Source organism: Flavobacterium bizetiae (assembly GCF_024271895.1).
In the GTDB taxonomy this organism is placed as follows: domain Bacteria; phylum Bacteroidota; class Bacteroidia; order Flavobacteriales; family Flavobacteriaceae; genus Flavobacterium; species Flavobacterium bizetiae.
The window spans coordinates 4288157-4749529 of record NZ_CP091861.1; the positions used below are offsets into that span (position 1 = coordinate 4288157).

Sequence of the window (461373 nt, forward strand, 5' to 3'; positions counted from 1 at the left end):
ATCGACGGAATTACAAGATCAAAAGCATCTTCGGCTTTTCCGCCATAAGCTGTAGGATCTGTTAGCGGACCAATTACTTTTAGAAGTTCAAAGAAAGATCCCGGCCAACCATGCGTAATTATTAATGGTAATGCGTTTTTATGTTTTGATTTAATGTGAATAAACTGAATGTCCAATCCGTCGATATTGGTTACAAATTGAGGTAATGCATTTAGTTTAGCCTCGGTTTTACGCCAGTCATAAGTAGTTCCCCAATATTGTACAAGGTTTTGAATTTGCTGTAATTTTACTCCTTGCGACTGATCTGTAACGGTTTCTTTATCCGGCCATCTTGTAGCGTTTACACGAGTTCGAAGATCCGTTAAAGCTTCTTGCGGAATACTAATATGATACGGACGAATTGCCTCGGCTTCATTCGTTGATTTTGCCTGATTTTTTTGCGCGAATCCTGTTGCTGCGATCAGCATAAATGTTCCTGTTGCAATGGCAGCCAGAAAGCTGTTTTTGTTTTTTAGAATTGTTTCCATTTTGATTATAAATTTTGTTATTGTGATTAATTTCTTTGTCAAAAGTATCTCGATAACAAGCGATTTAAAATCAGTAAATAGTCTAAACGGACGAAGTTGATCCCGAAACGGACATTGTGAAAGTTGAATGTTTTAAAACGATTTTAAAGTACTATTGTCATTTCGACGAAGGAGAAATCACACGAGAAATTCCGCATGCCAGATCCCCAATCTTTGTCGAGTTACGTGTGTGATCTCTCCTTCGTCGAGATGACAAACTTTTGCTACATTACCTTTGTCAATTTTTTTTTTCTTGTAAACTTGTCAGACATAGCCCGTGGTTTCAACCACGGGGTGCAATATTATTATACCTCATATTGTGTTCCCGCGGTTGAAACCACGGGCTATGTTTGAAGAAAGAAATTAGCTTACAACTGTCGACAACTTTGTGTTTACAGCATTTATAAACCCGACAGATTTTTAAAACCTGTCGGGTTTAGCGGAACTATTATAAATGAAAAAAGACCACCTTTTGGGCAGCCTCTTTTAAATATTTTTATCTATTTATCCTTTCAAATCATCAAAATAAGCATTCGTTTCTTCTATAAGAGAATGCATCAATTCTTTGGCTTTGGTATGTTTTAAAATTGGAGCAATTTGTCCGCCCCAAAATAAAATCATGTCCCATTTTTGTTGGTCAAGAGCAGCTTTTCGCAACGGTGAAATAAGAGTAGTCTGCAACGGAAACGGAAGAACATTTTCTTCTTTTCCTGCAATTTCTTTGGCTACGCGGCTTGTTAAACCACGACCTAAACGTCCTGTATAAGCACGCGATAAAGTGGTGTATTTTGCTGCATCAGAAAATAACATTTCTCTATGAATAGGTAATGCGTTTGATTCATCGCAGGCTAAAAATGCTGTTCCTATCTGAGCCGCACTTGCGCCCAGAGCCAATGCTGCTGCAACGCCTTTTCCGTTGGCAATTCCGCCCGCAGCAATAATAGGTGTTTTTACTTTTTCGCGAATGAGTTGTAGTAATACAAAAGTTCCTGTTAGTGATGATTCGGCGGAAGCCAAAAACGAAGGTCGATGTCCGCCTGCTTCAAAACCTGAGGCAATAATCATATCTACTCCCGCTGCTTCCAGAAAAACAGCTTCGTCTAAAGTGGTTGCAGCACCAACAGTTGCGATTCCGGATCTTCGACATTGCTCTAAAATATCAGCCGAAGGAACGCCAAACATAAAGCTGAATACTTTTGGTTTTACATCTAAAATTACCTCTAATTGATTTTCAAATCTGGATTGAAATGACGCTGGTTTTTCCGGTAACGGAATCCCCACTTCATCAAAATAAGGTTTAAATAATGCTGTGGTTTTGTTATACTCCTCATCTGATAAACCAGAAGGCGAAATATCATGATCTGAAACCCAAAGATTGATGTTATACGGTTTATTGGTTGCTGCCTTTAATTGCTTGTCTGCCTCAAAAATTTCCTGAGGCGACATGGTATAAGCGCCGTATCCGCCAAGTCCGCCAGCGTTTGATACCGCGGCAGTTAATTCTACAGTTGATAAATTACCGCCAAATGGTCCTTGCATGATCGGATACTCAATCCCTAATAATGCTGTAGCTTTTGTATTGTACCACATCTTTTTTTCAATTTAAAGTTATTGGCTTACATCTGTCAGCATTTTATTGACGATAAACCATTTTCCGTTAATCTTATGGAAAGATAAAAAATCCCGATAATTAAACTCGTACATTTTAACATTAATTTCGGCTGTAGCTATTGAATTTACTACATTAATCTTCAAGATTTCTCCTTTAAAAGGTTTTCCTGAATCCTTAGGACTTTGTCTGTTTTTTACGCCATCAAGATAAAGATCTACTGTTTTAAAATAAGGCTGTCCTTTAATATCTCCAAAAAGTAACGCACTTTCGTGAAAAATACTTCCCAAAAGTATTTCGTCTCCTTCGTAAATTCCTTTAAAATAATAATTTTCTAATGCATCAGTAATTGCTGATACGTCGGCTTGATTTCCCATTTTAGTGTTATTTTGAGCTTTTATGCCCTGAAAAGTACAGAACATAAAAGCAATTAATAAAATAGTTTTCATTTAATTATAAGTTGTGTCCTGCACCTTTACCACCATCAACATTGATGATTGCACCGGTAATAAAACTGCTTTTTGCAACGGTATACACCATTTCGGCTACGTCATCGACTTCTCCTACTCTGTTTACCAAATGCAATCCCGCACTTTGATCTGATTTGTCTCCGTGCATTGGCGTACGAATAACACCCGGAGCAACGGTATTGATACGAATGTTTTGTTTACCAAATTCGGCGGCTAACTGAATCGTTAAGGCGTGAATAGCACCTTTACTTGACACAGGAGCCGAAGCCGGCCATCCGCCCAAACCATGATTTACCAAAGGAGTTCCGATATTAATCACCACTCCGTCTTGCTGTTTCAACATTTGCGGAATAACAGATTGTGTTGTGAAATAAGTTCCTTTTAAGTTTGTAGTCAGGAATTTATCCAGATATGCTTCATCTACTTCTAAAAATGGTTTACTGTCGAAGATTCCCGCATTGTTGACCAATACATCTACCGAACCAAATTTTTCTAAAGCAATTTTCACCAGTTCTTCTCCTGTTTGTTTCTTGCTCACATCTCCGGCAAACATTGCCAGATTATCGCCTGCCCCAAACTCGTTGTAAGCACTTTCTAATGCTGATGGTGTTAATGAATTAATCACCACATTATCGCCTCTGTCTAAGAAGTATTTCGCAATTCCTTTTCCGATACCTGAAGCTGCTCCGGTAACGATTATTGTTTGTTTTTTCATGATATTCATTTTTTATCGGCTGTGATGCCTTTTTCTCTTAATACAGATACCTGATCTCCTGCGTAACCCCAATCGTCTAATTCGATTTCCTGAATGACAACGTGAGTCAAATGCGGATCTTTGTTTAATACATCCGTAATTAAATTGGTGATTCCGCTGATTAATTCTTGTTTTTGCTCGCGGGTAACGCCTTCGCGAGTCAATTCGATTTTTACGTAAGGCATGGCTTTAGTTTTTAGAAGCTTCGGCTGTAATAGTAAAATCTAAGTCGAAGTCGTTATAAATTAAAGTATCACCTAAATCTTTGAAGAAGTTTCCTGAACGGAATTTGATATCGTATTTGGTACGATCAATAACCAATTTCCCTGAAAGCGAAAGTGTATTGTTATTACTTTCTACTTCAGTTTCAAAACCTGTACGATGTGTGATATCTTTTATAGTAAGATTACCTTCAAGATAATATTTACCATTTGAAATTTCTTTTACAGAAAGAATCTCAAAGTTTGCGGTTGGAAATTTCTCGATAGAGAAAAAATCATCCGATGCCAAATGTCCTGCAAATTGTGCATTTGTATCCGGATCTGTAACGTCCAGGATTTTTATCGAGGCTGTATTGATGACAATATTTCCACCGTTTATTTTTCCGTCATTCAAAATAAAATGACCTTCTTTGATACCAATTGTACCGTTATGTGCTCCGGTAACTTTTCTACCCGTCCAATCGATGTTGCTGTTTGCGCTTACGATATTAAAATTTGTTGTTTCCATTTTTGTTGTATTTAAAAGTACAATACAAAGGAACGGCGACTATGAAAATGGGTTACGTGATGTAGATCACAATTTTTTTTTTAATAGGTTCAAAGAGGCAAAGGGACAAAGGTGCAAAGGTTTTGTTTTGTGCAGATTTTTTTTAATCTCGCAAAGACGCAAAGTCGCAAAGTTTTTCTCTTACATAGATTATTATTCTCATTTTTGTCATCTCGACGAAGGAGAGATCACACAAGTGATTCTACAAAGATTGGCAATTATAGATTGCGGAGTTTCTAGTGTGATCTCTCCTTCGTCGAGATGACAAGATTGTGGGAAACTAAAAAAAATAAAATTCATATAGCTCGACAAAGATTGGACCTTTGTTACGGAGTTACTTGCGTGGCCTTTGACTTCGCTCAGGATGACAAACTAAAAGAAAAAAACAAAAATCTGCTTAAATCTTTTTAAATCTGCGTGAAACAAAATCTTAAATCTGTGGCAAAAAAAAATTATGAATTATATAACCTACTCAAAGTTTCTCTTGAAACCCCCAAATAAGCAGCGATTAAATGCTTGGGAACTAAATTATAAAGTTGCGGATATAATGCCAAAAGTTCTTCGTAACGGGTTTTGACATTGTTGTTCATAAAGGATAAAAGTCGTTTTTGAGAGGCGATATATCCTTTATTGGTTCTCCAACGGAAAAAATGTTCGATTTGATGAAATTCAGCGCACAATTTTTCGCGATCTGTATTCGAAAGACAAAGTAATTCGACATCTGAAATACAATCTACATTTATGGTTGCAGGAGTTTGATTGTACAAAGCGGTGTAATCTGATGTCCACCATGTAGGCATAGCAAACTGAAGAATGTACATTTTGATTTCGTCATTGATAAAGAAAGCTTTCAAACAACCTGAAATTACAAAATATTCACAATCGACTTTGTCGCCTTCGCTAATAATGGTTTGTCCTTTCTTGAAAGTCAAGGGTTTGAAATGCGAAAAGAAATAATCGAATTGCTCGTCTGTTAACGAAGCAGTTTTGGCGATGTGCTGTTGCAGGATTTCTTTGGAGGACATTTTTTTCTTTTGAGGTTCAAAGGTTCAGAGTGACAAAGGTACAAAGGATTTCTTTAAAGGCACTAAGGTTCTGAGGTGCTAAGGTTCTGAGTTTTTTTAAGGCTCAAAGGTGCAGAGGTTCAAAGGGACAAAGGATTTTTTTAAAGGTACTAAGGTTCTAAGATACTAAGATTCTGAGTTTTTTTTAGGTTCAACGGGAATCGTAGAGGCGCACAGCAGTGCGTCTCCTGGTAAGGTATAACAATATCAAAAAGCTCAAGAGGCCTGTATACTTCTGATGAAAACTGATGCCTAGCCCTGATTGAAGTGGAAATCCTTTTTATTTTTTTCTTTAAAAAATAAAAAGATTGGAGCGGAAAGCAGGAAATAGCTCCTGATAAAAATTAAATTCCAATCCCTAAACTTGGTGATAAAATCCAAATTCCAATTTAGGGGCTATATTATGGTTTTGTGTAAATAAAAAAATCAGGAACGAATACTATAAATATTGTTCCTGATTCTTTATTATGTTTTAAATTTTATCTTCTGCCTCTAAATCCTCCGCCTCCTCTAAAATTACCACCGCCAAAACGGTTTCCTTCTCTTTGGAAGTTTTGGAAATCTCTTGTTTGCGATTCGCCTCGATCTCTGGCAAATGCTGAACGATCTAAATCGTTGGTGATATCAGGATGGCCCGCTTCTCCGAGTGGTTTATCCCGTTGCCCCAGCGTTTGATTGGCTTTAGGGAAATTATCATGCTGGATTCCGTCGCCTAAACGATTTCCGTCTCCTAAGCGATTTTCACCGCCAATATTTTGGCTTTGTTTCGGCAAATTGTCGCGTTGGATTCTCTCTCCTGCTCCATTAGCTCCCAATCCCTGATTTGGACGATCGTGTGGTAGAGCCGTTCCGGAACCTTTTGCGCCGCCAAGTTTACCCGCTTGTGTCCAGCCTCCGTTGCCGTTGTTGTAATGGCTCCAGTTTCCGTTGGCGTCTCTTTTATATACGTGCCCGTCGTGTCCGGCATACAAATTATTGTTGGTATGAATAGTGGTTCCTCCTCCGCGGCGATGCGTAATCACGCCTTTATTACCTCCGGAAGTTTCGTAACCAATTGCGGTACCGCGTCTGGTCGTAATATGCCCTGTTTGTGCCCATTGACGGCCATTTGTGGCAGCAGAATGTCCCCATTGCGCATAAGCATTGTGTCCCTGATTAGTTCTGGCGTAATTTCCTGTCCACGGATTATACGAACTTGCTGCTGTACGACCTCCGTACCAGCCTTGTACGCTTGCTGAACGTCCGTATCTTCCTGTTGCAGGGTTGTACCAGGCTGATGTTCCCGCAGCGCCGTAAGGTCCGTAAACGCTTCTTCCGGCAGCCCAGCCACCTGTCCACGGATTGTAGACTGCTCCGCCTCCATACGTATAAGGCCAAGGGCGATAGATTGGGTACAAACCTCCGTAATATACATATGGCGGATAGTAAAATCCTGTTCCGTACGTTAATATTGCGCCTACTGTAGCACCAATAATAAAGGCGCCAAAATAACCGGCTGTTGTACTACTTTGTACAGTGGTGTCGGTTGTGGTTTGTGTAACATATGTTACATTATAAACCGGAGAACTTGGCGGAATGGTGTAAATTTCTTTAGGAACTGAATCGGCTGTTTTCCAAGGGCCATTAGGACTTGTCGACATGAACCAAACTGCCTGAAAACACAAATAATACAAATCGCCTACTTTTATTACTTTATCCTGAGTATTGCTTGCGTATTGCATTTTTGTACCCTCGATAGGTTTAAACTGAGGTGTTCCGTCGTAGGTAACTTTGGCTTTTGCTTCGGCATCGGCTTTGTTTATAATAGCTGTTGTAGGTACCTGAGCCAGCATTACGGCGTCTTTGGCTTCCTGAGTTCCGGGTACTGATGCCAATACGTTTGCCCGTGGCGAATTTTTAGGAATTTTAGCAAAATCAGCCGGAAGGTTATTTCCTGCGTACGACCATGGTCCTGTTAATGCTGCAGATTTAAACCATCTTCCGGATAACAACACATAATATTGTCCGTCGCCTTCGTTGGCAAAAATATCATTTTCGGTATTGTCAATGTATAATAGTTTAGTTCCGTCGATTTTAACAAATTTCGGGGTTCCGTTTATCGCAATTAATTCAGCAGGTTTATTACTGTAGAAAATCTGAGGAGCGGTACCACCTGTTGGTGCGGGAATCATTTTTTTGACATCATCAAAATTTTGACCTGACGGAAGATTACTTAAACCGGATGGTAGTTGGGTGGTTTTTACCCATTTTCCGCCTAGTTGTTTTGAGGTAACCCATACATTATCTGCCAGTAAATAATAGTCTTTTGTTGTTTTATCAAAAAACAAATCCCAGTTGGTATTGACAACATATTGAATATCCGTTTTTTCTACGGGTACTAAAACAGGTTCTCCCTGCACGATAAGCAAAACTGCCGGATTTGTACTGTAAAAAATTGCAGGCGGATCATTTTTACCTGCAATACCTTTCGCCGGACTTTTGGTTTGGTTTAAATCTGCCAAAATACGATCTACCGAAACCGGATCTCCGCCTTTTGGCAATGTTTCTTTAAAGAGTTTCTCCATTTCAGGAACTTTCTTTTCATCAAGAGCAGGAAATCTTACATCGGTTACCGTAACGTTTTTAAAAAATACGTTGCGGTTGTCTTTATCTACTAATGTCTCTGCTTTTAGAGAGGCTACGCCCAAAATTTCTTTGCCGTCTTTGGGAGTCAATGCAAAAGCAAGTCTTGCCGTAATTTCTTTATAATCTTTCCAATCGTCGACCTGGGGTTGATAATAAACCAATTTTGTGCCATTATTTGTGGTTTCGCGTGGCCAGCCATCATCGGTAAGTGAATCAGTAGAAGCAGTTTTAACTGCCTCAGAAGTTGATTGATTCTGATCTTTATCTTTCTTGCATGAGAAAAAAATTGAACTAACACAGAGTACAATTATTAGAAAAGCCTTTTTCATAAATTAAAAAATTAGATTACTATTTATTGAAAAAATCATTTTTATCGATATCCCGTAAAAATTATTAAGTATAAAATTAAGTTTACGGGAATTATAAATCTAGTAATCAGACGTTTCGTTTGTTTCAAATTGTAATATGAAACCAAAAAAAATAAATTTCAATTATTGAAATTCCAAATTCCAACTGAAAATCTTTGGGTAAATTCCAAATTCCAATTAGCAAGCCCTTCGACTTCGCTCAGGCTGACAATAGAAAAAACTTTTGAAACTTTGTTGCTCTGAATCTTTGCCCCTTTCTTAACTCAAAACCATTCCTCCATCCATAATAAAATCAGCGCCTGTAATGAATTTTGCCGCATCGCTGCTTAAATAAGCGACCATTTTAGCAACATCTGCCGAGGCTCCCATTTGTTTTAACGGAACTTTTTCGATCACCACATCCATAATAGATTTTACTGTTGCTGCATCTAATCCTACTTTATTCATCACCTCGGTTTCTGTTGGGCCGGGACTTACGGAGTTTACTCTGATTTTTCTTGGTGCCAATTCTACAGCTGCCGATTTCATAACAGAATTAAGAGCAGTTTTACTCGAAGAATAAATGGATGATCCCGGACCTGGCATACTTGCTGTGTTGGAAGAAAGAAATACCACCGAAGCATTGTCTTTCAAGATTGGAATAAACCTGCTTAAGGTAAAATAAGCGCCTTTGAAGTTGACATTCATAATACTATCAAATAATACTTCTGTAGCTTGTTCGATATTTCCTAATCCGGCAATTCCGGCGTTGATGAAAAGAATATCAACTGAACCAAAATCTTCTTTTACTATTGATGCCAGGTTTTCGATATCTGCAATACTCGATTGATCTGCCACGATAAAGGTTACGCCTAATTCTGAAGCTGCTTTTTCGATTGCTTCTTTACGTCGGCCTGTAATAATAACCGTTGCGCCTTGTTCTTTTAATTGTTTTGCTGTTGCGTAACCTATACCGCTATTTCCGCCAGTTATTACTGCAACTTTATTTTTTAAATTGTCCATTTTTTAATGTTTTAAATTAATGGTACAAAGTTAAATGGCAAAACCTATTGCTTTTTTAATGGTATCATCGAGTATACTGGTCTTTTTTTTACCATATAAGTGATATAAGTTCATTTAAATAGAAAAGCTTATAAAGCAACTTCTTACACTACTTATATGATTTAAGAAAAGTCCAATTCGCACTTCCTTATAATTTCTTACATTACTTATATGGTTAAAAAAAAATCCAATTAGTATTAACTTATATTTTCATAGATCACTTATATGCTGAAAAAAAATGTTTTTATATATTCGTCTAAAAATTGTTATGGAAAGAAATCAGAAAGAAGAAGTTCAGGCACTTCAGGATACGATATATGTTTTGGGAGGAAAATGGAAATTGCCTATCATCAATTCGATCTGCAACGGAAACCATCGATTTAAGGAAATTCAGCAAAGTATTCCGGGGATTACTTCGAGAATGCTTTCGAAAGAATTGAAGGATATGGAAGCGAACAATCTTGTAAAAAGAACAGAAGATCGCGATGCTAAAATTGCTATTGTATATGAATCTACCGATTATTGTAGATCGTTTGGCCCTATTATTTTAGAAATGATCAACTGGGGAATTGCACACAGGAAACACATTAAAAACAGAGTTGAAAAATAAGATTTCATTTTTTGAAATTCCAAAAAATAAACTCCAAATTCCAATTAGGAAGCCTTCGACTTCGCTCAGGGAGACATTAGAAAAAACCTTTGAACCTTTGTTGCTCTGAACCTTTGCCCCTTACTATAAACTTTTCAACTGCAAGGCTCTTTGCAAAAAACTCTGATGCATTATTTTGTTTTCGGCTTCGTTAATAGCCTGAAGCAGATTGTTCTGATTGTCGGCGATTTCTTTTAGAACGCTGGACATTACTTCCCAAACGGGTTTCATTTTTTCGATTAATTCCTGTCCTTTTGGAGTCAGTAAAATCAATCTTTTTCGTTCGTCGACTTTGTCTTTTTTAGAACGAATTAGTTTTTGTTTCTCAAGTTCTTTCAATAAACTAATGGTCGAGGGATGTGTGTATCCTATTTCGTTTGCAATTTCTACAACGCTCAAAACTTCTTTATGATATAAAGTATACACTACAGGAAACCATTTGGGTTCAAAGTCGATTCCGTATGATTTATAAAACAACGCACCATCTTTTCGCAATTGCTCGCTTAAACGTTGCAATCGTGTCGAAATGGCCAAAATCCCTGATTCATCAATTATATTCATCGTTACTTTTTTAGTTTTAAATGACAAAATACATTGTCGGCACTCATAACAGGAAATGTCTCCGGAAGCGAATCTTTTTCGATTCGCACGAAATGATTTCTTTCATAAAAACGCAAAGCAGCTTCTAGTACCGTTATGGTTCCCAAATATAAATCATCGATTTGATTTTCGTTGCAATAATCGACTAAAGTGTCTAATAATTTTTGCGCAATCGAAAACTCTTTTCCACGGAATTCTTTCTTTACAAACATTTTTCTGATCGCGGCTTTGGTATCGCTAAACTTTATCAAAGCAATTGTTCCAACCAACTCATCATTTATAAATGCGCCCCAAAAATGGCCTCCACCATTATAATAAAAGTTTTTTATATCTAATAAATCAGGTTGGTCTTCGATCGTAATGGGAACATTAAATTCTTTTTGCTGAATGTTTAAAATCAGATCTACAATTTCGCTGGAATATTTATTTTCTATTGGAATAATTTGTGGTCTCATGTTTTTAGAATTTAAAACACAAAACTACGTAGTTAAATACATAAATAAAAATATTTGATGAAAAATGTTTGTTTTTTTCAGGAGCTAATCCCGCACCCGAGCCTGAAAGAGCGAACTGGCGAAGCAATCCGTTCCAATCTTTTGTGCCGAACACCGGCACAAAAGGATTTCCTCTTCTATCGGGGCTAGGACATTCGTTTTCATAATTATATTTTTCGTTTAGTTTGTCGTTTCTCTATGACACACAGAACGGTAACCTTAGATATTTCAAAATATTACACAAAAAACTTAGCGACTAAATGCCTTTGTGGCAATTATCCAACACATCTCAAATGTGAAACTTTTCACAAAAAAATCAATTCATTTGTTTTTATGACCAATCGGTCATATATTTGTACTCGTAAAATGAAAACGATCATGACAAAGGGAGAAGAAACCAGACAATTTATCATAGAAAAAGCAGCCCCAATTTTTAATACAAAAGGAATTGCTGCAACAGCTATGAGCGATATTATGGAGGCTACAAAATTGTCTAAAGGAAGTATGTACGTGCATTTTGAAAACAAAGATGTTCTTGCCTGCGCCGCCGTAGATCATAATATGAAAGTTTTGGGCGATAAACTGGTCTCAGAAATCAGCAAAAGTAAAACGGCTAAAGAAGAGCTTTTCACGTATATCGATTTCTTTAGCAATGCGGTAAATCCGCCTCTTGTGGGAGGTTGTCCTTTATTGAATTTTGGAACCGAAGCAGATGATACCAATCCTGTCGTAAAAGAAAAAATACATAAAGGCTGTAACTCTAATCAGCAATTATTAGCGAATAGCGTAAATAAAGGAATTGCTAATGGAGAGTTTAAACCGGAATGGAATGCCGAAGAATTTTCGGTGATTATGTTTGCCATGATGGAAGGCGGTCACCTAATTTCGAGAGTTTCAGGCAATAATGATAAAATGAAAATCATAGCAAAAACACTAAAAAAAATTATTGAGGAGAACACTCTCTAATTTTTTTTACCAAAAAAATGACCGATCAGTCATATTTATAATTATCAATTCACAATTAAAAATTAACCATTCACAATTAAAAATTAAGAAAACATGTCAAAAACAATTTTAATTTCAGGAGCATCAAAAGGATTTGGAAGAGCCTGGACAGAAGCATTTCTAGCAAAAGGATACAAGGTAGCTGCAACAGCCCGAAATATTGATACCCTTGCCGACTTAAAAGCACAATACGGAGACGCTATTTTGCCTTTAACTTTAGATGTAAACAAACGCGAAGATTCGTTTGCATTGGTACAAAAAGTACAACAACATTTTGGTACAATCGATATTCTGATTAATAATGCGGGTTACGCATTAAACGGAGCGGTTGAAGAAGCAAGCGAAGCAGAAGCAAGAGCGCAATTTGAAACCAACTTTTTTGGTACTCTTTGGTTAACTCAAGCGGTTTTACCTATCATGAGAAATCAAAAAAGCGGCCATATTATACAAGTTTCTTCTATTTTAGGAATTGCCACTTTGCCTAATCTAGGACTTTATAATGCCTCTAAATTTGCCGTAGAAGGTCTTACTGAAACATTATCTCAAGAGGTAAAACAATTCGGAATCAATGTTACTTTGGTAGAGCCAAACGGCTACTTTACTGATATCTGGGGTAACGAAATCAATAGTAAAAGTATTGACGTTTACGACGGACTTAGAAAAGCCAGTGCCGAAACTGATCGTTCTGAAATTTTTGGAAAAACAAGCGCTACTGTGCCTGCAATTGTTAAATTGGTTGAAGCAGAAAACCCTCCTCTACGCCTATTTTTAGGAAAAGTAGCATTGCCATTTGCAAAACAAGTTTACGAACAAAAATTAGCTACCTGGGAAGAATGGGCTGACGTTTCTGTAGCAGCTCACGGTTAATTAAATAATTTTCTTTAAAACTAAAACCTCCAAAACAAATAATTTTGGAGGTTTTAAATTTTATACTTTATTCGTATTTCAAATATTGCAACACATCAATTTTTGTTACCTGATAGGCTTTTGCCAAAACAATTGATAAGGTGAGAAACATTAATGAAATTAGTGCAACACCAAACGGCAATAAAGGTATGTCGATACGAAAGGCAAAATCTTCAAGCCATTTTTGCAGTAAAAAGTACGCCGGAATTATTCCGATCAGGAAACCTATTAAACAGAAAATGACATATTGTTTAGACAAATTTTTAAGCAAAACATTTGTATCTGCTCCTAAAGTTTTTCTGATAGCGATTTCACGTAATCTTCTTTCCATCGAAAAAGAAGCCAAAGCAAATAATCCAAAAACAGCGATTAGAATTACGATTCCGTTCAGGAGTGAAAATAAACGGCTTTGGTTTTGATAATTTTTATAGGTTTTAGCAAAGCTTCTGTCGACAAAATTAAATTCAAAAGGATATTCGGCATCGACTTTTGTTCGCCAGAATTTGTCTACTGCTGCTATTGTTTCCGGCATATCTTGTGGTGCAATCTTAACCGAAATATTAGACAAATCTTTTTCGATCCAGTCAAAAGCCTTGATGTGCATAAAAATCATAGGTGAAATATTGTTTTGAAGTCCGAAATAATTAAAATCTTTTACCACTCCAACTATCTTAAATTTCTTGCTTTCCCAGATAATCTCTTTATTTATAGGATCTTTTTCCTGTAATGTTTTAGCCGCGGCTTCATTTAGTAAAACATTCGTGATAGTATCCGAAGCAAATTTATTGTTTAAGTCTCTTCCTTTAACGATACGAATTCCCAAAACATCGATCATGCCAAAATCAATTGCCATTTGCTGCGTTATCACTTCTTTATTGTCTTTATAATGAAGTCCTGACCACGAATTAACATCGTTTCCTATAGAAAATACTCCAGCCGAAACTGCCTGAACGCCTTTTATTTTTAGCAATTCCTGTTGTATCGTTTTATAGCGCTCAAATTGTCTTTTGCCTTTTTTGGGCTTAAAAGAAATATCCATAACCTGAGCACCTTTAAAACCCAAATCTTTATTGGCCATATAATTTACCTGTTGGTATACTATAAAAGAACCAATGATAAAAAATGTAGCTATCGCAAATTGCAAAACCAGCATGCCATTTCTAAGCCAGATTCCGTTTTTACTACGGGAAAAATTGCCTTTTAAAACCTTTAAAGGTTCAAAGTTGGAGACATAAATTGCGGGTAAAACTCCCGAAACTAAAATAACAATGATAAAAATAAATACCAACTGCACGTAAAATTGAGAACCTTCGAGAATTAAATTTTTATTTAAAATTGAATTATAAAAAGGCAATGTAAGTTCTACAATTACTAAGGCTAATAAAAGTGAGAAAAGCGTAATTAAGGTCGTTTCAAACACAAACTGTGTAATTATTTGCGACTTTGTAGCGCCAACTATTTTTCGTACCCCAACTTCTTTTGCGCGTTTTACGGCATTTGCAGTAGCCAGATTAATGTAATTTACAATCGACAAGAGTAAAATAAGAATCGATAATCCCATTAAAATTCTCAAAAACTGAAGATTGGCATTTCCTTCCGGAAAAGGACAATTTCCCTGATGTAACCTTGATTTAGGAAACGCAAGTAGTTTTGCTTTTGCCTGTTCTCCGTATTGCTTCAAAAAAGCTTCGTAGGTTATTCCTTCTGCTTTTGCCTGTCTTTTATAATTGTTTTCAATATAAATATTATTCAGGTTTTTAAGAACATCGGTCGTGTCGCTTTGTTTGTTTAGCTTTAGCATTAATCCAAAACTTAATCCCCAGCTGTCTTTTCTTTTTTCGAGCGTTTCCTCAATTATAGTAGTAACAAAGGCAGGCATAACCGATGATTTTTTAGACAAACGATAAACACCGCGAACCACAAAAAAGTTGTCAGCATACTTTACTTGTTTGCCCATCGGGTTTTCATTTTTAAACAATCGAGACGCCGTTTCTTCAGAAAAAGCAATACTATTACGATCATGAAGAGCACTTTTTGCGCTGCCCTGAATAAATTCAAAAGGAAAAAAAGAAAAGAAATTACTTTGTGCCGAAAAAATCTTATCGACCAATTCTATTTTACCATTGTACTGAACCGTTTCTTTCTCGTAATTGCTGTTAAAATAACAGTACTCTTTTAAGGCTGGTGTCGTTTTCTTTAAGATTGGCGCTGGTACAGGAGAATTTACTGCCCATACATTACCGCCGCCAATATCGTTCAAAACCGAATAGATTTTATCTTTATCCGGATTCCACTGATCGTAGGAATGCTCATCATTCCAATACAAGGTTGCAAAAATTAATCCTGCAATTCCAATACTCAAACCCAAAACATTCGAAGCCGTAAAAAGCTTGTTGTTTTTGATGTGGTATATAAATATGTTGGTCCAGTTCTTTAGCATCTTACTCGTATTTTAAATATTTTAAAACATCGATTTTGGTTGCCTGATACGCTCTTGTAAGTACTACTAATAATGTTAGTACCAATAAAGCAGTGAACCCGATTATAAAAGGATAAGCTGAAATAGTAATTCTGTACGCAAAATTCTCCAGCCATTTATCCAGTAAATAATATACCGGAAACAACGCTATTAAAAAACCTACTATACTAAAGATGACGTATTGTTTGCAAAGTTCTTTTAACAACACATTGGTATCGGCGCCCAATGTTTTCCGAATGGCGATTTCTTTCATACGTCTTTCGATTGAGTACGAAGCAAGTGCAAATAATCCAAAAAGCGCAATGACAATAACAACAATATTCAATAAAGAAAAGAGATCTTTTTGTTTTACATAACTCCTGTAAGATCTTTTATATTCTTTATCTACAAAATCATGCAAAAACGGATAATCCGGATCTACTTTTTTGGTCCAGAGCTTTTCTATATCACTTATGGTTTGCTGCATGGTCTCAGGATCAGCCGTAATGTAAATATTATTCAAAAGTCCCGAAAACCAAGGCACCGTTTTAAAATGGAAAAAAGACATTGGAGGTATTGCATCGCCCGGATTTCCGATATTAAAATCTTTTACAACCCCAACAATAATTGCATCTTGCCCGTTCCAATTTATTTTTTTTCCGATCGGATCTTTCTCGTTTAATAATTTTAATGCCGTTTCATTAATTAACATCGAAGAAATGGTATCCTGCGCAAATTTTGGACTTAAATAGCGTCCTTTTGCTATTTTTATTTTCATCATTTCCAACAGTCCAAAATCTATTGGCACATTGTTTCCGTCAATATTTTTATCCTTATAATGGTATGATATTACAGATTTTGCCCCGTTTCCAAAAACAAAACCACCTCCAGCAACTTGCTTTACTCCTTCTATATGCTGCAATTGGTTTTTAATACTATTGTATCGGGCAAATTGATCTTTATCCGTTATTGCTTCGCCATAAATATTTCTATAGGAGATATTGAGGATTTGTTTTCCGTTAAAGCCCAGATCTTTTGAGTTCATAAGCTCTATTTGCTCATATACGATATAAGATCCAATGATAAAAAAAGCAGCTACAGCAAATTGAAATATCAACATACCGTTTCTAAGCCAGATACCGCTTTTGCTTCTTCCAAAATTTCCTTTTAATACTTTTAGCGATTCAAAATTAGAAACATAAACTGCCGGAAATATTCCTGCCAATATTACAATTATGAAAAATATAACAACAAGCTGAACATAAAACTGTCCGCTTTGCAATACGAGTAATTTATCTAAAAAAGAGTTATAATATGGTAGGGAGATTTCGACAATAACCAATGATATTAAAATAGAAAACAACGAAATAATAGCCGTTTCAAAAATAAATTGCTGAATTACAGACCATTTCGAAGCTCCTATAATTTTGCGAACTCCTACTTCTTTCGCTCTCTTTACTGCATTTGCCGTTGCTGAGTTAACATAATTTACAATGGATAAAATGAGGATTAAAACGGATAATCCTACCATGATAAGCAAAAATTGAAAATTACCGTTTGCTTCTATCACTCCACCAGTTTTTGTATGTAATCGAACAGATGATAATGACTCTAAACCGGGTTTTACCTGACCAAATTTTTTAATAAATTCTTCAGGTTTAATACCCTGATCTTTTGCAAAACGAGCTGTCATGTTTTCAAAATATATTTTTTGTAGATTTTGAATCACTTTTTGCTTTCCATTAGGATTTTTTAATTTTAATAGCAGAACAAATTGAAAATTACCCCACTGCTGAATGGTCTCTTTTATTCTTGTATCTATAAAGTTAACCACGCACGAAGGATTACAAATTGATTTTTTATCTAGTTTATAAACACCTCTTACAATTAGGTTTTTACCCTGCAACACGATTTGTTTGCCTAGAGCAGGTTGATTTCCAAAAAGCTGAACGGCCAAATCCTGCGAAAGGCAAATACTATTTAGATCTGGTAATGCAGTTTTTGAACTTCCTTCGATAAATTGATAAGGAAAATAATCAAAAAAGTTTTTCTGCGCCGCAATTATCCTGTCAGATTGCACTTTTTTATTATTGAAGCGAATAATATCATTATTATAGTAACCATTTAAATAACAATAAGATTCTACTTCAGGGCTAGCCTCTTTTATAGCCGACCCTATTGGTGCTGAACTCGAAGCCCAATAGTTCGTCGCATCCATTTGATTGGCAACTAAAAATATATTGTCTTTATTCGGATTCCATTGATCGTAAGAATGTTCATCATTCCAATACAAAATCGCAAAAATCAATCCTGCGATTCCAATACTCAAACCCAAAACATTCAAAGCCGTAAAAAGCTTGTTGTTTTTGATATGGTATATAAATATGTTGATCCAGTTTTTTAGCATGATTTAGTTAATTGAATTGTTTACTAAAACATCTACATTTCTATGGTTCATTTTTTCCGAAAGTATAACACCGTCTTTCATTAAAATTGTTTTTTGCGAAAACGAAGCATCATAATCAGAATGTGTCACCATCAAGATTGTCGCGCCGCTCGCATGAAGATCCGTTAGTAATTCCATCACTTCATTACCATTTTTACTATCCAGATTTCCTGTAGGTTCATCGGCAAGAATAATTTTTGGGTCGTTGATCAAAGCTCTGGCAACTGCTACACGCTGTTGTTGCCCACCTGAAAGCTGTTGCGGATAATGTTTCAATCGATGCGAAATACCCAATATCTTGGCGATTTCATCTACTTTTTTCTTTCTGTCTGCTGACGGAACATTATTGTAAATCAGCGGCAATTCGATATTATCATACACTGATAATTCATCAATTAAATTAAAATTCTGAAATATAAAACCAATGTTTTCCTTTCGGGCTTTCGATTTTAGTTTCTCTTTTAATCCCGCCATTTCCTGTCCTAGTAATTCATAACTTCCGCCAGAAGCACTGTCCAGTAATCCGATGATATTTAACAACGTCGATTTTCCGCTTCCGGATGGTCCCATAATCGAGACAAAATCTCCTTCGTTGATGGTTAATGAAATTTCGCTTAAAGCTTTTGTTTCTACTTCTTCGGTTCTAAAAATTTTAGAAAGCTTTTTAATTTTGATCATACTCATTTGATTTTTGATGTTTGTTTTTTCTCTGTAAGATTTTTATTGCCGAAGTAAAAAACAGATCCTAAATTAAGATAATTGATAACATAATCTATAAATATCTATTTTTACTACATTTACCAGCAATAATGATTCTCACACTTGATGATTTGCTAGTGTTAATGTGATTTTCATGCCAAAAATTTAAAATTTGTAACTCCCTTATTTTAAATTTTTTATTATTTAATAGCTTTCAAAAGTGTCCAATAATGGACAGCTTTCGTCCAAAACCGAACAACAATGAAAAAGACAAATGCCTCAATTTTAATCATAGACGATCAGGAAGACATTCTTTTTGCGTCGAAAGTCTACCTGAAAAAGTATTTTGAAGACATTTACACCCTCAATAACCCCAAAAATATTGTCGAATTATTGTCGAAAAATAGCATTGATGTCGTTTTGCTCGACATGAATTACAGAATAGGTTTTGAAGACGGAAGAGAAGGCTTGTATTTATTGAAAGAAATAAAAACGCTTTCGCCAAAAACCGTTGTGATTTTAATGACTGCATTTGGTAAAGTCGAAACCGCTGTAGAAGGCTTAAAAAATGGCGCTTTCGATTATATCTTAAAACCTTGGGAAAATAAAAAATTACTCGAATCCGTAAAACAAGCGGTAGACAAATCACGTAAAGAACAGAAAAAGGAAAAAAATATCGAAATCGAAAATGATTTTTTTATAGGAACTTCTGAAATTATAAAGAAAGCCTATTCTCTTGCCGATAAAGTAGCCAAAACCGATGCTAATGTTTTGATTTTAGGTGAAAACGGAACCGGAAAATTTGTTCTCGCGCATCATATTTACAAACAATCCGAAAGAAAAAACAATCCTTTTATTGCCGTTGATTTAGGCTCTTTAAATTCTAATATTTTCGAAAGCGAATTGTTTGGCTACGCAAAAGGCGCTTTTACAGACGCTAAAACCGATACTCCGGGACGTTTTGAAATGGCACAAAACGGAACCATTTTTCTTGACGAAATTGGTAATGTTCCGCTTCATTTGCAATCTAAATTGTTGCAAGTTATACAAACCAAAACAGTAACAAGATTAGGAGAAACAAAAGCAAGACCTTTAAACGTGCGTATTATTACGGCAACCAATTTAAACCTGAAACTGGAAGTTGCCGATAAAAACTTCAGGGAAGATTTATATTACCGTATCAATACAATGGAAATTGTTTTGCCAGCCCTACGAGAACGCAATGAAGATAAAATTCCGCTGGCCGAATATCTATTAGATAAAATGATCGAAAAATACAGACGTGACGAAATTACTTTTGATAAAAAAGTACCGGAGCAAATCGAAAAACACGCCTGGAACGGCAACATTCGCGAGATGGAAAATAAGATCGAACGCGCCGTTATTCTTTGCGAAAACAATAAAATTACGATTGCTGATTTAGATCTTGAAACCATAACAACTTACGAAGAAAATCCAGATGATATTCAGCTTTCATCAGTAGAAAAAGCTGCTGTAGAAAAAGCATTGCTCAAAAACAATAATAATATCAGCAAAACTGCCGAAGAATTGGGCTTGTCAAGAGGTTCTTTATACCGTCGTTTAGAGAAATACAATATTAACTTCAAAACCGATAGTTTGTAATTGCATAATTATGAGAAAAATTATAACCTCAAAAATTTTTAATTTTTAATTCTCAATTTTTAATTTAAAAACATGTTTCAATCCTTTAAAACATACAAACTTCTGTTTTTGCGATTAATTATAATTGTTGCAGCAATCGAAGTTTCTATTTACTTCTTCAAAAAAGATTTATTGTTTACGGCGATATTCGGGCTTTTTATTGTTTTTCTGCTCTTACGCGAAATGTTTTTTTACGTTCGTAATTTTGTTCTCATTTACAATAAAACAATCGCTTCGATCCTGCAAAATGATTTTAGTTCTGATTTTTCAAAACATAAATTAAATGACAATTATGCAGATTTGTTTCATTTGTACGAGTCTTTAAAAGCCAAAGAAAACGAGCAAATTTCAAAAGATATTGTCTACCGCTCTATTCTTAACAATATCGAAACCGGCATTATAATTCTGCAAAAACAAGATAACGATTGGAATATTTTTTTAATGAACGATTACTTTTCAACGCACTTTAATGTTCCAAAAGTATCCAAATGGAAATACCTGAAAAACCAATTACCAACCTTATGCGAGATTATCGAACAAGATAATTTTCAGGAAATAAAAACGGCTATAGAAATTAGTATCAACGAACAAAACAACCAAACCTTTGTTTTGCAGGCTTCAAGAACAGAGATTTTCGAATTGGATTATTTTATCGTTTTATTAGATTCTATCCAGAATGTGGTTGAGAAAAAAGAAAAAGAAGCCTGGGTAAATTTGATGAAAGTCATCTCACATGAACTTTTAAATTCAATCACCCCTATTCGTTCTATTTGCCAGAATTTGCAGGATTTGGTCGAACAGGATTCTTTGTCAGATGAAGATCTCGAAGATGTAAAAAACAGCGTCGAAACCATGTTAAGACGAAGTGATCATTTGCAAAAATTTGTCGAAGGATATCGCAAACTGGCCATGTTGCCTTCTCCTAAAAAAGAAAAAATAGAATTACAGCATTTGATCGATAATTGCATTCAGATCATGAATCCGTTATTTAAAGAAAAAAATATCGAAGTCGTTAACAATATTACGTTCAAGCGCTTCATACACGTAGATTCTCAGCAAATAGAACAGGTTTTAATCAACCTTTTAACGAATAGTTTTCATGCTGTAAAAGACAATTTACAGAAGCAGATTTTTATTTCGGCGGAAGCCAAAGAAAATCGAATTTTCATTAAAATTTCCGATAACGGAAACGGAATCGAAAAAGAGATCGAAAACAAAATATTTCTTCCGTTTTTTACCACCCGACCAGAAGGCGCCGGAATTGGTTTAACGTTATCTAAAAATATTATCGAAGCGCATGGCGGTTATATCTCGCATAAAAACGAAGACGGAAAAACTATTTTTGAAATCAGTCTGATCGAAAATTAAACATTCAGATTATATAACATCACGCGAAAATTATATAACTCCCGTCTGCGGATTTTAAAATAATTTCATGGAATGAAAAATACAGTAATTCTCTTAGTAGATGATGACGAAGATGACTGCGAACTTTTTATCGCTGCCATTGCTTCATTAAACAAAAATATACTCACTACAATCTCTAATAACGCTCTCGAAGCATTGAATAATCTAAAGATAGCAACTGTTTTGCCAGACTTTATATTTCTCGATATGCAAATGCCTTATTTAAGTGGCGCCGAATTTATACAGGAGTTAAGGAGCATTCCTGAACTTAGTAAAATTCAGGTTGTGGTTTACTCATCGCATTCACACGAAACCCTAAAAAAACTAACGAACGATTTTAGTTCGGTTCAGATTTTTACAAAACCCAATAATTTTCCGGAATTGGTTAGCACACTTGATGGAATATTGTAATTATTTCTATTAGAATATTTTTCAGGAGCTAATCCCGCTATTCGTTCCAATCTTTTGTGGCGAACACCGCCACAAAAGGATTTCCACTTCTATCGGGGCTAGGGCAATCATTTTCATAATAATGTCTCCACATAGTTTGTCATCCTGAGGAACGAAGGGTCACACATATAGCTCGACAAAGATTGGCTTATTAAAACATATTACATCTTAATAATCAAACGTCTCCCGAGGTTGAAACCTCGGGCTATATTTAACAACCACAAATTACTCTGCGCATTTTTGTCATTTCGAGGCACGAGAAATCTCCATAAGAAGCTCGACAAAGATTGGCTTATTGGAATGGAGTTACTTGCGAAGATTTCTCGTTCCTCGAAATGACAATGATTGTGTTATTTTTTTACTGTAATACATTATCAATCCCCAATTAGAAATCATATAACATTTAAGCAAAAAAGTATAAATTCTAAACTTGTAAGTCTCAGTAACTTTGAGTAAAGTATTTATCACTAACACCTTAATTGCTATGTTACTACAATTTATATCTAATTTATTCGAAAGCGACGAAGACGATCAAAATCTATACGATATTGTAATTCAGATTAATGATAAAGTTTCACCTTTAGATCGAAGAAATCTTTATATGTTACCCTTAAATGATTTCTTAACCGAAAATCATTATGGTGAAATTTCGGGTGGCGGAATACTTAAAGAAGAGCCCGGAGAAATTATCTTTTGCGATATTCATGTCAAACTTTATCAGGAAGAAATAAGCAAGGCAGTTTTAAACGAGATTATCAATTTTGTTGAAATTTGTGGCGCTCCAAAAGGATCTAAAGTAATTATCGAAAAAACACATCAGGAAATTCCGTTTGGTAAAAACGAAGGAATCGCTATTTATTTTGATGGAGAAAACTCTCCTGAAAAAGATCAACAAGATTACGATGTAGATTTTGTTCAGGCAGAAATTTCGAAACTAACCAATACTTCGCAAGAAAGATACTGGAAAGGAAATGCAACAACCGGTTTGTATTTCTACGGAAAATCTTTTGATAAAATGAAAGATAACGTGTCTGATTTTATGCATACTTATCCGTTGTATAAAACGGCGCGTATTGCTCAAATAGCTTAATCTCAGGTTATGAATACTCCCCTGTTAGCATTTAATGATAAAGGAATATATTGCCAGCAGGCAGATGTATACCTCGATCCGTGGCGTCCAGTTACGAATGCCATTATCACGCACGGACACTCAGATCATGCGCGTTGGGGACACAAAAACTACATTACACATTATGACAATGTGCCTATCATAAAACATCGTTTGGGTGACATAAATGTTACCGGAAAAGATTGGAACGAAACTTTTACCGTAAATGGTGTCAAGTTTTCGCTTCATCCTGCGGGACACGTTATTGGCTCTGCACAAATTCGGGTAGAATACAAAGGCGAAGTCTGGGTTTTTACAGGAGATTATAAAACCGAAGACGATGGCGTTTCTGTACCTTATGAAGTCGTAAAATGCGACGCTTTTATAACAGAATGTACTTTTGGATTACCCGCTTTTAAATGGACACCACAAGCCGAAGTCATGACCGATATTAATAATTGGTGGGCAGAAAATCGTGCTGAAGGAAAAACGTCTGTTCTCTTTGGTTATTCGTTAGGAAAAGCACAACGTTTACTGAAATATTTAGACACGGATATCGGGAAAATATACACGCACGGCGCTATCGAAAATATGACCGAAGTATTGCGTCCATTAGTTGATTTTCCGCCAACGACCAGAGTTACATCAGAAACTAAAAAAGAAGATTTATTGGGCAGTATTGTTCTTGCTCCTCCAAGCGCACACGGCTCAACCTGGATTCGAAAAATGACTCCGTTTGTTACCGGTTCTGCCAGCGGATGGATGACTTTTAGGGGCGCCAGACGTAGGCGTGCTGTAGATCGCGGTTTTGTTTTAAGCGATCATTGTGACTGGACGGGTTTGCTCGAAAGCATTAAAGCAACCGGAGCAGAAAAAATAATTTGTACCCACGGATATTCGGATATATTCTCGAAATACCTTCAGGAATTAGGTTACGACGCAAGAACTGCCAATACGCAATATGAAGGAGAATTGGGTGAAATGGATTCCAGAAAAGATGTTGATGAGGAAATTGATAAAATAGAGGAAAGAGAATAGAAAATAGAACAAAGAAAATAGATGCAAGAACCTAGAGGAAAGAGAATGCTTTTGATTCAATCAATCTTTTTATAAAGTCTTGTCTCTTTCATCTTGCCTCTCTTAAAAAAATAAGAAAAAAATGAAAAACTTTGCCGAACTTATAAAAGCGCTTGACAGTTCTAATAAAACTTCGGTAAAAGTTGATGCTTTGACCAAATATTTCATCAATGCGAGTAATGAAGATAAAGTCTGGACGATTGCTATTCTTTCGCATCGTCGTCCGCCAAGACCTGTAAATACTACTTTATTGCGTTTGTGGGCGAATGAATTGGCTAATATTCCGCTATGGTTGTTTGAAGAAAGTTATCATATTGTAGGCGATCTTGCCGAAACCATTGCTTTGATAATTCCCACTACAAAAGAACATTCTGATAAAAGTTTAACGGAATATCTTCAGGAAATTATTGCCCTGAAAAAGAAAACCGATATCGAGAAAAAAGAATATCTACACGAAAACTGGCTGGCACTCAATTATTACGAACGTTTTGTTTTTACCAAATTAATTACCGGAAGCTTCAGAATCGGCGTAAGCCAAAAATTAATGACGCGTGCACTTTCTAAAGCTGAAAATATTGATGAAGATTCACTCGCGCATAAATTAATGGGCGATTGGAATCCGAATACAATCACGTTTCAGGAATTAATTTTAGACGAAAAAAATAGCGATTATTTATCCAAACCTTTTCCGTTTTATCTGGCGTATCCTATTGAAGGAGAACCATCAAATTTGGGAAATCCGGAAGACTGGAGCGCAGAACACAAATGGGACGGGATACGATCGCAAACCATCATTCGGGATAATGAAATTTTTATATGGAGTCGCGGCGAAGAATTGGTAACCGATAAATATCCTGAGTTCGCTTCTTTTATTGGAATAATTCCAGACGGAACGGTTATCGACGGAGAAATTCTTCCCTACATAGAAAATGAAATTGGAACTTTTAACGATCTCCAAACCCGAATTGGACGAAAAACCGTTTCGGCTGCGATCCTTAAAAAATCACCCGTAATTATAAAAGCATACGATTTATTAGAATGGAAGGGTCAGGATATCCGAAATCTACCCTTTGAAGAAAGACGTATCTTATTAGAACAATTATTTGAAGATATAAAACATCATGATATTCCGCTCCAGCTTTCTGAAAGGGTGAAATTTTCGACCTGGGAAGAATTAACGGAAGAAAGATTGCGTTCCCGCGAAATGAAAAGCGAAGGCTTGATGATCAAACGAAAAGATTCTCCTTATCTGGTAGGAAGAAAAAAAGGCGATTGGTGGAAATGGAAAATTGAACCTTTGGTGATCGATGCCGTCCTCACCTACGCCATGCGCGGACACGGACGACGTTCGAATTTATTTACCGATTATACTTTTGCCTTATGGCAGAATAATGAAAAGAACGAACGCGAATTGGTCACATTCGCGAAAGCGTATTCGGGTTTAACTGATGCCGAATTCAGGATGGTCGATGATTGGATTAAGAAAAATACTTTAGAACGATTTGGTCCCGTTCGAAGCGTAACGCCTCAATTGGTTTTTGAAATTGGTTTTGAAGGTATTGCGCTTTCAAAAAGACATAAAAGCGGAATTGCAACACGGTTTCCGAGGATTTTAAGATGGAGACATGATAAGAAAATTGATGAGGCGAATTCTATTGAGGATTTGAAAAGCATGATTTTATAGAATGGTATTGCGAGTAAAATGGCACGCAGATGACGCGGATTCGCAAGCGAAAACACGGATGGGCACGGATTTTTTTATTGCTTTTTGTATTTAAGGCTCCAGCGGAGTCTAATATTTATAGCAATCAAAACGAAATCTGAAAAAAGCTCCAGCGGAGCGATATATTAATTCTCTAATTGGTGCGTAAAATATGTCACCCCTACGGGGTTTAAAAAAATGCGTTAAAAAAATGTCTATAAATATGTCGTCCCGCTGGGACTCAAATAAAAACCACTTTCTTAATTTTCTTTAAGCAAAATAAATCTTAATGCTTCTTAATATCTTAATGGTAAAAAAATCTTAACAATAAAAAACAAATGAATAGAGAACAACTTTTTTCTGTAGCAAATGACTGGTTTCAAAATCAGGGATGGAAACCTTTTCCGTTTCAGACTCAGACCTGGACTGCTTTTTTGCAAGGAAAAAATGGTTTACTAAACGCTCCTACGGGCAGTGGGAAAACCTATGCGCTCTGGTTGCCTATTGTTTTAAACTACATTAAAAATAATCCCGATTATAAAACCAAACATACTCCCGGACTTAAAGCGATTTGGATTACACCTCTGCGATCGCTTTCGGTTGAAATAAAACAGGCCGCAGAAAGAGTGGTTAATGATTTGGGGACCAAAATGACCGTTGGGATTCGGTCTGGAGATACATCAGCGAGTGAAAGAGCGAAGCAAAAAGGTAAAATGCCCGATTTGCTGGTGACTACTCCAGAGAGTTTACAATTGCTTTTAGCAACAAAAGGTTATGATAAAATATTTGGCAATTGTACAGCAATTGTCATTGACGAATGGCACGAATTACTAGGTACAAAACGTGGCGTACAAACCGAATTGGCTTTATCCCGATTAAAATCTATTGCGCCCAATATGCGCATTTGGGGAATTTCGGCAACAATTGGAAACCTGCAACAGGCTCAGGAAGTTTTACTTGGAGTTGATTCAGAAGCTTATCGTAATTCGGTTTTGATAAAGGCCCAGATACATAAAAAAATAAAGGTCATTTCGATTATTCCGGATAAAATGGAAACGTATCCGTGGCGCGGACATATGGGTTTGCATCTTATTGATGAAGTGGCCAAAATTGTAAAAGCGAGTAAAACAACTTTGATTTTTACGAATGTACGTTCGGCTTGTGAAATTTGGTTTCAGCGATTGCTGGAAAAATATCCTGAATTTGCAGGAGAAATGGCGATGCATCACGGAAGTATCGATCGCGAAACGAGGCTTTGGGTCGAAAATGCTATTCGGAACGAAGAATTAAAAGTCGTTGTTTGTACTTCAAGTCTGGATCTGGGAGTCGACTTTGCGCCTGTAGAAACGATTATTCAGGTTGGTGGACCAAAAGGTGTTGCGCGTTTTTTACAAAGAGCCGGACGAAGCGGACATCAACCCGGGAAAGAAAGCGTGATTTATTTTCTCGCGACTCATGCTATTGAATTGATCGAAGCTTCGGCCTTGAAAAAAGCGGTTGAAAATAGTGTTATCGAAGATCGTGTTCCTTATTTAAACAGTTGGGATGTTTTGGTACAATATCTTAATACTTTGGCGGTTTCGGATGGATTTATTCCGGATGAAATTTTTAAAGAGGTAAAAGGAACTTTTTGTTATCAGGCGATGACAGAAGAAAACTGGAATTGGGTTTTGAATTTCATCACTAACGGAAGTCAGAGTTTACAAGCTTATGACGAATATAAAAAGGTAGAAGTTGAAGAAGATGGGCGTTTTAAAATCAACAGCCGATTGATTGCCATGCATCACAGAATGCAAATTGGCACCATTGTAAGCGATGCTGTTTTGAACGTAAAATTCATGAGCGGCGGTTATATTGGGACGATCGAAGAATGGTTTGTATCGAAATTAAAACCGGGAGACACTTTTATTTTTGCCGGTAAACAATTGGAATTATTCAGAATCAGAAATATGCAGGTTTTGGTTCGAAAGGCTGATCCTAAAAAGAAATCGAAAGTAGTAAGCTGGATGGGCGGCCGAATGGCGCTTTCGGCACAAATGAGTGAATTGCTGCGTCAGGAATTGTATCGCGCCAATACGGATGATTTATCGCCGGAACTAAAGGCATTGCAACCTTTATTTGCCAGACAAAGAAAAGAATCTATTGTTCCAGGAGACGATCAGTTTTTGATTGAAACTTTTAAAACAAGAGAAGGATATCATGCTATTTTTTATCCTTTTGAAGGCCGATTTGTGCTTGAAGCGCTGGCAAGTTTACTGGCATACAGAATTAGTTTACTTTTGCCTATTAGTTTTTCTTTAGCTTATAATGATTACGGTTTTGAATTGCTTTCTGATCAGGAAATTGATATGCAGAATGTTTTAGATAATAATCTATTTTCGACTGAATATGTGCATCATGATTTGCAAAAAAGTCTGAATGCAACCGAAATGGCAAGACGAAAATTCAGGGATATTGCCGTAATTGCCGGTTTGGTTTTTACAGGATTCCCGGGAAAAATGGTGAAGACAAAACATTTGCAAAGTGGTTCGCAATTATTGTTTGAAGTTTTTAGGGATTATGAACCTGATAATTTATTGTTTCAGCAAGCGTATAGTGAAACCTTTGAACATCAATTGGAAGAAGGCCGTTTGATTATGGCTTTGGAACGAATAAACAATCAGGAAATTATCTGGAAACAATGTTTAAAACCAACGCCTTTTAGTTTCCCCTTAATTACAGACCGACTAAGAGAAAAATTATCAAGCGAAACATTGGCAGAACGAATTAAAAAAATGACAGCTTCCTATATGAAGTAATACTATATGAAGATTACCATACAAAATCAAACGTTTATTTTACACCCAAGTGGGGCTTTGTTTTGGGAAACCAGAAAATTGCTTCTCATTTCTGATGTGCATTTGGGAAAGGTTTCGCATTTTAGAAAACATGGCGTGGCGATTCCGAATAATGTGGTTTCAGAAAACTTTAATCGTTTGACGGAGGTTGTAGAATACTTTAATCCTGAAAAAATTATTTTCCTCGGCGATTTGTTTCATAGTTCGATGAATTCGGAATGGGATTTATTCGAAAAATGGGTTGCTTGTTGTACCAACACCATAATCCTGATTGCCGGAAATCATGATATTATCGATCAGAATCATTACACTAAAATTAATATTGATGTGGTTGAATCTCTCGAAATTGATGATTTTTTATTAACGCATCATCCTGTTGTAAAAGAAGGTTTTTTTAATTTTTCCGGTCATATTCACCCCGGAATTATCCTTCGTGGTTTTGGCGCTCAGTCTTTAAAATTACCTTGTTTTTATCAGAAAGAAAATCAGATGATTCTGGCAGCTTTTGGCGAATTTACCGGAAAGCATATTATAAAACCCAAACAAAATGATATTGTTTACGCCATTGCCAATCAGGATGTTGTTATGGTAAAATTAAACTGATTTCTTAAAATAAAGTTGTTTTGGAGCCTCTTCTTCAAGATCATTTTCATAGTTGAATTCTTCGTAGCCTAAAGACTTTAATGTTGCTATTAAAACAGTATCAATTTCAAAAGCTTTTACCCAAATCAAATCATGTTTTCGCTGTAAAGCCACTTCTTCAGCACGTTTAAAAAGTACAACTAAATCTTCGGGATTGAAGTAAACAATATGATTGACACCGATTGGTTTATTAGTCCCTAAATTTTGATTGGCTAATCGGGAGGAATTTAGTTTCAGGAATGATAACGGATTTTCGCCTTCATAAGCCATTAACATTTCTACCGAAAAATCATTCTGAATCCTGAACAGTTTCTGACTCGAAAGGTTCTCCTGAGCGTACTTCTCTCCTATTTCTTTCTCATTTCCAAATAAATCCGAATAGAATTTCAGGGCTTTCTCTTCCATCCAGACAACATTATCATTTATGATTACTACGAATTTTGCGACTTTTGACATATTTTCCATTATTATATTTCATGCAAAGTTGAGAGGATTTGATGGATCAAAAAAGAGCTAAATGTCTTGTAGTTTGTTCGAAAAGTCGGTTGAGTTGGATTGAGATATCTTTTTAAACACATAGAAACATAGCTTTTTTTTTTACCGCTTAAGAAAGGCGTTTCACTATGAATAAAACGCAATAGCAGCAACTTTACAAATGCATATATATACTAACAATTTTATTCGTTTGCACCTAATAGTATTGTATTGTCAGGCTGAGCGAAGTCGAAGCCCACGTTCCAATTGGAGCGCCCTTCGACTTCGCTCAGGGTGACAATTGGAATTTTTAAATAAAAAAATTAAACCCAGGATTGGGCTAAAAAACTAAAAAAAGAGATCAAAAATGAATAACTACTCCATTCGCTCGTCGCTCGCGAGAGGGATAGAAGCAAGCTACCGAAGTAGCGCGGATAGCCCGACAGCATCCCGATAAGAGGGCGTATAAGCGCATGGTAAATTTGCCCTCTTATCGGGATGGTGACTCGCCCAAAGTATAATTACGTATATACTTTAAATATACTAAACATTCTTTCTGCGATATTCTAAAGGTGAAATTCTTTCGCATTTTTTAAAGAACCTACCAAAACCGGATTGATTTGGGAAGTTTAAGGTATCGCTGATTTGGTTGATGGTGAGATCTTTGTTTTGAAGTAATATTTTGGCTTCAAGAATTACAATATCGTCGATCCAGTCGCTGGCGGTTTTTCCGCTATTGTTTTTAACGACTTCTGAAAGATATTTGCGGGATACATTTAACGTATCGGCGTAATATTGAACGGATCTTTGGCTTATAAAATCTCTGGAAAGTGTTTCTTTGAACTTTTCGAATAAAGGATTTTGCCTGGTATCATTGGTATTGGTTTGCTTTATAACATCTAATTCGTAGATCAATATATAAAGATACGCGCGTAAAATAGAGGGCTGATTATCAGAATTATGTTCGATTGATTGTCGCAGCAGAGTAAAGATTTGTTCAAACTTAATTTTATTTTTTTTCTGGAGATTAAAAACGTGCTTTTCGCTATTTTCGAAAAAATCATATTGCGACAGAAAAAAAACATTGGCTTGATTGTGTAGAAAAAATTGTGGTTTGAAAAAGATAATATCTATTAAAATTTCGTCGCTGTCTTTTGTAAAACTTCTAATTACCGAAGGTCCGAGAGTGAGAATTGCCGGAGCATGAATAACCACTTTTTTGAGTTTGGTTTGCATGACAATACTCCCTTTTCGAAGAAATTCTATGGCATAACTTTCTGCACGATAGGGTTCGCTGATATACGGATGATCTTTTGCCTGAATATAAAAATACTCTTTATCATTATTGGCATCATTAAACAAACTTTTATGATGCTCGAGTGAATATGTGGTGATTTTTGTATTCAATTGTTTTGGCTTTAATCGATATCAAATATAAGAAACGGTTTTTTGCATCACAAATAATGGCGCTATATAGCGCCATTTATGAGTATTCTCTTAGAAGAATATATATTTAAAAATTGAAACTTATTTTTTATCGATTTTGTAAAGTCTTCCGCCATCGGTAACGGCGTATAAAGCTCCGTCGTTTCCTTGGGTAACATCTCTAAAACGTTGATTTTCTGAAGCAAGAAGTCTTTCTTCGCCAACTACTTTATTGTCTTTTATGGCAAGACGCACGATATGCATTCCGCTTAAAGCGCCTATGAAAAGATTATTTTGCCATTCCGGAACGCGATTACCGGTGTAGAATGTCATTCCGCTTGGCGAAACTACTGGATCCCAATAATAAACCGGTTGTTCTAAACCATCTTGTTGCTGAATCCCCGCTCCTACTTTTTCTCCGCTATATTCGATTCCGTATGTAATTGTTGGCCATCCGTAATTTGAACCTGCTTTAAGGCGATTGATTTCGTCCCCTCCGCGTGGTCCATGTTCTGCCAACCAGATTTCTCCTGTATTAGGATTAAGCGCTAAACCTTGCGGATTTCTGTGTCCGATAGTATATAATTCCGGTAAAGCTCCTGTTCCTGCAAAAGTTGGGTTGCCACTTGCAGGCTGACCTTCTTTTGTTAAACGAACTACTTTTCCTAAACCTGATGCAACAGATTGTGCTAAAGGTCTTGTTTCTAAAACTGAACGTTCTCCGGTACTTACGACTAGAAAACCAGATTTATCGAAAAGAATACGTCCGCCATAGTGAAGCGTGCTACCATTTGCTGGTTTAGCTCTGTAAATAACGGTTGCTCCTTCGATTGTTTTTTCGTCAGCTGAAAGTTTTCCTTTCGCTACAGCGGTATTATTTCCGCCTGTTGTCGCTTCGGCATATACCCAGTAAATCATACGGTTTGTAGTAAAATCAGGATCAATAGTTAAACCTAATAAACCTCCTTGTCCACCAGCATTAACAGCAGGAATACCTATAATTGGTGCGCTCAAAACTCCGGCAGTCGTAGCGATACGCATTGTTCCTGTTTTTTCAGTAATCAATAATCGTCCGTCAGGAAGGCTTTTGATTCCCCAAGGACTCGTTAAAGCTGTAGCAATTACAGTTCCCTGATACGGTGTATTAGTTTGAAGTCCACTTGCTCGGGTTTGTCCAGCAAACGCAGGTTTATAAGTTGTATTGGCCGCATTTCCTTCGACAGGATTGGTTGTTGTGCCTGGATTTACATCGACATCTTTATCGCTAGAGCAGCTTAATAAGGTGATTAGCATACTCGAAACAATAGCAATCTGGTTAATATTTCTCATAGTTTTGGGATTTTTATGATTAGAAAGAAACAAAACTCTTAAAAATAAAATAAAAGCTGTTATATAATTTATAAGAAAATTTACATAATTAATTGGAGGGCTTATAGTGCTGGCGTTATTTAACCGCAAAGAGCGCTAAGTTTTTTTCGCAAGGTTCGCAAAGTTTTTTTTTGCTGGCTCGAAAAAAAGGAATGTGAAGATCGCTAAGCTTTATGTAAAATTTAATTTATGTCGAAGGTTTTACCGCAAAGAGCGCTAAGTTTTTCGCAAGGTTCGCAAAGATTCTTTTGCTTTGCGATATTTTTTTTTAGCTACAAATTTCACAAATTATCACAAATTACAAGCTGCGTAAAGCTTTGTGAACTTTGAATTCTTTCATTCAGGAAGGTTAAATCCTTGGCGAACTTTGCGAAAAACTTAGCGCTCTTTGCGGTAAAAAAACTTTGTATTTTAAAAAATCTTAGCGGTTATTTAAAATATTTTTATACTTTTGCAATCATCAGATGATATGATAACCTATGGCTTTAATTAATAAAAAATCTCTCGCAGAAGAAGTTGCTTCAAAATTACAGGAGCAAATATCTCTTGGTCAATATAAGATCAACGAGAAATTACCTATTGAAGCAGAGCTTATGAAAAGTTTTGGCGTTGGACGTTCTTCGATAAGAGAGGCGATGAAGTTACTGGCTAATTCTGGTTTACTGCGGATTCAGCAAGGGGTTGGTACTTTTGTTCAGGAAGTTACCGGCACGCAAGAACCAATGGATCAGCGATTAAAACGTGCAAGCCTGAAAGATTTAGATGAAGTTAGGCAATTATTAGAGTTGAAAATTGCTGAAAAAGCGGCTATCAACAGAACAGATGATGATATCGTTGCCATGAAACAACATTTGGCCAATAGAATGAAAACCGCTAATGAGGGTTTGCTTGAAGAATGTGTTGAAGCAGATATACAATTTCATATTGCTATTGCAGAAGCATCAAAAAATGAAATCCTCGCTGATTTGTATAAGTCAGTATCGAAACATTTAAAAAAGGAGTTTCTTAAACTTTATCCGGATACAGAGGTATTTAAAGAAACTTATATCATACACGAACAACTTCTCAAAAATATTATTGCAAAAGATCCTAAAAAGACATGGAATACTGTTGCTAAAATAATAGGAGATACTAATTACTAATTTTTTCACCCAATTCATCAGATGATCTGATTTTTTTTTTACACTATGAAAACAACTACTATTAACAATTCGAAACAGTTGGCCCAACAAACTGTTTTCTCGATTTTATTTACAATCAGTTTTACGCATTTTATTAATGATATGCTTCAGGCGGTTGTTCCTGCGGTATATCCTATTATAAAAGATAAATTTCATTTGACTTTTACCGAAATCGGTCTAATCACCCTAACCTATCAACTAACGGCTTCTATTTTACAACCGTTTATTGGGTTTTATACCGATAAAAAACCACGTCCGTATTCGCTGGCCATTGCCATGGTTTTTACCCTTTTAGGATTGGCGGCTGTGGCGGTAGCTTCAAGCTTTGTAAATATTTTACTTGCTGTTAGTTTAATTGGTGTTGGTTCTTCGATATTTCATCCTGAAGCTTCGAGGGTAGCTCACATGGCTTCTGGCGGAAAAAGAGGTTTGGCGCAATCTATTTTTCAATTAGGAGGAAATGCAGGAAGCGCTATCGGGCCTTTGCTTGCGGCTATCATTGTCGTTCCTTACGGACAGTTTAATATTATCTGGTTTTGTCTTGCTGCCGCTGCTGGGATTCTTATTCTTTCGGGAGTTGCAAAATGGTATCAGGAACATTTGAATCTTAAGGCAAAAAATAAATCTCTTGGGGCAGAAGAAAAACACCATTCGCTTTCTAAACAAAAAGTGATTTTCTCGTTGGGTATTTTATTAGTATTGATTTTTTCTAAATACTTCTACATGGCCAGTATGACAAGTTATTATACTTTTTATCTTATTGATAAATTTCACGTTTCTGTACAGGAATCTCAAATTTACCTTTTTGCATTTCTTGGTGCTGTAGCTGCGGGAACATTGTTTGGTGGAGCTTTGGGTGATCGTTTTGGTCGAAAATATATCATTTGGATTTCTATTCTTGGCGTTGCTCCTTTTACATTGTTATTGCCATACGCTTCTCTTTTCTGGACCGGAATTTTATCTGTAATTATTGGTTTAATTATATCTTCTGCTTTCTCGGCAATTTTGGTTTATGCCACAGAGTTAGTTCCTGGTAAAGTAGGTTTAATTGCTGGTCTTTTCTTTGGATTGGCTTTTGGTATGGGCGGATTAGGTTCTGCAATTTTAGGAAAATTAGCAGATTCAACAAGTATTGAATATGTTTTTAAGGTTTGTGCGTTTTTACCTCTAATAGGAGTTTTAACAAGCTTCCTTCCGAATATTGAAGGAAAGAAAAAAGCTTCTGCAGAAGATTAAATTGTTTTTTACTAATTCGATTATTATATAAAAAAAGCGCTGAATGTATTGATTCAGCGCTTTTTTGCTTTTTATAATAATGAGTATTACCAGCCTTTTACAGCTCCGCCTTTAAATTCTTTAAGAGCTGCTGCTTCAACTTCCGGAGATTGAAAAGCTTGTAAAAACTGTTTTACTTTTTCTTCGTTTTTATTGTCTTCACGACTTACTACCAAGTTTACATAAGGAGAATCTTTGTCCTCAACAAACAAAGCATCGCGAGACGGAACTAATCCTGCCTGAGAAGCAAAAGTATTGTTGATAATCGCAATCGTTACGTTTGCATCTTCAAGAACTCTTGGCAATTGAGGTGCTTCTAATTCTAATATTTTAAGCTTTTTAGGATTACTTACAATATCTGTTACTTTAGGCAATAAACCAACTCCTTCTTTCAATTTTAGCAAACCGTTTTTCTCTAAAAGCAATAGTGAACGTCCGCCGTTTGTTGGATCATTTGGAATCACAATTGTGCTTTCATCCTTAAGATCTGCAAGGCTTTTTATTTTTTTAGAATATCCTGCAATTGGATAAATAAATGTTTTACCAATAATTGCCAATTTATAGCCGCGTTGTTTTGATTGCTCGTCAAGATATGGTTTGTGCTGAAAAGCATTTGCATCAATATCTCCCAAACTCAAAGCTTCATTAGGAATTACGTAATCGTTAAAAGAAATTAACTCTACTTCAAGTCCGTATTTTTCTTTTGCGACTTTTTTAGCAGCTTCGGCTACTTTATATTCCGGTCCTGTTGCAACACCTACTTTTATGTGGTGCGGATCATTATTTTTAGCTTTCCCACAATTCACTAATGAAAGTGTCAAGACAGCGATTCCAACTATTTTCAAAAAATTTAGTTTCGTATTCATTATCGTATTTTTTAATTTTTAATTCTTAATTTTTAATTTTTAATTGAATTTATCTCTTTTTTAACCGCAAAGGTCGCGAAGGTTTTTCGCAAAGTTCACTAAGATTTAATGTGTAAACACATTTTTTTAAGTTCGCTAAGCTTTGCGGTAAAATATCATAATATCTACAAAGCTTTGCGAACTTTATGTTTTTAACAAGCTTAGTATAGTAAAAAAACTTAGCGCACTTTGCGGTAAAATCTCAAAAGTATTTCAAAATATTATCTATGATCAAATCGTTTGGACAAAAAGTCACCCGCAAACTGAATCACGAATACCAAAAGCACCAATAATATCAGAACCGAATTCATGATTACGGCATCGTATCCAATATATCCGTACTGATACCCCACTTGTCCTAAACCTCCGGCTCCAACTGCTCCACCCATTGCAGAATATCCTACAAGTGTGATTAAAGTGATTGATGTTGCATTTATTAAAGAAGGTAATGCTTCCGGAAGCAGTACTTTATATACAATTTGCAAAGGTGTTGCACCCAAAGCTCTTGCCGCTTCGATTAATCCTGAAGGTAAACCTAAAAGACTATTCTCTACCAATCGGGCAATAAAAGGTGCTGCACCAATACTTAACGGAACTAAAGCCGCACTTACACCAATAGAAGTTCCTACCAGCGTTTTTGTAAACGGAATCATCCATACAATTAATATAATGAACGGAATTGAACGAAAAATATTCACCAAAACCGATAACGTTCTATTTAAAACGGGTTGCTCCAAAATTTGATTTTTTCTCGTAAGGAAAAGCAAAATACCCGTTGGAAGCCCTAATGCAAAACCAAAAAAGCCCGACACAAATGTCATCACGATGGTTTCCCAGGTACCGTTCAATAATAAGGTAATAGTAGAATCAGACATAACCTATGATTTCTGTTTTAATATGTTTAGAAATAAAATATTCAATTGCAGCTTCGTAGTTCTCGCGCTTTCCTGACAATTCGATCAGCATTACACCAAAATTTACATCACCGGCCTGATCCATTTGTGCACTAACAATTTTAAAATTAGTATCAAACAATCTCGAAACTTCTGAAATAACAGGCTCGTTTACCGATTTCCCAGTCATTTCTAATCTCAACAACGGACTCAAACCTTCGCCATCCTGTTTTTGCAAACGTTCCTGATATACTCGCGGAATATCAAGATGCAATGACGAAGCAATAAATTCTTTGGTTAATTCGTGTTTTGGGTCGGCAAAAATTTCTCCTACACTTCCCTGCTCGATCAGTTTTCCGTGGCTAATTACCGCAACTTCATCACAAATCGATTTTACAACTTCCATTTGGTGCGTAATCAGTAGGACCGTAATATTTAAACGACGATTGATATCCTTCAGTAAATTCAAAATCGATCTTGTGGTTGCAGGATCAAGCGCACTTGTCGCCTCATCACACAACAATACTTTCGGGTTATTAGCCAATGTTCTCGCAATGGCAACCCTTTGCTTTTGACCTCCTGAAAGACTTGCAGGATAATCATTTGCTTTTTCGGCCAAACCTACTAACTGCAACAATTCAAAAACACGAGTTTTAATATCCCCTTTTGAAACACCAGCCAATTCTAACGGAAAAGCTACATTTTCGAAAACCGTACGTGACGAAAGCAAGTTAAAATGCTGAAAAATCATTCCAATTTGTCTTCTCTCGATCGCCAATTGCGCATTCGATAATTGCATTAACGATTTCCCGTCTACAATAATTTCTCCCGAAGTTGGTCTTTCCAGCAAGTTCACACAACGAATCAAAGTACTTTTTCCAGCTCCCGAAGTTCCAATTACACCAAAGATTTTCCCTGGCGGAACTTTAAGCGAAACATCTGACAAAGCCGAAACGATTCGGTTTTTCTGATGAAAATTCTTGGTGACATTTTTTAATTCAATCATTTTCTTTATTCAAATTAAATCTGCTACATCCACAGACATAAATACTTAACGCATCTGAAATTCTAAAATTTAAAATCAAAAAGCCTTTCAATAAATTATGAAAGGCTTCAGAAATAAATAATTTTATTTTTATATATAAGCCAGTTCATACCATCGCATAGTCGCGCAACACATGTTGCAGCTATAATAATTGGTATTCTGGTTATTGTTTTTCATTGCTGCGGCAAATTTAAAGAGATAATTTGAATTTCAATACAAAATTCTAAACTTTTTTTATCCTATCGATGTAGTAGGTTTTGTTTTAGAATTAGGAGCTGATTCCTGCTGTCCGCTGTATCTTTTTGTTTTTAAAGAAAAAACAAAAAGGATGCCGCTCCCATCAGGGCTAGGGCATACGGTTTCATAAGAAATATTCTATTTATCAAGTAGAATATTATCATAATCGAAACTAACTTGAAGATGGTACGCGGATGATACGGATTCGCTTCGCGAAAACGCGGGTATTCGCGGATTTTTATCCGCAATCTTGTCATCCTGACGGAGGAAGGATCACACGCGGGATTCTACAAAGATTAGCGATATAGATTGCGGAGTTTCTAGTGTGGTCCTTCGACTTCGCTCACGATGAAATACGCTATGATCAACTTTGTCAAAGTTTTGAACTTTGACAAAGTTTGCGCATCGACGAGCAAAAAATATCTCAAAGAAAATAAATTAAGAATGAAATCCGTGCAAATCTGCGTTTTCGCGATAGTGAATCTGTGTCATCCGCGTGCTATAATCTCATCATTCAAATAATAAAACTAAAAAAAGCATTTTCATTAAATTGTCGAGCTACTTGCGCTCCTTCGACTTCGCTCATGATGACATACGCTATGATCAACTTTGTCAAAGTTTTGAACTTTGACAAAGTTTGCGCATCGACGAGCAAAAAATATCTCAAAGAAAATAAATTAAGAATGAAATCCGTGCAAATCTGCGTTTTCGCGAAGCGAATCCGTGTTATCCGCGTACCATAATCTCATCATTCAAATAATAAAACTTAAAAAAAATATTTTCATTAAATTTTCGAGCTACTTACGAGCCTTCGACTTCGCTCTGGATGACATACGATATGATCAACTTTGTCAAAGTTTTGAACTTTGACAAAGTTTGCGCATCAACGAACAAAAAAATATCACAAAGGAAATAAATAAGAATTAAATCCGTGCAAATCTGCGTTTTCGCGATAGCGAATCCGTGTCATCCGCGTGCCATAAGTTTCCAGAAATTTTATTTCGAAGCGTCCAACAATATCGCCAACTGAATACAAGGCGCATCAGATCGATTGCTCCAGGCATGATTGGTTCCTCTTTGTACCACAATATCTCCGGCTTGCAATACCGTTTCGCCTTCATCTACAATAAGGTAAATTTCTCCGGAAAGAATTACGATATAATCCAGCGTATCAGTTTGATGCATTAACGGATGAGGCTGACCTTCTTCTGCGATAATTCCCAAATCTTTATCAGGGGGAATCTGAACGTATCGAAAATAACTTCCATTTTTGGGTGTATGTGGGAAAGCAGTGTTTTCGATTATTTTTTCTTCTTCTAATTTTACAGGCATCGAATCTGTCGACCAAATATCAGATATAATCAAACCCGGAAAATGTTCTGAAACATTCGATACAATTGCATCTTTTTCGATTATTGATTTTCCGTTTCGTATTCCTGTAACGATCCTTCTCGGAATTGTCTTCATAGTTTATTTATTTGCATGATTAATTTCTTTCCGTTCGTTTTGTTATCACGAAGTATTTGATGTGCTTTTAAAACTGTTTCAACTTCCATTCCTCCAATCATTTCAATTGTTGGTGGTGTAATTGATTTTTCTTGTAAAAGAAGAGACAATTCGGTTAATCCGTTTTTATAATAATCGTATCGCTTTTCTAACCCAAATGCATAATTTGAAATATTGAGAATCGCTGCTCCTTTGCTAAAAAGAATTTCACGCGAATCTGCAGTAGAAAAATTGGTAACATCTACAAAAGTGCCGTTTGTCTTTAGGAGTTTTGCTGCTATAACGGCAATTTCATTTCCTACTAAATCGACAACAAAATCAAAATATTCCTTATTATTTAATGCTAAAGCAGTTTCGTAAACCTCATCATTTTTATAATTAATAATTTGATTTGGCTTCAAGCCAAGATCTACTAATGAAGCGATACTACTTTCGTTTCCTGCTGTAACAATACAATTGTGATTTCCTTTTTCGATCAATAATTTAAGAAGCATATTCCCTACTCCGCCAGCCGCACCGGTAATAAAAATAGAGTCAGTTGCATTAGCTTTCATTCTATTAATGGCCTGCAAAGCTGTTAATCCTACTGAAGGTATTCCTGCACCTTCTTCAAACGAAATATTTTTGGGCAAATGCATTACAATTGCTGCGGGAACGCAAATATATTCGGCATAAGTACCGTTTGATCCCATGCTTCCGGAACCACAAAAAACAGCATCTCCGATTTTAAAATCAGTTACCTTTTCTCCTACTCCCGAAACAATACCAGAAAATTCCCGACCTAATATGGGCGAATGTAATAATTTGCGTTCCATAGCATTTTCGGTCATTTGATAATCGATTGGGTTAAATCCTGCTGCTGCAATTTTTACCTGAACCTCATCGTATTTTGGTTCTGGCGTATTTACTTCTTGTACTTTAAAATCTCCATTTTGATGTAAAAGGATTGCTTTCATTTTTCTTCTTTTATCTTACGAATGTACAGTTCAAATGCTTTATTTTTGCTATGGGTTAACCCGAGGTAACCGGTTACCAAACAGAAACTACTATGGCAAAAATTAATGATAACGGTACGATTCGTGAAGCCAATTGTTCAGAAGAACTTATGGCGATGCGTGATAGTCTGGATGTTTTAGGAGGAAAATGGAAACTAATGATTCTGCGTTTTCTGACTAACAGAACGCATCAGGTAATTAATTTTAAGAAAATGCAACGCGAGATCGATGGAATTTCGGCCAAGATGCTGAGTAAAGAATTAAAGGAATTAGAAATTAATCTTTTGGTTTCGAGAACAGAGCAGCAAACTAAACCAATAACGGTAGTGTACGCCATTACGGAATACGGAAAATCTGTACTTCCGGTAACGGAAACTTTAGTCAATTGGGGATTAAGCCATCGTGAAAAGATTATTGAAACGATCAGTAAATAATAGCATTCTAATCTAAAAATCTATAGCGCAATCCCAATTCAAATCCATCATTTGCGTAAGCGCCTGTATTACCAATAAAACTAGAATAGGATAAAAAGATGCCTAGTTTATCTAGTGTAATTCCAAAGGAGCCGGAAATAACTTCATTGGTATGATACATCGCTGATATATTCATATTGTATTCCGGCATACTAAAATTCGCTCCGATATCTGCAATATCTTTATATCCGCGAATACCTCTGTACGCAAGAAGAGGTTCAATATTAAAATCATTTATTCGGCTCGAAACGTATATTTTATAGCTTATCGCTGAGTAGAAAATCTGACTGTCAACATATCGTCTTTCTCCGTTATCATTTTCAAAAAAAGTATTGTTCAAATTGGGCACAGCCGCCTGAATGGTTAATAATGGTGTGGTATACGAAATCCCAAAATCGCCATCTAACGCTCCGCCCTCGTCAAAATTCTGAATCGAAGGATCGTTGATATCCCCCGTGATTTTGCTTTTATCCAGCGACAGAAATCTTGCGCCTAATGATAGACCAAAATTAATTTTTCGATCCTCGCCATCAACAGGTAAATGATAAGCAAAAGTTCCTAAAATTCTCGAATTGGTAATTAAACCTGCTCTGTCACTGCTAAAATTAAGGCCATATGCCGCTCTGCTCTCGGGATTATATTCTGCTGTTGCATACATCATGACCGGATTTCCTGGAACATCATCCCATTGTCGCTGATATCCAATATTTACGTTTAAACCTTTATTTATTCCTGCCATTGCCGGATTTCCTAAATATTGGTTTTGGTAATACATGGCTTCGAATTTATTCAATTGCGCATGAGCCGCATTGGTTACGAATAAAATGAGGCTCAAAAACAAGATTGGTTTGATGGCAAATAATCTCATAGATATTTTTTTACTTGTACTCATATCGATAGGGTTATGATAGAACAATTTTATTATTTTACACTTTTTGACCTATAGAGATTAGTCTCTAATCATGGTGATAAATCCTTTAATCTTTGGCAAATCTTCTCCTAAATCTATCAAATAGTAATAGGTATCATTATTTAACGGAGATCCGCCGTATGATCCGTCCCACTCGTTGCTGTAACTATTTTTAGAATACACTATTCTTCCTGCTCTGTCGTATACTGTGACTTTATTATTTGGGAATAACTCAATATCCTTAATTACCCAGAAATCATTTTTACCATCTCCGTTTGGTGATAATATATTAGTGATTACTAATGCATCCGGAGAAAGTCCTTTGTAGACTATTATAGCGTAAATTTCTTTTGTTATACCGTCTTCTCCCGTAACAACCGTTTCGATGATATTTTCTCCCGGCAATAAAGTTATTGGAGTGCTTGCCGTATTACTGGCAACGGCGATTCCGTTTACTGTTATTGTAGCTCCCGGATCTGTTGCTGTTGGTGTTACTGTAATCGAATTGACATCGTATCTGACTACTGCATCGTAATTGGTAATATCTGATTTGAATTTAGGTTCTAATATGCCCTTACTAATCGTTAGATTCGATAGAGACGCATCGTCGGCACCTTCTTTTGTGATCGTAAGAACATAGCTTTTTGTTGTTAAACCATCCTCAGAAGTTACTTTAATAGTAAACGTATTTACACCTCTTAGTAATGAAAGTACGGTAAAAGAACTACCACTTACAATTGGGTTGCCGTTGATAGTTATTTTTGCCAAAGGATCATCAGCTACTACAGTTATCGTTTCTGTATTAATCGTACTGCTAACATTCACATTATATGAAAGAATATTAGGTGAAAAAGCTGGTGTTAAAACTCCATTACTAATGGTTAGACTTGCTAAATTCACGTCGCTTGGCGATGTTACCGTCAAAACTCCTGTAACATATGTTATCGCATAATTAGAATCTACTGCGCCACTTACTGTTATGGCATAAACCCCAACCGGACTGGTCACATTTGCAATAGTCGAAATAGTAGGTGGCGTAGTTAAACTCGCCACGGTTTCACCGTTTACAAATCCTGCGTAACTTGCTGTTAGCGGAGGGTTCGCAGCGCCATAAGCTCTTGTTTTGTTGTCTGCGGTAATGGTCAAAGGAGCTGCTGTTACGGTTAGATTTCCGCTAACATAACTAATCGTGTAATTAGGATTAACTGCTCCGCTATCTGTAATCAGATAAGTTCCTACCGGACTTGCTGTAACTGCCGGCGTATTAATTACGGGCTGTACTGTTAAACTTGATGCGGTATCACCATTTACAAAACCTGCATAAGTTGATGTAAAAATTGGGTTTGGCGAACCGTAAACTTTCGTTTGATTATCTGCTGTAATAATTAAAGGTGCCGGAGTTACTGCCAGATTTCCATCAACATAATTAAATGTATAATTAGAAGATACTGCTCCGCTTACTGTGATGATGTAATTACCAACTGAGCTTGCCGTAGTAGCTACAGTCGTAATAGTTGGAGCTGTAGTTAAACTTGCAGCTGTATCTCCATTTACAAATCCACCATAACTGGCAGTCAAAGTTGGATTCGCTGCTCCGTATATTTTCGTCTGAGCATCTGCTGTAATGGTTAAAATAGCAGTGGTTATAGTTAAGTTTCCATTAACATAAACAATCGTATAATTAGATGAACTTAATACTGATCCGTTTGGTGTAAGTGCATAATTACCAGTTGGACTTGTAATTGTAGCATTGCTAGTAACTATAGCTACAGTGGTGATAATAGCATTGGTATCGCCATTTACAAATCCTGTAACACTGGTACTAAAAGCTGGGTCTGCTGCTCCGTAAAGACGAGTTGCATCAACAGCGGTGATGGTAAGCACTGCAGGATTCACTGTACTTGTAACAATTGGTAAATTAACCGTCGTTGCACTAGTACTGGTTAAGACAACATCTCCCGAGTAATTTCCTGCCGGAATTGTTCCGTTTAATCTAATATAAACTGGTGTAGAGGCAATTGTTCCTGCTGCTCCAACAGTAAGTGTATTGGTAAAAGTAATACCATCTGTACTTACTTCAAATCCTGATGGCGCTGTAACTAAAATTCCCGAAAGCATATCGGTTCCCGATACATTAAATGTATTTGATGTTGATGCAGTACCATAAGTTGTGCTTAATGCGGCAAAAGTTCCTGTTGTTACAATAGTTGGCAGAGCCGTTCTATTGACTGTAATGGTATACGTTTCTGTCGTTGTGCCATCCTGAGCCGTTACTAACACAGTAATTGTATTAGAGCCTAATGCTAAAGGAATTGCTCCTGAAGCATTTCCGCTAATTACCGGAACTCCATTTACAGTTATTGTGGCATCAGCATCATTAGTAACCGGTGTAATTGTTACACTCGCAATTGCATTGGAAACCTCAGCAGTATAACTTGTTGTACCTGATGCAAAAACCGGAGTTAAAGTTCCTTCACTTATAGTAAGATTAGACAAAGTGGCATCTGTAAGCGGCATTACTGTTAATATTCCTACAACATAACTAAATATATAATTTGTTGCTAAAGCTCCGATTGCAGTAATTGGATATGTTCCTGGTGGACTTGTTGTATTAGCTGTTGTTGTAACTGTTGCTAAAGTCGTTATACTTGCTACAGTATCACCATTAACAAATCCTGTATAACCTGCTGTTAATATTGGATTTGCTTCGCCAAAATCTCTGGTTTGATTGTTTGCTGTAACTGTTAGAGTAGCTGGCGTTACGGTTAGCGTCGCTCCTGCCGTATAACCAATAGTATAGTTATTTGATGTCGCCCCGCTTATCGTAATTGGGTAAACTCCAACCGGACTTGTAGCATCTGCTGTAGTTGAGGCTACTGCCGGAGTAAGTAAATCAGCTTGCGTATCACCGTTTACAAATCCGGTATAACTAAGCGTTAGAACTGGATTGGCCTCTCCGTAAATTTTAGTCTGATCATTTGCTGCAATTGCTAAATTCAAAGGAGTAATCGATAAAGTTGATCCTGCTGTGTAACCAATAGTATAATTTGAAGATGTTGCTCCACTTACGGTTATGGGATAAATTCCAACCGGACTTGTAGCATCAGCAGTTGTGTATCCAACCGGAGGCGTTGTTAAACTATTAACTGTATCGCCATTTACAAATCCTAAATAAGAGAATGTAAACGCTGGATTTGCATCTCCGTAAATTTTGGTTTTATCATCTGCTTTTATAGCTAAATTAGCCGGAGTGATCGATAAAGTTGACCCTGCTGTATAACCAATAGTGTAATTAGAAGACGTTGCTCCGCTTATGGTTATGGGATAAATTCCAACCGGACTTGTAACATCAGCAGTTGTAGCTCCAACCGGAGGCGTTGTTAAGCTATTTACTGTATCGCCATTTACAAATCCGGTATAAGTGAACGTAAATGGTGGATTCGCTTCTCCGTAAATTTTGGTTTTATCATCTGCTTTTATAGCTAAATTAGCCGGAGTGATTGATAAAGTAGCGCCTGCTGTATAACCAATAGTATAATTTGAAGACGTCGCTCCGCTTATGGTTATGGGATAAATTCCAACAGGACTTGTTACGTCAGCAGTTGTTGTCCCAACTGGTAGAGTTGTTAAATCGGCTTCTATATCTCCATTTACAAATCCCGTATAAGTAAATGTAAACGTTGGATTTGCTTCTCCGTAAATTTTGGTTTTATCATCTGCCTTTATGGCTAAATTAGCCGGAGTGATCGATAAAGTTGCCCCTGCTGTATAACCAATAGTGTAATTTGAAGACGTAGCTCCACTTATTGTTATTGGGTAAATTCCAACAGGACTTGTAGCATCTGCAGTTGTTGCTCCAACCGGAGGCGTTATTAAACTATTTACTGTATCGCCATTTACAAATCCGGTATAAGTAAAAGTAAATGGTGGATTTGCATCTCCATAAATTTTGGTTTTGTCATCTGCGGTAATGGTTAAAGTAGCAGTTGTTATCTCTAAGTTTCCATTAACATAGGCAATGGTATAATTTGACGAAGACAATACCGCTCCGCTTGGTGTAATAATATAGCTATTGCCTACCGGACTTGTAGCCGTAGCATTACTTGTCGCAGTTGCCTGAGTTGTGATAATACTAGAAGTATCTCCGTTTACAAAGCCTGTAGGGGTTGTTGTAAAAGCAGGGTCTGCTGCGCCATACGCTCTGCTGGCATCGTTGGCTGTAATGGTAAGTGTTGCCTGACTTACTGTACTTGTCGCTGTAGGTATGTTTACTGTAGTGGCACTTGTACTGGTTAAAACAACATCTCCCGAATAACTTCCTGCCGCAATTGTTCCGTTTAATCTAATATAAACCGGCGTAGATGTAATGACTCCTGCTGCTCCAACAGTAACGGTATTAGTAAAAGTTGTACCATCGGTACTTACTTCAAATCCTGAAGGTGCAGTAACTAAAACTCCTGCCAGCATATCAGTACCTGATACATTAAAAGTTGTTGATGCAGAAGCTGTTCCATAAATCGTAGTTAGTGGTGCTAATGTTCCGGTAGTACTAATAGTTGGCGGAGCTGTTCTGTTAACTGTGATAGTATACGTTTCAATTGTTATACCGTCCTGAGCTGTTACTTCTACTGTAATAATATTAGTCCCTACTAACAAAGCTATTGATCCTGAAGCATTTCCGCTTATTACCGAAACTCCGTTTACGGTTACCGTTGCATCTGCATCATTTGTAACTGGTGTTACAGTTATACTTGTAATCGCATTCGCTACATCAACCGTATAACTTGTTGTGCCTGGAGCAAAAACAGGAATTAAAGTGCCTTCGCTTACACTAAGATTAGAAAGAGTAGCATCTGTAAGTGGCATTACGGTTAGTATTCCATCAACATAATTAAAAATATAATTTATAGCTGCCGCTCCAATTGCAGTAATTGGATACGTTCCTACGGGACTTGTTATATCTGCCGTAGTTGTCACGTTTGCTAAAGTAGTCAGGCTTGTTGTTGAATCTCCATTTACAAATCCTGAATAAGTTGCTGTTAGCGTTGGATTTGCTTCTCCATAATCTCTAGTCTGATTGTCTGCTGTAACTGTTAAAGTAACGGGATTCACAGTTAACGTTCCTGCCACATAACTAAAAGTATAATTAGCATCAACAGCTCCGCTTGCTGTAATAGGGTAAGTTCCAACCGGACTTGTGACATCGGCTGTTGTAACTATCATTGGTGCTGTTGTTAGACTTGTTGCGCTATCTCCATTTACAAATCCTGAATACGATACTGTTAAAGTTGGATTGGCATCACCGTAAAGTTTTGTTTGATTGTCTGCTGTTACAGTCAAAACAACTGGTGATATCGTTAAAATTCCCGCAACATAATTAAAAGTGTAATTAGCATCAACAGCCCCGCTTGCTGTAATTGGGTAAGTTCCAACCGGACTTGTGGCATCAGCTGTTGTAACTATTGTTGGTACTGTTGTTAGACTTGTTGCGCTATCTCCATTTACAAATCCTGAATACGATACTGTTAATGCTGGGTTGGCATCACCATAATCTTTCGTTTGATTGTCTGCTGTTACAGTCAAAACAACCGGTGATATCGTTAAAGTTCCTGCAACATAATTAAACGTATAATTAGCATCAACTGCTCCGCTTGCAGTAATTGGGTATGTTCCAACTTGACTTGTGGCATCAGCTGTTGTAACTATTGTTGGTGCTGTTGTTAGACTTGTTGCGCTATCTCCATTTACAAATCCTGAATAAGATACTGTTAAAGTTGGATTGGCATCACCATAACCTTTCGTTTGATTGTCTGCTGTTACAGTCAAAACAACTGGTGATATCGTTAAAATTCCTGCAACATAATTAAACGTATAATTAGCATCAACAGCCCCGCTTGCTGTAATTGGGTAAGTTCCAACCGGACTTGTGACATCAGCCGTTGTAACTATCGTTGGTGCTGTTGTTAGACTTGTTGCGCTATCTCCATTTACAAATCCTGAATACGATACTGTTAAAGTTGGATTGGCATCACCATAACCTTTCGTTTGATTGTCTGCTGTTACATTCAAAATAACTGGTGATATCGTTAAAGTTCCTGCAACATAATTAAACGTGTAATTAGCATCAACAGCTCCGCTTGCCGTAATTGGATATGTTCCAACCGGACTTGTGACACTGGCTGTTGTAACTATGCTTGGTGCTGTCGTTAAACTTGTTGCGCTATCTCCATTTACAAATCCTGAATACGATACTGTTAATGCTGGATTGGCATCACCATAAGCTTTTGTTTGATTGTCTGCTGTTATCGTAAGCGTTACAGGAGTCACGGTTAAAGTTCCTGCAACATAATTGAATGTATAATTGGGATCTACTGCTGCACTCGCTATAATAGGATATGTTCCAACAGGGCTTGTTGTAACAGCTGTTGTAGTAATAGTTGCCAAGGTTAATAAATTAGATTCTGTTTCGCCATTTACAAATCCGGAATAGGTTGCAGTTAAAATAGGATTGGTATCCCCATAAATTTTGGTTTTCGTATCCGCTGTAACTGTCAGAGTCGCCGCAGTAATCGTTAAGTTTCCATCAACATAATTAAACGTATAATTAGGGTCTGCTGCTCCACTTGCTACAATAGAATATGTTCCAACAGGACTTACTGCCGTAGCAGTAGTTGCAAATGTTGCCAAGGTTAATAAGTCTGATTCTGTCTGACTATTTACAAATCCGGAATACGTTGCTGTAAAAGCTGGATTAACATCGCCATAAACTTTAGTTTTCGCATCTGCGGTAACTGTTAGAACTGCCGGAGTAACCGTTAAAGTTCCTGCCGCATATGTGATCACATAATTATTATTTACTGCTCCTGTTGCTGTAATTGGATACGTTCCAACAGGACTTACTGCTGTAGCTGTTGTAGTAATGGTTGGTGGCGTACTTAAATTTGCAAACGTATCTCCATTTACAAATCCCGTATAACTTGCTGTAAGAGATGGATTTGCTGCACCATATCCTTTTGTTTGTGCATCAGCTGTTATGGTTAAAGCTGCTGGATTAACCGTTAGGGTTCCGTTGTTGTATGTGATTGTATAGTTATTATTTACGGCTCCGCTTGCTGTAATAGGATATGTTCCGACAGCACTGGTGGCATCTGCCGTTGTCACGATTATTGGAGCTGTTGTTAAACTTGAAACTGTGTCCCCATTAACAAATCCTGTGTAACTTACTGTTAAAGTTGGATTAGCATCACCATAAACTTTATTTTTATTATCTGCTGTTATAGTCAGCGCAACAGGCGTGATACTTAGCGTTCCATTGATGTAATTAATAGTATAATTAGAGTTTACCGCTCCGCTTGCTGTGATAGGATATGTGCCAACGGGACTTGCTGTTGTGGCTGTTGTTGTAATCGTTGGTGCTGTAGTAAAACTTGTCGCACTATCTCCGTTTACAAATCCGGAATAACTTACGGTTAAAGTTGGATCAACATCTGCGTAAGCTTTACTTTTATTCTCGGCTGTTATGGTTAAAGTCGCAGCTGTTACTTCTAAATTACCCGGAACATAATTAAATGTATAATTAGGATTTACTGCCCCACTGGCAGTAATTGGATATCCTCCAACTGGACTTGTAGCATCGGCTGTTGTAGTAATTGTTGGCACCGTAGTTAAACTTGTTGCACTTTCTCCGTTTACAAAACCCGAATAAGTTACTGTTAAGGCTGGATTGGCATCACCATAAACTTTATTTTTCGCGTCTGCAGTAACGGTTAAAACCGCTGGATTAACAGTAAGAATACCATTAGTATAAGCAATTGTGTAATTTGCATTAACTGCACCGCTTGCCGTGATTGGATATGTTCCTGCCGGGCTACTTTGTATTGCTGTCGTAGTAATCGTCGGTAAAGTAGTCAAATCTGCCTCGGTATCTCCGTTGACAAAACCAACATAACTTACTGTTAATGCCGGGTTGGCATCTCCGTAAGTTTTGCTTTGGTTATTGGCTACTATGGTCAATAAAGTTGTGGGGCTAACGGTTAGTGTTCCGTTAACATAATCAATAATATAATTAGGATCAGAGGCGCCTGTCACCGTGATTGGATATGTTCCAACAGAACTTGCTGTTGTGGCTGTTGTGCTAATTGTTGGCGGAGTGAGCAAACTTGCTACAGTTTCTCCGTTGACAAAACCGGCATAACTAATAGTTAAAGCTGGATTAACATCTCCGTAAACTTTATTTTTATCATCAGCCGTTATGGTTAAAGTTGCCTGGGTAACAGTTAAAGTTCCATCTACAAAATTAATAACATAATTAGGATCGGTTGCTGCACTTGCTACAATCGGATATGATCCTACTGCGCTTGCTGTAGCAGCTGTTGTAGTAATCGTTGGTGCGGTAGTTAAATTTATCGCACTATCTCCGTTTACAAATCCGGCATAACTTACGGTCAAAGTTGGATTGGTATCTCCGTAAATTTTCGTTTTATTTTCTGCTGTAATCGTAAGAGTAACTGGTGTTACGCTCAAAGTTCCATCAATATAATTAAAGGTATAATTAGGATCTAATCCGTTAAGTACCACAATTGGATACGATCCTACCGGACTTGATATAACTGCCGTGGTAGTAGCCGTTGGTAATGTCAATAAATCTAATTCTGTTTCGCCATTTACAAATCCTGAATAGGTTACCGTTAATGTTGGATTGGCAGCTCCGTAAGCTTTCGTTTTATCAACTGCAGTTATGGTTAGAGTTGCTACAGTTACGGTTAAAGTTCCATCAATATAACTAAAAGTATAATTAGGATCTGCTCCTCCACTCGCTACAATAGGGTATGTTCCTACTGGACTTCCTAAAGCTGCTGTGGTAGCAATTGTTGGCGGAGTCAGTAAACTAGCAACTGTTTCACCATTAGCAAATCCTGAATAAGTTACGGTTAATACTGGATTGGCATCTCCGTAAACTTTCGTTTTATTAACTGCGGTAACGGTTAAAGTAGCTGTAGTAACGGTTAAACTTGCATCAACATAATTAAAAGTATAATTTGTGGCTGCTGCTCCGCTTGCTACAATAGGATATGTTCCTACGGGACTTGCTAAAGCTGCTGTGGTAGCAATTGTTGGTGGTGTCGTTAAATCTAAAACACTTTCTCCATTAGCAAAACCTGCATAACTTATCGTCAAGGTTGGATTTGCCTGTCCATATATTTTTGTCTGAGCATCTGCAGTAATGGTTAAAGTAGCTTTAGTTACTGCTAAATTGCCAAAAACATAATTGATCACATAATTGGGACTTACTGCTCCGCCAGGTATAATTGGGTAATCTCCAACCACACTTGTTGCGTCTGCTACTGTATTAAATATTGCTGGTGTCGTTATACTGCTCTCCGTATCTCCGTTTACAAATCCGTCATAAGTTCCTGTAAAAACAGGATTTGCTGCTCCGTAAGCTCTTATTTTATCATCTGCTGTAAAAGTTAGAGATGCTGCAGTTACGTCTAAATTTCCATTGACATAAGTAAAGGTATAGTTAGGACTTACTGCTCCGCCAGGAGTTATAGGATATGTTCCGACACCACTTGCTATTGTAGCTGTTGTGGTACTGCTTGCCGCAGTTGTTAAATTTGTCGCCGTATCTCCGTTTACAAATCCGGAATAATTCACAGTTAAAGCTGGATTGGCAACTCCGTACGTTTTTGTTTTATCTGCCGCCGTAATGGTCAGAGCTGCTTTATTTACTGTACTCGAAACTATCGCAAAATTAACCGTTGTTGCTCCGGCACTGCTTAAAGCTACATCGCCTAAGTAATTGCCCGCCGGAATATTTCCTTTTAATCTAATATACACCGGTGTAGATGCGATAATTCCTGTTGCACCAACCGTTACAGTATTAGTAAAAGTAGTATTATCAGTACTTACTTCAAATCCTGATGGTGCAGTAACTAAAATTCCTGCCAGCATATCAGTTCCTGATATATTAAAGGTACCAGATGCCGATGGTGTTCCGTAAACAGTATTTAATGCAAGCACAGTTCCTGTAGTCACAATTGTAGCTGGTGCCGTTCTGTTTATTGTAATGGTATAAGTTTTTAATGTAATACCATCCTGAGCTGTAACAACTGTTGTAATAATATTGGGCCCAACAGCCAAAGGAATAGCTTCTGATGGGTTTCCGCTTATTACTATTTCGCCATTTACAGTAATCATTGCATTCGTGTCTGTGGCAGTTGGTGTTACCGTCAAACTGCTAACAGCATTCGCTACGTTGGCAGTATAGATTGTAGTTGCTGTTGCAAAAGTGGGATCTAAAGTACCCTGACTGATCGTTAGATTATTTAGAGTTGCCACATTATTAAGTGTCGTTACTCCAGCAGGATTTCCAGTGCTTATTGTCGACAAATATAATTGACTCGCTATTAGACCAGTATATTCAACAGTCATAAGCTGATAGGTTGTTAGAGGGGTTAATCCTGTTATGTTGACTGTCGTTCCTGTACCATTATAAACGCAATACCAACCTGTTGTTCCAATTTGTGTTCCTGACCCAAAAACAGTATTAGGGGTGTAAGCCGTAAGATCAATTGGTAAGGCACTACCCGTTGTTCCAGCAAACATAAATACCGCTCTTGAAGAACCGCTTCCGTTTGTCCAGCTGGCTGTGGTTGTGGTTGCTGTTGTTCCTGAAAAAACAACATTGGTTGCCTGAACGGTTGGAGTTGCTAAGGTTTGAAAAGTAAAGACCGCTCCATTTGGTAATGCAACCGCATTAAAAGTTGCTTTATTACCTGTAAGTAAAGCAGCTGTATATTTTACTACTGAACCGCCGTCGAAAACACCTAAACCTGTAGGATCGACTAAAAGTACGTAATCGCTGGCGCTTTGTCCTGAATAACTTAATCCTGTAATGTCATAACTTAAAGTTACGTTTCCGGGATTGCCGGTAGTCTGAGTTTTCCAAATTCGTTGTACACGTTTACTGTGGACACCTGCAAAAATAATATCTGTTTCTGTAAGGGCGCTAGCATCATGACCAATCATCAAAAATCCATTATTTATTAAAGAAGAAGGATTACTTATTATAATATTTCCTTTTCCTGTTTGACCTGTACCATCCCCACTGCCTGTATTACTACTATTGGACTGAACTTGTAATAGTTCTGATAAATCATCCTGAGCAATCCCAAATATATCATTGTGATATGCAATATTTAGAGTGGCATCCCAAACTACAACTCCTGCACTGTTGAGATAATTTCCTGTTTTATGAATACCATATTTTATACCGAGATAAGATTCTACGCTTATTGCTGCAGTACCTGTTACTAATGAGGGATACATAACGACCTCTGCTATATTTCCTATCCATCTTTCTCCACTATTTACAAAAGAACCAATTCTTCCGCTGTTTGCATTAAGTACTGTGTTCCAAGCAGCTTGAACAGCAGTTCCAATCGGTGCACCGGCATCAAAAAAAGATACCGTTGGTGTACTAAAAGTAACAGTACCTAATTTTGGAGTATTGGCGATCCAAAAATTTGCAGTAGACTGAGCATCTCTGCTATAACCACTGACATAAAGCGTGGAAGAACTTAACAATTTTCCAACATTAAAAGCCCCTCCCGGGCCACCATTACCGTATCCATACATCCAACTATTTCCAGTCTGGGTATTAGTGGAAGTCGCTACAATAAATATAGAACGCGGATTACTGCCAGATGGTAAATTAGTAACAGGTGCTGTTAAAAAATTATTTCCGGAAAAGGAAACTGCCTGATTAAAATTAATACTGTTAGCAGTATAAGCGGGCTGATTTCCCGCAGTACCTTGTATTGCAGTATTAGAATTTCCGCTAGAATCTGTCCATTGCGATACATTCGATGCATTTAAGGTAATTCCCGCATTGGCTTTATACCAAATAACTCCACCTAGTACTCCGCCTGGTCCAGCAGCTGCAAGATTTGTAATTGTTGTTATGTCTACAGGATTGTTTGTACTTATCAAAGAATGATATATTTCGTTCCCAGATATAGAACCATTATATTCTACAACCATAACCTGATAGGTTGTTGCTGCCGTCAAACCGGTAACATTTACGGTTGTTCCTATACCATTATAAATGCAATACCAGCCTGTTGCGCCAATTTGTGTTCCTGAGCCAAAAACAGTATTTGCTGTGTAAGTCGTATTATTTACTGGGGCAGGATTACCTGATGATGCCTGCCGTATAAATACGGCTCTTAACCCGCCATTGCCATTCGTCCAGTTTATATCAGTTCCCGTAGTTGTGGTATTATTGAAATTTACTTCTGTCGCCTGAACTGTAGGAGTTACAGGATTAAATAAAGTTTGAAATGTAAATGCAGCACCGTTTGGTAAATCAATATTGTTAAAAGTAACTTTAGTTCCGTTAAGTGCTGCTGCTTTATAAGTTATTACTGATGCTCCGCTAAAATTACCTGCACCAGTTGGATCGACTAAAAGGGTATAATCAGAAGCGACTGTTCCAGAATAAGTTAATCCGGCTCTGTCGTAATTTAATGTTACCGTTCCAAGATTACCTGTACGCTGTACTTTCCAGATTCTGGCTATTCTTTTGGTAGGATTTCCGGCATCAATAATATCCGCTTCTGTAAGTGCTCCGGTATTATGCCCAATCATTAAAAATGCATTATTCGTTAACGAAGACGGATTGCTGATTGTAATATTTCCTTTTCCACTTTGCCCCGTACCGCTTCCATCTCCTGTATTGGTACTGTTCGATTGTGTTTGCAGTAAACCGGAAGCATTATCTTGTCCTATACCAAAAACATCATTATGATAAGCAACATTAACCGTCGCATCCCAAATATTCGTACCTGAACTGTTTACATAACTACCCGTTTTATGAATACCATATTTAACAGCCAGATAACTTTCTATCTGGTTATGACTCGCCAGCGATGATTGGTCTGCGCTGTATAAAATAACCTCCGCTATGTCTCCATTAAAATAATCATCATTGCTATAAGTACTCTGCCCTAAACGAAAGTAACCCGCATTAAATGCTGTAGTAGTAAAAGCTGCTGAGGTAAAAACATTTCCGTTAATTTCAGTCTTCCATTGATTTGCCGCCGTAAAATGGGTAGACGCAATAACTGGCATACCAATAACAGGCCCTACAGAAGGACCTCCAATACCATTTCTGTATCCATTTATACTTGTACCATTACGGTTTATAAAATTAGCACCAGCCATATTCTGCCAATCAGAAGTAAGCAAATTTTGCGAAATCATTACTACTCTCCCAGGCGCACTAGTAGAACTATTCATTAAAAACACGGAATAAACCGATACATTATTACTTGTTACCGCTGGTGTTAAAATCCCAGATAATGCAGAAAAACTAAGATTACTTGTCCCTGAAAAACGTATTGAAGGATTAAAATTAAACGTATTTTGCTGATAAGTTGGGTTTAATACTACCGGAGTTAATGCGGGAATTGTTGCATGATTACTGCCTCCGCTTAAATCATTCCATGCAGTCACCGCAGCACCTTGTATGGCGGGAGTAACACTACTATTTGCTTTGAGCCATAATTTAAGATTGCTCGCAACACCACCGGGACTTTGAGCCATAACATAACAAGGAAATGCTAATAAAACAATCCAAAAAAACAAAAAAGACATTCTTGAAAAAGAAAAAGTAGAAGTATAAACCATGCCTGATATTTTTAAATTTTCAACTAAAAAATTACATCTTAGATATTATTTTATTGATAGTTATGGATTTTTTAAAGGCTTATACTATTTCAACTTTCGACATTAACTTCATTACAAAAATTACTTTTATAACTATCTATCTATATATATATTCTATATTCTTAATTTAAATATGTTTTGAATTACATTTTAATCTGGATAAAAACTGAAAACCAAACGCAACTAACATTGAAACAACTTTTACTTAAAGTGTTCATTTTGAACCAATAGTTTTGGCGAATAATTTAAAAGGAAGGATTATATACGATACGATAAAAACAGGAAGAAATTCTGAAAATGAAAATGGAACTCATTTTGCTATTTTGCACTTTAAAAACCAATATCCTGATTATCAATGATAAAAATAGATCAAATATTCAACTTAGGCTGATGTTCATACTTTTAAGTGGTTTCAAATTATAATTTGAAACAATTTAGTGCTTAACTTTTCTTTCAAAAAAAGCTGTTCTTTTATAATTAATCTATAAGCAAATTAAAAAACTTCAAGTAATCGCTGTAAAATTTTAAATAAAACAAATCATTCTTAAAACCTTAATAAATGATTAAAATTGGTGTTTCTGCCCTAAATAAAATTGGTTTACTAATTTTAATTTTTACATTTGCGTTATTTTTAATTATTCTAAATAGATTCTTTATTGTAATTGAATTTTTAGAAAAACGATAACAACCTTAAACAATATTTCAAAACAATAAATACCTCAATATGAAAAAGAATATTTTTATCTCTTTTGCATTAATCGCTACTTTATTTGTTAGTGCTCAACAAAAAAACATTTTATTAGAACAGTCTTTTTGGAAAAATGCTCCGGATGTAACTGCCGTTAAAGCAGAAATTGCAAAAGGTAATAATCCGGCTGAAGCCAATGCAAATGCTTTTGATGTTGTGGTAATGGCGATTAACAATGATGCTCCTTTGGCAAGTATCAAATTCTTGTTAGACCAACCCGGAAATCCGCTTAATAAATCTACTCACGACAATCGTATTTATTTGCACTGGGCGGCTTACAGAGGAAACACTGAATTGGTAGAATATCTTATCGCTAAAGGTTCTGATGTGAATTTTGAAGACAGCCACGGTACTACTCCACTTGTTTTTGCTGCTGGTAACGGATTGCTTAATCAAGGTGTTTCTGAGGCTTTTTTTAAAGCAGGAATAGATCCTAAGAAAAAATATTCAGATGGGGCTAACCTATTACTTTTAGCTATTCCGTTTGATAAAGACTTAACGTTTTCTGACTATCTGATCACAAAAGGATTGTCTCTAAAAGATGTTGATGCTAACGGAAACACGGCTTTTGATTATGCTGCAAGAACCGGAAATGTAACTCTTTTGAAGAAATTAAAAGAAAAAGGTGTTAAACATACTGACAACGCACTTTTGATCGCAACACAAGGAACCCGCAGAGAAACTACTCCGCTAGAAACTTATAAATATCTTGTTGAAGAAGTAAAAATCAAACCTGTTTTCGCAAATAAATCAGGTAATAATGTGTTGCATCTTTTGGCTTCAAAACCAAATCAAACTGATATCATCAATTATTTTCTGGCTAAAGGAGTTGATGCAAACAAAGTAAATAACGATGGTAATACTCCGTTTATGATTGCTGCAGGAGCAAGAGAAAATGGTGTTTTAGAACTATTATTACCAAAAGCTAAAAACATCAACCTACAAAATCTAAAAGGAGAATCGGCTTTAACAATGGCTGTACGTTCAGGAACTCCTGAAGCTGTTGCGTTGCTTTTAAACAAAGGTGCAGATGTTAATGTAAAAGACAAAGACGGAAACAACTTAGGCGTTTATTTAGTACAAGCGTATCGTCCTGCAGGTCGTGACGCTAATGCAAAAGATCCTTTTGATGCTAAAGTAAAATTATTACAAGACAAAGGATTAAACCTTGCTGCTGCTCAAAAAGACGGAAGCACTTTGTACCACTTTGCTGCTGCTAAAAACGACTTGGGTTTACTAAAAAAACTTGCTGCATTAAATATTGATGTTAATGCTAAAAACAAAGACGGAATGACAGCGCTGCACAAAGCTGCAATGGTAGCCAAAGATGATACGATCTTAAAATACCTTATTTCTGTTGGAGCTAAAAAAGACATCACTACAGAATTCGACGAAAGTGCTTATGCTTTGGCAAAAGAAAACGAGTCACTAACTAAGAATAATGTTTCTGTAGAATTTTTAAAATAGGAAAAAAGAGTTATGAATTATGAGTTATGAATTTTAAGTTTAAACTCTTAACTCACAATTCATAACCCGTAACCCATAATTCATAACTCATAATTTATAATTCATAATTCACAACATGAAATCAATACTTAAAATAGCTCTTACAAGCGCATTAATATGTTTAATCTCTTTTCAGGCAAATGCTCAGGCTAGCAAATACAAATGCATGCTGCAAATGGCCAATTATATGGGAGAAGGTGCTTATATCGTAGTTTCGCTTATTAATGCTAATGGTGATTACGAGAAGACGCTTTATGTAATGGGCGATGATAAAAAATGGTACAAATCGCTGAAAGAATGGAATAAATTTCAAACAGCAAAACCTGCTGATATCAGTGCTAAAACTGGAGCTTCGGTTACCGGTGGAGATCGCAGCATTACGACAATAGAAATCGATGATTCGAAAATTAATAAAGGTTATAAATTACGATTTGAATCGGCTGTCGAGGATCAAAAATACCATGTAAATGATGTTGAAATTCCGCTTACCACAGAAGGTTTAGCCGATAAAACAGAAGGAAAAGGTTATATTAGATACGTGAGATTAAGCAAGATTTAATACTTTTTAGTTCTAAGAAAACTTTTGTCAAAGTTACAGTAACCACAATGATTGGCCTAGCCCCGATAGCAGTGGAAATCCTTTTGTGGCGGTGTTCGCCACAAAAGATTGAAACGAATAGCGGGATTAGCTCCTAAAAAAAATCATTTTATTCCTTTTATTTTTGACAAAAAAATAGCAATTACATTTCAATAGATTACACTCAATGACTCTTTCTTTTTGGCGTTACGCACACTTAGCTTTGGCTTTGTTCTCTTCTTTATTTTTAATTTTAGCTTCGACTACAGGAATTATTCTGGCAGTAGATGCGATGCAGGAAAAAACACTTCCGTACAAAATAGAAAATTTCGATGCAATAACGCTGGGAGAAACTTTACCGATTTTAAAAAAACAATATGCCGAAATTACGGAGTTAAGTGTAGATCATAATCAATTTGTAACGCTTCAGGCAATTGATGACGATGGTAATGACATTAATGCGTACATAAATCCTAAAACGGGGAAACAATTAGGAACTCCGATAAAGAAAAGTGAATTTATTCAGTGGGTTACCGGCTTGCATCGTTCGTTGTTTCTTCATGAAACCGGACGTTTTTTTGTGGGTGTTATTTCGTTTCTGTTATTACTCATTGCCATTTCTGGTTTTGCTCTTGTTTTAAACAGACAAAAAGGCATTCGTAATTTTTTCTCGAAAGTAGTCAAAGAATATTTTGCCCAATATTATCATGTTGTTTTAGGTAGAATTGCGCTTATTCCTATTTTGATTATTGCGCTTACAGGAACGTACTTATCTCTGGAAAGATTTAATTTTTTCATGGGAAAAGAGAATAAGAAAAAAGAGAAAACGGAGATTGTAAAACCTTCAAAAGAAAACAATACTTCGGTATTTGCGACCACACATTTGTCTGACGTTAAGAAAATTGAATTTCCTTTTACAGATGATCCTGAAGAATATTATATCATTCAGCTAAACGATCGAGAAATCGAAGTGAATCAGGTTACTGGCGCCGTTGTAACGGAAAAACGTTCGCCAATGACGGTTCAGTTATCCGACCTAAGTCTTGATTTGCATACCGGAAAAACCAACGGAATCTGGGCTTTTATATTGGCTCTTGCGAGTATAAATATTCTCTTTTTCATTTATTCCGGTTTTGCCATTACACTAAAAAGAAGATCAAGCCGAATAAAAAATAAATTCAAAGCCAACGAAAGTAAATTCATCTTATTAGTTGGTTCTGAAAACGGAAGTTCATTGCGTTTTGCCAATGCGATTTTAAAACAATTAATTGGTCATGGCGAAAAAGCTTTTATTGCTGAATTAAACAGTTATACCGTTTTCCCAAAAGCAGAACATATTATTCTTTTCTCTTCTACCCACGGTTTAGGAGATGCTCCTTCTAATGGAGGCAAGTTTGTATCGCTTTTAAAGAAATATCCGCAACAGCAAAAAATCAATTATTCGGTAGTAGGTTTTGGTTCGAAAGCCTATCCTGATTTCTGCGAATTTGCTTTTGAAATTGGCCGACAATTAGCAACCCAAACCTGGACAGAACGTTTACTCGATGTACAAACGGTAAACGATAAATCGGCAACAGAATTTGTAGAATGGATAAAATTATGGAGTGCCAAAACGGGAATTCCGTTATCGACAACGCCATCTTTATACAATCATGTTCCTAAAGGTTTGCAAAAATTAATGGTGTTGGATAAAACATTGGTTTCTGAACAGGAACAAACTTTTATCCTGACTTTAAGAGCCAATGTAAGGGCTAAATTTAGTTCAGGCGATTTACTGGCTATTTATCCCGCAAACGATACCAGAGAACGCCTCTACTCTATCGGGAATCATTCCGGCAACGTACAATTGGTTGTAAAACTACATCCAGACGGATTGGGTTCTGAGTTTCTAAACAATCTCGTTCCGGGAAATACCATCAAGGCAAGAATCATCAATAATAAAGCATTTCATTTCCCTAAAAAAGTGTCTAAAGTAGCCTTCATTTCTAACGGAACCGGTATTGCGCCTTTCCTTGGAATGATCGAGCAAAATAAAACGAAAACAGAAACGCATCTTTATGCCGGTTTTAGAATGGAAACTGAAACAGTTTCAGGCTATAAAAAGTTTACGGCAGAAATGATCCAGAAGCAAAAACTTCAAAGTTTTCATTTGGCATTATCCCGCGAAGCAGAACACTTTTACGTCATGGATCTCATCAAACGCGATGCTGATTTTTTTATTGATTTATTGCAACAAGGCGGTGTCATCATGATTTGCGGATCTCTTGCCATGCAAAAAGATGTCGAAGCTATTCTGGACAAATTATGTATTGAAAGAAGAATAAAAAGCATTGCAGATTATAAAGAAAATGGTCAGTTGCTGACGGATTGTTATTAGGTAAAATTGTACTGTTAGGTACAAAATGTTGGTAGAAAACAATAATTGAAACACATTTTAGCGTGCCGTAGGTACGCAATAGAAATCATTTTGTTGCGTACCTACGGCACGCTTACGAATTTCCAATATTAATAATTACCAATATTTTGTACCTAAAAGTCACATTTTCGAATCTTAATAAAACGAATAATTAAAATGATTTTCATGCACAAATCAATCCCATACAAACTCCTGTTTTTCGCTGTAATACTTTGCGGTTTATCTGTTAATGCGCAGGTTTTACGAAAGCGAACGACTTTGCTTATGGGAGGACGTTTTGATATTACAATTGTTGCCAAAGATTCCCTTTCGGCAGAGCAAAATATCGATGAAGTTATTGCCGAAATTACCCGAATCGAAAACCTAATTTCTGACTGGAAACCTGATTCTCAGGTTTCGCAAGTCAATCAAAATGCTGGAATTAAACCTATAAAAGTCGATCGTGAAGTTTTTGAACTTACCCAAAGAGCCATACAATTTTCTGAAGCTACAAAAGGCGGTTTTGATGTGAGTTTTGCCGCGATGGACAGGATCTGGAAATTTGACGGATCAATGACCGAAATGCCTTCGGCGGAAGCCATAAAAAAATCAGTCGAAAAAGTGGGGTACAAAAACATCATTTTAAACTCGGTTCAATCGACTATCTTTTTAAAATTAAAAGGAATGAAAATTGGTTTCGGAGCTCTGGGCGAAGGATATGCCACAGATAAATGCCGCAATATGATGCTCGCAAAAGGCATTAAAGCCGGAATCGTAAACGGATCCGGAGATATGACCGCCTGGGGAAGACAACCCAACGGAAAAGACTGGAATATTGGTATGACAAACCCTTTTCATCCCGATACGCTGTTTGCCGTAGTTCCTTTAAACAATGGCGCTGTAACGACTTCAGGAAGTTATGAGAAGTACGTTGTTTTTGACGGAAAACGCTACTCACACATTATAAATCCCGCAACTGGTTATCCCGCAACTGGACTATGCAGCGTTTCTGTTTTTGGTCCAAACGCTGAAACCGCCAACGGATTAAGCACTTCTTTAATGGTTTTAGGACAAAAAGAAGGTTTGCTTTTACTTAAAAAATACCCCGACTACAGTTGCGTTATGATTACTGATAATGGAAAATTAGTAAAATCGAAGAACTTCAAAATCAAAAAATTTAAGGCGAAGTTATAAACCTTAAAACTTCATTCTGAACAATCTATAAATTTCACAACAAAATAGGATTAGCGCTGGAAAATTGTAAATCTTTTTTTCAGGAGCTAATCCCGCTATTCGTTCATAACCAAACTGACTTCAATTTGCACGCGGATGACACGGATTCGCTTCGCGAAAGCGCAGATATTAACGGATTTTTTATATTCGTAATCTTGTCATCCTGACGGAGGAAGGATCACACACGGGATTCTACAAAGGTTGGCGATTCTGATTGCGGAGTTACTAGTGTGATCCTTCGTTCCTCAGGATGACAAAAATGAGAGAGTATCAAAATAAAAATCCGTTCCAATCCGCGCTTTCGCGATAGCGAATCCGTGTTATCCGCGTGCCATAAGTCTGCACATAAAAATCCGCAAAAATCCGCGCTTTCGCAAAGCGAATCCGTGTCATCCGCGTGCCATAAGCTTACAGATAAAAAATCCGCAGAAAATCCACGCTTTCGCAAAGCGAATCTGTGTCATCCGAGTGCCATAAAATCCCAACATTAGAAATTCTAATGTAATTCTAATAATCTTCTAATTCGTTTATTTAGATTAAATATAAACAATAAATTAAGTTTGCGCTCGTATTGGTAAGTAAACAAATTATGAGATTTTTAGCAGTTGTTTTGATGTTCGTTCATTTTTCAGTTTGGTCACAAAACGGGAATATTACAGGAAAAGTTATCTTTTCTCACAATGAACCAACATTAGGTGCTTCGGTATTGGTTCTAGGCACACAAAACTACGCTATGGCTGATACTAATGGTCATTTTGAAATCAAAAAATTACCATACGGACATTACACTTTGGAAATTTCTTCGCCGGAAGCTAAAACAAAAACAGTTACTATTCATTTGCACCAGCCTTCTCAGCAAATTACTATTTCTCTAGAAAAACATGATCCCAAAGCTTTGAAAGAAGTAGTCATTCAGAAAACTACGGTAAAGAAAGAAATAATGCAAAAGGGGTTTTCTGTAAACGTGATCGAAACTCAGGAAGCAGCCAAACGAAATATTCAGACTAACGATCTTTTAGGGCAATCGGCTGGAGTTCGCATCAGACAAAACGGAGGTTTAGGATCGAGCATTAATTACAATCTGAACGGAATGTCGGGCAACGCCATTCGAATATTTATAGACGGAATCCCTATTTCGACTTACGGTTCATCATTCAATTTAAATAGTATTCCGCCAGCATTAATCGAACGAATTGAAGTGTACAAAGGAGTAACTCCGGCGCATTTGGCAGATGACGCTTTAGGAGGAGCTATTAATGTAATTTTGAAAAAGGGAGCTAAAAACTCTCTTAGTGCCTCGATATCTTACGGTTCGTTTAACACCATTCAATCTAACTTTAATACCACCTATCGCGATAAATCAGGTTTTACCTTAAAAGGTTCAGGGTTCTATAATTACTCTGATAACGATTATGAAATTTGGGGAAAATTTGCCTATAATATTTCGCGTAACGGAGTTATGACGCAAATTAAAGCCAAACGTTTTAATGATGCTTATCGTTCTGTGGGAGGTCGCATTGAAGCTGGTTTTACAGATGTTAAATGGGCTGATACTTTCTTAATTGGTTTTAATGCCTCAGATGACTATAACGAAATTCAGCACGGACAGGCGATGTCAAAACCCTACAAAGGCCGATTTACTGAAGCTGATGCACAGGTAATAAGCATCAATTATGCTAAAAAAGATTTTATTGTAAAAGGGCTTGAATTCACCGTAAATTCTGTTTTTAGCCAAAGAACAGAAGTTTTAAACGATACGGTAAAATGGAATTACAATTGGTTTAACGAAAAAGCAATTGGTATTGATGGTCAGCATTTTTTATCGCCAACTGGAGCACAACAAGGTCCAGCTACAATTTTGCACATCAACAACAAAATATTCAGTACACGAGGCGGATTGAATTATACCTTAAATGATAATCACAAATTTGTATTTAGCAGTATGCTTTATTCCTTTGACAGGGATGATCACGATGAAATGAAATCTGAACTGGAAAGAAATTTTCAGCAAAAGCGTGATCTTCAAAAAAGTGTTTTGTCACTTGCGTATGAACTTCAGGCATTTGATTCACGCTTAAGAACCAATTTATTTGGTAAACGCTATAACCAAAAAACAGAACAAAGAACCCCAGTCATCACTACTACAGGAGGACAGGCTTCAATAGCTGAAAAATTAGAGAACAACAATACTACTTTTTACGGTTATGGTTTTGCAGGATCTTATTTAATCTCACCAAAATTAATCTTCACTTTATCTGCAGAAAAAGCAATAAGACTTCCTTCTGAAAATGAAATTTTTGGTAATCCAGGTGAAAATCAGACCAGCAATAGCGACTTAAAACCAGAAGAAAGCGACAACCTGAATGTAGGTTTACGATTTGGGCCATACCTTATCAATCAGCATAAATTTAGTTTTGGAGGATCCGGATTCTGGAGAAATTCTAAAGGAAAAATTGTTCGTGAATTTAGTAATCGTCTTAATGAGGCTTTGCAAACTACACCTTCGATAAACTTAGGAACAGCGCAATCTATTGGTTACGAGGCTTCATTTGAATATTCGCACAATAAGAGATTATTTATAGGAATGAATATGTCTAAATTCAATTCACTCTTTAAAGATAAGTACGATAAAAACGGGGAAATACTCTATAATTACAACAAACAATATCCTAATGAGCCTTATTTCATCATTAACGGAAATGCACAATACAATTTTCAAAATGTCTTGCAGTCTAACTCTGAGTTGAATTTGTACTACAATTTTACCTATGTAAATGAATTTTTTACAACATGGCAAGGAACTCAAATCGATAAAGTACCGTCTCAGTTTCCACATGATTTAGGTTTGAGCTATACTTTTCCGAACAAAAAATACATTGTGAGTTTTGATGCGAAAAACATCACCAACGAACAGGTTTACGACAATTTTGGAGTTCAAAAGCCGGGAGTAGCATTTTACCTGAAATTCAATTACATCCTGAATAAATTTTAATCTATATAATTAATTTTTTTAAATCCATGAATATGAAAAAAAGTACATTTAAATTAATGGCCTTTGGTTTGGTTTTTACCACATTTGCCTTAACGACAAGTTGTAGCAGTAATGATAACGAAGACTCAATAACACCTACTCTGCCTGAAACTCAAAGCCGTTGGATAACAGTGGCAGGAGCTTTAATGCAAACTGCTCCCGGAGACGGAAATGGTGGTACTAAAGTTTTTTCTGTTAGTAAAGAAGATGCAAAAAACCCAAACATTTCTATTAATGTTTACGATAACGGAACGCCTGTACAATCAACCAGAACAGCTCGTTTGCAATCCTCTGTAGACGGAAGCACTCTTTTTAATATTACCTATACTGGTGCAAACGGTGGTGAGTTTATGACCTATAAAGTAAATGGTGGTAATAATTTTACACAATCAGGATCTACAGTAAACATCTCGCAATATGCAGGAACTTCACCAAGATGGACTAAACTTTTTGACGGAGATAAAACGGGTGTGGCGGTAAACGTTACGGCACCTGTAATTGTAACTAATCCAGATAAAACATACAAATATACGAGAGGTTCTGCAACAGTATTAAGTTTAGATTTACAAAAAATCTTAATTTCTGCTGCAAAACAATACGAAATTCCGTTAACTCCTGAAGAAGAAGCAAAAGGACACCACATTTTCCGTTTAGATGCGCCAACTTTAAACAAAGCCGGAGACAAATTAATCATCGGAACATGGATGCGTAAAACCAATCCTCTTACGGCAGAAAATGAAGCTACATTTGAGCGTTTAGGTTCTAAATCTCTTATAGTGGATTATCCATCATTAACAAATCCGAAAATTATTACTTCTACAGTAGGTTTTGGAGATACAAGCGGATACCGTAGTTTTAATAGTTTTGTGGCAAATGACGGAAACATTTACCAGGCAACTCAAAGAGATACCAAAAATGGTTCTTATATCTTAAAAATCAACCAAAGCAACGAATACGACAACTCTTATGTGTTTAGTTTAGATACTGCTCTTGGAATAAAAGGATCATACATCGATGCATGGAGATATGTTGGAAACGGAATTGCTTATGCAGTTTATACTCACGATGCTGCTAACAATCAGGGATTTGTAGCAAGAATCGACCTTAACGCAAAAACAGCTAAAAAAGTAGACGGAATTGCTTACGATGCTGATTTAGATTTTGGTCAGTACCAAGGTTTTGTAGTAGACGGAAATGATTTATACATAGCAGTTACGCCAGTAGGTAAAGACGGAAACATTTATGTAATTGATGCTGTAAGTGGCGCTGTAACAAAAGGAGCTAAATTGGTAAACAAGGCTGGAAACCATTACATTGGTGTATTCTAAAAATAAACAATAGCAGAGATACCAATTGTCAAAAATGCTATTACTTGAGTTTTTTTTTAATTAGAACATTCCGCTTCATTTTTTATGTAGCGGAATGTTTGTTTAAAAACACCTAACTTTTTTATCCTTCAAATCATGAAAAAATTAATCTTTACTGCATTAATGTTGGCTTCGCTATCTATTAATGCGCAAAAAAATATCCTTCTGGACCAAAACTTCTGGAAAACATCTCCTGATATCACTGCCATAAAAGCCGAAATTGAAAAAGGAAATAATCCGTCGCAATTGAATCCTATGGCATTTGATCCCGTTGTTATGGCAATTAATAACGGCGCTTCTTTTGAAATTGTAAAATTTTTAATAGAACAACCTGGTAACGGAGTAAAAAAACCTACTCACGACGGGCGTATTTACCTGCATTGGGCGGCCATGAAAGGAAATAACGAACTGGTAAATTATCTTATCGAAAAAGGTTCAGATATTAACCTTGAAGACAGCCACGCCACTACTCCACTTGTTTTTGCAACTGGCGGTGGACAAGCCAATGTGGCTTTATACGAAGCTTTTTTTAAAGCCGGTATCGATCCTAAAAAAAAGTATAGAGATGGTGCCAGCTTATTATTGCTTACCATCGCAAATGATAAAGATTTTGTACTTACAGATTACTTTATTACAAAAGGTCTTTCTCTAAAAAATACAGACAATAATGGCAATACCGCTTTTAATTATACCGCAAGAACCGGGAATATTGCCTTACTAAAAACACTTTTAAAGAAAGGTGTAAAATATACTGACAATGCCCTTATAATGGCGGCGCAAGGTAATCGCCGTAATGCAAACGGAATCGAAGTATACCAATATCTGGTAGATGAACTTAAGATAAAAACAACTGTACAAACCGCAAATGGTCAAACGGTACTTCATTTATTGGCAGGAAAAGACAAACAATCTCAAATCGTTACCTATTTTATTAATAAAGGTGTCGATGTAAATAAAGCTGACAACGAAGGAAATACCGCTTTTATAATTGCATCAGGAGGAAAAGATATTGAATTGCTTCAAACTTTATTGCCGAAAGTTAAAAATATTAATGCTATAAATGCCAAAGGAGAATCGGCACTTACTCAGGCTATAAAAAACAGTTCTGCTGATGTAGTTGCTTTTCTTTTAAACAATGGTGCCGACAGTACAATTAAAGACATCGAAGGCAATAATTTAGCTTATTATGTTGTAGAATCATATCGCGCTCCAAGAGCAGGAATACCAGGCGGTGCAACTCAAAAGGATGATTTTGGAGATAAAATAACGCTATTGAAAAATAAAGGAGTTGATTTTACCGCTAAACAAAAAGACGGTAATACTATTTATCATTCGGCTGTTGTAAAAAATGACCTTGCTTTGCTAAAAAAACTAGCTGATCTTAATATTGATGTGAATGCCAAAAACAACGAAGGAATAACGGTTTTACATAAAGCGGCCATGATTGCCAAAGATGATGTTATTTTAAAATATCTATTATCGATTGGAGCCAATAAAGACATCAAAACCGAATTTGATGAAACGGCTTATGATCTTGCCAAAGAAAATGAACTTTTAAAGAAGAAAAACATCTCAGTTGACTTTTTAAAATAAACAATTTACAAATGAAATTACTATCAAAAATAAGCCTTCTGGCAGCAATTCTATGCCTTGTTTCCTTACAGGCATCCGCACAAAGTGCTAAGTACAAATGTCTCTTACAAATGTCAAATTATATGGGCGAAGGTGCTTATGTAGTTGTCTCGTTGGTTAATGCAAAAGGCGAATACGAAAAAACATTATATATTATGGGCGATGACAAACAATGGTACAACAGCTTAAAAGAATGGTACAAATTTTATTCTAAAAAACCTGCCGTAAACGCCAAAACCGGAGCATCTGTAACTGGTGGAGATCGTAGCGTTACTATATTTGATATCGAAAATGCTAAAATAGACAAAGGCTACAAATTGCGTTTTGAAACCGCTGTAGAAGATCAAAAATATCATGTTAACGATGTCGAAATTCCTCTTACAACTGAGGCCATTACGCAAAAAATGGAAGGCAAAGGATATATTAGATATGTAAAATTGAATAAGATTTAGGCTTAAAATTTTGCCACAGATTAAAAGATTAAAAAGATTAAAAGTAAAAATCTGCAAATCTGCGAGAAAATTTAAACACATAGAAACATAGACTTATATTGCTTAAATTAAGATTAAAATAAGCAAATATTTGCTTACACATAGCTGAATTATTCACCATTTGCAATCCTTAATCTTGTCATCTCGACGAAGGAGAGATCACACTAGAAAATCGACAAAGATTAGCCACAAAGATTAAGGACAAAGATTAGGGACATTCTGTGCGGAGCCACGAGTGTGATCCTTCATTCCTCACGATGACAAACTAGACGAAAACATTATTATGAAAATGATTCTCCTAGCCCCGATAGAAGTGGAAATCCTTTTGTGTCCGCCGCGGCGGACACAAAAGATTGGAACGGATAGCGGGATTAGCTCCTGAAAAAAAAATCTTATTATCCATAAAAAAACCTTCTTATAAATAAGAAGGTTTTTGCTTTTATATATTAAGTATCACAAGAAACAGAATCCCAATCCTGATCCATGTAATTAATTAGCCAGTTTAAGGCATATTGTCTTTCGTAAACAATCCCGGGATTAATGCCTTCGATTTCCCAGCCGTTAATTCTCTCATCGACACAAGCCCAGTTGAATCGGTAATACAAATCGTTCGCATCCAAAATCTCACTTTTAGATCGTATCGAAACTATCGAATCGATAAAAATATTAGGATCTTTATCCTGACCTACCGGATAATTATCAGGATCTATGTTTTCGAGATCACAAAATTCATCCGGAAAATCGAGTGTTTCAATTTTATTCAGCGCCCACATTAAAACCCAGATTCCTTCGCATTTCCAACTTTCGTTTGCCTTTTTATCATCAGTAGGATTCGCCAGAAATTCCTTTTCATTTTCTGTAGTAAAATCCCAAAGATTATAGTTTTGCAAATATTCGGTAGCTTCTTCCGGAGAAATACTATTAAACGCTACTAAATTTACCACCGCCAAAGCACTCACTCTTTGCGCAATTTCCTTTGGAGTTCTTAAAGTAGTTTCTTCTTCAGATTCTATGCAAGGTAAATTTCTGTTGATTTTGATCGCATTCTCTTCCAGGATTTTTTCGTTCTTTTCCTTTCTTAATTGCTGATCTTCTGATAATTCGTTTTGGTTTGCATCAAAATAAACCGAATTGATCCTAACATCTAATTCGTCGATTTCGCAATTTCCTTCGGTATCAATAATCAAATCCAGGTTTTTATCCAGGAAATGTTGTCCGCTCGATTTACTGATAGTAACATCAGGCTGAACAAACAAAACAGCGTCAAGTTCGTTCGCAATATTCGCTATTATGGTTTTTAAATCGGCTATTTCTCCTTCTTCCGGAATAATCGTAAACTCAGAATTTAAGGTTTGAATTTTCTGAAGAAACAGATTTTTCACTTTTTCATTTACCGTTGGCAATGAATATACAAAACCGTAAAGTCCTTTTAAATTCGCCGTTAGCGCAGAATCATTAATTTCAGGAATTTGGTACGATGGCTCGGCTCTTTCGCGATATAATATTTTTATTTTTTGTGTAGAATTTGAAATTCCATCTTTAATTTCTAAGTCGATGATATCAGATTCCTCTTCTTTACTGATTACAATGTTTCCCTCCGGAAAATTAGAAACAATAGTTTCTTTAATAGCATCAAAACCAGATTGGTGCGAGTAAATGGTACAAATCATTTGATTATTTTCTATTTGTGATTAAATATTCAGGCGTATAAATGGTGTTTATTTACGCTAATATAGGTTTATTTTACTACAAAATGCAAACGTAACCAAGATGAAATTATGCAGGTTTAAAAAAAAATCACGCAGATTTTACAGATTTTTTTCTTTAAACCAATCTTCATTATCAGCCTAAATCCTTATTAAATCTGCGTGAAATATTTTTATATGGCTTTCGCCGAAATTTCCCTCTTTACCTCTAAAATTTAAAAATCTATCCCGTACTTTCCTGATTCTGTTAAAATAAACTGATGAAACAAGCTTTATTCACTAATCTGTTTTATTTTGTGGCAACGATCAACTTTATTCCCTTTTCTAAATAATTTTTAATAGATTTGTGTAATCGATTACATTTACATATATTTATCGATCGAACGCGTTTTTTTCTGAATCAGCAAAAAAATACAGATCAATAAATACATTTAGCAATAAAGCCTTTTTATTTAGAATGCAATTTTTAACCATAATTCAATAAGAATGAAAACTAACCCAATTCACTTTTTACGTATTGCTCTGGCAATTGTAATAACAAGTTGTGCGCAAAACAGTATTGCCCAAAATTCAAAATCTTATGATACTTATAAGAATATTGAATTTAAAATGGCTAAAGTCAAAGAACCGGTAATTCCTAAAAACAGCGTCAACCTTAAAGACTTTGGTGCTGTAAATGGTGGTTATGTTTTAAATACAAAGGCTTTCGCCGATGCTATAAATGCAGTTTCAAAAAAAGGCGGAGGAAAAGTTATTATCCCGCCTGGAATCTGGCTTACAGGTCCAATTCTTTTAAAAAGTAATCTCGAACTTCATGCAGAAACAGGCGCATTAATTATTTTTTCGCCAGATAAAAGTTTGTATCCTATTATAGAAACCAGTTTTGAAGGTTTGAATACCTGGAGATGTATCTCTCCTATTTATGGTAAAAATCTCGAAAATATTGCTTTTACCGGTAATGGAGTTTGGGACGGTTCCGGAGAAGTTTGGCGACAAGTTAAAAAGAGTAAATTAACTGATAGTCAATGGAAAAAAGTTATTGCTTCCGGTGGTGTTTTAAACAAAGACAAAACCAGTTGGTATCCGTCTGAAACTTTTATGAACGCTTCTAAAGGCGCAGATCAAAACGTACGTCTGGATTTAAAAACCAAAGAAGAATTTGAAACCATTCATGATTTTTTACGTCCTGTAATGGTAAGCATTCAAAATAGTAAAAGAGTATTGTTTGATGGTCCCGTATTTCAAAATTCACCAGCCTGGAACATTCATCCTCTGATGGTCGAAGATTTAATTGTGCGTAATGTAACGGTTCGTAATCCCTGGTATTCTCAAAACGGAGATGGTCTTGATGTTGAATCCTGCAAAAATGTGATTATCGAAAATTCAAGTTTTGATGTTGGTGATGATGCTATTTGTATTAAATCAGGAAAAGACAAAGACGGTCGTGATCGTGGCGTTCCTTGCGAAAACATTATCATAAAAAACAATATCGTATATCACGGACATGGCGGTGTAACGGTTGGTAGCGAAATGTCGAGCGGTGTAAAAAACATGCACGTATCCAATTGTACTTTTATGGGAACTGATGTTGGATTGCGCTTTAAAAGTAATCGCGGACGCGGCGGTGTGGTCGAAAATATTTTTATTTCGGATATCTATATGACAGATATTCCATCGCAGGCTATCTCTTTTAATTTGTATTATGGAGGAAAATCGATCGAAGAAACTTTGGCTGAAGGCGGCAATACATTAAGCTCTAAAGCAATGCCTGTAAATGAAGAAACGCCACAATTTAAAAACATTTCGATAAAAAATGTAACGATAAAGGGCGCTCAACAAGCCGTGTTCCTGCAAGGTTTACCTGAAATGAATCTTGAAAACATCGAAATTTCTAACTTGACAGGAAATGCCAAAAAAGGCTTTTCTATCATTGATGCCAACGGAATCAAAATAAGCAATGCAAAATTAGACATCGAAGAAACTACTGTATTTGAAATTTATAATACTAAAAACATGTCGCTTAAAAATGTCGAATTCAATTCTACCTCTCCAAAAGCAATCACGGTTAACGGAGAAAACAGTCAAAATATAGAATTTGTTTCATCGGCTAATTTTAATCTTGCCAATAAAACAACTGTAGGAGAAACGGTTCCTAAAGGTGCTGTAAAATTCTAAAGTAAATCTATTTCATATAAAAGGGTTGAATCAGCTATTTTGATTCAACCCTTTTTTTATATTTTTTGATTTAAAGCATAGATAAACCCAATTCCGGTTTGACCGTTTTCGAGTTCATATTGGGTTTGAATTCGGGTATAACCATCGCCTTCAAATTCATCCAGATAATCCCAATGCAAAGGCAAATCTTCAGAAAATAAAACATAAGCCTTTAGTTTTTGAGCTTCTTCTTCATTCACAGCAATAAAACCATTATAGCCTAAAGAAGTTCCCCAGCCTCCTTCTTCTAATTTTCCTTTTATAATTGCTTTTCGCCACTCCCCTTTTACAGGATCCATAACCGAATGATTCGATTCACCCGGAGCCAATGATCCGTAAATAATTAAAGCCGGCATAAGTGTAATATCTTTCATTCTCAATTCTTAAAATCTATATTCTTTGTTCTATGCTCTTTCCTCCAAAACTCTAAAACTCCAAAACAGGCTTCTTCATATCATGATACAAAAGTACTTTCCAATGTTCCTCTTTTGCTTCCTGCTCCCATTTTTTGCGTGATTCCATGGCGCGTTTTCCGTCGAAATCTGTTTTGTAAGCCACATGCATTTTTAGATAGATTTCTTGTGGCAAATCATCTGCTCCGTAAAAAGTAATTTCGTTATTTTCCTTTATCCAAAAAACCTGATGAAATGGCGAATGTCCGGCAGAAACTTTATAGAAAATCTCGTTCGTTATTTTCCCTTTATCGTATTCCAACATCTTAACGTTAGAAAATGTTTTTATCTGATTTAATATCTTCAAGTCATAAGACGGATGTTGTTGTGCCAAAGCAAAATCAAGTTCTCTTTTTTGTATATAAAGCGTCGCATCAGGAAAATTTTGAATAAAAGTATCACCTTCAAAATAACCAACTCCCTCGATATGATCTTTATGAAAATGCGAAATCAGGACTTTTGTAATTTGTTCCGGTGCAATATTATGCGTTTCAAGTAAATGATGAATAAAAGGTTTTCCGTTTTTATGAAATCCTAAACCCAGATCAATTAAAATATAATCATTTTGAGTAATCACCAAAAAAGGCTGAATTGCCATTTTAAGGCCTGAATCTAAAGGGAATTCGCTTATAAGTTTAAATTCTTTCTCACTGTTTACGACATAATTTCCCTCTTGCAATGGTATTATTTTCATTTTACTCTTTCATTATTTTCTACAAAGGTCTAAAGAATTTCTATATTTGTAAAACCTTATTTTTCGATGTCATCAATCGATAAAACCGATTTAAAAAATGGAACTCAGACAACTACGATATTTTCTTAAAGCAAAAGAATTACTCAACTTTACAGAAGCTGCCAATGCGTTAAACATTAGTCAGAGTACTTTATCGCAACAAATTAAACAGCTTGAAGATGAATTGCAAATTCCGTTATTTAACCGAATTGGCAAGCGAATTACTTTAACCGAAGCTGGAGAATTATTCTCTGGTTTTGCCTTGCAAAGTATTAGCAAAGCCAATGAAGGTTTTCAATTATTAAAGGACTTAAACAATATTAATACAGGAAAAATTGCCATTGGTGTTACTTATGCTTTGCGTGATATTTTAACCCAAACGGTGATTGAATTCGCAGATCAATATCCTGAAATCGAATTCGAAATTGTTTTTGGAACTTCTAAAGAACTGATCGAAAAACTCAATCATTTTGAATTGGATGTGATTCTTACTTTCGAAGAAATCATTACCGAAAATCATTTTAAATATCAGATCCTTTTTACTTCGCCTATGACGCTGGTTACTGCAACGGAATCTAATTTAAAAAACAAAAAATCGATATCCCTAAAAGAAATTAGCAAACTGCCTCTTGCTCTTCCTGCAAAAGGATATAGTACGACTTTGTTTATTAGCGAAGCGTTTCATAAAAACAATCTGCATCCAAAAGTAGCCATCGAAATCAATGATATTCCCACACTTTTAGAACTGGTAAAAAGCGGTAATTGGTACACAATTCTAACCCAAACCACTATTAAAAACGAAAAGGGAATTTCGTGCATTCCGATAGAAGGAAAAAACATGACTCGAACGGCTATGATTATTTCGTTAAAAGAAGTGTATGAAAAGAAAGCGGTAAAGGTGTTTTTAGATATTTTGAAGTCGCTGGTTTAAGATTTACAATAGTAAATTTAAATCTGAAATTAAGTTTATTGTTTCTCTGTATAAAAAAGTGCTGCCTGACCCCACTTCTCTCCGTTTTGATCTTTTAGTTCCCAAAGAATACCGTCATAGATAGTAAAACTATTTCCTGATTTGTCGATGCGATCACCGGAATAATTATAAGCAATTCCGTTTTGAGTAACTGTTTTTAACAACTGCTCGCGCTCAGTTCTATTAGAAGCTGATGCACTAAATCTGGAAGGAAGAAAAAGCATTTCATCTAATGTATATTTAAAACAAGACAGAGCAAATTTATTAGCATAAATAAAAATAGGATCAACACTATTATCATGGGCTAGAATGCTATAATTAGCTTCTTCATCAAGCCATTTATATCGATCCACAACATCTTCAGGACAAGGAAGATGATTTTCGCTCAGCATAAGAAAACAATCGTCTATCTTTTTGATCAGTTCATACCATTTTTCTGAATTCATAACTTTATAAATTTTTAAGTCTGGGATTACTTCCAAGTAGCTGTAAAGCATCAACCGGAACTTCAATCAATAACGAACGGGACAATTGTTTTTTATCAGTCATTCGATCGAATAAACTTTTTATATTACTTAGGTCAGGATTTAAATATTCTGCATCCCAACCGTGTGCTTTCGCAACTCCACAATAATCAATAGATTTAAGCTCTGCGTGATATCGTTCTTTTTTAACACCCGGCATAATTTTAGTCAAACCTTGTTCTACAATTCCTAATGTTTTATTATTTAATAAAAAAATAATTAAACCAAGATCACTTACTTCTGCCATTGTTCCGGAGAATAACCGAAAACATCCGTCGCCTGTAAACAAAAATACTAATTTTTCACGATTCGATATTTTTGCTCCAACTGCTGCTCCAAAGGCTCCTCCCATGGCAGAACCCCGATAAAGAGAATAAAACCGAATATTATTGTTGGGTCTTTGTGTCACATATTGGCGGTCTTTGTAAGCCAGACATACATCATCAAAACCTATCGAGTTCTCTGGCCACCATTGGTCCAGCTGCTGATATAAATTGGACATATCAACATAATTTTCACGAGCAACATTAAAAGGTTTATCATTTAAATTTTGAGGGGCTAATTTGGCAGGTATATTGCGAAAGGGATTTTGACTGGAAGATACAATCAATGATTCTAACAAGGTATTTAAAGGGCCTTGAAAATGATAATAACGGCCTTGCACGAAATGTGCTACACTATTATCAACTAATCCATAGGCATCGGGAATATTACCGGCAAAGAATGTACTTCCTGTCGAAAATTTATTAAAATTAACGGTGTATTCGTCCGGACATGCTCCTAAAATAAGCAAAACATCGCTCTCGTTTAGTGAATTAAAAAGTGACAAAGCGCGATCGTTTCCTCCAAAAGAAATATAACCATAACCGTAAGGATTATTGCGATCAACAGCATTTGCACCATTAATACTCCATACCATTGCAACTTGAAATTGTTGGGCAAATTTAGAAGTCAATTCCTGGGCATTATGGTAACGTGCCATTTCTTCGCCAACCAGAACTACTAAACGTCTGCCTTTTATTTCTTTTCTAAAATTATCGATAAAACTTTCCGTATCAATTTCTTCTTTATTATCTAAATTTTGATCAATTATAAGGTTAGGAATTTCATCGTGTTCAATTATTAATTGTTCATTATCAAGAACCAGTACCACAGGTTTTGAATGATCTAATTGATTTTTTGCTTGTGCCAGTTTCATTGGTAAGGTCAATTGGCTATCAAGTACAAAGACAGAACCCGGCAACTCAGCCTCAAGTTGCAATATAATATTACTACCGTGCGGTGTAGAATCCTGTAATGGAGAAAAACCCACTGCACTAATACCGGAAACCGGAACAATATACACGGCTGGAATATCATGTAGTTTGGCATCGCTTAATCCGCAACTAATGAGTTTTGTCGCAGCTCCCGTTGTTGCAATAGCAGCCGCAATTTTACCACTTGCCAAATAGTATCCTAACGGGACAAATCCTGCGTTATATTCGCCAAAATTTAAAAACTTAGTTCCGCTTAAAGTGTTATTTGTGTAAGGATCTATATATTTAAGATAATGGATAACACCTCCTCCTGTTACTCCGGAATAAAAAGAAACGCCCCAGCTTTGTAGCGTATCTATAATTAGTTTGTTGCTATTCATATAATCTTAATTAAAAAATGACTTTATTAACGAGTAAATTATATTTATAAAACTATACTTTAACACTTATAAAGATACAAATAGCATCTAGTCTTCAACAAAATAAAAATATAAAAATTCGCACTAAAAAAAATCAAATAACTGACTAACAAATACTTAAATTATAATTTACACAATATCCATAACATCATATTCAGTTAACAATTCTTTTTTGTTTAATTCTTTTAAATAAAAAAACCGCCTCAATTACTGAGGCGGTTTCTATTTATTCAAGTCTATTTAGTGGTGATTATCATGTCCGTAATCTTTACCTTTTGAATTTCCTTTAGATTTACCTGGGTGATCATTTCCGGAATTTCCGTTTTTTTCTTTGTACTTGTTATTTTGTTTGTAAACCTTATCCGGTTTGTTGCCTCTGTTTTTCTGAGGTTTTCCGTGATATCCTTTTGGATATTCTGCTCTGTGTTTTTTATGGTACGTATAAGGAGCATCTCCTCTGTAATCATTTAAAACTACTTTATATCCTCCGTAAAGATCATATTGTCTATAGTTTGAAGGCAATCTGCTTTGTCTTATCCATCTTCCGTTATTATCATAAATAAACTGTTTTTGGGTAACATCATAATAGGTATCGATATCCGGTAAATAATAATATCTACTATCGTCATAACCTTGCGGACCCCAACTTGGAGGTGTACCAATATTTACATTGACCGAAACTTGGGCGTGGGCAAAAACACTCATCAGGAGCATTAGTGCAATTACTATTTTTTTCATCTTCGTGGTATTTAGTATTAATGTATTTAATACTAAGCTAAAGTAGTGCCATTTATTTGCTTTTCCCCTCTCCAGTATACAAAAACACCAAACCAATCGACGAATAGTACCTCACAACCGACAAAAGTGATAGAATAAAAAAACGCCTCAAAATTTTGAGGCGTTTTTCATTTAGTCATGTTTTTAATTTGTGGCGATCATCGCAAAAATGATTTATTGGGTAAATCTATTTCCATCCGCCGCCTAAAGCACGGTATAAGTCAACTACAGCTTGTAATTTCTGTAAATTGTCGTTTACACCACTCAATTGAGCTGCTAAAAGGTTTTGTTCTGAGGTTAATACATCTGTATAATTAGTGGCAGAACTATATTCTAAAAGTTGTTGTGTAAAATCAACCGCTTTCTCTAATGCTTCAATTTGTTTTTCTCTTGAATCTTCTTTGGCTACAGCCATTTCATAAGCATAAAGAGCGTTCGAAACTTCCTGACCTGCTACCAAAAGACTTTGCTGAAAGGTATTAAAAGCCTGAACTTGTCTTGATTGTGCATTTGTTAATCTTTCTCTGTTAAGTCCCTGATTAAAAATTGGCTGAGTTAATCCTCCAATTATTGAATAAAAGATAGACTGATCAAAAAAATTCTTTAATTGTAAAGTTGATAAACCACCACTTGCTGTAAGCGTTAAACTTGGATAAAAATAAGTTCTTGCCAAATTTGTGGTTTCAAAAGCTGTTCTGAAATTAAATTCAGCCTGACGAACATCAGGACGATTTTCTAACAATTGAGCCGGTAAACCAATAGCAATTTTTTCAGGAATTATCTGATCGCTTAAAACGCCTCTTTCGATTGGTCCTGAAGCTTGTCCTAATAAAATATTAAGTGCATTTTCAGTCTCACGAATGCTTCTTTTTAAATCCGGAATCAAAACTTCGGCTGCATGTTGATTGGCTTCACTTTGCACAACAGATGCACCCGTAACAATTGCTCCTTCTTTTAAAGCTTTTATTACTTCTACATTTTTGATACGGCTTTCTAAGGTCGCTTTTGTAATTTCTAATTGCTTATCATAAGCCAGCAATAGGAAATAATTATTAGCAATATCAGAAATCAATTGTGTTTGTACTGCTTGTTTTGCAGCGTCTGTAGAAAGGTAAGTTGCTAAAGCTGCTCTTTTTGAACTGCTTAGTTTTCCCCAGATATCAGCTTCCCAAGACGTACTAAAACCCATTTTATAAGTTGTCGTTAACGTATTGATGTTAATTCCCGGAGGAAAATTCAATGCCGCCTTAGACTGCTTATTACGTGTTGCACTAGCATCAAAATCTAAAGTTGGATAATAACCTAATTTAGTCTGACGTAAAGTAGCACGCGCCTGAACGATATTTTCAATCGCATTTTTTAAGTTCAGATTCTGGTCTAATCCTTTTTGAATTAAAGCATTTAATTTTTGATCTTTAAAAACAGTCTGCCAAGGCATATTAGCGATCGTAGTCGAATCAGTAGAAGTCTGATCTCTGTATAAATTATCTGTCGATAATGTTTTGGGACGTTCGTATTTTTTGGTAACGCAGGCACTCAAAAGAGTGACTGCAACTACCATAAGAATATATTTATTTGAACTATGAGTCATTTTTTCTTAATTAAAATTATTACTCTTTGTGAGCTTCGATTTGTTGTACCTCTTCGTCATCATCCTCATCATCTATATCGAAACTTGCTTTCGCAGGTCCGCTGATTCTTTCCTGTAAAGTCTGGAAAATGATAAACAATACCGGAATAACAAATACCCCTAAAATAGTACCAATTAACATTCCTCCTACAGCTCCTGAACCAATAGATCTATTTCCTACAGCTCCTGCTCCTGAAGCAAACATTAAAGGAAGAAGTCCTAAAATAAAAGCAAAAGAGGTCATTAAAATTGGTCTTAAACGCGCTACGGCTCCATCAATTGCAGCTTGTACAATTGGCATTCCTTTACGCCTTCTGTCTAAGGCAAATTCTACAATCAAAATACCATTCTTGGCCAGCAATCCAATCAACATGATTAGGGAAATTTGCAGGTAAATATTACTGTTTAATTTGAAAATAATCGAGAACAAATAAGCTCCTGCTAATCCAAACGGAATCGAGAATAATACCGCAAATGGTAAAATATAACTTTCGTATTGTGCACTTAATAAGAAATAAACGAAAACCAAACATAAAATAAAGATGAAAATCGTTTCACTTCCTGATGCTAATTCCTCACGCGTTAATCCTGAGAATTCGTATCCGTAACCTGCCGGCAATTCCTGCGCTGCAACTTCCTGAATAGCTTTAATCGCATCTCCTGAACTAAATCCGGGATTTGGAGCTCCTGTAATCGCAATAGAAGAGAAAAGGTTAAATCTTGAAATAGATTCCGGCCCGAAAACTCTGGTCATTTTTACAAACTCTGTAATTGGTGCCATTGTTCCTGCACTGTTTCTAACAAAGATTTTATTTAATCCTTCTGTATTGGTACGGAATTCCGGAGAAGCCTGAATCATAACACGGTATTGTTTACCGAATTTATTGAAATTCGAAGCATATAATCCTCCATAATAACCTTGCATTGTCGACAAAATCGTATTGATAGAAACACCTGCATCTTTCGCTTTTGCCAGATTTACATCCATCATGTATTGAGGGAATCCCGGGTTAAAAGGAGTTGTTGCATATTGTATTTCAGGACGCTGCGCTAATTTCGCTAAAAAGTCATTATTTACTTTAAAGAATTCAGCTGTTGTATGTCCACCTTTATCCTGTAATTGGAATTCGAATCCACCACTTTGTCCAAAACCCTGAATAGTTGGTGGCGAAATAAAGAAGATGTTGGCTTCTCTAATACCGCTTGTTTTGGCAAAAAGCTGACCAATTACATCATTAACACTTAGATCACGTTTTTCCCAGGTTTCTAATTTGATAATAACCATACTGTAAGCACTACCGGCTCCCGCAGTAAAGTTTTGTCCAACAATTCGAAGCGTATTTTTAACACCCGGAATCGTTTTGGCAATACTGTCAACTCTTTTGGCAATTACATCAGAACGCTCCATAGAAGCTGATGGGGGTAAACTAATGTTCGCAAAAACAGTACCCTGATCTTCCGAAGGAACGAAAGCTGAAGGTGTAGTTTTCATCATATAAAATAAAGCGGCACCCGCAATAACAATCGAAGCGGCAACGATCCATTTTTTTACAGAAAGAAACTGAACTGATCTTTTGTACTTTCCTGTTACATTATCAAACGCAACGTTAAACGCCGTGTAAAATCTTTGTAAATACGTTTTATGTTTGTGATCGTCAGCATGTGGTTTTAAAAGCAAAGCACACAATGCAGGACTTAAAGTCAAGGCATTAATTGCAGAAAGGATAATCGCTACAGCTAAGGTAATACCAAACTGTTTGTAGAAAACCCCTGTTGATCCTGTAATAAAAGTTACCGGAATAAATACGGCTGACATTACAAGTGTGATCGAAATGATCGCTCCTGAAATTTCATCCATCGCATCTATTGTCGCTTTTTTAGATGATTTGTAACCATGGTCTAATTTGGCATGCACCGCCTCGACGACCACAATCGCATCATCGACCACAATACCAATGGCTAAAACCAAGGCAAAAAGTGTTAGTAAGTTGATGGTAAATCCAAATAAATTCAGGAAGAAAAACGTTCCTACAATCGCTACCGGAACTGCAATAGCCGGAATTAATGTAGATCTAAAATCCTGAAGAAAAATAAATACTACGATAAAAACCAATATAAAGGCTTCGATTAAGGTATGAATTACTTTTTCGATAGAAGCATCCAGATTTTCGTTAACATCTACAAGAGTCGTATATTTTACTCCTTTTGGAAAAGTCTTTGCCGCTTCTTCAATCAGCTTTTTCGAATTGATAATTACATCACGGGCATTAGATCCCGGAGTCTGGCTAATTGCCATCGCCGTAGATTCGATACCGTTTGTTTTGGTTGTAGAAGCATAACTTAACGATCCTAACTCTACTTTGGCAACATCTTTTAAGCGTAATAGTTGTCCGTTTCCAACAGATTTAATTACGATATCACCAAATTCCTGAGCGCTTGTTAAACGCCCTTTGTATTTAATTACGTATTGAAAAGCCTGATTTCCGTTTTCACCAAATTTACCTGGTGCAGCTTCGATATTTTGTTCTGCCAAAGCAGCCGAAACATCACTCGGAATCAGTTTGTATTGTTGCATGATATCCGGTTTCAACCAAATTCTCATCGAGTAATCATTGGCACCAAAAACGGTTACATCTCCTACCCCAACAACACGCTGAATTTGCGGTACAAGGTTGATTTTAGCATAATTTTGAAGGAAAGTCTGGCTGTACTCGTTTCCGTCACTATATAAAGAGAAAATCAACAAGTTACTACTCTGGCTCTTTGTTACCGTTACCCCTGCCTGAGTTACCTCTACAGGTAATAAACTGGTGGCTCTCGAAACCCTGTTCTGAACGTTTACCGCTGCTAAATCAGGATTTGTTCCTACTTTGAAGAAAATTTTTATCGATGCATTACCATCATTGGTTGCTGTAGAAGTCATGTATGTCATGTTTTCTACACCATTAATTTGCTCTTCAAGCGGAATTACGATACTTTTTAAAACCACATCAGCATTCGCACCGGTATAACTTGCCGAAACGTTTACTGTTGGCGGCGCAATATCAGGATATTGAGAAATAGGCAGCTCAACGAGGCCTAAAATACCTAGGATGACAATAATAACAGATATTACTGTCGAAAGTACAGGTCTTTGTATGAATATTTTAAACATTTTTTCTTATTTTAAGTCGGCATATACTTTTTCTGCACTTTCATTATGAGCTTTAATTTCGCTTCCGTCTTTCAACGAAGCCACTCCTTCTAATACAATTTGATCTCCTGCTTTTAAGCCTTCTGTTACTACATAATAGTTTCCAGCCGGAGTTTCAAGTTTAGTGATAGGAACGTTTTTAGTTTTACCATCTTTACCAACTGTAACAGCAAATATTTTATCCTGAAGTTCGAATGTAGCGCTCTGAGGAATTAAAATCACATCTTTAACTTCATTCGGGATTCTTACAGTTGTGCTGCTTCCGCTTCTGATAATTCCTTTTGGATTAGGGAAACGAGCTCTGATATTTACCGATCCGGTTTCTGTATTTATTAATCCGTTTACGGTTTCAATACGCCCTTTTTCTTCATAAACTGAACCATCTGAAAGTATTAGTGAAACTGCTGGCAATTGTTTGATTTTTTCTGCTAATGAAGCTCCAGAAGCACTTTTAGTAAAATTAAGCAGGGCTTTTTCGTTCATTGCAAAATAAGCAAAAACGTTACCTATACTAGAAACTGTTGTAAGAGGTTCGGTCGTATTAGAACTTACCAAACTTCCTAAACGAAACGGAATAGAACCTACCACTCCATTTACCGGACTTGTTACTGTAGTATATCCCAAATTGGTTTTGGCATTTACTAAAGCAGCATTTGCCTGAGCTAATGATGCTACAGCAGACTCATATGTATATTGAGCCGATTCAAGGTCATATTTACTAATAATTCCTTTTTCTACAAGTGGTTTTACTTTGTTTACAGCCAGTTTTGCTGAACTTACATCTGCCTGAGCACTTTTTATGCTTGCTGCTGCTGTACGAACTTGTTGCTCATATTCAGGCGCATTAATTTTAAATAAAGGCTGTCCTGCTTTAACAACAGCACCTTCATCCACATAAATCTTATCAATATACCCCTCAACTCTCGGTCGGATTTCTATATTTTGCTGTCCCTGAATACTGGCAGGAAAGTCTGTATTTAATGTAGCTGATTTTGTCTCTAAGACCAGCGTTTTATACTCTTTGACTTGAGGTGCACCTCCGGCCTGAGCCGATTTATCATTTTTATTACCACACGATGCGATAATAACAGCTGTTGCGAGAATGCTTAAAAAGGATTGCTTATTCATTGTGAAAAATGTGTAATTATCAATTTATATCGAAACAAAAGAACTAAAATATTACGTGCAAAAATCTTACAATAGACGAAGACCTATACACAATCGATAGATATCAGATAAGAACCGATAGAAGCTAATATGCCATAAATAAACCCTTTCAAAGAGACTCGTCGGCTCTAAAATGGTTTTTACGGGTTCTGATTCTATTTTGGACGATTGGTATTAAATCTTTTATAAATATAATGTAATATTGTCATAAAATCACTATTTATAATGTCACCAAATTTTTTTAAACCATACATATTCACCGGATTACACATTCTAGCTTGGTTATTACTAGGGTTTACGCTCTTGTTTTATATACCCTTAACCTGGAATATTGTTCTGCCTTCCATTTTCTGGTTGTGGCAATCTGTGGTATTATTTTTTATGATTGTTATTTTTTATTCGAATGCCCAAATCATTGTACCAAGAACCATTATCAGAGATAAAATAAGTCCTTTTCTATTATGGGCCCTTTTTATCATTTTTGCCATGCAGCTTATTGCTTATGTTTATAATTACAATACAGATTTGCACAATAAACTGGCGGCTATTTTAGGTTTTAAAAAATACCGAAACGATTATTTTGATAATTATGTTTTCACAATAACACTATTGGTTTTAGGAATTAGCACGAGCTGGGCGATGTTGCATCATTGGCAAAAAGCCGCACAACACAAACAAAAATTGGAGCAGGATAAAACAATGGCCGAATTGGCAATGCTAAAAGCGCAAATTAATCCGCACTTTTTCTTTAATTCCCTTAACAGTATTTATTCGCTAACTTATACTAATATCGAAGATTCTCGTAATGCGCTTCATACTTTAAGCCGTATGATGCGATATTTACTTTACAGCACCGAAGGCGAAAGAACTACTTTATTAAAAGAAGCCGACTTCATGAAAGATTTTATAGCTTTAATGAAACTTCGTGCCAATAGTAAGCTAACGATAACAACAGATATTCCGGAAAAAATACACGATTACCCAATTGTTCCCATGTTGTTGTTACCTTTAGTCGAAAATGCTTTTAAACACGGCGTACATGCCACAGATAAAAGCGAAATACATATTAAACTAAGACAAAAAGAAAACAATCTTGAATTTGAAGTTGAGAATACTTTCTTCGAAAAAACATCAACAACAGATCATGGCGGGATTGGATTAACGAATACAAAACGCAGACTACATTTAATTTACCCTAACAATCATATTATGACATGTGGTGTTGATCAAAACGGTAAATACAAAGTAAACCTGCAAATAACTTTAGAGCAATGATGGTATTAAAATGTATAGCAGTAGATGATGAACCACTCGCATTAAGACTTGTGGAAACCTTTATAGAACAAACTCCTTTTTTAGAATTAACCTGCAGCTGCGATAATGCAGTTGAAGCAATGAGTTTGATACGCGAACAACAACCTGATATTGTTTTTCTGGATATCAATATGCCTAATTTAACGGGTATGGAGCTGGCCAGACTTTTGCAGGAACAACCGGGACCATTGCCTAAAATTGTTTTTACAACCGCTTACAATCATTATGCTATCGAGGGTTACAGGGTTAATGCTGTAGATTATCTTTTAAAACCTTTTAGTTATGAAGAGTTTTTAAGAGCCGCTAATAAAGTACTGCAACTGTCTGAAGAAGCATCCAATCAATATCATTCTGTGACTGCTGATGATGAATTTATTTTTCTTAAAGTAGAATATCAATGGGTTAGAATTTCACTAAAAGACATTTTATACATCGAAAGTTTAAAAGATTATGTAAAAGTTCATCTTGAAGATGCTCAGAAATCAGTAATGTCCTTAATCTCACTTAAAGCATTAGAAGAAAAATTGCCTTCCTCTAAATTTATGCGAATCAATCGTTCTTTTATCGTTTCATTAGAAAAGATAAATGCCATTAGTAAAAATTCGATATTCATTAATAAAACTGAAATAACTGTTGGCGAACAGTATAAAGAAACGTTTAAAACCATTGTAGAAAAATGGTTGAAATAATTATAATATAAGATACCATGCAAAAAAGATCAAACAAATACTACCTGACTTTAAGCCTAAAAGAGTATGCAAACGGCGATACAGAACCCGCAAAAGAACTCGGAATACAATTCGACAATCACGACGAAATATTTAATATCATTGAAAAAATAAAAGACAAAAATATTTTTGAAGATCCTAACGAAGCCACACAATTCGCACTTGGATTGAAATTGTTTAGTGAAGTAAAACTAAAAAATCGTAAAAATCCGCTTTTTGAAGAATTGAATGAAGTGTTTCCTATTTTCATGAAAAAACTAAAAAGTCTGTAAAAAAGAATCGCAATCTTGTTATTTCGATTTATATGATAAAAATATTTTTCAGGAGCTAATCCCGCTATACATTCCAATCTTTTGTGGCTCCCGATAGCTATCGGGACGCACACAAAAGGATTTCCACTGCTATCGGGGCTAGGGCAATCATTTTCATAAGAATGTTTTCGTCCAGTTTGTCATCCCGAGGAACGAGGGATCTCCATAAGTAGCTCGACAAAGATTGGCGATCCTCTTTACGGAATTCCGTGTGTGATTTCTCATTCTTCGAAATGACAAAACACACGAAAAACTACATAATAAAAAAAACGCCTCAATATCTGAGGCGTTTTTTATGCTTTATACTATTTTAAAATTAAGCTTTAGCTTTTCTTTTTACTGTACAACCAATTTCTTTAGTTTCAGTTATAGCAGGTTTTTGATTGCTTTTCAAGGATGCAATTACATCTTCGGCATATTTTATTTTCTCTGTTTTATTTCCTTCCGGATCATTATCGATTGCGCCTACATATTCTACGATGTTTCCTTTTGTTGTTTTAGAAACGATAAAAAGGTGTGGCGTATGTTTTGCCCCGTATTGATCTGTAACAACTTGTCCCTGATCGAATAAGTAAGGAAAAGGATATTTTTTGTCTTTAGCCAACTGTTGCATTTTGTCATAGGCATCCGCTTTAGACGCTTCCGGATCATTTGGGTTTATGGCAATTACAGGATATCCTTGTGGTTTGAATTTTTTATCCAACTCAATTATTCTTTTCTCGTACGCCACTGCATAAGGGCAAGTATTGCAAGTAAAAACCACAATAAAACCTTTTGCTTTTGGGTAACTGGCAAAAGAAACCTCTTTGCCATCAACATTTTTTAATTTAAAATCAGGTGCCGTTGCTCCTGCTTTAAGCGTTGCCGTTTGCGCCTGGGCAAATAAAATACTAAATACTAGTACTGTGACTGTAGTAATGAACTTTTGCATAATTTATAGTTTTTTATATTCAGTTAATAATTGTTCGTAGGTAAATTCAGATTCGATAAATGTTCTTTTATCTCCTTTAATAAAAAGTGTTGCCGGAATACTTCCAGACCAGTTTTTGTCGATTCGGTCAATATATTCCTGTGGGCTGCTTTCATTCAGTAAAAACACTTCGCTTTTCATGTTTTTTCTTTTCACAAACGGAATTACCGCCGATTTTAGTTTTGATTTAAAATCGACACTTACTAATAATACCGCCAGTTTTTCTGCTTTAAATTCGGCGTTTAGTTTTTCAAAATGAGGTAATTCTTTAATACAAGGCGCGCACCAGGTGGCCCAAAAGTTCACGACATACGTACTGTCTTTTCCGTTTTTGATTCTTTCATTCAACTCATCGATGTTCAACAACTTTACATTTTGACTGTAACCGCTCAAAGAAAAAGCGAATAAAACCAAAATAAAAATTTTAAAAGCAGGGATTTTCATACTCGTACTGGCTTAAAATTAAATTTGCCTTACAAATATAAATTAATGACCTTTTACTTTTTGTTAATAAAAGTTTAATAGCTAATAAATTTGAAATGAAGAAGTCAGGAAATAAAATTCTTATTCTGCGTCTACTCTAAACTGATAATTAAAATCAGCAGTATACTCAGGTTTTTCTGCAGAAGGTTTCAATACAAACTCAAAAGTAGGTTCCATACTTTCAATCTTTTCAATTTCACCTGTCGCTGTTTCAATTTCGATCAACTGATGGGTTAATCCTGCTAAAACAGCAACCGTATACCATCCGTTTGGTAATGCAATTGTAGCTTGTTTATATTTTTTCAAAGCCTCAACTTTAGCTTCGGTAAAATCTCTTAAATAAGGAATAGTGTAAAGATAAATGCTGCCATTGTTTACTTTTAAGCAATATCCGTCACGCTTATGCTGAAGTACATTTTCTGGTTTCATCAGCTCAGAAACATTTTCTGACAGATTGAAATAAATCGTATACGGATGGTTTTCAATTCCAATCATTGGCACCATTACTCCCTGCTCTACCGCCCTGTCTCCGGTTTCTTCGGTCGTAAATTCCGTAAGCAAATCATCAGGTAAATTATGCTGCTTTTTATATTGCAATAAATAATCCGGATCACCTAAAATAAAATAATCCATTAAATCATTTAATACTTCATCAAATTTATAAATTGGCATTATGATTATTTTTTAAAGATTACCTACCTAACTACTACATTTGTGTTGTTCACAAAAACAAGCAATTCCATATTATCCATTTTAGTAAGGGATAAAACACCATTTTTATTCTCGTTTATTGCGTTTATCCTAAAGCAATATTCATTTCCGTCTTTGTCCATTAAGGTTATAAATTCAAGGTTATCACTTGAATTATTTTGACAGCTATTCGAAATGGTATATCGATACATGACTTTAAAAGTATCCTTATCGTAATTGTACACTTTTCCGTCCTGACTAAATACCCATCTTGTGTTTCGGTTTTTATCCATATACCAGGTTCCGATAATTTTTTTTGATGTAGGATCTTCACTTTGATTCTGCCCAAAAACAGTTGGGATTTGTATTAATAACAGCAAAATTAGAAATAGTTTTTTCATATATAACAGGATTTAATTTAAACTTTTATTCTTTATATCTTATTTTTAAAAATCTTTCTTCTTACAAAAATAACATTTAAATAAACATTCAATCTGCGAAAGTAGATTTTGTTAAATCTAATGCATCTACAAATTCACTCTTCACTTTAATATTAAAATGAAAAATAGAATTGTAACAAAATATTAAGAATGTCGACCTATAAAAAAAATTAAAATTATGGATATCAAACAAAATAGCAACATGCTAAAAAATGAAGAAGTAAATATAAAGATTAAACTTGCTTTTCTCTGGGCAGCAGTAACCCTATGTTATTTGTACGGAGATTATTTTGAATTGTATGTACCTCGAAAAACAGAAGGACTTATTAATGGTGATAATTTGCTCGATTCACCAATGAAATTACTTTTTGCATCTATCTTGTTAGCGATTCCGGCTGTAATGGTATTTTTATCAGTCATCTTAAAACCTAAACTCAATAGAATTTTAAATATTTTGTTTGGAATATTCTTTACCGCTATAATGCTATTAATCGCTTTTACTTCTCTTACACCATGGAGATCGTTTTATGTGTTTCTGGCTCTTTTAGAAAGTATTATCACCAGCCTTATTGTAGTTTATGCCTGGAAATGGCCTAAGAATTAGTAACAAATATCATTCTGTAAATTATAATGAAATAATAAGTAACAAGGTTTTAAAATCGTAAAAGATTACCCCTCACAAAAAAACTCCAATTGTTTAAAAACCGGAATCAGGGATTTTCCTTTTTCAGATAAATTATATTCGATGTGAAGCGGTTTCAGTTTGATTACATTTTTATCTAAAATTCCAAAATCTTCGAGTTCACGAAGTGCCACGGCGATAGATTGTTTGTTAGCACCTTTAATGTCTCTTAAAAGTCCGTTGAAACGTAAAGGTCCCTGAACAGCCAACAAAAAAATTTGCGGTTTCCATTTGCCGGACAGTAATTTCAGAAGTCCTTCTGCCGGACATTCATTTTCTTTTTCGGATTTATTTTCTGTAGTCATATTTTTTAGACTAATTGACTTATGATTAAAGATGATCGAACTTCGCAGTAAAATTATAAAAATTAAAAACCGAAGCGTACATTTAAAACAGTTATTTATGAAAAGACTGTCGCTACTATTAATGGTGATTTACAGTTTTAGCTGTCAATCGCAAATAAGCTCAAATATGAATGAAAACAAAACAAATCCGTTATTGTGCGATCCCGAAACCGGAACATGCGAAATGCCTATTAATGAAAAACCGACTGAAAATGCTTCTATTACAACAGAAAACAAACCTGTAAAAATAGTCTATTATACAGATCCTATTTGCTCTTCTTGCTGGGGAATTGAGCCTCAACTGAGAAAACTAAAACTCGAATACGGCGATTATATCGAGATCGATTATCGAATGGGCGGCCTTCTGCTCGATTGGTCGTACAACAGTGGCGGAATAAGCAAACCTTCTGATGTAGCGCATCATTGGGACGAAGCCAGCTTGCATTATGAAATGCCAATAGACGGAAATGTATGGATTGAGGATCCGCTTGATTCTTCTTATCCTTCGTGTATTGCCATGAAAGCAGCGCAAATTCAGAGTAAAGAAAAAGCAGTAAAATTTATGCGAATTCTTCGTGAGCATTTATATCTCCACAAAAAGAACATTGCAAAATGGGAAAATATAGCCAAAGCTGCACAACTTGCTGATCTTGATATCCAAACATTAAAAACGGATTATGATGGTAAGGCAAAAATCCTTTTTCAGGAAGATTTAAATTATGCGAAAAAACTTGGCGTTCGTGGTTTTCCAACTTTGTTTTTTGCTGATGCAGATAACAATCAGTTAACTGTTTATGGTTCTAAGCCTTATGCTTCTTACGAAAATGCTTTATTAGCCTTATATCCGGAAGCCAAAAAGAAGCAATTTATAGCTGAGAATCCTTTATCTCTTTTTGAAATTTATCCCACATTAGCGCCTAAAGAATATGGTGTAATTTTAGATATATCGTATTCTGAAGCTTCTTTGATATTAGAAACATTATTCGAAAAAGGAGAATTAAATAAAAAATCGATCAAAAACGGTTCGCTTTATAGCAGGAAATAAACCAAAACAAAAAGTCGTAAAGAAACTCCTCTTTACGACTTTTTTATCATCTTAAACTTTTAAATTTCTCTCAATAAATTATTTTGCAATAAGCGAATCATCAGGATCACACGGAAAATAAATTGTGATTTCTGTTCCTTCATTCAGTTTACCAACTGCACGAATATTTCCGTTACAGGTTTGCATAATTTTTTTGCATAATGCCAGACCAACTCCTGAGCCATCGTATTTTTCGAGCGTGTGTAATCTGGTAAATATTTTAAAAATCGATTCGGCATATTGCTGTTCAAAACCAATTCCGTTGTCAGTAAAAGTTACCCAATGACAATACACTTTATTCGAATATTCGTTGATTTCAGGTTCTTGAGAAGCTGTTACTTTAATTACAGGAGGTCGGTTTATCGATGCGTATTTTAATGAATTTTGCATAATATTAGAAAACAGCTGCTTCATCAAAAACGGAACGGCATGAATTTCAGGAAGATTTTCGCACTCAACAATGGCTTTATTTTCCAGAATTATCTCTTTCATATCCTGCAATGTTTCCTCCATAATATAATTAAGGCTGACTTTCTGAAAGGATTCTATTGTATTTTTTATTCGGGTATATTTAAGAATGTCAATTAACAAATTTTGCATTCTGTTTGCCGATTTTGTAATTCGCTGTAACGAATCTAAAACCGCTATCGAAGGCGTTTCTGATGTATCTGATAATACTTTCGACGCTATAAGCTGAATCTTTCGCAAAGGCTCCTGCAAATCATGCGTACTAATCCAGTTGATGTTTTCAAGTTCCAGATTGGTTTCTCTTAATACATCACTTAAATTTCGGTATTTTTCTTCTTCATCGCTCAACATCAGCAATATAATCTGATTGTGAAGGAAATGCGCATAACTTAACGCCGCGTTTAGTTCCGGCTGTAGCCAAACCTCACTTTGATGTTTTATAATTTGTTTCCATAAATTAAATGAATTTCTTGGATGCAGTCCATTACTATCAATAATTATGGCTTTTTCAGGATCTCCCGCCCAATTGATAACCCCAACCGTTTCTGGTCTATACCAAATAATATTGTTGTCATTACCTAAAGAAAAATAAATAATGCCCGAAACATGCTCATAACTCACTAAATCAGGCACATGATTACTTAGTTTATTGGTACTAAAAGTTTTTCCGTATTCATTTATAGCGATGGCCGAAATAATCTTATTGATGTCCTCATCTGGTGGAGTGATTCCGTTTTTATATGTTTTATCTCCAATACAAATAGAAACTCCGGTTGCATTACAGAGTTTTAATAATTCAATATCGGCACAAATAATTTCAAAAGAATGTTGCTCCAGCGGAAGATTTAAAGCCGTTAATCGTTCCAGCGCCTTATTCGTTTTACGGGCAATCTCATATTCATCATTCAACTGTCGTAAATCGATCTGAGCAGTAATAAACTGCCCCTGAAGTTTGGCTGCCAATCGAATTTCCGGTGAAATATTTTTAGGTGAATAATGATGACAAGCTATAAGCCCCCATAATCTGTCGTGATGAATAAGCGAAATAGTTAATGTCGCCCCAACTCCCATGTTTTTAAGGTATTCAACATGAATGGGCGATGTGCTTCTAAGTGTTGAAAGACTCAGATCCAGATTTTTATTTTCCTGATCGTCGATTGTAAAAATAGGAACCGGCTCGTAACCAATATCAACAATAAGCCGCAAAAGATTTTTCATGTACAGTTCTCTAGCCTGAACCGGAATATCTGTATGCGGATAATGAAGACCCAAAAATGGTTCTAAATCCTCCCTGCAGCTTTCAGCAAAAACTTCACCATTATAATTTTCATCAAAACGGTAAATCATCACACGATCGTAACCCGTTATTTCACGTGTTCCTTCTGCAACGAGCGCGCACAACTCTTTTAGCGATCGCGTATTATTCATATTCGACACAAACTGAATCGTTTGCGCATAAAGATCTGCCATTTGTTCTTTGCCTCGCAATTGCGGTTCAGCTTCGAGCACATAAACAGGACCTGATTTATGTATTGCGATTTGAAATAATATTCCTTTTAATTGCAATTCGAGAGGAAAAACAGATTGTTCCTTTTGATTGTGTACATAATCATACAGTTCTTTTTGTGCCGGAGCTCCAAAAATTTCACTGAATTTACGACCTAGTATATCCTTATAAACCAGATCAAGAAACTCATTAATATTGGCGGTACAAAATTCAATTTTCCAGTCTAAATTAATTCCCAGCAAAAAACCATGAGGCTGAATGCTACCTGGAATATGTATGGGTTCATGCTCGCAATTTGTTAGTGTTACTATATCGCGGTTAACAATGTCCCTAATTTTCATTATTTTCCTGGGTCAAAAAATGATTATAAATACAATCAAAAGTATAGACTGCACCTTTTATGATGTCATCTTCGCATTGATTTTCGTTTTCATAAGCGGTAAGCTCATTCAAAAAAGTTTTCCAGTAACTTCCCGTTTTATTGCCATATCCTGTAAAATACGAAACTCCATTTTGCTGGTCCAGTCCCGGAATTGTTTCGATATTTTTTAAAATAAATCGTCCGCCAAGCGTAGAACCCTCTATTACATAAAGTATACCCAGTGCAAATGGAACATTTATATCCTGATTTTTAAAAATAGAAACAGATTCTTTTTTAGTGTAATTCAAAAAAGAAAGATCATCAGTAATTAATGGTGTTTTGGCTCTTTCTTCAAGATCTGAAATATGATTTTTAAGTAACGGAAAAACAATTTCCTGAGTACTTTTATGCACATCGTACATTAGAGATAAATAGTGGCAATAGTCACTTATTTTCATGTTTGGAGAAAGTATCGAGGCTGAAACCGGAAGGCTTTCTAACTTTTTGTGAGCTGAGGCAGTCTGATTTTTTAGTTTATCTAAAAAATCAACAGTTATAGAGGAATCCAAATTTTTAGTCATTGTAAATGGGTAAATAAAAATTAGTTTTTTGGAACAATATTGTAACCAATAATCTTAAATGTGTAAAAAATACAATTTATGACATTATAACAAAAGTAGCCTTTTTATTGGTTAAAATTTTAGAGTTCCATTTAAAACTTTCTTTATTTGAATGTATAACGATAAAAAGTTGTTAAGTCTTAAATTTAAACTTCTTCCAGAATTAATTCAGCAACGGCATCAATTGCTTGATCTACAATATCTTTTGGGCTTCCGCCAAAGGTAAAGCGGCTCGCGATCTCTTTGTGTGGAAAAATAATATGAACAAAAATAGTCCCAACTGGTTTTCGTGATGTTTCGCTTCCTCCCGGCGTAGTTAGTCCGGTCAGGGCAACACAAATATCAGACAACACATAACGATGAAAATTTTGCGCCATAAGTTTCGTCACCATCGCTGATTCTGCAGTATGCTTTTGAATCGTTCCCTGCGGAATTAAAAGCAAATCTTCTTTCATAGAAGTATGATAACAAACCATTCCTCCTATCAGGATTTGTCCCGAATTGATCACGGTAGAAAATTCGTAACTTAATTTTCCTGCCGAGGCACTTTCTACAAAACTAATTGTCCAATTCTTTTTTATTAAAGCCTGGCAACATGCAATTACTTTATCCGAAGCCATATTTATTGTATACATTAATTTATAACTAATTTTAATCTCCTGTCTCGCTATGAGGTGCATCGACGGGTTTAGATTGCGAAGATCCTTTTTGACGTAAAAAAATAGACAACACAATAATGGCAAATACCGATAGAAATTCACTTTGCCAGTTCTGAAAAGATTCAAACCAAAAACGGGAATCTCCCAGATAATCCACTAAAGAAAGTTGTGGATTTCCTTTTAAAATATTCATTTCATTTTCGTCCTTTAAACTTCCATAGAAATGAAGTATTAAAGAAGCAAAGAATAACAAAAACAAACTAATGGTCAGGGAGTTTTGATACAGCCAAAGCCAAACACCTCCTTTTTTAACGGGCCATGGCGCGCCTTTTCTGTTTGCCAAAGGTTCGCGATCGACTTTTTCATCACCATCAAAACCTTTAGATTCTGAGGATCCTTTTTGTTTTAGAAAAATGGTCAGCCAAACTAATAAACCCATTTGCAAAAACTCGCTTTCCCAGTTCTCAAAAGTAGCTTCTATGAAATGTCCGGTGGTCAGATAATTACTCATCGTAACGGCATGACCACCGTTTTCTATAAGCTCCTTGTTGTATTCTTCTATACCAAAAAATATCTGACCTATAAAGGCTCCGATAAAAAGCAACAGAAACACAATTGACAAACTGTTATGGTAGAAAAACTTTTTCATTTCCTGCTTATTAGAAATTACATTCCATTAAAGTATTACTCATTAAAACCTTATTCTTTTTTTAATAATTCTTCTCTTTCCCAGAAACGGTGTCTTCCCATTGCTTTTATAAAAGAAGTAGCCAAAGCTTTATCTCCTATTTTTTCGCTGGTTAAAATTCCCGCATCTTTGTGCATATCATCTTTTAAAGGAAGAACCTGAACACCCTGACCTTCGGCAGCGATAAACTTACAATGATGGTACGCATCTTTTATAAATTCACCCACTTCCTTCTTGTTTTTAAGCGCCAAAATTCCTTTTCCTGCCGGAATAAATACGGCATCAAACAATACCGAAGCCGCGATAAGATAACTTTGATCTACCGGAATTTCAAGACCTTCCTCAGACACTATTGTTCCTAAATGTGGTGCAATAATTACAGCTTTTGCTCCGGCATCTTTCAATGCCAGTTTCATTGTTTTTATCGATTCGGCATTTACACCTTCTGCGCATAAAAAAGCAACTTGTCTGGTCGCAATAGTATTTGATATCGTTGGGTTTTTCAGCATACTCAAAGCGTCTGAATTTTTAACCGATTGCTTCACCTCTTTAGGTTCTTGTTTTCCGTTATCATCCGCTCCTACTCCGTGATTCATTGGTTTTTCTGGAGTAGCGGGTACATTCATCCCTAATGCTTTACCCACTTTTGCTGCCAGATTTTTATCGATTTGAGAAATTAATCCCAACATACGTTCTCTGATAGCTTTGGTTTCTACTTTTCCAAGTTCAAAAGACAATGCATCGCCAATATGATTTTGCTCTATTGGTGTCTGACTATTAAAGAATAATTTTGCCTGACTAAAATGATCCGAGAAACTTTCGCTTCTTTCACGTACTTTTTGAGCATCGATTCGTTCATTAAAACTGCTAAAACCTCCTTCGTCTATTTTGGCCTGAAATGGACAACCTCCACCTAACGAATTCGGATGATAACTTACACGTCCCGTTGGAATTTCCTGACGCATATGTCCGTCACGCTGATTGTTGTGCATTGGCGCAACAGTACGGTTAATTGGAATTTCATGAAAATTAGGACTTCCTAATCTTGATAATTGAGTATCTGTATAAGAAAATAAACGTCCCTGCAATAAAGGATCATTCGAAAAATCGATTCCCGGAACTACATGTCCCGGATGAAAAGCAACTTGTTCTGTTTCTGCAAAAAAGTTATCCGGATTTTTATTCAATACCATTTTACCAATAATTTGTACCGGAACCAGTTCTTCCGGAATTAATTTGGTTGGATCTAAAAGGTCAAATTCAAATTTATGTTCATCGGCTTCAGGGATAATTTGTACGCCTAATTCCCATTCAGGAAAATTTCCGCCTTCAATAGCTTCCCATAAATCCTGTCTGTGAAAATCGGAATTTTTACCTGATATTTTTTGAGCTTCATCCCAAGCTACAGCATGAGTTCCTAATTTAGGTTTCCAATGAAATTTTACAAAATGAGATTCATTGTTTTTATTGATGAATCTAAACGTGTGAACTCCAAAACCTTCCATCATTCTTAAACTTCTCGGTATTGCTCTATCGCTCATAACCCACATAATCATGTGCATCGATTCTGGCATTAGGGAAATGAAATCCCAAAAAGTATCGTGCGCAGAAGCTGCCTGAGGCATTTCGTGATGTGGTTCCGGTTTTACGGCATGTATTAAATCAGGAAATTTCATGGCATCCTGAATAAAAAATACAGGCATATTGTTTCCTACCAAATCATAATTTCCTTCTTGTGTGTAAAATTTAACCGAAAATCCCCGTACATCGCGTGCTAAATCTGTAGAACCTCTAGAACCTGCAACAGTCGAAAAACGCACAAATACCGGAGTTTTAATGCTTTTATCGTTTAGAAAACCTGCTTTGGTATACTTTTCCATCGAATTGTATAATTCAAAATAGCCGTGAGCGGCAGAACCTCTTGCGTGTACAATTCTTTCCGGAATACGTTCGTGGTCAAAGTGGGTAATTTTTTCCCTAAGGATAAAATCTTCCAATAAAGACGGGCCTCTTTCGCCTGCTTTTAATGAATTGTTGTTGTCATTAATTTTCACACCCTGATTAGTGGTTAAAAATTGATTTTCAGCATTTGATTTGTTTACTTCTAAATCTCTTTGTTTTTCATCAGCATGATCCTGACTTGGTTTCTTTGAATTTTTCATTTTTTTGATAGTTGTTTAGGATTTTTAAAATGGTTTAAAAAAAACAGCTTTCCTTTTCATTTAATGAGAGTCATTAAAGTAGTTATCGAAAAGTATAAACTGTAACAAGCCTCACAAATGTAGGTTACAACAAAACCAATTTCTTACAGGATTACACCTAAACATTACATCATTTAAACATTTGATTATCAGATACAAAAAATAAGTTTTAATTTCAAAAAGATATAATTTTATATACCTTTAAAAGTTATAGAATTAAAAATAAAACTTACATTATATAGTGCTGTTAATTATACAATGAGATGTAAGTTTTCTGTAAGAATTAATAAGGTAATCAGGGCTAGATTTGTAGTATAACAAACTAAAAAAAATATCATGAAAACTACAAATCAAAAAGATGGCGGCGCTTCGACTTCAGGCGCAAAATCTACAGACAAAAAAATAGATAAAAAAGAAACTTCTCCAAAAAGAGAATCGAAACCAACCGATAAAGACACGAAGAAACCTTCGACAACAAAAAAATAATTACTACCAAAATATACCCAACTATGGAAAACCGAAACAATCAAAATTACGATCACGAAAATCGTAATTTTAATCAGGATCTGGATACTCTTATTGATAAAGAAAATACTTATCAGGATGAAAAATATCCCGTTCAGGAAGAATTTATCGATGATGTTAATCACCAGACAAATGATTATAACCGCAACGAAAATAATCCTGGCGAAGAACCCATTACTAATGACGAGGAACAGATAACAAATGACGAAGATCCGGAAGATCTGGATAATACCTTAGAAAAAGATGGGGATCTGGACGATGATGACTCAGAAGATGACGAAAATTTAAGAGATATCGAGGAAGATTTAGACGAGGTGTCTCATGATCCTTTTCCGAGTACGAACCCGGACAATTTCTAGAAATTATGAAATATTATCAATAGATAACCGTTAAGGACTTAAAACTTAACGGTTATTTTTTGTAAATTGAGGTCTGAAATTGGATGTAAAATTTTATAAGAAAAAATTAAAACTATGTAATCTTTCTAAATGCAAATAGATGTAATTTTAAATTATTGGTTTTAAACAAATTAAAATCGATTTAAGAAATGAATTTGTATGACGGAGATAACAATTCAAATTGTCTGGTTATTTGTTCTGGCTATCCCGATAGCCTGTATCAGTTGGACTGTGACGCATGAAGAAATATTTAAGGAACCTCGTGAATGGTGTGTAAAACACTCTAAAAACGATAAGACTATTTTGTCAAGAAAGGCCTTTTATCTCTTTACGTGCGAATATTGTTTTAGCCATTATGTCACAATTGCATTTTTAATCCTGTGTAATTATAAACTTTTGCTAAATGATTGGCGCGGCTATATTTTGGCAGGATTTTCGCTTGTTTTTATGGCTAATGTCTATATGAGTCTTTTTGCTTTGCTAAGACAGGCCATTAAAAAAGAAAAAGTCGAAATAGAAAAAATTGAGAATGAAACCGATAGTGAAAAACTATCTTGATAATAAAGTATAACTAAATAAATTAAACAAATCATGGAAAATTTAAATTTCATAGACCCATTATTGCACGGAATCACTCCTGATACAACAGGGAATAAAATACCAAATCTTTCTGTAAAACAGTTAGTTTGTGCGGGAATAGGTTCACTTTTGGTTGGTGCTGTTTTAAAAAAAGCAGGTCAAAATACAGCTGGTGCAGTAGTAGGTAGTCTTGCAATACCATTATTAACTTCAGCATGTTATAAGCAAATTGCAAAAACAACTAAAGCAAAAAGAGAAATCAATGATAGTAGTGGTATCGAAAACAACTACTAAATTAAAATTCAAACAGAAAACAAATAAAGAAATATAAGTTAGCCACGAATTCAGAGGATTATGCTTCATCATCAGCTAGATAGATTTTTTGAATTCCTGGCTATTTTTAAAGCCAATAAAAAAGCCCATAAATTATTTTATGGGCTTTTTTATGACTAAAATTTAGCACTATTATTTAATGTCAATATTTCCTTCGACCCAATTTAAAGCTTTATTAAAATCTAATTTTCTAAATCCTTTAAATTCGCCCGGAACGACATAACTAAATCCGTTGGTGAAAGAAATTATTTCGTCAGAATCTGTCACAATTGCCGCCCTATTCCATTTTCCCAAATGTTTTAATCCCATTAAAGCATCCTGAAGCCATGCTCCGGCAGTAAAATTCTGAATGTCGGTATCTAAAACTAATAGAAAATTAATTTCGTTTAGTTGCTTTACTAAATGTTCTACAGCGGGAATTACTGCGGTTAGAAAATCGTCTTTTGTTACTTCGGCCAAAGCTCTAAAAGCTACAATGTTGTCTGTTGTATCGATTTGATGTATCATTTTGTGCTGTTTTTTTTGAATTAATGGTGTGGTATTTTTTATTTCCTAAGTTTTTCAAAGTACTGAAAACCAGTATCAAATTTACTCAAAAAATGAATCTCTTATTTTATAAGATCTCAATGGATTATTATATTATAACTACTTTCTTTTAAGCTTCAAAGGTGCAGAGGTTCAGAGGGGCAAAGGTTTTTTTATTGGGGTTGCTGTTCAGGAGCTAATCCCGCTATTCGTTTCAATCTTTTGTGCCGAACGCCGGCACAAAAGGATTTCCACTTCTATCGGGGCTAGGGCAATCGTTTTCAAAATATAGCTACCCACAATCTTGTCATCCTGAGGAACGAAGGATCACATTCGTAACTCGACAATCGTAATCAAACTAAATTCAATTTGCACGCGGATCACACAGATTCGCTTCGCGAAAACGCGGATATTCGCGGATTTTTTATTTTACCCATCACAATTACCCGCAATCTTGTCATCCTGAGGAACGAAGGATCACACTAGAAAATCGACAATCGTAATCAATCTAACTTCAATTTGCACGCTGATGGCACAGATTCGCTTCGCGAAAACGCGGATATTCGCGGATTTTTTTATTTTACTCATCACAACTACCCGCAATCTTGTCATCCTGAGGGACGAAGGATCACATTCGTAACTCGACAAAGATTGGCGACATTGTTTTCGGAGTTTCGTGTGTGATCTCTCCCTTTGATTGAGATGACAAACTAGGTAAAAAAAAACTTCTTTTGAAAAACTACACGCGCATGAGGGGTAGAGCTAAGCTACCGAAGTAGCAGTGAAAGCCCGACAGCATGCCGACAAGAGGGCGTATACGCGCAAAGTATTTTTGCCCTCTTGACGGGATGGTGGCATGCCCCTATTATTAAGGTTCTAAGTTACTAAGGGGCTAAGATTCTGAGGTTTTATTTATCCTTGATTATTAAAATGACAAAAGCCTGTCTCTTTCGAAACAGGCTGTTTGTAAAAAAAATAAACTAACACAAAAACTTAATTATAACCTTGATTTTGTTTGAATACCTTTTGGTCAATAACGGTTTGCGGAATTGGAAATGCTCTTCTGAAGGGTTGAGAAGCGGCTTTTGCAGTTCCTGGTAAATCGAATTTTCCAAAACGGATACTTTGTGGTCTTCTTTGTAGTTCCCAGTACAACTCGAAACCTAATTCTTTGTACAATTGTTCTGAATCTAAAGAGGTAAGCGCTTTTCCTGGGGCATTACCAAATAATGATTCTCTTTTTCTGCTTGTACGCAATTTATTAAGATCGATCATGGCTAAACCTGTGCTTCCTTTTCTGAAATAAGCTTCGGCTCTCATGGCATAAATTCCTCCTAAACGGAATAACGGAATATCAACATTACTATTACCGTTTCCTCCTTCCGGGTCAAATTCGTATTTGAATACACGAGCTCCCTGATTGATTTCATTTTGTGCAAAAACAGATTTTGTAGGGTCAGCAAAGGTTAATGACGGAGTAAAATTCATTCTTGTTCCTGTACTTTTTTCCATAAATAACGGAGAAACTTTGATACGGTTACCTATCATTTCAAGAGATCCTGAAGGCAATAATATTGGGCCGTACTGAAGTCCCGCCTGGATTCCTCTGTTGAAATGGAACCAAGGCAACGCCGGGCTACTTTTAGGTACAATATCGGTTGCAGGAACACTTACATCTGTACCATCGTTCATGAACCATGTACCATCAGCATATTGATAATGTTGTTCGAATCGTGGATCGTCATGATTACCATCCCAGCTTGCATAAAATTCAGGTGTTATACAAGCGGCATTTGTTCCTCTGTTTGCTGCAGACGCTCTTTGGTTACGCTCCATACACACATAAGCAAAACTGTTTGAACCGTTACGGATGTAATCTATTTTTTGAGAAATGGCGAAAATAAGCTCTTTACCATTATTGTTATCTCTTGCAAAGTTTTTGAAAAAGTCGCTTTCTAAGCTGAATCTCCCTGAATCGATTAATAAAGAAGTGTAATAAATAACACGATCCATATCTGTTCCTGCGCTTCCTGTTACAGCCGGTTCATTAAAATTGAAATTTGATGACGCATTGTAACGATCTTTAAATACAGCACGATTTAAATACATGTTGGCTAAAAAAGCATAAGCAGCTTGTTTGGTAAATCTTCCCTGGTAGGTTCTTTGCGTTCCAATATCAGCTAAATCAGGAATTAAAGCCTCAACATCTGTAATTAATTTATCGATTTGAGTATCTGCTTTTAAAATTTGTAAAGTCGCTTTTGGATCCATTGGATCTTTATATGGAGCCTGTCCGTATAAATCCAAAGTAGTATACGTGTAAAAAGCCATAAGTCCTTTTGCTTCTGCAGCAAATAATTTCTTTTCAGAAATTGTACTTTTTTCAGCCGATTCTATAGCTGTTATACAACGTGTAATACCATTTGTTAATAAATCCCAGTTACCTACAATGATTGAGTTAGTAGAGCTCCAGGTAAATTCGTGCATGTCTCTCCACTTTCCACCATCTCCCCAGTCACTTCCACGAGTTGGTAAAATAGCTTCATCTGTAGTGTATTCCTGCATGGCAAAAATGGCTCCGTGATCAACGAAAGTTCCGTCACCCAGTCTGTCATAAGCGGCAGCAAGTGAACCCGCAGGATCTGAAACTGTATTTCCTGGTATTTCATCTAAAAAAATTTCATCCAGATCAGTACAGCTGTTTAAAAGAAAAATAAAAGAGAATAATGTTAAAAATTTTATGCTTAAAAATGTCTTTGTCTTCATAATTTATAATTTTAAAGTTGCTCCGAAACTGAACGTTCTCGAAGATGGGTAAGCTGCGTAATCAATTCCGATAGATTGGTTACCGTCTGTTGCTTTAGGAGTATTTACTAATGGATCAAATCCTGTATATTTTGTAATTGTAATCAGGTTGTTTCCTGTAACATACAGTGTTAAGCCATTAATCCAGTTCAATCCTTTTAAATCAAAATTGTAACCTATACGTGCCGCATTTAATCTTATAAAATCAGACTTTTCTAAGAAAAGCGTAGACAAAATTGGTGAGTTTGTTGGGTTTGCCCCTGACTCATAATATCCTGTTGCCACGTTACGATCTGATGCTAAGTTGTTAATATTTAAAGCATTCAATCCTGTATTATTCAATAAATAACCACCTGTTTGTCCGATAATTGAGAATGAAAAACTAAAGTTTTTATATCTCATATCACTGTTGAAACCGTAATAAAAAGTTGGTAAAGCTCCTTCGATAATAACTCTGTCGCTGTTATCAATTTTACCGTCTCCATTTTGGTCTTTAAATATGTTTGCTCCATTTTTATCAAAACCAGTGTGCTCTAACAAGTAGAATGAACCAGCCGCATAACCGCTTTTGTAAATATTAGCATTAACACCTGATTGTCCAGGACCAGAAACAGCACCTGTTAAGATTTCTGAAAGCGGCAAGTTTTCAATTTTATTGTTTAATGTTGCTCCGTTTACATCAACATTCCAGGTAAAATCTTTTGTATCGACGATTTTAGAACCCAACATAATCTCAATACCTTTGTTAACAATTTTACCGTCAATATTTGTCCAGATAAATTTTGTCTGACTCAAAGGAGTTGAAGGTATATACAAAATAGCATCTGTAGTTGTTTTATTAAAATAGTCTACAGTTCCGTAAAACTTGTCATTCCATAAATTAAAATCAAGACCAACATTATATTGCGTAACAACTTCCCATTTTAAATCCGGATTTGCTGTTCTTGAAACAGAAACACCATTTACAAGGTTTAAATCATCGTATAAATAATATCCGTCAGGGCCAGCCAAAGAGTAACTTGCCTTAGTTTGTTTGTTTGGAACTTCCTGATTTCCTGTTTGTCCCCAACTTGCTCTAAGCTTTAAGTTGTTGATTGTTTTAGAATCTTTCAGGAAATTTTCGTTAGAAATATTCCATCCTAAAGCAAATGAAGGGAAATAACCGTATTTGTTATTATCTCCAAAACGTGTAGAACCATCAGCTCTCATAGAAGCTGTCAGTAAGTATTTATTATCAAAACCGTAATTTAATCTTCCAAAATAAGATTGCAACTCGTTTTCCTGAGCAAAACCTGTTGTCCCAGATTGTGTTCCTGCAAAACCTGGATTAATAGATGGTTTTACACCTGATCCTTGCGCTGAAATTCCATCAATACTGAAACTTGTTCCTGATCTTTCAAATTTTTGGTAAGAGAATCCTCCAAGAACTTCAAATTTATGTTTATCCAGTGCCTTACTGTAAGTTAGATAATGCTCAACCAATGAATTTTTTGAATCAATATTGTTCTGAACATATTTACCTTTTGGATTTAAATCGGTAAGGTTTGGATAAATTGTAGTATTTCTTTCTGATGTAGAACGATCAACACCAATATTCAATTTATATTCTAATCCGTCGATAATTCTGAAAGAAGTTTCTAAATTTCCTAAAACTCTTAATGTACGCGTTTGATCCTCATAAATACTTAATAAATAAGCCGGGTTGTAGTGCGCATTCATATTAAAGTTGGTGTACTTTCCGTTAGCATCAAAAACTGATCTTGTTGGGTTTGCCATTAAAGTATGCACGATCAATTGTCCGTTAGAACCACCGTCATCACTTGTAGGAACACCATCATCTGTAGTCTGGCTCGCAGTAAGATTTAGTTTTAATTTTAAACGTTTGTTGTCTAAAAATGATTCAGAAGCATTAATTCTGCCTGAAAGACGTTTGAAATTACTGTTATGAATAATTCCTTCCTGATCCATTTGTGCAACAGATGCATAATAATTTCCTGAATCTGTTTGTTTAGAGAAAGACAAAGCGTTATTGGTAGTAATCGCAGATCTAAAAATTACATCCTGCCAATCTGTGTTTCCACCATGATCAAATGCTTTATCTTTTATAGCGCTTCTATATTGGCCTGCATCTAAAACATCTAATTTATGTGCAACAGTAGAAACTCCCATATAAGAATCATAGGTTAAAGTTCCTTCGCCTTTAGATCCTTTTTTAGTGGTAACCAAAACAACTCCATTAGATCCTCTCGCTCCGTAAATAGCCGCAGCAGATGCATCTTTAAGAACCGTAATCGATTCGATATCACTTGTATTCAAAAAGTTTAATGGATTTTTTGCTGTTGAAGATCCGAAACCAACATTCGTTCCTGTTGGGCTTATATCATCATTAGACAATGGCATACCATCAACAACAAACAAAGGTGTACTTCCGCTTCTGATAGATCCAACTCCACGAATGGTAACATTTACACCAGCTCCAGGCTCACCGCTTGTATTTACAACACGAACACCCGCAACTTTTCCTTGTATTAAATTGTCTACAGAAACGTTTACACCTTGCTTAAAATTAGCCGCTTCTAATTGTGTAACCGCTCCGGTAACATCTTTCTTTGCTTGTTTTCCGTAACCTACTACTAAAACCTCGCTTAACTCAGAAGTGCTTGGCTCTAACTGAATCGTCATAAAACCAGCCTGTGCAGCCAACGTTTTTGTTGTATAACCTACATACGAAACTTCGATCGTTTTTCCGTCTCCTACTGTAAGTTCAAAAACTCCGTCGAAATCAGTAACTACAGAGTTTGAAGTACCAGTTTCGATTATTGTTGCACCAGGAATTGGCAGTTTGTTTTCGTCAACAATTTTTCCTTTAATTCTAATTTTGTCTACTGCTTTTACAGGAGCAACTTTTGGCGCAACAGCTTTCTGAATTAAAACCAGTTTACCATTAATGTTATAATTGAAATTGGCTTTTTTAGAAAGATCACTTAAAATTGCCGCTACTGATTCTCCGGTAAAATTTACTGTATATGTCGCATTATCAGCAATTACAGCCTGTCCGTAGCTGAATTTATAATCGGTTTGCTGGCTTAATTTCGAAAAAATAGAAACAAGTGTAGCTTTTTCTATTTTATTTTCTATTTTTGATTTTTTTAATGAATTAGTTTTACTAAAACCACTCTCGATGGTCAGTAACGCTAGTACTAAAAAGATGAAACTCTTTAGATTTAAATAAGAAGGTTTAAAATACATGATTTAAGTTATTGGTTTTTTTACGATACTTAATTATTAATGGCAGTTGTTCTCAGCAACTGCTTTTTTTGTTTTTAATCCACTTTTACTATTTCGCCATAAACTTTGAATTTTAGGTTTGTGATATAATTTATTTGTTCTAAAACATTCTCTAATGTTGCGTCTTTCTTAATGAATACCGTTAACGGTGTTGCCAATACGAGTTTATTATCATACTGAAATAAAACTCCGTATTTATATTGTAAAATGGTAATAACCTGTTTTAGTGTAGTTTGATTGAGCGTAACATCGGTATTGTACCAATTGACCAAAAACGATTTCTCGGCCACTAATTTTGTTAGTTTTTGTGACTCAAAAAGTGCTTCTTCATTCGGAATCAGATCAACGCTATGCCCTTTTGATGTAACATTTACTTTTCCGGTTACAACAATTACCTCACATTTTGATTTTGACATTTGAATGTGAAATGAAGTTCCTACTACTCTGGTTTTTATTTCGCCTGAAGTAATAATAAAAGGATGCTTTTTGTCTTTGGCTACTTCAAAAAATGCATTTCCTTTTAGTAATGAAACTTTTCTTTCGTCTCCTTTAAATTTTTCAGGATACTGAAATGATGAATTTGCTGCCAGATAAATTTTCGAGCCGTCATTTAATTGGATAGATTTGGGGGTATCTGACGTTTTAAATGATAATTGCTTTTCGGCTGTCATAACTGGTTTAAAGAAAAACCCTAAACCAATTAGAAAAAGAATGCTGGCAGCTGCCATATATTTTAAATAAGGATTAAAGCTTTGCTTCCTTCCTATTCGAAGTTGAATACTGTCGTAAATATCTTTAGAAACTTCATCAGGATTTCCCATAGAAGATTCGTCCCATTTTGATTTTTGATATTCGCTAAAAGCAAATTTGTGCAACAAGTCTTCTTCCGGTCTTGAAGTTTTATGTCGGGAACTTTTATCTATAAGATATTCTAAACTGTGCTTGATTCTTTTTATCATAATACTTGTTATTACCAATAAGTACCAGAATTGCAAAATCGTACTATCGCCAAATATTATGAAACCATTAACAGAAAGTTATCTTAAAAATTTTGTTTAAAAAAGATGATTGGAGCTAGCCAGGCAAGGTCTTTTAAGCCTTCGCGCAATTGTTTTAAAGCTGAAGAAATTTGATTTTTTACCGTTTGTTTTGAAATTCCAAGTTCTTCGGCAATCTGATCGATTGACATATCCTGAAATTTGTACATTAATAAAACTTCTTTTCGTTTCTCCGGAAGTTTATCTAATAAGGAATGAAGTAAATCCATTAACTCGGGATCAATCGAACTAAAATTGTCAATAATATAATCTTCGAATTTATCTTCAAGAATCGTCTTGTCGAACTTGTTATTTTGGTAATGTTTGAAAACCTGATTTTTTACCGCCCTGAACAAATAAGGTTCGATGGCATTTATAGTAAGATCATCTTTTCGTTCCCATAAATCGATAAAAACATCCTGAACAATGTTCTGCGCCAAGTCTTTATCCTGAGTCATCGTATACGAAAAAGCATTGAGCTTTTTCCAGTAATCATTATACGTTTTTTCGAATATTTCAGGGTTTTTCATAACTTATTTTGGGACTGTTTGGTGATGTAAAATAATAAAATGTTATACCAAAGTTTTTTGCCTGAACGTTATCTTTAAATTAAATAAACTATTATTTTGATGTAGAAATACTACTATTTTCGGGCAATGTTGACAATCATATTGCGATTTCTTTTTTTTAAAATAACATTAAAATCAAATCGCGTTTCTACATTAGTACTTTCTAAAAAGGTAATTTTCTTGTGCTGCGTCCTCGGTATTAATAAAAAATTACACTTTCAAAAATCATGAAACAAATTCTGCTTAGCTTATTTATTGCCGGCTCGCTGCATTGCAACAGTCAGGTCAAAAACAACAATCTAAAAATCAATCAAATACAAGTAATAGGATCACACAACAGTTATCGCCAGAATATCGAACCGGATTTGTACAATTTTATTCAGGCAAAAGATACTTCGCGCTCTCTAAAAGGTTTACAATACACTCATATTTCGATTACCGATCAATTGAATAAAGGTTTAAGAAATCTTGAAATCGATGTTCAGGCCGATCCTAAAGGCGGAAAATATGCGCATCCAAAAGGATTGGATCTTGCAAAATCTAATCAGGCTTATGATCCTAATGGAGAAATGCAAAAACCGGGGTTTAAAGTTTTTCATATGATCGATATTGATTTTAGAACATCTTGCTACACGCTTCAAAGTTGTCTTGCAGAATTAAAAAAATGGTCTGATGCAAACCCAAATCACATTCCGGTTTTTATTACGCTGGAACCAAAAGATGACGACAGTTTTTTAGGTACCAAAGCAGAGAAATTTACACCTGAATTATTTGACGCTTTAGATGCTGAGCTTCGCAAAGGTCTCGGCAATAAATTGATCACCCCCGATATGGTTCGCGGAAAATACAAAACACTTGAAGAAGCTGTTTTACACCAAAATTGGCCAACGTTGAAAAAAGCAAAAGGCAAATTTTTATTCATCTTAGATAATAATGGAACCAAAAGAGATTTGTACGCCCAAAATCACCCTTCATTAAAAGGTCGCGCGGCTTTCGTTTGCGCAGATCCGGGAAAACCAGAAGCTGCAACTTTATTAATAGGCAATTCTGAAGATCCAAAAATTACCGATTTGGTTAAAAAAGGATATATAATTCGCACTCGTGCCGATTCAGATACTAAAGAAGCCCGTAAAAATGATTACTCACACTTCGAAGCTGCCAAAAAATCCGGCGCACAAGTCATCACCACCGATTATTATTTGCCAAGTACGTTATTCGATTCTCCTTATCAGATAAAATATGATGATGGTAGTTATGTGAGAGTGAATCCTGTTACTGGAGGGGAGTAAGTTTTCAGTCTCAGTCTCAGTTTTCAGATTTAAGGTTTCAGGTTTTGCTTTGTGTGAAACTTGAAACTTTTTTTATGGCACACGGATGACACGGATTTGAATGGATTGTCACGGATTTTTATACACAAAGTCATTGCGAGGAACGAAGCAACCTCACTAACAAACTGCAAAGCTTGACTTAGTAAATGCGGTTGCTTCGTTCCTCGCAATGACATAAAATGAGAATAAAAAAATCCGTAAAAATCCGCGTTTTCGCGAAAGCGAATCCGTGTCATCCGCGTCCCATTTTTCACCAAGCTTTGCGATCCTGAAAAGCAAAGCCAAAACTTGCGAACTTTGCGTAAAATCTTAGCGTCCTTTGCGGTAAAAAACACCCCAACAAAAAAATCCGTATCATCCGCGTACCATTTCTCAATTCAAACTTTTAATCTCCCCACTCTTCAAATCAACACTAAAATGATCCGCAGGAACTTCATGCATGAATTTATTAAAGATGATCAGAAACAATCGCATTTTGTTTTGCAACGGTTTTTCTTTTGATGCCTCTTCTTTATGATTCTCAAAAAACAATTGAGATAGCACTTTATATTGTTTTGCTCTTGCAGTTCCCACATCAACCAAAGCCAATTCATCAGCGCTTCTAAAACGGTAGAAATCAACTAATAAATCATAACCTGTCCAATTGAAATCTTGTTTTTTTAGATTGTTTTCAGACAAAAGTTTGTCTATTTTGCTTTCAGCTTCTGTCCATTCTTTTTTGAAATTCTCTTTGTTTTTCAAAATAGCATCAAAATCCTTATCCGATTGAATATTGGCCAAAACCAATAAATCTTCTGCAGAAATACTCAGAATAAAACTCTTGAAAGATTCCGGCCAATCGTCTTTTAGAAAACGCAAACGAACCAGTTCTTTTAAATGGAAATCAGTAAAATCATGATAGTTTTTAGTTTTTAAAATATCAATATTCCAAATGTCTTTTGTGTTTTGACTTTCAAGGAATTGATATTCCATTTTATACAAATCAAAAAGTTCGTCGTAGCCCGGAACCTCATCGATTGTAATGGTTTGGATATCGACAAGATTGTCTTTCCCGATTGTTAATAATTTATAAGCCGGAATATACGCAGCCAAAGATGGCGTCTGAATATTGACCAAAGTATTCCCTTTTGCTGTAGTTTTCGTTCCCGTATCGTTAATATGCATGTGTCCGCCAAAATGAATCTTCAGTCCTGCATCAGCAAAAACCTGCGCAACTTCTTCAACCGGAACTCGGTTCAATTGCCATTTATTCGGCCCTAGTAATTCTTTTATTTCCGCGGAAGCGTCATCATTAAAATCGATCATCGGGAAATGACTAAAAGCGATTAATGTTTTGCCTTGTTTTTTGGCTTGCGCCGAAATTTCTTCGACCCATTTTATCAGGTGTTTTTTGTTCGAAAGTACATTGTTGTAACCCGTACTTGCCTCTGAATAATTTTTAGGATCTTTAGGATCTCCGTCATTCTTTTTCGGAATATAAACATTACCGTCGATTGCCATTAACCAAAGTCCTTCGACTGGTTCAACGACATAACTCACATCCGGAACTTCAAATCCAGGTGATACATTATAAACTCTGTTTGATAATAAAGCGGCTTTTGATGCTTTTTCGAAACTATAATTTTGAGAAGTGTAGGCAGAAAATGGTGTTGCCCAGAATTTGTATTTTTTATTGGGATAAAAACCAAAGTTTTTTAGATCATCGGTAATTCCTAAATAACCCATTTTAGCAATATCGGCGGTAATAACAACAGGCTGTTCGATCGTTAAGTTTGGCTTATACAGGCCTTCTTTGCTATAAATGGGTTGACTTTTACCGTCTTTTCCTAAAAAATCTTCTTTACCTGATTCTTGTGCAAAAGGTCCAACGGGATCGTGATTTCCTGTGGTAATGAAAAACTCGATATTGTATTTTTTTCTATATTCATTTAAAATTTTCTCTAATCCTTTTACGTGAATTGGCTGTCCGTCATCTGTGTAATCTCCCGGAAGTGCAACGTATTTTATCTTTCGTTTTGCGATATCTTCTAAAGCCGCGATGAAAGCAAAATAGTTTTCATTGAAAATTCGGGTCGAATGCAACTGAGACGCCATTGTTCTCATTAACGTATATTTTCCGGTTTTCGTATTCAAAACACCTTTAAAATCATTATCAGAAAATGTTCCGAACAAATCCTGCAAATGAACATCAGATAAAAAAGCAACCTGAACGCCTTCGAGATTCTTTTGTTTTTGGGCTGAAATTGTACCATTAAGTAAAATAAAAAACAGAACGGCTAAAGGGTATTTATATAAAGAAGTAAATTTTAAAATCATAGGTTGGGCTTTTATATGGGGTTTTATAAAACGATTTGCAATTTTAGGAATTAAAAGCTAAAATATCTTTATCGTACTGTTACGGAATGATAATTATTACTGCTTTTTTTTAAGCTGACTTAACCGCAAAGCACGCTAAGATTTTATGCCAAGTTCGCAAGGGTTTATTTTTAATCTCGCAAAGGCGCAGAGTCGCAAAGTTTTTATTTTTCTTTGCGACTCTGCGTCTTTGCGCGCAATTAGGAACCAACTTCAGAAAAAACTTTGCGAACGTGGCGTAAAATCTTAGCGCTCTTTGCGGTTCAAAAAAATCACTAAATTTATAATCAACTTTCAATTCAGATTAATCATGGAAACAAAAGATGGAAAACAAGCCATTTATGCCAAAACCAGAAAAGAATGGCGTGATTGGTTGCAGGAAAATAGTCAGATAGAAAAATCGGTTTGGTTGATTTTATATCATAAAAAAAGTAAAGCAGAAAGCGTAAATCTGGTCGAAGCAACTGAGGAAGCTTTATGTTTTGGATGGATTGACAGTTTGTGCAAAAAACGAGATTTTGAAAGTTTCTATCTTACCTTTACGCCCAGAAATCCTAAGAAAAGTAAATGGAGCCAGCCGAATCGAGATCGTGCGCAAAGAATGATTGATCAAGGTTTAATGACAGAATATGGTCAGCTTTTGATTGATATCGCGAAGGAAAACGGAAAATGGGAATCGATATAAAATGTCATCGTAAACGTAAACACAAAAATGGAAGAATATCAGTCTTTAATACGCCACATACAAAACCGAATATCACTTTCTGAAGAAGAAATGCATCAGTTTGTTTCGGAGTTTAAAATTACAAAAATCAAAAAAAGACAGTTTATTATTCAACCAGATTTTGTCGCTAAATATAGAAGTTATGTAGTAGAAGGAGCTTTAAGAGCTTATGTGCTAAGTGATCAGGGACAAGAACATACAATTTCGTTTGCGATTGAAGATTGGTGGATTTCTGATTACAACAGTTATATTTATCAGCAACCCGCGACTATGTTTGTTATGGCATTAGAAGATGCTGTTCTCCTTCAGATTGATTTCGAAACGGAAACGAAACTAAAAAATGCTAATCCAAAATTCGAAACTTTCTTTCGCATTACGGCTGAGCGTACAGCAGCATTTTTTCAGCGCAGAATTATTATGAATCTTACCTCAACCGCAGAAGAACGTTACGATACTTTTATAGAAAATTTTCCTTTAATTGTAAAACGTGTGCCTCAATATGCGCTAGCTTCTTATTTGGGCATGAGTACTGAATTTCTTTCGAAAATAAGAAACAATAAATTAAAAAAGAAAAGTTGAACTACTTCAACCTTATTTCATAATCTACTTCATTTTTATTGAGTACAAACAGTCACAACTTTGTAATGTAATTTTAAATACAAAGAAAATGACAACGAATAAAAATACTGCGCTTGTAGTTGGAGCAAATGGAGTGATAGGAACTAATCTTATCCATCATCTTTTATCTTTAGGAAATTGGTCTGTTATTGGTCTTTCCAGAAGAGGTGGTGAGAATGCTTCAAATCTTGAATATATTTCAGTCGATTTACTGGATGCTGAGGATTCTCAAAAGAAATTATCTCATCTGGATAACATTACTCATATTTTTTATGCTGCTTATCAAGATCGTCCTTCATGGGCTGAACTTGTTAAACCTAATCTGACAATGCTTCAAAATGTTGTTAATACAATTGAGCCATTAGCTAAGAATTTACAGCACATAAGCTTAATGCAGGGTTATAAAGTTTATGGCGCGCATCTTGGCCCTTTTAAAACTCCTGCAAAAGAAAGTGATGCCGGTCATATGCCTCCGGAATTTAATATCGACCAACAAGAATTTTTAGAAAAAAAACAACAAGGAAAAAACTGGAATTGGACTGCTATACGTCCATCTGTTGTTGGTGGTACAGCGCTGGAAAATCCAATGAATTTAGCACTTGTTATTGCGGTTTATGCTTCAATTTCAAAAGAATTAAATCTTCCGCTTCGTTTTCCTGGAAAACCAGGAGCGTATGACAAACTTATGGAAATGACGGATGCCGGATTATTAGCCAAAGCTACCGTTTGGGCGGCTACAAATTTACAATGTGCCAATCAGGCTTTTAATATTACCAACGGAGATTTATTTAGATGGACGGAACTATGGCCAAAAATTGCAGCTTATTTTAATATTCCTGTTGCGCCCCCTCTTCAAATGCAACTTCAAACAATTATGGCTGATAAAAAAGATTTATGGGGAAATATTCAGAAAAAATACAATTTAGAAAAACACAATTATGAAAAATTATCCAGCTGGGGATTTGGTGATTTTGTTTTTTCATGGGATTACGATTTCTTCGCAGACGGAAGTAAAGCCAGACGTTTTGGTTTTCATGAATTTATTGATACCGAAGAAATGTTCTTTACACTATTTGATCAATTACGTCAGGAAAAAATTATCCCTTAAATAAAAAATCTGCCATTTCTGACAGATTTTGATTGGGTAAACCTTTGTCAAAGTTTTAAACTTTGACAAAGGTTTAGAATAAATATAACTATTTACTTTTTAATAAAACGTCTTACCGTTTTGATTCCGTCTTTTTCTACCGAAATAAAATAAATTCCAGATTTTAAACCTGATACATCTATTCTGTTATCGTTTACTTTTTGTGTTGAAACAGTTGCGCCGCCTTCAGAATTGATAATGCTAACATTTGCTCCGGAAACTTCAGTAGTAAATGAAATTGAATCTTCGCTTGGATTTGGATAAATACTCAAATTTTCGATACCCGTTACAGAAGCTGTTTTTGCCGCTAAACCTGCTCCCGATTTCGTGATACGGAACCAATTGATATTTACACCTGAACTCTGAATATAGATTCCGAAGTTGTACGTTCCTGCATTTACGTTTACGGTTTGAGATACCGTTTGCCAATTTTGCCATCCTCCCGTATTAGGAATATTTACAGCGCCTAACTGAATACTTCCTGCATTTAGATCAGATGATATTCTCGCACCATTTACAGCACTTGCCACGCGATATTCGATTACATAAGAACCCGATGTTGGGAAATTGATATTAGAATATGCCATCCAGTCACCTGTATCTGCATATCCTACATTTAAGCCTCCGCCTGTATCCGTAGTAGGTTCAGTCTGAACGCCGCTCATTGAAGTATAACTTTCGGCCTGAATTAAGGTGCCCGTGCCTGTTGGTGGCTGACTTCCTGTAATTACCTGATTTATGGCTGTTAGTAACGATTTAGCTCCCGTAGCATCTTGTGATAACTCCCAAATCATAACTCCTCCGGCATTTTGAATTGCGAAAGTTGTTTTTGCTTTGATCGTTGGGATTCCGTTATAATAAATGGTGTTCCCTACCTGATCCTGATTTTCTGCGCCAGGATATTGCGCTACGATATTAGCATACGAAATTCCCTGATTGGCATTGGCTCCAAAACCATATCCGTAAAACGGAAGTCCAATAATAGCTTTGCTTGCCGGTAAACCTCTTCCGGTCCAGTAATTAAACTGATTTACCGCCATACTGTACGGAGAATGTTGTCCAGGATTTCCCGGTTGCCAGGGACCTGTTGCATCATACGCCATAATATTGATCCAGTCGAAAGCAGCAAAAGTAGACGAAGGCACATTGGCACCACCGTATCCTTCAGAAAGAGCCGCTGTAATTTGTTTTCCATTTGCATGCAATTTAGCAGCAAGTGCGATAACAAATCCGCCGTAGTCGCTATTAATAGCCGGACCTTCAAGATCCATATCGACACCATCAAAATTATGAGCGACCACATAATCATAGATTTTTTGAATAAAAGCCGTTCTGTTGCCACTCGTAATAAGATTGAAATAATTATCACGAATAGCGCCTCCTTCAGAAACCGAGCCTCCACCAAGGGAAACAAAAACTTTTACATTTTGAGCATGTGCTGCATTGATAATGGCGTTAGAACCTGAATTAAAAGATAAATATCCGTTGGCATCAGGATTTTCGAATGCGATGTTAATGTGTGTTAGTTTACTGTACTGAATTGTACTCGAAAATGCATTCAGGTCTACCCAATTTGGGACATAAGCGATAACTTTTTTCTGGGCCATTGACAAATTAAAAATTCCCAGTACCAAAATGAGTGTCCATTTTAGTGGCATTTTTTTGTAATTGTTTTTCATAGGATTTTGTTTAAAGGTTAATAAAAAAAATTAATTTTTAGAATGTAGATTTTAGATTAAAATTCGGTTTTGATGATTATGGCATTAATCAAATTCCGAATAGTCGATTTTAGATGTTATGATAAATCAATTCTAAAACCTGCAATCTAAAATCTACAATCTGCTTTTAAAACTATTTTTTTATAAAACGTTTCACCGTTTTAATGCCGTCTTTTTCAAAAACTATCAAATAAATGCCTCGTCTCAAATACGAAACATCTAAACTGTTATTATTTACTTTTCGTCCTGAAAATACAGTACCCGTTTGAGAATCTACAATGCTCACATTTCCTCCGGATACATCTGTTGTAATGTAAAGTGTGTTTTCTACCGGACTAGGATATATGTTTAAAACAGTCTCGGTAGCAACATCTTCTTCAACTAATGAAGCCGAAGCCGTTTTAGCTGTTGCGCCCGCCCCTACTTTTGTAATTTTTATCCAGTTAATGTTCATTCCGGTATTCTGAATGTAGATTCCAAAATTGTACGTTCCTGCATTTACGTTTACCGTTTGAGAAACCGTTTGCCAATTTTGCCATCCTCCGGTATTTGGGATATCTACACTGCCTAAAACAATTGTTCCTCCGTTTAGATCCGATGACAATTTACCTCCGGCTACAGCACTTGCCACTCTGTATTCTATTAGATAAGAACCTGTAGTAGGGAAATTAATGCTGTTGTATGCCAACCAATCTCCGGTATCTGTATAACCTACATTCGAGCCTCCGCCTGTATCCGTAGTTGCTTCCACCTGAATGCCGCTCATCGCAGAATAATCTTCGGCCTGAATTAAAACAGAAGTTTGAGAAGTGGTTGCCGGAACCAGTTTCCATTGTCCGCACGTTTGATTGTTGTTGTCCCATTGTTGCACCACAGCACCACTCGCTGTACTTGCTCCTGCAACCTCAACGATTCTACCACTATGTCTGGCTACGATTTTATAAAATCCGTCACCTGTCGAAACCAATACAAATTGCTGATTGGTTGTTGCATTGTATGGATATTGCTCTACGCGTGCACCATTCGCTTTATTAAAATTATTTACATCCAGAGATTGTCCGCTATGATTGGCTATGATTTTATACAAACCATCACCCAAATGCGTTAAGGTAAATTTCTGGTTGTTTCCTGAGTTTAAAGCGCCTTGATTTATCGCTGCACCATTAGACAAACTTGCTCCCCAAACATCCATATACAAATTGCTATTTCTGTTTTGAAGATAAAAAGTCTGATTGCCTAAAGTTGTGTTTCCGTTTGCCAGAATTCTAATCGAAGTGACTTTATCATTCCACGTTGTATTCAAACACGAATTATCAGAATTGATTACGGTTGAAGCTCCTGTGAAATTATCATCCTGATACAAAATCGCCTGAAAACCCTGAGCTACTTTAAGCGAAGAAATATCATCGTTTAAAACTCCTAAAGTATTCAAACGTGCCAGATTATAATCTCCAATAGTCAATCCGCCGGAAAATCCGGTATAGTTGCAATCTTTATAAACCGTAATAACATCTGTTGTAGCCGGAACCGATGGCGTTGATCCTGCATATCCTCCAAACGTAGCAATTACTTTAGTAGGTTGTGTAGTATGAAGTGATGGCGACTGATCGGCCACATCATCATAAGCAAATCCGTAAGCGAGATTATCGACACTTATTCCCGGTAAATGCCAGAATTTAGAGTAATGATTGGTTGGGTTTACCTGATAAAATTTCGAAGCATCGTACCAGTTTTGTTGTCCCGGATTAGGCGTTGTAACATTTACGACATGACGGTTGATAGCAGCCGTTAATTGCGCCTGAACCACAAGATCTAAATCTCCGTCGACCAATCTTCTGTCCAGAACTCCTTTTCCTTCAAGAGCTTCTTGTGTCGAAGGCCTGCTCTGAACTCTTCCTGTTCTACCCACAAAACCTCCTGATTGCCCCACAACTTCAAGTTGTTCGCCTATAACTCTTCCTTTAAAAACACCTGCATCGCCTGCATAAAATATTAAATCTTCATTTTTATATTTGTTCCAAATGGCATCAATATAAGATTTTAGATAATTCGCCTGAGCGCCTACAGAAGTTCCTCCGGTTCCGTCTGCAAAAGCGGGAGTTTTTGATGGCGCAGTAATTTCGCCCGTTGCATCATTTACACAACCCTGAAACTCTGATGGAACATTGGCTTTGAAAGCGGCTACAATATCAGCGTGTTTTTTTAATTCACCCACTCTTTTCTGATATCCATTGGCACCAAATAATTCTAATCCCATTGGGTATTTATACGAATCGACTCTCGAAGGATTTCCAAAAAAACCATATTGATTATTCGTTAATTCGATGATTTCATATAAAATGCCCTGATTCGGATCTGTAGCATTCAACGGATTTGGTGATGTATATCCTGACGGAGCGCCACTTGCACCAAAAAAGTAGAAATACAATTGTTGCCCTTTCGCAATAAAAACCCTGCAACCAGCAATTTGAGGCAGCGTAAAAGTCTTGTTTGGGATTTCGCTTAATTTGGTAAAACAATTGGCATATTTTGAGTTTTGTCCCGGTCCGGTATTTCCGCCAATTGTAGGCCCTGTCACGGTATTATAAGAGGCACTCATAGGCAAAACCTGACTCGTTTTAGCATTTACCCAAACGTGGTTTCCTGTATTGTAATCTATACCTACAATGGCAACATACAATTCGTTGTCATTAAATGTCGAGGTATTACTAATCGTAAACGGTATAGGCCCCTGCCCGTACATAAAATTGCCTAGCAAAGCCAACAGCAATGCCGTAAAAAAGTTTTTTTGTAATCTAAAATTTCTCATTGTTTAAAATTGTTTGGGTTAATAAACTTGCTTTTAATTCATTAGTAAGAATGAGAAAATCATAGGTATAAAAAGTTGGGTGCAACTATTAAGGATCATTACACCCAACTGTATTTTAGTTATTGCTTAATCAGTTTTTTAGACCAGCTTTTTTGATCTGATTTAAAGTTCAGAATGTAAATTCCTTTTCTAAGTCTGCTTACGTCGATAACATCTTCTTTTGCATCAGCATTTAGTTTTTTCTCCAGTAGCAATATTCCCGAATCATCATAAATCGTTACGACTTTATTATCTAATTTTTCAGGTATTGCCAACTGAACATAACTGCTAACCGGATTAGGATAAACCGCAAATGCAGTCGCTGTTGCATCAGCTTCTTCGGTTACAACCGCAGCTTTTTTGGCTGTAGAAGCAGATCCGTAAGCTTCGATTTCGAATAAAGAATATCCGTATGGAGCCAAAGCTTTCGCCGTACATAAAACTCTAATATATCTTCCGGTTCCGCTTACAGTCAAATCATCGGTTCCGCCGTCGCTAGCCGTTTGTGTATTTACCGTTTCATTTTCTGTGAAAACATTATCAGTCGAAATTTGTACTTTGTACTGAGTTGCAAAAGCGGCTTCCCATTTTAAAACCACACGATTGATATTGTAATTACTTCCTAAATCAACATAAATCCATTCGCTTGCATTGACAAAACTACTCGCCCATCTTGTTCCTGCATCTCCATCTGTGGCTTTCGCCGAAGAATAAGTCGCATTTTCTTCTGAAGAGGCTAAAGTTGTTTTGGCTAAAGCCAAATTGACATTGTTCGTTGGAGGCGTAATATTGCGAACAGTAACATCGCTGAAGACTCCGGTTGCCAAGGTTCCGTTTGCGTGAGAAGTTACCGCCATTCCTACATAAATAGTATTGGCCATAGCAATCGTTCTTGGTGTCCCCAATTGTGTCCAGGTTGTACCATTATCTGATGTATAAGATGTAAATACATTTCCTGCTCTTGTTACGCGAAGCCATTTTGGAGTCGTTCCCGCAGCTACCTGAGCTGTTGTAATTCCTGAAACAGCATCTCTTGATAAAAATTCTACTCCCGCAGCAGCAGTAATATCAGTCATAACATGTTTAGAAGTTGGCGTAAGCGTTTCGCGGAACATCACTCCGGCTTTTGCGTATGTATTAGTATTGGTTAATGAATTTACTTTGGCAATAATTTCAGCATCGCCTGTAATCGGTTGGTTTACAAACTGAAATTGATCGCTTGATTCCCAAATATCAGTTCCTGATCCTTTTATTTTAAAAGTTCCGCTGGCATGAGTCGCTTCTCCCGCTGGGGTTACAGCTCCTAAATCTGAACTAATCCACGGTGCTGGTAAAGTTGCCGGAGGATTTTCTGTGCCTACTAAATTTACCGCTCTGATATTATCAAAATAATAGGTGTTTCCTGAGTTTGTTCCCGGTTCAAACAAGAACACAAAACGATTCACTTCACTATCTAAAGTTGATGCATCCGGAGCACTCGCATAAGTAAAAGTAATAGTATGCCAGGTATTCGTTTGTTTTACAACACCTTGATAAATACTATGTCTGCCTACAGGATAATTTGAAGGAATAGAAGCACTACTTTCTGCTTGCCAAGAAATTACAGATCCTACCGGCGCAGAAGTATACACATCCATAGCAAATTTCTTCGTTCCGCCTTTAAAATCTCCAATATTATTTAAAGTCGTATTAAATGAAAAGTTATCATACAACTCCGTCGCTTTTCTCACATATTTTCCAACGTTTGTAGATGTATTGATTCCGCTTGCACTAGGATTTGGCGTGTTTGCCGTATAAGTTCCAATGGCATCTCTAAATGTGATATTATGCACCGTTTGATAATCTTCGTAAACTACTCCTGGCGTGAAAGTATCCGGCAGTTTAGTTGAAGCAATTCTGATATTATCAAAATAATAGGTATAGTTTGTAAATGATCCTGAATTGGCCAATATCACCATTTGGTTTACTGCCAAATTGGAAGTTCCCGGATCCGGACTTGAATTAAAATAGAAAGTCAAGGTTTCCCATTGATTCTGTTTTGTCGTGATCGCTACGTAATTACTGTTTCTTCCTGTTGGGAAATTACCCGGAAGCGACGTTGCACTATTCTCTAAATTCAGACTTACCACTGTACCTATTGGCGCGGTTGTATAAACATCAATCATGATTTTATTGGTCTGATTTTTTAATAAACCGGCATCTTCAATATTGCCCTGAGTATTAAAGAAAAGCACATCATATTGTTCTGTAATATTTCGGACATATTTCGCCACATTCGCAGAAGAGTTAACCGCATTAGCTCCCGGATTTGCCACAACAGAATATACTCCGGTTGTCGTTCCTTTAATTATCTTATTTATACCATCATAATTCTGAAGAACATCTGTAGCAATAATTGGTTTTTCTGGCGCAGCTCTTGTCAGCAGATTATCAAAATAATAAGTTGTACCGGTATTCGAATTAGATTCAAAAAGGAATACTACATTATTTATCGATAGCGCACTTGTATTGGCATCGATTACTTTTTCGAATTCAAATTCAATTGTTTCCCATTTGTTCTGAACAGTAGTTGTGGCTTTGTAACCGCTATGTCTTCCTGAAGGGAAATTAGTTGCTGTGGTGACTAAACTATTTTCGAGTTGCATCGAAATTTTTGTACCAACAGGCGCCGAAGTATAAATATCAAAAGAAAGCTTTTTTCTGCCATACACATAATCGTTTGCATTGCTGATTGTTACATTTTTGATATTCAAAACATCGTATAATTCAGAAGCATTACGAACATATTTTCCCACCAAAGCCGAGGTATTGATTCCTGTAGCCGATGGATTTGCCACAGCTTCTGTCAAAACACCTGTTTTAAGTCCGTAAACAACATTTCGATTCGATTGAAAATCTTCATAGATTCTTTCTACCGGTAAAGGAACTTCAGTAATTACAGCCAATTTATATGTATTACCCGCACATCCTGAAACTGTAGTCGCTACAGAAACGTCTCCGCCTGTAGTTCCCCAATTTACAGTAATTGTATTGGTTCCTTGTCCTGAAGTAATTGATGCTCCTGCCGGAACGGTCCAGTTATAAGTCGCTCCCGGAATAGCATTGATTGAATACGTTTTACCTGTTTCGTTATGATACACTTTTGCATCGCCCAAAACGCCGTACGTAAAACTACCGCTGTAAACGCGAACGTAATCTACCTGAAGTTTTGCCGGAAAGTCAGCCGGAATTGGTTCTACACCTGCCCCGTTTACGCTTGTATATGGTGTTCCGCCGCTACCAACAGCCAAATTTAAAATAATATAAAACTGTTGATCATTAAAAGGCCATCCGCCATTTACAGTTGTATTAGGCGTAGCGGTATGAAATAAAGTATCATCTATAAACCATTTGATAATGTTTGGTCCCCATTCTACCGCATAAACGTGAAAATCTGAAGACAAATCAGTTGGCGAACTATAACTTCTTCCAGTATAGTGATATCCGCCTGCATCATAATGAAGCGTACCATCTACAGATTTTGGATTTCTGTGTTTGGCTTCCATGATATCAATTTCGCCCGTAAAAGGCCAGTTTGACGTTCCTGCCGGCAACATCCAGAAAGCAGGCCAGGCGCCCATTCCGTTAGATAATTTCATACGGGCTTCGACTCTTCCGTATTTTAAAGCATATTTACCTTCTGTAGTTAGTTTAGCAGAAGAATACGGCTGTGACGGAAATGCTGCATTCGGTTCGTATTTTGCCTGAATATTCAAATAACTGTTCGTTCCTTCTTTTACAATTGTTGCCTGATTGGGATCGTAACGCTGCGCTTCGGCATTTCCGAAACCGCAAAGTGACGGACAACCGTTTCCGGAAATACTTTGCCATTTGGTCGCGTCTACGGTTGTGCCATTAAACTCATCTGACCAAATTAAAGTGTTGCATTGTGAGTGAACTTTTAAGAGTGGAGATAATGCCAGAACGAATAACATTATACACCTTTTTAATACATTGTAATTGCTTTTCGGTGGTCGGCCGAAAAAAGAGTCTTTTTGTTTCATTTGTTTTTAGGTTATTTGTTAGTAAAGATTATTAGCGCAATAAATACCTACTTTGTAAAAAATAGATTGTTATTTTGATAATACAAGGGCAATATTAACAAATAAATCAGGCAAGCCTTACATTTTTGAATACGGTTTGACTACGGTACTCGTAAAAAAATGTAATAATTAGCGCTCAAAAAGCGTAAAACTACCTAGGACTTTACTGATTATAACAAAATGAGTTATGACATTGTTTTTTTAAACACATAGAAACGTAGATTATACCAAAAATGTATCTATGCAACTCTGACAAAGTCATACGCTCAAACTAGGTTTAGACATTTTTGTCATCCCGAAGAACGAGGGATCTCAGCGAGTAGCTCGACAAAGATTGACAATTTTGATTGCGGAGTTTCTTGTGAAGATCCCTCGTTCCTCGGGATGACAAACTAAACGAAAATAATATTATGAATATGATTGCCCTAGCCCCGATAGTAGTGGAAATCCTTTTGTGGCGGGGTTCGCCACAAAAGATTGGAACGGATTGCTTCGCCAGTTCGCTCTTTCAGGCTCGGGTGCGGGATTAGCTCCTAAAAAATCTTCGTGAAACTCCCCTAAAAATTCAAAATAAACTCCGTAATATTTGCCTCCGAAGAAAGCTGCATTTTTTTACGAATGCGGTATCTCGTATCTTCAACTCCCCTTACCGAAATACCTAAAAGCGGCGCAATTTCTTTAGTATTAAAATTCATTCGCAAATAAGCACACAATCGCATATCGCGCGGAGTGAGTTCCGGAAAACTGCTTTTAAGACGTTGCATAAAATTATCATGGAGCTGATTAAAAATCTCTTCGAACTCGTTCCAGTGTTGGTCGCCTTGTAATTCGTGGTCAATGATTCGGTTAATTTTTTTGAGTAAACCAAAGTTGGTGTCAAAATCATTCTTTTTATCAATCTGACCAATAAGTTCTTTTATCGAAAGTAAAATTTCGTTTAAATGAATAAGGTTCACCGTATTCGAAGCTACTTTGGCATTTTTAAGGTTAATCGTTGTTTCGAGATTTTCCTTCATAATCGCCATGTTTTCCTGTTCTAAAGCCAGTTTTTGTTCGTTTAATTCGGCACGATTGCGCAACAATTCTTTTTCCTGATTCAATATCAATTGTTCCCGATCGCGTTCGGCAAGATTTTTTTGGTATTTAATAATGGCATAAATTAAAACTCCAAACAATGCCAGATACAAAATATAAGCCCAGGTCGTTCTGTACCACGGCGGCAAAACTTCAAATTTAAAAATCGCTTCTTCGCTAATAACATCGTAAATGTTTTTTGCCCTTACGTGAAAGATATATTCGTTTTCGGGTAAATTGGTATATTCTTTTTCAGTCTGAAGCGTATATTCTGACCATTTAGGCTCAAAACCTTCCAGCCAATATTCGTATTTTGTAGCATCGGCCTCATCGTAGCAAAGCGACGCAAACGAAAAATGCAAAGCGTTATTAGAATACGGCAAAACCGCTGAAAATGTCTCATTTGCTGATTCCGTTTTCGTGGGAAGCACATCATATCTGCTCGAAAACAACAAACTATCTTTAGGAAAAATACATTTTACCTCTGAGATAACGGCCTTATATTTCGATTGATATTTCTTGCTTTTGGTTGTACTATAATGAATTAATCCTTCTTGAGTTCCAAAAAACACATCTCCGTCTAAAGTCGTCTGAATGTTCTCGAAACCCGGAATGTACAAATACCTCAGTTTTCTAAAAGGCAATTCTTCTACCGTAAAAGTTCCTTTAGTTTTTTGAGTCATTTTTCCGGTATTCTCTCCGGAAATGTACCAAATATCATTTTGATGATCTGCTTTGAGCAAACGAATATGACTATTTAAACCGAGATATTTCTTAAAGGTATTATCCGGAATCATCTTCTTCGAATGAGCATCTTGTTTGTAAACACCTTTTGTGGTACCAAAAAGAATCTGATCGTTTACTTTGAAAGTATTCAGAAACAAACTCGACGGAAAACCATTTTTTTGATTGTAAAACTGAAGATCTGCAACCGCATCGAACGTTGTATTGAGCCTAATTTTAAAGATTCCTTTGTAACCATGCGCAATCCATATATTCCCTGCCTTATCTGTTTCCATTACCCTGCTGCTCTCTTCAAATCCTTTTATTTTATGCTGATACACCCACGAATTGTTTATTTTTTTTAATAAATACAAACCATTATATCCGCCTACAAGTAATAAATCGGGATGATTTGGAACGAGAATTCCTTGCCACGCGCCATCTGTTTTCGCTAATAGTTGAGCCGAATTATTTTTTATTTCGAAAACTCCGTTTTTTTCAAAAGCCAAAAGCGAATTGCCAAAAATTCCCAGATTCCACACATTTTCAGACATACCGGTGATATGCTGAAAGTGAATATTTTCGTGCTGACCATTTTTGTAAGCTTGCCAATCGAGCCAGAAAACACCATTATCTGTTGCGATATACAATTTGTTTTGATAAATCTGACTGCAATATATTTTGGTTTCAGCATTTGATGCATCTAATATTTTCGACAAAGGCGACGAAATCTGAATCATCGAAATTCCGTTTTTTAAAGCCACCCATAAATTACCTTCATTATCCAATTTAAGATTGGTAATATATTCGTTTTGCAATCCCATTTGTTTATTGATATGCTGAATTAAATTTCCAACACCATCAATCACTATCAGTCCACCCTGACGTGTCCCGATTCCGAAATATCCATCAGAAAGTGCAATACCGGTCGTAATCTGACTTTGTTTTAATAAAGCGTCTACTTTAGTCACAAATGGTTTTAACTGACCGTTTTTATAAGTAAAAAGTCCGCTTTTTTGCGTCAGAATTGTTAAACCCGAAGGAGTTTCGAAGATTTTCCTGATCCTCATTCCAACGAATTGAATGCTATTAGGCATTTCTGTTAAAACATCATTCTCTAATTTTAATAATCCTCTCGCATTATCTGCAACATAGATTTCTTTATTGACTTCGAAAAAATCATCAAAATTAGCTTTCGATCGTACTACCTTGATTTTATTATTCTTATAAATAAAAATTGCTTCATTCGATAAAAAAACAACTTCATTATTACGAATAACGGTATGTAAAACATCACCAAAATTTCTATCTGCAACAGGAATTAATTTTACCAGAGAAGTGTATTTATATTGTCCGTTTTGCAACTGAACCGTAAAACCAAAGTCACCCTGAGCGCCCACATATATTTTATCGTTCTTATCAATCGCAAGCGAACGAACCATGCTTTTATTTTCCGGTTGTGTAACAATATTCCACCTCACGCCATCAAATTGCATAATGCCAAAATGATTCGCGAAAAACATCATGCCTTTAGAATCTTGCAAAACATCCCAATTTTCAGATGCTGCTTTATACGTTTTAGGGTTGTAATTGGTGATAAAAGGAACTCCAATTTTCTTGATTTGGGCATTAACAATTGGGTACAAAAGGGATATCGATAGAACTAAAATTCTAATTGTAATTTTTGTCATTTGTTTCTGTCTGTAGGTTAGTTCGTAGTTTTTAAGAACTACAATCTTAAAAATACCCCTTTGGGAAAAGGCATTTTTAAGGGCAGAAAAACGGTTTAAAAAGTGATTTTAAAATTACAATTTGACAATTAAAAGCACTAAAAAAAATGAATCTCTATAATCAAATATATAAAATTTTATTTTAATGTAACAAATTACATTGAAATTAGAGAATGTGGTAATTGAAAAATTGAAGAATTAGATAATGAGAAAATGTGACAATTAGATGATATTTAGAAACACTACATAACCATGATTTTGTCATTTCGATTGCTAATGATATTTTTTTTCAGGAGCTAATCCCGCTATCCGTTCCAATCTTTTGTGTCCGCCGCGGCGGACACAAAAGGATTTCCTCTTCTATCGGGGCTAGGGCAATCATTTTCATCACAATGTTTTCCCGTATAGTTTGTCATCCTGAGGAACGAAGGATCACACTATCCCGAAGCTTCGGGACACAATCTATATCGCCAATCTTTGTAGAATCCCGCGTGAGATCCTTCGTTCCTCAGGATGACAAGATTGCGGACAGACGAATATTTAATAATTTAAAGCTGAAGCGCCTTACTTAATTCCTCATAAGAATGAAAAAGCTTCGCTCCTTCTTTTTCTAAATCTTCATTATTATAACCATTGGCAAAACCGTAAACTTTAAATCCGCCTTTTATACCTGAAATTACCCCGGCTTTACTGTCTTCAATTACGATACAATCTTTTACTTCAAAACCCATTTCTTTTGCAGCGTGCAGGAAGATCTCTGGATCTGGTTTCCAGCTATTAATTTGGTACGAACTGAATATTTTATTTTCGAATTTATCTAATAAACCTGCTACTTCAAGATTCAGTCTGATTTTATCAACCGGACCACTTGATGCTACGCAATAAGGGATTTTTAGTTTTTCTATAAAGGCTACAATGCCTTCCATAGGTTTTACTTGTGTTTTGAAAGCTTCAAAACTTTTCTGGCGATAATCTGCTTCAAAAGTATCGGGAAGTTTTTTACCTATAGCATTCTCGATAAACAGAAAACATTCTTTTAATTTACGACCGTTAAAATCGCGATACGCCTCTTCCAGTTTCATTTTAAAACCATACTCAGCGGCCATTTCAAGCATGATTCCGTTACCAATTTTTTCAGTATCTACAAGGACTCCATCACAATCGAAAATAATACACTTAACTTCCATAATCTTTATTTACATTTTTAATTATTCGGCTTGACCGAAATTGTAAATTACAAAATTATTCCCGAAAGCAAAGTAAATTTTAGAGTGAAGAAGAAATTTTTGAAATGATCTGAACAATAAAATCGGCCTGTGCGGGATTTATTTTTTTAAGAGCGTGTTCTGTTTGAAACCATTCTGCCCGATCAACTTCAGGAAAGGATTGTAGTTTTCCGGATTTTGGAGGCCATTCCATTTCGAAATCATTACTTTTTACCAGCGTGACATCAAGATCAAACTCTACAGCCCAGGCAAAAATAGTTTTACCGGATTTGAGTTTTACCGATTCTAATGCAATAAAATCACCTTCTACCTCAAAACCTGTTTCTTCCTTAAATTCGCGTTTTGCAGCATCAAGCGGATCTTCTTCACTTGTAAATTCTCCTTTTGGAATCGACCAGCTTTCTAAATCCTTATTCTTCCAGAATGGACCACCGGGATGAACCAATAAAAAGAATATGGTTTTATCGACGAATTTATAGAGTAATATGCCAGCGCTTTGTTTCATGGGGATTTTGATTTTAATAGTTAAAGATAGTGTTTAATTACTACGAGATTATTTAATTCGGTCACTTTACTTTGCCTTTTTTAATCTATAAAAACTATATTTCTATGTGTTTAAAATAATTCCAGTCAATAGATCACATTAATTCTAAATTATTCGCATAAACTGTGTCCTGTACATTTTTACCCCAATTCTGTATTTTTAATCAATGATCTATTTGTAATTTTATAATTCTTTAAAATGTCACTTTACAAAAATTAAAAAATAACCACTTTGAAAAAGCCTCTTTTATTTCTCGCGATTCTGGCTAGTAGTTTTGCCGGTCATTCTCAAAACAAAATTATTACTGTAAGCAATTCTCTGCCTATAGATAGGGAATTTGAAACTATTGAATTGACTAAAAAATCTCTCGGATTACCGACTTCTGTTAAACTCGAAAATTATGCTGTAAAAGAAGTTGGTTCAAATACTTTTCTAGAAAGCCAAGGTGTAGACAACGATGGCGACGGAACTGTTGATGTACTGTTGTTTCAGCCTAAAATAAATGCATCTTCATCTAAAGATTTTGAGGTTTTGGTTGCCGAAAATTCCACCGCATCAAAAACAATTAGTTGCTATTCGAGATTTGTTCCCGAACGAACTGATGATTATGCATGGGAAAACAATAAAGTCGCTTTTAGAACCTATGGTCCTGTGGCACAAAAAATGGTCGAAAATAAAATTGCAGGCGGAACTTTAACTAGCGGAATTGACGCCTGGCTAAAAAGAGTCGATTACCCGATCATCAATAAATGGTACGAAAAAGCCACTAACGGAACGGGAACGTATCATAAAGATACTGGCGAAGGTTTGGATAATTTTCATGTAGGAGACAGTCGTGGTGTGGGCGGAATTGCCGTGAAAGTGGATGATCAATATTATTTTTCTAAGAATTTCACTACCTGGAAGACCATTACAACCGGACCTATCAGAACGAGTTTTATCCTAACTTACGCCGATTGGGATGCAAAAGGAAACAAAATAACAGAATCGAAATTGATAAGTCTTGATTACGGAAGTTATCTTTCTCGTTTTGAAATCAATATTACCGGAACAAAATCTATTGCGGCCGGATTAACGCTTCATGACAAAAAAGGAACGATTGGAACCAATATAAAAGAAGGCTGGTTAAGCCATTGGGAACCAATAGACGATTCTGAAATTGGAACCGGAATTGTGGCTCCAAAAAATACTTTAACGAGTTTTGACAATCATATTACCGAAGATAAAGACTTAAGTAATCTTTACGGAAATATCGAAGTAAAAAACAATAAAGCCATTTACTACGTTGGTTTCGGATGGAAAAAAGGAAGTCCGTTTCAGAATCAAAAGCAATGGGAAACGTATTTGAGTTCGTTTGCTAAAAAAATCAATAATCCTTTGGTGGTGAAGGTGAAGAAATAGTGATTTTTTTTTACCCACGGGTTTGGCGGATTTAAACGGATTGTCGCGGGTTTTTAATTTACCGCTATTTTTGTCATCCTGACGGAGGAAGGATCACACGCGAAACTCCGCAAAGAAAATCGCCAATCTTTGTCGAATAACTAGTGTGATCCTTCCTCCGTCAGGATGACAAGATTGGATGCAAATCTAAACGAACAAACCCGACAAATTTTAAAACCTGTCGGGTTTGTTTTTTAGCGAAAAGTTTATCAGCATGACAAAGATTGCGGTAACAAAAATAAAAAAACCAGTTTAAACCAGTTTAAACCCGCCAAACCCGTGGGCCAAACTTCTACCCTTTCCTCGCCGGAAAATAATTCTCTTTTAAAATAATTTCCAACGGTATATAATGTGTGTTGACTACCGTTTCCTGCAACACTAGTTTTTTATACAAATGATTGATTCCCATATATCCCTGCTCTTCGGGTCTTTGGTTGATTAGAAAATCGATTACGCCTTTGTTTAAGTATTCGATATTCTCTTTTAATAAATCGTAACCAATAATCCTTACGCCTTTTATGTTGTTTTGTTCCAAAAAACGGGCGACAATATAGGCTCTTGAATTGGGAACAAAGACACTGTTGATTCCGGCGAACATTTCAAGATTTAATTGATCGATTCCGGAATCTTTAATGGTGATTTCAGAAAATTTGAAGTTGGTTAGTTCTTCATGATCTTTAAAGAAGGAATAAAAGCCGTCAATACGCTGCAAATAAACTGATGTACTTTCGATCTCTCTGGTGATTTTAAAAATCAGGATTTGTCTTTCATTCTTAACGGCAAAACTAATTAATCTTCCTGCAAGATATCCGCTCTGAAAAGCATCTTGTCCTACATAAGCATGTTCATCATTATTAGAAATATTCGAATCGATCATTACTACCGGAATGTTCTTCTTTTCGTAATCGGCTAAAAAGCGAACGGATTCCTGATAAAAAATCGGCGCAAACAATAGTCCGTCGCAATCAAATTCTAAGACTTTTTTTACAGCTTCTTTAAACGAAACTACATTAAAATCATAAAAGAAATAATCCAGTACAATTCCGAATTTACTAAACTCTATAGCTGCTTTTTCGATTCCGATAATTTGGCTTTTCCAATATTCAAGATTTTCATATTGAGGTAAAAATACTGCAAAATGAAACTTTTTATTCAACGCCAGATTACTCGCCAGAATGTTTCGTTTGTAGCCATATTGTTCAATAATAGCATTTACTTTATCGACATTTTCCTGAGCAACCTGCCCACGATTATGGATAATTCTATCAACAGTTCCCGGAGAAACGTTGGCTAATTCTGCAATTTTTTTTATCGTTATGATATTGATGAGTTTTAAGTTAAATGACGCTATACATCATTCGAAATTATTATTTTTTTATTAAATATAAGTTGTTTTACTTAACTTTTTATATACATTTGTAAAAAACCGTGTGCGTACACGCAAATATACACATGTGTTTGAAAAAACATAATATTAAATCAAATTATTTACAACGATTTAAGAATTTAAAGGATTTAAGGCAATTTTAAAATAAAGGAACTGACATCAAATTAAATACTGACATCTGTAAGTTTACTAACTATATACCAGTACAATATCACAATTTATATAAATCAATACTTTATACCATAAATATTAAATCGCACCTATTTACATTAAATTAGAAAACATAAAAACCAAATAAAATGATTGTAGATTCATTACAAAACGCTGCAAAATATTTCAGCCTTCATCCTAAATTCAAAGAAGCTTTTGAATATGTAAACCAAAACGATATCAGTCAACTTGAAGAAGGCTCTTTTGAAATTGCAGAAGGATTAAAAGTGATCGTAATTGTTGGTGAAGGTGCCACAAAAGAAGAAAGTATAACAGGTTTTGAATGTCACGATCAAAACATCGATATTCAGATTTCGATAAAAGGTCCGGAAACTTTTGCATGGAAACCAAGAGAGAAATGTGTGAGTCCAAATGGGGATTATAGCGACGAAAGAGATGTTCGTTTTTTTCACGACCAACCGGATATGTTTTTCGAATTGCAGGAAAAACAGTTCGCGATTTTATTCCCTACAGATGTTCACGCTGCAATGATTGGCGAAGGAACGCTTAAAAAAATTGTTATTAAAGTTAGAGTTTAAATATAAAACTGATGAGCACAATTCAAAATACAATTGATGTTATTGCAGAACAAGGTATTCTTCCGCTGTATTTTATCACAGACGAAAATATTAGTATCGAGATTCTAAGAACGCTTTACAAAGCAGGAATCCGAGCGGTTGAATATACGAACAGAGGTCCTGAAGCGTTATCGAACTTCAAAAAAATGGTAGCTGTTCGAAATGCCGAATTACCTGAAATGTTATTGGGAATAGGAACGATTAAAAATCTGGAAGACGCGAAAGCATTTAACGACGCTCAGGCAGACTTTTTTATTAGTCCGGGTTTTGTTCCTGAAGTGGCTGATTTCTTAAAAGAAAAAGAAGTTTTGTATGCTCCGGGTTGTATGACGCCAACAGAAATTATAGCGGCCGAAAATGCCGGAATAAAACTCGTGAAATTGTTTCCGGGAAATATTTTGGGTACAGAATTTTTAAGCAGCATAAAAGATGTTTTTCCATCGTTGGTTTTCATGACTACGGGCGGAGTCGAAACTACACATGCAAGCATTGAGAGTTGGTTTTCTGCCGGCGCTTCTGCGGTTGGATTAGGGAGTAAACTCATCAGTAAAAAACGTATGGAAGAACAAGATTATCCGGTAATCGAAAGTGAAACGAGAAAAGCACTCGAAATCATTCAGACGATACGAAAACAATAAATTATTCTTGCCACAGATTAAAAGATTAGAAAGGATTTTTTAAAATAATCTGTGTTAATCTTTTTAATCTGTGGAAAAAAAAAGACACAACAAATTATAAAACATAAAATGGATTCAATATTTAACCTAAAAGGAAAAATTGCATTAATAACAGGCGGCGCCGGTGTATTAGGAAGCAACTTTGCAAATGTTCTTGCTAAACAAGGTGTTATCGTGGGAATCGTTTCTCAATCGATTGAAAAGGCCAATAAAACGGTAGAAGCAATAGAAAGCAATGGCGGAAAAGCTTTTGCGGTTCAGGCCAATGTTTTAAACAAAGAAGAATTAGAGAAAACGAGAGATATTATCGTAGAAAAATACGGTCGTCTTGATATTTTAATTAATGCTGCAGGCGGAAATATGCCCGGAGCTACAATAAGCCCGGATCAGGCGATTTTTGATATGAAGGTAGACGAATTGCAAAAGGTAGTCGATCTTAATATTATTGGTACGATGTTACCATCGCAAGTGTTTTCGGAGCTTTTTGCGAAACAAAAACAAGGCATTATCATCAATATATCATCGGCATCGGCGCAAAGGCCTTTAACGAGAGTTGTAGGGTATTCGGCTTCAAAAGCGGCAATTGATAATTTCACGCAATGGATGTCGGTTGAACTGGCTTCAAAATACGGAGAAGGAATTCGTGTGAATGCGATTTCACCTGGATTTTTTATTGGCGAACAAAACCGCGCTTTATTATTGACTCCGGAAGGAAAACTGACTCCACGAGGTGAAAAAATTATCGAACACACGCCAATGGGAAGATTTGGAACTCCGGAAGATATTGATGGTGCGCTTTTATTTTTGTGTAGCGATATGTCAAAATTTGTAACGGGAACGGTCTTAAAAGTAGACGGAGGTTTCGCTGCAACAAGTATTTAAAATTAACGTAAGAAAGATGACATTTACCGCAAGGTTTTGGAAACCTTATTAGGACAAGACAGGAATTAACGTCCAGTTTGTCATCCCGAGGAACGAGGGATCTCCGTAAGAGACTTCATTAAGTGAATCTCCAATCTTTGTCGAGTTTCTCGCGAAGATCCCTCGTTCCTCGGGATGACAAAAATGAGAAATATATAATAGATGTTTCTTTTGAAAACGAATGTCCTAGCCCCGATAGAAGTGGAAATCCTTTTGTGCCGGGGTTCGGCACAAAAGATTGGAACGGATAGCGGGATTAGCTCCTGAAAATTATAAAAATAATACTCTCAAAGTTTAAGGCTTTGGAGGCAAAAACAAACCAAAAATGGAACAAACGTTAAGATGGTTCGGGCCAAACGATCCCGTTTCTCTGCAAGATATTAAACAAACCGGAGCTACCGGAATTGTAACTGCATTACACCATATCCCGAATGGACAAGTTTGGGATATTGAAGAAATTATTAAACGAAAGGTTGAAATTGAGCATGAAAACGGAGATCCTAAAAAAGGGGCTTCGGGATTGACATGGTCGGTTGTAGAGAGTATTCCGGTTCATGAAGACATTAAAAAACAAACGGGAAATTATCTTCAATACATTGAAAATTATAAGGAAAGCATTCGAAATCTGGCGTTATGCGGGATCAAATGTATTTGCTATAATTTCATGCCGGTTTTAGATTGGTCGAGAACGGATTTGGCTTATGAAACTGCCGACGGATCGAAAGCTTTACGTTTTGATATTAATGCTTTTGCGGCTTTTGAATTGTATATTTTGAAAAGACCGGGAGCAGAAAACGAATATTCGGCAATGCAAATCGAGAAGGCAAAAAGCTATTTTGAGGCCATGACGGATGCTGATAAAATAAAATTACAGCAAAATATTCTGGCGGGACTTCCGGGTGCTGAAGAAGCGTATTCTGTAGAGGATTTCCTGATTACTTTAAGCGGTTACAACCATATTGACAGAGCGGCTTTGAAGAAAAATTTATTCTTCTTTTTACAGGAAATTATTCCGGTTGCCGAAAGTAAAGGTGTTTTGATGGCGATTCATCCTGACGATCCGCCCTACCCGATTCTAGGATTACCAAGAGTGGTAAGTACTGAAGAGGATTTGGTTGAATTGATGGCTTGCGCCGAATCAAAATCGAACGGTTTTACGATGTGTACGGGTTCGTACGGCGTTAGAGCTGATAATGATTTACCGGGAATGGTGAGACGCCACGGCGATAGGATGAATTTTATTCACTTAAGAAGCACGGAAAGAGATGCCGAAGGAAGCTTTTATGAAGCAAATCACCTTGAGGGAGATGTAGATATGTACGAAGTGGTAAGAGCGATTATCGAAGTCGAAAAAAGAAATAATAGTCAATTGCCAATGCGTCCGGATCACGGACACCAAATGCTGGACGATTTGAATAAAAAGACCAATCCGGGATATTCTGCGATTGGACGTTTGAGAGGACTGGCTGAATTGAGAGGCCTTGAAATGGGGATTAAGAAGTCGCTTTAAAAAGTTTGTGCCGCGAAGTTGCTAAGGCGTGAAGATTTAAACGCAATCTTGTCATCCTGACGAAGGAAGGATCACACATGTAACTCGACAAAGATTGGAGAATTACTATGCGGAATTTCTAGTGTGATCCTTCCTTCGTCAGGAGGACAAAAATGAGGATAGCCTTCGTGGCAAAAAAACTAACTAACCAAATAACCACAACCATGAATACTCAAACCCTCCTTATCTACTGCAGTGCTTTTGTCAGTAGTATTGTTATGGCGCAGCAAACGCCTAAAATACTAAGTGATTCAAAAGCCAATTACCTGCCTGATTTTAGTTATGCAGGTTATCATTTTGGAGAGAAAAAACTGCCGGAAGTTCAGGGAACAATCATCAATGCGACTGATTATGGTGTAAAAGCAAATGATGGTCTTGATGATTCGAAAGCTTTACTTAAAGCTGTAAAAGCTGCCAATGCGGTCGAAAGCAATGTGATCTTGCAATTGCCTGCGGGACGCATTATTCTGAGCGAAATTGTCTATATCGAAAGAAGCAATTTTGTACTTCGCGGTACGGGTTCTGGTGACAACGGAACCGAAATTTATTGCCCAAGACCAATGATCTATCTTAAAGATTCTGAGTCTTTGGCTGAACTTCGTGAATATCTAACCACACTGGATAAAAGACAACGTGAACCAGAAAATAATGTCGATTTGCCTTTCTCGCAATATGCCTGGTCGGGCGGATTTATCTGGACGCAAGTTCCGGGTGAACGTGTAAAATCGTATCTGGATAAATATGAGCCTACGCCAAATCCGTTAGCGAAAGTAAGTTCAGGAAATATGGGCGAACATACCATTTCGGTTTCGGAAGTTAAAGGATTGAAAGTTGGCGATATCGTCGAATTGCAATTGTTTAATAAGGATGGTGAAAATGGCGAAATCATAAAAGATTTGTACAAAGGTGCGAATGTAAAACCGGGTTCTCATCACTGGAAATTTCCTAAACTACCCATCGTAAGACAACAAGTTGAAATTACTAAAATTTCGGGTTCAAAAATTACGATTAAAACGCCTTTGACGATTGCGATAAAACCAAGTTATCAGGCACAATTGGTAGAATGGAAACATCTTGACGAAGTAGGAATCGAACATTTACGTTTTACTTTTCCTGATATTCCAAGAGTTGCCCATCATGTAGAACCTGGAAATAATGGAATTTTTCTAACCCGACTTTTTAATAGTTGGGTAAAAGATATTAAAATCATTAATGCCGATAGCGGTATTTTAGGCGAAGAAATCTCGAATGTTACCGTTCAGGATATTGTGACCGATGGCCCTCATTTGTCGCATTATACAGTGACTTTGGGTGGTGTGCATAATGTTCTGGTTAAGAATCTAAAAATCTATAATAAGGCGGTACATCCTTTAAGTTTCAATACTTTTTCGACTAAAAACGTGTATCAGGATTGTGAGATTTTTGCCGATGCTCTTTTAGATCAGCATTCAGGCGCAAATCATCAAAACTTATTTGATCGTATTACGGTACATATTACAGCTGACAAAAATAATAGTTATCTGTTATTTGGCGGCGGCGGCGCTGATTACTGGAAACCTTCTCACGGACCTTTCAGTACATTTTGGAATCTAAATGTTTTGGTTTCAAATCCAAATGACAAACCGGTTTTATTATACGGCATGAAAGACGGGCCTTTTGCCAGAATTATTGGTGTGAATGGAAACAGCAAATTCGAAGTAAAATATGAACCTGACGCTTATATTGAGTTTCTCAATACAGCAATGGATAAAGTTCCTTCGTTGTATGATTATCAATTGCAAAAACGATTAAAATAGTTTTTTTGCCACAGATTTCACAGATTAAAAAGATTTTTATTAGCTACAAATTCACGATTTTTCTCAAATTAATTAACCGTAATCATTCGTGAATTCGTGGCTATTTTTTTTAACTTATTTAGTTAATCTTTCTAATCTTTTTAATCTGTGGCAAAACAGAATTCTTTACTAAAATTTCAATGCCATGAAGTATAAAATAGCTCTTCTTGCAATTCTTTTTATCTCGGGAAATGTATTTTCCCAAAATAAATACCGCCTAAAAAATATCTCGACCACTGACGGACTTTCGCAGAACTCTGTTATTGCCATACATCAGGATAAATTTGGACAAATGTGGTTTGGTACGCGCGACGGTCTTAATAAATACGACGGTAGCCGTTTCACTATTTACAGAAACGACGTGACCAACAAAACGTCTATCAGTAATGATATTTTATCTATCGAAGAAGATGAGTCCGGAAAATTATGGATTGGAACTTATAACGGACTAAACTGTTATGATCCGGTTACCAATACTTTCAATCGATATTTGCATGATAAAATCAATCATACCATAAATAGTAATACCATTTGGTGCATCAGGCAAATTGGAGATGAAATGTGGTTTGGAACTTCAAAAGGGTTAACTGTTTACAACAAAAAAACAAAACAGTTTGCTTCTGCTTATCACTCTTCTCAGGACAATGCAACGCTTCCCAGTAATAATATTATAAGTATTTTAAAAACCAAAAAAGGTCAGATCTGGATTGGAACAACAAAAGGATTATGCCTTTTAACAAGTAGAAAAAACGGGAAATTTACTTTTAAAAATTATCCGATAAACAATACTGATTTACTCAATGTATCAGCAGTTGTTGAAGACCGTTTTAACAATATCTGGATTGGAACAAAAAACAAAGGGCTTTTAAAATTTGATCCATCAAAAAATAACTTTGTTTCCTTTTTACCTAACGAAAAATCTAAGGAAATTAACAATGAAATCCGTGCTTTGGCTATTGATCGTAAAGGCTCGATCTGGATTGGTGCTTATGACGGAATTTATGTTTTAGGAGAAGACAAGAGTATTCAAAAGATCAATAACAACAATAGTAATAATTCTCATAGCAGCGGAATCGAAAAAGTAAAATCGATTTTTGTCGATAAAAAAGGTTCTGTTTGGGTGGGCTGTTATTACAAAGGCGTGAATATGTGGGATATTTCGAATGCGAATTTCTTCAATTACGATCAGAATTCGAAAAAGATTCCGATGAGCTATGATGTGGTGAGCGCAATTGTGACCGACAAAAAGCAGAATATTTATTTTGGTACAGAAGGTGGCGGCGTTACTGTTTACAATAAAAACACAGAAGCTACGAGTTATATCAGTAACAAAACGGGACAAACGCCCATAAATGATATTAAATCGATGTGGTATGCAGAGAATAATATTTTATGGATGGGAACTTTTTCTAAAGGAATTTCGGCTTATAATACACTCACTAAGAGTTTTGAGAACGACCGAATTTCGCCTCAATTAAAGGATTCATTAAAAGATGTGGGGGTTTATTCGATCAAAACAGAAGGAAATGATGTATTGTGGATGGGTACTTTTAGTAAAGGATTAATTCGTTATAATACTGTTTCTAAAACTTTTCAATTTATTAGAAATGAAAATACCAAGCCAAATTATCTCAGCAATAATTATGTACGAACGGTTTTAGTCGACAAACAAAAAAGACTTTGGGTGGGAACATTGAGCGGACTGAATCTTATTAGTCTTCAAAATTTTCAATCGAATAAATACGCTGTTAAACACTTTTTTTATGATGATGTTACTTTATCCGGAGATGATATTTTGACTTTATTTCAGGACTCACAAAATAAAATCTGGGTAGGAACAAAAGCAAAAGGATTGCATTATTTTGACGGAAAGAAATTCAACAGAATCAACCTGAAAATCAGAAATACGGTTATTACAGCGATCCACTCGATTCTAGAAGATGATAATAAAAATTTATGGATTAGTACCAATCAGGGAATTATAAAATACAATACGATCCTAAAAACAGCCATCAATTATGATCAAAAAGATGGTATTGTAAATAATGAATTTAATGATAATGCGGCTTTAAAACTGGATGCTAATAGATTTTATTTTGGAAGTCCGTCTGGCGCAACTTATTTTGATACGAGAAAAATCTTTATCAATAAAGATGCTCCACAGGTTTTGATTACTGACTTGAAAATCAAAAATGAAACTACAAATCCAAATGATTCCTTAGGTATTTTAGAAAAAAGCATTGGTTATACCAAAACCATTACTTTAGATTATGACAAAGCTAATTTCTCGATTAATTTTGCGATTCCTAATTATATCAGATCCAAGAAAAATCAATATAGCTACCGTTTAACCGGACTGGAAAACAACTGGACGCTTACCAAAAATACGGAAGCCATGTTTGCTATTCAAAACCCGGGAACTTATACTTTTGAAGTTCGCGGTGCCAACAATGACGGGGTCTGGAACAAAGTTCCCACAACGTTAACGGTGATTGTAAAACCTGCTCCGTGGCGCAGTATTTGGGCGTTTTTATTGTACGGAATCATAATTGGTTTAGGATTATACGGTTTAATCTGGATCATGAAATCGAAAGCGAGACTGAAACAAAAACTGGAATTAGAGTATCTGGAAACCAAACGTATTGAAGAAAACAATATTGCAAAACTGGATTTCTTTACCAATATCTCACACGAATTCAGAACGCCATTAACGCTGATATTAGGGCCTTTGCAACAAATTCTGGCCAATTATAACGGTACAAACGAAATGTATAAAAAGTTATTGGTGATTGAAGGAAGTGCCAATCATCTTTTGAGTTTAATTAATCGCCTGATGGATTTTAGAAAATTAGAAAATCATCAGGTAACGCTGGAATCTGCTGAAGGAAATATTGTAAAATTCACCAAAGAAATCTTTTTGTCTTTTATCGAATATGCCAAAGATGGCGGTTATACGTATACTTTTGAATCCTCTGAAGAGGAAATTCTGGTGTATTTTGATCGTTATAAACTCGAGCGTGTTTTCTATAATTTAATTTCAAATGCTTTTAGATATACTCCAAAAGGCGGAACTATTCATTTGAAAATTTCGCACGATAATGAAAATCTTTTTATCGCTGTAGAAGATTCCGGAGTTGGAATTGCACCACAGCATATCGATAAAATTTTCGACTTATTTTTTGAAGTTCCGATGCACAATAACGTTCAGAAAAACTATAATAAAGGAACCGGAATTGGGCTTTCAATTGTAAAAAACATCGTAAAACTGCATAAAGGAGATATCGAGGTAACGAATAAAGAAACTCAGGGTGTGGTTTTTAAAGTTACGCTTCCGTTAGGCAGAACCCATCTTTTAGACAATGAAATTATTACCGATTTTAAAATCAGCGATGATATCGATCAATATGCGGCTCAATTAGAAAAAACTGAAATAGCAGAACCGGAAGATATTGATGATTTTGTAGTAAACGACGAAAAACAAACTATCCTGATTGTCGAAGATCACAAGGTTTTACGTTCGTTCATGAAAAATCTGCTCAAAGAAGATTATAATATTATTGAAGCCGAAAACGGAAAAGTTGCCTTTGAAAAAGCGCTACAGCACGTTCCTAATTTAATTATAAGCGACGTTATTATGCCTGAAATGGTAGGAACTGAACTTTGTTCTAAAATCAAGGAGAATCTAAAAACCAGTCATATTCCGGTTATTCTTTTAACTTCGAGAACATCATTGGTATATAAATTTGAAGGTTTAGAAAGTGGCGCGGACGATTATATCAGTAAACCATTCAATTTAATTGAATTTAAACTTCGAGTTAAAAACTTACTGAACTCAACAGAACGTTTAAAAAACAAATTCTCGAGCGAGGATAATTTCATCCCTTCAGAAATAACCGTTTCTTCTTTAGACGAAGATCTACTGAAAAAAGCTTTTAAAATTGTCGAAGAAAACATTTCGAACGAGCAATTCGATATTCCGTTTTTCTGTACAGAATTGGGTGTAAGCCGTACAATGTTATTCTTAAAAATAAAAGCCTGGACGAATTTTACACCAAACGAATTCATTCATGAAATCAGGTTAAAACGTGCCGCTCAATTATTAGAACAAAACAAATTAAACGTTTCAGAAATCAGTTATAAAGTAGGTTTCAATAATCCGAAATACTTTAGTAAATGCTTTCAAAAAAAGTACGGAGAAACGCCGTCTCAATATTCAGATAAATTCTATAAATCTGCTGTTGAAGTGTAAAATCCTAGTGTTTTTAAGACTTAAAAAAGGGTATCTGTATTTTTAGATACCCTTTTTTGTATTTCTATATCGTTTGCGAAATATACATTTGCGATATGAAAATCAAGAAAACAAAATTCGTGTTACTGCAAATTCTATTTGTGATAATCATAATCGGAATGAGTTTATTGATTTTTTACTTTATCTAACATTAACTTAAAAACCAAAATGAATGTTCACAAACCAAAATTTCAAATCGCTTAAATGGTGTTTGCTGGTAACTTTTTTACTGGTAAATGTTGTTGTAAATGCACAGGAAAGAAAAGTCACCGGAAAAGTGACTTCCAGCGAAGACTTACTTGGGCTTCCTGGTGCAAATGTTTATATCAAGGGTACTTCTGTGGGAGGATCTGCGGATATGGATGGGAATTATAGTGTTATAGTTTCAGAGAAAAATACTGTTTTAGTTTTTAACTATGTAGGATATCAAACAGTCGAAGTTCCTTTAGGAAACAAAACTGTTGTTAATATCAGTCTTAAACCAGATACCAAAAATCTTGACGAAGTAATTGTTGTAGGTTACGGAACCCGTAAAAAGAGCGACATTACCGGTTCAGTTTCTTCGGTAACGGCAAAAGAACTTACGGCATACCCTACTCTAAATGCTGAGCAGGCTTTGCAAGGTCGTGCAGCAGGGGTTTCGGTACAATCTAATAATGGTGGCGAACCAGGAGCTCCTGTAAAAATCAGGGTTCGTGGAGGAACATCGATCAATGCAAGTGGAGATGCTCTTATTGTGGTAGATGGTTTTGCAGGAGTTTCGATGCCGGCACCTCAGGATATTGCTTCTGTCGAGGTTCTAAAAGATGCATCGGCTACAGCCATATACGGATCAAGAGGTTCAAACGGGGTTATCATGGTGACGACCAAAAAGGGCAAACCGGGAAAACCAGTTATCGAATTTAGTAATTCAACATCGGTACAATCAGTAAACAATAAATTAGATTTATTAGATGGTGATCAGTTTGTAGCGTATAGAAAAAGTTTTACAACACATACTCCAGGAGGAGCAAATACAGACTGGCAGGATGTTATTTATCGTCAGGGAATGATTTCGAATACCTCATTATCTTTTTCAGGAGGTTCTGATAAAATCAGATATTACGTTTCAGGAAATTACTTTAATCAGGACGGAGTTGTAATAAACTCAGGTATTGATAAATACACGATTGTAAGTAATCTTGAAGCTGATTTAACAGATAAGTTTAAAGTGGGTTTGAACGTGTTTCAAAGCAAGCAAAACAAAGAAGGAATTATTAGCCAGACTGGCGCCGGAGGAACTGGTGCAGCGGGTGTAATTGCAGCGGCTTATCGATTTATGCCGGATAAAGGAATTTATAATGCTGACGGAAGTTTTACGACAACGGCTCCAATTGGGGACGATATTGATAACCCGTATGCAACGGCAATGGAAAATGTATTGGAAACAGTTTCAACGGTAAACAGAAGTAACTTTTTTGCTTCGTACCAAATTACCAAAGATTTAAATTTTAAAACGACTTTAGGTTTAACGGATAATAATTCTCAAACCGGAAGATACATTCCGTCGACTTTAATTGCAGGAAAAAATATCAAAGGAGAAGCTTCTGTAACCAATACAAGATTTTCTTCGATCCTTTCAGAGAACTATTTAACGTTTAAACGTGAAATTATCGACAAAGGAATTCTAACGGTTCTTGGAGGTTATTCGTATCAAAAAAACAAAAACGAACGTGTGTATGCTGCGTCAAGAGGATTTTTAACGAATACCAATTCGTACCATAATTTAGGTGCCGGAACAGTGTATTTAAAACCGGAATCAAGTTTGTCTGAAACCGAATTAATATCAGCTTTTGGAAGGTTGAATTTTGATTACGACGATAAATATTTATTTACGTTTACAGCGCGTCGTGACGGTTCTTCTAGCTTTAGTGAAAACTACAAATACGGAACTTTTCCTTCCGGAGCAATTGGATGGAATATTGGTAAAGAAAATTTCTTAAAAGATAGTAAAACAGTTTCTAATCTTAAATTGAGAGCGAGTTATGGTGCCACCGGAAATCCGTCTATTGATGCCTACTCTACGCTTTCTAAATTTGCCGAAGTCTATGATGTAAGTGGTGATGTAATTGTAAATGCGGTGCAGCTTACGGCAATAAACAATCCTAACTTAAAATGGGAAACATCTTACCAACAAGATTACGGTATTGATTTAGGTTTATTCGATAACAGAATCAGCATTACAGCCGATTATTATAAAACAATTACCAAAGATTTATTGTTTAGCAGACCATTACCTGGAATTTCAGGAATTGCTACTCAGCTTCAAAATGTTGGAGAATTAGAAAACAAAGGTTGGGAATTGGGTATTAATACTAAAAACTTTATTGGCGCTGATTTTACATGGTCAACTAATTTTAATATTTCTTCAAACAAAAATAAAATCCTGAAACTGGCAGACAACAAAGATCTTTTAATAAACTCTACGCCTGGACATTTCCTTGCTACAGATTCTCAGATTTTAAGAGTTGGACAACCGGTGGGTTCTTTCTTTGGGTTTGTTTATGATGGTGTAATTCAGCAGGGAGAAGCAGTTCTTCCCGGAAATTTTGAAACTATTGCCGGAGGAGAAAAGTTTAAAGATGTAAACGGTGACGGAAAACTGGATTCTAATGATAAAACCATCATCGGAAACCCAAATCCTGATTTCATCTTCGGATTTAATAATGATTTCACGTATAAAAACTTTGATGTGAACATCTTCTTTCAGGGTTCAGAAGGCAATCAGATTTTAAATTATACTTTGATGGAACTGGCCTCAGGAAACAACAATGCGACTACAGAAGTTTTAGATGCCTGGACCCCTACTCACACTGATACAAATGTGCCTATAAATGCGGCAAGAACGAAAAGAGTTACCTCAAGATTTGTTTATGATGCAAGTTACATCCGTTTAAAAAACGTTTCTATAGGATACAGTTTAGATGATAAAGTAGTTTCGAAAATGGGATTGAGCAAAGTTCGTTTCTACATCAGTGCACAAAACTTATGGACGATCACGAATTATCCGGGTTCTGATCCTGAGGTAAATTACTTAAATGATACGAACTCAAGAAGTAATACCAATTTAGGATTGGATTACGGAAGTTACCCGAACGTAAGAACTTTCACTTTTGGTTTCAATTTAAAATTCTAGTCTAAAAAATATTATTATGAAAAAATATATAGCTTTTCTTGTCTTAGGAATATTCGCTTTTGGATGTTCTGATCTGGAAGAACATCCGGTGGGAATTATTCGCCCAGAAAACTTCTTTAATAATACAGATGATTTGCAAGCTGCCGTAAACGGGGCTTTTGCTAACATCGCCCACAATAATTACTGGGGAAGAGAATTTACAATCGCGCTTATGTTGCGTGATGATATGGCCGATATTGGCGACAGAACTACTCAGGCGGCACGTATCGATGTAAATGATATGAACATGAACGATACCAACGCGCTTGTAGCCAACTTTTGGCCACAATCGTATATTATTATCGGAGCAGCAAATCAGGCGATAGCTGGTGCTAAAAAAACGCCCGGAGATCCTGCAAAAATAAATGCTATTGTTGCTCAGGCTTATTTTGCAAGAGCGTTTGCTTACTATCATTTGGTACGTATTTTTGGCGATGTTCCGTATATCGATTTCCCTGTAAACGAAGTGGCTCAGGTTGATAAATTAAGCAGAACCAAAGAAGCTGATATATACCCAAAAATCATTGCCGATTTAGAATTTGCAAAACAGTGGCTGGAAGACAAACCAAAAGTAAAAGCCGTTCCCGGAAAAGGTACAGCTGCAGGATATTTGGCCTCAGTTTATATAACTTTAGGCAATTACCAAAAAGCTTACGACGAATCTAAATATGTAATTACAAACGAAGCAAAATTTGGCTTAGGTTTAGATGCTGATTTTCAGGATTTATTTAATGCTACAAAAGCAGCAGCTCTAAAAGAACCTTTATTTACCATCGACTTTAATAATTTAGTTTCAGGAAATTACGGTCAGGATTACACCGCATTTTTTACAGGATCTTTAAAAGATGACAGTTACAGCTACGGACAAGGGTTTTCTGTTGCCGTTCCTTCTTTAAAAGTTTTTAACGATTGGGACAAAAGAGATTACAGAAGATCAGTAAGTTTTGATACTATTATCAGAAAGAAAACCGGTCCGGGAGGAGCTTTACAAATTTTTCCTTCGAGTGATAATGAGAAAGCGCCACGTCCGCATATTGCAAAATATTACCGTTTTCCGGGAAAAGCAGGTGCAAACGGAAGAACTTCTCAACACAATTATATCACGATGCGTTTTGCCGAAGTCTTGCTAACAGCTGCCGAAGCTTTAAACGAAATTACTCCGGGAACTACAGAAGCTGATGGTTATGTAAACCGGGTGCGTGCCAGAGCCAGAAATAAAGCCGGAAAACTGGTTTCTTTTCCTGCAAATGTTACACCGGGATTATCTCAGTCTGATTTCAGAAAAATGGTCATCGACGAAAGAAGATTAGAACTGGCTTTTGAATATATCCGATGGTACGACATCAAAAGACTGAAAAACGGTCCTGAAGTTTTTGGTCCGAATGGTTTTGAGCCACATCCAAATTTTAATCCTGCAAAAGATTATTTATTTCCGTTACCGGGAACTGAGTTAGCCATCAATCCTAATTTAAAACCAAATAATCCTGGTTACTAAAACATTAGAATAAATTAAAAATTTAGAATTAAAAATTAAAAATCTTCGAAATCGCAATTATGATAATGGCTATCTGTTTAATTTTTAATGCCCATTTTAAATGTATAATGACAAAAGGACTGCCAATTTTTAATTTTTAATTCTCAATTTTTAATTAAATAAAACAATAATAAATATGAGTAAAATTAGTTTTTTTGCTTTAATCCTTGGGTTTGCACTGCTGGCACAATCGTGCAAATCCGGGATTAATTCTACAACAAAAAGTACCTCTGCAACAGCAGAAAACTTTCTGGAAACCCGATACAAAATGTTACTGGATTATCCGGTTGATTCTATGTCGATGCCCAGAAGTATGAACATCAAAACCAATGAAATTAAAAAAGTACCATCAAGAGACTGGACAAGCGGATTCTTTGCCGGAAATCTTTGGCAATTGTACCGTCTTACAGGAAATGAAGCTTATAAAAAACAAGCTGAAAAATGGACGCCTTTCAGCAAAAAAGAAAGCGTAAACAGAAACTCTCATGATGTTGGTTTCAAAGTATATTGCAGTTACGGCGAAGCTCTAAAAGTAGCAAATAAACAAGAATACAAAGACGTAATTATTAAAGGAGCTGAAACTTTATGTACTCGTTTTGATGCAAAAGTGGGCGCAATCCGTTCTTGGGATTTTAATAAGGAAATTTGGGATTATCCTGTAATCATCGATAACATGATGAATCTCGAATTGCTTTTTGAAGCCACAAAACTATCCGGTAATAAAAAGTATCAGGATATCGCGATTCAACACGCCAATACAACACTTAAAAATCAATTTAGAGAAGATAATAGCTGCTACCATGTTATTGATTACAATCCTGCAACAGGAGCTGTTAGAAAGAAAACTACGCTTCAGGGATATAATGATGATTCGGTTTGGGCACGCGGACAAGGCTGGGCAGTTTACGGATTTACGATGTCGTACCGCTATACCAAAGATCCTGCTTACCTAAAACAAGCCGAAGCAACGGCAAAGTTTTTCATGAACGATAAAAACCTGCCGGAAGACGGGATTCCGTATTGGGATTTTAGAGATCCTGCGATTCCAAATTCAGCGCGTGATGTTTCTGCTGCAACCGTTATGGCTTCTGCTTTGTATGAGCTTTATGATTATACTAAAAACAAAAGTTATTTGGCTTTCGCCGAAAAAATAATCGCGAGTTTGCATTCGGATAAATACATTTTAGATCCAAAAATAAACGCCCCATTTATATTTGATCACAGTACCGGAAACTGGCCAAAACACGACGAAATCGACGAACCTATAATCTATGCCGACTATTATTTTCTGGAAGCTCTTTTAAGAAAAGTGGCAAAGTAACAAAGCAACAAAGGTTTTTTGCCTTTGAACTTAAGAACCTTGAAATCTTTGGGCCTTTGTACCTCTGAACCTCTGAACCTATACACACATGAAGAATTATCAAAATAATACATTTTCTATTTTTGCACTTTTTGTTTTTTTTCAAATTTGTCTGAGCAGCAGTTTTGCTCAGACAAAAATGAATATCAATGAAAACTGGCAGTATCTTGAAAATCATACGCCAAGTCTAAGCGAAGCACAAAAAGCAACAAACTGGACTACAATAAATTTACCCCATACCTGGAATGCCGAAGATGCAACAGATCTTAATCCGGGTTACAGACGTGATGCAAGCTGGTATCAAAAAAAGCTTAACATCTCGCAAATAGACTCAAACAAACGTTATTATTTGTATTTTGAAGGATCGAATGTAACGACAAAAGTATATGTAAACAGTAAAGAAGCCGGAGGACATATTGGCGGATACATTGGTTTTACGATTGATATTACAAATTTTATCAAAGAAGGAAACAACGATATTTTTGTACGCGTTGATAACAGTTATGATATCGAAGTTATTCCGTCTCAAAAAAGTGATTTCTTTATTTATGGCGGAATAACCCGCGATGTTTGGTTATTGTCTAAATATAAAAATCATATCGGGAATTTAAAGATTACAACTCCCGAAGTTTCGGCTAAAAAAGCTTCTTTAAATATTGTGGCTGCGACCGTAAATCCGGATAATACCAAAGATTTATCGTTAACTGTAGTTCTTAAAAATCCTAAAGGAAAAAAAGTTACCAGCAAAACGATTCCGGTTTCTAATAACACGACTACAATTACATTCGAAAACCTGAAAAATCCTGAATTGTGGGATACTCAGAAACCCAACTTATATAAAGTAACGGCTTTTTTATTGGAGAAAAATCAAATAAGAGACAGCGTAAACGAAAAAGTAGGTTTTAGATGGTTTGAATTTAAAGATCACGGTCCGTTTTATCTTAACGGAAAACGTTTATTGATTCGCGGTACGCATCGTCATGAAGAACAAGCCGGAGTTGGCGCAGCAATGAGCAACGAACAACATCGCGCTGATATGGAATCTATCAAAAAAATGGGCGCAAATTTTGTTCGTTTGGCACATTATCCGCAAGATCCTGAAATTTACAAAGCTTGTGATGAATTGGGTTTATTGGTTTGGGATGAATTGCCTTGGTGTCGTGGCGGAATTGGCGGCGAACTTTGGCAAACGAATACTAAAAATATGCTGGCCGAAATCATTAATCAAAATTACAATCATCCAAGTATCATTATTTGGTCACTTGGAAATGAAATGAATTGGCTTCCTGATTTTCCTGACGGAGATAATACCGAAAGAACCAATACATTCCTGACGGAACTTAACGACATTTCCCATAAAATGGATCCAAGCCGAAAAACGGCTATTAGAAAGTATTACGAAGGTTCTCAAATTGTAGATGTCTTCTCTCCTTCTATCTGGTCGGGATGGTATTCCGGAAGTTATAAAAACTACCAAAAAGCAATTGACGTTTATAAAAAAGAATACAAACATTTTATTCACGCCGAATATGGCGGAGACAGTCACGTAGGGCGTCATAGCGAAAACCCGATTACAGGCGAAAATGTTATAAAGTCTGAAGGTTGGGAAGAAGCAATTGTACAAACCAAAGTGGCGAATATTGCGCAAATTGGCGATTGGAGTGAGAATTATATCGTTGATTTATTTGACTGGCATTTGCATATATCCGAGAATGATCCAACGTTCGTGGGTAATGTTCAATGGGCATTTAAGGATTTTGCAACGCCGTTACGTCCGGAAGATGATATTCCGTACATGAATCAGAAAGGATTGGTAGATCGTAACGGAAATCCAAAAGATGCGTATTATGTTTTTAAAAGTTACTGGAGCGATGAACCTTTTACGTATATCGAATCGCATACCTGGACGGAACGTCAGGGTCCTGAAAATACGCCGAGAACTTTGAGCGTTTTTAGCAATTGCGAAAAGGTGACTTTATTTCATCAGGGAAAATCGTTAGGACAAAAGCAAAGAAACCTTTCGCTTTATCCTGCAAATGGCTTAACTTGGGATGTGAATTTCCAAAAAGGAGAAAATATTCTGATTGCTGTTGGAGAAACAAAAGACGGAAAAAAAGTTTCGGATACGATAAAAGTAAACTATCGTTTCAATAAAAATGATACTGCAACTTCTTTACAATTGTCATCGGAAAAATTAAAAAATGGGAATTATTTAGTAACTGCAATTGCAATTGATAATAACAATTTGCGTTGTTTAGATTATGAAGAAAGTGTTTATTTTCAGTGTCTAAAAGGCGGAAAAACCATGAAAAATCAAGGAACTCCAACAGGAAGTGAATCGATAAAAATGGCAAACGGAAAGGCTTCTATTGAAGTTGTTCCAGATGGATCAGGCGCTCCGATTGAAATGACGGCTTTGAATCAGAGTTTTAAAGGGGAATATTTGAAGGTTTTAGTTAATTAGGTTTAACTGCTTAACCGCAAAGTTCGCCAGGGTTTACGCAAGGAACCCGAAGGTTTTGTTTCTCGCAGATCTTGCAGATTAAGCAGATTTTTGTCATCCTGAAGAACGAAGGATCACATACGTAGCTCGACAAAGATTGGCAATTTAGATAACGGAGTTTCTAGTGTGATCCTTCGTTCCTCAGGATGACAAACTATATGTGAAACATCTTCTGAAAACGATTCTCCTAGCTCCGATAGAAGTGGAAATCCTTTTGTGCCGGTGTTCGGCACAAAAGATTGAAACGAATAGCGGGATCAGCTCCTGAAAAAAATCTGTTTTATAATTAGCACTCTAAATGACAAACATGAGTAGTAACAAAGATTATAGATTATGAAAAATATAAACTTTTACGGAATCGCTTTAATATTGACAAGTTTTGCAGGCCATGCACAAGTAACCTTAAACGCTGATGGTCCAGGCGGAATGGGAACTTATGAATTAATTACAAATGCATTGGCTCCGGGAACGGCAAACGCGGCTGTGGAAGCTCCAGATGCGATTCATCCGAGCTTTGGGCGTCATATTACTGAAGTTTTTGATAAAGATTTAAATAAATTCGTTTTTGAATTTAATCTGCATGTGAGCAACACTCCTCCGGATAATGAGCCTGTTAAAGGCAAGACGGACAGGCAACGGGTGGAAATAAAAACATTTGAGGCTTCTCCTGATAACTTAAAAGGAACTACGGGCGAAACGGTACAATACAAATGGCGTTTTAAAGTGCCTGTTGGTTTTAAACCTACTAAAAACTTTACGCACATTCACCAAATTAAAGCGGTAAATGGCGATGAATCTAATCCGTTATTTACTTTGACTTTAAGAAAAATGCCTAATGGTGCCAATAAATTAGAACTTATTTATGTAAAAGATGCTGCAAGCGGAACGACAAAATACCAAAACCCGGATATGTCTTTGTTTGAAGGAATCTGGGTCGAGGCTACAGAAACCATAAAAATAGGTTTGCAGGGAACTTATGCCATAACGATCAAAAAAGTAAGTGACGGAACTGTTTTAATGGATTACAGTAATCCTAATATTCAAACGATTCGAATGGCTTACACTTCAAAAAACGGAACCAATTATGCCGCTAATTCTTTTATCAGACCTAAATGGGGAATTTATCGCAGTTTAAAAGATATTGCTGATATGAAAGATGAAACGATACGCTTTTCAGACATAAGCATACAGGAATTAACTGCTGTATCTGGAAAAAAATAACGGGCTATTAAAAATATAAAATGATAAAATAAAAACAAGAATGAAAAAACTAATTACCTTATTACTATTAACAACTGCTTTTATCGGGCAGGCACAAAATTTAATTTCAAATGTTCCTAATCGAAATACAACTTCTCTAAACGGTGTCTGGAACTATATTATAGATCCTTATCAAACAGGTTTTTATAGTTTTCACCTTGATCAGTACGACAAACAGGCAAAACCATCAAATGGTGCTTTTTTTAATAACTATCATGCTGCAAACAAGCAGGAATTGGTAGAATATGATTTTGATAAATCGGCACAAATTACTATTCCGGGAGATTGGAATTCGCAGGTTCCGGAACTTAAATATTATGAAGGAAATGTGTGGTTCAAGAAATCTTTTGACTATGATTTGAAGAATAAAAAACGCCTTTTTGTTTATTTTGGAGCTATAAATTATAAGGCTGATGTTTATTTGAACGGAAAAAAACTAGGTACTCATGAGGGTGGTTTTACGCCTTTTAATTATGAAGTAACTTCGATTGTAAAACCAAAAGGTAATTATCTGGTTGTAAAAGTTGATAATACGCGCCATAAAGAAGATGTTCCGACTGTTAATACGGATTGGTGGAATTATGGCGGAATCACGCGTGATGTTACTTTAATTGAAGAAAATGAATCGTTTATTGAAGATTATAATATTCAGCTTAAAAAAGGAAATGCGGCTTTGATTTCCGGTTTTGTAAAAATCAATAATTTTAATCCGGCGCAAAATCAAGTAACGGTTTCTATTCCTGAATTAAAGGTTAATTATAAAGGAAAAGTTGGTGCTGACGGAATTGTAAATTTTGAAATTCCGGCTAAAAAGATCTCGTATTGGTCTCCTGAAAATCCAAAATTATATGATGTAACGATTGAGTTTAACGGACAAAAACTAAAAGATAATATTGGTTTTAGAACGATTGAAACTCAGGGTGACAAAATCTTATTAAACGGAAAACAAATCTTTTTACGCGGAATCTCTATTCATGAGGAAAATGCAAAAGGTGGACGTGCAAATTCTGAAGAGGATGCTTTGCGTTTGCTACACTGGGCAAAAGAATTGGGTTGTAATTATGTTCGTCTGGCACATTATCCGCATAACGAAAATATGGTAAGAACGGCTGATAAAATGGGATTGATGGTTTGGGAAGAGATTCCGGTTTACTGGACGGTTGAATTTACCAATAAAAATACATATCAAAATGCACAAGATCAATTAACAGCAGCGATTACAAGGGATAAAAACAGAGCTAGTATTATTATTTGGTCGATGGCCAATGAAACTCCTGTTTCTGACGCGAGAAATAATTTTATTAAAGATTTAGTAGCACACACAAAAACATTAGATAATACAAGATTAATTAGTGCGGCTTTGCTAACGCATAATGTAAAAGGTGTTGGAATGATCGACGATGAAATTGGTAAATCGCTTGATATTATTGCCTTTAACCAATATCTGGGCTGGTATGGCGGTAATCTTGAAAATGCCGAAAAAACATTTTGGGACACGCCTTATAACAAACCTGTAATTGTTTCTGAATTTGGTGGTGATGCTAAAGCTGGTTTTCACGGAGAAAAGAACGAACGCTGGACAGAGGAATATCAGGAATACTTATACATTCAGAATTTAAAGATGATCGAAAAAATACCTCATCTTAGTGGTTTAAGCCCTTGGATTCTGGTTGATTTCAGATCGCCAAAACGATTGCTTCCGGGAATTCAGGATGGTTACAACCGCAAGGGTTTAATTTCTAATGACGGCGAAAAGAAGAAAGCTTTTTATATCATGCAGGATTGGTATGCTAAAAAGAAAAAAGAATAATAAAATTAAGAACTGTTACCAATTCATTAACAAAAAACAAACTGTAATTATATGATTTTTCTTCATTATTAACTTACTTTGTAGTTATTCTAAAAATTGTAATCCTATGAAAAAATTAAGTTTACTGGCAGTTACTTTATTTGCTGCCTTTACAGTTCAAGCTCAAGATGTGGTAAAATTTGCTCCGCTTGATGCGAGTCCGGTTGATATTTCTTATTTCCCAAACAAAGCAGTTAAATTCAAAAAAACAGATAATCCAAATCCTGTTGTAAAAGTTATTTATGCAAGACCTTCTGTAAAAGGGCGTACAATTTTTGGTGATATCGTAAAGTTTGGTGAAGTTTGGAGAGTGGGTGCTAATGAAAATACAGAAATCAAATTTTACAAACCAGTAACAATTGGTGGTAAAAAAATTCCTGCTGGTTCTTATAGCCTTTTCGCTATTCCTGAAAAAGACAAATGGACAATTATTATCAATAAAGAACTTGATTTATGGGGAGGTTATGCTTATGACGAAAGCAAAGATGTTGTAAGAGTTTCTGTTCCTGTAAAACCGGTATCTGAGGTAATCGAAGCTTTATCAATTGCTTTTACAAGTAAAGATGCTGTAGCGAACCTGGTTATTGGATGGGATAAAACAACAGTTGAATTGCCTATTACGGTTAAATAATTAATCGTTTTTTGATATAAAAAAGGGAGACATTAAAAATGTCTCCCTTTTTTTGTAGATGATTTTCGGTGTTATATAGACATAGCCCGTGGTTTTAATTACTGGGACGTGCGATTGGATACGGATTGTTTTTTATGTTCCCATGGTTGAAAAGATGGGGATATAGATTGTTTTCTTTTGATTGTGTTTCCGTGGTTGAAACCACGGGCTATCTTTGAAATTGGTACAAAATAAGCTCCAGAGGAGCGATATGTTTATAGAAACCAAAAATATACGATTTGAAAATGAAGCTCCAGCGGAGCAAAATATATTTCACCCCTACGGGGCTATATTGTATACGATAAAATAATATCTATAAATATTTCGTCCCGCTGGGACTTTATCGAAAATCTTGAAATCTCAAATAACATAGCCTGTGGTTTCAACCGCAGTGACACAGGATTCGCTACGAATTGTTTTTTGATTGAGTTCCCGTGGTTGAAACCACGGGCTATGTTTGAAATGGGTACAAAATAAGCTCCATCGGAGCGATATATTTATAGAACCAAAATCTACCATTTGAAAACGAAGCTCCAGCGGAGCGACATATATTTCACCCCTACGGGGCTTTTTTGCATTTGATAAAATAATATCTATAAATATTTCATCCCGCTGGGACTTGGTCGAAAATCTTGAAATTTCAAATAACATAGCCTGTGGTTTTAACCACATGGACATGGGATTGGCTACGGATTGTTTTTGGATTGCGTTCCCGTGGTTCAAACGATAGGATGCAGATTGTTTTCTTTTGATTGTATTCCCGTGGTTGAAACCACGGGCTATGTTTGAAATGGTTAGAAAATAAGCTCCAGAGGAGCGATATATTTATAGAACCAAAATGTATAATTTAAAAATGAAGCTCCAGCTGAGCGACATATATTTCACTCCTACGGGGCTTTTTTGCATTTGATAAAATAATATCTATAAATATTTCGTCTCGCTGGGACTTGGTCGAAAATCTTGAAATCTCAAATAACATAGCCTGTGGTTTCAACCACAGGGATATGGGATTGGATACGAATTGTTTTTTGATTGTGTCCCCGTGGTTGAAACCACGGGCTATGTTTGAAATTGATAAAAAAAGGGAAACATTTTAATATCTCCCTTTTTGTTTTAAACCTTTACGGTTTCTATAATTTTATCCAGCGTAATGGGTAAATCTCGTACCCGTTTTCCGGTTGCGTTAAAAACGGCATTGGCGATTGCCGGAGCCATTCCTACTAGAGCGGTTTCTCCGAGTCCTTTTGTTCCCATTGGGTTACTGATTGGGTCTTTTTTATTGACGAAGAATACTTCTTGCTTTTCAATATCAGCATTCACAGGAACATGATAATCGGCAAAATTATTGTTAATTGGACGCCCAAATCTGTGATCGATTTCAAGAGATTCCATCAATCCCATTCCGATTCCTCCAACTGCTCCACCGAACATTTGTCCTGCCGAAGTCTTTTGGTTGATTACGGTTCCGATATCTGCACAGGAAACCACATGTGCGAGTCTGATTTTTCCAAGATTTGGATTAATTAAGACTTTTACAAAGTGCACTGAGAAAGAATAAATCGAATATTTTTTTGCCTCTTCTGTAGCCTTAGATTGATTTTCTATTGCTAGCTCTTCTAGTTTATTAGCATTCAATACTTCAACTAAAGAAATACTTTTCGAACTGTCTTTTTTTGAGGTTACTGAACCATTTATAAAAGCCAAATCAGCAATTGGTATATTTTTTAATGCATCTGTTTTACTCGCCAGTTCAATAGCTTTTGTTACTAACAACTGGCAAGAGTCGTTTACGGCTGATCCTACAGAAGATGTAGTTGCCGAACCTCCTTGGGTTGGTCCTTTTGCAAGACCGCTTTTTCCCATTTCGATAATAATATTTTCAGTCGAAACTCCGGTTACATCGGCGCCAATTGCGGTCATCATGGTTGCTGTTCCTGGCCCCATATCGTTTACGCTGCATTGCAAAACTAAAGTACCATTGGTTAAAAATTTTGCTTTTACAGAAGTAGGACTTCTATAGCAGCCAAAAGTTCCGGTTCCCATTCCGTAACCTACAAGCCATTCGCCTTCACGAACAGATCCGGGTTTGTTTTTACGGTTTTTCCAGCCAATGCGTTCCATTCCACCCTCGTAACATTCTAAAAGATATTTGCTGCTCCAGGGCTTGTTTTGTTCCAGATCTTTTTCGGCATAATTTAGTTTACGAAATTCAATTGGATCCATGTTTAGTTTATGGGCCAATTCGTCCATCGCGCTTTCTAATGCAAAAGAACCTGTTGCTTCTCCCGGGCCACGCATCCAGATTGGTGTACAAGTATCTAAAGGAACAATTCTGTAACGTGTCGAAACATTGGCACAATCATAAATAAATCGGGACATGTTTACAGTTCCTTCCATAAAATCCTCATAACTCGAAGTCATAGCCACGGCTTCATGTGTTAATCCGGTGAGTTTGCCTTCTTTCGTTGCACCAAGTCCCATTTTTTGAATCGTATAAGGTCTAAAACCTACATTGGTAAACATTTGTTCTCTGTGCAAAACTAATTTTACCGGACGATTTAATTTTTTAGCACCAATAAGAGCTGCAATTTCATAAGGCCACGTATGTAGTCCCATCCCGAAAGCACCTCCTAAATATTCTGAATTTACTGCAACATCTGCGGCAGGAATCCCGAATACCTCGCCAACGCTTTTTCGGGTTCCTTCTACCCCCTGGCTTTTAGTATAAAGTGTGGGTTTATTTCCTTCCCATTTGGCAATAATATTAGCCAGTTCCATTGGGTTATGAACCTCGGTTGGTATGGTATATTCTTCTTCAAGAATTACTTCTGCATTTTTATATCCATCCTCAACACCACGGTGATAATCATTTCCTTTATCTCCCTCTTTTTTCTTTTCTTTATCTTTGGCTTTATTAAGATCTGTTGAATGATCTTCTTTTAAATATTGGGCTTTAATAAGACTCGCCGCATATTGCATACGCTCGAAAGTATCTGCTATTACAAGCGCAATGGGCTGATCATAATAAAGTATAGTATCATCTTTGAAAACCTGAAGCGGTTGTCCAAAATTATGTTTGTCTTTTGCTTTTTGATATCCGGCCGGCTTATCTACATTAAGATGTGTGATAACAGCTAAAACTCCCGGCGCCCATTCGGCTTTTTTAGTGTCAATACTTTTAATTCTTCCTTTCGCAATTGTACTTCCTACCAGACATGCATAGGCAACACCCGGCGTTTTATATTCGGCTGAATACGTTGCTGAGCCTGTAACTTTAGCAAATCCGTCAACTCTATTTATATTACTTGTCTTGCTCATAATTCAAATTATTTAGATGCTGCTATCGTTAATGCTTCTGTAATTGCATTTGGCCCCAGTGTTAATTTAAAATCATTATCACCGTAACTTCTTGCACCATGCATGGCTAAATCAGCTGCCTGCCTGAATGTAGTTTCAGAAACTGTTTTTCCTTTCAAAAATTCTTCTGCCTCTGTAAGTCGCCATGGTTTATGCGCTACGCCTCCCATTGCAAGCCTTGCATCTTTAATTGTATTATTTTGAATATCCAAACCAACTGCTACAGATATTAATGCAAAGGCATAACTGGTTCTGTCGCGCACTTTTAGATAATGACTGTGCTTTGAAAAATTATTATTTGGAATTTCAACTGAAGTAATGATCTCTTTATTTTCAAGTGTATTATCTTTTTCGGGCATGTTACCTGGAAGTCTATGAAAATCAGTAAATTTAATTTCTCTTTTACCTTTTGGGCCTTCAACAAAAACGGTAGCATCTAAAGCAGCAAGTGCTACACACATATCACTTGGATGTACTGCAATACAACTGTCTGAAGCGCCAAAAATAGCATGCATTCTATTCGATCCGCCAATAGCTCCACAGCCACTTTTAGGATTGCGTTTATTGCAGGGCATATCAGTATTATAAAAATACGAACAACGTGTACGTTGTAACATATTTCCACCTACACTCGCCATATGTCTAATTTGCTGGGATGCACCAGCAGCAAGTGCTAATGCCAGTAAAGGATATTTTTCCTGTATTATTTTATCTTCGGCAACCTGACTGTTTTTGGTTAAAGCACCTATTGAAACTTTTCCTGTCAGGAATTCTATTTGTTTTAAATCGAGTCCATTGATATCAATAAGTTTATCCGGAGCGACAACATTCTTTTTCATCAAATCGACAAGATTGGTTCCGCCGGCAATAAACATGGCTGAACTTTCTTTAGCAAGAGTAGTTACTGCAGATTTTGATGATAGTGTTCTTATGATCTGAAAGTTTTTCATAATGGCATCCCTCCTTCCTTAACTTCTGTAATGGCATCGACGATATTATGATAAGCCCCACATCTGCAGATATTACCGCTCATATATTCCCTAATTTCATCTCTGCTATTGGCGTGACCTTCTTTGATACAGGCAATACCTGACATAATTTGTCCGGGTGTACAATAGCCACATTGAAAACCATCATTTTTAATGAAAGCTTCCTGCATGGGATGTAGTTTTTTTCCTTTTGAAAGTCCCTCGATAGTGGTTACCTGAGCATTTTGCTGCATGGATGCCAAGGATAAGCAAGAAAGTATTCTGGTGCCATTAACATGAACAGTACAAGCACCGCATTGTCCGTGATCGCAGCCTTTTTTAGTTCCGGTGAGCAACAATTGTTCTCTTAATAAATCCAGCAGCGTGGTTCTGGGCTCTATATTTAGATTGTGTTTTACGCCATTTACTTCAAGCGATAACGGAACGGTCTCTAAATATTCTGCAATTTTTTCATCCCATTTATTATCAGAAGCCATCACCAATGAAGGCGGAGTCAAAGCAAGCGCAGTAAATAAACCAGATTTTTTTATAAAATCACGTCTCGAAGAACCAGATTCTTCTTCTACCGCTTTGTTTTTAATTGTTCTTTTGGCAGCCATGCATACTGTTTTTGAAATTAGTAAAATCTAATGTTACTCCTAACAAATTTAAGAATCCTATGTGATAAAAAATTACAAAATTCACATAAACACTGTTTTAAACACAATTTAGAATCATTAAAAAATCAGATTAAATTACTAAGTTGTATTTTTACTTTGTTAAGAATTAAAAAATGTCCCAACAGCTCAATATTTACCTCGATAATAACGCTACTACTCTACTTAATGAACGTGTGCTTAAGGTTATGCTTCCTTATTTTACTGATTCTTATGCCAATGCTAGCAGCAGTCATTTGGCAGGACTAACGATAAATGAAGCTGTCGAAAATGCTGCATGGCAAACTGCCGACCTGATTGGAGCAACTCCGGAGGAAATTATTTTTACTTCTGGCGCAACCGAATCAATAAATCTGGCTGTAAAAGGGCTTGTTAATCAAAGCAAAAAACATATCGTAACTGTTCGTACAGAACATAGAGCGGCTCTCGATACCTGCCAATATATGGAAAGTATCGGCTTTAAAGTTACTTACCTACCTGTTGATTCTGAAGGTATTTTGGATATTGATCTTCTAAATGAATCTATTACAGATGAGACTTTAATGGTTATTGTAATGATGGTAAATAATGAAATTGGCGTGATTCAGGATATTCAGGCAATAGCAGAAATAGTACACGCTAAAAATGCCTATTTTATGTGTGATGCTACTCAGGCTATCGGGAAAATAGCTGTTGATGTAGAAAAGCTGGGAATTGATCTTCTCGCTCTTTCGGCACATAAATTTTACGGCCCCAAAGGTATAGGCGCTTTATATCTTTCCGCGAAAGCGAAAATAAAATTAGCACCTCAACTACATGGCGGAGGGCAACAACGAAAATTACGCAGCGGAACGCTAAATGTTCCTGCAATTATTGGACTTGGAAAAGCTTGTGAAATTGCCAAAGCTGAAATGGAAACAGATCATAAGAGAATAAAAACACTTAGAAATCGTCTTGAAAAATCTTTATTAGAAATTGAAGGATCTTTTGTAAATGGAAACATAGAAAACCGCCTATACAATACATCGAATATTTGCTTTCCAGGAGTAAATTCGGAAAGTTTGATTCTGGCTTTGCAACATATTTCGGTTTCTAATGGTTCGTCATGTTCTGCCGTTACTTCTGAACCTTCGCATGTATTAAAAGCCTTGGGATTATCTGATGAAAATGCCTTGAGTTCGATTCGTTTTAGTTTAGGGAAATTTACAACTGAGGAAGAAATTTTACTTACAATTGATAGGGTTTCTGATTTGGTACGACAACTAAGATTATAGTTTTTTTTTGCCACGAAGACACTAAGGCACTAAGCTTTTTATGGTTAATGGTTTCTCGCAAAGTCGCGAAGTCGCAAAGTTTCTTTTTTTAAGAAGCTCCTGCGGAGCGTAATATTTATAGCTAATAATTCGACAATTGAAAAAAAGCTCCAGCGGAGCGACATATTTTTTACTACGAAGAAATTCCTTTTCCCTCTGAACCTATGTCCCTTTGCCTCTTTGAACCTCCTCAAAAAATAAGCCTATTATAATCCTCCATAGTATCAATATCGATAGCTCCATTTTCGAAAGGAATTGCAGTCGTATCATCTAAAAATTTATTGATGATTTTCTTTGCACCTTCCTGCCCTTTTAGTTCCAGCAATTCGTTGAAATATTTTTTATAGAAAAGTACCGGAGTTCCTAGGGTTCCTGAATATGCAGAGGCTATAATTCCTTTTTCTGTTTTTTGATGTTCGTTTATTAAATTCTCAAAGACAATATTGGTAATAAAGGGCTGATCACAAACGGTAAAAATGATTTTTTGAATGTCGGGATATAAGCGTAACAATTCTTTAAAACCTTTTGTTATAGAAGAGGACATTCCCAACTCCCAATCAGGATTATGGATTGTTTTTATTTCGGGATTGGTAATTTCTTTTTCGATCAATTCGTGATTGGATCCTGTAACAACAATTATTGTAGTATTTGCTACTTGAGAAGCTTGTGAAATGGTATTTTTTAAAAGTGAGGTATTTTTATACGAAAGCAATTGTTTGGGTTGTCCTAATCTTGAAGAACTTCCTGCTGCTAAAACAACAATTCCTGTTATTGCATTCATATTAAGCAAGATGTATTGGTTGTACTATGTATTTTTTCTGTTTTATATTTTAATGAAATCCCCTGCTTGCCGCTCATCACTGCTTTAATTTCGGCCACAATTGATAATGCAATTTCTTCAGATGTTTCTGCTCCCAAATCAAGTCCTATTGGACCATAAATGTTATTTAGTTTTTCATTTGTCAATTGTATTCCTTCATTATTCAGATCATCAAGCATACGATTGAATTTTGTTTTGGGGCCTAAAATTCCAATATAGTTACAATTGGTATTTGCGAGAAGTTTTAAAACTGCCAGATCGTATTTATAATTGTGCGTGATCAGGACAAAGTAAGTCTGTTCATCGATTATTATATTTTCTAATAATTGTTCCGGTTTTACAACAAGTACCTGTTTGGCTTCGGGAAATCTCTTTTTTGTGGCATGAGTGGCGCGGCCTTCGCCAATGGTAATTTCCCAACCTAATAAAGAAGCCATTTTTACCAATGGCTGAACGTCATTTCCTGCTCCAACAATAATAAGAGAAACGGGAGGATTGATATAATCTGCCAAAACCTCATTCTCGTGTTCATCCAGAAGCTTTTTTACTAAAGTTGTCTTGGTACTCAACGCTTCTTTTGCATCTTCGAGAATATCAGGTAAAGTATTATTACCGTAGATGGGTGTTTCGTTTTCTCTGTAAAACAATACGGTTCCTGTTTGAGTGGCTTGTCTTTTTAATGAAAAAACGGTTGCTACGACAGCATCTTTACGTTGCAGTTCTAATTGCTGCAAAAGTTGGATAGGATTATTCACCACCTCATCATCGATGTATTCAAAAAGGATATGTACAATTCCGTTGCATCCCAATTGCAAACCTACTTCGCTATCATCTTCATTACTTGTATTATAAGTAATGAGTTTGTTTTGTTGCTGATGGATTGAAAGAAGGGCTTTTCGCAGGGCATCGCCTTCTAAACAGCCTCCGCTTATGGCTCCTGTAAGCAAACCATCTTCGGTAACGAGCATACGTGCTCCCGGCTGACGGTACGAAGAACCTTCGACCTTTACCACGGTGGCAAGTGCTGTCTTTTTTCCTGCAGCTTTGGCCTGGGAATGTGCTTTTAGAATCTCGCTTATTTCTTTCATATTAATAAATCCTGCTAAACAAAAATAGAGAATTATTTTTTTGCCGGAGATTTAAAGGTTCTAAAGTATTAACTCAAAAAAAATATTTTTAATCTTGACCTTAAATAGAAATAATTCCCATTACCATAGCCGTTTTTACCGCTTCGGTGGTATTGGCTACTTTCATTTTTTCGATTATGTTTTGTCTGTGGCGACGTACGGTGTAAACTGAAATATTCAGCTGACTGGCAATTTGAGCACTATTACTTCCTTTTGCTACCAATGTCAGGATTTCGAGTTCTCGTTTTGAAAGCAGGTTTTGCTGGTAATGTTTGTATTCTTCGGTTGCGATAATCTCTCCGGTTTCGATATTTACAATTTTTCCGTCGATGCCTAATCGGGGCTGAATATCTGCTGATGGTGCGTAAAGACATAATGCGAGCCAGACGCTCCCGTTACTAAAGCTTTTAAGATAAATAGTCCTGTGATTGATATAAGCACAATTCTCTAATGTATTTTGAGTCCGAATGCGGCTTGAAGTACTGTATTTATGACTGACCTGATAAGGTAATGTTTTTAGATATTGAAAGTAGTTGAGTTCTAAAATGTGGCGCTCGACTAAATCGTCAGGATGGATTTTCGTGAAAATACATTCTTCGAAAGCAGAATCGATTACGGAGTTTTCTGCTGGTAAACCAAATACTTTTCCGAAATTACCGGCATAGATATAACTGCAATCGGCCTGAAAATCGGATAAAACCGCCACGCACTGATCAAGGCTTACATAACCTGCTACTAATTTTTTGAATGTTTCTATATCATTGCATTCTTCTATCGAAAATGTTTGTTCTAATAAAGTGGCTGATAATTGATTCTCGACGGATACATTTGACATAAACGGAATTAAAAATGGTTAATTTTACGTATTGTGGCTTCTGGTAAGCAATGGTATTTTTGATGAACTAAAATATAATTTTCTATTTAAAAAAAAGCACTTTATGAAATCAAAATTTTATGTTTTCTGCATTTTATCCGGATTGACTTTGTTATCGGCTTGCGGAAACAATAACTCAAAAGAAGTATCAGAAGCAACTTCAACAAACAACAAAAAAATCGATTCTGCCTTTGTAAACGGTAGTCCCTGCGATATTAAACTTCCTACTATTCATTTTACAAAATCTATTAATGGCGCTGATACTTTGGCGAAAGCCGATGCGAATGGCAAAGTAATTTTCCGCGCAGGCGAAAAGAAAGATTATTTTTCAGATCCTAATGGTGAATTGTCCAACAATACTGCTCCTATCCTGCTTTCGAAAGTCGATAATACTAAGCCTTTTACTTTAATAGCCAAAGTAACGCCTGAGTTTACAGAGAAAGGATTGTACAATGCGGGTGTTTTATATATTTATGTGAATGATAACTTCTATCAAAAGTTTTGTTTTGAACAGGACGAGCGCGGCAATCATCGTGTGGTAACGGTGCGCACGATTGGAACTTCGGACGATAACAATCATGATGTTGTTAAAAATCCAACGATTTATATGAAAATATCATCTGATACCCGTACGGTGGCCAGCTATTATTCTTTGGATAAAAAAAACTGGCAAATGGTTCGTTTGTACAAAAACAATTATCCTAAAACAATCTGGATGGGAATTAGTACACAATGTCCGGTCGATAAAGGAACACAAAGTATTTTTGAAGAGATTACACTGGATCAAAAAAGTGTTACCGATTTTAGACTGGGGAATTAATAAAAAAACAAAAAGAGTTAAAGTGTTTACAGCAAACCTTTAACTCTTTTTTTATAGCTAAAAAAGATATTTTTATTCATTTAACGTTAAAAAATACTTCAACTTAGATTTTATTCTTTCGCGCTTATTATTGAGCAAATATATAGTATCCGGATCTTTTGATGAATAGCCATAAAATACCTGATTTGCTTCTGGCTTATCATAATTAAGGATATAAATTGTTCCGTCGGGATCTTTTTCTAATCCTCTTTCGAGATTGTAATTTCCTGTTACTACGAATTTATTATTAGGTTCTTTGCCTTTATAAATGCTTGTTAATTCGAATGTATGGCCTTCTATTGTGCCATCACCCTGATAAATTTTCAAGATTGTTTCGATTCCTTCACAATCTGCGCAAGGCAATACACCTTCATATACCATTACCTGTCCCACTACACTTTCTGTACTTTCATTATCAACGTTTTCTAATGGTCCCTGAATGTTTTCTTCTTTTTTATTCGAATTACAGGACAGTGACAGAAAGGTAACAACTAACAACAATACTAACTTTTTCATGACATTATAGTTTAAAAAAAAGTAAATATAAGATTTTTCCTGTATTTAATTATGTTGTATACTATTAATTTGTAAAGACAGAAATCAACAAAGAGAACCTTTAAGGCAATTCTTTTTAATAAAATTTTACTTTGAAATTATGAATCACAAGGACTTTTAATTTTCTGTTAATCAATGATTATTTTTTGTATTTGTATGATTTATATGATCAAGTTTTGTATTTTTATCTAAAGCAAATAAATAATATTTAACTAAAATAAAACTACATGGGAAAATTTGTAATTACTAAAAGAACCAATGGTGAATTCCAATTTAATTTAAAAGCAGGTAATGGCCAGACTATTTTAACCAGCGAAGGTTATACTACAAAAGCAGCTTGTTTAAACGGAATTGAATCTGTAAAAACAAACTCTAAGGATGATTCTAAATTTGATAAGCTGGAATCGAAAAGCGGAAAACCGTATTTTAATCTGAAAGCCAGCAATGGTCAGATTATTGGATCAAGCGAAATGTATGAAAGTACAAGTGCGAGAGATAACGGAATTGCATCAGTAAAAACAAATGCTCCTGACGCAACTACAGACGATCAAACAGTATAATAAAATTTTATAAAAATAGAAAAAACGGGGTTATGCGACCCCGTTTTTTTTATGACTATACTTAGGCTTTTCAAACTTCAGAACTTTCTCTTTTAATGAGAAAGATCGCTATCCTTGTCGAACAAATAAATCCTTACATTCCTAAGGTTCTTTTTTGAAAATACGCCAAGAGAATCCGGTTTTCGGTCGACTATTTTTGTGGCGTAACCTTCTTTTCTTAATACTATTTTACAGATTTTATTGGGTTTTACCTGTATGCTAAAATACCCTGAACTGTCTGTTTCAGTTTGATTTCCGTTGCTGTCTATTTGTACGTTTTTAATGGGATGTTCTGTATCATAATCGTAGACATAACCGGAAAAAGTATTGGTAGTGCAACTACAGATTAGCAATACGAAAAGCATTAGGCTTATTTTTGATTTCATTTCTTAAAAAAATATTCCCACCAAATTATATTGGTTTTATAGAATACACAATACCCACTTTTAGTGATTTTTTTAAAGTTTGAAAAAATAAAAAAGGGTGTCTGAAAATTTCATACACCCTTTGGTAAAATAAATTGATATAGTAAAGCGATAGTTACAGGTCCTTCAAATTTGTCCGAAACGATCTTTGTAACGGCATAGTTCTTCTTCTGTTTTAAGTAATAATTTCTCCAGAAGCTTTATTTTATCTTCGTACAACCCTTTAAGAGCAGCACTATTATCTGAGTTAATCTGAATACTTCCGTTGTTATTGCCTCTAACTTTATTGACATTGTTAAAATATCTCTGACTGTCAAAGCTAATAACATCTTCTACGCTAACTTCGAGAATACGGGCGATTTCGACCAATTTTACATAGGAAAGAATGGTTTTTCCTTTTTCAATTTTGCTATAACCTGCCTGTGTAACTCCTAGTTGATCCGCCATATATTCCTGGGTATAATTTTTTAATTCTCTAATGCTTTTTATTTTATTTTTTATCGAAGTGGTCATAATTTTATTGGGGGTATTTTGTATAGCTAAAACTGACCGTTATTAAACTTTTAGTATTACAGCTATACTTTAAGGTTTAATTTCATACTACCACAATAGTAGGTTAATGTAATAGTGTGTGTTCATTTTTTTTTAGTTGTAATAAAGAAACCATATAGGATAGCCGCTGCCATTAAAACTAAATCGTAAAGGGAAATTCCTGATATTATCATTGTTTTAGTTTTATTGGTTCTTTTTTGTTTTCTGTAATAATCGGTTGAAATTGAGATTTAAAAAATGATCAATCTGTTTTCCTATTACAGAACGATCTAAACCATCGATTTTTACCTTGGTTTCTTTTTTATAAATATCTCTCACAATGACATAATATTCGAATTCGATGTCATTGTGAAATCTCAAAATAATAAGAATTGTATAGACTAATAAGGTAGGTCCTATGTAATACAACTCAGATAAATTAGAGAAAACCATGCAATAATAAGCCAAAGCTGTTACTGCAATAAAAGCGCAATTTTCAAGAAGGTAAGTCTTCTTTTTTTTGAGTAAGCCAAGTTCTACAATCTCATTATAGCTGTACTGCCATCGATTAGATCCATATTGGAATTGAACTTGGTCATGAGTAAGGGTAAAGAACATAATAATTTGGGGGATTATTTAAAAAAAACATGTATTTATTGTAGTAAAGAATTACGGGAAACAGTTTAAAAAAACGATTTAGTATAATTATTTTAAAACAATATTCTTCTCCGCAATATTACGCATTATCTCGTTTTTTTTTCTTACAAACCCTCTTATAGAATATAACTAAAAGTTGTAATTAAATCTAAATTGTAAATTTTTACTTCGAATTAGCTACTCTTGGGCTACTATTTAGTTTATAAAAACTTTTTCTTATCCTACCTGTTTTTGAAGCGGATATAAAAAAAATAAGGACTATTTCTATCGAAAGAAATAGTCCTTACTGACCAAAATTAATATGTAAAATTATTTTATTGACTTTATGCCCAAATGAGTTGGCAGTACCTGTTTAATAGTCCCATCCTGATTAAACTCTAGCTTGTCGATGCAAACTTCACGATGAAAACCGCCCGCATCTCCCATTTTTATTCCTGTTGGATATGAAAATCGGTGGTAAACAATGTACCATTCGTCTTTATTTGGAATTTGCAAAACCGAATTATGTCCTGTTGCATAAATTCCCTCGGCCGGATTTCCTTGTATGACGATATTGTTTTTCGGGATTTCTATTGGTCCTAATGGCGACTTAGCCACTCCGTATCTCACTTTATAATTTGGGCTTCTCGTATCGTCTTCACTCCACAAGAAATAGTACTGTCCGTTTCGGTACATTACATAAGTTCCTTCTCTGTAAGTGTTGTCTACCTGAATAATTTTAGTAGTTCCTTTTTTAAGCGAAATCATATCGGCATTCAATTCGGCTACAGCCATATATCCGTTGCCCCAATACAAATAACTTTTGCCCGTTTTAGGATCTGTAAAAACATCAGGATCAATTTCCTGTCCGTCTTTTACACCTTCCGGCCTTGTGCTGACTAAAGCTTTTCCGCTATCTTTAAAAGGTCCTGTTGGATTGTCTGATGAAGCAACACCTACTTTTTGAGCCGCCGTGAAATAATAGAAATACTGGTATTTTCCTTTGATCTTTTTCTCTACAATACAAGGTGCCCAGGCATTTCTGTTGGCCCAGCTTACATCTTTTCTAAGATCTACAATAATACCTTCGTCTTTCCAGTCAATTAAATTATCTGATGAAAAGGTTTTAAAATAATTACCTGACCATCCATCGAATCCGTCACTTGTTGGATAGATGTAATATTTCTTAGTTTTATTTGAATATAAAATCTCAGGATCAGCATAATAACCTTCTAGAACGGGATTATTATTTATTTTCGGAAATTTTTCAGGCATTCCCCATTTTGAAATTAATCTCTTTAATTCAGAACGCGTAATAGGCAAAATAGTTCCGTGACGCGGATTAAAATCCATCGAAATATCATTATCGATTACCGTAAAATGTTCTAAATCTTTGGTTTTAGTAAACTGATATTTTCCTTTGGTGTAAACATCATACATCAGGATATAATCATCAGAATTGTTGAGTTTGAAAACGCTTGAGCCTTCTACTCCATCCTGGGTTTGTTGCAAATAATTGTCGTTTTCTACCCATTTCCCTGAAGTTAAATCTGTTGTTGTCGCCACTTTTATGCCTGCTTTTCCTCCTTCGGTTTTATAGAAAAGATGATAAACACCATCTTTTTCTATAATGTCGCCGTCAATACAAGCGCGCTCTGATTTTGGTACAAACAATAATTTTGGAGCGCTTTCAAGAGCCGTGAAATCCTTATTCGCGTAAGCGTAATAAATTTTATCCGGACCTCCTGCATATTGCAAACTAAAGTACACTAAATATTTTCCTGCTTTAGCATCATAAATAGTTTGCGGTGCCCAAACACGTTTCAGGTTTTCATTTCCCGGAAAAGTAGTTTGAATGTTTACTACGTTGCTTTCCCATTTTACCAAATCGGTACTTTTCAATAAAATCATGGCGCGATTACTGTCCCAGCCTTTAGACGAAGTCATATCCGTCAAAACCATATAAAATGTTTTGCCATCATCGCCACGTAAAATATGGGGATCACGAACTCCTCCGGTTGAACTAATCGTTTTACTATCGATCACAGGTTTGTTATTATTTAAATGGTAATAATGATAACCATCTGCACTTATCGCATATCGCACAGCTTCTTCTTCAACGGAATTTCCTGTAAAGTACACAAACAAATAAGCGGTTAAATCTTTATCGGCAATTACTGGCGGAGTTCCTTTTGGAGTATTCTGGGCTTGTAAAAAAGAAAATAACATTAAAAATAATACAAGACTAAAATGTGTTTTTCTCATTATTTTTTTGCTTTTAATTGATACAAAACTGAACTATGCGGTTTTAAAGTTGATGAAATTGCTGTTGATGAAACGGCTGATTTCTCGCCTGTCCATAAATTAGTCGCCTGAGCCGAACCTGAAATTCCAAGATCTGATAAATCTACTGAAATCGTTTCTGTTGCTGTATCAGAAATATTAAACAATGCCAAATAAACACTTCCGTCTTTCGGATTTTTTGAGGTTACCGCGATTTTACCGTCTTTCTGGAAAAGTTGTTTTACATCAGTACTTTCGTTATGCATCTTTACCACTTCTTTATTCGTTAATAATGATAATGTAAAGGCATCATTACTTGGTAAATCCCCACCAAAAAACAACGGCGATTTAAAAATATTGAAGAAAGTAATTAAGGTATATTGTTCGTCTTTTGTCAATCGCGACATTCTGTCTTCGCCACGTTCTCCTCTTAAAGAAATACGTCCAAGCGGAATCATATCACAATCTGGCCATGTTCCCGGCGCAATGTACGGATACCATTTTTCGCTTACTTTCATTAAGTGTGTAATGTGTGGCCATGTATCCCAAACATCATCTACCATTCTCCACATATTCGCGTGAGTGGTTACGTGCGGTGCGGCTTCGATTGGTGTTTCTCCAGGCGAAGTGCTCAATACAATTTTACGTCCGCATTTATCGATTGCATTTCTAATTAAGTTAATTTCTCCTTCGTGATAAGGTCTTGATAAATCATCAATTTTAATAAAATCTACACCCCATTGTGCATACAATTCAAATAACGAATCGTAATATTCCTGTGCTCCGGGTTTGTCTGCAACAACGGTATAATTGTCTTTTAACCATTCGCATTGCAATGCTGTCGAATAAATCTGATCGGCCGTAATTCCGTTTGTACCTTTTATTGGCAATTTGTCTTCAACGGCTTTTTTAGGAATTCCGCGCATAATATGAATCCCGAATTTTAATCCTTTTTTATGGATGTAATCAGCCAAAGGTTTAAATCCTTGTCCGTCTTTTGCAGATGGAAAACGATTTAAAGCCGGCAAATATCTTCCGTATTGATCGATTACATAACGCGGATCTGTTTGATTGTATCCTCCTGCTTTGTCATTTTCTACAAACCATCTAATGTCTACGACCACATATTCCCAACCAAATTTTTTCAGGTTTTTTACCATATAATCGGCGTTGGCTTTTACTTCGTGTTCTTCTACTGTAGAACCGTAGCAATCCCAGCTATTCCAACCCATTGGAGGCGTTTGTGCCCATTGTTTGAATTCGTCTTTTTTGAAAGTTGTTGTTTGTGCATTCGTAGCAACTGATGCTAAAACAACGCCTATTGCCAGAGCAATTGTATTTTTTATCTTCATTTTATTTTAAATAAATGTGAATATTACATTTTAAATATAATAAACTTTTTTATATCTGTATTAAAAATTAGACCTGACCGGTTTTAAAACTTGTCAGGTCTCTGTTGACGATCTTTAGGTGTCAATTTATTTTGCCACAGATTAAAAAGATTACAATGATTTTTAATCTGTTTTATTAGCTCCTGCGGAGCGATATATCTATAAATATCTCGTTCCGCTGGGACTAAAAAATTAAATATTCCATCAGACCAAACAGCTTTTTAAAACCTGTCTGGTCTCTGTTATCGCTTTTCTTATTTCACGTTAATCGTAACTTCAACTGGTTTCAACCATTGGCTTGTAAACGTCACTTTTATTGGCTTTGCTTCTCCTGTTGCCTGAATATAGGCTGCAATATGACCGTGAAAAACTCTTTGTACATTATCTGTATAATCGGTCATGTCGCTGTTGTTTCCTGCTTCCAATCCTAATAAAATTCCAGGTCCGCTAATGGTACACGTAACTTCGTTGTCTGAAAGCATTACAGGTAAACCATTTTGATCCTTCACCTGAACCATAATTTTAGCTACTCCTTTGTCTTTGGTAATGGTAATATCTTTCTCTGCAATTGTCAATTCAACTGGTTGCTGAGTTGTCGAAATAGCATATCTGCTCACTTCTTTATCGTCTTTGCTTAAACCAATTGCTTCTAATTTTCCTGAAGCAAACGGAATATCCCAATAAATAATTCCGGTTTTTTCGTCGTAAGCTTTCGTTTCTCCTACTACTTTTCCGTTCAGTTCTAAGCGTGCTTTTGCAGCATTAGTATACACTACTACGCGAATTTTTTCACCTTGAGTGTAATTCCAGATTGCCCAGGCATCTTTAGAAACGTCTTTTACATCTTTTAATGGATAAGTTCCGATGTATGTCATTGGTTTATCTGACCAAAGTGACTGACGGAAATATCCTCTAGGTTTGATTACTCCGGCAAAATCTACTAATCCTGAATAAAAACCTCTTGAAGGCCATCTTCCTGATTCACCTAAATAATCGATTCCTGTCCACAAGAATTGTCCAAAAATATGTTTGTTGTTTTTAACTGCTAACCAAGGTTCCATGTCGTGGACATTTTCACTCCCGAAAATAACTCTGTTTGGATATTTCTCGTGGTCTGACTGGTATTTGCTTTCGGTATAATTGTATCCTGTAATATCTAAAGCCCCCGGATATTCGGTTTCGTTAGACATAGCCACTCCGGCTAAACCAGCAGTTGTAGGACGTGATTTATCGTATTTTTTTACGGCTGCAACCAAACGTTTTGCAATGGCTCCAAGACGCATTGCATCTGGTGCATCTTTTTTATAACCTCCGTAATTAGCTTGTCCAAAACCTTCTTTTCCTTTGTCTAAAACAGGATGAGAATAAGGATCGTTTGGATAATCTACTTCGTTACCAATACTCCATGCAAAAACCGAAAGATGGTTTCTGTCACGACGTACAAAATCTTCTAAATCTTTTTCGGCATAATCTGCAAAAATATCAAACGTCCCTTCGAATCCCGGAGTTCCGTAGTTCCAGCCTTCAAGCCATTTACGTTTAGGAAATTCCCATTCGTCATACGCTTCGTTTAAAACCAATAATCCTAACTCGTCGCAAAGTTCATAAAAAACAGGCGCTTGCGGATTATGGCTTGTACGGATTGCATTTACACCAATTTCTTTTAATGTTTTAAGTCTTGTTTCCCAAACTTCTCTTGGCACTGCAGAACCTAAAACACCCGCATCATGGTGCAGACAAACTCCTTTCATTTTCATCCATTTTCCGTTTAATGCAAAACCATTGTTCGGATCGAATTTAAAGTCTCTGAAACCGGTTTTGGTTACCGTTTCATCTATCTGTTTTCCGTCTTTAAAAACGGTGGTTTTAAGTTGGTATAGATTCGGATTCTCTAAATCCCATAACTGAGGATTTTTTACATTTATTTTAGTAGATATTTTTCCGTTTTTATTCGCGGCAACTTCTACTTTTGAAGAAGATTTTCCAACTGATTTTCCGTCTTTTGAGATCAATTCATTTACAACCGTAAGGCTTGATTTTGCAGCCGAACCATTTTCAACTTCAACCTCAACATTTAGCGTTCCTGTTCCTTTTTTTACTTCCGGATAAGCGTAAACTCCCCATTGTGCAATATGAACCGGATTCGAATATACCAACCAGACATCACGGTAAATTCCTGAACCCGTATACCATCTTGAATCTGCACTCTGACTATGATCTACACGAACAGAAATCGTATTTTCTCCACCATAATTTACATACTGAGTAGCATCATAAGCAAAAGAAATATAACCGTTTGGACGTTTCCCCAATGAATGTCCGTTGATGAAAACTTCGCTTCTGTTGTAAACGCCTTCAAAATACAAATACACTTTTTCTCCTTTTTTATTCTGAGGAATCGTAACCGATTTACGATACCAGCCAATTCCGCCAGGCAGGAAACCAGTACAACTTGCCAATGTTGGGCTCAATTGTCCTTTTACGCTCCAGTCATGCGGAACATTTACCGATTGCCATTTGCTGTCATCGTAAATTTGTTTTTGAGCCTCAGGAGTATCCTGAAGATTGAATTTCCAATTGTCATTGATTTTCTTTGAATCTCCAAACGAGATCTGACTGAATGCAGACAAACACGAGAAGAGTAATACGGATAGTAAGATCTTTTTTGTAAACATTTTTTTTAAGGTTCTAAGTGGCTAAGAATCTGAGTTTCTAAGCTTTTTGTTATGTTATTTTTTTTTTTGTTTCAGGTTTGAACTGTGACTGTAAACTGTGACTGTAAACCGAGACTGCGACTGAAAACTAATACTCAAGCTCCCCAACAAACGTCACTATCGATTTTGCGGGAATTTCGAGATTACCTATTTTTTGTGCAGCGGCTCTTTTTAAATTCGAAGTCTCTGAAGTCACATAAGGCGTAAAATCATTGTTTTTCACTGTTCCTTTAGATAAATTGAATTTGTATTGCTGTGCTGATTTTCCACAGTTTACGGCTACTACAATTAGCTTTTTGTTGGCTACATCTTTGTAAGCGGTTAACATGACGTCGTTTGCTGCTTCAAGATCATTTTGATTGGGAACATCCACTCTAAGCATTCCCGGACGTACAAACAAAGAGTAATTTCCTAAAGCCCAAAGTAGCTTCGAATCGTGAAATTCTCCGTCATTCTTTACGTAATCCGGTGCTGTTCCTCCGTTGCTTTTTCCGTCATCAAGATAGATCAAACCGTCTTTGTAATCGACACGGGTAATCGATGTCCACCATTGCCATGAAGCGGCATTGGCAACTGCAATGTCATTATGAATTAAACGCCCGACAAACAAAGCGGTCTGCATTCCTAAATCTCTTCCTCCCCCTGAACCTCCCGGTATTTCAGCTTCTCCCGGATTTTCTAAAATACAATATTCCGATTGCCAGTATTTTAATCCCGGATTCTGTTTGATGTTGGCAGCAATTAATTTTCTGCTTAATACTTGTCGTTCAATTGGCCAGGTCGTAAAATAACTATGTCCTAAAATAACGTTTTTTACGTTTGGGAATTTTGAAACGTTTGTTTTTGTTTTTCCAAAGAAATAATCTATTTGCTTGTCGCGGTCTTCAGCATTTACATTTTCATATAAATAATCAATCTGAGCGGCTTCGGCAATTACGATTTCTGTGTTCATTTTATGGGCTTTCAGTTTTTCCGAAAGTGATTTCGTCAGATCGTAAATTTCTTTGTTTGTAGCCGGAGTTCCTTCCTGACTATTGGTGTCGCCGTTTTTAGGCATCCACTCCCATTGCGGTTCGTTGATCGGGCTTACATAATCGAATTTAATTCCTTCTTTCTTTTCCAACCCCTGAATACTTTGAACTAGAAAATCGGCAAATTTTGGAATTGCACCATCTTGTAGATTCAGTTTATTCTTTTGAGATGCAAAAGACAATCCGTTTCTGGTCATATAAACCGGCGGACTATTGGTAAAAATCAGGAATTTTTCGACACCACGTTTTTTTGCCGCCTGCAGGAACCATCTTTGTCCTTCTTGTTTATTAAAATCATAAGTACCATCTGCCTGCAAAAAAGATTCGCTTCTTCTCCATTCGTCCGAAACTTTACTTTTTTCGCCTTGTTCTGTACTTCCCGCACCAAGATTAAACCTCCAGATCGAAAGTCCGATTCCTTTTGGATTTCCCTGTGCATCGATTTCTTTGCTAAAAAGCAAATCAGCAATAGCATTCTTTTTTTGTTCCGGCCAATTTTTACCCACAAACTGGCATCTCCAGGCATCAGAACCTCCAAAACCGTCCATGGTTTGTACTACATTATCAGTGCTAATGGTTACGGTTCGCTGTGCAAACGACAGCGAACTCGCGACCAATAAAAGCGAGATGTATACTTTTCTCATTATTTTATTCTTTTTGTTTTTTCAACCGCAAAGACGCTAAGTTTTCGCAAGGTTCGCAAAGTTTATTCCTGGCTTTGCGAATTTTTGCGGTCTTTCTTTGCGCACCTTGCGGTTAATTTTTTACTCTTACTTATAAGTTCCTATATAAGTCACAACTGACTTAGCCGGAATTACAAAATTCGTTGCATCGACTGCGGTTCCTTTTTTCAAACTCAAAGTTTCAGACGTTGTGTAAGGTGTTAATTTATTATCTGTTAAAGATCCGCCTGAAAGATTTAGTTTATAGGCTTTCGCCGATTTGCCAATGTTTACTGCTACTACTACCAGTTTTTTTGTTGCTGCATCTTTATACGCAGTTACCATTACACCATTCACGGAAGTGGAATTATCAACACTAGGAATCTGAACTCTCACCATACCTGGTTTTACGAAAAAAGAGAAGTTTCCTAAAGCCCAAAGTGTTTTGGAATCTCTTATGTAACCATCGTTTTTGCAATAATCAGCATTTCCGGCTCCGTTGCTTGAACCATCATCAACATGAATTAAACCGTCTTTGTAATCTCCGCGGCTAATAGCCGTCCACCATTGCCAGGACGAAACGCCACCAACAGCAATATCGGTACTAATGATACGGGCTGTCCAGAGTGCCAATTGCATTCCTAAATCTCTTCCGGCACCTGCTCCGCCTGGTAATTCAGAAGTTCCCGGGCTTTCTAAAACACAATATTCTGATGACCAAAGACTTAATCCTGCTACTGATTGTGTTCTTGCTGCCGCCAATTGTCTTGAATGAACCAACTCGGTCAATGGCCACGCCTGCCAGTAACTATGCGCCGAAATGGTCTTTTTTACGTTGCTTAATCCTGCAATACTTTTAGCCGAATTCACTCCAAAGAAATAATCGATTTGGTTGGATCTGTTTTCTTTACCTGAAATTGTTTTATACAAAGGCTCGTAAGATCCTCCTTCTCCCACAACAATCTTAGCCTCAAGCCCTTTTGATTGTAATTTTGGAGACAAAACATTTACAAAACTGTAAATATTAGCATTCGTTGCCGGAGAACCTTCTTGTCCTGAACCGTCCCATTCGTATTGTGGCTCATTAAACGGAGACACATAATCGATAGTTAAACCGTGTTCTTTTTTTAATTTATCTAAAGATGTTGTCCAGAAATCAGCCAATTCCGACCATTTGCTGTCTTTTAGATTATAAAATTCTTTGATGCTTGCATGCGCTTTTCCGTTTTGTGTTAAGTAAACGGGAGCACTATTGGCGAAAGCCAATAATTTTTCTAAACCACGTTCTTTTGCTGCTTTCATAAACCAAACCTGACCGGCTTGTTTGTTCATGTTGTACGTAACTCCATCTGTGGTAAAACATTCTGTACGTCTCCATTCATCTGTAATATCACTTGCATCGCCTTGCTCAGCACTTCCTGAACCAAGATTGAAACGCCATAATGATAATCCGATTCCTTTAGGATTTCCGTCTGTATCTAACTCTTTACTGAAAAGTAAATCGGTAATTTTATTTTTTTTATCCGAAGGCCAATTTTTACCTATAAAATTACTTTGCCAGGCATCAGAAGCTCCAAAGCTTTCCATCGTTTGAAGATTTGCATCCAGATTGATGCTTAGTTCTGCAGTACCAGTTTCTGAATCTGAATTTCCGTTGTTTTCAGAATCGCAACTTACCATAAAAGAGTTTGCGAAAAGTAAGCCTGCACATAGCAGACTTACTTTATTGTTGTTGATTAATCTCATTTTAGTAATTAGGATTTTGAGTGATTAATCCGCCACTTAAGTCAATTTCGATTTGTGGTATTGGCCACAATAAGTGTTTTGCAGGATTAAAATTGATTCCTTTATCCTGTGGTTCTCTTAAATTGGTAGTTTCATACGGATCTGTAGAATTCAGGTTGTACTGAACGAAAGTTCCGTTTGGTCCCATTAGAGATTCGATCACCGGTCTCCCTGTATTTGGATCTTTTTCACGACGAATATCATACAAACGCAATCCTTCGAAAGCCAATTCTAAACGGCGCTCTTTGTAGATTTGTCTTAAAAGCGTTGGTCCTGATAATCCTGTTTTTGGATCTAATTTTACACGGGCTCTAATGATATTGATATCCCCTAAAGCGTCTCCTCCAGTATGATAGTTGGCTTCTGCTCTTGTAAGATACATTTCGGCCAAACGAATCAACGGAATATTCAATGGTAAGTGACCATCTTTTTTATCTAATGCACGACGTGTTGCAATCGGGATGTAATATTTACGACAAATACGTCCTGATTTATTATCGTTTAAACTGAATTTGTGCGTAGGATTCAAAACCTCGTCTCCGTAAGCCGCTTCTCCCCATTTTGTAATCGTACTTCTGCGACGGATTACATCATTTTCTGACAGATAAGCATTCTCTAAATCGCTGGTTGGCATACACCATCCCCAACCGTCTAAAACGTCTCCCGCATCATTACTTGGGAAGTTCTTCTTGTCTTCACCTCTTGCTCCTGCCAAAGTTGGTAAAGCGGCACCAAGATTTTTATCCTGAACAGATGAAGTTTGTGCTTCTAGAATCGATTCTACTCCGTTATGGTTGTTTACATTCCAGATGTTTAAGAAATCTGCTTCAAGAGCAAAAGGTCCTTCTGTAATGACTTTGTTTGAATATAATTTGGCTTCAGCCCATTTTTCCTGAAACAAAGAAACACGCGCCAATAAAGCATAAGCAGCCCATTTGTTGATTCTTCCGTTTCTGGCTACTGGAGTTTTGTCCAGTTTTGCAGCAGCATCTTTAAGATCAGCTTCAATTTGAGCGTAAACATCTGCTACAGCACTACGCTGCAAATTCAGATCAGAAGTTCCTAATACTTTCGTATATAATGGGATTGGTCCAAAAAGATTCACTAATTCATAGTAGCAATAGGCTCTTACAAATAATGATTCTCCCATATACTGATTTTTCAGCGCATCAGAAATTGGCGAAGCAGCCATTTTTTCTAAACCAATATTAGCTGACTGAATGGTATAATAATGAGCCGTATAAGCACCGTTCATATCTCCCATATTATCCGGCGTGATCAGGTATTGCGAAGCTGGTCTGTGTGCACTATTGTCCTGACCTGTATTTCCCATCCAGGCATCATCCGTTGCCATTTCGTTAGTTACTCTTGGCGCAGTCAAAACCCACCAGTCTTTGGCAAGCAATAAACGCTGTGTAAGTTCATTGGCATAATTCTCGCATTCCTGCGCGGTTTGAAAGTAGTTTTCTAAGGTTTGTTTCCCTCTTTCGTCTTTTTCAATAAAATCGCTGCATGAAACTGCAACCAGAGAAAAAGCTAGTATTGATAATATCGTTTTTTTCATGTCGTTTTTTATTAAAATGCTACATTAAGACCCATCAAAATGGTTGGCTGAACCGGATAGTTCCATCCTCCAAAACCTGATCCTTTTACTCTGTCGCCTTTGTCAGGATCTCCACCCGCAACTTCAGGATCAACACCATCGTATTTGGTCCATGTCCATAAGTTTTGTCCTGATAATGAGATTCTCAGTTTGTCTAAACCAAATTTGTTGTAGAATGAATAACCAATCTGAAGGTTTTTCATGCGCACAAACGAACCATCTTCAACATATAAAGAAGAGAATTTGGTAAAGTTTTCATTATTATCATCTTTAGACAAACGAGGAACACGGTTTGAAGTTCCCTCACCATGCCATGCCATTTGGTCTAATCCGCTTACTTTGTTGGTTAAGCTTGCACCATTGTATAAATCCGAAATGTTTTCGTTTACGATTTCATTTCCAATACTTGAATAAAAGTTGGCTACCAAATCAAATTGTTTGTAAGCAAAATTCAAGTTCAGACCTACGTTATAATCCGCCCATGGAGAACCAATTTTTGTACGGTCTTTTTCGTCTATTTTTCCGTCGCCGTTTACATCTTTAAAACGAACATCTCCCACCTGAGCATACGGCTGTAATTTTGTTCCGTGCTCGTCTGTATGTGAATTTAACTGTGTTTGATTTTGAAATAAACCATCGGCTACATATCCGTAAAAGAATCCAGGCTCTTCTCCTTTTATGGTTAAAGTTCTGTTTCCTGATCCGTAAAGTCTTTCTCCTTCAGATGATAATGAAAGCATTTCTACATTTACCGTTGTAAAAGTTACATCTACGCCATAAGAGAAATCTCCTTTTTTATCTTTATAAGAAATCAATAAATCAATACCGCTTGACTGCATAGAACCAACATTTGACCAGATTTTTGAATTATCAGGGAAACCGCTATAAGTTGGAAATTGTTTCAGGAACAACATATCATTGGTTTTCTTTTGATAATATTCAAGAGATCCTGATAATTTGTTTTTCCATAAACCGAAATCAAGTCCAAAACTGATATCTTCTACCGTTTCCCATTTAATGTCTTTATTCGCCATTGATGATGGGAATGAAGTATCGCCTACTACATCGCCAATAGGATAAAATCCTTGCCCAATGTTTGATTGATAAACCGCTGTTGGTAAGCCCTGATTTCCTACTTTACCCCAACCTGCTCTAAATCTTAAATCGCTTAAAACATCTTTTGTAGACTCCATAAATCCTTCGTTAAGAATTCTCCATGAAACAGATGCTGATGGGAAATTAGCCCATTTGTTGTTGGTCATAAATTTCGAAGATCCGTCACGTCTGAATGTTCCAGTAAAATAATATTTACTATCATAATTATACGAGAAACGAGAGATATACGACATTAAAGAACTTGACCAGCTGTTACCACCACTATTACGGTTTTTGGTTGCTGCATTTAATTCTCTCATGGCATCGGTATTGTTAGGCACACCTTCTCCGTATCCCCAAAGATCTTTACCATTGTACTCTTCCATCGTATTACCTACCATTAAAGAGAAATTATGTTTTTCTGCAAATGCTCTTGAATACGTAATGGTGTTTTGCCATGTCCAATCTACATTTGTTGTATTCCATCTTTCGATTTTATTAATTTCTTCTTTCTCGTGCGCTGCATCGATGATGAAATCCGGAATAAACCTGCTTCTTACTTTATCACCAACTTCTACCGAAGCCTGAGAACGAATTACCAAACCTTTTATTGGCGTATATTGCAAATAACCGTTTGTGTTTAAGTTGTACTGATCTGTATAATCGTCATAACGTTTTACAGAGGCAACAGGATTCCATACATACGAAGGAGAACGCGCAAAAATGCTGTATTCGTTTTCTAAACCTGATAACTGGTCTGCCGGTTTGTAAATTGGTGTAATAGGATCAATCTTATCAAAATCAGCCCAGTTTCCCGGAGCTCCGTAAGTTTCGTAACGAGGGTTTAAAGTAATTCCGGCAGAAAATTTATCCGAAAATTTAAAATCGTTATTGATTCTCATCGTGATTCTTTCCCATCCTCCTACTTCATAAATAGATTCTGAGTTGTAGTAGTTTAAACTAATCGCATAAGTATGTTTATCAGAACCTCCGCTTACTCCCAAAGAGGCATTTGTTACTGGTGCTCCGGATTTAATTCCTGCTTTCCACCAATCTGTTGTTTTTCCCTGATATTGAGACGGATTTGGCAAATAATCTGCGTAACCTGAGTTGTTGTAGGCTTTGTTCATAATCGTAGCATAACCAACAGCATCGGCCATATTATAAGGATTATTCATCATCTGAATTCCTGAACTCATATCAAAATTGAATCTTGTCTGACCGCTTTTACCTTTTTTGGTGGTAATTAAAATAACTCCATTCGAAGCACGAGAACCGTAAATTGCACTCGCAGAAGCATCTTTTAAAACCTCCATAGATTCGATCTCGTTATTGCTTAAAAAGTTGATGCTCGTTCCCATCGGGATTCCGTCGACAACATAAAGCGGATCTGTGTTTAAGTTTACCGTAGAGATACCACGAATTAATACCCTTGGCTGAGCGCCAGGACCACCCTGACCTGTAACCTGAACTCCGGCCACTTTACCCTGCAAAGATTCAGCAACGTTACCAACAGTCATGGTTTGCAGTTCTTTTCCTTTTATAGAAGAAATTGAACTCGTTACATCGCTCTTTTTTACTGCGGCATAACCTACCACTACAATCTCGTCTAATACCTGACTTGATTCTTCCAGAATAATATTGATAACGGTTTGATCTCCCACCGTAACTGTTTTATTGGCAAAGCCAATGAACGAAAACTCGATCTGTGCATTTTTGTTTGGAACCGAAATCGCGAAATTTCCATCAAAATCTGTAGCGGCTGTACTCGTACTTCCTTTAATCATTAAGTTCACTCCCGGAATGGGCACATTGCCTTTATCCTTAACAGTTCCTTTTACTGTTATTTGACCAAATGTTGCAGCAGTGCACAACATGGTGATAAACAACCATATAAATTTATATTTCATCTTAAGATATTTTTTTTATTAAATGCTATAAGTGAGATTATAACAACTATTTTTTTGTAACAAAAAGTCTTTCCAATTCGGTATCAAGAACTACTTTATACACTCCGGGAGCAGCAGGATATTTAGCATTTCCGTTTTCTCCAGGCGACATTGTAGCAACACCGTTTTTGATTAATCTCCATGATGGGCTCCACCATTGACCTGTAAAAGTGGCTTCCATTTGTCCTGTCAGCGTATACTCTCCTACCAATTGATAAGGATTGTTTGGATTATTGGCTAAATGCAATCCTGTCTGAACCCAAGCCGTCCAGGTATCCCAGTCAGCACCTTGAATTCCTGATCCGCAAACGCTCACAAAAGGTTTTCTTTTTGCTTCTTCGTCATGCCATAATCCGTTAGCCACATCTGTCCACACTTTACTTGAAGGTGTGTATTTAGTTGCAGTATATTTTAAAGTATTCGGATTTACTTTGATTACATAATATCCTTTTGTAGGTAATATAATTGGTGTTGAAGTCACGTCATCTATCAATTCTCCTGACGCATTTAAACCAAAACAATGTGGAGCAAAATCTGATTCCTGACCTAAGAAATAAATTTCTTTATTGTCTTTATCAGCATAATATTTAAACTCAAAATCTTGTCCGTTTTTATCATGAAAGTACATCGGAACTCCAACTGCGTCTGTTGTAAGGTTGGTACCTTTTGGCTGATCGCATAAATAAATGGCCGGATACTCATTGGTAGCCACAACATTTATATTTAATGTTCCGGTATTTGGAATCACAAATTTATCTTTTGCCGTAATGGTTAAAACATAATTATCTGCCGTTACCGGTAATGTGTACGTTTTATTGAAAGTATACGATTGAGGCGCACCTGATAATTGTATTTTCTCGTCGATACCCAATGCAGCACACTGAATTTGAATATAATCGATTCCTGAATCGTCATTCACTACAAAATTTACGGGCATTTGAGTACTTGTCGACAATAAAATAACGCCTCCTTCTTTTGGAGTAATCATTGATATTGATGGCGCAGCAAATTCTCCGTCAAGACGCAGATTAATGTCTTCGTCGATTGCGTTTCCTGAAACGTCAGTAATGGTTAGTTTTATTTTGAAAGCTTCAGAGGTTCCTCTATTGGATGGAACTTCGAAAAAATAACTTAAGTCGTATGATTTAAGTAAAGGATCTGTTGCAAAAGCAATGACTTTGTCCAGTGATAATTCCGGAATTTGAATTCTCACGCTTTTTAATCCTAAATCGTCAGCCAGAGCGGCTTTAATTTCAAATTTCCTGCTTGGTGCTCCGTAAATTTCTTTTGTTGATACTACAACAGTAGGATTGTCAGAGCTTGGAAAATCAGATTCGTTATTTTGACATCCAGTAAAAAGGACAGCAAAAACAGCAAGAAAAAATAAAAATACATTTTTTTTCATTTTTTGATTTTTAAGGTTAGGTTAGTTAGTTTATTGTAAAGTGATAATCGAAATAAATCGTGTAGGTTGAATTGGTGAGGATATTGTTGCTGCTATTTTTTTAGGGAGAAAACAACAGAACAAATTTCATTATAGGATTGTTTTCATATTGGTGAGTTTGGTTAATTGTTTATAGTTAGAAAATTGGTCAATTAGTAAATGTGATAATTTGATAATTAAAAACTGTGCTTTATTTAATTCGAAAATTTGCAAACTGTAATCATTATCTAATTGACACATTATCTAATTTTCTAATTGAAAAACTCTTTATTTTACCCCGCAGCTTTTTACTGCGGGTTTGATAAGTAACATGTAAAACCAACTCTTACTACCTTATTTTTAAAGAAGGCTCAATTCTTTAAATAGATCAAAAACTTATCGTAAAATAAACACTTATAGTATACACAGTAATTCAACTAACAGATTACTATAAGTGCAAAGAAATGTATTATAGACACTTTCAAGGAGGGGTAAAATGGAAAAAAAAGGAGGTCAAAATTGCAATTAACTATTATTTTGGATTAAAATTTAAGGAGTATGAAAAAATACTGGTCTATTTTTGAATTATATGTAATTACCGAATAAAACGCTCTTTTCCGGCTAAAACGTTTGCGTTTTTTTAATGTGTACTATTTTGTCCTTTTGTCTGAAGAGAGAAATCACACTCGAAACTCAACAAAGATTAGTGATTTTCTTTGCGCCTCGAAACTTCGGGATAATGTGATCCTTCGACTTCGCTCAGGATGACAAACCAGACGAAAACATTGTTATGAAAATGATTGCCCTAGCCCCGATAGAAGAGGAAATCCTTTTGTGCCGGTGTTAGGCACAAAAGATTGGAACGGATAGCGGGATTAGCTCCTGAAAAAAAAGATCTGGCTCTATCATCATAATCGAAATGACAAGTTTGGGCTTAAAAATCTATTTAATAACATTAAGATCTGAGTTAAAAGAGCTCTTGTATTTTTTGATGTATTCTGAAGGGGTCATCCCGAAGAGTTTTACAAATTGCTGTCTGAAATACTTAGGATCTTCAAAACCTACTTCGGCACTTGCCTGCGTAATATTGATATCTTCTGTAAGCATGAGCATTGCCGCCCGCCTGATTCTTACCGAACGTATAAATGCATTTAATGTCTGCCCGGAAATAATTTTAATTTTGGTGTACAATGTTCGATGACTCATTCCCATTTCGAGGGCAAAGTTTTTTATTGTAAAATCTCTTTTATGAATGTTTGCTTCGACAATATCGATGCATTTTTTAAGGATTTCCTGGTATTCCTGCGGCACTTTTTGGGTATTCTCTTTAAGGGTAATGCTGTCGAGGAAATAGGTTCGTAAATTGTTGCGGTTACGCAATAACGAATCTACACGCGCGACCAATATATCATCATCAAACGGTTTGGTAATATAATCATCGGCTCCGTCATTGATGCCCTGAAGATGGGTTTCGGGATTTTTTGAAGCCGTTAATAAAATGACCGGAATATGCGATAAGGCGTTATTTTCTTTAATTTTTCGGCACAGTTCCAGACCATCCATTTCCTCCATGGTAATATCGCTGATGACCAAATCCGGCATGTGTTTTTTGGTCAGTTTTAGACCTTCTTCGCCATTTTCTGCGCTGTACACGATATAAGATTCTGAGAATAATTTGATCAGATAGGCTCTTATTTCGGCATTATCATCAATAATCAGAACGGTGCGTTTATCAGTCAGCATGATTTTTTGAAAATCGCTTTCTGAAACCGAAGCATTTAAAGCCTGATTTTCTTCGCTGTCGTCTATAATAAGTTCATCAAACAACTGACTTCTCTGCGGGACTTCGTTTGTAATTTCGACATTATCAAAATGACTGTCTCCTTTTAGAAAAGTTAGTTTAAACGTACTTCCTTTGCCTATTTCACTGGTACAGCTTACGGTTCCTTTGTGTTTGTCGACAAAATATTTTACGATATAAAGTCCGATTCCGAAACCGGTTCCGATGGATACTTTAGATTTTACTTGTTTGAATTTCTCGAATATGACATCAATATCTTTTGTATCGATTCCGTCTCCGCTATCTGAAATTTCTAACTGAACTTCTTCATCGTTTTCTGTTAGTTTAAGATTGATTTCTCCGCCAATTGGTGTGTATTTGAAAGCATTTGACATGAGATTGAACAACGAAATTTCGATTTTCTCATAATCGCCAATAATGACAATTTCATGATCCGGAATTAGAAAGTTATAGCGAATGCTTTTGTCTTTTGCCTGATTGACAAAACATTGATAGACTTCGTTGCAAAGATTGTTGACATTGATAGGCGATAATCTGAGTGAGTCGGCATCATTCTCGGCTTTCCTGAAAAGCAATAACTGATCGACCAGACTTAAAAGTCTTCTGGCGTTGCGATGCGCAATGGCCAAATCACTTCCTGAAGATCCGTTTTGTACACTTTCTTTCTGAACTGCTTTTTTCAACGGATTTATAATCAGCGAAAGCGGCGTTCTAAATTCATGCGAGATATAAGTAAACATCGACGATTGTTTCTCGGCAATTTCTTTTTCTTTCTTGCTTTCTAACTCCGCAATTTTGACTTTATATTTGAGTTTTTCTTTGTTTTTACTGTATTGCAAATAGGCAAAAATAGCGCCGATACCTGCCAATACATACAATAAATACGCCCACCAGGTTCTGTACCAAGGCGGCAAAACTTCAATGGTAATCAGGCTTACTTCTTTATTCCAGCCTCCTTTAAAATTGGTGGTTTTTACTTTAAAAATATATTTCCCTTCGGTTAATCGGGCATAATTGGCTTTTCGGGCCTGACCCACATAATTCCATTGCTCATCCCAGCCCTCCAGATAATACGCATAATTTATTTTGTCGGCATTATTATAATCTAAAGCAACAAACTCGAGTGATAAAGTGGTTTGATCATAAGGCAGACTTACTTGTTTTATTTTTCCGCCATCCCATTCTAATTCATTTTGACTTTCTTCGATAGGCAAATTGTTAACGTAAAAATCAGATAATAATAAGTTATTCTTTTGATTGAATCCTTTTATAGCTTCGGGGAAAAAGGCATTGAAACCGTTTATTCCTCCAAACAAAAATTCTCCCGTAGATAATTTTAGTCCGGCATTAAAACTAAACTGATTGCTTTGTAAACCATCGTTTACAGAAAAATTACGGAATGTCTTTCGTTTTTTATCATATCTGCAAATACCATTGTAAGTGCTCATCCAGAGGTTTCCTTCGTTATCTTCAAGCAATCGTAAAACGGTATTTGAAGGCAAACCATCGTCTGTGGTTAATCGTTTGAAAGTGTTTGTTTTTCGATCAAATAACAATAATCCGCCTTCCTGAGTTCCTAACCAAAGGTTTTTATCCTTGTCTTCGTGAATGCATCTTACGGGATTTCCGATCGTAATTTTATTGATTTTTCGGGTATTTTTTTCAATCGAAAATAATGAGGTATAATTTCCTGCCCAAAGTTTTCCGTCGCTGGTTTCGGTCATGCATTGCAAATTCGTAACCGAAGGATCAAAAAGTGTGAAACTTTTTTTTGCTCTGTCAAGAAAGTACAAAGCGCCTTCATTGGTGCCACTTGCCCAGATATTGGCTTTTGAATCTTTGTAGACAAACCAAATGTTTTTCTCGATTTGTTTCGTGTACGGGTTATAACAGGTATATGGTGTAACGGTATTGGTTTTGGGATTAATTTTATTTACGCCTCCGGCCCAGGTCGAAAGCCAAATGTCATTGTTATTATCGCGTACAATTCCGGTGATAAATTTGCTTGAAAGTTTGTTTTTGTAATTGGTATAGGAATTGTTTTTGCGGTTCCAATATTTTAATCCGGCACCATCTGTACCCACCCAGACATTGTTTTTTTCGTCTTCACAAAAAGACAGGATAAAATTCTCTACAAGATCTTTTGAATTGTATTTGATGCTTTTAAAGTATTTGGGCGTATTGCTGAGCATACTTATTCCGCCACGAAGGGAACCAAACCATTTGTTGCCGGATTTATCTTCGTATAAACTCCAAACGGAATTACTTTTGGCAAGCTGATTTTCTTGTATCGCATTTGCGGGAATGGCTTTTTTGTTGTTACCAACGACTTTATAAATTCCAGAACCGTCTGTCGTGATCCAGATTTCATTTTTTTTATCTAAAAGAAGGTCTGTAACGCTGCTTTTGGTCGAAAAATAATTTTCAGATAATGAACCTGATTTGGTATTGAACAAAAATAAACCTTCATCTGTTCCTAGTAATAAATTACCATCTGCCGCAAGTTTCATTGCTTTGACTTCTATCGAAAGAGGGAAAACAACTTTTAAATTCTTAGAAGCATAACTATAACTGCAAACGCCTACATTCCTGATATACACCCACGAATGATTGTTTTTTTTGTCGTCCTGAATGGCAATGGCGTCATAATTATTAACGGTGATTCTGTTTCCTGGAACATTTAACGCAATATGTTTCCCTGTAAAAGAGCCTTTTTCGAACGCAATTAAACCTAAATTTTGAGAAGCTACTAAAACCAAATCATCTGAAACGGATCGCATCTGGTGAATAATATCTTTCAGGGTTTCAGGCTTTTTACCCGAAACGGCATATTGTACAGCATGAAATGTTGCGGTGGTTTTATTGTAAATACAAATTCCGTTGGAACCTCCTACCCAAATGTTTTTTTTGGAATCTCCCTCGATGTTATAAATCGTATTGAACAACAATGATTTTTTATCGTTGATTCGGTTACGGAAAACTTTAAAATTGTAGCCGTCATAACGATTGAGTCCGTCGTAAGTTCCAAACCACATATAACCATCGCTATCCTGAAAAATGGTTGTGACGGAATTGTTAGACAATCCATCAGAAATATCAAGGAATTTTACAGGATTGTCCTGTGCATAACTCAATGGAGAAAAACCAAATAGCAGTATAAAAAGTAAAACTAAATACTTCAAAATAAAAGATGTTTTTTTGAATTTGTGTAAATAGTACAATTATAAGCTAAATTTATATATATATCATAAAAATATAGTTATAAAAATCAATTTCAGCCCAGTGTTTATAGGATTTTACCTTGATCTTACTTTTTAATAAAATAATCCCTACGCGAAAAATAATTCCACTACGATGCTGTTTTTTTTCAGCCATAAGAGAATGCAAAGATTTTTTTTACTAGGCTGAAGGCTGAAATAATCTCGCAAAGGCGCAAGGACGCAAAGTTTATATTATTGATGACTTCGGCATGTTAAATCAATCCCAAAATAAGAACATAAAGCTTAAAAAACTTTGCGACTCTGCGTTTTTGCGAGATTAAAAAAATTAGAAGACCCAAAGAATCTCAATTGGCTTTAACTAAAAAGAAAAATGCCACGAAGACACAAAGGCACCAAGTTTTTCTTTTGCGCTTTTTAATTTATAGCCACTCCCGATAGCTATCGGGATAAAGGATTAAAAAGATTTTTAATCCTTTAATCTCTTAAGTCTGCGTGAAACACAAACTTGGTGCCTTTGTGGCAAAACCTTGCAGTAAAAAAAACTTTGTGCCTTAGCGCCTTTGCGGCAAAACTTTACAGTAAAAAAACTTGGTGGTTAAATCCTAACCACACTTAGATGAACCGCAATCACTACAAGTAAGGCAGCCTTCCTGATAAATAAGGTTCTCTGAGTTGCAATTGCTGCATTTTTGTCCGCGTACTTCGGTTCCGTCTACAATGTAGCGTTTCAGGGCACGCGTTACACCATTTTTCCAGGTATTTATAGATTCGCTATCCAGTTGCAGACTGCTAATTAAATCTACCACTTTATCAATTGGCATTCCGTGTCTTAGGGTACTTGAAATTAGTTTGGCGTAATTCCAATATTCGGGATTGAATTTATGCGAAAGTCCTTCGATGGTGGTTTTATACCCTCTTGTATTTTTGTATTGAAAGTCATAACGGGTATTTCCGTCTTCATTTTTATTCTTGATAATCAAGCCTTCAGATACCCAACGCGGAATCAAAATACCATCTTCATCGTCTACTAAACCGGTAAAAATTTCATACGGTTTACCATCTAACAATCCTATAAAAGCAATCCATTTGTCTTTACTGTTCTGAAAACGAACGACATCAGCTTCTAAAACCTGTGGACGTTTGGTTGTAAAAGTACTTGACAGAGTTTCTGCAACTTCTTCCTTTTTTTCTGTATTCGAAATTAAAACCCCTGAACGCGAACCATCACGATATACGGTAACGCCTTTACAGCCGGCTTCCCAGGCTTCCATGTACAATTTATTCACCATTTCTTCCGGTGTTTCATTGGGTACATTAATGGTTACGGAAATAGAGTGATCTACCCATTTCTGGATTTTTCCCTGCATTTTGACTTTATTTAACCAATCGATATCATTACTGGTCGCTTTGTAATAAGGCGATTTTTCTACCAACAGATCAATTTCTTCCTGACTGTAGTTTTTAGAAGTATCGTATCCGTTGATCATCATCCATTCTTTAAATCGGTGATGAAATACAACGTATTCTTCCCAACTATCACCTAATTCATCAACAAAATCAACTCTTGCATCTTTATCATTTGGATTTACTTTTCTGCGGCGTTTGTAAACCGGAAGAAAAACTGGCTCAATACCTGATGTTGTTTGGGTCATTAAACTTGTAGTTCCGGTTGGTGCGATGGTTAATAATGCAATATTACGACGTCCGTATTTTTGCATTTCCTGATACAATTCATTATCGGCTTTTTTTAATCGAAGTAAAAACGGGTTGTTTTTTTCTCTTTTAGCGTCATAAATAGCAAACATTCCGCGTTCTTTGGCCAGATTTACAGATCCGCGGTAGGATTCTATGGCAAGCGTTTGGTGTATTTTTTCGGCAAATAAAACGCCTTCTTTGCTTCCGTAACGCAATCCTAGTGCGGCCAGCATATCGCCTTCGGCAGTGATTCCAATTCCGGTACGACGTCCTTCATTGGCTTTATGTTTGATGTTTAACCAAAGATTTTTTTCGACCAATTTTACTTCATCGCTTTCCGGATCCTGACTGATTTTTTCTAAAATCGCATCAATTTTCTCTAATTCAAGATCAATGATATCATCCATAATTCTTTGAGCAGCAGCAACATGTTTTTTGAATAGTTCAAAATCAAAAGAAGCATTTTCTGTAAAAGGATTATTTACATAAGATAACAGGTTTATGGCTAACAAACGGCAGGAATCATAGGCACAAAGCGGGATTTCGCCACAAGGGTTTGTCGATAAGGTTTTGTAGCCCAGATCAGCATAACAATCCGGCAAAGATTCGTTGATAATGGTATCCCAGAATAAAATTCCCGGTTCTGCTGATTTCCATGCATTGTGAATGATTTTATCCCAAAGTTCTTTTGCTTTTATGACTTTAGAATATAAAGGTTTATCGCTAAAAATTGGATATTTCTGTTCGTATAAAGCATCTGCTTTTACGGCATTCATAAACAAATCGTCTATTCGTACAGAAACATTGGCTCCGGTAACTTTTCCCTGTTCCATTTTAGCATCAATAAAATCAGCGGCATCGGGGTGATTTACAGAAACAGAAAGCATCAAAGCGCCACGACGGCCATCCTGAGCGACTTCACGGGTCGAATTTGAATAACGCTCCATAAAAGGAACTAATCCTGTAGAAGTCAATGCTGAATTTTTAACAGGAGAACCTTTTGGACGTACGTGAGACAAATCGTGCCCTACTCCACCTCTGCGTTTCATAAGCTGTACTTGTTCCTGATCTGTTTTCATGATTCCGCCATAGGAATCTGAATTATCATTACCAATCACAAAACAATTGGATAATGATGCGACCTGAAACGGATTTCCGATTCCTGTCATAGGGCTTCCCTGAGGTACGAGATATTTAAAATCTTTGATCAGGTCAAAAACTTCTTTTTCGCTCATCGGATTTGCATAACGGCTTTCGATTCGCGCTATTTCTGACGCGATACGATGGTGCATATCATTGGGGGATTTTTCAAAAATATTACCTTGAGAATCTTTAAGAGCATACTTGCTTACCCAAACTGTTGCGGCCAGACTATCTCCTTTAAAATATTCTAAAGAAGCCTGAATTGCTTCGTCCTGACTATAAATAGTAGTGTTGTTTTTTGTAGCTGTGATTTCATCCATGATTATGCTATTTTTGACATTTTTTGTAAGTGGTAAAATTAGAACCAAATAAACTCTAAAAAAAATCAAAGAAAAAAAGTTTACAAAAAATCGGACTTATACAATTGATTATAAATACATTAAAAATTTATAAACATCAAAAAGTTAACAAATAAATGCATTTTTAGTCCATAAAAAAGAGAAAACATGACAATAATCATTGAATGATAATAATCACGAAAATGCGTTAAATAAAAATACAAAACGATAATTTTTCTTACTTATTTTGAATGATTGATTTTTAATTAAGGCTTTTTAAAACTTCTGATTTTTATAATCGTTTTATGCTGCTATTAATACTAAAAAAAGCCTTCATGAAATTTACCTGAAGACTTTTTTATTTAGTGTTTTAAAGATCAATTATCATCAATTTCCTTTTACTCTTTTCTAAAATACTTCTCCAGGCAACCATTATTAATGCTAAAATTCCAAAAAACATTCCTGCCCACGGAATATTATTAATTGTACTGTGAGAAATTATCCAACCTCCGGCAGCTGTACCTAGAAATACGCCCAAATTACCAAAAGAAGTAGCCAGACTATTCGCAAATTCTAATGATTTTGGTGCTGCTGAAATCATATACGCTGAAGCGTTTAAAAAACAAGGTGCATAAAAAAATCCCCAAATTATGATTACGATTATAGTAGTCCAGATATTATCTCCTGAATACATTAATATTAAAGGAATAATCACGGTTCCTGAGAGGAAAAAAGCCACTGTTTTGGTGATACTTTTCGTTAGCATTTTCCCGGAAAGCCAATTAGAAAAAACTCCTACAACGCCAAATAAAAGTAGCATATAACTAACCGTTGCCATGTCTAACTTTCTTGTCCGTCCTAAATAATCAGCAAAATAACTGTAGGTAGAAAACCAGGATGCAATCATAAAAAAGTTCATCGCTGTACTTAAAATAAAGGAACTATCTTTTAAAATCTTAATCTGACTTCCGTATGATTTTTTTTCGGGTACATCTCCGGATGGCATTATTTTAAAAATAGCAATTAAGGCCACAGCACTTACTATTGTCTGAACATAAAATGAAGACTGCCAGCTAAAAAGACTGGATAAATAGGTTGCAAAAGGTACGGTTGTAACCATTGCCAATGCAATTCCGCCAAGAACAATCCCCATTAATTGATTTTCCTCACTCTTTTTTCCTGAAGCTACGGCTGCCGAAATTGCGGTTGCTATGTAAACGGGCTGTAAAAATGCCGGCAACATTCGAACAATCATTAAAAGCCAAAAAGGCGGAGAAAATGCCGAAACAACAGTCGAAAACAAAAAGATAAAAATAGTGGTAAGCATTATTTTTTTTCGATCGAAACCTGAAGAAAGCAACAAAGTAATAAATGGACCTGTACATGCAATAACCAATGCAAATGCACTTAAAAGATAAGCTGCTTTGTCTATCGTAATTTTATAATATAAAGCAATTTGGGGTAAAATACCAATGATGCCAAATTCTGTTGTGATGATCCCAATCATTCCGAGACATCCCACGTATGCAATTTGTTTATTTAGCTTCATTACTATCTGAATTTAGTGATGAATAAATGGCATTTTTGATGGTTTGTCCCTGACTGGGTATTTTGGTGAGTGCTATTGCCCTAATCAGTAACGACGAGTATTTAAACATATTTTAAAAATTTTGAATTAGAATTGTAAAATTACCGTGAGTGCTTTATTTTTGCACTATACACATCCCATTGTGTGGTACTAACAAAAAAGTAAGTAATGGCAAAAAGAAAAGAGACATCTACCAATTCAGAAAATAGAAATTATTTTGCAACCTGTGATCTTACCTATGCTGTTTGCCTTATTGGTGGTCGCTGGAAACTACTAATACTTTGCAAACTTGAAAATGGAAAACTTAGATTTGGAGAATTAAGAGACCAAATTTGCAACATTACAGAGCGTATGCTGACCTTGCAATTACGCGAACTGGAACGCGACGGAATGGTAAAAAGAACTGTTTATGCCGAAGTACCACCGAGAGTAGAATATGAACTTACTGAAATCAGTCAAAAATTAGTACCTATTTGGGAACAACTTAGTAAATGGGGAGGAAAACATAAAGAAACTATGTCGCAAAAAAGTGTCGTAGAAGCAGAAAAACTAACCGAAATAGTATAAAGCATTTTTAAGCAAAAAACCACTCCAATAAGGAGTGGTTTTTATTTTTAATGTTCTTCAAAAACAATTAAAAGACTAAAAAATCATGAAACTTTAGTCATTAAATTTTCAATTTTAGAATTCGAAATTTCAGGATTAGCGCCAGGTGCTTCTGCTACCAAAGCTCCAATTGCACAGGCAAAATCTATGGCTGTCTGCGGTTCTTTTCCGGTAAGTAATGAAGTGGTTAATGCGGCCAAAAAGGAGTCGCCTGCTCCTACTGTATCGGCTACTTCAACAGGATAACCTCCATTTTCATACAGTTTACCTTCCCACATTAATAATGCGCCGTGTTTACCTTTGGTGACACACATTGCGGTAACATTTGTTTTTTCTGCCATAAAGTGCATGTTCTCTTCTAAACCGGTAAAAGGTGAATGCATAGCTTCGGCAATTTCCAGTAGTTCTTCATCGTTAAATTTTATAAAATCGGCAGAATGCATTAATTGTTCTAAAATTTCATACGAGTAATGTGGCTTTCTTAAATTCACATCAAAAACCTTATATACTTTTGTCTGTAACAGTTCTTCAAGGGATTTTCTTGATATTTCGTCTCTGCAAACCAAACTTCCGTAAATTAAAACATCAGCATCGGCAACTATTTTTTTAGCAAAATCGTTTAATACAATTTTATCCCAGGCTGATGGATAATTGATTTCGTAAGTTGCAGAACCACGCTCGTTTAATGTTACATTCACCAGTCCGGTTGGGAAATTTTGAGACTGCATAATCGCATCGGTTTCAAGTCCGAGACTTTTAACCTGACTGATAATTGCTTCTCCATCAGTATCATTTCCTACGCAGCTAATCATGGCGACATCGCACCCTAATGTTTTCATACGTAAAGCTACATTAAGAGGCGCTCCGCCAATCTTTTTTTCGTTATCAAAAACATCCCAAAGTACTTCTCCGTAGGCTACAGCTTTAAGGTTTTTTCCGTTATTCATTCTAAAACTATTTTATATTAATGTTATTCCGGTTGTGTAATCTGAAGATTCGAAATACTACTATTTTGTCCTTCAGCAATTAACCCCCATTTATTTTTGTCTCTTCCGTAGATTCTGTTTGTTAAAGCCACTTTTCCGTTGATGTACATTACCACTACGCTTCCTTCTGCAATTATTTCAACTTCGTATTTAGTATTGGTTTGCAGCTTAAATGGTATTGCGGTCACTTCCTGCGATGCTGAATTATATCCTGAAATTTTACCTTTTGCAATATCCAAAACAATCTTGTAATAGGCCCCGCTTTCATTGATATGAAAAACAAATCCCGAAGTGCCATTTGTACCTGATAAAGTGACCTCAGCTTTTATCTTTGCTTTTTTACCTATAGTTTTAAACGTTACTAAAGCTTTATTTGTTGCCCCTGACAAGGTATAGTTTCCTGATGTTGTCGTAACATCTCCTGAAGTTGCATCAATTTCAGGTGTGATTTTTTTAGAAAATAAATCCTTAACCTTTTGCGGCGACTGAGTTCCTAAGGTTCCATCAGCGTTTTGTGTCAGCTCATGAATTACCATATTTCCTGCCCAGTCTTTATTTCCTAAATCATTTTCAGGTGTTTTTCTGGCATTCCATCCAAAAACATATCTTTTATTTCCGTCAGAAGCTGTTTTTCCGGCATAAAAATATTCCCCATCGATCCTGTCAATTTCCGGCGTTGTCCACGGTCCGTTGATAGAAGTCGACATTTTATAATGTGTTCCTTTGTTAGCACTCCAATTTTCAGAAAAAACCAAATACCAGTAACTTCCCATTTTAAAAATATCCGCACATTCCATCATCAGGTAATTTTCCTGCGGTGTTGTGGTGTAAGCTGGCGCCTGAACATCCCACTTTCCGGAAACGGGATCAGCACTTGTAAAATGCAGCAAAACTGCTTTACGGCCCGGTTCTGTTTGTGTACTTACCAACATCGAATACTTTTTAAGTTCGTCGTTGTAAAATACATGCGGATCTCTAAAATCGTAATTATAATATCCTGCTGGTGCTGTGATTTTAAATGAAGGTACTTTTTTCCAGTTTTTTAAATCAGAACTTGTTGCGCACAAAACGCTTTCTCTGGCGTTTGACTGTATAAAAGCGGGCGTTTCGTTATGCCCTGTATAATAAAAGTAATAAATATTACCCACTTTTACAACTGATCCTGTGCCGATGGCAAAATCAGGATCAACAGTTGTGCCAAATGGTATCGTTTGACCTTCGTAAGTAAAATGAGCCAAATCTGTACTTAAATATTCATGGATATCATGAAATCCTTTTCCGGCGGGTTTATTTTGTGCGTCGTGCAGAAAGTAAATATGAAATTTTCCGTTGTCGAAAAAAGGCATGATATCTCCTGTATAACCCGCGCTGTAATACGGATCATTAGCTCCCATCCATTGCGAAGGCGGAACAGGAAAAATACTTGCTATCTCGCTATTGCCTCCGGAAATTGAACCTCCTATATAATGATCGTCCTGACTGCAAGAGACAAGCGAAAAGAAGATACAAACTATGGTTATTATATTGCTGTATTTCATTTTTTTTGGAATTGAAAGTAGCTTATTTTTTAGCTAGATAATTAATACTGTTTTGTGTCAAAAGTTTAATATTGGTAATAAACTCGTTAGACTGACTTGGTACTCCTGAGCTATTGGCTTCATTGTACCAATCATAAGCTCCCATCGAAATCACAATTACATTTTTATTTGTTGCTGTGTTTGGAAACTCTGCTATTGTAACTCTTCCGTCTAGCGAATCATCCCAAGCTTCACTTGCCAGGTTGGTTCCTCCGGTTTGGTTTCTCCATCCTTCTCCGTTTCCATAACCTCCCCATTCCGGTAAAAACCACCATGCGGTATGATTTAATCTGAAAGTTCCGCCTTGCAGCAAATTGGCTTTTCCGGTTTCAAAAGTGGATAATCCCTGAAAAATTGGATGACTTTCATGTCCTTTAAACGACATTCCCCATGAATTTGCATCGACAAATCCGTTTGGAGGGAAATCTCCGAAAACATTATTAGGTCCTTTTCCTGACGGAACAATTCCTAAAGCGTCAACATATTGTGATGCAAAAGAGGTTAAAAGTAAATTACCTCCGTTTGATCTGAAATTTTTCAACGCTGTGGTTACCGCCGGATTATAAGCAACTGAAGGTAAGTTTGCGGCGCTATCAAAATGCCACCAGATGACATTAATTTCACTTAAATCAGCTCCGTTTAAAATGCTTTCGAACGAAATATATCTTGCGCCCGGGAAATTGTCAAACAACCAGTTTGATGCCGTAACTTCATCCATATTAGTAATGGCGGATCTTGTTGCTGCTGTTCCTACAAAAGCTACTACCAAACCGGCCACGGGAACACCTACATTGGCTGTATAAGTAACGCTTTTACCGTTTGAAGTGATTATAAAAGTTACCGCATTGGTAAAATCTATTGTAGTTCCTGAAACCGGCGAAATCGAAACGCCTTCTGTTAATTCTATTACAGGCTGAAGCGCTTTCAGGTTGGTATTTTCAGGCAACGTCATTGTAATGGTTTTGCTCACATCGTTTACAGTTGCTGCAACTCCATTAATAGTAAAGCTTTTAATGGGACTTAAAACTACAGCCGTTACGGTATAATCTTTATATAAATTGCCATTTACAACTCTGAATTTTACAGGATTTGTAAAATTAACAGGCGTATTTAAATCCAGATTTGATGTTGCGCCTTCTACCAAAACAATTTCAGGTTTTACAGCTGTAATATCTGATCCGTAAGGCATTGTAACATTGATTTTTCCGGTAACCTGATCGATGGTTCCTGCTACTCCGTTTATTTTAAAAGCAGTAACATTAGATGGTGAATTGACATCAAAACCTCCGTTTTCAAAACTATTTTCGCAGGCTGTAATCACCAAAACAATTGCTAATACTGCCGCCATTTTGACCCAGTATTTATTGATAAGTTTTCTCATATTGATGGTCTTAGAATAGATTAATAACCTGGATTTTGTTTGTACAATCCCTGACTGAAATTAATTTGCTTTAACGGAATCGGGCAATACTCTTCTTTATGAGCATCAAAAAAGGCATCCTGATAATAGGTGCGTTTTATTTTTTCTTTGCTATAAAATGCATTCATTACTTCATCTGTAACACCCCAACGTACTAAATCAAAGAAACGGTTTCCTTCCATGGCCAATTCTAAACGACGCTCCCAACGCAATGCTTTACGGGCAAAATCCTGTGTCCAGTTGCAATTGCTTCCGTCTACATACGTATTGATTTTAAAGTTTTTTGCATACGGAAGTCTTCCTGTACTTTGCGCGGCACGTTCTCTGATTTGATTGATTAATGGCAAAGCTTCTGATTGTCTTCCTAATTCAATCAGGGCTTCGGCACGCATTAAAATCACATCGGCATAACGAATTTGTATTCTGTTTTTTGAATTTCCGTAAAACGGATCAATATTAACGACGCAGCTACAGCTTGGCGCCACGTTTTCTTTTAATGAGGCAAAATAGCCATAAGTTCCGGGAGATCTTACCCAGGCTTCTACATACAAAAATTCAGGATCATATTTGTATGGCAAGCCAGGCATTGCAACAGTATGGTATAATCTAGGATCTACCGTGTTGGCATCTCTATTTTTATAATCAAAATCCTGATCGTTATAGGTTTCAAATTCCGGCAAACCATTCGTTCCTGTTTTAAACGCATTTACTAAGTTCTGACTTGGTTTATGAAAATCGCAACATCCTAAACCTTGTGGAGTTGAAAGCACATCTGAAAAATTCAATCTTCCGTATAAAGTTCCGTCATTGTCTGAAAACTGAATGGAGAAAATAGATTCGGCTCCGTTTTCAAAAGGTCCCGGTAAAAAGTTATTGGCAAAATCAGGTTCTAAACTTGCTTTCCCAATTACTTTATCTGTTGCGGCAATTACTTCCTGCATATGCTGCTGATTGATTCCGGTAACTTTATAAGTTTCGTCCTGCGTGTAAGCCTGATACAAACGTGTTTTGGCCAAATACGCGTAAGCTGCTTTTTGAGTCGCACGTCCTACTTGCGGCTGTGTTTCCGGTAAAGCATCGGCGGCAGCCTGAAAATCTTCGGCAATTTTGTTCCAAAGTTCCTCGTTTGAAAGTACTTTGTTTGAGATGGTTTTATAGTTTTCTACCGGAATGTCTTCTGTGATATAAGGAACGCTTCTGAACATAATTTTCAGCATAAAATAAAAATGTCCTCTTAAGAAACGCATTTCGGCCATGCGTGTTTTTTTCAGCGGATAATCTGCTTCTGAAATTTTTTCCAACGCTTTTAAGGCTTTGTTTGCTCTTGAAACTCCAACATAACTGATGTACCAGAAGTTGTCTAATTCGGCAAAATCAGGTCTGATATTATTGGATACTTCAAAAAAGTGAAAATCCTGAATATCGTTTGTTCCACTACCGCCTTTGTAAGCATCATCTGAACGAACATTTCCAAAAGGCCATAAACTATACGGTGAATCATAATGGTCGTTTCCTAATTGCGCATAGGCAGCATTCATAAATCCTTCAACCGATTGTGGCGTAACAATATCTTCTTCTGAAAGTACTCCGCGAGGATTATTTTCCAGAAAATCAGAACAGGAACCCAACATTCCAAGCACTAAAAAACCTGTTATATATAGTAATTTTTTCATTTTTTTTGATTTAAGCTTTAATTATAAAGTAAAATTAAGACCAGCCGTAAAAGTGGTTGGCTGCGGATACCCAAATCCCGCGTTTTCAGGATCTACACCCGTAAAATTCTTAGCGTCAATGATCAGTAAATTTTGTCCGCTGATGTAGAATCTAAAGCTATCGAAATTCATTTTTTTCAATAAATCTTTTGGTAAGCTATAGCCCAATTGCAAAACTCGAAGTTTTAGATAGTTTCCGTTTTCTACATAATAAGTCGAAAATCTTGATTCTGCATTTCTGTCTACCGTTGTCAATGCCGGAATTGTAGAATTAGGATTGTCTAATGACCACGCATTTAATAAACGAGTTCCTTTGTTAGAACCTACGTCGTCTACGCTCCAGAAATCTGTTTGGTATTTGGTATTATTAATCACATCGACATCACTTGCTCCTTCCCAGAAAGTGGTGAAATCCCAATTTTTATATCCTAAGCCTAAATTAAATCCGTATAATAATCCCGGGTTTGGATTTCCTATCCAGGTACGGTCTTTATCTGTAATAACACCGTCTCCGTTTAAATCTTTGTAACGTATTCTTCCAAGCCCTTTCCCTTCCTGAGTGGCCGAGTTGTCTACTTCGTCCTGACTTTTAAACAATCCGTCAGTAACATAACCGTACATAGAATTAATCGGGCGTCCTAAGATATTATCGTTAAGTCCGTCTCCACCATAGTTATTGCGTACTTCATCCGGCAATTTTGTAATCTTGTTTTTGTTGGTCGACACATTTGCTGAGATATCATATTTTAATCCAAATGAAGTTTCGCCATGATAACCTAAAGTAAATTCCCATCCTTCGTTTTGCATCGAAGCCCCGTTTACCCAGCGATTTCCTCCTTCGCCAATTACTCCTAAATAAGGTGGCAATACCAAAATATCATCTGTTTTTTTGATGTAATAATCTACAGAACCGCTTAATTTTTGTTTGAATAATCCAAAGTCTAAACCTATGTTGGTTTGTGTAGTGGTTTCCCATTTTAAATCATCATTTCCTGATTGGGTTGCAATAAAACCTGACGGAAGTAAACCGTTTCCGTTTCCTGCAATATCATACGCGGTACCAAACGAAGTTGCCCATGTTGGACTTCCGCCTGCGTAACTTGCTAAATAAAGACTATACACCGCGGTATTGCTAATTTCCTGATTTCCGGTTTGCCCCCAGCCTGCTCTTAATTTTAAATCAGATACAACCGGTGCATTGTTTTTAATGAAATCTTCATTGCTGATTCTCCATCCAGCCGAAACTGCCGGAAAGGTTCCGTATTGATTGTTTTTTCCAAAACGAGACGATCCGTCACGACGAATAGTACCTGAAAGCAAATAACGATTATCAAATTCATAATCTACTTTTCCAAAGAAAGATAGCAATGAATATGTTGTTGATGTTCCGCTGGTAAACGATTCTCCTGTTCCTGCATCAGGATACATATAATCAGGCGTTTCGATCAGGAAATCATTTTTACGTAAAGTTGTGGTGTCATAAACATCTTTGTAAATTTCTGTTCCTGCCATTAAATTCAGATTGCTTTTTCCGAAATTCAGGCTATAAATTGCCGTGTTTGTCCACGTCCATTTGTCGCTTAACGACTGATCAATTGTTACAGATGTCTGATCGTTTTGCAAATAACCTGACTTGTAACTTCTTTGTAGTGTACGTTTTTTATAAGATCCGTAATCGATACCAAAACTACTTTTGATATGCAGATTTTTGATCACTTCTAAGTCAGCATACATATTCCCGAAAAGACGTAAATAATCGTATTTATTGTCTTTGTTATATTCTAAAAGTCGCACCGGATTTTGTCTGTCGTTCATTCCTCCCACTGGTCCTCCCCAGCCTTTTCCGTCTACAGTATGTACCGGGATTATTGGCAGCGCACGTAACGCAGGATCCAGAACTCCGGGATCTGTAACTTCATTGGTACGGGTCATCGAGAAGTTTTCGCCAATAACCAGTTTACCATCAAAATATTTATACGAACCGTTCATTCTGGCAGAAATTCTCTGGAAATCAGTAGTTTTTACCACTCCTTCATTTCCATAATATCCCAAAGAAAAAACATAACTTCCTTTATCTGAAGCATTAGAAACTGATAAATCGTATGAATTTGCGATTCCGGTTTGCGAAATGGCATCGTACCAATCTGTATTTGAAGCTTTCAGGGTTTGGTTGGCATCTAAATATTCAGGAACCAATACTTTGTTTAATTGTGGTTTGTTATTATTTACAGACCAGTCGAACTGATAGCGTAAATTATTATTGTTTGGATTTAATCCGTCGTTGATATTCGCCTGCCATAAAGCCTGACCAAATTGATTGGCATTCAATACATCAAGCTTTCTTGAATAATCTGAAAGAGAAGTATAAGTGCTGAAATTGATTCTCATCTTGCCTTCTTTTCCTTTTTTGGTGGTAATGATAATTACACCGTTTGAAGCTCGCGAACCATAAATACTGGCGGCAGAAGCGTCTTTTAAAACCTGAATTGTTTCAATATCGTTCGAGTTTAGTTCGTGCATTCCAGATTTTGTTGGCATTCCGTCAATAACATAAAGAGGATCTGTGTTGTTTAAAGTTCCTACACCACGAATCACAACTTTTGTGTTTCCTCCACTTGGCGAACCGTCAGACGAAACTTTAACCCCGGCTACTCTTCCCTGCAGCGCTTTTATTGGGTTAGGTTCCGGTTGTTTCATGACTTCCTTCATGTTAACAACGGCAACGGCACCGGTAATATCTGTTTTCTTTTGTTTAGAATATCCCGTTACAACAACTTCATTCAGCTGATTGTTATCGACTTTTAAAATAATATTGAATATTTTTTGTCCTTTAACATCAATCGATTGCGATGCAAAGCCGATAAAAGAAACGACAATTTTTGCATCCTGAGCTACATTCTGGAAAGAGAAATTTCCATCAAAATCTGTTACTGTGCTGGTATTGGTTCCGGAGATCAACACAGTTGCTCCCGGAAGTGGCATTCCGTCATCTGACGAAATTACCGTTCCTTTAATTCCTGTTTCCTGTGCGGTTATCACCAGCATAGGAAAAAAGAAAAATAGAAAATAAATGAGTTTGGTTTTCATAGTTAGTGGTTTTGTTTTTTTAAGGTTAGTTTATATTTAATTGGTTAATTTCTACGTTGCTCAGCTCAACTCCATTGTTTGAAGAAACAGAAAGTGTGGTATAGGGCTGGTTTGGAAAAAAGATCTCGGTAATTACTTTTTCTCCATTATTGTAAAATATTTCAATCGATGTTTTGTCAAGAATGATTTTAAAAACACCTTCTTTCTGACTTCCGTCTAAAGCTGCTTTGGTAATTGTTGATGCAAACTTTTCTGAAAAATCGATTTTTCCTGATTTCGAACGATCCACAAATAAATAATGATTTGTATTATCGATCCCGAAAGTCACTGCTTCTCCATTTGCATTAGCAAGCGTAAAAGTGTAGGTATCCTGTTTAAGGTTTTTGATATTGAAATTGACAATTGCTTTTGTAAAATCAATTTTGCCGGCTTCTGCAATCGCCAGTTTTCCTTTTCCTTTTAGGCTTTTTACTTTGATTGTTTTGCCAATGTATTTGTTGATCTCTTTTACTGGATTATTAATTAAAATATAATCGTTTCCTTTTTTGATGATCTCAAGTTCGCGTGCAATTGTCGTGGCACTTCTCCAGGATTGTGTTGGCACTTCCTGCGCGTATTCCCAGTTCGACATCCATCCTATAAATAATCGTCTCCCATCTGCAGCAGGAACATTATTCCAGGTTACGCCTGCGTAATTATCTTTTCCGTAATCCAGCCAGGCTGCTTTTTCTGTCTCTACTTTTTTAGCAAAATTAGATTCAAGTGTAAAGGTTGTTCCGTCGAAATCGCCAATAAAATATTGTGTTCCCGAACCGCCATTGACTCCGCCCGGATTTAAATTCTGAATTAAAACCCATTTGGTTTCATTAGTTCCTTTTACTTTTATCTGAAAAAAATCAGGACATTCCCAAACACCTCCATGAGCACCAATATTTTTTCCGAATTCTGATAAATATTTCCAGTTTTTTAAATCCTTCGAACTGTAAAACTGAGCGCGATCCTGTGCTGCCAGTACCATAATCCATTGTTTATGGGTTTCATCCCAATTGACTTTTGGATCACGAAAATCACGAATTCCCGGATTTTTCACGACAGGATTTCCTTCCTCAAATTTCTGCCATGTAAAACCATTATCATTCGAATAGGCAATATCCTGCTGTTCTACATCGATCTTATCTCCTTTTTCTTTGGTCATATCGTGCAATGTATAAATCGCTACAATCGGAGCTTTTTTTCCGGTACCTAAACCCGATGTATTCTGTGTATCAACCACAGCACTTCCTGAAAAAATGTATTTGTCTTTGTCCGGATAAAGTGCAATGGGCTGTTCTTCCCATTTAATTAAATCTTTACTAATAGCATGTCCCCAGTGCATTGGTCCCCAGACACTTTTTTCAGGATAATGCTGATAGTACAAATGATAATATCCATCAGCATAGAACATTCCGTTAGGATCATTCATCCAGCCATTTTTGGGTGTAAAATGAAAATTAGGACGGTACATTTTTTCTTCTGTAGCAACTGATACTGTCGATGCTGTAGTTTGTGCAGCAGCCGAATAGGGTTTACAACCTCCTATTGATAATAATACAGCACTATATAATGCCAGCGGTAGATGTTTCTTTGATGTCATGTTTTTTGATATTTTTTTTGGTTAAATTTTCACTTAATACTTCTAAAGAGATTCCTTTAGTTTCAGGCATTATAAAAATTACAAAAAGTAATTGCAGTACCATCATCAATGCAAAAATTAAGAATACTACTTCGGGGCCGATTTCTGAAAACAGCATCGGGATTAAAGACGGAATAATTGCGGCTAAAACCCAGTGTACCGAACTTCCAAAAGCTTGGCCGGAAGCACGAATGTGGTTAGGGAAAATTTCTGAAATGAAAACCCAGATTACGGCTCCTTGGCCAATGGCATGCGATGCGATAAATAAGAAAAGGAAAGTGGGTACTGATAATCCTCCCCAATTGTAATAAAAGGAAGCAGAAACCAATCCTAATGAAATAATATACCCAACTGAACCAATGTACATTAACAACTTTCTTCCTAATTTGTCAATTAATGCTACTCCAATTAAAGTAAATATAAGATTGGTTATTCCGATTCCTATACTGCTTAGTAAAGCGGTATTTTGTCCTAAACCTGCTTCTTCAAAAATTCTTGGTGCGTAATATAAAAAGGCATTGATCCCTGAAAACTGATTGAAAAATGCAATTAAAAAAGCCAATATTAGCGGGAAACGGTATTTTTTCATGAAAATGTTTTCATGTTTGGTTACTCCGTTTTCTCTCGAATCGTCCATGATATCTTTAAGCTCAGCCGTTGGATCAATTTTAAAAAGAACTTTACGGGCTTCTTCGTCACGGTTTTTAGACAGTAACCATCTTGGACTTTCCGGAATGGTCAATATAAATAATATATAGATAAATGATGGAATAGCCTGAACTCCAACCATCCAACGCCAGGCATTTTCGCCAATGTCTTTTAAAAAGTAATTTGAAATAAAGGCGATTAGAATTCCCAGTACAATATTAAACTGATACAAAGCTACTAATCGTCCGCGTTTGTCTGCAGGAGCAATTTCAGATACATAAGCCGGAGCTGCGATGGTAGATGCCCCAACTCCTAAACCACCAATAAACCTGAAAGCTGCAAAAACATAAGGATCGTTTGCAAAGGCAGCACCAATAGCAGAAATAAAATACAGAATCCCGATCCAGAATAATGTTTTTTTACGGCCTATTTTATTGGTAGGGATTCCTCCAAAAATAGCTCCAATAACTGTTCCCCATAATGCCATTGCCATAACAACAGATCCGTGAAAAGCATCAGATGAATGCCAGAGCAGCTGTAATTGTTTATCAGCTCCTGAAATAACTACGGTATCAAAACCGAATAGAAAACCTGCCAGTGCAGCAGTAATAGACCAAATCAATATCTTATTCATTGTAGATGTATTAAAAACTTGTTGCTAAGATATCCGCAAAAAAAACAACTTATTTTTAATGATGTTACAATTTAATTCTATAATTATTGATAGTTTGATACTTTATAGTCAAATCATTAATTTACAACGCTTTACACTTATTTAATTTTATTCACGAAAACCTTGTAGTTTCGATTTTGTTGCATTTAATATAAAAATGATACATGGAATTTTGAGAAAAGGTGCAAAGTAACAAAGGTTATCAGGTTGTAAGTTGTTAAAAAAACTATAAGTAAAGAGAATTTTATATTTTATTTAAGTTTTATTTTTTGAATTGGTTCTAATTTATTTGAAGATATAAAATAAAGCTAAGAATGAATTTAGCCCAGATAGCCGAACATTTTTTGGCTAAAGCCCCTCTAATATTCATTCTCTCTCCTCCAGCTGAAGCTGGATGCAATTAAAATGTATTATGCAAACAGGTTTGTAATACCCAGACTTCGCCGAAATGACAAATTAGACGAAAATCTTGTTATGAAAATGATTGTCCTAGCCCCGATAGAAGAGGAAATCCTTTTGTGCCGGGGTTCGGCACAAAAGATTGGAACGGATAGCGGGATTAGCTCCTGAAAAAAAATCTACTAATTTCTTTTGGTACGCAATAGTTATCGCTTTGTCTCGTACCTACGGCACGCCAATACATTTGGAAACTAATTTTCTACCAACATATAATACCTAAAGGCACATCTCAACTTTTGATTGGTATTAATATTTATCATTTTTATATTCTTTAGGCGAAATTCCAAATTTATTTTTAAAAGCGGTAGAAAAATAGTTGGGAGAAGAAAATCCAAGTGAATAAGCAATTTCAGAAATATTCATTTCATTTGATTTTAAAAGCTCTGCGGCTTTCTCTAATTTGACATTATTGATATGATCGCTAATATTAATGCCTAAAATTGCTTTTACTTTTCGATACAATTGCACTCTTGAAACGCTTAGTTTGTCTGCAAGATCTTCGACAGAGAATTTAGGATTTTCGACATTCATCTTAATAATATCATTCATTTTTGTAATGAAAGTTTGTTCCTGATTGCCAAATTTTGATTCAGGTTCGATACGATAAATGTTATTGGTATAATAATAACGAAGTTTTTCTCTGTTGAAAAGCAAACTCGAAATAGATTGTTTCAGGATCGAAAGACTAAATGGCTTGGTAAGATACTGGTCTACTCCGCTTTGCAATCCTTTTAAAACAGATTCTTTGTTACTTTGTGCCGTTAGAATAATAATAGGAATATGAGAAGAACGCAGATCTTTTTTTAATTCTTTGCTAATTTCATAACCATCTTTATCGACGAGATTGATGTCACAAATGATGATATCGGGCACTATTTCCATTGCTTTTTCAATCGCATCGCTTCCGTCGGAAGTATGAACAATATATTCATTCGATAATTTAGCTTTTAGAAAAGTAACCAGATCATTATTGTCTTCTATAACCAAAATTGAATGTTTTTCTGCATCAGAAATGATATGTACTTCATTCAAATCCGGTTCTATGTCGAGATTATCTGTTATTAAATTGGGCGTTATGTTTAAGTTTTCGGCTTTATTTACGATTTCAGAAGGTTGTAAATGACTGTTTCCTTTGAGTAAAGTAATGACAAACTCACTTCCCTGTTTTGATTTTAGTTCGATGGTTCCGTGATGCAAAAGCACAAATTCTTTAGACAAATGGAGTCCGATTCCTGAACTGTTTTTGTTATTGTTTGAGGCTTTAAAAAACGGATTAAACACATTAGATAATTCATTTTCAGGAATTCCTATTCCGGAATCTTTGCAGCTAATTTTAACTGTACTGTCTTGATTTTCGATAATCGAAATTGTAATTTTTCCGTTATCGGGCGTGAATTTAAAAGCGTTGGAAAGCAAATTAAAATACACTTTATCCATCAATCCTTTATCGATGAACAATTCGAGATTTTTGTTTTTACAAATGAGCTGAAAATCTATGTTTCTGCGAATTGCTTCTCCTCTAAAATTGGTCATTATTTCATTAGTAAAATCGTAGATCTTAGTATTTGAGGCTCTTAAAGTAAATTTTTGTTCTTCAATTTTTCTAAAATCCAGTAACTGGTTTATTAATCTCAGTAATCTGTTGGAGTTTTTATGTATTAGTTTTACTTCATCAATCAGGGCTGTTCCTTTAATTTTTTCATTTTCAATTAAGGATTCTACATAACTCATGATTAGCGTTATGGGAGTTTTAAACTCATGTGAAAGTCCGGTAAAGAAATTCAGCTTGGCTTCGTTGCTTTTTTCGGCCACTTTTGCCATTTCCTGAATTTCATTGTTTTGGTCTATAACGGTTTGATTAATACGTTCGAGTTGTTTTTTCTTTTTCGAAATAGAAATTGTCGAATAAATACTGTAAATCGTAAGGCTTAAAATAATTACAAGAAAAAAACTTAATAACCTCACCAGATTGTTCTGCGAGGCATATTCTCTTTCCTGCACTTTTATTGCTCCTTGCTGCGACTCTATAACTGCTTGCTGCTGATCGACTTTATCCATTTGGTTTTCGATAATTTCAGCGTTATTATGATCGATTACAATGGTGTTGAGAATGTTATTTTTAGAAATGGGCTCTTTATTGTACATTTTTAAAGCCAGTTTTAATGCTTCATTTCCTCCTGTTGGATATAAAATCGTACCATCTAAAACGCCGCTTTTTACCAATTCGATTCCGCCATTGACAGAATTTAATCCGTCGACTCCCAAAAACTTTATTTTATTTTCCAGACCCACTGTTTTTGCTGTTTCCCAGGCGCTTAATGCCATGCGATCATTATGGGCAAAAATGTACTCAATATCAGTGTTTTGCAAAAGGATGCTTTTTAGCGGTGCGCTAACGGATTCTTTTTCCCAGTTGCCGTGAATGATGCTTACTACATTAAAACGTTTGTTTCCTTTTATAATCTGATCAAATCCAAGACTGCGTTCATAGGCTGGTGATGAACCGTTTGCGCCAGTAATTTCAACGATTTTTCCCGAAGCTTTGCTGTGCGAAATAATATATCTGGCGGCAATTCTGCCTATTTCGATATTATCTGCGCCAAGATAAGCGGTATAATTTTCGCCATCGATTTTGCGATCGACTACCAAAACGGGAATTCCGGCTTTTATCGATTTTTCGACAACGGCTGTTAAAGGTTTTGACTGAATTGGCGAGACAATAATTACATCTACTTTATTGGCTATAAATTTTTCGATGTCCTCGATTTGTCTCGCAACATTATTATTGGCATCGCTAATTTTTAAATCGACTTCAGGGCGTAACGATGCTTCAATTTTCATTGAACTGGTCATTTGCTTGCGCCAATCATCTGTGGTCATGGCTTGAGAAAATCCTACCTTTATTTTATCTCCTTGCTTTTTATTACAGGAAACTAAACTTAATGATGCTAAAAAAAGCAGCAAAATATATTTTACAAGTGAATACATGAAATTATGAGTTTATGTAAATGAAAATGAGTTTTCAAAAAAAACAAATACCTTCTTAGACCAACAACCTGTCAAAATAATTAGGAAGGATTATTTTGTACTGACAAGCGGGAAGGCAATATATAATAGGGTAAAATTAAACTTTTATTTGATGTACACAAATCTTATCAGGTCTGTGTGAATAAAAAAAAGAGGATATTGAATCCTCTTTAAGTTTCTATTTTATAAACTGTAAATAATTTCTTGTTCTGGCTGGCTATAATTGCTTTGTGGGTTTACTTCAGAGGATTATAAATAAACTTTGTGCTGATTTTTTTTCTCGCAGATTTTTTTTTTATATCATTTAATCCAATAAAAAAACGATTAAGCCTCTTGCGCCGTGAGCTCCTAAAACTAATGATTGTTCGATATCAGCGGTTTTGGATGGTCCTGCAATAAAAGTCCCGAAACCATATTCCTGATTACCAATGCGATCATAAGCCTGATGCATAGTAGCAATGATATCTTTTTTATGAACGATAATGGCCAAATATTGTGCTATAAAAGGCGACACTCTTTGTCCTAACACATGGTCTGTTACCCAAAGTGCACTATTTTCGGCTACGCCAAAATGAGCTTTTATAACATTCAATTCTACATCCTGAAGAGAATGCGGATCATCGTTTGTCCAATCTAAACTTGCAAGCTCAGCAAGTTCCGGAAGTGTCGTTATCAAGCGTTTTTGTAGATTGTAATTTCCTTTTATGTATGCAATGATTTCAGCATAATTGGTCACTTCTACAGGATCTCCGCCAATGTTTTTCAATACTGTTTTATAAGTCTCAAGTACATCAGGATTTTCTGAACTTAAAAGATTCAAGTCAGGCAAATCAGTTACTACAGCGGGTTGATTCTGCTTTATTTTATTTAAAATGTCTGCTTTACTACTCATTGTCTTTTGCTTTTGCTTCTCTTGAATTTTTCTTGTACCATTCTCTAAAAGATTCTTCTGGAACGGCTGGCATTTCACGTTGATCGTACCATTTGTTCATTTTATTATTGACTAATCCGGGAACATTTTTCATTACAAAACGCCCTGATTTTCCGGCAATATTAAAAATAGTTGGATTCGCCAGAACAGTTGCCATCGTTTTCATTGCAACGGTTTTTGCTTTTGGCGTATGCCCTTCCTTAACCAAAACCTGACGCCATTTGTACAACTGGTCGTGTATATCGATTTTTACCGGACAAACATTGGTGCAAGAACCACAAAGTGTACTTGCAAAAGGTAAGTCGGCATTTTTACTCATGTCTAAATTGGGTGCCAAAATAGAACCTATTGGCCCTGCAACGGCATTATGGTAACTATGTCCACCACTTCGTCTGTAAACCGGACATGTGTTCATACACGCGCCACAACGAATGCATTTAAGAGAATTTCTAAAATCCTCTCTGCCTAATTGTGTGCTTCTGCCGTTATCGACAATCACGATATGAATTTCTTTTCCGTCTCTTGGTTTCTTAAAATGACTCGAAAAAGTAGTAATTGGCTGTCCTGTGGCGCTTCTGGCTAATAATCTCAGGAAAACGCCTAAATGTTTACGCTGCGGAATCAGTTTTTCGAATCCCATGCAAGCAATGTGAACATCGGCCAAATGTGCGCCCATATCGGCATTTCCTTCATTGGTACAAACTACAAATTCGCCTGTTTCTGCAATGGCAAAGTTTACTCCGGTTAAAGCTACTTTTCTCGTTAAGAAAGTATTTCTTAAACTCAAACGAGCCGATTCGGTTAGATATTGAGGATCTATATTTCCTTTTTCTGTTCCTAAATGTTCATGAAAAGTTTCGCTTACATCTTCTTTTTTAAGGTGAATTGCCGGTAAAACAATATGGCTTGGCGGCTCTTTACGAAGCTGTACGATATATTCTCCCAAATCTGAATCGATTACTTCTATGCCTTTTCCGGCCAGATAATCATTCAAATGACATTCTTCTGTAAGCATCGATTTTGACTTCACTATTTGCTTTACATCATGTTTTGCCATGATCGAATGCACTATTTCGTTATGTTCTTTCGCATCAGCCGCCCAATGCACTTTGATGCCGTTCTTTTGAGCATTTGCTTCAAATTCAATTAAATAATCGTGAATATTAGAAAGCACATTATTTTTAATTTTTGAAGCCGTTTCGCGAAGCAATTCCCAATCCGGAATCTGATGCGCGGATTTATCCCGTTTTTCACGAACAAACCAAAGTGTTTCGTCGTGCCAGTTTACCCGTTCTACATCTTTATTAAAACGTGCTGCAGCTTCGCTATGTTCTATTATTTTTTCTGATGACATCTTTATTATTTGAAAGTCAATTTTGAAATACTTATGATGATTTTTATCTAACCGCAAAGCTCGCAAGGTTTTACGCAAGGTTCGCAAAGCTACTTTTTTATCTTAGCTCCCGATAGCTATCGGGATTGCGTATTTTTTCTTAGCGTACTTTGCGGTTAAAAACTATAACCAACGCCTACTTTTAATTTCCCAAAGAATTTAATATTTCGGCGATATGAATTGTTTTAATCGGGCTTTTTTGTCTTTTTAGAATTCCTTCTAAATGCATCAAACACGACATATCTCCACCTGTAATATAATCTACATGATGATTTTCATGATCTCTTATTCGGTCCTGGCCCATTTTTACAGAGACAGCTTCTTCGGTCACACAAAATGTCCCACCAAAACCACAACATTCATCTTTTCTAGACAAAGCAACCAAATCTAAACCTTTTATATTGTGCAATAATTGCTCTGGTTTAGAAAAAAATGGCGCGTTTAATTCGGTCATCTGCGAAAGCTTTAATCCACGCTGACCGTGACAACTTACGTGCATTCCTACGCGATACGGAAAATTTCCATCGATAGAATCTACTTTAAGAATGTCAGTTATAAATTCGGTGAGTTCAAATACTTTCTTGCGCATTTCTGCTGCCAGTTCGGCTTGTTTTTCGTCATGCAAATGTTCTTTTACATGCAAAACACAACTTCCGGAAGGGCAAACAATATAATCAAATTCTGCAAAGTTGGCGATAAAATTAGCATCGCAGCCTTTGGTTAAATATTGGTATCCGCTATTGGCCATCGGCTGACCGCAGCAGGTTTGTCCCATCGGAAAATGAACTTCGCAACCTAATTTCTGCAAAAGTTCATAGGTCGCGATACCCACTTTTGGATAAAACTGATCGACATAACACGGTATAAATAATCCGATTTTCATATGCTGTTTTTTTAACACTGAGATATTTGTTACAAATTCGAACGATAATTGAAATCATCAAACCTCATAACGCGAATTTAAAAAAATGTATCCCTTTTTATGCTCTTTTTTACACACAAAGTTTATGTTTTCTGTGTGTTATTTTTTTATTTTTAAACTAAGCTTTCATTTTAAACACATAGAAACATAGATATTGGAAAGCTTAAAAGTCGTTTCACTTTTAATAGTACCACATAGCGTAATCACAAAGCTATGTGTAAAAATCTGGATTTTTTTTAACTACCTCAAATAATAAAATATTAAATCTATGTTTCTATGTGTTTAAAAAAAAATCACAATGTATTGAGAAGCTCTTATTTTTTAATCCTTTTAATCCTGTAATCTGTGGCTATTTCTCTCTCGCAGATCTTGCAGATTTAGCAGATTTTTATTTCAGTCTGATTGTTATTTTTTTCAGGAGCTAATCCCGCTATACACTCCAATCTTTTGTGCCGAACACCGGCACAAAAGGATTTCCACTTCTATCGGGGCTAGGGCCGTCATTTTCATAATACTATTTTAGTTTATCAAAAATGATATAAACAGATCTAAACATGCAAAGTAACCATAATCTTGTCATCCTGAGAAACGAAGGATCACACTAGAAATTCCGCAAACAATGTCGATAATCTTTGTAGAGTTCCGCGTGTGATCCTTCGTTTCTCAGGATGACAAAATACTGTATAAACTTTGCGTTAGTTTCTTGCGGAGATCCCTCGTTCCTCGGGATGACATACTAAGCGTAAAAAAATATAGAACATCTCTTAATCTGTACCTGACTATTTTTAATTTTTAATTCTAAATTTTTAATTCCAATCTAGTGTTTGTAAAATTTCAAATCGATCAAATCATTCTGAATCGGTTTAGGATTCCAGTTTTGATGAATCGCCAATGCAGCGCCCAAAGCACTTGCCTGCGCCATTGAAGCGGCAAAAACTTCGATATCCGGATAAGCTTCGGCTAATAAATTCATGAAAATAGAATTTTTGCTAAATCCTCCATCCACAAAAATCTTCTTTACAGGACTATTATGAATTACCAAATTAGTCGAAAAAAACTGCTGTTCTACCAAATCAAGCATCAATTGATGATAAGCGATTTCGTAACTTTTAAAATTACTTAAATCTCTTTTTTGAAACGGACATTCTTTTAGAATATCAAAATCATATTTCTTTGGATAAATAATCTGAAAATTTAAAGCCCGTAAATTCGACACTATTTTTTTATCAAAATAAACCTCTTTATAAGTATCAACAGGCACCTTAAAATGTTCTGCTAATCTTTTGGTTTGTACTTCGTGTTCGTTGCCCGAAAAAAGACGCGCAGCTTTTACTGGTTTCTCCGTGTATTGCATATAACACAAGCAATCGTGTTGTAATTCTTCAAAGGTTAATGGCTTGGTATTAAACGGATTTAAAGAAATACTCCATGTTCCTGTAGACAATAAAACAAAAGGTTCTGTAAAATTGATCGTGTACGGAATAATCGCAGATGAACTATCATGCAAACCAACACCAATGGCCAATTCGCCGTCTTTTTTTATAATATCTTTTCCGTAATGCAGCGGCGGAATTTTAGTCGAAATAGCTTCATTTTTAAGCCATTTATGATACTTCATTTTCTTAAAATTCCAAAGATTGGTATGACATCCAATACTGGTAATATCGGCGTAAGCTTCATTCGTTAAAAGAAAACTCAAATATTGTGGCAGATGCAAACAGTATTTTACCTGATCGAATAATTCAGGATTTTCTTCTTTAAGCCTGTAAATTTGCATTCCTGAATTGAGACTTCCTAACACAGGAGAAGCTGTTTTTACTGCAAAAGCTTCTTTTCCTTTGTATTTATTATAAAAGTCATTTTTTAATTCCTCCGGATACTCTTTTAAGTAATTATACAGAGGAGTTAAAACTTTTCCGTTTTCATCAATGTAGACAAAACTGGCGCCATACGTACTAAAATTGATGGCTTTTAAAATGTAATCTGTCAGGTTTTTTATTTCTGCTAATCGTTCGAATATCCAGTTTTTAAGAACCTCAATATTTTCGCAGGGAAAACCATCTTCGTCGACTGTTTCATCAAGATTTACTGATTTTTCCCAAACAATTTTATAGTTTTCATCAAATAAAAATACTTTCTTGTTTGTTTTACCAATGTCAAAAATTGCAACTACATTCATTTTTTTAATTGTAAATTGTTAATTATCAATTGTTAATTATAGATTACAGAATTATGTTTTTTTCTTAGTTTTTTTTTTAAACAACCAACATATAAATAACATTGGCATTAACTCATAACTCATAATTCATAATTAACAATTAATAATTTATAATTATAGTCCTGTCGCCATGGTTTTTAAACCTCTTTCTCCTATCAGATTTTTTCTAATGGCAAGACTGCGATACAATTCTACCGGATTTAATGCCGCACCAGAACGCAAACGAGCCTCAGCAACTAATGCGCGAACATCTGTACGGAAAGCATCCTGAAGGATTTCCTGCGCTTTTACAACATCATTTTCCTGTTGTGCAATTTCTAATGCTTTTCTGTCTACCAAAAGTGCTTGTGCATACGCAATCATGATGGCTTCTACAGATTGTAATAAATCTTCTAACGGATCTTTTATGTTGTGCGATGCATCAATCATCCAGCCTAAATCTTTGGCGTGATTCATTCCGCGAGCGTCCATTCCATCCACTAATTCATTAAAAATCAAGAATAATTGATATGGTTTTAAAGCTCCGGCAGTTAAATCGTCGTCTCCGTATTTTGAATCATTAAAGTGAAAACCGCCTAGTTTTTCTTCCATTAATAATAAAGCAACAATTTGCTCAATATTGGCATTTGGTAAATGATGTCCTAAATCAACCAAGGTTTGTGCTTTATCTCCTAATTTTTTTACATAAGAATACGATTGTCCCCAATCTGCTACTGTTGTAGAATAAAAATTAGGTTCGGCACATTTGTATTCTAAAAATAATTTCCAGTTTGAAGGCAATGCATCGTAGATTTCTTCTAAACTTTCTAAAGTATTTTGGTAGGCTTTTCTAAAGTTTAATTGTCCAGGAAAAGAAGATCCATCGGCCAGCCAAATTGTTAGTGATTCTGATCCTAATTCGATTCCGTGCTGAATTACTTCGATATTATGTGCAATGGCTTGTTTACGAACGGCTTTGTTTACGTTTTGTAATGAACCAAATTTATACGAATCCGTTTGACCTGCCTGATCCTGAAATGTATTCGAGTTCATGGCATCAAATCTCAGATTGTGTTGTGCTGCAAGGCTTTTTATTGCTTTATAATCTTGTGGAATATCCCACGGAATATGCAATGAAATCGCGCCTGAAGCATTGTTTAAAGCATGAAGCAATCCTACATCTTCGATTTTTTCTTCGATCGAGCGTGGTTCTCCACCTCCTGCAAAACGTCCGAATCTTGTTCCTCCTGTTCCTAAAGCCCAAGATGGAATCGCGATTTGAAAATCGATTAGTTTTTGAATAATCGATTCTGTATGACCAATTTCTGATGCGGTAAAGGCAAATTTATTTTGATGTTTTTTTAATAAGTCTTCGTTGTGAGATGCTATTTTATAGGATTCGATTAACATAGTATTTTATCTTTTAATAGAGATTACAATATATACATTAACACTTTGATTGTAATTGCTTTTTAGTACACAGAAACATCGTTTTTTGTTATAAATAAGGTGTTTCAAATTACAAGCTAACGGTTAAATTGTATACAGTAAACTCTGGTTTAACGTTACTTTTTTATGCTATTTTGTTTTACTCAGGTTGTGATTTTCTAAAAAAATCTAACGCCCGAATGGTATCGAACGTTAGACCACAAAAAACCACTTTTGCTTTAAAACAAACTTAAAAACTTAAACTATCTATCTGTAAAAGCCCATTGATACGCCGCCGTCTACATTTAATGCATTTCCTGTAGATTTATCGAGTAAACCGCCAACAAAAGCAAAACAAGCGTTTGCAATATCATCAGGCAATATAATTTCATTCAATAAGGTACGTTTTGCGTAATAAGCCGGTAATTCGGCCACGGTAATACCGTATGCTTTTGCGCGTCCTTCTGCCCAACCGCCAGACCAAATATTAGAATCTGAAATTACGGCATCAGGATTTACAGTATTTACGCGAATTTTATCTGCGCCTAATTCGGCAGCCATCAAACGTGTTAAATGCGCCTGAGCTGCTTTTGCCGAACCATAACCCGGATTATTTGGCCCCGCTACAACTGCATTTTTAGAAACAATATTTACAATATCTCCGCCAAATCCTTGTTTGCGCATTACTTCGATTCCGGCTTTCGAAACAATAAATTGTCCTTTTACCAAAATATCATACAATCTGTCCCATTCTTCAAGGGTGTGTTCTGCAATAGATTTAGAAATACTAATTCCTGCATTGTTGACTATAATATCAGCACCTCCAAAAGCTAATGAAGCCTGATCTAATGCTTTTTCTGTGCTTTTTTCGTCGGTCACATTTAGTAATGTACTTGCAACAGCATCTTTCCCAAATAAGGTAATAAACTCAGTTGTAGCTTGTTCTAAACGTTCTTCGTTGATATCATTGATGACCACACAAGCGCCTTCCTGAGCAAACTTTTTAGCAATTGCTTTACCAATTCCGCCAGCAGAACCTGTAATTACAGCGACTCTTCCTGATAATGCTTTAGGCTTTGGCATACGTTGTAGCTTTGCTTCTTCAAGCAACCAATATTCGATATCAAAAGCTTCCTGATGTGGAAGCGAAGTATATTCTGAAACAGCTTCCGCTCCTTTCATTACATTTACTGCATTGATATAATATTCTGATGCTAAACGTGCCATTGTTTTATCTTTGGCAAACGTAAACATACCCACTCCCGGATATAAAATCACCACCGGATTTGGATCACGCATGGCTGGCGAATTCGACTTTTTGCACGTATTATAATATTCTTTGTACATGGCACGATATGCCTCAAAAGCAGGTGTTAGTTTGGCTTTGATCGCATCAACATCTGATAAATCTTCGTTAGGTTCTAAGGTTAAAACCAAAGGACTGATTTTGGTACGCAAGAAGTGATCCGGACAAGAGGTTCCAAGTGGAGCCAACTTTGACAAATCATTAGAATTAATAAATTCCAAAACTCTTGCATCATCTGTATAATGTCCAATCATCTGACGTTCTGAAGAACAGAATCCTCTTAAAATTGGAGCTACTTTTGCTGCTTTTAATTTACGATCCGCTTCCGGCAGACTTTCTATTTTTTTACCTCCAAAAACAGGACGTTTTTTTCCGTAGTTATTTTCTAAATATTCGGCACATTTCTCAATTACTTCAAGGGTATTCACATAGCTTTCGTAAGCTGTATCTCCCCAGGTAAATAAACCGTGAGATCCTAACATGATACCGCGCAGTTTTTTGCCTTTTTTCTCTGCTTCTTCCAGACAGCTTCTTAACTGAAGCCCAAGGTCAAAACCAGGACGCTGCCATCCTACCCAGCCAATTTCGCCGTTGAACAATTCTTCGGTAATTTTAGCTCCGTCTTTTGCAGCAGCGATTGCAATTGCTGCATCAGGATGCAGGTGATCAATATGTTTGAAGGGTAAAAAACCATGTAAAGGCGTATCTATAGAAGGCGCTTTTGATGCCAGATCGAAAATACAGTGATTGAATAATTCTACCATTTCGTCTTCGAATTCAATGCCTCTGTATACATTTTCAAGATTACGAAGACGGTCTAAATAAAGTGCCGCACAACCTGATTTTGTCAATGTACCAATGTCTCCACCAGAGCCTTTAATCCACATTACTTCAGAGGTTTCTCCGGTTAGCGGATCTTTGTCCGTAATTTTTACCGAAGTGTTCCCACCGCCATAGTTTGTCAATCTTAAATCGGCTCCTAATAAATTAGATCGATAAATGAAAAGCGCTACTTCATCTCCTGCCAATGCTGCTGCCTTAGCGTCATCCCAAAGATAGCTTACATGCTTAAAAGTCATATTATTTATATTTATATTCGACATTGTTGTTATGTTATTTTTGTGTGTTTATAATGAATTTCCAATTCCAACTAAAACAATTGACAGCATGATGAGTGCAATCCCCCAAGCAAAAGTTCTAAGGGTTCTTTTAGAAACTCCAGACCATTCTTTGAGATAGAATCCCCAGAAATTCGCTGTCAGGATAATCGTCGCCATGTGCAAAATCCATGAACTTGCTCCGTTTCCTAATTTACTTTCTCCCATTCCGTAAAAGAAAAATTGTAAAAACCACATTGTTCCGGCAATACCTGAAAAAAGGATATTTTTAGTAATGGGTGTTTTGGTATTCGTATAATCTGAGAAAGTTTTATTTTTGAAATTCAGGTACATGCACCAGATAAAATTGGTGGTTAATCCTCCCCACATCAAAACGATATAAGTGACATTGTTTTGAAATAATGGGTTGCAACCGTAATTTACAGCGGTTTCGGCCATTGGTTTTCCCGCTTCGATTCCGTAGTTAAAAAACGAACTCAGAATTCCCGAAATAACGGCGATTATCAAACCTTTTACTAAACTAAAATCCTTGTCTTTGTCTTCGTGTCCTGTTGCAAAATCTTTTTCTTTTAAGATCCCTGCTTTTCCGGAAATAGCGATTCCAATAAGGCAAACTAAAACTCCTGCCAAAACAAGACGACCGCCTGGGTTTGAAAGCATATCGGTAAACGAAATTTTGCCTTCTGTAGGATTTAAATCATAATAAATAGACGGAACCAGAGCACCAAAAGCAGAGCAAAATCCGAGAATAATAGAATTTCCTAAAGACATTCCTAAATAGCGAACTCCCAAACCGTATGTTAGTCCCCCTACTCCCCAAATCAATCCCATTAAAAAGGTGAACGTTTTTATTGTTGGCGATGCTGTTACAATGATATCAACAAAATTTGGAATCGTTAAGTATGCAGCGATTGGCGGCACGATGAGCCATGAAAAAAATCCTCCTACAATCCAGTAGCTTTCCCAAGCCCAATCTTTTACTTTTTTAAATGGCATATAAAAACTACCTGAAGAAAATCCTCCGATAGAATGAAAAATGATTCCTAATAATGATTCCATTAATAATTTTGTTTTTGGTTAATTTGATAGTTAATTTGGTTTTGTAAAATAATAGAATGTAAAAAAGAAAACTGTCCTGTACTATCCTTTATAGTTTTGTTATTTATGTTAAAACTGAAGATTATTACAAACAACTGCCCGATATTATTGGAAATATAAATTTAAAATTTCTATTTTAGCAATCGATTTCGTAATTATTATATCCTCAATTTGCCTTAAATAAACAAATCAGCAAAAACATACAACAACCCTTATTTAATTTGAACGCTTTTGTGAGAAAAGTACCGGACTGAATTATTTCACCGTTTTAGGCAAAACTTTTTTTACACAAATTATAACTCAAAATTATATCGCAATTGATTGCTGCATAATTTACAAGACTTACAAAATGATTAAACTTATTAAAATAGATGAAGAGTCCAGGATTCCTAAATACAAACAAATTGTAGACTCGATCCTGCAAAATATTGCTAACGGAAATTTAAAAATAAATCAAAAAATACCCTCTATAAACAGTTTTAGTGAAGAGTTTTATATGTCTAGAGATACTGTCGAAAAGGCTTATAATATTCTAAAAGAACGAAAAATTATTTCTTCTATCAGAGGAAAAGGCTATTATATTACGCGAACAAAACTCGAATCTAAAGTAAATGTACTCTTCGTACTAAATAAGCTTAGTGCGTATAAAATGAAAACGTACAACTCTTTTATTGATACTATTGGAGCCAATGCACATACTGATTTGCACATTTATCATTGCGATGAAACTTTGTTCCTGAACTTACTGGATAAATTTGAAGGCGCTTACGATTATTATGTGATTACAACGCACTTTAAAACCGATGATTTAAAACACCTGAGTTTTACGGATGAAGTTGCAAAAGCGATCCAGAAAATTCCTGAAGAGAAACTGGTTTTAATGGACAATATTAAAATTGGAATGGAGGGCGAAATCATTAAAATATATCAGGATTTTGAAAATGATATTTATAATGCCTTAAAGGAAGGTCTTGCCAAAATAACAAAATACGAGAAACTGATTCTGGTATATCCGGACAAAGCAGTTTATCCGTATCCGCGCAGAATATTACACGGCTTTAGAAAATTTTGTGTCGAGCATGAAATCAATTTCGAAATTCTAAGCGAAGTCTACGATGATATGATTCTTAAAAAAGGAGATTTATTCATTACCATAGAAGAATCGGATCTGGTGAATTTAATGAAGCAAATTCGCGATGAGAAATTCACCCTTGGAAAAGATATTGGAGTAATCTCTTATAACGATACGCCTCTGAAAGAATTATTAGGAATAACGGTAATGTCTACGGATTTTAATGTCATGGGAGAAACTGTTGCCCGAATGATCCTGAACAAAGAAAAAGGACAGGTTAAAGTGCCTTTTAATTTTATCGATCGAAATTCGATTTAGTTTTTTTTGACGCGAAGGCAGTAAGGTGGAAAGTTTTTTTGAATTGATATTATATAAATGAAAGCTCTAGATGGATCTGGGGCTTTTTTTTGTTGAAGCAATTGGGTGAATTTTATTTGGTTTAAGGTTTAAAAATGCGCAAAGTCAGAGATATTTGCGCATTTCTTTATAAGGAACTCTTTGGAGAGTGGAGTCACTACCATTTCGGTATATAAAATCATTTATTATATTTATCTCGAACTAAAATTCAATATTTTTTTAATATTTATTCTCTTAATGAAAACTACATCTAACAAAAAATATATTAAATCTTCAAATCTAATTTTCTTATCCGCTTTAGTTGGTGCAATAAATTTGCTACTAATTCCTGGTCTATTATCATCAAAAACAGCAATGATAGTTGGCTTTTTTACAATAGTTTTTTTGATATTTCTCGGATTAATGATTAGATTAGGAGTATTTTGGATAAAATACTTACTCCTAATATTGGTCTTATTAGGCCTTACTAGTTTACCACTAATTATAAGAAACTTTTCAAATCGGCCTTTGAATGGTATTTTTAATATAGTACAATCGATTATTCAAATCTACGCCATTGTATTACTATTTAATAATAAGTCAAAAATATTCTAATAAAAGTGAAGAGAGCCGGATAGCGCGGATTTGCAATCCGTGCCCGCAAAGATTGGACGCAATGCAAATCAAAAAATTTCAATTGTCATTGATATTTTCTGGAATGCTATAGATTTTTTTCAAAACAAATCTAACAAAACAACATCTAAATCATTTTCTAAGTCTGAATAATTCCTTGCCGAACTAAAATAATAATCTTCAGCCGAACTGAAAGTTTTATCTTTTACAGGATTGTTATGGATGTAATCAATTTTTTGTTTAATAAATTTATTGCTGTAAATATGTTCTGCATGATAGCCATTTTGCCATACTTTATAAGTCTGGTTCCTTTTTAAATGTTCACATGACTTTTGAAAATATTCCAACATCCATTCTCTTCTGCTTGCAGGTTCATCTATTATAGTTTGTATTATTTTTTTTGATGTAAATTTTTTAAAATCTCTAATAATATCAGATAATACAAAACCATTAGTTCCTTTGCAGAGTAAATGAATATGGCTGCTCATTATACAATAGGCATACATTTCTAAACCTTTATTTTCCTGACAATACTTTAAAGCACTTATTAAGATGTTTTTCTGATTTAATCTTGTAAATATATTTATCCATCCTACAGAAGTTACAGTTATAAAATAGGCTTCCTCAGTTGTTATTGCTTTGTATTTTGTTGACACGTTCTTTTTTTTCCTACAAAAATAAAAAGTATAGTGAAAAGTTTTACTTTTTATTTGTGAGGTTTTGAAGTAATTACTTTGCGGGCACGGATTGCAAATCCGCGCTATCGTTGCAGAGATAAATCTGCGCGATCGGGTTGCAAATCCGCGCGATCGTTGCGGAGCTAAATCTGCGCGATCGGGCATTTGCGCAGCTTTTCAGTAAACATTTCGGGGAGCGAGGCAATTTAATCATCACTAACTTTGGAACACCATGTCGAATTTTTTATTCATTTTAGCACATTTAAGGCAATAATAAAACAAAAAAGATGAGCATCACTGCTCATCTTTTTTGTTTTATTTCTAAAATTTGTTCAATTTCAAAAGGTTAGAAATCTAAAATCTTATATCACTAACTTTGAAACACTACCAAACTAGCCAGATAAATATATTCAATCAATCTCTTACATTCAAATCAAAATACATTTTCAAGTAAAAAAACTGGAAACAATAAAGTAAGATGCTCAATAAAATAAAAAGCCTAAACCAATTCGAATCTATTTTTTTCTTATTAAGTAATACTATAATAATTGAAATGCTGTTAAAAACAAATATTGCTATTAAAAATTTCAATAAATTATCCCATAGTATTTCATTCATAATTAAACTAATCCAAACAAGTAATGTGGCTAGAAAATTAATTATGAATATAATTAGTATATTATTTTTTTTTATCATTAGACTGCTGATTTAAATATGTTATAACTCTGTTTAAAAAATTTTGAATATAATCGTTATCTATTTGTCTATGAGTACTTATAACAGGAACATTAATCCCATTAGTTTTAGCTGGATCATTAATTTCAACATCTTCACCTCCTATTGCTGCTCCAAACACCCCTCCATTTTTAACATAATAGTTAACAATATTTTTTACATTACTTGGAATATTATCATCGTCATAATCATCGGCCGTATCAATTGTTAACATATAATCAATTTTCAAACTCGGATTTTCATTAGCCATTTCAATTAAATTGTCTGCTCCTAAGCTATGTCCGACAACTATTACCCTACCATTTTTATTTTGCGATCTAAAATTTTTAATAGTGGTGGCAATATCTTTCTTAGTATCATCACCTTGAGATGAAGCAAACACCCCGACCTGCGTTCCTGTTCTTTCATTGTCGAGACCTGTAAATTTACCTAAACCTGAATAATCAATTCCAAGTTCTGAATCTGTTTTACCTGCATTTTGTGCTTGTGAAGCACCCTTTGGGGCTTCACCTGCGAATCCTTGATTTACTAATATTAAATTTTGAGTTCCTTTTCTAGCTACAATTGGTTCAAGTCCTTCAAGTTCTCTACAATCTATAACTCGGTTTCCACTAAACACATATGGACTCCAGTCCGTATATTTTTCTGTTAAGGGATCAACATTCATAAATCTACCAAGAGCATAATCATAGTTTCTATACTTAAAGCTATCCCAGCCCAGTGATAGCTCATCCTGACGCTCTTGGCCTTGGAACTTATATTTATTATTAGTTGGCAAATAATCATTATATCCTTCATGTTTTAACCCAAAAGGATAATAATTATTCTCTTCAATAATTTCAAGTACCTGGGTTACTGGATTTTTAGCATAATTCATGCGTACATTCCCTAAATGATCTTTGTACTGAAATACATACGAAAGAACGCCTGTCTCATTTTTCACATAACCTTCTGATGTTGGGAAAAACTGTAAAACATTGTCTTTGTACTGAAAACCTCCCAGATAATTGGTATTGGTTACAACACTGTTATCTGTTACAATTTTCTCTAGTTTTTGTCCCGCTGCGTTGTAAATGTACTCAATAGTTCCAGTGGTTCCAAAAGTAATTTTCTTAGGTAAATTAAGATGGTTGTATTCTATTTTGGTAATGCTTTTATTCTTGTCAGCGGTCAGATTTCCGTTGTCATCATACGTATAATCATCGCCGACTTTATTTCCATCTATAAAACCTTTATGATCGTTTCCGCCCAAACCTTCTGTAACTTTTGCCAAGCGGTTTGAATTTTCATCTGCATAACCGTACGTTAGCTCATCTATTTTAAAAACAATACCCGGCGCATCACTGTCTCCGTACCTTTGCAATGATTTAATATTTCCGTTTTTATCATAATCTAAACTCTCATTGTAAGCTCCAGAGTCAGGAATTGCATCATTAGGCTTGCGATAAATGGCGTTTTTTAATCGGTTAAGATCATCGTATTGATAGCCATACGAACGCAATGAATAATCTGATGCCGTTTTCCAGAAAGTTTCGGCGATATTACCGTTATATAAAGCATCAACCGCTGAATTGCCAGGTTGCTTGTTATAATTAATATTAAAAGCAAATAAATCCTTTGGATCACTACTTTCTTCCAGATTATCTATATTATTAATCCCGGTAAGCCAGCCTCTGATATTATAAGTAAAATCAACTTTTTGTCTTGAATTACCAATAGTGTCACCTACATTTTTACTTTCTAATTGCCCCAATTCATCATATTTGTTTGCTTCCAAAAGCTGAACAATTCCACCATTAATTTGATGCGTGTGAGTCAGTAAACGATCTTGGGCAGAATAAGTGAACTCTTCTCGTACAATAAGCTTAGTATCTCCTGACGTTCTTTTATGTTCGGTAATGGTATAAAGTGCTTTTCCTGTAAAGTCCAGTTTACTATCTGTAATGGTATAACCGTCAAAATGGTTTTGCGTTCTTGTGCGTATTGGTCGGCCATTGTCATCGTATATTGTACTTGTAGTTTCTCCCAACTTAGCTAAAGCTGTTGTCAAGACTCTTGTCCAGCTTCCTGTAGCCAAACCTTTTGCATTTGTTAAAACATCCTGCCCCTCGATCTTTGTAGGTATAGATGGTGGATTGGGATATTCATAATTATCATAATAATTAACCGTTAGGAGTCTAAAATTGATAGGTGCAATAGCATTGCTGTAATATGCAGGAATTTCATCTATTGTTCCTGATGTTTGTTTGGTTTCGAACAAAACAGTCGCCAGGTTTTGCGCATCCTGCAATGATTTTCGTATTACCGAATTCGATGATTGATTGTACCAACCCGTATAAATCGGACGACTAAAAGCATCATATTTGGTAATAAGCCAGCCCTCTGCATTCTCATCTTTAAAAGGCGAAAATGCAGGACCAGTGGCCACGGGGCGATCCAGTTTATCATAAACAATAAATTCCCATTGCTTTCCGGGTAATTTTTTCTCGACCAAACGATTGCGATTATCATATTTATATTGATAACATAAACCGTTTAAAACATCATCGTTGATGGCGCTAGCTACTTTTGGTGGCAATACATAAGTCAGATTTCCGTAAATATCATATACGTAATACGTATCGTGTTTTTCTCCAGAATCGTAAGTTCGCTTAAGAATTATCTGTCCTTCTTTATTTTTAAATTCTACCGTAGAACCTGAAGATTCACTTGGATTTGCTCCTGAATTTTCATCAAAAGTTACAGTTTTGTATAATTCATTTTCGGCATAGGTTCCGTCGTCTGAAAAACTAATTTCATACAATCCCTGACCTGCCTGCCACGTTGCAATGGCTTTATATAATTTTACGCCATCGGCTGATTTATTGGTTTGGTAATCGAGTTTGATTTCATGACCACTCCCCATAGCCCAGGAAGTTCCCGGAGCTGCTTGTTTTAAAACCCGGTTTAAAGGAGAAAGCTCATATTGTTTTTGAGAGAAAGCATTGGCGGTATTCTCATATTTACCAATATTATAAACCCTATCAAGCTCACTTTCTGACGCTGTCATGACTACTCTTGGGTAGCTTGTAGTAGAATTAGATATCCAATATGGTAAATACTCTTTATCTTGCCTTCCAAAGCCATCATATCTTACAGGAGTTATAACATCTTCACCATTTCCTCCCAGACCAATAGCAATACTTTGTACAGGACGTCCTAATCCGTCGTAATAAGTCACATTTTGACTCTTCTCCTTTTTTGTTAAGGAATCAAAATTTCCAGACTTGACTGGCTTTTTTGGCGTAACCGTATACACAAAATTGTCATCGCTAAAAGTCTGCGCCTGTAGGCTCATATCTGTAAAGGAAAACAAAATCAATACTAGTATATATTTTTTCATGTAAATTTATTTAATAAGGTATCTTTTATCAACTTGTGACTAAACATTTCTCAAAAATTAATGTTGTTGTATCTTTAATTTACTTCTACAACATATCTGTTGAAATACAATCTATTGTTATAACTTCCGAACCAACTTTTGTAAATGCTGTTGAAGTCGCAGAACTAACTCCTTTATTAGGCCCATAGTCATATAATACACCTCTAACAGAACTTGTAATTGTTATCCCTTTATAAAACCCCGTTCCTCCATTTACTACCACATAAAAAGTATCTCCTGTTGCTAATGTACCATTATAACTACCTGACGAATTTGCTGTTAAATATTTTGATCCATTTTTATACATACTACAAGATCCTGATACTCTATTAAAATTTAAAGTACAACTATTCGTTATAATTACAGAATTACAAATTCCATTTGCATTTGCATATGCCTGTCCATCTGCATAAAATTTAGTTAAACCATTAGCATTTGCATCAGCTTGAGAAATTGTCGAAGTAACTATACCTGCTGACTGACTGTAACTTACGTTAGATCCTATGGTGCCCGAAGTACAATCATTCTTTGTAAACGAACCATTTTTAGCAATACTATAGAAAGTACATTTCCCATTAGTATTTGCATAATTCTGCCCGTTATTATCGATATCACTTTGAGCTTGAGAATCTGCATCTAATTGTGAAATAGTTGAACTATATTTTCCTGCTACAACAGTATATTTAACTGTTTCAGGTGTACCTCCCGATTCGCAGTTATTCTTTGTAAATGACACCCTTTTAACATTATTCCAAAAAGTACATTTTCCGTTGGCATTTGCATATGCCTGTCCATTATTATTTATTTCTATTTGAGCCTGCGAATCAGCTAAAGCTTGAGAATCATAAGAGAAATATCTTCCTGCAGTAACTGTGTAAGTAACTGTTTCCGGTGTACCACCAGCTTCGCAATTATTTCTGGTTATTGAACTACTTTTAGAAGTATTCCAAAAAGTACATTTTCCATTCGCATTAGCATAAGACTGTATATTATTATTGATTTCTGTTTGAGCCTGAGCATCGGCCAATGCTTGAGAATCATAAGAGAAATAACGTCCTGCCGGAACTGTATAAGTAACTGTTTCCGGAGTACCGCCGGCTGCACAATTATTTCTGGCTATTGAACCACTTTTAGAAGTATTCCAGAAAGTACATCTCCCGTTGGCATTAGCAAATGTTTGTACATTGGCATTTATCTCGGACTGAGCCTGAGCATCGGCCAATGCTTGAGAATCATATGAGAAATAACGTCCTGCCGGAACTGTGTAAGTAACTGTTTCCGGTGTGCCGCCGGCTGCACAATTATTTCTGGCTATTGAACCACTTTTAGAAGTATTCCAGAAAGTACATTTTCCATTTGCATTAGCATAAGACTGTACATTATTGTAGATTTCAGCTTGAGCCTGGGCATCGGCCACTTCCTGAGAATAGTAAGAGAGGTAACGTCCTGCCGGAACTGTATAAGTAACTGTTTCTGGAGAACCTCCTGGAGCACAATTATTTCTTGTTATTGAACCGCTTTGCGAAGTATTCCAAAAAGTACAATTTCCATTATTATTTGCAAATGTTTGTAAATTATTATTAATTTCTGTTTGCGCCTGAGCATCGGCCAATGCCTGAGAATCATAAGAAAAATAACGTCCTGCCGGAACTGTATAAGTAACTGTTTCCGGAGTACCGCCAGCTGCACAATTATTTCTGGCTATTGAACCACTTTGCGATGTATTCCAAAAAGTACATTTTGCATTGGCATCATTATTAGCAAATGCCTGTCCGTTGGCATCAATTTGAGCTGTAGCCTGAGTATCAGCCGCTGCCTGAGAAACATCTGAACTGTAAATACCTGCTGCAACGGTATACCAAACACTCGCAGGTGAACCTCCGGCGGCACAATTGTTTCTTGTAATTAATCGGCTTTGAGCTGTATTCCAAAAAGTACATTTTGCATTGACATCACTATTGGCAAATGCCTGCCCGTTATTATCGATTTGTGCTACAGCTTGAGCATCAGCAGCTGCCTGAGAAACATCTGAACTGTAAATTCCCGCGGCAACTGTATACCAAACACTGGCAGGAGAGCCTCCGGCGGCACAATTATTTCTTGTAATTAATCGGCTTTGGGTCGTATTCCAAAAAGTACATTTTGCATTGGCATCACTATTGGCAAATGCTTGTCCGTTGGCATCAATTTGAGCTATAGCCTGAGCATCGGCAGCAGCCTGAGAAACATCTGAACTGTAAATTCCCGCGGCAACTGTATACCAAACACTGGCAGGAGAGCCTCCGGCGGCACAATTATTTCTTGTAATTAATCGGCTTTGAGCAGTATTCGAAAAAATACATTTTGCATTAGCATCATTATTTGCAAATGCCTGTCCGTTATTATCGATTTGAGTTATAGCTAAAGCATCAGCCGCAGCCTGAGAAACATCTGAACTATAAATTCCAGCTGCAACTGTATAAGTGACACTAGCAGGACTACTCCCTACGGCGCAGTTGTTTCGTGTAATCACCCTGCTTTGAATAGAATTCTTAAAAGTACATTTTGCATTGTTATCATTATTCGCAAATGCCTGCCCATTATTATCGATCTCATTCTGAGCCTGAGCATCAGCATCGGCCTGAGAAATATTAGAGCTATAAACTCCTGCAGCAACTGTATAAGTGACACTAGCAGGAGTACCTCCGGAAGCACAATTGTTTCTTGTAATTAATCTGCTTTGAGAAGTATTCTTAAAATTACATTTTACTGAAGGACTGGTGTTTGCATAGGCTTGTCCTTCTATATTAAGTTTTAGCTGTGCTTGAGAATCAGCATCGCTTTGAGAAATATTCGAAATTACAGCTCCTTCAGCAAGGGTATATTCCGTGCTTGAACCTACACCTCCCGTAGTACAATTATTCTTTGTAAAAGAGCCTGTTCTAGAAGCACTTCTATATGAAATTACACTTGTTGAACTATTATCACTACAATCTATTTGTTGGCCTTTGTAATTATAGCAATATTTTTGAATTACATTTAAATCTTTATCTTTTACAAATTTTAATCTCCCAAATGAATCATATTCATAATAAGAAGAAATTCCTTTAACATCTGTTACACTAGTAACACCAACAAGCGGATTGTAAGTATAAGTAATAATCATACTCTGAGGAAAATAGTTTCTGAAAGAGTTTAACGCATTTCGTAACATTTGCTCTTTACAACTACCTGACATACAATTATCATTATCTACATCAGATAAACTTTGTAAATTAGCAACATAACTGGCAATTTGATCATAAGTAACATTTTCTATTTTAGCAATGGGTTGTGTTTTGTTATAGCCCCAAATAATAGATGTAGAAGTTGCTCCATCTAAAGTATATTGTAGTATATTTCCTTTATCGTCATACAAATCGTAGGTAATTTTTTTATCAACACTAGCCTCTATATTTCCTGATCCTTTTTTTGAATAAATATATTTTGGTAAGAGTAAACTAGATGTTGAGGCATCATTAGCGTATTCTGTCTTTTGTTCTGATAATTTATTTACGCCATTATAAGTCAAGACATTAAGTGGAACACTAACTATATTTTTATCTTTTAACTCATTTATGAAAGGTTGATTTGTAATTTCAGAATCCTGAGCATAGAAATATTTAGTCTCTAATGTTTCTCCTTTTGAATTAGTTATAGTTTGATTTTTTAAATTGCCAGTGTCAAAATTGTACTTATTAATTGTATTTTGAACCACCTCTTTGCCACCATAATAATTGGTCGTTTCTTGTTTTTCTAATATGTAATTTATTGCTCTGTGTACCATTCCTTTTTCTTTGAAACTTGAAGAAGGTCTTGGAATTCTAACTACGCACGAAGACGAAAGTCCATTTTGATATTTTACTTCCCTAACATACTCAACCTCAACTGATGCAACATATTTAGACTCGTTTGGACTTCGTTCAGTAATGTAGAAGTTTTTATTCTTTTCAACCAGATTATTTAATTGGTCATTTATAATTTCGCTATCAAGAAGTCCAACTTTGAATAATTTATCTTCACTAGGAAATATACTATTACCACCTAAATAAGTAAAAATAGTTTTACCGTTACTAGTATTATTAAAAATATTACTTTTTTCAACTATTTTATACAAGACAGCACTTCCCCTATATTCAGACAACGGATATACGCTATTAAAACTATAGTAATCGTATTTATTATATGTTCCACCTGAGCAATTACTATCATCCGCAACGAAAAAACCTGAATGAAAATTTGGTCTTTGAATCATAACCCCACTGCTTTTTCCATTTTGAGCAAAAGAATATGTTGTTGTAATACATTGACCATCAAAATCACAATCCTGAATTTTATTTACTCTAATTCCTCCAACAGGTTCATTAAAAACAGAAGGATATTCAGCTATTTTTACTCCAATAGAAGCAATAGCGCCTATTGTAGACTCTGATTTTAAGTGATAAACACCTATTTTGTCAATTTTAATTCTTGCACGCGATCCGCTTTTAGATCTGTTAGCGGGGAACCATTGCATTTCCCAATACCAACTTTGATTGTCTTTGAATATTGGTGCAGCTTCGTTACCCTCTAAAAATAGAGAAACAGAAACGTCTTTTTCGTAGACGTCTTTATTTGCAATATTATTACTCAAATTGTAGTGATCAATATCAATATAAGCAGGAACTCTTTTTATTTCAAAAGTCTTTTCAACAATACCACCAATTCTTTGATCTGTTATTGTAGAAAAATTGCGATATGTAACTGTAGAAGGGTCATAAGGCAAATAATAACTAATTCTCCCTTCATCAAATAATACTTCATTTGGCTCATACTCTATTAAAGAATACCCCTTCGTTTGATATGTTATTTTTTTTAATGCCCCTATTTTAGTACTTTCAAAATCAGGCCTTATGCTAGGATTAAAAAGTGGATTGGTAAGATTTGTAGGTTTCAAAGCTTTACTATTATAATATCCCCAAAGATCTTTTTTAAAATAAGTATTTTCTAAATCTGAAGTCAATGGATAATCTATGGTCATATCATACTCCATTTGATTAATAACCTCATTATTATAGCTTACGTTTAATAAATTAGCTTTTCTTCCATACCATTGTGAATACGAAAAACCATAATTCTTAATTTCGTTGCTAATATTATTTTTTATTACTATATTTTTTATTAAAGCAATCCCATGTTCTACCGGATTATAATCATAGGATAATTCAATAATATATTTATTGGATATTATTTTTTTTAGATTTAAAACATCCATATTTACATTAGTTTCTGATATTTCTAAAGAAGCCGATGGCGAAATATTAGAATATTGATCTGAAGTTGTGGTCAAAGTTTCATTTAAATATCTTTCAGAATGTGAAATCGGATTATCGTATTGAAATTGAATTTTATTATTTGTATTTGGAAAATTAATTTCAGTTAATAAATATGCAGATGTATAAGAATATGAACGATCTCCTTGTGTTTTATAAGCCCTGGCTGCTAAATCAAAAGTATAACTGATTCCTCTGTCATCAATTACTTTAAAACCATTGTTTGGCAGACGAACTACCTTATAATTTTCATTTTTTATAAAAACAGGATTTCCATCTTTATCGATATAAAATACACTATTAATATTTCCAACATTAATGGTGTATTTATCAGGCTCTCCATCAATTGATTTTGTAGAAAGCCTCATTAAAAGTTCTGATATTTTACTATCAAGATTAGGGGAGTCTAAATTAAAAGGAGGACGTGAATAATAATACGCATCAATGTATGCTTTACTGTTTTCATTATTATTATCATCCAATCCATTAATTGTATGCAGTATAGAACCTCCAACATTTAAAGTCCAACCTACTCCTGCATGACCTGGAGTATCGTCTAATAGTAATCCCGAGTAATTATAAGATAAATTAATCGGCATCGTAAGATCTCCTTCTTTTATTTCAAATATTGGAATTGTATAATTAATTCTACCAGTAGAAATATCTATCGGAATATCACCTACTTTACTCACAGAAGCTACTTGAGGAGTTGTAGCAGTTATATCTGGAACATACTTCGTTCTACCTTCCTCGGCTTGAGCTATTATTGAAGTCGAATAAAAACAAAGGCTGACTAGAAATAAAAGAACAAGATAATATTTTTTCATATTTAATTTAATTTTTGAATTAGTAGGATTTAAAAATGATCACAATCTGAAGACATTTTAAAAATTTTATTTCATCAGATTATCTACCATTCTTGTATTGGCTCTCTCTATTGCATTTGTTTACCTAAGCATTAAAATATTTAGATCCAATTAACATTTATTGCATTATATGTTTTTATTATATGATGAGTTGCTACAGTTTAAATTATCTTCCAAAGGAGAAATATTATAATTTAGAATATAATTATCGCACTGATTTTATCACTTTAACCGATTCGGTTTTTACATCGGTTTTGATCTTGATGATATATATTCCCTCTGAATATGTGCTTAGATTTACCGGTACAGTTCTGCTGGTAATGCCAAATTCCTGTAGAATTCTTCCTGTCATGTCAACCAAAGTGGCTGTGCCTTCCTTAAAATCATAACCAATAATTACATTGGTAAAAGTTGTTACAGGATTGGGGATAGCCTCAATACTGGATTTAACTTTCTCTACTTTTTCTTTGTCTTTTAGTTTTACTACCCAAAAGTCATTGCCTCCAATACTTCCATTTTTATCTTTTGATGCGCTTGAATTAGAGGTTCCTGCCATGAGATAACCACCATCTCGGGTCTCTACTAACTTTCTAAGAATATCCTCTCCTGCGCTTCCTACTGTTTTCTTCCAGATTTCTTCGCCTTTCTCATCTATCTTTAAAGCGATATAGTCGTTAATCCCGTCTTTTTCTTTATTGACCATATTCATGGCTTTTCCAACGATACCTTCTCTCGGGCGTTTGTTTTCACTTTGTGCATAACCGCCTATTAAGTAAGTCTGATCTTTGTTTTCTACCAAAGAAGTCAAAATATCTACCTTTCCAAAATCATACGTTTTACTCCATAAAACCTCTCCATCTCTAGCTAATTTTAATACCCAGTAATCTGTTCCGTTACTTACTATACCTCCCATGGTGGTAAGGGCATTTTTGCTGTTGGAATTTCCTCCTACAATATAACCTTCATCGCTAGTCTGATGAATTACATAGGGCTGGTCATCTCCTTCTGCTCCGTAAGTATTTTGCCACTGAATTTCGCCAGTATCGGTTATTTTAATGATCCAAAAGTCTCCAATACCTTTATTACTTACTGTTTTATCACCTGAAATGGGAGAATTAGAATATCCGGCCAAAATGTATCCGTTATCTGTGGTTTGTTCCATACTTCGCAAAACATCAGCGTATTGACCTCCATAGGTTCTTTGCCATTCGATGTCTCCTTGTTTGTCTAGTTTTACAATCCAATAATCCATATTTCCTCTGCTTTTTTCAGATTTATTAAATAAATCAGCTTTAGTAGTGGTAATGGATTTTGCGTCTGGTTTGATTGAAATCACCGGAGGATTAGAGCTTGAAGAACCTCCCAATATATAGCCTCCGTCTTTCGTCTGAAAAGCACATAATAATTCATCCTGGCCTGAACCTCCAATGGTTCTTTGCCATTGTTCGCCGCCAGATGCATCCAATTTTACCACCCAAAAATCAGTAATTCCTTTACAGTCCTCTTTTTTCTGAAAGCCCGTGCTGGAACTTGAAGTCCCAGCCAGAATAAAACCACCGTCTCTGGTGTTTTTAATACTTTGAAGTAAATCAAATCCGCTTCCGCCAATGCTTTTTTGCCAGTCCAGATCACCTTTTTCATTCATTTTCCAGATCCAGAAATCCAGATCACCCTGATTATCATCGGTTTTATTACCGGTTTTATTAGACAAAGAACTCCCGGCCAAAACAAAACCGTAATCGGCTGTTGGCTGGGCATCAAAAAGATAATCGGCATGGGCTCCTCCATATGATTTTTCCCAAAGGATGTCCTGGGAGTGGGCAAATAATGGAAAAACAAATAGTAGTAGGTAAAGTTTTTTCATACGCAATGTAGATTTGGGCAATTTATTTTTTACTCACAAATCTAAACTACTACAACTTCAGAATTTTACGGTTTCCCACATTCTGTTCTTTATTTAACAAAATCAAGTACTTAAACGTAGTATTTTATCTATACAAAAACATTAAATATATTAGCAAGATTCCTGCTTTTATTGGTTTTAAAGAACTAATATAATCCTTAAAAAATATTCTAACATTTTGTTTCATTTTTGTTAATTATAACTAAATGATTGATATTTTTTACAATTAAAGCTAAAACAAAAAAAGCTCCAGATCCCTCCAAAGCTTTTTTTAATAAATATAACTAATTAACTCAACCAATCACTAACCAGCTTTCTATAAGTTTCCCCAATTGGTAATTGTTCCCCGCTAGTTAATTGTATTTGGTTTCCTTCGATGATTTTTATTTTATTTTTTGGAATAATAAACGAACGATGAATACGCACAAATTGATTGATGGGAAGTTTTTCCAGAATATCTTTCATATTCTCTAAAACCATCACTTTTTCGCCTTTTGTATGAATTCGGATATAGTCTTTTAGGCCTTCGATATAAAGAATATTTTCTGTGGCAATTTTATGGTGTTTTCTGTCGGCTTTTACGAATAGAAAATCTTCGGTTTGATGGTTTTGAAAAGTTTCCTGCCAGCGAATAAATTTCTCGACGCTTTGATAGAAACGATTAAAAACGATTGGTTTGAGCAAATAATCAATGACATGAAACTGAAAAACATCTAAAGCATAATCCGGATAAGCTGATGTAATAATGAAATTATGTTTTTGATTGAACATTTGCATTAATTCGATACCAGTTAATTGTGGCATTTGAATGTCGATAAAAACCAAATCAACTACTTCGGTATTAAGGATTTCTATTGCTTTAAAAACATCCGAATCTGCGTATAAAACATTTAATCTTGGCACTTTTGATGCATAATCCGCCATGAGTTTTACAGCAAATGGTTCGTCATCTAATATGATACAATTTATTTTTTTCATTTTAAATCTATTTCAAGTTCAGCCGTAAACTGGTTATTTTGATTCGTTAATTTTATTTGATGTTTTTGCGGATAATGAATTTCTAATCTCTTTTTTAGATTGTCCAGTCCAATGCCTCCCAGTTTATCTTTCTTTTGTACAGCGATGTCATTTATGACCTTAAAATTAAGTATTTTATCTTCTAATTTTAAAGCAATTACAATGGGTTTTACATTAGAGGTTATGCCATGTTTTAAAGCATTTTCGACTAATGGTGATAAAATATAAGGCGGAATTTCTTCAGAAAGATTTTCTGTTTCCACTTTAAAATCAATACAAGTACTTTCCTGATGTCTTAATTGTTCGAGCTCGATATACGCTTTTATATAATCGATTTCATCTGTTAGTTTAATCTTTTCTTTTTGAGATTCGTAGGTCGTAAAACGCATGATCTGACTTAACTTTTCAATTGCTGTCAAAGATTTATCCGACTGAAAATAAACCATCGAATAGATGTTATTTAATGTATTAAAAATAAAATGTGGGTTAATTTGTGCTTTCAGAAATTTGATTTCGGTATTCTTATTCTCTTCCAGAATAATCTGATTGTATTCTAATAAACGAATAAAATAAATTACAAACCAAAGCAGCGAACTCAAAATAATAGACATGCTGCTGTAATGCAGATTATCCTCCATATAGCCAAAGAAAGTTGGGTTGTTGTAATTTATTTTATCGAATAATATTTTGGTTATCACTTGCTCAAAAAGCCATCTTAAAAAAGTAAAAAAGAAATACGAAACTAATACTCCGGCAAAAAATCTTTTCCATTGAAAGGATTTAAAAACCAATTTCATCACAACAAAATAATGAAAGTAAAAGGTCAAAACAAATACGATCATGTAGGTCGAAAGAAATAAATCAGGCAGATAATTTTTGGCTAAAACGAGATTTTTGACAAATGTAAAATACCCCATTAAAAACCAATATATAATATGAATGAGTACTTCTACCCTTTTTGATAATGTTCCTTTATACATGCTTTTGTATTTTTTTTCAAAGATATACATTCATAAAAAAGTGCAAAGCCGGGTTTGTAGATTAATCACGGGGGTTTGTCGATAAAAGTAGTTTTCGGGATTTTTTCAGCACAGTTTTGCACTGTAATTAAATCAAAAATCATGAAAAAAATTAGCCTTTTACTACTTGTACTTTTATATCAAACGTATTCTTTTGGTCAACAATACGAACTTAAAGGAAAAGTTACTAATCAAAATAAACAAGCTGTTGAATTTGTAATCAGCAGTTTATTAAATAATCAGAAAAAATTAATCGCGCAGGCGACGACCGATAGTTTGGGAAGTTTTTCTATAAAAGCCGAAAAAGGAAATTATCGTTTGATACTGGAACAATTTGGAACAGAATATCTCAACAAAGAAATTACACTGAACCAAAATATTGATCTTGGAGTAATCGAAATTAAAGAATCAGTTCAACTTGAAGGCGTGACTTTAAAAACAAGAAAAAAACTGATCGAGCAAAAGGTGGACCGACTTGTTTTTAATGTCGAAAATTCTGTAACGGCAACTGGCGGAACGGCTTTAGATGCATTAAAAGCAACTCCAACAGTAAGGGTTCAGAATGAGATTATTTCGATTGTGGGCAAAGGTGAAATTCTTGTTATGATTGATGATCGTTTGCAAAGAATGCCACAGGAGGATCTGGCAGCCTTTCTTAAATCAATTCCGTCAGATAATATTAAAAGTATCGAAGTCATTACGACTCCGCCTGCAAAATATGATGCTGAAGGCAATAGCGGACTTATTAATATTAAATTAAAAACAGCAAAAGCGAATTCGTGGAATGCGAATATTGGAACTTCATACACTCAAAAAACATACGCAGGCGGAAATGTGAATGGACTATTTACTTACAATCATGATAATCTTTCTGTTGAAGCTTCTGTTAGTACAGGAAAACAAACCTTATTAACGAATTCTGAAAGCAATATTTTTTATAAAGATGAAACCTGGAAACAGGAAGTAAAAAACAAATCGATTGCTGATGTATTGAGCGTAGGTTTAGGTTTTGATTATAAACTAACGAGTAAATGGACTACAGGCGTTAAATATCTCGGTAGTTTTACAGATAAAACAGCTTCAAATAGTCCATTTACGACCCGATACAATAACGAAAACGGAATGATCGATTCGTATATTGCTTCGAATGTTAATGCCGAAAATAACCCAAAAATGAATGCTGTGAACTTTCATAATACTTTTGTATTAGACACTTTAGGAAAAAACATTGCTGTCGATTTGGATTATTTTGATTACAACAAAAACGATTATCGTTTCTTTTCAGGAAATGAATTAGACGCTGGTAAAAATACTATTCCGAACAGCTTTTTTTCTTCTACCAATTCTAACATGAATACGATCAAAAATTACTCGGCCAATATTGATGTTACTTTACCTTATGACTGGGCGAATATTAGTTTTGGAGCAAAAGTTTTTCATAATAATACCGATAATAATCTGGTTGTATACGACAACGAAACGGGAACCCCTGTTTTTAATACCAATCAGTCGAATGTTTTTAATTATAAAGAATACAATCAGGCTTTGTATTTTTCCGGAAGCAAAAAAATAAATACCAAATGGGAAACTCAGATTGGTTTGCGAATGGAAGCGACTCAAACCAAAGGTTATTCTGAAAATCTCGATCAGACGAATACCAATAATTATGTGAAGTTTTTTCCAACGGCTTATGTAACTTATGTTCCTAACGAAAACAATTCTTTCTCGTTAAACTACAGCCGAAGAATACGCAGACCTGATTTTGATTATTTGAATCCTTTTGTAATTAAAACAAGTCCTTATTATTATTCTGAAGGAAATCCGTACTTAAAACCTTCGTTGATTGATAATTTTGAATTTTCGTTTATCCGAAATCAAAAATGGGTGAATTCGGTTTATTTTTCTCAGGTTTCAGATTTCGGACAGGAATTATCTATCATCGATCCTGATACAAATGTTACCAGAAGTACGCCTATAAATTATGCTAATACGTATCAAATTGGACTTTCGACTTCTTATAATTTCAATAAATGGTCGTGGTGGAATAGTTTTACAGGATTTAATCTTAACTATCAAAATGTAAAATCAAAAACAGATTTTATTGCTTCTATTGATGGATATAACGGATACATTTACAGCAATAATGATTTTACAATCAACCAAAACAAAACCTTATTTATTGGTCTTAATTATGGTTTACAGCTTCCGGGACGTTACCAAATTTTTAATATTTCGACTTTGAATATTTTAGATATCTCGGTTAAATTATTGACATTGAAGAAAAACCTGTCTATTACCCTTCTTGGAGAAGATTTACTGAATGCCCAAAAACCATTAATTAGCTATAGTTCTAACGGAATTAAAACTAACGTAAAAAGTTATAGTGATACAAGAGGTTTCAGAATTTCGCTGAGTTATAAATTTGGTAACCAAAGCATGAAATCTAAAGAAAGAAACTTTGGAAATGATGATGAAAGAAATAGAATAAACTAACGTACCTCACAAAATAAAGAGTCGCAAAGCTATGTTGTAAACACTAGACTTTGCGACTCTTTTTTATTTTATTTCTTCTTAAAATATAAATGAATTTGCGTTTACAAATACTTTTTATTCTTTAAAGGGCTTTTTTCGTTATGAAGTAAATCATCTGCAATCTGAATCATTCCGCTGTTGTTTGGTCCTCCCCAAAGTGCTCTTCCAAAAATGTAACTAATGGTGTATTCCTGCCATGTGCTACAATATTTTTTTAGATCTGTAAATGATTTTCTAAGATATTCTTTCATTTCTGACTCTGAAAGATACCCCGTCTCATAACAGCAACGTGATAAAAATGCTCCCCTTCCGTAATTCCAGGCAGCATCTTTTATTCTTTTTATTTGGGCAAAATCTTCAATGACATTTTCTTCTATAAGTTCAGGTACCACATTGTTTAGATTTCGATAAATATCTAAGTAGCCTCTAAAAATTTCGTCTTCGGCAGGAAGATTTGATTTTAAAATAGCAACGTAGTTGCTTTTATTTTCGAAAGCATCATAAACGAAATTTATATATTGGTCTTCGTTTCTATTTTGCAAATCCACAAGTATTTCGATTGCCGTTTCTTTATCAAAAACGCTCCAATATTCTTCTAGAAGCTTTTTTATTGTGGTTTTACTGAGTCCGGTTTCATACGAATTAAGATAAGCAGATTGCTGTTCGGCATACATCGAACTGACTAATAAATAGTCTAATTGCTGACCAACAACTACATTTTTATCGTTTAATCGTATACTTTTAAACGCATTGAAAATTTTTGAAAATAAATTCATTTGCCTTTATGATACTTGTAAGTTCGGGAACTTGTTTTGCAAAACTTTTACGAAGTTCTCTCCTACTACCTGATATTTTGCTCTTGTTAATAATTGTTTGTTCAAGTTTAAAAGATCAGTTGGATCCGGTACATAATGCAATCTGTCGTGAATTTCAAGTGCTAAAGGATTTCCTTCTATATTAAATGTAATGATATGTGTTTTTGGTAAATACTCTTCAGATGATTTTGAGTACAAGCCTAACTGTGATTTTAAAACACCTCCATATTCTAATTTTGCATCTTCAATACGGAAATTATCAAAAATAACATGCTCATCTAATTCTCCTACAGCATCAGTACTAAAAAAGTGCAAATCATTGTCACTCAAAACCCAGAAACATTCCGTTTCTACTCGTTGAAGTTTTACGCCCACAGCAGAAAGTGCCACGTTTTTTAATCCGTCGCTTACTACTTCCTGAACTTTATTTGCTTTTGTTTGAGGAACAGATGCAGACGTGTAAGCATCAATTGATTTTCCTTTCATCCATTGTTTTAATTGCGAAAAATCTTGTTTTAAAACTTCTTCTTTATGAAGATCGTATTTGGTTCTTTCAAGATCTAAATCAATTTCGTTTTTTGCGGCTGCATGTTTTTTATTCATGATTACCATAAAAATGATACCGGCAATTACTAGTACAACGGGAATTAAAAAAAGTGGATTCATAGTTTAATTATTTATTAAAGGTTAATTGGTTTCACGTCTTTCTTTTTGTCTTTTCCGAAAAAGCTATAAAGAATTAAGCATAACACTAAAAACAGGATTATTTTTCCGCCATATTGCGTATAAAATCCTAATTGTAGCAGTTGCGCTTTGTCTAATTTATTGGTGCTTAAAATTTTTTCGAGCTGTTCATTCGACAACTCATAATAACGGTCAGAATCTGGTTTTGTTAATACTAACTTTGGTTCCTGAGTAATCCAGACCGGAATCCATGCTATGCTATATTCCTGATGTAATCTGCCAAGATCTAAATATGTATTTGATTCTTCTTTTGAAAGGTATTCGTTAATGTCCGGAAGATAGGACACAATCTCAATTTTGTCGAATTTACCTATGGGTATTTTTGGTCTGGCTATAGCCAAATTGTAAGAGCAGAAAGTAATAATTGTTGTTAAGAGAAACTTCTTTATGTAAATCATCTTTTTGTCGCCTTAGTTTTATTTTGCTTTATTTATGGATTCGTTTATAACTTATAACACAAAAAAAGTGATGCGTTATTACACCCAAAAAAGCTCAAAACAGAAGCTTCTTTTAACATTTTTGCTCAAATATATTTAAATTTTCTTACAATAGGCAATAAAAAAATTAGATTTTACATTTTAATAAAACATAAAATCTAATTTCTAAAATATTTATTCTGATGTGCTTTAAATGTTAAAATTATCGTTTAAAAAAATTAATAACTTTAAAAATTACGTTTTAATTCTCCTTAAATTTAACGAGTACAATATTTGGTTTTGGTGCAGGTTTCATACCCACTCCCATATAAAAACTGGTATGTGGCGGCTGATTGTATCCCACATTTTGCCATGCTACGCTCAGCCTGTATTGTGGATCGTGCATCAAAGTATATTGCCTTATTTCTGTTGGAATTGTGGTCGAATAAATTCTTAATTCGGTATTATCTTCAGATCTCAGGATTAGTTCTTCGCGCCAGTCTCCTAAAATATCTGCAGAAAGTGCGGGTGTGGATTTTGTACCATTATTAGATGCCGCTCCTGTTGCAGTAAATAAGCGGCCTGCGTTGTATTTATCGATATAATTAGAGTTTAAAAGCTCTCTGGAAGTATCTCCATCCCAATAAATTAAAAAATTGATCGAACTTGGTGCTTTTCCTATTTCATTTCCTTTCATATCGTGCAAAAACGGAGATCCTGACCACCAGCATTGTGCACCTTTTCGGGTTGGATCGATATTGTCAGCAACCCCGCGACCTACATCTTCGTTGATAGAACCGGTAAATAAAACTTTTCCGTCAGCGGCAGAAAACAAGGTAACGCCCGGGCCTGTGGTTCCGTTTTCGATTTCATGAATTCCAAAAACTTCTAAGCCAGGAACATCAAGATCAAGATCTGAAACATGCAAAGCATCTCCGTGTCTAAAACCCGTTGTGTACAATCCTTTTCCGTTATCATCGACACACATCGATCCGTAGATGATTTCGTCTTTTCCGTCGTTATCGACATCTGCCACAGATAGTCCGTGATTTCCCATTCCGGAATATGGATTGTCGGCATCTTTGCTATCAAAAACCCATCTCGAGGTTAGTTTTTTGTCTTTAAAATCCCAGGCTGCCAAAACGGTTCTTCCGTAATATCCACGGCACATTACTACACTTGGATGAATGCCATCGAGATAAGCAATACAAGCCGTAAAACGATCAATTCTGTTGCCTTTGGTGTCATTTCCTCCGCTGCCGCCATGTCCGCCCCAACCGGCAAGATCACCACGTTCCGGAATATAATCTACGGTGGTAATTAGTTTTCCGGTTCTTCCGTCAAAAACAGAGAGGTATTCAGGGCCTTTTAGAATTTTTCCTAAAATGGGAGAATTGGGGTCGCGTTCTACCCAGTCTTTTGAGGGATCGCCTACTACATTATTTTCGCTGTCGGTCGTACCATCGGCAGTTTTACATACAAACTCGGAGATGCCGTCGCCGTCTAAATCGTACACCATAAATTGTGTATAATGTGCGCCTTCACGAATGTTTTTCCCCAGGTTTATTTGCCATAGAAATTTTCCATCTAAGGTATACGCCTGAAATATGGGCGGATCTGTGATTCCGGTATGGGAATTATCATGCGCCTTTCCGGTCATGTGTACAATGAGATCGTATCTTCCGTCTCCGTCTAAATCACCAACCGAAAGATCATTGGGGATATATCCTTCAACCGGTTTTAATTTTATTGATAAATAGTCTTTGTCCGGACTTTGGGCAGGAATGGTAAAACTGCCTTTTGCGTCGCTTTCTTTTCCTTTAAAAACTGTTTTTATAAACCACGTATTTTCTTCCTGACTATTGGCTTTGGTATCTACAAAATTAGTTGCACCCAAAATGGGTTTTTCGTTTAATTTGATGGCTTTTTTAGTACCAGATTTTCGGTATAAATTAAACGCCAGATCATCAGCATCTGTTCCTAAAACTCTCCAGCCAATAAAAAACTGACCTTTGTCTTTTATAGCGATTACACCACGATCTAGATTTTCCATTTGCCTTTGCGCGAATGAAAATAAGCTTGATAAAAGAAATAATATTACAATTTTATTCTTCATAATTGGTAGGTTTATGGTTATTTATGGGCCACGGATTAAATGGTTTTCACTGATTTTTTTTTCTCGCGCAAAGTCGCGAAGTCGCAAAGTTTTATTTTTTAAGTTTATTGTTTTGTGCTTCTGGGGCTTTGTGTATTTAAATTCTAGAAAATAGTAACAATCTGTTTTATTACCCACGGATTAGGCGGGTTTTGGCTGGTTTGTACTGATTTTTTTTATCTCGCGCAAAGTCGCGAAGTCGCAAAGTTTTGTTTTTTAAGTTTATTGTTTTGTGCTTTTGAGGCTTTGCGTATTTAAGTTCTAAAAATAGTAGCAATCTGTTTTATTGCTCACGGATTAGGCAGGTTTGGGCTGGTTTGCACTGATTTTTTTATCTTACGCAAAGTTTTTCAAATCAAATTTGTCATTTCGACGGAGGAGAAATGACACTCGTAACTCGACAAAGATTGGCTACATTCTATACGGTATTTCTTGTGTGATTTCTCCTCCGTCGAAATGACAAAATAAAATAACATATTATTCTGAAAACGAATGTACTAGCCCCGATAGAAGAGGAAATCCTTTTGTGCCGGGGTTCGGCACAAAAGATTGGAACGAATAGCGGGATTAGCTCCTAAAAATTATCATAGAAATAAAAAATCCGTGCCAATCCGTTTAAACCTGTCTAATCCGTGGGCCATCAAATCAAAACATCTTTTTAAATCCTTCGCTTTGTACTTTCCAGGTTCCGTCTTTCGGGAAGCCAGGATTTTGTTCTGTGGTTCCGTCCCAACCGGCGCACATCATGGCGACAGCGGTTAGCAATCCTCCGTTTCCGGGAAGGTAAAGCGTAAGTCTTTCTGCCTGATAATTGTGTCCGTTTTTTAGATAGGTATTGGTGGTTACGTTCATGAATAAAGCGTCAATTGCTTTTTCGGGCATTTGCAAACGTGCCGCTGACATTGCTGTCATTGGGAAATCCCATCCCCAGGTTTTATCCCATGTCCAGGTGTTCCAAACCAAATCGAAAGTGTTTTTCATGATTTTTTTATCCAGAAGCGATGTTTCCGGAAGCATCCCAAAAGTTCCTAATACAGATGGATGATCGGTTTTAAATTCCGGATTGGTATACGAATCTTTGGCACTTTCTGTTGCCAGATATACCTGATCTAATATGGGCAAAGGAGATAATTTAGCCAAAACGTTTTCCCATTTTTCAGGTACTTTTTGGTTTAATTTCTTCTTCCAGGCGATGGCTGTTTTCAAAGCCCAGTTCCAATACGCCAATTCATAAGTTGGATTAAAAGTTTCCATTGCTTTAAAACGTTCCTGCGCCGGAATAACGCCGGGGCCTAAAACATAACGATCTGTTTTACTGTCGTAATTGGCAAACGAAGCCATAAAATCAGCGGTTGCGAAAACACGTTCGCTATATAAATTTAAAGTGGCTGCGGTTGGTTTGGCGCGGTATATTAGTTCGGCATAGGTAATAAAATGCGGCTGCTGCCAAATTAAAAATGATCCTACAGAAGACGGACTTTCGTTACCATCTGCATCTACCATTTTTTGCCATCTTGCGCCTTCAAAACCTTGTCTTTTGGCGATATTTTTGGCTTTATCAAAAACTTTCTGGTACCATGGCAAGCTTTTCTCCAGTAGTTCAGGTCGGTTCCAAAGTGCGAAATGAACGCCGTGCCACCAATGCATTTCAAGATGCGGTTTTCCGTACCAGCTGTTGTAGGTTAATCCGGTTTCCTGCGGCGGTACTTTTCCTGTGCATTGTACTTTGGTTAGATATTGGGACAAGATTACTCTTCGCTCTAATTCAGTAGCGCGAGGATCTGTACTTCCTGAAAAATCTACAGCTGCCCCACTTTTCCAGAATTGTTCCCAAGCTTTTATGCTGCTATTTTGAATATCCGTAAAAGAGGAATTCGCTATTTTTTTATCTGCTAAAGCAAAAAGACAGCTTAATTCTAATGTGTTTGTATTGGCTGCTTCAATTACAAAATAATGATCCGAAGTTTTCTTAATCTGAGCATTGCCTTTCCAGCTTAAATTGACGTTGTACGAAATACTGTCCATTACGTGCGTGACAACAGCTTCGGTTTTTGACTTTTCTACGAGGGTACTTTTATAATCTTGTTTACCTTCGTATTTGGTTCCCATATCGGCCCAATCGCCTGTTGGAAACGGAATTCGTAAACTAATTTTTAAACGTTTTTGCTGTAATAAATCAGATTTTACTTTTACGCCAATAGCATCTTTTTGTTGATGCGAAGCCGTAAGAACGGTTACAGGAGTTCCTTCAACCTCAAAATAGCTTTCGATTTCTCCTGTCCATAAATTCAATTTTTGGGCAATTGATTTAATGTCTTCTGGTTTTGCCAGACTTCCGTCTTTCTTGATGATTTCAAAACCTAAATTACCTAATTGCAATAAATGCGGATTTTGGCGAAACCAATTTACGGCTTCAACTTTTCTCGCAGGTTCCTTGATCTGAACAGTATATGAAATATCTCGCCCGTATTGCTTATAATCTCTCAGGGTTTCTGAGAATTTATAATTATTGGTGTTTTTATAACTGTCCCAACCCCATTCTGACTGTGTTCCTAACGGGATTCCGTTTTGGTATTTTTTAGGAAAAGTCTGCAATCCTGTAGCATCTACAGTAAAAGCAAAAGCGCCGTTACCAACCGTTAGCGAAGCCAAAGTATCGATAGCCGTAATTTGAACATTATGCCTTGTTACCAATTCTTTCCGATCAATTTTTTGTTGGGCAAAAATGGAAATGGTAAACAGGAATGCAGTTATTAATTGATATTTTTTCATTTGGTTAGGTTTATGGTTTCAGGTTGAAATAAAAAATTAACCGCAAAGCACGCAAGTTTTTTATCTCTAATATTTGTTAAAAAATAAGTTCGCAAAGCTTTATCAATACAAAGCTTTGCGAACTTTGCTTTGTCATAAATCACGCAAGCATGAAAAGCTTTGCGTGCTTTGCGGTAAAATTTTAAACGGTTTCATATTTATATTTTTATCGGTTATTTAATTTTCTTATTGCCCGATTCATATATCGTCCCTATGGGACTCGAATGCTAGGGGCGTGAATATTCTATAAATATATCGCTCCTATGGAGCTTAAAATTTCTATTTCAAAATCTATGTTCTATATTCTATGTTCTAAAATTATCTCACCAAAGTCAAACTCATCAAACCAATCACCACATCATTGGCAATAGTTTTTAAAGTCATATTTTTTAATGTTTTGTTTTTATCTAATGGTAAATCCAGAATTGTTCCGGCGCCTCCATCGACGCCATAACCAGAGAATCCTTTTATAGTTTTAAAATCTTTGAAATCTCTTGTTATTTCTCCTGTTTTAAAATAAACTCTTGGTGGTTTTGGGGCATCGGTTGTAAAGGCCAAGCCATCAATAAAATAGTCCTGCTCGATGGGCCACCAGTTTTCTGGATTTTTTAGTGGCAGAATTTCCGATGTTCCGTCAGTGTAATTGATCGTGATTTCTCCGTTTGTGATTCGGCTTTGCATTGGGTTTGTCGTTCCTGCAAGCATGAAATAGGCATGAGAAGCTTTTCCGTTTAATGGAATCGTAATGCTTTCAGGGAAATTATCCCACATGGAGGTGAAGGCAATATTTTTTTGATTTTCATCAGAAGGCGTTTGAAACGGGATTCCGTTTGGCGTTGTAATCTGTCCGTTTGTTTTTGCTTTTTCGCGTAATCCTTTGTCATCGATTTTTACTGAAATATTGGGATAACACCAATTTCCAATTCCTTGTTTTGGCAATTGTAATGTTACTGTTTGTGGTCTTGGTGAGAGATATTCGTAATTGAAAATGTCCACTACTTTTGAGTTAAAAAATGATGAAAGCGAGATTGTTTCTGCTCGTTTTGATTTATCCAATGGCAGATCCCAGTTTGTAGTTTCTTTATTGAATTTATTTTCTTCTTTTATATTGACATGAATGGGTTTCCACCACGATAATTCGCCTTGCTTTAATTCTATAAAAAAGAGTTTATTGCCCACCGAATTCACTTTTGCCTTGAGCGAATTTTCCGTTTTCGAAATTTCACTTAAAACCAATTGAGGATCGTATAGGGATATAATTTTAGCTTTAGAAGTTTTTAAATCGAGTATTTCGTTTACAGCATATTTTTCTTTTGACTGAAGATTTTCTACCGAATTTCCCTTCCATTTAATGGCAATATCATAAACATTATTGTACGGAACTTCGATGCTTATTTTTGGATTTCCTATGTTTTCCGCAACTGACTTCCATGAAACTGATTTTCCGTTGACGGTAATGCTTTCTACTGCTTCGTAAGGCGAATTTAAAATTAGATTTAAATTCATTTTTGCCGAAAACTGATTCTTGATTTGATACTTTTCTTCTTTATTTTCTCTTTTAAAATCGATCGAAATATCCGGAATTGCTAAAGAAGCCTGATTCCATTTTTCAGGAAATCCGGGTTTGATGGTTAAAACTTCGGCCAAAGCATCGGGCTGAATTCCAAAAAGTCCTTCGACAAGAGTTCGTGAAGCCATACCTATTGGGTCAGCAAAATCGCGGTACAATTCGCCACGCATGGCATCCTGATACAAAAGCTGCTCAAAACCTCCCGGCGAAGCGCCTAAATACATGCTTTCTACCAAAGCGCTTTCCCACATTGTAAACGCTTTTTCTGATTGTCCACCTTGCCAGAAAGCCAATGAAGTGTGCAATTGTTCCGCTAAAGCCACATTATTTGTCGACCATGTATAAGGTTGCCAATTAGTTGTACTGATCACATAAAGATCCTTTTTGTCTAATCCTTCTGCCGAAATTGGAATATGCGGAATCTGATTGGTAACATAATCCAGCATTTGATAACTCTCGAAAGGATTCGATAATTCTGAATCGATAGTGTGATAAATGCTCCATATTCCGGGTGTATCGTGCAATAATTGGTTTCCTAAAGCGTCTTTGTACTCGGCAAAAATTCCTTTATTTGGTACCCAAAGCTGGCTGTTTGTCGCTTTTATAATTTTAGCTGCTTCCTTGGTAAACGGATTTTCATCTTGCTGAATTTTCTTTGCAATTTGTGCAACGGTTTTATTCGCATAATAATTATAGGCCGAAGAATGAATGACTCCTCCACCACTATATTGCAAGGCATCGCTGGCCCAAATTGAGGCATACGCATCGTACAATCCGTCTCCGTCGGGATCGAAATTTCTTTTTTCCCAGTTTAAATGTCGCTGAATTGTTGGCCACATTTCTTTTATGAATGTTGTATCCCCCGTCCATTTAAAGTGTCGTAACATCTGATCTATAAAAACCAAATTCATATCATAATGATGCGCCACGTTATTCTTGTTCGGGCTTCGGCTAATATACCCGCTGCTAAACATCGATGTTCCTATTTCTTCTTTCTGGCGTGCTAAATTTCTTTCTTCGTCAAATACAATCGGGCCGTTTTCAGGACTTGTTACCTGCGAATTACTGTAACTTGTAAAATGCGTTTTTGCCCGATCATGCCATCCCAAAGGATCTGCTGTATAAGCTCCTCGCCAGGCATTTAGATACATTCTCCAGGCAATCGCGCCATGAAGATAAGCAGGACTTTCCCAGATTCCGTCAGCCGCTATCGAGAGCGCAGATCCCAATGTATTAATGTAGGGATCAGGAGTTGAAACCTTTACTCTATTGGCTAAAAGTTGCGTTTGCTGCACTGACTTTTCATATAATTGAGTGATGCTTTTTTGATTGTAATTTGTCTTTGAATCTTCTGCCAAAAACAACCAATAATCTCCTTTTTCTGAAATCGTTTTTATTTTTCCTGTAATGAGACTCAGGGATTCAGGATTTGAAGTATAAAGTGCTAATGGCTTATTTTGCATTTTGGCATTGGCCAAACGAGTTACTGATTCCGGGAAAAATCCGGTTAGGTTTTTATTATTCCCTGTCTTTTGTTTGTTGCTTTCAGAGCCGTATTCTAATAGAAATGATTGTTTTTTGATCGTGTATTTATTATTGATACAATAATCCGGCTGAAGGTAAAAAACCGATTCAGGATCAGCGCCAATATCGCCATCACGGCTAAACTTTTTTCCGGTTGCTCCGCCAAAAGCCCAAATTAAATTCGTTTTTTTTGATACGTTTTTACCATATACTTTTACAATAAAACCTTCGCTTTCTTTTAAGGCTACAACATCAATAAACAATTTCCCCTTTCCTAAAATAGGATCTTGAATGATATATTGCATTGTTCCTAAAACGTAACGCGTATCAATTTTTGCTGTTTCGGTAATCCATTTGCTTTCATTTCCGTTTACGAGGCCTAATTTAAAATTCCCTCCCATTCCCGGCATATACATTGCAAATTCAGGCAAATCGCCGGTTTCTACTCTAAATCCCGTATTAGAACCGTACAATGCTCTGTTGAATTTTCTGGTTCCATTTTTTAAAACAAAACTATTTCCTTCCGGCGCGTAATGTATCTTGCGCGGAGTTTTATTTTCCTGTCCAAAAGCTACGATAGAACACATTAAAAATAAAGCTGTCAGGGTTTGAATAGATTGTTTTTTAATTTTCATAGTGTTGTAAAAAATGAATTATCCGTAGATTCGGATTATATTAGTTCGGTAATGCGGATGCAATTTCTTTGTTTTTTAGTGGTATAGTATCCTGTACCTACCTGATTTTTGCAATATAATAATTTATAATCCTATTGTATTTTAACATCATAGTACAGGATACTTTATAAAAACAGAACTGCTAGTTTTGAAATAACATCAAATTAACTATGTTACAATTTAACTATATGAAATCAATTAAATTACTTTCTTTTTTATTCCTTGTTTTCCTATTTTTCAATTTCACCTTAAAACAAGAAAATAAACCTACGCTTTTTATGGTGGGCGATTCGACTGTAAAAAATGGTAAAGGCGATGGTTCCGGCGGACTTTGGGGCTGGGGAGATTACATTGGACAGTTTTTAGATACGACAAAAATCAATGTAGAAAATCATGCTTTAGGCGGTACAAGCAGCAGAACTTTTCAGGACAAAGGCTTGTGGATTGCTGTTTTAAATAAACTAAAAAAAGGAGATTATGTCCTGATTCAGTTTGGGCACAATGATGATGGCCCTTTAAATGATAGTCTTCGCGCACGCGGAACGATCAAAGGAATTGGAAACGAAACCCAGGAAATTGATAATATATTGACCAAAAAACATGAAACCGTTCACAGTTACGGCTGGTACATTCAGAAGGTAATTCGTGAGGCAAAATCAAAAGGAGCGATTCCTATTGTCTGCTCTCCTATTCCAAGAAACGACTGGAAAGAAGGAAAAGTCCCTCGCAATAATCAATCGTATGGTTTATGGGCCAAACAAGTTGCCGATAAAGAGAAAGTAACTTTTATTGATTTGAATGATAAAATGGCCCTAGAAATGGAAAAACTGGGCGAACAAAAAGTAACGGAAACTTACTTTTATAAAAAAGATCATACGCATACTTCGGCCAAGGGCGCTGTACTTTCGGCTTCGGTAATTATCGATCAATTAAAAGAGAGCAAAAATTCTTTAAAAAATTATATTTTAAAAGACCCCAAAATTGTGCTTCCTGCCAAAAAGAAAGTGTATTTAATTGGCGATTCAACCATGGCCAACAATAACAATGATCCAAATGCTGTAGGTTGGGGAGTTCCGTTTCCTACGTATTGCGATACTACCAGAATTGAAGTCATTAATAAAGCCAGAGGCGGCAGAAGTACGAGAACTTTTGATCATGAAGGCCTTTGGGAGGAAGTTAAAAACAAGTTGCAACCGGGAGATTTTATACTAATTCAGTTTGGCCATAACGATGCCGGAGCTATTGATAAAGAAAAATTTAGAGGCTCTCTAAAAGGAAACGGCGACGAAACACAGGAAGTTACTCTTGCAGATGGCTCTAAAGAAATCGTGCACACTTTTGGTTGGTACATGACTAAATTTATTCGCGAAGCTAAAGAAAAAGGCGCTATACCCATTGTTTTCAGTCAAACGCCACGAAATGAATGGCCAAATGATAAAGTAGAACGACGAAGCGATACGTATGGGAAATGGTCTAAAGAGGCCGCCGATAAAGAAAAAGTGTTCTATATTGATTTAAATGAAGTCGTAGCGCTTAAATACGAAGCTTTGGGTAAAGAAAAGGTAAAGGCATTTTTCCCTAAAGATCATACGCATACTGGTGCGGAAGGTGCCAATTTTAATGCCTTATCGGTGGCAGAAAGCATTAAAAAATTAAAAGAATGCGGTCTTAAGGATTATATTGAGGTGAAGTTATAAATTATAAATTATGAATTGTGAAATGTAATCGGATTTCGTTTCTCTTGTTTATGACCTAACTAATCTAAATAAAAAACCTCGTTTAATTGCTTAAACGAGGTTTTATTTTGAATAAAAATATTATTTTTTTGATTCTTCGATAGAAACTTTTCTAAACTCTTTTAAAAGTTTTTCAATTTCTAAAGTAGCTTTACGAGCTCTTGGTCCAGCAGCTTTAACACCTTTTTCTGTTAAAGATTCAGCTTCTGCTCTAAATGTGTCAATTTCGGCGTTGATTTTTACTAATAGATCTTTCATGCTTATAATGATTAAATTAAGCCGCAAAAATAAAAGTTTGATTGATAGTTACAACATATTTCACGTTAAAATTATCAGTGTTTTTCGGGGTTCCCGTTAACATTAACTTTACCTCGCTTTTTTTTGCGAAGCCCGAAAGAACCAATCAACTACTAATCAATCACTTATTTATCCAACTCTCAAAAGAGAGGCTTACACGACGTGCAAAAAGCTGTTGAAAATAATTTTACTTTTTTTCTCCAAATCTTAAAAAACAGTCTCAAATTTTAACTTTTAGGCAATAAACAACCTGAAATAAGATCAGAATTTGAGGAAAAATTACTCAACTAACTGCTTATTCAGGTAAACATTTTTAAAATTAACCCCATTTATAATGTTTTTATCAATATCGGTTTTCGTGGCCTGAATATTTAAATTTTCAAATACAAAATTGGATAAGCGAACATTTGGATCATTTTCTACTCCGTAAAAAGTATCACATTTAAGCTGTATATTTTTTAAAATAACATGATCTCCGTACGACAACGGAACATCAGGACGTCCTTTTAAATCAAAAAATTGTTTCCAGGCAAAAACAGCCAGACACGTTTTCGCTTCTCCTTTAATATCTTCTACTCTTATATATTCATATCGCTGCGGTGTATCAGGTCTCATTTTTAGCCATAGTAATCGCGAAGCTCCATCTATTTTGCAATTACGCATAATCACGTTTCTATTGTATATCGATTCGCTTCCGTTTGTTAATGCCGAATGACAGAATCCAAAAGTGCAATCTTCTATGATAATGTTGGCATTAGGACCATTGTTTTTATCCTGATCTGCATAAGGTCCCTTCCCTCCTTTTAAAGCAATTGCATCATCATTCACCGAAAGGTAACAACCTTTTACTAAAAAATTAGTGCAAATATCAATATCGATCGCATCTGTACTTGGCGCTTTTGAGCCAATATGAGGAGAAAAAATATAAAGATCCAACAGTTTTACATTATTACATTTATAAAAATGATTCGTCCAGAAACCTGAATTAATTAGTTTTACATCCTGAAACTGTACGTTATTAGAGTTCCATACAAAAACCAATCGCGGTCTCGAAACTTCGAGATTGGTACATTTTGGATTTTCTTTTCGTCGCTCCCAAAAAGCATCCCAATACTTCTTTCCGTTTCCGTTAATAGTTCCTTTTCCTGAAATCGAAAAATTGTCTACTCCGTATGCATTAACCAAAGCGGGGAAATAATCCAGATTTTGGCCTTCCATTCTCGAAGGCATTATCGGGAAATCGGCAATATTATCAGAACCTTTCAAAACTCCGCCTTCAGAAACGTGTAATGTAGTTTTAGGTTTAAAAAATAATGCACCGCTTAAGTAAACTCCTTTTGGAATTACAATAACTCCACCGCCATTTGCAGCGGCTTTATCAATTACTTTCTGAATCGCAACCGTTTGAATTTTGGTACTGTCCTTTCCTACTCCAAAATCTGTAATGGTGTATTTTTTGCCAAGATCTTTCAACTGAATTTTAGAATAATCCTTAAACCAATTGGTGATTTCACTTCCGTCAGGAAATGTATCATTTGCATACTGCTGCGCAAAAGAGGTCTGCGAAAACCCTATGATGCAGATTAAAATTTTAAAAATATTTTTCATTTTTGGTTATGTGTTAGTATTAGTTATTTTTTTAGGAGCTAATCCCGCTATACGTTACAATCTTTGTCGAGCTTCTAGTGTGATCCTTCCTTCGTCAGGATGACAAACTTTGCGGTTAACAATCTTTGTCGAGTTTCTTACGGAGATCCCTCGTTCCTCGGGATGACAAATTTTGCGGCTCATCTTTGCCAAAGGTCTCCGCAATCTTGTCATCCTGACGGAGGAAGGATCACAAACTTTGCGTTTAACAATCTTTGTCGAGCTTCTAGTGTGATCCTTCCTCCGTCAGGATGACAAACTTTGCGGTTAACAATCTTTGCCGAGTTTCTTGCGGAGATCCCTCGTTCCTCGGGATGACAAACTAGGCGGTTTACTTTACTTCACCTCAACCTTAATCTTAGCCGAAAGTTGTTTCGCTAAAGTCGTTACGTAATTCGTAAAATAGGTTGAGTCTTTAAAATTCTTGTCTGCACTTAATTCCCAGCCGGCGATTGGATAATAACTCACTTGCTGATTGTTTTTTGCAGAAAGTTTTATCAAGTATGAATCTGTTAATTTTCCGGTTTTAGGCGCTTCGATATATCCTTTATAAACATTTTTTGGTACAATTACAGCCGTCCCCAAAATCCATTGACGTTCGTAGGTTAGTTTATCATGTTGTATGAAACACACAAAATCTCCGGCATCAATAACTTGTAATGGTTTTTGATTGTTTAGGTTCGAAAATGCTACAACCAATGTTTCGTTTCCTTTTAAACCATTTACTGAAATCGTGTTTTTATACCCATACATTCCCGGCCAAATTGAGCTCGTTTCCTGCGCCTGATATTTATTTCCTGCTGCTTCCCAATTTTGATACGTATAACTTAAAACCGAATTTACAGGTCCTTCGCTCACAATTTTGAATGTTGTTTTTTCAATATTATTTATCGTATCGCTGCCAATAATCCCGAGTCGGTTAATTTTATTATCGATCAATAAAGCAAAACCTCCAAGTCCGGCTGAATTCCCGACAGGGAAAATATCCCTTCCCCAATCGTACATCACGTGGTAATTGTCTTCAACCGCTCCTTTGCTATTAATACCTACATCTTCTGGTGTTATGGCAGGAATTCTTTTTCCGAAAACATCTTTTGAATTTCTTCCGTCCAGATAATGCCTAAATCCTACTTTGTCATTCTCCCAGCTTGGTCCATCGGTTTGGTATTTTTGATAACCTAATTTTTTATGTACCTGATTGGCCATTAAAACTTCTTCCGTCGCCGGATGAACGGGCAGGTTTTTAGCTTCTCGTTTTCCGAATCGTACACTTGTTTTTACCGCAAATTTAGGATCCGTTTCAGACCAGCTTAAGGTTGGTGTTTTTACTTCCTTAGCAGTAAAATCAGTAACCAGAAAAAGTTCGTCCCATTTTCCGTCTCCATCCAAATCATTTAGCTGCGCAGGAATTGTATCATTTTTATAAATTAAAATAGGATAAGTTCCTGTTTGATTATTTAAGGAAAGTTGGTTTCTTTTTATCGAAATGGCTTTTTGAGGCACTTCTATATTTGTGGTGTTTTTTAAAACAATGGTACTTCCTGCCGATTTTTTCTGAGCATTACAACTCGCAAAAATTAATACTGACAATGCAATAGGCGCGTAAAATTTCATAGTATTTTTCATTCTTTTTTATTTTTTATTTGAGGAACAATTTAGTCAATTAATCCAGATGAAAAACCTCTTTTAACACAATTGTTTTGGGCGAATTATCGGCGTTGGTCTCCATTATATCTCCCATATAACTCCACCATTTTTTCACAATAGGATGATTCGGTAAAAAATTAGTATCAAAATCTTTACTCAGTTTTTGAACAGCAAAAAGAGTCAATGTTTTTTCATCCAAAAAAATACTATAATCCTGTATTCCGCTTTCTGAAAGTAAGGTTTGTAACTCCGGCCAGATTGTATCGTGACGTAATTTATATTCGGCTTCAAAACCTGGTTTTAATTGCATTGTAAAAGCATTTCTAACTGTTGTATTATTTTCCATTTTTTCTAATGTTTTTTTGTTAGGCGTAATTTTTTAAACACATCGATGCATCGGTTTTGTATTGTATCCAAAGGCCTTTAAATTTTCAATTCACATAATTTTGCCTCTTTGTTTCTCAGCACCTTAGCATCTTTCAGACTATTTTAAAAATAAATGCTGAAGCAGTTTCATATTTGCCACCTTGCGAAGCGGTAAATAAATAAGTTGCTTTTCCGTTTTGAAACAATAACTGCGGACGTTCTACCCTACCGTAACGATTCAAATGTTTAGGCGCTTCAGGCTGGTTGATGTATTTATTTAAAGGCTGATAGGCAATTTGAGGATCACTCCAGTTTTTCCCGTCATCAGAATCCATATATAAGCCGTAATCTATTCCAAAAACGCCCATATCTCTGGCCAGCATTTTAAATTTCTTGTTTTCGTACCATACAAAAGCGTCTTCGCATTGTTTATTATCTCCCAGTTTAGAAAAATCAATTACCGGATTATGTTCATGTTTTATATAAGGGCCTTGAAGCGATTTGGCAATTGCCAGTCCGTATTTTCTATTTCCCTTAACGGGAAATTTTGGATGCTCATAATTCTCCGTATCTAATGATTTATAATACAACCAATATTCACCATTTGGATGTTTAAGAAACGAAGGGTTGGTCGTCAAAAGATCATCCCAAGCGCCTTCTTTTCCCGGGAGCAATAATGGTTCATCCGGCCTTTGCCAGGGTCCGTAAAGAGAATCTGCAGTGGCTAAGCCAATTCGTTTCGTATTCATTTTTCCGTTAGCATTTCCCATAAAAAACAGGGCATATTTTCCGTCTACAAAATGAATGCTGGGGTTATGACAGGTTGTGGCGTCCCAAAATCCTGTTCCTCTCGGGGCTAAAATCGTGCTTACATATTCATACGGACCTTCCGGACTGTTGGCTACAGCATGCGCAATTTCAGAACTATTGATCCATCCGCTCATGCCTTTTGCTTTGGGCCATCGCGAGAAAAACACATGAATTTTCCCGTCCGGGCCTTCAATCGGACTGTTGCACCAAACGTAATAATCTTCAAATTCTAAAGCGCGCCCTACTGGTCGAAGTCTTTTTTCGAAATCTGAAAGCTTAGGATCGTCTAATAAATTTATGGCTTTCGCCGAAAATGGAAGACAAAGCGCCATAACAGCAAGAGAATTTCCGATTATAAATTGTCTTCTATTCATTTTAGTTTTAATTCAATTAAGATTTATTTTGAACATAGCTGCGTATTTTTTTTTGCCACAGATTACGGGATTAAAAAAGATTAAAATAAAATCTGCTCACCCGAGCGCTCAATCTTATTAAGTTAGAAAATAAATTAATCTCGTAAAGGCGCTAAGACGCAAAGTTTAAACACAATATTGTCATTTCGACCCAGCAGACTTGAGCGATAGCCAACAAGCGAAGCAATCTGCTTAATCTGCCAAATCTGCGTGAAAAAATTTTAAACACATAGAGACATAGATTTTCTGTTTGTCTTGAAGAGCATTAAAAAAAGAAACTGATTTCTTTCACATAGCTATGTGAATTTAAAATAAATGAAATGCCTTTTTTTAATCCCTATAAGCTATGTTTCTACGTGTTTCAAAAAAATAACCACAATGTTTTTTTTACTTTTTATCTGTATTACTTTCCCAATCATCTGTTCTAAAAGGTGAAGCGGGTAAATTTTCATTATTAAATAAATTAGGCTCCGGAATGGCTTTCCAGGCAAAACGAACGGCTATTGGATTTTTTACTTTTGAAGAAGAAACTACCACTGTTTTCCCTTCAATTTTGGCATCGGCAGGGTAAAAAACCTGATCTTCTCCTGCTATTTCAAATTCTTTTAGACTTTCTCCATTTTTCTTTAAACCTGATTCGGCGTAATCAAAAAACAATTGTACTTTTTGTTTTTTAATTTTCATTTCTTTAAAAATAGGTCCTGAATACACGAGTTTATTTTCTCCATAGGTTTTAGCGCGCGCAATCAAAGCCAGTCTGTAGCCTACTGTTTGCTTGTCTATTGGATGAATATTATTGGCGTCTCCAACATCTGTCGTTACGGCCATTCCACTATTCGAGATTGTTTTTAAAGACATTAATTGTGCTTCACGTATTTCAGGAGTTTGTCCTTTGTGAGGTGTAATTTGTACATAATAAAAAGGGAAATCGCCTTGTTTCCATTCTTCTCTCCAGCTTTTTACCATTGCTGGAAATAAGGATCGGTACAAATAGGCTTTTCCTGAATTGCTTTCGCCCTGATACCAAATGGCTCCTTTTATGGTATAATTTACCAGAGGATGAAGCATTGCATTGTATAAAACATACGAGGTTTTGTTGGCTTCTTTTTTAGGTTTTTTCAATTGCCCTTTCTCGGCATTTGCAGCAGCTGCAATTCGTTCGTTGGTCAGGTTTAAATAGTAAGTTTCCAGTTTTTCCTGATATAATTTTTCATTTTTGGCATCTTCCTGCAAAATGGGTAAAAAGGCAACATCTTGTTCTAAAACACTTTGAGCGGTCCACGCTTCTGCTTTTGTTCCTCCCCATGAAGTCGAAATTAATCCAATAGGAACATTTAGTTTTTGATATAAATCTCTTCCAAAGAAATAAGCCACGGCAGAAAAGTTCTGAATACTTTCCGGCGTACAAACTTTCCAGCTTCCTGTAACATCTTCAAGAGGCGTTTGCGAAGCATTTAATGCCACGGTGAATAATCTAATATTAGGAAATGAGGCATTTTTGACTTCTTCTTCATAATTTTTAACTCCGGTTTTCCATGTTTTATCTTCTCTCCCCACAGGAAAAAACATATTCGACTGACCTGAACAAAGCCAGACTTCGCCAATTAAGACATTTTTTAATACAATTGTATTGGATGCATTAATAGTAATATCATACGCTTTTTCGCTCCCCGAAGGTGTTGTAACTGCTGTTTTCCAATTTCCATTGGTATCAGCAATAACTTCTGCCGGAAGATTGTTCCATCCTAAATGAATGGTTATTTTTTCGTTTGGCGCTGCCCATCCCCACAAATTAACTTTTGCATTTTGCTGTAGAACCATATTATCGGCTACTAAAGCGGGCAATTTTACCTGTGCAGAAATGGAGTATTTTACACTAAAAACCAGTAGAAATAAAAGAAATCTTTTTAAGTACATCATCTGAATATTTTTTAATACTAAAACTTTAAATTTAAAACAGTTAAACGGTAAAGGTATCCTGTGCTTTCCTGTTTATTTTCAATTTTAAAACTAAAAAAAAGCTGCCTGAAAAGACAGCTTTTTTTCAAAAAACAAAAATAAAAAAGACTCCAATTATTAATCGTAACCCGGATTTTGATCGTAAAGTCCAGGAACGGCTAAGATTTCTGATAACGGAATTGGATATAACAACGAATTGTTTTCGATTGTTCTGATTTTTCCCTCTGTATCTTCTGCCGCTTTCCAGGCGTTCATAGTCGTTACTGCTTTTCCTGATCTGATCAGGTCAAACCATCTTGTTCCTTCAGAGAAAAATTCTTTTCTTCTTTCTGTAAACAAATCATCCAAAGTAATATTAGAAGCATTTGCCGGAACTCCTGCTCTTGTTCTAACTTTATTTACAATATCATCTACTTCTGCCTGTGAACCTCCGCCACCGTGAAGTGTACACTCGGCCATAAGCATTAATACATCTGTGTAACGCGTTACCATAAAATCTACACCCCAATCTTCACGACCGTTTCCGTATCTCGCAGGATCAATGTATTTTTTAAAAACCGGTAATGTATAACTTCCTTTATAAGTTCCTGTTGCCACTGTATAACTGGTTGCGATACCGTAAATTTTTCTTTTGTCTGTTTCGGCAAATAAATTCAGAAATCCTGTCGAAATTGGTTTTGCTTCAAGAGCTCCCTGTGCTGATAAATTTACTGAAGCAAAATAAGGCTCGTACCCTAACTCTACCATAAAATTACCTCCAACGGCAAGCGGTAAACTTTGAGTGTACGGAATCGTCAATACGTTTTCTTTATTGGTAATTCCTTCTACTTTAAAAATAGTTTCATAATCTGTTCCAAAAGCGTATAAACCACTTAATTTAATATCATTTAATTGTTGATAAGCTTTATCCCATTCGTTTAATCCCAATGTAGCACCATCAATATTATATGTTGGACTTGAACGCGTCATGTATACAAGACCTAATAATGCTTTTGCGCCGTATTTGGTAACTCTTCCGTAATTGGCTGCATCGTATGAAGGAGCAAGATCCGGGATCGCTTGTTCAAGATCTGAAATAATTAATTTATAAACATCTACAACCGGAGTTCTTGGAATTTTTGCAGCTTCGGTCGCGGTCATTGTTTTTTCCATTAACGGAACTCTACCAAACCATCTTACTAAATCAAAGTAGCAGAATGCTCTAAGAAAACGGGCTTCGGCAATCATTGAAGCTTTTTCAGCAGGATTCGTAAAAATCTGATCTCCTTTTTCGGCGATTTTCTCTAATAACTGATTGGCTTTATTAATAGCATTATAATTACTCAGATAGGCTTCTTTCACGTAAGTGTTAGAACTTATCGAAGTATAGAAACTATTAATTCCTTCCCAATCTCTTGAGGCTTGTGTTGTTGCCAGCAAATTATCTGATCTTACTTCGCTTAAATTTAAAACCCTGTTGGCGTAACCGTAAGTGCTTAGTCCGTGAAAAGCTACTGAATATGTAGCATTTCTGGCCTGAACAAAATCGCCCGGTGTAGCATAGAAATTCTCGATTGTTCCCTGAGATAAAGGCAACTGATTCAATTCATCCGTGCAGGATGTCATTGCCAATACTACTGTTAGTAAATAAATATATTTTTTCATTTTATTTTAATTAAAATTAATGTTAAGTCCTATCACTAAAGATTTTGCCAAAGGAGCTCCTCCATAATCTACCGGTACAGAAAAATCGCTGTTTGAACTTGCTGAAGTATTTACCGCTTCAGGATTAAAACCTACTTTATATTTGTTCCAATAGAACCAGTTTTCTCCTGTTACATAAAGTCTCATATTATCGATTCTACTTAAACCTTTAATGGCTTGTCTTAGGTTATATCCAATGGTGATATTTCTAACACTCACATAATCTGACTTGTACAACCAGTCTGAATTGGCCTGATATCCAAAAGAAGTTCTCCAGTTACCTCTTACAGATGGATCTACATTAAGTGAATTCTCAACAGAACCCATTCCGGTACGATCAATCGCTCTTCCTGTTAATCCGTAAACAGTTCCTCCGTTTTGTCCCTGAACTAAAATATTTACGTCGATATCTTTATACTTGAAGGTATTCGTGATTCCCCAAGTATATTTTGGAGTTGGATTTCCTAGATCGACACGGTCATCTGAATTAATTTTTTTATCTCCGTTCTGGTCAATATAGCGAGGATCTCCCAATACTAATTTGTTCCCTCCAATTGTAGTTCCGCCTGCATCGATATCAGCCTGAGTTACTACTCCGTTTTGCTGTAATCCAAATATGGTATACATTGGTTTTCCTACTTCTAATTTTACAAACGGAATTCCTCCGTCGTAGGCATTACTAATTTCAATTTTAGACTGACCTGGTCCCAATGCCAAAACTTTATTTTCGTTGTGACTTAAGTTTGCTGATGTTCTCCACTCAAAATTAGGCGTTTTCACATTTAGAGAACTCAATTCAAATTCCCAACCCTGATTTTGTACCTCACCAACATTAGTAAGATAACTTGTAAATCCAGTCGCCCCAACGATAGGCACTCTTAATAATAATTCGCTATTATTTTTTCTGTATACTTCAAACGTTCCTGAAAGTCTATTTTTTAGAATTCCAAAATCTAACCCAAAATCAACACTTCTTGATTCTTCCCAATGCAATGAAGGGTTTGCGATTGATGACGCTCCCTGTCCTATTGCAGCTGCTCCTCCAATAGAATAATTGTAAGTGGCCAATGTTGCGTATGAAGCATAACTTCCAATATTGTTACTTCCGTTAAGTCCACCGCTCGCTCTTAGTTTTAAGTCGCTAAGCCAATCTACTTTTTGTAAAAACTGTTCTTGTTTTACTCTCCATGCTAATGATAGCGAAGGGAAAACTCCCCATTGTCTGTCTGATCCAAATTTTGAAGAACCATCTCGTCTCACACTGGCAGATAAAATATATTTTTCTTTGTAATTGTACTGCAACCTTGTAAAATAAGATAGTAAAGTACTTTTTTCAGCATTTGTAGATCCTAACGATCCTGTTGGCAATGTTTCAACTGTTGAACTATTGTATAATGCTCCCGAAGATAAGTTCGATCTCATGATTTCGTATGAGCTGAAAGACTGTCCTAACAATACATTGAAGTTATGATCTCCAAATGATTTGTCCCAGTTTAAGGTATTTTCATTTACTAAATTTTGTCTTCTGTAGGTATTATAAGCCCCTCTAATACTCGCCTGAACATCATTTGGCGTATAACTTTCAGTCGTATTATCTGAGTTATCAAAGTTTAATGTCGTTTTCCAGGTAAGTCCTTTTACAAACTGATAACTGGCATAAGTAGAAATCAAAGTTCTGTACATGGAGTTTTTTCCTGTTCTCGCCAATGCGTTTAGCATATTGGTTGTACTACTTCCCCACGCATATCTTGTTGTGTATTTTTCTCCTGCCGCATTAGAAGCGCTTTCAAAAACCGGTGTTGCCGTAAGGGCTTTAAATAACGTATTGTCTTTTCCTTCTACTCCCGGATCGTTTCTGATCGAGTACGATGGCGCAATGTTTATTCCGGTTTTAAAGTTTTCTGATAATTTAAAATCAACATTGGCTCTTGCCGAAAATAAAGTATAATCCGTTCCGATAATGTATCCTGTATTTTTTTGATAATTGGCAGATACATAATAATTCACTACATCTGTAGCTCCCGAAGCCGATAATTGATAGTTGTTGAATTCTCCTGTACGGAAAACTTTATCCTGCCAGTCGATATAATCAAGTCCCGGATGTCCCGGAATGTCCCATCTTTCATCGTACAAATAAGTATAATATCTGGTATTGGCTGTGTTAAGAGGCGCAGTTGGGTTTTTAGCATTATAAGCGGCAATTCTCTCTGCGTTGTTCTGACTTGCCGAAGCTCCTGCAATTCCTGATCCTACCCATTGCGAATCGATCATCGTTTTTGCCCTGTCGATCCATCCCTGTGCAGATAACATATCTACTCTGTTGGCTTCTTTATTTACACCACCATACATATTAAAAGTGAATTTTGTTTTCCCTTTTTTTCCTTTTTTAGTGGTAATTAAAACTACTCCGTTTGAAGCTCTTGATCCGTAAATAGAAGCTGCTGCTGCATCTTTTAATACTTCAATAGATTCTACGTCATTTGGGTTCATATTATCTAAAGGGCTTCCGCTTGAAAATCCACCATTGCTGTTAGATCCTTCTGTATAAATAGGAAATCCGTCTACCACGTACAAAGGTTCATTTCCTGCCGTAATTGATCCAGATCCCCTGATTTCGATACTAAAAGGCTGACCCGGTAAACCCGTTGTTTGCTTGACACGAACACCGGCTACCTGCCCTATTAATCCCTGATCGATTCTGGAAATTGGTCGCTCTGTAAAGTTTTCTGTTTTAATACCTGAAATGGCACCTGTAGTTAATTTTTTCTTTTGGGTTCCGTACCCTATCACTACTACTTCATTTAAGTTTGAACTCTCTGCATCTAAAGAAACATTGTAAGTAGTTGAAGCTCCTATTTTTATTTCTTTTTTCAAAAATCCCACGAAAGAAAAAACCAGGGTTTCTCCTTCAGATACCTTTATGCTGAATTTTCCATCAAAGTCAGTACTAGCTCCTCTATTGGTTCCCTTCACAATTACATTGGCTCCCGGAATAGAGAGTTTAGACGGATCAGTAACTGTTCCTGTAACCGTTTTTTCTTGCCCATAAACCGATCCGTGCAGCAAAGCAAAGAAGGCCATAATCAGCAAAAGATTAAGCTTGTTTTTCATAAAAGTTAAATTTTGGTTAGTTTAATAGTTTTTTCAAATTTATCCAGAACTTGTATTCGTGGCATCCTGTAGTATCCTGTTAGATTTCAGCGTCTTATAGGGTTTTTATATTTATTTTAAGACAAAAATCCCACAACTGACTGATTTACAATCGCTAAATAAATTGAAAGAATAATAAATATCATATCAAAAATTTAAATAAAATATTTTTTATCATTTGATATTTATTTTTATAAAAAAAGAAGAATTATAAAATAAGTAGGTACATTCATTAAGTATTTCATTTTTGGATATAATTACCAAAAACAGGATGCTACAGGATAGCCTTTTGATACGATACTAATACTTTTACTTTTATTACTACTATAAAATTGTCCTGGCATAATTTTTTAATAATGTGAAGTGATTAATTTAGTAACCACTAAAACTTTTGAGTAAAATAATGAAAATAACCAAATCAAACCTCTTTATTACATTATTCTTTTCCTGCGCCCTCAGCACTTTTGCACAGGAAACATCCGGTTCTCCCTGGCCAAAATCAACCAACATTAATCAGCCCTGGACGCGTTGGTGGTGGATGGGAAGTGCTGTCGATAAACCCAACCTGAAGAAGAGCCTTACTGACTTTTACAAAGCCGGAATTGGCGGTGTCGAGATCACTCCTATATATGGTGTAAAAGGAGAAGAAAATAATTTTATCGATTATCTCTCTCCAAAATGGATGGAAATGCTGGATTATACTATTCATATTGCTGATAGTCTGCACATGCAGGTCGATATGGTTTTAGGAACAGGCTGGCCTTACGGAGGTTCGCATGTCACTTTGCCTCATGCAGCTTCAAAACTAATTGTAGAAAAATATCCTGTAAAGAAGGACGAGACTTTCAATAAAAATATTACACTTACCAACAGCAAAGAAAAAGTACCTGCCGACCTTTTGTATGTTGTAGCTTATGCAAGTGATGGTACTTATATCAACTTAACAGATCAGTTAAAGAAGAATAAAGTGAATGCCAAAGACAAAGGAATTGAAGGCAATCACGTTGCTTTACCCGATACATCAGAACCAAACAAACTGAACTGGAAAGCCAATAAAAAAGATTATACTATTTATGCCGTTTTTAGCGGAAAAACAGGACAGGAAGTAAAAAGGGCTGCACCGGGCGGAAAAGGATATACTTTAGACCATTATTCTGAGGAAGCTCTTAATGCTTATGTAGTGCCTTTTAATACCGCTTTTAAAGGTCGCGAAGGAAAAATCAGGGCTATTTTTAATGATAGTTTTGAAGTTTACGGAACTGATTTTACTCCGAATTTTTTCGAAGAATTTAAAGCCTTACGTGGTTATGACCTTAAAAAAGAACTACCTCTTTTGCTGAATGAAACTGATAATGAAATTGGTAACAGAATCAGAAGTGATTACAGGCAAACGATTGGCGATTTATTACTGAATAAATTTGATTTATCATGGACAAAATGGGCACATTCTAAAAACTTTAAAACCAAACTTCAGGCGCATGGTTCTCCCGGCAATCTCATCGATTTATATGCCTCGGCAGATATTCCTGAATGCGAAACTTTTGGATCAATGCCTTTTGATATTCCGGGTTTCAGACGTGAAAAAGAAGATATTCGCGAAGGCGATGCTGATCCGGTAATGCTGAAATTCTCCTCGTCGGCTGCTCATATATCGGGCAAAAATCTGGTTTCATCAGAGACTTTTACGTGGCTTAGAGAACATTTTAAAACGGCATTATCGCAATGCAAACCTGAGGTCGAAGATTTAATGCTCAACGGGGTCAATCACGTTTTCCTGCACGGATCTACTTATTCGCCAGAAAGAGCTGCATGGCCGGGATGGCAATTTTATGCTTCTGTAAATTTTAATGCCAATAATGCTATTTGGGAAGACGCTCCGGCTTTATTCTCTTACATCTCCAATTGCCAGTCTTTGTTGCAACAAGGAAAACCGGATAATGAAATCCTGCTTTACTGGCCCATTTTTGATACATGGGACAAATATCAAAAAGGCAATTTGTTCTTTCAGTTCAAAATACATTCTTTATCAGAATGGTTATACGATACCTCTTTTTATGACACCACAAAAAGTTTAATAAAAAAAGGATATGGTGTAGATTTTATCTCTGACAACTTTATAGCTGATGCAAAAGTGGTGAATGGGAAAATAATGCTACCGGGCGGCAGCTTTAAATCGCTGATTATTCCGTCTTGTAAAAAAATGCCGCTTGCTACTTTGCAAAAATTAATTGAACTTAAAAAAGCAGGCGGATCTATTATTTTTGAAGGATTACCGGAATCGGTTCCCGGATTTAATGATTATAAAAAACAGGAAGAAAAACTTCAAAATCTTTTAGCCACAAATAAAGAACTTATCCAGCCTGCTCCGGATGTTTTTAAAGCTTTAGAAAGTGCACAGTTGTATCCTGAAACGCTTGTTGATACCGGTTTAAAATATACCCGAAGAGCTATCGATGGCGAAAAAATATATTATTTGGTCAATCATACTCCAAAAACAATAGAAACTTTTATTCCGCTTCAGATTGGGAATAAGGAAGTGGTAATTTTCGATCCGTTAACGAGAGATTATGGCAATGCAGTTGTTACTAAAAATGCCACTACAACATTAGTTAAAATTAAAATAGCACCGGGTCAATCTTATTTTCTAAAAACAGAAAATACGGCTTCGCAAAAAAAATGGAATTATTATGAAGCTTCTGCTGATGCCATTGCTTTAAAAGGAAACTGGAAAATAACTTTTGACAAAGGCGGTCCGCAATTGCCTGCAAGTGCAACGGTATCGCATCTTGAATCCTGGACAAAATTAAGTCCCGAAGCGGAGGCATTTTCCGGAAGCGCAACTTATACCTTAGAGTTTGACAAACCAAATGCTAAAGCAGATCAATGGAGCTTAAATTTAGGAGATGTTCGCGAAAGTGCCAAAGTCTGGCTTAATGATGAATTTATTGGTACAGCGTGGTCAGTTCCTTATCAATTGAATATTAACAAACTAAAATCAGGAAAAAACAAACTCAAAATTCAGGTTACGAATCTCTCTGCCAACAGAATCAGAGATAAAGAACTGAAGGGCGAAGAATGGAAGATTTTTTACGAAATCAATATGGTCGATAAAGATTATAAAAAATTCGATGCCACAAAATGGGAACCTATGCCATCTGGATTATTAGGTCCGGTTACAATTACCCCACTCAAACAACAGAACTAATTATTAAAATAACGAATACTAAAATGAAAAAATTACTTTTATTTTTCGCTATATGCCTTTCATATACTCATTCAGCCCATGCTCAACAGCCCTTTGATAAAAAATTGGTGCTCAAACAAATGATGCTTGCCAATGATTATTTTATGCAGAAATGGCCTGAAACAGGAAAAACAATCATTACCAATAAAGAACGTCCCAGTAATATCTGGACGCGCGGAGTGTATTATGAAGGACTGATGGCCTTACACGAAATTTATCCTAAAGAAGCTTATTATGATTATGCCTACGCCTGGTCTGAGTTTCATAAATGGGGATTTAATGGCGGAAATACTACCCGAAATGCCGATAATTATTGTGCAGCCCAAACCTATATCGATTTGTATAATCTGGAGCCGGATCCTAAAAAACTGAAGAACACGAAAGCGAATATTAATATGCTTTTAAACACTCCTCAACTAGACGACTGGTCGTGGATTGATGCGATACAAATGGGAATGCCGGTTTTTGCCAAATTGGGAGTTTTAGAAAAAGACAATCGCTATTTCGAAAAAATGTACCAAATGTATATGTACTCAAGGGATAAACATGGCGATCACGGGCTTTATAATCCTAAAGATGGTTTGTGGTGGCGTGATGCTGATTTTGATCCTCCGTACAAAGAACCTAATGGCGAAGATTGTTACTGGAGCCGCGGAAATGGCTGGGTAATTGGCGCTTTGGCAAAAGTACTAACGATTATTCCTGAAAATGCACCGCACAGGGCACAATACGTAAAAGATCTAAAAGCGATGACTGCTGCTTTGGTTCCGATTCAGAGAGCGGATGGTTTCTGGAATGTAAGCCTGCATGATCCAACTAATTTTGGAGAAAAAGAAACTTCGGGTACGGCATTATTTGTTTATGGAATGGCTTACGGAATCAACAGTGGGATTTTGAAAAAAGAAACTTACCTGCCGGTTATTCAGAAAGCATGGAATGCTATGACAACCGAAAGTTTGCACACGAATGGTTTTTTAGGCTATTTGCAATCGACAGGAAAAGAACCTAAAGACGGTCAGCCTTTATCTTATGATAAAATTCCGGATTTTGAAGATTACGGATTAGGATGTTTTTTACTCGCCGGGTCTGAAATTTATAAAATGAAATAATCCATTTTATTCGTATTTCTTATAAAAAAAAGCAGGATATCTTAAAATAAGATTCCTGCTTTTTTTTACTCCAATTATGACTACTTAATTGGAAACCGAATTATAATAAACCTAATTTACATTAGAAAAAATAACGCTTTATAGAAACTATTAAACTGTGTCGAAATTATATTCGAAGCGGGAAAATTCATTTCCGGCTTTTCCGGTCTTACATCTTTACCCTGAAAATATAATTTTAATTCTTTAATAATTTCAAATCTTGTCTTTGAACTGTCTAGCAAGATTAAACTTTTGACTTCTTGTAAAAAAGATAAACTGTCATGAAGCTGTTTATTAAACAAACAAACCAAAACATTTGATCCTTTTTTCTCTAATTGCAAAAATTCTACCAGTTCAGACTTATCATAGACCACAAAAATAGATCGGTCAAATTCTGTTGATTCATTTTCATTTTGATACAAAAAAGGATTTTCAAAAAAATCAAATTCACTTTTGAACCTTCTCTTAAACATCTTTAAAAAAACTCCTTTATTATCACGCACTAAAATTCTTTCTTTCTCCATCTTTAATTTCTCTAAATGTATCAGAATGTAGCTGGTTTATTTTTTTTAACAAACTGAACTACAACACTAATAATCAATCACTTTAAATATTTTGGCAAAGATACTTTAGTCAATCCTAACACGATGACACAATAAGGTTTAAAACAAACAGATTAAGGTTTTTTTTTAAACCATTCAGGACTAGACTTTTGTAACCCGAGTGACATTACTTTCAACAAAAGCAATTAACTCGTCCATTTTTCGGTCATTATTGTCTTTATTCGAAATAGAAATAATATAGCGGTTTCTGTCTTTTATATAAAGAAAAAAGAAATCCTTGGTTAATATCGCTTTTTCAATCTGACTCCATTTATGAACAATTTCTCCCATGGGCGAATGAACGCAAATGTTTGAATTGGTAAAACTGAATTTGTATTTTTTGCAAAATCTATCGTGTTTCAGTATTTTTTTAGTGAATTGAAAAATGCCTCTGCTTATTGCATTTACCAATGAATACTGAAATGAAAAAAATAGTATAATGAGCACGAGATTGCGCACCAGCCATATAATATAATCGATATCATCGTTGAGATCGAAAAAATCGAAAAAAACAGCAAAGAGTAAAGCAATTCCTGAAAAAATGATCACCCGGTCTTTATACAGGTTTTTAAAGTACATTTTATTCAACTTTCGGATCTCGCCTATATTTAACTCAAACTCCAGGTCAAAACTAGAAGCATTCATATTGTGGATTTTATTTGTAATTGGATCATTCTAAGTATTACAGTCTATTTATTTTCTTAAAAAACAGCTCTGTAACAACAAATTCAAAATTAATTCAATCCCTCCTCTTCCATTCCCTAATCAAGACATTAAAGTATCAAAATAAGACTTTTTGCAGGGATGACAGAAAAAAACATAAAAATCAGGATTTAATATGTTTATAAAATGATCTAACTAAAAAGCGTTTTCATTCAAATACAATTCTTACATTTTATTTTGCGTTTTTATAGATCAAAAAATGATATACGAATGCCATTAAAAGTTATTAGTATATTAGAATAAGACGAATAATCAATTTCTATTTAGTTTGTTTTCAAATAGTTAAATAAAATCATAATTAATATTCTTTATATAAAATATTGAATTACTTTTGGTTTTAATTTAAAATCATTATAAATAATTTCCTACAAATTAATGAAACTTATTCTTACAGAAAGAAAACTTCAGGAGAGAGTTAAAGAATTAACCTGCCTTTATGAGATTTCTAAAACAATATCCCGAACAACATCCATAGAAAAAAACACTTTAAAAAAAATAATAATCAGTACAAAAAAGGCCTGGCATTACAGCGATGATGCTATTGTTGAAATACAGGTTCCGGACTACAATTTATTATCCACTACACTGGAAATTCCTACGATTTGTCAAACTGGCATTATACGCGTTGCTAATTCTATTGTAGGTTATATTAAAGTACATTATCCAAAAAATAAATACAATGCCCATGATTTTTTAAAAGAAGAACAAAAACTACTTGACACAATTGCATTTGAAATTGGCAATTATCTGGAGAAATTTAAAAATATCGCCAAAAAACAGCTTTTAATGCGAACGGTAGAACGAATAGACCGACTGTCTGTTCTGGGCGAAATGACAGCAGGTATTGCGCATGAACTCAATACGCCGCTGGGCAATATATTAGGTTATGCCGAACTAATCAAAAGTACCAATACTCATCCTGAAATTGATGCTGATATTTCGACCGTAATACATTCTGTTATTTACTGTCGCGAGATCGTAAAAAAATTGATGTTTTTTTCCTGCGAAATGCCGCAACAATTAAAATTACAGGAAATTAAGCCTATTGTAACTTTTGCGATGTCGTTTCTTAAACAAAACTTTCAGGAAAAAAATATCAAAAATGAACTGGTTTTTAAAAATGATACTATCATGGCAAAAGTAGATGAAGTACAACTCACACAAGTTTTCTTTAATTTACTTATAAATGCCCTACACGCCTCTCCTAAAAAAGCTACTATAAAAACCATTATAGAAAGTGATGCACAAAACTTATTCATCACCATCGAAGACCAGGGAACTGGGATTCCTGAAGCTATCAAACCCAAAATATTTGAACCATTTTTTACGACAAAGACAACAAATAAAGGCTGTGGACTTGGACTAAGCGTAGTTCACGGGATTATTAAAAATCATAATGGGGAAATTGTGGTGCAAAACAACCAGCCAACGGGAACCATTTTTAGTATACAATTACCTTTAAACTAATTAGAAATGGGTTTAATAAAAGAAAACATTCTTATCGTAGATGATAACTCTGATATGCTGGATTTGATTCAGCGCCATGTAAAATCCTTTAATTATCATACTTATAAAGCATCGTCTGTAAGTGAAGCGCTCGACGTGCTAAAATATACTGATATTCATTTATTGATTACAGATCTTAATATGCCTGACATTAATGGTATAGAGTTATTAAAGTATACTGAAGAACATCATCCACTGATACCAAAACTGGTGGTTACGGGTCTTAATTCTATTGATAATGCGGTAAATGCTATTAAATCCGGAGCACTTGATTATCTGAACAAACCGTTTACAAGCGAGGAGCTTCAAAAAGCGATCGAAAATTCGCTGGTTAAAACCAAAACGAGTTTAAAACATTTGTCTCACAAAGCTACGGTATCGGCTGAAAAAAGTAATTATGCCGATCTTATTGGCCGTTCAGAAGATTTTAAACAATTAGTAGAAATAATCGAGCGCGTAAAAGATACTACCGTAAATGTATTGATCGAAGGCGAAAGCGGTACAGGGAAAGAACTGATTGCAAAAGCCATTCACTCTAAAGGCGCATTTGCCCACATGCCTTTTATTTCGGTCAACTGTGGTGCAATTCCCGAGAACCTAATAGAATCAGAACTATTCGGATATGCAAAAGGTGCCTTTACCGGCGCTCTGGAATCTCAGGTAGGCTTGTTTCAGGCAGCATGCGGGGGAACTATTTTTTTAGATGAAATTGCCACGGCTCCATTAGCGGTTCAGACCAAACTTTTGCGTGTTATACAGGAAAAAGAAATTACTAAAATAGGCTCCAGAAAAGCTGAAAAAATCGAGGTACGCATCATTTGTGCCACCAATAACGATTTACATAAAATGGTGCTGGAGGGCAATTTTAGGGAAGACTTATATTATCGAATTAATGTCGTAAATATAAAAACGACTCCGTTAAGAGATAAAAAGGAAGACTTATTACTACTGATTAACAACTTTATAAAAAAATATGCTGTAGCCTATAATAAACCGGATATTTCGATTCACGAAAAAGCGATACAAATACTATTGCGTTACTCCTGGCCAGGAAATGTCAGGGAACTGGAAAATATCATTCAGCGTATGATTATTATGGCTGATGATAGTATCAATATCCAGCATATCCCTGAACATCTAAAATATCATATTGCCGAAAAAAGTACAGTTTTTAAAACATTAAAAGAATATGAAAAAGAACAAATTATAAAAGTACTTCATGCAGTGAATAACAATAAAACAAAAGCTGCAAAAATTTTAAAAATAGATCGTAAAACACTTAATCTGAAAATATCCTGAATTCGCGTAATTATTACCCAAACGATACTTTATTCCTAAGCTTAAAACAAAAAAATAATGGATGACTGTTTACTATCAAATTGATGAACAGTCAAGTATCATTTTGTCTACGCTTTAGGCATATCTTTTGTCTTTTGGTCGAAAATTAAACTTGCCTGCTATGAAATATAAACAAATAATCATCGAAGAAAAAGAATTTGAATTATTAAAAAACGGTCTGACAACAGCACAAAACAACAGTGATCGCAATTATAATTTATCGATTAGAAGATTGAAAAAAGAGCTGCTGTCGGCAAAAATAGTCCCTATAAATGACATTCCTGAAGATGTTATACGAATGAATTCTACTGTAACGGTACAAATGCGAACTAATATAATAAGAGAATTTACTATTGTACCGCCCGAAAAAAGCAATCTCGACCAAAATAAACTGTCTGTATTGTCTCCTATGGGGCTGGCATTATTAGGATATGCGACTAATGATACCATTTTATGGCAATTTCCGGACGGTGAGACCACTATAACAATTTTACAAGTAACTCAAAGCTATAATTACTCTCATTAATCCCTAATATGAAAACAAATTAACAGTTTTAAATACAATCAACTAACCACAACTATCTATAAACTAAAATATTACACAAAAATTCATAAAAAAAATTTAACTTTATAAAAAATACTTTTCAGTGAAAAAAATCGAACACTATTATAGTGCTGACTTAGAATGGGTAGAACCCTTTGCTAAACAGCTCGAAGGAAAAGTTGATGGCAATTTTATTATTGTTCCTGAAAGCATTCAAACAGGGACACGCTATATTTTAGATTGTGGAGAAGGTATCATTGCCTATTATATTGATGTAAAATATCATAAGGACCTTCATTTGATTCAGAAAAACTTAAGCAACGATTTTGTTGGGATTTATTATAATCTTACCGAAGGTGAGGCCCAATTATCGACTAATAATTTCATGAACGATATAGGCCGCTGGAAATATAACCTTGCTGTTATTGATGCTGCCCTCGAATCTGAATATTACGTAAAAAAAGGCAGTACAACATTTGCTTTGTGCATATTTATAAAAAAGTCTATGATCGAAACTTTTGCTATAAAAAATAATATTCATCTTCGGGATATCGATAAAATGACCAATCCTAAAAAAAATACCATTGTAAGATTTGACAGGATGAGCAGTGATAGTTTTCACATTTTAACAGATTTACGCAAACTTAAAGTGGGCGGTCCTGTATTCGATTTGAATTTAACAGGATCTATACATATGCTGCTTTCTAATTATCTGAAAAAGATGGCGCTAAACAGGGTAATTATTCAGATGGTGAACAAAACCGATTTAAAGAAAATCATAGCGACTCAAATGTTTCTGATTGAGCACATCAAAGAGCCTTTTCCAAGTATTCACATAATGGCCAATATGGCTAACATGTCTGAGTCTAAATTTAAAAATTTATTCAAGAAGATTACAGGTATGACGCCCAATGCTTTTTTTATGGATAACAAAATGATCATGGCCAAAGAATTGATTGAAAGCAAACAATTCTCTATCTCTCAGGTTTCAGACGAACTTAATTTTACTAATAATTCTTATTTCGCATCAAAATTTAAAGAACATTTTGGCTTATCGCCAAAGGTATATCTCAAGCAACTATAATTGATTTTTAGAAACAACTCTATTATTTATGAAAAAATTCACTCATTTCTACAGTCTAACTCCGGAATGGCAATACCAGCTCGCTAAGGAAATGAACGGTGAACTTATTGATGATACGATAATTGTTATCCCTGAATCTCTTGGTCACGGTCATTCTTATTTTACACAAATCACTCCTGGTATCTCAGTATTATTTATGGATTTTGTCCTGAAAGAAGAGGTAAAAATTAACCGGCTTAAATCTGATAATGAACTTTATATTTTGCATTTTGATTTGAGCGAACATATTAATATGATTACTATTAATGATATTAATTTTAAAATTGGTTCTTATGACAATCTTGGCCTTGCTATTATCGACAATAAAATCGAAAGTTCGTTTCAACCGGCAGTAAACGAACGAACATTGGCATTACGTTTATTGGTTGATAAAAGACTGCTTACTGATTTTTTAAAGAACCATCCGAGCGAAGATTATAGTAAAAGAAAAATTACAGTGCCTAAAAATTCTCTGTATTATTACGATAATATCGACAGCAATAGTATTTTACTGATCAGGTCTCTCAAAGAGAGATCGATGTTCGAACCTACTTTTGGTCCTTATCTGAAAGGGATTTCCCTGAAACTTTTAGGAAATTTCTTAAATCGATATGAAAACTCAAAGACTGTTGAAAATGAAATTACCGAACTCGAAATTGAAGCGGTTACCAAAACAAGAACTTTTCTTTTGGATAACCTAAACAATCCGTTTCCTTCTGTGACATATTTATCCGAAATGGCCGGAATGTCGCCATCCAAATACAAAATGCTTTTTAAAAGGCGTTTTAATACTTCTCCTAATAATTTCTTTATTAAAGAAAAAATGCTGCTGGCAAACAAGCTACTACAAAGTGGTGATTACCATACTTTAACCGAGGTGATTTATGAACTTAACTATACTAAATTAAGTTATTTTACCTCTAAATATTTTGACTTTTTTCATAAAAAACCTTCTGAGGATTTTAGAAAAAAAATCAAATAATCTATAAAAAAAGACTTCGTTTTATAATTGATTACGAAACTGTTTTCATCTTTAATAGCATAAAAAAAGGGCATCTCATAATAAGATGCCCCTTTACTTTATTGTCCGTTTATTTTATAAATGTATTATAAATTCTGAACGCCTGTTTAATTCGTGTTCCTGTTCTGTACATTTCACACCGTTAGAACAATGATTCAACAGCTGTGTTTCTCCGTATCCTTCTCCGCTGATTCTTCCTTTGGCAATACCCGCTTTGATGATATAATCTACGGTAGATTTTGCTCTGTTTTTAGAAAGTTTCATATTAAATTCGTCTCTTCCTCTACTATCTGTATACGAATTTACCTGTATAGAAATATGTGGACGATCTTTCATTAATGAGATTACTTTTTCTAATTCTTTTTTAGACGATTGTCTGATATTGTATCCGTTAAAATCAAAATAAATTGGTTTTAGTTTTAACTTATCTGTTAAATCATCTCCTTCCTGAATTGTTACTAGATTTCCATCTACAACAACTTCCATTTCCTTAACGATTTCAAAACTCACCTCTTTTTTCTCCAGTGGTTTTAACTGCTCAACAAATACTGTTTTTTCAGCATATTTTGGTTTGCTAAATAGCAATTTAGTATCTTGATAAGGATCTAACAGCATCGTATATTTTCCTTCACTGTCTGTTTTTGCTGTACCAATTACTTCTTTATCTGAATTGAATAACTGAACATTAAAATCCTGAACCGGCTTACCGCTTTCTGTAATCGTACCAAAAACCAATGGTCTGATTTCAAAATCAAAACTTACCGGCCTGTTTTCTGTAAACCCGTAAATATCGTCGTTACCACTTCTGTTCGAAGAAAAGTACCCTTTTTTAGTTTTACTCTGCACCGCATAAGCAAAATCATCTGAGCTTGTGTTTACGCCATCACCAAGATTTACTACATGATACTTTCCTGTTTCATCTTTTATAGCAGCATATACATCTAAACCACCAAGTCCCGGATGTCCGTCTGAAGAAAAGTATAAAATACCTGATGAATCGACAAATGGATAAGTTTCACGACCCGGCGTATTAATCTCGTCTCCTAATTTAGTTAAATCATTACTTACATTGTATCCTTTTTTAAGGCTTACTACATACAAATCAGAGTTTCCAAATTTATTGTTTCGGTCTGAAGCAAAATAAAGTTCGGTTTCGTCTGAACTCAGCGCAGGATGTGCTGATGAAAATCCGTCACTGTTAATAGGATAAGGCAACTCTTTTACATTTTTCCATTCGCCTTTTACGTTTTCGGCTCTGTAAATTTTCAGGTATGTTGTTCCTTTTTTATCTGTTCCCAATTTACCGTCAATAAAGTTATTTCTGGTAAAGAACATTGTTTTACCGTCTTTTGTAATCGCCGGACTACTCTGATGGTATCTTGTATTAACATCTCCTTTTACTAAAACGGGGTTTTGCAAACCACCATCTACGGCAATATCTGCAGTATATAATTTCAGGAATGATTTCTCGTTCCAGGAATGTTTGCGTTTTACAATGACACCGGTATCTTTTGCTGATGCGTACATAACTTTGTCATTTTCGTAAAAAGCAGTACCAAAGTCTGAAAAAGGAGTGTTTATTTCTACCGGCTTTAATGAATATCTGCCAGATTGTTTGTTTATTTCTGAAAGTAGTTTTGTTCCATTCCAATTTTGACTCGCGTCTTTTTGTCCTGATTTAGCGTAATAGGTTTTCATTACCGCCTCAGATTGTGCATAATTCTGACTGTTATTAAGTGCCTGGGCATATCTGAAATAATATTCAGGAGTAACAATATTAGAGCTATTCATAATTTTTGAGTATGCTGCGGCTGCGGCTGCATAATCACCATTATAATAATGACAGTCTCCAAGCTTTGTATACGCTTCTACAGAGTTATTTCCTTTCTCAATTTCTCTGGTGTATAATTTAGCGGCTTCTACGAAGGCAAATTTATCAAATGCTTCATTTGCTTTTTCTAATTTTTTATCCTGTGCATTTGCGCTTGTCATACTTAATAGACAGGTTACTAAAAAGATAAAAGCAATTTGTAGTTTTTTATAATTCATAGTGTTTGTATTAATCATTAGAAGAATCTAGGCGTTACCAATCTTGTTTTCGCACCTTTTACTAAATCAAATCGCAAGAAAAACTCATGAGAACCAGAATTATATTTACCTAATTTTGTGGTTTCAAAATCATAAGCATATCCTATTTGCAAACCGTTTGTAACCTGAAAACCAGCCAATCCACTAACGGCTGCGTCCCAACGGTAAGCACCACCAATCGTAAATTTGTCATTGATTAAAAAGTTGGCAGACACGTCTACCGCAAGCGGCGCTCCTGAAACAAACTTGGTTAAAACTGCCGGTTTGAATTTTAAGTACGGATTAAGATCGAATACATATCCTGCAATACCGTAAAAGTGTGATTTTGTAGAATAAATCGAAGCTACATCACCATCTTTGTAATGATCTGTTTTTAATAATGACGGTGCAGAAATACCGGCATACCAGTTGTAACTGTGTACATATATACCGGCACCGATATTAGGGGAGAACATGGTTTGTACTCCGGTCATATAGATGTCCGGATTTTCCATCTTTAGCTTCGTATAATCTACTTCAAAATTGGCGAAACCTCCGGAGATACCAAATGATACTTTTAGATCACCGCCTCCTTGTATGGTATATGCATAATTTACCATAAAATTGGTGTTTTTAGTTGGCCCTATCTGATCGCTTGCCACATTTAATCCTAAGGCATTACTGTCGTTTAAGGGACTTTGAATAGAGAAGTTCATTGTTTTTGGCGCTCCGTCTAATCCTACCCATTGTGTTCTGTACAAGCCCATTGCACTTAATACGCCTCTTGATCCGGTATAACCAGGATTAAAAGTCATTGTATTGTACATATATTGCGTGTATTGCGATTCCTGCTGTGCCGAAACCTCAAAAACACCAAACAGCAATATGGCTGTTATATAAAAAATCTTCTTCATTAGTTCTAATTCTTAATTACTTTAATTTTTCTATTTCTTATTATTGATTATTAATATACAGGTAACCTGATTTTTGTTTGCCTTTTCCTTCTTTTGTAGTATACTTTATAGTATAGAAGTACGTTCCTGTTGGCAATTTATCTCCACGATTGAATGTTGCACGGCCATCTGAATAACCTCTAAATACATTATCGCTTTCGTTGTATGATTTTGCAGTGTATACCTTAACACCCCATCTGTTGAAAATTTCGACTTCATTATCCGGAAACTGATCAATTCCTTTGATACGGAATGTATCGTTGATACCATCATCATTTGGAGACATAGCATTAAAGACTTCTATATCATAAATTTCTATTTCTTCCTCGACAATTGCCATCGTAAAGATGCCGTAACCGCTCACCTGCCCCATTAGTAAATAAGAATAAGGCTGACCGTAAATTTCACTGCCCAAAACTCCTTTTTCGTTTACCCACTCGCCATTAGTTTCGTCCCAACGTACGATAGCTACCTGAGTATTAGGACTCAGATTAAAAAACTGAGACGGAGTAGCCCCTCCTTCTTCATCAAGACTCAGACTTAAAACAATTTTCTCGTTTCCGTCATCGTCTTTGGTTACTTTCCAGTATTCTTTGTCATTAATAAAAAGAATCCCTTTTTGTTTCTTGTTATGAGGGTATTTAGGATCTGAATTTTCGTGGAAATATTCTGTAGTATGAATATTTGCTTCGCTGGATCCTGCTTCATGAAAAGTAGGTCTGTAAAACAAATCATTTCCTACCGGAAATTCAAAAGCGGCTTTTCCGTTTTTTTGCACTTTTCCATCTACAAAACTTAAATCTGTAGCGTTTGAATGAGAGGCTGTTTCATTAAAAATCATTTTGGCATCATTATATCTTGCATTGATAATTCCGTTTTTAAAATTCGAATTATTCCCTACTGCGATAATGGTTTTTAGATCAAAAGGCACTAAATCTGACAAGTTTTCAAAAATTACATTCTGCAGGTTTGACGTTTTTTTCCCTTCTCCTTCAATAAGTTGCTGCTGTGTACCTCTAAACAAAGTAGTCCCTGCACTTGGCACGTTATAGGATACTGTACCGTCATTTTTCCAGTTTTGAAAAATGTATACATTGCCATCATTAATAAAATTTCCTGAAGTGGCGTTGATATAATTCATATCAACAGACATAATAGTATTGTCTTTTACATTTACCTCTCCTGAATTAAAAAACTGTGCCTTTATATCCTGACTAGCGCATAAACTAACCATAAGAGCTATAACACTCGCCGAACCTTTGCTATTTAATAAAACAGAATCAGGTTGATTTTCTATTTTAAATAAAGTATTGTTTTTCATACACCGTGTTTTAATTTTTTATACAAATTGTACTATAAATTACGATGCGAAATTAAATCAATACTAAAATTCTCTTATCCCTTAAAAGTTATTGGTATATCAAAATAGGGTCAATTAATTTGAGATTTTGCTTTTGAAAAATAAGGACAAAGCATTCACTCTAACTATTTTAATTATTTACCTGATTTATAAACTCTCTAAAAAGTAAAAAAGGATTAGCAGGATTGTAAAATCAATTTGTTTTCTCGCTATTGTGAAGAAAAAATTAATTCGTATAAATAAAAAATGGGAAAGCATGACTTTCCCATTTTAACAATAACCAAATCTAAAAAGCTTAATTTTAAAATTATATTTTCACTTACTTTTATAGTGCAAATATCTGTTTTTAATATAATCACAAATACTCTAATCTGCTTTTATAGTTGCAGAATAGGGTAAATAAAGCTAAGAGAATATACTTTTCAAAAACTTTTGTTTTCTATTTTCCTTTAAAGCCTATACCAACTCGTAATTACTTTTGTATAATTTATCGTTTTTCAACTTAATTCATAATTAAAATCTTTAATATAAAAAGAGGGAAATACATTCCCTCTTTATAATTCAAACAATAGCTTATTAATTAATGTAAAATATTTCTCTCATATCTATTGTAATCGATCCCGCTGAATCTCCTGTTATGACGTTATACATCGGAAAAACTACAGTGCCTCCCTTATTTGGAGTACCATATAATTTAAAATCTGCAGTTTGGCCATTCTCATCGAAAGTATAAACCCCTTGATTAGATTCAAGTGTCATACCATTTGCAACACCTTTAAACGAAAACAAACCCAATTGTTCTGTCTGAATATTTATTTTAATATCCAGACCCGATGCTGGAACAATAGGATTAAAAAGACTGATTGAATTTTTTAAATATTGGTTAGTAGCTGAATTTAACAATGGGTCATAAACTCCTAATGCAATATTTGCAACAAGCTTATCTATAGTAAAGGGGTGGTTTGGAGAGTTTAAACTACATATCTCACTTTTGGTAATATTATTATATAGAAAACTAAAAGTATCCAAATACATATAACCTCCACCTCCTTGATTAATTGTTAAAGGAGGCACCTTGCTATTTACAGGTCTTAAATAAACATCCTGAATTCCTACTTTATCAATATAACCAGCAAAAGTATACATCATCCCTACCTTTACTATATCAGGATCAGGCTTTGTCCCAATATCAACAAAACCGGGTCTTGTTACATTTATTTTTACTTTTATATAGTCATTCTCTCCAAAAGTGTATCCTACATAAAATAATCGAGCTCCTCCAGAAATTGATGCTCCCGTACCTAAGCCAATACCTCCGGAAAAAACAGAACCTGTGCAAACAGCAGTAAAGACTGCTTTCTCTGCTGAAACATAAATTGTCACCGTACATTGTGCCAGACTTATATCGTTCTTGTCAAAGAAGTTAAAAGCAATTTTTCCGTCGCCCGGAACTGTATCTACGCTGCCTTTTAAATCCAGTATAATCTCCGTAGCTCCCAAACTAACTGATCCTGAACCTTCAAACCATAAGCCATGTACCGTATTGGTTTTTATATAATAGTTCCCTGATTTCGATACTGCTATTTTTAGTTTTAATGTTTGGCCACTTGCACTACTTCCTTCAAGAATAGTCCCTACAAACGATGACTGGTCGCAATTTATGGTAAAAGCAGCTTTGTTTTCGACAACTGTAGCTTTAAAATTAGCAGTACCTGCACAAATTGGGTTTGCAGACTGATCGAATAAATCAAATGTAAGTTCACCTGCTGCTGTAGGCGTGCCTAATGCAGGAACCTGAATAGTATGTTCCCCTATATCCAGAATAGTGCTTAAATAAAAACGTATTCCGTTTTGGGTGTTAGTATATAAAACCAATGGTCCGCCTTTGGTCACTTTTACCTTTACTTCCATGAATTCATTATCACCGGCCACTTTGTCTACGTTATAGGTTCCTTTAATAGTACTTTGCGAACAAATAAATTCAACTTCGGCATTAGAGTATGTACTACAATCACTCCATTTAGTACCTTTCCAGAACTGTAAACAATCAGTGTCGGTATTAAAAACAGTAAGCCCTTTAGATACCCCTGCAAGATTAGTACTTAACTCATTTATTTGATCTGTAGTTAATCGAGGCGGCATAAAACCTTTTTTTCCATCCTGCGAAAGGATTTCCATAGTAGCGTGTTCGTCTCCATTTTGAGTTCCACCTACTACAACCGGCGCCTGCGCAAAAGTTTGCGCTACAGTAAGTGCCGTAAATATTAATGTATAAACTATTTTTTTCATTGTTTTTTCTTTTATTGTTGTTTTATGAACTACAGTATATAAGTCCCGGTCATTTATCATGACCGGGCTTATTTCTGTTGCAAATAATCTACGTATTACATCGTGTATGTGATTACGTACCAATTTGTACCATCAGATTGTAAGGTAACTTTCATGCTTCCTGAACTTGTTCCGCCAAAAATGCTGGCAGTTATGTAAGCATGTTGTTCTGCATCAGAATATATTACAGGAACATTAAATTTTACAGTTACTGCTTTAGTACCATTAAGCACATTAAACTGATTAATTACCAATATTCTACCTGTATTCTTAGTAGCATCCGGAAGTTTAATTGTAATATCATCGGTTAAATTTCTAGCAATAATCGTATAATCAGTATCTGTTACTTCATAATCATTTTTAATGATATTGATCTGCATTACGTTTGGTTTTGCTATAGTCTGCCATCCTACTACACCTTCGGAAATTGTTGCTAACACTTCTCCAACTGTTGTTGAAGGAACGATATCTACGTAAGAATCGACTAATGTAGCTCCTGCTCCTTGCACCTTTAAAACTGTAGGCGCCGTTGTAGTTTTTAGAGTTTTTGCATTTATTAAACTTGAAACATCTACGCTACTAGGTTTAACCCATTGTGCTTCTCCATCTTTTGTTGTTAAGACGTCGCCTGCGTTACCGGTTCCTACTGATGAAATACCTTCAATAATGTTTTTCACATTTTCATCATTAAAAATATCTGCTGCATTGTGTACAACATCAGCTACTACATCTATAACAGTCTCAGTAGTTCCTTCATTAGTATAAGTATACTTACCATTATTGGCAGTATCTTTTATTAATGTTGTTACTGTCTCATCGGCTTTTACTTTAACCCACTTGCCATCTGCATCTTTAATGTAGATTGCTCCTGTTGTATTGTCAATGTAAACTGTGGCATCAACCGGAATAGAAACTCCATCTGCTCCAGGAGCTCCGGCGCCTCCGCTTACTCCGTCTTTGCCGTCTTTTCCGTTCAACGGAACCCAGTTGCCTTCTGAATCGCGTACATAAACAATACCGGTAGTATTATCGATATACATTTTGATGTCATCTGAGATTGAAACGCCATCCGCGCCAGGGGCACCTGCGCCTCCCGTGATTCCGGCTGCTCCGTCAAGACCATCTTTTCCGTTGTTACCGCTGATCTGAATCCAGTCGCCTGATGCAGGATCTTTAATGTAAACAACTTTGGTATCGGTATTCACCCAGATTGTAACTCCTTCAGGTACAACAGCATCTTTTCCTGGTACTCCAGGTCCGCCCGGTAAACCATCTTTTCCGTCGTTACCATTTACTTTTACCCAGTTACCGTCTGCATCCTTGATGTAGATTGTACCTGTAGTATTATCAATATAAACTGTAGCATCTGCAGGAATAGAAACACCGTCTGCGCCAGGAGCTCCCGCTCCTCCGCTTACTCCGTCTTTTCCATCTTTTCCGTTCACCTGAACCCAGTTGCCGTCTTTATCTTTGATATAGATGTCTCCTGTTGTATTGTCAATGTAAACTGTGGCATCAACCGGAATAGAAACTCCATCTGCTCCAGGAGCTCCGGCGCCTCCGCTTATACCGTCTTTGCCGTCTTTTCCGTTCAACGGAACCCAGTTGCCTTCTGAATCACGTACATAAACAATACCGGTAGTATTATCGATATACATTTTGATGTCATCTGAGATTGAAACGCCATCCGCGCCAGGGGCACCTGCGCCTCCCGTGATTCCGGCTGCTCCGTCAAGACCGTCTTTTCCGTTGTTACCGCTGATCTGAATCCAGTCGCCTGATGCAGGATCTTTAATGTAAACAACTTTGGTATCGGTATTCACCCAGATAGTAACTCCTTCAGGTACAACAGCATCTTTTCCTGGTACTCCAGGTCCGCCCGGTAAACCATCTTTTCCGTCGTTACCATTTACTTTTACCCAGTTACCGTCTGCATCCTTGATGTAGATTGTACCTGTAGTATTATCAATATAAACTGTAGCATCTGCAGGAATAGAAACACCGTCTGCGCCAGGAGCTCCCGCTCCTCCGCTTACTCCGTCTTTTCCATCTTTTCCGTTCACCTGAACCCAGTTGCCGTCTTTATCTTTGATATAGATGTCTCCTGTTGTATTGTCAATGTAAACTGTGGCATCAACCGGAATAGAAACTCCATCTGCTCCAGGAGCTCCGGCGCCTCCGCTTACTCCGTCTTTGCCGTCTTTTCCGTTCAACGGAACCCAGTTGCCTTCTGAATCGCGTACATAAACAATACCGGTAGTATTATCGATATACATTTTGATGTCATCTGAGATTGAAACGCCATCCGCGCCAGGGGCACCTGCGCCTCCCGTGATTCCGGCTGCTCCGTCAAGACCGTCTTTTCCGTTGTTACCGCTGATCTGAATCCAGTCGCCTGATGCAGGATCTTTAATGTAAACAACTTTGGTATCGGTATTCACCCAGATAGTAACTCCTTCAGGTACAACAGCATCTTTTCCTGGTACTCCAGGTCCGCCCGGTAAACCATCTTTTCCGTCGTTACCATTTACTTTTACCCAGTTACCGTCTGCATCCTTGATGTAGATTGTACCTGTAGTATTATCAATATAAACTGTAGCATCTGCAGGAATAGAAACACCGTCTGCGCCAGGAGCTCCCGCTCCTCCGCTTACTCCGTCTTTTCCATCTTTTCCGTTCACCTGAACCCAGTTGCCGTCTTTATCTTTGATATAGATGTCTCCTGTTGTATTGTCAATGTAAACTGTGGCATCAACCGGAATAGAAACTCCATCTGCTCCAGGAGCTCCGGCGCCTCCGCTTACTCCGTCTTTGCCGTCTTTTCCGTTCAACGGAACCCAGTTGCCTTCTGAATCGCGTACATAAACAATACCGGTAGTATTATCGATATACATTTTGATGTCATCTGAGATTGAAACGCCATCCGCGCCAGGGGCACCTGCGCCTCCCGTGATTCCGGCTGCTCCGTCAAGACCGTCTTTTCCGTTGTTTCCACTGATCTGAATCCAGTCGCCTGATGCAGGATCTTTAATGTAAACAACTTTGGTATCGGTATTCACCCAGATTGTAACGCCATCAGGTACAACAGCATCTTTTCCTGGTACTCCAGGTCCGCCCGGTAAACCGTCTTTTCCGTCGTTACCATTTACTTTTACCCAGTTACCGTCTGCATCTTTAATGTAGATTGTACCTGTAGTATTATCAATATAAACTGTAGCATCTGCAGGAATAGAAACACCGTCTGCTCCAGGAGCTCCGGCCCCTCCGCTTATACCGTCTTTTCCATCTTTTCCGTTCACCTGAACCCAGTTGCCGTCTTTATCTTTGATATAGATGTCTCCTGTTGTATTGTCAATGTAAACTGTGGCATCAACCGGAATAGAAACTCCATCTGCTCCAGGAGCTCCGGCGCCTCCGCTTACTCCGTCTTTGCCGTCTTTTCCGTTCAACGGAACCCAGTTGCCTTCTGAATCGCGTACATAAACAATACCGGTAGTATTATCGATATACATTTTGATGTCATCTGAGATTGAAACGCCATCCGCGCCAGGGGCACCTGCGCCTCCGGTGATTCCGGCTGCTCCGTCAAGACCATCTTTTCCGTTGTTACCGCTGATCTGAATCCAGTCGCCTGATGCAGGATCTTTAATGTAAACAACTTTGGTATCGGTATTCACCCAGATTGTAACTCCTTCAGGTACAACAGCATCTTTTCCTGGTACTCCAGGTCCGCCCGGTAAACCATCTTTTCCGTCGTTACCATTTACTTTTACCCAGTTACCGTCTGCATCCTTGATGTAGATTGTACCTGTAGTATTATCAATATAAACTGTAGCATCTGCAGGAATAGAAACACCGTCTGCGCCAGGAGCTCCCGCTCCTCCGCTTACTCCGTCTTTTCCATCTTTTCCGTTCACCTGAACCCAGTTGCCGTCTTTATCTTTGATATAGATGTCTCCTGTTGTATTGTCAATGTAAACTGTGGCATCAACCGGAATAGAAACTCCATCTGCTCCAGGAGCTCCGGCGCCTCCGCTTATACCGTCTTTGCCGTCTTTTCCGTTCAACGGAACCCAGTTGCCTTCTGAATCACGTACATAAACAATACCGGTAGTATTATCGATATACATTTTGATGTCATCTGAGATTGAAACGCCATCCGCGCCAGGGGCACCTGCGCCTCCGGTGATTCCGGCTGCTCCGTCAAGACCATCTTTTCCGTTGTTACCGCTGATCTGAATCCAGTCGCCTGATGCAGGATCTTTAATGTAAACAACTTTGGTATCGGTATTCACCCAGATAGTAACTCCTTCAGGTACAACAGCATCTTTTCCTGGTACTCCAGGTCCGCCCGGTAAACCATCTTTTCCGTCGTTACCATTTACTTTTACCCAGTTACCGTCTGCATCCTTGATGTAGATTGTACCTGTAGTATTATCAATATAAACTGTAGCATCTGCAGGAATAGAAACACCGTCTGCGCCAGGAGCTCCGGCTCCTCCGCTTACTCCGTCTTTTCCATCTTTGCCGTTTACCTGAACCCAGTTGCCGTCTTTATCTTTAATGTAGATGTCTCCTGTTGTATTGTCAATGTAAACTGTGGCATCAACCGGAATAGAAACTCCATCTGCTCCAGGAGCTCCGGCGCCTCCGCTTACTCCGTCTTTGCCGTCTTTTCCGTTCAACGGAACCCAGTTGCCTTCTGAATCGCGTACATAAACAATACCGGTAGTATTATCGATATACATTTTGATGTCATCTGAGATTGAAACGCCATCCGCGCCAGGGGCACCTGCGCCTCCCGTGATTCCGGCTGCTCCGTCAAGACCATCTTTTCCGTTGTTACCGCTGATCTGAATCCAGTCGCCTGATGCAGGATCTTTAATGTAAACAACTTTGGTATCGGTATTCACCCAGATTGTAACTCCTTCAGGTACAACAGCATCTTTTCCTGGTACTCCAGGTCCGCCCGGTAAACCATCTTTTCCGTCGTTACCATTTACTTTTACCCAGTTACCGTCTGCATCCTTGATGTAGATTGTACCTGTAGTATTATCAATATAAACTGTAGCATCTGCAGGAATAGAAACACCGTCTGCGCCAGGAGCTCCCGCTCCTCCGCTTACTCCGTCTTTTCCATCTTTTCCGTTCACCTGAACCCAGTTGCCGTCTTTATCTTTGATATAGATGTCTCCTGTTGTATTGTCAATGTAAACTGTGGCATCAACCGGAATAGAAACTCCATCTGCTCCAGGAGCTCCGGCGCCTCCGCTTATACCGTCTTTGCCGTCTTTTCCGTTCAACGGAACCCAGTTGCCTTCTGAATCACGTACATAAACAATACCGGTAGTATTATCGATATACATTTTGATGTCATCTGAGATTGAAACGCCATCCGCGCCAGGGGCACCTGCGCCTCCGGTGATTCCGGCTGCTCCGTCAAGACCATCTTTTCCGTTGTTTCCACTGATCTGAATCCAGTCGCCTGATGCAGGATCTTTAATGTAAACAACTTTGGTATCGGTATTCACCCAGATAGTAACTCCTTCAGGTACAACAGCATCTTTTCCTGGTACTCCAGGTCCGCCCGGTAAACCGTCTTTTCCGTCGTTACCATTTACTTTTACCCAGTTACCGTCTGCATCTTTAATGTAGATTGTACCTGTAGTATTATCAATATAAACTGTAGCATCTGCAGGAATAGAAACACCGTCTGCGCCAGGAGCTCCCGCTCCTCCGCTTACTCCGTCTTTTCCATCTTTTCCGTTCACCTGAACCCAGTTGCCGTCTTTATCTTTAATGTAGATGTCTCCTGTTGTATTGTCAATGTAAACTGTGGCATCAACCGGAATAGAAACTCCATCTGCTCCAGGAGCTCCGGCGCCTCCGCTTACTCCGTCTTTGCCGTCTTTTCCGTTCAACGGAACCCAGTTGCCTTCTGAATCGCGTACATAAACAATACCGGTAGTATTATCGATATACATTTTGATGTCATCTGAGATTGAAACGCCATCCGCGCCAGGGGCACCTGCGCCTCCGGTGATTCCGGCTGCTCCGTCAAGACCATCTTTTCCGTTGTTACCGCTGATCTGAATCCAGTCTCCAGATGCAGGATCTTTAATGTAAACAACTTTGGTATCGGTATTCACCCAGATTGTAACTCCTTCAGGTACAACAGCATCTTTTCCTGGTACTCCAGGTCCGCCCGGTAAACCGTCTTTTCCGTCGTTACCATTTACTTTTACCCAGTTACCGTCTGCATCCTTGATGTAGATTGTACCTGTAGTATTATCAATATAAACTGTAGCATCTGCAGGAATAGAAACACCGTCTGCGCCAGGAGCTCCCGCTCCTCCGCTTACTCCGTCTTTTCCATCTTTTCCGTTCACCTGAACCCAGTTGCCGTCTTTATCTTTGATATAGATGTCTCCTGTTGTATTGTCAATGTAAACTGTGGCATCAACCGGAATAGAAACTCCATCTGCTCCAGGAGCTCCGGCGCCTCCGCTTACTCCGTCTTTGCCGTCTTTTCCGTTCAACGGAACCCAGTTGCCTTCTGAATCGCGTACATAAACAATACCGGTAGTATTATCGATATACATTTTGATGTCATCTGAGATTGAAACGCCATCCGCGCCAGGGGCACCTGCGCCTCCGGTGATTCCGGCTGCTCCGTCAAGACCATCTTTTCCGTTGTTTCCACTGATCTGAATCCAGTCGCCTGATGCAGGATCTTTAATGTAAACAACTTTGGTATCGGTATTCACCCAGATAGTAACTCCTTCAGGTACAACAGCATCTTTTCCTGGTACTCCAGGTCCGCCCGGTAAACCGTCTTTTCCGTCGTTACCATTTACTTTTACCCAGTTACCGTCTGCATCTTTAATGTAGATTGTACCTGTAGTATTATCAATATAAACTGTAGCATCTGCAGGAATAGAAACACCGTCTGCTCCAGGAGCTCCGGCTCCTCCGCTTACTCCGTCTTTTCCATCTTTGCCGTTTACCTGAACCCAGTTGCCGTCTTTATCTTTGATATAGATGTCTCCTGTTGTATTGTCAATGTAAACTGTGGCATCAACCGGAATAGAAACTCCATCTGCTCCAGGAGCTCCGGCGCCTCCGCTTATACCGTCTTTGCCGTCTTTGCCGTCTTTTCCGTTCAACGGAACCCAGTTGCCTTCTGAATCACGTACATAAACAATACCGGTAGTATTATCGATATACATTTTGATGTCATCTGAGATTGAAACGCCATCCGCGCCAGGGGCACCTGCGCCTCCGGTGATTCCGGCTGCTCCGTCAAGACCGTCTTTTCCGTTGTTACCGCTGATCTGAATCCAGTCGCCTGATGCAGGATCTTTAATGTAAACAACTTTGGTATCGGTATTCACCCAGATAGTAACTCCTTCAGGTACAACAGCATCTTTTCCTGGTACTCCAGGTCCGCCCGGTAAACCGTCTTTTCCGTCGTTACCATTTACTTTTACCCAGTTACCGTCTGCATCCTTGATGTAGATTGTACCTGTAGTATTATCAATATAAACTGTAGCATCTGCAGGAATAGAAACACCGTCTGCGCCAGGAGCTCCCGCTCCTCCGCTTACTCCGTCTTTTCCATCTTTTCCGTTCAATGGAATCCATTTTGTATCGTCTTTCGGATCTCTTATATAAACTATATTAGTTTTATAATCGACATACATTTGGATTTCACCGTCTATACCTGCTGTACCAGCAGCACCCGGTACGCCATTTCCACCTGAAATACCATCTTTTCCGTTGTTACCGCTTTTACCATTAATTGGAATCCAGCTTTCTGGTTTTTCAGGGTCTGCACCAGGTATTAAAATATATACAATATTAGTTTTCTCATCTACAACCAATGAAACTCCTTCTCCAACTTTTCCGTCTACTCCAGGAACTCCATTAATTCCAGCTGCTCCTGCAGCACCTGCTTTACCAGATAATTGAGTCCAAGTGCCGTCTTGATTTTGCATGTAGATTGCGCCTGTACTATTATCTGTATAGAAAGTTACTCCTTCTCCAGGATAATTAGGCTGCCCCATATTACCAGGTGCACCTGTACCTTCAGCAACATTTAAACCACCAACTACTTCATCTGAAGTAACCATTCGATGCCATTTATTGTCATACCAATAGTAGTATCCAGGAGTAATATCTGCAATTTTCTCAGTGTTAAAAACAAGTAAACTATTAACATTTCCATTTATAATGGTAGTGTTATCAGTAGAGCTTTTTAAGTCAACTCGAGGAATCAACATCCCTCTTTTTCCTGTCTCGCCTTCTTTTATCGCATTAATATCAAGCATCGAAGATTTATCGGGATTTTGAGTTCCAATCCCTACCTGAGAGTAAGCCGAATATCCACCTAAAACAAGAAGTAATGGGAGTAATCTATTCTTCATAAGATTTAATCTTTATGGGTTATTAAATTATTTTATTCACTATACTGTAATAAATAAATCAGTCTATAAACAACAAACAAACAGAGTAATCATTAAAATTGCCAGACTTAAGAGTAATTCTCATCGCTTCAGCACGGAATCACCTTCTTAAAATCTGGCATAGAGACGTTTTTACACTGTTATTGTTAATTGCATCATAAATCAATTCATTTTTTACTTTTTACTGATCCTTACGGTATCAGCTTTAATTTGCAAAGTTTCAATTATTTGTATCTTTTTTCTGCCATAAAAAGATTTTATACTTACAGTTTAAGACAACATTTATTAACCTAATTTTATGTTTTTGAAGACTTAAGCAATTCATCTAAACAGTAAAACAAAATGACTTTTTATGGTTTCTTTTTATACACTTTTCGCTATATATTGACTATTATTGACCGCATAGATTTTAATAATTTTTGACAGACTTAATTTGATCACAGTGCTTACTTTTTTTCAAACACCTTTTATTCTGTATCAAAGTTTTAAGCAAAAAAAACGCTGATACAAAATTAGATTTGCATCAGCGTTATAACTATTACTTAGTTTATTTTGAGTTTGTTTCTTTAGTTATTGTTAATGTACAAATAACCCGCTTTTTCTACTCTGTTTTGATTATCATCATTGTATTCTAAAGTATAGAAGTACGTACCTGTTGGAAGTTTGTCACCTCTTTTTACAGTTGCACGTCCATCAGAGAAACCTTCAAACGGATCGGTTACATTATCGTATCTTTCTTTTTCATATATCAATACACCATATCTATTATAGATTCTCAGATTATTATTAGGATAACAATCAATACCTCCTATTTTGAATGTATCGTTTATTCCGTCTCCGTTTGGTGAAATTGCATTAAAAATTTCCGGAAGACATGATACATGTATGGTTTGCTTAAATGTATTTTGGTTACCGCAATCATCTGTTGCTGTCCAAACTCTTATCAAATCGTGTTTACTACTGCAATCTCCATCTACTTTCGTTTCTGTATACTCAACTGTTGCAGTTCCGCACGTATCAGAAGCTGTAAGTGTTACCGCATCAGGAATGGTTTCACAAGTTGCATTAACCACGCTCTCAGGAAGAGATTCCACAAAAACAGGTGCTGTTGTATCTGAAACCGTTATGACTTGTGTATAAACAGTTTCATTACCACATGAGTCTGAGGCTGTCCAGGTTCTTTGCAATTGGTAATTGCCTGAGCAGTTCCCATCAATTTTAACCTCATCGTAAACAACATTGGCTACTGAACAATTGTCGACAGCTGTTAAGGTTGGTGCTACAGGAATTTCTATTGCACAATCAACTACAATATTAGCTGGTAACGTTTCTACAAAAACCGGTGCCGTAGTATCTTCGGCTATTATTTTTTGAACTAAAATAGTTTTTAGTCCGCCGCAGTCTGTTAATGTAAAGGTTCTTGTTACGATGTAAGGTTCACCTTTACATCCTCGACCTCCGTTATTTGTATCTTCAACAGTAACATTAATTTCTCCATTACAGTTTGCTACTGTATTGGTAACCGCATTGATATTAGCAGCAGGAATATCCTCTATACACTGCACTTTTAAATCAGCAGGCGCTTTTCCTGTTGGGGCTAATGTATTATTTATGGTGTAAGTATAAACCCAGTCGTGTGTATTTCCTGTACAATCCGTAAATTTATAGGTATACGTTACCTCTCCGTTGCATTCCGGTTGATCTGAAATAATTGGGGCTGATACTGTTAAAACATTACCACAATTGTCTTTTACCTCTGGAACTGTTGGTTCTACAACAGAAGATAAACAAGCCACTATTGATCCTGCATTAGCTGGCATAACGAAATCTACTGTTTCAATTGTGTAGGTATATTCCCAATCATGTTTATTACCTATACAATCCGTAAAAGTATAAGTATATACTACCTTTCCATTACATTCAGGTGTAGGTGAAATATCCAACACAGGTGTTAATACATTACCGCAGTTGTCTTTTACCTCCGGAACTGTTGGTGCAACAATTAATGATGCACATGCAACTGTTGTTCCTGCATTGTTTGGCATAATGAAGTCAACACTTTCTATTGTGTAGGTATATTCCCAATCATGTTTATTACCTATACAATCCGTAAAGGTATAAGTATATACTACCTTTCCATTACACTCAGGTGTAGGTGAAATATCCAACACAGGTGTTAATACATTACCGCAGTTGTCTTTTACCTCCGGAACTGTTGGTGCAACAATTAATGATGCACAAGCAACTGTTGTTCCTGCATTGTTTGGCATAACGAAGTCAACACTTTCTATTGTGTAAGTATATTGCCAATCATGTTTATTCCCAATACAATCCGTAAAAGTATAAGTATATACTACCTTTCCATTACACTGAGGTGTAGGTGAAATATCCAACACAGGTGTTAATACATTACCGCAGTTGTCTCTAACCTCCGGAACTGTTGGTGCAACAATTAATGATGCACATGCCACTGTTGTTCCTGCATTAACTGGCATAACGAAATCTACTGTTTCAATTGTGTAGGTATAAACCCAGTCGTACGTGTTTCCTGCACAATCAGTAAAAGTATATGTATACGTTACATCTCCGTTACACTGAGGTGTAGGTGAAATAACCAACGTAGGTGTTAATACATTACCGCAATTATCTTTTACTTCAGGAACTGTTGGCGTAACAATTAATGATGCACATGCCACTGTTGTTCCTGCATTGGCCGGCATAACAAAATCTGCCGTTTTAATTGCATAAGTATAAACCCACTCGTGCGCGTTTCCTGCACAATCCGTAAAGGTATATGTATACGTTACATCTCCGTTACACTGAGGTGTAGGTGAAATAATCAAAGTAGGTGTTAATACATTACCGCAATTGTCTTTTACTTCAGGAACTGTTGGCGCAACAATTAATGATGCACATGCAACTGTTGTTCCTGCATTGGCCGGCATAACAAAATCTACCGTTTTAATTGCATAAGTATAAACCCAGTCGTGCGCGTTTCCAGCACAATCCGTAAAGGTATATGTATACGTTACATCTCCGTTACACTGAGGTGTAGATGAAATAACCAACGTAGGTGTTAATACATTACCGCAATTGTCTTTTACTTCAGGAACTGTTGGCGCAACAATTAATGATGCACATGCAACTGTTGTTCCTGTATTGGCCGGCATAACAAAATCTACCGTTTTAATTGCATAAGTATAAACCCAGTCGTGCGCGTTTCCTGCACAATCCGTAAAGGTATATGTATACGTTACATCTCCGTTACACTGAGGTGTAGATGAAATAACCAACGTAGGTGTTACTACATTACCGCAATTGTCTTTTACTTCAGGAACTGTTGGCGCAACAATTAATGATGCACATGCAACTGTTGTTCCTGTATTTACAGGCATAACAAAATCAGCTCTTTCAATTGTAAAAATTTGTGTACAAGTACTTGTATTCAAAACTGTGTTTTCTCCTAAATCTCGTACTTTATTATTGTTCGGATCTGCATATTCTGTTACTGTATAGGTTCTTGTTACGTTTCCGTTGCAACCCGGATCAACACTATTAGAGGCTGTAATTTCTATTACACCACAAGGATTATTTCCAATAATTCCATCACCTTTTCCTAAAGCTTCAAATTCAGCTGTGGTTAACTTTGTAGCCGTTGGCAATTGGTCATAACATGTAATAGTAGTTGTTGGAAAAGTAGGAGAAGTTACTTCAAATACACAACAAACAGGTGCAATACCGCTTACAGATAAAGTATTACATTTATATTTATCCTGAATATTGACATTATAATTAGTTCCTCTCGAGATAGTTCCTGAAGTCCACGCAGAACCTGACCAAGTTCCGGGTGCTCCGGTTCCTGTTATTGTATAAGGTCCTTCTCCAGTTACATTTAAGTTTAATATATAACCTGAACCATCACTAGCGCAAGTTGTGCTTACTGCTTGTTTTAAAGCTGTTTCGCTAATGATTACTTTTTGAGTTACAGTTTGAGTAAAATTGTTTCCGTAATCAAACACCCAAATTATTTCAGTTTCTCCTAATTTAGTAATTGGAAAACTTGTATTTGTTGTAGCTGTTAATCCTCCTGCACATGGGTCTACCAATGTAGGCGCTGTGGGTTTTGCAACAGAACATTGTCCAGTTATATCTGATAACGCTGTTGGTAAAGCCGTAGCATTTATAGTTACTATAGAAGTAGTACTATTTGAACAAGTACCATTATTAAACGTATAAGTAACTGTATGATTTCCTGCTGTACTTGCCGTTAAATTTATTTCTCCTGTGCTTGGATCAACTACTAATCCAGTATCTCCACTATAAATACCGCCATTTAAACCTGTATGAGTAACAACTGCTGTTCCTCTATTGCAATATGGTCCATTAGGATAAGTAATTGTTGCGATTGGTAAAGGATTTACAGTTACAACAACCGGAAGAATAGTACTACATTGTCCGTTAGTTGCTTTTATATAATAAGTTCCTGAAGTACTTACTGCTTTTGGAGTAGTTAAAGCAACAGTCGCTAAGTTATCTGTAAAATAAGATAATCCTGTTACATTTCCTGATGTAACTGCAGGAGCTGTTAAATCTACTGTATTAGGAAAACATACTGCCAAAGGATTATTTACTGAAAAAATTGGTAACGGAAGTCCGGTAATTATTACGCTTGCTTCATTCTCTGTATTACATGGTGCCCCAATCTTTACTGTACAAGTATAATTATTTGCTCCTACAGCTAAATCACTATAGTTAACAGAAGGGCTCTTCAAATTTTGATTTGCAGTCGTAATTCCTGGACCTGTCCAAAAATATGAAGCTGCATTAAGTACATCTACATCTAACTGCATACTTCCTGAAGTATTAGGGCAAAACTCAGCTTTTGACATCAAACCATTTACATCAATTACAGGAGCTGTTGCTACACCTATTTGAGAAGTTTGCGTTATTTCGTTACCACAACCATCCTTTACTTTAAAGTAATATGTACCGCTACTTAAGCCGCTAAACATATTAGAACTTTGATATGCTCCATAAGTGGAACCTCCATTTGTACTTAAAGCATAAGTTAAAACATCATTTGGAGCAAGTGATTTTGACAAAGCACTTATGGTCAAAGTTCCGTCTTGCGATCCTTCTGTACAAACGTAACCACCTGTTTTACTTCTATCCACTTTTATAATATCGCCAACATCATAAGTAACCGTCTGTGTTAGTACATTTTTTGTTCCCCCTTTGATACGCAACCCAAAAACATAGGTCCCATAAGATAAACTATTAAAAGGCAATGAAGCAGTTATACTTGCTAAATCTCTTGTTTGCCCTACACTAGAAGGTCCTGAAAGTACAATAACCTGATAGGCAGTTGCAACATCAAAATTACCATTCATTACATAATTAAATCCACCACAAACTGGCGTTATAGTATTACCATTTAAACTGGCAGTACGTCCTTGTACTACTACATTGACTGATTGAGTACCACAAGGGGTATTTACATCCAAAGTATAATTTCCTTTAGGCCAAAATGGTGACGGGTCTGATGGATTTGGACTTGTTAATAATGGAAATCCAGATGCTCCGTTTTGGAAAGAACTTAGTAAAGCAGAATTGGTATACCCAACTGCCACTTTTGGATTATTGGATGCAGAAACTGTATAGGTTAACCTATCATTAGATTGTACCGGATCAATTTTTAATTGCAAATAACCATATTCCAAGTCATTTAAGCTCGTTATATAACCCGCTGATATATTTTGACCAATTGTATAATTTGATACAGCATTAAAAAGTAATATACTTGATGCTGCTGTGTATAAATTTTTTGTATACCCTTCAGCATCTACATAAGTTACATCATAATATGCTCCTGGAGTCATAGCTGCAGTAAACGTTTGAGCCCCACCACTTGTCACGGTAACATTGTGAACTTCCGTTCGATTACTTTGATTTGTTAATGTTAAATTGATAGGCAAACAATCCAAACCTTCTGCAATAGACGATTTTAGTACTGCCATTCCATTACAATTACCAAGCGACAAATAAGATACATTTTTATTATAGTCATAAATAGAAAATTCTTTCTGACCGCCACAATGATCCAACAATACCACTTTCATATTTGCCATGTCATCAAGAATACCAGCTCTATCAGCTATTTTAGGCATTATTGGTGTGGAAGTTGACAGATCAAATCCATCACCATTTTTGTCTGCATACCCATCGCCATCCGTATCTTTTCCATACAAATCACCTTTGTATTTAATTTTCCAGGTAAACAATGCCTCATCGGCAGCTGAAAGAGGTTGATTTGAAGAAACATATCGAAATCCTCCTTCAATTTTTAATCGAATAGGATTTGAACATACAAGTCCTGCTTTTGTTGGATAAGGAGTCAGGTATACTTTAACCTGATCTAAATTTATCATAGGATTAGAAACTGAAGTTGCCCCTGTAGCTGTTTGCCCACAGTCATCTGTAACACTTATTACATAGCTACCAGCCGCCAAAGCATTAAATAGAAATGTACCAGCCGTAGTAGACGTACTTGTTTGTATTATTGCATTTGGACTACTTTGTAAAGCAATCTTATAAGTAAAAGGTGCCTTACCTCCAGATTTAACAGCAGTTAGTACAGCTGAACCTCCTGGACAATTGGCAACTTGTGCCTGTCCTGAAACTGTCATGTTGGTATAACCGTCCGTTACAGTTATAGCGTTGCTTGTATAAACAGTTTGCCCGGATGCCGCCCTTGCTTTTACTGTATAGCTGCCATTTTCTAAATTTTCAAACACATTGTTAGTAGCAAATACCGAAGCATTCCCTGGCACAGGCATGACAACAACACCTGATTTAAGCAACTGATATTCAACAGTCGATCCTAATCCTGTACTACTTGCCGTTACGATACCACTAACGGCACACCCCTTATTACTTGGCGTACCAGAAACAGTTTGCGCGAAAGCGATATTGCCTGTAAAACTAAGTACCGGCAACATAATTAACACTAAAAATAATGTAATTTTTGATTTCATAATATTAAATTGATTTGACAATCTTTATTTGAATCCGTTATCAGTTTAGACAAAAAATGAAATCGTTTTAAACAATTATACTTTTCTCTGATCTTTAATCGGCTCAAATACCTTTATTTTTTTTGCAAAGGTCTTGACAATCAATTTTCATATTTGCCACAAAAAGTTTTTAAACTTATAAATTAGGGTAATCCAATAAAACAAAAAAAAAGAGAGAACCTCAGTCCTCTCTCTTAAAAAAATTATTAAAATTATAGAAAAATAAAAATACTATACACGCTAAGCTTAAGAATAAATCATTTTTAATTTTACTCTAATAATTCACGAGCTGTATACTAGACATGACAATACAAGCCAACTAAAAGCATAACAATTATTAGCATTAAAAAAAAATCAAATTTCACCTAAGCACCAATAAAATTTAAATTGGCTTTAGAAGTTATCAGTTAAATAACTCAAAATATTTATCTTGAAAAAAACTGAATTAGATTCAATGCAGATAAAATTATCACCACACCATACAACATTAATCTGTTACCATGCCAAATGGTATTATCTTCTTTTTGTTTCATTTTTTTTAAAATTTTGCATTTCAATAATTATACTTTTATCATTGTTGATTAGGCAGTATAAACCCCAAACTTTTACAACACATTGTTTAAAATCTTTATCCTACTATAAATTAAAAACAAAATCATACTGCCTAAAACAACAAAAATTAATTAACTGTAAAGTTTTATTAATCTTTTCTCTATCATATTTCAATTACTAAGATTAATTGGTCAAATTTCATTTTAATTGGTAATTATTTCTGCTATTAAAAGTTTTTTTAATAACACATTCGGACATTCTTTACTATTATTGAAAATTCCAAATAAAAAAATCCAAATTCCAATACATCTATTCGTATTGGAATTTGGATTTTTAAAAAGATTGGAACTTATTTTTTTAAAGTCCCATAATAATAAATTCGCTTCTTCTGTTCATTTGATGTTCTTCTTCGGTACATGGTACGCCATCAGAACAACGGTTTACGAGTTGTGTTTCTCCGTAACCTTTTCCGGTTAAGCGGTTTTTAGCGACACCGTTTTTAACAAGCCAGTCGATGGTCGATTTCGCTCTTCTGTTTGATAATGCCTGATTATAAGCATGTGTAGCCCGGCTATCGGTATGTGAACGAATATCAAGTTTCATTGTTGGGTTGTTGTTCAGTACATCAAGGATTTTCTCTAAATCCAGTGCTGCTTCCATTCTGATATTGGATTTATCCAGATCAAAATAAATCATTTTTATACCAAAACATTTTCCAAGATCGTCACCAATAGTAACCTTACAGGTTGATTTTTCCAAAGCAATCGGAAGACTTGTTTTTCCGGTTAGTTTGCCAATAGTTACACTGACTTCCCTTGTGGTATATTCTTCTTTTTCTGCCCTTACGTTATAGGTTTTTCCGCATTCCACCATAAAACTATAATTTCCGTTTGCATCAGAAATTGTAGTGCTTTTGATGGTGGTTCCTTCATACAGCGTAACTTTTGTTCCGGCTAAAACAGCACCTGTTTGCGCATCTGTAATGATTCCGTTTAACTCCTGAATGCATTGCAGTTTTCGGGTTTCCAAAAATTTATAGATATCATCAGAGCCTTGTCCGCCATCTTTGTTCGAACTAAAATAACCACGTCTTGAAACCGGATCGATAATATAGGCAAAATCATCTTTTGGAGAATTAATATCGCCTCCCACATTCTGAATACTGCTGATCGTTCCGTTGTCTTCAATTTTCCCCACAAAAACATCGAGTCCGCCAAGTCCGGGATGACCGTCTGAGGCAAAATAAATTTCGTTTTCGCTGGTGACATACGGAAAAGTTTCTTTTCCTTCGGTATTAATAGTCGAGCCTAAATTCTGTGGCGGACCATAACTATCCCCATTAATACTTACTTTATAAATATCCGATTGTCCTATTGTTCCGGGCATATCAGAAGCAAAATACAAAGTTTTCTCATCAGGGCTCAGTGCAGGATGTCCTACACTATAATTGTCGCTGTTAAAAGGAAGTTCGATAATATTCGTCCATTTGCCATTATTGTCTAATGTGGCTTTGTAGATTTTAATGAGTGTAATTTTGTTTTCATCTTTTCCTTTTTTTCCGTTTACATAATTGTTTCGGGTAAAATAAACCGTTTTTCCGTCTTTGGTGAAAGCCGGAGAAGATTCATGAAACTTGGTATTGATAGAAGTTTTGAACTTATTTACTTTCGCACTTGAACCCGTTGCAGGATCAACATCGGCAAAATACAAATTGGTAAAATATTCATTGGTCCATTTGTGTTTTCTTTGAGAAAAATTCCCGGTATCCCTGGCCGATGCAAAATAGAGTTTGTTATCATAAACAAAGCTTCCGTAATCTGAATATTTAGAATTGATTCCGGCATTTTCGATTGTATAACGTCCTGAATTGGCTTTGATCTCATCGAGATAATTAACATCTTCCTTATACAATTTTCCTCTGTTGTCATTTTTGTATTTCGCATTAAACTCTCCCAGAACTTTATTGGCTTTATCCATTTGTCCGGTTGATTTTAAAGATTGCGCATACCTGTAATAATACTCAGGTTCCGGACTTGTATTCATGGCAAATAACTCGCCGTACCATTTGGCAGCGCCATCAAAATCAGAATTAAAGTAATAGGAATTTCCCAGTTTCTTGAACATATCCTCGGATTTGTATCCTTTATCAGCTACGCGCTCATAGGTTTTAATAGCATCGATATAGGCATAATTGTCGTATTTTTTATCTCCGGCAGCTACCTTGGAATCCTGGGCATAACTGTTAAATGAAAAAACAATTATAAAGATCAGGCAAAGAAGTATATAATTTTTCATAATCATTTATTTTTAGAAGAAACGAGGGGTTGTCATTTTACCGTTGTTTTTAAAGAATTCATAACGCAGGAATATCTCGTGAGATCCTGAATTATAATTGTTCAGGTTGGTGGTTTCGCGATCGTAACCATAACCTAAATAAAGTCCGTCTGTGATCTGAAAACCTACCATGGCGCTCAATGCCGCACTCCATCTGTAAGCCACCCCTACTACAAATCTATCTACAAACATAAAGTTTGCCGAAATATCAACCTGAAGCGGTGCTCCTTCGACCATTTTAGCCAGTACAGCAGGTTTGAATTTATAATATTGGTATTTATCCAGATTAAAAACATACCCTCCCATTAAATAATAATTGATTTTGTCTTTATAGATGGCTATATCATTATCATCGTATCGATTGGTCTCAATAAAATTAGGAACTGAAAGTCCGATATAAGCTTTGTCTGAATGCCAATACACCCCGGCTCCCACATTTGGAGAGAATTTATTCTGTAAATCCTGAAACTGCGGATCACCCTGATCTGCAGGATTTAGTTTGTTGATGTCCAGATTAAATATATTAGCGGTTCCTTTTATACCAAAGGAGAGCTTAAAATCAGCCGAAGTCTGCACAGTATACGAGATATCTGCTGATATATTATTCTCATTGGTTGGGCCAATTTTATCATTAACCAATGAAAGTCCCACTCCAAGATTGCTGTTATTAATTGGGGTATTAATTGAAAAACTGCTTGTCTCGGGTGCACCATCAAGTCCAACCCATTGTGTGCGGTACAATCCAAAAATACTTAAAGCACCTCGTGATCCTGCGTAAGCCGGATTGATATTTATAGTGTTGTACATGTATTGCGTATATTGTGCATCTTGCTGTGCATAACCGGCAATAGTTACCAACATAATAGCGAAGAAAAATAATTTTGTTCTCATAATAAATATTTAAGAGTTACTGATTATTAATGTATAGATATCCTGACTTTTCGATTCGATTACCAGCATCATCGTATTGTACTGTATAAAAGTAAGTTCCAGTTGGGAGTTTATCTCCTCGTTTTACTGTTGAACGTCCGTCAGAATAACCTTCAAAAGGATTGGTAACATTATCGTAACCCTCTTTTTCGTAAACAATTACGCCATATCTATTATAAATTCTAACAGTATTATTAGGATAACAATCGATACCGCTGATTTTGAAAAAGTCATTTTTTCCGTCTGCATTATTAGGAGAGATAGCATTAAAAACTTCGAACGCACAGGAAACATTGACAGTTTGAGTATAGGCTTTTTGATTTCCGCAATCATCTTCTGCTGTCCAGGTCCTTACCAGACTGTAATTACTGCTACAATTACCATCGACATGAGTTTCTGTATAATTCACTGTAGCACTTCCACAATTATCGGTAGCTGTAAGTGTAACTGCTGGTGGAATTGTACCGCAATTCACATTCAACACTGCATCCGGCAGGGCCTCAACAAAAACCGGAGCAATTGTGTCCTGAATTGTTATCGATTGTGTACAAACAGTAGTGTTTAGAACCGTATTCTCGCCAACATCACGAATGTTGTTATTATTCGGGTCATCGTATTCTGTTATCGTATAAGTTCGAATAACTGTTCCGCTACAACCCGGATCCGGGCCGTTTGCAGCTGTAATTTCTATTACACCACAAGGGTTGTCTCCTATTCTTCCGTCTCCATTGCCCAGCGCTTCAAACTGTGATACTGTTAAACTCGAAGCTGTTGGCAACTGATCGTAACAACTTACGGTAACAGCTGGAAAGGTCGGACAAATAACTTCAAACGAACAACAACTTGGTGCTGTATTAGCTACTACTAAAGTATTGCAAGCCAGTGCATCTTGTATCGTTACATTATAATTTGTACCGGCAGGTATTGAAGCCGACGTCCATGAATTTCCCGACCAGGTTCCCGGAGCTCCTGTTCCTGTTGCTATAAAAGGAGCCTGTCCGTTTACGGTAAGTGTTATAACATATCCTAAACCATCTGCAGCGCAAGTTGTAGATTCTGTTCCCTGCAAAGCAACCAAACCATTAATTACTATACTTGTAGAAGTTGTATTTGAACAGTTGCCATCGCTAAAACTATATAGAACTGTATACGTTCCAGCTGTACTAGCAGCTAAATCTATCGTTCCTGTAGCACTGTTTATCACCAATCCTGAAGTACTAGAATATGTCCCTCCCGTTTGTCCTGTCTGAACTACTGCTGCCGTACCTGTTTTACAATATGGTGTATTGGCATAATTTATTGTAGCAACCGGTAATGGATTTATTGTTACTATTACAGGATTTATTACATCACATCCACTGCTATTTGTTGCTTTTATGTAATAAGTTCCACTTGCTGCAACTGTATTTGGATTTGTCAATACAATTGTACCTAATGTATCTGTATAATAAGCATAAACTGATCCTGCCGAACTTCCTGCGGTTACTGTTGCTGCTGTTAGGTCTACTGTTGTTCCCGTACATACTGCCGGAGGATTGGTTATCGTTAAAATAGGTAATGGATCTATTGTCACTGCAATTGCGCCAGTTTCAGAACATCCATTTACATTCGTCCCTTTTATATAATAAGTCCCACCAACAGTTATTGCACTTGGATTAAGTAATGGTTGTGTCGTCGAAGCATCGCTATAATAGGTATAGGTTAATCCTGCCGTACTTCCAACAGTTATTGCCGGAACAGTTAAATCAATTGTATTACTTTCACATACCGGTAAAGGGTTTGTTAATACTATTACCGGAATATCATTTAGAATAACAGAACTAGTTGCACTATCAGAGAAAGTATTTGCACCATCTGTCGCAGTAACTGTCAGCGTAATAATATAGGTTCCGGCGGCACTATAAATGTGTGAAGTGTTTTCTGTATTAGCTATCGGGCTTCCATCTCCAAAATCCCAGACATATTCTGTAACAGAAAAACCTGGGCTAAGAATGCTGGTGTTCGTTAAAGTAAAATTATTATCGTTTGTACATTGATCCGAATCATTAACAGTAAATCCGGCAGCAACATTTGGATCACTACTAATAATAATTGTTTCAGATACACTATCGATACAACCATTGGCATTTGTAACTGTTAAGCTAACAGTGTAAGAACCAGCAGTAGAATATTGATGAGCTGGTGTTTCTACTGTTGAAGAAGTTCCATCTCCAAAATCCCAGTTATAAGTCAATCCTAAAGTGCTTCCTTGCGAAGAAGAAGTGCTACTAAATAAATAATTATCATTTGCATTATTTGTTATACTATAATTGAAGGATGCGGTGGGCAATTCATTAATAATTACGTTTACAGGATTAATTACAAAACATCCACTAGCGCTAGTTCCTTTTATATAATAGGTACTGCTCGTGCTAATTGCATTTGGGTTTGAAAGTACACTTATTGCACCGGCATCATTAAAATAAGTATAGGTTAAACCAGCTGTGCTTCCAGCGGTAATTGCAGCATTTGTTAAATCAACCGTTGCTCCTTCACATACTGGTGCAGGATTGTTAATCACTAAATTTGGTAAAGGATTAATGGTTACTATAATAGGTGTTATTGCAGAGCATCCGCTAATATTTGTACCTTTTATGTAATATGTACCGCTAGCAGAAACAGCATTTGGATTAGCGAGAATCTGTGTTCCTGCCGAATCTGTGTAATAAGAAAAATTGGTATTTAATGAACTTCCGGCTGTTAGATCATTATCTGTTAGATCTACTGTTGTACCAGCACAAACCGGAGCAGGATTTGTTGTGACTACAACAGGGGTCTCAAACACAATAACAGAACTTGTAGCGCTATCTGAAAAAGTATTAATTCCATTCGAAGCTGTTATACTAACAGTAACTGTATAGTTTCCGGCAGCAGTGTAGGTGTGCGAAGGGTTTTCTGTATTGTCAATGGGGCTTCCATCTCCAAAGTCCCACGCATAATCTGTAATTGTATAGCCTGCTGTTACGGTACTATTATTGGTAAAATTAAAATTATTACCACTCACACACTGATCAGCATCATTTATGGTAAATCCTGCGGCTACATTTGGATCTTTGGTTACTACAATTGTTTCTGACGCAGTTGAGGAACAACCATTAGTATTGGTAACTACAAGAGTAACGGTATAAGTACCACTAGCGGCATATTGGTGTGTTGGAGATTCTATATTTGATGTATTACCATCTCCAAAATCCCAGGCATAACCTATTCCAAAACTAACGGCTAATGAGGTTGATGTACTTGTAAATAAATAATCATCATTAGCATTATTTATAATACTGTAAGTAAACGATGCTATTGGTTTAATATTAATCGTTACGGTTACTGGGCTAATAGCAAAACATCCATTAGCATCTGTTCCTTTTATATAATAAGTACCTCCTACTGCAACTGTATTTGGATTTGCTAAAACATTTGTAGCAGCGGCATTTGTATAGTAAGTATAGGTTAAACCTGCTGTACTTCCCGTAGTTATTACCGGAGCAGTTAAATCTACTGTTATACCTTCACAAACTGCTGCCGGATTAGAGATAAGTATTGTAGGAGTCGGGATAACTGTTACCGTTATCTTTGCTTTAGGAGAAGAACAGCCATTTGCAGAAGAGGCCTGAACATAATAATCTGTGGTGACCGTTGGGTTTACAACTGCAGATGTTAATATTGTCGTTTGATCTGCTGCAAAATAAGTATAAGTCGTACCTGTACCCGTTTTGGCTGTTGCCAAATCAATAGAAGATCCCAGACATATTGTAGGATTCGTTGTTGATAATGTCGGAATAGGATTTACCGTTACCACTACAGGAGTAATCGCAGAACAAGTTGTTGTACTATTAGTTCCTTTTATGTAATAAGTTCCGCTCGTTGTTATGGCAGCAGGATTTGATAAAACCTGAGTACCTGCGAGATCAGTATAATAATTATAAGTTAGCCCTGGTGTACTTCCTGTTGTTACTACAGGTGCAGTTATATCTACTGCTCCCGGCGCACATACAGCCGCAGGAGTAACAACTACAACGACAGGAAGTGGATTTACTGTTACTGTAACCGGACTAATACTAGAACAACCATTACTGTTTGTGGCTTTTACATAATAGACACCAGAAGTTGTTATCGCTGTAGAATTTGATAAAGCAATTGTACCGGCACTATCTGTAAAATACGAATAAACTAGTCCCGGATCGCTTCCCGAAGTTACTGTACCTGCAGCAATATTAACCGTAGCCGGAAAACAAACTGCCGGAGGATTAGTGATTACAACTGTCGGCAGAGAGGTTAAAGTAATAGTAAGATTAGTAATATTGGTAGAATTACAAGGAGCTCCAAGTGTTACAGCACAAGTATAATTATTTACGCCTACCGATAAATCTGTGTAATTAACTAATGGACTTTTCAAATTTTGATTTCCTGCATTGATTCCAGGACCCGACCATAAATAAGATGCTGCATTGAGAATATCAACATCTAATTGAATAGTTCCTGTTGCTAGTTTACAAAGTGTAGGATTACTCAAACCGTTTGCAGATGTATTTGGCGCAGTTGCTACACCTATTTGAGCTGTTTGGGTAACAATATTACCACAACCATCCTTAACCCTAAAATAATAAGTGCCACTTGCTAAATTAGGAAATTGATTAGATGCCTGATAAGATCCATAAGTTACACCTCCATTTGTACTTAATGCATATTGCAAAGTATTATTTGGTGCTGGCGAATTTGTAGTAGCGGTAATTGTTAATATACCATCTGTTGCTCCTACAGCACACACATATCCTCCTGTATTGGTTTTATTAACCTGAATCGCGTTACTGGCATCGTAAGTGACTGTCTGTGTTAATACACTAGTTGCTCCTCCCTTGATACGCAATCCAAAAACATAAGTACCAAATGGTAAACCAGTAAATGGCAAAGAAGCAGTAGTACTGGCCAAATCCCGAACTTGACCCACACTTGATGGTCCTGAAATCACTATTACCTGATACGCACTTTGCACATCAAATGTACCATTCATTACATAGTTGAAACCGCCGCAAATAGGAGTTAAAGTATTTCCGCTTAAGCTTGCTGTTCGTCCCTGAACTACAACATCTACAGGAGAAGTTCCGCAAGGCGTTGTAACTTGTAAAGTATAATTTCCCTTTGGCCAGAAAGGCGTAGGATCTGAGGGATTAGGCTTTGGCAACAAAGGAAATCCCGTCGTTCCGTTTTGAAAAGTATTTAAAGCTGCACTATAAGAATATCCAATTGGTACTTTAGGACTACTGGATGCAGAAACTGTATAGGTTAAAATATCACTTGATTGTACAGGATCTAATTTTAACTGAAGATAACCATAATCTAAATCATTTAAACTGACAGTATATCCTGCAGAAATATTTTGTCCTACCGTAAAAGTAGATGTCGCATTAAAAAGTAATAGACTCGATGCCGGTGTATACAATCCTGTAGTATATCCTTCTGCATCTACATAAGTTACATTATAATATGCTCCTGGAGTCAATGTTTCTATAAACGTTTGAGCACTAGAAGTAACTGTAAAATTATGATTTTCAGTTGCATTGCTTTGGTTGGTAAGCGTAACAGTCATTGGCAAACAATCAAGGCCTTCGGCAATAGACGATTTTAGTATTCCCGATCCTCCACAATTTCCAAGAGAAAGATAAGATATTTGCTTATTATAATCTAAAACTGCAAATTCCTTAGTACCGCCACAAATATCGATAAGAACCACTTTCATATTAGGTATATCTGCCGTTACACCATCTCGTGTGGCTATAAGAGGCATTATAGGATTTATACTTGATAATGGGAATCCCGGACCGGCTAAATCTGCATAACCATCTGCATCAATATCTTGCCCGTATAACTGCCCCTGATATTTTATTTTCCAGCTAAATAATGCTGCATCTGCCGTAGTTACAGGATTATTAGAAGTAACATATCGAAATCCTCCTTCAATTTTTAATCGAATTGCCTGCGAACAAGTAAGTCCTGGTCTGGTGGGATATGGAGTTAAGTAAACCTTGATATCATTTACTGATACGGTTGCATTTGAAATTGCTGTAGCCCCTGTAACAGTCTGATTACATGCATCAGTGACACTTACAATATAATTACCGGCTGGTAAAGCATTAAAAGTAAAATTTGATACATTTAGGCTACCACTACTCTGTATGCTGGTTCCGGGACTAGATTGCAAAGCAATATTATAAGTTACAGGGAGTTTTCCTCCTGTAATTGTTGTGGTAAGTGCAGCTGTACCTCCAACACAACCAGTAACTTTTGTTGGAGTTGAAACTGTTATAGCGGTATATCCATCATTGACTACTATTGTAGTACTGCTAAAAATGGTTCCCACATTGGTATCCCGTCCATTAAGAGTATAATTGCCAGTTGCAAGACCAGTAAAAACTGCATTAGTTGTAAATTGATTTGGATCATTGGGTACAGGAGCAACAACTACTCCAGCCTTTAATAACTGATACTGTGGCGTTGTCCATGATCCTGAATTACTGGCTGTTATGATACCTCCATTAGGACAACCAGTACTGGTAGCAACACCAGAAACTGTTTGTGCATAATTGATAAAGGGAGCTGTAATTAATAATAAAAGAAGCGTAATTTTTAATTTCATAATCATTCTCAATTAAATTAAACAATTAGACCAGAACGTAGTAACTCAAATTAAAAACAGAAAATGGGGAAAGAAAACATTTAAAAATTTGGTCTTTATACAAATCTTTAATAACATTCATAATAATACAACAAGCATCCCTCTGTCAAGTTTTTTTTTAAACCTGATCAAATTTAGCCTTACAAAATGGCATCAAGCAATTAGTAGTAGGAAACTAATTCTCAAAGCATTCTTATAAAAAATGATATTAATTAAAAAGGGGCTTCTTTGCTTAAACTAAATTTAATGCGGCGGATAGATAGAGATAATATAGAAAATTACCTCAGGAATAAGTAAAACTCTTTGGTTAAATAAATAACCTTGCTATTTTAACAATTGCTAAGTTACTGAATTTCAAATAAAAACACAATTAAAATAAAATATTTTGTTAATTAATGTACTTTTATCAAAGAAAAACACTTTCAAATTCTAGCAATATGTTAATTAATTGTAATAATTAATTAACATAACTTTTCTTTTAAAATAAGGGGGTTTGAAGTTACTAACCATTAACTAATTAATCAAATAAACTGACTAAAGTGAATTATTTGTTAAATGTTAAATTTTGATTTAAATTAAAAAACAGCGCTTTTTCAGGAATTTAAAAGGGCTTTTTTGAAGAAATTACACTTACAAAAAAACTAAAACAAACAAAAAAAGAGAGAACTCACGCTCTCTCTTTTTAAAAAAAATCATCAAAATATTTAAAATAGAATACTAAGAATAAACAAAAAACAATTTACTTCTAACAAAGGTTCTTAATATTGAATACAAATTTCAACATCATACTCAAATACATTTACCCCTAAAAGGTTTTAAAATCACAACTTAGGACATCTTTACAATAAATGTCATTTTATTCCTTTTTGAAGTCTTTGTAAAGAAGAATCTTTAAAAAGCTTTATCTGATTTACAACAATTTGAGCAATTTCGGTAGCGCCTTTTAAGGAAAGATGTGTATCATCTGCTTTATCTTTATCATAATAAGCATTTTCACCCGCTTTAAAATGCAAATGCAATTGCTTTGATTGTTCAGGTCCATAGGATTGTTCCAGTAATTCTGTGTAATATTCCAGATCAATAAAAGGAACGTTATATTCCTGTGCCACCATTCGTGTTTCTAAAGGATAATCGCCATGAGTAGGTACCAATACTCCTTTTTCATTAAAATTACGCCTTGCTATAGAACTCAATAATATTGGTATTGCGCCTTTTTCACGGCTTTCTTTTACAAACCTGATTAGGTTATAGCGATAACTCGTATGCGGATTTGTATATCGGGTCGAATCTTCTATTTTTTCGTCGTTATGGCCAAATTCAATAAAAACATAATCGCCTTTTTTAAGTTTTTTATAAATAGAATCCCAACGTTTTTCATTGATAAAACTTTTGGTGCTTCGCCCATTTACAGCCTTATTTACAACCACAATATCATCCTTAAAAAACGGTTGTAAAACTTGCGCCCATCCATGTTCAGGATTTTTGTCCGGATTTTTTTTATTGGCCATTGTTGAGTCTCCAATGGTGTATAGCGTAGTTTTTTGCGCGAAACTTACTGTAGAAATTAATAATGCTAATAATATGTATTTTTTCATTTGGTTTTATTTTAATATCAACAATGTCAGTCTGAGCGCAGTCGAAGACCTTTATAGCCAACAAGTCCTTCGACTACGCTCAGGAGGACAAATTGATTCGCTTACACAAAAAATGCTGAACTTATTTCGCTGCCGAAGGCACTCCTGCTCTCTTTCCTATAAAAACATCGGTCATTAAAACATTCTCTGCATTTTCATTCGAAAGGGCATTTTTTGCTTCTTTGATTTCTATATTCTTAAAAGAAATGTTCTGAATCTTTTTCTCCGGAAATCCCTGAATTACAATTCCTGATTCTGACGCTTTATTGCAGCTAATGTTCGAAAAATGTATGTTTGAAATCTCAGATTGGTATCCTTTTCCCTCTCCATGATAATTTGCTGTCATGTACAAACAGTCTTCGACCTCATCAAGCTGAATATTCCTGACAAAAACATTCTTTATAAAACCGCCTCTGTCTGCATTGGTTTTCAAATAAATCCCTCTTTTTAGGTAACCAACAGTTTTACAATTTTCTACAAAAACATTTTGAACTCCCGCCGACATTTCGCTGCCTATTACAACGCCATGAAGCCCTTTGAAATTACAATTCCTAATCACAATATTTTCACTTGGCGTGGCCGAATTTGCTCGTCCTTCGTGATCTCGTCCTGCTTTAATCGCTACATTATCATCGCCATTATCAAAGGTCACATTTTCTATTAGAACATCTTTCGCATATTCAGGATCAATACCATCGTTATTATGATTTAATGATTGGTAACTCACTCCACGAACTGTAATGCTTTCTGATTTTAGCAAATGCAAACACCAAAAAGGAGAATTTTCTATCCTGATATTTTCTACCAAAATGTTTTTGCAATTAAAAAACTGAATCATTTGCGGACGTAAAAAATAGCCTTCTCCAAATTTCCTGTCCTTAATAGGGGTGTTATTATGATTCATATCACGGCTTAAATTCTTTCCTTCTGTTTCTTTGGCTTTAAAAATTTTCCAGGTCTTCCCTCCTTCTCCATCAATTGTTCCTTCGCCGGTTATAGCAACATTCGAACATCCGTAAGCATAAATTAACGGACTGTAATTATACAGCATTGTCCCTTCCCAACTGGTTAAAACCATGGGTAAATAGTCTTCTGGTTTATCACTGAATTTTATTTTTGCTCCCTTTTCTATTTTAAGGTTTACGTTGCTTACAAAATGAATTGGTCCATTAATTTTATAAGTTCCTTTTGGTACTATAATAGTTCCTCCGTTATTCTTTTTACACAATGCCATAGCTTTGTCAAATGCAGCTTTGTTATTGCTCACAGCATCTCCTTTGGCACCTAATTTCAATACATTTATTTGGTATGAAGGAATTACAGGAAGCTGAATTCTATTGACAATAGCCTCTGCTTTTGCTGATGGAAACTCGTTGTTTTGCGCAAAAGAAGTGTAGGAAATCAATAAAAAAAGTAAATATTTCATATATGTCTTTTTTAGTTTCTAAGATTAATACTTAAATTTTAAAAGCTTAGCAACTTAGTATCTCAGTACCTCAGGGGCTTAGTTTGAATACCAATTAGAAATCGAATCTTTTAAGATATTTTCTATTGCATATTTTTCGGCTTCTTTCTTTGAAAGCTGATGTGACCAAACCACTCTTTTTGTGGGCTGAAAACCTTCGCCTTTTCCATTGTATTCTGCATAAAAAGCGCTTTTTTCGGCTTCCGGTTTCGACCAGTTGTGCCAGCCTTCGGGTCTGATATGATTTCCCATATCGCAATTGATGTATACCGTTTTAGCATAAATACGCCATGGTCTTCCTAAATAAACTGCCATTGCAGCTGGTTCAGCCGTAAGTTTACAGCTTTTAAAAACAAATCCAAAAGTGGTATCCTGAGGCGTTGAAGCTGCAGTTATATAAGAGTTTTTGATACTGTGAATTTCACAATTTTCGAATAATGCAGTGGCACTTCCAAAAATAAAATCGGTTGTACCTTCGATAAAACAGTCTTTAAAATATTGTTTGGCATTTTTTCCGGACAAATACAAAGTGTCCTGGTTGCCCAAAATATTACAATTTACAACCTTAGCCCGATTTGCTACCACAGAAAGTGCAATAGCCTGACCATTATCTCCCGATGCATTTTTAAACGTTATATTCGAAGCCGAAAAATCATCTCCTTCAACCAAAACGGTATAAGTGAAAAAAGTACTATTTCGTCCTGTATTTATTTTCGAAAAATTGTCATCAAAACTAATAATGGTATTTTCTTTACTTTCTCCAACAAGTGCTACATGAGTATTCCATTCCGGAATTCTCACTTTTTCATTATAAATTCCGTTCTTAACAAACACGGTCACTTTTTCATACGGAAAAGAGGGACAAGCATTTATAGCATCCTGAATTTTTGTAAAATCACCTGAACCGTCTAAAGCAACAGTATAGTAATTATCTTTTTTTTTATCCGAAGTCTCTGCTGATGTAAGTTTTACTCCGTTTTTGCCTGCCCAAACCGGAAATTTTTTTAATACTTCTTTTGGTGCATCAGTATACCAGGAATAACCATTTCTACGCTCTGCGCCAATCTCATCAATCGATTTTCTTTTAATTCCGTCACGGTCACAAAAAAAAGGTTCATTGTTATCCAACTCCATAAATCTTGCCCAGATTGGTGCCGCATTTGGAGTAACAATCATTTTTTTATCTATAATTTTTCCGGCATCGTTTGTAATGCGTTGCTCTTCAAGATTTGTGATTTTTGTTTTTTCGAACCATGTCTGAGCACTTTTTATGGCTGTAATTATTTCTGGTGAAGGTTTTTCTACAGACATTAAAAGCAACACAATTTTAGCAGATTCGTAACCACTTAACGATGCCAGCTCAAAAGCTCTTGCGTTTGCCGGAGCAAAAGTAACTTCGTCATGTTGTGCGCACCATGCGGTTAAAACTCCATTTTGCTTGTATTGTGTTTTTAGAATACAATCGATTCCTTTATCGAATGATTTCTTCGCTTTTTCGACAATTTCCTTAGATGGTTTTATGCTGTAAAAATCACTTTCGTCACTTACATGTTTCATGATAGTTAAGATATTCACCATCGAATCGTCATTGTAAGTAATGTGTGTATAATAGCCTTTTTTTAACGGATAAAACTGAGGCCAGCCACCATTACTATATTGTGCATCAAACAAATAATTCAAACCTTTTAAAAATGATTCTTTATATCGCTCGTCCTTAACCTGAGCATATATTTTAGACATAAAAAGCATTTCCTGACAAGTTGCACTATTGTCTGTAGTAATCTCTTTTGTTGACTTTTTAAGTGCCAATAAATCCTTTTTTTGCTGCGGAGTTAACTCTTCCTGCATCTGGATATTTTTTGGCCATCCGCCAATGTCTCTCTGATACAATAAAACATTCTCCGCTATTTTTTTTGCTTCATCGGTACCAAACCAACTTGCATCGTTTTTACGAATAATATCCGGCCAGTTTTTATATGTATTTTGAGCATTTACAGCAAAGCAAATACTAAACAACACTAATACTATATATTTTTTTAATTGAATCATTTTAAGCTTATTTTATTTCTTTGAACCTTTGCCCCTTTGTCACTTTGAACCTCTGCATCTTATTTTGTCACTTTAAACCAATCTACTGCAACATTTCCCGAATCGTTTGTTCCTTTTTCGCTCAAGGCAAAAAGACCAACTTTGGCGCCAATCCATTTTCCTTCTTTAGCAACAAAATCGGCTCCGATTGACTGGTATTTTTTATCGTCTACACTATAAAAGAAACTACAAACACCTCCTTTTTTAACCCGAACACGCAAATAAATGGTAGTGTTTGATAGTACAACCGGAGTGGTTTCTGTCTCTGAAACTTTTTTATCGAAAGTTCCCGTTTTCTGATTCAAATATAGCTTTCCGTTATCATTTTTAAAATTCAAATAACTATAATCCAATCCCATTATAATAAGACCTGTCGATTCGCCATTTAACCTTGTATTAAAAGTCAGTTTAGTGGTTACGGTAAACTCTTCGGCTGGAAATTTTTGAAGTAATAAATTAGGAGCATCAAAAATCTTCTGATTGTCTTTTATAGTCGGTAGACAAAATAGATTAAGATATCCTAAACTTGTCGAAAATCCCCAATTAATCTGAGAATTAGCCTGCCATTGCCATTGTAAACCCAATTTAGTTTCATTAAACTCATCTGATTCTGCAGGAGTTTCTATTGGATATTTCTTGCCTACATTTGGTTTCTTAAAAGTAGTAACCGGTTCTCCAATTCCGTTTTTATCAAAATCCTGTCCCATCACCGGCCAGTCTTTTTCCCATTTCATAGGCTGCAAATGCACGATTCTTCCGTAAGCTCCTTTATCCTGAAAATGAATGAACCAATCTTCTCCCGTTTGTGTTTGTACCCAAGCTCCCTGATGCGGACCGTTTATAGCGGTTTTTCCCTGCTCCAGAACTTTTTTCTTTTCATAAGGTCCGTACACATTTTTTGATCTTAAAACAGTTTGCCAACCAGTAGAAACACCTCCGGCAGGAGCAAAAATATAGTAATACCCATTTCGTTTATAAAATTTAGATCCTTCAATGGTACCTTCACTTTCATGTCCGTCAATTACCATCACTTCGTCATTATTCGCAATTGTACCTTCGGCATTCATGCTGCAAACTACGATCAGGCTTTTAATTTGTGCACGGCTTCCGGCAAAGGCATGAACGAGATATACTTTTCCGTCCTCATCCCATAACGGACTTGGATCTATAAGCCCTGTTCCTGCTTTTACCAACAAAGGTTCAGACCATGGTCCTTCTGCTTTTTGGGCTTTAATCATATAAATTCCAAAATCAGGATCAGGATAATAAATATAAAATTCATCATTATGAAAAGTAATACTTGGCGCCCAAACACCATTGCCGTGTTGTACTTTATTAAAAATTTCAAACGGAGGCTGTTTTGGCAAAGCATAACTCAAAATTTTCCAGTTGACAAGATCTTTCGAATGCAAAATGGGTAACCCCGGAATACAATTAAAAGACGATGCTGTCATATAAAAATCATCTCCTACACGCACCACATCAGGATCAGAATAATCAGCATGAATTATGGGATTGGTATACGTTCCGTCTCCATTATCCGGTATCCAAACCTGCGCCGTATTCTTCTGAAAAGAAAAAACGAAAAGGAAAAGAATGACGATTTTTATGTTTTTCATTTTTTTATATTATACTTATAATTAGACCTAACAGGTTTTAAAAACCTGTTAGATCTTCTCTTTACTTTTTACGCGTTTCTATGCGATGCTTCGACTTCGCTCAGCAAGACAATAAAACAAACATTCATAATTTATAATTTATAAACTATCTATTCAACTCTAAAGCAGCCAAAATAAATGGTCCGGTAGCTTTAGGATCATTGTCTTTTTTCTTTTCGTTTACATAATATTCGTAAGATCCGTCACGATAAGGAGTTCCGCCTAAACCGGCAACCTGACAAGCTTGTGTTAATGTAATTCCGCCATCAGCATCTGTTTTTATCAGTTTTTTAGTCAATCCGTCAAAAGCTTTGTTGGCCAATTTTTTATAGCTTGCAGGTAAATATCCTTTATTGGCTCCTTTTGCAAAAGCGTAAGCAAACATTGATGATCCCGAAGCTTCAAGATAATTTCCTTCTTTACCACCTTTATCTGTTACCTGATACCATAAACCTGATTTATCCTGATATTTTGCCAAAGCAGCCGATGCATTATTCAGGTATTTTACCAATTCTTTTTGTTTTGGATGATCTTTTGGCATATAATCTAAAACATCAACCAATGCCATAACGTACCAGCCTAAAGCTCTTGACCAGAAGTTTGGTGAATTACCCGTTTCTTTATTTGCCCAGGGCATTTGTTTACTTTCATCCCAGGCATGATATAATAATCCTGTTTTAGGATCTGTTGCATGCGATTGGATTATTTCAAACTGTTTTGCGATATCATCAAAGTTTTTTCCATCTTCGAATGTAAGCGTATATTGTGCATAAAATGGTTCTCCCATGTACAAACCATCTAACCACATTTGGTTTGGATAGATTTTTTTATGCCAAAATCCTCCGCTTTGCGTACGTGGCTGTTCAGCAATTTGTTTGCGCACTAACTGCATTGCCTTTAGATATTTTTCTTCTTTTGAAGCAGCATATATATCAAAAAGCAAACGCCCAGGTACTACCAAGTCGATATTGTATTTGTCAAGCTCATACGTCTTAATCGTTCCGTCGTTTTGTACTAATTCATCGACATAACCTCTTATGTAAGTCTTGTATCTTTCATCCGGATTTTTTTTGTATAATTCTTCTATGGAATGCAAAACCAAAGCGTGAACATAATCCCATTTCGGTTTTTTAGAATCATCAATCATGTATGCTTCAGGATGACGTTTCATTAAGGTTAAGGCCATTTTATCTGACCACTTTAAATTTTTAGAAATTACAATTTCTTTTTTTGCAGGTTCCTGAGAAGTCACTTTGCAACTTGTAAAAGCGATTAAACAAACTAAAACAACTGATGTAAAATAACTTTGTCTTTTAGTATTTTTCATTTTAAAATATATTTAAATTTTATTATTTTTTTAATTCTATTGCACTGAGTAAAAATGCTGCTAAAGCGGGTGAACTATTGTCTTTTGCTTTACTATTTGTGTAATATTCATTTGTTCCGTCGCGAAAAGGTTTTCCTCCTAAACCTACACTCGATGAAACGTTTGAAATTATTATTTCGCCATTTTTATCTTTTTTTACAAATACTGCAAGATAAGCGTCGAAAGATTTTTGAGCTATTTTTTTATAAGCCGAAGATAAATATCCTTTGTCTGCTCCTTTTGCTAAACTATAAATAATCATTGCCGAAGCAGAAGATTCTAAATAATTATCTTTTAGATCAGGTTTATCTGCCACCTGATACCATAAACCTGATGCGCTTTTATGTGCTACTGCGCTTTTTGCAATCTGATTCAAATAACCTGCCAGCTTTTTATAATTTAGATTTGACTTTGGATAATAATCCAGTGTTTCTACCAAAGCCATCATATACCATCCTATACCTCGTCCCCAAATGGTTGGAGAAGTTCCAGTTTCGGGATTTGCCCAGGCAATTTCTTTACTTTCATCCCACGCCTGATACACCAAACCTGTTTTTTGATCTACCAAATGATTTTGTACCAATTCAAATTGTCTGGCAATATCATCCAGCGATTTTCCATTTTCGTACCTCACTGTATATTGCGTATAAAAAGGTTCTGCCATATACAAACCATCAATCCACATTTGATTGGGATAAATTTGTTTGTGCCAAAATCCTCCGCTTGCCGTTCTGGGTTGAGTTTCTATTTGATGCCTTAATTGTTCTATTACTTTTTTGTAACGATTGTCTTTGGTTTGATCCAATAAATTAAACAATAATTTACCCGGATTTGCAGAATCAATATTATAATCTGCGATGTTATAATCGGTAATACTTCCTTCTGCATCAATCAATTCATCAGCATATTCTTTTATATAATTGAAGTATTTTTTGTCGTTTGTTTTTTGATATAATTTTTCAAAAGCAAACAAAACCAATCCCATTTTATAATCCCATTTTGGCTTTTTAGTTCCGTCGATTTGTGAAGCTTTAGGATAAGTATTCAAAATAGTAAGTGCCGTTCTCTCTGCCCATTTTAAATTGTCAGGAAGAACAGCTTTTTCAGTAATTTGTGCCATTGTTTTATTACCGATAATCAATAACAAAACAATAAGATTTATTTTAAAAAAAGTCGATTTAAGCATACATTATATTTTTTGCCAGAGATTATAAAGATTTTTTTTTTCGCAGATTTAGCAGATCAAGCAGATTTTTGGCAAATTTTCCTTTCCTCTTTATTCTTTCCTCTTTCCTCTTTATTCTATATTCTCTTCAATCTTTACATCTTCCCTTTCTTGTTCAATACTTCTAATTTCTGATCTAAGTACTTCACAAATTCTTCTTTTGTTTTAATACCATTTGGTTCCTGTTCCCAAGCGCCTAAAAAGTAAAAAGAAGTTGCTTTTGTAGTGGGTTTAAAAACCAAAAGATAGTCTAAAGCTGTATCTTCAACATTTTCGATAGTATTGGTTTGATAAAAAATAGCCATTCCTAATTTATCCGGCACTAATGATTGCTCACCGTAAGTTGCTAAATACGCCCATTTTTTATTTTTACTTTCTTTTTTAAGCAATTCGGCATTTTTTTGCTTTACAATTCCGGTACAAATTCCTTTAATTTCTTTTGATGCCTGAATGGTATGTTGCGTATAAAGCTGATCTGGTTTTATCGTTAATACTGATGTAAAATCAATTTTATCCGAAGCGGTTTTCCATCCGTAATAATTCACTTTTACACCCGACTCGGTTGTTTTGTTGGCTACAGTTGCAATGGTTGAGTCTACTTCACGGAAGTGTAATTTTTCACCGGTTAAATAACGATCTATCGACCCAATTCCGATTCCTTTTCCGGCTTTAAGAATATCAGCTCCCCAATCGCTCATCTCATGATACGAATCAAAATTATCCTGACCAACGAGTGGTAAAATGTTTGCCGAAGTTTTCTTTCCAAAAATATCAATTGCATTTCTCCAGTCCAGATACAAACGATATCCAATGCGGTTACTCTCCCAGCCCGGGCCTTCGTAACGAATATCAAAAGAATGATCTGTATGTTCAGGAGCCAATTTTAAGCGATCTACATTTTTAAAAACAGTCCCTCCAATATATTTACGTCCTTCCCATTTACCATCAGTTTTCGCAGATATTTCGGCGTATGTTTTGGCCGTTTTAATGTCGTATTTTTGAGCATTAACCGCTGTAACTCCAACTAAAAATAAGGTTGCTAATGTGATTTTTGTTTTCATTTTTATTATAATTATTTGAATATTCTGTCTAAAAATTGTGTGGTATATTGTACCGTTTCGTCAAACCAGGGCTGAAAAAACCAAAAGGAATGAGGTGAATCCTGAATTGTTTTTACTTCATTATAAATCTTATTCTGATTTAAAATGGTAATCATATCGTCTCTTCCTGCGTGAAACCTTTCAAAACTGCTGTTTATAAACAGAATTGGCGGCGTATTTTTATTCGTATGACTTAAAGCCGATGCTTGTTTCCAATTTTCCGGATTTTCCTGATAAGTTCCGTTGAGCCAAAAAGCGGCCATTTCTCCTTCGTTTGATTCCGGATGTTTAAAAGCTAAAATTCCATCTATATCGATAATTGCCTGCACTTTCGAAGAAGATTTACTTTTGTATGACGTATCTTCAAAACCTAAATCTTCATTTGTTGTACCAATCAAAGCTGCCATTTGACCTCCCGAAGAGCATCCTAAAACGGCAATTTTGTCTGGATCTACTCTGAATCTTTTTGCATTATTTTTTATAAATTTAATCGCGTTTTTTACATCATAAATCGCCTGCGGATATTTTGCCTCGAGCGATAATCTGTATTCAATTGCAAAACAAGAATATCCTTTTGCGGTTATTTCCTGTGCTAAAACCTGCATTTGTTTTTTATTGCCGGATCTCCATCCACCACCATGAATCATGATTATACCCGGATTTTTCTTTTTATTTTTACTAAGAAAGGCATCTAAATGTAATGTTCTGTACTTCTCCTTGTAGTACACTATATTTTCAATCTGAGTATCATTTACCCCTTTATTCGCCTCCGCTATTTTTATAAAAGGATATTTTTTTATGAGTTTATCATAAGTGCTTTTTACCGTATACGACGTATCAATATTATAGCGGTTTTGTGCTATAATACCTTGCGAAAAAAGCAATAAAACAAACAACATTCTTTTCATTTCAGGTAAACTATTATTTCGTTAAGAAAGGAGTCCGATTCATGACCGAACTCCTCTTAACTTCTTCAAAAAAACATAACCTCAGGGATTATAAAATTACTAATAACCAGGATTTTGAGGGAAATCTTTATTTCTATTTAAATCTAATGCCGATTGTGGTATTGGTCTTAAAATCTTTTGCTGACCATTTGCCCCAAGAAAAGCATTAGCAGTTGTAACTTTTGGATTGTATAAAACAGTTCTGTCTACTAATGTTCCTGTACGTTTTAAATCGAACCAGCGGTGGTATTCACCCAATAATTCTCTTCCTCTTTCGTCTAAGATCGTATTGATATCCACTGTTGTTACTACCGGAATTGCTCCTACTACACCTCCACCGGCTCTTCTTCTTACCTCATTTAAACGTGCTGCTGCAATCGAAGGCTGACCTGCTTTGAAATAAGCTTCGGCAGCAATTAAATAGGTTTCTCCAAGTCTGGAGATGATAAAATCGCGAGTGCTGCTTCTGTTTGTTGCAGCTGTAATTGGCGTTGTATTGTAATTGGCACTTGTTGCACCACTGTACGGAGCATTAGGATCATCAAACTTACGAACCGGAATTAGGTTGTAATCTCCACCTGAAGGAGCTGATGAAGAATAAGATCCCCAAATATGATACCCTGCCGGTACTGTTGATGGAGCAGTAATTTTACCCAAATTGGTATGAGATGCTATATAAGCCGCTCTCTCTGCCAGAGTAAACCATTTTGGCTCATAAAAATGACTTACTTTCGAAGCTGATTTATCTGCTGTAGCAGTATAATAATCATAGTATCTGGCAAAAATTTCTGTCATAAAAGTACTTTCCCAACGTTTATCTCCTTTTTCATATAATGACAATGCATAAACAGTTGGACAAAGTGTATAACTTCTGTTAGGATAAGGATTTCCTGCAGCTGCGGCACCTAAATAAGGACCAAACCAATAGTTTTGAGAATTTCCAAGAGCAGTTGTTCCCGTTGCATTAGAAGCTATAGAAAACTGAACCGAAAATATCGTCTCAGCATTCATTTCATTACCCGGTTTTACAACATCTTCAAAAGAAACATTTAGTGCCTGTCCTGCAATTACCTGATCTGCCAAAGTTGCTGCAGTAGTAAAATCTGCTGGTGTTCCAAAAGTTTCGTATCCTTTAGTCAGATATACTTTTGCCAATAAATCCTGAACGGCTCTTTTATTTACTCTTCCTGTATAAGCACCTGCTGCAACTGCCGGAAGTGCTTCGTTAAGATCTTTAAAAATTTGTGCATAAACTTGTTCGGCTGTATTTCTGTCAAAAGAAGTTACGGCACTGTTAAAATTTTCTAATACTACCGGCACACCTCCATAAGTCTGAACTAATAGAAAGTAAGCATTTGCTCTTAAAAATTTAAGTTCACCTACTCTTGTATCTAATGTGCTTGTTTTCTCTGTAAGAGTTGAATAATAAATCCCCTTATTGGCTTGTTGAATGGCCATGTAACAAGTTCTGTACAATAAATCAACTCCTGCAGAAGATGACGACAAGGTTAAATATTTCGCCAATCCTTCCGGTTCCTGATTTCTTCCTTCAGAATACATATCTGTTCCTGCTTCAAACAACCACGGATCACCACCATAAATATCTTTTAAGGCTGCATAATTTGTATTGACCAACGATTCAAACCCGGCAGAAGTAAGAAAATATTGTTCTGCTGAACCAAAAGCAAGATTATCTTCCTCTATAAAATCTGAACAAGAATTAAATGTCGTTGCCAGAATTACTATAAATATTACTAATTTTTTCATTTTTCTTTAATTTAAAATTTTAAACTTAATCCCATCTGAACTGTCATTGTAGACACACGGTTAACTGCTAAAGCTGCAGTTGCCCATTCAGGGTCATATCCTTCGTAATCTGTAAATACAAAAGGATTTAAGACATTAACATATAATCTTAAACTTTTAATTTTTAACTTACTAAGCAGGTCCTGATCAAAACTATATCCTAAAGCAATGTTTTGAACTTTTACGAATGAAGCGTCTTTGTAAAAAGCTACGTTGTTAGTATCATAATAAACTCCTGCTCCACGTGGTAACGGATTTGTATTAGAATATTGAGAAGGAAGACCGGCTCCGTTTGCAGGAACATACCAATCCTTAAGGTCTAATTTTTGACGGCCTCTGTCTGTAACGTCAGCAAAATTATCGTGGAATCCGCTAAATACAGTCATTCCCTGATTCGTGATTAAAGACAATGATAAATCGAATTGTTTTACTTTTAATGTTGTAGAAAAACTTCCTGACCATTTAGGATCGTAGTTTCCTAAAATAGCCCTGTCATTATTAGCGTCTATTTTACCATCATTATTTAAATCTTTTACTCTGGCTTCTCCTGGTTTCTGACCATAAGAAAGTGCTTTAGCTGCTTCGTTTTCCTGCCATACACCATCAAAAACAAAATTGTAGTAAGAGTGAACATTTTCGCCAATAAATAAGTTGTTACCAACATCATCTACTTTATTCTGACCATAAATAGACTCTAATTTATTTACGTTTTTAGTAAAGGTAAAACTCGTTTCCCAAGACACATTTTTCGTCTGAATGTTTTTAGTTACTAATGCAACCTCGACACCTTTATTTCTAATAGAACCTACGTTTGAAGTAATAGTAGGAACTCCAATTTCTAGTGGCAAAGCCTGTTGAAACAATAAGTCTTTTGATAAACGATTGTAAACATCTACACTACCTGAAATTCTATTATTGATAAATCCGAAATCTAAACCTAAGTTCACCTCTTTTGTTTTTTCCCATCCTAAATTTGGATTTCCTAAACTTGCCGCAGTATAACCGTTTGCTACAGTAGAACCATATTCATAATACGTTGGTGTTTTAAGAAGACTTAAACTTGAATAAGGATTAACATTATCGTTTCCGGTATAACCAATACTTCCTCTAAATTTAAAATTAGAAACAAAAGATAATTTTTGCATGAATGCTTCTTCATGAAGATTCCATCCTAAAGCAACAGAAGGGAAAGCCGTCCATTTATTTCCATCAGCCAAAACTGATGATCCGTCATATCTTACAGAAGCCGTCAATAAATAACGTCCTTTGAAAGCATAATTAAAACGGGCTGCATACGATTCTAAAGTGTTTTTAGAATAAGGCGTAAATACACCTGAAGGAATTAAAGCAATATTCCCGCTCCCAGGAGTCAATGTATAAGTAGACTGAGCTCCAGATCCTAAATTATAAAAACTGGTTTCGAAAGGATTTTCTCTTGATGCTGCAAAATAAGTTTCGGTAGTATTAGAATAAAAACTCTGAAGTCCTAAGAAACTAAATACGTGATCTTTTTTTAATGTATAATTGATATTGAACTGGTTATCCCAGGTATAGTTGAAGTTTTGTACATTGGTTACATCACCAGATGGTAAACTTTTATTTTTAAGTCCAAAGTCTGTTTGTGCTCCAAACGATCTTCCTTCTCTTGCATCCATTTTTCCTGCCGAAAAAGTAGATCTAAAAGACAACCAGCTATTTACTTTGTATTCTGCAAATACGTTACCAATTGTAGTAAATCTTTGAATTTCATCAGCAGAATTGGCAATTTCTAAAAACGGATTGTAAGATCCTGTTTTATTAATAGCAGAGGTTCCGTTTGGATATTTTAATGTACCCGGTTGTTGTGCATAAGTACCTACGATTTCGTTTCCGGCTGCATCAATTGCCCAAGGTGAAGTAAATGGATTTTGTCTAAAAGCTTCCTGCATTGCAGTTGGACTTCCTAATTGTTCTTCTGTTTTAGATATAGTAAGATTTACACCAAAAGAGATTTTATCATTTACTTTATGATTCAAACCTGCTTTAAAATTGTACTTATCGATACCTTCATTATCTATAACTCCGGTTTCTTTTTGTACTCCCAAACCTATGTTATAAGATAATCCGTTATCTGCACGACCAGAAACATTTAAGTAATTGTTTTGTGTCATTCCGCCTTTAAGGATACCGTCCTGCCAGTTATAACTTTGATTTTTTGCAACTCTCTGAAATAAAACAGGATTAGAATTTGACTGACCTACTGCCGCGCTTAATTCTGTTGCATCGATATCATTATAAGTTGGATTTGTAGCCGAAATTGTAGTAGCTAAAAATGCTGATTGATGGTAATACCACCACTTTTCAGGGCTCATTAATTTTGGTAATCTTACCGCTTGTTTGTTACCATAAGAAGTGTCGAATGAAACCGTAACTCCTGATTTTGCATTTGTTCCGCTTTTAGTAGTAACAATGATAACCCCGCTTCCTCCTCTTGAACCGTAGATTGCAGCAGACGAAGCATCTTTCAATACATCCATTCTGGCAATATCCTGCGGATTCAAAAAGTCGATGTTATCCGTTGGTACACCATCAACAACAAACAACGGTTTAGAACCATCTTTGTTGATCGAGTTTGTTCCTCTAATAATTACATTAAAACCATCTCCAATACGACCAGAATTAGAAGTTACCTGAACACCGGCAATACCTCCCTGAATTGCTTCCATCGGATTGGTCACGTTTCTTTCGGTTATTTTTGCTGCTGATAAAGTATTAATTGCACCAGTAAGATCTGTTTTTTTTGCAGTACCGTACCCCACAACAACAACTTCATTTAGTGAATTTGATTGTTCAGAAAGGCTTACATTTACTTTAGATTTTCCGGCAACGCTAACCTCCTGCGTTTGAAAACCTAAATAACTAATTACTAAAATTGCTTTACTGTTGGTTACGTTAATTTTAAAACTTCCCTCAAAATCTGTCGAGGTACCGTTTTTAGTTCCTTTCTCCTGAATATTTACACCTGGTAGTGATAATCCCGAAGCATCTGTAATTTTCCCTTCTACCGGAGTCGATTGAGCGTATATTGTCGTACTCAACAGGAAATTCAGGAAAAATAAAAATACAAGATTGCATTTTATTTTTTTCTTAGATAATTGTTTAAAATTCATAATGTGGTTAAATAGTTTGGTTAATTGATAGTTTTTAATTTTTAATGGTTTCTACTTTTTTCTCATTTGCATTTGTATTTATAAAATTGATATTCTTTACGTTTTTCAATAAATAGGGCTTGCCTACTTTTGCTATTTTTACATTTTTAAGTGTAATATTTTCTACCGGAGATTCTTCATATCCTTCTGCCCAGACTCCATACTTTCCACCATTTTTTACTGTGATATTTTCCAGGTTTATATTTCTTACTGTAGGGATAAAATTTCCGGTTTGAGAACCGTATACATTATAGAACATCGTTACCCGCAACACACATTCTTTTACAGTTCCTACTTCAAGATTTCGCACATATACATCTTCTACAACTCCACCTCTTTTTGAATTTGTTTTGATGCGAATAGCACGATCCAGATTAGGGCTATCCATCACGCAATTCTCTACAAAAACATTATTGACACCAGCAGATATTTCACTTCCCATTACTACTCCGCCATGACCGTCGATCATTTTACAATTCTGAACAATGATGTTTTTACTTAGTATTGCCACTCTCCTGCCATCAGCATCACGACCTGATTTTATTGCTATACAATCATCTCCGGTATTAAATGTGCAGTTTTTAATGAGTACATTTTGCGAATATTCAGGATCACAACCGTCATTATTAGGACCGTGACTATTTACAGTTACGCCATCAATAATGATATTATTTGTTTTTATAGGATGTAAAATCCAAAACGGAGCATTTATTACTGTAATGTCTTTTACCAAAACGGTGTTACACTCAAAAAACTCAATAAAATTGGGGCGTAAATAACGTCCTTCACCAAAAATTCTCTCTTCGACCGGAATACCTTTTTCAGCCATTTCAATTAAAACTTCACGGTTTTCAGGATCATTTTGAGAAGGAATTCCTTTCTTCCATCCATAATCTTTTCCTCCTGACCAAATCCACCAATTTGTAGCATCGGCCTGACCGTTTAAAGTTCCTTTTCCGGTTATGGCAACATTAGTTTTGTTCCTGGCATATATAAGAGGAGAATAATTCATAAGTTCAGTTCCTTCCCATGAAGTGTGAACCATTGGATATTCTTTAGGATTGATGCTAAAAAGAATCTCGGCATTATCTTCCAAATGCAAATTCACATTACTTTCTAGATGTATAGGACCTGTCAGATATTTTCCCTTAGGAACCAAAACTCTTCCTCCGCCATTATTTGCACATGCTTTAATTGCTTTTTCGAAAGCAAGTGTATTGGATGTTTTTCCATCCGCTACAGCGCCAAAATCTTTAATGTTGAATGTTTTATCTGGAAATTGAGTCTGAGGAATACTTTTTATAATTAAGTCCATTTTTTTCCACGGATTAGCATCAGAAACTTTAGCAGTTTGCTTTGCACAGGATGAAATCAATAAAGCAGCTACGCTAGTGATTAATACTGTTCTGAACGCTATTATCTTATTTACAATCATTTGAGTAGTATTTATTGTTTGATAATCAAAACAATGTAATTATGTAATCGATTACACGAAAATATAAAATAACTTCGACTGCACCAAATTAATTTAGAAAATATTTGTATATTTAATTTTTATTATGAAATATAATTACACTTAATGTAAAAAAAACTATAATTTATTATCATTGTTGAACCGAAAACGTTATAATTATTAGCCATGGTAATCGATAACAATTTGTGTAACGTTATAAAAAAAAATGTATTTTTGTCAAAGTTTAATCTGAAAACCTTTATTAATGAGCGAAAAAATAACTATTTACGATATTGCTGAAAAATTAAATATCACTGCCGCTACCGTTTCAAGGGCTTTAAACAACAATCCGAAAATAAAAGAGAGTACTCGTGAGCTGGTTATCAAAACTGCCGCTGCGATGAACTACAAACAAAATAAACTGGCACTGGCCTTAAAAAGCGGACGTAGTAATAATATCGGAGTTATTGTTCCTCGTATAGACAGCAACTTTTTTGCCTCTGTTATTAGAGGAATCGAAGAGGAACTTCATCCTCATGGTTATCAGGTTATTATTTGCCAGACTCACGAAAGCGCAAAAAGAGAAAATGAGAATTTATATACTTTAATAGATGCACAAGTAGACGGTATCATAATGTCGGTTACAGATGTTACCGGCGAAAATGAAGGCGCTTTTCATAACGTATTACAAAAAAATGTTCCGCTAATATTTTTCGATAGAAGCAAACATATTGATGGAGTAAGTTCAGTAACTATCAATGACTTCAAAGGAGGCTATATTACTACCAAACACTTAATTGATGAAGGCTGTAAATCTATTGCCCATTTATCCGGAGATCAATCTCTTGAAATTTTTAAAAACAGGTTTTTAGGATACAAACAAGCTTTACTGGATAACGGAATAACATTTAAAGAAGAATATGTAATTCCCGTTAAAAGTTTTGTCGATGCAGGAAAAGAAGCTGTTGATTTATTATTACAATTAGAAACTCCTCCGGATGCTATATTCTCTTCAAGTGATTTTGCGGCATTAGGCGCCATTCAGGAATTAAGATCACGAAATATCAGCATTCCTAAGGATTTTTGTGTTGCAGGTTTCAGTAATGAACCATTCACAAAATTCATGGAATTATCTATAACTTCTGTAGATCAGTCTCCACTTGAAATGGGAAAAATGTCTGCTCGTGTTTTCTTAGAACAAGTAGATAAAACAGATACTATCAAAATCGAAAAAAAGGTAGTTCTCGCTCCTGAATTACACATTCGTAAATCATCATCAAGAACCAGCTCTTAGTTTTTAAGATAAATTTTCAACATATAGAGACGCACAGCAGTGCGTCTTTTTTTTTACTATATAATTAGATTTAAGTTTACCGCATAAACAGACTAAAACAAAAGGCAGCTCTTTAAAGAGCTGCCTTTTTTATTGAGTGTAATAAAAACTAAAGTGAACTTATATCACTTAGATGGTAAAAATTATAATGAAACTCCTCTTTTCCAAGGAATAAATACATCTTGTTTCAACTGGTCTGCTTTTGTTTCCACGTTTCCGCTTGCCAATTCTATAATGTAATCTACTATTTCTGCTCCAACTTCGGTAATGGTTTTTTCACCAGTAATCACCGTTCCGGCATTTACATCGATAATATCAGACATTCTATTAATTAATGCCGTGTTCGAAGAAATTTTTACAACGGGTGCAATCGGATTTCCCATCGGATTTCCTAAACCTGTGGTAAATAAAACAACTGTTGCGCCCGATCCAACCAATCCTGTGGTACATTCTGCGTCATTTCCCGGCGTATTTAAAAGATTTAATCCTGGTTTTGAAATATATTCCCCGTAATCTAAAACATCTACAACAGGTGAAGTTCCACCTTTTTTAGCTGCGCCAGCAGATTTCATTGCATCTGTAATTAATCCGTCTTTGATGTTTCCCGGAGATGGATTCATATCAAACCCTGAACCTGCATCTACAACTGATTTTTCAAAAGCTTTCATTAAAGTTAAAAACTTATCTGCTTTTTCTTCGTCCACACATCGGTTCATTAATTCTTGCTCAACGCCACATAATTCAGGAAACTCTGCCAAAATTGTTTTCCCTCCCAAAGCTGCAAAAATATCTGAAACAATTCCTAATGCCGGATTAGCAGAAATTCCTGAAAATCCGTCAGACCCTCCACATTCTAAACCAATACTTAGCTTTGAAAGTGGAGCAGGTTTGCGCTCAATTTTGTTGGCTCTTTTAATGGCTTCATATGAATCTTTAATCACCATTTGAAACATTTGATCGGTAGTTCCAATTTGTTGTTGCTCATAGATCAAAATTTCTTTATCACTATTCGGACTCATTTCTTTCAATGCCTTTTTAAAAATATCAACTTGCAAATTTTGGCAACCTAAACTTAAAACAGTTGCACCTGCAACATTTGGGTTGTTCACATATCCTGCAAGCAGTTTTGCCAACAATTCTGAATCTTGTCGAATCCCTCCACAACCACCTTGATGATTGATAAATTTTACTTCGACATTATCTAAAAGATTTTCATTTAAATTTTTATCCGAAACTTCTTCCACGCTTTTTTCTTCAATCAAAGAGCGTAACAAATTTTTATAAGAAACTTCTTTTTTGGGCATTAATTCGTTTTCGAAAATATCTTTCAGTTTTTCGATATTTTTGTTTTCACAAAAAACCAATGGAAAAAATAACCATACATTTTTGGTTCCAACTTGTCCATCAGTACGGTGGTATCCGTTAAAAGTTTTGTCTTTCCAACGATCTACATTTGGTGGAGTCCAACCTAAATTTCCGTTTTTACCAAAAACTTTTTCACTTTGATGTTTTACATTTTCGGTGGTAATTACTTCTCCTTTTTTTATAGGTTTAGCAGCTTTTCCAACCAAAACACCATACATTATAATATCATTACCAATTGCAAAATCTTTCTCTGCAATTTTATGTTTTGCTTTAACATCAGTTGTTGGTGAGACGGTAGTTCCTTCAAACATAATTTGTTCGTTTTGTACCAAATCGGTTAAAGCGACAATTACGTTATCTGCCGGGTTGACTTTTATTAATTTTTTTTGAGTTGCCATGATTAAGCGTTCTGAGTTGTAGTATGTAATTGTTTTTGAAAATTAGCAAAACCATTTTCAATTCCGTTTGCATCAATTTCCTCCAAAGCTGTTGTAATTGCTTTTGTCAAGCCCGGAATCAGCGTTAAATCTTCATCCCAGAAACTTTTATTTTGCAAAGTAAGTCGTGCTATTTTCTCGTAATCATCACATTTCCAAAGTCCGTCAAAGAAAGATACAATATCTTCGCTGTCATTAACCGGTAAGCTTTCGCCTTTCCATGTTCCTTTATAAAAACGAATTAAAGCAGCAAATGCAAAGGTCAAATGAACCGGAAGTTTATGATGAATATCAACATATCCGGTTAAACTTGGCAGTACACGAACCTTAAATTTTGAAATTGAATTCAGTGCAATAGAAGACAATAAGTGTTTGATAAACGGATTTCTAAAACGGTCTAAAATTTCTTCAGAGAAACTTGCCAGCTCCGCTTTATCCATCTTTAAAGTTTCATTGATCTCATCAAAAACAGCTTTGTTTACAAATTCTCCCGTAAAAGCATTATCTACTGTTTCTTTTACAGTTTCATTACCATAAAGCAATGAAAAAGGCACCATTGCCGTATGTGCTCCATTTAAAATTCTCACTTTACGTGTACGATAAGGCTGCATATCAGCAACGATTTTTACATCTAATCCTGTTTTTTCAAATGGAAGTTTTGCTTTCAGTTTATCATCGCCTTCAATTACCCATAAAAAGAAGCTTTCTGCGCTTACAATCAAATCATCTTTATAATCTAACTGACTGTTATATTCCTCGATTTGATCTTTTGGATATCCCGGTACAATTCTGTCTACTAATGTATTATGAAAAGTACAATCGTTGATCAGCCATAATTTAAAATCTGCTTCCAGATTCCAGTCGACACAATATTTTAAAACAATTTCTTTTAAAGTATCTGAATTATAATTAATTAATTCGCAAGGAATAATAGTCAAAGCTTTTGATTTATCACCTTTGAAGTGCTTGAATCTTTCGTGTAATAACACCGTCAATTTAGCCGGAAATGAAACTGGCGGCTGCATTGTAGGGCGATCTGATTCGATATATTCGATACCGGCTTCAGTTGTATTAGAAATAATAAAAGCCAGTTCTTCTTCTTTAGCTAAAGCCAAAAATTCCTGAAAAGATGCATAAGGGTCAATGGCTTTTACAATGTTGGTAATCAATTCTTTTTCCTGAATTTCTTCGCCTTTTTTAACCCCTTTCATAAACAAAGTATACAACCCGTCCTGAGCATTGATCATATTTACCAACCCTTTATCAATAGGCTGTACAACTGCGATTCCTGCATTAAAATCTGCATCTTTATTTAATTTTTGAAAAGCATATTCTACAAAAGCCCTTAAGAAATTACCCTCTCCAAATTGCACTATTTTCACTGGGAGTTTCTCTGAAAACCCCGAGTTTGATCTGTTTATTTTCTCCATTATAATTTTCTTTAAAGTGTTATAAATAATCACATGAAACACCTTATTTATCTTTGTTTTCTGCAACTTAACCAACTGTAAAAGAAACATTACACTTGTGTGAGGAAAGTAAATTTTACTGTGAGGAATGGCAAAATTTATTTTTCAAGTGTAATGCTCAATTACAATCTCTAAAATCTAAAAAAAACGGTTTTAAATAAGGATCGGTATGATTACTCCTTATTTATTTTTAATATTTTTGATGATATCAAGTACCTGACTTACTTTCGTTTTTAAGCCATCATAATCCTGATTATCTAATATTTCTTTTGAAATTAACTGCGATCCTATACCTACACAAGTTGCACCGGCATTTAACCACGAAGTAAGACTTTCTACAGTAGGCAAAACACCTCCTGTTGGCATTATATTGGTCCACGGACATGGTCCTTTTATTGCTTTTATAAACTCCGGACCGTAAATATCTCCGGGGAATAATTTTACAATTTCACATCCTAATTCTTCTGCCCTTGCAATTTCTGTAAGTGTTCCGCAACCTGGCGACCACAATACTTTACGTCGGTTACATGCTATGGCTATATCTTCTCTAAAAACAGGAGTTACAATAAAATTAGCTCCTAAACTCATATACAATGAAGCTGCTGCCGCATCGGTTATAGAGCCCACACCTAACATCATTCCCGGCAATTCGGCCAAAGCATATTTGTTTAAAGCTCCAAAAACTTCATGAGCAAAATCGCCTCTGCTTGTAAACTCCATTAATCGGGCGCCACCATCATAACAGGCTTTTAATACTTTTTTGCTTATTTCGATATCTGAATGAAAAAACAACGGAACCATTCCGTTTTCTTTCATTTGTAAAGCCACTTCAATTCTTGAATATTTTGCCATTTTTTTCTAATTATCTTGATACTAATGCAGAACCATCACCATCAATCATATTTTCAACTTCTTTTAAAGTAACCAGATTATAATCTCCTGCAATAGTGTGCTTTAAACAGCAAGCTGCTACTGCAAAATCTAATGCTCTCTGGTTATTATTTTGATATTGCTGTAATCCGTAAATTAATCCTCCCATAAAAGCGTCGCCACTACCTACTCTGTCTACAACCGGGGTAACTTCTTTTACAGCAGCCTGATAAATTGCTTTTCCGTCGAACAAAATCCCGCCAATTCTTTGATGAGAAGCACTTACAGAATAACGTAATGTGGTCGCAACAGTTTTTAAATTCGGAATCAAATCAAACAATTTGGTATATAAAACCGGAAGCGATTTTTCGTCCTGATAATTTGGATTTACTTTTGGAATTCCTAACATGAAATAAGCCGTATCAATGTCTCCTAAAATAACATTACTGTATTGTAACATTTCAGGCATAACCTCACTTGGCGTTTTGCCATATTGCCATAGTTTTGATCTGTAATTTAAATCGCATGAAATCGTGATTCCCATTTTATGCGCCACTTTAATAGCTTCTAAACAAGCTTCGGCAGCGCTTTCTGAGATTGCCGGAGTAATTCCGCTCCAATGAAACCAGGTTGCACCCTGAAGAACTTTTTCCCAATCGATTGTACCTTTTTGAATCGTTGCCATCGAACTATGCGCGCGATCATAAACCACATTACTGCCACGTGTTCCCGCACCGGTTTCAAGAAAATAAATCCCTAAACGTTCGCCTCCGTAAACTATATTTTTGGACTCAACGTTCATTTTTCGCATTTCTTTTAATGCCGAAGTACCGATTTCATTGTCAGGTAATCTTGTTACAAATTCTGCGTTTACGCCATAATTCACCAAAGACACACAAACATTAAATTCACCGCCTCCGTAAGAAGCACCAAATTCCTTTGCCTGCGAAAAACGTAGGTGTCTCTCTGTCGAAAGACGCAACATAATTTCTCCGAATGCAACTACTTTACTCATTATTTATATATTTTTTGCCACAGATTACAATGATTAAAAGATTTCACCTTGCGAACCTTGCGTAAACCATTGCGAGCTTTGCGGTTAATTTTAATTAAAATTTAAAATATTCTTTTGCGTTGTTGTATGAAATATCCGAAACTAATTTTCCAATCCATTCCATATCGTTTGGCAATTCACCGCGTTTGATTTCATCTCCTAAAAGATTACATAAAATACGTCTGAAATATTCGTGTCTTGGGAAAGACAAGAAACTTCTTGAATCCGTCAACATTCCAACGAAACAGCTAATTAATCCCATGTTCGAAAGAGCATTCAATTGTTTGGTCATTCCATCTTTTTGATCTAAAAACCACCATCCTGATCCAAACTGTACTTTTCCGCGAACGCTTCCGTCATTGAAGTTTCCAATCATGGTTGCCATTACTTCGTTGTCAGCAGGATTTAAATTATAAATGATTGTTTTAGTCAATTTATCTTTACTATCTAATGCATTTAAAAAGCTAGATAATTTTTGTGCCTGCGGATAATCTCCAATAGAATCCCATCCTGTATCAGGACCTAAAATTCTGTGCATACGCGCATTATTGTTACGCAATGCGCCTAAATGAAATTGCTGTACCCAACCAAATTCGTGATACGTTTCAGATAAAAACAACAAAACAGCACTTTGGAATTTTAAAGCTTCTTCAGGCGATATAATTCTGTTTTCTCTTTTCTTTTTGAAGATTGCATTTACTTCTGATTCTGTAAATTCTTCAAAATAAATCTGATCTAAACCGTGATCACTTAATTTACATCCGTTTGCATTAAAGAACTCAATTCTTTTTCTTAATGCCGCCTGTAAATCAGCGAAAGCAGCAATGGCAATTCCGGAAACATCCCCTAATGTGTCCAGATATGCATTATAACCATCATTAGCTATTAAGATTGCTTTATCAGGTCTGAAAGCAGTACTCATTTTAGTCCCGATAGGATTTTGTGTCAGTTTCTGGTGAAACTCTAAACTATCAATTGGATCTTCGGTCGTACAAACCAATTCAGCATTTACTTTTTTAAGTAGGTTTTGCGTGCTGTAAGCCTGAGAATTAATTTTTTCTGTAGTTTCGATATAGATTTTCTCTGCTGATTTTTCGTTCAGTAAATCATAAATATCAAAATAACGGGCTAATTCTAAATGTGTCCAGTGGTACAAAGGATTACGCATCGTGTACGGAACCGTTTTTGCCCAGTTTAAAAACTTATCTTTATCTGAACCATTTCCGGTTACAAATTGCTCGTTGATCCCTAATGTACGCATTGCACGCCATTTGTAGTGATCTCCGTTAATCCAAACTTGTGTTATATTGTCAAAAACCTTATCCTCAGCAATAAACTGGGGATTTAAATGATTGTGATAATCAATTATAGGTTGATTTTTTGAGTAATTGTGGTATAACTCTTCCGCGAATTTATTTTCAAGTAAAAAGTTATCGTTTATGAATGTTTGATTTGCGCTCATGTCTTTTCAAATATAATTGAGAATTATTCTTCGTTTGATGGTTTACCAATCGTAGCAAGGATTCCGCCGTCTACGTATAATATATGTCCGTTAACAAAGTCACTGGCTTTAGAAGATAAAAATATAGCTGCTCCTGCTAAATCACCCGGATCTCCCCATTTTGCAGCCGGAGTACGACTAATGATAAAATCGTTAAAAGGATGTCCGTCAACTCTAATAGGTTTTGTTTGTTCTGTAGCAAAATATCCAGGTCCAATTCCGTTGATCTGAACGTTGTATTTTGCCCATTCTGTTGCCATATTTTTAGTCAGCATTTTTAAACCGCCTTTTGCAGCAGCATAAGCACCAACAGTATTACGGCCTAATTCACTCATCATTGAGCAAATATTGATAATCTTTCCTTGTCTTCTTTCAATCATTCCTTTAGCAACGTGCTTAGAAACAATAAACGGGCTTACTAAGTCAATATCAATTACTTCTTTGAAATCAGCAACTTCCATTTCGATTAACGGAATTCTTTTAATAATTCCTGCATTGTTTATCAAAATAGCAATTGGTCCTACTTCAGTTTCAATTTTCTTAATCGCGTCAATAACTTCCTTCTCATCCGTTACATTAAATTTGTAACCCACCGCATTAATTCCTTCCTTTTTAAGTTCAGCTACAGCAGCGTCAATTTTTTCCTGAGAAGAATTTCCGTTTACAACAATTGTTGCTCCGGCCTCACCTAATCCTTTTGCCATTGCCATTCCCAGTCCGTGTGTACTTCCTGTGATAAGGGCAATTTTTCCTTTTATTTCAAATAAGTTTGTCATGATTTTTATCTTAAATCAGTTATTTTACAAACATCCATATCTCCGTAATCTAAATTTTCTCCAGCCATTCCCCAGATAAAAGTATAATTACTGGTTCCTGAACCTGAGTGAATTGACCATGGCGGAGAAATAACCGCCTGATGATTGTTCATCCAGATATGTCTTGTTTCTTGTGGCTGTCCCATAAAATGACAAACGGCCTGATTTTCCGGAATATCTAAGTAGAAATACACTTCCATTCTACGATCGTGTACGTGCGCCGGCATAGTATTCCAAACACTTCCCGGTCTTAATTCCGTCATTCCCATCTGCAATTGACAAGTAGTTACAACGCTTCCGATAATCATTTGATTTACGGTACGGTGATTTGCCGTTTCCATTGTTCCTAACTCTAATTTATTTGCTTCTGCCAAACTCACTTTTACCGTTGGGTAAGTAGTATGAGCCGGTGCAGAATTGATATAATATTTAGCCGGATTATTGCTGTCGTCACTTTTAAAAATTACTTCTTTATTACCGCTACCGATATACAAAGCATCTTTAAATCCTAATGCGTATGTTTTTCCTTCCACTACAATAGAACCGCTTCCACCAACATTTATAATTCCTATTTCTCTTCTTTCTAAAAAGTAAGATGCTTTAAGCGGATCGATACTTTCTAAAACTAAATCACCTTTTACCGGAACTGCAGAACCAGCAATGTATCTATCATAATGAGAGTATGTCAAAACAATCTCATCTTGTTGCATTAAGTCATCGATTAAGAATTCATTTCTTAATTCCTGAGTATCATATTTTTTTACTGCTTCGGGGCTTGACGCGTATCTTGAACTATATTTTGTCATAATTTTTAATTTAATGTAATCGATTGCACAAAATTAGATTTTTATCTTTAAAAAACACATTTTCAACTATTAAAATTTTCCAAATATTACAAACCTGTAATCGGACTGTATTTAGGAACTAACGTTTTCATTACTAACCAACCTGTTAAGTAACAAACTGCACAGATAGAAAAGATAATGAAATATCCTGCTTCGATTCCGTGAAAGCCCATAAAAGACATATTGGTTTCTTTAGCATGATCAAATAATAATCCTGAACCTTTATTGATTATAGTAGAACCTACACCACCGGCTAAACCGCCAATACCTGTAATGGTTGCAATTGCTTTTTTAGGAAACATATCGCCAACTGTGGTAAAAATATTTGCCGACCATGATTGGTGAGCTGCACCCGCAATACCAATGATAACCACAGGAATCCAGTAACTTATGTATCCTAAAGGTTGTGCAATTAAAGCTAATAATGGGAAAAATGCAAAAATTAACATCGCTCTCATTCTTCCTTCGTACGGATTCATTCCTTTCTTTTCTACAAAATAAGTCGGTAACCAGCCTCCAACAATAGAAAGCAATGTAATCATGTATAAAACAAATAATGGTAAAGCCGCCTGAGTAGAATCCATTCCGTAAACAGAGCTTAAATAAGCTGGTGTCCAGAATAAAAAGAACCACCACACCCCATCAGTCATGAATTTTCCAAAAGCAAAAGCCCAGGTTTGTTTGTATTTAAAACAATCTACAAATGAAACTTTATCAGTTGTCTCAGGTACATAACCTACTAATTTACTGTCAGCAATATCATCTTGCTGGATATATTCTAATTCAGCAGCACTTACTTTTGGATGTCTCTCCGGTTTATCATACATGAAAATCCAAAATCCCATCCAAACAAAACCAAGAGCTCCGATAATGATAAAAGCCATTTCCCAACCAAAAGATTTCGCTATAAACGGAATCGATATCGGAGCCGCTAAAGCGCCAACTGTTGCACCTGCATTAAAAATACTGGTAGAAAAAGCACGGTCTTTTTTAGGAAAATATTCGGCTGTAGTTTTAATCGCTGCCGGAAAGTTTCCTGCCTCACCTACTGCCAGAACAAAACGGGCAAATATGAATAATGTAACACTTACATTAATAACTAATCCTGTATCCTGCACCAAATCAATGGCATCTTTAGCGCCTTCAAAACCTACAAACCAGTTTCCTGTAATGATTCCGGCTGTTGCGATACCACAAAAAGCATGCAAACAAGCCCCAAAAGACCAAATACCAATGGCCCAAAGAAATCCTTTTTTAGTGTCCAGCCAGTCTACAAATCGTCCGGCAAATAATAACGAAACGGCATAAAAAATAGAAAATAATGCTGTAATATTTCCGTAATCATTGTTCGTCCAATGAAATTCCGGTGCGATAAAATCACTCCAGGTTAAGGAAAGAACTTGTCTGTCGAGATAATTGATTGTTGTTGCAAAAAACAGTAGGGCACATATACTCCAGCGATAACTTCCTGTAGATTTTTTAGTGTGATCAATAACAACTGTGTCTGGTGGTTGGTTCATAGTTAATATATTATAAAATTGATATTTTTTCTTGCACTATTAATCTATCTGTTCATCTCAAAAGACAATAAAAATCAATTTGGCAAAATCTAACAAAACAGAATAATGTAATCGATTGCACAAATATAGTTTTTAATCTTTATATTCCAAATATATTAGATAAAAAATTATTTTAACTATTTAAATAAACGGATAGAACAAAAAAGTGTATTCAAAATTACACATTAAACAATATAATTGTTAAATGAACACATACGAAATTTGTCCTTATTAGGGGGTAAAATTGTACCAAACTCAATACTCTCAAATCATTTAACAGCGCTGAGCCTTATCTCAAAATAAAAACTGTTTTTTAACGTTGTTTTCTTAACGGAAATAGCTTCAAAATTTCTATTTTTGAATACTTGCACAAAAACTCACTATTTAACTAATTCATTATAAAATTGAAAAATTCACAACAACTGCTCTTGAAAAAAGTGGCTACAATCTTTGTTATGCTGATAGGAATCACAAACCAACTGAATGCTCAAAATAAAATCATCCCATTATGGAATAAAATTCCTGACGAAATTAAAGCAGCAGATTATAAAGAAAATGAAAGTATCAAGGACGGAAAAGTACAAAGCACAAGTTTAGTCAGCATTCCCACATTAAGCGTTTTCCTGCCAGCAACACCTAAACCGAATCAGGCTGCGGTTATTATTTTTCCTGGCGGAGGTTATCAGCACCTGGCAATTGATAAAGAAGGTACTAAAGTCGCAGAATGGTTCAACAGCCTCGGAATTGCTGCTTTTGTGGTAAAATATCGTTTACCGAGTGACAAGATCATGAAAAACAAAAATATTGGTCCGTTGCAAGATGCGCAGGAAGCTGTACGCTATGTGAGACAAAATGCTGCAAAATATAATATTGATGCCACCAAAATTGGAATTCTTGGTTTTTCTGCCGGAGGACATTTGGCCTCGACCCTTGCTACGCATTACGACGAAAAAACATATGAAACAACTTCTAAAGTAAGTGCCCGTCCGGATTTTTCCCTTTTAATTTATCCTGTAATATCCATGCAGAATGATATTACACACAAAGGTTCGCAAATTAGTTTATTAGGCAATAATCCTTCTCAGGAATTGCTTGATTCGTTTTCGAACGAAAAAAAGGTAACTGCACAAACTCCACCCACTTTTTTGGTACATGCAACAGATGACACCACTGTTTTACCTGAAAATAGCATCAATTTTTATCTGGCGCTTAAAAATAACGGAGTTCCGGTGGAATTGCATATTTATGAAAAAGGCGGACATGGTTTTGGTTTGGGCGTAAAAGATACCAGCAAGTTTTGGACAAGAGATTGCGAAGAGTGGCTTAAAAGTCAGGGATACACCAATTAAAATCAATGGATGGTGTAATTACTTTGACTCCATAGAAATATAAAATTCAGTTACCAAAATATCGTGCTTTTATCCTTTTTTTTGAGAATAAGGTTCAATGCATCAAACAAAAAAAAGGCAAAACTTTATAAGTTTTGCCTTTCTAACCAACATCAAAAACTATAAAAAAACGGATTCTCAATCCATTAAACTGATAATTCTTTCTCTAAGACTTGTTTCGATTTAACAATAGGAATTGCCTTAGTAGCAACTTTTGGAGATGCCGTCGTTTTTTTGCCAAATTTCTGTTTTCCCCACCAAATTAAAAATCCGGTAATAGGCAAACTAGCCGAAATTAGACTGGCAAAAAAAGCAATAATTTTTCCTGTAAGTCCTAGTACGCTTCCCACATGAATATCGTAATTCATTCTTCGTATTTTGTCTGGTATATTAGCATCTATATATTTTCCTGAAAAAGTCGACTTTATTGAAATTTCTTTTAAAGTCTGCTGATCAAAATTATACCTGTCCATATTGTAGTAGGTATTTTTTTGTTTGTAAACAAAAGCTCCAATAGGATCTGCGGGTTTAGCAGGAATAGAGATTAGTATTCCGGCTGCCTGTGGATTTTCTTTGTTCATCTTCAACAAAACTCTATCCGCCGTCGTAATATTAAAAGTCTTAACATTTGTCGTGTCTGATTTTGGAGATTCGCGGCTTTCTACCAAAGGTTTCCCTCCGGATGTAACCCAATATAGTGATTTACTCCACCAGTCAAAACTCCACACTAATCCTGTTACAGCAATAAAAAATAGAAAAACACAACTGTAAAATCCAAGCACATTATGCAAATCATAATTGACACGTTTAAAGCTGGCATCGGTTTTTATTTTAAAACTTTTATTAATTATTGACTTAATCCATTTGGTTGGCCACCAAAGCACTATACCTGAAATTAATAAAATAACAAAAATGATAACTGCCACGCCCACAATTGGCCTTCCTATATCATAAGGAAGCCATAAAGCACGGTGACCATTTAATATCCATCTGAAAAAATCGGGAGAATCGCCTCTTGAAAAAGATTTTACATTTAATATTTCTCCGGTGTACGGATTCATATAAATGCTTGTAAAAACACCGTTTCTTCTTTTTCTGCGCTTTTCATCTTTTTCGCCTTTTTGCTTACCTTTTCCTTGCGATTTTAAATCAGATTTTCCTTTTTCATTCGCATTTTTAGCAATGTCATTTTTAGGATTCCCCTTTTTATCTCCTTTTTTATGTTCTCCTCTTTCGTCTTTACTTTCTTTTTTCTCAATAAAGTAACCTACAATAGCCGCATCATTTTTTGATCCAAAAGTAACACTAGTCGCATGATTGCCTTTCATGGTTTTATCTGCAATTATAACTAATTGAGAAGGCAATAAAAAAGCTTTTTCCTCAGGTTTAACAAAACGCCAGTCTTCAATAAAATCCTTAATTTCGTTTTCAAAAACATAAATACAGCCCGTTATACTAACAATAACCACAATAATACCGGAAGCCAGTCCGAGCCATAAATGCAACCAGGCCATAATACGCTTGAAAAGCGATTTTTTACTTTTTTTCTTGTTTGTATTTGATTTTGAAAAAGAAAACATAATTAGTAGCGTATAAAAGATAAATAAAAAAACCGCAAGCCCCGAAAGGCCTACGGTTCAAAAGAAACCAATTTTTAATATTTTAATTTTGCAATTGCAGTAATCTGACCACCTTCAACTTTTATTCCTTTAGTAGCAACAGCAGTTGTACCGTTGATGGTATAAATCCAGTTTCCTTCAGGAGTATTAATACCTACAATAGCAGATGAACCGTCTTCGCTAACAAGATTATATCTTTCTACAGTTGTAAAAGTAATTACTTGAGGCGCATTAGTAACCCATGTAAAAGTTTGATTGTAAACATCAGCAATTGCCAGTTTTGCAGCCCCTTTATTTGTTCCTACTGTACCAAACATTTGCAATAAAACCTTTCCTTTAGAGATATAAGTAGATGAAGCAATTTTATATCCTCCAGACTTTTCCTGTACATTAAAGAAATACGTTTTATCAAATTCAGTAGTTCCTTTTTTAATTTTTACCACTGCAGATGGCTTAGTAGAAGTTACAACAGAATTGCTTGTTGCAACCGCTCCTGAGAAACCGTAAGCATCTCCGTTTTCATCCTGATACAATCCGTTTGTATAATAGCCTCCTAAATAACTGGTACGGTTATCTTTGATCACTTTTTCTAATTTAAGCTCCGGATAAGTATATACCGCAACCCATGTACTATCAGGGTTTTTAGTTCCAAAATTATCAACCCCGTCACCTTTTATACTCATATAAGGCATGTACACTTTTTCGCCAACCTGAGTTGCCCAGGTAAAAAAGGCTCTTTCACCATTTCCGGCTAATTTTTTCGTGTCTTGTTGTGCCTCACCTGTAATAAGTGATTTTTCTGCATCAATTTTATACATTTGAGCAATAGATGCCGCACCGCTTCTTGGTACTTTAATTGTTAAAATATCCTTGTTTACAGCTGCAAAAACATGTACAGTTTCTGCCTGAAAATTAGATTTCTTAATTAACTTTCCTTCTGCATTCAGGTTGTAAGTTGTTACAGCACCAGGGTTTCCCTGACCATACAATAAGCTAAAAAAGTTGTTTTGCGCTGTAATGTAATAACGGTAAGATCCGTCCTGTTCGATACCATTACCGGTTGTAGTAATAGATCCTTTAGAAATATCATCAGCCGTTAATAAATAATCTGCAATTCCTGCTGCTCCCGTAGTTGCAGTAATTATATATTTTGTTTTTCCGGTATCTACTCCACCGCCTGTTTCATTTCCCGGTTTATCAGAATCACTACTACAAGAGAACGTTGTAAAAGCTATTAAAGCTGAGAACAAAATTAATTTGCTACTTTTTTTCATGTTATTATGGTTTGAATTATTAAATTATTTACGTGATTTATCGAAAAAATATCTGAATTTGAGGTAAAAACCACGACTCGGTTTTTGTAACGAAAAGTTGTCGTACAGTCTATTATCTAATGCATTTTTACATTCAAAAGCTATATTGTATTTTCCATCTGCAAGCGTGTAAACAATATTGACATCGTGATTAAACTGTGTCGGGATATCCAGTTTACTAGACTGAATACCACGGCTTGGCCATGACAAATAGTAATCATACACGTAGAGAAGATTGTATCCTACAGATAAATTGTTTCCTTTTTTTATAACATCATTAAAAAATATCGTCGCATCAAAATTTCCAAATAAATATGGGATGTTTGGCACCCTGTCTTTGTAAAAGAGCGATACATATTCCTGACCTGACTCATATTTTGTCATATTTCGCAGATTTTGATAAGTCATATTTACACCTGCAGTAAATCGGTTTTTGTATGAATATCGAATCTCTGTATCTACACCGTAATTAGTCACTCGTCCCTGATTGACATTTGTTTGCATGGTTTGATTTACATTCAGCTCAGAACGTATAAAATCTGTTGCATCGCGGTACAAAAAGTTCAGATCAAATGTCATGGCATTTACTTTTCTAAAACTAGTTTGGTAGCTTACTCCGGCATTAAAATTATTACTGGTCTCTGGTTTAAGATCAAGATTTCCTGCAATATTTTCATTTACGTTTCCAAAAATTTCCTGCGGATTTGGTAAACGGTAACTTTTTTCAAAAGACCCTTTTACCTGCAAATTTTGTCTGATATAGTAGCTTGTTGCTCCACCATATCCTAGTACCGAAGTATGGTCTACATATTGCTGGTATGCAATATCTCCTGTATTTCCAGATGGATTGTAACTTCTGGAATAAGTAGTTTTTAAGGAATAATCTTTTAAGAATACAGATGTACTCCACTTCTCGTTATAATCAAACTTATAACCTAATCCTATTACATTTTTTTGTGTTTTTTTAGGCTGTTTATAAACTAAAGACTCAGGAACTAATTCATCACTTTCCTTACGATCAAAAGTATTGAAGGTATTATTTAACATAAAAGAATGTCTCTCGCCCAAACTATAAGTCGCATTTGCTGTAGCAATTCCGTTATTATTTTTGAATTTACGTAACGTACGACTGCGTTCTCCACCTAAACCGTCAAACTTTCTGCTCTCGCCAAACCAGTTATATCTAATGTATACGGTATCTATATTTTTTTCTTCTCCAAAATTAAAATTCCCCGTAAGGTTAAAATTCAAACCTTTTGTAAAAAGATCTTTAACCTGATATTTTACAGTGGGCATCAAAATATTTCCTCTTGAATAAACAGATCCAAACACACTTTCCATCCTTGCTCCCGTTTGAATGTCTGACTTATTTTGACCTCCTGTAAAACCAAATAACAATTTATCAGCATATTTTTTTCCGGTAATACCAATGTTTAAAACCACTGTTTCGTTATGGTAATTATCATGAAATCTCCTTACACGCTGATTTGGATAATATTGACCTGAATATAAATTGGCCGCATCAACATTGACCCAATAATTATTATCAGAATAATTTTGAAAAGCATTTATCTCTGTCGTAAAACCGCTTTTAGAAGTATAACCCGCATTTACTGCAGAGCGATGTGTATTAAAAGATCCAAAAGAATACGATGCATCAACATAAGTTCTTGGTTTGCTGTTGGTCACAATATTCACTGCACCTCCTAAAGCATCACCACCCAGCCAGATGGGTACAACACCTTTGTAAACTTCAACACGATCAGCAAGATTTACAGGAATATTATTCAGCTGAAAAGAAGATCCAAAATTATCCATCGGAACTCCATCAATAAAAACCTTGATTTGATTTCCCGAGAAACCATTTATTGAAAGTTCTGATCTCGAACCTACTCCACCAGCTTCACGAACACGAACACCGGAAACCCTGTCTAAAGCATGAGACAAATCAAGCGTAGTGTTATGAAGTTTTTTTGCATCAAGAGCGGTTACATTATAAGCTTGTTTGTTTACCTTATCGGTTGCAGTACGTCCTAAAACTGTAACACTTTCCAATTCGTTTAATTCACTTTCTAAACGAACCTTAAAATTGACATCCAAAGATGAAATTTCTATATTTTTTCTATAGTTCGAAAAACCAATTGCAGTAATTTTTAAAGTGTATTTTCCCGGCTTTACATTTTTAAAAACAAAACTCCCGTTTTCATCCGAAATCATGCTTAAGTTGGTTTTTTCAATACTAACTGTAGCATAAGGAATTGTTTGTCCTGAACTTTCTGTTACCTCTCCACTAACGAAGAAACCTTGATTTTGCTGGGAATGAGACAAGATTGAAAAGAAAAAAAATATACTAAAAAATAAAAATTTGTGAGTTGTCATATCTTTAATTAGACTAATTATAAATAACTTTGACGCAAAAGTACCATCTACAACTCGAAAAAAGATAGGGAAAAACGGATTATTATTTTGTAAAAACGGATTATATTTTGAAAATCGAATCGAAAATTTTAGCACACGAAAAGTCAATTATTCAAATTGAAATTGGTAACAATCATTACCCTAAAAATTTCTTAACAGAAGAAAATGTCGATATAAAAAATGGTGATTCAGAACAAATTAAAAGTCATCATTTAATCACCGAAGGAATGGTCTTACTCGACACACAAATGCTTTTTTCAACGCCTCAAACTATCATTTTTGAAATTGATGAAGAATCTGTCGTGATGAATTTTATTTGCTGCAGTAATATCGAAACTCATATTGATCAATTAGAAACCGAAAAATATTCAAAAAAAAATACTCACAATATATTTTATGCTACAAAATACAGAGCGACTATTAAAATCCCTGCCTTTGAACAAACTAATTATTTCTGTATAATCTTATCTAAAGACTTTTATTATAACATCATCAATGAAGACTGGAAACTTCATGAGAAATTTTCAAAAAATATCCTGCATAAAAAATCGAGCTATTTAACTTCAAAATATATTCCCTTTACGCCTGCAATTCAATGGGTGATTCACGAAATAAAAAACTGTAACCGTCAGGGTGCATTAAAAAAAATGTACATCGAAACTAAAATCAAAGAACTGCTTATACATCAGCTGGAAACAATCATTACCATGCCGATACAAAAAGATCAAATTGACGAAGACGATTACAATAAATTATTAGCAGCCAAGCAAATACTAGACAACGACTATGTGCACGCACCAACATTAGCAGAACTTTCAAGGCTGATTTCGCTAAATGAATTTAAACTAAAAAAAGGATTTAAAGCTTGTTTTGGCACTACTGTGAAAAGTTATATTATTAAACTCAGAATGGAACATGCAAAAGAATTATTTCAAAATAAAGCTTCAACAGTTAGTGATGTAGCCTATAAATGTGGTTATAAAGATGTGTCACATTTTTCGGCAGCTTTTAAAAATTTCTATGGTTTTTCACCTCAAAAGTTCAAAATCAATTGGGACTATATTCATTTCTGGATTACGGGACTTTTATTATTAAGCTAATAAAAAAAGGGTCTTTAAATTCAGTTAACTAAATAACCAAATCTAAAGACCCTATAAAAATTTAGACGTTCTCGTATGTCTTGCAAACTTATACAAAGATATCCACTATGAAATGGTGTCAAATTTTCATTCTAAAAAAAAAAATGTTTCTCCAAAAACAGTAACACAGAGATTGAAAAATGCTGTTTAAAAAGGCAAAAACAACGCTTAAATCAATTTCTATACGACAAAGCTACAAGCTACTTTAGAGAAAACATTACGGGATTCCACATTTAAGCAATCTTTTTTTCTCTTATTTATAATGATTCAATATTAATTTATTGTTTTACTTGACATTACGCCCGTTTTCTCAAGTAATCAGAACTTCAACTTTTTTTGTTAAAAATAAAATCTCTCAAAAAAGAGCTACAAAAAATTCTCTCTTATCGTTCAAAAATCGATCAACAAGAGACAAACATCAAACCCTTTTTTAAATTTAATTTCTTGTCCTAGATTAAGTCATAATTTTTGAGTTAACCAATATCTTTGTAAAATAAACTAGAAATGCTGTCCAACTGAAAAATAAAAACGATTATGAAAACTCTTGAATTCTTATTACTCGGAAAAAACGAAGCGATCCTGGCCATCTTACTTCGACTTGTAAACGCAGATGAAAATTGGAACGCAGTAGCTTTCAGTCATGAAAATGAAGCTCAGGAATACTTCCGAAATCACAAAATCGACATCGTGCTGTTAAGTTCCGGAATCGAAGATCATGTCGAGAAAAACTTTACTTCTTTTTGCTTAGAACAACAACCCGATGTCGAAGTAATTGAACATTTTGGAGGAGGAAGCGGTTTATTAAAATCAGAAATTCTTCACCGATTATATTTAAAAGAAAAAAAGAGCAACAATAATTTACCTCATAAATAACAAATCGGCGCTAAATCCAACAAAAACAATGATTCGTTTAGCGTTTTGACTACTCAATTTAAATCCTAATTTTGTAGCATTCAAAACCCTAAAAATGGAAAAGAAATATTCAGTTGTCATTCATCCTTCACAAGAAATAATCGATCGTATTAAAACGATGAAAGAAGAACTGGCGGTTAAAATTGGTTGGTTTAACAGTAAAAATTCTGTCGCACATATTACTATTTGCGAATTTACGATTGATGAATCTCAGTTGGATAAATTCAAAGAAAAACTGCTTAAAATCTGCGATACCTTTACTCCCTTTCCCGTTTATTTAGATCATTTTGGTTCTTACGACAGCGGCGCATTTTTTATTGCTCCAAATGAAGAATCTAAAACGAATCTAAAACCAGTTATGAAAAAAACTCAGGATGCGATGTTACTTTCAAATTTAAAAAAGAGCAGCGATCCCCATATCTCTATCGGAAGAAAACTAACTTCCGAAAGTATCGAAACAGCCAATACTTTATTTACCACCATCGACATGAGTTTTTTATGCGATAATATTGTTTTAAGAGAGCTCGATCCAGTTAAAAAACAGTTTTTCGTGATTGATACTTTCCCATTTGGCAGTAACCCGCAACCGGAATTAATTCAGGGAAGCTTGTTTTAAATGCAAGATTCAATTTTTTTTTCTACTACAAATACCCGCAATCTTGTCATCCTGACGGAGGAATGACAAAAACGAGAACAAAAAATCAGCGTACATCCGTTTAAATCTGTTAAATCTGCGTGCTCTTTTTTTTCGTATATTTGAATTTTACAATTCGAAGCAATTATGAAATCTCTAGATTCTTTCTACAAAGACATTACCGAAGGCTCATCCGTTGAACCAAGCTCATTATTACCCAACGACATCAAAAAAGAAATTGGGCATTTTAATGTATTCGACATTAAAGAGCTGTACGAAAGGATGAAAGAAAAGCCCAATATGCCTTATGATCGACGTGCTTATTATAAAATAAGTTTGATAAAAGGTAAAAACCGCGCTGAATATGCCGATAAAATAATCGAAATAGACAAGCAAGGCCTTTTGTTTGCTACGCCAAAAATTCCGTACAATTATCTTCCTCAGGACATCAATCAATCCGGACAATTTTGTGTTTTTACAAGCGAGTTTTTATCGAAAAATAAAAGCGGAATTGATCTGGACGAATTACCCATTTTTGCATCCGACGGTTATCCTATTTTTCAGCTTACGGATGAAGAAGTCGCCGAAGTCGAATTGATTTTCAATAAGATACAAAAAGAAATCAATTCAGATTATATCTATAAATATGATTTGATTAGGAATTATGTGGCAGAGTTAATTCACTTTGGTCAAAAATTACAACCCATAACCGCTTTGTATTCTAAGCATAATTCGGCAGCGAGAGTTTCTTCTTTATTTGCTGAATTACTAGAAAGACAATTCCCAATAGAATCGCCAAATCAGCGATTAGAGCTTAGAACAGCCAAAGATTTTGCTGAAAGATTATCTGTACATGTCAATCATCTCAATAAAGTTTTAAAAGAAAATACCGGAAAAACCACCACGGAATTAATCACCACAAGATTAACGAATGAAGCCAAAATTCTCCTTAAACAAACCGACTGGAACATCTCTGAGATTGCATTTTCACTAGGTTTCGAAGAATTAGCGCATTTTTCTAACTTCTTTAAAAAACAAACTTCTTTTACGCCTTTGGCTTTTAGAGTTTAGGTTTATTGATTTTAGATTTTAGATTTTAGATTTTCTACAACTTTGTCAAAGTTTAAAACTTTGACAAAGTTTGTCGCAACGTTTTGGAATTTGGATTTTTAAAAATTGGGATTTCACAACTATGATTTGAATTTCGCAAACATCGATTTGATATTTACAATTCCCCAAGCCTACTTCGCTCCTACCTTTGTCTTATCAATTTAAAAGATCGAAAAAGATGAACTTATCAAACAACAAAATTCTAATAACAGGTGGCGCAAGCGGTATCGGGCTTGGACTTACCGAAAGATTTATTCAGGAAAACAATACCGTAATCATTTGCGGCCGACGTGAATCTATTTTAAATGAAGTCAAAGAAAAATTTCCAACCGTAATCACAAAAGTATGCGACCTGGCAATCGAAGCAGAACGCGTGGCACTTTACGAATGGATTGCAGAAAACCATCCTGACTTAAATGTTTTAATTAACAACGCAGGAATTCAAAAATGGGTTTCGGTTACAGATGCTGGCTTTTATGAAAGCATGAAAACAGAACTTGCTACCAATATCGAAGCGCCTTTACATTTAACATCGCTTTTTATTCAGCTACAATCACTTACAACCGTGATGAATGTAACCTCTGGACTGGCACTTTCTCCTTTTGCAAAAGTTCCGGTTTACTCGGCTACAAAAGCATTTTTCCGTTCGTTTACGATTTCACTTCGTCATATTTTGAAAGCAAAAAATATTGAAGTAATCGAAATTATTCCACCAGCATTAAACACAGATCTTGGCGGAGTTGGGTTGCATGATGCACATCCAAGCGTGAGTGATTTTATCGTCTCTATTTTTGAACAATTAAAAGAGGGAAAAGAGGAACTTACTTTTGGAACCAGCGCAACGAGAATTAATGCAAGTATTCCGGAATTAAAAGAATCGTTCAAAGCATTACATTCTAATCTGTAAAACGCGAATATTTAAACACATAGAAACATAAATATTGTGAAAGCTGAAAAAAAGGCATTTCATTTTATTTAAACAAACATAGAAAAATAGATCGCTGCGCTATGTTTAAGAAACTAGTTTCTTTTTACAATCTTTTTAGCTCAAAATAAAATCTATGATTCTATGTGTTTAATTTTTTCACGCAGATTTAGCAGATCAAGCAGATTTTTTCAATCTTTTTAATCCTTTAATCTGTGGCAACATTTTACATTTCACAATTCACAACTCATAATTCATAACTCATAATTAAATAAAAATGGCAGTAAATATAAAAATAGCTCTTGTTACAGGTGGTAGCAGAGGTTTAGGGAAAAATATGGCAATAGCAATTGCAAAAAAAGGAATTGACGTAATCATTACGTATAACAGCAAAAAAGATGAAGCTGACGATGTTGTAAAAGAAATCGAAGCTTTAGGACAAAAAGCAGTATCATTGCAACTAAACGTAGCGGATTCCGGTACTTTCGATACTTTTCTTACTCAGGTTTCAGAAGCTTTAAAAAGTACTTTTAAAACCGATAAATTCGATTTTCTGGTAAACAACGCAGGAATCGGGATTCATAATTCATTCATTGGAACAACTGAAGCTGAATTTGATCAATTGACCAATATTCAGTTTAAAGGGCCTTTCTTTCTGACTCAAAAAGCTTTAAATGTTATGAATGATGGCGGCGGAATTATTAATATCTCAACTGGTTTAGCCCGTTTTTCATTTCCGGGTTATGCAGCGTATGCTTCTATGAAAGGCGCTATTGAAACCCTGACCAAATATCAGGCAAAAGAATTAGGCACAAGAAAAATCAGAGCAAATATTGTCGCTCCTGGCGCTATTGAAACTGATTTTGGTGGCGGAGTTGTTCGTGATAATGAGCAAATGAACCAACAAATAGCATCGGTTACTGCTTTAGGACGAGTGGGTTTACCTGACGATATTGGAGGTGTTGTAGCCTTTTTATGTACCGAAGAAGCTCGTTGGGTAAATGCACAGCGTATTGAGGTTTCGGGCGGAATGATGCTTTAAATAATTATGAATTATAAATTATGAATTATAAATTATTAAATAAAACTTAGTGCTAAACCCGACAGGTTTTAAAAACATGTCGGGTTTAATTATATAACGAAACAACAAAATAAAACCCGATCAGATTAATAATCTGATCGGGTTTCTCGTTTTAAATATATTGAGTTAGTAAGTATGCTGGTTTAATCTTTTTCGACAATCACATCAAAACCTCCGTTTTTATCGAAAACAACATCATAGAATTTAGCGTTCTTTTGTACTCCTACTTCATAGGTTGTTTTGTTTTTGTCGTCTACTACAACGGCAATTTCTTTAATCGCTTTTGCAGGATAATTTTTCTTTAAATATGCCTGAGCTTTTGCAGGAAGTTTGCTAAGCGGAATTTGAGATTCAAAAGCTTTTAAAACTCCCAAATTATCATAAACAGCCAATACTTCGGTAGTCGCATTGGTTTTAAATTTGGCTTCGTAACGTATTTCATCATCATCGTCTCCAACATATTTCATTGTCCAAACGGGTACTTTGCCAGGATATTCTTTTTGAAAAGTATACAACACTTTTTCTGGCGGAGTGACCACTTTGTCCGGAGAAACTCCATTTTGTCCTATTAAAAAACTACTATATAAAAAGGTAATAATAAAGAAAAGGTTTTTCATCGTTACGGTTTTAAATTAACAATCCTTAAAATAACGTATTAAAATTACTACTTTATTTTGAAGTAAATATAAAATTGAAAAAAAATGTTAAAATAAATAGTAACATTATTCAAACTAAACAGTCTTATAGTAAACCAAGACCAAAGAAAAATGAGATTTAACCTGAAGAATTTCGAAAGTTCACCACAAGCTTATGCCCGCATAGCCGGAATATTATACCTTGTTATCATTTTAATGGGACTCTGCGCTGAGGCTTTTGTCAGAAACAAACTTGTTGTTTACGGAGATGTCAATACCACCGCAAACAATATCATACATGCTCAGCCTTTATGGAAAATTGGAATCACAGCAGATATTATCATGCACATTTGCGATTTGCCCGTAATGATCATTTTATATTACCTTTTAAAACCTGTAAGCAAAAAACTGGCGTTGCTTAATTTGTCGTTTAATTTGATACAAACGGCAGTTTTAGTCGCTAACAAACTGAATCTTTTAGCTGCGTTATTCTTCTTGGGAGATGCTGAATATCTAAAATCTTTTACTCCGGATCAATTGCATACTTTATCGTATTTGTCAATCAAATTACACGATTTTGGTTTCGGAATTGGATTGATCTTTTTTGGATTTGTATGTTTATTAGAAGGCTATATGATTTTTAAATCAGGCTATTTTCCTAAAGCAATTGGCGTTTTAATGAGTATTGCCGGAATCTGTTATCTGTTTAATAGTTTTGCCTTAATTCTGATGCCGCAACTTTCCAGCATTGTTATATTAATGCCTTGTTTACTTGCCGAACTATCATTGAGCTTATGGCTTATTTTTAAAGGTGTAAATCTACCCGTCTGGAAACAAAAATTAGCGTAATCATTTTATAATAAAACCCGAATAGAAATAAAAAAGCCCACAAGAAACATCATTGCAGGCTTTCGTTTTTGAAAATAGTTGAATTAGTAAGCACTTTTTTCGGGTTTTATTTTTTTAACCGGTCAGATAATTCCCTTTTATAAGTAATGCCAACCGGTAATTTTTCATTTTTTATTACAACAAAATCTTTGTCTGTTGCTTCGATTTTATCCAGCGCGACAATATAAGATTTATGAATGCGCATAAAATTTTTCTCCGGTAGACATTTTTCGAATTCGCTGGTAGTAATCGAGGCCAGATAGGTTCTTTTTACGGTGTGCAATTTTACGTAGTTACCAAAACTTTGAGCAAACAAAAGCTGATCTAATTCGATCTCGATAAAATAACCGTCTACTTTTACGCTAACAGAATTTACAATAGTTTCTTCCGTTTTGATCTTTACAGTTTCGGTTGCAAAAAAACGATCTATAGCTTTTAAAAACCTCGGAAAATAAATGGGTTTTAGTAGATAATCAATAACTCCGTAATCATAACTTTCTAAAGCAAATTCAGAATAAGCGGTGGTTAGAATTGTTTTAGGATGAGTTGGAAGAATCTTCAACAATTCCATACCAGAAATCTCCGGCATATTAATATCCAAAAACATCAGATCGACCGTATTCTCACGAAGATAATCCATTGCTTCGATACCATTATAGCCCTGAAAAACCAACTCTAATTGCGGATTTTGCTTGATGTAATTCGCCAGCACATAATGCGCCGCGGGTTCATCATCTACAATTATACATTTTTTGGATTCTCTCATTCTACAAACTTTTTCAATTGTACTTTAAAATCTACAATATAAGTGTTCTTATCGTCCTGAATATCCAATTTATAGTTTTTACCGTAAATTAAATTCAAACGTTCTATGGTATTTTTTAAGCCAATTTTAGTCGAAACTACATCTGTTTTTTTCGTCGGAATTGAATTTACAACATGCAAATGCAACAAACCGTTTTCGACCGTAATAATTATTCTCACGAAACATTTTTCGATGGCGCAGGTTCCGTGTTTAAAGGCATTTTCGATAAAAGCAATCAACAACATTGGTGATACTTTATAAGCGTTCTCATTATCGATTTTAAAATCGTATGTAATTTCGCAACGATACCCTACTCTTTCTTTTTCAAGCTGTACATAACTGTTTATAAACTCCAGTTCTTCTTCAAGTGAAACGCATTTTTTGTTATTGCTTTCTAATTGATAACGCATTAACTGCGAGACTTTCATAATCAAATCAGGCGTTCTTTCAGGAAATTCAAGACTAATTCCGTAAAGGGTATTAAAGGTATTGAACAGAAAGTGAGGATTTAATTGTCCTTTTAAAGAATTCAGTTGCATTTCATTAAACAATAACGTTTCATTGGTTTTCTTTCTGTGAATTCGGTAGAATTTAAACACAATTATTGGACTCAAAATACAAACCAAAGTTCCTAAAACGCTCGCCAGCTGGTACGCATAACTTCTTTGATGTGAGTTTTGATAGAGATGGCAATTGCTAAACATGTCGAGCATTGTAATCTCGTACAACACTACAGAAAAGACAAATACACCAAAAAGGGTTAAAATAATATAAGTTACGGGACGTTGGGTTTTGAATAATATGGGCAAAAGAAAGAAACGATTGAATTGGGCATGCATGTATAAAACCAGATAGAAAAATACGCCCATTAATATGGAAGTAAAAGAACTAAATAACATCCAGTCATTTTTTAACGTATAAATCGTAAATGAAAAGGCGACAACGGCAACCTCCTGCCACCATTTGTTGTCTAATATGTTATCAAATTTTTTATTCATTTTTAATACTTAAATAGTTTACAAAGTACGAACAAATATTTAATTTATATTTCCAAAAAATGACGAATTCAATTGGTCATTTATTATCGTAGTACATCATTTAAGATGACATATATCAGCTGAAGAGAAATAATTTTGTTGTATCAATTTCATACCACTAATTTTATGTACTTCAGAAAAATTACTTTATTAGTTTTCTTGATTTTTGCTTGTGGTAGTTATGCGCAAACCTTGTCTTTAAAAGAAGCCATAAAAACAGGTTTAGAAAACTACGGTTCCATCAAAGCAAAAAGCAATTACACCAATGCTTCACGCGAGACGCTCAAGCAATCCAAGCGTGATTATCTGCCAAATCTTAATTTATCGGCACAACAGGATTACGGAACAATCAACGGGCAAAACGGTGCTTTGTACGGTTTTAATGGTTTAGGAACAGCTTCTTCCGGACCTGCCTTGCCAGACCAAAACTGGAATTCAGCTTTTGGTGCTTTGTACCTGGTCAACATGAACTGGGATTTTTTCACCTTCGGAAAAATTCAGGAAAAAATCAATTTGGCTAAAATCGATGTTCAGGCCAAAGAAAAAGATTTAAAACAAGAAGAATTTCAACAGGAAATTAAAATTTCTGCTGCTTATCTGAATTTATTGGCCAGCCAAAGATTACTGATTTCGCAGCAAAAGAATTTAAGCCGTGCCGAAATTTTCAAGAAAACCGCCGTAGCCCGCGTTAAAAACGGATTATTGGCCGGAGTGGATTCTACATTGGCTACAGCCGAAGTTTCGAAAGCAAAGATTTCTTTGAATTTGGCTAAAAACTTCGTCAAGGAACAAAACAATAAATTAGTCGATTTGATGGGTGTTGCGCCTCAGGATTTTGTTACAGATACTTTGTTTGTAAACGATATTCCAAAAGAGGTTTTGAGAGCAACGGCAACTTCAGATAGTTTGCATCCTTTGCTTCAGTTTTATAAAACTAAAATTGATTACAGCAACCAACAGGTAAAATTGTACAAACGTTTTTATTATCCTACAATGAGCGCTTTTGGTGTTTTGCAAACGCGTGCTTCAGGATTTAATAGTGATTATGTTACGGATCAAAATTCATTCAACAGAAATTATTGGGATGGCGTAAATCCGGATCGTACCAATTATCTGATCGGAATTGGAATTAGCTGGAACCTGACAACTCCGTTTAGAGTAAGCAAACAAGTAAGCGCTCAAAAATATGTTTCGCAGGGTTTACAGGAAGAATACAATCAGGCCGACAGAGAACTGAAATCGCAATTAGCATTAGCTGATGATAAAATAAAAATAACGCTGGACAACTTTGCCGAAGCACCAATTCAGGTCGATGCAGCAAAAAAAGCGTATTTGCAAAAATCAACTTTATACAAAAACGGATTAACGGATTTAACTGATATAACCCAAACATTATATACGCTAAACCGTGCCGAAATTGATCGTGATATCGTCAATAACAATGTATGGCAATCGTTTTTGCTTAAAGTAGCTGCTACCGGCAATTTTGACTTATTTATAAATGAATTTTAATTAGATCCTAATGAATTTAATACGTTTTGCACTCCGCAAACCCATCTCCATATTAGTATTGGTTGCGGGTCTATTTTTCTTCGGAATTGGTGCCATACAAGACATTAAGGTAGATATCCTGCCAAAAATGAACTTGCCGGTTATCTATATTGCGCATCCTTTTGGAGGTTATACGCCAGACCAGATGGAAGCTTATTTTGCTAAGACTTATGTCAACATTTTACCGTTTGCCAATGGTGTAAAATCGGTAGAAACCAAAAATATTCAGGGGTTAATGATCATGAAATTAACCTATTATGAAAACACCAATATGGCTCAGGCTGCAGCCGAATTAAGTTCACTTTCGAACAGGATTCAGGCGGCGTTTCCTCCGGGAACCCAGCCTCCGTTTATCATTCGTTTTGATGCTTCATCATTGCCAATTGGTCAATTGGTTTTGAGCAGTAAAATACGATCAAATAACGAATTGCAGGATTTAGCCAACGTTTATGTTCGTGCTTCGTTTACTTCCATTCCGGGTTTATTATCTCCGGCACCCTTTGGCGGAAGCCCAAGAACTATTGAGGTTAACGTAGATCCGGATTTATTGCGTTCGCATAATATGACGCCAGATCAGGTAGTTGAAGCAATTCGTATCAACAACCAGACGGCTCCGTCAGGAAACGTGAGAATGGGCGATGTAAACTACATTACACCAACCAATAATACAATTAAAGAAGTTAAAGATTTTGAGAATATTCCGTTGTTTAAAGGAAGCGTTCAAAACTTAAAATTAGGCGATGTTGCCACTGTAAAAGATGGTGCCGATATTACGCAAGGTTATGCTTTGGTAAACGGAAAACGTTCGGTTTATATTAGTATTGCAAAAGCCGGAGATGCTTCGACCTGGGATGTGGTTCAGAAATTAAAAGCCGAATTGCCTAAAATTCAAAGTACATTACCGGAAGACGTAAAATTATCGTATGAATTTGACCAGTCGGTTTATGTAATTAACTCGGTAAAAAGTTTGATTACAGAAGGTATTATCGGAGCGGTTTTAACCGGATTAATGGTATTGCTTTTCCTTGGTGACCGTCGTGCCGCTTTAATTGTAATCATGACAATTCCGATCTCTATTATTTCGGGAGTTTTATTCCTTAAATTATTCGGACAAACGATCAACTTAATGTCTTTAAGCGGATTGGCATTGGCAATTGGTATTTTGGTGGATGAAAGTACGGTTACAATCGAAAATATTCACCAGCATCTCGACATGGGAAAACCCAAGGCACTCGCCATTTGGGATGCCTGTCAGGAAATTGCGTTGCCTAAATTATTGATCTTACTTTGTATTTTGGCGGTTTTTGCACCAGCCTTTACCATGGTAGGAATTCCGGGAGCTTTGTTCTTGCCTTTGGCTTTAGCAATTGGATTCTCGATGGTGATTTCCTTCTTACTTTCTCAGACTTTTGTGCCTGTAATGGCCAACTGGATGATGAAAGGTCATGAAAAACATGCTCATGGTCCGGAAATTACTGATGATGAAGCAGAATTTAACGATTGCGGATTAACTCCGGAATCTGAGAAAGATCTTATCACGCAGAAAAAAGCGTACGTAGCAAGAGAAGATATTGACAATGACGGAAAAATAGGCGTTTTCGAACGTTTCAGAATCCGTTTTATGAGAACATTAGATCGATTGTTTCCTTATAGAAAAATAACCGCTTTAGTGTACCTTATCGGAATTACACTTTTGGCAGTTGTCTTTATTAATTTTATCGGAAAAGATGTTTTCCCTAAAGTAAATTCAAGTCAGTTTCAGTTAAGAATGCGTGCTCCAGACGGAACCCGTTTAGAACGTACCGAAGAAAAAGCAATTATTGTTTTGAAAGAATTGCAAAAAATGGTGGGTAAAGAACATATCGGAATTTCATCTGTTTATGTTGGTCAACACCCGTCGTTATTCTCGATCAACCCGATTTATTTGTTCATGGCAGGTTCTCATGAAGCCGTATTTCAGGTGAGTTTAAAAGAGTATCATACGGATATGGACAACTTTAAAGACGAGTTTAGAGCCCGAATCAAGAAAGTACTTCCGGATGTAAAACTTTCTTTTGAGCCAATCGAATTGACTGATAAAGTTTTAAGCCAGGGATCTCCTACTCCAATCGAAGTTCGTATTGCCGGAAAAGACAAAAAACGAAATGAATTATACGCCACTCAAATTGTAGAGAAACTAAAGAAAATCTCTTATTTCAGAGACGTACAAATTGGTCAGCCAATTCATTATCCGGCAATGAATATTGATATCGACAGAACCCGTGCTGCCGAATTGGGTGTAGATATGAATGATATTTCACGTTCGCTTGTAGCTTCGACCTCATCATCAAGATATACCGAGAAAAATACCTGGGTAGATGAAAGAGCCGGATTATCCTATAACGTTCAGGTTCAGGTGCCCTTGAATCAGATGAAAAGTAAAACCGATATTGGAGAAATTCCGGTATTAAAAAATTCGCTTCGTCCGGTTTTAAGCGACGTTGCAAAAATCACACCCGGATTTGTAAGTGGTGAAAATGACAATTTAGGGGCTATGCCATACATTACCGTTACAGCCAACATCAGCCAGACCGATTTAGGTACGGCAGTAAAAGATGTAGATGCAACAATCAGTTCGTTGGGAGAATTACCAAGGGGGTTATTCATCACTCCAATCGGAATGAGTAAAGTATTGGTAGAAACATTAAGCAGCTTACAAGTAGGATTATTGGTTGCCATATTTGTAATCTTCTTAATGTTAGCCGCTAATTTCCAGTCGTTCAAGGTTTCGTTAGTAATCTTAACAACCGTTCCGGCAGTAGTTTTAGGAGCATTATTAATGCTTACTATTACAGGTTCTACCCTTAACTTACAATCGTATATGGGTATTATTATGTCCGTTGGGGTTTCGATCGCGAATGCCGTATTATTGGTTACAAATGCAGAACAGCTTCGAAAACGAAATGGAAATGCGTTAGAATCGGCACGTGAAGCAGCAGCGTTGCGTCTTCGTCCTATTATCATGACATCTGTTGCGATGATTGCCGGAATGTTACCAATGGCAATTGGTCATGGCGAAGGTGGTGATCAGGTTTCTCCATTAGGTAGAGCCGTAATTGGCGGATTATTATTTTCGACTTTTGCCGTATTGCTAATCCTGCCACTTATCTTTGCCTGGGCACAAGAAAAAACAACAACACAATCTGTTTCTTTAGATCCTGAAGACGAAGAAAGCATCCATTATATCTCATCATTAAATCAAAAAAATGAAAAATAACATTATACAATCGACCGCATTATTTTTTGTAGCCGTATTTTTTCTAACGAGCTGTAATTCTAAGAAAGAAGAAACCGTTACTGCCGAAATTGAGCCTAAAACAGAAACTATTTCTTTAGAAAAAGAAAAACTAACTACAGAGTTGCGTTTACCAGCCGAATTAACTGGTTTTCAACAAGTAGATTTGTATGCTAAAGTAAGCAGTTTTGTAAAATTGCTAAAAGTAGATATTGGTACCAAAGTAAAAAAAGGACAGCTTTTAATCGTTCTTGAAGCACCGGAAATCAGTTCTCAGCTAGCCGCAGCCGAATCAAGACTAAAATCGATGGAAGCTATTTATGCCACAAGCAAAAGTACCTACAACCGTTTGTACGAAACGAGTAAAGTTGAAGGAACGATTTCTAAAAATGATTTAGAAATGGCCAACGGAAAGAAAAACTCAGATTACGCACAATATCAGGCCGCAGTTGCAGCCCACAAAGAAGTGTCGATTATGAGAAGTTATCTTGAAATTCGTGCTCCTTTCGACGGAGTTGTAGCGGCCAGAAACGTAAACTTAGGAACCTTTGTTGGTCCTGCAGGAAAAGGATCTGATTTGCCTTTATTGACGATTCAGCAACAAGATAAATTGCGTTTGGCAGTTTCTGTTCCTGAGCTTTACACAGGATATTTACATGAGGGCGACGAAATGAATTTTAATGTAAAATCATTGCCTGAAAATTTTAAAGCCAAGATTACCAGAATGTCCGGAGCATTAGATTTAAAGTTACGTTCTGAGCGTGTAGAAATGGACGTTACGAATACTAAAAAAGATCTTTTACCAGGAATGGTTGCCGAAGTTTTGTTACCACTTAACGCAAAAGACAGTACATTTGTAGTTCCAAAATCGGCATTGGTGAGTTCTGCCGAAGGTCTGTATGTGATCAAAGTGATCAACCACAAAGCAACACGAGTTAATGTAAAAAAAGGAAGAGAAATCGACGATAAAATCGAAATCTTCGGAGATTTGAACCTGAAAGATAAACTGGTAAAAATTGCCAGCGAAGAAACTAAAGAAGGCGATATCATAAACGAATAACCTACGTTTAGTCTTCATTTTTAGTGATTACCAAAAACTGTACGCTTAATGCGGCATTTTAAAATCTAATTTTAGAATGTAGATTACAATTTACCTGAAAGGACGATACTTGATATAGTATCGTCCTTTTTTTTGTTTTATAGTTTCGCAGAGATTCGCAAAATGGCGCGGAGATTCGCAGAGTTTTTTTTAATCTCGCAAAGACGCAAAGGCGCAAAGTTTTGTAATTACCCAATTGTCATCCTGAGCGTAGTCGAAGGCTAATGAAAACTAAATTCGAACAGTTAACAAAACAGAAAAAATTTGGAATTTGGAATTTATATATTATAATTTAATTTCGTTAGGAGCTATTTCCAGCTATCCGCTACAATCTTTTGTGGCGAACACCGCCACAAAAGGATTTCCACTTCTATCGGGGCTAGGGCAATCATTTTCATAACAGCATTTGGATCTGGTTTGTCATTGCGAGGAACGAAGCAATCTCAAAAAGAAGCTCGACAAAGATTGGAATCTCGTTGCGGAGTTTCTTTCGTTATAATACACCTTACAACAAACAATAATTTAAACAATGCTTTTATTACAAAATAAAATATATTTGTAAGTCTTAAAAATCATCAAAAACCACAAACAAATCGTTAAAATTAAATAACGAAATAAGATCTATCAAGCCTAACATTATAACTATGACAAAAAAACTACTTTTATTTATTTCATTTCTATTACAATTTAATGCATATTCTCAAGAACCCACTATTGAATGGCAAAAGTGTTTTGGCGGTACTGGTTCAGATGGTTTTAGTAGTATCAAACAAACTTCAGACGGAGGATATATTGCTGTTGGTAGTTCAAATTACAATGTTGGGGACCTAACAACAAATAAAGGAGAAAATGATGTTTGGGTTCTAAAACTGAACTCTAATTATGCAATCGAATGGCAAAAAACATATGGAGGTTCTAGACAAGATTTTGCAGATTCTGTTCAGCAAACCACTGACGGTGGATACATTATTGCAGGATATTCTCAATCTAATGATGGTGACGCAACTTTTAATCACGGATCTTATAATAACGGAGATTTTTGGATAATTAAAATAGATGCCCTAGGTGTAATACAATGGCAAAAATCTTTAGGAGGTATACAAAGCGAGAGGTTATATAGCATCATACAAACTATTGATGGCAATTATGTCGTTACAGGACATAGTTCGTCTAATGATGGAGATGTTAGTGGCAATCACGGTTATAATGTTACCAACAAAAGTGATGTCCTGGTAATAAAACTAGATACTTTAGGAAATATTCTTTGGTCAAAATCTCTTGGCGGAACTCAAGATGATGGTGCTTACAGTATAAAACAAACTACTGATGGAGGCTTTATCCTTTGCGGATCAAGTTTATCAAATGATGGTGATGTTTCAGTCAACAAAGGCTATGATGATGCATGGATAGTAAAACTTAGTAGTATTGGTAGTATTGAATGGCAAAAAACATATGGAGGATCAAAGAGTGATTATACCAAATCTATTTCGCAAACTAATGATGGAGGTTTTATAGTTGTAGGTAGTACAAAATCAATTGATGGAGATCTGGTAAATGTAAATAATCTCGATCCTGACGACAATCATGTTTGGGTTTTAAAATTAAACAGCATTGGAGATATTCAATGGCAAAAAGTATATGGTCGTACATCAACCGCCGAAGGAAATGACATTCTACAAAGCACGGATGGAGGTTATATTATTGTAGCAAATTCTTATACTTATACAGATCCTATACAATATAAAGGCTCTAATGATACATGGATTGTAAAAATTAATGACACCGGAACATTAGAATGGCAAAAGGTTATTGGAGGAAGCAGTTCTGATATGATGGCTTCTATACAACAAACTACTGATGGCAATTATATAATGGCTGGATATACATTTTCAAATGATGGAGATATAAACAATAATCATGGATCTGCAGATGGCTGGATAGTAAAACTTTCCTCAAAAAACCTATCAATAAATAAACCTAAAACAAATACATTAGTTGTTTATCCTAACCCGGTTACCTCAATACTTAATTTTGAGATTCCAAATGGAGATACAATCGATAAAACCGTTATTACAGATATTAACGGAAAAATAATATCCGAACAAGATAAAAATCCCACTCAAATAAATACACAACATTTAAAATCGGGTATGTACATTATTAATGCTTACTCTTCAAATAAAAAATTTACACACAAATTCATAAAGAAATAATTACCATTTTAAACTCCTGTTTTTCGTTAACTCACACTAATGGAATCAAGCACTTACAAACAACAAAAAATTATGAGAAAAATTAAAGTGATAGCATTATTTATGCTATTCATTGTCATCGCCGCATTTAAAATTGAAAGTAGTAGTATTGAAGGTTTACAAATTAAATTTAGAAAAGTTTCAGAAGATTATATGAGACCAGGTGCGCCAAATGGTCCCATAATCTCAATGCCAATAGAAGCAGCAGAAGGAATGAAGTTTGTAAAACTGAAACTTACTTTAAGAAACGAGGGCGAAAAAGATTGCATTTTCGATTTCGAAAATGTTTACATTTCAACAGAACAGGATAGTTTATATCGATTTTTGAAGTTTCAGGCCTATTTTACCGGTACGAAAACCAAAATAAAACCAAAAAAAGAAATTGATAGAATTGTATTATTTGAATTTCCTGATAATGCAAAACCTAAAGAATTATTTATTGAAGATAAAAGGTATAAAATTATTGAAGAGAAATAGACTTAATATTATGCCGGCCAGAGCAACTGGCGCATTTAGAATACAAATTACAATTTATCTGAAAGGACGATACTTGATCTAGTACCGTCCTTTTTTTTTGTTTTTGTTTTTTGAGTAACTATTAAACCCAATATTGTCATTTCGAGCGAAGGGAGAAACCTCCGTGAGAAGCTCGACAAAGATTGGATTCTCGTTGCGGAGTTTCTTGCGAAGATTTCTCCCTTCCTCTCATGACATATATTGTGGTTATGTTTTTTAAAATCTTTTATTCAAATATTTTTTTTAGCATTTGTAATCCTATATGTCAGGACAATACGCTTGCATACTTACCACATTTTGACTCATTACAAGTTGTGCCTTGATTATTAATAATAATAATTATGCTAATTCACAAATTATAATCTTATTCTATTAGTTTAATATCTTATTGTGGCACTCAATAATCTTTCTGCTTTTTAAATTCATAAAAAATAAACATTATCAAATTAAAAAAAGATAATAACATAAATCCTTTGATATTGGATGAATTGAGTAATTAAATCTTAAAGATATATATTATGATACCTGAAGAATATTTTTTGCATGAACACTATTTAGAACCTCCCTTAAATCAAACACAATTCTACCGATTTGCAACAAAAAAAACCGATTTATCTAATAAATCCCATTTAGTCGAGAAAAGTTTTATTCGTGAAGTAGAGATTACATATTTAGGAAGAAAAAAAGAGTTGCTAATTTTTGATGTATTTACAAGTAATATCGTTTTCGATTCCAATCAAAATATAGCCAATAAGCGATTATCATTAGAAAGCGCTTATATCTTTTATGATTTAGAAATTGGAGTAAATAATACAGGCGAAATTGTTGAAATTTTTAATCTTAATGAGATAGAAAATCATTGGAAAAGCACCAAATTAGAACTACAAAAAGATAATCTAGGGTATGAATTAGATATTTTTTTTGAAACTATTTCAAATATTTTGAAAGAGAAAGAAAAAGTAATTTCTTTTTTGAATTCAAGAAAAATGTTTGGATTATATTTTAATGGATTGTTTGGAAAAAATGATCTTAATCAAGCTCCAAGAAAACAAAAAACTACTGTTGCGGAATTTGACAATATTATTTTACTTGAAGAAATATACATTAAAAAGAATATACCTCAATTTTTGATTACTGCTCAGAAAAGCGATGATGAACATCAGAATATTATTCCCGATAGTAATAAAATAAAAAAATACAAAGGCGAATGGTATTATACCAAAAATAACCAATTAGAAGAAGGTTTTTTTGAAATAGAAAATGAAAACATGAACATAAAATACGATGCATTATGGGTTGGTTGAGCTTATTAAAAGATATGTTTGGACCAGGAAGCAGTGATCCTGATCATTACGACAAAATGTTTAGGGCACGAATGGCAAGAGAGCAAAAAGAACGAGATGAAATTTTTGACATTAGCAAAAACGTAGATCAAATAAATGAGCGCAGACAAGATAACATCATTAATTACCGAAGATCTCAATTAAAAGAACGCAAAGAACAGATCAGGGAAAAACGTAAAAAGGAAGATAAAGCCATAGATGCATTAAAAATTGTTATTGATACCGCAAAACTGCAATGTAATTTGTGTACAAATCCTATAGGCGATCTAAAGGTTAATTACAACACACCATCAATACAAGGCAAGCGAACGGCTACTGTAAAAGAAAAAGATCAAACAAGTCTACTATTTAAGGGCAATTGCAAAAAAAGCCCCAACAGTTCCAGCCCTTGCAACTCAGTAATGCAATTGGGAAACTGGAAAGATATAGGAAATGTAAAATTTCAGGAAGAATATGTCTTGCTTCAAAAAAGCACCATAAAATGCAATTATGGCGGTACAGATATACAAATTATAGATTGTGGACAACGCAATGTACCAACAGATATTGATACAATGCCAATGGAAGCTATAAAAGAGAAACAAATTCTTAGTACAACCTGGATGTGTGAAGAAATGGAAGAAGAAATTAGAACTGTAAATGTTGGAAAGAAAGTAAGTCTTTTAGTAAAAACAAGAAATTATCAAGAAGGAGATACTATATCTGTAAAAATAAAAGGAGTTAAAGAGCAGGAAATAAATGAAGGTATAAATGAAATAGTACTAACCGGAACTGTAAATGCTAAGGGTTTTGCGGAGCTGAAAGAAGAAATTGAATTTGGAACTATTGCCAAAAATACAATAGAAAAAACAGCAAAAGAACAAAAACCAGAACAGGACAATAAAAATAAAAGTCATGTTATTCATGAAGGTAAAAGTTATACCCGCGAGGAATGGAAAGCATATCAAAACGATTGGCATGACCTAATGGATAAAAGAAATAACGAAAAGAAAAATAAATTTTAGACATATACTAATGAGCAATATTGTTAGAAGAAGAACAATTTATATAGCAGAGATCGATGGCGATACAAGATTTCAGGATATGACGTTAGAAATTATCGACGATCGCATCATAAATGTAAATGGACATTTTTATAATAAAGATGGCACTTACGAGGGTAAAATAAATGAACCCGATTTCGAAGGGAGCGTAAATGATGTTTACGTTTGTGATGGGAAATCTATCCAAAAAGACAAAAACGGAAATGATCTTTTAACATATAACAATACAAAATTATTAAAAGATAATGAGGTAAATATAACTAATGAAAAGTTTATAAACTCTGCTTCAATAGCTTATGGAGAATGCTCATTAGAATATAATTTAGATGTTAAATTAGAATTATTTGCTATCGCTTATGTAAATAATAAACATTCTAAGAATATAGCTTATGGAAAAGATAGCGCTGGAGCAATATCTTTTAGAAAAAAAGAGAGTGAAAAAAGAAACGGTACAGCGATGCAAACTGCAATAGCAGCAGTTATTAATGTACTTATAGGAGGTGAGGATTATAGTAATGGTGCAGATTCATGGGATGGTGTGGATGTATTGACAGGAAGTGCTAAAAAAGATTGGAAGCAAGAAGATCATTTTAGACAAAGGGTGCATGGTAAGAGAAAAGGGATAACAGACCCCAAAAATCTATCTCAAACATTCCATAAAACTGTAAAAAAAACATTAGAAGATAAAATTAATAATCCTAAAACAAGTGAATCATTACAAAAAGATTATCAAAACAAACTTGATAATTTAAAAGAATTGATAATTTATAAAGAAGAATACGAAATAGTTAACAAAAAAGAGAAACTTAAATATACCCCTTGTTTTGAAATATTAGCAACACATGCCGCAAGCATTTTCTATAAAGAATTAAAATAAATATGAAAAAATATAATATAATATGGATGTTTTTTATTTTTAGCAATTTGTTTGCTCAAAATGAAAAATATGATCAAATAAAGTTTGAAAATATTATTCTTAACAATCATAATTTGTATTTTGGATTAAAAAGAATGCCTTCTTTAGAAAAGTATTTAGGACAGATAGAGAAAAAAAAAGACATCTCAAATGATAAAATAAAAATACCATTAACTAAAAATCAAATTGGACTACATGATTTTTCCAATAAAAAAATAATGTTATTTATAACAAAAGATAGTGCTTTTATTCATTATTTTAATTTTGAAAAATCTAAAAAAAGACTAATCATTAAATTTAATCAGAAAAAAACAATATTATCAAATAATTATAAATTAGTTCAATTCAAAAAAGATTTTCCTGCTTCATACAAATTTGCTAAAGGAATTAATGCGACACCATTATCAAAAGCTGCATTTATTCCTGTTCTTTTGTTTCGTCCTAATTGCAAAGGATATATGTGTTTTACTTTTTATGATGGTAAATTAATTGATATTTTTATATCTGATTATATACCAAAAGCACCATATTAAATACTATGATAAAATATTATATAATTTGGGGAATTTTATTTGTAAGTAATTTATTTTCTCAAAATAAAAAATATGATACAATACTATTTGAAAACATTAAAATTGATAATCATGAAATGTCTTTTCAATATGGGAGTATTCAAAATTGACAAATAGCCGCTACCGGTTTTTTGCTTTCAAAAAAAGAGCGTACAAAATTTACTGCGGCTTCTTCTCTTCTCAATAAATCAGGGTTTATAACTCCACCAGGAAGAACCAAAGCATCGTAATCTGCTTCATTTGCCTGATCTAATACTACATCAACTTTATATTCCTTGCTCCAATTACCATCTTTCCAGGATTTGATAGTTCCGGATTTCAAACTAATAATATCTGCATTCCAACCTTGCTCTTCTAGATAGGCTTTAGGTGATGATAATTCTGACTCTTCAAAACCGTTTGTGGCTAATATGGCTATATTCTTTTTCATAATTTTAAGTATTTAAAACGTTATTAATTTTGATTTACCTAAAATTAGTAATTTGAGACAGCCAGCGAAAACAGAGCATGTTAAACCTTTCTTTAATAAAAGTTAATTAATTGAATTTCAAATTATTATTAAAAATCAAACTGAAATTATATAAAATTAATGTCAATTTGGATTACTATTTTATAGGATGAAATCTCAAATAATAATTAAATTACTTAGTATAAAATGAAAGCGCTTTTTTCTTTAAAAAATAAAATCTTCTTATGGAACAACTGACTAGCCCTGATGGGAGGGAAAATCCTTTTTCTTGCTCCTTTAGCAAGAAAAAGATTTGGAAGGACAGCAGGAAATAGCTCCTAAAAAAACTTAAATTCCAAATATTAAAATTCCAAATTCCAAAAGGATTTATTTAAGTTTTATTTTCATAAGCCTTCGACTACGCTCAGGTTGACAATTGGGATATAAAAACTAGATTATAGAAGGCTTTCTCTTTCTGAGGTTTTGGGACTATCAGGATTATTATGGGCGATAATTAAGTTGTTCTTTTCTTACAAGATTCAATTTTAACAGCGATTGCGAGAATTAATTGTTATTTTTGAATTTCTCTTTAAATACAATTCTTCAGGAAATTCAACTTTATAGCCTGATCAAATACAAAAACCAATTATAACAACATTAGATTATGAATGTTCTACTCATTGAGGATGATAAACGCATTAGCGAATTTATTATAAAAGGTTTAGAAGAAAACAATTTTACGGTGCATCTGGCCGAAACGGGCGAGATTGCAAGAGATTTACTTCAGCACGATACCTGGGATATTATCCTGATGGATATTATGCTTCCGGGAATTGATGGCATTCAGCTGACTAAAATGATGCGTTTCAAGAAAATTCATACTCCAATTTTAATGCTTAGCGCACTCAGCGATACTGATGATAAGGTAAACGCGCTGGATTCTGGCGCTGATGATTATTTGGTTAAGCCTTTTCATTTTAAAGAATTGATTTCGAGAGTAAATGCGTTGACACGCAGGACTAAATTTAATTATGATAAGGTAGAAACTTTATACACTTTAGGAAGTTTGGCCATAAACCCCGAAGAACATAAGGTTACTGAGAATGATATATTGATCGATTTGTCTCCGCGTGAATACAAACTGCTGTTATTTTTATTAGAAAACAGAAATAAGGTGATGTCAAGAACTCAGATTTTAAATGCGGTTTGGGGCATTAATTATGACAATAACACGAATGTTGTCGATGTATATATTTCTTATTTAAGAAACAAAATCGAGCAAAACCATAAATTTATCCATACCATAAAAGGAACGGGATATATGCTTAAAGAATAGTCATGAAAATACGCAATAGGTTCACCTTAATATCTTCTTTTACGTTTAGCGTTGTCTTTGTCATTGCTTCTGTTATTACGTATTTTTCTTTTTACAGTTATTCTGAAAAGATTATTTTTAATGAACTTCAAAAAACCTGTTTGCTAACGGGTATTTTCTATCTTGAGAAAGACGAATTGCCACAAAATCAGCATTTATTAATTGGACAGCAATTCCGCGAAAATTCACTTGAAATTATATCCCGGGTTTACAACAATAAAAATGAGATTGTTTACGGCGATAAAACGATAGATAAAAATATAAATGCCCAACGACTGGATTACATTCGCAAGAATCGAAAACTGAATTTTAAATCGAATCATCATTTTTATTTTGGGAGTTTTTACCATGATAATCAGGGAGATTTTGTTGTTTTCGTAAAAAAGAACGATCAGGAATTTAAAACCATTACCAACAGATTGATGATTATTATGATTCTGGTACTTATAAGCGGATTAATCACGATATATATTGTGAGTCGTTTGCTTTCGAATCTGGCGTATAGTCCGATAAAACACATCATCAATCAGGTTAACGAAATCGAAGCTTCGTCGCTTGATCGCCATATTGTTTCGCCCAATACAAAAGATGATATTCAGGAATTGATCGAAACGTACAACAATTTGTTTAAGCGTTTATCGGATACTTTTATCATTCAGAAGAACTTCATTAATTATGTTTCGCACGAATTCAAAACCCCTTTGACCGCGATCTCCGGAAACCTGGAAGTATTTGCACAAAAAGACAGAACAAGTGCAGAATACAAACAAATGGCTGAAAAAGTATTAGAAAACGTGTATCAGATCGAAGGTACCATGAACACGCTCATGATGCTTTCGGGATTGCGCAATAACACAGAACTGAATGAGATTTTCAGGGTCGATGAATTGGTTTGGGATATCAATGATCAATTGCCGGATGTTTATCCGTTAAAAGGTTCTCAGATACAAATTGCGATTGAGATTACAAATGACAAACTGCTTTCGATAAAAGGAAACAGCAACGAAATTAAAATCGCCTTATACAATATTATAGAAAATGCCGTAAAATACTCGAACGGAAATCCTATCAAAATCAGTTTGCTGCAACAAGAAGATCAGCTTAAAATTGTAATCGAAGATCACGGAACTGGTATTAGCGAAGACGACTTAAAATTTATCAAACAAACTTTTTACAGAGGTAAAAATGTGAATGATATAAAAGGCAGCGGCGTGGGGCTTGCTTTGGCCAATATTATCTTTAAACAAAATAATATTCACTTTACGATTACATCTAAAAAAGACGTTGGAACAACGGTAACCTTATTATTTCCGCCACTCTAATCGTTTTCTAATGTAACTCTAACTCCTTTCTAACACACATCAAATTAGGGTTTAATATGCTGTAGATAGCTTTGCAACATATTAAAAACAAACTTAATTTGAAACGTATACTCTTAACATTACTCGTTATTGTATCGCACAAAGGTGTGGCGCAAACTGCTGCACTAAACGATACAATTGTACTTTCCAGAACACAGGCCGAGGCTTTGTTTCTCGAGAAGAATATTTCTATTATATCAGAAAAACTAAACATTGATATTGCCGATGCGCAGGTTATTCAGGCCAAGTTATGGCCCAATCCTACGCTTACAATTGGTGAGCTTAACCTTTGGCACAATGCTACGGCACAGGAAGTTCCGCCTTTATGGGGGAATTTTGGAAAAACTACACAAGTTACCGCAGAATTAGAACAACTTGTTCAAACGGCAGGAAAACGAAAAAAGTTGATTGCCATGGAAAAAGTTAGCGCTGATATCGCTAAAGAATACTTTAAAACTTTTTTGCGTAATCTAAAAATCGAGTTTAGAGGCAATCTAACCGAACTACAATATACGCAGGCTCAGGAAGCGGTTTATAAAAAACAACTTTCGTCGATGCAGACTTTACTTAAAGCTTACAGCAATCAGGTGGCGCAAGGTAATGTAGGACGTGGCGAATACATCAGACTAAAAGCATCTGAACTACAGTTCCTGAAAGAAATCAGCGATTTAAAGAAAGAAAACAATTCACTACAAAAAGAATTGAAGGTTTTAATGAATTTGCCTGCAACAAGTTATATCAAACTTACCGATGACGGTTTTGTTCCTGACAATAAAAATATCGACAATATCAATTTAGGCAATCTTATGGCTTCGGCGGTAGAAAATCGTCCTGATATGAAAGTCATTAAACTCGGAAATGACTATAACGATAAAAAATACAAGTACGAAAAAGCAATGCGTACGCCAGATGTTACACTTGGTATTAGTTACGATCGTGGTGCGAGTACAATGAATGATTTCGTGGGATTGGGTTTTGCTTTAGATCTTCCGTTTTTTAATAGAAACCAGGGAAATATAAAAGCCGCAAAAATTGCCGTTGATCAGGGAAAATTACTTACCGAGGAGAAAACCATAAGCGTACAAGCCGAAGTATTACAAGCTTACGAGGATTTAATTGTAACCAAAAAATTATACGAAAGTGTTGATGTAACTTATGAAGTTGACCTGGATAAACTGCTGGAAAGTTACCGCAAAAACTTCATGCAGCGAAACACAAGCATGTTAGAATATCTTGATTTTGTTGATGCGTATTTAGACAACAAATCGATCCTGCTTAATTCTAAAAAAGACCTGAACAAAAACCTTGAAGAATTGCGCTATATCGCGGGCGAGGAAATCAATTAAAATCTAATGATCTAAAAATAATAACAAACAAAATGAAGAAACTTATTTTACTCCCGATACTTGGGTTAATGCTCGTTTACGGATGTGGCAAAAAAGAAGAAATCAAAGATACAAAAGAGGATAAATTTTGTATCGACAAAGACTTAAAAACAAAAATCACAATCGAACCGGTAGAAAAACGTTCGGTTAGCGAATCTATAAACCTTACCGGAAATATTACTTACAACGCAGATCACGTAGTTCAGTTTAACAGTCTTGTTGAAGGAATTATTACCAAAACGACTTTCTCGTTAGGTGATTATGTGAGAAAAGGACAAGTTCTGGCAGAAATAAAAAGTACGGAACTAAACAGTATGCAATCTGAAAGTAAATCGTTTCAATCGCAAATTGCCGTGGCACAACGTAATTTACAATCGACCAAATCGATGTTTGAGGACGGAATCGCTTCTCAAAAAGATTTAATGCAGGCACAAAGCGAATTAGATGTATTAAAATCTTCTCTTGAAAATGTTAGAGCTAATCTTGCCATGTTTAGCGCCAGCAGCGAAAGATCAGTTTTTCAGATAAAAGCCCCTACAGAAGGTTATATCGTAGCCAAAAACATTAGTCCGGGAATGCAGATTACAGATGGCAGCGAACCTCTTTTTACGATTTCTGACCTGAAAGAAATCTGGGTTTTGGTTAATGTATATACCAGTAATCTAAAAAATGTAAGCGAAAATATGTTGGTAGATGTTACAACACCAGCTTATCCGGGAGAAATTTTTAAAGGAAAAATAAAAATGATGGCCAAAGTTTTTGATGCTGATGAACATGTTTTAAAAGCCCGAATTGTAATGGACAACCAGAACCTAAAACTAAAACCCGGAATGACCGCTGATATCATTATCGACAAAAGTCTTGGTGGCGAAATGTTAGCCGCTGTTCCTGCAAAAGCCGCCATTTTTGATAACAATCGTGATTACATTTTAATTTATAAAGACGATTGTACGATCGAAACCCGAGAAATTCATCCAACGCTTAAAAACAACAACTGGATTTATTTTGATAAAGGAGTTAAAGAAGGTGAAATGGTGATCACTAAAAATCACTTGTTAATTCACGAAAGATTAAAAAACTAATTATCCCTAAGAACGGATAAATACCATACAAAACATGAAAAAATTTGTACAAGGTCTGGTAGCTTTCTCGTTAAAAAACTCCCTTATAGTTTTTTTCCTGACAGCAGTACTACTAGTCGCCGGAATAGTGAGCTATATCCATACGCCCATCGAAGCTTTTCCCGATGTAACCAATACAAGGGCAAGAATCATTACACAATGGCCGGGAAGAAGTGCCGAAGAAGTAGAGAAATTCATCACACTTCCCATTTCAAAACAAATGAACACAATTCCTAAAAAAGCCGAAGTACGTTCTATTTCGCTTTTCGGATTATCGGTTGTAACCGTTTTATTTGATGATGATGTCGAGGATTTTTACGCACAGCAATACGCCTCTAATCGCCTTAACGGATTAGATCTTCCGGAAGGTGCAGATGTTGATATTGAACCACCATCCGGAGCAACGGGTGAGATATTCAGATATGTAATCAAAAGTGATTTACCTATTAAAGAAATCAAAGCCATTCAGGATTGGGTAATCGAAAGAGAACTAATCGCTGTTCCAGGTGTTGCCGATGTGGTGAGTTTTGGTGGTGAAGAAAAAATCTTCGAAATTAAAATTAATCCAACCGAATTAGAGAATTACAATCTTTCGGCGCTTGACGTTTACGAAGCAGTTTCTAAAAGTAATGTAAATGTTGGTGGAGACGTTATTCAGCGTGGTGATCAGGCTTATGTCGTACGAGGCGTTGGTTTAATAAATAAAGTCGAAGATATTGGTAATATTTTAATCGAAACCAAAGGTTCATCGCCCATATTAGTAAAACACGTAGCCGAAGTTTCGATTTCAGCCAAACCAAGATTAGGACAAGTAGGTTTAGATGGTGATGATGATGTGGTTGAAGGAATCGTGGTGATGCTTCGCGGAGAAAATCCGGGGGAAGTAATCAAAAGACTTAAAGACCGTTTAACTGAACTTAACGAAAGAGTTTTACCGGATAATGTAAAAATAATTCCTTTTATCGATCGTACCAAATTGGTCGATACCACCGTAAAAACAGTAACCAAAAACCTTGTCGAAGGAATTGTATTGGTATCGTTAATCGTGTTTATTTTCCTTTACAACTGGAGAACGTCATTGATTGTGGCATCTGTAATTCCGCTTTCGTTTTTGTTTGCCATTGTAATGCTAAGAATTCAGGGATTACCCGCCAACTTAATTTCTATGGGAGCGCTGGATTTTGGATTGCTCCTCGAAGGAACGCTGGTTATTGTCGAACAAGTCTTTGTATCGCTCGAAAAGAAAGCGCATAAAGTAGGTATGGAACGCTTTAACAGCATGAGCAAAATGGGATTGATCAAGAAAAGTGTGGGCAGCGTAGCGACATATATTTTCTTTGCTTTAATCATTTTAATCGTCGCGTTGATGCCTATTTTCTCTTTCACGAAAGTGGAAGGAAAAATGTTCTCTCCCCTAGCCTTTACGCTTAGTTACGCGCTATTAGGATCGTTGATTTTATCGCTTACGTATGTTCCGGCAATGTGTAAAGTCATGCTGACGAAAAACATTGTAGAGAAAGAAAATATGATCTCACGTTTCTTTAGAGAAAACCTATTTAAATTGTTTAAATGGAGTACCAAACATCGTAAAGCGACCTTATATGCATTCTTAGGTTTACTGGCTATATGCTGCGCTAAATTTGCTTTTTATGGTTCAGAATTTATTCCGAAGTTGAATGAAGGCGCCATTTATGTAAGAGCGACTTTGCCTAACAGTATCAATCTGGATGAAGCGGTACGACTTACCAAAGAAATGAAAGCCAAAATAAGGAAATTCGAAGAAGTAAAATTTGTCCTGACACAAACCGGGCGACCAAATGACGGAACAGATCCAACCGGATTTTTTAATATCGAATTGCATATCGAATTAAAACATCAGGATGAATGGAAACGCAATATCAGCAAAGAACAATTAATTGCTGAAATCAAAAAAGAACTCGATGTATATCCGGGAATTGGTTTTGGATTTAGTCAGCCTATTCAGGATAATGTCGAAGAATACGTTGCCGGAGTAAAAAGTCCGCTGGTGATTAAGATATTCGGAAATGATCTTTTTCAACTCGAAGCAATGGCCGCAAAAGTAGCCAAATCGATTAAAGATGTAAAAGGAATCGAAGACATCAACGTTTATAAAAATATTGGTTTACCGGAATTAAGAATTCAGCTTCACGACGAAAAAATGGCACGTTATGCGATTACCACCGCCGATGCGCAAGCCGTAATCAGAATGACTATTGGAGGTCAGGCTGCAACCAAGTTTTATGATGATGAAAAAATCTTTGATATCACCTTACGTTTCGAAAAAGAATATCGTGACTCAAAAGAAAAGATCGAAGACATCCTGATTCCGACTATGAATGGTAAAAAAGTTCCTTTGAAAGAAATTGCGACCGTAGAATATAAAACGGGACCAACCTTTATTTATCGCGAAGGAAACAGCCGTTATATCGCCGTAGGTTTTAGTATCGAAGGACGAGATTTAGGAAGTACAATCGACGAAGCTCAGAAAAAAGTAGCTGCTGAAGTAAAACTTCCGAAAGAAAATGTAATGAAATGGGCCGGAGAATTTGAGAGTAAAGAAAGAGCTTCGAAACAATTGGCCATGATTGTTCCGGTTGTTTTAATCTTGATTTTATGCCTATTGTATTTCAACTTTGGTAATTTCAAAGATACTTTAGTTGCCATAAGCGCCATGCCCTATGCCTTTATTGGTGGTTTCTTATCGCTTTGGGTAACCGGAACGGTATTTGGAATCTCAGCCGGAATTGGTTTTATTATTCTGTTTGGAGTCAGCGCGATCGACAGTATTGTCCTCATCGGAATGATCAGGGAAAATATGCGCGCCGGAATGCACCTCAAGGATGCTATTTCAAACGGAATTCACAGCAGAATTCGTCCTATTGTCATGATTGCCCTTATGGGATCTTTAGGATTATTGCCCGCAGCATTATCTACAGGAATGGGTTCTGAAGTTCAAAAACCTCTGGCCATCATGATTGTAGGCGGACTAATAACCTGTATGATATTATCATTAACAGTATTACCGCAGGTATTTTATCTGGTATACCGTAAAAAAGATCCCAGCAGAACAGATTCATAATTATCCTACTATATATTAAATTGAAATTCACCTTTAGACTTTATGTTTAAAGGTGTTTTTTTTTTAGTATACAATTGGGTATATCTCGTGTAAAGACTTTTTTATTTTTGATTATCAGTAAATTACAAAAACAACAAATAGCTGAGATTAAACATCTACCTTTGAAAAAAATATAAATGAACAAAGGCGGACCAATTATTATAATTGAAGATGATTTAGACGATCAGGAAATTTTGACTGATATCTTTGCAGAACTTGATTATAAAAATGAAATTATCTTTTTTGCCGAAGGTGAAAAAGCATTAGAATACTTAACCTCTACACAAATTGAGCCTTTTATCATCTTCTCTGATATCAATATGCCAAAGCTAAATGGTATGGAATTACGAGAAAAAATTCACCAAAACGAAGATTTACGACTCAAATCAATCCCATATTTGTTCTTTTCGACAAGTGCCGAACAAAAGCATGTTGTAGACGCTTATTCAAAATCTATTCAGGGCTTTTTTGTTAAACCAACCGGTTACAACGAAATCAAAGAAACCATCAAAACAATTGTCACTTATTGGGAAATGTGCGTTTCACCCAACTATGTAAAGTAAATAACATACACGTTTAACTTTTACAAACATCTTTAGACACAAAGTTTAAAGGTGTTTTTTTATTTTTAGAAGCAGAAAAAAATTGCATTCATTAGAAATATAGTCCCGCTCTACACTATATCTTTTATGGCGAACCCCGCCATAAAAGGATGCCGCTTCGATCGGGGCTATTTGAGAGGTTTAGTATTTCAATTCATCTTTTCTATTTCTCGTAAAGTCCTGCATTCGCTATAAAAAAAACTTAAATATTTTATTTCGCTTTGAATATATGTAGTTAACTACATATATTTGCACGCAAATTATTTTTACTGCATACCCAATATATCAAACGTTAAACAAAATGAGCCATACTACCATTATAGTCGAAAAAGTCGACAATCAAAAACAAATAGAAATTGCATTCGAAATTAGAAAACAAGTATTCGTTATAGAACAAAATGTATCCCAGGAACGCGAATCTATGGACGATAAAGATGCAATACATTACATAGCTACCGTAAACGGAGAACCAGCCGGAGCTGCGCGCTACAGAATAATGGAAAAAGGAGCCAAAATTGAAAGAATTGCTGTTTTAAACACTTTTAGAGGAAAACGAATTGGTGAAGCAATCCTCTTAAAAATTTTAGACGATCTAAAAAACGAAGAAAAAGTATACCTATATGCTCAGGTCAACGCAAGTCAGTTTTACATCAAAAACGGATTCAGACAAACTGATAATTATTTTCTCGATGCCGGAATCGAACATGTCGAAATGGATTTTATAAAATAATTTCAGCAAAGCTCCAGCGGAGTGCCATATTTATAGCTAAAAAATTCCAATCCGAAAAAGAGCTCCAGCGGAGCATTATATGCATAATCAATATTGAATTTCAATCCGAAAAAAAACTCCGGAGGAGTGACATATTTATAGCTAAAAAAATCCAATTCAAAAAAGAGCTCCAGCGGAGCGTTATATGTATAATCAATATTGAATTTCAATCCGAAAAAAAACTCCGGAGGAGTGACATATTTATAGCTAAAAAAATCCAATTCAAAAAAGAGCTCCAGCGGAGCGACATATTTATCGACAATATAAAATACAAAGGCTCAATCTGTTTTGTTTTTAATGAATTATTATAGCATAAAATACATTTTACGATAGTAGGGAGATCGAAATAAATCATTACGATTAACATGAAAATAAGACTTTTATCTTAACTTTGTTCATCAACTTTAGTAAATCAACATCATGCAGGCAATTAACATCACAGCATATACAGAAGACGCTTCTCAAATAGAAGCGGTAAAAGCTTTTATGAAAGCACTAAAGATAAAGTTCGAAATAGCAAATGTAAAAACGTATGAATTATCTGCTGAACAACAAGAAATTTTAGATAGCCAAATTAATTCAGACAAAAGTTTATACACAGATGCTGAGTTATCATATACCGATTTAAAAAAGAAATATGAATTATAAGGTTATCGTTTCTCCAATTGCATTAAAAAATATTGAAGAAGCAGTTGAATATTATATTTTAAAAGCGACTAAGAAAGTAGCTTTAGATTTTCTTAATGACTATAAAAGTATTTACAAAGCTTTACAAGTAAATCCGTTCTATCAATTACACGACAATAATTATCGTTTTTTACCTTTTAAAAAATTTCCATATATCGCTTTTTTTATTGTTGATGAATTATCAAAAACTGTTTTTCTAAATGCAATTTTTCATACTTCTCAAAATCCTGAAAAGTATCCCATAAAATAAAAATCTCTCATAAAAAACATAACTTCTCGCCTAGCCCCGATCGAAACGACATCCTTTTATGGTGGGGTTCACTATAAAAGATATAGTGTAGAGCGGGAAAAATGGTCTTGAAAGACAAAAAATCATCTGCTCCTTAAAAAAAATAATCTAAAAAAACCTTATAATTAAGGCACTTCGGCGGTTTTTAATACTTGTCTATACAACAATAAGAAAATATTATGACAAAAATATTTCATTATTAGAAAAACCGCCATACATTTGCCTAACGGTGTTAAACAATTTAATACTCATTAAAAATGGCAAGTAAAGATCGAATTTTAAGACAAAAAGAAGAGACAAGAAGTAACATTCTTGAGGCTGCTTATGCTATCGTCAAAGAAGAAGGATGGCAAGGTCTGAGTATGCGAAAAATTGCTGACAAGATTGAATATACGGCTCCTATTATTTATGAATACTTTTCGAATAAGGATGCCATACTGAATGAATTAACCGGAAAAGGTTTTATTAAGCTGGCCAAAGAACTTCAGATAGCACGAGATAAATTTGAAAAACCGGAAGATCAATTAGAAGCCATGTGGATGGCATATTGGGATTTCGCTTTTACTGATACCGAGATGTATCAGGTTATGTTTGGTGTTCAAATGAGTTGTTGTTCGCAACGATGTTCTGCTGCCGAGGCACCATATAAACTGTTTACTGCAGTAATTGGTGAAATAATGAAAAACAGTAATCCTAGCGAAGATATAATTAAGCAAAAGTATTTTACTTTCTTTTCTGTTATTCATGGTTTAATTGCAATTAATATCATTAACAAAAGTGATATCATGGCCACCATAAATGCTCAAATCCTGAAAGACGCCATTAGTGGTATCATAAAATCAATACAATAAAAAAAAATTTCATTTTAACTTAACAGTGATAAATGATTTAATTAAGTAATATAAAGTAATTTTGCTCGTACTACTTAACAATGTTAGATAATTTAATAGAGTAATACGGGAGTTTTTTTTCTCATTTACTTAACAGTGATAAATAATTTAATACCGATTACGAAATAGAATTGGAAGGCATCATTGTATGGATTTCTGTACCAATTCACTTAACAACGTTAGAAAATTTAATAGACTTAAATATGAATGCCGAGAATGTCAGAATGCCACAAAATTTAAATAATAAGAATGTCCAACAAATTAAAACCAATACGAAAATGAAAAATGTAATTATAACCAGTTTTATTCTGGCACTTGTGTTAAGCAGTTGTGCAGATAAGTCGCAGGCTCCAGCAGCTCCGGCTCCCCCATTATTACCAGTTTTAGCTATTACTAGCGAGAACACGACTACAGATGCTGAATATCCGGCTTCTATACAAGGAACAGTTGATGTTGAAATTCGCCCACAAGTAAGCGGAAACCTTGAAAGAGTTTATGTAGACGAAGGTGCTTATGTAAATAAAGGTCAGACTTTATTTAAAATAAACGAACGTCCTTTCCGTGAGCAATTAAACAATGCTTTGGCAAGTCTTCATGCTTATGAAGCTGCTTTAATAAACGCCAACTTAGAAGTTGATAAATTGACTCCTCTTGTACAAAACAAAGTAGTTTCTGACTATCAGTTAAAAACAGCTAAAGCTTCTCAAAAAATTGCTGCTGCCAATATCGAACAAGCAAAAGCAATGGTAGGATCTGCTAAAATCAATTTAGGATATACTAATGTTACGGCTCCTGTGAGTGGTTATATAGGAAGATTGCCTAAAAAACAAGGAAGTTTAGTTTCTGCAACTGATGTTGAGCCTTTAACGAACTTATCTGATGTACATGAAGTTTACGCTTATTTCTCTTTAGGCGAAACTGATTTCATCAACTTTAAAGCACAATACGCAGGAAACAGTTTAGGTGATAAACTAAAAAAATTACCTCCTGTAACTTTGGTTTTAGCCGATAACAACGCTTATCCTCAAACCGGAAAAATTGATATGGTAGACGGTCAGTTTGATAAAACAACTGGTGCAATTACTTTAAGAGCGACTTTCCCTAATACTGGCGGAACTCTACGTTCAGGAAACACAGGAAAAATTCGTTTAGGTCTTCAGCATGATGATGCTGTTTTAGTACCACAATCTGCTACAGTAGAAATGCAGGATAAAGTTTTTGTTTTCACAGTAAATAAAGAAAACAAAGTTGCTAAAATGCCTATTACAGTTATTGGTAAAAGTGGTACAAACTACTTGATCAAAGATGGTGTAAAATCTGGTGACCAAATTGTATTAAGCGGTATCGATAAACTTCAGGAAGGACAAGTAATTCAGCCTGAAAAATCAACTCCTTCAAAAGTTGCCCAAATAATTAATAAAAAATAATTTTTACGAAAATGTTCAAAATATTTATACAAAGACCAGTACTAGCAACCGTTATCTCCATCTTATTGGTGATCCTGGGTATACTTGGACTTACAAAATTACCCTTACAACAGTTTCCTGATATTGCGCCTCCATCGGTTTTGGTAACGGCTGTTTATCCGGGAGCTAACGCAGAAACGGTTTTACGTTCTGTGGCACCTTCTCTGGAAGAATCTATAAATGGTGTTGAGAACATGACTTATATGAGTTCTACAGCCAGTAACGACGGATCCCTTGCTATTACAGTTTTCTTTAAATTAGGAACTAACGCAGATCAGGCAGCAGTAAACGTACAAAACAGAGTTGCTCAGGCAACGAGCCAGTTACCTGCAGAGGTTGTACAACAAGGTGTAACGACTGCGAAACAACAAAACAGTTTCATCATGGCGATTGGTATGTATACCGATGATGAGTCAAAATACGATCAGACTTTTGTTGCCAATTATGCACAAATTAATATTATCCCGGAGATTAAACGTATTCCGGGAGTGGGTTCTGCCAGTATTTTTGGAGGTGTAAAAGATTACTCTATGCGTGTTTGGTTAAACCCAACACAAATGTCGACTTACAAAGTGACGCCAAACGAAATCATGGGCGCTATCCAGGATAAAAGTTTGGAAGCTGCTCCTGGTAAATTTGGAGAAAGAAGTAAAGAAGTTTTCGAATATGTAATTAAATACAAAGGAAAACTAACCAAACCGGAAGAATATGAAAATATTGCGATTCGTTCTAATCCTGATGGTTCTGTTCTTCGTTTAAAAGATGTTGCCAGAGTTGAGCTTGGTGCTTATTCTTATAACAGTTTAACTCGTTTAAATGGTAAAAAAGGAGTTGTAATTGGTATTATCCAGTTAGCAGGTTCGAACTCAAATGATATTCAGGTTGCGATTAACAAATTGATGGTGAAAGCCTCAAAAGATTTCCCAACAGGAATAAAACATAACATTTTCTATAGTACAAAAGTTGCCTTAGACCAGTCTATTGAGCAAGTTCAACATACTCTACTTGAAGCGTTTATATTAGTATTCATCGTAGTATTTATATTCCTTCAGGATTTTAGATCAACATTAATCCCGGCTATTGCTGTACCTGTAGCAATTTTAGGAACGTTCTTCTTCATGCAGTTATTCGGATTTTCGATCAACCTTCTTACACTTTTCGCTTTAATTCTGGCGATTGGTATTGTGGTAGATGATGCGATTGTGGTCGTCGAAGCCGTGCATGCGAAAATGGAGCACAAACATTTGTCTCCAAAAGTAGCCACTCATGAAGCAATGCACGAAATAACGGGTGCTATTATCTCGATTACGCTGGTAATGGCTGCTGTATTCCTGCCGGTTGGTTTTATGGAAGGCTCAACAGGAGTTTTCTATCGTCAGTTTGCCTTTACAATGGCAATTGCAATTGTAATTTCGGCCGTAAACGCTTTAACTTTAAGTCCTGCACTTGCTGCATTGTTCTTAAAAGACAATCACTCGGCTCATGGAGATGCTCCTTATGAGAAAAAAGGATTTAAAGAGAAATTCTTTAACGGATTCAACAAAAGTTTTGATTCCCTTACCAACCGTTATGTTGGAGGTTTGAAATTCTTAATTCGTAGAAAATGGTTAAGTTTAGGAGGTTTAGCTTTAATTACTGTAGCTACTATCGTAATGGTAAAAACAACTCCTGCAGGATTTATCCCAACAGAAGATCAAGGATTTATTGCCATTGCAGTAAATACACCTTCCGGAACATCACTTGACGGAACTCAAAAAGTAATGACCGAAGCTGAAAACACATTAAGAGGTTTAGATGCTTCCCGATTTGTAACAGCGATTTCAGGTTTCAACTTATTGACGAATTCTACAAGTCCATCTTCAGCAGTTGTTTTCGTATTGCTTAAACCAAATGAAGATCGTGGAGATGTTAAAAACATTGACGAAATCATGAATCAGGTTCGTGGTAAACTTGGAGCTATTTCCGGCGGAAGTTTCTTCGTATTTAGTTTCCCAACCGTTCCCGGATTTAGTAACGTTGAGGCTTTAGATTTAGTACTTCAGGATAAAACCGGAGGAAAACTGGATAAGTTTAGCGGAATTTCTCAAAACTTCATCGGAGAATTGATGAAACGTCCGGAAATTGCCGTAGCCTTTACCTCTTTCAAAGCTGATTATCCTCAATTACAATTGGATATTAATGATGAAAAAGCAGATCAGTTAGGCGTAAAAGTAAAAGACATTTTACAAACCATGCAAACTTATTTTGGTAGTGCGCAAGCCTCTGACTTTAACCGATTTGGTAAATATTACCGAGTAGTTGTTCAGGCAGATATCGACGACAGAGCTGATCCGTCATCAATTGACAGGGTTTTCGTGAAAAACAAAACAGGCGAAATGGTGCCAATAAATACCTTAGTAAAACTAACCCGTATTTATGGTTCAGAGACTGCTTCGAGATACAACTTGTTTAATTCGATTTCGATCAATGCAATTCCTAAACCAGGATTTAGTTCAGGAGATGCTATTAAAGCAATACAAGAAGTTGCAGCACAACAATTACCTGCGGGTTATGGTTTTGAGTTTTCAGGACAAACTCGTGAAGAGATTTCTTCTGGAGGTCAGTCAGCAACGATTTTCTTACTGTGTTTGATATTCATCTATTTCTTACTTGCTGCACAGTATGAAAGTTACATATTGCCATTGGCTGTAATCTTATCAATCCCTGCAGGTATATTTGGAGTATTTGTTGCCATTGGATTAACAGGAATCGAAAACAACATTTATGTACAAGTTGCATTGGTAATGCTTATAGGTCTGCTCGCCAAAAATGCCATCTTGATTGTGGAGTTTGCGGTACAGAAACGAAAATCAGGTCAGGCATTAGTAAGAGCGTCAATCGATGCAGCAAAACTACGTTTGAGACCAATTATCATGACATCATTAGCATTTGTTGTGGGATTGATCCCAATGATGAGCGCAAAAGGGCCATCAGCACAAGGTAACCACTCTATTAGTATTGGTGCCGCCGGAGGTATGATATCAGGAGTAATATTAGGGTTGTTTATCATCCCGGTTTTATTCATCATCTTCCAACATTTACAAGAAAAGGTTTCTGGAAAACCAGTAGCCGTAATTCATAACGAAGAAAAATAAAAATGGAAAACTATATAACGACAATCCTTGTAGCCATCATCGTTGGCATTGGATACATATCCTATAGAATCTCAAGAGATCTTGATAACAGAAAAGATACTTGTACAGAAATTTAATGATAACATATAAAATGAAAAATTATATAACCAAAATCGTGATGATCGCCATTTTGATCACGACTATAATATCCTGTAAAGTTTCGAAGGATATTGAAACTCCAAAAGATGCATTTCCTGAAAATTTCAGGAATGCATCGGTTTCAAAAGATACAACGAGTATTGCTGATCTGGAGTGGAAAAATTTCTTTACAGAACAGGATATTATCAAACTCATCGATAGCGCTGTAGCCAGAAATAACGACCTGCAGATTGCTACTAAAAATATCGAAATTGCACAATACAGATTCACACAATCTAAATGGGGAAATGTTCCTCAGGTAAATTTGAATGTAAGTGCAAGCACAAGTAATCCGTCTGACAATAGCTTTACCGGAAAAAATTTAGGTCAGGCTCTAGGCCAAAATCATATCGATGATTATTCTGCCGGAGCAACACTTTCATGGGAAGCTGACATTTGGGGGAAAATCAGAAATCAGAAAAAAGGAGCTTACGCAGGTTACCTTCAATCTGAAGAAGTAAAAAAAGCATTGCAAACTACTATTGTAGCCAATGTTTCTAAAGGATATTACAACCTTTTGATGCTAGATGCGCAATTAGAAATCGCCAGACAAAACTTTAAATTAAATGATAGTACAACCAACATCATCAAATTAAAGTACGATGCAGGTCAGGTTACTACATTAGCGATTCAACAATCTGAAGCACAAAAATTAGTTTCGGCACAATTAATTCCGCAATTAGAACAAAACATTGCCATTCAGGAAAATGCTTTAAGCGTTCTAACAGGATCATTCCCGAATTCTAAAACAAGAACCACGCGTTTAAGTGCTCTTGAAGTTAAAAACAATAATGCAATCGGAATTCCGTCTTCATTAGTAAGCCGCAGACCCGATGTAAAAAGTGCCGAATTAGCGCTTAAAGTAGCCAACGCAAATGTTGGAATCACAAAAGCTGATCTTTATCCGTCACTTAAAATTACCGCTCAAGGCGGAGTAAACTCGTTCGAAACCAGTAATTGGTTCAACATTCCGGCTTCATTGTTCGGAACCGTTGCCGGAAGTTTAACACAACCATTGTTAAACAACAAAAAGGTAAGAACTCAATATAATATTGCAGTTGCCGAAAGAGAAAAAGCTGTTTTAAGCTTTAGACAATCGGTTTTAGTGGCAGTTAGCGAAGTATCTGATGCTTTGGTAAAAGTCGAAAAATTGCAACAGCAGGAATCTTTTCTAAAAGAAAGAGTAAAAACATTACAACAAGCCATCAAAAATGCCAATTTGTTATTCAAAAACGGTATGGCTGAATATTTAGAGGTTATAACCGCGCAATCTAATTTATTGCAAAGCGAGTTAGAACTGGCCAACATAAAAAGAGAACAACTTTCTGCCAATACCGAGTTGTATCGTGCATTAGGCGGTGGTTGGAGATAATACCCGTTAATTATTTATTTTTTGAGATGAAAACGCTGTGAGACTTTTAGTTTCATGGCGTTTTTTTATGTTTTGAGATATGGCACGCGGATGACACGGATTCGCTTTCGCCAAAGCGCGGATTTACACGGGTTTTCCAAACTTTATCATGGCACGCGGATGACGCGGATTCGCTTCGCGAAAGCACGGATTTACACAGATCTTTGTTTTACTCACGACGGATTTTGCCGTAATCTTGTCATCCTGACGGAGGAAGGATCACACAAGAAATGCCGCAAACTAAATCGCCAATCTTTGTAGAGTTCCGTGTGTGATCCTTCCTTCGTCAGGATGAGAAAAAATGAGAAAAAAAATCCGCGAAAACCCGCGCTTTCGCGAAGCGAATCCGTATCATCCGCGTGCCATTTACTACGCAATCCCAATATTTCAGTTTATTTTTTTATTTTTGATCAAATTACTTTCACGAACGAAAAATACCATTTCCATAATTAAAATTAAACCCATGAAAAAAATCGCATGCATCGCACTTTTAGCAGTATTCTTTACCAACTGTAAACAAAGCAATCCAGACGAAAAAACAGCATCAACAGAAAAACCAGTCGATACAGTTACTGTTGTAAAAGAAGAAAAAGCAAAAAAAGCAGACGAAGATTGTAAAGACATTCAGGTAGAAATGGGATCCGGAAAACAATGCATCGTAAAAACCACAGATCTAAATGCAGTTTACCAAGGTATTATCGCAAATAAAGAAGTCGAAGAAACAGAGTTTTATCTGGCTACAATTCCAACCGAGAATAAATCTGTTACAATAAATAAAAACGGATTAATCTCAATAGATTATGAAATCACCAAAGATAAAGTCGCTATTGCTATGAATTACGAAGGCGGTGTTACCGAAGTGACACTGGAAAAAATAAAAGATACCATCAAAAAAAGCATTTATCATTACGCTGATTAAACTCCATAAATAAATCTCCAATCTTTGTCGAGCTACTAGCGGAGATCCTTCCTCCGTCAGGATGACAAATAGCGCGAGTACAAGATTGCGAGAAAAAACAATAAAAATCTGTTTTAAATCCGCGCTTTCTCGAAGCGAATCAGCGTCATCCGTGTGCCATCATTCCGTATTATTTCTTTACTTTTGATAGTATATAATTATTCCCGACAATGACACTCAATCAAGATAAATACAGCAACGATTTAAAACTGAAATTTGAAAGCTACGCTCCTGTTTCGGCAACATCGTGGCAATTGATTGAAAACATAATAGACATAACTGCAATAAAAAAAGGAGAAATACTTTTAAGAAACGGACAAATTGCAAAAGAAATTCACTTTGTAGCCAAAGGTGCTTTGCGTGCTTTTATAAGCGATGCAGAAGGAAATAGTTATAATAAAAACATCTTTCTCGAAGGCGATTTTGCTGGTTCAACAGTTTCATTAATTCAGCAAACTCCTTCAGAATTTTCGATTGAAGTACTCGAAGATTCCGTTTTGATCAATATCAATTATAAAAAATACAGAGAACTGATTTTTCAAAATGACGATTTAAAAAACTTTTACATTGCTTACTTAGAAAGAAATTGGGTAATCGAAAAAGAACAAAGAGAAATCTCGATCGTGATGGAAAACGCCACCGAAAGATATCTTGACCTTTTAAAAAAGCATCCTGATATTTCAGAACGAATCGCATTACACCATATCGCATCGCATCTAGGAATTACTCCAACGCAATTAAGCCGCATTCGAAAATCGCTTGAAAAAGATTTGTAAATCAACATATGTAAAGGTTTGTCATAAAACCCAAAGTTATCTTTGTCTCTCAATTGCATCAAAATGAAAAATACAAACCTCATCGAAGACAATATTAATAACCTTACCGATTTTTGGAAAACCGTAGGAACTCCTTTCCTATCCTATCATAAAAACGATACCTTTGAATATTGTAAAATCGAAAATTCAGGCTGGCCAAATAAATTGTGGCTTCGCAATGATATAACAAAAAATAATCTTCCGGATATTATTACAACCATGCAATCTAATTCGGGCTTGGTTTTACCGTATTGGGATATCTTCGGAACAAAATCGTATGAAATTCTTGATGCTTATGGTTTTACCTTAAAAACCGAACAAGTTGCAATGGCTTTAAAATTAGGTCAAAAATTTGCGCTTCAAAATAAGCTTAGTTTTAAGAAAATCGATAACGAACAAGATGCCAAAATCTGGTCTGATTTATACCCGAATGCTTTTGGATATGTGATCAGCAAAGAAATCCTGATTCACAATCATAATGATGTGCATTTCTATTTGGCTTTTCAGGACAATCAACCGATTGGGACTTTTATGCTTTTTCAAACCGGAAACAATATCGGAATTCACGGTGTTGGCGTTATCCCTGAAATGCGAAGAAAAGGCTTTGCTGAAGAAATCATGAAATTCGCTCTTAATCTTTCAATAGATTTAAAAGCTCATTATGCTTTATTGCAAGCTTCTGCAATGGGAAAAGATATCTATACCCGATTAGGTTTTGAGGATTTGTTTATCATTAAAAATTATGTCTTGAAAGCTGAGTAAAATGGCATTTATTGACATGGCACGCGGATGACACGGATTCGCTTCGCGAAAACGCGGATGTTCACGGATTTTTTATTTGCATTCTTGTCATCCTTAGCGAAGTCGAAGGATACGTAAGACGATCGACAATCATAATCAAACTGACTTCAATTTGCACGCGGATGACACGGGTTCGCTTCGCGAAAGCACGGATATTCACGGATTTTTTATTCGCAATCTTGTCATCCTGAGGAACGAAGGATCACACACGGAACTCTACAAAGATTGGCGATATAGATTGCGGAGTCTCTGGTGTGATCCTTCGTTCCTCAGGATGACAAACTATACGGGGAAACATTCTTATGAAAATGATTGCCCTAGCCCCGATAGAAGTGAAAATCCTTTTGTGCCGGTGTTCGGCACAAAAGATTGGAACGGATAGCGGGATTAGCTCCTAAAAAAAACTTTATTTATCATAGAAACCAACGCAAACTCAGTTTAAAAAAATCTATATTCTATTTTCTTTACTCTATTCTCTTTCTAAAATCTACACTCTAAAATCTAAAATCCTGTTCTTTGTCCTAAATGACCTTAAAAAAGTCGCAAATACCTATTCGCACAAAAAATAACATTTGTAAGTTTGTAATACATTAACTGATAACCACTTAAAAAACAAACCTATGAAAAAAGCAAAAATTATTTTTTGGATTACTACTATTATTATTTTTCTATTCGAAGGCGTTATGCCGGCATTAACTTCTCAGACTGAGCTTGCAAAAGAAGGAATTAAACACCTGGGATATCCGGAATATTTTGGAAATGCTTTAGTTGTTTTCAAAATTCTGGGAGTATTGGCATTGATTATTCCGCAAGTTCCTAAAAACATAAAAGAATGGGCTTATGCAGGATTTGGTTTCGATTTTATATTTGCTTCTATAAGCCACTTTGCAGTTGACGGAGTTGGTTTTCAATCCTTTTTCCCGTTGATCTTTTTAGTGATCCTAGCGATTTCATATCATTACTATCATAAAATCGAGCGGTATAAAAATATCGCTTTATAATTCAGGAACGATGATCGAGGTTTTTAAAACAAATGTTCAGAAAGTGGAGCAATCTCAAATGATTGTAGAAAAACTTTTGAAACATTTTCCAAACAGCGCAATCAACTTTGATTTGGAGGATTGTGATAAAATTTTACGGATACATAGTTTATCGATTTCAAACAGAAAAATTATTGCAATCCTTAAAGCAAACGGTTTTTATTGTGAGGTTTTGGCATAAAACAAACATCATAAATATCTGATTTATAAATTATTAAATTTAAAATTGTAATTTTATAATACTAATTACAAACCCAAAATCATGAATTTACCTTCAGGACATCAAACCATTATGCCTTATTTAATTCTAAAAGGGGCATCAGATTTTATCGATTTTACCAAGACAGTTTTCGGGGCAAAAGATGTTATAAAACCAGTTTTGCACGACGACGGAACTATAAGACATGCCGAAATCATACTCAATGATAGCACCATTATGGTTACCAACGCAAGTAAAGACTGGTCGAGCCAAACGGCAAACTTATTTGTTTATGTTGCTAATGCCGACGAAACTTATGCAAAAGCATTAGAAAATGGGGCCACCAGTTTAATGGAATTAAGCGATAAAGAATACGGCAGAACCTGCGGCGTAACGGATGCTTTTGGTAACGTTTGGTGGATTACCTCTATTACTACCTAATTTTTTTAATTTTAAAAATCAACAAAATGAAAACAGCACTTCAAAGAGATATTGTTGAAACCTTTAAAAAATTAAACGAAACCCTTTCCTCTTTTTCTGATGAAGAGATCAATACTGTTCCGTTTAAAGGAAGCTGGACGCCCGGACAAGTTGTGCAGCATATCATTCTGGGCAATTCCGGATATCCTGAATTATTTGCAGGAAATACAAAACCTACCATTCGCAAGTACGACGAACATGTAAAAGAACTCGAAGGAATATTTTTGAACTTCAATACCAAAATGGACGCTCCAGACTTCTTAAAACCAGAGGCAAAAAATTATAATAAAAATGCGTTAACTTTATCGTTGCTCAAAATAGAATCTGACTTATTAAACGCAGCCGAAAATAATGATTTAACACTGACTTGTCTGGATTTTCAGGTTCCGGGTTTCGAGAATTTCACCACTTACGAGTGGATTAATTTTGCTCTTGTACATTCGCAAAGGCATACGCATCAGCTTCAAAAAATTTCAAATTATATCACAACATTATAAATTATTATCACGCAATAATTATCTAAATGAAATCAAAATCAGGAACTATTTTTTTATCAGGATTAATTGCAGGAACACTTGATATTCTTGCCGCAGTTATTATTTATGCTGTTGTACTCGAAAAAACAACTGCCATAAAAATTCTTCAATCTATTGCAAGCGGCGTTTTTAAAAAAGAAGCCTATACCGGAGGACCGCAAATGGCATGGTTCGGACTTGGACTTCATTACCTGATTGCTTTTATTTTTGCCGGGTCCTATTTTATTATCTATCCTTATTTTCCTTTTCTAAAAAAGAATCTTATCCTTTCCGGAGTTTTATACGGCATTTTTGTTTGGATCATTATGAATCTTATTGTCCTTCCTATTACATTTCTTCTCTTACCGGAAAAACACTTCGATTTTCCTCTAATATTATCAATACTAATTTTGATTTTCTGCATCGGACTTCCAATTGCGTCTGTTACCAGAAAGTTTTATGCATTTCGTTGATATTTAGTTTCAGTTTTCAGTCGCAGTTTTCAGTCGCAGTTTTCAGTCTCAGTTTACAATCACGGTTTTCAGTCGCAGTCGCAGTTTGCAGTCTATAGGTTTTACTATGTACTGTGACTGTGACTGTGACTGTGACTGTGACTGAGACTGAGACTGAGACTGAGACTGAGACTGTAAACCGCGACTGCGACTGTACACTAAACAAGATTCTTACAAAAAACTACATTTATAAACGTTAAAATAACATTGCAATTATCTATAAATCAAAATTTTGACTTACTTTTATAATTCCCCCTTTTCGTTATAGAATTCCCACATAAACGCTTTTGAGTTAATTTTTTGATCGATTGGATCAATAAGGCCTTTGGGCTTAAGGTAATTTTAGATAAATATTTTAAAAGATATGAAAGTAGCTCAGAGACGGCTAAATTCATAGTCTTATAGGTACCAAAAAAGACTTATTAACTGAACTAAAAAAGAATCCCAATGAAAACGATATCAAATAAATCAAAAATAGTTTTTCTATCTACATTTCCACCAACACAATGCGGAATCGCAACTTATACACAAGATACCATTAAAGGAATTACCGATGTTTTTGGTAAATCGATTACCTGCGAAATATGCGAATTGGTAAAAGAACCAAAAGCAAATCCTACGCAAGCTTATACTTTAAACACAAAAAATAAAGAGGAATATACAAAGGTTGCTCTTGAAATTAATAAAGATAAGGCGGTAAAACTGGTACATATTCAGCATGAATTTGGTTTGTTTGATGGAAATTACGGAGACTATTTATTAGATTTTTTGAATGAAGTTAAAAAACCTTTAACCTATACCTTTCATAGTGTAATTCAGAATCCAAATAAGGAATTAAAAACATTTGTAAAACTGTTGCTTTCTTACAGCAATTCGGTTTTCGTGATGACTAATAAATCAAAAGAAATTTTGATGAGAGATTATGACATCGACGAAGATATTATTACTTGCGTGCCACACGGAACTCATATCGTTATTTATGAAGCTCCACAACAAGCCAAAGAAAAATTCAACATTCAGGATCGCAAAGTACTTGCTACATTTGGTCTTTTAGGAGAAGGTAAAAATATTGAAACAGGCTTAAAAGCGCTTCCAAAAATCATAGAAAATACACCAAATGCGCTTTACTTAATTATAGGCAAAACACATCCTAATTTAATTATCGATGGCGTTGATGCGTACCGCGATAAACTTGAAGGTATTGTTGCCGATTTAAACCTGCAAGATCACGTTCGTTTTGTAAATGAATATTTAGATACGAATGAACTTTTAGATTACTTAAAAGCAGCAGATATTTATCTGTTTACTTCTAAAGATCCTAATCAGGCAGTGAGCGGCACTTTTGCCTATGCTATGAGCTGTGCTTGTCCGATTGTAGCTTCGAAAATTCCACATACATTAGAAGTTTTAACTCCTGATTCAGGAATATTAGTAGATATCGGAGAGGTAGATCAATTTGCAGATGCAGCGATCAAACTACTTTCAGATGATCATCTAAGAGAAGAAATGGGAATCAACGCTTTTAGAAAAACCAGAGCGTCATCCTGGGAAAATGTAGCCATTACTCACATGGATACTTACAAGGAATTAATCGAAAATCCTGCAGAAATAAAATACACGTATCCATCTATTCAGTTAGGACACATCAAAAGAATGACTACTGATTTAGGAATTATTCAGTTTAGTAAAATTTCGATACCGGACTTAGAATCAGGATATACATTAGATGATAATGCACGCGCTTTAATTGCCGTTTGTATGCATTATAAACTTACTCAGGACAAAGAAGATTTAGCTTATATTTTAATTTATTTAGACTTTATCCTTCGTTGTCAACAGCCAAAAGGCAACTTTATCAATTATGTCGATCAGGAAAACCGCGAACATATTGAGCAAAATGCCGAAGTAAATCTGGAAGATTCGAATGCAAGAGCGATCTGGGCTTTAGGAACTGTAGTGGCCAACAAAGAAATTTTACCTGAGGCCATTGTAAAAAAAGCTTCTCAATGTTTACTGAATTCATTAAAATGGGCAGAGAGTATTCAATCGCCACGTTCTATTGGTTTTGCAACAAAAGGTTTGTATTTATATCACACTGCTGTTCCTAACTTATATGTAGCAGCAATTATCAATAAACTGAACGCTAAATTGCTTTCTAATTATGAAATTCACGCTTCCCACGATTGGAAATGGTTTGAAAATTACATGACTTACGGAAACGGAATTTTACCGGAATCTATGCTTTTTGCTTTTTTAACGACCAATAAACCTATTTACAAAAAAGTAGCTTTAGACTCTCTTGACTTTTTAATGTCGAAAATGTTTAAGGATAAAAACTTCAAAGTAATTTCAAACAATGGATGGTTGCACAGAGATTCACAAGAACAAGTTCACGAATATGGAGAACAACCTATAGATGTTGCCTACACGATTCATACATTAAATTCATTTTATAGTGCCTTTGGTACACCAGAATACAAACAAAAAATGAAGATGGCCTTTAATTGGTTTCTAGGAAAAAATCACCTTGGGCAAATTATGTATAATCCGATAAGCGGCGGTGGTTACGACGGACTCGAAAAAGATAACGTAAACCTAAATCAGGGCGCTGAATCTACAGTTTGCTTTTTAACTGCAAGATTATTAATGGAAAATCTTAAATTATCAGAAATAAAAGTAATTCCGCTTATGAAAGCCAAAACCGGAATTGCCATTAACTCATAATTGATTGACACTATATTTCTAACTAAATATACTATTGAACCCTAAAACTCCCTTTTCACAAAGGGAGTTTTTGTTTTTTAACATTTCGGGGACAACGTTACTTTATTCTATTTATTGTGTTTGATTATGTTAATTATATAAACTTCTAAAAAAGTTGTGTAAGATTTTTTCCGTACTTCTAAAGTAATTTTAAGTTATAATAATCAAGGGGTATACAACCTTTTAAACCATTGATTTTCATGCATTAGCTTTAACTTAAAAACATAGTATTTTGATACTTACTCTAAAAAATACATTCACGGAAATAGGAAACGCAACAGTGTTTGCAAAGCAGTTTTTTAAGGAGGTACTTGTTCCGCCTTATGAAACAAAAGAGTTTTTGAAACAATGTTATGTTATTGGCTATAAATCTTTACCGCTGGTAGCGATAACAGGCTTTATCATGGGTTTAGTACTTACATTACAATCCAGGCCAACCTTAGTAAAATTTGGAGCTGAATCCTGGTTGCCGGGTATGGTGGCTCTTTCTTTAATTAGAGAAATTGCTCCGGTAATTACAGCTTTAATTTGCGCAGGAAAAATTTCATCAGGAATTGGTGCCGAATTAGGTTCGATGAAAGTAACTGAACAAATTGATGCCATGGAAGTTTCTGCCATCAATCCTTATAACTATTTGGTCGTAACCAGAATCTTAGCCTGTACGCTAATGGTGCCTATATTAGTATTCTTTGCTGATGCAATTGGTATCATAGGCGGATACGTAGGTATCAATATTCACGGTGATGTCAATTTTTACCGTTATCTGACACAAATCCTGCAATCGCTTGAATTTCTGGATTTAATTCCCGCAACCATCAAAACATTCTTCTTTGGATTTTTTATCGGAATGATTGGATGTTATAAAGGCTTTAATGCTTCTAACGGAACTGAAAGTGTTGGTAAAGCAGCGAATTCAGCTGTTGTTACTGCTTCGTTAACCATTTTTATTATTGATATGGTGGCTGTTCAAATAACCGATTTATTTTTTTAAGATGATTAAGGAAAAAGAAAATATAGAAAAAGATAAAGCTGCTAAAACCAAAAAGCAAGATCCTATTATTGTGATTAAAGACTTGCATAAAACCTTTGGTAAAGACAACAAAGTCCTGCAAGGTGTAAATCTTACAGTAAACAAAGGCGAGGATTTAGTGATCTTAGGACGTTCAGGATCTGGAAAATCAGTTACTATAAAATGTATTGTAGGTTTAATTGAACCTGATCAGGGCGAAATAAAAGTTTTTGACGAAAATGTACTGAACCTAACAAAACCGGAACTGAATGAAATTAGAGTCAGAATTGGATTTTTATTTCAAAGTGGCGCTTTGTACGATTCAATGTCGGTTCGCGAAAATCTGGCTTTTACATTAAAAAAACACAAACGAGATTTAAGCGCCGAGGAAGTGGAAAGTGAAGTAATGGAAGCTCTTGATAATGTAGGATTGAGTGATGCAATTGATAAAATGCCATCTGAACTATCCGGAGGTATGCAAAAGCGAATTGGTCTGGCGAGAACCTTAATCCTTAAACCGGAAATCATTTTATACGATGAACCAACAACCGGATTAGATACGATAACATCGCGAGAGATCAGCGAATTAATTCTCGATATCAAACACAAACGAAAAACAACATCGATCATTATTACTCACGATATGGCTTGCGCCAAACTTACAGCAGACCGCATTATGGTTTTGAAAGACGGAGTAATACATGCCGAAGGAACATACGAAGAACTAGAAAAAGACGAAGACGAATGGGTACGTTCTTTTTTTCAATAATACTAAAAACAAATAATTAGAAATCATGGATAAGCAATCTGGATATACTTGGAAATTAGGAATGTTTGTAACAATAGGTTTATTGCTTTTTATAATGGCAATTTACTTTATTGGTAAACAAAAAAATCTTTTTGGTTCGACATTCAACATCACATCTCAGTTTAAAACTGTTAGTGGTTTGGAGGTGGGAAATAATGTTCGTTTTTCAGGAATTAATATCGGAACGGTCGAAGAAATTCAATTAATAAATGATTCATCGGTTGTGGTAAGAATGGTCATTAAGGATGAAGTTCGCGAATTTATTAAAACAGATGCCCGTGCAAGTATTGGTTCTGACGGATTAATGGGAGATAAAGTCTTAACGATTTCTCCGGGAGTTAAATCTACCAAAGTAATAGAAAACAATGGCGCAATTGCTTCTGTAAACGGAATCGAGATGCAGGATTTAATGAAAAGCGTAAAGAAAAGTGTTGACAATGCTGCTGTAATAACAGATGAATTGGCCATTTTTAGCCATAGTATGAATAACGGAAATGGAGCTTTGGCACGATTAGTTCGTGATGATAAAATGGCAAACAGCGTTTCAAATACACTTTCTAACTTAGAATCAGGTACAAAAGGCTTTAGCGAAAATATGGAAGCTGCAAAAAGCAATTTCCTGCTTAAAGGATACTTCAAGAAAAAAGAAAAAGAGAAAGAAAAGAAAAAAGAAGAATTAAAAGAGCAAAAAGAAGAGCAACAGGAAAAAGCGCAAAAAGCTAAAGAAGAAAAAGCAAAAGAAGACAAAGAGAAAGCGGAAAAGGCAGAAAAAGAAAAGGCTAAAGCTGAAAAAGAAAAAGCCGACAAAGCCAAAGAAGAGAAAGAAAAATTGGAAAAACAAAAAGCGGAAGACGCCAAAAAAGCCGAAAAAGGAAAATAAAACTACTCTTTTTGTTTACAATGCTATGAGCCCTATTTTAAAATCGATCCATGCATTCTCTATGGAATAAATTAAAATACTATGAAAACTTCATATAAAAATATAAGCCTGAAAATCTTAAAAGTAACAGGAATAGTAATAGCAAGTATCTTGCTATTACTGTTTTTGATACCATTGCTATTTCCCGGAACTGTTGCTACAGAAGTAAAAAAAATCGCTAACGAACGATTGGATACTAAACTGGATTTTTCGAAATCCAGACTTTCGTTTTTTACACACTTCCCTTCTTTAACCGTTTCACTTGATGATTTGTCTCTAACAGGATCAGCGCCGTTTAGCAATGATACTTTATTGAAAGCAGAGCAAGTCGCTTTTGGTATCAACTTAAAAAGATTAATTTTTGATAATGAAGTAAAAATTAATAAACTCTACGTTTCTAAAGCTTTAATCAATATAATGGTCAACCAAAAAGGGCAAGCCAATTATAATATTTATGTTGCTCCCGAAGATCGTGACAAAAAACCAAATGATCCTAACGCTCCTGAAGAAGGAACAGCCATTAGATTGGAACGAATTGACCTAAAAGATTGTCACGTAAAATACAACGACCGTTCGGCTAAAATTCTGGTCGATGCAAAAGGTTTTAATTATATAGGAAAAGGAAATCTTAGCGAAGATATTTTTGATTTAAATACCGATGCCCGAATTGACAATGTCGATTTCTATTACGACAGAACGGCTTATCTTAGAAAAAAAGAAGTTCGTGCTGATTTAATTACCAGAATCAACACGCATGCCCTTTCGTTTATTCTTCAAAAAAATGAGTTAAGAATCAATAAATTACCATTGAAATTCACGGGTTTATTTACCATTCTAAGAGAAGGATATAAAATAAATATCAAAGCAGCATCTGAAAATACAACCTTAAAAGATTTATTTTCTGTAATGCCTCCCGAATATTTAACCTGGATGAACGAAACCGAAATCTCAGGAAATAGTGATTTACTTTTTACTTTTAAAGGAGATTATAATGTTGCCAAAAAACAAAAACCAGATTTGGCTTTTAATTTAAAAATCGACAAAGGCGCCATAAATTATCAAAATGCCCCTGCTCCTCTTACTGATTTTCAAATGAATCTAAATGCTGTTTTACCTTCATTAGATATCGAAAAATTATTGATAAATCTTCAAACCTTTAAATTTAAAGTAGGCGAAAAGGATTATTTCACCGCTTATTTACGCAGCAAAGGGTTTAACGAAATGACCGTTGATGCAAGCGTAAAAGGCGCATTAGATCTTGCTACAGTTGATGCCGCGTTAGGATTAAGCAGTATCGATCTTAAAGGAACTTTAAAAACAAATATTCAGGCAAAAGGAATTTTTAGTACTTCGAAAAAACTATTCCCTAAAACAATTGGCGGAATTGCTTTGCACAACGGCTGGCTAAAAACCGACTCGTATCCTAACCCTATTAAAGACATTACGTTTGTGGCCAATGTGCTCAACAAAGCCGGAACTTTTCAGGATTTAATTGTGGCCGTGGCTCCTGCTTCTTTTGTTTTTGAAGGAAATCCAATGTATGTAAATGCTACATTATCTGATTTTAGTGATTTGGCTTATAATGCTAAAATAAAAGGAGAACTTAATGTGGGACGAATTTATCAGGTTTTCTCTCAAAAAGGACTTGATGTTACGGGTTATGCCAAAGCCGATCTTTCACTTAAAGGAAAACAAAGTTATGCGACCAAAGGGCAATATGACAAACTGGATAATCGCGGAACTATTATTTTAAAAAATATCAAAGCAACATCAGAACTTTTCCCAAAATCCTTTTTTATCAAACAAGGAAACTTCCGTTTTCAGAACGAGAAAATGTGGTTTGAAAGATTTGACGCGACTTACGGAAAATCAGATTTTGCCATAAACGGATATTTACTTAATACCATTAATTATTTTCTGGAATCGCACGGAACTTTGAGCGGAAACTTTAACATGAAATCAAAACTGATTAATGTGGATGAATTTATGGCGCTTAAAAAAGGCGAAAATACGGATCGAAATATCGAAGTAGAATATGCCAAAGAAGATCATCCAAAAATGAGCGGCGTTGTTATTGTGCCTAAAAACTTAAATGTTGCCCTTACGGCAAATGCGGATAAAGTAGAATACAACGGATTGGTTTTAAACAAACTTACTGGTAAAGTCGGAATGACAAAAGAGGGGTTTTATTTAGAAAATGCCAATTTTAATATTATCGATTGTTTAGTAGGAATCAATGCAACTTATAAAGACGAATCGCCAACATCAGCACATTTTGATGCACATTTTACAGCTAAGGATTTTAGTGTACAACGCGCTTACAAAGAAATCCCGATGTTTCATGATATGGTTACAGCGGCAGAAAAAGCACAAGGAATTATATCTGTAGATTATAAAGTAAAAGGCGATTTAGACGGCAATATGAGTCCGATTTATGCTTCTCTTCAAGGTGGTGGAAAACTGAATTTACGCGATGTAAAAGTCAAAGGATTAAAATTATTTGACGGCATTAGTTCACAAACCGGACAAAAAGGCCTTGATGATCCTAACTTAAAAGGAATCGAAATCAACTCAACTATCGATCGTAATTTAATTCATATAGAAAGCTTCACTTTTAGTGTCGCCAGTTTTAGACCTACAATAAAAGGAACCACAAGTTTCGACGGACTTTTAGATTTACGCATGCGATTAGGTTTGCCTCCTTTTGGTATCATAGGATTTCCTATTGTTATTACCGGAACGCATGAAGATCCTAAAATTAAAATCTTTAGTAAAACCGGTCAAAAAATTTATGAAGCCATTTATGATGAAAAACACAATAAAGTTGTTCGGAAAGAAAAAGCAAGTAAACGTAAAAGTTAAATTCAAATGAAAACTAAAAAACAAAACAAGACCAGTGCTTTCGAAAAGTTCGCGACTCATGTTTCTAAAGCCGCAGGAAGTACAACCGCTTTTATTGGTGCCTTTTTACTTGTAGTAGTCTGGGCCGTTTCGGGACCCATTTTTGATTACTCAGAAACCTGGCAGCTAGTTATCAATACCGGAACAACAATTATTACTTTCCTGATGGTTTTTCTTATTCAGAAGGCACAAAATAAAGATTCGCTTGCCATTCAATTAAAGTTAAACGAATTGGTGGCATCCAACGAATATTCCAGTAATAGTCTGGTAGATATTGAAAGTATGACCGAAGAAGAAATGATCATTGTACAAAAATACTATCATAAACTGAGTGAATTGGCCAAAGAGGACGAAAGCATAAGAAGTTCCCATTCTATTGCAGAAGCCTCTGAACAACACGAAAGAAAAGACAAAAACAGAACTAAATTACGTACCCGAAATATAACCAAAAAATGAAACTACGTTCCTCTGAAACTTTTTGGCCCTTAAAAAGCGCCATGAAATACAGTTATCCGTCTATAGATGCCGATCTTTCTACTGAGATTCTAATTATTGGCGGAGGAATTACCGGAGCTTTAATCGCTTATAAATTAATCTCCGAAGGCAAAAAAGTAATACTTGTTGACCGACGCGACGTTGCAAACGGAAGTACTGCCGCAAGTACAGCTTTGCTGCAATACGAAATCGACGTTTCGCTGCATGAACTCATAAAAATCAGAGGAACCGAATGTGCTGTAGACAGTTACACCAATGGTAAAAAAGCCATCTTTGATTTGCGTACCATTATAGATACCATAAAAAGCGAGTGTCAGTTTGAGTTTAAAAAAAGCATTTATTACTGTTCCTTAAAAAAAGATATTCCGTTTTTAAAGAACGAATTTAAATGCCGTAAAGAACACGGATTTGATGTGAACTGGCTCGAACGATGGGATTTAGAGAAAATGGGCTTAAATGCTATTGCAGCCATTGAATCTAAAACTGCAGCCGTAATGGATCCTTACAAACTTGCGAATGATTTACTGCATTACTGCAAAAAAAAGGGAATGCAGATTTTTGACCGTACCAATATTACGTCCATACAAAATCAAAAGTCAAAATCGATAGCGCATACCGAAAATAAATTTACAATCACCGCAGAACATATCATTCATTGCAGCGGTTATGAAAGCACCGAAACATTAACCGAAAAAGTGGTAGACTTAAAAAGTACGTTTGTCATTGCATCCGAAAATCTGGAAGTTTTACCAACGGCTTTTAAAAACGCTATTTTTTGGGATACTTCTTCGCCTTACTTGTATTTTAGAGTGACCCCAGATAACAGAATTATCATGGGTGGCGGCGATGAAGATTTTAAAGATGCTAAAAAACGTGATAAACTATTGCCTAAAAAAGAACAATATCTATTACGACATTTCAAGAAAAAATTCCCCAATATCAATTTCAAAATTGATTATTCCTGGGCAGGAACTTTTGGAGAAACAAAAGACGGCCTACCCTACTTTGGAAAACCCGACCCAAACAAAAACGAACATTACGTCCTCGGCTTTGGCGGAAACGGCATCACCTTTAGCGTTATAGGCATGAACTCTATTATGGATTCTATTAATAATAAGAAGAATCAGGATTTAGAGTATTATCGTTTTGGGAGATAAATAAGGTACAAAGGCCCAAAGGTTCAGAGGGACAAAGGTTTAAACTTTTCAGCCTTTATTTCTCTGAACCTTTGTTACTTTGTCACTTTGAACCTAGATTTTTAACTCCATCTGAATATTACAACGCTTATAAGGTGTTGCCAAACCGTATACACGCTGGAAACCCAGTTTATAATACAAATTAATGGCAGGTTTCAAGATCGTATTACTTTCCAGATATATGATGTTTGCTCCTAATTCTTTGGCGCTTTTTACGATGGCCTGACCTAATAAAAATCCAATGTTTTTTCCTTGTGCTTTTGGAGAAACTGCCATTTTTGCCATTTCAAAATCATAATTTGAATCCTTCATTTTGATGAGAGCGCAAACTCCAACGGGTTCATTGCGGTACAAAGCCACAAAAATTTTCCCTCCTTTGTTTAAGATATATTCTTCAGGATTATCCAGCGCTTTATAATCCGCTTCTTCCATTTCGAAGTAAGTCGAAATCCATTCTACGTTTAGGGATTTGAAAGCGTCAAGATATTGAGGTTCGAATGCTACGATTTGCACATCGTGACTTTCACGCTTTTTCTTCGCTTCGGTTACTCTTTTAAGCAAGCTTTTTTGTTCCAGTAAAAATTCCCATTCTTCGAGGGCTGCCCAAAGATTGTGTTTAGATTCTGTTATTAAGCTGTCAACAGCGGCTTCAACATCTTGTAATTGCAGTTTTAGTTCTTTCGAAAATTCCCATCCCTGTTTGGTGAGACCTACAATGTTTCTGCGTTTATCGTTGCTTTTCAGGCTTTCTTCTACCAATCCTACAGCAATCATTTCCTGAACAATTTTACTTACAGAGGGTTGCGAATGACCAATTTCATTAGCGATTTCGGTAATTGTTATTTCCCTTTCATCCATGAGCGTATAAAATACAGGAAACCACTTTGGCATAAAAGTCATCCCATAAGACTCATATATTTTGGCTGCATCATCTGTGATAATGGCCGTCATTAAACGTAAGCGACTTCCTAAAGCCACTTTACCTACTTTGTCAAAAAATTCCATATATAATTAATTACATAACTAGTTATGCAAATGTATATATTTTTTAGATACTAAGGTTCTAAGTTGCTAAGAATCTAAGTTTTTTTTAAAAAAAATTCCAAATATCTTATGAAAACGAATGCATTAGCCCTGCTGATACAAGTGCAAAACAACAAAGTTATTTTGTAGAGACGCACAATAGTTCGTCTTTCCTAGAAAAAAACATGTTATGAAAACGAATGCGCTAGCCCTGATAGAAGCGGTATCCTTTTTCTGGCTCCTTTAGCCAGGAAAAGATACAAGCGGATAGCAGAAAATAGCTCCTGAAGAAAATTATGAACACAAAAAAAAGACACACATTATGTACGTCTTATCTAAATATTTGCAAGCAAAAAAACTTAGCAACTCAGAACCTTAGTAACTTAGCAGCTTTTAATCAAGCTGTTATAGCCAAAGGATTCAAATTGAATTTATATTCTTTTGGGCTGCAATTGAATTTTTGTTTGAATATTTTTGAGAAATAGCTTCTGCTGGTAAAACCAATGCAATAAACGATTTCGGATATATTGAGATCAGAAGTTCTAATTAAGATTTCGGCTTTCAGCACGCGCATGTGGGTAATGTAGTCGTTTACCGTTCTGTTGTGTATGAGTTTAAAACCTTCCTGCAATTTATTTGGCGACAAACCTGATTTTTTGCTTAACGATTTAATCGTAAAAGCTTCTTCTGGATTGGCTTTGATGGCTTCAGAAAGTTCTTTGATTTCCTCCATTTCACGCAACGTCAAGCAATTGGTATCTTTGGCATTCATGCATAAATCGTCAGTATGTTGCTGAATTTCCATTGCCAGGATAATTCTTAAAATGCCTTCTTTTAAAAGATTTCTAACAATTCCGGTTTGTGTAACGGCATTTAACTGTTCGATTTTTTCGGCTATTTTTAAGTTATAAGAACCTACGTAAAAGAAATCCTGAACGGTATTGTTTTCGAAGAATGTTTCTTTTACTTTTTGGTTTAATGAGTTGGCAGGATCCTGATGCAAAACATGAGTTCCTACGATTATTAAGGTAAATTTTGTGTTTTTATCTTTTTCAAAAAACAGCACATTATCCTGATTTTTCTTTGAGGTGACAATCGCGGTCTGAAATGTTTTAAATTTTCGTTCTTCGCCAGTAGTGCCAAAACTATGTGACAAACTTCCTTTAGAGCAATAGGCAAAATAAACCGGTGATTCGATAGGATTTACAATATCCATTCGAACATCTGCAGCAAAAGTCATATCGAACTCAACGTACGAAATATTATCATTGAATGAAGCACCAATTATAGATCCTTTTGCAAAACTATTGTTCGTTTCGAGCGTGTATTCGTCTAAATCAAAAGTTACTTTACCGCCTAAATTAGTATGTAGTTCTTCAAAAATATTTTGAATTTTTTCTGTATTTATAGTAACTATTTTCATTTTGCAAGGGATTTTAATTCAACTTCATTTTATATAGATTTTACAAAAAAAGAAAGTCCGTTTTGTGGTATTGGATTTCTAAAAATCTACGATTCAAAGTTCGCCCACAAGTCAGGCAAAAATGTTATATAATTTTTCTAAATTGTTTTATAATTACTTCTGCATGATGTTTTTAACGGTAATATTTTTTACCTTTCTACTATAATAGTAATACATATATGAAAAGTTTTTCGTTTGCACCAATATCAAACAACGAGGCTAACATTTTGATTCTGGGCACAATGCCGGGAACAAAGTCATTAGAACTGAACCAATATTACGGTCATAACCAAAATAATTTCTGGAAATTCATGTTCGCCATTTTTAATGAAGATTTCTCGAATGATTACGAAACTAAAAAAGCGCTTTTGCAAAAAAACAAAATTGCCTTATGGGATGTCTTGCAGTTTTGCGAAAGGGTTGGAAGTTTAGACAGCGCGATAAAAAACGAAATCGCGAATGATTTTGAAACGTTTTTAAAACAACATCCCAACATTAAAACGATATTATTCAACGGACAAAAAGCGGCGGCGTTTTTTAAAAAATATGTTCAGCTAAAAAATTCGTATCAACTTATAACTTTACCGTCTACAAGTCCGGCAAATGCAGCAAAAACATATCAGTCGAAACTAGACGAGTGGAAAATCATAAACACTTTATCCTAAACAAAACAATAAAAAAAATATGCAGTCAACCCTAAAAGTTGAAATAATATAACATTTGCCTTTTAAAATATAACAGCTTTTTTTACCAACCCAACTAATTTTACCAAAGAGATTAAAGACAGATTAAAGCCATTGAAAAAGAGAATGAAAGTGAGGCTTTTTAAATATAGATACTACTAAGAGAACTTGAAAAAGTTTAATTATAAAGAGAACATTGGTTATGTTAGTTTATTTTTGGAAAAAAAGCTATTCTATTTTTTTAGGGTAGCTTTTGTTTTTTTTGATATCAAACCGTAAATAAATAATTATGAAAATCCAGACCTATTACAATCATATCAGGTTTTATACCCCGCATCATTTTGTTTACTACCCTATTCTTACCATCTTTCTGGCGGCAAGTATTTACTTTGCTTTTACAACAAACGATACCTTAATATGGTCGTTTATTAGCGTTGTTTTTGTGTTTTTATTTTGCCTTGCATTTATGTTGCGCCAGCACTATGCCCTTATTCTGCAAAACAGAATTGTGCGACTGGAACTTCGTTACCGCTATTTTACCCTAACCGGAAAAAGATTCGAGGAAATCGAATACAAACTAACCGATGATCAGATTTTTGGACTTCGCTTTGCGCCAGATAACGAACTTTTGCCTCTTATAGAAGACGCACTAAAAAATAACCTAAGCGGAGACGCCATAAAAAAGGCAATCGTACACTGGAAAGCCGATTATAACCGGGTATAAAATTTCAATAAAAACGCAGGTTTATTTAGGCGGTTTTTCTTTTATGATTAAATAAAATATAAATCAAGAATCCAATTAGCCAAGCGCCTACAACTACGGCAAAGAAGATTTCGATAATCGACGGATGGAGATATTTTGGTTCGTAGAACAATCTTTCCAGCGTATCAAATTTTTCTGTTAGCGCCTTTCTGTCATAATTATTTCTAATCGCGTTCAACGGTTCGCGAGTATTCTTTTGATAATGGCGCACATCTTTTGCCAGATCCTTAGGCACCAAACTCGTTTCGATTTTGTATTTTCTTAAAAGCGTATCCAGTTGCTTAAAATTATTAAGCAACGAATCCTCCTTTGTTTTATAAAGCAATTTATAACGTTTCACCGCAGCATCATATTGCTGTTTTTCTATCGGGATGCCTTTTACAGGTTTGTACAACGCTTTATTCTCAACAAAAATGCAAATATTCTCGTCGTAATCAGGATTTACACGCATTCCTTTATAGATAATTTCCGTACTGTCTTTTATCACATTTTTCTTGATGATACGTTCCAAAAGCTCTTTTTTACCAAATCCAATACTATCTAAAATCGTACTTGTAGCAGCCGAAACTTTATTCAAATCCGTTGTTAGCATTTTTAGCGTATCAATACTATAATAATTATACTCTACGCTATAATAATTACCATACAAAGTACTATCGACCACCTCGATAACCGGATAAGGTTTTGGATATAAAATATTTACCGGATTAAATAATTTCTCTGAACTATAAGAAGTATAATTATACAAAAACGGACGCAAAACATTCAATAATTCCTTATCCTTATTCAGTTTTGCCTCAGACAATTCCGTTCTCATCTTTGCATTCAGTCCGAAACTGTAACTAACAAAAAACGAAAAACTAAAGAAAGAAATCAGCAGTAACAAACCGCCAATTTTAAGCAGATTTACAAAAGAATAATTTTTCCTGGAATGATTTTTCAATAAAAAAATCAAAAAGAAAAGTAAAAACAAACCGGTTACAAAAAAGTGCGAAATAGACACATCATCATAAAACTTAAACCTGTAAAACTCTGTATAAATGTCGATATTCCCAATTCCTTCAAACTTAAAATAGCCATATAAAAAATAGCCCAAATGAATCAATAATATTACTACGAAAGACTTTACAAGGTATTGTTTTAATTTTTTATCCATAATTGTTTTCAGATTATACTTTCAAATATAACGTAAATCAATTACAATGGCAATTGCAAAAATCAAAATTCAATGGCAATGACAAAAATCAATTACAATCGAAAATAAGATATAATCTAAAAATTTGAAATTGAATTTTGATATTGAGTTTTTGAATCTGGGCGTGCCATGCGGCTAGAAATCTAAGACCTAACAGGTTTTAAAAACCTGTTAGGTCAAAAAAGACGCACAGCAGCGCGTCTATATATTAAACCTTAGATCTTAGAATCTTAGCAACTTAGAACCTTAAAGAAAAACCTTAGACCTTTAGAATCTCAGCAACTTAGAACCTTAAAAAAAACTTAGAACCTTAGAATCTCAGCAACTTAGAACCTTAAAAAAACTTAGAACCTTAGAACCTCAGTAACTCAGAACCTTTACTTAACCTCAAATCCTTCCTTCACAATTTCCTTTTCAACCTTATTAATAAGTTTATTCATTTTGCCTGTAAGTCTTTCTTTCTTCCAGTCGCCTTTCGCATAAATAAGCATCGTAACAATAGCCGTAACAACCGTCGAAATTGGGAAAGCCCACCAAATACCAATTGCCCCAAGCGAAGTATTATGAGATAATATATACGCCAGCGGAAACTGCAAAACCCATTGCGAAACCAGCGTTAAAATCATAGGAAGCGTCGTATTACCAACAGCCCTGAAAACGCCCAGTAAACACATCTGAAGTCCCAGAAATCCCCATGAAAGACACGTAATTCTTAAAAAAGTTGTTCCTCCCGCAATTACCTCAGGCTCGTTTGGAACGAAAAAAGCAATTAAATAAGGCGCCAAAATATAGGCGATTATTCCAATTCCCGTTAATAACCCAAAACCTAAATAAGCACCTAATTTTGCGATTTTACCCGCGCGAAGCATATTTCCCGCACCAATATTCTGACCCACCAAAGTCGCAATTGCCATAGAAAGTCCAAGCGCCGGAATCATAATAAGCTGTATTAAGTTCGAGCCCGCTCCGTAAGAAGCAACAGTTGTTGTACCAAAATGCACAATTAAAAAAGTAATAGCAGTTAAACCAATTGCTCTCATTGATTGTTCGATCGAAGAAGGAAAACCAATTTTAAAAGCTTTTTTAATATGTTTAAAATCGGGTTTAAAATCTTTGGTCTGCAAATGAATACCATGTTTACCTCTAAACAAAATCACAAATCCAATAATAATCGCCAGACTTTGCGTTGATAAAGTTGCCAAAGCCGCTCCTTTTACACCCATTGCCGGAATAAAATGCCATCCAAAAATAAACAACGGATCTAAAGCAAAATTCAGAATCACCGTTCCCAATACAATATAAACCGGTAAAGTAACACGCCCAACCCCTCGCATAACCGACTGGAAAATCATGAAACTAAAACTAAAAACAAGTCCCATAAAAGCAATTTGCATAAAGCCCAAAGCATCTTTATAAACGGTTGGCGTTACTTTTAGAATTTGCAAAAAATACGGACTCATAAAATAACCGATAATCGATAAAACAATCGACGCCGAAATTACCATAAGCAATGTTTGAGCGGCGACGTGATTTACCATTTCCTGCTGTCCTGCACCAAAATATTGTGCAATAAGTATCGATCCTGCAATGGCCAAACCGGTTCCTAAAGCAATCATCAAGAAAATTACGGGCGTACTTACAGATACGGCTGCAACGGCGTCTCCGCCCAATCGTCCCACCCAAAAAGCATCTACTAATTGATAAGCGGCTTGTAGTAAATTAGCAATCATAATAGGCACCGCTAATTTTAATAAGGAAGAAAGTATAGGACCTTCTAATAATTCGTTTTTATTCATTTTATAAATTTTTCTTTAGCCACAACCCGAGCGATAGCGAACAGGTGAAGCAATTGCACAAATTTCACTAATTAATATTCTGCTAATTCCTGCAACAATTAAAAATTCGTGCTAATTTGTGAAATTCGTGGCAACTTTTTTATTCAATTAAAGCGTATCTAATTTGTCTGCGTAACCTCTGATTGTTTGTAAAGCTTCTGATCTTTCTTTGACCGAAAAAACAGCCAAAACCTCATCTTCTGCCCTATTCATTAAAATTCTAATATTCTTGGCCAAATCAATTCCTTCATCTGTAAGACTTACGATATTCTTTCGTTTATCGCCTTTGTCTTTTTTAACGACAACCAAACCTTTCTTTTCTAAGGCATTGATACTTCTTAAAATAGACGATTTATCCCGCATGGTAATATCGGAGAGCTCTCTTTGCGAGCGGTTGTCGTGCTGAAGAATCATAATCAGCGGGAGTTGTTCTAACTGCAAAGTAATTCCTGCTTCGCTCATTAAGGCATTAGTATGACGAAAGATCGTACGCTTCATTCGATGTATCTGAAAGAAAAAACTATCTGAAATGTTCTCTCTAGAAGTATTAAAATCTGTTTTATCTTTTTTCATGATACAAAATTACGAAAAAGAGTGACATGTCAACTAATTTTAACAAAACCCATAATTTACTGATAGTCAATCGATTTATTCAAATAATAAAGATCAAAAATAAAAATGCATGATTTTTTTTGTTAACTTTAAGTGTTAAAAATTTATCAATAAAATTTAAAAATAAATACAATGAAAAACTTATTTTATTTTTTGATAGTTTCCTTTTTATCCCTTTCCCTTCAGGCTCAAACCACCGCCGAAATTCCGGTAGAAAATGCTCTCCCAGCTTTACAAAACAATGCTTCAGAAGATTTTCAGGATTACGACGCTAAAGATTTACCATGGCACGACAGACGTTTTAAAGTAACTGCCGGAGCTTTTTTTCCTGTTAATAATACTGAAATCGAAGTTGGAACCAATAACGGAAACAGAGGTACTAAAATTGATCTCGAAGACGATTTAGGCTTTTCGAAATCAAGTGCCTCCTTTATGGCAACGTTTGACTGGCGCATTTCAAAAAGATCCAGACTAGGTTTTGAATATTTCTCTTTAGACAGAAGTTCTACAAAAACGCTTCAAAAAGAGATCACTTTTGGTGAACACACCTACAATGTAAATACAAGTGTAACAGCCTTTTTTGATGTTCAGATTGCGAGAATTGCTTACGGTTATGCTTTTTTAGCCAAGCCAAAATATCAGGCGGGTTTATTAATTGGGGCCCACGTACTTTTTACAGATGTGGGTTTGCGTGTTAATGCGAATCAGCTTAGTGCAGAATATAAAGATAGTTTTAATTTCACTGCTCCCCTACCAGACATTGGGATTTGGGGTGATTTTGTATTAGCCAAACGCTTTGGATTGTATGTCAACGCCAATTATCTCGCCCTAAAAATCGACGATATCGATGGCCGAATCATCAGCTATAATCTTTCTCTTTTATACAATGTGCACAAAAACTTTAGCCTTACTGCTGGATATACGGGACTGAACTTTAAAGTTGATGCCGTAGAAAAAAGACTCAACGGCTTTTTGAAATGGGGATACAACGGACCTACTTTAGCCGCTGCTTATACTTTTGGCGGGCATATTTCGTATAATAGACATTGATTTTTTTGGAGGTACTAAGGTGCTGAGTTGCTAAGGTTCTAAGATGATGTTGTTTTGATTTGGTAGGGTGAATAAAATCCTTATATATCCGCGTTTTCGCATTGCGAATCCGTTTAATCCGCGTCTCATTTCTGACATAGTAATCGCAAAACAACCACAATCTTGTCATCCTGACAGAGGAAGGATCACACACGTAAATCGACAAAGATTGGCGATTCTGATTGCGGAGTTTCTAGTGTGATCCCTCGTTCCTCGGGATGACAAGATTGCGCATAATCTGTTAATAAACAAAAATAACAAACCCGATATCTTTTTCAAGACATCGGGTTCATTGCTCAAACTTACACTCAAACTTAAACTTAACTCAAAATAATATTAAACTAACTTATTTCTCAATTGGAGAGAATTTTATAGCTGTTCCTCCACCAGCTGCCAACTTAAGATCTAATATTGTTTTACTGTTTACTTTTTGTTTTGCAATTGTCACAGGATACGGATTTGTTTTATAATTCGCTCCTGTTCCATCGGCATAGATTTCGGCTTCGTATTCTTTTCCGGCATCTAAAAATGATAGATTTACTTTTAGATTTCTGGCGAAACTATTGGTGATCGCACCCAAATACCAGTTTTTCTCATCCCAGTCTTTTCTGGCAATGGTTGTGTATTCTCCTATTTTAGAATCTAAAACTTTAGTGTCTGACCAAGTACACGGAACGTCTTTTATAAACTGAAATTCCGGTTTTCCTTCGTAATTCTCCGGTAAATCAGACGCCATTTGCAGCGGACTGAAAATGATTACATACAATGCCAATTGGTTTGCTAAAGTAGTTTGCACTCTCGCTCCCGAAGGTGTTTTATAATCAAAATTAAAGTTCCCCGGTGTGTAATCAAACGGGCCGGAAAGCATTCTTGTAAATGGCAGGGTAGTTAAATGTTCTGGAGTATTTCCGCCATCAACAGACCATGCATTGTATTCTTGTCCTCTTCCGCCTTCTTGCGTCATAAAGTTCGGGTAAGTACGTTGTAATCCTGTTCCTTTTATAGGCTCATGATTGTCGATCATGATATGGTATTTAGCCGCAGTTTCCATTACTTTTCTGTAATGACGTGCTCCGTACTGGCTATCGTGCCATTCTTTTTTGTCTAAATACTTATTTACATAACCGGTTTTTACGGTATTTACGCCCATTTTCTGATACAATTTAAAGGCATCTTCTAACTGACTTTCGTAATGTTTTGTGGCTCCTGCCGTTTCGTGATGTCCTATTAAACGAACATTTTTAATCGCGGCATATTTCGTGATTTCTTCAAGATTAAAATCAGGATAGGCTTTTACAAAACTAAAAGAAGATCCGTCGGCAGTCCAGTCGCCATCCCAGCCTTCGTTCCAGCCTTCTACCAGAACTCCGTCTAAATTGTTTTTCGCAGCAAAATCAATGTATTCTTTTGTATTCTTAGTCGTTGCCCCATGTTTAGGCCCTTGTCCCCAGGTGAATTTTTCTAAATGCATTCCCCACCAGATTCCGATATATTTTGAAGGCGTGATCCAGGAAAGGTCTTCAATTTTTGAAGGTTCATTTAAATTCAGCATAATGGTAGATGTTGCTACTTCGCCGGGAGTTTTCCCTACTACAATAGTTCTCCATGGTGTTTTAAACGGAGTTTCAGCATATACTTTTACGCCATTAGCCCACGGCACTAATTCGCTTTTGTATTGTTTATCATTTGTTTTTAATAACGTCATTGAGGCAAAATCGGTTAGGTTGGCTTCGTGAATCGCCACAAATAATTTTTCTTTGGTTTCTAAAGTCGCCGGTGTATTGATGGTATCGGTTTTACTAACAGGCGTTTTACGGTAGGTACTTTCGTAATAGCTGTTTTCGCGATGCACCGGAATCCACCAAACATCATTATCTGATTTAAAGGTAAATTGTGTGATTTCGTTTGAAATTTCTACTTTACCTAAGTTAGGCTGTTTTGGAAATTCGTATCTAAAACCAACACCATCATCAAAAACTCTGAAAATAATATCAACCAAACGCTCCTGTCCTTTTGATTCTTTCAAATGCACAATCAATTCGGTGTGGTGATCTCTTACTTTTTTAAATTCACCCCAAGGTTGTTCCCATGTTTCATCAGCCGATTTTTCTTCGGTAGCCACTACTTCAAAACCATCCGTCATTTTTTGAATTCCTTTAAATTCAAATCCAAGTAAAGATGGTTCTATTACTGATTTTCCGTTTGAGGTTAAACTATATTGAGGCTGTCCTGAAGGAGTTAATTCAAAAATTAATTCGGTATTTTTTCCGGGAGAACTTATTTTGTATGTTTTTTTAGTACTGCAGGCAACGATCAACATTGATGCTAAAGCGATTAGACAGTATCTATATTTTATGTTTTTCATTATTTAATTGTATTAATTACAACTCTTTATTTAATTTCGTTTAGTAATTGTTTTGCTTTTGCAGGCTGCATCGAAACAAAATAATTAAAAGCCTGATCTAATTTTTTCTGGGCATCGGCATTGCCTTTCTTTTCTACTCGCAGATTGTACATTTTACTGATATCAGGAAAAACAGTTTCGGTGCTTTTTACGCCCGCAAATGCTTTTACCTTTTCGATATATGAATAACCAAATTCTACTGTTGGTTCGAACATTGTTCCTTCTCCAAAGTCATTCCATGTAATTAGTTGCAGGTAATTTAAATTCGCATTTTTAGCCAGAGAAAGTGTTTCATCAAGAGTTGCTCCGTTGTTGTGTTCTATGGTCCATCCAATTGCAGCTCCGCCACCACCTTCGGCATAAAAATCTTTAAAACCAGGATAAGCGCCTCCCATTGCAACAGCTAGTTTTGGTTTGTTATTTGTATAAAAATTATTCAGATAGGTGTTGTTTTTATATACCCAGGCATATTCTCCGGCGGCATTATCTCCTGCATCTCCAGATTCGTTCCAGAGTGTTAAAAAAGTAGGTTTTGCGGTCAGGGTATTAAAAACGTTGGTCCATTCGGCAGGTGTTTGCAATACGATTGGTCCAAAATTTAGCAATAATGGTTTTCCGTTTATTTTGATGTAATTTTTATCATCAAAGTAATTTTTCTCCATATAAGCCAAATCTGTTTTTGCTGCGCTGGTAACAGAAATTGCTTTTCCGGCATTTACTACGTTAGGCAAAAAACGATCTTCATAAACAATGGCATAATCTAATCCTACTTTGTCTAACATGGCAATAAGCTGTTCTGTATTTTCTTTTACCATTCGATAATCGTTTACATCAAAAGTGCCGTACCAATCGATTAGAATACCATCGATTCCTGAATACTTCATCAATAATAAATGATTTTCGATCACATTTTTATCGCCTGAATGATAAGGGCCAATGAGTGGATAATAATACGACGCAATTTCTCTGCGATTGTTTGCGCCTATGTTGTTTGGATTTTTGTTGGTCATTGTCCAGTGATATCCCCATTTTTTATCGGCACTACTTTCATTGGTCTCAAACCAAGGCATATAATGAACATAAATTTTGGTGCTATTTGTTTTTTCAATCGCAACAGGTTCAAATGTTTCCGGTTCTGTAGGTTTATCAGAATTTTTATCGTCGCTGCTACAAGCCGTGGCGACAATAATATTCATGATCCCAAAAAACAATAATGTGATAGATCTTTTCATATTGATGTATTTATTTTTATATTTTTTTGCCACAGATAAAAGCAATTAAAAATTCAGAATTAAAAATTAAAATATTTAAGCATCATAATACTCTGAGTGATTTTTTTTATGGAAATACAGCAGATTTTTAATTTTTAATTCTCAATTTTTAATTTAAAAACTTTCTATTCTTAAAACATGTCAGCCTTCCACGACTAACCAACACGGAAGACTGACATTCAATAACCTAGTTTACAGGATACCCAGGATTTTGTACTAAATTTTTATTTGTTGTTAAAACTGTACTCGGAATTGGGAAAATCGCTCTGTATTTCTCTGTTGGTCCTTTTTCCCACCATGAATTGAAGAATGTTCCAAAACGAATGTTATCTGTTCTTCTTCTTCCTTCAAAAGTAAATTCCTTAAGTAATTCTTTGTCTATAAAAGGAAGATCGATTATTGTAGGCATTTCTTCTCCGGCACGAGCTGTAATTTGTTGTACAAATGGTTTTGCTAAATCAGCAGATCCTAAGCGTACATAACATTCAGCCTGCATCATTAAGATCTCGGCATAACGAATTAAAACGAAATCGTGATCACGCTCCCATTGTTCTCCGGCTTTCATTTCGTATTTTCCTAAACGAACTCCCTGATTTTCTTTTGCATCAGCAACACTTGTAACTTCTTCTGTATAGGTTAAAGGTTCTCCGTTATCCATAATAATTACAGAACCTGTTGCTACACTAATCTGATCGCCTGCAACCATACATTTTCTTCTTTTATCTGTGGCAGCAAAAGCAGAGTAAACACCTGGTTGTGCACACATTCCGTTTGCACTCCAAGGATAATCTAATCCTGTAGCAGAAATTGTCAATTTATGTAAATAATGAAGAGACATTGAGTTCATATAATTTCCTACTGTTCCTGCTTTTTGATCGTAAGGAATAGAGAAAATAATCTCTGGTGATTTTTCATTTTCTGTAGCAAAATTGGCGAAGAAATCCGGCGCCAAAGTATACCCTGTTACTTTTTGACACATGTTGATACAATCCTGCCAGCGTGGTGTACCAATAAAAGCTTCTGAATTTAAATACAATCTAGCTAATAACGAATAGGCTACGTTTTTTGTGAATTTAGAATACACCACATTTGATGTTAAATACGGAAGCGCATCCAACAATTCTTTTTCTACGAAATCATATACTTGTTTTCTGGTAGAGTTTGATGGCAAAGAGGTATCTTCAAAATTCACTACGATTGGCACATTACCGAATAAATCTAAAAGGTTATAGTAATAATAGGCTCTTAGCGATTTTAATTCTGCATAAATTGGTGCCTTTGCCGCATCTGTCAAGCTTGATTTATCTACCTGATAAATAATCGAATTAATTTTAGCAATTCCGGTGTAGTTGTAACGCCATGCTGATAAAATCATACGGTTGTCTGCTTTCCAGGTATGTCTTTGTGCGTCCTGATATTGACCACCATCGTACCAGTTGGTTCCTCTTGTTGGAATCGTTGCTTCGTCAGAAACGGTTTCATTCAAAAAGAATACGTACTCACTTGTTGGAAAATTGTTTGATATATCGTCTTTAAATCCTCTTAAAGAAGAGTAGGCTCCTCCTACCAATGCATCAATTTCTTTTGGTGTTTTTCCAAAATTCCCGTCTTCTACCTTATCATATAAATCTTCATTTAAATCTGTACATGATATCGTAAAAAGCATACTTACTAATAATAATGCTGTTATTTTGACTTTCATTTTTTATATTTTTGAGTTATCGCTTAATTATTCAGCGTAAAATTTAATCCAACAGAAATCGTAGTTGGTCGAGGATAGTTATTGAATCTATCAATTCCAGGAGCTGCTAATCCAGTCAAATCCATTACTCCGGTTTGGTTGATACCGTCCTGAGCATTTAACCCAATTTCAGGATCTACACCTTTGTATTTTGTAAATACGGCAAGGTTTTCTCCCATAAGATAAATTCTAAGTTTTGAACTTTTGTATTTTAATGGCAATGTATATCCTACTGAAACTGTTTGAAGTCTGAAGAAAGAAGCATCTTCAATCCAGTAATCTGAATATTTAGGAGCCGATTTGATTCCGCTATTCAGGAAATCATCCGGAACATTAAAAGTTGGTAATCTGTTAGGATCGTTTAGCATCATATTGGTTGCATTTAATGCTTTTTGACCAAACATTCCGTATCCTGTAATTCCTAAATCAAAGTTTCCGTATGTAAAATTCATTCCGATACCCATAGTCAAATCAGGCTGAATATTTCCTAAATCTGTTTTATCAGCATCTACCAAAGCACTTTCGGCAACGATACCTCCTGCTGCATTATAATATTGAATTTTACCATTTTCGTCAAGTCCTGCATTTTTGAAACCCCAGAATGTTCCAACAGGATAACCCTCAGCAATAATTTGAGAATATTGTCCTGACATACCTGCTAATCCGTGTAAAGATCCGCTGTAGATTACATCTGTCTTATAAGTAGGATTTGATAGTTTTTCGATTTTTTGAACGTTGTGTCCTAAAGTTAAATTCGCATTCCATGAAAATTTATCTCCTTTTATGATATCGGCATTCAACGTAAGTTCAACTCCTTTGTTAGACATTTCACCCACGTTAGCTAACATTGTTCCAACTAAATAAGGCGGTTGAGGCACTTCGTAAGTATAAAGCAAATCGTTTGTGTTTTTTGAATAATACTCGAATGAACCTGTAATTCTGTTGAATAAACTAAAATCTACTCCAATGTTTAATTGTTTTGTTGATTCCCATTTTAAGTCAGGATTTGGGTTTTGTTTTGGCGAATAAGCCAAACTCCATCTTCCTGTACTTGGATCGTAGTAACTGTCATTTCCAACTCCTAAAATCGAAAGCGATTTGTATTCTCCAATTCCGTCCTGATTACCTGTAACTCCGTAACCAACTCTAAATTTAAGGGTGTCTAACCATCCTTTTGTTGAACTCATAAACTCCTCGCTTGAAATTTTCCAGGCTACAGATGCAGATGGAAAAGTTCCCCATTTATTGTTTTCTCCAAAACGGCTTGAACCATCTCTTCTTACGGTACCGGTTAGCAAATATTTTCCGTCATAAGAATAATTTGCACGGGCATAAAACGAAACCAGAGTTGATTTTCCTTTATAAGAATACACATCTCCTAAACGGTAATTGTAACCTGCACCCAAATTGTTGTAGCTAAAAGCATCTGTAACAAAACCGCTACGTTGTGCACCAAAACCTTCGTAAATATTTTCTAAGTATGAATATCCGGCAAGAGCACCAATAGTATGTTTATCGATTACTTTATTATAATTTACATAAAGTTCTCCTTGTGCATTAGCGTATTCAGCATATGTTTTTTGTGCATATCCTTTTTCATCAACTCCTTCCATAACTGCGTAAGAAGGTTTGTATGTGCTCCCTTTTACCGCATTATGTTCGTATGAAATATTAGCTACAGCAAGAAAATCTTTTAAAAATTTCACTTCGGTTTTAAAATAACCTAACAATCTGTGTCTTTCGTTATCTACAGTTCTGTTGGTTAAAATCTCAACTGGATTTTGGTAGATGTTTCCGCTTACTGCAGAGAATTCTCCGTTTGAATTGTATACCGGAATTGTTGGATTTAAATTATAAGTACGCTCAAAAATTCTATAATCCATTGGGTGCCATTTATCAACATTAGCAAATAAACCCATGTCGAATTTCACATCTTTATTATCGCCAAGATATTGGTAAGCATTGATGTTTCCGCTTAATCTTTCAAGACCCGTTTTTTTGATTACTCCTTCATTGTTTAAGTATGAAAGTGAAGTTCTGAAACCGCTGTCAGTTTTACCAGAATTAATACTTAAAGTATGCGATTGCGAAATAGCGGTTTGTTCAATTGCTTTTTGCCAATTTGTATTTCTGCCGTAATCAACAGCATCTTTGTTTCCTGTGCTACGTACATAACCTCTCCATTGATTGGCTGATAAAAGATCTAAATTATCTGTTACATAACCTACACTTGATAATCCGCTGTAGGTTACAGATACTCCTTTTGTACCTGATTTTGTTGTAATCATAATTACACCATTTGCTCCTCTTGATCCGTATATGGCTGTCGCCGAAGCATCTTTTAGAACGTCTACCGATTTAATATCTGATGGCTGAACAATGTTAATATCAACTCCAGCAATACCATCTACTACAATAAGCGGACTGTTGCTTGCTGTAAGCGAAGTTCCTCCACGTAAACGAATCGTAGAACCTGCAGCAGGATCTCCAGAAGGACGAATGATATTTAAACCCGCCACTTTTCCTTGTAAAACCTGTTCTGTAGAAGAAATTGTTCCTTTTAATAAATCATCAGCTTTTACACTCGAAATAGCTCCGGTTAAATCTGATTTCTTTTGAGTTCCGTATCCTACAGAAACTACCTGAACTTCTGCAAGCTGATAACCATCATTTTGCAAACGAACATCTATGTTTGGTTTCGTTGCTGATGTGATCTGAATCTTTTGATTAGTAGATCCTATAAACGAAATTTCAATAGAACCTCCTACGGCTACGGTTAAGACAAATTTTCCGTCAAAATCTGTAGTGGTTGCATTTCTGGTTCCTACCTCAATTACCGTTGCTCCCGGTAATACACTTCCTGTATTGTCATGAACGGTACCTGATACCTGCTTTTTTTCCTGTGCAAACATTCCTGCCGAAAGAAAAAGCATGAAAATCATGAATATCACATTTTTAGTAGTCCACATTTGATGCAGGACTATTTTTTTATTTTTACTATTCATTAGAATTGATGTTTTAATTTGATAGTGAATTATTTGTCTAAAGTTTTAAGCGGAATCGTTGTGTCCGAAATTGTTTTGTCTTTATTGTCTTTGACCAAAACATGAATTTCACTTAAATTCGGAACATCCTTAAGCTCTGAAACCAAATTGACAAATCCTTTTATCTCAGAAGTTCCTCCGGTAAATTCACCTGAAATAACTTTGCTTCCGGCTGTAATGGTGTAGATTAATTTGTTTACGCCCGATTCGTTATTTTTTCTCGACATTCCAAGAAAATCTTTTTGACTAATTTGTAATGGGAAAAATCCAAAAACCGGTGCTGGTGGCGGTACAAAAGCTCCTGCGTATAACACCTGATCCGGAATTGTTCCTGCCCAATTGTCTTTTACCATCAGGAAAACCAGATTCTCCATCACGAAACCGTCTGGCGCATTGTAGTAATCTTTTGGTACCAGATCCATTTTATAAAAGCCGTTTCCTAAGTCTTTTAGTTTTGTTTTTTCTGCAATCTCCGGTTTCGACGCTTCGTACATTTGCTGAATACTCCAGTCGTTCAGTCCGCTATGGATATGTACGCTTGTAGCGCCGGCAAATCCAAGAGCCAGATTAGCATTAAACAAAATACTTACTCCTTTATCAAGTGTTGGTTTTGTAGGGTAAGATCTAATTAACTCATTTGCTGTATAAAAGGTCGAAAAATCAGTGTATGCAATATTGGCCACTTCACTTTGTTTCGATCCGTTTTTATTTTTTATACGAAGCCAAAATCCTTGACTTGCTGCGATTTCAGCAGGTGTTTTTGAAAAATATTCTGTTGGAGTTAAAGTAATGCTCCAAATTTTGTCTTTTACATGGGTTAATTTAGCAAAGTCTGATGAGTTTTCCCAGTTTCCAGCATCCGGTTCTGATGGGGACCAGATCCATAAATATAAAACCTCATTCTCAGCAAATGTGGTTGCCGAAAGGTCGAAAAACCACGTCACTTTTTCATCATATTTGTATACTACAGGAAATGATGATATACTCCCTACTGCTCCGGTTGTTTCTTGTGCCTGCACAAAATTAGGAGCCATCAACAGGGCAAGTAAAATTGTATATATAAACTTTTTCATATTACTTTTTAATTAATAGCAGTTAATTTAAACACATAAGAAACAAACACAATTCCGCCAGAAGCATGATCTAACTGAATTTCCATCTCTCCATTTTTACCCGGAATCGATCCTACTCGAAGTTCATCTGTTTTTTGAGTTTTTTGGGCATCGCTGTACAAATAAATCTTTACAGGATTACCCGGATTTGTTGGCTGGAAATCGGTGCTGAGTCTCCAATATCCTTTTGGGGCAAATAAAGGGGGCACATTTCCTGTAACTTCGTAACTTGTTGGATTGTTCTTTTCATCTACATTAAATTTGATTTTAAAATCTTCGTAGTTGAAATAGGTACTCAAGTTTTCTTCGTTTGGCTCGATCTTATTTGCCTTTGCAAATACATCGACCATTTTCAAATTTGTTAATCCCCAATTTCCACTTACTTTCTCATAAATGGTAATCGGATCAACGTAGCTTCCGTCTTCAGTGTTGTCACAGCCAATGGCAAATAAACACATCATAAGAGCTAACCAGTAAATACTTTTACATCTCATAAATTTTGGTTTTTGTTAGTTTTTCATCCCTTTAAAAGGACAGTACGAAACTAGATGTTAAATAAATCTAAAAAAAAATATCTTTAAAAAATCAAGATATAATTGAACTTTTTCTAACCTCAAATAATTGATAATCAATAAACTACATCGTTGTCGTAAATTGAAAAATCAAGGTTTTGTTGAGATGAAAAACGCAAATAAATTATGGTAAAAATGACAATATCCAAATTAAAACATATTTTTTTTTCACTATGCATATATTTAATTGCTTTTTATTGTATAATTGCAAGTTATTAGATTACTTTTAACATTCTAAACCCTTTTTCACCCTATAATCTTCCTTTCTCCTATTATATTTTATAAAAGAAGCTACCCAATTTTTAAAAGTTGCTAATTATCAACTCTTAAACTAATTTTGAATAAAAAACGAATTAACTCAACTAGACTTAAACATTTTTTTACCCCCTAAACCAAACCAAAAACATGCGAAGAATTGTAATTCTATATTTTTTCATTGCAGGTTTTTCTCTCTCTGCGAAAGAGACAAATCCTGTTTTAGAAGAATTAGATAAAGTGCTCCTTAAAAAGGAAATCTATTTAAAACAGAAGTATCGTAAAATTGAAGCTTTAAAGAAAAACGTTTCTAAGTTTACTTTAAGCCAGAACAACGAGCAACTTTACGATAACTATATGCTGTTGTTTGAAGAATACAAATCATTTAAATACGACTCAGCTTATTATTATTTAGAGCAGGCCAAGATCAAAGCCATTGTGCTTAAAGATCCAGTGTATTTGGCTAAAAGCCGAATTAAAGAAGGTTTTGTATTACTTTCTTCAGGTCTTTTTAAAGAAGCGATTGATACCCTGAATGTTATTGATGATAAAAAACTCGATCAAAGAAATAAGTTTGAGTTTTACTCTATAAAAGCGCGTGCTTATTATGATCTGGCCGATTATAATAAAGATCAGCGTTTTAATATTCATTATGTACAACAAGGAAATCATTTCCTGAAAAAGGCTTTAGAATTAATAGGAACCAATACCAATGAATATTGGGCCGCAGAAAGTCTGAAACGCTTAAAACAACAAGATTGGCGTGGTGCCGAATTTGCGTTTAGCTACTGGATTAATAACTACAAACTACCGCCTGACTATTACGGTATTGCCACCTCGAGTCTGGGATATATTTATTCTGAAAGAGGATATACAAAAAAAGCGATATATTACCTGGCTTTGGCGGCTATTGCCGATGTTAAAAATGCTACGAAAGAAACTGTTGCGCTTAGAAATCTGGCCAACGAACTCTTTAAAATGGGTTATCTCGACAAGGCAAATGAGTACATTAACATTGCCATGGATGATGCTACTTTCTATAATGCCCGACACCGAAAAATCGAAATTTCGTCGATATTGCCTATTATCGAAAAAGCGCAATTGAACAATGTAAAAGAAAAAAATGATAAACTCGAAAGGATTATTATTCTCCTGACAATACTTACGGTCATTATTATTTTATTCTCGATTATCATTTTCAAACAATTAAAAGAACGAAATAAAGCCAGAAAAATAATGGCTTCATCTTATGCACAGCTTCAGGAAATGAATATTAGTCTGAGCGAAGCCAATGCTATTAAAGAGGAATACATTACTTATTTTATTAAAGCAACTTCGGCTTTCATTAATAAAATAGATCATATACAAAAAAGTACGCTTCATAAAATCATTACAAAGAAAACTGATGAAGTTATTGCGAGTTTAAAACGCTATAATGTAAAAGAGGAACGCGAGAATCTTTTTCACCAATTTGATGAAATCTTCCTGAAGTTATTCCCCACTTTTGTGACCGATTTTAATCATTTGTTTCCTAATGATCATAAATGCGTGGTTAAGAAAGGAGAACTTTTAAACACAGAACTCCGCATTTTTGCTTTGTACCGATTAGGAATTCAGGACAGTAACCAAATGGCAGAATTCCTGGAACTTTCTGTAGCTACAATCTATACGTATAAAACCAGAATTAAAAGCAAATCAGATTTTAAGGATACTTTTGAAGAGAAGATTATGGCGATTAAAACGATCTAAGTTTTTTGCCCACGGATTTAACGGGTTAGAACTGATGTACACGAATTTTTTGTGTGGAGTGTTGATTCAAAAAGTTAGCCACGAATTACACAAATTTTCACGAATTCTTTTTTATCAATTTAGAGCATAAAAAATTAGTGAAAATTTGTGTAATTCGTGGCTATTTTACTTCTATACCTAACAGATAAAAAAAATAAAAAAATCTGTGACGATCCGTTTAATCTGCATAATCTGTGGCCTATTTTTACTCTGATGTTTCTAATTGAAGAATCACGTTTTGATATCTTGTACTTAACGAAAATAACTGCTCAGCAAAAATCATAATGGCAAGCGGAATAAAGAAAAACGATATCAGGTTTTCTACATATAATAAATACGTTGTAAACATAAAAATACGGGCGTATTCAAGATAATACATCCATTTTCGCTGTTCTAACAATGCACCACAATTGACTAATGTTATCAGAATAATCGAAAGCACAAAAACCTTATCCACAGCATTTAAAAACTCAAAATAGTACGTAAAAACCGTTAGGAATAAAGTACAAACCCCTAACTGAATATAAAGGTAATTCTTAAATCGAAGTCGTTGATGCGGATTGGCTTTGTCTTGCAGAAAACGTTTTTCAAGCGTTGGGCGAATATCCTGATCCATGTGAGCGGGACTTCCAAAAACGGCTTTCCATTTTGCCTTAAAACCTTCAGAACGTTTCCATAATTCGTAGATTTCAAAATAATAATGAAAGTGTTGCCAGAGGAAACTATAACTTTTTAGCGGATGCGTTAATCCGTATTTTGGTTTTTCTTCTTCTTCCTGAAAAGTTCCAAAAAGACGGTCCCAAAAGGTAAACATATCGCCATAATTTTTATCTAAATATTTCTCATCAGAGGCGTGATGCACGCCGTGAACAGATGGTGTTACAAAAACATATTCCAGCCATTTTACACGTCCGATAAGTTGTGTATGCGTAAAAAAAGAATACGCTCCGTGAACAATAAGCATCGTAATTACCATTGAAGGATGAAACCCAACCAACGGAAGTACGCACCAAAATCCGGTTCGCACGACGGCCTGAAAAGTGGTAATTCTGGCTGCTGCCGTAAAATTAAATTCTTCGCTATGATGATGCACGATATGCGCTGCCCAGAAAAAATTGACTTCATGACCTAATCTGTGGTACCAATACCAGACAAAATCGGTCGCGAGAATTAGGGCAATCCAAACAAAAACATTGCTTGGGATATCTAAAATTCTGTAATTGTCATATATCAGATAATACAATTGGTAGAAACTTGCGGCTATAAACAAATTGATTAATCGCTCAGCAATACCAATGCTAATATTAGACACTGAACTTTCGTAATTAAAAATTTCCGGTCTCTTTTTGCGTTGCGCTAATTTATATTCTAAGAATAAGAATAGAAAAAAAGCAGGCATTGCAAAAGCTAGAAAATTAATATGTTTCATTTTAAAAATTCCTTTTTTGATTCGTTAAAAACTTAAAACAAAGATATTTTCATCGATTAATACCTTCTCTTTTGAAAATAATATTAATCAATGAAAACAGTCTTTATATTCTAAAACCTAATTTTTAATTCTGTTTGAACTTTGGCGTATCTACCGCCACTTCTTTTACAGATTGTGTATCGGCTACTTTTTGCAACGCAATAATATAAGCTGCAATTCGTGGCGTAACATTATATTTAGCTGCGATTCTAAAAACGGTTTCGAAACCTTTTTCTAAGATATCTTCTAAACGTGTATTGATCTGGTGAATTCTCCAGGATTCTAAAAGCGAATTCTGTAACCATTCAAAATAAGAAACCGTTACTCCGCCAGCATTGGCTAAAATGTCCGGAACCACCAATACATTGTTATTGTGCAATATTGCATCAGCATCAGACGAAACGGGTCCGTTTGCACCTTCAATGATAATTTTTGCGCGGATGTCATTGGCATTTTTTTGCGTGATAACATCTTCTTTGGCAGCAGGAATCAAGACATCTACATCTAACAATAATAGTTCTTCATGTTTAATGGCAACTGAGTTTGGATATCCCTTAATGCTTTTATTGTTTAGATTATAATACAAGATTAATTCCGGAATATTCAATCCTTCTGGATTATAAAAAGCTTCAGAAACATCACTAACAGCGACCACTTTTAGTCCTTTTTCGAACAAAAACAAAGCTGAATGCAATCCTACATTACCAAAGCCCTGAATCGCAACTGTAGATCTTGCCGGTCTTAATTTTAATTTTTGAAGTGCCAATAATGTAATAATGCTTACACCTCTTCCCGTTGCTTCTACTCTGCCTAAAGATCCTCCTGAATGCAAATGTTTTCCGGTTACAACCGCATGAATAGTTTTGCCATGTACTAATGAAAATTCATCCATTAACCAGCCCATTTCGTCAGGTCCTGTTCCCATATCTGGCGCAGGAACATCTTTTTCAGGTCCGAAAATATCTGCTAAAGCTTTAGTGTAGGCTCTGGTAATTTTCTCCAACTCTGCTTTAGAAAGTGTTCTAGGATCACAAATGATTCCTCCTTTTGCTCCTCCAAACGGAATTCCGGTAACGGCCGATTTCCAGGTCATCCAGGCTGCAAGTGCTTTTACTTCATCAAGGTTTACGGCTGTATCATAACGAATTCCCCCTTTTGACGGCCCTAAAGCGGTATTGTGGATTACGCGATAACCTTCAAAATTTTGCTCTCTGCCATTGTCTAAAGTAATCGAGAAATTAACGACAATTTGTTTTTCAGGTCGTTGTAGTTTCTGCCTGATAGATTCATCTAAATTTAGAATATCAGCAGCGATATTAAAACGATCAATCATAGATTGAAACGGATTCTGTTTAATTAATTCTGTACTCATAATAGTATGTCTTTTAAATTTGGGTTTATTTTATTTAGAAATTGATTCACTTAAAGGCTTTCCCGATTACTACAAAAGCCCTTTGCTCTTGCTAACAACAACATGGAATTTTCATTAAACAGCATTGCATCATAATGTTTGTATTTCTATTTGATCTCATTTTATTGATTTTTTAATAGTTCTAAAAAAAAGCCTTTCATGGTGCATGAAAGGCTAAAAAAAAAAATAACTAACAAGTATCTCTCTATTAACGCCATTTCATCGCATCGTTTGACATGCAACACATCGTGAAGCTGCACATAAACGGGATGATATATAGACTATAGTTTTTCATTGTTGTGACAAATTTATAAATTATATTTATAAATTCTATAGAATTAGTCGAGTTTATTTTAATTATTATTAAAAACAACCCTAAATAAGCTGTAAACTAACGAATTAAAACTTAAAAATAAATTATTTAAATTGAGAAATAACGATAAAAACGATCGAAATCAGGGCTAAAAAGATTCCGATAAAATTAATTTTGGATAATTTTTCCTTGAAAAAAAGCAGACCAACAATACTTCCTAAAACAATAACTCCCATATTCATTCCGGCAAAAACCGTCGAAGGATTTTCGGCAAAAGCCTTATGTGCTTTTAAGTAAAACAGAATATTTCCGAAATTAAAGATCCCTACCAAAGCTCCAAAAAGAATGTTCTTCGATTCTAATTTTACGTTTTTAACCCCTATTTGATAAATAGCAATTAAAATTGCCATCGATAAAGCAATACAAAAAACGACAAATAAAGAAGTTGGATAAGGCAAAGTTGTGTAAAGAGCCACTTGTTTAAAAAGAATATCAATTATTCCAAAACCAATTAACACGGCGGCCGGAAAAAACCATTTGTTCTGAGAGTTTTCAGACTGTTTTCTTAATATGAATAAAAGAGCCAAAAAGCCTATAACAATTCCAATAACTTTATAAGAATTAAACTCTTCCTTAAAAATAAGCCAGGCTGCTAAAATGGGTATAAACAAAGACAAACGTTGTGCCGCATCGGTTTTTACGATGCCCATATGTTTTATCGAAGCCACCAGAGAAAGAAAAACAAAAGGTAATAAAACCCCAATGGCAATGTATAGGCTCCAGGGTGCATTTCCGTCAACTTCTGCCAGATTTGGGCTATACGAAAAATAACAAAGTGCTAAAGCTACAGCATAATTAAAAGCAACAATTTGAGTTGGATTACCATTGTATTTTCGGGTTATCTTGAAAATAACTCCAACAATCACGCTGCACAAAATGCTTAAAACAAGAAACAACATAGGTTTAAATTTTGAGCACAAAAATAGTACTTAAACTCCTTTGATTTTATTTTTCATCTCTTTTATTCCTGCTTTTTTAATTTCTATCTGCGTAATTTTTCCTTTTTTATTTTTAATAAATTCTAATGTAGTATTGTGATTGTCTGAACGAAAAAACTTTGTCTGAGATTCCGGCAACAATTCAATATTATAATCTGTATAATACAACTTATTATCCTTTTTCAGGATTTTGATATTTTCATAATCCCCAACATATTGATCGTAAATTTTAGGATCTATGGCCAACTGAATGTGTTTGTACGGAAGCTCTACTTCTTTCCCGAAACATATTCTGGCAAGACCATAAGCGATATAATACGATTTAGATTGATTGTTAGATAAAACCGTAATCAAAATTTTATCATTAGTAAATTTATTAAACGAAGTCATGGCTCCCAGAAAACCTCCATCATGCGCAATAAGCTGATGATTTTGATTGTAAAACGGATTGATAATTATTCCAAAACCAAAATTTTCTTCATTATACGAGGTAAACATCTTTTTCTTAGACTCTTCTGATAATAAAGTTTGACTTTCGAAAAGCGCTTTGTTCCATAAATCTAAATCTTCAACGGTCGAATATACACCATCATGCCCAACATTAAAATTCCAGTTGATGTATGGATTTTTTACTAATTTATCATTGTCAAAGTAATAACGCTGTGTCAATTTGTCGACTATTGCATCATTACTCGAAACACCAGAATTGTACATTTTTGCCTTATCAAATACATTTTGCTTTAAATATGCTGAATACGATTGCCCCGATACTTTCTCGATCACGCGCGCCAATAAATAATAGCCAATGTTACTATACGCTGTGCCGGTTCCGGGTTCAAACAACAAAGGCTTTTTTGCCAGATAAGTACAAACAGAATCTTTATCAAGATCTGTTTTTGTTAAATACAGTTCATCAAAATCCATATTAAGACCTGAATTGTGTGTTAACATCATTTTTAAAGTAATCTTATCTCCTTTAGGAAAACCTATAAAATACTTACTCAGAGGATCTTCTAATGACAGTTTATTGTTTTCTGCCAATTGCAAAATGGCAACAGCAGTAAATTGCTTTGAAACCGAGGCCAAACTAAATTTCGAATCTATGACATTTTTTACCTTCCATTCATAATCAGCAAAACCATATGCTTTTTTAAATAGTACCGAATCGTTTTTAGAAACCAAAACGGTACCGCTAAAATCATTAATAGCAAATTGAGCATCCATGTATTGTTCTAATTTTGTACTAATGTCTTTTTGTGAATATCCAAAAGTAAATACCAACAATACAATTAAGGTTAATCCTGACTTCATGCTTATTATTTTTTACAATTAATGATGATTTTATTGAGTGTCTTGTCAAGCAATGCAATTTCTTCTAATGATAAACCGTCAAGCGCAGTTTGTCTGTTTTCTTTAATAACCGGCTGTATTAATTCGAGTGTTTTAAGCCCTTTACTGGTAACTTCAAGATTAAATTTTCTACGATCTTCATGATGAATTGTTCGGTTTAGATATTCTTTTTTAACCATCAATTCGATCATTCTGGTGATCGATGCGTTATCTTTAAAAACAAGACTCGCCAATTCGTTTTGAGCAATATCCTTATTATCGTGAAGTATAATTAATATCAAACACTGATCTACGGTGATATCTTTTACGACTTTGCTAATATTTTTTTGTGCCAGTTTTCGATATTCCTTTATTGCTTTTTCTATTGAATACAAAGCAGTTCCGGTTGGGTTTTCAAGTTTCATATCTTTTTGTTTGATGCAAATATAATTGATATATCAATATAAATTAAAAATAAATAGCCATTTTGTAAAAAAAAATCTTTGCGTAAACTAAAAATGAGAATTTGACCGCAATCGATAACTATCGGGATTACGGTTAAACTCTCATTTTTCTATATTCTATACTATATATTCTATATTCTAAAAACTAATCACTTTTCAACCACCCTGTAATACTCATTCGTGTATTTTGAGTAACCAATACTTCATGAACCAGTTCATTACTCTTAAAGAAAACCGTCTTCCCCTGAGTAGGCGCTATTTTTTGATTGTTATTTTCCTGATGAATCATTAATTCTCCTCCGTCGCTTTCCTGCCACTTACTATTAAGATAACTGATCATCGAATATTTCCGACTTGGATTATTTTTAAACTGATCTAAATGTTTCAAATAAAAATCTCCGGTTTCGTATAGCGAATAATGAAATTCATACCCCGTGATTCCCGCATAACAACTCTGATTGAGATAAATAATAAAAGCATCGATTTGAGCAAAGAACTCATTTTCGAATACATTATTATGCTTTTTATCTAACCAATAAATAGAATCGCTTCTTATCGCTCCGTCGTAAGACAGTTTCTCAGAATTGCCTATTCCGGCAGTTTGCAACAAACTTTGCTGATTTAAATCAAGTAAATTTTGCTTGAGATGATTCGCTAATTCAGGGCTTAAAAAATGTTCCGATATTCCTACTTTGCTCTCAATATAACTCGCAATCAAATCTTCGAAACCATTTTCCATTTTTGTTTTGGGAAAAACTGCAAATACAGCCAACGGAGCAAGGTAGATGAAATAAAAATGGTAATGCGTTTATTTTTAACAAATAAAAAATGAGAATAATTAATCTTTGTCAAAGTTTGAAACTTTGACAAAGATAGTTGCGCATAAAAACAAGAAACCCGACAAGTTTGACGCAATATTGTCATTTCGACCGAAGAGAGAAATCACACTAGAAGCTCCGTCCCTAAAAATTTCAATCTTTGTCGAATTACGAGTGTGATTTCTCCTTACGTCGAAATGACAAACTCACGAAAAATTGAAAACTGAAATAAACAGAAAACCCGACAGGTTTTAAAAACCTGTCGGGTTTGAATTTTAGTATGCAAAAATTAATTTATAACTTATAATTCAAAATTTATAATTTACTTATATAACTTCCGTACATATCTTTAAACTGGTGCCCTTGCGCAAAACGATCTTTGCTTAATTTTTTATATTCAACCAATCCCCATAAAATAAATTCTTTCATAAAATACTGGTCTTTTTTATCTAACTGAGGCTGATACTTTTTTAGTAAAGTTTCCAGCGGCGTCACTTCATCTAAAATTGCCTTATAATCTTTATCCGAAGCGTCATCTAATAATTCGAAACCACTTTCGGCAAAGAACCATTCAATCAAATCAGAATATGGTGTTTTGGCATCTGGTTTTTCCAGTTTTTCTATTTTAGGCAAAAGCGTCGGGAATAATGTTCGAATTGCCGAACCAATTAAGTTTTGCGCCACAGCTGCCGCTCCCTCCTGCTCTCCTTCATAAACCAACTCAACTTTTCCGGTAATAGCAGGAATTATCCCGATGAAATCAGACAAGCGTAATGTTGTTTGATCCACTCCTGCTTTCAAAGCTCTGCGTTCTGCCGTACTCATTAAATTCTCAAAAGCAGTAATACTCATTCTCGCACTTACACCACTTTTATTGTCGATGTATTCGCTGTCACGAGCCTCAAAACTTATTTGTTCTAATATATCTTTGGCTAAACTTGGTACATACACCAATCTGTGTTGCGTTTCATCCAGCTTTGCTTCCTGTTCTGTAATCGTTCTGGCAATCGCAACACTTTCAGGATAATGCGTCAGGATTTGAGAACCAATTCTGTCCTTCAATGGCGTTACAATACTACCACGATTCGTATAATCTTCCGGATTTGCTGTAAATATAAATTGCATATCCAAAGGCATTCTCAACTTAAATCCTCTAATCTGAATATCGCCTTCCTGCAAAATATTAAATAAAGCCACCTGAATTCTGGCCTGTAAATCAGGTAATTCGTTGATGACAAAAATACAACGATTCGCTCTCGGAATCATCCCGAAATGTATCACGCGGTCATCAGCATATGATAATTTAAGATTTGCCGCTTTTATTGGGTCAACATCACCAATTAAATCTGCAACGGTCACATCCGGAGTCGCTAATTTCTCAAAGAAGCGCTCACTTCTATGCAACCACGAAATTGGAGTTTCATCACCTTTTTCAGCAATGATATCTTTTGCAAAACGCGAAATCGGATTCAACGGATCGTCATTGATTTCAGAACCCGCTACAAACGGAATATACTCGTCTAACAACTCAACCATTTTACGAGCCAAACGCGTTTTTGCCTGACCACGAAGTCCTAACAAATTAATATTATGACGAGACAAAATAGCGCGTTCCAACTCCGGAATTACGGTATTCTCGAAACCGTGAACACCCTCAAAAACCGGTTTCCCCGATTTAATTTTCTCCCGAAGATTATTTCGCAATTCGTCTTTGATACTTATACTTTTATATCCTGAGGCTTTTAATTGTCCTAATGTGTTTATATTATTTATTTCCATTTTTATTGAAATATCTATTTTGTTATATTTTTATTCTGTTCGACGCATTTCTCTACGCCTCTGCGATATGCTTATAAAATATTCTGTCAAATGAATATCTATTTGGGCGTGCCAGCATTTAAAAAAGGGCCTAATCTACTTTGCGCTCACGAGGCCCTTTCTTAAATACTGTCGGGCTATCCATGCTACTTCGGTAGCTTACTCCTATCCCTCACGCAACCCGCGTATTCAATAGCATTTTATTTTCAAATTTTGAGTTTATTAGATCTAAGAAGATCATAAAAACCTGTTAGATCTTTAATCAATCTTTGGTCAGACGCACTGCTGTGCGTCTCTACGATATGCGTTGTGTATGCGTTCTCTAAAAATTTATTTCCAAATCATCATTTTCAATAGACGCACTGCTGTGCGCCTCTACAATGAAGACTGAGACTGGGACTGAAAACTACCTAACTCTTTTCTTCCTATTTGTTTCATAATCTTCAAAAATCATTTCCCCCAAACCTTTAAGTCCGGTATAAAATGCTTTTCCCTGATTTGCTTCGGTAAAATGATTTACAAAACGCTGCAAATACGGATCATTTGCAATCATAAAAGTCGTAATCGGAATATGTAATTTTCTGGCTTGTTGCGCCTGAGTATAACATTTGTCTACGATATACTCGTCAAGTCCGTTACTGTTCATATAATATGAACCGTCACGTTCGCGAACGCAACTAGGTTTTCCGTCGGTAATCATGAAAATTTGCTTGTTGGTATTTCGTTTTCTGCGCAAAATATCCATTGCCAATTGAAGTCCCGCAACTGTATTCGTATGATACGGACCCACTTGCAAATACGGTAAATCTTTAATCGGGATTGTCCATGCATCGTTTCCGAAAACCAAAATATCAAGCGTGTCTTTTGGATAACGTGTTGTGATTAATTCGGCCAAAGCCATCGCAACTTTTTTGGCAGGAGTGATTCTGTCTTCACCATATAAGATCATACTATGGCTGATATCGATCATCAAAACCGTACTCATTTGGGCTTTGTATTGCGTTTCTTCGACAACCAGATCATTTTCGGTCAGCATGAAACTTTCTACTCCGTTATTGATTTGAGCATTTCGTAAACTTTCTGTCAGCGAAATACGTTCTAAACCATCTCCAAAATTAAATTCGCGAAATTCTCCCGTATGTTCATCTCCATTTCCGGCATGTTTTGTTTTGTGATTTCCAGTTCCGGAACGTTTTAAATTTCCGAAAATCTGATCTAAGGCTTGTTGCCTGATGGCGCGTTCTGTTTTAGCAGTGATTCCAAAACCTCCCGTTCCATCCTCTTTAACCTCGTCTTTTATGTAACCTTTCTTTTTTAAATCTTCGATAAAATCATCGATTGTGTAGTTTTCGTCGGTCAGTTTATATTCTTTGTCCAACTCCCGAAGCCAGTCTATAGCTTCATCAAAATCGCCCGAAGTATGGGTGATTAGCTCTTTGAAAATACCAAAAAGTTTTTCAAACGGAGACTGAAATGGGGCTTCGTACGACTTAAAATAAAAACCTTTTTTAAATTCGTTTTTCATAATTCTAAAATTACGCTATTTTAGAATTACGAAAAAAGAAACGTTTATTAATTTTTAGTTAAAGTATTTCAATAAAATCAATCAAAATTGGTAAGAAGTATATTAATTATTCAAACTTTCCGTCAACATAATACCAGGTATAATTTTCGAATTTAAAAGTCGAAAACTCATAATGAACCTGCGGCTGATGGTTTGAATCCAGAAAATAAGCTTTAAACTCGACTGTGGTATCGGTAAAACTTAAGATCTCTAGTTTTTGCCATTTGTTGCTTGTCGCCCACTTTAAAATTTCTGTTTTCGAATAATAATTTCGTTCAGAAACATAAGTGGTTTCTAAAAGATAATCGGCATTATGTATTGCATAAGCCGAATATCTCGAACGCATTAAAGCCAATGCTGTTGGCGCTTTTTGATTGTTTTCAAGATACAATCCACAGCAATCTTTAAACAGCAAACCGGTATCGCAAAAGCATTTTTTATTCTCCATCAACTTGCTCTTCGCCGTTAATCTTAACGTGTAACTGATTCAATAAAACCTGATATCTGCTTATCTCTCTTAAATCTTCGTCTTCTTCGGCATGATCTAACATTTCGTCTAAAGTTTCGTTTACTTCAAGCAATTTGTTATTGGCTTCTCTATCGTTTTTTGCAGCAATTAAATCTATAATTTCCTGTACACTTACTTTTAAATCTTCGAATTTCATATTTTTTGTTTTTTTTATTTCAGGTTTCACGTTTCAAGTTGAAATGAGAATTTTACCGCAAAGTTCGCAAAGTTTTTTTTTAAATATCTAAGGCTAAAAAAAGTTCGCAAAGCTTTGCGAACTTTGCGTATCCCGATAGCTATCGGGATTGCTTACTTTGCGGTAAAATTCACGTTCCTGCTTTCAAGTTTCAAGTTACTTCGTTCGAAAACCTGAAACTTTTTTATTTCTCTTCCTTTTTGTCTTCGTTGAACTTTTTAATAATTTCTTTTAGCTTTTCTTTTCTTGCAATTTCAGCCTGCTTTACTTTGTTTTGGGCTTTGTGCAATTTGTCGTTGTGCTTTTTGATGTTTCTTTCGTTGTTGCGTCCCATTATATTTCTCTTTTAATTTCGTCTAAAGTTTTCTCGGTAAAAATCAATTCGGTGATGATTTGTTGTCTTAAATCATCGATATCTTCATAATCAAAATGCTTTGCCCATGAAGTTAATTGCTGCAGATTTCTGATTTGTTTAATTCGTTTGGTGGTTTCAAAACTGGTTCTTAAAACAGGTTTACCATCATAATCAGGATTCATTTTATGTTGATAGGTTACGGTATTATTATCAAAATCGGCCTGAATATAATACAGTTTTTCTTCGGCATTATCAGGATAGAACTCGTTCCAGGCTGCAAAACCTATTTTAGTTTTCGACGGAGTTTCCGGTTCCATCGCTACTAAACGCCATTTGCTGTTGGCCAATCTTCCCCAATGATTCGAAACGCGATACATTCCGGCTTCGGTATAATAATAGGTACTTCCGGCTTTGCTTTCAAACTGTTTCTTTAAACCTTCGATTTCATTTGAAAGTACTTCATGAAAAACACAAAATGTATTTTTGAATGAATTAGGATGTGGCTTGAAGTTTTTTTGCATGTGCAAATATACTGAGATTGTAAAGAACTCCCTAAAACAAACATAAATTGATTAACTTTGTACCTTCAATTTTAAAATAAAAAAGTCATGTCTAAAGATTCACAAGAAAAAATGTTGCAAAAAGGGGTTTATACAGGCATCATGGAGAAAGATGAAAACAACAATTATTTTTGTGGTGAATATCTTTTAGATTATAAAATCGCACATGCTAATCATACTTTAGGTGAATTGATTACAATTAAATCTGTAATCGAAAATCCAAGTGATATTAGTTATGATAAGTATCCTAAGAAGTCAAAGAACTTTCATAAGGCTAATCAAAAATCTGAGGATAAATAATATTTGTTTCAGGTTTCGGGTTGAAATGAGAATTTAACCGCAATCCCGATAGCTATCGGGAGATAAGATTTACGCGAAGTTCGCAAAGTTTTTATTTTAAAGCTTTGCGAATTTTTGTTTTATTAAATTTCGTAAATAAAAACTTTGCATCTCTGCGTCTTTGCGTGATTAAATTTTAAGCCTTATTAAACATAGCAATTAGAATTTCGCGCAAAGACGCAAAGTCGCAAAGCTGATTAATAGAAAGCTTTGTGAACTCTGTTTTTTTTTAAAGCTATACATAAAAAACTTTGTGTGCTCTGTTGTAAACACCTATTAAAACTAAACATTTCACAAAGACCAATGCCCTAGCCCCGATAGAAGTGGAAATCCTTTTATACTGGGGTTCAGCATAAAAGATTGAAACGGATAGCGGGAAGTAGCTCCTTATTATTTTCAAACAAAGAGTAAACCTTGTTGTTAGCATTCAGAATCAATATTTTAGATATTTTTCGAATATTTTTTGGTTCAAAAGTAAAAAGTTAAAAAAAAGTGTACCTTTGCAAAAAATTTGTCTTTTTGAACAATTAATTTCAATTTCAAACTAATAGACAAGTAGTTACCTTATTTATGAAAAAAATAGTTGAATACCGCAAGTTACTAAACGTAGACAAGACTGCAGAGTTAAAAGATTTAAAAACAATCTATCGTAATGCGATGAAAGAAGCTCATCCTGATAAATTTCAAGGTGATGATGCAGGTTTGAAAGAAGCAGAAGAGAAAAGTAAGGCTATCATTGAGGCTTATCACTTTTTGGTAAGTATTAATCCTGAAACGATTAAGGCAAATTTACCGGAATACACAGAGACTATCGCAACTTCATCAATTACTGATTATAAATTTGTTGAAGGTCGTTTGATCATCGATTTTTCTAACGGAAGTGTTTACGAATACATTAGTGTTCCTAAAGCTACTTACGTGAAAATGGTAAATGCTGATTCTCCTGGAAGATTCGCAAAAAGACACATTCTTAACTCTTTTACCTGGAGAAAGAAAACAAATCAAGAATAGATTTATACCCAAATATTTACAAAAGCACTCCCTTATAAGAGTGCTTTTTTTATGCACAAAAATCAAAAAATTATCTATTTAGATTCATAATAATAATATAATTAAGAGTTTTGAATCAAATCAGGCCAACAAACACGCTGATTACATGATAATTACACTAAAAAAAACTATAACAAAATTTTAGGTTACAAAATTCTGTAAGTTTTATAATTTTAGATACTTTTGTTGCACAAATCAATTAACTAATTAATTTTTTATAATGAAAAAAATACTTTTTTTACTAACCGCTTCTGTAGCGATTATTTCATGCAGCAAAGTTAAAGACGGAGAATACCTAATTACAGGAACTGCAACAGGTATTGAAAACGGAAAAACAATCATTCTTCAAGGTCAGGACCCAACTACTAAAATGGCAGTGGCGCTTGATACAGTAAAAGTTGAAAACGGAAAATTCGAAATAAAAGGAAAAGTAACTGAACCAGCTTTTCATACTTTAATTCTTCAAGGTGCTAACGGACCAATTCCTTTTATCTTAGAGACAGGAGAAATCGCTATTACAATTGATAAAGATAGTATTCATAAATCTAAAATTTCTGGAACTTACAACAATGAGGAGTACGTGAAATTTAATGAGGATTTAAACAAAACTCAAAAAAGCTTAATTGACTTTCAGAAAAAGAATACTCAAAAAATGCAACAAGCTCAACAAGCTCAGGATACAGCAACTATCAATGGCTTGATGAAACAATACATGACATTGCAAACTGAAGTTCAGGCAAATACGAAAAAAAAATATATTGCTTACGCTGAAACTCACCCAAAAGCACTTATCTCTGCTTTGATCATTCAAAGTATGATTGCTGATCCAAGTGCAGATATTAAAAAGACTGAAAGCTTATACAACTCTTTAGATGAGTCTTTGAAAAACAGTACTACTGGAAAAGAAATTAAAACTAAATTAGGTCAGGCTCAATTACCTGCAGTTGGTGCGTCAGCAGCTCCTGTTGGTAGCCCTAACTGAAGAGCAGATTTTTCAGCTCCTAATCCGGAAGGAAAAGTAGTTTCGCTTAAAGAAAGTTTAGGTAAAGTTACTATTGTAGATTTCTGGGCTTCATGGTGTGGACCATGCAGAAAGGAAAACCCTAATGTTGTAGCGATATATAAAGAACTACACTCAAAAGGATTAAATATTATTGGTGTTTCGTTAGATAAAGAAAAAAGCAAGTGGACTGAAGCTATCGCAAAAGATGGTTTAACATGGACACACGTTTCTAACCTTAAATTCTGGGAAGAGCCAATCGCAAAACAATACGGAGTAGAATCTATTCCGGCAACTTTTATTCTTGATGCTTCAGGAAAAGTAGTTGCTCAAGACTTAAGAGGTCCTGAATTGGAAGCAAAAATATTAGAGCTTTTAGCTAAATAATACCATTATCAGAATATAAAAAAATCTCCCTCGTGGAGATTTTTTTTTGCTTTTATGTTTCGGGAGATAAAAAGTCGGGAATGCTAATTTTAAAAGCCCTTTTATAAAGAATTACGCCTAAAAGACCATCTAACTCATTATTGTTTAAGACAAAGAAAGGACGGCCTTAAAAAGAAGCCCGATTCAAAAAACTTTATTTCTGGTTTATTTTCTAGATTAAACTTTAAAAAAAATAGGCATTAAATATTTAGAATTTGAATTTGTTTCGCCTATTTTCATTCTCAAAACATCAGGAAAAATAGTTGTTTATGACTAAAAAGGTTTTAAATTGAAATATAAAACAACTTACAATACCTAAGAATAATCCTATTTTTAAAATAATCTAAAAAAAACTTACGTTTGAATGTTTTTTATTTTATTCAATTCCAACGAATTAAAAAATAACTTTAAAATAACGCTAAATTAAGTTCATTTTTTGTTTGCCAACATTAAAAACGTTCCTATATTTGCAACCGCTTAGAAAAACAAAGCGCTATAATACAAAGCTTCGGGGAGATACTCAAGCGGCCAACGAGGGCAGACTGTAAATCTGCTGTGTGAACTTCGCAGGTTCGAATCCTGCTCTCCCCACCAAAAAAGTCCTAATGAAAATTAGGACTTTTTTTTATGTTTAAATCAAAGTAGTTTCAAATACACTAAAATTCTCTAACGAATTATTCAGTGAACTATTATTTTTCTTCTGCTCTACTTGGTAGATTTATTTCTAAAGACTTTTTTTTCAGGTGTATAAATATAACTTTAAAATAACTTAAAATTAAGTTGATTTTTTGTTTGTAAACATGAAAAAACGTTCCTATATTTGCAACCGCTTAGAAAAACAAAGCGCAACAATACAAAGCTTCGGGGAGATACTCAAGCGGCCAACGAGGGCAGACTGTAAATCTGCTGTGTGAACTTCGCAGGTTCGAATCCTGCTCTCCCCACAAAAAGTCCTAATGAAAATTAGGACTTTTTTTATGGATAAATTTTAAAGTTGATAATTCTAAAGTTGTTCATAATTCTTCCCCCTCAATTATTAATTAATTTTCTCCTGATAATATACATTCAATATTATAACTTTGTAGAGATGAAAATTTTAATAGTAGAAGACGACCAAAGAGTAGCCGAGTTGATCCAAAGAGGACTCCATGAACATGGATTTTCTCCTACGGTCGCTTATGATGGCCTTTCAGGAAAAAAATTGGCCCTTAATAATCAATACGATCTGGTTATTACAGATATTATTTTACCCAAACTCGACGGCTTGGATTTATGCAAAGAACTGCGCCAGATAAAACCGGATCTCCCTATAATTATGCTGACTGCCTTGGGCTCAACAGATGATAAAGTAGAAGGATTTGACGCTGGTGCCGATGATTATCTCACAAAGCCTTTTGAAATGAGAGAGCTTCTCGTTCGCATTAGGGCTTTATTAAAACGAAGCAATAACGGCACTGCCAATACCTCAGGATTTATTCTGAAATACGATGATCTCGAAATGAATCTACAGACTAAAAGTGTCAAACGAAATGAGGTTGAAATAAATCTTACTCCCAAAGAATTCAAACTTTTAGAATATATGCTCCAAAATCAGGAACGTGTTTTATCGCGCACAGAAATTGCCGAAAAAGTATGGGATACACTTTTTGATACTGGAACCAATTTTATAGATGTTTATATTAATTATCTGAGAAAGAAAATCGATAAGGATTACGATAAAAAACTCATCCATACCCGTTCAGGAATGGGATTTATTTTGAAAGCAGAATGAAAATCAGAACCAGGCTGACTATATTATTTACCCTCGTTACTGCCACTATTTTATTGGTGTTTGCTGCTATTATCATATATTCTGCCAAAGAAAACAGGGAAAGAGAGTTTTATGCCCTGCTGAAAAAAGAGGCCATTACCAAAGCAAATCTAATCTTAAATGCCGAAATAGACAGCAAAACGCTGCAAGACATCTACAGAAACAACCGAGCAACACTAAATGAAGTCGAAGTTGCCATTTACAATCCTTCATTTAAACTTTTATACCATGATGCTGTTGATATAGATGTGGTAAAAGAAACCAAACCCATGATCGATGAAATCGCTAAAAAAGGCGAAATACAATTCTATCAAAAAGAATGGCAGGTTATAGGAACCACGTATCAATTTGAAGGGAAAAAATATATCATTACCGCTGCTGCTTACGATGGTTTTGGATATGTAAAAATCTACAACCTTATCGAAACCTGTATTGTTGTCTTTATCATTTCTATTTTGGTTCTTTTTATGGCGGGTCGTTTTTTCTCAAAACAAGCCTTTGAACCCATTGTTAACATGACCGATAAGGCAAAAATGATTTCGGCTACAAACCTTGATCTTCGACTGGATACTAACGAAAGTAAAGATGAAATCTCGGAGCTGGCCTCGACATTTAATGAAATGCTGAACCGACTCGAGAATTCTTTTGATTCGCAGAAACATTTTGTTTCTAACATTTCGCACGAATTACGAACGCCTCTTTCGGCCATTATTGCTGAACTTGAGCTTTCGACTCATAAAGAACGTAATGTAGAGGAATATAAAACAGTTATCCTAAACACTTTACAGGACGCCAAAAAACTGGCAAAACTCTCTAATAGTTTACTGGATTTGGCTAAAGCAAATTACGATCCCTCTGAAATTGCGTTTAAACAGGTTCGCATCGACGAAGTGTTACTAGATGCACGCCAGCAGGTTCAGAAATCAAATCCGAATTACAATATTGCCATTCATTTTGAAAATGATTTTGAAGATGATAATCAGATTTCGGTCAATGCAAACGAATATCTGCTGAAAGTCGCATTTGTGAATTTGTTTGAAAACGGCTGTAAATTTTCTGATGATAAGCAGAGTCTTGTCTCCATTTCATTTGAAAAAAATAAAATCAAACTTAACTTTTCTGATAACGGAATCGGAATTTCAACAGAAGAATTAGAATATATTTTCACTCCATTTTACAGAGGCTCAAACAAAACTCACGCCGACGGAAATGGTATTGGACTTTCGTTAACAAAGAAAATTATTCAGCTTCATAAAGGAACAATTTCTGTTTCTTCAAAGAAAAATGAAGGAACAACTTTTACCGTACAATTCAATTCGCTTTAGTTTCTATGCTCCAGCGGAGCATAATATTTATAGCAAATTATACACCCCGTGATTTTAAGCTCCGTAGGAGCGATATATATTGTTCGAAAATATGCCGCTCCTCTGGAGCTTTTATGCATGAAAATAAATTGTGCTATAAATATTATGCTCCTCCGGAGCTTTCTTTTCTTTCCTCTATTCTCTTTCTTCTCTATTCTCTTTCTTCTCTTTTCTCTTTCTTCTCTTTTCTCTTTCTTCTCTTTTCTCTTTCTTCTCTTTTCTCTTTCCTCTATTCTCTTTCTTCTATTTTCTCACCTCTCATTTACTATCATTTTCAACCTGTTTTTCTGATACAAAAACAACTTGAATTTCTTTCTAATGAAATTCTAATTTTTTTCTAAAACATCTCTAATGGCCTTTTCTTTAAGGCTGGTCTAATTTTGCACCGTGGTTATGAAACAGTACTCGCCGTTGTTTTTATATCATCAGAAATTAAAGCGAAAAAGACAATTACCCGGTTTTCAAAAATACTGAAACCCGATTAGAAGAAAAGGAGGCATACCATGATTACAACTTACGAATTTACAACCCGCATTGCACTTGCAGCAAGTTTAGGAGCAGCAATAGGAATCGAAAGACAATGGCGTCAGAAAAATGCCGGACTGCGTACCAACACCCTTGTTTCTCTTGGATCTACTGCTTTTATTCTGCTTTCTGTTTCATTGGGTAATGGAGCAGATCCAAGCAGAGTGGCCGCACAAATCGTTTCCGGAATTGGTTTTCTGGGAGCAGGAGTTATCATGAAAGACGGATTAAGCGTTCAGGGATTAAACACTGCCGCAACCATTTGGTGTTCAGCAGCAGTAGGATCTCTTACCGGAATTGGTTTGTACGGCGAAGCCATTATAGTAAGCGCCGCGGTTATGATTACACATGTGCTGCTTCGTCCGCTAGGCTTAACACTAAACCGATTACAGTCTTTAAAATCTTTTAATACTCCAACCGATTATCTCTTTACCATAAAATGTAAAACAGAGGTCGAAAATCATCTCCGAGTAATGTTGATGCAGCATTTAGGCAACGAAGATTCACTGCTTTTAAAATCACTGACAAGCGATGACAATGATGATCCTTCAACAGCGATCATAACCGCAGAGATAAAGGCCATTACGTCTCAGGATAGTCTTATGGAAAAAATGGCCAGCCGCTTAACTATTGAAGAAAAAGTTACAAAAGTGAGCTGGGAAATTATGGGAACTCAAACAGATCTTTAATCATGACATTATCCATTTCTATTGCAGTTTTTTTAATCACTTTAGGGATTACTGCAGATAATTTGCTGCTGTCTAAAATGAGTGTGAATACGATTGCTTTTAGCAAATCAAAAAAAGCAGTTCTGTTACAGCTTGTCTTGTTTACCATACAATTACAAGTTATAAAATACGGGTATTGGACTGCAGCATTAGTAACCAGCAGTATAAAAAATCAGGACAAATGGATTGCCTTAACCATGCTGTTTTCGATAGCCGTTAAGATGATTCAGGAATTTAAAATAAAAGTAATACGAAACCATAAAACCTTTCCGGACTTAGACGACTTTTTAAACATAGCCCTTGCTTCATCAGTATATCTTTTTGTGCTGGGTTTTGCCTTAAGTCTCTTAAAGATTGAGCCGCTTACTATTTACAAAACCGTAATTCCATGTTTACTGTTTTTCCTTTTGATTGGCTGGTCTTTAAAATATTTCAATTCGGTTAAGGCCATTCAATTAATCAAAATTTCAGCCATAGTTATGATTTTCAGCGGAGTCATAATTTTTTTAATCAATACTATTTAATAATTACAACAATGAGTGCAAAAGAGAAAATTAAGCACCCCTTCTATTCCTTGACCAACAACGGAATGAACGAAGGAACGACTACAAAATTGCGAAACGCTTCCCGAAGCGATTCTAATTTTGTCTATGCTATGCTCGAGAGTTCAGAAGCAGGAATCAGCATGCCAACCTCAAACGAACGTATGAAAAAATACGGTCCCAATGAAGTACAGCATGATAAAGCACCCTCATGGCTAAAGCAATTATTTAAAGCTTTTATTAATCCGTTTATTTTCATCCTGCTGGTTATAGCCATCATATCTTTTGTTGTAGATGTCTGGCTTGCTGCACCGGGAGAGGCCGATTATAAAACCATTATTATGGTGGCAGTTATGGTGATTTTTAGTGCCTTGCTTCGGTTTTTTCAGGAGTTTAGAAGCAATCAGGCTGCAGATAAACTAAAAAGCATGGTGAAAACCACGGCCACAGTACTTCGAAAATTTATGGGCAAGAGAGAAATTGCCATGACAGAACTGGTTCCGGGAGACATTGTTTTCTTATCTGCCGGTGATATGGTGCCTGCTGACTGCCGTATTATGCAAAGTAAAGATTTATTCATAAGCGAATCGATGCTGACAGGAGAAGCTTTGCCGGTAGAAAAAACATTTCTGCCCATTCGCGATGCCGATACTAAACAACCTGTAGAACTCAATAATCTTTGTTTTATGGGAACCAATGTTGTAAGCGGTACTGCTATGGCAATTGTGGTGGCAACCGGAAACCGAACTTATTTTGGAAGCATCAGTAAAACTATTCTAGGTAACAGACCTGAAACTGCTTTTGATATCGGGATAAACAAAGTTAGTTATCTCTTGATTCGTTTCATGCTGGTTATGGTTCCTGTAATTTTTCTGGTAAATGGTTTCTTAAAAGGAGACTGGATGCAGGCTTTGTTATTTGCCATTGCCGTTGCGGTTGGATTAACTCCTGAAATGCTGCCTATGATTGTGACTGCCAATCTGGCCAAAGGCGCCATGAATATGAGCAAACATAAAGTGATTGTAAAACGTTTAAATGCCATTCAAAATATAGGTGCGATGGATATTCTTTGCACAGATAAAACGGGTACGTTAACTCTGGACAAAATTGTACTCGAAAAACATTTAAATGTTTTGGGAGCAGAAGACGACGAAGTTTTAAAATGGGCTTATTTGAATAGTTTTCATCAAACGGGATTAAAAAATATACTTGACAAAGCTGTTCTGGAGCATGTTGAACTTCATGATTATTTAAAAGTAGAAGAATACTTCATGAAAGTAGATGAAATTCCTTTTGATTTTCAACGCAGACGTATGTCGGTTATTTTGAAAATGAGAAACGGAAACCATCTTTTAATCTGCAAAGGTGCTGTCGAAGAAATTCTCGATTTGTGTTCTCACAGTTTCGATCCGGGCGAAGACAAAGAGCTTCACCTTGAAAACGACAAAGTAATCCCAATGGATAAAAAGATGCACAATACGGTTTTGCAGACTTCTAAAAAAATGAACGAAGAAGGCTTAAGAGTTTTATTAGTTGCTATAAGAGAGTTTGACGGAAAACATCCACTAACCTATTCTGTACAAGACGAAAACAATCTAACCTTAACTGGTTTCATAGGTTTTCTTGATCCTGCAAAACCATCGGCAAAACCAAGTATTGCAGCGCTTCAGGGATTAGGAATTGGAGTTAAAGTTCTTACCGGCGATAATGAAATCGTAACCAAAAAAATATGCAATGATGTTGGAATTCCGGTAAAAAACATTGTTCTGGGCACCGAGTTAGAAACCATGACACAGCAGGAACTTGCAGACCGTATTGATGATGTTTCCATTTTTGCCAAATTGAGTCCACTGCAAAAAGTAAGAGTTGTAAAAGCATTACGCGAAAAAGGACACACCGTTGGGTTTATGGGCGATGGTATAAATGATGCCGCTGCGCTTAAGGAAGCAGACGTAGGAATCAGCGTAGACACTGCTGTAGATATCGCCAAAGAAAGTGCCGATATCATTTTATTAGAAAAAGATTTAATGGTATTGCGCAAAGGCGTTATTTACGGACGTAGAACCTTTGGCAACATCATCAAATACATCAAAATGACCGCCAGCAGCAACTTTGGTAATATGTTCAGTATGCTTGGAGCAAGTGCCTTCCTGCCTTTTTTACCAATGCTTCCGGTACAATTATTAACTCAAAATTTATTATACGATATATCGCAAACCGCTATTCCGTGGGATAGAATGGACGAAGACTTTTTGAAAAAACCTAAAAAATGGGATGCTTCAAGTATCCAGAGATTTATGTTTTTCATAGGCCCAATCAGCTCCATTTTTGACTTTGCAACATTTGCTCTGATGTTCTTTTACTTCAAAGCAAACAGCCCGGAACTCCAATCGTTTTTTCAAAGCGGCTGGTTTATAGAAGGATTGCTTTCTCAAACATTGATTATACACATGATACGAACCAAAAAAATTCCATTTATACAAAGCTGGGCAGCAACACCTGTAGTAGCCTTAACAACATTAATAATGCTGGTGGGTATCGCGATTCCGTTTTCGCCATTGGCTCCAATGTTAAAAATGCAGCCGCTTCCATTAAGCTATTTCCCATTTTTATTTGGCATACTAACCTGCTATTGCCTGCTTACACAATTTGTTAAAACATGGTTTATCAAAAAATTCAATCAGTGGTTATAAAATTAAACGTATGAAACTAAAAACTAAAAACAGCAGTAAAAAATTCGAACGCAAAAATCTCTTAGTAACACTAATTGCTGCAGCCGCATTAACTGCCTGTAACAATAAAACCGAAACGAAAGAAAACGAGTCTTTTTCTTTACAAGGCGATACCATTGTAGTTCCGGCAAAATCGATGATTGCTTCTAAATTAAAACTGGAAACCGTAAAAAATGAACCTTATGAATTTGAATTACAAACTGCCGGTACAGTTAAGGCAATTCCGAACTCGTATGCCGAAATTGCTCCACCGTTTTCCGGAAGAGTAACCAAAGTATTTTTAAAACTGGGTATGAAAACCCAGGCCGGAACACCGCTTTTTGAAATGGTTTCGCCGGATTTTACAGATGCACAAAAAAACTTTTTTCAGGCAAAATCCGGTTATCAGACTGCTAAACTTTCTTTAAAGCGTCAGCAGGATTTAAAAGCTCACGGCGTAGGTTCTCAAAAGGATTTGGAGGAAGCAGAAACTAGTTTTGAAGTCAGCGAAAAAGAATATCAGAATGCCGCCGCAAGCTTAAAAATATTTGGAGTTAATATCAACAAATTAGTTTTTGGACAGCCATTAGTAGTTACTTCTCCCATTGCCGGAGAAGTAATTGCCAATGAATTGGTTATGGGACAATTTTTAAAAGAAGAAGATGCTCCCAAAGCCAAAATTGCCGATCTGAAAAAAGTATGGGTTGCAGGGCAGATTAAGGAAAAAGACATTCGGTTTATTCATGAATTAGATAAAGCCGAAATTCAGGCCGGAGCTTATCCTGACAAAAAAATCACAGGAAAAATATTCCATGTTGATGAAATAATCGACGAAACGACCCGAAGCGTTCAGGTTTTAATTGAATGTGCCAATGCAGATCATCTGCTTAAACCCGGCATGTATGTATCTGTAAATTTTACCGATACACCCGTAAATACGCTGTTTGTTCCCGCAAAAGCGGTTCTCCAATTTAATGACAAAAGCTTTGTATTTGTTCAATTAGCCGACGGAAAATATGCACGCCGTTATGTAGAAACCGGAGTATCACAAAATGGGAAAATAGCAATCCAGTCAGGATTACAACCAAATGAAACCATTATAAGCGAAGGAGCCTTTTATCTCCTTGAAGCAAAATAATCCGGAAAATTAACCCAATCCCGATAGCCATCGGGAGCAAAGTTAAAATCATTAAAATCTTTTATCCCGATAGCTATCGGGAGTGGCTAAAAAAATGCAAAGCAAGCAAAAACCTTAGCACCTCAGAACCTTAGTATCTCAGCACCTCAAAAAAAATGAAAAAAAATATATTCGAAACAACAATAGCAAAACGCTGGCTGATTCTGGCGTTATTTCTGCTCCTCTCCTTATTTGGCTACTATTCGTGGACACAGCTTTCGGTCGAAGCCTATCCTGACATTGGCGATGTCACTTCTCAGGTGGTAACGCAGGTTCCCGGACTTGCCGCAGAAGAAGTTGAACAGCAAATTACGATTCCAATTGAGCGTGCCATTAACGGATTACCCGGAATGCATGTTATGCGAAGCAAAAGTACTTTTGGCTTATCTATGGTTACCATTGTTTTTGATGATGGTGTCGAAGATTACTTTGCCCGAGCCCGAATTCAGGAACGTTTAAACGATGTCGAATTACCTTATGGAGCAGCGCCTGGTTTAGATCCGCTTACCTCACCTACGGGTGAAATTTATCGCTACATAATTGAAAGCAAAGGTTACGATCTCCGAAAACTAAGTGAATTACAGGAATACACAATCGTACCACGCATCAAACAAGTTTCGGGTGTTGCCGATGTAACCAATTTTGGAGGAATCACAACACAATATCAAATTGAATTGGATCCGCGCAAAATAGAACAATACGGATTATCGCTGAGTGAAATAACCGAAACGATCGAAAAAAACAACGCCAATGTAGGCGGCAGCGTCATTAACCGCGGTGATCAGTCGTATGTCGTACGTGGCATTGGTCTGGTGAAAAATCTCGATGATATGGGCCGAATTGTAGTGAAATCTGTTAACGGAGTTCCAGTTTATCTAAATGATATTGGAAAACTTAAATACGGAAATCTGGAACGCAAAGGCGCATTAGGATATACAGATAAACGAGGCGTTGATTACTCAGATAATATCGAAGGAATTGTCCTTTTGCTAAAAAACCAAAATCCATCAGTAGTATTAAAAGGAGTTAATGAAGCTGTAGCCGATCTTAACAAAAATTACCTGCCCGAAGGCGTTAAAATTCATGCTTTTTTGGACAGAACCAATTTGGTAAATACCACTCTTACCACCGTTTCACATACATTGCTGGAAGGAATGGCTTTGGTTATTATTGTATTAATTGTATTTCTAGGAAGCTGGAGAGGCGCATTATTAGTCGCCATTACAATTCCAATTTCGCTTTTGATTGCTTTTATTCTAATGAAATTCACCACTATTCCGGCCAATTTACTTTCGCTTGGCGCCATAGATTTCGGAATTATTGTCGACGGTGCCATCGTAATGATGGAAACTATTCTGAAAAAACGGGAAGATGACGAAACCAAAGAACTCACCGAAAACAGCGTTGCCAACAGCGTAAAAAGTGTTGCGCGTCCCATTTTCTTTGCCACTCTTATCATCATCACAGCATACCTGCCATTGTTTGCTTTTGAAAGAGTAGAGAAAAAGTTATTTACGCCTATGGCATTTACTGTTGGTTATGCGCTTTTCGGTGCTTTATCGGTTGCTTTATTACTAATTCCGGGATTGGCTTATTTAATTTACCGAAAGCCGCAAAAAATGTATCATAACAAATGGCTTGATAAATTAACAAACGCTTATCATAACCGAATTCAAAAAATAATGCAGGCACCAAAAAAGGTATTTGCGCCTTTAATAGCCGTATTAGCCCTTGCTTTAGTACTTACTATAACCGTTGGAAAGGATTTTTTACCGTCTTTAGACGAGGGTTCAATCTGGCTCCAGGTTTCGTTACCGCCGGGAATCACTTTAGAGAAATCTAAAGAAATGAGTGACACCCTGCGTCACAGGACTTTAAAACACGAAGAAGTAACTTATATGATGGTGCAGGCAGGACGAAATGACGACGGAACCGATGCCTGGACGCCTTCTCACTATGAATGCAGTGTGGGTTTAAAACCTTACAGCGAATGGAAATCAGGAAAAACGAAAGAAGACTTAATCAAAGAACTTGCGGCTGAATATGCGACGATGCCCGGTTATAATATTGGTTTTTCGCAGCCTATGATCGATGGTGTAATGGATAAAATTTCGGGAGCACACAGCGAATTGGTTGTAAAAGTATATGGCGAAGATTATAAAGAAACCCGAAGAATTGCCGAAGACATCATCAAAACGCTGAAAAACGTTAAAGGTGCTGTAGATCTTGCTATCGATCAGGAACCGCCGTTACCTCAGATACAGGTAATTGCAGATCGTCAGAAAATTGCGCAATATGGTTTAAATGTAGATGATGTATCTGAACTTATCGAAGTGGCTATGGGAGGAAAAGCCGTTTCGCAGATTTTTGTAGGCAACAAAGTTTATGATATTACAGCAAGATACAACGAAGAAAGCCGTAATAATCCGGAGAAAATAGGAAACTTAATGCTCACAAATTCCGAAGGCGTAAAAATTCCTTTATCACAAGTATGTGATATCAAACTCAATACGGGAGAAAGTACTATTGCCCGCGAAACAAATAAACGCCATCTTACCGTTCGCTTAAACCTGCGAGGCAATGATTTGAGCTCTTTTCTAAAAGAAGCGCAAGCCAAAATCGAAAAAGAAGTAAAATACAATCATGAAGAATTTAAAATAAAATGGGGAGGCCAATTTGAAAATCAGGAACGTGCCTACGGCCATTTGGCTATTATCGTTCCGTTAGCGCTTGCCATTATGTTTGTGCTGCTGTACGGTGCATTTGGAAAATTCCGTCAGGCTGGATTGTTAATGAGTATCGTTCCTCTGGCATTATTTGGCGGAATGCTGGCTTTAAATGTTCGCGGTATGACTTTAAATGTTTCCTCGGCAGTAGGTTTTATAGCCTTATTTGGAGTAGCCATACAAAATGGAGTTATCATGATTTCTCATATTAATCAGCTGCGCAAAAACGGAATGACGCTTATAGAATCTGTAACCAATGGTGCAAAACAGCGTTTCCGTCCTGTTTTAATGACAGCCACAGTGGCGGTATTAGGATTATTACCTGCTTCACTGGCAACAGGAATAGGCAGCGATGTGCAAAGACCTTTGGCAACGGTTATTGTTTACGGACTTTTATTTTCTACTATCCTGACCCTTTTTGCTTTGCCTTCACTTTATTATCTCATCGAGAAAAAATTTGATTGGGCAGAAACGGCAAAACAACACGAAACTGATTCTCAATAAAACGATATTTATGATTAAAAATATAAAACAAAAATGGGTAACACTTTTGATACTGCTGACTTTTTCGGCAGTATCAAATGCCCAGATTGATACGACATTCGTTTCGGTAAAAATGAACTATCCTGATTTTCTTTCTCTCGTCAGTAAAAATAATCTGGGATATGCAGCCGAAAAATTTAATGTAGATATGGCACAGGCTAATACAGAAGCTTCAAAAGTTTTTCCGGATCCGGAACTGGCTGTTGGTGCAAGTGATAATGGCCAGCGCAGAATGCAGATGGGTTATGGTTTTTCTACCGAATTAAGCTGGACTCTTGAATTGGGAGGTAAAAGAAAAGCCCGAATAAATGTGGCCAAAAGTACAGCAGAACTAACCAAAACTTTATTAGAAGATTATTTTAGAAATCTAAGAGCCGAGGCTACTTTAAACTATTTAACCGGATTAAAACAAAAACAGATTTTTAAAGTACAGTTGAATTCATACACTATTCTTAAAAACATTGCCGCTACGGACAGCATCCGTTTTAAACTAGGAAGTATTACGGAGATTGATGCCCGCCAAAGTAAACTGGAAGCCAATTCAATGCTAAATGATGTGTACCAAAGTGAAGCCGATTGGAAATCAGCTCTTTTGGAATTGGGTACAATGCTTGGAAATCAAAAAGCAGATACGTTGTATTTACCTTCTGGTGATTTGACAAAATTTGAACGCCTATTTAATTTGAATGAACTTATCGTTACGGCTCAAAACAATAGAACCGACTTGCTTGCGGCCCTTAAAAACAAAAATGTCGCTCAGGAAATTTTAAAATTAACCAAAGCCAATAGAGTTTTGGATTTAGGTTTGAGTTTTGGTGTAGAAAATGCTTCTGTTGTTACTAATGTCGTGGCTCCTACTCCATCTTCTAATGCCGTTTCTGCCGGAATTACGATTCCGCTTAAATTTTCAAATCAAAACAAAGGAGAATTAAAAGCTGCCGAATTTAGCGTACAACAAGCAGACGTTTTGTACAAACAAACTGAGTTACAAATTCAAACTGAAGTTCGGAAAGCATGGTTTGCTTATCTCACCGCACAAAAACAAGTCAAGCAGTTTGATACGGGTTTATTGGCTGATGCAAAAAAACTGCTGGAAGGAAAAGTTTATAGTTACAAACGAGGTGAAACCACTTTACTTGACGTATTAAATGCACAGCGAACTTACAACGAAACACAGCTTAGTTATCACGAAACCCTGTACAATTATGCTGCTGCGTTAGTAGAACTGGAAAAAACAGCGGGTATCTGGGATATTAATTTTTAAAATCTGTAACAATGAAAAAAATCTATATAATCTTATTCCTGCTCTGTTCTCTGTTAAAAGTTAATGCACAGGAAACTGGGCTTACTTTTGGCATTAGCAGCGGTATAAACGGATCCTCATTAAATGGCCAGAATGTAGATAGTTTATCGACTGGCGGAGCGCCAAAAAGCTTAACTGGCCAAACTATTGGAATTACCCTCGACAATAAAATATCAAAATACTTTGGATTAAAACACGAGGTATTTTACAGTCGAAAATTGATGTCGCTTCAATTAAATGATACGATAAACGGCGATTATAAAAGTAAATTTAAACACCAGTATATTGAATTATTTCCTGTCAGTCTTGCTTTTTATTACAAAGGAATACAGCTTTTTGCAGGTCCGTATATTGGAATTTTGCTAAATGCTTCCTCACAGCGCAAGGATGCTGATGGAAATTTATATACCGATACATCAATCTACGGAAACGGTACAACGCCAAGTAAATACAGTCAAAAAATGGATGCCGGATTTACCGCTGGTTTAAATTATGAATTTTCAAATGGTATTCGTTTAGGCGGCAGATACATTAAAGGATTTGTTCCTCTTATCGAAAATGCCAATACAAAACCGCAATGGAAAATTTACAACGAAAGTTTCTTTATCACGATTGGATATACTTTTAAGAATAAGTAAATCGCTACATAGCCTATCTAAGGTTTACAAATATTCACCAAATAAAGATAAGCACTTATCGGTATTTACTCAAAAAATGTACATTTGATTTTAGATTGTTGTGCATTTTATGTTTTCAATTATACTTTAAAAAAAACAGTTAAAATAATTATTGATATAAATTTATGAAAAAGATCATTTACCTTTTATTAATTTGTGGGTCATCCTTAACTATTATGGCTCAAAAAATTACAGAAAAAAACTTTGTGCCGACTGAAGATATTGTCGTTTTTCCTATAACGTTAATTAATGCATTCCCCTTTATTTCTGGTGAAGTTAATGGTGTAAAAGGAAAATTTATGTTTGATACAGGTAATCAGAATGCACTTGATATCAATGACAATTTAGTTCAACTAACGCAAAAAAAAGAGAAAGGAAGTGGTCAGGTTGGCAGCGGTCAGAAATTTAAGGCTAATATAAATGATACCATTGCAGAAGTTAAACTAGCTGATGGATCTGTTTATAAAAACCTTGTAAACATTAAAAGCGGAAATTATGATTTTCTCCAAAACGCAATTACTCCAGATTGTATAGGATATATTGGGCATAATTTCTTTAAAGGATATCTTGTAAAATTAGATTATTTAAGAAGAAAAATTATACTGTATAAGAATACGGATCAGCGTAAATCTTCTAAAGATTTTTTAGAAGGCGAAAAAGTACTCGCCATTATTAATTTCGAAATCAGACGATTACCAAACCATCCTCTTGTTCGTGTAAAAATTGGGGGTATTGAAATGATAGCCGCATTCGATACCGGACAATATGGTACCTTTCAATTAGAAGATAAAGTAGATAAATTACTTACCGCAAAATCTTTGATTATTCCGTCAGGGAAAGATGCTGAAAATGATAAAACATATACAATCAATGATATGGTTCTGGACGGAAAATTCAAAGTTAGTCTTAAAGGTGTTTATTCTGAAACACGTGAAGATAATGAGCATGTTCGAGAAGCTCTCCAGATTACCGAAGATAATATTATTGATATTGGATACAGATTTCTAGATCAATACAAAACCATTTGGGATTATGAAGCAAAAAAAATATACATATTAGAAAAATAATCTATTATTGTTTAAGATTCAAAATGTTCCTTTAATTCAGCCTTTTGAAAATTCCAACAAAAAAGTCCTAATGAAAATTAGGACTTTTTTTTTATGGCAATATTTCATTGCTAAAAATTCAAAAATAAGATCTTCAGAAAACTCAAAACCCAGTAAAATAAAGCAATACAGTGGTTAGGTTCAAATTATTAAATGAAACTAAATCTCCTTTCAATCATTTACGCTTCAAAACCCAAAAAAGAAATCCATGCTGCTATTTCAGTCTCTTATGCATAAAAATTCGGGACTCATGCCTTTTTTTTTATTTAAGCTTTTTCATCGTAGTAATTTTATGAATAAATAATTCCCCAAAAAAGCAATCTAAACAAGAACCTACATCATGGAAAATTCAACTAACCTGGAAACACAAACTTGCCCTTATCTGGCGCAACAAGCTGCTTTGGCACCAGCTGTAATACCAGACATTACAACTCCAATTGTAACAACGACCAATCAGCCAACAGTTATTGGCACATCCAATCTCGGACTTTTAAATAATTTTATTGGTACCTGGAACAGTCCCACGGGAGCTAATGCTACGGGTTACAATGTTATGCCATTGCCTCAGGCAGATATTCCAAGCGGTTATATCACTAAAAACTTCCCTTATTTTGAAGAAATTTCTTTTTCAGCTATAGCGGGCGGAGCACCAAATCGTGAGGGTCGATACACACAAACAAGTGGCGTACTCTTTTATGAACAAAGAGTTTACATTGCTAACAATGCGGATCCAAACGGGGCACAACCTATAGAAAACACTTTAATTCATGCCGAAAATGGCACTTGGCTTTACCACGCAATACAACCTCAACTGGAAGGTCCTTATGGTCCGGGTACAGTTGCTGACAATACTATTATTCCAACACAAGATCCAACGACTCAATACAACAAACAAATTTCGGTACCACACGGTGTTTCCATTTTGATGGTTGGAGGACCAGTTGTTACCGGAACAGGCAATCCACTTTTTCCAACCGCCGACAGAACTCAATTACCTTTTACAGACCAGTCTATTATTGATCCATCAACCTATCTCACACAGCAATTGAGTTCATTAAATGCTAACGGAATTACAGTTACAAGCTATTCCAGTATTACGGTAAGTACCACTAATCATGGTGGCGGAGTAAATAATATCAATTTTGAAAATTCTTTTGGAAAGGTAATTTCAATGGAAACGACTTGGTATGTTGAAACTTTGAGTAACGGAACAGTTCAGTTGCAATACATTCAAAATATTGTTTTACAGTTTTTGATTAATGGTGTTCCTACTGAATTTCTACATATTGATGCCAATACTTTGCAAAAGGCATAAACATTCGCACCAATCTGAATACTGAATATGGAGCCGGATTAACCGATAACATTGGCAGTTTACAGGTACGTATAAAAATTTAAAACAAGAAAGATTACAAATAAACCTATTGCCAAAAAAAAATAACTACATGGAAACAAAAAAACTTTTTAAATTTTCGGATACGGTAACAAAAGAAAATATCCCGGAAGTAATGCAGCAAGCAATTGCGCTTGAACTTGCTACTATCCCAACATATTTATCTACCTATTATTCGATAAACAGAGCACAGAATCAGGACACATTGTACGCTAAAATCCATACTCAGCTTACTCAGGCCGGCAAACTTACTCCTGCAGAAATTGATGCATTGGCACAAGAACTGAAAGTCGACGTATTGGTTTATTCCAACAAAGCGGCAGCTTTAATTATGAGTGTTGTTATCGAAGAAATGCTGCATCTTGCTCTTGCATGCAATGTCAAACAAGCTGTTTGTCAAATTGCTCCCGATCTAATGGGAATTGGAAAAATATTATCATTTCCAACACAATTAGACGGACATATCCCCGAGTTTCAAATTAATGCTGCAAAATTATCGTTAAATCAATTGACTACTTTCCTGCAGATAGAAAGCCCTGAACCATTTGAAGATCCTTACAAAGACAAACAATTACTAAATACAATTGAATATAAGACTATTGGTCGCTTGTACGAATTAATTATTACGTGTATAAAAGAAGATTTTCCCGGCCCCTATAATTACAGACCACAATTGCTTCCTCCAGATGATACAGGTCGTGCGAGACCATTCTATTCTCAAAATTCCATGAATACTGTGCATTATGACAGAGACCACAATCCTCAGTTTGCAAATGAAGATGAAAGTGGCGGACTTCTTGGCGTTTATGATGCTAATTCAGCAATTGAAGCTATAGGACGTATCATTGAACAAGGAGAAGGAAAAAGTGATGACCAACAACATATCTTAGAATGGGGTGAAAATAAAATGCCTGTTCCATTGGAAATTGTTGATGGAAAGGCTGTTTTTTGGCCAGGTGATTATGATGATACAGGAAAAGAACTGGCTCACTTTGCTAAATTCCTGGAAGTCTACAGTTTTGGTGGTTACTATCAGGAAAAGTTTAGTAAAATTCAGGGCTTAGACGATTTCTTTAGCTATTTTGTATATAATACTGATGCTAATCCTCAAACAGCCGACTATGCTGCTTCAGGTAACGAGGCACTGGCATTGTGTTCAGAATTAGGTAATGCCGTTTTTGCTTATATTCTTTTAATGATTGAAGCCTGCTATTACAAAGACGAAAGCACTCAATACGATCTATTCATGTATGGTATTCATAAATCGATGATCTGGCTTTTGAGTGGTGTTGGAAACCAAATCAATAAATACACTTATACTAAAAACAATACAACCTACCAAGGCGCTCTGACATTTGAACCATATTTATTTGAGCAAAGTTCGCTAAGACCTAAAGCACAAATTATGAATTTAGTCGATCAATTGGCTAAAGCAGATCCTAACTGGAGTTGGGCAACAGATCCTAAATACGACAATTATTTTCCAGCTCTGCCAGATGTAGGTCTAGATTATAGCATTGTATCCGATGTGCCTAAAGTACCAAGTACCCCATATACTCACCAATCTTAAAAAACATATTATGTCAGAATTAGAAAATAGAGAGCTTCATGTATGTATGGGGCTTAATTCATGCAAAAATGCAGGATATTCAGGAAATAATGACTGTGCAGGAAAGGGAGATTGCTCAACAGCAGTTGGTCATCCTTGCCACACTTTAAACGAGTGCAAAGGACAAGGTGGTTGCGGTATTTTTGGCACTACCGAAGAATTTTGTCATCCGGGTCAAAATGAATGCCGCTATCAGGGTAGCTGTGGTGTGCCCATTTTGTCCTCTCGTTTTATGGCGCAAGGTCCCAATAAAGGACTTAGCGTTTGGCAATTAGCCAGAATACGTTTCGAAGAACAAAGAAAAGAAAATGGTGAGGAATTTGGCCCAGCTCCGCTACCATACGGACCAAGTGAAGATTACGTAAATACCATTCGCCATACAACAGGTGTCGATTATTCTTCTTGCGGACAAAGTGGTTCAAGATCTTGCTCTTACATCAACAATCCTGCCGAAAGAAAGATTGCAGCCGACCTAAGAGTTTTGAAAATGGAACAGGAAAGTGCCAAAAAACTACCGGAGAGTCTTTCAAATTGTAAACCAAAAAACAATGGCAACTAGACTCGGATTACCCAATTTAGGATTGGGTTTAGGACTTAGAAGCCAGCATTTCGAGCATATTCTGAAAAAGAATCCTGCCGTAGATTGGTTTGAGGTGATTTCTGAGAATTTCATGGACTCACACGGAAGACCGAGACACATCTTACATCAAATAGCAGAACGATATCCCGTGGTCATGCACGGGGTTTCGTTGTCTATTGGAAGTACTGATCCGCTAAATTTAGATTACCTCAGCAGTTTAAAACAATTAGCAACAGAAGTAAAACCCGCCTGGATTAGCGACCATTTGTGCTGGACAGGAGTTTTAACGACCAATTCGCACGATTTACTTCCGCTTCCGCTAAATGACGAATCATTAAAACACGTTTGTAACCGAATCAATCAGGTGCAGGATTATTTAGAGCGACCGCTGATTGTGGAAAATCCAAGCACTTATGCCGCCTTTAATAATTCTACGCTTCCGGAATGGGAATTTTTACGAATAATGACCGAAGAAACAGGCTGCGGATTACTTCTGGATGTCAACAATGTTTATGTGTCTTCTTTCAATAATGACTTTGATCCCGTAGAATATATCAAAGGAATTCCGCATGATAAAATTGTACAAATGCATTTGGCCGGTCATCAAAATTGTGGCAATTATATTATTGATACACACGATAGAGAAGTGAATTCTCAAGTATGGAAATTATTTCAACTGGCTTATCAACTGGCAAATGAAGCATCAGTTTTATTAGAATGGGATGGTAATATTCCGTCCTTCGATGTCTATCATTCCGAATTACTTAAATCAAAACAATATATGGATGAAACCTTTATTGGAATTGAAAACGAAGTTCTGTTTATGGATAAAGAGCAGGTTTCAAACCCATTGAATCTTTTTGAAATGAATAAATTTATATAAGCACAAAAAATGCAGCAAACGGCCAAAATACCATTAAAAAATTTCCAGCAATGGATGCAGCAACTTTTACTGGATCCTTACCAGCAAACGGGAATCAATCCTAGTGATTTACTTTCGGATCAATTAAATGCTGCTTCAATTGAAGATGTGATTTGTCATTCTGAAAAACTTACCGCACAGGAACATTTGGGTATTTATCAAAGAAGTTATATTGCTCGTTTGCGAAATTGTATGTCGCAGCAATTTAGCGCTTTAGAATATGCCTTAGGTGAGGCTCTATTTTGCGCTTTCGCGGATGATTATCTCGCTTCAAAGCCTTCGCAGAACTATAACTTAGCCTATTTAGGAGCTCATTTTGCAGACTATCTCGAAACCAACCGACCTGATGCTCAAGAAAATATAAAAGAAGACTGGATTGATTTCATGATCGAACTCGCCCGATATGAATATGCAATCGGAGTTATTTTCGAAATGAAAGCCGAAGAAGATTATCCATTAGCTACAATAGATACGGATGAAAATAAACTACAACTCGTACCAATATGCGAGTTGTTTCAATTTCGATTTCCTGTTCGAAAATATTATTCTGATTTTAAAAATGAAAAACAACCCCATTTGCCTTCTGAAAGCGAAAGTTATTGTGTAGTCCTGAGACACAAATTTAAATTAGCTATTTATGATTTACATAAAGAACAATTTGAGTTTTTGAATTCTTTAAAAGAACAAAACAATATTGCTGAAGCCAAAGAACTCATTAAAACTCAATATAAAGAAAGTCCTCATTTATTTGATGAAGTTTGGAACAGTTGGAAGAAATCCTGGATAACTGCTCATTTTTTTCGAGTTTAAGTAGAAACATCAAAATCACATCTTCTACAAAAAAACAGATAAAATTCTCCTTAAAAAATCAAATTTCACTGAATTAATTCATAAATAATTCCATTCAAAAACAAAAAAATAACCCCATAACTAAACCACCTCATCATGGAAAACTATTTACACGGCTTACTCGACGAAGACAACGACGTTATTATCCAGCAATACTTAAAGTACATTGACGACGGAATCCCGCGTACGGATAAAGCAAAAGACGTATTAATTATTGGTGCCGGAATGGCCGGAATGGTAGCTGCAAGTCTGTTAAAACAAGCGGGGCATAATGTTACGATAGTCGAATCAAATACGCGTGTTGGCGGCAGAATTAAGACTTTCAGAAATTCTGAAAACAAAAAATATTTTGAAGACGACACAGTTTATGGTGAAGCCGGTGCGATGCGTATCCCAACCATACATCAGATGGTGCTCAAATACATTGATAAACTGGGACTCAAAACTGAGCCCTTTTATTATCTGTCTGTAGATAAAAAACAAGCCATTGCCTATCAGGCTGATCCAACTAAACCGGAGCCTGAGGTTACCAGGAATTCCCTTTTCTACGTTAACCGCAAACGCGTTGTGCAGAATGAATATATCCGAAAAGATGGAGCTAAAGTCGATGTAAACAAACTGTTGGACTTTCATCTGGGCACTAGCGAAAACATGCGTTCCGACCAATTAATGGCTAATATTATTAATCCGCTTAAAGCTTTTATTGCAGAAGATCCTGAGAAAAACTGGCCATTACTAATCGAGCGTTACGGAGAATATTCGATGCGTCGTTTCTTAAAAGAAAATTCGCTGTATTCAGAGAATGCTATCGAAATGATTGGAGTGCTGCAAAATCTGGAATCCCGAATGTCTTACGATTTTATACAAAGTTTTATTGAGCAAAATATCATCAAGGATTCTACTCGATTTTTGGAAATTGTTGGCGGAAGCGACCTGCTTCCAAATGAATTTTTTAAAGCTCATAACCTTGAAGAAAACACTTATTTTGATTGCAGAATGACCAAAATGATGCTCGTTAACAACAAGGTAAAAATAGAAGTGGATATTGAAGTACAACGTGACTTTCAGTTTTATGAAGACGCAGGATTCAAAGCATTAAAAACGCCGGTGAGTGATCTTGAATTTGATGAAGTAATTGTCACTATCCCCTTTTCGGCACTAAGACATGTATATGTAACACCTCAGTTCAAACAACAAAAACGAAAAGCAATTCGAGAACTGCATTATGATTCTGCTACTAAAATATTACTGGAATTTCGTGAGAAATGGTGGCAGGAAGCTCCTTATAATATTGTTGGCGGCGGTACGATTACTGATTTTTCAAACCGTTTTACCTATTACCCAAGCAATGATTTGGGAGCTAAAGGGCATGGTGTCGTGCTGGCATCGTATTGCTGGTCTGATGAAGCAAGCCGTTGGGATTCTATGGATGACGACGACAGATATTTTTATGCGCTTAAAAACCTGGCTATCATGCATTCTGATGACGAAAAAGAACAGCAGCGCATTATTGACCTTGCTGTGGTTACCTCGAGCATAAAAGACTATAAAAAGAAAGGCGGAAAATTAATCGGTGGAGCAACGCAAAGCTGGATGCGTGACCCATATGCTTATGGTGAAGCGGCGATATTTAATCCGGGACAGCTACAGTTATTGCAGCGTCATATTATCTCAACTGAATGGAACGGAAAAGCACATTTTGCAGGAGAACATACTTCGCTAAAACATGCCTGGATTGAAGGCGCCATCGAGTCCGGAATCCGTACAGCATTAGAAGTCAACGAAAATACTGGTAACCTTAATAATCCTATTTAAGATGTCACAGCAAAAAATCACCGTTGCAAAATACCTGCAAATACGTCTGGAACAACTAGGACTCACCCATTTATTTGGAATTGCAGGCAATTATACCGCACCGTTTTTGAATACGATTCAAGAAGATAAAAATGCAAAAATTAAAATCGTTAACGATACGAATGAAATAAACGCCGGACATTGCACTGATGCCTACGCACGTCAAAACGGTTTTGCTGCAGTAGCGGTAACGTATGGTGTGGGAGCATTTACGCTGCTTAATTCGGTTGCGGGTTCTTATGTAGAACATTGTCCAGTTCTTGTTATTAATGGCGCTCCGACTAATAAAGACCAGCAAAGAAGCCTTGTTCAGGGTATGCTGGCATCACACATGACAGGTGATATGTACAGTAATATCAATGTGTTCCGAAATGTTACTGTTGCAGCAGAACAAGTTACAGGTTCATCAGATGCTCCTTATAAAATTGATTCCGTTTTAAACGCCTGCATTTTATATGGAAGACCCGTTTATCTTGAAGTTTTTGAAGATGTATGGCGAATGGAATGCAATCCGCCTACAGCTCCATTGGTAGAAAGAGAGGCATCTAAATGTCAAGCAAGTGCGCGAAAAGCTGCACAAAGAGTCGCTGCAATGGCAAAAGGAAAAGAAATTATTTTCTGGGGTGGCATTGAGATCCAACGCTATGGTATTCAAAAGGAATTCCTGGATCTGATCGAAACTACCGATACGGAATTTGTAACTTCTATACTCGGGAAATCAATCGTGTCTGAAAATCATCCTAAATTCAAAGGCGTTTTTAATGGCAAGGCATCGCCAAAAGATGTCAAGGAACGATTCGAAAAAGCTCAGCTAAAAATCGGTCTTGGCGTATGGACGACTGGCAAAAATTTGGGTGGTTTTGATGTATGGAAAGAAGATACTGTACTTGCTAATCATAGCGGTGTACGTATTGGGGCTTCCTATATCGCTAATGTATCGCTAAGAGATTTTATGATATTCCTGAAAGAAGAACTTACCAAAGTTACTTTTAGTGCTTACGAAATGTATGATGCAGAGCGGCTGCCTGAGTCATTTTTTCTGGCTAATAACAAAATAACAAAAAGAGGAAGACCGGCTCTTACTTATGATACATTTTTCAGCCGAATCAATAGTTTTATAGACGAGAAACATATAGTGGTTGCCGATGCGGGTTTTCCTTTATTGGGTGCTCAGGGCATTCGTATTGCAGAACCTAACGGATTCGTAGCGCAGGCATCATGGCTTTCGATAGGTTATTCTGTTCCTGCGGCAACCGGAATAAAATGTGCCAGACCAGATAAAAGGCCGGTAGTATTTGTTGGAGACGGTGCTTTTCAGGAAACTTGCCAAGCCATTTCTACACAGAATAAACTGAAACACGACACCATTGTTTTTGTTTTGGATAATGGTATTTACGGTATCGAACAAATGCTTGTTAATCCCAATCCGTTTCGTGGTGCAGAAAAGGTCGAATATAGCGTTCCCGATTTAAACAATGTTTATGATTACAACGAAATGCACCGTTGGAAATACGCGAAACTTGTTGATGTGTTTGGAGGCAAAGGTTTTGAAGTCAATACTCTCGAAGAACTCGAGGACGTTATAAAGCAGCTTGACGATATTAAAGAAAATACCATTATCCATATCAATATTCCTAAAACGTCTATTCCTGAAGCAATTGCCTATAAAACAGAAGAGCCTGGAGAGGATGAATTTCTGGATAAAAACTGGAGTTTATGCTAGGTTTAAAATGGAATAATTTTTAAAACATTTCATCAGAATAAACAAAAAAAGCCATCTCAGTTTTCATTACTAAGATGGCTTTTAAAATTTTAGTATTTCTAGGCTATCGTATATTTTTTTTCTGTAATAGTAGTCGTAGTTTCCGTTGTTACACTGTCTATAAATCGCCATTCAGCTTCAGAACCAGATGGTGTAAATTTAAGATAGGTATATCCTCGCTTGTACAAATTGGCATATTCTAAATCATCTATCAAAACGGTAAATGCTTGTGCTAATTCTATCGCCTTTTTAGGATCGGATGTAATTCCAAGATAAGCTTCCAATCCTGGCGAAGAAACAGAACTACAAGCAATTTCAGTACCTATAAATTTCCCCTGCATATTGGTCAATTTACCCATCCAGGCATTATGTGTATCTCCGGCCAGCACTACAACATTTTTCCCGGAAAGTATAGCATACAATTGTTCTCTTTCTGCAAAATAACCATCCCAGGCATCCAGATTATAAGGCAAAGTTGTCGTAACTCTCGCAATTTCCTGAGCAGTTAATGACGGATCATTTTGTTTGTGTCTCATTTTAATAACAACAAGTTCAGAGATTGCGCCAATAAGTGCCTGCATAGTTGCCGGCTGTGCACTTCCAAAATGATCTACTTCTGCTAAAACCTGATTCAAAAGTAACAGCAGCTCTGCAGGAATCAGCATTTTTGTCATCAGAATCTGCTGCCCTAATACTTTCCATTTAGCAGTATCTGCATTAATCTGTGATCCCAGCCATGTCATTTGTTCGCTTCCAATCAATTTTCTGTTTGTACTTAAAAGATCGGTTCTGAATTTTGTCTGGTCAAAATTCCCCACATTATCAATATAATCAGAATAACTCATTTGCTTATCTCTGGCAATAACTCGGGTATCCATCATATAAAGCGAAAGAATATTACCAAAATTAAAACTTCTGTAAATTCTAAGATCTTTTCCTGTTTTAAGCGGAATATATTCGCTGTACGCCTGAAAAGCGGCCATTTTTCTCATCTGAAAATCTCCTTCGGCAGGCTGATGATTTTCAGCACCTGATTTATAAGTATCATTGGCAAATTCATGGTCATCCCAAACACATATAAAAGGTTTTTTCTGATGAAGAAGCTGAAGATTTTTATCTCCTCTGTATTGTCTGTAACGTTCTCTGTAATCGCCTAGGCTTAAAATCTCTCTGGCGGGTTTATGTTCTCTGCCCAGCGAATTGGTAAATGGGTTTGTACCATATTGTCCCGGCGCATATTCGTAAATATAATCTCCAAGATGAACCACTACATCTGCATCTGACGAAGCGATTGCACCATATACATTAAAAAGTCCTGCCGGAAAATTAGAACAGGAAACAACAGCCATTTTTACTTCATTTACACTATCTGCTTTAGATGGCAGTGTACGTGTTTCCCCAATAACCGTTACCTGTTTGGTTTTGACATTATAAAATCTATAATAATATTTTGTATTAGAAGTAATGTTCTGAACATCTACCGCTATTGTAAAATCATTTATGGATGATGCCGCTGCCTGCCCTTTTCTTACTATTTGAGAAAATCCGGCATCCTTACTTAGCTCCCAGGTTATTTCAGCATCTGAACCTACTGAATATCTTGTCCAGATAATCACTCCTGTTTCTGTCGGGTCAAAACTGGCTACTCCAGTCTCAAATCCTTCATTTTTCAGTCCATCCGGCGCACCGCTGTTATCTGATTTATCATCGTCACTACAGCTTTCAATAAGTGGAGCGATGAATACTCCTCCAGCGGCCAATAAAGAATTTCTTAGAAACCTTCTTCTGCTTAAATCATTGTTATTTTCCATAAAAAAATTTTTATATCAAAAAAACAATGTATTATTAAAACAGAGGTTATGGTATTTTTAAAATTACCTTACATTAATATTAACAATCCAATTACTATAATAAGTTATTGATCTTTACTTAAAATAATATAGAAAAGCCTTTGGTATATTTTAGAAATAAATCGACTGCAATCATGATAATTACGACTAAAATAAACACTAATATATACGTAATTATTTGCGCTTTTTTATTGAATTCAAAATTGGTAGGATTTATAAAATAATCCGCATAAACAGCCTGAGAAATTTTTATATGAGGACAAAATAAAGTAGCTCCCTGCAGAAAATGTCCAATGAGTTGATATTTATTTTTTGGGATATAAGTCATTCCATTGTCAGGTTTAGAAAAATGAATCGGAATCTGTTTACCTTCCTGAAAACCGAAAATATATCCTGGAGAATATTTTGTTCCGATTTTTCTATCGATATCACTTACGTAAGGTTCTTTACTGCTTTCGAGCTGTTTGTATAAAATACTCTGAATAGTACCATTGTATTGATGATGATGTATACCATTCCGATCTACAGAAATGAGGATGATTTTCTTAGAATTTTGATGCTTGTAATTTTTATAAAGTGCCCAAAGCCCCCAAAGCAGAATGGGGAAATATATTAAGTTGAAAATCATTTCATTAGTCGATATGGGACTATCATACTCCAGCTGAAGACTTAAAGGAAGCGCTATTAATAAAGCAAGCATTGCTATAAACAAAAGTCCGAACATTGTGTACGCACAAATAGTAGCAGTTAAATTACGTTTTGAAGTTATTTCAGGAAAATTTTCTTGGTTATAAATCATTCACTAATTATGGTTAAAAAACATTTTTAAAATTCAGATGAGCTGTGCCATACAAATCTACTAAATTTAAAAATTCCTAATTCAAATATTTCAAAGGATAAAATCAATGAAGCACTTTTTCTATACCAGATCTTAATAAAAAAGGACAGCAAATAGCTGTCCTTTTTTATATGTTTTCAAAGTTTTAAAAAATATAATCTGTACTAAGAAAATTAGAATCATGATCTCTTACAATCGAATTAAACAAAGTCTTATTAGCAGATGTAGCTTTGGTTGCCACAAGCGAACGAATAGAAAAAGAACGTAATGCATCTGATATTGATAAAGTTCCTTCGGCGCTGTCTTTTCTTCCGGTGAATGGAAAAACATCAGGACCACGCTGAGACTGGCAATTAATATTCACACGACTTACCAGATTTACAAAGGGATCAATGAGACTTGCAACTTCCTGCGGATCTTCACTAAAAATACTCACCTGCATTCCGTGCGAGGCATTGATTTGATAAGCTATAGGCTCATCAATGGAATCAAAAGGAACCACAGGAATAATAGGTCCAAATTGTTCTTCGTGATACAGTTTCATTTTATCATTTACCGGATATACAACGGCAGGAAAAACAAACGAATGGTTTGTATAGCCACCATTTTCATTGATAATTTTAGCGCCATTGGCTAAAGCGTCATCAAGACATTCTTTAAGGTATGCAGCTTTATCTACTTCAGGAAGAGGCGTAATTTTTACGTCCTTTTCCCATGGAAGCCCAGGTTTTAAAGCTGCTACGGCATCACTTAATTTGGCAACAAATTCCTGAGCAACTTCTTTTTGAACAAAAATTAGTTTTAATGCAGTACAGCGCTGTCCATTAAAAGATAACGCACCCAGCAGGCATTCATTCACTGCCACATCCAAATCGGCATTTTTGGTAACAATAGCAGCATTCTTCGCATCAAGACTTAAAATAGATCTCAGCCTGTTGGCCATAGGATGTAATTTCTTAAGACTATTGGCTACTTTGCTCGAACCTATAAAAGCCAATACATTGACCTTCCCGCTTTCCATCAAAGGAGAGATTATTTCTGCCCCACGTCCGTATAAAGTATTTACAGTTCCGGGAGGAAAAGCTTCCTTAAAGGCATTTAGCAAAGGATAGTGCGCCAATACACCGTGTTTAGGTAATTTAAATAAAATAGTATTACCCATAATTAACGCCGGAATAAGAGTGGTGAAAATTTCGTTAAGGGGATAATTAAAAGGTCCCATACTCAGCACCACTCCAAGAGACGATCTTCTGATTTGAGCCAGTATCCCTTCTGCTTCTTCAAACCTTGACGATTGTCTGTCCAAATCCTTCAATGCATCAATTGTTGCATTTATATATTCGACAGTTCTGTCAAATTCCTTGGTGGAATCTCCAAGACTTTTGCCAATCTCCCACATCAGAAGTTTAATCACAATTTCACGCTGTTGAATCATCAGATATACAAATTTCTGCATACACGCAATACGGTCCTCCACGCTCATTGTAGGCCAGACACCCTGTCCATTATCATACGCTGCAACCGCTGAATCAAGAGATTCCATCGCTTCTTTGACAGTTGTATGAGGAATTGTTCCAACGAGTTTTCGCGAGATTCCTTCCCCCGACCCTACAAAAACAGGAGAAAAAACTTGTGTTGTTTCGCCGTTCCAGGGTACTAACTGACCGTTTAAAAGGTATTCACGCTGGTGAATTTCTGAAATCTTATATTGATCGGGAATAAGGCTTTCATCTGTAAACAAAGTGTTTATCGCATCTATTGATGCTTTTAAATTTTCCATATAAAATATTATTTATAACCGTTTTTTTTATGAGTAACGAAAAATGTTTTAATAAAAATAAAACCATTGTCAATTTACAAAAATTAACTATAAAGAACTGATAATGATTAAAATAAAAAACAAATTATACAAAAAAAAAGATCAAACATTATTAAACGTCTGATCTTTTTAATCCTTATTCGCACTCGCCAATATTTGACGAAAGACGCTATTTGTTATCAAATTCTCTTCGATTGTAAAAAGAATCATCATCGCTATAATATACTGAGTCAGGATCTTTTTCAGGATAATAAGAATTCATTACTCTTCTTTCATACTCCCGGTCAAAATTGTCCTGCCTGTTATATCTGCTTGTATTTCTAAATGTCTCATATCCTATACTGTTGGCCATAACGGTTTTGGTATCTTTATTAATGTT

Annotated in this window: 310 protein-coding genes, 2 tRNA genes and 2 pseudogenes (2 of these 314 only partly in view); 137 read left to right on the forward strand and 177 right to left on the reverse strand. The window is 35.6% G+C overall.

Annotated elements, in window-relative coordinates:
* The 9 genes from L0669_RS18135 to L0669_RS18175 all read right to left on the reverse strand — a co-directional run.
* Positions 1-527, reverse strand: partial view of an epoxide hydrolase family protein gene (locus L0669_RS18135; RefSeq protein WP_263759222.1) — the 5' portion only. Its footprint begins 775 nt before the window's first position; the window shows 527 of its 1302 coding nt (coding positions 1-527); the start codon lies at positions 525-527; the stop codon falls past the left edge of the window.
* 543 nt (positions 528-1070) lie between these two features.
* Positions 1071-2156 carry an NAD(P)H-dependent flavin oxidoreductase gene (locus tag L0669_RS18140; protein WP_263759223.1) on the reverse strand — a complete coding sequence of 362 codons (1086 nt, stop codon included), beginning with the start codon at positions 2154-2156 and terminating at the stop codon, positions 1071-1073.
* A gap of 18 nt (positions 2157-2174) precedes the next feature.
* Positions 2175-2624: a nuclear transport factor 2 family protein gene (locus tag L0669_RS18145; protein WP_263759224.1), complete on the reverse strand. Its 450-nt coding sequence runs from the start codon at positions 2622-2624 to the stop codon at positions 2175-2177.
* Between the two features lie 4 nt (positions 2625-2628).
* Positions 2629-3360 carry an SDR family NAD(P)-dependent oxidoreductase gene (locus L0669_RS18150; protein ID WP_173969464.1) on the reverse strand — a complete coding sequence of 244 codons (732 nt, stop codon included), beginning with the start codon at positions 3358-3360 and terminating at the stop codon, positions 2629-2631.
* A gap of 5 nt (positions 3361-3365) precedes the next feature.
* A complete protein-coding gene (locus L0669_RS18155; protein ID WP_055095205.1) occupies positions 3366-3584 on the reverse strand; it encodes a tautomerase family protein in 219 nt (72 codons plus the stop codon).
* 4 nt (positions 3585-3588) lie between these two features.
* Positions 3589-4128 (reverse strand): YceI family protein, encoded by a 540-nt coding sequence (locus L0669_RS18160; protein ID WP_263759225.1) that lies wholly within the window; start codon positions 4126-4128, stop codon positions 3589-3591.
* A 491-nt stretch (positions 4129-4619) separates the two neighbouring features.
* Entirely contained in the window at positions 4620-5192 is a 573-nt protein-coding gene (locus tag L0669_RS18165; protein ID WP_263759227.1) for a Crp/Fnr family transcriptional regulator, read from the reverse strand.
* Positions 5193-5710: 518 nt separating this feature from the next.
* On the reverse strand, positions 5711-8185 hold the full coding sequence (locus L0669_RS18170; protein WP_263759228.1) for a hypothetical protein: 2475 nt from the start codon (positions 8183-8185) through the stop codon (positions 5711-5713).
* A gap of 297 nt (positions 8186-8482) precedes the next feature.
* Positions 8483-9226 (reverse strand): SDR family oxidoreductase, encoded by a 744-nt coding sequence (locus tag L0669_RS18175; RefSeq protein WP_263759229.1) that lies wholly within the window; start codon positions 9224-9226, stop codon positions 8483-8485.
* 307 nt (positions 9227-9533) lie between these two features.
* On the opposite strand from L0669_RS18175, the gene L0669_RS18180 reads away from it, so the two are divergent.
* Entirely contained in the window at positions 9534-9875 is a 342-nt protein-coding gene (locus tag L0669_RS18180) for a winged helix-turn-helix transcriptional regulator (protein WP_173969468.1), read from the forward strand.
* 123 nt (positions 9876-9998) lie between these two features.
* Here the strand turns inward: L0669_RS18180 and L0669_RS18185 are convergent, their stop codons facing one another.
* Both L0669_RS18185 and L0669_RS18190 read right to left on the reverse strand, forming a co-directional pair.
* Entirely contained in the window at positions 9999-10475 is a 477-nt protein-coding gene (locus L0669_RS18185) for a MarR family winged helix-turn-helix transcriptional regulator (protein ID WP_263759231.1), read from the reverse strand.
* A 2-nt stretch (positions 10476-10477) separates the two neighbouring features.
* Entirely contained in the window at positions 10478-10969 is a 492-nt protein-coding gene (locus L0669_RS18190; RefSeq protein ID WP_263759232.1) for a GNAT family N-acetyltransferase, read from the reverse strand.
* A gap of 417 nt (positions 10970-11386) precedes the next feature.
* Here L0669_RS18190 and L0669_RS18195 point away from each other — a divergent pair, with 417 nt between their 5' ends.
* The gene (locus L0669_RS18195) at positions 11387-11974 is read left to right on the forward strand and encodes a TetR/AcrR family transcriptional regulator (protein WP_263759233.1); all 588 of its coding nucleotides are present in this window, start codon (positions 11387-11389) and stop codon (positions 11972-11974) included.
* 93 nt (positions 11975-12067) lie between these two features.
* Positions 12068-12880, forward strand: coding sequence for an SDR family NAD(P)-dependent oxidoreductase (locus L0669_RS18200; protein ID WP_173973200.1), 813 nt, complete (start codon positions 12068-12070; stop codon positions 12878-12880).
* A 67-nt stretch (positions 12881-12947) separates the two neighbouring features.
* On the opposite strand, the gene L0669_RS18205 is transcribed toward L0669_RS18200, so the two are convergent.
* Genes L0669_RS18205 through L0669_RS18215 form a run of 3 tightly spaced genes read right to left on the reverse strand, consistent with a single transcriptional unit; the run spans position 12948 to position 18501 of the window.
* The gene (locus tag L0669_RS18205) at positions 12948-15359 is read right to left on the reverse strand and encodes an ABC transporter permease (RefSeq protein ID WP_263759234.1); all 2412 of its coding nucleotides are present in this window, start codon (positions 15357-15359) and stop codon (positions 12948-12950) included.
* A gap of 1 nt (position 15360) precedes the next feature.
* Complete coding sequence (locus L0669_RS18210; RefSeq protein WP_263759235.1) at positions 15361-17784, reverse strand: ABC transporter permease; 2424 nt, start codon at positions 17782-17784, stop codon at positions 15361-15363.
* Between the two features lie 3 nt (positions 17785-17787).
* Entirely contained in the window at positions 17788-18501 is a 714-nt protein-coding gene (locus L0669_RS18215) for an ABC transporter ATP-binding protein (protein WP_263759237.1), read from the reverse strand.
* A 282-nt stretch (positions 18502-18783) separates the two neighbouring features.
* Here L0669_RS18215 and L0669_RS18220 point away from each other — a divergent pair, with 282 nt between their 5' ends.
* From L0669_RS18220 to pdeM, 8 genes are all read left to right on the forward strand, one after another.
* Complete coding sequence (locus L0669_RS18220) at positions 18784-20145, forward strand: sigma-54-dependent transcriptional regulator (protein WP_263759238.1); 1362 nt, start codon at positions 18784-18786, stop codon at positions 20143-20145.
* A 72-nt stretch (positions 20146-20217) separates the two neighbouring features.
* Complete coding sequence (locus tag L0669_RS18225) at positions 20218-21552, forward strand: sensor histidine kinase (protein WP_263759240.1); 1335 nt, start codon at positions 20218-20220, stop codon at positions 21550-21552.
* A 72-nt stretch (positions 21553-21624) separates the two neighbouring features.
* The gene (locus tag L0669_RS18230; protein ID WP_173969665.1) at positions 21625-22002 is read left to right on the forward strand and encodes a response regulator; all 378 of its coding nucleotides are present in this window, start codon (positions 21625-21627) and stop codon (positions 22000-22002) included.
* Positions 22003-22525: 523 nt separating this feature from the next.
* A complete protein-coding gene (locus tag L0669_RS18235; protein ID WP_263759241.1) occupies positions 22526-23131 on the forward strand; it encodes a hypothetical protein in 606 nt (201 codons plus the stop codon).
* 9 nt (positions 23132-23140) lie between these two features.
* Positions 23141-24187: a ligase-associated DNA damage response exonuclease gene (locus L0669_RS18240; RefSeq protein WP_263759242.1), complete on the forward strand. Its 1047-nt coding sequence runs from the start codon at positions 23141-23143 to the stop codon at positions 24185-24187.
* Positions 24188-24308: 121 nt separating this feature from the next.
* Positions 24309-25910, forward strand: coding sequence for an ATP-dependent DNA ligase (locus L0669_RS18245; protein ID WP_263759244.1), 1602 nt, complete (start codon positions 24309-24311; stop codon positions 25908-25910).
* A 356-nt stretch (positions 25911-26266) separates the two neighbouring features.
* A complete protein-coding gene (locus L0669_RS18250; RefSeq protein WP_263759245.1) occupies positions 26267-28726 on the forward strand; it encodes a ligase-associated DNA damage response DEXH box helicase in 2460 nt (819 codons plus the stop codon).
* A gap of 6 nt (positions 28727-28732) precedes the next feature.
* On the forward strand, positions 28733-29368 hold the full coding sequence (gene pdeM / locus L0669_RS18255) for a ligase-associated DNA damage response endonuclease PdeM (RefSeq protein ID WP_263759246.1): 636 nt from the start codon (positions 28733-28735) through the stop codon (positions 29366-29368).
* Here pdeM and L0669_RS18260 read toward each other — a convergent pair.
* From L0669_RS18260 to L0669_RS18270, 3 genes are all read right to left on the reverse strand, one after another.
* A complete protein-coding gene (locus tag L0669_RS18260) occupies positions 29360-29863 on the reverse strand; it encodes a hypothetical protein (protein ID WP_263759247.1) in 504 nt (167 codons plus the stop codon). The genes pdeM and L0669_RS18260 overlap by 9 nt on opposite strands.
* 561 nt (positions 29864-30424) lie before the next feature.
* The gene (locus tag L0669_RS18265; RefSeq protein ID WP_263759248.1) at positions 30425-31288 is read right to left on the reverse strand and encodes a helix-turn-helix domain-containing protein; all 864 of its coding nucleotides are present in this window, start codon (positions 31286-31288) and stop codon (positions 30425-30427) included.
* A 120-nt stretch (positions 31289-31408) separates the two neighbouring features.
* Positions 31409-32635 carry a PQQ-dependent sugar dehydrogenase gene (locus L0669_RS18270; RefSeq protein ID WP_263759249.1) on the reverse strand — a complete coding sequence of 409 codons (1227 nt, stop codon included), beginning with the start codon at positions 32633-32635 and terminating at the stop codon, positions 31409-31411.
* Positions 32636-33153: 518 nt separating this feature from the next.
* Between L0669_RS18270 and L0669_RS18275 the strand changes: the two genes are divergently transcribed.
* Positions 33154-33816, forward strand: coding sequence for a FadR/GntR family transcriptional regulator (locus L0669_RS18275; RefSeq protein ID WP_263759250.1), 663 nt, complete (start codon positions 33154-33156; stop codon positions 33814-33816).
* Positions 33817-33861: 45 nt separating this feature from the next.
* The gene (locus L0669_RS18280; protein WP_263759251.1) at positions 33862-35091 is read left to right on the forward strand and encodes an MFS transporter; all 1230 of its coding nucleotides are present in this window, start codon (positions 33862-33864) and stop codon (positions 35089-35091) included.
* 86 nt (positions 35092-35177) lie between these two features.
* On the opposite strand, the gene metQ is transcribed toward L0669_RS18280, so the two are convergent.
* The 5 genes from metQ to L0669_RS18305 form a co-directional block, all read right to left on the reverse strand.
* A complete protein-coding gene (gene metQ, locus L0669_RS18285) occupies positions 35178-35996 on the reverse strand; it encodes a methionine ABC transporter substrate-binding lipoprotein MetQ (RefSeq protein WP_173970173.1) in 819 nt (272 codons plus the stop codon).
* 260 nt (positions 35997-36256) lie between these two features.
* On the reverse strand, positions 36257-36910 hold the full coding sequence (gene metI, locus L0669_RS18290) for a methionine ABC transporter permease MetI (RefSeq protein ID WP_263759252.1): 654 nt from the start codon (positions 36908-36910) through the stop codon (positions 36257-36259).
* Positions 36903-37934, reverse strand: coding sequence for a methionine ABC transporter ATP-binding protein MetN (gene metN / locus L0669_RS18295; RefSeq protein WP_263759253.1), 1032 nt, complete (start codon positions 37932-37934; stop codon positions 36903-36905). Before metN ends, metI begins: the two co-directional genes overlap by 8 nt.
* A gap of 1272 nt (positions 37935-39206) precedes the next feature.
* Positions 39207-39677: a cupin domain-containing protein gene (locus tag L0669_RS18300; RefSeq protein ID WP_263759254.1), complete on the reverse strand. Its 471-nt coding sequence runs from the start codon at positions 39675-39677 to the stop codon at positions 39207-39209.
* Positions 39674-40672, reverse strand: coding sequence for an NADP-dependent oxidoreductase (locus tag L0669_RS18305; protein ID WP_263759255.1), 999 nt, complete (start codon positions 40670-40672; stop codon positions 39674-39676). Before L0669_RS18305 ends, L0669_RS18300 begins: the two co-directional genes overlap by 4 nt.
* A 92-nt stretch (positions 40673-40764) precedes the next feature.
* On the opposite strand from L0669_RS18305, the gene L0669_RS18310 reads away from it, so the two are divergent.
* Entirely contained in the window at positions 40765-41145 is a 381-nt protein-coding gene (locus L0669_RS18310; protein WP_263759256.1) for a winged helix-turn-helix transcriptional regulator, read from the forward strand.
* Positions 41146-41152: 7 nt separating this feature from the next.
* Here the strand turns inward: L0669_RS18310 and L0669_RS18315 are convergent, their stop codons facing one another.
* Both L0669_RS18315 and L0669_RS18320 read right to left on the reverse strand, forming a co-directional pair.
* Positions 41153-42076: a PorP/SprF family type IX secretion system membrane protein gene (locus tag L0669_RS18315; RefSeq protein ID WP_263759257.1), complete on the reverse strand. Its 924-nt coding sequence runs from the start codon at positions 42074-42076 to the stop codon at positions 41153-41155.
* Positions 42077-42133: 57 nt separating this feature from the next.
* Entirely contained in the window at positions 42134-55786 is a 13653-nt protein-coding gene (locus tag L0669_RS18320) for an MBG domain-containing protein (protein WP_263759258.1), read from the reverse strand.
* A 763-nt stretch (positions 55787-56549) separates the two neighbouring features.
* Between L0669_RS18320 and L0669_RS18325 the strand changes: the two genes are divergently transcribed.
* From L0669_RS18325 to L0669_RS18360, 8 genes are all read left to right on the forward strand, one after another.
* Entirely contained in the window at positions 56550-58040 is a 1491-nt protein-coding gene (locus L0669_RS18325) for an ankyrin repeat domain-containing protein (protein WP_263759259.1), read from the forward strand.
* Positions 58041-58155: 115 nt separating this feature from the next.
* On the forward strand, positions 58156-58638 hold the full coding sequence (locus L0669_RS18330) for a DUF2271 domain-containing protein (RefSeq protein ID WP_263759260.1): 483 nt from the start codon (positions 58156-58158) through the stop codon (positions 58636-58638).
* Positions 58639-58843: 205 nt separating this feature from the next.
* Positions 58844-61033 carry a PepSY domain-containing protein gene (locus L0669_RS18335; RefSeq protein WP_263759261.1) on the forward strand — a complete coding sequence of 730 codons (2190 nt, stop codon included), beginning with the start codon at positions 58844-58846 and terminating at the stop codon, positions 61031-61033.
* A 204-nt stretch (positions 61034-61237) separates the two neighbouring features.
* The gene (locus L0669_RS18340; RefSeq protein WP_263759262.1) at positions 61238-62245 is read left to right on the forward strand and encodes an FAD:protein FMN transferase; all 1008 of its coding nucleotides are present in this window, start codon (positions 61238-61240) and stop codon (positions 62243-62245) included.
* A 628-nt stretch (positions 62246-62873) separates the two neighbouring features.
* Positions 62874-65276 (forward strand): TonB-dependent receptor, encoded by a 2403-nt coding sequence (locus tag L0669_RS18345; RefSeq protein WP_263759263.1) that lies wholly within the window; start codon positions 62874-62876, stop codon positions 65274-65276.
* Positions 65277-65308: 32 nt separating this feature from the next.
* Positions 65309-66643, forward strand: coding sequence for a hypothetical protein (locus tag L0669_RS18350; RefSeq protein ID WP_425250460.1), 1335 nt, complete (start codon positions 65309-65311; stop codon positions 66641-66643).
* Positions 66644-66778: 135 nt separating this feature from the next.
* Positions 66779-68275: an ankyrin repeat domain-containing protein gene (locus tag L0669_RS18355; RefSeq protein ID WP_263759264.1), complete on the forward strand. Its 1497-nt coding sequence runs from the start codon at positions 66779-66781 to the stop codon at positions 68273-68275.
* A gap of 11 nt (positions 68276-68286) precedes the next feature.
* Positions 68287-68766 (forward strand): DUF2271 domain-containing protein, encoded by a 480-nt coding sequence (locus tag L0669_RS18360; protein ID WP_263759265.1) that lies wholly within the window; start codon positions 68287-68289, stop codon positions 68764-68766.
* 485 nt (positions 68767-69251) lie between these two features.
* Here the strand turns inward: L0669_RS18360 and L0669_RS18365 are convergent, their stop codons facing one another.
* The gene (locus L0669_RS18365; RefSeq protein WP_263759266.1) at positions 69252-70475 is read right to left on the reverse strand and encodes a DUF4272 domain-containing protein; all 1224 of its coding nucleotides are present in this window, start codon (positions 70473-70475) and stop codon (positions 69252-69254) included.
* A gap of 522 nt (positions 70476-70997) precedes the next feature.
* Between L0669_RS18365 and L0669_RS18370 the strand changes: the two genes are divergently transcribed.
* Entirely contained in the window at positions 70998-72686 is a 1689-nt protein-coding gene (locus tag L0669_RS18370) for a glycoside hydrolase family 28 protein (protein WP_263759267.1), read from the forward strand.
* A 56-nt stretch (positions 72687-72742) separates the two neighbouring features.
* On the opposite strand, the gene L0669_RS18375 is transcribed toward L0669_RS18370, so the two are convergent.
* The gene (locus tag L0669_RS18375; RefSeq protein ID WP_263759268.1) at positions 72743-73099 is read right to left on the reverse strand and encodes a gamma-glutamylcyclotransferase family protein; all 357 of its coding nucleotides are present in this window, start codon (positions 73097-73099) and stop codon (positions 72743-72745) included.
* Between the two features lie 52 nt (positions 73100-73151).
* Complete coding sequence (locus L0669_RS18380) at positions 73152-73871, reverse strand: MBL fold metallo-hydrolase (protein WP_263759269.1); 720 nt, start codon at positions 73869-73871, stop codon at positions 73152-73154.
* Positions 73872-73968: 97 nt separating this feature from the next.
* Here L0669_RS18380 and L0669_RS18385 point away from each other — a divergent pair, with 97 nt between their 5' ends.
* A complete protein-coding gene (locus L0669_RS18385; RefSeq protein WP_173970155.1) occupies positions 73969-74841 on the forward strand; it encodes a LysR substrate-binding domain-containing protein in 873 nt (290 codons plus the stop codon).
* Positions 74842-74876: 35 nt separating this feature from the next.
* Here the strand turns inward: L0669_RS18385 and L0669_RS18390 are convergent, their stop codons facing one another.
* The 6 genes from L0669_RS18390 to L0669_RS18415 form a co-directional block, all read right to left on the reverse strand.
* Positions 74877-75326 carry an MEKHLA domain-containing protein gene (locus tag L0669_RS18390; RefSeq protein WP_263759270.1) on the reverse strand — a complete coding sequence of 150 codons (450 nt, stop codon included), beginning with the start codon at positions 75324-75326 and terminating at the stop codon, positions 74877-74879.
* Positions 75327-75330: 4 nt separating this feature from the next.
* Positions 75331-77040 carry a thiamine pyrophosphate-dependent enzyme gene (locus tag L0669_RS18395; protein WP_263759272.1) on the reverse strand — a complete coding sequence of 570 codons (1710 nt, stop codon included), beginning with the start codon at positions 77038-77040 and terminating at the stop codon, positions 75331-75333.
* Between the two features lie 279 nt (positions 77041-77319).
* Entirely contained in the window at positions 77320-77817 is a 498-nt protein-coding gene (locus L0669_RS18400; RefSeq protein ID WP_263759273.1) for a hypothetical protein, read from the reverse strand.
* Positions 77818-78043: 226 nt separating this feature from the next.
* The gene (locus L0669_RS18405) at positions 78044-79447 is read right to left on the reverse strand and encodes an efflux transporter outer membrane subunit (protein WP_263759274.1); all 1404 of its coding nucleotides are present in this window, start codon (positions 79445-79447) and stop codon (positions 78044-78046) included.
* 19 nt (positions 79448-79466) lie between these two features.
* Complete coding sequence (locus L0669_RS18410; protein WP_263759275.1) at positions 79467-82640, reverse strand: efflux RND transporter permease subunit; 3174 nt, start codon at positions 82638-82640, stop codon at positions 79467-79469.
* Between the two features lie 6 nt (positions 82641-82646).
* Positions 82647-83807, reverse strand: a complete 1161-nt coding sequence (locus L0669_RS18415) for an efflux RND transporter periplasmic adaptor subunit (protein ID WP_263759276.1) — start codon at positions 83805-83807, stop codon at positions 82647-82649.
* Positions 83808-84071: 264 nt separating this feature from the next.
* Here L0669_RS18415 and L0669_RS18420 point away from each other — a divergent pair, with 264 nt between their 5' ends.
* From L0669_RS18420 to L0669_RS18430, 3 genes are read left to right on the forward strand one after another with little or no spacing between them, the layout of a single operon-like run.
* Positions 84072-85121, forward strand: a complete 1050-nt coding sequence (locus L0669_RS18420) for a sensor histidine kinase (protein ID WP_263759277.1) — start codon at positions 84072-84074, stop codon at positions 85119-85121.
* Positions 85118-85849, forward strand: a complete 732-nt coding sequence (locus L0669_RS18425; RefSeq protein ID WP_263759278.1) for a LytR/AlgR family response regulator transcription factor — start codon at positions 85118-85120, stop codon at positions 85847-85849. Before L0669_RS18420 ends, L0669_RS18425 begins: the two co-directional genes overlap by 4 nt.
* 17 nt (positions 85850-85866) lie before the next feature.
* On the forward strand, positions 85867-86160 hold the full coding sequence (locus L0669_RS18430; protein ID WP_173970148.1) for a DUF3861 domain-containing protein: 294 nt from the start codon (positions 85867-85869) through the stop codon (positions 86158-86160).
* Between the two features lie 355 nt (positions 86161-86515).
* Here L0669_RS18430 and L0669_RS18435 read toward each other — a convergent pair whose 3' ends face one another.
* The 4 genes from L0669_RS18435 to L0669_RS18450 form a co-directional block, all read right to left on the reverse strand.
* Positions 86516-87130: a thioredoxin family protein gene (locus L0669_RS18435; protein WP_263759279.1), complete on the reverse strand. Its 615-nt coding sequence runs from the start codon at positions 87128-87130 to the stop codon at positions 86516-86518.
* A gap of 3 nt (positions 87131-87133) precedes the next feature.
* On the reverse strand, positions 87134-87613 hold the full coding sequence (locus L0669_RS18440; RefSeq protein ID WP_263759280.1) for a TlpA family protein disulfide reductase: 480 nt from the start codon (positions 87611-87613) through the stop codon (positions 87134-87136).
* A 120-nt stretch (positions 87614-87733) separates the two neighbouring features.
* Positions 87734-88324: a hypothetical protein gene (locus L0669_RS18445; protein WP_263759281.1), complete on the reverse strand. Its 591-nt coding sequence runs from the start codon at positions 88322-88324 to the stop codon at positions 87734-87736.
* 23 nt (positions 88325-88347) lie between these two features.
* On the reverse strand, positions 88348-88743 hold the full coding sequence (locus L0669_RS18450; RefSeq protein ID WP_263759282.1) for a hypothetical protein: 396 nt from the start codon (positions 88741-88743) through the stop codon (positions 88348-88350).
* Positions 88744-88960: 217 nt separating this feature from the next.
* Between L0669_RS18450 and L0669_RS18455 the strand changes: the two genes are divergently transcribed.
* The gene (locus L0669_RS18455; protein ID WP_263759283.1) at positions 88961-89386 is read left to right on the forward strand and encodes a DUF6326 family protein; all 426 of its coding nucleotides are present in this window, start codon (positions 88961-88963) and stop codon (positions 89384-89386) included.
* A 65-nt stretch (positions 89387-89451) separates the two neighbouring features.
* On the opposite strand, the gene L0669_RS18460 is transcribed toward L0669_RS18455, so the two are convergent.
* Positions 89452-89769, reverse strand: a complete 318-nt coding sequence (locus L0669_RS18460; RefSeq protein ID WP_263759284.1) for a winged helix-turn-helix transcriptional regulator — start codon at positions 89767-89769, stop codon at positions 89452-89454.
* 166 nt (positions 89770-89935) lie between these two features.
* On the opposite strand from L0669_RS18460, the gene L0669_RS18465 reads away from it, so the two are divergent.
* Positions 89936-90853, forward strand: coding sequence for a DsbA family protein (locus L0669_RS18465; protein WP_263763966.1), 918 nt, complete (start codon positions 89936-89938; stop codon positions 90851-90853).
* Between the two features lie 78 nt (positions 90854-90931).
* On the opposite strand, the gene L0669_RS18470 is transcribed toward L0669_RS18465, so the two are convergent.
* The 5 genes from L0669_RS18470 to L0669_RS18490 all read right to left on the reverse strand — a co-directional run bounded on the left by L0669_RS18470 (position 90932) and on the right by L0669_RS18490 (position 97357).
* Positions 90932-93208, reverse strand: a complete 2277-nt coding sequence (locus L0669_RS18470) for an ATP-binding protein (RefSeq protein ID WP_263759286.1) — start codon at positions 93206-93208, stop codon at positions 90932-90934.
* Positions 93198-93809, reverse strand: coding sequence for a biliverdin-producing heme oxygenase (locus tag L0669_RS18475; protein WP_263759288.1), 612 nt, complete (start codon positions 93807-93809; stop codon positions 93198-93200). The genes L0669_RS18470 and L0669_RS18475 overlap by 11 nt, the downstream gene beginning before the upstream one ends.
* Positions 93810-93994: 185 nt before the next feature.
* Positions 93995-94483: a CinA family protein gene (locus L0669_RS18480; protein WP_263759289.1), complete on the reverse strand. Its 489-nt coding sequence runs from the start codon at positions 94481-94483 to the stop codon at positions 93995-93997.
* Positions 94484-94499: 16 nt separating this feature from the next.
* Positions 94500-95156: a DUF6766 family protein gene (locus tag L0669_RS18485; protein WP_263759290.1), complete on the reverse strand. Its 657-nt coding sequence runs from the start codon at positions 95154-95156 to the stop codon at positions 94500-94502.
* Between the two features lie 50 nt (positions 95157-95206).
* A complete protein-coding gene (locus L0669_RS18490) occupies positions 95207-97357 on the reverse strand; it encodes a catalase (RefSeq protein ID WP_263759291.1) in 2151 nt (716 codons plus the stop codon).
* Between the two features lie 375 nt (positions 97358-97732).
* Here L0669_RS18490 and L0669_RS18495 point away from each other — a divergent pair, with 375 nt between their 5' ends.
* From L0669_RS18495 to L0669_RS18510, 4 genes are all read left to right on the forward strand, one after another.
* On the forward strand, positions 97733-97882 hold the full coding sequence (locus tag L0669_RS18495; RefSeq protein WP_263759293.1) for a hypothetical protein: 150 nt from the start codon (positions 97733-97735) through the stop codon (positions 97880-97882).
* Positions 97883-97905: 23 nt separating this feature from the next.
* On the forward strand, positions 97906-98280 hold the full coding sequence (locus L0669_RS18500; protein ID WP_263759294.1) for a hypothetical protein: 375 nt from the start codon (positions 97906-97908) through the stop codon (positions 98278-98280).
* A gap of 198 nt (positions 98281-98478) precedes the next feature.
* On the forward strand, positions 98479-98877 hold the full coding sequence (locus tag L0669_RS18505) for a hypothetical protein (protein ID WP_263759295.1): 399 nt from the start codon (positions 98479-98481) through the stop codon (positions 98875-98877).
* Positions 98878-98910: 33 nt separating this feature from the next.
* On the forward strand, positions 98911-99192 hold the full coding sequence (locus L0669_RS18510; protein WP_173970135.1) for a PrgI family protein: 282 nt from the start codon (positions 98911-98913) through the stop codon (positions 99190-99192).
* A gap of 171 nt (positions 99193-99363) precedes the next feature.
* Here the strand turns inward: L0669_RS18510 and L0669_RS18515 are convergent, their stop codons facing one another.
* From L0669_RS18515 to L0669_RS18535, 5 genes are all read right to left on the reverse strand, one after another.
* A complete protein-coding gene (locus tag L0669_RS18515) occupies positions 99364-99738 on the reverse strand; it encodes a SpoIIAA family protein (RefSeq protein WP_173970134.1) in 375 nt (124 codons plus the stop codon).
* 1011 nt (positions 99739-100749) lie between these two features.
* Positions 100750-102522, reverse strand: a complete 1773-nt coding sequence (locus L0669_RS18520; RefSeq protein ID WP_263759296.1) for a RagB/SusD family nutrient uptake outer membrane protein — start codon at positions 102520-102522, stop codon at positions 100750-100752.
* A 3-nt stretch (positions 102523-102525) separates the two neighbouring features.
* Positions 102526-105810, reverse strand: coding sequence for a SusC/RagA family TonB-linked outer membrane protein (locus L0669_RS18525; RefSeq protein ID WP_263759297.1), 3285 nt, complete (start codon positions 105808-105810; stop codon positions 102526-102528).
* A gap of 74 nt (positions 105811-105884) precedes the next feature.
* Positions 105885-106808 carry a FecR family protein gene (locus L0669_RS18530; RefSeq protein ID WP_263759298.1) on the reverse strand — a complete coding sequence of 308 codons (924 nt, stop codon included), beginning with the start codon at positions 106806-106808 and terminating at the stop codon, positions 105885-105887.
* 83 nt (positions 106809-106891) lie between these two features.
* On the reverse strand, positions 106892-107416 hold the full coding sequence (locus tag L0669_RS18535; protein ID WP_263759299.1) for an RNA polymerase sigma-70 factor: 525 nt from the start codon (positions 107414-107416) through the stop codon (positions 106892-106894).
* 266 nt (positions 107417-107682) lie between these two features.
* On the opposite strand from L0669_RS18535, the gene L0669_RS18540 reads away from it, so the two are divergent.
* Positions 107683-108744, forward strand: coding sequence for a phosphatidylinositol-specific phospholipase C1-like protein (locus L0669_RS18540; protein ID WP_263759300.1), 1062 nt, complete (start codon positions 107683-107685; stop codon positions 108742-108744).
* 411 nt (positions 108745-109155) lie between these two features.
* Here the strand turns inward: L0669_RS18540 and L0669_RS18545 are convergent, their stop codons facing one another.
* Positions 109156-111099 (reverse strand): metallophosphoesterase family protein, encoded by a 1944-nt coding sequence (locus tag L0669_RS18545; protein ID WP_263759301.1) that lies wholly within the window; start codon positions 111097-111099, stop codon positions 109156-109158.
* A 349-nt stretch (positions 111100-111448) separates the two neighbouring features.
* Between L0669_RS18545 and L0669_RS18550 the strand changes: the two genes are divergently transcribed.
* From L0669_RS18550 to L0669_RS18560, 3 genes are all read left to right on the forward strand, one after another.
* The gene (locus L0669_RS18550; protein ID WP_263759302.1) at positions 111449-111823 is read left to right on the forward strand and encodes a YdeI/OmpD-associated family protein; all 375 of its coding nucleotides are present in this window, start codon (positions 111449-111451) and stop codon (positions 111821-111823) included.
* 27 nt (positions 111824-111850) lie between these two features.
* Positions 111851-112441 (forward strand): Crp/Fnr family transcriptional regulator, encoded by a 591-nt coding sequence (locus L0669_RS18555; RefSeq protein WP_263759303.1) that lies wholly within the window; start codon positions 111851-111853, stop codon positions 112439-112441.
* Between the two features lie 88 nt (positions 112442-112529).
* Positions 112530-113588: an SDR family oxidoreductase gene (locus L0669_RS18560; RefSeq protein WP_263759304.1), complete on the forward strand. Its 1059-nt coding sequence runs from the start codon at positions 112530-112532 to the stop codon at positions 113586-113588.
* 92 nt (positions 113589-113680) lie between these two features.
* On the opposite strand, the gene L0669_RS18565 is transcribed toward L0669_RS18560, so the two are convergent.
* The 6 genes from L0669_RS18565 to L0669_RS18590 all read right to left on the reverse strand — a co-directional run bounded on the left by L0669_RS18565 (position 113681) and on the right by L0669_RS18590 (position 127533).
* Positions 113681-115306: a glycosyl hydrolase family 18 protein gene (locus L0669_RS18565; RefSeq protein ID WP_263759306.1), complete on the reverse strand. Its 1626-nt coding sequence runs from the start codon at positions 115304-115306 to the stop codon at positions 113681-113683.
* 172 nt (positions 115307-115478) lie between these two features.
* A complete protein-coding gene (locus tag L0669_RS18570) occupies positions 115479-118154 on the reverse strand; it encodes a beta-1,3-glucanase family protein (RefSeq protein WP_263759307.1) in 2676 nt (891 codons plus the stop codon).
* A gap of 119 nt (positions 118155-118273) precedes the next feature.
* Positions 118274-122167, reverse strand: a complete 3894-nt coding sequence (locus tag L0669_RS18575) for a family 16 glycosylhydrolase (protein WP_263759308.1) — start codon at positions 122165-122167, stop codon at positions 118274-118276.
* 665 nt (positions 122168-122832) lie between these two features.
* On the reverse strand, positions 122833-125763 hold the full coding sequence (locus tag L0669_RS18580; protein ID WP_263759309.1) for a triple tyrosine motif-containing protein: 2931 nt from the start codon (positions 125761-125763) through the stop codon (positions 122833-122835).
* 587 nt (positions 125764-126350) lie between these two features.
* Positions 126351-126989, reverse strand: coding sequence for an HAD family hydrolase (locus L0669_RS18585; RefSeq protein WP_263759310.1), 639 nt, complete (start codon positions 126987-126989; stop codon positions 126351-126353).
* A 79-nt stretch (positions 126990-127068) separates the two neighbouring features.
* Complete coding sequence (locus L0669_RS18590) at positions 127069-127533, reverse strand: NUDIX hydrolase (protein ID WP_263759311.1); 465 nt, start codon at positions 127531-127533, stop codon at positions 127069-127071.
* A gap of 270 nt (positions 127534-127803) precedes the next feature.
* Here L0669_RS18590 and L0669_RS18595 point away from each other — a divergent pair, with 270 nt between their 5' ends.
* Positions 127804-128973: a DUF4861 family protein gene (locus L0669_RS18595; protein WP_263759313.1), complete on the forward strand. Its 1170-nt coding sequence runs from the start codon at positions 127804-127806 to the stop codon at positions 128971-128973.
* 331 nt (positions 128974-129304) lie between these two features.
* On the opposite strand, the gene L0669_RS18600 is transcribed toward L0669_RS18595, so the two are convergent.
* Complete coding sequence (locus L0669_RS18600; RefSeq protein WP_341849982.1) at positions 129305-130363, reverse strand: substrate-binding domain-containing protein; 1059 nt, start codon at positions 130361-130363, stop codon at positions 129305-129307.
* A 335-nt stretch (positions 130364-130698) separates the two neighbouring features.
* Here L0669_RS18600 and L0669_RS18605 point away from each other — a divergent pair, with 335 nt between their 5' ends.
* The 13 genes from L0669_RS18605 (at position 130699) to L0669_RS18665 (ending at position 152808) form a co-directional block, all read left to right on the forward strand.
* A complete protein-coding gene (locus L0669_RS18605; protein ID WP_263759315.1) occupies positions 130699-131148 on the forward strand; it encodes a NanQ anomerase/TabA/YiaL family protein in 450 nt (149 codons plus the stop codon).
* Positions 131149-131159: 11 nt separating this feature from the next.
* Positions 131160-131825: a bifunctional 4-hydroxy-2-oxoglutarate aldolase/2-dehydro-3-deoxy-phosphogluconate aldolase gene (locus L0669_RS18610; protein ID WP_263759316.1), complete on the forward strand. Its 666-nt coding sequence runs from the start codon at positions 131160-131162 to the stop codon at positions 131823-131825.
* A 108-nt stretch (positions 131826-131933) separates the two neighbouring features.
* A complete protein-coding gene (locus tag L0669_RS18615) occupies positions 131934-132746 on the forward strand; it encodes an SDR family oxidoreductase (RefSeq protein WP_173970114.1) in 813 nt (270 codons plus the stop codon).
* Between the two features lie 364 nt (positions 132747-133110).
* The gene (uxuA, locus tag L0669_RS18620) at positions 133111-134295 is read left to right on the forward strand and encodes a mannonate dehydratase (protein WP_263759317.1); all 1185 of its coding nucleotides are present in this window, start codon (positions 133111-133113) and stop codon (positions 134293-134295) included.
* 203 nt (positions 134296-134498) lie between these two features.
* A complete protein-coding gene (locus tag L0669_RS18625) occupies positions 134499-136130 on the forward strand; it encodes a hypothetical protein (RefSeq protein ID WP_263759318.1) in 1632 nt (543 codons plus the stop codon).
* 184 nt (positions 136131-136314) lie between these two features.
* Complete coding sequence (locus tag L0669_RS18630) at positions 136315-140418, forward strand: two-component regulator propeller domain-containing protein (protein WP_263759319.1); 4104 nt, start codon at positions 136315-136317, stop codon at positions 140416-140418.
* A 211-nt stretch (positions 140419-140629) separates the two neighbouring features.
* On the forward strand, positions 140630-143632 hold the full coding sequence (locus tag L0669_RS18635; RefSeq protein WP_263759320.1) for a SusC/RagA family TonB-linked outer membrane protein: 3003 nt from the start codon (positions 140630-140632) through the stop codon (positions 143630-143632).
* Between the two features lie 16 nt (positions 143633-143648).
* Complete coding sequence (locus L0669_RS18640) at positions 143649-145166, forward strand: RagB/SusD family nutrient uptake outer membrane protein (RefSeq protein WP_263759321.1); 1518 nt, start codon at positions 143649-143651, stop codon at positions 145164-145166.
* A gap of 175 nt (positions 145167-145341) precedes the next feature.
* A complete protein-coding gene (locus L0669_RS18645) occupies positions 145342-146526 on the forward strand; it encodes a glycoside hydrolase family 88 protein (protein WP_263759322.1) in 1185 nt (394 codons plus the stop codon).
* Positions 146527-146614: 88 nt separating this feature from the next.
* The gene (locus L0669_RS18650) at positions 146615-149029 is read left to right on the forward strand and encodes a glycoside hydrolase family 2 protein (protein ID WP_263759323.1); all 2415 of its coding nucleotides are present in this window, start codon (positions 146615-146617) and stop codon (positions 149027-149029) included.
* Positions 149030-149401: 372 nt separating this feature from the next.
* The gene (locus L0669_RS18655; RefSeq protein ID WP_263759324.1) at positions 149402-150289 is read left to right on the forward strand and encodes a fibronectin type III; all 888 of its coding nucleotides are present in this window, start codon (positions 149402-149404) and stop codon (positions 150287-150289) included.
* A gap of 40 nt (positions 150290-150329) precedes the next feature.
* The gene (locus tag L0669_RS18660) at positions 150330-152138 is read left to right on the forward strand and encodes a glycoside hydrolase family 2 protein (RefSeq protein WP_263759325.1); all 1809 of its coding nucleotides are present in this window, start codon (positions 150330-150332) and stop codon (positions 152136-152138) included.
* Positions 152139-152244: 106 nt separating this feature from the next.
* The gene (locus L0669_RS18665) at positions 152245-152808 is read left to right on the forward strand and encodes a DUF2911 domain-containing protein (protein WP_263759326.1); all 564 of its coding nucleotides are present in this window, start codon (positions 152245-152247) and stop codon (positions 152806-152808) included.
* 1152 nt (positions 152809-153960) lie between these two features.
* Here L0669_RS18665 and L0669_RS18670 read toward each other — a convergent pair.
* From L0669_RS18670 to L0669_RS18680, 3 genes are read right to left on the reverse strand one after another with little or no spacing between them, the layout of a single operon-like run.
* On the reverse strand, positions 153961-156165 hold the full coding sequence (locus L0669_RS18670) for a xanthine dehydrogenase family protein molybdopterin-binding subunit (RefSeq protein ID WP_263759327.1): 2205 nt from the start codon (positions 156163-156165) through the stop codon (positions 153961-153963).
* Positions 156166-156173: 8 nt separating this feature from the next.
* Positions 156174-157154, reverse strand: a complete 981-nt coding sequence (locus L0669_RS18675; protein ID WP_263759328.1) for an FAD binding domain-containing protein — start codon at positions 157152-157154, stop codon at positions 156174-156176.
* Positions 157151-157792: a (2Fe-2S)-binding protein gene (locus L0669_RS18680; RefSeq protein WP_263759329.1), complete on the reverse strand. Its 642-nt coding sequence runs from the start codon at positions 157790-157792 to the stop codon at positions 157151-157153. The genes L0669_RS18675 and L0669_RS18680 overlap by 4 nt, the downstream gene beginning before the upstream one ends.
* A gap of 173 nt (positions 157793-157965) precedes the next feature.
* Between L0669_RS18680 and L0669_RS18685 the strand changes: the two genes are divergently transcribed.
* On the forward strand, positions 157966-159102 hold the full coding sequence (locus tag L0669_RS18685) for a cysteine desulfurase family protein (protein ID WP_263759330.1): 1137 nt from the start codon (positions 157966-157968) through the stop codon (positions 159100-159102).
* A gap of 229 nt (positions 159103-159331) precedes the next feature.
* Here L0669_RS18685 and L0669_RS18690 read toward each other — a convergent pair whose 3' ends face one another.
* The 3 genes from L0669_RS18690 to L0669_RS18700 all read right to left on the reverse strand — a co-directional run bounded on the left by L0669_RS18690 (position 159332) and on the right by L0669_RS18700 (position 161923).
* Positions 159332-159922 carry a nucleotidyltransferase family protein gene (locus L0669_RS18690; protein WP_263759331.1) on the reverse strand — a complete coding sequence of 197 codons (591 nt, stop codon included), beginning with the start codon at positions 159920-159922 and terminating at the stop codon, positions 159332-159334.
* Positions 159919-161049: an XdhC family protein gene (locus L0669_RS18695; protein WP_263759333.1), complete on the reverse strand. Its 1131-nt coding sequence runs from the start codon at positions 161047-161049 to the stop codon at positions 159919-159921. The genes L0669_RS18690 and L0669_RS18695 overlap by 4 nt, the downstream gene beginning before the upstream one ends.
* 100 nt (positions 161050-161149) lie before the next feature.
* Positions 161150-161923 (reverse strand): response regulator transcription factor, encoded by a 774-nt coding sequence (locus tag L0669_RS18700; protein WP_263759335.1) that lies wholly within the window; start codon positions 161921-161923, stop codon positions 161150-161152.
* A gap of 103 nt (positions 161924-162026) precedes the next feature.
* Between L0669_RS18700 and L0669_RS18705 the strand changes: the two genes are divergently transcribed.
* Positions 162027-162782 (forward strand): DUF1349 domain-containing protein, encoded by a 756-nt coding sequence (locus tag L0669_RS18705; RefSeq protein WP_173970095.1) that lies wholly within the window; start codon positions 162027-162029, stop codon positions 162780-162782.
* 72 nt (positions 162783-162854) lie between these two features.
* Here L0669_RS18705 and L0669_RS18710 read toward each other — a convergent pair whose 3' ends face one another.
* The gene (locus L0669_RS18710; protein ID WP_263759338.1) at positions 162855-163337 is read right to left on the reverse strand and encodes a copper resistance protein NlpE; all 483 of its coding nucleotides are present in this window, start codon (positions 163335-163337) and stop codon (positions 162855-162857) included.
* A 266-nt stretch (positions 163338-163603) separates the two neighbouring features.
* Between L0669_RS18710 and L0669_RS18715 the strand changes: the two genes are divergently transcribed.
* Entirely contained in the window at positions 163604-163936 is a 333-nt protein-coding gene (locus L0669_RS18715) for a YegP family protein (protein WP_263759340.1), read from the forward strand.
* A gap of 92 nt (positions 163937-164028) precedes the next feature.
* On the opposite strand, the gene L0669_RS18720 is transcribed toward L0669_RS18715, so the two are convergent.
* The 15 genes from L0669_RS18720 to L0669_RS23690 form a co-directional block, all read right to left on the reverse strand.
* On the reverse strand, positions 164029-164361 hold the full coding sequence (locus tag L0669_RS18720; RefSeq protein ID WP_263759342.1) for a carboxypeptidase-like regulatory domain-containing protein: 333 nt from the start codon (positions 164359-164361) through the stop codon (positions 164029-164031).
* A gap of 165 nt (positions 164362-164526) precedes the next feature.
* Positions 164527-164913 carry a helix-turn-helix transcriptional regulator gene (locus tag L0669_RS18725; protein WP_173970091.1) on the reverse strand — a complete coding sequence of 129 codons (387 nt, stop codon included), beginning with the start codon at positions 164911-164913 and terminating at the stop codon, positions 164527-164529.
* Between the two features lie 222 nt (positions 164914-165135).
* On the reverse strand, positions 165136-165549 hold the full coding sequence (locus tag L0669_RS18730; protein WP_263759343.1) for a hypothetical protein: 414 nt from the start codon (positions 165547-165549) through the stop codon (positions 165136-165138).
* Between the two features lie 348 nt (positions 165550-165897).
* Positions 165898-167832, reverse strand: a complete 1935-nt coding sequence (locus L0669_RS18735) for a glycoside hydrolase family 43 protein (RefSeq protein ID WP_263759344.1) — start codon at positions 167830-167832, stop codon at positions 165898-165900.
* Entirely contained in the window at positions 167832-169202 is a 1371-nt protein-coding gene (locus tag L0669_RS18740; protein ID WP_263759345.1) for a glycoside hydrolase family 27 protein, read from the reverse strand. Before L0669_RS18740 ends, L0669_RS18735 begins: the two co-directional genes overlap by 1 nt.
* 293 nt (positions 169203-169495) lie before the next feature.
* The gene (locus L0669_RS18745) at positions 169496-171916 is read right to left on the reverse strand and encodes a glycoside hydrolase family 2 TIM barrel-domain containing protein (RefSeq protein WP_263759347.1); all 2421 of its coding nucleotides are present in this window, start codon (positions 171914-171916) and stop codon (positions 169496-169498) included.
* A 127-nt stretch (positions 171917-172043) separates the two neighbouring features.
* Positions 172044-173630, reverse strand: a complete 1587-nt coding sequence (locus L0669_RS18750) for a glycoside hydrolase (RefSeq protein WP_263759348.1) — start codon at positions 173628-173630, stop codon at positions 172044-172046.
* Positions 173631-173756: 126 nt separating this feature from the next.
* Positions 173757-175394, reverse strand: coding sequence for a glycoside hydrolase (locus tag L0669_RS18755; protein ID WP_263759349.1), 1638 nt, complete (start codon positions 175392-175394; stop codon positions 173757-173759).
* A 1-nt stretch (position 175395) separates the two neighbouring features.
* Positions 175396-176997 (reverse strand): RagB/SusD family nutrient uptake outer membrane protein, encoded by a 1602-nt coding sequence (locus L0669_RS18760; protein WP_263759351.1) that lies wholly within the window; start codon positions 176995-176997, stop codon positions 175396-175398.
* 11 nt (positions 176998-177008) lie between these two features.
* Positions 177009-180041, reverse strand: a complete 3033-nt coding sequence (locus L0669_RS18765) for a SusC/RagA family TonB-linked outer membrane protein (protein WP_263759353.1) — start codon at positions 180039-180041, stop codon at positions 177009-177011.
* Positions 180042-180087: 46 nt separating this feature from the next.
* Positions 180088-181485 carry a hypothetical protein gene (locus L0669_RS18770; RefSeq protein ID WP_263759354.1) on the reverse strand — a complete coding sequence of 466 codons (1398 nt, stop codon included), beginning with the start codon at positions 181483-181485 and terminating at the stop codon, positions 180088-180090.
* A 960-nt stretch (positions 181486-182445) separates the two neighbouring features.
* Complete coding sequence (locus L0669_RS18775; RefSeq protein WP_263759355.1) at positions 182446-186486, reverse strand: hybrid sensor histidine kinase/response regulator transcription factor; 4041 nt, start codon at positions 186484-186486, stop codon at positions 182446-182448.
* Positions 186487-187127: 641 nt separating this feature from the next.
* Complete coding sequence (locus tag L0669_RS18780; RefSeq protein WP_263759356.1) at positions 187128-189683, reverse strand: adenosylcobalamin-dependent ribonucleoside-diphosphate reductase; 2556 nt, start codon at positions 189681-189683, stop codon at positions 187128-187130.
* 388 nt (positions 189684-190071) lie between these two features.
* A complete protein-coding gene (locus L0669_RS18785; RefSeq protein ID WP_263759357.1) occupies positions 190072-191250 on the reverse strand; it encodes an MFS transporter in 1179 nt (392 codons plus the stop codon).
* Positions 191237-191359, reverse strand: coding sequence for a hypothetical protein (locus L0669_RS23690; protein WP_302773270.1), 123 nt, complete (start codon positions 191357-191359; stop codon positions 191237-191239). Before L0669_RS23690 ends, L0669_RS18785 begins: the two co-directional genes overlap by 14 nt.
* Before the next feature lie 98 nt (positions 191360-191457).
* Between L0669_RS23690 and L0669_RS18790 the strand changes: the two genes are divergently transcribed.
* Positions 191458-191856: a winged helix-turn-helix transcriptional regulator gene (locus tag L0669_RS18790; protein ID WP_263759358.1), complete on the forward strand. Its 399-nt coding sequence runs from the start codon at positions 191458-191460 to the stop codon at positions 191854-191856.
* Positions 191857-191939: 83 nt separating this feature from the next.
* Here L0669_RS18790 and L0669_RS18795 read toward each other — a convergent pair whose 3' ends face one another.
* From L0669_RS18795 to rhaT, 15 genes are all read right to left on the reverse strand, one after another.
* Entirely contained in the window at positions 191940-192842 is a 903-nt protein-coding gene (locus tag L0669_RS18795) for a carbohydrate kinase family protein (protein WP_263759359.1), read from the reverse strand.
* A gap of 23 nt (positions 192843-192865) precedes the next feature.
* The gene (locus tag L0669_RS18800) at positions 192866-194419 is read right to left on the reverse strand and encodes a glycoside hydrolase family 32 protein (RefSeq protein ID WP_263759360.1); all 1554 of its coding nucleotides are present in this window, start codon (positions 194417-194419) and stop codon (positions 192866-192868) included.
* A 22-nt stretch (positions 194420-194441) separates the two neighbouring features.
* Positions 194442-195839: a DUF4960 domain-containing protein gene (locus L0669_RS18805; protein WP_263759362.1), complete on the reverse strand. Its 1398-nt coding sequence runs from the start codon at positions 195837-195839 to the stop codon at positions 194442-194444.
* 20 nt (positions 195840-195859) lie between these two features.
* Complete coding sequence (locus L0669_RS18810; protein ID WP_263759364.1) at positions 195860-197551, reverse strand: RagB/SusD family nutrient uptake outer membrane protein; 1692 nt, start codon at positions 197549-197551, stop codon at positions 195860-195862.
* Between the two features lie 21 nt (positions 197552-197572).
* Positions 197573-200677: a SusC/RagA family TonB-linked outer membrane protein gene (locus tag L0669_RS18815; RefSeq protein WP_263759366.1), complete on the reverse strand. Its 3105-nt coding sequence runs from the start codon at positions 200675-200677 to the stop codon at positions 197573-197575.
* A 25-nt stretch (positions 200678-200702) separates the two neighbouring features.
* Positions 200703-202310, reverse strand: coding sequence for a glycoside hydrolase family 32 protein (locus L0669_RS18820; protein WP_263759367.1), 1608 nt, complete (start codon positions 202308-202310; stop codon positions 200703-200705).
* Positions 202273-203631, reverse strand: coding sequence for a sugar porter family MFS transporter (locus L0669_RS18825; RefSeq protein WP_263759369.1), 1359 nt, complete (start codon positions 203629-203631; stop codon positions 202273-202275). Before L0669_RS18825 ends, L0669_RS18820 begins: the two co-directional genes overlap by 38 nt.
* 744 nt (positions 203632-204375) lie before the next feature.
* A complete protein-coding gene (locus L0669_RS18830) occupies positions 204376-207117 on the reverse strand; it encodes a substrate-binding domain-containing protein (protein WP_263759370.1) in 2742 nt (913 codons plus the stop codon).
* Positions 207118-207460: 343 nt separating this feature from the next.
* Positions 207461-208048 (reverse strand): LutC/YkgG family protein, encoded by a 588-nt coding sequence (locus L0669_RS18835; protein ID WP_263759373.1) that lies wholly within the window; start codon positions 208046-208048, stop codon positions 207461-207463.
* Positions 208041-209441 (reverse strand): lactate utilization protein B, encoded by a 1401-nt coding sequence (locus L0669_RS18840; protein WP_263759374.1) that lies wholly within the window; start codon positions 209439-209441, stop codon positions 208041-208043. Before L0669_RS18840 ends, L0669_RS18835 begins: the two co-directional genes overlap by 8 nt.
* A 181-nt stretch (positions 209442-209622) precedes the next feature.
* The gene (locus L0669_RS18845; RefSeq protein ID WP_263759375.1) at positions 209623-210363 is read right to left on the reverse strand and encodes a (Fe-S)-binding protein; all 741 of its coding nucleotides are present in this window, start codon (positions 210361-210363) and stop codon (positions 209623-209625) included.
* Between the two features lie 856 nt (positions 210364-211219).
* On the reverse strand, positions 211220-212581 hold the full coding sequence (locus L0669_RS18850; protein WP_263759377.1) for an FGGY-family carbohydrate kinase: 1362 nt from the start codon (positions 212579-212581) through the stop codon (positions 211220-211222).
* A gap of 153 nt (positions 212582-212734) precedes the next feature.
* Positions 212735-214009, reverse strand: a complete 1275-nt coding sequence (locus L0669_RS18855) for a sugar isomerase (RefSeq protein ID WP_263759379.1) — start codon at positions 214007-214009, stop codon at positions 212735-212737.
* 285 nt (positions 214010-214294) lie between these two features.
* Entirely contained in the window at positions 214295-216436 is a 2142-nt protein-coding gene (locus tag L0669_RS18860) for a bifunctional aldolase/short-chain dehydrogenase (RefSeq protein WP_263759381.1), read from the reverse strand.
* A 24-nt stretch (positions 216437-216460) separates the two neighbouring features.
* A complete protein-coding gene (rhaT, locus tag L0669_RS18865; protein WP_263759384.1) occupies positions 216461-217510 on the reverse strand; it encodes an L-rhamnose/proton symporter RhaT in 1050 nt (349 codons plus the stop codon).
* Positions 217511-217898: 388 nt separating this feature from the next.
* Between rhaT and L0669_RS18870 the strand changes: the two genes are divergently transcribed.
* Positions 217899-218939: a GntR family transcriptional regulator gene (locus tag L0669_RS18870; RefSeq protein ID WP_263759386.1), complete on the forward strand. Its 1041-nt coding sequence runs from the start codon at positions 217899-217901 to the stop codon at positions 218937-218939.
* Positions 218940-219691: 752 nt separating this feature from the next.
* Here L0669_RS18870 and L0669_RS18875 read toward each other — a convergent pair.
* The 6 genes from L0669_RS18875 to L0669_RS18900 all read right to left on the reverse strand — a co-directional run bounded on the left by L0669_RS18875 (position 219692) and on the right by L0669_RS18900 (position 234519).
* Complete coding sequence (locus tag L0669_RS18875; protein ID WP_263759387.1) at positions 219692-220246, reverse strand: REP-associated tyrosine transposase; 555 nt, start codon at positions 220244-220246, stop codon at positions 219692-219694.
* A 700-nt stretch (positions 220247-220946) separates the two neighbouring features.
* On the reverse strand, positions 220947-224384 hold the full coding sequence (locus L0669_RS18880) for a DUF6443 domain-containing protein (protein WP_263759388.1): 3438 nt from the start codon (positions 224382-224384) through the stop codon (positions 220947-220949).
* An 85-nt stretch (positions 224385-224469) separates the two neighbouring features.
* On the reverse strand, positions 224470-230580 hold the full coding sequence (locus tag L0669_RS18885; protein ID WP_263759389.1) for a DUF5977 domain-containing protein: 6111 nt from the start codon (positions 230578-230580) through the stop codon (positions 224470-224472).
* A 244-nt stretch (positions 230581-230824) separates the two neighbouring features.
* Positions 230825-232483 carry a T9SS type A sorting domain-containing protein gene (locus L0669_RS18890; protein ID WP_263759391.1) on the reverse strand — a complete coding sequence of 553 codons (1659 nt, stop codon included), beginning with the start codon at positions 232481-232483 and terminating at the stop codon, positions 230825-230827.
* 327 nt (positions 232484-232810) lie between these two features.
* Positions 232811-233500 carry a LytR/AlgR family response regulator transcription factor gene (locus L0669_RS18895; protein ID WP_263759392.1) on the reverse strand — a complete coding sequence of 230 codons (690 nt, stop codon included), beginning with the start codon at positions 233498-233500 and terminating at the stop codon, positions 232811-232813.
* On the reverse strand, positions 233497-234519 hold the full coding sequence (locus L0669_RS18900; protein ID WP_263759393.1) for a sensor histidine kinase: 1023 nt from the start codon (positions 234517-234519) through the stop codon (positions 233497-233499). Before L0669_RS18900 ends, L0669_RS18895 begins: the two co-directional genes overlap by 4 nt.
* 141 nt (positions 234520-234660) lie before the next feature.
* On the opposite strand from L0669_RS18900, the gene L0669_RS18905 reads away from it, so the two are divergent.
* Positions 234661-237051 (forward strand): TonB-dependent receptor domain-containing protein, encoded by a 2391-nt coding sequence (locus L0669_RS18905; protein WP_263759394.1) that lies wholly within the window; start codon positions 234661-234663, stop codon positions 237049-237051.
* A gap of 101 nt (positions 237052-237152) precedes the next feature.
* On the opposite strand, the gene L0669_RS18910 is transcribed toward L0669_RS18905, so the two are convergent.
* The 6 genes from L0669_RS18910 to L0669_RS18935 all read right to left on the reverse strand — a co-directional run bounded on the left by L0669_RS18910 (position 237153) and on the right by L0669_RS18935 (position 247760).
* On the reverse strand, positions 237153-237866 hold the full coding sequence (locus L0669_RS18910; RefSeq protein ID WP_263759395.1) for a DUF1266 domain-containing protein: 714 nt from the start codon (positions 237864-237866) through the stop codon (positions 237153-237155).
* A gap of 6 nt (positions 237867-237872) precedes the next feature.
* Entirely contained in the window at positions 237873-238571 is a 699-nt protein-coding gene (locus L0669_RS18915) for a hypothetical protein (RefSeq protein WP_173970243.1), read from the reverse strand.
* A 14-nt stretch (positions 238572-238585) separates the two neighbouring features.
* Positions 238586-239047 (reverse strand): hypothetical protein, encoded by a 462-nt coding sequence (locus L0669_RS18920; RefSeq protein ID WP_263759396.1) that lies wholly within the window; start codon positions 239045-239047, stop codon positions 238586-238588.
* Between the two features lie 280 nt (positions 239048-239327).
* Entirely contained in the window at positions 239328-241118 is a 1791-nt protein-coding gene (locus tag L0669_RS18925) for a rhamnogalacturonan lyase (RefSeq protein ID WP_425250462.1), read from the reverse strand.
* A gap of 747 nt (positions 241119-241865) precedes the next feature.
* Complete coding sequence (locus L0669_RS18930; RefSeq protein ID WP_263759399.1) at positions 241866-243992, reverse strand: hypothetical protein; 2127 nt, start codon at positions 243990-243992, stop codon at positions 241866-241868.
* Between the two features lie 357 nt (positions 243993-244349).
* Positions 244350-247760 (reverse strand): DUF4450 domain-containing protein, encoded by a 3411-nt coding sequence (locus L0669_RS18935; protein WP_263759400.1) that lies wholly within the window; start codon positions 247758-247760, stop codon positions 244350-244352.
* A 227-nt stretch (positions 247761-247987) separates the two neighbouring features.
* On the opposite strand from L0669_RS18935, the gene L0669_RS18940 reads away from it, so the two are divergent.
* Positions 247988-249496: a rhamnogalacturonan acetylesterase gene (locus L0669_RS18940; RefSeq protein WP_263759401.1), complete on the forward strand. Its 1509-nt coding sequence runs from the start codon at positions 247988-247990 to the stop codon at positions 249494-249496.
* Between the two features lie 120 nt (positions 249497-249616).
* Here L0669_RS18940 and L0669_RS18945 read toward each other — a convergent pair whose 3' ends face one another.
* From L0669_RS18945 to L0669_RS18980, 8 genes are all read right to left on the reverse strand, one after another.
* Complete coding sequence (locus tag L0669_RS18945) at positions 249617-249793, reverse strand: histone H1 (protein ID WP_055095391.1); 177 nt, start codon at positions 249791-249793, stop codon at positions 249617-249619.
* Between the two features lie 318 nt (positions 249794-250111).
* Positions 250112-251440 (reverse strand): rhamnogalacturonidase, encoded by a 1329-nt coding sequence (locus tag L0669_RS18950; RefSeq protein WP_263759403.1) that lies wholly within the window; start codon positions 251438-251440, stop codon positions 250112-250114.
* Between the two features lie 375 nt (positions 251441-251815).
* Positions 251816-253105 carry a DUF4861 domain-containing protein gene (locus L0669_RS18955; RefSeq protein WP_263759404.1) on the reverse strand — a complete coding sequence of 430 codons (1290 nt, stop codon included), beginning with the start codon at positions 253103-253105 and terminating at the stop codon, positions 251816-251818.
* Positions 253106-253142: 37 nt separating this feature from the next.
* On the reverse strand, positions 253143-253472 hold the full coding sequence (rhaM, locus tag L0669_RS18960; protein ID WP_173970235.1) for an L-rhamnose mutarotase: 330 nt from the start codon (positions 253470-253472) through the stop codon (positions 253143-253145).
* A 133-nt stretch (positions 253473-253605) separates the two neighbouring features.
* Positions 253606-254676: a glycoside hydrolase family protein gene (locus L0669_RS18965; protein ID WP_263759405.1), complete on the reverse strand. Its 1071-nt coding sequence runs from the start codon at positions 254674-254676 to the stop codon at positions 253606-253608.
* 426 nt (positions 254677-255102) lie between these two features.
* Entirely contained in the window at positions 255103-256635 is a 1533-nt protein-coding gene (locus L0669_RS18970; RefSeq protein ID WP_263759406.1) for a sialate O-acetylesterase, read from the reverse strand.
* Positions 256636-256791: 156 nt separating this feature from the next.
* A complete protein-coding gene (locus L0669_RS18975) occupies positions 256792-258318 on the reverse strand; it encodes a RagB/SusD family nutrient uptake outer membrane protein (protein WP_263759408.1) in 1527 nt (508 codons plus the stop codon).
* A 6-nt stretch (positions 258319-258324) separates the two neighbouring features.
* The gene (locus L0669_RS18980; protein WP_263759409.1) at positions 258325-261468 is read right to left on the reverse strand and encodes a SusC/RagA family TonB-linked outer membrane protein; all 3144 of its coding nucleotides are present in this window, start codon (positions 261466-261468) and stop codon (positions 258325-258327) included.
* 442 nt (positions 261469-261910) lie between these two features.
* Between L0669_RS18980 and L0669_RS18985 the strand changes: the two genes are divergently transcribed.
* Both L0669_RS18985 and L0669_RS18990 read left to right on the forward strand, forming a co-directional pair.
* Positions 261911-264712, forward strand: coding sequence for a glycosyl hydrolase (locus L0669_RS18985; RefSeq protein WP_263759410.1), 2802 nt, complete (start codon positions 261911-261913; stop codon positions 264710-264712).
* Positions 264713-264735: 23 nt separating this feature from the next.
* Positions 264736-265860, forward strand: coding sequence for a glycoside hydrolase family 88/105 protein (locus tag L0669_RS18990; protein ID WP_263759413.1), 1125 nt, complete (start codon positions 264736-264738; stop codon positions 265858-265860).
* A 116-nt stretch (positions 265861-265976) separates the two neighbouring features.
* Here L0669_RS18990 and L0669_RS18995 read toward each other — a convergent pair whose 3' ends face one another.
* Together L0669_RS18995 and L0669_RS19000 are read right to left on the reverse strand one after the other, a co-directional pair.
* Positions 265977-266423 (reverse strand): hypothetical protein, encoded by a 447-nt coding sequence (locus L0669_RS18995; RefSeq protein WP_263759416.1) that lies wholly within the window; start codon positions 266421-266423, stop codon positions 265977-265979.
* A 180-nt stretch (positions 266424-266603) separates the two neighbouring features.
* Complete coding sequence (locus L0669_RS19000; protein ID WP_263759419.1) at positions 266604-267080, reverse strand: hypothetical protein; 477 nt, start codon at positions 267078-267080, stop codon at positions 266604-266606.
* A gap of 519 nt (positions 267081-267599) precedes the next feature.
* On the opposite strand from L0669_RS19000, the gene L0669_RS19005 reads away from it, so the two are divergent.
* From L0669_RS19005 to L0669_RS19025, 5 genes are all read left to right on the forward strand, one after another.
* Positions 267600-268691, forward strand: a complete 1092-nt coding sequence (locus tag L0669_RS19005) for a sensor histidine kinase (RefSeq protein WP_263759420.1) — start codon at positions 267600-267602, stop codon at positions 268689-268691.
* Positions 268692-268697: 6 nt separating this feature from the next.
* Entirely contained in the window at positions 268698-270029 is a 1332-nt protein-coding gene (locus L0669_RS19010) for a sigma-54-dependent transcriptional regulator (RefSeq protein ID WP_263759421.1), read from the forward strand.
* 160 nt (positions 270030-270189) lie between these two features.
* Positions 270190-270594, forward strand: coding sequence for a GreA/GreB family elongation factor (locus L0669_RS19015; protein ID WP_263759422.1), 405 nt, complete (start codon positions 270190-270192; stop codon positions 270592-270594).
* Between the two features lie 121 nt (positions 270595-270715).
* A complete protein-coding gene (locus L0669_RS19020) occupies positions 270716-271696 on the forward strand; it encodes a helix-turn-helix transcriptional regulator (RefSeq protein WP_263759423.1) in 981 nt (326 codons plus the stop codon).
* Positions 271697-271724: 28 nt separating this feature from the next.
* Complete coding sequence (locus tag L0669_RS19025) at positions 271725-272717, forward strand: helix-turn-helix domain-containing protein (protein ID WP_263759424.1); 993 nt, start codon at positions 271725-271727, stop codon at positions 272715-272717.
* Positions 272718-272831: 114 nt separating this feature from the next.
* Here L0669_RS19025 and L0669_RS19030 read toward each other — a convergent pair whose 3' ends face one another.
* From L0669_RS19030 to L0669_RS19125, 20 genes are all read right to left on the reverse strand, one after another.
* Complete coding sequence (locus L0669_RS19030; RefSeq protein ID WP_263759425.1) at positions 272832-274805, reverse strand: OmpA family protein; 1974 nt, start codon at positions 274803-274805, stop codon at positions 272832-272834.
* Between the two features lie 17 nt (positions 274806-274822).
* A complete protein-coding gene (locus L0669_RS19035) occupies positions 274823-275737 on the reverse strand; it encodes a PorP/SprF family type IX secretion system membrane protein (RefSeq protein WP_263759427.1) in 915 nt (304 codons plus the stop codon).
* A gap of 40 nt (positions 275738-275777) precedes the next feature.
* Positions 275778-277097, reverse strand: coding sequence for a T9SS type B sorting domain-containing protein (locus tag L0669_RS19040; protein ID WP_263759428.1), 1320 nt, complete (start codon positions 277095-277097; stop codon positions 275778-275780).
* 615 nt (positions 277098-277712) lie between these two features.
* Positions 277713-279425, reverse strand: coding sequence for a hypothetical protein (locus L0669_RS19045; RefSeq protein WP_263759429.1), 1713 nt, complete (start codon positions 279423-279425; stop codon positions 277713-277715).
* Positions 279426-279520: 95 nt separating this feature from the next.
* The gene (locus L0669_RS19050; RefSeq protein WP_263759430.1) at positions 279521-287890 is read right to left on the reverse strand and encodes a hypothetical protein; all 8370 of its coding nucleotides are present in this window, start codon (positions 287888-287890) and stop codon (positions 279521-279523) included.
* Positions 287891-288495: 605 nt separating this feature from the next.
* The gene (locus L0669_RS19055; protein WP_263759432.1) at positions 288496-294963 is read right to left on the reverse strand and encodes a T9SS type B sorting domain-containing protein; all 6468 of its coding nucleotides are present in this window, start codon (positions 294961-294963) and stop codon (positions 288496-288498) included.
* A 948-nt stretch (positions 294964-295911) separates the two neighbouring features.
* The gene (locus L0669_RS19060; RefSeq protein WP_263759433.1) at positions 295912-297849 is read right to left on the reverse strand and encodes an OmpA family protein; all 1938 of its coding nucleotides are present in this window, start codon (positions 297847-297849) and stop codon (positions 295912-295914) included.
* Positions 297850-297861: 12 nt separating this feature from the next.
* Positions 297862-298779 carry a PorP/SprF family type IX secretion system membrane protein gene (locus tag L0669_RS19065; protein WP_263759434.1) on the reverse strand — a complete coding sequence of 306 codons (918 nt, stop codon included), beginning with the start codon at positions 298777-298779 and terminating at the stop codon, positions 297862-297864.
* Between the two features lie 16 nt (positions 298780-298795).
* Entirely contained in the window at positions 298796-305488 is a 6693-nt protein-coding gene (locus tag L0669_RS19070) for a PKD domain-containing protein (RefSeq protein WP_263759436.1), read from the reverse strand.
* 890 nt (positions 305489-306378) lie between these two features.
* Positions 306379-307122 (reverse strand): rhamnogalacturonan acetylesterase, encoded by a 744-nt coding sequence (locus L0669_RS19075; RefSeq protein ID WP_263759437.1) that lies wholly within the window; start codon positions 307120-307122, stop codon positions 306379-306381.
* A gap of 121 nt (positions 307123-307243) precedes the next feature.
* Entirely contained in the window at positions 307244-308587 is a 1344-nt protein-coding gene (locus tag L0669_RS19080; protein ID WP_263759439.1) for a glycoside hydrolase family 28 protein, read from the reverse strand.
* Positions 308588-308665: 78 nt separating this feature from the next.
* Positions 308666-310675 (reverse strand): pectate lyase, encoded by a 2010-nt coding sequence (gene pelA / locus L0669_RS19085; protein ID WP_263759440.1) that lies wholly within the window; start codon positions 310673-310675, stop codon positions 308666-308668.
* A gap of 59 nt (positions 310676-310734) precedes the next feature.
* Positions 310735-312333: a glycoside hydrolase family 43 protein gene (locus L0669_RS19090; RefSeq protein WP_263759441.1), complete on the reverse strand. Its 1599-nt coding sequence runs from the start codon at positions 312331-312333 to the stop codon at positions 310735-310737.
* A 145-nt stretch (positions 312334-312478) separates the two neighbouring features.
* Positions 312479-313699, reverse strand: coding sequence for a glycoside hydrolase family 88/105 protein (locus tag L0669_RS19095; protein WP_263759443.1), 1221 nt, complete (start codon positions 313697-313699; stop codon positions 312479-312481).
* Positions 313700-313721: 22 nt separating this feature from the next.
* The gene (locus tag L0669_RS19100; protein ID WP_263759444.1) at positions 313722-314858 is read right to left on the reverse strand and encodes a glycoside hydrolase family 88/105 protein; all 1137 of its coding nucleotides are present in this window, start codon (positions 314856-314858) and stop codon (positions 313722-313724) included.
* Positions 314859-315058: 200 nt separating this feature from the next.
* Positions 315059-316024, reverse strand: a complete 966-nt coding sequence (locus L0669_RS19105; protein WP_263759445.1) for a DUF4861 domain-containing protein — start codon at positions 316022-316024, stop codon at positions 315059-315061.
* A gap of 11 nt (positions 316025-316035) precedes the next feature.
* Entirely contained in the window at positions 316036-316971 is a 936-nt protein-coding gene (locus L0669_RS19110) for an alpha/beta hydrolase (protein WP_263759446.1), read from the reverse strand.
* Positions 316972-317070: 99 nt separating this feature from the next.
* A complete protein-coding gene (locus L0669_RS19115) occupies positions 317071-318777 on the reverse strand; it encodes a RagB/SusD family nutrient uptake outer membrane protein (protein ID WP_263759448.1) in 1707 nt (568 codons plus the stop codon).
* Positions 318778-318788: 11 nt separating this feature from the next.
* On the reverse strand, positions 318789-321965 hold the full coding sequence (locus L0669_RS19120; protein WP_263759450.1) for a SusC/RagA family TonB-linked outer membrane protein: 3177 nt from the start codon (positions 321963-321965) through the stop codon (positions 318789-318791).
* A 34-nt stretch (positions 321966-321999) separates the two neighbouring features.
* A complete protein-coding gene (locus tag L0669_RS19125; protein WP_263759451.1) occupies positions 322000-323439 on the reverse strand; it encodes a glycoside hydrolase family 28 protein in 1440 nt (479 codons plus the stop codon).
* Between the two features lie 283 nt (positions 323440-323722).
* On the opposite strand from L0669_RS19125, the gene L0669_RS19130 reads away from it, so the two are divergent.
* A complete protein-coding gene (locus tag L0669_RS19130) occupies positions 323723-324751 on the forward strand; it encodes a LacI family DNA-binding transcriptional regulator (protein ID WP_173971827.1) in 1029 nt (342 codons plus the stop codon).
* Between the two features lie 182 nt (positions 324752-324933).
* Here L0669_RS19130 and L0669_RS19135 read toward each other — a convergent pair whose 3' ends face one another.
* The 8 genes from L0669_RS19135 to L0669_RS19170 all read right to left on the reverse strand — a co-directional run bounded on the left by L0669_RS19135 (position 324934) and on the right by L0669_RS19170 (position 334666).
* Entirely contained in the window at positions 324934-326553 is a 1620-nt protein-coding gene (locus L0669_RS19135) for a UxaA family hydrolase (RefSeq protein WP_263759453.1), read from the reverse strand.
* Positions 326554-326555: 2 nt separating this feature from the next.
* On the reverse strand, positions 326556-328022 hold the full coding sequence (locus L0669_RS19140; protein ID WP_263759454.1) for a tagaturonate reductase: 1467 nt from the start codon (positions 328020-328022) through the stop codon (positions 326556-326558).
* A 219-nt stretch (positions 328023-328241) separates the two neighbouring features.
* On the reverse strand, positions 328242-328913 hold the full coding sequence (locus L0669_RS19145; RefSeq protein WP_173971825.1) for a bifunctional 4-hydroxy-2-oxoglutarate aldolase/2-dehydro-3-deoxy-phosphogluconate aldolase: 672 nt from the start codon (positions 328911-328913) through the stop codon (positions 328242-328244).
* A gap of 10 nt (positions 328914-328923) precedes the next feature.
* Positions 328924-329946, reverse strand: a complete 1023-nt coding sequence (locus L0669_RS19150; RefSeq protein ID WP_263759456.1) for a sugar kinase — start codon at positions 329944-329946, stop codon at positions 328924-328926.
* A 94-nt stretch (positions 329947-330040) separates the two neighbouring features.
* A complete protein-coding gene (gene uxaC / locus L0669_RS19155; RefSeq protein ID WP_263759457.1) occupies positions 330041-331447 on the reverse strand; it encodes a glucuronate isomerase in 1407 nt (468 codons plus the stop codon).
* 23 nt (positions 331448-331470) lie between these two features.
* Complete coding sequence (locus L0669_RS19160; protein WP_263759458.1) at positions 331471-332262, reverse strand: gluconate 5-dehydrogenase; 792 nt, start codon at positions 332260-332262, stop codon at positions 331471-331473.
* 5 nt (positions 332263-332267) lie between these two features.
* The gene (kduI, locus tag L0669_RS19165) at positions 332268-333107 is read right to left on the reverse strand and encodes a 5-dehydro-4-deoxy-D-glucuronate isomerase (RefSeq protein ID WP_263759459.1); all 840 of its coding nucleotides are present in this window, start codon (positions 333105-333107) and stop codon (positions 332268-332270) included.
* Positions 333108-333193: 86 nt separating this feature from the next.
* Positions 333194-334666: an MFS transporter gene (locus L0669_RS19170; RefSeq protein ID WP_173971820.1), complete on the reverse strand. Its 1473-nt coding sequence runs from the start codon at positions 334664-334666 to the stop codon at positions 333194-333196.
* Positions 334667-335160: 494 nt separating this feature from the next.
* Between L0669_RS19170 and L0669_RS19175 the strand changes: the two genes are divergently transcribed.
* Complete coding sequence (locus tag L0669_RS19175; RefSeq protein WP_263759460.1) at positions 335161-336054, forward strand: alpha/beta hydrolase; 894 nt, start codon at positions 335161-335163, stop codon at positions 336052-336054.
* 185 nt (positions 336055-336239) lie between these two features.
* On the opposite strand, the gene L0669_RS19180 is transcribed toward L0669_RS19175, so the two are convergent.
* The 3 genes from L0669_RS19180 to L0669_RS19190 all read right to left on the reverse strand — a co-directional run bounded on the left by L0669_RS19180 (position 336240) and on the right by L0669_RS19190 (position 341353).
* Positions 336240-337673: a PepSY-associated TM helix domain-containing protein gene (locus L0669_RS19180; protein ID WP_263759462.1), complete on the reverse strand. Its 1434-nt coding sequence runs from the start codon at positions 337671-337673 to the stop codon at positions 336240-336242.
* A 74-nt stretch (positions 337674-337747) separates the two neighbouring features.
* On the reverse strand, positions 337748-338986 hold the full coding sequence (locus L0669_RS19185) for a DUF4374 domain-containing protein (protein WP_263759463.1): 1239 nt from the start codon (positions 338984-338986) through the stop codon (positions 337748-337750).
* 24 nt (positions 338987-339010) lie between these two features.
* On the reverse strand, positions 339011-341353 hold the full coding sequence (locus L0669_RS19190) for a TonB-dependent receptor (RefSeq protein WP_263759464.1): 2343 nt from the start codon (positions 341351-341353) through the stop codon (positions 339011-339013).
* A 158-nt stretch (positions 341354-341511) separates the two neighbouring features.
* On the opposite strand from L0669_RS19190, the gene L0669_RS19195 reads away from it, so the two are divergent.
* From L0669_RS19195 to L0669_RS19220, 6 genes are all read left to right on the forward strand, one after another.
* A complete protein-coding gene (locus L0669_RS19195; protein ID WP_263759466.1) occupies positions 341512-342543 on the forward strand; it encodes a helix-turn-helix domain-containing protein in 1032 nt (343 codons plus the stop codon).
* Positions 342544-343116: 573 nt separating this feature from the next.
* Positions 343117-343455, forward strand: coding sequence for a hypothetical protein (locus L0669_RS19200; RefSeq protein ID WP_263759467.1), 339 nt, complete (start codon positions 343117-343119; stop codon positions 343453-343455).
* Positions 343456-343549: 94 nt separating this feature from the next.
* Positions 343550-344110, forward strand: a complete 561-nt coding sequence (locus L0669_RS19205) for a 2'-5' RNA ligase family protein (protein WP_263759468.1) — start codon at positions 343550-343552, stop codon at positions 344108-344110.
* A 165-nt stretch (positions 344111-344275) separates the two neighbouring features.
* Entirely contained in the window at positions 344276-345199 is a 924-nt protein-coding gene (locus L0669_RS19210) for a helix-turn-helix domain-containing protein (RefSeq protein ID WP_263759470.1), read from the forward strand.
* Between the two features lie 217 nt (positions 345200-345416).
* Positions 345417-346145 (forward strand): SDR family oxidoreductase, encoded by a 729-nt coding sequence (locus L0669_RS19215; protein ID WP_263759471.1) that lies wholly within the window; start codon positions 345417-345419, stop codon positions 346143-346145.
* Between the two features lie 295 nt (positions 346146-346440).
* Entirely contained in the window at positions 346441-347205 is a 765-nt protein-coding gene (locus L0669_RS19220) for an SDR family NAD(P)-dependent oxidoreductase (protein ID WP_263759473.1), read from the forward strand.
* Positions 347206-347387: 182 nt separating this feature from the next.
* Here the strand turns inward: L0669_RS19220 and L0669_RS19225 are convergent, their stop codons facing one another.
* A complete protein-coding gene (locus tag L0669_RS19225; RefSeq protein WP_263759474.1) occupies positions 347388-347861 on the reverse strand; it encodes a hypothetical protein in 474 nt (157 codons plus the stop codon).
* Positions 347862-348011: 150 nt separating this feature from the next.
* Between L0669_RS19225 and L0669_RS19230 the strand changes: the two genes are divergently transcribed.
* Positions 348012-348728, forward strand: coding sequence for a DUF4386 domain-containing protein (locus L0669_RS19230; RefSeq protein WP_263759476.1), 717 nt, complete (start codon positions 348012-348014; stop codon positions 348726-348728).
* Between the two features lie 106 nt (positions 348729-348834).
* Here L0669_RS19230 and L0669_RS19235 read toward each other — a convergent pair whose 3' ends face one another.
* Both L0669_RS19235 and L0669_RS19240 read right to left on the reverse strand, forming a co-directional pair.
* A complete protein-coding gene (locus L0669_RS19235) occupies positions 348835-349533 on the reverse strand; it encodes a LytR/AlgR family response regulator transcription factor (RefSeq protein WP_263759479.1) in 699 nt (232 codons plus the stop codon).
* A complete protein-coding gene (locus L0669_RS19240; RefSeq protein ID WP_173971779.1) occupies positions 349530-350570 on the reverse strand; it encodes a sensor histidine kinase in 1041 nt (346 codons plus the stop codon). The genes L0669_RS19235 and L0669_RS19240 overlap by 4 nt, the downstream gene beginning before the upstream one ends.
* 165 nt (positions 350571-350735) lie before the next feature.
* On the opposite strand from L0669_RS19240, the gene L0669_RS19245 reads away from it, so the two are divergent.
* The 9 genes from L0669_RS19245 to L0669_RS19285 all read left to right on the forward strand — a co-directional run bounded on the left by L0669_RS19245 (position 350736) and on the right by L0669_RS19285 (position 363136).
* Complete coding sequence (locus L0669_RS19245; RefSeq protein ID WP_263759481.1) at positions 350736-352121, forward strand: TolC family protein; 1386 nt, start codon at positions 350736-350738, stop codon at positions 352119-352121.
* A gap of 10 nt (positions 352122-352131) precedes the next feature.
* On the forward strand, positions 352132-355416 hold the full coding sequence (locus tag L0669_RS19250; protein ID WP_263759484.1) for an efflux RND transporter permease subunit: 3285 nt from the start codon (positions 352132-352134) through the stop codon (positions 355414-355416).
* Entirely contained in the window at positions 355406-356494 is a 1089-nt protein-coding gene (locus L0669_RS19255; RefSeq protein ID WP_263759486.1) for an efflux RND transporter periplasmic adaptor subunit, read from the forward strand. Before L0669_RS19250 ends, L0669_RS19255 begins: the two co-directional genes overlap by 11 nt.
* A 683-nt stretch (positions 356495-357177) precedes the next feature.
* Positions 357178-358746, forward strand: a complete 1569-nt coding sequence (locus L0669_RS19260) for a T9SS type A sorting domain-containing protein (protein ID WP_263759487.1) — start codon at positions 357178-357180, stop codon at positions 358744-358746.
* Between the two features lie 72 nt (positions 358747-358818).
* Positions 358819-359262: a hypothetical protein gene (locus L0669_RS19265; RefSeq protein WP_263759488.1), complete on the forward strand. Its 444-nt coding sequence runs from the start codon at positions 358819-358821 to the stop codon at positions 359260-359262.
* A gap of 557 nt (positions 359263-359819) precedes the next feature.
* Positions 359820-360605 carry a hypothetical protein gene (locus L0669_RS19270; protein WP_263759489.1) on the forward strand — a complete coding sequence of 262 codons (786 nt, stop codon included), beginning with the start codon at positions 359820-359822 and terminating at the stop codon, positions 360603-360605.
* Positions 360593-361648, forward strand: a complete 1056-nt coding sequence (locus L0669_RS19275; protein ID WP_263759490.1) for a DUF4280 domain-containing protein — start codon at positions 360593-360595, stop codon at positions 361646-361648. The genes L0669_RS19270 and L0669_RS19275 overlap by 13 nt, the downstream gene beginning before the upstream one ends.
* A gap of 10 nt (positions 361649-361658) precedes the next feature.
* Complete coding sequence (locus tag L0669_RS19280; RefSeq protein ID WP_263759491.1) at positions 361659-362564, forward strand: hypothetical protein; 906 nt, start codon at positions 361659-361661, stop codon at positions 362562-362564.
* A gap of 2 nt (positions 362565-362566) precedes the next feature.
* The gene (locus L0669_RS19285; RefSeq protein WP_263759493.1) at positions 362567-363136 is read left to right on the forward strand and encodes a hypothetical protein; all 570 of its coding nucleotides are present in this window, start codon (positions 362567-362569) and stop codon (positions 363134-363136) included.
* A 148-nt stretch (positions 363137-363284) separates the two neighbouring features.
* On the opposite strand, the pseudogene L0669_RS19290 reads toward L0669_RS19285, so the two are convergent.
* Positions 363285-363605: pseudogene (locus L0669_RS19290) on the reverse strand (DJ-1/PfpI family protein); the annotation flags it as partial.
* Positions 363606-364287: 682 nt separating this feature from the next.
* On the opposite strand from L0669_RS19290, the gene L0669_RS19295 reads away from it, so the two are divergent.
* The 27 genes from L0669_RS19295 (at position 364288) to L0669_RS19425 (ending at position 396801) form a co-directional block, all read left to right on the forward strand.
* Entirely contained in the window at positions 364288-364959 is a 672-nt protein-coding gene (locus L0669_RS19295; protein ID WP_173970024.1) for a response regulator transcription factor, read from the forward strand.
* A gap of 2 nt (positions 364960-364961) precedes the next feature.
* Entirely contained in the window at positions 364962-366320 is a 1359-nt protein-coding gene (locus L0669_RS19300) for a sensor histidine kinase (RefSeq protein ID WP_173970023.1), read from the forward strand.
* A 98-nt stretch (positions 366321-366418) separates the two neighbouring features.
* A complete protein-coding gene (locus L0669_RS19305) occupies positions 366419-367705 on the forward strand; it encodes a TolC family protein (protein ID WP_263759494.1) in 1287 nt (428 codons plus the stop codon).
* A 32-nt stretch (positions 367706-367737) separates the two neighbouring features.
* Positions 367738-368826 (forward strand): efflux RND transporter periplasmic adaptor subunit, encoded by a 1089-nt coding sequence (locus L0669_RS19310; RefSeq protein WP_263759496.1) that lies wholly within the window; start codon positions 367738-367740, stop codon positions 368824-368826.
* 34 nt (positions 368827-368860) lie between these two features.
* Positions 368861-371965 (forward strand): efflux RND transporter permease subunit, encoded by a 3105-nt coding sequence (locus L0669_RS19315; RefSeq protein WP_263759497.1) that lies wholly within the window; start codon positions 368861-368863, stop codon positions 371963-371965.
* A 176-nt stretch (positions 371966-372141) separates the two neighbouring features.
* Positions 372142-372567, forward strand: a complete 426-nt coding sequence (locus tag L0669_RS19320) for a response regulator (protein ID WP_263759498.1) — start codon at positions 372142-372144, stop codon at positions 372565-372567.
* A gap of 340 nt (positions 372568-372907) precedes the next feature.
* Positions 372908-373336, forward strand: coding sequence for a GNAT family N-acetyltransferase (locus L0669_RS19325; protein ID WP_263759500.1), 429 nt, complete (start codon positions 372908-372910; stop codon positions 373334-373336).
* 459 nt (positions 373337-373795) lie between these two features.
* Complete coding sequence (locus tag L0669_RS19330; RefSeq protein WP_263759501.1) at positions 373796-374023, forward strand: DUF2683 family protein; 228 nt, start codon at positions 373796-373798, stop codon at positions 374021-374023.
* Positions 374013-374312, forward strand: a complete 300-nt coding sequence (locus tag L0669_RS19335; RefSeq protein WP_263759502.1) for a type II toxin-antitoxin system RelE/ParE family toxin — start codon at positions 374013-374015, stop codon at positions 374310-374312. Before L0669_RS19330 ends, L0669_RS19335 begins: the two co-directional genes overlap by 11 nt.
* 296 nt (positions 374313-374608) lie before the next feature.
* Positions 374609-375202, forward strand: coding sequence for a TetR/AcrR family transcriptional regulator (locus L0669_RS19340; protein WP_263759503.1), 594 nt, complete (start codon positions 374609-374611; stop codon positions 375200-375202).
* Positions 375203-375444: 242 nt separating this feature from the next.
* Entirely contained in the window at positions 375445-376668 is a 1224-nt protein-coding gene (locus L0669_RS19345; protein ID WP_263759504.1) for an efflux RND transporter periplasmic adaptor subunit, read from the forward strand.
* A gap of 11 nt (positions 376669-376679) precedes the next feature.
* On the forward strand, positions 376680-379841 hold the full coding sequence (locus L0669_RS19350; RefSeq protein WP_263759506.1) for an efflux RND transporter permease subunit: 3162 nt from the start codon (positions 376680-376682) through the stop codon (positions 379839-379841).
* Between the two features lie 130 nt (positions 379842-379971).
* Positions 379972-381390: a TolC family protein gene (locus tag L0669_RS19355; protein WP_263759508.1), complete on the forward strand. Its 1419-nt coding sequence runs from the start codon at positions 379972-379974 to the stop codon at positions 381388-381390.
* Positions 381391-381892: 502 nt separating this feature from the next.
* Positions 381893-382348 (forward strand): hypothetical protein, encoded by a 456-nt coding sequence (locus L0669_RS19360; protein WP_263759510.1) that lies wholly within the window; start codon positions 381893-381895, stop codon positions 382346-382348.
* A 209-nt stretch (positions 382349-382557) separates the two neighbouring features.
* Positions 382558-383163 (forward strand): Crp/Fnr family transcriptional regulator, encoded by a 606-nt coding sequence (locus tag L0669_RS19365; RefSeq protein WP_263759511.1) that lies wholly within the window; start codon positions 382558-382560, stop codon positions 383161-383163.
* Between the two features lie 63 nt (positions 383164-383226).
* Positions 383227-383964: a GNAT family N-acetyltransferase gene (locus tag L0669_RS19370; protein ID WP_263759512.1), complete on the forward strand. Its 738-nt coding sequence runs from the start codon at positions 383227-383229 to the stop codon at positions 383962-383964.
* A 659-nt stretch (positions 383965-384623) separates the two neighbouring features.
* Positions 384624-385004 (forward strand): DoxX family protein, encoded by a 381-nt coding sequence (locus L0669_RS19375; RefSeq protein ID WP_173970009.1) that lies wholly within the window; start codon positions 384624-384626, stop codon positions 385002-385004.
* Between the two features lie 301 nt (positions 385005-385305).
* Positions 385306-385683, forward strand: a complete 378-nt coding sequence (locus tag L0669_RS19380) for a VOC family protein (RefSeq protein WP_263759513.1) — start codon at positions 385306-385308, stop codon at positions 385681-385683.
* Between the two features lie 26 nt (positions 385684-385709).
* Positions 385710-386219 (forward strand): DinB family protein, encoded by a 510-nt coding sequence (locus tag L0669_RS19385; RefSeq protein ID WP_263759514.1) that lies wholly within the window; start codon positions 385710-385712, stop codon positions 386217-386219.
* 26 nt (positions 386220-386245) lie between these two features.
* Complete coding sequence (locus L0669_RS19390; RefSeq protein WP_263759515.1) at positions 386246-386710, forward strand: DUF1440 domain-containing protein; 465 nt, start codon at positions 386246-386248, stop codon at positions 386708-386710.
* Between the two features lie 486 nt (positions 386711-387196).
* On the forward strand, positions 387197-389473 hold the full coding sequence (locus L0669_RS19395) for a glycosyltransferase (RefSeq protein ID WP_263759516.1): 2277 nt from the start codon (positions 387197-387199) through the stop codon (positions 389471-389473).
* Between the two features lie 271 nt (positions 389474-389744).
* Positions 389745-390503, forward strand: a complete 759-nt coding sequence (locus L0669_RS19400; protein ID WP_173970004.1) for an MlaE family ABC transporter permease — start codon at positions 389745-389747, stop codon at positions 390501-390503.
* Position 390504: 1 nt separating this feature from the next.
* Positions 390505-391290 carry an ABC transporter ATP-binding protein gene (locus tag L0669_RS19405; RefSeq protein WP_173970003.1) on the forward strand — a complete coding sequence of 262 codons (786 nt, stop codon included), beginning with the start codon at positions 390505-390507 and terminating at the stop codon, positions 391288-391290.
* Between the two features lie 25 nt (positions 391291-391315).
* On the forward strand, positions 391316-392209 hold the full coding sequence (locus L0669_RS19410; protein ID WP_263759517.1) for an MlaD family protein: 894 nt from the start codon (positions 391316-391318) through the stop codon (positions 392207-392209).
* Positions 392210-392290: 81 nt separating this feature from the next.
* A complete protein-coding gene (locus L0669_RS19415; protein WP_263759519.1) occupies positions 392291-395110 on the forward strand; it encodes an AsmA family protein in 2820 nt (939 codons plus the stop codon).
* A gap of 6 nt (positions 395111-395116) precedes the next feature.
* Complete coding sequence (locus L0669_RS19420; protein WP_263759520.1) at positions 395117-395605, forward strand: low affinity iron permease family protein; 489 nt, start codon at positions 395117-395119, stop codon at positions 395603-395605.
* On the forward strand, positions 395602-396801 hold the full coding sequence (locus L0669_RS19425; RefSeq protein WP_263759522.1) for an NAD(P)/FAD-dependent oxidoreductase: 1200 nt from the start codon (positions 395602-395604) through the stop codon (positions 396799-396801). The genes L0669_RS19420 and L0669_RS19425 overlap by 4 nt, the downstream gene beginning before the upstream one ends.
* A 93-nt stretch (positions 396802-396894) precedes the next feature.
* Here the strand turns inward: L0669_RS19425 and L0669_RS19430 are convergent, their stop codons facing one another.
* Positions 396895-397845 carry a bifunctional helix-turn-helix transcriptional regulator/GNAT family N-acetyltransferase gene (locus tag L0669_RS19430; RefSeq protein ID WP_263759523.1) on the reverse strand — a complete coding sequence of 317 codons (951 nt, stop codon included), beginning with the start codon at positions 397843-397845 and terminating at the stop codon, positions 396895-396897.
* Between the two features lie 415 nt (positions 397846-398260).
* Positions 398261-399286, reverse strand: a complete 1026-nt coding sequence (locus tag L0669_RS19435; protein WP_263759524.1) for a helix-turn-helix domain-containing protein — start codon at positions 399284-399286, stop codon at positions 398261-398263.
* A 218-nt stretch (positions 399287-399504) separates the two neighbouring features.
* On the opposite strand from L0669_RS19435, the gene L0669_RS19440 reads away from it, so the two are divergent.
* Together L0669_RS19440 and L0669_RS19445 are read left to right on the forward strand one after the other, a co-directional pair.
* Positions 399505-399990 carry a DNA-deoxyinosine glycosylase gene (locus tag L0669_RS19440; RefSeq protein WP_263759527.1) on the forward strand — a complete coding sequence of 162 codons (486 nt, stop codon included), beginning with the start codon at positions 399505-399507 and terminating at the stop codon, positions 399988-399990.
* A 307-nt stretch (positions 399991-400297) separates the two neighbouring features.
* Positions 400298-400732, forward strand: a complete 435-nt coding sequence (locus L0669_RS19445; protein ID WP_173969994.1) for a DUF6526 family protein — start codon at positions 400298-400300, stop codon at positions 400730-400732.
* 25 nt (positions 400733-400757) lie between these two features.
* On the opposite strand, the gene L0669_RS19450 is transcribed toward L0669_RS19445, so the two are convergent.
* From L0669_RS19450 to L0669_RS19460, 3 genes are all read right to left on the reverse strand, one after another.
* Positions 400758-401927, reverse strand: coding sequence for a hypothetical protein (locus L0669_RS19450; RefSeq protein ID WP_263759528.1), 1170 nt, complete (start codon positions 401925-401927; stop codon positions 400758-400760).
* Between the two features lie 416 nt (positions 401928-402343).
* Entirely contained in the window at positions 402344-403762 is a 1419-nt protein-coding gene (locus L0669_RS19455; protein WP_263759531.1) for an MATE family efflux transporter, read from the reverse strand.
* A 147-nt stretch (positions 403763-403909) separates the two neighbouring features.
* The gene (locus L0669_RS19460; RefSeq protein ID WP_263759532.1) at positions 403910-404299 is read right to left on the reverse strand and encodes a MarR family winged helix-turn-helix transcriptional regulator; all 390 of its coding nucleotides are present in this window, start codon (positions 404297-404299) and stop codon (positions 403910-403912) included.
* A gap of 246 nt (positions 404300-404545) precedes the next feature.
* Here L0669_RS19460 and L0669_RS19465 point away from each other — a divergent pair, with 246 nt between their 5' ends.
* Positions 404546-405463: a hypothetical protein gene (locus tag L0669_RS19465; protein WP_263759533.1), complete on the forward strand. Its 918-nt coding sequence runs from the start codon at positions 404546-404548 to the stop codon at positions 405461-405463.
* Positions 405464-405848: 385 nt separating this feature from the next.
* Here L0669_RS19465 and L0669_RS19470 read toward each other — a convergent pair whose 3' ends face one another.
* The 6 genes from L0669_RS19470 to L0669_RS19495 form a co-directional block, all read right to left on the reverse strand.
* Complete coding sequence (locus tag L0669_RS19470) at positions 405849-407867, reverse strand: glycoside hydrolase family 97 protein (protein WP_263759534.1); 2019 nt, start codon at positions 407865-407867, stop codon at positions 405849-405851.
* 26 nt (positions 407868-407893) lie between these two features.
* Positions 407894-409138 carry a glycoside hydrolase family 99 protein gene (locus L0669_RS19475; RefSeq protein WP_263759536.1) on the reverse strand — a complete coding sequence of 415 codons (1245 nt, stop codon included), beginning with the start codon at positions 409136-409138 and terminating at the stop codon, positions 407894-407896.
* A 226-nt stretch (positions 409139-409364) separates the two neighbouring features.
* On the reverse strand, positions 409365-410879 hold the full coding sequence (locus L0669_RS19480; protein WP_263759538.1) for a RagB/SusD family nutrient uptake outer membrane protein: 1515 nt from the start codon (positions 410877-410879) through the stop codon (positions 409365-409367).
* Positions 410880-410902: 23 nt separating this feature from the next.
* Positions 410903-413923 carry a SusC/RagA family TonB-linked outer membrane protein gene (locus L0669_RS19485; protein ID WP_263759540.1) on the reverse strand — a complete coding sequence of 1007 codons (3021 nt, stop codon included), beginning with the start codon at positions 413921-413923 and terminating at the stop codon, positions 410903-410905.
* 29 nt (positions 413924-413952) lie between these two features.
* Positions 413953-415035 (reverse strand): hypothetical protein, encoded by a 1083-nt coding sequence (locus L0669_RS19490; protein ID WP_263759541.1) that lies wholly within the window; start codon positions 415033-415035, stop codon positions 413953-413955.
* 8 nt (positions 415036-415043) lie between these two features.
* The gene (locus L0669_RS19495) at positions 415044-415568 is read right to left on the reverse strand and encodes a DUF5004 domain-containing protein (protein WP_263759542.1); all 525 of its coding nucleotides are present in this window, start codon (positions 415566-415568) and stop codon (positions 415044-415046) included.
* Positions 415569-416051: 483 nt separating this feature from the next.
* On the opposite strand from L0669_RS19495, the gene L0669_RS19500 reads away from it, so the two are divergent.
* A complete protein-coding gene (locus tag L0669_RS19500; protein ID WP_173972480.1) occupies positions 416052-417650 on the forward strand; it encodes a DUF6377 domain-containing protein in 1599 nt (532 codons plus the stop codon).
* A gap of 244 nt (positions 417651-417894) precedes the next feature.
* Here the strand turns inward: L0669_RS19500 and L0669_RS19505 are convergent, their stop codons facing one another.
* From L0669_RS19505 to L0669_RS19560, 12 genes are all read right to left on the reverse strand, one after another.
* A complete protein-coding gene (locus L0669_RS19505) occupies positions 417895-419118 on the reverse strand; it encodes a sterol desaturase family protein (RefSeq protein ID WP_263759543.1) in 1224 nt (407 codons plus the stop codon).
* A 124-nt stretch (positions 419119-419242) separates the two neighbouring features.
* A complete protein-coding gene (locus tag L0669_RS19510) occupies positions 419243-420529 on the reverse strand; it encodes a Glu/Leu/Phe/Val family dehydrogenase (protein WP_263759544.1) in 1287 nt (428 codons plus the stop codon).
* Between the two features lie 456 nt (positions 420530-420985).
* Positions 420986-421840 (reverse strand): DMT family transporter, encoded by an 855-nt coding sequence (locus tag L0669_RS19515; RefSeq protein ID WP_263759545.1) that lies wholly within the window; start codon positions 421838-421840, stop codon positions 420986-420988.
* A 30-nt stretch (positions 421841-421870) separates the two neighbouring features.
* A complete protein-coding gene (locus L0669_RS19520) occupies positions 421871-423190 on the reverse strand; it encodes a serine hydrolase (RefSeq protein ID WP_263759546.1) in 1320 nt (439 codons plus the stop codon).
* A 5-nt stretch (positions 423191-423195) separates the two neighbouring features.
* Complete coding sequence (locus tag L0669_RS19525; protein ID WP_263759547.1) at positions 423196-423633, reverse strand: MarR family winged helix-turn-helix transcriptional regulator; 438 nt, start codon at positions 423631-423633, stop codon at positions 423196-423198.
* Positions 423634-423817: 184 nt separating this feature from the next.
* A complete protein-coding gene (locus tag L0669_RS19530; protein WP_263759549.1) occupies positions 423818-424411 on the reverse strand; it encodes a 2OG-Fe(II) oxygenase in 594 nt (197 codons plus the stop codon).
* Positions 424412-424805: 394 nt separating this feature from the next.
* Positions 424806-426269 carry an AAA family ATPase gene (locus L0669_RS19535; RefSeq protein ID WP_263759550.1) on the reverse strand — a complete coding sequence of 488 codons (1464 nt, stop codon included), beginning with the start codon at positions 426267-426269 and terminating at the stop codon, positions 424806-424808.
* A 445-nt stretch (positions 426270-426714) separates the two neighbouring features.
* The gene (locus L0669_RS19540; RefSeq protein ID WP_173970377.1) at positions 426715-427833 is read right to left on the reverse strand and encodes a vWA domain-containing protein; all 1119 of its coding nucleotides are present in this window, start codon (positions 427831-427833) and stop codon (positions 426715-426717) included.
* Between the two features lie 106 nt (positions 427834-427939).
* Entirely contained in the window at positions 427940-428320 is a 381-nt protein-coding gene (locus tag L0669_RS19545; protein WP_263759552.1) for a YchJ family protein, read from the reverse strand.
* Positions 428310-428537, reverse strand: coding sequence for a hypothetical protein (locus tag L0669_RS19550; RefSeq protein ID WP_055091558.1), 228 nt, complete (start codon positions 428535-428537; stop codon positions 428310-428312). Before L0669_RS19550 ends, L0669_RS19545 begins: the two co-directional genes overlap by 11 nt.
* A 223-nt stretch (positions 428538-428760) precedes the next feature.
* Positions 428761-428910, reverse strand: a complete 150-nt coding sequence (locus L0669_RS19555) for a hypothetical protein (RefSeq protein ID WP_099708336.1) — start codon at positions 428908-428910, stop codon at positions 428761-428763.
* Positions 428910-429452, reverse strand: coding sequence for a hypothetical protein (locus tag L0669_RS19560; protein WP_263759554.1), 543 nt, complete (start codon positions 429450-429452; stop codon positions 428910-428912). Before L0669_RS19560 ends, L0669_RS19555 begins: the two co-directional genes overlap by 1 nt.
* Positions 429453-429539: 87 nt before the next feature.
* Between L0669_RS19560 and L0669_RS19565 the strand changes: the two genes are divergently transcribed.
* The 23 genes and pseudogenes from L0669_RS19565 (at position 429540) to L0669_RS19670 (ending at position 456448) form a co-directional block, all read left to right on the forward strand.
* Positions 429540-429791: a hypothetical protein gene (locus L0669_RS19565; RefSeq protein WP_055091562.1), complete on the forward strand. Its 252-nt coding sequence runs from the start codon at positions 429540-429542 to the stop codon at positions 429789-429791.
* Positions 429792-430400: 609 nt separating this feature from the next.
* A complete protein-coding gene (locus L0669_RS19570; protein ID WP_056253960.1) occupies positions 430401-430841 on the forward strand; it encodes a KTSC domain-containing protein in 441 nt (146 codons plus the stop codon).
* A gap of 259 nt (positions 430842-431100) precedes the next feature.
* Positions 431101-431862 (forward strand): DUF4369 domain-containing protein, encoded by a 762-nt coding sequence (locus L0669_RS19575; protein WP_263759556.1) that lies wholly within the window; start codon positions 431101-431103, stop codon positions 431860-431862.
* 18 nt (positions 431863-431880) lie between these two features.
* Positions 431881-432267: pseudogene (locus tag L0669_RS23720) on the forward strand (peroxiredoxin family protein); the annotation flags it as partial.
* Positions 432268-432816: 549 nt separating this feature from the next.
* Positions 432817-432900: transfer RNA gene (locus L0669_RS19580), tRNA-Tyr, on the forward strand.
* Between the two features lie 269 nt (positions 432901-433169).
* Positions 433170-433250: transfer RNA gene (locus tag L0669_RS19585), tRNA-Tyr, on the forward strand.
* 143 nt (positions 433251-433393) lie between these two features.
* Positions 433394-434077, forward strand: coding sequence for a response regulator transcription factor (locus L0669_RS19590; RefSeq protein ID WP_173968814.1), 684 nt, complete (start codon positions 433394-433396; stop codon positions 434075-434077).
* Positions 434074-435441, forward strand: coding sequence for an ATP-binding protein (locus L0669_RS19595; protein WP_263759557.1), 1368 nt, complete (start codon positions 434074-434076; stop codon positions 435439-435441). The genes L0669_RS19590 and L0669_RS19595 overlap by 4 nt, the downstream gene beginning before the upstream one ends.
* A 542-nt stretch (positions 435442-435983) precedes the next feature.
* The gene (locus L0669_RS19600; protein WP_263759560.1) at positions 435984-436694 is read left to right on the forward strand and encodes an MgtC/SapB family protein; all 711 of its coding nucleotides are present in this window, start codon (positions 435984-435986) and stop codon (positions 436692-436694) included.
* Between the two features lie 2 nt (positions 436695-436696).
* Positions 436697-437257, forward strand: coding sequence for a manganese efflux pump (locus L0669_RS19605; RefSeq protein WP_263759561.1), 561 nt, complete (start codon positions 436697-436699; stop codon positions 437255-437257).
* Positions 437258-437268: 11 nt separating this feature from the next.
* Positions 437269-439968, forward strand: a complete 2700-nt coding sequence (mgtA, locus tag L0669_RS19610; protein WP_263759562.1) for a magnesium-translocating P-type ATPase — start codon at positions 437269-437271, stop codon at positions 439966-439968.
* Positions 439969-439978: 10 nt separating this feature from the next.
* Positions 439979-441124, forward strand: coding sequence for an efflux RND transporter periplasmic adaptor subunit (locus L0669_RS19615; protein WP_263759563.1), 1146 nt, complete (start codon positions 439979-439981; stop codon positions 441122-441124).
* A gap of 155 nt (positions 441125-441279) precedes the next feature.
* Positions 441280-444393: an efflux RND transporter permease subunit gene (locus tag L0669_RS19620; protein ID WP_263759564.1), complete on the forward strand. Its 3114-nt coding sequence runs from the start codon at positions 441280-441282 to the stop codon at positions 444391-444393.
* 10 nt (positions 444394-444403) lie between these two features.
* Positions 444404-445696: a TolC family protein gene (locus tag L0669_RS19625; RefSeq protein ID WP_263759566.1), complete on the forward strand. Its 1293-nt coding sequence runs from the start codon at positions 444404-444406 to the stop codon at positions 445694-445696.
* 11 nt (positions 445697-445707) lie between these two features.
* Positions 445708-446373: a PorT family protein gene (locus L0669_RS19630; protein WP_263759567.1), complete on the forward strand. Its 666-nt coding sequence runs from the start codon at positions 445708-445710 to the stop codon at positions 446371-446373.
* A gap of 164 nt (positions 446374-446537) precedes the next feature.
* Positions 446538-447479: a hypothetical protein gene (locus tag L0669_RS19635; protein ID WP_263759568.1), complete on the forward strand. Its 942-nt coding sequence runs from the start codon at positions 446538-446540 to the stop codon at positions 447477-447479.
* 379 nt (positions 447480-447858) lie between these two features.
* Positions 447859-448833 carry a heme-binding protein gene (locus L0669_RS19640; protein ID WP_263759569.1) on the forward strand — a complete coding sequence of 325 codons (975 nt, stop codon included), beginning with the start codon at positions 447859-447861 and terminating at the stop codon, positions 448831-448833.
* A gap of 130 nt (positions 448834-448963) precedes the next feature.
* Positions 448964-450481, forward strand: coding sequence for a ferritin-like protein (locus L0669_RS19645; protein ID WP_263759570.1), 1518 nt, complete (start codon positions 448964-448966; stop codon positions 450479-450481).
* A 10-nt stretch (positions 450482-450491) separates the two neighbouring features.
* Entirely contained in the window at positions 450492-451079 is a 588-nt protein-coding gene (locus L0669_RS19650) for a hypothetical protein (protein WP_263759571.1), read from the forward strand.
* Complete coding sequence (gene bufB, locus L0669_RS19655) at positions 451069-451983, forward strand: MNIO family bufferin maturase (protein WP_263759572.1); 915 nt, start codon at positions 451069-451071, stop codon at positions 451981-451983. The genes L0669_RS19650 and bufB overlap by 11 nt, the downstream gene beginning before the upstream one ends.
* A gap of 9 nt (positions 451984-451992) precedes the next feature.
* Positions 451993-452832, forward strand: a complete 840-nt coding sequence (locus L0669_RS19660; RefSeq protein WP_263759574.1) for an HvfC/BufC N-terminal domain-containing protein — start codon at positions 451993-451995, stop codon at positions 452830-452832.
* A gap of 135 nt (positions 452833-452967) precedes the next feature.
* Positions 452968-454686, forward strand: a complete 1719-nt coding sequence (locus L0669_RS19665; RefSeq protein WP_263759576.1) for a flavin monoamine oxidase family protein — start codon at positions 452968-452970, stop codon at positions 454684-454686.
* A 1-nt stretch (position 454687) separates the two neighbouring features.
* On the forward strand, positions 454688-456448 hold the full coding sequence (locus tag L0669_RS19670) for an alpha-keto acid decarboxylase family protein (protein WP_263759578.1): 1761 nt from the start codon (positions 454688-454690) through the stop codon (positions 456446-456448).
* 98 nt (positions 456449-456546) lie between these two features.
* Here the strand turns inward: L0669_RS19670 and L0669_RS19675 are convergent, their stop codons facing one another.
* From L0669_RS19675 to L0669_RS19690, 4 genes are all read right to left on the reverse strand, one after another.
* The gene (locus L0669_RS19675) at positions 456547-458298 is read right to left on the reverse strand and encodes an alkaline phosphatase D family protein (RefSeq protein ID WP_263759580.1); all 1752 of its coding nucleotides are present in this window, start codon (positions 458296-458298) and stop codon (positions 456547-456549) included.
* Positions 458299-458416: 118 nt separating this feature from the next.
* The gene (locus L0669_RS19680; RefSeq protein ID WP_263759582.1) at positions 458417-459136 is read right to left on the reverse strand and encodes a hypothetical protein; all 720 of its coding nucleotides are present in this window, start codon (positions 459134-459136) and stop codon (positions 458417-458419) included.
* 184 nt (positions 459137-459320) lie between these two features.
* On the reverse strand, positions 459321-460955 hold the full coding sequence (locus L0669_RS19685) for an NADP-dependent glyceraldehyde-3-phosphate dehydrogenase (protein WP_263759583.1): 1635 nt from the start codon (positions 460953-460955) through the stop codon (positions 459321-459323).
* Positions 460956-461163: 208 nt separating this feature from the next.
* On the reverse strand, positions 461164-461373 hold the 3' portion of the coding sequence (locus tag L0669_RS19690; protein ID WP_263759585.1) for a PRC-barrel domain-containing protein. The gene runs 303 nt beyond the window's last position; only the last 210 of its 513 coding nucleotides appear in the window; the start codon falls outside the window, past its right edge; the stop codon is at positions 461164-461166.

What these genes read in the sequence shown, in the direction of transcription:
- L0669_RS18140 (WP_263759223.1), bottom strand. Translation starts at nt 2,156, where the DNA reads ATGTGGTACAATACAAAAGCTACAGCATTATTAGGGATTGAGTATCCG.
- L0669_RS18145 (WP_263759224.1), bottom strand. Translation starts at nt 2,624, where the DNA reads ATGAAAACTATTTTATTAATTGCTTTTATGTTCTGTACTTTTCAGGGC.
- L0669_RS18150 (WP_173969464.1), bottom strand. Translation starts at nt 3,360, where the DNA reads ATGAAAAAACAAACAATAATCGTTACCGGAGCAGCTTCAGGTATCGGA.
- L0669_RS18155 (WP_055095205.1), bottom strand. Translation starts at nt 3,584, where the DNA reads ATGCCTTACGTAAAAATCGAATTGACTCGCGAAGGCGTTACCCGCGAG.
- L0669_RS18160 (WP_263759225.1), bottom strand. Translation starts at nt 4,128, where the DNA reads ATGGAAACAACAAATTTTAATATCGTAAGCGCAAACAGCAACATCGAT.
- L0669_RS18165 (WP_263759227.1), bottom strand. Translation starts at nt 5,192, where the DNA reads ATGTCCTCCAAAGAAATCCTGCAACAGCACATCGCCAAAACTGCTTCG.
- L0669_RS18170 (WP_263759228.1), bottom strand. Translation starts at nt 8,185, where the DNA reads ATGAAAAAGGCTTTTCTAATAATTGTACTCTGTGTTAGTTCAATTTTT.
- L0669_RS18175 (WP_263759229.1), bottom strand. Translation starts at nt 9,226, where the DNA reads ATGGACAATTTAAAAAATAAAGTTGCAGTAATAACTGGCGGAAATAGC.
- L0669_RS18180 (WP_173969468.1), top strand. Translation starts at nt 9,534, where the DNA reads ATGGAAAGAAATCAGAAAGAAGAAGTTCAGGCACTTCAGGATACGATA.
- L0669_RS18185 (WP_263759231.1), bottom strand. Translation starts at nt 10,475, where the DNA reads ATGAATATAATTGATGAATCAGGGATTTTGGCCATTTCGACACGATTG.
- L0669_RS18190 (WP_263759232.1), bottom strand. Translation starts at nt 10,969, where the DNA reads ATGAGACCACAAATTATTCCAATAGAAAATAAATATTCCAGCGAAATT.
- L0669_RS18195 (WP_263759233.1), top strand. Translation starts at nt 11,387, where the DNA reads ATGACAAAGGGAGAAGAAACCAGACAATTTATCATAGAAAAAGCAGCC.
- L0669_RS18200 (WP_173973200.1), top strand. Translation starts at nt 12,068, where the DNA reads ATGTCAAAAACAATTTTAATTTCAGGAGCATCAAAAGGATTTGGAAGA.
- L0669_RS18205 (WP_263759234.1), bottom strand. Translation starts at nt 15,359, where the DNA reads ATGCTAAAGAACTGGACCAACATATTTATATACCACATCAAAAACAAC.
- L0669_RS18210 (WP_263759235.1), bottom strand. Translation starts at nt 17,784, where the DNA reads ATGCTAAAAAACTGGATCAACATATTTATATACCATATCAAAAACAAC.
- L0669_RS18215 (WP_263759237.1), bottom strand. Translation starts at nt 18,501, where the DNA reads ATGATCAAAATTAAAAAGCTTTCTAAAATTTTTAGAACCGAAGAAGTA.
- L0669_RS18220 (WP_263759238.1), top strand. Translation starts at nt 18,784, where the DNA reads ATGAAAAAGACAAATGCCTCAATTTTAATCATAGACGATCAGGAAGAC.
- L0669_RS18225 (WP_263759240.1), top strand. Translation starts at nt 20,218, where the DNA reads ATGTTTCAATCCTTTAAAACATACAAACTTCTGTTTTTGCGATTAATT.
- L0669_RS18230 (WP_173969665.1), top strand. Translation starts at nt 21,625, where the DNA reads ATGAAAAATACAGTAATTCTCTTAGTAGATGATGACGAAGATGACTGC.
- L0669_RS18235 (WP_263759241.1), top strand. Translation starts at nt 22,526, where the DNA reads ATGTTACTACAATTTATATCTAATTTATTCGAAAGCGACGAAGACGAT.
- L0669_RS18240 (WP_263759242.1), top strand. Translation starts at nt 23,141, where the DNA reads ATGAATACTCCCCTGTTAGCATTTAATGATAAAGGAATATATTGCCAG.
- L0669_RS18245 (WP_263759244.1), top strand. Translation starts at nt 24,309, where the DNA reads ATGAAAAACTTTGCCGAACTTATAAAAGCGCTTGACAGTTCTAATAAA.
- L0669_RS18250 (WP_263759245.1), top strand. Translation starts at nt 26,267, where the DNA reads ATGAATAGAGAACAACTTTTTTCTGTAGCAAATGACTGGTTTCAAAAT.
- pdeM (WP_263759246.1), top strand. Translation starts at nt 28,733, where the DNA reads ATGAAGATTACCATACAAAATCAAACGTTTATTTTACACCCAAGTGGG.
- L0669_RS18260 (WP_263759247.1), bottom strand. Translation starts at nt 29,863, where the DNA reads ATGTCAAAAGTCGCAAAATTCGTAGTAATCATAAATGATAATGTTGTC.
- L0669_RS18270 (WP_263759249.1), bottom strand. Translation starts at nt 32,635, where the DNA reads ATGAGAAATATTAACCAGATTGCTATTGTTTCGAGTATGCTAATCACC.
- L0669_RS18275 (WP_263759250.1), top strand. Translation starts at nt 33,154, where the DNA reads ATGGCTTTAATTAATAAAAAATCTCTCGCAGAAGAAGTTGCTTCAAAA.
- L0669_RS18280 (WP_263759251.1), top strand. Translation starts at nt 33,862, where the DNA reads ATGAAAACAACTACTATTAACAATTCGAAACAGTTGGCCCAACAAACT.
- metQ (WP_173970173.1), bottom strand. Translation starts at nt 35,996, where the DNA reads ATGAATACGAAACTAAATTTTTTGAAAATAGTTGGAATCGCTGTCTTG.
- metI (WP_263759252.1), bottom strand. Translation starts at nt 36,910, where the DNA reads ATGTCTGATTCTACTATTACCTTATTATTGAACGGTACCTGGGAAACC.
- metN (WP_263759253.1), bottom strand. Translation starts at nt 37,934, where the DNA reads ATGATTGAATTAAAAAATGTCACCAAGAATTTTCATCAGAAAAACCGA.
- L0669_RS18300 (WP_263759254.1), bottom strand. Translation starts at nt 39,677, where the DNA reads ATGAAGACAATTCCGAGAAGGATCGTTACAGGAATACGAAACGGAAAA.
- L0669_RS18305 (WP_263759255.1), bottom strand. Translation starts at nt 40,672, where the DNA reads ATGAAAGCAATCCTTTTACATCAAAATGGAGATTTTAAAGTACAAGAA.
- L0669_RS18310 (WP_263759256.1), top strand. Translation starts at nt 40,765, where the DNA reads ATGGCAAAAATTAATGATAACGGTACGATTCGTGAAGCCAATTGTTCA.
- L0669_RS18315 (WP_263759257.1), bottom strand. Translation starts at nt 42,076, where the DNA reads ATGAGTACAAGTAAAAAAATATCTATGAGATTATTTGCCATCAAACCA.
- L0669_RS18320 (WP_263759258.1), bottom strand. Translation starts at nt 55,786, where the DNA reads ATGGTTTATACTTCTACTTTTTCTTTTTCAAGAATGTCTTTTTTGTTT.
- L0669_RS18325 (WP_263759259.1), top strand. Translation starts at nt 56,550, where the DNA reads ATGAAAAAGAATATTTTTATCTCTTTTGCATTAATCGCTACTTTATTT.
- L0669_RS18330 (WP_263759260.1), top strand. Translation starts at nt 58,156, where the DNA reads ATGAAATCAATACTTAAAATAGCTCTTACAAGCGCATTAATATGTTTA.
- L0669_RS18335 (WP_263759261.1), top strand. Translation starts at nt 58,844, where the DNA reads ATGACTCTTTCTTTTTGGCGTTACGCACACTTAGCTTTGGCTTTGTTC.
- L0669_RS18340 (WP_263759262.1), top strand. Translation starts at nt 61,238, where the DNA reads ATGCACAAATCAATCCCATACAAACTCCTGTTTTTCGCTGTAATACTT.
- L0669_RS18345 (WP_263759263.1), top strand. Translation starts at nt 62,874, where the DNA reads ATGAGATTTTTAGCAGTTGTTTTGATGTTCGTTCATTTTTCAGTTTGG.
- L0669_RS18350 (WP_425250460.1), top strand. Translation starts at nt 65,309, where the DNA reads ATGAAAAAAAGTACATTTAAATTAATGGCCTTTGGTTTGGTTTTTACC.
- L0669_RS18355 (WP_263759264.1), top strand. Translation starts at nt 66,779, where the DNA reads ATGAAAAAATTAATCTTTACTGCATTAATGTTGGCTTCGCTATCTATT.
- L0669_RS18360 (WP_263759265.1), top strand. Translation starts at nt 68,287, where the DNA reads ATGAAATTACTATCAAAAATAAGCCTTCTGGCAGCAATTCTATGCCTT.
- L0669_RS18365 (WP_263759266.1), bottom strand. Translation starts at nt 70,475, where the DNA reads ATGATTTGTACCATTTACTCGCACCAATCTGGTTTTGATGCTATTAAA.
- L0669_RS18370 (WP_263759267.1), top strand. Translation starts at nt 70,998, where the DNA reads ATGAAAACTAACCCAATTCACTTTTTACGTATTGCTCTGGCAATTGTA.
- L0669_RS18375 (WP_263759268.1), bottom strand. Translation starts at nt 73,099, where the DNA reads ATGAAAGATATTACACTTATGCCGGCTTTAATTATTTACGGATCATTG.
- L0669_RS18380 (WP_263759269.1), bottom strand. Translation starts at nt 73,871, where the DNA reads ATGAAAATAATACCATTGCAAGAGGGAAATTATGTCGTAAACAGTGAG.
- L0669_RS18385 (WP_173970155.1), top strand. Translation starts at nt 73,969, where the DNA reads ATGGAACTCAGACAACTACGATATTTTCTTAAAGCAAAAGAATTACTC.
- L0669_RS18390 (WP_263759270.1), bottom strand. Translation starts at nt 75,326, where the DNA reads ATGAATTCAGAAAAATGGTATGAACTGATCAAAAAGATAGACGATTGT.
- L0669_RS18395 (WP_263759272.1), bottom strand. Translation starts at nt 77,040, where the DNA reads ATGAATAGCAACAAACTAATTATAGATACGCTACAAAGCTGGGGCGTT.
- L0669_RS18400 (WP_263759273.1), bottom strand. Translation starts at nt 77,817, where the DNA reads ATGAAAAAAATAGTAATTGCACTAATGCTCCTGATGAGTGTTTTTGCC.
- L0669_RS18405 (WP_263759274.1), bottom strand. Translation starts at nt 79,447, where the DNA reads ATGACTCATAGTTCAAATAAATATATTCTTATGGTAGTTGCAGTCACT.
- L0669_RS18410 (WP_263759275.1), bottom strand. Translation starts at nt 82,640, where the DNA reads ATGTTTAAAATATTCATACAAAGACCTGTACTTTCGACAGTAATATCT.
- L0669_RS18415 (WP_263759276.1), bottom strand. Translation starts at nt 83,807, where the DNA reads ATGAATAAGCAATCCTTTTTAAGCATTCTCGCAACAGCTGTTATTATC.
- L0669_RS18420 (WP_263759277.1), top strand. Translation starts at nt 84,072, where the DNA reads ATGTCACCAAATTTTTTTAAACCATACATATTCACCGGATTACACATT.
- L0669_RS18425 (WP_263759278.1), top strand. Translation starts at nt 85,118, where the DNA reads ATGATGGTATTAAAATGTATAGCAGTAGATGATGAACCACTCGCATTA.
- L0669_RS18430 (WP_173970148.1), top strand. Translation starts at nt 85,867, where the DNA reads ATGCAAAAAAGATCAAACAAATACTACCTGACTTTAAGCCTAAAAGAG.
- L0669_RS18435 (WP_263759279.1), bottom strand. Translation starts at nt 87,130, where the DNA reads ATGCAAAAGTTCATTACTACAGTCACAGTACTAGTATTTAGTATTTTA.
- L0669_RS18440 (WP_263759280.1), bottom strand. Translation starts at nt 87,613, where the DNA reads ATGAAAATCCCTGCTTTTAAAATTTTTATTTTGGTTTTATTCGCTTTT.
- L0669_RS18445 (WP_263759281.1), bottom strand. Translation starts at nt 88,324, where the DNA reads ATGCCAATTTATAAATTTGATGAAGTATTAAATGATTTAATGGATTAT.
- L0669_RS18450 (WP_263759282.1), bottom strand. Translation starts at nt 88,743, where the DNA reads ATGAAAAAACTATTTCTAATTTTGCTGTTATTAATACAAATCCCAACT.
- L0669_RS18455 (WP_263759283.1), top strand. Translation starts at nt 88,961, where the DNA reads ATGGATATCAAACAAAATAGCAACATGCTAAAAAATGAAGAAGTAAAT.
- L0669_RS18460 (WP_263759284.1), bottom strand. Translation starts at nt 89,769, where the DNA reads ATGACTACAGAAAATAAATCCGAAAAAGAAAATGAATGTCCGGCAGAA.
- L0669_RS18465 (WP_263763966.1), top strand. Translation starts at nt 89,936, where the DNA reads ATGAATGAAAACAAAACAAATCCGTTATTGTGCGATCCCGAAACCGGA.
- L0669_RS18470 (WP_263759286.1), bottom strand. Translation starts at nt 93,208, where the DNA reads ATGAAAATTAGGGACATTGTTAACCGCGATATAGTAACACTAACAAAT.
- L0669_RS18475 (WP_263759288.1), bottom strand. Translation starts at nt 93,809, where the DNA reads ATGACTAAAAATTTGGATTCCTCTATAACTGTTGATTTTTTAGATAAA.
- L0669_RS18480 (WP_263759289.1), bottom strand. Translation starts at nt 94,483, where the DNA reads ATGTATACAATAAATATGGCTTCGGATAAAGTAATTGCATGTTGCCAG.
- L0669_RS18485 (WP_263759290.1), bottom strand. Translation starts at nt 95,156, where the DNA reads ATGAAAAAGTTTTTCTACCATAACAGTTTGTCAATTGTGTTTCTGTTG.
- L0669_RS18490 (WP_263759291.1), bottom strand. Translation starts at nt 97,357, where the DNA reads ATGAAAAATTCAAAGAAACCAAGTCAGGATCATGCTGATGAAAAACAA.
- L0669_RS18495 (WP_263759293.1), top strand. Translation starts at nt 97,733, where the DNA reads ATGAAAACTACAAATCAAAAAGATGGCGGCGCTTCGACTTCAGGCGCA.
- L0669_RS18500 (WP_263759294.1), top strand. Translation starts at nt 97,906, where the DNA reads ATGGAAAACCGAAACAATCAAAATTACGATCACGAAAATCGTAATTTT.
- L0669_RS18505 (WP_263759295.1), top strand. Translation starts at nt 98,479, where the DNA reads ATGACGGAGATAACAATTCAAATTGTCTGGTTATTTGTTCTGGCTATC.
- L0669_RS18510 (WP_173970135.1), top strand. Translation starts at nt 98,911, where the DNA reads ATGGAAAATTTAAATTTCATAGACCCATTATTGCACGGAATCACTCCT.
- L0669_RS18515 (WP_173970134.1), bottom strand. Translation starts at nt 99,738, where the DNA reads ATGATACATCAAATCGATACAACAGACAACATTGTAGCTTTTAGAGCT.
- L0669_RS18520 (WP_263759296.1), bottom strand. Translation starts at nt 102,522, where the DNA reads ATGAAGACAAAGACATTTTTAAGCATAAAATTTTTAACATTATTCTCT.
- L0669_RS18525 (WP_263759297.1), bottom strand. Translation starts at nt 105,810, where the DNA reads ATGTATTTTAAACCTTCTTATTTAAATCTAAAGAGTTTCATCTTTTTA.
- L0669_RS18530 (WP_263759298.1), bottom strand. Translation starts at nt 106,808, where the DNA reads ATGATAAAAAGAATCAAGCACAGTTTAGAATATCTTATAGATAAAAGT.
- L0669_RS18535 (WP_263759299.1), bottom strand. Translation starts at nt 107,416, where the DNA reads ATGAAAAACCCTGAAATATTCGAAAAAACGTATAATGATTACTGGAAA.
- L0669_RS18540 (WP_263759300.1), top strand. Translation starts at nt 107,683, where the DNA reads ATGAAACAAATTCTGCTTAGCTTATTTATTGCCGGCTCGCTGCATTGC.
- L0669_RS18545 (WP_263759301.1), bottom strand. Translation starts at nt 111,099, where the DNA reads ATGATTTTAAAATTTACTTCTTTATATAAATACCCTTTAGCCGTTCTG.
- L0669_RS18550 (WP_263759302.1), top strand. Translation starts at nt 111,449, where the DNA reads ATGGAAACAAAAGATGGAAAACAAGCCATTTATGCCAAAACCAGAAAA.
- L0669_RS18555 (WP_263759303.1), top strand. Translation starts at nt 111,851, where the DNA reads ATGGAAGAATATCAGTCTTTAATACGCCACATACAAAACCGAATATCA.
- L0669_RS18560 (WP_263759304.1), top strand. Translation starts at nt 112,530, where the DNA reads ATGACAACGAATAAAAATACTGCGCTTGTAGTTGGAGCAAATGGAGTG.
- L0669_RS18565 (WP_263759306.1), bottom strand. Translation starts at nt 115,306, where the DNA reads ATGAAAAACAATTACAAAAAAATGCCACTAAAATGGACACTCATTTTG.
- L0669_RS18570 (WP_263759307.1), bottom strand. Translation starts at nt 118,154, where the DNA reads ATGAGAAATTTTAGATTACAAAAAAACTTTTTTACGGCATTGCTGTTG.
- L0669_RS18575 (WP_263759308.1), bottom strand. Translation starts at nt 122,167, where the DNA reads ATGTTATTCGTTCTGGCATTATCTCCACTCTTAAAAGTTCACTCACAA.
- L0669_RS18580 (WP_263759309.1), bottom strand. Translation starts at nt 125,763, where the DNA reads ATGACAAAAATTACAATTAGAATTTTAGTTCTATCGATATCCCTTTTG.
- L0669_RS18585 (WP_263759310.1), bottom strand. Translation starts at nt 126,989, where the DNA reads ATGGAAGTTAAGTGTATTATTTTCGATTGTGATGGAGTCCTTGTAGAT.
- L0669_RS18590 (WP_263759311.1), bottom strand. Translation starts at nt 127,533, where the DNA reads ATGAAACAAAGCGCTGGCATATTACTCTATAAATTCGTCGATAAAACC.
- L0669_RS18605 (WP_263759315.1), top strand. Translation starts at nt 130,699, where the DNA reads ATGATTGTAGATTCATTACAAAACGCTGCAAAATATTTCAGCCTTCAT.
- L0669_RS18610 (WP_263759316.1), top strand. Translation starts at nt 131,160, where the DNA reads ATGAGCACAATTCAAAATACAATTGATGTTATTGCAGAACAAGGTATT.
- L0669_RS18615 (WP_173970114.1), top strand. Translation starts at nt 131,934, where the DNA reads ATGGATTCAATATTTAACCTAAAAGGAAAAATTGCATTAATAACAGGC.
- uxuA (WP_263759317.1), top strand. Translation starts at nt 133,111, where the DNA reads ATGGAACAAACGTTAAGATGGTTCGGGCCAAACGATCCCGTTTCTCTG.
- L0669_RS18625 (WP_263759318.1), top strand. Translation starts at nt 134,499, where the DNA reads ATGAATACTCAAACCCTCCTTATCTACTGCAGTGCTTTTGTCAGTAGT.
- L0669_RS18630 (WP_263759319.1), top strand. Translation starts at nt 136,315, where the DNA reads ATGAAGTATAAAATAGCTCTTCTTGCAATTCTTTTTATCTCGGGAAAT.
- L0669_RS18635 (WP_263759320.1), top strand. Translation starts at nt 140,630, where the DNA reads ATGTTCACAAACCAAAATTTCAAATCGCTTAAATGGTGTTTGCTGGTA.
- L0669_RS18640 (WP_263759321.1), top strand. Translation starts at nt 143,649, where the DNA reads ATGAAAAAATATATAGCTTTTCTTGTCTTAGGAATATTCGCTTTTGGA.
- L0669_RS18645 (WP_263759322.1), top strand. Translation starts at nt 145,342, where the DNA reads ATGAGTAAAATTAGTTTTTTTGCTTTAATCCTTGGGTTTGCACTGCTG.
- L0669_RS18650 (WP_263759323.1), top strand. Translation starts at nt 146,615, where the DNA reads ATGAAGAATTATCAAAATAATACATTTTCTATTTTTGCACTTTTTGTT.
- L0669_RS18655 (WP_263759324.1), top strand. Translation starts at nt 149,402, where the DNA reads ATGAAAAATATAAACTTTTACGGAATCGCTTTAATATTGACAAGTTTT.
- L0669_RS18660 (WP_263759325.1), top strand. Translation starts at nt 150,330, where the DNA reads ATGAAAAAACTAATTACCTTATTACTATTAACAACTGCTTTTATCGGG.
- L0669_RS18665 (WP_263759326.1), top strand. Translation starts at nt 152,245, where the DNA reads ATGAAAAAATTAAGTTTACTGGCAGTTACTTTATTTGCTGCCTTTACA.
- L0669_RS18670 (WP_263759327.1), bottom strand. Translation starts at nt 156,165, where the DNA reads ATGAGCAAGACAAGTAATATAAATAGAGTTGACGGATTTGCTAAAGTT.
- L0669_RS18675 (WP_263759328.1), bottom strand. Translation starts at nt 157,154, where the DNA reads ATGAAAAACTTTCAGATCATAAGAACACTATCATCAAAATCTGCAGTA.
- L0669_RS18680 (WP_263759329.1), bottom strand. Translation starts at nt 157,792, where the DNA reads ATGGCTGCCAAAAGAACAATTAAAAACAAAGCGGTAGAAGAAGAATCT.
- L0669_RS18685 (WP_263759330.1), top strand. Translation starts at nt 157,966, where the DNA reads ATGTCCCAACAGCTCAATATTTACCTCGATAATAACGCTACTACTCTA.
- L0669_RS18690 (WP_263759331.1), bottom strand. Translation starts at nt 159,922, where the DNA reads ATGAATGCAATAACAGGAATTGTTGTTTTAGCAGCAGGAAGTTCTTCA.
- L0669_RS18695 (WP_263759333.1), bottom strand. Translation starts at nt 161,049, where the DNA reads ATGAAAGAAATAAGCGAGATTCTAAAAGCACATTCCCAGGCCAAAGCT.
- L0669_RS18700 (WP_263759335.1), bottom strand. Translation starts at nt 161,923, where the DNA reads ATGTCAAATGTATCCGTCGAGAATCAATTATCAGCCACTTTATTAGAA.
- L0669_RS18705 (WP_173970095.1), top strand. Translation starts at nt 162,027, where the DNA reads ATGAAATCAAAATTTTATGTTTTCTGCATTTTATCCGGATTGACTTTG.
- L0669_RS18710 (WP_263759338.1), bottom strand. Translation starts at nt 163,337, where the DNA reads ATGAAAAAGTTAGTATTGTTGTTAGTTGTTACCTTTCTGTCACTGTCC.
- L0669_RS18715 (WP_263759340.1), top strand. Translation starts at nt 163,604, where the DNA reads ATGGGAAAATTTGTAATTACTAAAAGAACCAATGGTGAATTCCAATTT.
- L0669_RS18720 (WP_263759342.1), bottom strand. Translation starts at nt 164,361, where the DNA reads ATGAAATCAAAAATAAGCCTAATGCTTTTCGTATTGCTAATCTGTAGT.
- L0669_RS18725 (WP_173970091.1), bottom strand. Translation starts at nt 164,913, where the DNA reads ATGACCACTTCGATAAAAAATAAAATAAAAAGCATTAGAGAATTAAAA.
- L0669_RS18730 (WP_263759343.1), bottom strand. Translation starts at nt 165,549, where the DNA reads ATGTTCTTTACCCTTACTCATGACCAAGTTCAATTCCAATATGGATCT.
- L0669_RS18735 (WP_263759344.1), bottom strand. Translation starts at nt 167,832, where the DNA reads ATGAGAAAAACACATTTTAGTCTTGTATTATTTTTAATGTTATTTTCT.
- L0669_RS18740 (WP_263759345.1), bottom strand. Translation starts at nt 169,202, where the DNA reads ATGAAGATAAAAAATACAATTGCTCTGGCAATAGGCGTTGTTTTAGCA.
- L0669_RS18745 (WP_263759347.1), bottom strand. Translation starts at nt 171,916, where the DNA reads ATGTTTACAAAAAAGATCTTACTATCCGTATTACTCTTCTCGTGTTTG.
- L0669_RS18750 (WP_263759348.1), bottom strand. Translation starts at nt 173,630, where the DNA reads ATGAGAAAAGTATACATCTCGCTTTTATTGGTCGCGAGTTCGCTGTCG.
- L0669_RS18755 (WP_263759349.1), bottom strand. Translation starts at nt 175,394, where the DNA reads ATGAGATTAATCAACAACAATAAAGTAAGTCTGCTATGTGCAGGCTTA.
- L0669_RS18760 (WP_263759351.1), bottom strand. Translation starts at nt 176,997, where the DNA reads ATGAAAAAAACGATATTATCAATACTAGCTTTTTCTCTGGTTGCAGTT.
- L0669_RS18765 (WP_263759353.1), bottom strand. Translation starts at nt 180,041, where the DNA reads ATGAAATATAAATTTATATGGTTGTTTATCACCATGTTGTGCACTGCT.
- L0669_RS18770 (WP_263759354.1), bottom strand. Translation starts at nt 181,485, where the DNA reads ATGAAAAAAAATGTATTTTTATTTTTTCTTGCTGTTTTTGCTGTCCTT.
- L0669_RS18780 (WP_263759356.1), bottom strand. Translation starts at nt 189,683, where the DNA reads ATGGATGAAATCACAGCTACAAAAAACAACACTACTATTTATAGTCAG.
- L0669_RS18785 (WP_263759357.1), bottom strand. Translation starts at nt 191,250, where the DNA reads ATGAAGCTAAATAAACAAATTGCATACGTGGGATGTCTCGGAATGATT.
- L0669_RS23690 (WP_302773270.1), bottom strand. Translation starts at nt 191,359, where the DNA reads ATGTTTAAATACTCGTCGTTACTGATTAGGGCAATAGCACTCACCAAA.
- L0669_RS18790 (WP_263759358.1), top strand. Translation starts at nt 191,458, where the DNA reads ATGGCAAAAAGAAAAGAGACATCTACCAATTCAGAAAATAGAAATTAT.
- L0669_RS18795 (WP_263759359.1), bottom strand. Translation starts at nt 192,842, where the DNA reads ATGAATAACGGAAAAAACCTTAAAGCTGTAGCCTACGGAGAAGTACTT.
- L0669_RS18800 (WP_263759360.1), bottom strand. Translation starts at nt 194,419, where the DNA reads ATGAAATACAGCAATATAATAACCATAGTTTGTATCTTCTTTTCGCTT.
- L0669_RS18805 (WP_263759362.1), bottom strand. Translation starts at nt 195,839, where the DNA reads ATGAGAAAACTTATCAATAAATACTGGGTCAAAATGGCGGCAGTATTA.
- L0669_RS18810 (WP_263759364.1), bottom strand. Translation starts at nt 197,551, where the DNA reads ATGAAAAAATTACTATATATAACAGGTTTTTTAGTGCTTGGAATGTTG.
- L0669_RS18815 (WP_263759366.1), bottom strand. Translation starts at nt 200,677, where the DNA reads ATGAAAACCAAACTCATTTATTTTCTATTTTTCTTTTTTCCTATGCTG.
- L0669_RS18820 (WP_263759367.1), bottom strand. Translation starts at nt 202,310, where the DNA reads ATGACATCAAAGAAACATCTACCGCTGGCATTATATAGTGCTGTATTA.
- L0669_RS18825 (WP_263759369.1), bottom strand. Translation starts at nt 203,631, where the DNA reads ATGAATAAGATATTGATTTGGTCTATTACTGCTGCACTGGCAGGTTTT.
- L0669_RS18830 (WP_263759370.1), bottom strand. Translation starts at nt 207,117, where the DNA reads ATGTATTCACTTGTAAAATATATTTTGCTGCTTTTTTTAGCATCATTA.
- L0669_RS18835 (WP_263759373.1), bottom strand. Translation starts at nt 208,048, where the DNA reads ATGAGTAGTAAAGCAGACATTTTAAATAAAATAAAGCAGAATCAACCC.
- L0669_RS18840 (WP_263759374.1), bottom strand. Translation starts at nt 209,441, where the DNA reads ATGTCATCAGAAAAAATAATAGAACATAGCGAAGCTGCAGCACGTTTT.
- L0669_RS18845 (WP_263759375.1), bottom strand. Translation starts at nt 210,363, where the DNA reads ATGAAAATCGGATTATTTATACCGTGTTATGTCGATCAGTTTTATCCA.
- L0669_RS18850 (WP_263759377.1), bottom strand. Translation starts at nt 212,581, where the DNA reads ATGAATGTAGTTGCAATTTTTGACATTGGTAAAACAAACAAGAAAGTA.
- L0669_RS18855 (WP_263759379.1), bottom strand. Translation starts at nt 214,009, where the DNA reads ATGTTAATCGAATCCTATAAAATAGCATCTCACAACGAAGACTTATTA.
- L0669_RS18860 (WP_263759381.1), bottom strand. Translation starts at nt 216,436, where the DNA reads ATGTCGAATATAAATATAAATAATATGACTTTTAAGCATGTAAGCTAT.
- rhaT (WP_263759384.1), bottom strand. Translation starts at nt 217,510, where the DNA reads ATGGAATCATTATTAGGAATCATTTTTCATTCTATCGGAGGATTTTCT.
- L0669_RS18870 (WP_263759386.1), top strand. Translation starts at nt 217,899, where the DNA reads ATGATTAAACTTATTAAAATAGATGAAGAGTCCAGGATTCCTAAATAC.
- L0669_RS18880 (WP_263759388.1), bottom strand. Translation starts at nt 224,384, where the DNA reads ATGAAAAAATATATACTAGTATTGATTTTGTTTTCCTTTACAGATATG.
- L0669_RS18885 (WP_263759389.1), bottom strand. Translation starts at nt 230,580, where the DNA reads ATGAAAAAATATTATCTTGTTCTTTTATTTCTAGTCAGCCTTTGTTTT.
- L0669_RS18890 (WP_263759391.1), bottom strand. Translation starts at nt 232,483, where the DNA reads ATGAAAAAACTTTACCTACTACTATTTGTTTTTCCATTATTTGCCCAC.
- L0669_RS18895 (WP_263759392.1), bottom strand. Translation starts at nt 233,500, where the DNA reads ATGAAAAAAATAAATTGTATCATATTAGATGACGAACCATTTGCTGTA.
- L0669_RS18900 (WP_263759393.1), bottom strand. Translation starts at nt 234,519, where the DNA reads ATGTATAAAGGAACATTATCAAAAAGGGTAGAAGTACTCATTCATATT.
- L0669_RS18905 (WP_263759394.1), top strand. Translation starts at nt 234,661, where the DNA reads ATGAAAAAAATTAGCCTTTTACTACTTGTACTTTTATATCAAACGTAT.
- L0669_RS18910 (WP_263759395.1), bottom strand. Translation starts at nt 237,866, where the DNA reads ATGAATTTATTTTCAAAAATTTTCAATGCGTTTAAAAGTATACGATTA.
- L0669_RS18915 (WP_173970243.1), bottom strand. Translation starts at nt 238,571, where the DNA reads ATGAATCCACTTTTTTTAATTCCCGTTGTACTAGTAATTGCCGGTATC.
- L0669_RS18920 (WP_263759396.1), bottom strand. Translation starts at nt 239,047, where the DNA reads ATGATTTACATAAAGAAGTTTCTCTTAACAACAATTATTACTTTCTGC.
- L0669_RS18925 (WP_425250462.1), bottom strand. Translation starts at nt 241,118, where the DNA reads ATGGAAAATCTAGATCGTGGTGTAATCGCTATAAAAGACAAAGGTCAG.
- L0669_RS18930 (WP_263759399.1), bottom strand. Translation starts at nt 243,992, where the DNA reads ATGAAAAAATATCAATTAATAACTGCATTCCTGTTTACCATTTCCATT.
- L0669_RS18935 (WP_263759400.1), bottom strand. Translation starts at nt 247,760, where the DNA reads ATGAAAATTAAAAAACAATCTATTCAAACCCTGACAGCTTTATTTTTA.
- L0669_RS18940 (WP_263759401.1), top strand. Translation starts at nt 247,988, where the DNA reads ATGAAATCAATTAAATTACTTTCTTTTTTATTCCTTGTTTTCCTATTT.
- L0669_RS18945 (WP_055095391.1), bottom strand. Translation starts at nt 249,793, where the DNA reads ATGAAAGATCTATTAGTAAAAATCAACGCCGAAATTGACACATTTAGA.
- L0669_RS18950 (WP_263759403.1), bottom strand. Translation starts at nt 251,440, where the DNA reads ATGAAAAATATTTTTAAAATTTTAATCTGCATCATAGGGTTTTCGCAG.
- L0669_RS18955 (WP_263759404.1), bottom strand. Translation starts at nt 253,105, where the DNA reads ATGAAAAATACTATGAAATTTTACGCGCCTATTGCATTGTCAGTATTA.
- rhaM (WP_173970235.1), bottom strand. Translation starts at nt 253,472, where the DNA reads ATGGAAAATAATACAACAGTTAGAAATGCTTTTACAATGCAATTAAAA.
- L0669_RS18965 (WP_263759405.1), bottom strand. Translation starts at nt 254,676, where the DNA reads ATGAATAGAAGACAATTTATAATCGGAAATTCTCTTGCTGTTATGGCG.
- L0669_RS18970 (WP_263759406.1), bottom strand. Translation starts at nt 256,635, where the DNA reads ATGATGTACTTAAAAAGATTTCTTTTATTTCTACTGGTTTTTAGTGTA.
- L0669_RS18975 (WP_263759408.1), bottom strand. Translation starts at nt 258,318, where the DNA reads ATGAAAAAATATATTTATTTACTAACAGTAGTATTGGCAATGACATCC.
- L0669_RS18980 (WP_263759409.1), bottom strand. Translation starts at nt 261,468, where the DNA reads ATGAAAAACAAGCTTAATCTTTTGCTGATTATGGCCTTCTTTGCTTTG.
- L0669_RS18985 (WP_263759410.1), top strand. Translation starts at nt 261,911, where the DNA reads ATGAAAATAACCAAATCAAACCTCTTTATTACATTATTCTTTTCCTGC.
- L0669_RS18990 (WP_263759413.1), top strand. Translation starts at nt 264,736, where the DNA reads ATGAAAAAATTACTTTTATTTTTCGCTATATGCCTTTCATATACTCAT.
- L0669_RS18995 (WP_263759416.1), bottom strand. Translation starts at nt 266,423, where the DNA reads ATGGAGAAAGAAAGAATTTTAGTGCGTGATAATAAAGGAGTTTTTTTA.
- L0669_RS19000 (WP_263759419.1), bottom strand. Translation starts at nt 267,080, where the DNA reads ATGTACTTTAAAAACCTGTATAAAGACCGGGTGATCATTTTTTCAGGA.
- L0669_RS19005 (WP_263759420.1), top strand. Translation starts at nt 267,600, where the DNA reads ATGAAACTTATTCTTACAGAAAGAAAACTTCAGGAGAGAGTTAAAGAA.
- L0669_RS19010 (WP_263759421.1), top strand. Translation starts at nt 268,698, where the DNA reads ATGGGTTTAATAAAAGAAAACATTCTTATCGTAGATGATAACTCTGAT.
- L0669_RS19015 (WP_263759422.1), top strand. Translation starts at nt 270,190, where the DNA reads ATGAAATATAAACAAATAATCATCGAAGAAAAAGAATTTGAATTATTA.
- L0669_RS19025 (WP_263759424.1), top strand. Translation starts at nt 271,725, where the DNA reads ATGAAAAAATTCACTCATTTCTACAGTCTAACTCCGGAATGGCAATAC.
- L0669_RS19030 (WP_263759425.1), bottom strand. Translation starts at nt 274,805, where the DNA reads ATGAATTATAAAAAACTACAAATTGCTTTTATCTTTTTAGTAACCTGT.
- L0669_RS19035 (WP_263759427.1), bottom strand. Translation starts at nt 275,737, where the DNA reads ATGAAGAAGATTTTTTATATAACAGCCATATTGCTGTTTGGTGTTTTT.
- L0669_RS19040 (WP_263759428.1), bottom strand. Translation starts at nt 277,097, where the DNA reads ATGAAAAACAATACTTTATTTAAAATAGAAAATCAACCTGATTCTGTT.
- L0669_RS19045 (WP_263759429.1), bottom strand. Translation starts at nt 279,425, where the DNA reads ATGAAAAAAATAGTTTATACATTAATATTTACGGCACTTACTGTAGCG.
- L0669_RS19050 (WP_263759430.1), bottom strand. Translation starts at nt 287,890, where the DNA reads ATGAAGAATAGATTACTCCCATTACTTCTTGTTTTAGGTGGATATTCG.
- L0669_RS19055 (WP_263759432.1), bottom strand. Translation starts at nt 294,963, where the DNA reads ATGAAATCAAAAATTACATTATTTTTAGTGTTAATTATGTTGCCGGTA.
- L0669_RS19060 (WP_263759433.1), bottom strand. Translation starts at nt 297,849, where the DNA reads ATGAAAAATTATATACTTCTTTGCCTGATCTTTATAATTGTTTTTTCA.
- L0669_RS19065 (WP_263759434.1), bottom strand. Translation starts at nt 298,779, where the DNA reads ATGAGAACAAAATTATTTTTCTTCGCTATTATGTTGGTAACTATTGCC.
- L0669_RS19070 (WP_263759436.1), bottom strand. Translation starts at nt 305,488, where the DNA reads ATGAAATTAAAAATTACGCTTCTTTTATTATTAATTACAGCTCCCTTT.
- L0669_RS19075 (WP_263759437.1), bottom strand. Translation starts at nt 307,122, where the DNA reads ATGAAAAAATACATATTATTAGCATTATTAATTTCTACAGTAAGTTTC.
- L0669_RS19080 (WP_263759439.1), bottom strand. Translation starts at nt 308,587, where the DNA reads ATGAAATATTTACTTTTTTTATTGATTTCCTACACTTCTTTTGCGCAA.
- pelA (WP_263759440.1), bottom strand. Translation starts at nt 310,675, where the DNA reads ATGATTCAATTAAAAAAATATATAGTATTAGTGTTGTTTAGTATTTGC.
- L0669_RS19090 (WP_263759441.1), bottom strand. Translation starts at nt 312,333, where the DNA reads ATGAAAAACATAAAAATCGTCATTCTTTTCCTTTTCGTTTTTTCTTTT.
- L0669_RS19095 (WP_263759443.1), bottom strand. Translation starts at nt 313,699, where the DNA reads ATGAAAAATACTAAAAGACAAAGTTATTTTACATCAGTTGTTTTAGTT.
- L0669_RS19100 (WP_263759444.1), bottom strand. Translation starts at nt 314,858, where the DNA reads ATGGCACAAATTACTGAAAAAGCTGTTCTTCCTGACAATTTAAAATGG.
- L0669_RS19105 (WP_263759445.1), bottom strand. Translation starts at nt 316,024, where the DNA reads ATGAAAACAAAAATCACATTAGCAACCTTATTTTTAGTTGGAGTTACA.
- L0669_RS19110 (WP_263759446.1), bottom strand. Translation starts at nt 316,971, where the DNA reads ATGAAAAGAATGTTGTTTGTTTTATTGCTTTTTTCGCAAGGTATTATA.
- L0669_RS19115 (WP_263759448.1), bottom strand. Translation starts at nt 318,777, where the DNA reads ATGAAAAAATTAGTAATATTTATAGTAATTCTGGCAACGACATTTAAT.
- L0669_RS19120 (WP_263759450.1), bottom strand. Translation starts at nt 321,965, where the DNA reads ATGAATTTTAAACAATTATCTAAGAAAAAAATAAAATGCAATCTTGTA.
- L0669_RS19125 (WP_263759451.1), bottom strand. Translation starts at nt 323,439, where the DNA reads ATGATTGTAAATAAGATAATAGCGTTCAGAACAGTATTAATCACTAGC.
- L0669_RS19130 (WP_173971827.1), top strand. Translation starts at nt 323,723, where the DNA reads ATGAGCGAAAAAATAACTATTTACGATATTGCTGAAAAATTAAATATC.
- L0669_RS19135 (WP_263759453.1), bottom strand. Translation starts at nt 326,553, where the DNA reads ATGGCAACTCAAAAAAAATTAATAAAAGTCAACCCGGCAGATAACGTA.
- L0669_RS19140 (WP_263759454.1), bottom strand. Translation starts at nt 328,022, where the DNA reads ATGGAGAAAATAAACAGATCAAACTCGGGGTTTTCAGAGAAACTCCCA.
- L0669_RS19145 (WP_173971825.1), bottom strand. Translation starts at nt 328,913, where the DNA reads ATGGCAAAATATTCAAGAATTGAAGTGGCTTTACAAATGAAAGAAAAC.
- L0669_RS19150 (WP_263759456.1), bottom strand. Translation starts at nt 329,946, where the DNA reads ATGAGTAAAGTAGTTGCATTCGGAGAAATTATGTTGCGTCTTTCGACA.
- uxaC (WP_263759457.1), bottom strand. Translation starts at nt 331,447, where the DNA reads ATGAGCGCAAATCAAACATTCATAAACGATAACTTTTTACTTGAAAAT.
- L0669_RS19160 (WP_263759458.1), bottom strand. Translation starts at nt 332,262, where the DNA reads ATGACAAACTTATTTGAAATAAAAGGAAAAATTGCCCTTATCACAGGA.
- kduI (WP_263759459.1), bottom strand. Translation starts at nt 333,107, where the DNA reads ATGACAAAATATAGTTCAAGATACGCGTCAAGCCCCGAAGCAGTAAAA.
- L0669_RS19170 (WP_173971820.1), bottom strand. Translation starts at nt 334,666, where the DNA reads ATGAACCAACCACCAGACACAGTTGTTATTGATCACACTAAAAAATCT.
- L0669_RS19175 (WP_263759460.1), top strand. Translation starts at nt 335,161, where the DNA reads ATGCTGATAGGAATCACAAACCAACTGAATGCTCAAAATAAAATCATC.
- L0669_RS19180 (WP_263759462.1), bottom strand. Translation starts at nt 337,673, where the DNA reads ATGTTTTCTTTTTCAAAATCAAATACAAACAAGAAAAAAAGTAAAAAA.
- L0669_RS19185 (WP_263759463.1), bottom strand. Translation starts at nt 338,986, where the DNA reads ATGAAAAAAAGTAGCAAATTAATTTTGTTCTCAGCTTTAATAGCTTTT.
- L0669_RS19200 (WP_263759467.1), top strand. Translation starts at nt 343,117, where the DNA reads ATGAAAACTCTTGAATTCTTATTACTCGGAAAAAACGAAGCGATCCTG.
- L0669_RS19205 (WP_263759468.1), top strand. Translation starts at nt 343,550, where the DNA reads ATGGAAAAGAAATATTCAGTTGTCATTCATCCTTCACAAGAAATAATC.
- L0669_RS19210 (WP_263759470.1), top strand. Translation starts at nt 344,276, where the DNA reads ATGAAATCTCTAGATTCTTTCTACAAAGACATTACCGAAGGCTCATCC.
- L0669_RS19215 (WP_263759471.1), top strand. Translation starts at nt 345,417, where the DNA reads ATGAACTTATCAAACAACAAAATTCTAATAACAGGTGGCGCAAGCGGT.
- L0669_RS19220 (WP_263759473.1), top strand. Translation starts at nt 346,441, where the DNA reads ATGGCAGTAAATATAAAAATAGCTCTTGTTACAGGTGGTAGCAGAGGT.
- L0669_RS19225 (WP_263759474.1), bottom strand. Translation starts at nt 347,861, where the DNA reads ATGAAAAACCTTTTCTTTATTATTACCTTTTTATATAGTAGTTTTTTA.
- L0669_RS19230 (WP_263759476.1), top strand. Translation starts at nt 348,012, where the DNA reads ATGAGATTTAACCTGAAGAATTTCGAAAGTTCACCACAAGCTTATGCC.
- L0669_RS19235 (WP_263759479.1), bottom strand. Translation starts at nt 349,533, where the DNA reads ATGAGAGAATCCAAAAAATGTATAATTGTAGATGATGAACCCGCGGCG.
- L0669_RS19240 (WP_173971779.1), bottom strand. Translation starts at nt 350,570, where the DNA reads ATGAATAAAAAATTTGATAACATATTAGACAACAAATGGTGGCAGGAG.
- L0669_RS19245 (WP_263759481.1), top strand. Translation starts at nt 350,736, where the DNA reads ATGTACTTCAGAAAAATTACTTTATTAGTTTTCTTGATTTTTGCTTGT.
- L0669_RS19250 (WP_263759484.1), top strand. Translation starts at nt 352,132, where the DNA reads ATGAATTTAATACGTTTTGCACTCCGCAAACCCATCTCCATATTAGTA.
- L0669_RS19255 (WP_263759486.1), top strand. Translation starts at nt 355,406, where the DNA reads ATGAAAAATAACATTATACAATCGACCGCATTATTTTTTGTAGCCGTA.
- L0669_RS19260 (WP_263759487.1), top strand. Translation starts at nt 357,178, where the DNA reads ATGACAAAAAAACTACTTTTATTTATTTCATTTCTATTACAATTTAAT.
- L0669_RS19265 (WP_263759488.1), top strand. Translation starts at nt 358,819, where the DNA reads ATGAGAAAAATTAAAGTGATAGCATTATTTATGCTATTCATTGTCATC.
- L0669_RS19270 (WP_263759489.1), top strand. Translation starts at nt 359,820, where the DNA reads ATGATACCTGAAGAATATTTTTTGCATGAACACTATTTAGAACCTCCC.
- L0669_RS19275 (WP_263759490.1), top strand. Translation starts at nt 360,593, where the DNA reads ATGGGTTGGTTGAGCTTATTAAAAGATATGTTTGGACCAGGAAGCAGT.
- L0669_RS19280 (WP_263759491.1), top strand. Translation starts at nt 361,659, where the DNA reads ATGAGCAATATTGTTAGAAGAAGAACAATTTATATAGCAGAGATCGAT.
- L0669_RS19285 (WP_263759493.1), top strand. Translation starts at nt 362,567, where the DNA reads ATGAAAAAATATAATATAATATGGATGTTTTTTATTTTTAGCAATTTG.
- L0669_RS19295 (WP_173970024.1), top strand. Translation starts at nt 364,288, where the DNA reads ATGAATGTTCTACTCATTGAGGATGATAAACGCATTAGCGAATTTATT.
- L0669_RS19300 (WP_173970023.1), top strand. Translation starts at nt 364,962, where the DNA reads ATGAAAATACGCAATAGGTTCACCTTAATATCTTCTTTTACGTTTAGC.
- L0669_RS19310 (WP_263759496.1), top strand. Translation starts at nt 367,738, where the DNA reads ATGAAGAAACTTATTTTACTCCCGATACTTGGGTTAATGCTCGTTTAC.
- L0669_RS19315 (WP_263759497.1), top strand. Translation starts at nt 368,861, where the DNA reads ATGAAAAAATTTGTACAAGGTCTGGTAGCTTTCTCGTTAAAAAACTCC.
- L0669_RS19320 (WP_263759498.1), top strand. Translation starts at nt 372,142, where the DNA reads ATGAACAAAGGCGGACCAATTATTATAATTGAAGATGATTTAGACGAT.
- L0669_RS19325 (WP_263759500.1), top strand. Translation starts at nt 372,908, where the DNA reads ATGAGCCATACTACCATTATAGTCGAAAAAGTCGACAATCAAAAACAA.
- L0669_RS19330 (WP_263759501.1), top strand. Translation starts at nt 373,796, where the DNA reads ATGCAGGCAATTAACATCACAGCATATACAGAAGACGCTTCTCAAATA.
- L0669_RS19335 (WP_263759502.1), top strand. Translation starts at nt 374,013, where the DNA reads ATGAATTATAAGGTTATCGTTTCTCCAATTGCATTAAAAAATATTGAA.
- L0669_RS19340 (WP_263759503.1), top strand. Translation starts at nt 374,609, where the DNA reads ATGGCAAGTAAAGATCGAATTTTAAGACAAAAAGAAGAGACAAGAAGT.
- L0669_RS19345 (WP_263759504.1), top strand. Translation starts at nt 375,445, where the DNA reads ATGAATGCCGAGAATGTCAGAATGCCACAAAATTTAAATAATAAGAAT.
- L0669_RS19350 (WP_263759506.1), top strand. Translation starts at nt 376,680, where the DNA reads ATGTTCAAAATATTTATACAAAGACCAGTACTAGCAACCGTTATCTCC.
- L0669_RS19355 (WP_263759508.1), top strand. Translation starts at nt 379,972, where the DNA reads ATGAAAAATTATATAACCAAAATCGTGATGATCGCCATTTTGATCACG.
- L0669_RS19360 (WP_263759510.1), top strand. Translation starts at nt 381,893, where the DNA reads ATGAAAAAAATCGCATGCATCGCACTTTTAGCAGTATTCTTTACCAAC.
- L0669_RS19365 (WP_263759511.1), top strand. Translation starts at nt 382,558, where the DNA reads ATGACACTCAATCAAGATAAATACAGCAACGATTTAAAACTGAAATTT.
- L0669_RS19370 (WP_263759512.1), top strand. Translation starts at nt 383,227, where the DNA reads ATGAAAAATACAAACCTCATCGAAGACAATATTAATAACCTTACCGAT.
- L0669_RS19375 (WP_173970009.1), top strand. Translation starts at nt 384,624, where the DNA reads ATGAAAAAAGCAAAAATTATTTTTTGGATTACTACTATTATTATTTTT.
- L0669_RS19380 (WP_263759513.1), top strand. Translation starts at nt 385,306, where the DNA reads ATGAATTTACCTTCAGGACATCAAACCATTATGCCTTATTTAATTCTA.
- L0669_RS19385 (WP_263759514.1), top strand. Translation starts at nt 385,710, where the DNA reads ATGAAAACAGCACTTCAAAGAGATATTGTTGAAACCTTTAAAAAATTA.
- L0669_RS19390 (WP_263759515.1), top strand. Translation starts at nt 386,246, where the DNA reads ATGAAATCAAAATCAGGAACTATTTTTTTATCAGGATTAATTGCAGGA.
- L0669_RS19395 (WP_263759516.1), top strand. Translation starts at nt 387,197, where the DNA reads ATGAAAACGATATCAAATAAATCAAAAATAGTTTTTCTATCTACATTT.
- L0669_RS19405 (WP_173970003.1), top strand. Translation starts at nt 390,505, where the DNA reads ATGATTAAGGAAAAAGAAAATATAGAAAAAGATAAAGCTGCTAAAACC.
- L0669_RS19410 (WP_263759517.1), top strand. Translation starts at nt 391,316, where the DNA reads ATGGATAAGCAATCTGGATATACTTGGAAATTAGGAATGTTTGTAACA.
- L0669_RS19415 (WP_263759519.1), top strand. Translation starts at nt 392,291, where the DNA reads ATGAAAACTTCATATAAAAATATAAGCCTGAAAATCTTAAAAGTAACA.
- L0669_RS19420 (WP_263759520.1), top strand. Translation starts at nt 395,117, where the DNA reads ATGAAAACTAAAAAACAAAACAAGACCAGTGCTTTCGAAAAGTTCGCG.
- L0669_RS19425 (WP_263759522.1), top strand. Translation starts at nt 395,602, where the DNA reads ATGAAACTACGTTCCTCTGAAACTTTTTGGCCCTTAAAAAGCGCCATG.
- L0669_RS19430 (WP_263759523.1), bottom strand. Translation starts at nt 397,845, where the DNA reads ATGGAATTTTTTGACAAAGTAGGTAAAGTGGCTTTAGGAAGTCGCTTA.
- L0669_RS19435 (WP_263759524.1), bottom strand. Translation starts at nt 399,286, where the DNA reads ATGAAAATAGTTACTATAAATACAGAAAAAATTCAAAATATTTTTGAA.
- L0669_RS19440 (WP_263759527.1), top strand. Translation starts at nt 399,505, where the DNA reads ATGAAAAGTTTTTCGTTTGCACCAATATCAAACAACGAGGCTAACATT.
- L0669_RS19445 (WP_173969994.1), top strand. Translation starts at nt 400,298, where the DNA reads ATGAAAATCCAGACCTATTACAATCATATCAGGTTTTATACCCCGCAT.
- L0669_RS19450 (WP_263759528.1), bottom strand. Translation starts at nt 401,927, where the DNA reads ATGGATAAAAAATTAAAACAATACCTTGTAAAGTCTTTCGTAGTAATA.
- L0669_RS19455 (WP_263759531.1), bottom strand. Translation starts at nt 403,762, where the DNA reads ATGAATAAAAACGAATTATTAGAAGGTCCTATACTTTCTTCCTTATTA.
- L0669_RS19460 (WP_263759532.1), bottom strand. Translation starts at nt 404,299, where the DNA reads ATGAAGCGTACGATCTTTCGTCATACTAATGCCTTAATGAGCGAAGCA.
- L0669_RS19465 (WP_263759533.1), top strand. Translation starts at nt 404,546, where the DNA reads ATGAAAAACTTATTTTATTTTTTGATAGTTTCCTTTTTATCCCTTTCC.
- L0669_RS19470 (WP_263759534.1), bottom strand. Translation starts at nt 407,867, where the DNA reads ATGAAAAACATAAAATATAGATACTGTCTAATCGCTTTAGCATCAATG.
- L0669_RS19475 (WP_263759536.1), bottom strand. Translation starts at nt 409,138, where the DNA reads ATGAAAAGATCTATCACATTATTGTTTTTTGGGATCATGAATATTATT.
- L0669_RS19480 (WP_263759538.1), bottom strand. Translation starts at nt 410,879, where the DNA reads ATGAAAGTCAAAATAACAGCATTATTATTAGTAAGTATGCTTTTTACG.
- L0669_RS19485 (WP_263759540.1), bottom strand. Translation starts at nt 413,923, where the DNA reads ATGAATAGTAAAAATAAAAAAATAGTCCTGCATCAAATGTGGACTACT.
- L0669_RS19490 (WP_263759541.1), bottom strand. Translation starts at nt 415,035, where the DNA reads ATGAAAAAGTTTATATATACAATTTTACTTGCCCTGTTGATGGCTCCT.
- L0669_RS19495 (WP_263759542.1), bottom strand. Translation starts at nt 415,568, where the DNA reads ATGAGATGTAAAAGTATTTACTGGTTAGCTCTTATGATGTGTTTATTT.
- L0669_RS19500 (WP_173972480.1), top strand. Translation starts at nt 416,052, where the DNA reads ATGCGAAGAATTGTAATTCTATATTTTTTCATTGCAGGTTTTTCTCTC.
- L0669_RS19505 (WP_263759543.1), bottom strand. Translation starts at nt 419,118, where the DNA reads ATGAAACATATTAATTTTCTAGCTTTTGCAATGCCTGCTTTTTTTCTA.
- L0669_RS19510 (WP_263759544.1), bottom strand. Translation starts at nt 420,529, where the DNA reads ATGAGTACAGAATTAATTAAACAGAATCCGTTTCAATCTATGATTGAT.
- L0669_RS19515 (WP_263759545.1), bottom strand. Translation starts at nt 421,840, where the DNA reads ATGTTGTTTCTTGTTTTAAGCATTTTGTGCAGCGTGATTGTTGGAGTT.
- L0669_RS19520 (WP_263759546.1), bottom strand. Translation starts at nt 423,190, where the DNA reads ATGAAGTCAGGATTAACCTTAATTGTATTGTTGGTATTTACTTTTGGA.
- L0669_RS19525 (WP_263759547.1), bottom strand. Translation starts at nt 423,633, where the DNA reads ATGAAACTTGAAAACCCAACCGGAACTGCTTTGTATTCAATAGAAAAA.
- L0669_RS19530 (WP_263759549.1), bottom strand. Translation starts at nt 424,411, where the DNA reads ATGGAAAATGGTTTCGAAGATTTGATTGCGAGTTATATTGAGAGCAAA.
- L0669_RS19535 (WP_263759550.1), bottom strand. Translation starts at nt 426,269, where the DNA reads ATGGAAATAAATAATATAAACACATTAGGACAATTAAAAGCCTCAGGA.
- L0669_RS19540 (WP_173970377.1), bottom strand. Translation starts at nt 427,833, where the DNA reads ATGAAAAACGAATTTAAAAAAGGTTTTTATTTTAAGTCGTACGAAGCC.
- L0669_RS19545 (WP_263759552.1), bottom strand. Translation starts at nt 428,320, where the DNA reads ATGGAGAATAAAAAATGCTTTTGCGATACCGGTTTGCTGTTTAAAGAT.
- L0669_RS19550 (WP_055091558.1), bottom strand. Translation starts at nt 428,537, where the DNA reads ATGAAATTCGAAGATTTAAAAGTAAGTGTACAGGAAATTATAGATTTA.
- L0669_RS19555 (WP_099708336.1), bottom strand. Translation starts at nt 428,910, where the DNA reads ATGGGACGCAACAACGAAAGAAACATCAAAAAGCACAACGACAAATTG.
- L0669_RS19560 (WP_263759554.1), bottom strand. Translation starts at nt 429,452, where the DNA reads ATGCAAAAAAACTTCAAGCCACATCCTAATTCATTCAAAAATACATTT.
- L0669_RS19565 (WP_055091562.1), top strand. Translation starts at nt 429,540, where the DNA reads ATGTCTAAAGATTCACAAGAAAAAATGTTGCAAAAAGGGGTTTATACA.
- L0669_RS19570 (WP_056253960.1), top strand. Translation starts at nt 430,401, where the DNA reads ATGAAAAAAATAGTTGAATACCGCAAGTTACTAAACGTAGACAAGACT.
- L0669_RS19575 (WP_263759556.1), top strand. Translation starts at nt 431,101, where the DNA reads ATGAAAAAAATACTTTTTTTACTAACCGCTTCTGTAGCGATTATTTCA.
- L0669_RS19590 (WP_173968814.1), top strand. Translation starts at nt 433,394, where the DNA reads ATGAAAATTTTAATAGTAGAAGACGACCAAAGAGTAGCCGAGTTGATC.
- L0669_RS19595 (WP_263759557.1), top strand. Translation starts at nt 434,074, where the DNA reads ATGAAAATCAGAACCAGGCTGACTATATTATTTACCCTCGTTACTGCC.
- L0669_RS19600 (WP_263759560.1), top strand. Translation starts at nt 435,984, where the DNA reads ATGATTACAACTTACGAATTTACAACCCGCATTGCACTTGCAGCAAGT.
- L0669_RS19605 (WP_263759561.1), top strand. Translation starts at nt 436,697, where the DNA reads ATGACATTATCCATTTCTATTGCAGTTTTTTTAATCACTTTAGGGATT.
- mgtA (WP_263759562.1), top strand. Translation starts at nt 437,269, where the DNA reads ATGAGTGCAAAAGAGAAAATTAAGCACCCCTTCTATTCCTTGACCAAC.
- L0669_RS19615 (WP_263759563.1), top strand. Translation starts at nt 439,979, where the DNA reads ATGAAACTAAAAACTAAAAACAGCAGTAAAAAATTCGAACGCAAAAAT.
- L0669_RS19620 (WP_263759564.1), top strand. Translation starts at nt 441,280, where the DNA reads ATGAAAAAAAATATATTCGAAACAACAATAGCAAAACGCTGGCTGATT.
- L0669_RS19625 (WP_263759566.1), top strand. Translation starts at nt 444,404, where the DNA reads ATGATTAAAAATATAAAACAAAAATGGGTAACACTTTTGATACTGCTG.
- L0669_RS19630 (WP_263759567.1), top strand. Translation starts at nt 445,708, where the DNA reads ATGAAAAAAATCTATATAATCTTATTCCTGCTCTGTTCTCTGTTAAAA.
- L0669_RS19635 (WP_263759568.1), top strand. Translation starts at nt 446,538, where the DNA reads ATGAAAAAGATCATTTACCTTTTATTAATTTGTGGGTCATCCTTAACT.
- L0669_RS19640 (WP_263759569.1), top strand. Translation starts at nt 447,859, where the DNA reads ATGGAAAATTCAACTAACCTGGAAACACAAACTTGCCCTTATCTGGCG.
- L0669_RS19645 (WP_263759570.1), top strand. Translation starts at nt 448,964, where the DNA reads ATGGAAACAAAAAAACTTTTTAAATTTTCGGATACGGTAACAAAAGAA.
- L0669_RS19650 (WP_263759571.1), top strand. Translation starts at nt 450,492, where the DNA reads ATGTCAGAATTAGAAAATAGAGAGCTTCATGTATGTATGGGGCTTAAT.
- bufB (WP_263759572.1), top strand. Translation starts at nt 451,069, where the DNA reads ATGGCAACTAGACTCGGATTACCCAATTTAGGATTGGGTTTAGGACTT.
- L0669_RS19660 (WP_263759574.1), top strand. Translation starts at nt 451,993, where the DNA reads ATGCAGCAAACGGCCAAAATACCATTAAAAAATTTCCAGCAATGGATG.
- L0669_RS19665 (WP_263759576.1), top strand. Translation starts at nt 452,968, where the DNA reads ATGGAAAACTATTTACACGGCTTACTCGACGAAGACAACGACGTTATT.
- L0669_RS19670 (WP_263759578.1), top strand. Translation starts at nt 454,688, where the DNA reads ATGTCACAGCAAAAAATCACCGTTGCAAAATACCTGCAAATACGTCTG.
- L0669_RS19675 (WP_263759580.1), bottom strand. Translation starts at nt 458,298, where the DNA reads ATGGAAAATAACAATGATTTAAGCAGAAGAAGGTTTCTAAGAAATTCT.
- L0669_RS19680 (WP_263759582.1), bottom strand. Translation starts at nt 459,136, where the DNA reads ATGATTTATAACCAAGAAAATTTTCCTGAAATAACTTCAAAACGTAAT.
- L0669_RS19685 (WP_263759583.1), bottom strand. Translation starts at nt 460,955, where the DNA reads ATGGAAAATTTAAAAGCATCAATAGATGCGATAAACACTTTGTTTACA.